Raw genomic sequence first — 355,919 nt, 5'->3', positions numbered from 1 at the left:
ATCTCGGTCGCGGCGCCCTTTTCCTTCAGGCGGATCGCCTCTTCGACGGCGATCTCGTCGAACGGGTTCATCGACATCTTGACGTTGGCCAGGTCCACGCCCGTGCCATCCATCTTCACCCGCGGCTTCACATTATAATCGATAACTCGCTTCACGGGCACAAGGATCTTCATGACGCTCCCTCCTCGTAATGGGCGAGGGGCAAGCCTTGTGCCTGCGCGGCTGTTTCGCCGTTCACCCTCTCCCGTTCGGACCCGGGTGCCTGACCTAAGCCATGCACCCGGTTCCTGAATCCCGCCCTCCCTTGGGGCGGGCGCTTGGTCGTCAGGCGGCCGAACGGACCTCGGCAACGATCTTCTTGGCGGCGTCGCCAAGGTCGTTCGCCGGGACGATCGGCAGGCCGGAATTGGCCAAAATATCCTTGCCCTGCTGCACGTTGGTGCCCTCGAGGCGCACCACCAGCGGCACCGACAGGCTGACTTCCTTCGCCGCGGCAACGATGCCCTCGGCGATGATGTCGCAGCGCATGATGCCGCCGAAGATGTTGACGAGGATGCCCTTCACCGCCGGATCGGACAGGATGATCTTGAACGCCGCAGTCACCTTTTCCTTGGTCGCGCCACCGCCGACGTCAAGGAAGTTGGCCGGGAACTCGCCGTTCAGCTTGATGATGTCCATCGTCGCCATCGCGAGGCCGGCGCCATTGACCATGCAGCCGATATTGCCGTCCAGCTTGATGTAGGCGAGGTCGTACTTCGACGCCTCGATCTCGGCCGGATCCTCCTCCGTCTCGTCGCGAAGCTGAACGAGATCCTTGTGGCGGTACAGCGAGTTGCTGTCGAAGCCGACCTTGGCGTCGAGCACCATCAGCTTGTTGTCGCCGGTGATCGCGAGCGGATTGATCTCGATCTGCGCAGCATCGGTGCCGAGGAACGCGTCATACAGCTTGGACGCGACATTCTGCGCCTGCTTGGCGAGATCGCCGCTCAGGCCGAGCGCGTTGGCGACGGCGCGGCCGTGATGCGGCTGGAAGCCGGTCGCGGGATCGACGTCGAAGGTGTGGATGCGCTCGGGCGTGTCATGCGCCACGGTCTCGATGTCCATGCCGCCTTCGGTGGAGACGACGAACGCCACGCGGCCGGTCGCCCGGTCGACGAGCAGCGCGAGGTAGAATTCCTTCTCGATGTCGACGCCGTCGGTCACGTACAGGCGGTTGACCTGCTTGCCCGCATCACCGGTCTGGATGGTGACGAGGGTGTTGCCGAGCATGTCGGTGGCGTGCGCGCGGACTTCGTCCAGCGTCTTGGCGAGGCGGACGCCGCCCTTGGCTTCGGGGGCCAGTTCCTTGAACTTGCCCTTGCCGCGGCCACCCGCGTGGATCTGCGCCTTCACCACGTAGAGCGGCCCGGGGAGCTTGCCGGCGGCCTCGACCGCTTCGTCAACCGTGAGGGCGGCGAAACCGGCGGGAACCGGAACGCCGAACTTCGCCAACACTTCCTTGGCCTGATATTCGTGGATGTTCATGGGCGCGTCTAATCCTTTCGGACGGAGAGTCGCCGGGGGCTTAAGCACAGGCGACAGGGGATTGAAAGCCCCGCTTCCCGCCGAAAGCGGCGGATCAGCCCGCGATCGCGCAGCCCAGCGCGGCGCGCGTCGTCACCTCGATCAGTTCGACGTCGCGGAATCCTCGCACCCTGTAGAGGAACTCGTCGACCGACATCTGGCCGACGTCGCGATCCTTCAAACTCGCGATCGAGCCGAGCCGGCGGAGCTGATCGATCGTCAGCCGGTCCGCCATGCGTTCCGCCATGCATCCTGCGACTCGCGGCGGCAGCCCGGCATCGAGCAGACCCGCCCGCAACCGCGCCTCCGGCGAGACTGTTGCGCAACCGGCGACGGCGAGCAGCGGCAGGGCAAGCAGGGCAAACGGCTTTGTCATCTTGGCGAACTCCGTCGTGCGGGCAGCTCCACGCATTGCCATCGCACGCTGAACCGCCGATGACCAGTGAGGGGATCGCGGTGGCGATTTGCTGACCCACGGGCGAAGGTCGGCATGGCGTGAGGTTGATATCGCGCCCCACATCATTCCCGCCTATAGGGGCGCCATGTCCGTCTGGATCGGCCTTGCCCTGTTCGCCCTTACCGTCACGCTGATGGAAGGCTTCGCCTATGTCGCGCATCGCTGGCTGATGCACGGACCGGGCTGGTTCCTGCACGAAAGCCATCATCGCCCGCGCACCGGGCCGTTCGAACTCAACGATCTCTACGCCGTGATCTTCGCGGTCCCCTCGATCCTGCTGATCTATGCGGGGGTGCAGGGCGGGTGGGGCGATGGCGCGACATGGGTGGGTGCAGGCATCGCCGCCTATGGCGCGATCTATTTCGGCTTCCACGACGTGATCGTCCATCGCCGCCTGCCGCATCGCTATGTGCCACGCTCCGCCTATATGAAGCGCATCGTCCAGGCGCACCGGCTGCACCATGTCGTGGAGACCAAGGAAGGCACGGTCAGTTTCGGATTCCTGTGGGCGCCGAAGCCCGAAGAGCTGAAGGCGGAACTCAAACGCCGCGCGCGTGCCGGCGTGCGCGCGCCCGAGGGCCGTGAAAAGGCGAGCGCATCCTGATCGGGCGCCGCAGGCGATGACCGAAGCCGCCTTCATCGACGGGCTCCGCGCCCTCGCCACCCATCCCGCCGCGCGCGGACTGACCGACGATGCGGCGGTGCTCGGCGATCTGGTGCTGACGCACGACATGATCGTGGAAGGCGTGCATTTCCTCCCCACCGACCCGCCCGGTGACGTCGCGTGGAAGCTTCTGGCGGTCAATCTTTCCGATCTTGCCGCCAAGGGCGCGGCGCCGGTCGGCTGCCTGATGGGGTACAGCCTGGCGGGCGACGCGGCATGGGACGCCGCCTTCCTCGCCGGACTGGATACCGCGCTCACCACCTTCGCTATGCCGCTGCTCGGCGGCGACACCGTCTCGGTCCCTGCCGACACGCCGCGCGCGCTGGGGCTGACCGCGATCGGGCGCACCGCCGCCGCCCCGGCACGTGGCGGCGCCCGGCCGGGGGACACGCTGTGGGTGACCGGCCTGATCGGCGCGGCGGGGATCGGGCTGGCGCGGGCGATGGCGGGAGACGATGACGGGGATCCCTGCGTCATCGCCTATCGCCGCCCCGTGCCGCGACTGGCCGAGGGCCGCGCGATCGCGCCGCTCGCCTCCGCGATGATGGACGTGTCGGACGGATTGCTGATCGATGCCGGCCGGATGGCGGAGGCGAGCGGCGTGGCGATCGCCATCGCGCTCGATGCACTGCCGGTGACGCCCGCCGCGCCGCCAGGGCTGGACGCGATCCTCGCCGCGGCGACGGCGGGCGACGATTATGAATTGCTGTTCGCGCTGCCGGCCGGCGTCGCTCCGCCGGACGTTGTCCGGGCCACCCGCATCGGCGTGGTCGCGGCGGGCAATGGGCTCACTTTAACATATGCGAACAAGAACGTGCCGCTGCCCGCGCGATTGGGATATCTCCACGGCAGCTGAGCAGCCAACGCGTGCTTGCGCGCACGATACCGCACCTATACCCCTGTGATTCCAACGATGAGCGTACCCGCATGACAAGGGGCGCCACCCAACCGGCCCGGTGTCGGGCATAGGGGAAGGAAGCGAGAGGAATGACGATCGTCACGATTTCGATCGCGTGCGGCTTGCTCGCCGTGATCTACGGCTTCATCACGTCACGACAGGTGCTGGCGGCAAGCCCCGGCACGGAGGCGATGCAGGATATCGCCGCGGCCATCCAGGAAGGCGCGAAAGCCTATCTCGGGCGGCAATATCGGACCATCGCGATCGTCGGCGTCATCGTCGCCATCCTCATCGCGATCCTTCTCGGGCCGGTCTCGGCGATCGGCTTCGTCATCGGCGCGCTGCTTTCGGGCGCGACCGGTTTCATCGGCATGAACATCTCGGTGCGCGCCAATGTCCGCACCGCGGAAGCCTCGCGGCAGTCGCTGCAATCGGGGCTGACGGTCGCGTTCCGCGCGGGCGCGATCACCGGCATGCTGGTGGCCGGGCTGGCGCTGCTCGCGATCTCCGTCTTCTTCTGGTACCTGACCGGCCCTGCGGGGCACGCTCCCGACGAGCGCATCGTCATCGACGCGCTGGTGGCGCTGGCGTTCGGCGCCTCGCTGATCTCGATCTTCGCGCGGCTCGGCGGCGGCATCTTCACCAAGGCGGCCGATGTCGGCGCCGACCTCGTCGGCAAGGTCGAGGCGGGCATTCCCGAAGACGACCCCCGCAACCCGGCGGTGATCGCCGACAATGTCGGCGACAATGTGGGCGACTGCGCGGGCATGGCCGCCGATCTGTTCGAAACCTATGTCGTGACGATCGGCGCGACGATGGTGCTGACCGCGCTGTTGGTGCAGACCGGCGGCGAGCAGTTGATGGCGCTGATGTCCTTGCCGCTGGCGGTTGGCGGCATCTGCGTGATCACCTCGATCATCGGCACCTATTTCGTGCGGCTGGGATCGAACAATTCGATCATGGGCGCGCTCTATAAGGGCTTCATCGCCACCGCCCTGCTCTCGATCCCGGCGATCTGGTACGTCACCCGGCAGACGCTGGGCGACCTCGATGCGGTGATCGGTGCGGGGCTGGATGGCGCCGGCGGCTTCACCGGCATGGACCTGTTCTGGTCGATGCTCGTCGGCCTCGCGGTCACCGGCCTCATCGTGTGGATCACCGAATATTATACCGGCACCGGCTACCGCCCGGTGCGCAGCATCGCCAAGGCATCGGAGACGGGCCACGGCACCAATGTGATCCAGGGGCTGGCGATCAGCCTTGAGGCGACCGCGCTGCCGACCTTGGTGATCGTGGTCGGGATCATCGTCGCCTATCAGCTCGCTGGGCTGATCGGCATCGCCTTCGCCGCCACGGCGATGCTGGCGCTGGCCGGCATGGTCGTGGCACTCGACGCCTATGGCCCGGTCACCGACAATGCCGGCGGTATCGCCGAGATGGCCGGGCTGGACGACAGCGTCCGCGAGAAGACCGATGCGCTCGATGCGGTGGGCAACACTACCAAGGCGGTGACAAAGGGCTATGCGATCGGGTCGGCCGGGCTCGCCGCGCTGGTGCTGTTCAGCGCCTACACCACCGACCTCCGCGAATTCTTCCCTGACCTGGAGGTGAGCTTCAGCCTCGAAAACCCCTATGTGATCGTCGGGCTGCTGCTGGGCGCGCTGCTGCCCTATCTGTTCGGCGCGATGGGGATGACCGCGGTCGGCCGCGCCGCCGGCGACGTGGTAAAGGATGTGCGCGACCAGTTCGCGAGCAACCCCGGCATCATGGATCGCACCAGCCGCCCCAATTATGCGCGCACCGTCGATCTCGTCACCAAGGCGGCGATCAAGGAGATGATCATACCGTCGCTGCTGCCGGTGCTCGCGCCGATCGCCGTCTATTTCGCGGTGACGGCGGTTGCGGGGCAGGCCAATGGTTTCGCGGCGCTGGGCGCGTTGCTGCTGGGCGTGATCGTCTCCGGCCTGTTCGTCGCGCTCTCGATGACCTCGGGTGGCGGCGCATGGGACAATGCCAAGAAATATATCGAGGACGGCCATCATGGCGGCAAGGGATCCGAGGCGCACAAGGCGGCCGTAACCGGCGACACGGTGGGCGATCCTTATAAGGACACCGCCGGGCCGGCGGTGAACCCGATGATCAAGATCACCAATATCGTCGCGCTGCTGCTGCTCGCGGCGTTGGCGCACGCGGCTGTCGGATAGGCCGGGCTACCCGGTTGGATAGGGCCGGTGGCATGCGTGCCGCCGGCCTTTCCTTTTTTGCAATCAGGCGCTAAGGCGGCGCGATTTTCCGACAATCAGGATTTGCATGGCCAAGGAAGAACTGCTCGAAATGCGCGGACAGGTTGTGGAGCTTCTCCCCAACGCAATGTTCCGCGTACGCCTTGAGAATGATCATGAGATTCTCGGGCACACCGCCGGCAAGATGCGCAAGAACCGCATCCGCGTGCTGGTGGGCGACGAGGTGCTGGTCGAACTGACCCCCTATGACCTGACCAAGGGTCGCATCACCTATCGCTTCAAGTGACCGGCCGCGGCCGGACGCCGGCCGCGCCTGGGGAGGACAGCCGATGCGCCTGATCCTCGCTTCCGCATCGCCCCGCCGGCTGGATCTGCTCGCACGGATCGGGCTGACGCCTGATGCCGTCGATCCTGCGGATATCGACGAGACCCCGCTGAAGGCCGAACTGCCGGCCGATTATGCACGCCGCATCGCTGCCGCCAAGGCCGCGGCGGTGGCGCCGCGCCATGCCGGCGCGCTGGTGCTCGCCGCCGACACCGTCGTCGCGGCGGGCCGGCGCATCCTGCCCAAGGCCGAGGATGAGGCCACCGCGCGCCGCTGCCTCGATCTGCTGTCGGGCCGGCGCCACCGCGTGCTGAGCGCGGTGACGTTGATCGACGCCGCCGGCACTGCGCGCCACCGCCTCTCCACCACCATCGTCACCTTCAAACGGCTGACCGCACAGGAGGTGGACGCCTATGTCGCCGCCGGCGAATGGCGCGGCAAGGCGGGCGGCTATGCGATCCAGGGCAGCGCCGAGGCGTGGGTGCGGATGCTTGCCGGCAGCCATTCGGGCGTCGTCGGCCTGCCGCTCTACGAGACGCGCGCGCTGATCGAAGCTGCCGGCGGGTCGACGCTTGGCTGAGTGGCTCTACGAAGCCGGCATCGGTGAGAACCGCGCCGTGCTGGTGGAGGATGACAGCATCGTCGAAGCGCTGATCGAGCGCGAGGGCGCCGGCCTTGCCGCCGGCGCGATCCTCTCCGCGCGGTTGACCGAGATCGTCGTCCCCGGCCGCCGCGGGATCGCCACCACCGAAACCGGCGAACAGGCGCTGGTCGAGCCGCTGCCGCCCGGCGTGACGCACGGCGCAACCTTTGTTGCCGAAGTGATGCGCGAAGCGATCGGCGAGGCGCGCCGCGCCAAACTGGCCAAGGTCCGCGCAGCGCCCGCGGGCGAGACGCCCCGCCCCGCACCCACGCTCGCCGAGCGCATCGCCGCGACCGGCACGCGCGTCACCCGGCTGACCAATCATGGCCCCGATCGCCTCGAAGCGGCCGGCTGGTCCGAACTGCTCGAGGAAGCGACGACCGGCGAGATCCGCTTCATCGGCGGCGCGCTCGATGTCGCGCTGACCCCGGCGATGACATTGATCGATGTCGACGGCCATCTGCCGCCCGCCGCGCTGGCGGTGGCCGGCGCACGCGCCGCATCGCAAGCGATTCGCCGCCACGGCATCGCCGGCTCGATCGGCATCGATCTGCCCACCGTGCCGGACAAGTCCGCGCGCCTCGCCGCCGCCGAGGCCTTCGATTCGGCGCTGCCACAGCCGTTCGAGCGCACCGCGGTCAACGGCTTCGGCTTCCTCCAGATCGTCCGCCGGCGCGAGCGTCGCTCGCTGCCCGAACTGATCCAGCGCAATCCGGTGCGTGCCGCCGCGCTGGCGCTGCTGCGCACCGGGGAACGTGCGCAGGGTGCCGGCGTACGGACGCTGGTGGCGGCCCCCGCGGTCATAGCGCTGATCGCGGCCGAATCGGCGTGGACCGATGCGCTGGCGCGCCGCGCCGGCACCGCCATCGCCTTGCGGGCGGAGCCGGCGCTCGCCATATCGGCGGCCTATGTCGAAACCGAGCACCCTTAGCCGCCGCAAAGGCTGCCCGCTGTGCGGCACGCCGGTGAGCGCCGATCACAGCCCGTTCTGCAGCCAGGGCTGCCGCGATCGCGACCTTCTGCAGTGGCTGGGTGAGGGATATCGGGTGCCCGGCAACCCCGCCGATCCCGATGGTCAGGAAATTGATACGGATGGGCTGGACAAGCGGTCGGATTGACCTCTATAGGCCCGCTTCCCGCTCGTCAGGGCAGGGCCCGGGTAGCTCAGTTGGTAGAGCATGCGACTGAAAATCGCAGTGTCGGCGGTTCGACTCCGTCCCCGGGCACCATCTTTCCGAACATGATTGGTGACGTTGCTTCCCGGCTCTCAAGCCGCTGAGGAACCGCGCGTTTAACCCCGCGCAAGACGACCGCGATGTTCGTGGCTGACGCCGAACTGCCCTCTGCTGCACTTCGCGACATCAGATTCACACTTTGCGTTTGCGGCCATCTTTTTCCCCTCGCCCCTATCGGCAGAGGGAAAGGCCCGCGCAGCGGGCCAGGGAGAGGGGCAGTCGCGCCAAGTGTAAGGTCTGACGGCTTCAACTCTGAACAGGGCCGGCTGGGAAGCAGAGCCGAGCCCTCGGAATTATCGCGCCCAGGCGAATTCGCGCTGCGATAGCAGCGGCCCCATTGCCCCGAATCAATCCCGCATCGACGGGAAGTCCGCCGCGTTGAAACGGAAGACAGATTCGGACGCGCGATTGGCGAAGCGGATCTGCCCGCCATCGATGGTCGCCTGGGACAGCGTCATCGGCATCGCATCGAGGATGATGTGCAGGCTTCCATCGGAAAGCCCCGCCCCTTCGTCGGTGCGCTGCAACAACTCCCTCAACGCTCGTCCTCCCACGATCCCATGCGGGAAGTCATGCGGGGCGCTGGCGCCATCAACCGAGATCGACAAGGTCGCGATGCGACCGGCAGGCGGGCTTGCGCGCCGCCGCCGATTATCGCAAAATTCTGAAGAAATTGGTCGGGGAGAGAGGATTCGAACCTCCGGCCCCTGCCTCCCGAAGACAGTGCTCTACCAGGCTGAGCTACTCCCCGACCGATCCAGGGTGGCGAACCACCCGGAGGCAAGGCGCGTGCCTATAGATGCCCCTTTCGGACTGTGCAAGCGCTCAATCGCAGCTTTTGTGAGACGCGACGCGAACGTCCCAGATCACGGGCGCAAACGCGGCGACGGAGGTTGATGGCGCACGGCCGTCCGCATCATGGTCTCGCCCGAATCGCAGTCCTGTCTTCCGGTCGTCATCCCGCGCGCGTTCGGCCTTGGCTCGCGAGCAGTTCCGTTCAGGCGCGGCCCCAGCCGCCGCCGAGGCTGCGGTAGAGCGCCACGATCGCAGCCAGCCGCTCCGCCTGAAGCGCAGTGCGCTGAAGTTCGATGTCCAGCAGCGAGCGTTCGGCATCGAGCTGGTCGAGATAGGATGCATAGCCCGCCCGGTAGCGGCGCTGCGCGAGCGTGAGCGATGCGCGGTTGGCCTCCACCTGGCGATCGAGCACCGCTGCTTCCTCGCCCAGCCGCTGGACCGCCGCCATCGCATCCTCGACCTCGCCGAACGCGGTCAGCACGGTCTTGCGATAGGCATAGGCGGCGGCATCGCGGCGCGCCGCAGCAGCATCGGCTTCGGCCCTCAGCGCGCCGCCGCGGAACAGCGGCGCGAGGATCGATCCGCCGAGCGAGAACAGGCTGACCGGATCGGAGAGCAAGGTGGAGGCGACCGCGCCGCCCGATGCCGAGAGCTGGACGCTGGGCATGAAGGCGGCGCGTGCGGCATCGAGGCTGCGGTCCGCCGCGCCCAGCCGCGCTTCAGCCTCGGCGATATCGGGCCGTTGCCGCAGCAGATCGGCCGGCAGCGCCTGCGGGATGGAGCCGGGCACCAGCGCCCCGACATCCTTGCCGCGCGCGATCGGCCCGGGCGCGTCGCCGGCGAGCAGGCTCAGCCCATTTTCCTGGCGGGTGATGGCGAGTTCGGTCACCGGCACGAGGCGGGCGGCGGATTCATAGGCGGTCTCGGCCTGGCGCAGTTCCAGCAGCGATCCATAGCCGGATCTATAGCGCCGCCGAATCACCGCCAGCTCGCCGGCGCGGGCCTCCACCGTCGCCGCCACGATCGCGCGCTGCGCGTCGAGCCCGCGCAAGGTCGCATAGCCAGAGACGATGGTGGCGACCAACGCGATGCGCAAGGTGTCGCGCGCGAAGCCGGTGGCGGCGAGCGTCTTGCGGCTGGCATCGGTCGCGGAGGCAAGGCGGCCGAACAGATCCGCTTCATAGGCGATGGTCAGTTCGCCGGTGGCGTGGGTCTGGTCGATGCCCATGCCAAGCGGGTTAAGCGCGCGCGAGCGGCCGGCATTGCCGTCGATCGCGACGGAGGGCAGCGACCGGCTGGCAGCCAGGCGGAACTGCGCGCGGGCCTCGGCGATGCGCGTGTCCGCGGCAAGCAGATCCACATTGCCCGCCACCGCGCGCGCGACCAGTGCGTCGAGCGCGGGATCGCCGAAGCCGCGCCACCAGTCGGGCGCGATCGCCTGCTCGCCACCCTGCCCACCCCGCCATGCCGGCGGCACCGCGACAGCGGCGTCCGAAGGCGCGGCGGGGCGTGGACCGGCGCAGCCGGCGAGCAGTGCCGCGGCCAGCAGCATCGCCGCGCCGCGCATCAGCGCGCCTCCGTCGTGTCGACGCGCACCTCGACCGACATGCCGGGCCGCAGCCGCGCCGCCAGCGGCTGGCCCGGATCGACGAGGATCAGGATGCCCACCCGCTGCGGCACCTTCACGAAATTGCCGGTGGCATTGTCGGGCTTGAGCACCGCGAACTCCCAGCCGGTCGCGGGAGCGATCTGCGCCACCCGGCCGGTCAGTCGGCGGCCGCCCAGCGCGTCGACCGCGAAGCTGGCTGACTGGCCCACCGCCATGCGATCGGTCTGCCCTTCCTTATACTGCGCGATCACCCAGCGATCGGGCGGCACCAGTTCCATCAGCGCGGTGCCGTTGGTGACGAACTGGCCGCGACGGACGTGGATCTCACCAAGCTGCCCCGCCTCGGGCGCGCGGATCACGGTGTGGAGCAGATCGATCTGCGCGAGCCTGAGCTGAGCACGCGCGACCTCGACCTGAGCGGCGAGCCCGGCGCGGCCGACATCGACGGTGCGCAAATCCTGCTGCGCGATCCGGCTGTTCGCAGCCGCCTGGCGCAGCCCCGCCTCCGCCTGCGCGAGCGCGGCGGCGGTCTGATCCCGCTCCCGCACCGAGATCGACCCGTCGCTGACGAGATCGAGCGCACGCGCCATATCCGCCTTGGCGCGCAGCAACTGCGCAGCGGCATCGGCGGCGGCGGCGTCCTGACCGGCGATGCCGGCGGCGCGCGCGGCATGCGCCTGCCGGCTGTTGGCCAATGTAGCGAGCTGCACGTCAAGATTGCCCTGCGCCTGCGCCACCCGGGCGCGGTAGATGTCGTCGTCGATCAGCACGAGCACCTGGCCCGCCGCCACCGCCTGATAATCGTGCACGAGCACGCGGGTGGCATAGCCGCTGACCTGCGGCGCAATCACCGCGGTGCGGCCACGGACCAGCGCATTGTCGGTCTTCTCGACATCGCCCGCAAACGGCCCGATGCCCCACACCTGCAGCACGATGGCGACCGCGGCAAGCAGCGCGAGCGCGAGGAAGGCGGTGACGAACGGGCTCTGCCGCGGCGGGTGCCATGCCGGCGTGTCGCCGATCTGGGGCGCTGCCGCGTCGGTGGGCGCGGCAGTGGCTGCCGGCGTCGTGCGTGCGGTGTCGGTCATGCTGCGGCCCCTGCCGGCTGGAGCGCGCGCTGGCGCAGAAAATCGCGGAAGGTGACGGCCGCGATGAACAGGGCCGTGCCCAGCGCGATGATGGTGACGACCCAGAACGCGTCGTTGAAGGCGAGGATGCTGGCCTGCCCGTTAAGCGCCTGCCCGAGCAGCGCGCGCGCCTGTTGCGCCTGGCCGGCGGGATCGATGATCCGCGGCGCGAGCGTCTGCGCATAAGCGCCGATCCGCGCGGTGACGGCGGGGTCGCCCAACGACAGGTGTTCGGCGAGTTGTTCCGCCTGCGTCCGCGTGCGCATCACCTGGATGCTGCCGAGCAGCGCGGAGCCGGCAAGTGCGCCGACATTCTGCGTCGTGCTGAACAGCACCACGAAGCTGACGAGATAATTGCCGCCGCGCCGGATGACGTGACCGATGCCGAACATCAGCGCCGGGCCGAGGAACAGGATGGTCCCGAAGCCGAGCAGAGCCTGGCTGACATAGAGCTGCGGCGGGCGGGTGACGCTGGTGGCGTGGGTATCGAGCCATGCACCGAATGCGATGAGGCACGCCGCGATCATGATCATCGGGACGATTCGGTCGGCGCGTAGCGTCAGCGCGACGGTGACGATCCCGGCGACCATCGCGGCGAGAACGATCGCGAACAGGGGATGGAGCTGATCGCTTGTGAGCCCGCCGAGCGTCAGCAGGCCGACCGCGGCATAGGTCTGCTCGCTCAACGCCACGCGCACGACGATCGCGACCGCGGTGAAGAACAGGATGTCGCCCGTCGCATACCAGCGCACCCACAGCAGCGGCCGCTTCCGCTTGTCCTCGATCAGCAGCGCCAGCCCCATGAGCGGGATCGCGGCAGCCAGCGCCCAGCCGAGCGCAGGCGCATCTGTCCACCAATAGAAGCGGCCGAGCGCGAGGACGGAGCAGAGCAGCAGCATCGCCGAGATCGTCAGCACCGCCGTCAGCGCATCGAGCGGCTCGAACGCCTTGCCGCGGTCGACCGGCGGCAGCGGCATGAGGTTGAGCATTGCCCACGCAGCCAGCGCGACCGCCAGTTCGACGAGGTGCAACCCCTGCCACCCCGTCGGCGCCACCGCATCCAGCGGGAACATCCGCGCCAGCGGTACCGCGAGCTGCGGCAGGCAGAAGCCGACCACCGCGGCGATAGGCCGCAGCCTGATCGGCATGACCTGGAAAAGATTGTAGAGCGACAATGTGGTCAGCCCGCCCGCCGCGATGCCGCTGATCGCGCGCGCGAGGATCGCGGTGCCGAGCGTCGGGTGGAGGATCTGGACGAGCTGCGCCGCCATCAGCGCGCCAAGCACGACATGCATCGTCGCCGGAATGCCGAACTGGATGCGCGCCTTGACCAGCAGCAGGTTAGCGGTGGCGTTGAACGCGACATAGACCGCCAGCAGCAGGTTCGCCTCCGCCACATAGAGGCCCATCTCACCCGCGATCGCGGCGAGGTTGGCGGTGATCATGCCATTGCCCAGCCCGCTGGCGATCGCCATTACCAGCGCCGACACCGCGTAGGCGACTCGGTTGGCAGGGGTGTGCCGGGCCGACCAGGGCGAGCCGGGGAACAACGGCCTCTCCTCGGGCGAGAAGCGATATTCCCCAGATGTGGCGGACATGGATGCTGAGCCTCCGGATCGTCCGCAGGAGCATCGGCCACCTTTGTTACGGACCCGGGCATTTTCCGGCGGCGGCCCCGCTGCGGCAAGACATACGCTGGTATGAGCGGCCCAGCCCCAGCCGACAGGCGCAATACGTCCGCCGGCCGCCATCGGTCAGAAACGGAAGCCGGTCTCGCCAGCACCCGGTTGCGCGAGATGCGGGGCGCATAGTTGGAATAGCGATATGCGCCGCCCACGAAGAAGCCGCGTGATCGCATAATCGACGCCGGCACCGACGCGGAAACCCCAACGACCGTCATGGCTTTCGATCACGGTCGTGGCTGTACCGGTGGTATGCGTCAGTTCATCGCCGAAGCGCGCGTTGAATAGCCCGCCTCGCCGTAGAGCAGCACACTCGACGCGGCATCAAGCCGGCCATATAGCCGGCGATGCCGCCGAGCACGAACCCCGAGCCATCCTCGCCATCATGATCGACCCGGTCCCAGCCGCCGATCGCGGCGATGCGCGGGTCGACGAACGGCGCCTCATCCTGCGCCGGAACAGGCGCGGCTGCCCCCAGCAGCGCCAGCGCGGCACCCGAAGCGACGAATTTGAACAGCATATTGTACCGCTTGCGCAACAACCGGAGCTGATCGTCACAGCAGACTTAGGCGCGGAGGTTCGGGCGCATCAGGGCACGGAGGTATAGCATAGACGCAAACAGGCCGGTCTTGATACCAATGTATGAGCCACCTTCTTCCGGTCGACCATCATGCCTCATCGGATCGACCGGGAACCGATACTGGCGACGTCCCGACCATAGACCATTGGATACTATCATTTCATCGCGATCAACGGCACATTCGCCCTTGCCCCTTCCCCCAAGGGGCGACCCCTACGACCTGTGGGGCGGCGCCTGACGGAGCCGCCCCATTTTCTTGAGCGTCAGAGCCGGACGACGGGATTGAGATGATCCCATACCTGCGAGATCACGACCGAGCCCTCGCCGACCGACGAGGCGACGCGCTTCACCGAATGCGCGCGGACATCGCCGACCGCGAAGATGCCTGCGCGCGAGGTGGCGAAGGAGGATCGCCCGCCGGCCGCCTCCCCGGTCAGGATGAAGCCCTTGTCGTCGAGCCGCACGAGGTCGGCGAGCCATTCGGTGTTGGGCGCCGCGCCGACCATGATGAACAGCGCACAGATATCGATCCGCTGTTCCTCGCCCGTGGCGCAGTCGCGGATCGTCACCTCCTCGAGCCGATCCTCGCCATGGAGCGCCACGACCTCGGCCCCATATTCGATGCTGATCGCTGGATCCGCTTCCAGCCGGCTCGACAGGTAATGCGACATTGAGGCGGCGAGCGAGGTGCCACGCACCAGCACGCGAACGTGGCGCGCCGAGCGGCTGAGATACATCGCCGCCTGCCCCGCCGAATTGCCGCCGCCGATCACCACCGCCTCGCGGCCATGGCACGTCCGCGCCTCGTTCTCGGTGGCTGCATAATAGATGCCGGCACCTTCGAGGTCGGCAAGCCGATCGATCGGCAGGCGCCGATACTGCACGCCCGTCGCCACGACCACCGCCCGGGCGCGCACGCGCCGGCCATTGTCGAAAGTGGCGCAGAAATCGCCCTCGTCGAGCTGCTCGAGCAGCGTGACACGGTGCGGCACCGCGAAGCGCGTGCCGAACTTCATCGCCTGCACTTCGCCGCGCCAGACGAGATCGGCGCCCGAGATGCCGGTGGGGAAGCCCATGTAATTCTCGATCCGGCTGGAGGTCCCGGCCTGCCCGCCGACGGCAAGATCCTCCACCACCAGCGCGCGCAGCCCCTCCGCGCCGGCATAGACTCCCGCCGCCACGCCGGCAGGGCCGCCGCCGATGATGAGGACGTCGAACGCCTCGTCATCGACCAGGTCGCGGCCGAGCCCCAGCAGCCCTGCGACGTGCTCCGGCGTGGGATCGGCGATCATGCTGCGCCCGAAGATCACCATCGGCCCGGTTGCGGTGATCGCGCAGCTCCGTGCCGCTTCCCCGGCCGCATCGCTCCCGAGCGGCAGCGAGGTGTACGGAATCCGGTTGCGGCTGGCGAAATCGGCGACGCGACCGATCGCGCGATCGACATCCTCACCGATCAGGATCAGCGCGCTGTCCCGCGCCTCCAGCTGGCGGCGGCGGCGCGCGGCGAGCACGGTGATGATGATGTCCGACATTTCGGGAATGTCCGCCATCAGCCGCAGCATTGCGGCGCGGGCGACCTCGATCACCCGTGTCGGACGCGCCGTGCGCATCGGCATCGACCAGTTGCCGCCGTCCAGAAACGAGATCTCGCCCATGAACTGGGTCGGCCCCAGTGTCGATGGCAGATGGCGCTCTCCGGTCAGCGGGTTGACCACCTCGATCTCGCCATCCTCGACATAGATGAAGCGATCGGCCGGTTCGCCGGGGCGGGCGAGGAAGGTTCCGGCCGGATAGTCGCGCGCGACACCCGCCTGCCGGAGTGCCGCGACATGCGCCGCGGCAAGCGGGATTCGCTGCATCTCGCGCAGGTCGCGCCCTATGGTTTCCACGCCCAGGCCTCCATCCGGTTCATGATCGGCGCCACCATGTCCTCGGCGGAGCCTTCGCCCTCAACCATCGAGGATCGCTTCGATACAGGCAATCAGCGCGGTGGGATCGAACGGTTTGCGCATGAAGCAGCGCACGCCCTGCACCATCGCCTGCCGCTCCACCTCTGCGCTGGGAAAGGCGGTGATCAGGATCAACGGAACGCCGGCTCCGCGCAGGATCCGCGCGAACTCAAGCCCGCCGGTGCCGGGCATCTGGACATCGCTGATCACCAAATCGATCGCGTTGCCAATTGCCGAGGCAAGAAATGCGTCGGCCGAATGGAAGATGTGTGGTTGCACGTTCATGCTGTCGACAAGACTTCCGAGTGCGGCCGCGACATCCTCGTCATCATCGACGATCGCGATCGACTTTATCGGGTTCGCAGGCAGTGAAGCGTCAACCAACAGATGGCCTCCCAATATCCCCGACCATTCCTGTCAGATCGAATCACTGTGCCAGCCGGTCAAGCCGTCTCGACACCGCCGGACTTTCCTACACCGCCCCCATACCGAACCCGACCCATACCGTGGTATCGGTTGCCGGCACATTTGGCGGGTTGATACGTTTTGTCACTGGCCGGTTGGTGGTCACACGTTACTGGAGCGACCATGCCGCGCCCCCCGAGCATCGCCATCGTCGATGATGACGAGGCGCTGCGCCTCTCGCTCAGCGACTTGTTCGACAGCATCGCCTATCCGGTGCGCTGCTTTGCCGACGTTGGCGATTGCCTTGCCGCCGTCGGCGAGTTCGCGCCGGACGTGATCGTCACCGATTTTCACATGCCGGGGCTCAGCGGGTTCGATCTGCTGCACCGTCTGCGCGCGGCGGGATGCGGAACACCGGTGATCCTGATTACCGCCTTCGCGACCGATGCCGTGCGCCGCTCCGCCGCACATGCCGGCTTCGCCGCGGTGCTGAAGAAGCCCTTCGGCGCCGACGAACTGATCGCGCAGGTCGATGTGGCGACGACGCGCTGAGCACCGCCGCCACGGAGTAGGTCAGAAGCCTTCGAGAACGGTCTTGCCGATCGCAGATCCGCTTTCGACGATGCGGTGCGCTTCCTTGAGATTGGCAGCGTCGATCGGGGACAGCGTGCGGGTCAGCGTGGTTCGCAGCACGCCCGCGTCGACGAGGTGGGAGACCTCTTCGAGCAGCCTGTGCTGCTCGATCATGTCGGGCGTGCCGTATAGCGAGCGGGTGAACATCAGTTCCCACGCCACGCTGATCGACTTGCGCTTGAGCGGCACGATGTCGAGGTGCTGCGGATCGTCGATCAGCGCGATATGGCCCTGTGGCGCGACGATCTTTGGGAACAGCGCGATATAATGGTCGCTGCCCGTGAGCCCCGCGACATAGTTGACCTCCGGATGGCCGATGCGGGCGAGTTCCTCGTCGAGCGGCTTGTGGTGGTCGATCACCAGGTGCGCGCCCATCGTTTCGACCCACGCCTTCGTCTCGGGGCGTGAGGCGGTGGCGATCACGGTGAGGCCGGTCAGCCGCCGCGCGAGCTGGATGAGGATCGATCCGACGCCGCCGGCGCCGTTGATGACGAGCAGCGATCCGCCCGCGGTCTTGCGGCCATGGGCGATGCCCAGCCGGTCGAACAGCAATTCCCACGCGGTGATCGCGGTCAGCGGCAGCGCCGCGGCCTCTGCCCAGCCAAGCGAGGCCGGCTTGTGGCCGACGATCCGCTCATCGACGAGGTGCAGTTCGGCGTTGGTTCCCGGGCGTGACAGGTCACCGGCGTAGAACACCGCGTCGCCGGCCTTGAACAGCGATACCTCGCTGCCGACCGCCTCGACGATGCCCGCGGCGTCGAAGCCGAGAATCTTCGGCGCCCCGGGCGGCGGCGTGCCTGAGCCGCGGACCTTGACGTCGACCGGATTCACCGAGACCGCCCTGACCCGCACCAGCAGGTCGCGCGGGCCGGGCACGGGGGCGGGCAGATCAAGGTCGATCAGAGCGTCGGCGCGATCGATCGTGCCGGGCTGATGATAGCCGATGGCCTTCATGATAAAATCTCCATGGTCGTCATGCGACGCGTAGATCGGGCCTCACCCGGCCGGCTGCCACCCACAAGATCGAACGACAGATCTGCGTTTTCGCATGGCCTGCCGTGGGTGTGGCCCGCTCCGGCCGGAGCGTGGCGCGGGCGCGCGGCCCATACCGAAGTATGCCCCCGACCCCGCTGGTCATGTCGGCAGGCCGAGGATAGGATGGCGCGGTTGCGGTCAGATCGAGGAGCCCGGTTTTGCTGGCAGAAGCGAGAACCGCGATGAGCCATGAGGCCCCGCAGGCGAGCCCCACCCCGGTCGTGCTCGTCGTCGACGACGATCCGGACGTTCGCGCCAGCCTGACCGACATGTTCGATTCCGTCGGCATGAAGACCCGCGTTTATGCCGCCACCGCGGACCTGCTGGGCGACACCCTTCCCGACGGGCCGAGTTGCCTTGTGCTGGACCTCAGGCTGCCGGGATCCAGCGGGCTCGAGCTGCAAACGCGGCTCGCGCAGGACGGCGTCGACATTCCGATCATCTTCATCACCGGCCATGCCGACGTGCCGACGAGCGTGCGGGCGATGAAGGCGGGGGCGCTCGATTTCCTTTCCAAGCCGTTCCGCGAGCAGGAACTGCTCGACGCCGTGGCCGACGCGCTCCGCCGCGACGGTGAGCGGCGGCTTGGGCAGCGTGAGCGCGACATCGTGCGCGACCTTGCCCGCAGCCTGACCGCGCGCGAAACGGATGTGCTGCGCGGCGTCGCCCGCGGTCTGCTCAACAAGCAGATCGCCTATGAACTGGGCATCACCGAAGTGACGGTGAAGATGCACCGCTCAAGCGCCGGCAAGAAGCTGAAGTCGATTTCCGTTGCCGACATGGTGCGCAAGATCAAGTTGCTCGATCTCTGACCGACGCTTTCGGGCCGAGCCCCCGAAATCTACCCCGACTTGTCTTTCCCGTCAAATGCATACCTAGGTATGTCTGGGCCGCGACCGCGACTTGCTTCACCTTGATGGTGCAGCGGAGGACGCGATGGTCGAGATCATCATCAATGGGGAAAAGCGCAGCGCGGAGGTCGATGGCGACACGCCGCTGCTGTGGGTGTTGCGCGACAAGCTGGGGATGACCGGCACCAAATTCGGGTGCGGCATCGCCCAGTGCGGCGCCTGCACGGTGCATGTCGATGGCGTCGCCGTGCGGTCCTGCCGGCTGCCGGTGAGCGCGGTCGGCGATCGCCGGATCACCACGATCGAGGGCGTCGGCGCGACCCCCACGGGTGCGCGCGTGCAGAAGGCGTGGCTCGATCTTGACGTGATCCAGTGCGGTTATTGTCAGTCCGGCCAGATCATGGCGGCCGCCGCGCTGCTCGCCGCCAATCCCGCGCCGGACGATGCCGCGATCGATGCCGCGATGTCCGGCAACATCTGTCGTTGCGGCACCTATGTTCGCATCCGCGAAGGCATCAAGCAGGCGGCGAAACATGGCTGAGCGCGGTCTTTCGCGCCGCCAGGCGCTGCGCATCGGCGCGGTCGGCGGCGCCGCCTTCCTGCTGGGCATCAACCTGCGCACCGCCAGCATCGCCGCGCCCGACGGCACCGCAGCCTTCGCGCCCGACGCGTTCATCCGCATCGCGACCGACGGACAGACGACGCTCATCATGCCCCAGACCGAGATGGGCCAGGGCATCTACACCGCGCTCTCGATGCTGATCGCCGAAGAGCTCGACCTGCCGCTGCACGGGGTGACGCTGGAAGCGGCACCGCCCAGTGACAAGCTCTACGGCAACCCGATCTTCCAGGTGCAGGCGACCGGCGGCTCGACGTCGGTACGCGCCTATTGGCTGCCGCTGCGCAAGGTGGGCGCCAGCGCCCGCGCGATGCTCGTCGCAGCGGCGGCGCGGCGCTGGCAGGTCGCCCCCGAGGCCTGCCGCACAGAGGCGGGCGAGGTGATCCACGACGCGAGCGGACGCCGGGCGGCCTATGGCACGCTCGCAGCCGCGGCGATGCGCGAAACCCCGCCCGCCGAACCGCCGCTCAAGGATCCTGCCGCCTTCCGCCTGATCGGCCGTTCGCATCGCCGGCTCGACACGCTGCACAAGACCGACGGCTCGCTGAAATATGGCATCGACGCAATGCCCGAAGGGGTGCGCTTCGCCAGCCTCGCCTGTTCGCCGGTGCTCGGCGGCAAGGTCGCGCGGGTCGATGACGCGCAGGCGAAGACGCTGCCCGGCGTCCAGCAAATCATCATCCTCGAGGACATGGTCGCGGTGGTCGGCGATACGAGTTGGGCGGCGCTGCGCGGGCTCGCCGCGCTCGACGTAACGTGGACGGACGGGCCGTTCGCTGCGGCGTCCACCGAAACGATCCGCGCCGGGTTGATCGAGGCCGGCCGTGCCGAGGGCAATATCGCGGTCGACACCGGTGCGAAGGCCAAGCTTACCGGCGATGGCGTGATCTCCGCCTTCTACGAACTTCCGCTCCTCGCCCATGCGCCGATGGAGCCGATGAACTGCACCGTCCACCTCACCCCCGGTCGCTGCGAGATCTGGGTGGGCACGCAGGTGATGACGATGACGCAGCGTGCCGCCGCCGAGGAAGCGGGGCTCACCCCCGATCAGGTGATCGTCCACAACCATCTGATCGGCGGCGGCTTCGGCCGCCGGCTTGAAGTGGATGGCACGCGCAAGGCGGTGCGCATCGCCCGGCATGTCGATGGCCCGGTCAAGGTCGTCTGGTCGCGCGAGGAGGATATCGGCAAGACGCCCTATCGCTCGGTCTATGGCAGTTGGCTCAGCACCCGGCTGGAGGATGGCAAGCCCGTCGCCTGGTCGCACAAGGTGGCCGGCCCCAGCGTGATCGGCCGCTGGCTGCCGCCGGGCTTCGACGGCAAGATCGACAGCGACGCAGTGGATGGCGCGGCGGAGACGCCTTACGACTTCCCCGCGACCCTGGTGACATGGGTGCGCCATGAGCCCAAGGGCGTCGACACAGCCTTTTGGCGCGGCGTCGGCCCCAACATGAACGTGTTCGCCACCGAGAGCTTCGTCGATCGCGTCGCGCATCAGGCGGGACGCGATCCGCTCAACTTCCGCCGCGCGCTGATCGGAAAGCAGACCCGCGCCCGCGCAGTTCTCGATCTCGCCGCAGACAAGGCCGGCTGGGGCGGCACCCTCGCCGCACGCTCCGGGCGGGGCATCAGCCTGCAATATGTCTTTGGCACCTATCTCTGCACGATCGCCGAGGTCAGCGTGGATGATGAGGGCGCGGTGACGGTGGCGCGGCTGACCAGTGCCGTCGATTGCGGCACCCCGGTCAATCCCGACGGGATCATCTCGCAAATCCAGGGCGGGCTGATCTTCGGCCTCTCTGCCGCGCTGCACGGCCGCATCACCTTGAGCGGCGGCCGCGTGGAGCAGAGCAATTTCCACGACTATCGCGTCGTTCGCATCGATGAGACGCCGCGGATCGAGGTGCATGTCGTCAAGAATGCCGAGGCGCCAGGCGGTATCGGTGAGCCCGGCACGGTCTCCGTGCAAGCGGCGGTGTGCAACGCGATCTACGCGGCGACCGGCGTCCACCTCACCCGCATGCCGATCGACCCGGCCTTGATCGCGAAGGGAGTCCGCGCATGACCCGGCGGCGTCGCAACCTGCTGATCCTTGCCGGCGCGGTGCTGCTGATCGGCGGCCTCATCGCGTGGCGCCTGTTCTTCCTGCCCGATGCGCTGGCCTTCGCCGGCGGAAAGCAGGTGGCGCTGACCGACTATCAGGGCGCTTCCCCTACCGGCGTCCCCCTCGAACTCGCCGGGGCCGATCCGCTGGCACGCGGCAAATATCTGACGGAGGCGGCGGATTGCGCCGCCTGCCACACTGCCAAGGGCGGCAAGCCCTTCGCGGGCGGGCGGCCGTTCAAGCTGCCGTTCGGCACGATCTACACGCCCAACATCACCCCCGATCGCGAGACCGGCATCGGCGCGTGGAGCGATGCCGAATTCCTCCGCGCCGTCCACAAGGGCATCGGCCGCAATGGCGAACGGCTCTATCCCGCTTTCCCCTACGCATCCTACACGATGCTGACCGATGCGGACGTGCTGCAGATCCGCCGCTACCTCGCCTCGCTGCCCGCGGTGCGGCAGGCAAACCTGCCCAACAGCTTCGGCTTCCCGTTCAACCAGCGCTGGCTGATGGCGGTATGGAGCGGCTTCTTCAACAGCGACACGCGCTTCCGCCCCATCGCCGACCGCAGCCCGCAATGGAATCGCGGCGCCTATCTGGTCGAGGCCGCGGGCCATTGCGGCGAGTGCCACACCCCGCGCAACCTGCTGCAGGCGATGAACACGCGGCGCAAGTTCGCGGGCGGCCAAGCCGAGGGATGGAACGCCTATAACATCAGCGGCGATCGGCTGAGCGGCATCGGCAGCTGGACCGAGACGGACATTGCGCAATATCTGGCCAAGGGCCATGCGCCCGGCCGCGGCGTGGCATCGGGGCCGATGGCCGAGGCGGTGGAACTCAGCACCAGCCGCATGACCCCGTCGGACCTCGCCGCGATGGCCGCCTATCTAAAAACGGTGCCGGCGGTGCGCACCGCAGCCTCGCCCGCAATGGCAGGCCCCGCACCCGCCGTGGCCAGCGCCGGCCCCACCGGCAATCCGCTGGGCAAGCGCATCTTCGAGGGCGCCTGTGCAAGCTGCCACGCCTGGACCGGGCGCGGCGCGATCACCGCCGACCAGCAATTGACCGGCAACCGCGCCGTCAATGATGCCACCGCCGCCAATGTCGCGCTGATGATCCTGAACGGCACCGGTGGCTCGCCGGAACGCACGGGTGCCTACATGCCGGGCTTCCGCGCCGCCTATACCGACGCGGAGATCGCAGCCGCAGCGAACTATGTAACCGCACGCTTCGGTTCCGCCCCCTCGCGGATCACCGCCGCCGACGTGAAGCACATGCGGGAAGAGTAAAGATATCACCGCAGGAGAACGACCAATGCATATGATGGACTGGAACGGCTATCGCGATCAGGTGCTCGCTGGCGTCGGCGCGCTCGGCAAGCTGACGCCCGACACGACGCGCGGCTATGCGATGCTCGGCAATGCCGGCGCGAAGACCGGGCATCTCGACCCCAAGACCCGCGAACTTATCGCGGTCGCCTGCGCGATCACCTTGCGCTGCGACGGTTGCATCACCGTCCACACCAACGCCGCACGGGCAGCGGGCGCGACCGAGGAGGAAGTGGCCGAGGCGCTGGGCGTGGCGATTGCACTCAATGCCGGCGCCGGGCTGGTCTATTCGACGCGCGCGATGGACGCGTTCGCGGCAGCCGGCGAAGTCTGAGCATGCGCCCGCCGGACGGATGCGTCCGTCCGGCAGCCACGATACGTCCCATCTTTACAGTCCTCGTCGACTGCGAGGCTTTGCATTCCGGCGTACAGCCAGCTATCGGCGCGCGATGTCCACCCCGCTCGACAAGATCCGCAACTTCAGCATCATTGCACATATCGACCATGGCAAGTCGACGCTCGCCGATCGTCTGATCCAGACGACCGGCGGCCTCTCCGAGCGCGAAATGTCCGCGCAGGTGCTTGACAACATGGATATCGAGAAGGAGCGCGGCATCACCATCAAGGCGCAGACCGTGCGCCTGGAGTGGAAGGGGCACGTCCTCAACCTGATGGACACGCCGGGCCATGTCGACTTCGCCTATGAGGTGAGCCGCAGCCTCGCCGCCTGCGAGGGCGCGCTGCTGGTGGTTGACGCCGCGCAGGGTGTGGAGGCGCAGACCCTCGCCAACGTCTACCAGTCGATCGAGCATGATCATGAGATCATTCCGGTCATCAACAAGATCGACCTGCCCGCCGCCGAGCCCGAGCAGGTGCGCAAGGAGATCGAGGACGTCATCGGCCTCGATGCTTCCGAAGCGGTGCTCGCCAGCGCCAAGTCCGGCATCGGCATTTCCGAGATTCTCGACCAGATCGTCGCCAAGATCCCGGCGCCCAAGGGCGATGCGACCGCACCGCTCAAGGCGATGCTGGTCGACAGTTGGTACGACCCCTATCTGGGCGTCGTCATCCTTGTGCGCGTGATCGACGGCGTGCTGAAGAAGGGCCAGCAGATCAAGTTCATGAACGCGGGCACCACCCATCTGGTGGACCGCGTCGGCTGCTTCCGCCCCAAGATCGAGCAGCTCGCCGACCTTGGCCCCGGCGAGATCGGCTTCATCACCGCGCAGATCAAGGAAGTGTCGCAGACCGCGGTCGGCGACACCATCACCGACGCCAAGAAGCCCGCCGCCGAACCGCTGCCGGGCTTCAAGGAAGTGCAGCCGGTGGTGTTCTGCGGCCTCTTCCCGGTCGACGCCAACGACTTCGAGAAGCTGCGCGAATCGATCAGCAAGCTGCGCCTCAACGACGCCAGCTTCTCGTTCGAGATGGAAACCAGCGCGGCGCTTGGCTTCGGCTTCCGCTGCGGCTTCCTGGGGCTGCTCCACCTGGAGATCATCCAGGAACGGTTGACCCGCGAATATGATCTCGACCTCATCACCACCGCGCCGAGCGTGGTCTATGAGCTTACCTTGACGCATGGCGGCGGCACGATGGCGCTGCACAACCCGGCGGACATGCCCGATCCCAACAAGATCGAGGAGATCGAAGAGCCGTGGATCGAGGCGACGATCTATGTGCCCGACGAGTATCTCGGCTCGATCCTCAAGCTTTGCCAGGATCGCCGCGGCATCCAGAAGAACCTCACCTATGTCGGCGGCCGCGCGCAGCTCAGCTACGAACTGCCCCTCAACGAAGTGGTGTTCGACTTCTACGACCGGCTGAAGTCGATCAGCCGCGGCTATGCCAGCTTCGACTATCATCAGATCGGCCACCGCCCGGGTGACCTTGTGAAGATGAGCATCCTCGTCAACAACGAGCCCGTCGACGCGCTGAGCATGATCGTCCACCGTTCGACCGCCGAATCGCGCGGTCGCGGCATGTGCGAGCGGCTGAAGGATCTGATCCCGCGCCACATGTTCAAGATCCCGATCCAGGCGGCGATCGGCGGCAAGGTGATCGCGCGCGAGACGATCGCCGCGCTACGCAAGGACGTGACCGCGAAATGCTATGGCGGTGACGCCACCCGCAAGCGCAAGCTTCTGGAAAAGCAGAAGGAAGGCAAGAAGCGGATGCGCGAATATGGCAGCGTGAGCATTCCGCAGGAGGCGTTCATCGCGGCGCTGCGCATGGGCGACGAGAACTGAGCCTGACGCGGGCCTGACCGGGCCCGCCTTTTTAAGAGATCGTCATCCTGCCGACATGCAGGGCGCGCATCTGTTGTGCGCCGGGCAAAGTATCGATGCGCCGTTTTTGCCGCTTGCGGAAAGACGGGCACAGGTACAGGCTCAAGCATAGAAAAGCACTGGCCATGATGCCGGGCTGCAGGAGGATGCCGTCATGACGATCCCGTTCAGCGTGGTCATCGACCGCGATAATGGCACGTTCGATTTCCTCGTCGATTATTTCATCCCCGCTTATAACGATCCGGAAACGGGGGAAATTTTCAGCGATACATCTTGGTCTGCAACGTATCGGATTGTCGGCGGACCTGAGATTGGCGGCCAGAGCGGCTTCGGTTCTGAATCGACCACCGCCTATATCGGCCTCGGCCTCGATTCGAGCGCGTTCATCATCAATTATCAGCTCGACTTCACCGCGATGAATATATTCAGCGCGGACTCCGTGAGCGACAGCTGGAACATCCTCACCGCCGCCTACGCCAGCGACGACCTGACCTTCGTCGCGACTGGCGGGATCGACATCGTGATCGGCGGGCTCGGCAATGATGTGATCCGCGCCTTTGCCGGCAATGACTGGATCGATGCGGGCGCGGGTGACGACTTCATCGAGGGCGGCGATGGCGCCGACCATATCGATGGCGGCATCGGTGACGATGTGATGAGCGGCGGCGCGGGTGACGACCTCTATTTCGTCGATTCGGTGGACGATATCGTCGTCGAGAAGCCCGGCGGCGAGATCGATACTGTCTATGCCACGCTCAGCTACGTGCTCGGCAACCATGTCGAACAGCTCGTGCTGGCGGGCGCGGGGCCGATCGACGGCACCGGCAACGCCGCGGGCAACCGCATCATCGGCACCGGCGACGTCAACCTGCTGTCCGGGCTCGACGGTGCCGACCTGCTCGAGGGGCTGGGCGGCGCCGACCGGCTGCTGGGCGGCAACGGCAATGACATCCTCGACGGCGGCACCGGTGACGATGTGATGGAAGGTGGTGCCGGCAACGACACCTACCGCATCGATTCGCGGCTCGACCGGCTGGTCGAGACCGCGACCGGCGGCACCGACACGATCGAGACGACCCTCGCCAGCTTCAGCCTGGGCGCCAACATCGAAGGACTGACCTTCGTCGGCGCCGGCGCGTTCAGCGGCGCGGGCAATGATCTGGCCAATACGCTGAACGGCAGCGCCGGCAACGACCGGCTCGACGGCCGCGCGGGCAATGACCGCATCGACGGCCGCGGCGGTGACGATCGGCTGACCGGCGGCGCGGGCGCCGACCTGCTGATCGGCGGCACCGGGATCGACACCGCAGTCTATGCCGCCGCCGCGGCGGGTGTCGCGCTCAACATGGCGACGGGCGGTACCGGCGGCGAGGCCACCGGCGACAGCTTCTCGGGTGTCGAGAATGTCGAGGGCAGCGCCTTCGCCGACATCATCGCCGGCAACGCGCTCGCCAACCAGTTGAGCGGCGGCGCGGGCGACGATGCGCTGAACGGCGCGGGTGGCAATGATGTGGTGATCGGCGGCGTCGGCGCGGACACGCTCACCGGCGGCGACGGCATCGATACGCTGAGCTATGCCGGCTCGGTGGGCGCCATCACGGCCGATCTCGGCACCAACGCCGTCAGTGGCGGCGATGCGCAGGGCGACAGCGTCTCGGGCTTCGAGAATGTCACCGGCGGCAGCGGAGCCGACACGCTGACGGGCAACGACACCGCCAACATCCTCTCGGGCGGTGCCGCCAACGACGTGCTGACCGGGCTGGGCGGCAATGACACGCTGATCGGCGGCCAGGGCGCCGACAGCCTCGACGGCGGAGCAGGGGTCGACACGCTGAGCTATGAGGGTTCAGCCGCGGGCGTCACGATCAACCTCGCCACCGGCCTCGTTTCGCGGGGCGACGCCAATGGCGATAGCATCGCAAACTTTGAATATGCGACCGGCGGCAACGGCGCCGACATCATTACCGGCACGGTCGCCACCAACGTGCTGTCGGGCGGCGGCGGCAACGACCGGATCGATGGCGGCGCGGGCAACGACACCTTACAGGGCGGCGCGGGTGCGGACACGCTGATCGGCGGCGACGGCATCGATACGCTGAGCTATGCGGGCTCCGCGCAGGGAGTCTATGTCGACCTCGCGCTCGGCACTTTCTTCGCCGGCGACGCGCAAGGCGACAGCGCCACCGGATTCGAATATCTCACGGGCAGCGAGTTCGCCGATACGTTGCTCGGCGACAGCGGCGTCAACCGCCTCACCGGCCGGGGCGGCAACGACTATCTCGACGGCAGCTTCGGCAACGACATGCTGACCGGCGGCACCGGCAGCGACCGCTTCGTCGTCGTCGCCGCCACCGGCCACGACATCGTCACCGACTTCGCCGCCGAGGATGCGCTGTTCCTGGCGATCAACGAGAATTACGATACGCTGGCGGAGGTCATGGCGGTCGCCACCCAGCAGGGCGACGATGTCGTCTTCAACTTCGACTTCGCCACCATCGTGACCTTGCAGCAGACCGACATGGCATCGCTGACTGCGGCGAACTTCCAGTTTGGGTGAACGGATTAAGCCCTCTCTCGCATTCGGCGGGAGAGGGCTTAAGTCGGGTTCGTCGCCCCTAGGCTCAGCCGCCGCAACCCGGCATGATGCCCGCATGCAGAGCATCCGCATCATCCTGTTCGCGACCGCCGCCGCCATTCTTTACGGCATCCTCCACGATCAGGTGACAGCGCATCTCTGCGTCGAATACTTCACCATCGCCCACCCACCAGTGTTTCCCACCACCTCTCCCTTCCTACTCGCCGTCGGCTGGGGCGTCATCGCGACCTGGTGGGTGGGGTTGCCGCTGGGCATATTGCTCGCCGCCGCGGCACGGCTCGGGCGGCACAATCGGCTGACCGTGGCGCAATTGAAGCGTCCGATCCTGCTGCTGATGGCGACCAGCGCGATCGCCGCGCTGATCTCCGGCATCGCCTGCGCAGCGATGGTCGCGGCCGGCAGCATGGCAGTGCCCGGCGGCTGGGGCGACGTGATCCCGCCCGAAAAGCATGTCGCCTTCTCCGCCGCAGCGGGCGCGCATCTGGCGAGCTATCTGGCGGGCTTCATCGGCGGGCTGGTGCTGATCGGCCTTACGATAAGGCGACGCTTCAACAACTGAACCGCCGCCTCTTGCCGAATCGGCCGTTATCTTTTCTAACTCAGAGAAACGGTCAGTGAGAGGATCTGGACCATGGCCATCGACACGCTCGTCCCCGCGCAGGATCTGGCGCGCAGGATTGCTAAGACGCCCTTTCCCGGCGAAAGCGAGGATTATCGCATCGCCCGCGAGGCGCTGCTGGCGGAGGAGATCGAGTTCCGCCGGCATATGACGCGGCTGACCGAGCAGCGGCGTGCGCTGCCGCCCGGGCCGGTGATTGCAAAGGATTATCGCTTCCGCGACGCCAATGGCGAGGAACTGCGGCTGATCGACTTGTTCGGCGATCATGACACGCTCGTCGCCTATTTCTGGATGTATGGCCCGCAGCGCGAACGACCCTGCCCGATGTGCACCAACTGGCTGGGCGCAGTGAACGGCAATGCCGCGGACATCAAGCAGCGAGTCGCGCTCAAGATCTTCGGGCGCAGCCCCATCGAGCGGCAGTTGGCATTTGCTGCCGAACGCGGCTGGCGCGATCTCGATTTCGTCCAGACCGTCGGCGATGATTATGCCGATGATCTCGGGCTGTTGCCGCCCGAAGGCGGCGAGTATCCCGCGCTCACCGTGTTCCGGCGCGACGGCGATCAGGTTCGCCTGTTCTGGGCGAGCGAGATGACCGGCGAGGCCGCCGACCCCGGCCAGGATCCGCGCGACGCGCCCGACATCGCCGCGCTCTGGTCGATCCTGGATCTGACACCCGGCGGGCGCGGAACGGACTGGTATCCGAAGCTCAGCTATTGAGACGAGGCGTTCGCCGCAACGCTTCGCAACAATCGGCACGCCCGCGCATTCCCTGTCTGAACCCCGCAGCAAGGGAATGCGCCATGACCACGTTGAGCAAGGGCGACAAGGTAAGCTGGAAGAGCCATGGTGGCACCGCCCATGGCACCGTCGTGAAGAAGCAGACCAGCCGCACCCAGATCAAGGGCCATACGGTCGCCGCCAGCAAAGATGATCCGCAATATATCGTCGAAACTGAAAACGGTGACCGCGCGGCGCACAAGCCATCCGCGCTGAAGAAGCAGTGAACGCGCCATCCTGTGGCTGGGGCGGCGCCACGCCCCTGCCCGGCATGCCCGGCGCGCCGCTGATCGCCCAAATGACCGCCCCCGACACGGTGTTGACGTGGCGCGGATCGGCTACCCACGCCAACGCGCATGACCGGGTAAGCCGTCGCGTCGTCGCGCGCCATGTCGCCGCGCTGCTCGATCTTCCCTATGGCGGTGAGGCAGCGGCGGATGGCGCCAACGCCTATCTGGTACCGCTCGACACGCTCACCGCCGAAGAAGCGGCCACGCTTGGCGTGGATGGCGAGGATCGCCTGCTGGGCGGGGTCGTGCCGCACCGCTTCATCGCGACCAAGGCGATCACCCACCCGCTGATCGCGCCCGATGCCGCCGCGCCTGAGGCGTGGGCGCATGACCTGGGCGATGTGCTCGCGCCAGTGGTGCCGATCGGCTTCACAGCGTTCAGCGCTGCGGATGCCCTCCGCGCGGGAGAAACCTTGCTTGCAGTGGGACCGCTGCGGTTGAAGGCAGTCGCAGCGACCGCCGGGCTCGGCCAGACCGTGGTCGAAGATCGCGCAGCGCTGGAGGCGGCGCTGGCGCTCGAATCGCCCGAGGCGATCGCCCGGGGCGGCATCGTGCTCGAGGAAAATCTAGCCGATGTCGTCACCTACAGCGTCGGCACTGCGCGGATCGGCGCGCATGCCATCGCCTATTGGGGCACGCAGCGGCTGACCCGGAGCAATGCCGGCGAGACGGTCTATGGCGGCTCCGATCTCGAAGTGGTGCGCGGTGGCTGGGAGGAACTGGCGGCGTTGCCGCTCGCCGCCGAGGTCGCGCAGGCGGTGCGCCAGGCCATCGCCTATGATCGCGCGGTGTTCGCCGCCTATCCGGGGCTGTGCGCGTCGCGCCGCAATTATGACGTGATCGCCGGCGACGCGGCGGATGGCAGCCGGCGGATCGGCGTGCTGGAGCAAAGCTGGCGCGTCGGTGGGGCGACCGGCGCCGAACTTGCAGCGATTGAGGCGTTCGCTCGGGATCCGAAGCTGGCCCATGTGCGTAGTTCGACCATGGAAATCTATGGACGAACTGGTGCCGCCCCGGTCGGCGCGACCGTCTATTTCGACGGCGTCGATCCGGCGGCGGGTCCGTTGACGAAATATGCCGAGGTCGGCCGTGAAGCATGACGGCCGGCTGAGCATCAAGGTCGACGACCAGCCGCTCGAAGGCACCCTGCTCGCCCCGGAAAAGCTGATCCCGGGGGTGCTGTTCGTCCATGGTTGGGGCGGCAGCCAGGAACAGGATCTGGCTCGCGCAGAGGAAATCGCGCAGCTCGGCTGCCTGTGCTTCACATTCGATCTCCGCGGCCATGCCCGCACCGATGGGCAACGCCAGCTCGTGACCCGTGAGGACGGGCTGGCCGACGTGCTGGCCGCCTATGATTTTCTCGCGACGCAAGAGATGGTCGATCCATCGGCGATCGCCGTCGTCGGCACCAGCTATGGCGGCTATCTTGCGACCTTGCTGACCGAACTGCGCCCGGTCCACTGGCTCGCGCTGCGCGTGCCGGCGCTCTATCCGGACAGTGACTGGGACGTGCCCAAGGCGCTGCTGGATAAGGCTTCGATCTTCGATTATCGCAGCCAGTTCCATGCGCCCGAGGTCAATCGTGCGCTGCGCGCGTGCGATGCGTTCGAGGGTGATGTGCTGATCGTCGAATCCGAATTCGATGAGCATGTTCCCCATCCAGCCATCGCCTCCTTCATCGCCGCCTTCCGCCACGCCCGATCGCTAAGCTACCGCGTGATGCACGGCGCCGATCACTCGTTGCGTGATGAAAGCTGTCGGAAGGCCTATAATAATGTTTTGATCCGCTGGATCGAGGAAATGGTCCGCGGCGCGCGCCGAACTTTGACCTGATCATCCGATTAATCAATGTTAGCTTACGGAACGTTTAGCGTCCTGTACCGTAATTAGGTCATAAGATCGATCGGTCGATCGATTGCCTTTCGAAGCAGAACAGCGAGGAACGATCCGTGGCAACGCGCTTCCGGGATTCCGATACCGTCGAACGACGATCCCAATTCCTGACCGACAGTTTCCAGCGTGGATTGGCGCACTGGAACCGCGAGCGGCTGGCCCCCCAATTCCCGACCGATGAGTGGCGTCACACGCTTGAGCGCGACGTAAGGATGATGCGCCTCGAAGGCGGATTTATCGAGGAGTTGCGCGCCGAGGTGGCCGACGAGGCTGCCGCCGCTCCAACCGACGTCGATGGGTTCATCGCCTGGTTCGAAGATCTCAAGCAGCGCGGCCCCGGCCAAGGCGACCCGCTGTTCCCGTGGCTTGCCGCCGAAGCCGATCGCGACCAGTTGCGCTGGTTCTTCGAGCAGGAAGCCGCAGGCGAGGCCGGGTTCGACGATCTCGTCGCCTACACGCAGGTCAAGCTTCCGGTGCCGGCGAAGCTGGAGCTCGCCCGCAATTATTGGGACGAGATGGGCCGCGGCCAGATCCGCGGCATGCATGGCCCGATGCTCGACGCGCTGGTGGAAACGCTGGCGGTGCAGCCGACGATCGAGACCACGGTCTGGGAAAGTCTTGCGCTTGCCAATGCGATGACTGCGATGGCGGTCAACCGCCGTTACGCCTGGCATTCGGTCGGCGCACTCGGTGTAATCGAACTGACCGCCCCGGGCCGCTCGGCGATGGTGGCAAAGGGCCTGCGCCGCATCGGGCTCAGCGATCGTGAACGCCGCTATTTCGATCTCCACGCGGTGCTGGACATCAAGCATAGCGAGGCGTGGAACGAGGAAGCGCTGAAGCCATTGGTGGCGGAAGATCCCGCCCGCGCGACCGCGATCGCCGAAGGCGCGCTGATGCGTCTCACCTGCGGCGCCCGCTGCTTCGAGCGTTATCGCGCCGCACTCTGGGGCTGAGGATCGTTCCGACAGGCACCTTGCGACGGAATCGAAATGCGAAGGGCCAGCCGGGAAGGCTGGCCCTTTTCACATGCGATGCCGATGATGCGATGTCGACGCGGGGCGCCCGGCCCCATCAATCGTCATCATTCTCTTCATCGGCCGAGAGCGCATCATCCTCGTCCGCATCGAGCAACTGTTCGATCGCCTCGCTGATCAGATCGAGTTGCTCGAAGCTCACCGTGAATTCGCTGGTTTCACCGTCTTCGTCTTCGATGCTGAGCAGATAGTCGCTGCCGTCGTGGGTCAGCGAGAATTGCATCAAGGATTTGGCCATTCTTCCCTCCTCAGTTTGAGCCGGAAACGCCCGATGCCGCGAACGGCTCCCGTTCGCTGCCATCGCCGTGCAACACTCTTCCGGGCGGTCGCTTTCAGATCCGTGAACGTGCAGGCTGCACCACGAACCGCGTCCGCCGGATGATCGTCAGGCGCTGGCGAGCCCGCCGCTCGGGCATTCCGCGCGTCGCGTTGCGCCAGCGCAGGCCAAGCAGGAAGGCGGAGACGCCAGCCACCAAGGCTCCGAGAAGGATGGCGCGAGCGGATGTGCCGCTTGCCGCAACAGGCCGGCGATCGACATCATCGGCTTGTGCGGCCCGGCGGTGGTCGCCGATCATGATTTCCGCGGCGGCAGCACCGGACTCCTCCTCGATCGTGATTTCCCGCCCGCCGTCGGCGGTCAGGGTCCGCATCATCGGCGTCGGTTCTGGCCCAGTTGCTCCCTTGGCTTGCTCATTGCCTCGGCGTTCCTCGCTTTGTGGCAACGGATTCCTGCGACCGCCGCCGTCGACGCGGCGTTCGGCTTCGGGCTGGTCGGCGTCCTGTTGGCGGCCGTCGCTCATCCTTCGCCTCCTTCATCCTGATCCGCGGGCTTGATCCGCCCCTCGTCGCGTCCGGGCTGCCAGTCTCGGGCCGGCTTGTCTTCCTTCGCAGGCCGATCGAGCGTGTCACTAGGGCTGCGTGCGCTGCCCTTTTCCTGATGTTCGGTAGATATGTTGCGCGCCTTGCTCATGGCCGTCCTCCTTGATGACGATCCGTTGACGTTGCGAAGGATCGACGCACCGGCATGGGCGATGTTCCCAACGGATCGCAGGGATATCCTGGGCGGCTCGGCCGTTTTTCCGTCGTCAAACGCCATCACCGACAGGAGGGTATCCATGGCCGACAAAGCTGAATTCACCGATGCCATCGCCTTGCTCAAGGCCGACCATCGCAAGGTCGAAGACTTGTTCGAGGCCTTCGAGAAGGCCCGTACGGACTCGACGAAGCAGAAGCTGGTGAGCGAGATCTGCACGGAACTGAAGATCCACACGATGATCGAGGAGGAGATCTTCTACCCGGCCTTTCGCGGCAAGATCGACGACGACACGCTCGACGAAGCCTATGTGGAGCATGACGGCGCCAAGGTGCTGATCAACGATCTCGAGAATTCAGAACCTTCGGCAGATTTCTACGACGCGAAGGTCTCGGTGCTTTCCGAAGAGATCAAGCACCACGTGCATGAAGAAGAAATGCAGTCGGAAGGCATGTTCGCCCAGTGCCGGAAGACGGACGTCGATCTGGTTGCGCTTCGCGACGCGATGGCGGCTCGCAAGCAGGAACTGCTGGCACGGGCGAAGACGGACGGCCTGCCGGCCGCGAAGCCGCACGCCGTGAACCTCGTAACTGCCTGACCTGACCGACGCCGGCTCCCGCGCACGACAACACCAGCCCGGCGCGGGAGCCGCCGATCAGTTTTGCCGAGCCCCGGGCTCGTCGCCGACATGGACCCAGGCCGACTTGTCGTCGTCCGGCCGACCCGTCGGCGGGATCACGTCACCTTCCTCGTCCGGCCCCATCCAATCATCGTCGAGGGGCTCGCGCTCGGGCAGCGGTGCGGGCGTCGGTGTCGATCCGTTAGCCATCGGCTTCCTCCTGTGCTGCAGCGATGCTGCGCACAACATGGCGTGTCTGCGGGTGACGACAACCCCCGGAGCGCGGGCGGGGCATAATAGTGAAGGGGTGGTGGACAGGGCTGGATTCGAACCAGCGTACGCTCTCGCGGGCAGATTTACAGTCTGCTGCCATTAACCACTCGGCCACCTGTCCATGGGCCCGCCGATCGGGAAGCGGCGCAAATGGCGAAAGGTCGCCCCTCTGTCAACCGCCCAAAGCAGCTTCTTTGCGATTGGTTCTGTTCGGGCAGGTTCAGCCCGGCATTGCGCGCAGCGCAGGTCCGCTTATGAAGCCAAACCATGCGTAGAGGCCATCGACCGTCACAGCCGCAAGGCAATCGTCCCCGGTTCTGGGGTCGCCATGCCGTGCTTGCCGCCCTTGCCAACCCGGCGCGCACCCCGCGCAAATTGTGGGGCACGCGGGAGGCGCTGGCCCATCTGGATCTGCCGCCGGTGCTGCCGGTGGTCTATGCCGATGTTGCCGACCTTGGCCGGATGGTGCCCTCGGATGCGCCGCATCAGGGCCTCGTGCTCGAAGTCGATCCGCTGGAGGATGTCTGGCTGGGCGACCTGCTTGAATCGGGCAGGGACGATCGCCGCCCGTTGATCGTACTCGATCAGGTGACCGATCCACACAATGTCGGCGCGGTGCTGCGATCGGCGGCGGCGTTCGATGCGCTCGGTATCATCACGCAGGATCGCCACGCGCCGCCCGAATCGGGTGCGCTCGCCCGTTCCGCGTCCGGCGCGCTCGAAGTCGTGCCCTGGGTGCGGGTGGTGAATCTCGCCCGTGCGCTCGACGAGATCGCAGAGGCGGGCTTCTGGCGCATCGGCCTCACCGGCAACGCCAACCAGACATTGACTGAGGCGATGGGCGAGGCTCGGATCGCGCTGGTCCTGGGAGCGGAGGGCGAAGGCATGCGACAGAACACCGAGGCGCATTGCGACGAACTCGCCAAGCTGCCGATCAGCCCGAAGGTGGAAAGCCTCAACATCTCCAACGCCGCGGCGATCGCGCTCTATGCGGTGACGACACGATGAGCGCGACCCGCCGCGCGGTTGCGGCGCTGGTCGCGCTGGCGATCCCGATCCTGCTTACCGGCTGCCTGTTCCTGCCGGGCAAATTCGCATCGGACATGAATGTCGGCGCGGATGGCGCATTCGACTTCCGCTACAAGGGCGAGATCATCTTTGCCGGGCATGAGGCGTGGGAGCCGGAGAAGGAGCCGGTCTGCAGCGGCCCGAAGCCCGGCGAAACGATCGACCTCGACAAGCCCGGCGCGGAGGAGGAGAGCTGGAAGGAGCGCCCCTGCACGCCGGAGGAACGCACCGAGAAGCAGGCCGAGGCCGAGGAGCAGCGCAAGCGCAGCATGAGCGGCCAGGCGCCGATGATGGCCGAGATGCTGGGCATCAACCCGCAAGACGAGGCGAGCTACGAGCAGTTCGCGGCGCGGCTACGCAAGCTCGATGGCTGGAAGGCCGTCACCTACAAGGGCAAGGGCGTGTTCGACGTGGACTATGTCGTGTCCGGCACGCTCGACCGCGATTTCGTCTGGCCGGTCTATCCGCAGACGGGCGCCTCCGCCTTCCCGATGCTGATCGCGGCGCGCGCCGCCGACGGTACGGTGACGGTCTCCGCACCCGGCTTCGGCGGCCCGCAAGGGCCCGGCATCAGCCCGGCGCTGACCGCGACGGGCCCGCTCGGCAAGAGTAACGACATGCCAAAGGTGCCCACCGACGGCGTCTTCACCTTGACCAGCGCAGCACCCGTGGTGTCGAGCAGCGCCACCGCGACGGTGCCCGCCGGCGCCCGCGGCAAGATGATGCGCTGGACGGTGAAGCCGGACAGCAAGGTGACGCCGCAAGCCGTGCTGCGGCTGAAGTGATGGCGAGGGAGATCGGATCGATGACGTCAGTCCCTTCGCTCGCCGGCATGGCACGTCTGGCTGCGGTGCTGATGGCGCCGCTGCTGCTTGCCGCCTGCTTCTTCTCGCCGGGCAAATTCGCAGCCGACCTCGACGTCGCGCAGGATGGCCGCTTCTCTTTCGCCTACAAGGGAGAGATCGTGATCGTCGGCTACCGCGATCCGATGCGCGATTTTCCTTCGCAGGGCGACAAGGAATTGATGAACGATTTCGGCGCCTGTTTCGAGGAAAGCGGCGAGCCCAAGCCGGGCTGCAGCGCCGAAGAACAGGCGCGCATCAAACGCGCCCTCGAAAGCCGGCAGCAGGGCGAGCGCGATACCGACACACGTGAGTTCGAAGTGCTCCGCGAGACTCTCGGCTTCGATCCTTCCGACGAGAAGGCGGTCGCCGCCTTCGCCGCGCGGCTGAAGGGCCAGAATGGCTGGAGGGAGGTGACCTACAAGGGCAATGGCGTGTTCGCGGTCGACTATGCAATTGCGGGCACGCTCGACCGCGATTTCGTGTGGCCGGTAATCCCCGGCGCTGCCGGCGTCGTGCCCTTCGTCGTGGCGCAGCGCCAGGCCGATGGCCGTATCCGCGTCCGCGCTCCCGGCTTCGGCGGTTTCGGTGGCATGAATTCGAGCGGGCCGATGACGAGTGCGATGATGGGCCTGGCCAGCAAGGCGGAAGAGGGCGGCCCCACGCCCGACGGCCTGTTCACCATCGTCACCGGCGCCGAAGTGCTGGCGAACAACAATGAGGATGGCTGGGCACCCGATCCCAAAGGCCGGCGCATCGTGTGGAAGGTCGGCCCGGCGAACGCGGCGGTGCCGGAGGCGCTGCTGGGGGTTCGGCGCTAAAGCGCCCAGCCCCCTATCGCACCGCGCGCGCCACCGTCCGGAAGCCGAGGTGGGATGCGCCCGCCAGTTCGGCCTGTGCGTGCCGCGCCGCCGGGCGATACCGCGCACAATAATTCGGCGCGCAGAGGAAGGATCCGCCCTTGATCACCCGCGCGCGCACGCCCGGCTGCGCGGGATCGAAGCTGGGGTTCGGCCCGCCCACCTCGGGCGTTGCGCCATGGCCGGGCAGATACCAGCTCTGCGTCCATTCCCAGGCATTGCCGATCATGTCATTGATGCCCAGCGCATTGGCGTCGTAGCAGCCGACCGGGGCCAGCCCGCGATGCCCGTCGGCGGCATGATTCTCAGCCGGGAAGCGCCCCTGCCAGGTGTTCGCCTTGCGGGGCGCGGGCTGGTCCGGGCTCTCCTCGCCGCCGGCGCGCGCGGCGAACTCGAACTGCTCCTCGCTCGGCAGCGCCCTGCCCTTCCAGGCGGCATAGGCGCGCGCATCGTCGAAGGCGATGTGGACGACCGGCAGCGCACCACGCCCGGCAAGGTCGCTCTCCGGCCCCTCAGGATGCCGCCAGTTCGCGCCTTGCACGTAGCGCCACCATTGGCTGGGCGCGACCGGAAGCGCGCCGGCGCCGGGCGGCGCGAAAACGACTGATCCACCCTCCCTTTCCGCCTGAGTGACATGGCCGGTCGCGGTGACGAAGGCGGCATATTGCCGGTTGGTCACCTCATGCCGGTCGATCCAGAAACCCTTCACCGCCGCGGCATAGCGCGGCGCCTCTTCCGGGTAGCTATGATCGCTGCCGAACTGCGCAGGTCCGCCCGGCACCCAGACCTGATCATCGGCCAGCGTCGGGCAACCATTGCCGCTCGCGCCCTCCAACGGGCCGCCATCGCTGCCCATGCCCGTCAGCAGGAAGACTGCGGCGAGCGCGGCGGGCCGGCGAATCATGGCCGATAGACAGCCGGCTGCGGCAGGATCACGCCGACATCCTTCGCATAGGCGGCCCAAGCAGCTTTGAGCTGCGCCAGCCTCTCGGGCTCCTCCCCACTCCGGTCGCGCGTCTCGCCAGGATCCTCGACGATGTTGAACAGCTTCCACGTGCCGTCGCCGACATCGGTGATCTTCCAGTCGCCCTGCCGGATCGCGCGCGATCCGAACAGTTCGACGCCATAGGCATCGTTCGCGCCATAGACCGCAGGCGCCTTGCCGCCGAGATGCGCGACCCAGCTCTTGCCGCGGATCTGCTGGACGGCGCGGCCCTGGAAACGGCCAGCGGGATCGGGAATGCCGGCGAGCTCGAGGAAGGTCGGCACCACATCCGCCACCGACAGGAAGCTGCGATCGACGCTGCCCGCCTTGCCGCCGCCATGGGTGAGGAAGGAAACCGCGCGCGTACCGCCCTCGGTCGCATAGGCCTTGTAGAGCCAGGACGGTGCCGTCGCCGCCTGCGCCCAGCCCGGGCCGTAGCCGAGATAAGAGGTCGCGGCACCACGATTGTCGAAGCTATTGTCCGCCCCGTCGTCGAGCCTGTTGATGCCGACCATCTCGCTAGTCGCGATGTCGAGCCCCTCCGCGCCATTGTCGGCCAGGAACAGAATCACCGTATTCTCATAGTCGCCACTGCGCTTGAGTTCGGCGATCACGCGGCCGACATTCTTGTCGAGCCGGTCGACCATCGCCGCATAGATCTCCATGTCGCGCGCGGCGGTACGGCGCTGTTCGGGGCTGAGCTGGTCCCATCCGCCATGCTTGAGCACCGGCGCATGCGCGGGCCGGGCGGGGTCGTAGAGGCCCAGTTCGGCCTGACGCTTCAGCCGGCGCGCACGCAGCGCCTCGAAGCCGTCGTCATAGCGGCCCTTGTACCTTGCGATATCCTCCTTCGGCGCCTGCAGCGGCCAATGGGGCGCGGTGAAGGCGAGATAGGCGAAGAAGGGTTTGGCACCGCCGGGCGCGGTCTTCGCCTCGGCGAGGAACTCGACGAGGCGGCTGGCGAAATAGTCCGAAGAGTAGAAATCCTGCGGTACGCCGGCCAGGCGCTTGCCCTGTTCGGTATAGGTTGCGCCCTTCAGCGGATCGTTGGAAGCGCCGACGCCGAAATGGTTGTGACCGCCCTGCAGCAGCGCGAAGCTGCGCTGAAAACCACGATCATGTGGATCCTGGCCCGGCGCAATGCCGAGATGCCACTTTCCCGAGAACATGGTGCGATAACCGCCGGCGCCGAGCAGTTCGGCCAATGTCGCGGTATCCGGCCGCAAATAGCCTTCGTGCCCCGGCCTGTCCTTCTGGTTGGGCGCGATCAGCTCGGCCATCGTGCCGAGCCCGGCGCGGTGATTGTCCGTGCCCGACAGCAGCATCGATCGCGTCGGCGAGCAGGTGGGCGCGGTGTGGAAGCCGCCGAACCGCACGCCTTCGGTCGCCAGCGCGTCGAGATTGGGTGTGTCGATCTCACCGCCGAACGCGCCGATATCCGAATAGCCGAGATCGTCGGCGACGATGATGAGGAAGTTCGGTCGCGGCTTTTCCTGGGCGGCGGCAGGCATCGCGCCGGCCAGCAGCATCAGCGCGGCGATCAGGGCAGAGCGCATCGGGGATCCTTTGACGAGAGGGATGGGCCGCATCCGGCGTGACTCGGATGCGGCCCTGCGGAGACGGCCGTTGCTTACTCAGCTGCTGCAAGCAGGTCGGCAGGCTCCGGTTTGATCACCCGGCTGCGGCTGCCGTCGATCGCGATCGGCACGTCGCCGGCCACCGTGGCGCGGCGCAGCGTGCGGCGCTGCAGCCCGAAATCGGCGATCGCGCGGTGCTGGGTCGCGCGATTGTCCCAGATCGCGACGTCGCCCGGCTGCCAGCGCCAGCGCACCGTATTCTCGGGCTTGGTGATATGATCCTGCAGAATGCCGAACAGCCGCTGCGAATCGGCGGCGTTGAGGCCGACGAAGCTTTTCACGAAATGGCCGACGAGCAGCGCCCGCTCCCCGCTTTCGGGGTGAACGCGCACCACCGGATGCTCGGTTTCGTAGACGGTCGACGCGAACACGCGCTGATGCTGTTCGATCTGCTTGCGATCCGCGCCGAAGGTGCCGGCATAGTCATAGAGGTTGGTGTGGACCGCCCACAGCCCGTCGACCAAGGTCTTCAGGCTTTCGGGCAGTTCCTGATAGGCCGTCACGCCATTGGCCCACAGCGTGTCGCCGCCGGCCGCCGGAATGTTGATCGCACGCAGGATCGACGCTTCGGGATAGGCATCGACGAAGGTGACGTCGGTATGCCAGCTCGACGCCGCATAACCCTCCTTCGAATCGAGCTCGAGCAGATATTTGCTGCCCGGCACCACCGGTACGGTGGGATGCGCAATCGGCTTGCCGAAGCGTTCGGCAAACGCCTCCTGCGCGACGTCGTCGAGCGCGGTCTGGTTGCGGAAGAAGATCACCTTGTGGCGGACCAGCGCGGCACGGATCGCGGCGAGTGTCAGGTCGTCGAGGTCGCCCGACAACGCGATGCCGCGGATCTCGGCACCGATGCGGCCGGCGACGGGCACGATGTCGAGCGGGCTTTCAGCCTCCCGGGCGTTGACGAATTCATGGGTGAGAACGGTCATGGCAAGCTCCTTGGCTGTAATGGGGGTGAAGAAGGAAAGTTGGTCTCGGCAGGCTCAATCGCCCCGCTCGGCCAGCGCGCGGCGGACCTCGGCATGCGCCGCCTCGTCGAGCGGAAAGCCGTGGATCAGCCAGGCGGACAGCGCGTGAGCAAGCGCGGGGCCCAGCGCGAAGACGAAGAGCAGCCCGGTGAGCGCGATGGGCGTGTTGCCCCCCTGCGGATCGAAGCCCAGCCAGGCGATCAGCGGCAAGGCGACGCCGATCGCGGCCGCCATCGCCGCCTTGCTGGTGAGGCTGAACACTGAGAAGAACAAGGCGGTGCGATCGGTGCCGGTATCGAGGCGATGCTTGTCCGCGACGTCGGCCACGATCGAGCGCAGCATCAGATTGCCCGATCCCTGCGCCAGCCCTTGCGCGACGGTGAGCGCGAGCAGCAGTTCGAACCGCGCCGGGGTAACCAGCAACAGCCCGAGATTGATCGCCACCTGCACCAGTTCGCCGGCCACCGCCGCGCGATGCTTGCCCAACCTCAGCCCGATCCGCATCCAGATCGGCCCGGCGGCGATGCCGAACACGAATTGCAGCAGGAACAGCCCGCTCGCCCATTCCGGGCGGCCCATATAGACGCTGACGAAGAACACGATCAGCGTGCTGCGGACGAGCTGGCCGAAGGTGACCGCGAAGTCCGAACCCATCACCCGCAGCAGCAACCGGTCCCCCACCACCAGCGCGAGCGCGCGGCTGAAAGGAATGCGTTCGCGCGGCGTGGCTGGCGGCGGCGCTTCTGCGAAGGCGTTGAGCGTCAGCGGCAAGGTGATGAACAGGCTGGCGAGCACGACCCCGCCGAACACCGCAAGCTTCAGCGGCGCATCCTGCGGGCGGAACTGATCGACCAAGGTCGGCAGCACCAGCGCCAGCAGCAGCGCGGAGGATCCGGCGACGGTGCTGAACGTCGCGACGCGGGTCCGCTCATGATACTGGCCCGAAATCTCGCCGGCCCAGGCGAGATAGGGGATCTGCATCATCGACCAGCCCAGATAGAAGACGAACAATGTCGCCGCGAGGTGGACGGGCGCGACGCCGGCGGGCGGGAAGAACAGCGGGATCGCGGCGAGGCCGTAAAGCGCGGCACCAGCGACGATCCAGCTCTTGCGTCGGCCGAAGCGGCTGCGCGTGCGATCACTGACGATGCCGATCAACGGATCGGCCGCCGCGCCCCAGAGCCGCTCGAACAGGAAGATCATCCCGATCGTCGCCAGCGGCAGCCCGTAATGCTGCGCGTAGATCGACGGCAGATAGACGCCCAGCGGCATCTGCGCGGCGTAGATCGGGATCGCGAGCGAGGAGAAGGCGGCGAGCCGCCAGCCGTTTGTGGCCCTATGCGCAGGACAGGTGACGATGCGCGCCCGCGTCCCGGCTCGATGATCGTGCAGCAGCGTCGCCATGGCCGGTCTCACAACTTGGTGCGCAAGGTGGCGCCCCAGGTCCGCGGCTCACCGACCAGCGCGGTGACAAGGCCGGTGTTGCCGGGGCTGAGCGTCTGAAAATAGTCCTCGTCGGTCAGGTTCCTGGCCCAGACCGAGAGATCCCAGCGGGCATCGTCGGCACGGATGCCGATGCGCGCATTGAGCACGCCATAGCCGGGGACGTCGGCGTAGCGGGAATTGCTCGATGATGTGTTGAAGGTCGAGCGGTGCGAGAAATCCGCATGGCCATAAAGCTCGAGATCGCTGCCTGCGGCGCGACCGATCGGTTGCCCAAGATCCGCACCGAGGCTGTAGGTGAACTTGGGCACGCCGGGCAGGCGCGCGCCGGACAGATCCTGGATGCCACCGAGGTTGAGGTTCTCGGGTGCCTGCGGGGCGTTGCGATAGTCGCGATAGGTCGCGTCGGTATAGGCCGCCGATGCCGAGAAACTCAGCAGCCGGGTCGGCGCATAGACGAGATCGGCCTCGAAACCGCGCGAACCCACCTTCGGGATGTTGGCGATATATTGGCGGAAGTTGACGGTGTTCGCGACCTGCTCGGTGATCGCGGTCTGATAGTCGCTGATTTCCGACCAGTAGCCGGCAAGATTGAAGGTGACCTGCCGGTCGAGGAACTGGCTCTTGAGGCCGACCTCATAGGCATCCACCTTTTCGGGCCGAACCTCCGGATCGACACCGACCGGCAGCGCGGTGAGGTTGAGCCCGCCCGACTTGTTGCCGCGAGACCAGGTCGCATAAACCAGCGCATCCGGCGCCATCGCATAGGAGAGGTTGGCGAGCCATGAGAGGCTGTCGTCGGTGAAGCTGGTGGCATAGTCGGTAACGGGGTTGAACTGGTTGCGGATCGCCGCCGCCGCCGTCGCGACCGCTGCCGGCAGCCCCGTGAGATCGGGGCCGGCGGCATGCCATTGATGATACTCCCCCTGCTTCTTCTCATGCGTGTAGCGCAGGCCGACGGTGAACTTCAGCGCTTCGCTGAGATTCCAGGTGCCCTGCCCGAACAGCGCATAGCTGCGCGTTTCCGGCGTTGACGTGGACTGCGCCTCGAACCCGTTCAGCGCTGCATCGCCGACCACCGCCGGCACTGCCGGCAGGTTCCAGTTCGCTGCGGCCGATCCATAAGCGGTGGCGCCATAGCCCCTGATGATCTGCCAGAAATAATAGGCGCCCACGACATAATCGATCGTCCGCTCACCGGTGGAGGCAAGCCGCAACTCCTTGCTGAACTGGCGCTGGCGATTGGCCTGCTGCGCCTTGGTGATGACCGGAAGACCGGTGGAGTCGCCATCATTGGCCGGATCCCAATCCCACCAGCGATATGCGGAGACAGAGGTCAGCGCGGCGCCGCCCAGATCCCAGTCGAGCTGGCCCGAGACGCCATAGCTCTTCATGTTCGCCTGGTAATGCCCGTCGGAATCGCCCCGCCGGTCGAACGGGCGGAACGGCAGCGGCGAGTAGCCCGCGCGGGCCACCCGATCGACGAAGTTGTTGGGGATCGCAGCGCCATTGTCGTAGCTGCCGAAATAATCGGCCAGCACATTCAGCACATGATGCTGCCGCTGGCGCGAGAAGTCGGCGATCAGCCTGATCGCGACATCCTGGGAGGGCGTGACCAGCACCTGCCCGCGCGCGGTGAAATTGTCATAGTCCTGCGCCTCGCTGTCGTCATGGACGTTGGTGAGGAAGCCGTCGCGATGCGTGTCGGCGATCGACAGACGGAAGGCGACGCTGTCACCGATCAACGGTGCGGACAGCGAACCGCGAAGCTGGTGATAGCCATAGTCGCCAAGGCTCGCTTCGCCCGAGAATTCCGGCTCGAAGCTTGGCGCGCGCGTGGTGATGTTGATCGCGCCCGCGGTCGTATTCTTTCCGAACAAGGTACCCTGCGGGCCACGCAGAACCTCGATCTGCTGCAGGTCGACAAGATCGAACTGCGACTGGCCGACCCGGCCGTAATAGACATTGTCGATATAGATGCCGACGCCATTTTCAAGCCCGTCATTGGTCAGCGCGACGTTGGAACCGAGGCCACGGATGTTCACATTGGTGTTGCGTGGGTTGAAGCTGAATACCTGCAGGCTGGGCACGAGTTGCTGGATCTGTCCGAGCGTGAAATTGCCGGTCGCTTCGAGTTGCTGCTGGCCGACCACGCTCAGCGCGATCGGCACATCCTGCGCATCCTCGTCACGCCGGCGCGCGGTGACGACGATTTCGCCACCCGCATCGGGCGCCGGCGCGACCGCGGCCGGCTCCGCTGCCGGGTCGGCGGCAAAGGTGGGCGACGCGAGGATGGCCGCAAGCGCACCACCCAGCGTAAAGGCTGATAATATCGGTTTCATCGTATTGAACACGCTTCCCCACCGCCGGATGCGCAGACGCGCATCCAGCCGACGCACGAGCTTCCCGCCCGCGCGAACGCGATTGATCTTCCAGTCGTGGGCAGGCCGGGCCACCGGCCGCCGGTCTGCACGCGCCGCCTTCAGGCGGCGGGCATCATTCGGCCCTGTCAGGCCTGTCGAGATCGCGACACTGCATTCGATTCCATCCCTTCCATCATCGGGGGATCACGAAGCCGGGCGTCACGCAGCCCTGCATCGCGCTTTAGCCGTTGATCACGCGGAGCAAGCTGCATCCCATCAAAAGCCGCGGGCCTTCATCATCCGGATACGGACCGGGCGCATGGCCAATGCGCCTCGTTTCGATATCTCTAGTTAGACAGTCGGGAATTACAGCGTCAATTCAAGTTTTGGTTTGTCGCCGCGAAGTTTGAATGCGCGAAGCGTGTGGGGGCAAACAAAAACCCCTCCTCTTGCGAGGAGGGGTTGGCATGAAAGCAAGCGCAGCAAGCTGCCCGTCGATACCGGAAGGGCATTGCCAGCCGGATATGGGCCCAGCCAGCGCTGCCATGCCCGTATCCCCTGCCCGGCATGGGAGGGGCGATGCAGAAATCAGTCTTCCGGCGCGATAATCACGCGCAGGCCGTCCAGTTCTTCGCCGAACGGAATCTGGCATGACAGGCGCGACTGGTCGTTGCGGTGGTCAGAGCTGTCGAGCAGGTCGTTTTCGTCCTCGCTCATCGCAGGCAGCTTGTCGGCGAAAGCCGGGTCGACGTGGATGTGGCAGGTCGCGCAGGAACAGCAGCCGCCGCACAGAGCCAGCAACTCGTCGAAGCCATGATCGCGGATCACCTCCATCACGCTGAGGCCAGCTTCCCCCTCCACGGTCTGCTCGGTTCCCTCGCGCGTGACCACGACCAGCTTCGGCATTGCGTTCCCCTTCCGTTCTGCTATGCGCATTTCAAAGGCGCGCTATGTGGGCTGTATTCGCTCAAATCAAGCGCTGCCGGCTTTGGCAAGGGCGAGAATCGGACGGGCGATATGGGATTGACCAGCGCGCAACTGAAAGCCTCGCTCGATCATCTCGCCGGCATCGAGCCAAAAATCGCCGCCGCGCTCGCCCGCGTCGGCTATCCCGAACCGCGGATCAATCCGCGCGGCTATACCACCTTGCTGCGCACCATTGTCGGCCAACAGGTCAGCTACAAGGCGGCGGCCGCGATGTGGTCCCGGCTCGACGCGGAAATCGGAGGGGTCGAGGATCCCGCCAACATCGTCCGCGCCACCGATGACATGCTACGGGCCGGCCATCTCTCCCGCCAGAAGGCCGGCTACGCCCGCAGTCTCGCGGAAGCCGTGGTCAGCGGAACGCTCGATCTCGACGCACTGCCCGAGGATGATGAGGCAGCGATCGCGCAACTCGTCGCGATCAAGGGCATCGGCCGCTGGTCGGCGGAGGTCTATCTGCTGTTCGCGGAAGGGCGGACGGACATCTGGCCGGCGGGCGATCTCGCGGTGCAGATCGAGACCGGCCGGATCATGGGCCTCGACGCTCGCCCGGACGAGAAGGCGACCCGCGCGATCGCCGAAGCGTGGCGCCCGCATCGCGGCGCCGCCGCGGTCTTCACCTGGCACCATTATAAGACGCCGGTGATCTGATCCGGTCCGGCTGGCTTTCCTTGCCGTGCGACAGGGCGCGTAATAGCGTCGACGAAACGGGAGGATAGACCGCACATGATCCGGAAAATCATATTATCGGCTGTGCTCATGGCAGCAACGAGCTTCACCGCACCGCCCCTTTCCGCCGCACCCGCCGCGCCGCTCATCGAGCGCGCCAAGCTGTTCGGCAATCCCAGCCGCGCCCAGTTGCGCGTCAGCCCCGATGGCAAATATCTGTCCTGGCTGGCCCCGCGCGATGGCGTGATGAACATCTGGATCGCGCCGGCGAACGATGTGTCGAAGGCGAAGCCCTACACCGCCGAGAAGCAGCGCCCGATCAGCCAGCATTACTGGTCCGGCGATTCGCGCATGGTGATGTATGTGCAGGACAAGGGCGGCGACGAGAATTTCCTGCTCTACGGTGTCGATGTCGCGAGCGGGAAGGAGAGCCTGCTGACGCCGTTCGAAAAAACGCGCGTGCAGGTCGTCGGCACCTCCAAGGCGATCAAGGACAAGATCCTGATCGGCCTCAACAATCGCGACGCGCGCTGGCATGACGTCCACCTGCTCGACCTCAAGACCGGCAAGCTGACCGAGCTGATGCGCGGCGACGGGTTCGCCGGCTTCCTGGCAGACGACACGCTCACCGTCCGCATGGCGCTGCGCCCCAACGAGGCGGGCGGCTACGACTTCTTCCGCGTCGCCAACAATAAGGCGGAGGACAAGCCCTTTTCCTCGACGACGCTCGAGGATTCGCTGACCACTCAGCCCGCCGGCTACACCGCGGACGGCAAGACGCTCTACTGGCTCGACAGCCGCAACCGCGACACCGCCGCGCTGGTCGCGCAGGATGTCGCCAGCGGCACGACGAAGATCGTCGCGGAAAATTCGAAGGCGGATATCGGCGGCACCCTCACCAACCCGCGGACCGGCGTGGTCGAGGCCTATTCGGTCGAATATCTGACGACGGACTGGACCGCGGTCGATCCCGCGATCGGCGCCGACATCGCCTTCCTCAAGGCGCAGTTGAAGGGTGATGTCAGCATCACCTCGCGCACCGACGACGACAGCGTCTGGACGATCTACAACGATCCCGTCACCGGCCCGCCGACTGCCTATCTCTACAAGCGCGGCGCCAAGGCGCTGGAGAAGCTCTACGTCACCTGGCCCGAACTGGAAGGCGCGCCGCTGGTGCCGATGAAAGGCGTCGAGATCGGCACGCGCGACGGGCTGACGATGACCGGCTATCTCAGCCTGCCGCCGGGCAGCGACGCCAATGGCGACGGCAAGCCGGACAGCCCGACGCCGCTGGTGCTGCTCGTCCATGGCGGACCGTGGGCGCGCGACAGCTATGGCTACAACCCCTATCACCAATGGCTGGCGAACCGGGGCTATGCGGTGCTCTCGGTCAATTATCGCGGCTCCACTGGCTTCGGGAAGAAATTCATCTCCGCGGGTGACCTCCAGTGGGGCAAGAAGATGCATGACGACCTGATCGACGCGGTCGATTGGGCGGTGAAGGGCGGCATCACCGCGAAGGACAAGGTCGCGATCATGGGCGGCAGCTATGGCGGCTACGCCACGCTCGCCGGCCTCACCTTCACGCCGGATACCTTCGCCTGCGGCGTCGACATCGTCGGCCCATCCAACCTGGAAACCTTGCTCAAGACGATCCCGCCCTACTGGACCGCAGGCATCCAGCAATTCTACCAGCGCATGGGCGACCCCAACACGCCGGAAGGGCTGGCGCTGCTCAAGGACCGCTCGCCGCTCTACAAGGCGGACAAGATCGTGAAACCGCTGCTGATCGGCCAAGGCGCCAATGATCCGCGCGTTAACCAGGCGGAAAGCGACCAGATCGTGGCGGCGATGCGCGCCAAGAACATCCCCGTCACCTACGTGCTGTTTCCGGACGAAGGCCATGGTTTCCACCGCCCGGAAAACAACATCGCCTTCAACGCAGTGGCGGAGAGCTTCCTCGGCAAATGCCTGGGCGGCCGCGCCGAGCCGATTGGGGGCACGGTGAAGGCCTCGACAGCGCAGGTGCCGCACGGCGCGGAATTCACGCCCGGTCTGGCGGACGCGTTGAAGAAGTAGGCGAAGCCTTACCCCTCCCCTTCAGGGGAGGGGCCATGCCCGCATCCCCTCCCCTCGCCCCCGCGTAACTACGCCCGCAAGGCGGTGGAGCATTCCAGCCGCCGCCATGATCCGCTAGAATTCGCGCACGCGGCACCCGCCAGCCAGGGGCCGTGACAGGGGGTAAGGATGGGCAGGCCGTTCAACGCGTTTCAGGAAACGATGCTGCTTGCCATCGCCGAGGCGTTCTTCGCCGATCAGGTGATGGCGATCCCGGCCGAGCAGGTCGTGGACAACATCCAGCAGCAGTTCCAATTGATCGACGGCAGCGCGCGCGACACGATCGGCCTGTCGATCTATGCCCTCGCCGCCGCGCTCGGCGGCCCCTTCTTTCTTGCCAAATCCCCGCGTGAGCGGATGGACGTGATCGAGGAGCGGCTGGCGAAGTCGCAGATCGACCTGCTGCAGGATCTCGCCCGCACCCGCGGCGTGATCTACGCCGGCTATTACGGCCATTGGGAAGGCACCACCGAGGATGACAATCTTCACAACCCGGTGCTGAAGCAGATCGGCTATACGCTGCCCAAGTTCCGCACCCGCGATTCCGAGACGGAGGTGCCGATCACCTTCTCCGCCGGCCGCGAACTGACCCACAAGGATTTCATCGGCCATGGCGCGGTGCCGGCGAGCGTCGGCGTGATCGTGGTCGGCTCGGGCGCGGGTGGCGCGGTGGCGGCGGCGACGCTGGCGAAGAAATGGGGCCATGACGTGCTCGTGATCGAGGCGGGCCAGCATTATCCCTCGACGCGGATCACCCATGAAGAACGGCGGATGACCGCCAAATTGTTCGTCAACGGCGCGCTGCAGACCAGCAAGGACAATGATTTCATCATCTTCCAGGGTCGCTGCGTCGGTGGATCGACGGTGATCAACAACGGCATCGCGCTGCGCATGAAGGAGCCGGGGCTGACCCACCCGCAGGCGCGCGACGTGTTCCTCGACTGGGAATCGATCGGTGCGCCGGTGGACGAGGCGGCGTTCAACGCCGCCTATGACTCGATCGAGAAACGGCTGGAGATCGGCGAGATCGAGCATCGCAGCGGCCGGAACAACGGCCCGCATCTGCTGAACGGCTGGAAGCGCCACGCCGCAGCCACCGGCGATCCCAGGGACCAGGCGGCGATCACGCGCTGGTTCAAGAAGAATTACGGCCCCGCCTCCGCCGGCGCGCACTGTGCCTATTGCGGCTATTGCAACACCGGCTGCCCCTATGGCCGCAAGCATGGCATGGCGCAGTCCTACCTGCTCGATGCCCGCAAGGCCGGCGCGCGCATCCTGGCCGAGGCGACCGTCAAGCGCATCCTGTGGCGCGACAGCGAGGATGGCGATGGCCGCAAGGTCGCGACGGGCGTCGAGGTCGAGCTGGAAGACGGATCGACCTGCCGGATCGCCGCAACCACCGGCGTTGTCGTCGCCGCGGGCACGATGGCGTCCAGCCGCCTGCTCGAAGACAGCGGGGTGGAGAATACCGGGCGTGACATCTCGCTCAACATCGCCTGCCCGGTGGTGGGGCTGATGCCCCCCGGCCATCAGGTCAATGCGTGGGATGAAGACCAGATGGCGACCTATGTCGACCGCGGCGACTTCCTGATCGAATCACATTTCCAACCGCCGATGAGCATGTCGACGTTGATGCCGGGCTGGGGCCCCGAGCATCACCGCCGCATGCTCAACTACAACCGGCTGGCTTCTGCCGGCGTGCTGTTCCCGGCGGACCGGCGCGGCCGGCTGGAAGGTGGCAAGCTGGAGTTCAAGCTCTCGCCGCAGGTGGAATTGCCGCTGCTGCGCCGCGCGCTCGCCGCGCTGATCGACGTGCATTTCAAAAATGGTGCGATCGAGGTCTATCCCGCGCTCGCCCGCGGCGACACGCTCTATCCGGGGATGAATGTCGAGGCCTTCCTCAAGGATCGCATCCGCGAGGCGGACGACGTCACCTTGTCCAGCTCCCACCCGCATGGCGGCAATTGCATGAACAAGGATCCGAAGAAGGGCGTGGTCGATCTCGATTGCCGCGTCCACGGCACCGCCAACGTGCTCGTCACCGATGCCAGCGTGTTCCCGAGCTGCATCCGCGTCAACGCGCAGCTGACCACGATGGCGATGGCGCGCTATGCCACGGCGCGCGTCGATCCTTTCGCCTGAACCAGGGCGCAAGCCGCTTCCTTCATTCGAATTTCGCCTTATGAGAAGCCGCTCTGTGGGAGGCGTGGGATGATCATCGGCATCGATCTGGGGACGACCAACAGTGCCGCCGCGATCTGGCGCGACGGCCAGTCGGTGCTGATTCCCAACAGCCTGGGTGATCTGCTGACGCCGTCCGCGGTCGGGCTGACCGACGACGGCGAGGTGCTGGTCGGCATGGCCGCGCGCGATCGCCAGCCGACCCATCCCAAGCTGACCGGCACCGTGTTCAAGCGGCTGATGGGCACCCACCAGCCGGTGCGCATCGGCCGGCGCGATTTCTCGCCGGAGGAACTGTCCGCGCTGGTGCTGCGCAATATCAAGGCGGATGCCGAGGCGTTCACCGGCGAGACGGTGGACCAGGCGGTGATCACCGTGCCGGCCTATTTCAACGATCGTCAGCGCAAGGCCACGCGCCGCGCCGGGCAGTTGGCCGGGCTCAATGTCGAACGGCTGATCAACGAGCCGACGGCCGCCGCGCTCGCCTATGGCATCCATGAGCGTGACGACGGCGCCCCCTTCCTCGTCTTCGACCTCGGCGGTGGCACCTTCGACGTCTCGATCGTCGAGATTTTCGACGGCATCATCGAGGTGCGCGCGTCGGCCGGCGACAACCGGCTGGGCGGCGAGGATTTCAACCATCTGATGGTCCAGCTCGTGCGCGAGAAGATCGATCCCAAGGGCAGGCTGAGCGATCCCAACGACCCCGCCGTCGCGGAATTAATGCGCGCCGCCGCCGAGCGCACCCGCCGTGCGTTGACCGACCGACAGACCGCGCCGTTCAGCCTGATCTGGAAGGGTGAGGCCTTCGAAGCGGAGGTCGATGCCGACGAGTTCGAGCAACGCTGCGAACCACTGATCGCGCGGCTGCGCGAACCCGTGCTGCGCTCGCTGCGCGACAGCAACATCAAGGTCGACGGGCTCAGCGAGATCATCATGGTCGGCGGCGCCACCCGCATGCCGGTGGTGCGCCGTGCGGTCACGCGCATGTTCGGCCGTTTCCCCAACACCACGCTCCACCCCGACCATGCGGTGGCGCTGGGTGCTGCGGTGCAGGCCGGGCTCAAGTCCCGCGACGCGGCGCTGAAGGAGATCCGGCTGACCGACGTCTGCCCCTTCACATTGGGCGTCGACACCGCCGAGCGCGACTTCAAGGGCAATGTCCGCACCGGCATCTTTTCACCCATCATCGAGCGCAACACGGTGCTGCCGGCCAGCCGGGTCAACATATTCTCGACGATGCAGGACAACCAGCGCGAGGTGCTGTTCAACGTCTATCAGGGCGAGGCGCGCGACGTTTCGGCCAATGTCCATCTCGGCAAGGTCAGCGTGCCGGTGCCGCGTGGCCCCGCGGGCACCGTCGCGATCGAATGCCGCTTCAGCTACGACGCGTCGGGGCTGCTGGAGGTGGACGTCACCGTGCCGCAGACCGGCACCACCCGCCAGCTCGTGATCTGCGACGAGGAAGATGCCGCCGCCGACCGCGACATCGAGGGTCGGCGCAAGGCGCTTGCCGCGCTCAAGCTCCACCCGCGCGAGGAGGATCGCAACGCCGCCGCGCTCGCACGCGCCGGCCGCTGCTATGAATCGCTGCTGGGCGAACGGCGCGACTATATCGGCAAGGTCATCACCCACTTCCTTTCGGTGCTCGACGCGCAGGAACCGCGCGCGATCGAGGAGGCGCGCGGCAATCTCGAGACGCTGCTCGATGAAATCGAGGGTGAGCGCTACTTGTGAGCCGCCCCGGCTGGCCCTGGGACCGGCTGGGCATCGGACGGACGCCGGATACACGCGCGATCCGCCGCGCCTATGCCACCGAACTCAAGGCGATCGACCCCGAAGCCGATCCCGATGCTTTCCTCGCGCTGCGCGGGGCCTATGAGCAGGCGCTGGCACTGGCGCCCTATGCCGCCGCCGATCCCGAGGAAGACGAGGAAAACGAGGAGGACTCGGCGGAGGCGCGCGATGACGACGGCGGGTACAACGATGCCGCCGCGATCGACTTGCCGATGGCGTCGCCCACGGCCCTGACCACCCCTGCATCTCCCGCCGTCGCGATCGATGACGTCGAGGAGGAGGCCGAGGACGAGGAGGATTATTGGCCGGACGATGAGGATTGGCAGACGGAGCCCTGGCAGCCACCGGTTTCCGACGATCCCGATCCACTCGAAGAATCGATCCGCGCGCTCCATGCCCGACTCGGCGACGAGGACGCGACGTCGGCCGAACTGACCCAAAGCGCCGAGGCCGTGCTCGCCGCGGTCGACGCTGCACCGCTCGATCGGGTCGATGAGGCCGAGCGCTGGCTGTGCCACCTGCTGCTGGAGAGCACGCCGCGATCCGATCCGGTGCTGGTCCCGATCGCTCGCCATTTCGGCTGGCATCGCGAGGCCGCGACGTACCGGCAGAACATGCCGGTCGCGCAGGTCGTCGAGCGGGCGCGCGCTGCGCATTATCGCGACACCATCCTGCTCCACGCGGCGGGGCCGCGCCGGGCGTGGGCGCTGCTGACCGGCCGGGCTGCGCCCAGTCGCTTCTGGCCGATGGTCGCCAGCGACCGGTTCCGGATCGCCACCTTGCTGGACCGCATCCGCGCAGATCATCCGGTGCTCGAACATGATCTGGATCCCCGGGCGTTGGCCTGGTGGCAGGCGCGCGACGACGAATGGCGGCGGCTGAAGGCGATTGCCGGTTGGCTGCTGGTGGTGGTCCCCGCGATCGCTGCGGCGATCATGGCGACGATGCAGCAAGGACAACGTGCCTTCCTGTGGACATATCCGCCGGTCGCGGCCGCGATCGTGCTGGCCGGCCTCGGCTATCGGCGCCGCGCAGCGCAGCCGCAAATTCCCTCGGTGCCGCTTGCGCTGGCCTTGTTGTTCCTGCTGTTACCGCTGGGCGCGCTCGCGCCGCCTTCGACGGTCTCGGTGCTGTTGTTCGCGGCTGCCGCGATCCTCGCCTTCGTCTTCACCGCCGGCCCCGCGCCCGCCTACGCGCAACCGCCGCAATCCCTGCTCACCTCGCTGCACCGCCACGGCCTGCTGCTGATCGGCACGATCCTGCTCTGGCGCGGCCTGGCGGGGCTGGATTGGACGCACTGGCTGCAGATCGCGCTGCCCGCCGGTGTGCTGGGAGTGGCGGCGATCTTCCTGCAGGACCGGGCGGAACTGTGGCTGGCGCAGTGGACGCGCCGGCAGCGCCGCATCGGGCGGATCGCGCTGACCCTGATTCCACTCGCGCTCGCGACGGTCTGGCTGCCCGAGGTAAGCAGTCATCTTCCGGACGGTCTGCCGCTGGCCGCATCGGCGATGGCGGTCGTCGCCCAGCATTTGCTGGTTTCCGCCCCCGCGCTGCGCCGCAGCCAGATGGCCAGCGTGCTGTTCGTGCCGCTGTGGATCGCGGTGATCTACGGGCCGGGCGCGCTGCTGCTGCTGGCGACCCTGATCTTCGTCATCGCGCTGCGCGCGGCGTGGAACGAATGACGGCTCCTGTGCGCCGATCTGCGCGGCCACGGATCATTACGGGTCTTTCCCGTGGCTGCTGCCGTCGATAGAGGAGCGCGGATGCGCAGCGAAGACAGCAACACCCCGTGGTGGGAACGCCGGACCACCATGGTCCTGCTGACGCTGATCGCTTTCGTGCCGCTGCTGTGGCCGGATATTCCGCCGATGGTGGACCTGCCGGGCCATATGGGCCGCTATCGCGTCCAGCTCGACCTCGCGACCTCACCCTTCCTGCGGCAATGGTACAGTTTCGACTGGGCGGTGATCGGCAATCTCGGCGTCGACCTGCTGATCGAGCCGCTGCACTGGCTTGGGCTGGGGCTGGAGCCTTCGGTCAAGCTGATCGTGATGACGATCCCGCCGCTGACGGTGGCGGGCTTCCTGTGGGTGGCGCGCGAGGTGCACGGCCGCGTGCCGCCGACAACGATGTTCGCGCTGCCGCTCGCGTTCAACTTCCCCTTCATCTTCGGCTTCGTGAATTTCGCGCTGTCGATGGCGCTCGCCTTCGTCGCGTTCGGGCTGTGGCTGCGAATGGGGCGGACGGGCCATGTGACGTTGCGCGCGGCGATCTTCGTGCCGATTTCCTGCGCGATCTGGGTCACCCACGCATTCGGCTGGGGCACTTTGGGGGTGCTCGTCTTCTCGGTCGAGCTCGTCCGCGCGATGGATCGCGGCAACACGTTCTTCCGCGCGGGCATCATCGCCGGCCTGCACTGCCTGCCGCTCACCCCGCCGATGGTGCTGATGCTGGTGTGGCGCGGGCAGGATCCGAGCGCGCAGACCGGCGACTGGTTCGATTGGCAGGCCAAGCTTTCCTGGTTCGCGATGGTGCTCCGCGATCGCTGGCGGATCGTCGACATGCTGTCGCTGGCAGTGCTGATCATCGTCATGCTGGAGGCGCTGCGCGACAAGCGCCTGACCTTCTCGCGCAACCTCGCCATCTCCACGCTGTTCCTGCTCGCGGTGTTCATCATCCTGCCGCGCATCGTGTTCGGATCCGCCTATGCCGACATGCGGCTGGCGCCGTTCATGGTCGCCACCGCGCTGCTCGCAATCCGGCCGCGCCCCGAAACCGACCTCAAGTTCCGGCACAGCGTCGCTCTGGTCGCGGCGCTTTTCATGGTGCTGCGGCTGGGCGCCAACACCGCCAGCTTCTGGCTGTTCGACCGCGCCTATGATCGCGAGCTCGCCGCCCTGGATCATGTGCCGCGCGGCGCGCGCATGATGTCCTATGTCGGCAAGGATTGCGTGACGCCGTGGATGATGCACCGCTTGGAGCATATGCCGGGGCTGGCGATCGTGCGGCGGGAGGCTTTTTCGAACGACCAGTGGGTGGCCGCCGGCGCGCAGCTCGTCCGCACCCATTTCCCCACCGGATGGCGCTATTCGCGTGACCCGTCGCAGATCGTCACCGGCCCGCGCTGCCGCGGTGAGGTGTGGTGGCCGCTCAACCGCTCGCTCGCGCACCTGCCGCGCGAACGCTTCGACTATGTCTGGCTGATCGCGCCGCGCCGGCACGACCCGCGGCTGATGGAAGGCATGACCGAAATCTGGCGCCAGGGCAGCAGCAGCCTGTGGCGCATCGACAGCCGCGCCGCGCCCGCGGCCGCGGCCGACTATCCGATCCCGCCGCGCATCATCCGGGTGCGATAGCGCCGGCCTGCGCAGGGCTGACCGGGATCGCGTCGAACTTCCGGCCCTCCGCGTCGTAACGCAACTGATAGCCGCACAGCGGGCTCGGCCCGCATTCCCGCCCCACCTTCACCACCTGCACCAGCAGCGGCTTGTGCTGGACGAGGCGATAGCCGGCGACGATGCTGCGCCAGGCGCTGAACGCGCTGCCGTCCGCCTCGGTCACGAAGATCTCGACCACCGACGCGCCGACCACGCGGAACACGCCCTCTTGCCCGGTGCAGCCATAGCGCCCTTCGCTCAGCAGATAATCGGGCACGCCGTCGCCGCTATAGTCATGGATGAACAGATAGGGCCGCGGATTGGGGCGGCCGCCGGCCGCGCGGCAGCGCGCATCGAGATCGCCGATGCGCGCCTGGACCTGCGTCGGCATGTCGGCGGGGAACTGGTCCGCCGGCATCTGCGCAGGCAGGGCCACTGGTGCAGCGAGGCCGATAAGCAGGGTCAGGGCAGGCAGCGCTCTGGTCATCATCGCCTCCGTTGAACTGGAAACGCTACACGAACCGCATGACTGGCCGGAAGCGCCTCTCCCCGGCCCGAACCCTCCTGGCAATCAGCCCTTCGGTTTGCGCGCGTTGGCGATCGCCGCCTTCAACGCGTCATAGCCGACGGCGCCGCTGAGGATCTGGTCGCCCACCACCCAGCTTGGCGTGCCAGTGCCGCCGATGCGACCGAACATCGCGTGATTGGCCTGGATCTCGGCGGTCACATCATCGGCGGTGGCGGCAGCGGTCGCGGCCGAGACGTCCAGCCCTGCCCGGCGCTGCGCCTCGGCAAGGCTGGCGGGCGAGACGGGGCCGCCTGAAAACAGCGCATTGTGGAACGCCGCATACTTGCCCTGGCCCTGTTTCGCGGCAGCCAGCGCGGCGCGCGCCGCGGTCAGGCTATCCTCGCTCAGGATCGGCAGCTCGCGGAACACGACCTTGAGCTTGGGGTCTTCGGCCACCAGCCGCTCCACCACCGGCAGGCTGGCTCGGCAATAGCCGCAATTATAGTCGGTGAACTCGACGAGCACGACATCGGCGTTCGCCGCGCCCATCCACGCACCGCCGAACGGCTTGGTGAGTTGGTTGCCGCTCTGCGCGACGGCGGCGGCGTTCTGCTTGTCGCGTAGCCGCTCCATCGCCTCGGGCAGCAGTTCGGGGTTGGCGAGCACATAATCGCGCACGATCGCCTCGACCTTCGGCTTGTCGGCACCACCACCGGCCAGCACGACGCCGCCAGCGCCAACCGCACCGCCCAGCACGCCCGCCACCAGCGGCACCAGCCATCGGCCGATACCGCGTCGCTCCGTTGCCGGGGCGTTCATCGTCTGCGTTTCTCCTGTTCGACCTGCGCCTGCGAGACCATCGCGATATCCTGCGCGCGGAGCCAGTCCGACGAGCCCTCGGGGATCCCGCTCATTGCCATCTGCGCGCTGGTGAGCGCCAGGCGGGCCTGGCCCATCATGTTGTAGCGCTCGGCGGTTGCCAGCGCCGCACGCGGCCGATCCCCCTCACGCTCATAGACGACGCCAAGCTGATACCAGGCGAAGGGATTGTCGTTGTCGCGCGCCACCGCCGCGCGCAGCACGCGGCGTGCCTCGGCGAAATTCGCGGGGTCCTCGGTCGCGATCAGCGCATGGCCAAACAGCGCGGCGATCAGCGGCGCGTTGCCGGTGCGCTGCGTCGCCTCACGCAGCGGCCCCAGCGCCTCGCCGGGCTTGCCGGATTCGAGCAGGATCTGCCCTTCCAGCTCAAGATAATAGGGATCGTGCGGGCGTATCGCGAGCAGCGCCGAGACCTCGGCCTGCGCCTTGTCCGGATAGGCCGACTTGTGCCACGCATAGGCCCGCGCATAGCGCGACGGTTCGCCGTTATTGCCTTCGGGATAGAGCCGCAGCGTCGTCGCCGGCTCGCTGACGAAGCCCACCAGCTTCGCTTTCACCCGCTGGAACCGCGCCTCAAGTTCGGGAGCGGTCTTGGTGTTCCACGCCGGATCGGCGCGATACTGGGCCTCAAGGATCGATACGCGCTCGCCGCTCAGCGGGTGAGTGCGGGCGTAGCTGTCTTCCTGAGGGATGCCGAGGCGGAATTCCAGATTCTGCAGCTTCTTGAAAAAGGCGATCGAGCCCTGGCCGCTGATCCCGGCCTTCATGAGGTAGGAAGCGCCGGCCTGGTCCGCGCTCGATTCCTGCGTGCGGGTGAAGGCCAGGAACTTGCCCATTGCCGCCTGCTGGCCCGCGGAAAGAATGCCCATCCCGGCCTCGCCGGCGCCCGCCGCGATCGCCGCGGCGCCCAGCAGCAGGCTGACAATGCTGATGCCCGTCGCCGCCTTCGCGCCCTCGGAAAAGCGCACGACATGGCCGCCGGCGACGTGGCCGAGTTCGTGGGCGATGACGCCCTGGACCTCATTGGTGTTGTCGGCAGCGGCGATCAGCCCGCTGTGGATATAGACGATCTGGCCGCCGGCGACGAAGGCGTTGATTTCCTTGTCGTTGATGACGACGACCTTGACGTTGCGGGGATCGAGCCCGGCAGCGGCGATGAGCGGCCGCGACATGTCGTCGAGCAGCGCCTCGGTCTCGGCATCGCGCAGGATCGATTGCGCAGCGGCGGGGCGCGCGAAAAGCGCGAAGCACAGCACCAGCGCGGTCACGAGGCGCATCAGCACCGAACGGCTGTGCCGATCACTTCGGGGCTCGCTTGCGCCGTTCATCTCCGCCTCTTCCCGATGCCCGCCTGAATGACGCCTGAAGTCGCTGCCCGGCCGGCACAAGGCCGACCGGGCAGATGGACCTTGTCGATCAGGCCTCGCCCCCGAAGGTGCGCTGCCACCAGCCGCGACGCGCGGTCGGTGCCGGATCAGCTTCGGCTTCGGCCGGCACTTCGGCGGCGGGTTCCGCTACCGGATCCGCCTCGACGGCAGGCTCGGCCGCGACCGCCTCGACAGCGACTTCCGCCTTCTTGCGCGGCGCGCGCTTGCGCTTCGGCTTCTCCGCAGCGGCCTCGGCAGCCACCGGCTCCGCCTCGGCGGGTGCGGCCGCTTCGGCGGCGGCAGCGGCCTTGCGGCGAGTACGCTTGGGCTTGGCCGGCGCGTCCACCACCTCGACCGGGGCGGGCGTGGCTTCGGCAGCGGCGGCTTCCGCAGCAGCCGCCTCGGCCGCGGCGATCTCCGCCTTGGTCCGGCGCTTGCGCTTCGGCTTGGCCTCGGGCTGGGGCGCCTCTTCGGCCACCGGCACCGGGGCCTCGACCACCGGCTCCGCAACCTCGTTCACCGGCTCGGCCACGACCTCGACCATGTCCTCGGCAGGCGCTTCGGCTGCTTCGGCAGGCTCGGCGCCATCCTCGGCATGGCCATTTTCGCGCCGGCGACGACCGCCACGGCGACCGCGACGACCACGACGACGGCGGCCATCCTCATCCTCGCCGCGCTCGCCAGCCTCGGCGGCGTCCGCTGCGACCTCGGCCGGAGCCTCGGCGGTCTCGACGGCCTCATCCGCGGACTCGTCGACACCCTCGTCACCGGCCTCGGCGGCGTCGTCCGACGATGCAGCCGAGGACTGCTCCTCGCGACCACCGCGACCACGGCGGCGACGGCGGCGACGGCGACGGCCTTCGCCGCGCTCACCCTCATCGTCACGACGCACCTGTTCGCGCGGCGCTTCTTCCTCGGCCTCGACCAGTTCCTCTTCTTCCTCTTCCTCGATCTCCTCGACGAAGTCGTCCTCGGGCTCGGGCTCACGCACCGGCGCCTCGAAGCGCGGCGCATAGGCCGGCGGCGGGCCGCTGGCTTCCACGCTCATCCGCGCGCCTTCCGATTCACCGTCGGGCAGGATGTCGATCGACACGCCATAGCGATCCTCGATCTCGGCCAGTTCCCCGCGCTTGCGGTTGAGCACATAAACCGCCGCTTCCTGCGATGCGCGCAGGGTGAGGCGCGAGCCACGACCGCGCGCCGCTTCGTCTTCGAGCATGCGCAGCGCCGAAAGCGCCGCCGACGAGGCGGTGCGGACGAGGCCAGTGCCCTCGCAATGCGGGCACTGGCGGGTCGAGGCTTCGAGCACGCCCGTGCGCAGGCGCTGGCGGCTCATCTCCATCAGCCCGAACGAGCTGATCCGGCCGACCTGGATGCGCGCGCGATCGTTCGCGAGCGCCGCCTTCATCGCCTTTTCGACCTTCCGGACGTTGGAACCATTCTCCATGTCGATGAAGTCGATCACGACGAGACCGGCCATGTCGCGCAGGCGCAACTGGCGGGCGATCTCGTGCGCGGCTTCGAGGTTGGTGGCGACCGCGGTCTGCTCGATGCCGTGCTCACGCGTCGAGCGGCCCGAGTTGATGTCGATCGAAACCAGCGCCTCGGTGGGGTTGATCACCAGATAGCCGCCCGACTTGAGCTGCACGAGCGGCGAATACATCTGGTTGAGCTGATCCTCGACGCCGAAGCGCTGGAACAGCGGCACCGCATCCACATAGGCCTGCACGCGCTTGGCATGGCTGGGCATCAGCAGCTTCATGAAGTCCTTGGCGGCGCGATAGCCATCCTCGCCCTCGACGATCACCTCGTCGATCTCGCGGTTGTAGATGTCGCGGATCGCGCGCTTGATCAGGTCGCTGTCGCCATAGATCAGCGCCGGCGCCGCCGAATTCAGCGTGCTCTCGCGAATCCCGTCCCACAAGCGAGCGAGATAGTCGAAGTCGCGCTTGATCTCGGTCTTGGTGCGCTGGAGGCCCGCGGTGCGGACGATGCAGCCCATCGATGGCGGCAGGCTCATCTCCGCCATGATCGACTTCAGCCGCTTGCGATCCGCCGCGTTGCTGATCTTCCGGCTGATGCCGCCGCCATGAGACGTGTTGGGCATCAGCACGCAATAGCGCCCGGCAAGGCTGAGATAGGTGGTCAGCGCGGCGCCCTTGTTGCCACGCTCTTCCTTCACGACCTGGACGAGCAGCACCTGGCGGCGACGGATGACGTCCTGAATCTTGTAGCGGCGGCGCAGCGCCATGCGGCGCTTGCGCAGCGCCTCGACGGCGTTCTCATCACCCGACGAGCCGCTGGAGCTCGGCGCCGGCGGCGGCACATCCTCGCCATCGGCATGGGCGTGTTCGTCGCCCTCATGGCCTTCGGCACCGTAGCCATCCTCGTCGTCATGATCCTCGTCGGCGGCGCGCAGCGCCTCTTCCTCGGCAGCGTGCTCGGCCTCTTCGCGCAGCAGTGCTTCGCGGTCTTCCTTGGGGATCTGGTAATAGTCGGGATGGATTTCGCTGAAAGCGAGGAACCCGTGGCGGTTGCCACCATAATCGACGAACGCCGCCTGGAGCGACGGTTCGACGCGGGTCACCTTGGCCAGATAGATATTGCCCTTGAGCTGTTTCCGCTCGGCGGACTCGAAATCAAACTCCTCGATTCGGTTACCCTGGACGACGGCCACCCGGGTTTCTTCCCGGTGGCGCGCGTCGATCAGCATGCGCGTTGTCATTCAATAATCTCCGGGCGCGCCGCGGCCCGTATGCAACGGCCTGCAGCGCGCGATCAAAATGCTGCCGACACCCCGGTGCGATCCCGAGCCGGTGGCGTGACTGTGCGTGGTTAAGGATGAATGCCTCTGCTGCCGGCGCATGCCCGGCGCTGTGCGCCGGAACTTTGGTCCACGCCGCGGCAAAGCCGGCCTTTCGGCGGCGATACGGCGTGGATTCGAAATGCATCATGCAGCGTCAACCTGAATGGCCGCCCTCTTGCGAAGGCGGAATATGGCCGCCGGCGATATGGGATCGCCGCTGCCAGTCCGCTAGCTAGCATCGGCGGTGCGCGGGGGCAACAGGTGCACAATTCGCAGCCCATGAAGTGCGCCGGCGCTGCGATTAATCCTGCGTTTACCACCATTGTTTACGATAACCGCCATTCTAGGCTAAGGGGCGGCCTTCCGAGGGCGGCAACGGATATCCGGCGGACGATGCTTTTGAACGCACTGGCATGCGTTGGGCGGCTTCATGCCGCGCTGCTGGCGGCAGCGACGATCATTGTGCTGCTCGCCGTCATGCCCCGCGCCGAGGCTGCGACCATCACCTCGATTACGGTCGACGGCAGCGAAATCCGCGTGAAGTTCGATGGCAGCGTCACCGCCGCGAGCACGCTTGTGCTCGATGGGCCGCGCCGCATCGCGCTGGACGTCCAGGGTGCGACGCCCGGCAAGGCGGCACGGGCCAGCGGACCGGTCGATCGCATTCGGCAGGGGCTGTACCGCCCGGACACGGCGCGCATCGTCTTCGATCTCGCCCGCCCGGTGATCGTCAGCGGCGCCAGCTTCTCGAACGATGGCCGCCTGCTGACCTTGTCGATCGACCGCGTCGACGACCGGAGGTTCGCCCGCGCGGTCAATGCGGCCCCCAAACGTTATGCGAGCGCGGGCGCCGCGCGCACATTGGCGGCGGCCCGGAGCAGCAGCAGGGGCGGCAGCGTCACCGTGCCGCTGGGCCCGGTGCGCCGGCTGCCGGGCCTCCCCCGCGTGCTGGGCCCGGCGGGCCGGCCGCTGGTGGTGATCGATGCCGGCCATGGCGGGCATGATCCCGGATCGCTGGGTGCCGGCGGCAAGCGCGAAAAGGATGCGACCCTCGCGATCGCCACCGCGATCCGCGACGAACTCGTTCGCTCGGGCCGCGTGCGCGTGGCGCTGACCCGCGAAACCGATCGCTTCCTGATCCTGGAAGAGCGGTACGGCATCGCCCGCCGCCTGAAGGCGGACCTGTTCATTTCGATCCATGCGGACAGCGCGCCGCGCGCCGAGGCGCATGGCGCCACCGTCTACACATTATCCGAGGTCGCGTCCGACCGTGAGGCGGCGCGCCTCGCCGCGCGCGAGAACCGGTCGGACATCATCAACGGGATCAACCTGGGCGGCGAGAATTCGGATGTTTCGTCGATCCTGTTCGATCTCACCCAGCGCGAGACCATGAACGTCTCGTCCGATTTTGCGCGGCTGCTCCATCGTGAGGCGGGCGGCTTCGTGCCGTTCCGCACCGACTATCATCGATTCGCCGGCTTCGTGGTGCTCAAGGCGCCCGACGTTCCCTCGGTGCTGTTCGAAACCGGCTTCATGTCCAACGCCGAGGACATCGACTTCCTCTTTTCCCGCGCCGGGCGGAAGCGGATCGCGTCGGGCGTCGCGCGCGCCGTACAGATCCAGTTCGCGCGACGGATCGCCGGGCAATAGACGCCGGCACCGCGCGCCGTGGCTGGCAAAGGCCCCGAAACTTGCTAGAGCGCGGGCAATGAATGATGCGGCTGCCGAAACCCCGAACATGAGCGTCAAACTGCGCCGTGGCTCCACCGGATGGTTCGCCACGGTGAAGCGGCTATGGCGCAACTGGTGGATTCGCTGGCCGCTCTATCTGCTTGCGCTGGCGCTTGTGGCGTGGGGCGCGATCCTGCTGATCTTCGCGCGGGATCTGCCCTCGGTCGATTCGCTCAAGACCTATGAGCCGCCGCTGCCCACCAACGTGCGCGCGATCGACGGCACGCCGATCCAGATGTTCGCCCGCGAACGCCGCGTGCAGCTGCGCTACGACGAATATCCGCAGCCGCTCGTCCGCGCCTTCCTGGCCGCGGAAGACCGCACTTTCTTCGAGCATGGCGGCCTCGACTATCCCGGCATCATCACCGCGGTCGTCACCAACATCACCAACAGCGGCCGTCCGGTCGGCGCCTCCACGATCACCCAGCAGGTCGCCAAGAACCTGCTGCTGACCAACGAGCTCAGCTATCGCCGCAAGGTGCGTGAGGCGATCCTCGCCTATCGCATCGAGGATGCGCTGACCAAGCAGCAGATCCTCGAACTCTATCTCAACCAGATCTTCCTCGGCCGGAACGCCTATGGCGTGCAGTCCGCCGCGCGCGCCTATTTCGGCAAGGATGTCGATCAGCTACGGCTGTCGCAGATGGCCTATCTGGCGATCCTGCCCAAGGCGCCGTCCAACTACAGCCCGGAACGCCATGGCGATCGCGCGCTGGAACGGCGCAACTGGGTGTTGGGCGAGATGCGCCGCAACAAGTTCATCGACGAGGAGCAATATGCCGAGGCGGTCGCGGATCCGCTCGGCACCGTCAGCCGCGCCGCCCCGCAGCGCGATTTCGCCGCGGGCGGCTATTTCGTCGAGGAGGTCCGCCGCCAGCTCATCGAGATGTATGGCGACAAGGAGACCGACAGCCCGCACAGTGTCTACGCCGGCGGCCTGTGGGTGCGCACTTCGCTCGACCCGACCTTGCAGGAAGCGGCCACCGCCGCGCTGCGCAACGGCCTGCTGCGCTACAGCGCGGGCCGCGCCTGGCCGGGGCCGGTGGCGAAGATCGAGGCGGACGACAAATGGGCGAGCCGTTTTGCGGGCGCCAATATCGGCATCGACTATCAGAACTGGCGCACCGCCGTCGTCGTCTCGAAGGAAAGCGGCGCGGTGGCGATCGGTTTTGCCGACGGCAGCACCGGAACCTTGCCGCGCGGCGCCGTCGACGGCCCGGCGAAGGCCGGCGGCACTGTGTTCGATGCGATCCGTCCCGGCGACGTGATCGTCGTCGCTCCTGCCGGCGGCGACACTTTCGCGCTGCGCAGCGTGCCGGAAGTGTCGGGCGGCATGGTGGTGGAACAGCCGCATACCGGCCGCATCCTCGCGATGCAGGGCGGCTTCGACGCGCGGCTGCAGTCGTTCAACCGCGCCACCCAGGCCGAACGCCAGCCGGGCTCGACGATCAAGCCCTTCGTCTACGCCGCGGCGCTGGACAGCGGCATGACGCCGGCGTCGATCATCGTCGATTCGCCCTTCTGCGTCTATCAGGGCTCGCGTCTCGGTCAGAAATGCTTCCGCAACTTCGGCGGCGCGCGAAGCGCCGGGCCGCAAACCATGCGCTGGGGCATCGAGCAGTCGCGCAACCTGATGACGGTTCGCGCTGCCAGCCAGACCGGCATGGACAATGTCGTGAAGACCATCAAGCGGATGGGGATCGGCGATTACGCCCCCTATCTGTCGGTTGCGCTGGGTGCCGGCGACACCACTGTGCTCAAGATGACCAACGCCTATTCGATGCTGGTCAATCTCGGCCGCGAGCTGAAGCCGACGGTGATCGATGCGGTGCAGGATCGCAACGGCAAGCCGATCTTCCGGGCCGATACCCGCCCCTGCAACGGCTGCAACGCACGCGACTGGAACGGCCAGCCGATGCCGCGGCCACCGGTGCGCGGCAAGCAGCTGATGGACGCGATGACTGCCTATCAAATGGTCCATATCCTCGAAGGCGTCGTCCAGCGCGGCACCGCCGTCACCTTGCGCGATCTCAACCGCCCGCTGTTCGGCAAGACCGGCACCACCAACGGGCCGACCAACGTCTGGTTCGTCGGCGGATCGCCCGAAATCGTCGCGGGCGTCTATATGGGTTATGATCAGCCGCGGAGCCTGGGCGGCTATGCGCAGGGCGGGCGCATCGCCGCGCCGATCTTCAAGGAATTCGCGCAGACCGCGTTCAAGGACGTGCCGATCGTGCCGTTCCGCGCCCCCGCCGGCATTCGCATGGTCCGGATCGATCGCCGCTCGGGCCGCCGCGTCTATGGCGCCTGGCCCATGCCCGACCCCAAGGCGGCGGTGATCTGGGAAGCGTTCAAGCCCGAAAGCGAACCGCGCCGCACGATCCGCAAGGATGAGATCGTGACGCCCAAAGCCCAGTCGAGCGGTCGCGGACGCGCTGCCGACAGTGATTTCTTGCAGCGTGAGGGCGGAATCTACTAAGCCCCCGCGACCAATTACCCTGCCGCCCGCCCGCAACGCTGCGGAAGGCGGCCGATGATGCCGTCATCCGCATTGGAGCGCGATGCCGGCGAGCCTGTGGAGAGTTTCGATGCGCGCCGAAGCGCAAGCCCATGTCGACCAGATCAATCAGGCGCTCGCGCTGCTGCGCCGCTTCCTCGACTGGGACCGCGCACTGCGCCGCCTGGACGAGCTGAACAACCGCGTCGAGGATCCCGCCCTCTGGAACGATCCCAAGGCCGCGCAGGAAGTGATGCGCGAGCGTCGCCGCCTCGACGAGGCGATCAACGCGACTCGCGCGATCGAGACCGAGCTCAACGACACCATCGAGCTGATGGAGATGGCCGAGGCCGAGGGTGATACCGGCATGGTCGACGAAGGCGTCGCCGGCCTCGCCGCGCTCGCCGACCGTGCCGAACAGGACAAGGTGAAGGCGCTGCTCGCCGGCGAGGCCGATGGCAACGACACCTATATCGAGGTCAATGCCGGCGCTGGCGGCACCGAGAGCCAGGACTGGGCCTCGATGCTGCAGCGCATGTATTCGCGCTGGGCGGAACGGCATGGTCTCAAGGTGGAGCTGGTCGACCAGCATGCGGGCGAACAGGCCGGCATCAAGTCGGCGACTTTGCTGCTCAAGGGCGAGAACGCCTATGGCTGGGCGAAGACCGAAAGCGGCGTCCACCGCCTCGTGCGCATCAGCCCCTATGACAGCTCGGCGCGGCGCCACACCAGCTTCGCCAGCGTCTGGGTCTATCCGGTGGTCGACGAGAATATCGACATCGAGATCAACGAGAGCGAGCTGCGCATCGACACTTATCGCGCCTCGGGCGCGGGCGGCCAGCACATCAACACGACCGATTCGGCGGTGCGCATCACCCACCTTCCGACCGGCATCGTCGTGCAGTGCCAGAACCAGCGCAGCCAGCACAAGAACCGTGCCGAGGCTTATAACCAGCTCCGCGCGCGCCTCTACGAGCGGGAGTTGCAGATCCGCGAGCAGGCGGCCAATGCAGAGAACGCGGCCAAGACCGATATCGGCTGGGGCCACCAGATCCGCTCCTACGTCCTCCAGCCCTATCAGCTCGTGAAGGACCTGCGCACCGGCGCCACCTCGACCGCGCCCGCGGATGTGCTCGACGGCGATCTCGACCGCTTCATGTCGGCGGCGCTGTCGCAGCGGGTGACCGGCGAAAAGGTCGAGGTCGAGGACGTCGATTGACGCGCACCGCCGCCTGCCTGCTGGTCGCGCTGCTGGTCGCTGCCTGCCATGGCAGCGGCCCGCGCGAGTATAAGTCCAAGGATTTTCCGCAGGCGTCGCGGCCGGTGGCGGCGATCGTCTCAAGCCGCTGGTCGACCGAGGAAGCGCGCGATCGGCTGAACGAGGCCGACAATGTGATGCGCCGCGCCGGCATCAAGTCGGGCATGACGGTGGCCGATATTGGCGCCGGCGAAGGCTATTACACGATCCGCCTTGCCCAGCGCGTCGGCGACGATGGCCGCGTGCTCGCGCAGGACATCATCCCGCAGGTCCGCGACGCGCTCGCCGAGCGCGTCACCCGCGAGGCGCTGGACAATGTCAGCGTCAAGCTGGGCGAGCCCAACGATCCCAAACTGCCGGAGGGCAGCTTCGATCGCATCTTCATGGTCCAGATGTACCATGAGATCGCCTCGCCCTATGAATTTCTCTGGCGCCTCCGCCCGGCGCTGAAGACTGACGGCGAAGTGATCGTGGTCGATGCCGATCGCCCGACCAACCAGCACGGCACCCCGCACGCGCTGCTCGCCTGCGAGTTCAAGGCGGTGGGTTATAAGCTGGTCGCCTGGCAGCCGATGCCGTCGGTCGACGGCTATCTCGCCCGCTTCCGCGCGGTCGGCCCAAGACCGGAACCGCGCGAGATCACGGTGTGCAAGGGCTGAGCATCGACGGTTTCCCGGGACCTCGCGCCGCGGCATCGGGGTTGCGCACCAGGCCACGGGCGGCACGCAACGCAATGTCGGCGCGGTAGAAGCGGCGGATGCGATCGATCTGACGCGGGGTCAGCGGATGATCGCACCTCGCGCCGGCGTTGATCCGCGGCAGCGGCATCTCGAGGCGGTGGTGGCCGATACCGGCGATCCGGCCGAGATCCTCGAAGTCGATCAGGTCGTCGACGGCCAGCCTGCCCTGCCTGTCGAGCAGATACCAACTCTGCGGTCGGAAGATATGGTCGATGTCGAACGGCCCGCGTGCCTGCGCGAGATGATCGAGCGCGTCGTCGATCCCGGCAAAACCGCGGTAGCGCGCGTTGAACGGTGTCGCGACACGGTTGTGGGCAGTGCCGCCGGCACGGGCATAGGCGAAGGCGGAGAGGAAGCGCTGCACCGGGTCGCGCACCACGGCGACGCTGGGCAGCGCGGCAAGATCGGGCGCGACGCTCAGATAATAGCGCATCGAACGATGCTTTACCTGGCAGCCATAGAGATGCTGGCTGATCGACATGCCGGCATTCTTGGGCACATGGACGAACAGCACCCCCGCGCGACGGATCGCCTCGATCCGTCGCCTGCGCTTGCCATCCACCCACGGCCGCACGCCCAGCCTGCACAGCCGCTCGGGAATGTCGCTGACGAGGCGGACGCCAAAGGCCGCAGCAAGCGCGGTGCGATAGCCATAAGGCTCTGAGCTGGCACGGTCTGGCATCGGCGCCGCAGTGCGGCACAGCCATTGTCCAGATATGTCCGCATGTGTCGCCGATGTTTCCGCAGGGGCGCCCAACCGGGCACTTGGCGAACGCCACGGAGCCGTACATAAGCACCGCCATGCGTCAGTATCTCGATCTGCTCCAGCGCATCCTCGACGAAGGCACGGCGCAGCAGGACCGCACGGGGGTCGGCACGCTTTCCGTCTTCGGCCACCAGATGCGCTTCGATCTGGCGAAGGGCTTCCCCCTCGTCACCACCAAGAAGCTGCATTTGCGATCGATCATCATCGAGCTGCTCTGGTTCCTGCGCGGCGACACCAATGTCCGCTGGCTGCAGGAAAACCGCGTCTCCATCTGGGACGAGTGGGCGGACGAGAGCGGCGACCTCGGCCCGGTCTATGGCAAGCAGTGGCGGGACTGGGAGACGGCGGACGGCCGCCACATCGATCAGATCGCCGAGCTGATCGCGCAGATCAACCGCGATCCAGCCTCGCGCCGCCAGATCGTGACAGCGTGGAACCCCGGCGAGCTCAAGCGCATGGCGCTGGCCCCATGCCATTGCCTGTTCCAGACGCATGTCGCCGATGGCCGCCTCAGCCTGCAGCTCTACCAGCGCAGTGCCGATGTGTTCCTCGGCGTGCCCTTCAACATCGCCAGCTATGCGCTGCTCACCCACATGCTGGCGCAGCAATGCGGGCTCGAGCCGGGCTGGTTCGTGTGGACCGGCGGCGATTGCCACCTCTATTCGAACCATCTCGATCAGGCCCGGCTTCAGCTCGCGCGCGAGCCGCATGAACTGCCGCACCTGCATCTCCTGCGCCGGCCCGACGCGATCGATGCATACGAGTATGAGGATTTCGAGATCGTCGGGTATGAAGCGCATCCGCACATCAAGGCACCGGTGGCGGTTTGACGGCGCATCCGGAGATCGTGCTGGTCGTCGCCCGCGCCGAGAACGGCGTGATAGGGCGTGAGGGCGCGCTGCCTTGGCGCATCCCCGCCGATCTCCGGCGGTTCAAGATGCTGACGCAGGGCATGCCGATGATCATGGGCCGCAAGACGTTCGACAGCCTCCCGGGGCTGCTGCCGGGCCGCCGCCACATCGTGCTGACCCGCGATCCCGAATGGCAGGAAGACGGCGCCGAGGTGACGGCGTCGGTGGAACAAGCACTGGCCCGCGCCAACGCGCCGCACGTCGCGGTGATCGGCGGTGCCGAGATCTATCGCCTGTTCCTCGACCGCGCCGACCGCATCGAGCTGACCGAGGTCCATGCCGCTCCCGCCGGCGACACGCTGCTGGAGGATTTCGACCCTGCTGCATGGCAGGAGGTGGGGCGGGAGACGCATGAGGGCGATCCCGGGTTCAGCTTCGTCACGCTCAAGCGACGCTGACGATGCTGCGGCGGGGGCTTCTGATCGTCGCTGTTGTTATCGCTCTCAGCGTCGCGGGCTTCTTTCTGTTCGGCCCGTCGATTGCAGAGGGGTTGATGAATCAGGTGACGCCCAAGGGCATCGCGCCGGTCTCGCCGCGTGCCCGCGCGCTGCACGCCACCCTGCAGATCGCCGACATGCATGCCGACACCTTGCTGTGGCGGCGCGACCTGCTCGATCGTGGATCGCGCGGGCAGGTCGATCTGCCGCGGCTCGAACAGGGCAATGTCGCGCTCCAGATCTTCTCCTCTGTCACCAAGACGCCGCGCCACCAGAATTATGAAGCCAACGAAGGGGAGACCGACAACATCACCTTGCTTTCCGTCGCGCAGCTCCAGCCGATGCGCACCTGGGGCTCGCTGCTCGAACGCTCGCTCTGGCACGCCGAAAAGCTGCGCAAGGCCGAACTTGGTTCCAAGGGGCGACTGCGGATCCTGCGCAGCGGCGACGATGTCCGCCGGCTGATGGTCGAGCGGCTGGCGGGCAGCGAGACGATCGGTGCGCTGCTCTCGGTCGAGGGGCTGCATGATCTTGAGGGCAAGGCGGAGAATCTTGACCGACTCTACGCCGCCGGCTTCCGCATGGGTGGCATCGCCCACTTCTTCGACAATGAGCTGGGCGGCTCGATCCACGGGCTTGAAAAGGGCGGGCTGACGCCGTTCGGCCGGCGCATGGTGCGCGCGATGGAAGCACGCGGCATGATCGTCGATGTCGCCCATTCGAGCCACGAAACCGTGGCGGAGGTGCTGGCGATGGCGCGGCGCCCGGTCGTTTCCAGCCACGGCGGCGTACAGGCGACCTGCAAGGGCAACCGCAACCTTACCGATGCCGAGATTCGCGGCATCGCCCGCACCGGCGGCGTCGTCGGCATCGGTTACTGGGATGCGGCGGTGTGCGACATCAGCCCAAAGAGCATCGCCGCCGCCATTGCGCACGTCCGCGACCTCGTCGGCATCGCGCATGTCGGCCTGGGTTCCGACTTCGACGGCGCGGTCACCACCGCCTTCGACGCCAGCCAGCTCACGCAGATCACCCAGGCGCTGGTCGATCGCGGCTTTTCCGACAGCGAGATCGCTGCAGTGATGGGCGGCAACGTCATCCGCCTGCTGGAACAGGGCCTGCCGCCGCAATCAGCCAATCGCGAAAGCGCGCCAACGCCGCCGACAGCGGCCGGGATTTGAGCCGCACCAGCCAATAGGCGCCGGTCGACACGTCCGCTGCGAACGGCCGCGCCAACCGCTCCTCCGCCAGTTCGCGTTCGAACATCGCGACGGGCAGCAGCGCCACCCCCGCCCCGCGCGCAGCCGCCTCGGCGATCGCCAGCGACGAATCGAAGATCGGTCCGCGCACCCGTGGCGCAATGCCACCCGCAGCCTCGAACCAACCCTCCCATTCGTCGGTGCGATAGGATCGCAGCAATGTCTGGTGCGCAAGGTCGGCCGGGGTGCGCAATTTGCGGGCAAGAGCGGGGGAGCAGAGGGGTGAAAAGGGGGCATCCAGCAGGTGGTCCGCTTCCGCCCCCTGCCACGCCCCGTCCCCGAAGCGGATCGCGCAATCGAGCCCCTCGCCAGCCAGGTCGACGCGGTTGTTGTTGGTCAAGATGCGCAGGTCGATCAGCGGGTTGGCACGCTGGAACGCCGGCAGGCGCGGGATCAGCCAGCCGATCGCGAAGGTGCCGACGACACCGACGGTCAGCACCTCATGGAAGCGCCCATCGGCGAAGCGATCGAGCACCGCCCCGATCCGATCGAACGAATCGCGCAACACCGGGACGAGAGCCGCGCCCTCGTCTGTAAGCGACAGGCCACGCGGCAGGCGGCGGAACAGGCTGGCACCAAGGCGCTGCTCCAACGCCTTCACCTGATGGCTCACCGCCGCCTGGCTGACACAGAGTTCATCCGCTGCGCGGGTGAAGCTCAGGTGCCGTGCCGCCGCCTCGAAGGCGCGCAATGCGTTGAGCGGAAGCTGTGGGCGATCCATCCAAGACCTCAATTTTCCTCATGGCAGCGGCGAGATATCATCCTTTGCGCCGATGGCACCACACCCGCATCCTGCCCCCAATCCGAGGCTGAAATGGATGATGCGATGCTCAGCAGACGGCAATTTTCCTTGGGGCTTGGCTGCGCTGTCGCCGGATCCGCGCTGCTCGCCGCCTGTGGAGGCGAGAACGAGGAAGGCAACGACAGCGCCGCGCCGGAGGGCAATGACGGCGAGGGCAATGCGACCGCGGTCGATCCCCGGGCGGTGTCGGGCTTCACCCAACAGATGCAGGCGATCGAGCGCGAAAGCGGCGGGCGGCTGGGCGTCGCGCTGATCGACACTGGCAACAATCGCCGCTTCGTTTGGCGCGGCGACGAGCGTTTCCCGCTGTGCAGCACCTTCAAGCTGCTGCTCGCTGGCGCGACCCTCGCGCGCGTCGACAGCGGCGTGGAACGGCTCGACCGGCGGATTGCCGTGGCCGCAAAGGACATTATCGACCACTCGCCGGTGACGAAGGAAGCGGTGGGCGGCTCATTGAGCATCGACGAACTCTGTGCGGCGACGCTGACCACCAGCGACAACGCCGCCGCCAACCTGTTGCTGGCACCGCTGGGCGGCCCGGAAAAGCTGACTGCGTGGCTCCGCCAGATCGGCGATCCGGTGACCCGGCTCGACCGGCCGGAACCGTTCCTCAACGAATCGAAGGATGGCGATCCGCGCGACACCACCACCCCCGTCGCCATCGCCGAGGATCTCGAGCGGCTGGTGGTTGGCACGACCGCACTGTCCGCCGGCTCGCGCACCCGCCTCGCGCGTTGGCTGGAAGCGAATCAGACCGGCGACAATCGCATCCGCGCCGGGGCGCCCAAGGGCTGGCGAATCGGCGACAAGACCGGAACGGGAGAACGCGGCGCCACCAACGATGTCGCGATCCTGTGGCCGCCCTCGGGCAAGCCGCTGCTGGTTTCGACCTATCTCGTCGGATCGTCCGCCGAACAGGCCGCGCGCGAGAAGGTGCTGGCGTCAGCGGCGCGGGCGGCATTGAGCTTCGTCGCCTGATAAGGCGGCGAACGGCCGGGGCCCGGTCCGGGGACGTCCGGGCTCCGGCATGTGCAGGCTTTCTTGCCCGACGCCGCGCATCGGGGAAGAAAATGCGTTAGCGCCGGTACTGCCGCGGGCGCTTCGCCTGCGTCGGCCGCGCCTGATGCGGGCGTGACGGTCGCGCGCGCGGAGCCGGCGCGCCATGCGCCATTTCGATGCGGTTGCCGCCATCGCTGTCGGGATCGTCGCTCGCAGTCCGCTTGACCGCATCGGCGAAGCGGTCCGCCACACTCATCGCCACTTCGAACAACGTCTCGCGATCGCCGATGCGGATCGCGCCGATCTGGCCCTTGCTGATGTGGCCACGGCGGCAGATCAGGGGCAGCAGCCAGCGCGGATCAGCGCGGTGCTGGCGGCCGAGATCGAGGCGGAACCACACGCCGCGTTCACCACGATCGCCACGGTCACCATGATCGCCGCGGCCATCCGGCGCATCGTCACGCCCGCGCCGCACCGGGCCGGTATCGACCATCAGTTCCTCTGGTTCGGGCAGTGCCGAGCGATGCGCGCGGACCAGGGCCGCGGCGACATCCTCCGCCGACATCGTCTCCAGCAGCCGAGCGGCGAGGGCGCGATCGGCCTCTTCCACCTCGACCGGCTGGCTCAGTGTCTCGATCAGCCGCTCATCATCCTGCGCGCGGATCATCTCGGGTGTCGGCGCCTCAACCCACTCCGCCGAGATGCGCGCGCCGCGCAGCATCGATTCGACGCGGCGACGCCGCGGATAGGGCACGATCAGCGCAGCGGTGCCCTTCTTGCCGGCGCGGCCGGTGCGGCCCGAGCGGTGCTGCAAGGTCTCGGCGTCGCGCGGCAGTTCCGCGTGGATGACGAGGCGCAGATCGGGCAGATCGATACCGCGCGCGGCGACGTCGGTGGCTACGCAGACGCGGGCTCGGCGATCGCGCAGCGCCTGCAACGCCTGGTTGCGTTCATTCTGGCTGTGCTCGCCCGACAGCGCGACAGCACCGAAGCCGCGCTCGACGAGGCTGGCGTGGAGGTGGCGGACATTCTCGCGAGTCGCGCAGAACACGATCGCGCCCGCGGTCTCATGGAAGCGCAGCAGGTTGACGACGGCATGCTCGATGTCGCCCGGCGCAACCGTCACCGCCTGATAGGCAATGTCGCCGTGGCCGCGCTGCTCGGTCACGGTCGAGATGCGCAGCGCGTCGCGCTGATAGGATTTGGCGAGCTGTGCGATCGGCGCCGGCATCGTCGCCGAGAACAGCAAGGTGCGGCGCTGGGTCGGCGTCGCATCCAGAATCTGCTCCAGATTGTCGCGGAAGCCCATGTCGAGCATCTCGTCCGCCTCGTCGAGCACGACGACGCGAATCGACCCGGTCTGCAGCGCACCGCGCTCCAGATGGTCGCACAGGCGGCCCGGCGTGCCGACGACGATGTGGCAACCCTGCGCCAGCGCGCGCTGCTCGGCGCGGACGTTCATGCCGCCGACGCAGGAAATGACCCGCGCACCCGCCGCCTCATAGAGCCATTGCAGTTCGCGCTGCACCTGCAGCGCCAGTTCGCGCGTCGGCGCGATGACGAGCGCGAGCGGTGCGCCCGGCCGTGCCAGCCGATCGGCATCGCCCAGCAGGTCCGCCGCCATCGCCACGCCGAAGCCCACCGTCTTGCCCGAACCGGTCTGCGCCGAGACGATCAGGTCGCGCCCCGCGGCCTCGGGAGCGAGCACGGCGGACTGGACAGAGGTGAGCGACTCATAGCCGCGCGCGGCGAGAGCTTCGCCGAGCAAGGGCGGCAGATTTTCGAAAGACATTGGCGATCCTGAAGGCTGGGGCGGCAAGCGTGCCAGCACCCTTTAAAAGGGGGCTATAGCACATCTCCGGCCGCTCGGCCACTGGCCCACGCCCATTGGAAATTATAGCCGCCCAGCCAGCCCGTCACATCCACCGCCTCGCCGATCGCGTGGAGCCCTGGAACCACCGTTGCGCCGAGCGTGCGTTGCGACAGGCCGGCGGTGGCGATGCCGCCCAAGGTCACCTCCGCCTTAGCATAGCCTTCGGTGCCGTTGGGCAGGAAGCGCCAGCCACCAAGCTGCTGCCCGGCCGAATCGAGCGCCTTGTCGGTCATCGCACCAAGCTCGCCCGCCAGCCCGAGACGCGCCGCCAGCGCCCCCGCCAGCCGTTGCGGGAGATGTTCGGCCAGCACGGATGCCAGCCCGGCGCGCGGTCTTGCACGCTTGGCGGCACGCAGCAGCGCCGGCGCATCGGCATCGGGCAGGAAGTCGAGCAGGATCGCCTCGCCATGCCGCCAGTAGGAGGAGATCTGGAGGATGGCGGGGCCACTGAGCCCGCGATGGGTAAGCAGCGCAGCCTCGCGAAAGCGCGTCTTGCCGCAGCTTGCCACCACCTCGGTCGCGACGCCCGAAAGTTCGCGGAACAGCAACTCGTCACCACCCAGGGTCAGCGGCACCAGCGCCGGCCGCGGCTCGACCACTTTCAGGCCGAAGCGCCGCGCGACTTCATAGGCGAAGCCGGTGGCGCCCATCTTGGGGATGGAGGGGCCGCCGGTCGCGACCACCAGTGCCGGCGCGGCGAAGCTGCGACCATCGACCGAAACGCGGAACAGTCCGTCGCCATGGTCGATGCCGGTTATCGGCCGCGCCAGCCCGATCTCGACCGCGCCCTTCGCGCATTCGTCGAGCAGCATGTCGACGATCTGCCGCGCCGATCCGTCGCAGAACAATTGGCCGAGCGTCTTCTCATGCCAGGCGATGCCATGGGCTTCGACCAAAGCAAGGAAGTCCGCTGGCGTGTAGCGCCCCAGCGCTGAGCGCGCGAAATGCGGGTTGGCGGAGAGGAAGCGATCGGGCGTAGTGCCGATATTGGTGAAGTTGCACCGCCCGCCGCCCGAAATCAGGATCTTCTTGCCAGCCCGATCGGCATGATCGAGCAGCAATACCCGCCGCCCGCGCTGGCCGGCGGTCGCCGCGCACATCAATCCCGCGGCGCCGGCGCCCAGGATGATCGCATCATGGCTCTGGATGGTCATCGGCGGCTGCTAGGGGCCGCGCCTGGCAAGGGCAAGTCGCATCGCTGCTTGCAGACAGCCGCAAGACCGCGAGAGACGCTTGCATAGCATAGAGCAAGTCATGCACAATCGACATGCGCGACCGCTGCCTAGAATTGCAGAACAACGCAGCGGAATATCACCGTATCGCGCATCTGCACCGTATTTTACAATTGTTAACAATTTAGCTGTTAGGGACACTTCCCCGATCTGCTGGTCATGGCTATCGTCTCAGCCACGTGTATTGCGCAAGGGGAGCCCTCCGCCCACCATGAATGTCGCCATCGTTCAGAACGACAATGATTATCGCAAAACGCTTGAAGATATTCTTAAGGCCGCGGGACATGCGGCGCGTGGTTTCACCGATGCGCAGACGCTGGCGGAGCAGCGCCCCGGCGAGACGTTCGACCTCGTCCTGATCGATTGGGAGCAGTTGGGCGCCGCCGCGTCGTCGCTGCTGGGCTGGCTGCGCAACCGGTTCGGCGCCTCGCTGACGATCATCGCGCTGTCGCCCTGGCCGAAGGACAGCGACATCGTCGACGCGTTGCAGGCCGGCGCCGACGATCATCTCGCCCGGTCGATCGCGCCGGCGGTGCTGCGTGCGCGGATCGACGCCATCGCCAGGCGCGTCCACGCCGCCGACGCCCCGACCGCATCGGAAAAGTTCGGCGAGTTCCTGTTCGACATCGGCAACAGCCAGATCGCCTATCGCGGCGAAGATATTTCCGTCACCGCCAAGGAATTCACGCTGGCGCTGACCTTGTTTCGCAACCTCGCCCGCCCGCTGTCACGCGCGGCGCTGCTGGAATCACTGTGGGGCCGCGATCCGGATCGGCCGACCCGCACGCTTGATTCGCACATGTCGAAACTGCGCGCGAAGCTGGGGCTTAAGCCCGATCGCGGCTTCCGGCTGACGCCGATCTACGGCTTCGGCTATCGCCTCGATCCCGCCGGCGCGCAGAGCACACCCATCGCGGTCGGCAATCTTTCCGAGTTGCGCTGACCAAAAGAGTGGCAGCCAGAGAAGCGCTGGCAGCGAAGGCGCCGGACTGCTAGGGGCGGCGCCCAATATGAGCATCTCAAACCGCCCCGACCGGCGCACCTTCGCGATCATCTCGCACCCCGACGCCGGCAAGACCACCCTCACCGAAAAGCTGCTGATGGCCGGCGGCGCAATCCACCTCGCCGGCGAGGTCAAGGCGCGCGGACAGAACCGCCGCGCCCGATCGGACTGGATGAAGATCGAGCAGCAGCGCGGCATTTCCGTCACCTCGTCGGTCATGACCTTCGAATATGACGGGCTGACCTTCAACCTGCTCGACACGCCGGGCCACGAGGATTTCAGCGAGGACACCTATCGCACGCTGACCGCGGTCGACAGCGCCGTGATGGTGATCGACGCCGCCAAGGGCATCGAGCCGCAGACGCGCAAGCTGTTCGAGGTGTGCCGGCTGCGTTCGGTGCCGATCATCACCTTCGTCAACAAAGTCGACCGCGAGGGCCGCGACCCGTTCGAGCTGCTCGACGAGGTCGCCGACCAGCTCCAGCTCGACGTGTGCCCGATGAGTTGGCCGGTTGGCATGGGCGGCCAGTTCGAGGGCATTTACGACATCGCCAACGATGTGCTGCGCATGCCGGCGGACGACGCCACCGGCGCGTTCGAAGGGCGCCGCGAATCGGTGTCCGGCCTCGATGACGACCGGCTCGACAGCCTGCTTTCGGACGAAGGCGTCCAGCGCCTGCGCGAAGAGGCGGAGCTTGCCGTCGGCGGCTATTCCGGCTTCGACGCGGCGACCTATCGCGGCGGTGACCTGACCCCGGTCTATTTCGGCTCCGCGCTGAAGGATTTCGGCGTCGAGGAACTGATCCGCGCGCTCGCCGCGCACGCACCCTCCCCCCGCGCGCAGCCCGCCGAACCCGCGGCGGTCAGCCCCGACGACGCGAACGTCACCGGCTTCGTGTTCAAGGTGCAGGCCAATATGGACCCGCAGCACCGCGACCGCATCGCCTTCATGCGGCTCTGCTCGGGCAAGTTCCGGCGCGGCATGAAGCTGACACCCACGGGCCACGGCAAGCCGATCGCGGTGCATAGCCCGATCCTCTTCTTCGCGCGCGAACGCGAACTGGCGGACGAGGCGTGGCCGGGCGACATCATCGGCATCCCCAACCATGGCACGTTGCGCGTCGGCGACACGCTGGCCGAGCAGCCTGGGGTGCGCTTCACCGGCCTGCCCAATTTCGCACCCGAAATCCTGCGCCGCGTGGCACTGGCCGATCCGACCAAGACCAAGCAGCTCCGCAAGGCGCTGGACGATCTCTCCGAAGAGGGCGTGATCCAGGTGTTCTACCCGGAGATCGGCTCGCAATGGATCGTCGGCGTGGTCGGGCAGCTCCAGCTCGAAGTGCTGATCTCACGACTCCAGCACGAGTATAAGGTGGACGCGCGGCTGGAGCCCTCGCCGTGGGACGTGGCGCGCTGGATCGCCGCGGACAGCGACGCGGATCTCAAGGCATTCATCGGCCTCCACCGCAGCGCGCTCGCCAATGACCGCGACGGCCAGCCCGTGTTCCTTGCCCGCGACGCGTGGGAGATGAACTATGTGCAGGGCAAGAGCCCGGCGATCCGCTTCTCGGCGACGAAGGAGCGGCACTAGCCACCTCTCACCCTTGACTTCCGCCGCCCCTCCGCCTAGGCGGGCGCCTCGATTTTCCAGACAACTCAGAGATTCAAGAGAAGCGAATCGCCATGAAGATCCGCAACAGCCTGAAGTCGCTCAAGGACCGTCACCGGGATAACCGCGTGATCCGTCGTCGCGGCCGTACCTACGTGATCAACAAGACCAACCGTCGTTTCAAGGCCCGCCAGGGCTGAGTCACGCGCGGTGAGCGTTGCTGCCGTCGTTTTCGATGTCGGCAATGTCTTGTTTCCGTGGAGCCCCCGGCTCCTCTACGAGCGCCTGATCGATGATGATCGGGCGCTCGACGCGTTTCTGCGCGATGTCGTCACCGAAGAGTGGCACTTTCAGCATGACGGTGGCCGGCCCTTCGCCGAGTCCAGCGCGGAGCTGATCGCGCTGCATCCGCAGCATGCCGCGCTGATCACCGCGTGGGGCGAGCGCTTTTCCGACTCGATCGGCCCGGCGCTCCCCGGGATGGCCGAGCTCGTCGCCGATCTCGATGCGGCGGGCGTCCCGCTGTTCGGCATCACCAACTTCTCAGGCGAGTTCTGGGTGCCCTTCCGGGCCCGCGAGCAGGCGATGTTCGATCGCTTCCGCGACATCGTGGTTTCGGGTGACGAAAAACTGGTGAAGCCGGACCCGGCGATCTACGCGCTCGCCATCGGCCGGTTCGGCTTGCCCGCCGAGCAGATGATCTTCATCGACGACCGCCTCGACAATGTCGAAGGCGCGCGCGCCGCGGGCATGCACGCGCACCATTTCGCCGGCGCAGCGCCGCTGCGCGCCGAACTGGTGCGTCACGGGCTGCTTTAGCGTGGCTATTGCCGCGGCGGCGGCCCTTGCGGCGGCACGGCGCCGCCCTGTCCGCCCGGCGGCACGCCAGGGGCACCCGGCTTGCCGAGCATCGACGGATCCACGCGCAGACTGATCAGTTCGCCACGCGTCAGCACCCCATCCTTATCCTTGTCGAGCGCGGCGAAGCGCTGCGCGAAAAAGCGGGTGAATTCCTCGCGGCTGATGCGGTCGTCGCCATCATGGTCAAGGTCAAGCAGGCTCGGTAGCGCACCGGGACTGCCGAGTGTCCGTTCCGCCCAGGCGCCATGTTCGATCGCGCCGAGCGTGCCATCTCCGTCAGTATCGGCGCGCGTCCATTCACGGATGACGCCGGCATCATATTCAGCGCGCGTCACCCGCGTGTCGCCATCGGCGTCGAAGCCGGCAATGGCGAGCGACAACGGCAGCGCGAAGATCGTCGGCGTGGTCGGCCGATAGGGCAAAGGTTCCTTCTTCTTCGCCAGCGCGGGCACGGTGGCGGCAAGGCCGGCGAGCAGGATCAGCAGCGAAGCGCGGCGCATGATAAGGATTCCCCTCAGGGCAGGAGCAGGCTGGCGTCGCCATAGGAATAGAAGCGATAGCCATTGGCGATCGCGTGCGCATAGGCCGCCTGCATCCGATCCCGCCCCATCAGCGCGGAGACCAGCATGAACAAGGTCGAACGTGGCAGGTGGAAATTGGTGACGAGCCCATCGATCGCGCGGAAGCGGTAGCCGGGAGTGATGAAGATCGCAGTGTCGCCCTCGAACGGACGGATCACATCATCCTCGCCCGCCGCACTTTCCAGCAACCGCAGGCTGGTGGTGCCGACGGCGATAAGCCGGTTGCCGCGCGCGCGCACCGCGTTCAGCCGGTCAGCGGTGGCGGCATCGATGCGGCCCCACTCGGCGTGCATCTGGTGGTCGACCGTATCCTCCACCTTCACCGGCTGAAAGGTGCCGGCACCGACATGCAAGGTCAGCGTATCATGCTCCACGCCATGCGCGGCGAAGGCTGCCATCAGGTCGGGGGTGAAGTGCAGCGCCGCGGTCGGCGCCGCGACGGCGCCGGCTTCACGCGCGAACATCGTCTGATAATCGTCGGCATCGGCATCGTCGGGGGTGCGGCGCGCGGCGATATAGGGCGGCAGCGGCATGCGGCCGGCGCGTTCGAGCAGCAGTTCGACCGGCTCGTCGCCCATGAAGGTCAGCGCCATGCTGCCATCCGCCCCCTTCCCGGTTGCGGTGGCGGAAACGCCATGGGCGAAATCGATGAGATCGCCCTCGCGCACGCGGCGGGCGTTGCGCAGGAAAGCACGCCAGCGGCGCGGCCCTTCGCGCTTGTGCAAGGTTGCGCCGACCGACGCCTCGCCGCGATGCCCGTCGAGCTGCGCGGGGATCACCCGCGTGTCGTTGAACACCAGGCAATCGCCGGGCCGAAGCAGCGACGGCAGTTCACGCACGATATGGTCGGCGGTCTCGGTGCCGTTCAGCAGCAGCAGCCGTGCACTGTCCCGCGGGTTCGCCGGGCGCAGCGCGATGCGTTCGGGGGGAAGCTCGAAATCGAACAGATCGACGCGCACGCGCCGGGCCTCAAAGCTGCGGGCTGGCCGCTTCAGGCTCCGCCGCAGCGGCTGCGGCTTCGTCGGCGGCCGGCGGCGCTGCCTCGGTCGCCGCATCCGGCGCGTCGGCAACCGGCTGTCCGGTGGCCGCATCGACCGCTTCACCGGGCGAGGTCGATTCGGCGGGCGCCGGGGCGGGTTCGGCGGCCGGCGGCACCGCCGGCGCGACCGCTTCAGTCGGCGCTGCGGGCTGGCCGGGGGCCGGTACCGGCGGCTGCGCCGAACGGGGGATCGGCGCACGCTCGCCATCGGCCTCGATGAAGGCGCGGATGATGCTGGCGGGCTCCGCCGGCGGCTCGCCGCGCGGAATCGCATCGACATATTGCATGCCGTCGAGCACGCGGCCGAACGCGGTATATTTGCCGTCCAGGCGGATCACCGGCATGAACATGATGAAGAACTGGCTGTTCGCGCTGTTCTCGTTGTCGGCGCGCGCCATCGAAACGACGCCGCGCACGTGCGGCAGGCGGTTGAACTCGGCCTGCACGTCGGGAAGCTCGGATCCGCCGGCACCGGTGCCCTGCGGATCACCCGTCTGCGCCATGAAGCCGTCGATCACGCGGTGGAAGATCACCCCGTCATAGAAGCCGCGGCGCGCCAGCGTCTTGATCCGCTCGACATGGTTGGGCGCCACGTCCGGCCGGAGCTGGATGCGCACGCGCCCGCCGGTCGACAGGTCGAGCACCAGGATGTTGTCGGGCGTCGCGGGCGGCGGCACGATCGAGGGCACCGGGGCCGGCGTCGGCTCATCCTTGGCGGCCTGCGCGGCGTTCATGCCAACGACCAGCCCGAACAGCGCGATCAGACCGATCAGGAAACGCTTGATCACTTGAAACTCCCACTTCGCGCGCGTGCGGCGCGCCCGTTGAGCATCCATCGCATGAGCCGGCGATGAACGCATCAGCTTCCCTTGCGGCCGATCGCAGCGACGCGGGTGACGACGTCCGCCTCCACCGCCGCGGTCACGAACCGATGGATCGGCCCACCGAACAGGGCGATCTCCTTGACCAGCTTCGACGCGATCGGCTGCAGCGACACGTCGGCCATCAGGAAGACCGTCTCGATCCGGTCGTTGATCTGCTGGTTCATCCCCGCCATCTGATACTCATATTCGAAATCGGCGACGGCGCGCAGCCCCCGCACGATCACGCTGGCGCCTTCGCGCTCGGCGAAATCCATCAGCAGCGAATCGAACGAGACGACGTGGATCTCGCCACCGATCGTCTCGACTTCACGCCGCACCATATCCATCCGTTCGTCGACAGTGAACAGCGGCGACTTGGAGGGGTTGGTGGTGACGCCGATGACCAGCCGGTCGACCAGTTTCGCGCCGCGCCGGATGATATCCATATGGCCGAGCGTGACCGGATCGAAGGTGCCGGGATAGACCCCGATGCGCATGGCGTTTCTTCCTACAGAATCAGCGGTCGCGCGCGACGACATAGTGCGCGATGTCACGCAGCAATTGCGCCTCGCTACCGAACGTATGGAGGTGCGCGACCGCCTGGTCGACGAGCATCCGCGCCTGCGCGCGGGCCCGCTCGAGTCCCAGCAGCGACAGGAAGGTCTCCTTGCCGCGCTCCGCATCCTTGCCGACCTTCTTGCCCGCCTGTTCCTCGCTGCCTTCGACGTCGATGATGTCGTCGGCGATCTGAAAGGCGAGGCCGATATCCCGGGCGTAGCCGCGCAGGCCGGTGCGCCCCTCGGGCGGCACGCGCCCCATGATCGCGCCGGCTTCAAGGCAGAAGGCGATCAGCGCGCCCGTCTTCATCTGCTGCAACCGGGTGACGGTCTGCAGGTCGAACGCGGCATCCTCGGCGGCCAGATCCATCATCTGGCCGCCTGCCATGCCCGCAGGTCCGGCGGCACGGGCCAGTTCACGGACCAGTTCGATACGGACGAACGGGTCGGCGTGGGTCGCCTCGTCGGCCAGGATCTCGAACGCCAGCGCGTGCAGGGCATCACCAGCGAGCACCGCGGTGGCCTCGTCGAACGCCTTGTGGACAGTCGGCTTGCCGCGGCGCAGATCGTCATCGTCCATGCACGGCAGATCGTCGTGGATCAGCGAGTAGACGTGGATGGCCTCGATCGCGGTGGCGACGCGCAGCGCCGCCTCGCGGTCGACATGGAACAGATCGCACGCCGCACACACCAGCAGCGGCCGCAGCCGCTTGCCGCCGCCGATCGCGGCGTGGCGCATCGCCTCGAACAAGCGCGCACGGGGATCGTCGGGAACGGTGAGCAGCAGATCGAACTGCCGGTCGACATCCTCGGCGATCCGCTCCATCGCGGTCCTCAGCCCGATCGATGTTGCCCCCACGACCGGGTCAGTCCACATCGAACGGCGTCGTGCCGGCCGGCCGGCCGTCGCCGCCGACGCTGATCTTCTCGATCCGCGCCTGCGCCGCGGCGAGCCGCGCCTCGCACTGCGCGCGCAGCTTGTCGCCCTGCGCGTAAAGACCGATCGCCTCGTCGAGCGCAGCATCGCCCGATTCGAGGCGTCCGACGATCGTTTCGAGACGCCGCAGCGCCTCCTCAAAGCTCAGTTGCGAGAAATCGGCTTCTTCCACCATGTGCGGCTTGTGACGAGGCGCCCTGCGGGGGTCAAGCGCTGACAGCGTTACCAGGGTCGCTCAGCTCCGCTTGGGGCGGCTGAAGCGCGGGACGCGGCGCCGGGCCGCCTCGGTAACGAGGTTCGTCCGGCTTTCGCGCGCTGCGGCGACCAGCCGTTCGAAGCAGGCACGCACCTGTTCCGGATCCTCCGTCCGCTCGATCCGGCGCAGCCCGAAATGAACGTGTGCCATCGCCTGATAATAGCTGGCGAACACCGGATTGACGATCGCACCAGCAGCAGCGCCGAGCAGCGGCGTCGCCTGCGCGAGCGTCTTCTGGCTGACGACGACGCCGAAGCGCGGCAGCGCCGCCTTGAGCATTTCCGCCACCGCCTTGCCGGTCAGCGCGAGCCGCGCCGCAAACAGCCCGGTTTCGAGCGTATCATCCTCGGGCAGCGGCCCGCCGAGCGCGAACACCGCGATCAATTGCGCGCGCGTTTCGGGCAGCGCCGGATCCTCGCCATACCCCGCGGCGACCTGCTGCACGGAGCGCAGGATCAACGTGGTCGTGACGGGCAGATCGACCAGCGTGGTCGCGATCCCGCCGAGACCGCCGAGCGCCCCGGTGATGCCCGTCGCAAAACGATGCCAGGTCTCCCCCTTCGTCCAGCCGAGCGCGCGCTGGCGCAGGCCCTTGTCCTCAGCACCGGGCTGCGTCGCTACCGCGGCGGCATAAGCCTGTTCGAGCGCCGCCACGCCGACCGAGTCGATCCGTTCGCGCCAGTCCGCCGGCAGGCGCGAGACGAGCCCTTCCGCCGCCTGCCCCGCCCAGCCGACGATCTGCATGAACAGACCGTGCGCCTCGACATAGCGATCGGCAGCACCGCGGATCGCTTCGAGCGTCGGGGCGTCGAAGCCGCTGCACGCATTGCCCAAATTCTCCGGATCGCCCGCTTCGCGCGCCATTATCGCCACTCCGCCAATCAGGAAGTCACCACGCCCATGGCGCGCAGCTGGCGCGCGACACGGGCGACGTCGTGGCTGAGCACGGCGATATCGTGGAGCTGCCCCTCACGGTCGCGCACCTGGTTGCGCAGCATCGCCTCTCCCCGGAAGCCGAGACTCTCGAACAGCGCGATCGCCGCGGTCTGGTCCGCGGTCATCTGCGCGGTCAGCTTGGTCAGCCCCATTTCCAGTGCGATGCGGAAGGTTTCCTGCAACAGGATGCGCCCGACGCCCTTGCCGCGATAATCGACCGCGACGAGCAGCCGGATTTCGCCGACATGCGCCGACCAGCCGAGCGGATCGCGAATGATCGCCGAAGTGCCGGCGATACGGCCCTGATCCTCGGCGAGCAGGCTGACGATCTCCCCTTCGGAGATTGCGCGCAGCCAGGCCTCGATCACCTTGGGGTGACGCAGGTCGCGACCAAGGAACAGCAGGTCATGTTCCGGCAGTTCGGCGGCGAAGCGCTGCATCGCCTCCAGGTCGTTGCGGCCCAGTGCGCGCAGTTGATAATCGATGTCGCCCATCTCTACCCCACCTGTTCCGATCGTTCCGCGAGCCAGGCGGCCAGCCCCGGCCACAGCCGGTCGCGCGCCGCACCCATCCACAGGTCGGCGTGGCCGCCCTCCATCACCAGTTCGGTCTTGTCGCGCGATCCGACCGCGGTGAGCAGCGGCTGCGCCGACGCCGCGGGCACGATCCGGTCGCGGGTGGCGAAGACCTGCAGGAAGGCCGCCTCGACGCGGCCCGGATCGATATGGCGCCCGCCGACCTCCAGCGACCCGCGCAGCAGCCGGTTCTCCCACAGCAGCCGTTTGACATATTGGCGGAACAGTTCGCCGGGCTGCGGCAGCATGTCTGCCGTCCAGCGCACGAACATGCCGGTGGCCCGCCGGTGCGGCGCCGCCCAGACGGTGCGCCAGAGCTGGACCTGATCGCCCGGATCCTCATCGCCTTCGAGATCGAACCGCATGTCGAGCGCATCGACCGGCGCGCAGCCGAAGCGTTCGATCAGCTTGTCGACGTCGAAGATGGTGCGATCGGCCCAGGGCCGCAGCAGCGGCAGCCGGCTCCAGTCATAGGGCGTCGCATAGGCCACGAGGTTACGTGGCCCGCGTTCAGGGCTAAGCGCGGTCCAAAGCAGCGACAGCACGCCGCCGACGCGATAGCCGATCACGCTCAGGCTTTCCGCCCCCGCTTCGCGGCGCACGCGCGACGCGGCGCGCGGCAGGAAATCGAGCACGTAATTCTCGAGCTTCAGATAATTCTCGTCGAGCTGTGGCGCATCCCATTCGAGCATGAACAGGTCGAACCCGGCATCGAGCAGATATTCGACCAGCGAATCACCGCGCGCCAGATCCGCGACATAGCCGCGATGGCCGGTGCTCATCACGATCAGCAACGGCGTCTTGTAGCGGGCGGGAACACGCGGTTCGTAGCGATAGAGCTGGAGCGTACCGGCATCGATCAACCGGGTACGCGCGCTCACGCCTTCGGTAGGCGCCGGCGAAGGCAGATAATCGATCCCCTGCACGCGGCGGAGCAGCACGCGCTCGAACTGCGCGCGCTCGACAAGCTGCGCCTCCGTCATCGATCCTTCGGCCATGTCGCGACCATTGGGGGCGCAGCCGCGATCGTCAAGCCGTTGACGGCGTTCGAACAAGCCCATGTTGACAATAGCCGCCGCTATCCTTGCCGGTCGTGCCCCTGGCGTCTATCGGCTGGCATGGTCCAGGCCTTCGCGCATCGTGACGATGGCCGGCCCGGGGAGGGGAACCGCGTCACGACGGGCATCGTTCGTCGCGGCATCCGCTTGCCCGTTCGATCGAAACCATGAATCCTGCAACCCGCCCCCAGCCGCATCCCGGCCTTCATTTCCGCGAGTTCGTCGCGCTGATCGCGGCGCTGATGGCGCTGAACGCGCTCAGCATCGATACCATGCTGCCCGCCCTTCCCGCGATCGGCGAGAGCCTGGGCGTTGCCGGCAATGCGCGGCAGTGGGTGGTGACCAGCTATTTGCTGGGCTTCGGCGTCGGCCAGATCTTCTACGGCACGCTGGCCGATCGCTTCGGCCGGCGGCCGGTGCTGCTTTGGGCGATCGGCGCCTATGTGCTGGTCAGCACGGTCGCCGCCATTTCCTCCAGCTTCGCGCTGCTGCTCGGTGCCCGCGTGCTGATGGGGCTGGCCTCCGCCGCCTCGCGGGTTCTGTCGATCACCATCATCCGCGACTGCTATGTCGGGCGGACGATGGCGCGCGTGATGTCGCTGGCGTTCATCGTCTTCCTCGCGGTGCCGATGATGGCGCCGGCGCTCGGCCAGATCGTGCTGAGCGTCGCCAACTGGCGCTGGATCTTCGGCGCCTTCGCGATCTTCGGCACGACGGTGTTCGTCTGGTCGCTGCTGCGCCTGCCCGAAACCATGCATGTCGAGGATCGCCGGCCGATCACCCTGGCGGACACGGTCGAGGCGTTCCGCCTGGTCGTCACCGATCGATCCTCGGTTGGCTACTCGCTGGCGCAGACCTTCGTGATCGGTGGGCTGTTCGGCTTCATTGGATCGGTGCAGCAGATCTTCACCGACGTGTTCCATGCGCCCTTGCTGTTCCCCTGGGCCTTCGCCTCGATCGCGGGCACGATGGCGCTGTCCTCCTTCGCCAATTCGCGCATCGTCGAGCGGTTCGGCACCCGCCGCGTGTCCCACACTGCGATGTTTGGCTTCATCTTCTTCGCGGCGATGCACCTCGCCATCGCGGTGTCCGGGCTTGAAACGATCTGGACCTTCGCGATCGTGCAGGCGCTGATGATGGGCTGCTTCGGCCTGATGACCGGCAATTTCGGCGCGATGGCAATGGAGAAGCTGGGTCATGTCGCGGGCACCGCATCCTCGGTGCAGGGCAGCCTTTCCACCGTCGCCGCAGCGCTCATCGGCATGACGGTGAGCCAGAGCTTCAACGGCAGCACCGTGCCGCTGTCGCTGGGCTTCACCGTCACCGGCCTGCTCGCCATGCTGGCGGTGCTGGTGACCGAGCAGGGCAAGCTGTTCCGCCCGCACGCGCCTGACGGCGGCCAGGAGCCCGTCGCCGCGCACTGAGCGCCGCGCGAGCCGTCGGTCCCTATTTCTTCGCAAGAATCTCCAGCGCGCCCGCGGTCATCGCCTCGGTCGCGGTGGAGATGACGGCGTCCGCCTCGGGCGCCCAGAACGGGCTGTGCAGCGAGGGCAGCTGGTTGGTATCGCCGCTCACCTTGTCCCACGCCGCCTTCGGCACGCCGCCCACCCAGAAGATCATGCTCTGCACGTTCTTGTCGGCCAGATAGAAGCGGCTGAAATCCTCGCCACCCATCGAAGCGGTCGCATCGGTGACGCGGTCGGCTCCGAAGCGCGTCCGCCACACCGCCTTCAGCCGGCCGGCAAGCGGTTCGGTATTGTAGGTGGCGGGGGTGAACTCATCCTTCACCTTCACCACCGGCATCTTGTCTTCCGGCAGGCCCGCCGCGATCGCCTCGCCGCGCGCGATGCGGGCGATGCCGTCGAGCAGCAGCTTTCGGGTGGCATCCGAATAGCTGCGCACCGTCAGCAGCAGTCGCGCCTCGGCGGGGATGATGTTGTGCTTGGCGCCCGCCTGGAAGCTGCCGACCGTCACCACCGCGGCATCCTGCGGATCGACCTCGCGCGAGACCAATGTTTGCAGTGCGGTGACGATGCGCGAGGCGAGCACGATCGGGTCGCGGGTCGTCTGCGGATAGGCGCCATGGCCTCCCACCGCCTTCACCAGAATGTCGACCGAATCGACATTGGCCAGCGCATAGCCCGAGGTGACGCCGACAATGCCCGCGGGGAGGCTGGCGGAATCGTGGAAGCCCAGCACGAATTGCGGCTTGGGAAAGCGGGTGTAGAGCCCGTCGTCGAGCATCGCCTTGGAACCGAGGCCGATCTCCTCGGCAGGCTGCCCGATCATCACCAGAGTGCCCCGCCACGCCGCCTTCATCGCCGTCAGCCGACGTGCGGTACCGATCAATGTTGTCATGTGCGTATCATGGCCGCAGGCGTGCATGATCGGCGTCGACAGCCCCTCGCGCGAAGTCCCGGTGGCCTTGCTGGCGAAAGGCAGGCCGGTCTGTTCGGGCACCGGCAACCCATCCATGTCCGCGCGGATCATCAGCACCGGGCCATCGCCATTCTTCAGCACGCCGACGACGCCGGTCTTGCCGACCCCCGTCGTCACGGTGAAGCCCAGCCGGCGCAATTCGGCGGCGATCTTCGCGGCCGATTTCACCTCCTCGAAGCTCAGTTCGGGATTGGCGTGGAAATCGCGATAGAGCGCCATCAGCGAGGGCATGTCCGCGGTCACCGCGTCCCGCACCGGCTCCGCCGCCGCGGGTGCCGCCCAAAGCAGCGGCAGCGCGAGGAGCAGCGGCGCGAAGCGGCGAAGCGATGGCGGACGATGCATATATTGGCCTCCCAGTGTGATCGCCCGATCCTAGCCACGACGCATCCGCTGGGCCAAGCCGTGCCGTAGCTGGAAATGCTGTGCGTGGCGGTTTCGATTGGGTAAACCGGCGATCGGTCGCGTCCGCGCAGGCGCAGCACACTGCCTTGCCCGTTACAGACGACGAAGAAGAGGAGGATAAGCCATGAACAAGCTCAGCATCGCCGGCACCATCGCATCGGCCGCCACAATGATCGCCCTGTCCTCGGCCGCGGTCGCCGCCGATGCACCCAAGAACAGCAAGGGCAAGGCGATCGCCGCGGGCGACACAGTGCACTGCTATGCGATCAACGACTGCAAGGGCAAATCGGATTGCGGCACCACCGCCAATGCCTGCAAGGGCCAAAACGCCTGTAAGGCGGAAGGCTTCGTCGCGATGAAGGCGTCCGAATGTTTCGAGGCCGGCGGCACCATCGGCGACCTTGGCTGATCGAGGCGGCGGGGCGCCGGCCGCCCCGCCGGTCCACCCGCAAATGCTCGCGCCCGTACTTCGCGCCCCCTCCCCCGGCTTCGGCCTCGGCCTGCGCCCCGATCATTATCGCGACGTGCTCGCCGCGCCGCAGCCGGTCGACTGGTTCGAGGTGATCAGCGAGAATTTCATGGTGCCCGGCGGCCGGCCGCTCGCGGTGCTGGACCAGGTGCGGGCCGACTATCCGATGGCGCTGCACGGCGTGTCGCTGTCGATCGGATCGGCGGACGGGCTCGACCCTGCCTATCTCGACGCGCTCGCCGCCCTCGTCTCGCGGGTGGAACCGCTCTGGGTTTCCGACCATCTCTGCTGGACGGGGATCGGCGGCATCAACAGCCATGATCTGCTGCCCCTGCCCTATACCGAAGAGACGCTCGACCTCGTCGTCGCGCATATCGGCCGCGTGCAGGATCGGTTGAAGCGCCGCATCCTGATCGAGAACCCGTCCAGCTATGCCAGCTTCGCCGATTCCGATCTCAGCGAATGCGGCTTCCTTGCCGAAATGGCGACGCGGGCCGATTGCCTGCTGCTCGCAGACATCAACAACATCCATGTCTCGGCGCACAATCACGGGTTCGACGCGCGCGCCTATATGGCAACGCTGCCCGCCGACAGGATCCAGCAGATCCACCTTGCCGGCCACAGCGATGCCGGCGACCTGCTGATCGACACGCATGACGCCCCCGTGGCCGATCCGGTGTGGGCGCTCTATGCCGAGAGCCGGCGACTGTGGGGCGATGTCGCGACGATGATCGAGCGCGACGATGCCATCCCGCCGCTGCCCGAACTGCTCACCGAACTCGATCGGGTCCGCGCGGTCGCGGCGGCAGCGCCCGATGGCTGACCTCGCCCGCATTCAGCACGCCTTCCTCGCGCAGATTACAGGCTGCGAAGGCGCGGCCCCAGACGTCGTGGACGGCCCCCATGCCGATGCCGAACGTCGTATCGCCATCTATCGCAACGCCTATCGGCTGACGTTACGCGGCGCGATCCGCCACAATCATCGCCGCTGCGCCGCATGGCTGGGCGACGATCGCTTCGACGCCGCGGCAGACGCCTACGCCGCCGCCACCCCCTCCCCCTTTCGCAACCTGCGCGATTATGGCGCCGGCTTCGCCGCGTTCCTGGCGACGCGCTTTCCCGACCATCCCGAGATCGCCGAGTTGGCGGCGCTCGACTGGGCGATCGACGCGGCGTTCGATGGTCCCGACGGGCCGCCGATCGACGTCGCCGCCATCACTGTACTCGGCACCGACGAGTGGATCGAGCGTCCGCTCTTGCTTCATCCCGCCGCGTCTCTGGTCGAGGCGACGCAAAATCTGGCGCCGGTCTGGCGGGCACTGGAAGCGGGCGAGACGCCACCTGCCCTGCTGCCGCTCGGTCGCCGGGCCCTGCTGCTGGTGTGGCGGATGGATGACCAGCCGCATTTCCGCACACTCGACGCGGCCGAGGATGAGGCTCTGCGGCACATCGCCGCGGGCGCCAGCTTCGCGACGATCTGCGCGATGCTGGAAAAGCGGCTCGGCGCGGAGAAGGCGACGACCGCCGCCGGAACGATGCTGGGTGGCTGGCTGCGCGACGCCGTCCTCGTGTGGGGTGGCTGAACACCGCATCCGCGCCACCGGAACCCCGTTCTGCCTCCGATCGTTGGCCGCTCGATCATTCAATGGGAGGCCACCATGCTCGACGCGGGCAAGCTGGAGACGATGGCGCGCGTGGGCTTCGCCGCCCGCGGGCTGCTCTACGGCACGATCGGGGCGCTGACCCTGATGCTTGGACGCACTGAGGACAATCAGGGCGCGCTCGATTTCCTCAGCGGAACCGGCGGTCGCATCCTGCTTGCGCTGATGGCGATCGGCTTTCTTGGCTATGGCATCTGGCGCCTGTCGGAAGCACTGGTCGACGGCGACAATGCCGGCACCGATGCCGGCGGCATCGCCAAGCGGGTTGGCGGCGCGGTCTCGGGCGGCATCCATTTCTTCCTCTGCCTGGCGGCGGTGCGGCTGGCACTCGGCGAGCATGGATCTAGCGGCGACGCCGCGCAGCAGGGCGCGTCGACCGCTCTGTCGCTGCCGGGCGGCAGCATCATGCTAGGCCTCGTCGCGATCATCTTGATCGGCGTCGGCGCCTATCAGGTGGTGAAGGCGATCAAGCTCGGCTTCCTGCGCCATCTCGATCCGCAGGTCGCCAATCGCGCCTGGATCGCGTGGGTCGGGCGCGCCGGCTATCTGGCGCGCGGCACGGTGTTCGCGATCTCAGGCCTGTTCCTCGGCAGCGCCGCGCTGGATGGCAGCGCAAGCCGCGCCGGCGGCATGGAACAGGCGCTCGATGCGCTGCCCGGCGTACTGCAACTGATCGTAGCCGCGGGCTTCGTGATGTTCGGCGTCTTCAGCCTGATTGAGGCGCGCTATCGCCGGATCAGCGATCCGCGCGTCGTCGATCGCCTCCGCGCCGCCGCCGCTCAGGTGCGCTGAGGCCGGCCCGTTCGCCTCAGTTTGCCGGCGCGGGAACCAGTTCGACGACGTCCAGCACCGATTCGAAGCGCGGATAGGGCACCACCAGCCGCCAGCGTCCCGGCCCGATCCGCTCGACCGCGGCGGCGACATCGCGATCGGGATGGTAGCCATAATCCATCGCCATCGTCTCGTCGCCGAGCGCCATCGAGCCGAGGAAGACCATCCGCCGCGGCCCGTCGGGATAGGCATAGCCCGCCGGCCGTTGCGACCCGCTGAGCTTTTCCATCCTGAACCCGCCGGGCGTCGCGGCGGCGCGGCAGCCGAAGGTCGGATAGGCGACATAGCTCAGCCGCCCCTTGACCTGGGTGCCGAGCTTGATGACGCGACAGCGATAATTGCCGGCCGGCAGATCGACCTGATCCAGCGCGGCATCGGGCATGAGCAGCGCGCCCTCACGGTCGATCTCGGCGCCATGCCCGTCCGCCCGCGCCGCCGCCAGCGCATCGATAAACGCCGTCCGCCACTCGCCGAGCCGGCGCCGGTCCGCCGGGGTGGCGAGCCGGCGCCAGTCGGTGACGACCGGCGCGCGCGCCGCAGCCTCGGGCGCCGCGGCGCCGCCGCCACAACCGGAAAGCACTCCCAATCCGGCGATGAATAAAGGCAGGCTGGCAGTGCGCATGACAAATCTCCCCACGGTCAACGCGACGCCCGCCAGCTTCGATCCCCCTGATGGCAGGAATGTGACAGCCCGTCAGGCCGTCCAGCCTCCGTCGATCGACAGGTTGGCGCCGGTGATCGCCTTGGCATCGTCCCCGCAAAGATAGACGGCAAGCGCCGCGACCTGCTCGGACGTGACGAACTCCTTGGTGGGCTGCCCGGCGAGCAGCACGTCGTTCAGCACCTGCTCACGCGTCATGTTGCGCGCCTTCATCGTATCCGGAATCTGGTTCTCGACCAGCGGCGTCCAGACATAGCCCGGGCTGATCGCGTTGACGGTGATACCGTCGGTCGCGGTTTCCAGCGCCGCAGTCTTCACCAGCCCGGCCAGCCCGTGCTTCGCCGAGACATAGGCCGATTTGAAAGGCGAAGCCGTCTTGGAGTGCGCGGAGGCGGTGCAGACGATGCGCCCCCATTTGCGCGCCTTCATGATCGGGATCGCGGAACGCATCGCATAGAAAGCGGAGCTGAGGTTGATCGCGATAACCGCTTCCCACTTTTCGGGCGGGAAGTCCTCGATCGGCGAGACATGCTGGATGCCGGCGTTGCAGATCAGGATGTCGGGCGCCGCCGCCTCGACCATCGCGGCGATCTGCTCGTGCTTGGTCATGTCGGCGCCGTCATAGCCCGCCGTCACGCCGAAGTCGGCCTCGATGCTGGCCCGTTCCTTCTCGATATCCTCGGGCTTGCCGAAGCCGTTGATCACGACGTTCACGCCCACCGCGGCGAGTGCGCGGGCATAGGCGAGGCCGATGCCGGAGGTGGAACCGGTGACGAGCGCAGTCTTGCCCTTGAGCGACATCGAAACTCTTCCTTTCGTCAGATTTTAAGGGGCAGCGATCATGCGACGCTCGCCAAGGCTTATTTGCGGGCGAGGTCGAAGGCGGCGGTCTTGCCGTCAAGAATGTTGCGGGCAACGAGTTCGGAGCGCGACACGGTTTCCTCCACCGCGGCGCGGCCGGCATGCCAATGCTCGTTCATCGTCCGCGCCGAGAATTCATAGTCGCGCGCGCCGCCTTCCCACGCATTGGCGCGGTAGATGAGGTGGACGACGTTGACCGCATATTCCTCCGCCTGCGCCTTGAGCGCCACCACGTCGGGGTCTCCGCACATGTCGGCCGGCAGCTTGGCGAGCACGCGACGGATCGTCTCGCGCTCCCGCCTCAGTTTGAGCAGCGCATCACTGACCTGGCGGGTACGGCTGGAGAAGCGGATTTCCTTCTCCCGCGCCATCACGTCCATGATCGTGCGCGGCCGTTCCGCGGCGGCGGAGAAGAGATCGACCTGGAAGACGAGCATCTCAGCGCGCTGCTTTTCCAGCACATAGGCGAGCGGGGTGTTGGAGACGAGGCCGCCATCCCACCACCAGCGCCCGTCGATCTCGACCGGCGGCAAGCCCGGCGGCAGCGCGCCGGAAGCCATGATGTGGCGCGCGTCGAGCCGCTCATGCTTGCTGTCGAAATAATGGAAGTTACCGTTCTCGATGTCGACCGCGCCCACCGCGATCCGTACCGGTCCGTCGTTGAGCAGATCCCAGTCGACGAAGGCGTTCAGCGTTTCGGCGAGTTGCGCGCTGTCATAGAAGCTCAGCGCCTCGCAGCTTCCCGGTGCCGCCATCAGGGGCGGCAAGGGCCGCGGCCGGAAGAAGCCCGGTACGCCAAAGGTCGCGACGAAGCCGGCCGACCATTCGTGGATCGCCTCGCGCAGGCGATCGTCCTGCCAGATGGGGAAGCTGGGCAGCCAGCCGCTCAACCGATCCCAGAAAGCCCGCAGCCGCTCGACGCGCAATTCCGGCGGATTGCCGGCGATCAGCGCCGCATTGACCGCGCCGATCGAAATGCCCGCGACGAAATCGACCTCAATCGCGGTCTCGTGCAGCGCCTCATAGACACCCGCCTGATAGGATCCGAGGGCGCCGCCCCCTTGGAGGACCAGCGCCACTTCCTCGGGAAGGGGCAGCGCCTTGGACCTCGATCGGCGCAGGCGGCGGGGCTCGGAATCTGCCATCGCCCCCTAGATGCGCGCTTCGCTGCGGTGCATCAAGAGGGGCCGAGATGATCAATCGCCACCTCTGCATCCGCCGAATGCAACCGCCCCGATTGCAACCAGATCGCCTCCGCCGCATTGTTCCCGCACCAAGGGAGAGGCACGATGCGGCTCGACGATGAAGCGCCCAGCAGCAATATCGAGGATCGCACGGGTGGCGGCGGCGGGGGGGGCGGTGGCGGCCTGCCCATCGCCGGGCTGCTGGGGCTGGTCGGCAACCGCTTCGGTTGCGGCGGCATCATCGTTTTCATCGTCATTGCCATGCTGCTCGGCTTCAACCCGCTCCAGCTTGTGGGCGATGGTCAACTGACCGCGCCGGCGCCCCGCCAGCAGCAGGCGGCACCGGGTGGCGAGGGCGCCTCGACGATCGATCCGCAGGTCAAGGATATGGTCGCGCGGGTGCTCGGCTCCACCGAGCGGCGCTGGACGGCGCTGTTCGCGCGCAGCGGCCAACGCTATGTCGAGCCCAAGCTGGTGCTCTATACCGAGAACGACCGCTCGGGCTGCGGCGCGGCGCAGGCGGCGATGGGGCCCTTCTATTGCCCCGCCGACCAGGGCATCTATCTCGACGTCACCTTCTTCAACGAACTTGCCACCCGCTTCCGCGCCGAGGGCGATTTCGCCGCTGCCTATGTCATTGCCCACGAGGTGGGTCACCACGTCCAGACGATCACCGGCATCAATGAAAAGGTCCGCCGCGCCCAAGCCAATGCCAGCCAGGCGGAAGGCAATGCGCTGCAGGTGAAGATGGAGTTGCAGGCGGATTGCTATGCCGGCGTGTGGGCGCGCAACGACGAGAATCTGATGGAACCCGGAGATCTGGAGGAAGGGCTGACCGCCGCGGCCGCGATCGGCGACGATACCCTGCAGCGCGCGGCGGGCCGCCGTCCCGTGCCCGAAAGCTTCACCCACGGATCCTCGGCGCAGCGCGTCGAATGGCTGCGGCGCGGCTATCAATCGGGAGATCCGGCGACGTGCGACACCTTCTCCGCGCCGCGCTGATGCCCCGAAGAACGGGGTCTGGATAGCGCGCGGTTAACTTTATTTTCGTCATCTATGCTTAACGCCGCTGCATGCACCGCGCAGAGCCTGGGCATAGGATCGGTGGACGCGCCTTGGCGCTCGTGCTGCTGTGGCTGGTGCTGCTCGCGGTGCCTATCGTGGCGCGCGCGGCGGACGGCCTCCCCGACACGGTAGTGCATCCAACTGCCTGCCTGCTGAAGGCGGAGCCCAACATGACGCCTGCGGCGCTGTGGCAGAGCCCCGGCCGGTTCGATTGCAGTGGCCCGCAGACGAAGAACGGACCCGGCGACTTCTGGGTGCTGCTGCGCGGCTTCTCGGTCGCCAGCAGCGCGACGGCACCGATGCGGCTGCGCTGGGGCAGCACCTGGCAGCAGCGGGTGCAGATCTATGCCGTCCGCGCCGACGGCAGCGTCGCGGCGACCGGTTTTCGATCGGATACGACGAGCCCCCATATCGAACTGGGCGCCTTCATCTCGGTGCCGCTGCCGACTGCGGACAGCCCGATCGTCGGCATCCTCGCGCATGTCGACGGTGCCGCGAATCAGCGCGGCGTGATGCTCACGCCGAGTATCGAGCCCGACTCGCGCCGCCAGGGGCGCACGCTTGCGCTGGCCGCGGCCTATTCGGCATTTGGCGGGCTCGGCATCGCGCTCATCGTCTACAACCTGATGCTGTGGAGCGCGCTAAGACTGCGCTTCCTGATCTATTATTGCGCGATGGTCGGCACGACATTGCTCTATGGCGTATCCTCATCGGGCGCGCTGGCTTGGCTGCTGCCCTGGATCGACAATAATGATCGGTTGCGGCTGAACTATCTGCTGCTCGCGCTCGCCGGCATCTGCGCGATGACCTTCGTGCGCCATTTCTTCGAGCCCAACGTGTTGCCGCGGCGGCTCCACCAGCTGATCAAGGCGGTCTGCGCGCTGGTGTTCGCCGCAGGCCTCGCATTCGCCTTGTTCGCGCCCTATGCAATCGCGCCGCTCGACCGACTGTTCGCAGTGGCCATTCTCGCCATGCTCGGCACCCTGCCGCCGGTGGTCTATTTCGCGTGGCGTGGCCGCAGCCGCTACCTCGCGCTATTCCTGATCGCCTGGTCCGCACCGATCCTGTTCGCGGTCCTGCGCACTGCACATGGCCTGGGGCTGATCGCCCATTCGTTCTGGCTCGACAATTCGACGGTGGGGGCGATGATGATCGAGGCGCTGATCAGTTCGCTGGTCGTCGCGCACCGCATCAACACGCTGACGCTGGAGCGCGACCGCGCGCGCGCGAGCGCGATCGAGGCCAGCGCGCTGGCCGACACCGATCCGCTGACCGGCCTGCTCAACCGCCGCGCCTTCCTGCGCGAAGCGGTGAAGGCGGGCAGCAATGGCCGCGCCCTGCGGCTGGTGTTGATCGACATCGACCATTTCAAGCGGATCAACGACCGCTTCGGCCATGATGCGGGTGACGAGGTGCTACGGCGCGTCGCCACGATCCTGGCCGACGGTGCGCTATTGCCCGCAGCGCGGCTGGGCGGCGAGGAGTTCGGCCTTGTCTCCCCGATCGGTGCCGGCGCGGTCGATCCCGAAGCGCTGCTGGTGCGTGTGCGCAACGCGATCATGCCCCACGCCGCGCGGGTGACGCTGAGCATCGGCATCGCCGAAGGGCCGATTGGCAGCGAGGCGGACTGGCGGCGCCTCTATCGGCGCGCCGACATCGCGCTCTACCGCTGCAAACAGTCGGGGCGTGATCGGAGCTGCGTCTGGACGGAAACGCTGGGCGACGAGGCCGCCTGAGCAGCGCAAATCAAAGGGCCCGGAGCGATGCCCCGGGCCCTCATCATCCAGTCGGAAGAGCCGAAAGGTTAGAAGCTGCGGCTGTACGTGTTGGTACCCGTGCCGCGCTGATCATCCTTGTCGCCGAACAGCGCTTGGCGATTCTCCTCATCGCGCCACGCCGCCTGCGCCTGCTCCGCGGTCTTTTCGAGGATCACGCGGTCATCGACGCGGTCGATCCAGCGGGACGGGATGCTGTGGTGGTGGCCGCCGGCATCCTTGTCGTTCTTGGTCAGCAGGATGCGGTCACCGCGCACCTTGTCGACGATACCGACATGCACGCCATCCGAACCGATCACCTCCATATGCTCGGTCACTTTGCCCAGGCTGCCGCGCTGGGTGTCGCGGCGGGTGCGCCAGTTGGTGAAATCCGTGTCGAACTTGCTCTGATGCTCGCGGCGATATTCGTCATAATCCTGGTCGAACAGCGAGTTCTGACGTTCGCGCCAGTCGACATAGCTGCCGCGGCTGTCATCGTCATGCCCGCGGTCGCGGTGGCGGCTGCGGAGATCACGATCGGCATAACCCTGCCGCTCACCCCAGTCGCGGGTGCGGCCGCGCTCCTCGCCGTAGCCGCCATAGCTGCGGCCATAGGCGCGGCCGGTGCCGTAGCCGCTGCCATAGCGATCGCCATAGCCCTGTTCGCGCTCGTAACGCTCGTCATAGCGATGATCATATTCTCGCCGGCGCTCGGCATCTTCGTCGCCGAACCACGAACGCACTTCGTCGCCGGCGCGCGAGAAGAAGCCGCGTTCGTCATAGTCATAGTCCGCCGGGCGACCATAATCGGACCGGCCGTAATCGGAGCGACCATGTTCGGACCTGCCATATTGTGCCCTGCCATAGTCGCGATCGGAGCGCTCCGGCGCGCGCCAGCGCGCATCGCGGTCGCTGAACCCGCCATAGCGATTGTCGGCACGATATCCGCCCTGCTCGCGGCCATAGCCATAGCCGGAGCTCGAGCCGTAGCGGTCATCATCGCGATTGCGGTCGCGGAAGCGGTCGTTGCGTTCGTAACCCATCTGAATCACCCTCCTGAGGTGTCAATGTCGCGGGCAAGCTGCACGAGCCGGACGGCACGCTGCACGCCCATCGGACATCACTAAAATGAGCCTGAAACGCCCACGTTCCGGGACGCGTGACGATGCGTGCGCCAGCGGAGACGAACCGTCCGTCGCCTCCGCAACGACTGATCAGGATCAAGCGAAACGCCTATTGCGTCCTGCGAAAGGTATCGCTAGAGGGACGCCTCCCGCCAACAGCGGGGGTGGAGCGGGGCTGTAGCTCAGATGGGAGAGCGCTGCAATCGCACTGCAGAGGTCAGGGGTTCGATTCCCCTCAGCTCCACCAACTTTCCGGCCTGATATTCTGCGGGATTGAGGCCGATGGCCGCCGGGGGCGGCACCAGTCGGCAAGCTTGCAGATGGTGATGGGGTTGCTGCCGAAATCGCGCAGTATCCTCGCCGCTGGTTTCGAAAACAGGTGGTTACGGCTTCAATGTCAGCCGTTCCGATCGTCGCGCGCCCAGAAGATCGAGGCTGCTCCTTCAAAAGCGCCTGACGCTCGACGCAGGACTCCCGCCTCTATAACGGTGGCGCAAGCGCGCCGGGATTTCCCCGCTTTCACCGCGGTCGGAGGGTATTCTGGTTACTCAAATCATGCTGCTGTGCGCCGGCGCCACCGCGTCGAGCCGGGCGGGCGGCTTTGCCGATCCCGGCGAACCGCTCGATGCCGGCGGTGTGAGCGACGCGAGCCGCGTGGACATTGCCCAGCGGTTCAGGGACACGCTGATCTGCAGCCCGGCGCGCGCCGCGCGCGACACCGCGCGGGCGATGGGCGTCGACGCGCGGCTTGATCCCGCATTGGCCGATATGGACCAGGCACAATGGACGGGGCGTGCGTTTGAGGAGGTCGCCGCGGCCCAGCCGAAGCCGTTCTCGACCTGGCTCGCCAACCCTACCGCAGGCGTCCCCGGCGGCGAGACGATGGAGGCAGCGCGGATGCGGACCGGCCGGTGGCTGGATGACCGCGCCCCTGCCGACGTCAGCGTCGCGGCGATCACCCATCCGATGATCATCCGCGCCGCGGTGGCCCATGCGCTGGGCCTGAGGCTCAGCGCAACGCTCGCCATCGACATAGCACCACTTTCTTGCACGACATTGTCGTTCAAGAAGACGTGGCGCCTCCAGTCGCTGGGCTGTTCCTGCTGATCGATCCGGACGGCGGCGACGCGGGGTTGCTGCGCGGCTGAAACGAGAGGACCAGCACGGGTTGGGATCACGGCCATGGCCGCGCCTGAAGCGAACGCGGCATGCGGGTGCGCGCGGCGATCAGCCGAGGCCGGCTGCCGCGCGCTGTTCATCGCGGTCGCCGCGCAGGCGGTGGTGGAAGCTGATTTCCGCCGCCGTACCAGCCCGCCACCCTTCCGGATCGCGGATGAGCTCACCGTTGCAGCGCTTGCACGACGTCCAATAATCTCGTCCGTCATGGCGCGCATGCCCCCGATTGGGCTTGTGACCGAAAATCCTGCACAACAGCGCCATCATCGTCTCGCGGTCCGAAGGAAACTCCCCGCCGCGTGCGACTCATCCGGTTGCTGCGCGGCACCATCGGGATACCGCATGTGCGAACCGGGGCTGTAAGCCGTGGCCCGACAAGACGATCAAATCACATGCGAACGGAGGGAGGGCGCCGCCCGCGATGCTTATTTCGTCCGCTTCACCTCGACCGCATAGATATGGTTCGCCCCTTCCATGTTGGAGCGGAATACCATCCATTTGCCGTCCGGTGTGAAGGTGATGTTGGGTTCCAGCCGATAGTCATGCTTGCGCATGTCGACGATCTTTTCGGGCACGAATGTGCCCGGCGAGATCAGGTTCTCGCTGTTCTCGGCGTGGATGCCCGCCACGTCGGGTACGTCCTTCGGCGTGAACAGATAGAGATATTTCCCGTCCGGCGCATGCGCGACCATTTCGCTGTCGCCGCCGTCGCCCGAGAAGATCGTCCTGTCGGGGGACTGGTTGTAGTGTACCGACCACATGTTGCGCTCGACCGCGAACCATTTGCGCTTGCCCGTCGCGATCTCATAGCCGGCCAGCCAGAACACCTCGCCGCGCGGCGTCTGCAGATCGTACCAAATCCACTTGCCGTCGGGCGAGAAGAACTCGTGGCCGGCGATCTCCATGTTCATCGTGCGCTTGTGGACGATCATGTTGGCGCTGCCGTCCGTCCGCACCGTCCAGATCCGGTCGACCTTATGCCAGGGCCCCTCATGGCAATACATGATGAGGCCGGGGTCGGTCGGCGAGAACTGGACGTGGTTGAGCCAGTCGGTGGAGGCGACCACCACCTTGCGCGCGCCGGTGCGGATGTCGATCGTGAAGATCTCCATTGGGATCTTCGCTTCCAGCCGCTCGTTGAGCCGCACCTCCTTGGCCTCGGCGAAGCTCAACGGCTTTCCGTCCGGTCCGTTGGCGGCATAATGCGCCTGGCCGAACTGCTGGCGGATTTCCGGCTGGCCGCCTTGCTTCTGCGTGCCATCGGGCTGCAGCGGCTTGTCGCTCGCCGCCCACTGGCCGAGCAGCAGCGTCTCGTCCGCATTGATCGAGCCGATCGAGCCGCGCTCCACCGTCGCGATCTTGCGCACCTTGCCGCTGTCGATATCGACGCCGAAGATCGTCTTCGCGCCGCCGCCATCGTTGCGCGCGCCACTGGCATAATAAGCGGTGCGCGTCTTGCGGCCGGTGAAGAGCAGTTGGAGATCCTTGCCCTTCACCAGCGGCTTGACGCTCCAGTCCGCCAAGGTCACGACCGCGATGCCGTCCGGCACCGAGATCACCATCTTGTCGCCCTGAGGCGTATAGCTGTTCTGGTGAAAATAGAGGCTGGCGCTGCCCGCCTCGCGGCTGACCTGCACGATGCGGTGGCCGGTCAGCGCGTCCACCCACTCCTTCACCGGCGCGGCCTGCGCGGCGGACGGCAAGGCCATCGGCGCAAGCGCCAGAGCGAGAGCGAACAGGCCGAAGCGGCGCATCATCTTTCCTTTCGTCATTTCGGGCCCTGCACGGTGGCGAGGGCATCGGGCACCAGCGCGAGATTCTCGATCGCGGCGAGGCCCCACTGCGCGGCGGCGTTGGTCGAGACCTCGGGCCATTCCACCTGCGGGCGGATCAGCCCCGGCCCGTTGATCGCCACCCGAGGATCGCCGTTGGAAAGGCCGAGCCCGGCCTCGCCGGACATGAATTCTTCCCACGCCCGCGTGCCGAGCGCCGCCTCGCCGCTTTCCTTCGCGACATAGGCGGTCAGCCGCGAATGGCCTTCCTTCAGGTTCCGCGACTTGAACGGCATCTGGAACTTGGCCTCCCACGACGCCTTGTCCGCGTTGAACCAGCGGCAATAATCGAGCCACGCCGTGCGGTAGCGCGGCACATCGAGCAGATCGAGCAGCTCGGCATTGATCTCGACCGCGCCGAACACCGCGTTGAGGTGCGACAGCGAGATCTTGTCGCCCGGCCCCATGAACCGGCCGGACTTGGGGTCATAGGGCGCGCTGCCTGCCAGCCAGCCATATTTGAGCCGGCCGATGCTATCCATGCCGGCGACCAGACGATCCCGCCAGACTTTGCTGCCGGTGCGTTCCCATTCGGTGAGCCACGCCGCGGCGACCGAGCACCACATCGTGCCGAAGCTGAAATCGATCACCCCCTTGGGCAGTGGCTTGCGCTCCGCCCCCGGCACCTTGCGGCCGATCTCGACATGTTCGAGCGTCTGGTCCGAGGTGAGCAGCGCGCGCATCAGATCGCCCACCCGCTCGTCCGCGGTCAGATAATAGAAGATGCGGCGATAGGCGGCGTTGCTGACGCGCGGCTGCTTCGAACTGTCGCTCCAATGCTGCACGCCATGGCGCGTGCCGAGCCCGGCGAAGCGACCGAGATGATAGACGTCGACCTCACCGGTATGCCGCGTCATCGCCTCGGCGAAGCGGAAGATCTTGGCGCTGCCGCTGCGCAGCACGGTGTACCACAGCCACAGGTCCGGCGAGAGTTCGCTATTGTCCCATGCATAGCCGCCAATGTCGTAGCGCCACTGGTGCCGGTCGCTGTCATAGGTGTGCATCACGTCGCCATGATGCCAGAAGCCATACCAGCCGCGGCGATCGACCTCGTCCGCGTAGAAATCGGCGAGGTTGCTGATCTGCGCCTCGATCCGCGCCTTCATCGGCGTCGAGCGGTCGGGCAGCCCCCAGGGGCCGAGCACGCCGGCTGCGTGGATCCGCTCCGGCGTGACCATCAGTTGCGGCGGCACCGCATTGGTCTTCGCCATCTCCGACAGCGCCTCCGACGTCGGCGTCGCGGGGCAGGCCCACAGGCTCAGTTCGCTGGTGCGCGCGATGCCCGAGGCATCGTCCCAGCCGGGCTCATAATCCTCATAGGTGATGGCGAGCCCTTCGTTCTGGGCGTCATATTCCTCCATCCCGTCGACATCGCGGTAGGAGCGCATGTCCATCGCCGGCGCGTCGGGCGACCACAGCCAGGCGGTGAGCGAAGCCTTGTCTTCGGCGGCGCCGCGAATGTCGATCTGTGCTGGGTGACGCTGCCAGAAATAGCGCGTGGCGAGCGCGACGCCGCCGGTCGGCGACCCGACATAGCCGAGCCCGAGCGACCGCGTGCCCGAGGTGGAATCGATCCAAGCCTGCCCGGCCTTGGTGCGCTTGCGGATCGCGAAGCCGTCAGCGGTCGGCTGTTCGAGGGTGAAGTCGCTCCACGCCGGGATGCGATCGAGCAGCGTGCTGACGCCCTTCGGCATTCCTTCCAGCGGCGGGATCGCGCGGCCGGCGACCTGCGCGTCCCGGAACGGCTTGCCGGGATCGCGGCGCAGCCCGGTCAGCGGTCGCACCGCCTCCACGAACAGATTGCCGTCGCCGGTGGCGAGGCGGACGTGGCGGTCGTGGAGCGGCGCCGCCATCGGCACCGTCGCGCGCAGCCCGAGGCCGCTGAGGAAGTCCTTCTTCGCATCACCATCGAAGATGAAGCTGTGGACGATGCGCAGATGCTGGCTGCCGGCATAGGCATAGAAGCGCACGACGAAGGGCAACCAGCGGCGACCCGCGCCCTCATGCATGCCTTCCAGCTTCACCACCGCGCGCACCGGGCCGGTCTGTTCGACCGTCGCCTTCGCGATGCGGCCGACGAATTCGGTGCGCGTGCCCTTCTCGGGCGCGCTGTCGACGCTGGCGACCAGTTCGAACGCGTCCATCACGCGGCGGCCGCCGCTGTCGGCGGACTGGATCAGCGCCTGCCCGCTCCTGCCGATCCGCCATGTCGTGGCACCGACCGCAATCTCGATGCGGTCGGCAGTCTCGCGCACGCTGACCGGCGCCTGGGGCGCCGCGGGGCGGCCGGGGGTGACCGCGAGCGTCGCCGGCATGTCGGTGCCGGCGGGCAGCGCGTGCGCGGTCCATTTCGCCGAGCCATCGGGCCAGGTCGCGATCGTCCAGTGCTGCGAGGGGAGCGCTGCGCCGTCAGCGCCGGTCACGCTGAGCGGGCTCTTCGCCGGCAGCACGCCGCGCGGCCATGGCACGCCGAAGGTCTGGCCGGGCGAAAGCGCGGGCGCGGCATCGTCGATCCAGCGCAGCGGCGTCGCCGGAATGCTGCGCGCGCGGGGTGCAGCAAAGGCAGGCGCACCGCCCAGGCTCATGGCGCCGGCGAGCAGGCTCGCCCCTCCCAACGCTTCGCGACGGCTGATCCTCATATCCTCTCCTCCCTCTGGCTTATCGGCGTATTCAGGGGCGCGCGACCTTGAAGTCGCGCACCTGCAAATGGCTCTGGGTGGTGCGCAGCGCGAAATGGCCGGCGCGATAGGGGTCGGCATCGTCCATCGCGAACAGGATCGCGCCGTCGCGCTCCACCACGATGCGGTTGCCGTCGGCGATCAGGCGGATGCGGAACCAGCGATTGGGCTGCAGCATGTCGGCCGGCGCGGTCTTGTCATGTTCGGGCAGCAGCGGGCGGTTCGCCGCCTCGCCGACATAGCGGCGCATCCGCGTGGTCGTGTTGCGGTTGCCGCCGATGCCGACATAATAGGTTTTCAGCGTGTCATAATCCTCGAACACGCCGCTGCGTGGCCGTTCGAGCACCGATCCGCCGGGCACCGCTGCATCGGTCGCCATCCAGAAGGCATTGACGTCGCTCACCGCGTCATTGGGCCCGCCGGCGGAAACCGCGCGCACCTCGAAGCTGATCGCCACCGGCCCTTCGAGGCGCGGCAGGAACCACAGGCTGAGGCCCTTGGGCGTATCGATGTCGAGGATGCCGTTGGCGGCGGTCACCCGCGCGGCGGGCGATGCGGCCTCCAGCCGCCATTGGGCGAGGCCGTGGGTGAAATCGTCGGCATGGGCCGGAGTGGCGGAGCCGCGCGGCACGGAGGCGCAGCCGGCGAGCGCCGTCAGCGCGAGCATGGCGACCAAGGATCGGCGGCTGAACACAGGCTGCCTCCTTTACATTTGCGAATCTCCTCCCCGAGTTTTGCTCGGGGAGGAGATTTATGTTCGCCGCCCCTCCCGCCCTCTCGTGAAGGAAGAGAGAAGGTGAGGCACATTGTATTTCGGGATGGGACCCCTCCCCCGGCTCCGGCGCCGGGGAACGGGCCCCATCCCCAACCCCTCTCCCAAAGGAGAGGGGTCTTTCCCATCAGAGCTTGAAGCGAATGCCACCATAGACGCGACGGCCGAAGGTCTCGACGATCGTGCGACGGTAGACGCTGTTGGCGTTCTCCTTGCGGGTCGCGTCAAGCAGGTTCACGCCCTCGAGGAACAGCGACACTTCCGGCATCAGCGTGATGTTCAGCGACGCATCGAGCTGGCCATAGGCCTCACCGAACTCCGGATTGTTGCCGCGGCCCTGCGCCACGATCAGATACTTCGAACGCCAGTTATAGGCGCCGCGCAGGCTGATCACATCGTCTTCATAATAGGCCGAGACGTTGTAGCTGTTGCGCGACAGACCCTGGAACGGCAGCGCCGCACCGGTGAAGAAGTCGCGGCCTTCATAGCCGCTGTCCTTCGAATAGGTGTAGTTCGCCATGACGCCCATGTTCTTGAGAACGGGCACGTCGATGAAGTCGAACGCCACCTGCAGGCCGGCCTCGACGCCGTTGATCGTCACCTTCTGGGTGCCGTTGGTCGGCACGGTGATGTTGTAAACGACACCGGTCGGATCGGTATAGGGCTCGGTCGTGTTCTGGATGAACGAGCTGATTTCCTTGCGGAAATAGGTGATCGACGCGAAGCTGGTGCTGTTGATGTAATATTCCGCGCCCAGATCGTACTGGCGGGCACGGAAGGGCTCCAGGCCGGGGTTGCCGCGCGAGCCCGAGAGGCCGACGATGTCCAGCGTGAAGCGCGGCGCGAGCTGCTGCGGCAGCGGGCGCGCCATCACTTCGGTGGCGGTACCGCGGAGGAACAGCTTGTTCGGCAGCAGCTCGGCCTTGACGTTCAGCGACGGCAGGAACTCGGTCACTTCGGCGTCATAGGCGACCGGCGAGATGACGCCGCCCGCGTTCAGATAGCCCGACGTGTCGGTCTTGGTGTTGACCACACGGGCACCGATCACGCCGGTGACCGGAACCGAACCCAAATCGACCGCGAACGAGGCCTGCGCATAGCCGGCGATGTTCTGCTCGCGCACTTCCCAAGTGTCGGTGAAGGTCTGGTTGCCGAACGGATCGGGGATGCCGACGTAGTTCGCCACACCCTCATTGATGTTCAGCCAGCGCTGATAGCCATCGTTGAAGCCGAGATTGCCGGTGTGGAAGAAGGCGGTGTTGCCGATATCCGAATAGCCCAGCGCCTGATCGATACGATCCTGCACCGCCGGATTATTGAAACCGTCCAGCGTGGTGGTTGTGTTGAACAGCTTCGAATCCACCGTCAGGCGGCGCCACTGGCCACCGGCCTTGAACGAGGTGAAGAGACCGGCATCGGGCTTATACTCCGCATCGAGCTTGCCCATATATTCTTCCTGCTGGTCGTAGCGCGGACGGCGTTGGACGGCCAGACGGTTGACCCCATTGGTGGTGGTCGGGTCGTTGGGAAGAATGATCTGCGGAGACTGCTGTTCGTTGCGATAGTCGACGATCAGGCTGTCCATGCCGAGGACCGACGCGGTCGCGTTGATCTCGTTGTTATAGGCCTTGGCCTTCGCATAGGAGATCTTCGGGGTCAGCGTCAGCTTGCCGGTCGTCCACTCGGCGCCGATCGCCGAGTTGAAGGTCGAACGGGTGATGTCGCCAAGGATGTTGCGATAGGCAACACCGAGCTGGCTCGGCACCGCCAACGCCGGGTTGTTGCGATACACCAGATAGGATGCGGTATTGTCCGGCCCGATGATCGTATTCTCGGTGTCGACGAAGCCGCCCGAGGTACCGGTCTGCAAATACTGCGACCGCACCGTCTGCTTCGAACGGGTGTAGTTGCCCTCGTAATAGGCCTTGAAGTCGTCCGACGGACGCCATTCGAGGATGCCGTTCAGCGCATAGCGCTGGGTCTCCAGCCGGTTCATCACATAGCGCGGGATGTCCGGGAAGAAGTCACCCATGCCGTCGTTGTTGAGGTCATAGGCCTGCATGCCGGCGAGCGCCGGATTGCTGTCGATTTGCTTCCAGCCGGTGGTGCGCGCCTGGTGGCTCTCCACGTTACGGTTCTCGTAGGTGCCCGAGAGCAGCACGCCGATCGTGCCGTCGGCGAAGGTGTCGCTGCCGATCAGCGCGAACTTCGGATCCATTGTGTCGGCGATGTCGGCATAGATGACCTGCGCCGAGCCGGCGAGGAACGGATCGCCTCCATTGTCGAACGGACGGCGCGTGATGACGCGCACGGTGCCGCCGACGCCACCTTCGGTCATGTCGGCGGTGGCCGACTTCACAACTTCGAGGCGGTTGACGAACTCGGCGGGAAGATCGCGGAAGTCGACGTCGCGGCCGCCGCCGACCGTGGTCGACAAGGCGGTGGTGCCGTTAATCTCGACGCGGTTCAGCGAGGGATCGGCACCGCGGATGGTGACGCCGGCGCCTTCGCCGTCGGCACGCGAGATCTGCACGCCGGTCACGCGCTGAAGCGCTTCACCGATATTCTTGTCCGGAAACTTGCCGATATCCTCGGCGGAAATCGCGTCCAGCACCTGTGCCGAATTGCGCTTGGCGTTCAGCGCGCCCTGAAGGCTCGAACGAATGCCGGTAACGACGATGTCCTGCTCACCCGCAGTGGCCGCGTCGGCGGGAGCATCACCCTCGGGCTGCGTGGTGTCGGCGTCGGTTTCGGGGGCCGCAGGCTGCTGCACCGGCTCGGCCGGCGGCGTTTCCTGGGCGTAGGCAGGCGCTGCGATCATGGCGGCCAGCACGAGAAGCGACGCGCCGCTCACGGCGACCGTCGAACCAATAAGAGATTTAGACACGCAATCCTCCCGACCCTCAACTTGCTCATGGCAACGGTCCGGACGACCCTCCGAACCATCTTATTCGGGAACGGAGTGTTGGCTTGCGGGGGTCTGACGGCTGCAGGCCACCCTCTCGTTCCTATATAATGGAACGTCGTTGCGACATGTGGTTATCGCTGTCAACCCCTGTGGCGATGTCACATAACGATGTCGGCCTTTATTATCCGACAAATGTCGGCTCGGATTGATGCAAGGCCGCTCCCGTTATATGGGGTAGGTGTGCGATAAATGGAACGAGGCGGCCCGAAAATTTTGACAGCGCCGCTGGGGGAGGACCATATATGCCGCTGGCCCCGGGGCTCGCGCTTCTCTTGCTCGCCGACGCTGCGACGGCGCCGGTAACCTTCATCTTGTCAGATGCGCCCGCCGCCGCCGGCACCCAGCCGGTGGCGAAGGATCGCGCCTATGCGAAGGGCGGCTTCGGCTATGAGCCTGACGCTACGGAAACGGGCTTTCTCTTCTCTGTGGCGGTGCCCGAGGGCAATTATCGCGTCACGGTGAGATTGGGCGACAGGCGCGTCGCGGGGCGCACCACGATCAAGGCCGAGTCGCGCCGGCTGATGCTGCGCAACATCGCCACCCGGCCCGGCCAGTTTCGCGAAGCCAGTTTCCTCGTCAACGTTCGCACCGCGCAACTCGTGCCGCCGCCCGAAAACGCGCCGGGCGGCGTTTCGGTGCGACTGAAATCGCGCGAGGCGGGCAGCTATACGTGGGACGAGAAGCTCACGCTGGAATTTCTTGGGCAACCGAAGGTCGCGGCGATCACCGTGGCCCCCGCCGACGTGCCGACGCTCTATCTGGTCGGCGACTCGACCGTGACCGACCAGCGCGCCGAACCCGCCGCGAGCTGGGGGCAGATGCTCCCCGCGATGCTCGACAACACCGTGGCGGTCGCCAACCATGCCGAGTCGGGCGAGACGCTCAAATCCTTCCTCACCGCGCTGCGGTTCGACAAGGCGCTGTCGCGGATGAAGCCGGGCGACTGGCTGTTCATCCAGTTCGGCCACAACGACCAGAAGCAGCAATGGCCGCAGACCTATGTCGATCCGGCCACCACCTACCCGGCCTATCTGCGCACCTATATCGCCGAGGCGCGGCGCCGCGGCGCGCATCCGGTCCTGGTCACCTCGCCAGAGCGGCGCAACTTCGACGATGCCGGTCGCATCAAGGACACGCTGGGCGCCTATGCCGATGCCGTCCGCCGCGTCGCGAAGGAGGAGGGCGTGCCGCTGATCGACCTCAATGCGGACAGCCGCGCGATCTACGAGGCGCTGGGGTCGAAAGTGGCGCCGAGCGCGTTCAACGATGGCGGGGCGGACAAGACGCACCACAATAATTATGGCGCCTGGCTGCTCGCTAGCGCGGTGGCGGAGCGGATCCGTGCCAACATCCCCGAACTGGCACCGCATATCAGCCTGCCCGCTTTCTCACCCGCCGCCCCGCCGACCGCGGAATCGCTGGCGATCGCACCCAGCATCGCGCGCAGCGCCGAACGGCCGGCGGGGAATTGAGGTGGCGATCCGCATGACCCGCCGCGATGTCGGCCTCGGCCTGCTCGCCGGCCCGATCCTCCTGCCCTTCCCCGCCCATGCCGCGTCGATGATCGACGTGCGCACCCACGGCGCAAAGGGCGATGGCCGCAGCATCGACAGCCCGGCGATCAACGCCGCGATCGACGCCGCGGCGCAGGCCGGCGGCGCGACGGTGGTGCTGCCGCGCGGCCGCTATCTCTGCTTCTCGATCCGCCTCAAGAGCCGCGTCACCCTGATGCTCGCCAAGGGCGCGGTGATCGAGGCGGCGGATCCCGCGCGCCACGCCGGCCATTATGACATGCCCGAGGAAGGCATCGAGCAGCTCTATCAGGATTTCGGCCACAGCCATTGGCAGAACAGCCTGATCTGGGGAGACGGCGTTGAGGATGTCGCGATCACCGGCCCCGGCCTGATCGACGGCAAGGGCCTCACCCGCGACGGCCCCGGCGCGCGCTGGAAGAAGCAGGCGGGCGAACGGCCGCTCTCGATGCGGGCGATGACCCAGAAGCAGATCGACGAGCTTGAGCCCGCTGCGCAGGCGATGCGCGGCAAGGGCAACAAGGCGATCGCGCTGCGCAACGGCCGCAACATCCGCCTGACCGGCTTCTCGATCCTCAAGGGCGGCCATTTCGCGATCCTCGCCACCGGCACGCAATCGCTGCAGATCGCCGACCTCAGCATCGACACCGATCGCGACGGAATCGACCTCGATTGCGTGCGCGACGTGCTGGTCGAACGCTGCCGGGTCAATTCGCCCAATGACGACGGCATCGTCGTCAAGAGCAGCTATGCGCTGGGCAAGGCGATCGCCGCCGAGAATATCGTCATCCGCGACTGCGCGGTCTCCGGCTATGACATGGGCACGATGCTCGACGGGACGAAGCGCATGACGCAGGAGATCGCGCCGGACCAGGATCGCGTCACCGGCCGCATCAAGCTCGGCACCGAGAGCAATGGCGGCTATCGCAACATCATCATCAAGGATTGCAGCTTCACCCGCTGCCGCGGCCTCGCGCTGGAAACGGTCGACGGCGGGGTGATGGAGAATGTCGTCGCGACCGGCCTGACGATGAACGACGTGACCACCGCGCCGATCTTCCTGCGCATCGGCGATCGCCGGCGCGGGCCCGAGGGCACCGGCGTCGGCGCGATCCACAATGTGGTGATCAGCGAGGTCGAGGCGCGCGGCATCGATCATCGCTTCCCCGCCGCCGTCGCCGGCCTGCCGGGCCACCGGGTGTCGGACGTGGTGCTGAAGGACATCGCGCTGGTCTATCGCGGCGGCGGAACCGCCGCCGATGCCGCGCGCAAGCCCGCCGAGTTGGCTGACGCCTATCCCGAGCCCAGCATGTTCGGCGTGCTTCCCGCCTGGGCGCTGTGGGCGCGCCATGCCGAAAAGCTGCGCATCGCCAGATTCCGCGCCGAAACCATGGCGCCCGATGCCCGCCCGCCTTTCCACATCGAGGATGTTTCCGCCCTTTCCGTCACGGAGACGCCGCTATGGAAAGCTTAGGATTTGACGCCAGGATGCGGGCAGATTACCATATGTCGCAATTCAAACCCACATAATGGAACACGGAGGGGGCATGTCCATCCACGCCTTCAAGATGCAGCTCAAGCCCGGTGTCGTCGACGAGTATCGCCGCCGCCATGACGAGATCTGGCCGGAACTGTCCGAGCTGCTGACGCAGACCGGTGTCTATGATTACTCGATCTTCCTCGACGAGGAGACGCTGTCGCTGTTCGCCGTGCTCAAGCTGCGCGAGGAGAACAGCCGTGACAGTCTGCCCGAGCATCCGGTGATGAAGCGCTGGTGGGACTATATGGCCCCGCTGATGGAGGTGGAAGCCAATAACCGCCCCGTCGAATGGCCGCTCACCCCGCTGTTCCACCTCGCATGAGGATGATGATGCGCCCGATCGCCGCCGCCATCCTGCTCGCCTCCTCGGCGCTCGCCGTCCCGGCGTTCGCGCAGGACGCCAAGCCCACCGTCAACCTGTCCGCGCCGGAGCAACGCTTCGGCCGCGTCTCGTTCGACGGCCGCTCGCTCAAGATCGACGGCAAGCGCACCGTCGTCTGGTCGGGCGAGTTCCACCCGTTCCGCCTGCCTAGCCCCGATCTGTGGCGCGATATCCTGCAGAAGATGAAGGCGAGCGGCTTCAACACCGTGGCGCTTTACTTCGACTGGGGCTTCCATAGCCCCAAGCAGGGCGTGTACGACTTCTCCGGCATCCGCGACATCGATCGCCTGCTCACCATGGCGGACGAGGAGGGTCTCTATGTGATGACCCGCGCCGGCCCCTATGTGAATGCCGAATTGACCCGCGGCGGCTTCCCGGGCTGGCTGGTCAACCAGCGCGGCAAGGCGCGCACCGACGATGCCGAATATATGGCCGCGTCCGACGAGTGGCTGAGCCGGATCAATGCGATCATCGCCCGCCACCAGATCAACGGCGATGGCAAGGGCAACAAGGGCAGCGTCATTCTCCATCAGATCGAGAATGAGCTGTCGGCGACCACCCCGGCGCAGCGCCGCTACATGGATCATCTCTACGCCAAGGCGCGGGCGGACGGCATCAACGTGCCGATCTTCCACAATGATCAGGGCCGCAACGGCTATTGGGTGCCCGAGAATTCGCCGATCGAGAAGGTCGTGAAGGGCCCGAACGACATGTATGCGTTCGATGGCTATCCGGGCGGCACCTGCACCGTCACCGGCCAGCCGACGCGCGGCTCGGCGGCGCCGGACTGGGGCTATTACGGCCCCGGCGGCGCGCGCGGCGGCGCCTCCGCCTCGCCCAACACGCCCGGTTTCGCGGCCGAGTTCGGCGGCGGCTGGTTCGACTATTGGGGCTCCAACGGCGGCTATGAGTGCAACGCGATTCAGCGCGGCAAGCGCTTCCAGCGCGTGTTCTACGGTACCAATCTCGCCAACGGCATCGGCATCCAGAGCTTTTACATGACCTATGGCGGCACCAGCTGGGGCTGGCTGCCGGCGCCGGTGGTTTTCACCAGCTATGATTATGGCTCGGCCATCTCCGAGCCGCGCACGATCCGCCCCAAGGCGGAGGAGCTGAAGCAGCTCGGCGGGCTGATCGCCGCGGTGCCCGATCTCGCCGGCATGGTCCCGGCGGGCAGCGTGCAGATCTCGTCGCCCAACATTCAGGTCTATCACAACAAGAGCCCTGAAACCGACGCGCGCTTCCTGATGGTGACGCACAAGCCGTCGAACGGCCAGACCAACGACAGCTTCACCATCACCGCCGACCTGCCCGATGGCCGCTACACCTTGCCGCAGGCGGGGCCGATGCAGCTCAACGGCTTCGATGCGAAGTGGCTGGTCGCCGGCGTCAAGCTGGGCGGGCAGAAGCTGGTCTATTCGACCTCCGAACTGCAGGCGCTGCTCAAGATCGACGGCGGCGACCTCGCCCTGGTCTACGGCCGCGCCGGCGAACAGGGCGAGACCGTGCTGCGCTATGCGGCCGAACCGAAGGTGACGGTGGTCGAGGGCAATGTCACCAGCGCGTTCGACGCGTCGAAGGGCGATCTCCGCCTCAACTATGCCCATCAGGGCCGTTCCATCGTGACGATCGAGAGCGCCGGCCAGCCGAAGCTGACACTGCTGATCGGCGACGAGGCGGAAGGCGCGCGCTACTGGCGGCAGGACAGCGCGGCGGGCACGATGCTCGTGCGCGGCCCGGCGCTGGTCCGCACGGCCACCGTGCGCGGCGGCCGGCTCGCGCTGACCGGCGACACCTCCGCCGAGACTCCGCTGGAGATCTGGGCGCCCGCGAAGCTGAAAACATTGAGCTGGAACGGCGCCGCCGTCGCGCTCCGCGCCGGCAAGGCGGGCAGCCGCGTCGCCAGCAAGCCGCTTGCCGGCCCCGCCGAGATCGCGCTGCCGCGCCTGACCGGATGGAAGATGGCGGAAGGCTCGCCCGAGGCGAAGCCCGACTTCGACGACAGTACATGGGCGGTGGTCGACAACCGCTCCAGCGCCAGCATCACCGCGCGACCGGATGGTCAGCCCAACATGGGCATGGACAGCTATGGCTTCCATGATGGCGACGTCTGGTATCGCGGCCGCTTCACCGGCACGCCGGACGCAAAGCTGCTCCGCCTGTTCTACGGCGCCGGCGGTGCCGGCCTCGCGCAGGTCTGGCTGGACGGCAAGTTCGTCGGCCAGCATGAACTGCCCAGCGGCCTGCCCCGCCCGATCACCACCGGCGTCGCCGAACTGGCGCTGCCCGCGGAGGCGCAGGCCCCCGGCGAGCATGTGATGAGCGTGATGGTGCGCAACAACGGCCACAACTGGGATCTCGACGTCGACGATTTCCACAAGGAAGCGCGCGGCATCGTCTCCGCCTCGATCGAGGCGCCGGGCGGGCGCAGCTTCGGAGTGCCGATCGCGTGGAAGATCCAGGGCAAGCAGGGCGGTGAGGACATCACCGATCCGGTGCGCGGCGTCGCCAACAATGGCGGCCTCTATGGCGAGCGCGTCGGCTGGCACCTGCCGGGGTTCGACGACAGCAAATGGCAGGCCGCCACTGTCCCCGCCACCCAGGCGGCGGCGGGCACGAGCTGGTATCGCACCAGCTTCGACCTCGCCGTGCCCAAGGGGCAGGATGCCACGATCGGCATCGCGCTGGGTGACAGCGATACGCCCCGTTCCAAGGCGCGCTACCGCGTGCTGATCTTCGTCAACGGCTGGAACATGGGCCAGTTCATCGCCCATATCGGCCCGCAACGCGTGTTCCCGGTGCCCGAGGGCATACTCAACCACCGGGGCACCAACCATATCGCGCTCGCCGTCACGTCAGACGGCGCGCCGGGTGACGCGCTGGAGGATGTCCGGCTCGTCACGCTTCACAACGTAAGGGGCGGGCTGCCCGTGCAGATGGTCTCAGCCCCCTCCCGCCCCTCGGACCTCAACTAGGAGACAAGAAGTTGGCCGCCCTCAATCATGACGTTCCGCGCGCGGACGTGACAGCCGCCGTCGCGAAGCTGATGGACAATCTCGTCAACATCAAGGACGAGACCGGCGAATTCCTGCTCCATCTCGAAGATGGCCGCATCATCGACACCAAGGGCTGGGCCGGCTGGGAATGGACCCACGGCGTCGGCCTGTTCGGCATGTGGCGCTATTATGAGCAGACCGGCGACAAGGCGGCGCTCGCCATCATCAAGCAGTGGTTTGAGGATCGCTTCGTCGAGGGCACGCCGACCAAGAACATCAACACGATGGCGCCGTTCATCACGCTCGCCTATCTCTACGAGCTTGAGCCGGATCCCCGCTACATCCCCTATCTGGACACCTGGGCCGAATGGCTGATGGCGCCGGACGGCCTGCCCAAGACCGAGGAAGGCGGCTTCCAGCACATCGTGTACAACGATGTGAATCCGGGCGAGATGTGGGACGACACGCTGATGATGAGCGTGCTGCCGCTCGCCAAGATCGGCCTGCTGCTGAACCGCCCGCATTATGTGGAAGAGGCCAAGCGCCAGTTCCTCGTCCACATCAAGTATCTGTTCGACAAGAAGACCGGCCTGTGGTTCCACGGCTGGGATTTCAACGGCCGCCACAATTTCGCCGAGGCGCTGTGGGCGCGCGGCAATTGCTGGGTGACGATCGCGATCCCCGAGATCATCGAGATTCTCGACCTCGCCCCCGGCGACGCCTTCCGCACCTTCCTGATCGACACGCTCGCCGCGCAGGTGAAGACGCTGGCCGAGACCCAGGACGCCGAAACCGGCCTGTGGCACACGCTGGTCGTCGATCCGACCTCCTATCTCGAAGCCTCGGCGACCGCCGGCTTCGCCTATGGCATCCTGAAGGCGGTGCGGAAGGGTTATCTGCCGCGCCACTATGAGGAGGTCGGCATCAAGGCGGTGAAGGGCGTGCTCGCCAACATCGACGAGGCCGGCGAACTTAAGCAGGTCAGCTTCGGCACCGCGATGGGCGACACCCAGCAGTTCTACAAGGACATCGCGCTGACCTCGATGCCCTACGGCCAAAGCCTCGCCATCTGCGCGCTCGCCGAGTTCCTGCGGACGTATATCTGACTTAATCTCCTCCCCGGAATGGGGAGGGGGACCGCGCGCCAGCGCGTGGTGGAGGGGCCGGCGCCGAAGCTTCCGCTTCAACGCGCTCGGAGCGACAAGGTCCGAGCCGGCCCCTCCACCACCGCCTTCCGGCGGCGCTCCCCCTTCCCGAGCAAAGCTCGGGGAGGACATGCTATGCCGATTAGCCTACCGGGAGAGTGACCTTGCCGACCGATCCAGCCGCCAAAGCGCGCCCGGTACGCCTGATCAATTACATCGCCTACGGCTCCAACGACGTGCTCGGGGCCGGCTCGATGGCCGTGATCTCGGGCTGGGTGCTGATCTTCTACACCCAGTTCTGCGGTCTTAGCGCAGGCCAGGCGGCGACGATCTTCGCGGTCGCGCGCGTGCTGGATGCGTTCGCCTCGCCGATGATCGGCTATATCTCCGACCATTTCGGCGGAAGCTGGCTCGGCGCGAAGTTCGGCCGCCGGCGCTTCTTCATCCTGGCGGCGATCCCACTCCTGCCCAGCTTCGCGCTGATGTGGCTGCCGGGGCAGACCTTCTGGTATTATCTCGTCAGCTATGTGCTGTTCGAACTGGTCTATGCGATGGAGATCATCCCGTTCGAGACGCTCGCGGCGGAGATGTCGACCGACTACAAGACCAAGGCCAAGTTCGCCGGATCGCGCATCCTGTTCGGCCAGGTCTCGGCGATCCTCGCCGGCTTCCTGCCGCTGTGGCTGATCAACGCGCTCGGCCGCGACAGCGCCGACACCTTCTTCTACATGGGCATCATCTTCGCCGCCTTGTTCATGGCGACGGCCGCATTCCTTTACCTGTTCAGCTGGGAACGCTTTGTTCCGGGCTCGCCCGAGGCGCGCGCCCTCTCCCACACTGGCGCCACCGGGCTCGGCAGCGCGTTCAAGGCGCTCTACCGCAACCTCTTCTCGACGATGCGGATCCGCGCCTTCCGCCTGCATCTCGGCATGTATCTTGGCGGCTATATCAGCCAGGACATTTTCAACGCGGCCTTCACCTTCTTCGTGATCTTCGCACTGGCGGGGTCCACCGCGATCGCCTCCGGCCTGCTCGGCACGATGTATATCGTCCAGTTCGTCGCGGTGATCATCGCGATCAACCTTGCACTGCGCGCATCGCCGCGGGTCGCCTACCAGATCGCCGCGGTGGCGTTCGCGGCGGGCGCCGTGACCCTGGTCGCGCTGTGGTCCGGCGGGATGACCGCGACGAGCTGGGTGCTGTGGGTGCCGATCGTGCTTGCCGGCCTCGGCCGCGGCGCGCTCAACTACATCCCCTGGGCGACCTACAACTATATGGCGGACGTCGACGAGGTGGTGACCGGCCAGCGCCGCGAGGGCAGCTTCGCCGGCGTGATGACCTTCGTCCGCAAGGCGACGCAGGCGGCCGCGGTCGCCGGCGTCGGCTTCATCATGCAGGCCGGCGGCTTCGTCTCCGGCGCGACCACCCAGACCCCGCAGGCGGTGCTGACGATCGCCATCCTGCTCGGCGCCGGCACCGTCGGCACGCTGTTCGCCGGTATCCTCGTCTCGACCCGCTTCCGCCTCGACGGCCGCACCCACAGCATATTGATGAGCGAGATCGAGCATCTCCGCAGCGGCGCCCGCGCGCCCTCCTCCGAGGCCAATCGCGCAGTGGTCGAGGATCTGTCGGGCTGGCGCTACGAGCAGCTCTGGGGCAACAATCCGGTCGCCGGGGTGAAGCACTGATGCTCGCAGCGCTTCTGATGATGGCGGCGGCCGCGCCAGCCGCCGCCACGGTCGCGCCGAAACCGTTGTTCCGCGACCCCGTCCATGACGGCGCCGCCGACGCAACGATCACCCGCGACACGAAGACCGGCGAGTGGGTGATGTTCTACACCAACCGCCGCGCCGACCTGCCGCTGGAAGGCCCCAAGGACGTCCGCTGGGTGCATGGCACCCATATCGGCGTCGCTCGCTCCAAGGACGGCGCCAACTGGCGCTACAGCGGCGTCGCGAAGATCCCGGCGAAATGCACCGGCGCAACGTTGTGGGCGCCCGACGTGCAATATTTCGACGGGCAGTGGCATATGTGGCTAACGGTCGTCCCCGGCGTGTTCGAAAATTGGAACGCCCCGCGCTTCATCGTCCACCTGACCAGCAAGGATCTCAAGCGATGGTCCTGCGGCGAGCGGCTGGACCTCGGCTCTGACCGGGTGATCGACGCGAGCGTCGTCGCGCTACCGACAGGCGGCTACCGCCTGTTCTTCAACGACGAGCGCCAGAACAAGGCGATCGTCTACGCCGACGGCCCCGACCTCGTCCACTGGACGGTGAAGAAGCGCCTCACCGACACCCCCGGCGAAGGCCCCAAAGCGTTCCGCTGGAAGGGACGCTGGTGGCTGGTGTCGGATGCGTGGAAGGGCCTGCTGGTCATGCGCTCCGACGATGGCGAGAACTGGACGCGGCAGGAGGATTATATTCTCAGCCAGCCCGGTACGCAGCCTACCGACCGCCAGAAGGGCCAGCACCCCGACGTGATCGTCGCCGGCGACGGCGCCTACATCGTCTATTTCGTCCACCAATATGGCGAGGACGAAGCGAAGGCGAACGAGGATTATGGCCGCCGCACCGTCCTCCAGATCGCCGAGCTGAAGGAGCAGGACGGCCGCATCATTGTGGACCGCGAAGCCCCGGTAACGGTGAAACTGGACTGAGCGCAGGATCGACAGAAGGCCCCTACAACTCTGGGGCGAACGGAACGGGCAGACGGCCGCACCAATTTCGGGGACACAATACTAAACTCGATTTCGATATTGTGTCCCCGAAACTAATGTTGTGTCCCCGAAACTAATGGGCGCTCCATTCCACATCTCCCTGAACTGAGCTCAAGGCGCAAAACAGCTCGATCTTACAGAAACCCCACCTGCCGCAACCACGCCGCGCACAGGTCCGGCCAAGCCGTCACCGGCATCCCCACCGTATCGAGCGCGAACCCGTGCGGCGCATCCGCGAAGACGTGCAGTTCCGCACGCCCGCCCGCGCCGAGCAGCGCGCGGTGCAGGCGGTACGCATTCTCCACCGGCACCACCGCATCGTTCGCGGCATAGACCACGAACGCCGGCGGCGGCGCGGGCAACAGGTGCGCATCCGGTTGCAGCCGGTCGTACATCGCCTGCTTCTCTTCGGGCGGCAACGGCGGCTTGTCGGGCACGATCGTGCGGCCCTTGGCATTGGTCGAGATCGGCGCGTAGCCGACCACCAGCACGTCGGGCCGCGTTGCCGCATCCGCCGGTGCGCCATCCCACTCCGACGGATATTCGGCGGCGAGGCAGGCCGCGAGATGGCCGCCCGAGGAGAGGCCGACCACGCCCAGCCCACCCTCGGCGAGCCCGCTGGCGCGGATCGCGCGCATCGCCGCCATCGCATCGTCGAGCGATGCCGAGACGCCATGCGCGGCGTTGGGGAAGCGGTGGATCAGCACGAAGGCATGATAGCCGAGCCCGGCGAGCCAGCGCGCGACCTGCACGCCCTCACGCCCCGCCATCAGCATCGTATAGCCGCCGCCGCCCAGCACCAGCATCGCGCGGCCATTGGGCGCCTGCGGCACGAAGCCGAGCAGCACCGCGCGGTCGACCGCGGCGACCACCGCCGCCCCCGCCGCGGCATCCGCATCCTGCACGGTGAAGGCGCCTTCCGCCTCCTCGCCATCGAGCGTCCAGAGCAGGTCGGCGGCGTCGGTCAGCATCGTGTCTTGGCTCCAGACTTGGCGGGCGGGCATGGATGGGTCGGATAGGCTTCGCCGTCGAGTTCGGTCGCCTCACGGACCACCTCGACGCGGTCGCCCGCGTCGCGCATCTCGTAAAGCTTGCCGAGCGCGAAGGTGAAGGGGCGGTGCAGCACCATCATCAGCTTTCCCTCGAAGCTGCGGAAGATCATGCCATGGCCGCTGTCTCGCTCGACCAAGGTGCCCAACTGCTCCCACGGGCCTTCGAGTTCGCCGGAGCGTGACCGCGCCAGCGCCTGGACATAGCCTTCCACGCCATAGCTCGACCACAGCATCAGCAGGCTGCCATTCTCGGTGCGGATCAGTTCCGGCCCGTCGGTGACATAGACGGTGCTGCCATCGGGTTGCTTCTGCCCGACCGCCCACTTCGCCTCGTTCGCGCGGAACAGCAGCTTGGGCGGGCCGGCGGCGGCGAGATCGTCGGTCAACGGGATCGCTTCGATCGTGCCGACCGTCGTCTGCATCCACTCATGCGCATAGACCAGCCACGGCTTGCCGGCGCGATCGACGAACAAGGTGCCGTCAAGCGTCATCGTCGCCGCGGGCACGATCGGTTCGCCGCCGCGCACCAGTTCGAAGGGGCCGTCGACCCGGTCGGAAACCGCGAGAATGGTGCCGCGGCGATAGGGCTTGCGGCCGGTGCCGGCGACGGCGGGCAGCGCCAGCGCTTCGTTGTGGAAGGTGGCGAAGAGGTAATATTTCCCCTTCCACTCGTGCACCTCGGGCGCCCACGCCCCCCCCTCCGCCCAGCCGCCTTCGGGCAGCGCGAAGGCCAGCTTCGGGCGCGACCAATGCTTCAGGTCGCGGCTGGCATAGACCATGATGCCGAGGCGCTTGTCGCCGGTCATCGCCGCGTCGTTGCGGGTGAAGAGATGATAGGTCTTCGTCGCGGGATCGGCGACGATCCACGGATCGTGCAGGCGCAGCGCCGTCATCGGCAGCGGCGCGTCATCGGGCGCATGCGCGACAGCCGCCGGGCCGGCCAGAGCCAGCGCGGCGGCTGCGAGCAATGTGGTTCGTGCGGCACGGTGAAAGCGCGTCATCAATACTCCGGCGCGGGTAAAACGAAGCCCCTCCCCGTCATGGGAGGGGCTAAGAGCTCACATCGCCAGCAGGTTGCCGTAGCCGATCACCACCGTCGCCAGCAGCAGCACGCCCACGCCGCCCCACACCGTGGCCTTCACCGCGCCGCTGGCATCCTTCCACTCGCGGAAGGCGAAGCCCCAGACGGTGCCGAAGATGATGATGCTCGCCATGTGCAAGGTCCAGCTCGAGAAGCCGAGGCTGCCCATCTGGCTCTCGCCCATCGAGTAGAAGAAGAACTGGAAATACCAGGTCACCCCCGCCAGCGCGCTGAACGCATAGTTGGTGAGCAGCCGCGCACCGCCCTCGGAAACGCCGGCCTCCGCCGCGCGATCGTCATTGGCCTTGCCGAACCATTGCGCGGCGCTGCGGTTGCGCGTGATGAGGTAGGCGCACCACACCGTATTGGTGACGAGCCCGCCGAACATGACGACGCACAGCACCGGCAGGCCGGTCCACAGCGGGCCGGTGCCGGCGTTCGCCGACAGTGCCTTGATCGGCTCGCCCGCCGCCAACCCGAAGGCGAAGCAGGCGGACATGATGCCGGCGAAGATCGCGACGATGATGCCCTTGCGGAAATCGAACTCGGCGACCGCGGCGGCCTTCTGCTCGGGCGTGAGCGTCGCATCCTTGCGCGCCCCCGCCATCGCGACGATGACGATGCCGACCACGGTCAGCGCGATGCCCGCGAGCACCACCTGCCCCGAGGTGGTCGCCAGCAATTTCTCGTGGAACTCACCGAGGAACAGCGGCGGCATCAAGGTGCCGAACACGGTGCACAGCCCCAGCACCACCGCCATGCCCAGCGAGAGGCCGAGATAGCGCATGACGAGGCCGTAGCCGAGCCCGCCAAAGCCCCACAACATGCCGAAGATCACCCCCCACATGATCGAACTGGAGGGCGCGGAGCCAAGAACGCCGAGCAGATCCTCGGTCTGCAGCGAGGCGAAGAACCAGGGCGCGAACAGCCAGGAGAAGATGCCGCCGGTCAGCCAGTAGATCTCCCAGTTCCACCGCTTCACGCCACGGAACGGCACATAGAAGCTGGCCGAGGCGAGACCGCCCAGCCAGTGGTACATAACCCCGAGCAGCGGATTCATAGGTCGAGCCCCAGCCGATAGATGCGGTTTGCGTTGCGTGCGAACAGGTCGCGCCGGTCGTCCTCGGAAAAATCCGCGAGGATCGCGTGATAGGCTTCGAGATAGCGGTCGAGCGGCGCGAACAATTTGTCAGTCGGCGCATCCGACGCGACCATGCAGCGGCTCACGCCGAACAGGTCCACCGCCTCGAGCACGAAATCGCGGATCGTCTCGACCGACCAGTCGCGGCGGATGAAGCCGAGGCCGGAAAGCTTGACGGAAACATGCGGAATCGCGGCGAGCGCAGTAAGGCCGGAGCGCCATTCGGCGACGCCATCCGCATCGGTCAGCACCGGCATGCCGAGATGGTTGACGATCACCGGCACATTTGCATGGCGCTCGATCAGCGGCACCAGCCCCGGCATCTGACCGGGATAGCATTGCAGGTCGAACGACAGGCCGTGCTTGCCGAGCTTGCCATAGCCGGCCTGCCACTGCGCATCCTGCGTCAGGTCGCGCGGGCCATAGGTGCGGCGCGGCTCGGGGTGCCAGTTGACGATGTGACGGATGCCGCGAACGCGGGGATGCGCGGCCTGTGCCGCCAGCAGGTCATCCACGTCCGGCGCGTCGAGCGCGGCGAAGGCGACGAGGCCGGTCGGCAGGCCGTGCTTCGCGGCAACCTCTTCCAGCCAGCGGGATTCATCGAGCGCGTGCTCCGCATCGGCGCCGGCATCGACATGGACCGCGCCGACGACGTTCCAGCGTTCCAGGTCGGCGCGATAGGCATCGACGCCATAGTCGATCGCGATCGCCTCGACGCTGCCGTTCGGCCCGTCATTGGTGAAGGGCCCGGTCAGCCAGGAATAGCGGATGTGCGCGAGATCCCAGAGGTGGATATGCGCATCGACGAAGGGAATTTGCGCCGTCACAGGCCTCTCCAGATACGGCGCGGCGCCCGGCTCTTCTGTGGCCGGTTCGCCGCGCTGCTATGATCAGTAGGTGGTGCGGCCGCCCGAGGTGTCGAAGGTCGACGCGGTGGTGAAGCTGCACTCTTCCGAGGCCATGAAGCACACCATCGCGGCCGATTCCTCGACCAGGCCGAGGCGGCCCATCGGGATCTTGGAGCGCATATATTCTACCTGGCTCGGCGGAAGCTGCTCGAGGATCGGGCTCTCGAAGGTCGCCGGGGTCAGCGCGTTGGCGATGACGCCCTTGCCCGCCAGTTCCTTGCCCAGCGACTTGGTGAAGCCGAGCACCCCCGCCTTGGTCGCCGAATAGGCCGAGGCGTTCGGATTGCCTTCCTTGCCGGCCACTGACGACACGTTGACGATGCGGCCATAGCCCTGCGCGAGCATCACCGGCACGATCGAACGGCAGCAATAGAACAGGCCGTTGAGGTTGATGTCGACGACGCGCTTCCAGCTATCGAGCGGGAATTCATGCACCGGCACGGTGGCGCCGGTGATGCCCGCCGAGCAGATCAGGATGTCGATCTTGCCCAGCGCCGCGGCGGTATCCGCCGCCGCCTTGGCGACCGCGTCCGCATCGGACACGTCAAGCGCGACGGTGAAGCTCGCGCCGGTTTCTTCCTTCGCGGCCGCCAGATTGTCGGCGCTCAGATCCCACAGCGCGACCGTGCCGCCCTCGGCGACGATGCGCGCCGCGCTCTGCTTGCCGAGACCCGAGGCACCGCCGGTGATGACCGCGGTGCGGCCGGCGAAACGTCCAGCAAACACGCTCATGCGGCCACCAGATCGTCGAGGCGGCGCCATTCGGAAACCTGCTGGCGCTGGGTGCCGAGCTTGGCGATGCCCAGCTCCATCACGTCGCCCGCCTTCAGGTAAATCGCGGTCGGCTTCTTGCCCTCGCCCACGCCCGGGGGTGTGCCGGTGATCATCAGGTCACCCGGCTGCAAGGTCACATACTCGCTGACATAGGAGATGAGCTGCTTGATGTTGAAGATCATCGTGCGGGTGTTGCCGGTCTGCATGCGCTCGCCATTGACGTCGAGATGCATGTCCAGATCCTGCGGGTCGCCCACCTCGTCCGGCGTCACCAGCCAGGGGCCGGTCGGGCAGAAGGTGTCATGGCCCTTGCCCTTGCTCCACTGGGTGCCGCGGTTCTTCTGGTTGAAGCGCTCGGACACGTCGTTGACCAGCACATAGCCGGCGACGCAATCCAGCGCCTCTTCCTCGGAGACGTAGCGCGCGGTCTTGCCGATGATCACGCCCAGCTCGACTTCCCAGTCGCCATGGGTCGAACCTTTGGGCAGCACGACCTCGTCGTTCGGGCCGCTCAGGCTCGACAGCGCCTTCATGAACATCACCGGCTCGGTCGGGATCGGCAGGTTCGATTCGATCGCGTGATCCTCATAGTTGAGGCCGATCGCGACGATCTTGCCGACGCCCTTGAGCGGCACGCCATAGCGCGGCTCGCCCTCGACCACCGGCAGCGACGCGACGTCGGCGGCGAGCGCCGTCGGCAGCGTCTCGATCGTCAGGTCGTCGACGACGCCCGAGAGATCGCGGATCGCACCGTCGGCGTCGACGATACCGGGCTTTTCCTGGCCGCGCGGGCCAAAGCGACAGAATTTCATGCTGATCTCGCCTTGTTTAAGGTCAGTGTCTTGCAGCTCAGTGCGTGTAGGGGCGGTGCATCGCGATGTCGCGATTCAGCTCCACGCCGAAGCCCGGCGCATCGAGCGCGCTCGCCTTGAGGCGGCCGTTCTGCGGCACCGGCTCACCGATGAGCTGCGGGTGGAACATCGGCACCACTTCCGTCGGCCCCGGATGCATCATCAGGAACTCGGCGAACGGGCTGTTGTGGCGCGTGATCACGAAGTGATAGCTGTAGACCGACGAGCCGTGCGGCACGACCATCTTGCCATGCGCATCGGCGAGCGCGCTGATCTTCAGCAACTCGGTCACGCCGCCGCACCAGCCCACATCCGGCTGGATGATGTCGCAGCAATCCATTTCCATCAGCATGCGGAAGCCCCAGCGGGTCGCCTCATGCTCGCCGGTGGTCACCAGCATGCCCTTGGGCACGTTGCGCTTGAGCTGGGCATAGCCCCAATAATCGTCGGGGCTGATCGCCTCCTCGATCCACTTGAGGCCGACCTCGTGCGCGGCGATGGCGAGGCGGGTCGCATAGTCGACGTCCAGCGCCATCCAGCAGTCGAACATCAGCCAGAAATCGGGGCCGACGCGCTCGCGCATCTCGGCCAGTTCGGCGATATTCTTGTGGAGGCCCTCGATGCCCTCGGCCGGGCCGTGGTGCAGCGGCATCTTGCCGCCGATGAAGCCGTTGTCCTTGGCGACGTCCGGACGCGCGCCGGTCGCGTAGAACTGCAACTCGTCGCGCACTGCGCCGCCGAGCATGTGGTAGACCGGCTCCTGCCGCAGGCGGCCGAGCAGATCCCACAGCGCGAGGTCGACGCCCGAGATCGCGTTCACGACCAGGCCCTTGCGACCATAATATTGGGTCGAGAAGTACATCTGATCCCAGATCTTCTCATATTCGGTCGGGCTGCGGCCCTCGAGGAAGCGGGCGAGATGCTTCTCGACGATATACGCCGCCGGCTCGCCGCCGGTGGTCACCGCGAAACCGATCGTGCCGTCTTCCGCCTCGATCTCGACGACGAGGGTGCCGAGCACGTTGATGCCGAAGCTCTGCCGCGACTGCCGATATTCGGGGTAGCGCGACATGGGGGTGGCGATATGGTTGTCGATCCAGTGGCCATCGCCCTGGTCATGATAATCGGCACCGCCACCACGAACGGTGAACGCCCGGACATATTTGATCTTCGGCAAAGACGCGATCGTCACTCGACAGGCTCCCAACAGATAAGGCACGCACCCGGATGCTTGCGCAGACCCAAACATGTGCGCCCACGTTCCATCATATGGACATGAGACGCAATGTGCTCCAGCGTACGAAACTGTCTGCCGACAGGCGCCGTGGCCCGCACCCCCATCCTTAAACCGGTTTACTTTCTCACTTATTGGGATAGGATGTTATTAGATGAGACAGAAGGCGTCAAACGAAGAATCGGCGTCGGGCGAGGAAAAAACGCGGACACAGGGCAGCCAGACGCTGCTGCGCGGGCTCGACATGCTGGACAAGGTGATCGACGGGCCGGTGCGGCTCGCCGACCTTTCGGAGCGTATGCAGCTCACCCGCTCGACCACGCACCGCCTCGCCAACGCGCTGATCGATCGCGGTTTTCTCACCTTCCTCCCGCGCGAAGGCTATCAGCTCGGCCCTAAGCTGATGCAGCTCGGTTTCCTCGCGCAGAGCCAGGCGGACGTGGTTCAGATCGCCCGCCCCCATCTGGAGGCGCTGGCGACTCTGAGCGAGGATACCGTCCATCTCGGCCGCCTCGACGGCGATCTCGCGCTCTATCTCGACAAGATTCCCGGCCGCCGCCGCGTCGACATCTCCAGCCGCATCGGCGATCGCCAGCCGCTGACCTCGACGGGGCTCGGCAAGGCGCTGCTGCTCGACGATCGCGAGCCGCACTGGCGCCGGCTCTACGACGCCGATCATGAGGCGGGCGACGTCAAGATCGCCTATGACGTCTGGCTCGATCGCATGAAGGGCTATGTCGAAGCCGGCCGCACCTTTGACCTCGAGGAAAATGAGGACCAGATCCGCTGCGTCGCTGCCCCGATCCGCGACGCCTCCGGCGCGATCGTGGCCGCGATCAGCGTGTCGAGCGCAGCGCAATATATGGCGGACGAGCGCATGGCGACGCTCAGCGACGATGTGTGCGAGACCGTCCGGCTGATCAGCACCGATCTGGGGTGGAGCCCGGATGCCAAACCACCCCGCCGCACCCAGCGGCGCTGACACCCCTTACCCCAACGAAGGAAGCCCCCGTGAAGCTGCTTGAAGGCAAGACCGTTCTCGTCACCGGCGCATCGACCGGCATCGGCCGTGCGGCTGCGATCGGCGCCGCCCAGCATGGCGCCAATGTCGTGATCAACTATGCGAGCAGCGATGCCGCCGCCGCCGACTGCGTCGCGCAGATCGAGGCGACCGGCCAGCGCGGCCTCGCGGTGAAGGGCGACGTCGCCGATCCGCAGACCGCGCAGGATTTCGTGGCCAAAGCAGTCGACGCGTTCGGCTCGGTCGACGTGATGGTGAGCAACGCCGGCATCTGCCCGTTCCACGCCTTCCTCGACATGCCGGTCGACGTGGTCGAGCGCACCTTCCGCGTGAACCTGCATGGCGCCTATTTCATGGTGCAGGCAGCGGCCAACCAGATGGTCAAGCAGGGCAAGGGCGGCTCGATCGTCGCGGTCTCGTCGATCTCGGCGCTGGTCGGCGGCGAGTTCCAGACCCACTACACCCCCACCAAGGCCGGCGTTCACTCGCTGATGCAGTCGACCGCGATCGCGCTCGGCCGTCACGGCATCCGCTGCAACAGCGTGCTCCCCGGCACCATCCTGACCGAGATCAACAAGGACGATCTCGCCGACGTCGAGAAGCGCAAATATATGGAACAGCGCACGCCGCTCGGCCGCCTCGGCATGCCCGAGGATCTGGCCGGCCCGATCGTGTTCCTCGCGTCCGACATGGCCGCCTATGTCACCGGCGCCGCGCTGCTGGTCGACGGCGGCATGTTCGTCAACCTGCAGTGACGATGGAGCTCGACCGGCGCGGCCTGCTGCTGGCGGCGGCGGGGCTGGGTGTGGGGGCGGCAGCCGCCCCCGCCATCGGCGCTGCCGCATCCGCACGCGCGGTGCCGCCGCCGGCGGGCTTCACGCGTATCAACCTGTGGCCGGGCAAGGCGCCCGGCGGCGAACGGGTGACGGTGACGGAAGAGAGCGGCCCGCGGAAGCCGGACAGCGGACCCGAGGACAGCTATTACGCGCACATCACCACCCCGACGCTGACCATCCTGCGGCCGAAGAAGCCCAATGGCCGCGCGATGCTGCTGATCCCCGGCGGCGGCTATGTCCGCGTCGTGATCGGGCATGAGGGCTATGCGATCGCGCACCGGCTGGCGGAGGCGGGGTATACCTGCTTCATCCTGCTCTATCGCCTGCCGGCGGACGGCTGGGCGGCGGGGCCCGAAGCGCCGCTGCAGGATGCCCAGCGCGCGCTGCGGACGATGCGCAGCATGGCGGGCAAGGAAGGCTTCGACGCGGAGAAGATCGGCGTGATGGGCTTTTCCGCCGGCGGCCACCTCGCCGCCTGGCTCACCGCCCGCGCGCCCGTCGAGACCTATAAGCCGATCGACGCGATCGACCGCGAGCCTGTTCGCGCCGCGATCGCCGCCTATATGTATCCGGTGATCCTGATGCAGGGCGACCATGTCCATCGCGGCTCGCGCACCCAGTTGCTCGGCGCCGATCCGGCGCCGGAGAAGATGCGCGCCTATTCGCTCGACCAGGACGTGTCGGCCGAGACCCCGCCGGTGTTCCTCGCCCACGCGCTCGACGACAAGTCGGTGACGCCGGAGAACAGCCTGGCGATGCTCGCCGCGCTGCGCGCGAAGCAGATTCCGGTGGAATGTCATTTGTTCGAAAAAGGCGGCCACGGCTTCGGCATCGTGCCGCAGGCCGGCGCGACCGCGCTGTGGCCGGAGATGTTCCTCAAATTCGCCGCGGCGCACGGGGTCTGACGATGAATCAAGCGGCGCCCCAGGTTGCGCTGTTCGCCACCTGCCTGGTCGACCTGATCCGGCCGCGCATCGGCTTCGCCGCCGTTGCCGCGCTGGAAGCGGCCGGCTGCGAAGTGATCGTGCCCGAGGGGCAGACCTGCTGCGGCCAGCCCGCGCTCAATTCGGGCGACCGCGACAATGCGGCAGCGATCGCGAAACGCACCATCGCGCTGCTCGAACCCTATGAGCATATCGTCGTCCCCTCCGGCTCCTGCGCGGGAACGATCCGCTGCCATTATCCCGAGATCTTCGAGCATGACGCCGAATGGGGCCCGCGCGCCATCGCGCTGGCGGCGAAGACCTTCGAGATCATGGCCTATCTGGACGAGGTGCGCGGCTGGCGGCCCGAGGGCGTCAGCCTCCCCGCAAAGGCCGCCTATCATGATAGCTGCTCGGGTCTGCGCGAACTCGGCATCAAGCGCCAGCCGCGCCGGCTGCTGGGGGCGATCGACGGCCTCGCGCTGACGCCCCTTGCCGGCGAGGAGACCTGCTGCGGCTTCGGCGGCACCTTCTGCGTCAAATATCCCGCCATCTCCAACGCAATCGTCGAGGAAAAGGCGCAGGCGATCGAGGCGACCGGCGCCGACCTGCTGCTCGCGGGCGATCTCGGGTGCCTGATGAACATGGCCGGCAAGCTCAACCGCCGCGGCGCGCCCGTGCGCGCCTTCCACGCGATCGAACTGATCGCCGGCATGGGTGACGGCCCGGCGATCGGGGAAGAGCAATGAGCGGTTTCAAGGATCGCGTCGAGACCGCGCTGGCCGACCGCACGCTCAAGATCGCGGTCGAGCGCACCGCCGGCACCGCCGAGGCCAAGCGCGCGGTGGCGGTGGACGCCTTCCCTGATTTCGAGCGCGCGCGCGACCGTGCGGCGGCGATCAAGGATCATGTCGTCGCCAATCTCGGCCATTATCTGGAAGCATTCGAGGCCAATGCCGTCGCCGCCGGCGCGAAAGTGCATTGGGCGCGCACCGCGGACGAGGCGTGCCGGATCGTCATCGATTTGTGCAAGGTAGCGGGCGCGAAGAGCGTTGCCCGCTCCAAATCGATGCTCGGCGAGGAGATCGGCCTCCCCCACGCGCTCGCCGATGCCGGCATCGGCCGCATCGAGACCGACCTTGCCGAACATATCATCCAGCTTGCCGACGAGCGGCCCTCGCACATCATCTGGCCGGCGATGCACAAGACGCGCGAGCAGGTCTCCGCCTTGTTCAAGGCGCGCCACCGCAGCCCGCATGAGGAAGAGACGATCGCGGCGATGGCGGAAAGCGCCCGTCGCGAGTTGCGCACCCAGATGCTCGGCGCCGATGTCGGTATTTCCGGCGCGAACTTCCTGATCGCGGATACCGGCGCGATCTGCACCGTGACCAACGAGGGCAATGCCGAGTTGTCGCTGGTGCCGCCGCGCGTCCACATCGTCACCGCCGGCATCGAAAAGCTGGTGCCCTCGATGGCGCACGCCACCCACATGCTGCGGATGCTCGCGCGCTCCGCGACCGGCGCCGCGCTGACCCAATATACGACGTTCTACACCGGCCCGAAGCGCGCCGGCGATCGCGACGGCCCCGAAGAGATGCACATCGTGCTGGTCGACAATGGCCGCACCAAGATGCGCGCCGAGGGCCTCGCGGAGATGCTGCGCTGCATCCGCTGCGGCGCCTGCATGAACCATTGCGTGGTGTTCCGGCAGATCGGCGGCCATGCCTATGGCGGCACCTATCCCGGCCCGATGGGCGCGGTGCTCACCCCTGCGCTGGACGGGCTGCCCAAAAGCCGCGAACTGCCCAACGCCTGCACGCTCAACGGCAAGTGCCAGGAAGTGTGCCCGGTGAAGATTCCGCTGCCCACCCTGCTGCGCGGCTGGCGCGAGAAGAGCTGGCGCGAGGGGCTTGAGCCGACTTCGATGCGCGCCGGCATCGGGCTGTGGGCGTGGGTGGCGCGGCGGCCGGCGCTCTATCGTCTCGGCACCGGCATGGCACAGCGCGCGCTGCGGCTGTGGGGCCGCAATGGCTGGATCCGTTCGCTGCCGCTCGCCGGCGGCTGGACGCGGCATCGCGACATGCCCGTGCCGAAGGGCGGCACTTTCATGACGCAGTGGAAGAAGAAGAACCGCCGATGACTGCGCGCGACGACATCTTGGCCGCGCTCGGCGGCACTGCGCCGGCGGGCACGATCGCGCGCGAGGCGGCGGCGCTGCTGCTCGCCCCCGAACGGCCGGCGGTGGACCCCTCCGCGGTCGAGACGGAGTTCCTCGCGAAACTCTCGCTGCCCAGCGTCGCAGCCACGCATGACAAGATCGCGGACCTCGCCGACCTGCCTGCCGCGATCGCCCGCTACCTCGCGGTTCACGAACTGCCGCCCGCGCTCTATCTGCCGCCCGACCCGCGCCTCGACGCGTGCGACTGGTCCGCGACCAAGGCGCATGACAGCGTCGCTCCCGACGAACCGGCAGCGCTCGCCATCGCGCGCTGCGGTATCGCCGAGACTGGATCTCTGGTGTTCGAAACCGGCCCCGCCACGCCGATGCTGCCCAATTTCCTGACGCTGCATCATATCGTGCTGCTGTCGGTCAGCGACATCGTGCCGCATCTGGAAGATGCCATCCTCCCCGGTGCCCAGCCGCGCGCGCACTATTGGGTGACGGGGGTGTCGGGCACCACCGACATTGAGGGCACCTATGTCCGCGGCGCGCACGGGCCACGCTTCCTGCACGTGATCCTGCTAAGCCGCCAGTTGGCCGCGTGATCCACAATATGGCACACAAGTTCAAAACGGCAGGTGGACAGCCTCGCCAAGTCATATAAATAGCCGGCGGCATATGGCGCAGGACGCAAGTTTGATCGGAGCCTTGGCATGACGGACGGCGCCTTCCTCGCCATCGACTGGGGCACGACGAATCGTCGCGTCTATCGCATCGCCGCCGACGGCAATGTCGAGGCCACCGTCCGCACCGATCGCGGCATCCTTTCCATGGAGCCCGCCGGCTATGCCGCCGAAGTCGCCGCGATCCGTGCCGAGATGGGTGACCTGCCGATCTTGTGCGCCGGTATGGTCGGCTCCAACCGCGGCTGGGCGGAAGTGCCCTATCTCCCCTGCCCGGCCGATATCGCCGGTCTTGCGCATGCGCTGCACTGGGTGGAGCCCAGCCGCACCGCGATCGTCCCCGGCGTCGCCTGGCATGGCACCGCCCATGCCGATGTGATGCGTGGCGAGGAGGTGCAGTTGCTCGGCGCCACCCTCGCCGGCCTCACCCCGCCCACCGCTTTGCTCTGCCAGCCCGGCACCCACTGCAAATGGGCGTGGATGGAGGATGGCCGGATCGACCGCTTCACCACCGCGATGACCGGCGAGATCTTCTCGCTCGTCCAGCGCCACAGCCTGCTCGCCGCGCAGATGACCGGCAAGGTCGAGGCGGGCGACGCCTTCCTGCGCGGCGTCGCCGATGCCGGTGAGGGCGATGTGCTCGCCCGGCTGTTCGGCGTGCGCGCCGATTTCGTCACCGGCCGCACCCCGGCGGGGGACGAAGCCTCCTATGTCAGCGGCCTGCTGATCGGCACCGACGTGTGGGCGCGCAAGCCCTCGCAGGCCCCCGCCATCGGCCTGCTCGCCGATCCTGTGCTCGGCGCGCTCTATTCCGCCGCGATCGCCGCGGCCGGCGGCCAGGCGACCCTGGTCGACAGCCATTCCGCGTTCATCGCGGGCATCACCCATATCTGGAGGCACGCAGCATGACCGCTCCCGCCGCATTCACCACCGCCTTCGCCGCCTGCCCGCTCGTCGCCATCCTGCGCGGCGTGAAGCCGGACGAGGTGGAGGCCATCGGCGACGCGCTGGTCGACGCCGGCTTCACCCTCATCGAGGTGCCGCTGAACTCGCCCGACCCGCTGGTGTCGATCGCAGCACTCGCCAAGCGCCTCGCCGGCCGCGCGCTGGTCGGCGCCGGCACGGTGCTGACGCCAGCGCAGGTGGGTGAGGTCGCCGCCGCCGGCGGCCAGCTCATCGTCTCGCCCAACACCAACGCCGCGGTGATCGAGGCGACGGTGGCCGCGGGCATGGTCTCGCTGCCCGGCTGCTTCACCCCCACCGAGGCGTTCGCCGCGCTTGCCGCCGGCGCGCACGGCCTCAAATTCTTTCCCGCCGAGGCGATGAGCCCCGGCGTGCTCAAGGCGCAGCTCGCGGTGCTGCCGCGCGACGTGCCCAAGCTGGTGGTCGGCGGCATCGCCCCCACCAATATGGGCCCGTGGCACGCCGCCGGCGCGCATGGCTATGGCCTGGGCTCGGCGCTGTTCAAGCCGGGTCTCGATGCCGCGGCGGTGGGCGCCAATGCCCGCGCCTTCGTCGAAGGCTGGCGCGCACTCTGAGCGCGGCCTTTCCCTTTCCCTCCCTGCTAGGAAGCTACTCCCATGAAAATCGCTCTGATCACCGAGAACAGCCAGGCCGCGAAGAACCCGATCATCCACAACGCGCTGACCACCGTCGCCGAACCGCTCGGCCACCAGGTGTTCAACTATGGCATGTATTCGGCCGAGGATGATGCCTCGCTGACCTACATCATGAACGGGCTGCTCGCCGCGGTGCTGCTCAACTCCAAGGCCGCCGACTTCGTCGTCACCGGCTGCGGCACCGGCATGGGCGCGATGCTCGCCTGCAACGCGATGCCGGGCGTGTTCTGCGGCCTCGTCATCGATCCGACCGACGCCTTCCTGTTCGGCCAGATCAACGACGGCAACGCCATCTCGATGCCCTACGCGAAGGGCTTCGGCTGGGCCGCCGAGCTGAACCTGCAGGACGTCTATCGCAAGCTGTTCGATGGCGAGCGTGGCCTGGGCTATCCCAAGGAGCGCGCCGAGATCATGGCCAAGAACCGCGGCATCCTGAAGACCGTGAAGGAAGCGACCAACAAGGACATCGTGTCGGCGCTGAAGGCGGTCGACCAGGACCTGCTGAAGGCCGCCATCGCCGGCCCGCACTTCGCGGAATATTTCTTCGCGAACGCGGAAGCGGGCGAACTGCGCGACTTCATCGCCGGCCTCGTCGACGCCCCGGTGCTCGAGAACGCCTGATGTGACGGCCGGGCGCGGGGGCAACCCGCGCCCGGCCCCACCTGCCTCCCTCTTCCCGTCATCCCGGGCTTGACCCGGGATCCCGCTTCTTCTTCGACTGCCGTCCCCCAACCCGTTCGCCCTGAGTAGCCATTGAGCGAAGTCGAAATGGCGTATCGAAGGGCACTGGCTCCGAGCCGGCCCTTCGATACGGGCCTTCGCCAAGCTCAGTCCCTACTCAGGACGAACGGGTTGGGTAGACCCTCGCCCCAGCAAAACGGATCCCTCCCCATGAGCAACATCTTCGACCTCAGCGGCACCGTCGCGGTGGTAACCGGCGCCAACACCGGCATCGGCCAGGCGATCGCGCTGGCTCTGGCCGAAGCGGGGGCGGATATCGCGGCGGTGGGCCGCACGCCGGCGGAGGAGACCGTCGAGAAGGTGTGCGCGCTTGGCCGCCGCGCCGAGATCGTCTCCGCCGATCTCTCGACGATCGAGCCGGTCGCCCGCGTCGTCGCCGAAACCGTCGAGAAGCTGGGCGGGCTCGACATCCTCGTCAATAACGCCGGCATCATCCGCCGCGCCGACAGCGTCGATTTCACCGAGGCCGATTGGGATGCGGTGATCGACACCAACCTCAAGTCGGTCTTCTTCCTCAGCCAGGCGGCCGGACGCCACATGCTCGCCAAGGGCCGCGGCAAGATCATCAACATCGCCTCGATGCTGACCTTCCAGGGCGGCATCCGCGTGCCGAGCTACACCGCGTCGAAGAGCGGCGTCGGTGGCCTCACCAAGCTGCTCGCCAATGAGTGGTCGGCCAAGGGCATCAACGTCAACGGCATCGCGCCGGGCTATATCGCCACCAACAACACCGCAGCACTTCAGGCGGACGAGACCCGCAACCGCCAGATCGTCGAGCGCATTCCGGCCGGCCGCTGGGGCAAGCCCTCGGACCTCGGCGGCGCCGCGGTGTTCCTCGCTTCGTCCGCGTCGGACTATGTCGACGGCCATATCCTGGCGGTCGACGGCGGCTGGCTGGCGCGCTGAGATGGCCCGCCCGCTCTTCTTCGGCGAACTGCTGATCCGCCTCTCGCCCCCGGGCAAGCAGTTGATCGTCCAGGGGCGCAGCCTCGACCTCCATGTCGGCGGCGCCGAGGCCAATGTCGCGATCGGCCTCGCCAGTCTCGGCCACGCGACGCGGATGGTGAGCCGGGTGCCGGACAATGCGCTGGGCGCGCTGGCGCTCTCGGTGCTGCGCGGCGCTGGAGTCGACTGCTCGACCGTCGCCACCGGCGGCGAGCGGATGGGCCTCTATTTCCTGACGCCGGGCGCCGGCCAGCGCGCCGCCGAAGTGGTCTATGACCGCGCCGGCAGCGCCTTCGCCGAAGCAAGCTTGAGCGATTTCGACTGGGATGCCGCCTTCGCCGGCGCCACCCATCTCCACATGTCGGGCATCACTCCGGCGCTGGGGCCGGCCTCCTCGGCGATGGCGATCGCCGCCGCGCGCGCCGCCAAGGATCGCGGCCTGACATTGATCTTCGACGGCAATTACCGCGCGCGGCTGTGGGAAGCGTGGGACAGCGACCCGCGCACGACCTTGACCGAGCTGATCGGCATGGCCGACATCCTCTTCGGCAACCATCGCGACGTCGCATTGCTGCTCGGCCGCGCCTTCTCCGGCGACGGCTCGGACCGCCGCCGCGAAGCCGCCGACGCCGCGTTCGAGGCCTTCCCGAACCTGCGCATCATCGCCTCCACCGCCCGCCAGGCCGACGACAGCGACCACAACCGCATCGCCGCCCGCATCGACGCCCGCCACCGCTTCGTCCAGACGGATGAGGTGACGGTCTCCGGCATCGTCGACCGCATCGGCGCGGGTGACGCCTTCGCGGCGGGCGTGCTCCACGTGCTGATGGATGACGAGACGGATCTGGAGCGCGCCGCGGAGGCCGGGCTTGGGCTGACCGTGCTCAAGCATGCTCTGCCGGGGGATGCTTCGTTTCATACCAAGGCGGATCTGCAGGCGTTTCTCGACGGCCACCGCGACGTGCGGCGGTAAGACTTCGATTTCCTTACCGCCGCTATGCCGCGGCGGGAAGGGCCGGATCCGGAGCGGCGCGATGCCGCCGCATCCTGTTCTGCAGCGGCTTTTCGACCAGCGCATGCGCCGCGTAGCCGAGCGCCAGCGCGAGTGCGAGCACTCCGAAATAGACCAGCTCGCCCGGCAGCGCGCCGACGAGGCCAAGCCCGACACCCAGCTTGAGCAACACGCCGGTGACCGGCACATGGATCAGGTAGATCGTATAGCTGGCATCACCGAGCTGCTTCGCCAGCGGCAGGCGGACGCCCCCGCGACGCGCCTCCCATGCCGTCATCCCGGCGATGATACCTCCGAACGCCAGCCCGTAGAGCAGGCCGCTCCACAGAAGCTTGTGGACGCCATATTCATAGCCAAGCGTCATCGCGAGCAGCCCCATGCCGCACCAGAATGCCGCAAGGCAGACCCGGTACGGCGCGTGCCGCATCGCGACGCAGGCGATCATGCCGATCAGGAAGTCGAGGTTGCAGGCGGCGAAATAGGTTTGCAGCGGCGTCGGATGTCCGGTCCCGGGGAAGGTGAAGGCCAGCGCCACCGCGATCATCCATGACGCCAGCACGATCGCACCGACGCGCCGATCGAGGATCAGCAATGAGAAGACGCCATAGAAGGCGATCTCATGAAACAGCGTCCAGGCGACATTCAGCGGCGGCTGCACGTCGGTCAGCCGCACCAGAAGCACCACCGACAGCCAGTCCGCGGCATCGGTCGGCAATTGGACGACCCTGCCGAATCCGAACATGACGAACACGCAGAACGCCGCCGTATAAAGCCAGTAGATCGGAAACAGCCGAACGAACCGCGCCCGCGCGAAACTGGTCCACCGCGCGGGGCGATCGATGTCCCCGGCGTGGATGAACATCATGATGAAGCCCGAAAGCACGAAGAAGAAATCGACACCCAGATCGCCGCGCCAGGTCAAGGCCCGCAACACGGGATCGCCGCCATAGCGCGCGTCGCCCATCATGATGGTGAGATGAAACATCACCACCGCGAGCGCCGCCACACCCCGACCGGCCTGTATGGTGCTGAGCAATACTCACTCCCCACCTGTTTCCGGGGAGACTATCCTTGCTGCGATGCAACAACAACGGGTTGCGATGAAACGCCCGTGGACAACGTTGAGACGCTCACCAGAGGCGACCCGAGGTATCATGCGCCCGAGCCCGGCGATCAGTTCTCGCCCCATGCGCAATGCCTCGCTTCATAGGAAGGCGGATCTGCAGGCACTTCTGGATGGCCATCGGGCTATATGTCGGCAGGCGAAGCCTGTCATAGCAGCTGTCGCGACGCGCCGGACTCCTCGCTGAGAGAGGCAAACGTCCGGTGGTGACAGCAGCGGAGGTCCAAGTGCATCGAGCTGCCGGGCCCATATTCGGATTTGCACGGCGACCGGCAAACGCTAGAAGCGCTACGTCGGAAAAGGCAGACTTGGTTTGGTAAGCCCAAGTCCTCCCCGTATCGGGAGCTCTGGTCTTTGGCTTCGTGCCCGAAACCCCCGCGACGAATGAAGGGCGCTTTGCGCGCCCCGCGTTCGTCCTTGTGGGTCTCAGGTTCGAGAAACGCTCCGGTCGAACGTCGACTGCGGAGCCGAACCATGAACGCATCCACCTACGACTATTATGATGTCCTGATTGCCGGCGCTGGTCCAGTCGGTCTCTTCCTGGCTTGCGAGCTGCAGTTGGCCGGCTGCTCGGTGCTAGTGATCGAACAGGCGGTTGATCAGCCCACCCCCCTGAAGCGCACGCCCTTCGGACTGCGCGGTCTTTCCGTGCCGACCGTCGAAAGTTTCGACAGGCGAGGCCTGTTAGCGCCCCTGAAAGCGCGAATCCCCGACCGAGAGATCGCTGCCGCGGCTCCCTGGATGAAGGAGGAGCGCAAGCCTGGCGGGCATTTCGCCGGCATCGACTTCTTCCTCGATCAGATCGACCAGACGCAGTGGCCCTGTCGGCTGCCACATTCGGCCACTCCCATGCCCGCTGATCTTGAGAGCATCGGCGACGTTCTGACGGACCGCGCAGAGAAACTGGGGGTTGCGATCAGACACGGCCTCGGCGTTTCGGGCGTGGACGCGACGGATCGCGATGTAACCGTCCGTGCCGGAACGGAGGTCTTCCGCGGCGGCTGGCTCGTCGGCTGCGATGGCGGTCGCAGTGCCGTTCGCAGAGCGGCCGGTTTCAGCTTCACCGGCACAGACCCCGAATTCACCGGCTACTTTGCCCAGGTCGAGTTTGCCGACCCGTCCTTGCTGGAGCCCGGCCACCACGATATGCCGGACGGCACGTACATCTTCGACCTGCCCAACATGATCAGAATGGTCGAGTTCGACGGCGGTGCGCATCACCGGATAGAGCCGATCAGCGGCAATCATCTTGAGGCGGTATTGCGACGCATCTCTGGCGCGGACATCGCGTTGACGGCGATTGGTCCTGTCACGACCTGGACGGATCGCGCCTATCTGGCGACCGAGTATCGGCAAGGGCGCGTGCTGCTCGCGGGCGACGCCGCGCACATCCATTCGCCGCTCGGCGGCCAGGGCCTCAACCTCGGTCTGGGCGATGCCATGAACCTCGGCTGGAAGCTCGCCGCGACGATCCTCGGCCACGCCGCTCCCGGACTTCTCGACAGCTATCAGCGCGAGCGGCGGCCGCTGGCCGAACGGATCCTCGACTGGTCGCGCGCGCAGGTTACGCTGATGCGGCCAAACCACAGCGTCTCCGCTCTCCGCGCCATCGTCCGCGATCTGATCGGCACACCGGATGGCGCGACCTATTTCGCCGAGCACGTCTGGGGCGTGTCCGTGCGCTATGATCTGGGCGGCAACCACCCTTTGATGGGACGCAGCGCCCCCGATTTCGAACTGGACGACGGAACGCGCTTGAACGAACACCTTCGACAGGGGCGGGCGCTTCTCCTCGATTTCGGCGGAAGCGACCATCTGCGGACACTCGCTGACTGTTATGACGGTCAGATCACCTATTTGGCCGGCAGCGCGCGTGCCGCGTCAGGCTTGTACGCCCTGTTCGTTCGCGCAGATGGGTTTGTCGCCTGGGCAAGCAATCGACCCTCGAATTACGATGAGGTGGCTGCAATAATATCGCGATGGCTCGACATCGGAGACCGCTCTGTGGGGCCACCGATCTGACGACCCGACGAGTATCAACCCAGCGCATCCATCTCGGCACAGATTTTCAGAAACGCTCGCATCCCCGGCGTCACATATTTCTCCCGATGCGACAGGATGAAGAACCGCCTCCGAAGATCAAGACCCTCCACCTCCACCCGAACGACCCGCCCCAACTCAAGCGCCCCCCGCGCCGCCAGATGTGACACGCACCCGATCAGCGCGCTCAACGCCACGATCTCGATGATCGCCTCGATCTGCTGGAGTTCCAGATCGATCCGCCAGCGCTCCCAACAGGGATGCATCGCGCGGTCGAGCGTCTGGCGGGTGCCTGATCCCTTCTCCCGGACCACCCAGCGTTCCGCCAGCAGCGCGTCGAGCGTCACCGGCCCCTGCCCGGCGAGGGGGTGGGCGGGGTTGCAGATCAGCACCAGTTCGTCGCCTAGCCATTCGGTCATCGTCAGGTCGGGGTGCTGCAGCTTGCCCTCGATCAGCCCGAGGTCGAGCGAGAAGTCGGCAACCTTGCGGGCGATGTCGGCGGTGTTGCCGATCTCCAATGTCAGCGGCGCGCCGGGGTGCTGGCGCGCATAGCGCTGCATCAGCGCCGGGGCGACATGGCTGCCGATCGTCTGCGTCGCGCCCAATCGGAAAGGGCCCGGGCCGAGGCGCCCGGCGAGCAGCGCGTCGATCTCCCCGGCGCGATCCAGCAGGTCGCGCGCGGCGGGCAGCAGCGCGCGGCCGGTCTCGTTGATGCGCAGGCGCTTGCCGGCGCGGTCGAACAAGGGCCGGTCATAGCGCCGCTCCAGTTCGAGCAGCGCAGTGCTCGCCGCCGACTGTGACATGCCGAGTTCGGCCGCGGCGGCCGAGATGCTCTCATGCCGGGCCGTGGCGGCGAGGATCTGCAGGTGGCGCAGGCTGAACCGCATATCTGGTTTATCGATGATCTATAGCGGGATTACCAGTTTTATCGATTTCGGCGCGCCGCCTATGCCGGTGCGATCGAACCCGCTTCGTCGGGCGATGCGCCGAACGGCCAACGCCCGCGACAGCCTTCAGGGAAAGCCGCATGACCTTCGTCGTCACTGACGCCTGCATCCGCTGCAAATATACCGATTGCGTCTCGGCGTGCCCGGTCCAGTGCTTTTACGAGGGCGAGAACATGCTCGTGATCGACCCCACGGAATGCATCGATTGCGCAGTCTGCGTGCCGGAATGCCCGGCGGACGCGATCCTCCCCGATATCGATCCGCGCGCGACACCATGGCTGGAACTGAACGCGACTTACGCGGCGATCTGGCCGCACATCGCCGACCAGAAGGCGGCACCGGCTGACGCGGATGCCTATCGGGACGAGCAGGGGAAGTTCGAGCGTTATTTTTCGGCGAAACCGGGTGCGGGGAATTGAGGTGTGAGGGGTTCTGCTCCACTTCCGTCGCACCGGGCTCGACCCCATCGGCGCTAACCTGTCCCACGGACCGCGCCTGTCCCTCGCCCCTACGGGGAGAGGGAAAGGTCCGCGTAGCGGACCAGGGAGAGGGGAAGTCGCGCCGAGCGTACAGGGTCTGATGGGTTCGCTCTGTGGGGTCGGCGGAGCGGCGGCGCTGAGCCCTCGAGGCTGTTACGCTACGCGCGACTTTCCCCCTCTCCCTGTCCCTCTCCCCGTAGGGGCGAGGGGACGCGGCGGCAGCCCCACTCAATCCAGAATGCCGTGGCGCCAATGCCCCCTGAGCCGGGATGACCAGATCACGCGCCAATCCCCGCGCAGCCGCCCGATTCACGCCGGCACGCCGACCCGATAGGCGGGCCCGTCATCAAAGGCGCGACCCGCGTGGACCGATCGATCCGCGCCACCGCGCAAGCGATCGGAGCCCCTCATGCGCGCAAGCCCCCGCCCTTTTCGCCCCACCCGCGCCAATCGCGTCCGCAAGGCCACACCGATCCCAACCCACCCCCGCACGACGATCGACCCCGCCGCCGCCCCCTGACCCCTTGCGCCTTTGCGCAGCGGACCATCCCGGATCCACCGTCACCTTTGTCACCTTCGCCCCCTCCAACCACCAAATTCGTCGCTTTCCGCCCCACGCCCTTGAGCTCGTCACATTTATAAGATTAATGGAGTTCGTCAGAAAAATGGCGCGTGCCGAAGGGGAGAGAAGCCAGCATGGAACAGCAGCATCACGCAGCGGGCGCGCGCCCGCATCGCCGGCCCGGCTGGCGCTCGGCGGCCTTTCTCGCCGCCCTCCTCGCCACCTCCCCCCTCGCCGCGCAGGCGCCCGCCAGCATCGATGCCACCGCGCCCGTCCCCGCGCCGCGCAGCGGGCATCTTCATCTCGGCACGGGCACCGGCCCCGGCGGTACGCTGGGCGTCAACAGCCGCTACCTCACCCGCGATGGCAAGCCCTGGATCCCGGTGATGGGCGAGTTCCACGCCTCGCGCTTTCCGGCGGCCTATTGGGAGGAGGAGATACTCAAGATGAAGGCGGCCGGCGTGAACATCGTCGCCACCTACATCCTTTGGAATCATTATGAGCTGGCGCCGGGCAAGCTCGACTGGACCGGCGATCGCGACATCCGCCGCTTCGCCGAACTCTGCCAGAAGCATGGCATGATGCTGTTCGTCCGCCCCGGCCCGTGGGGCCATGCCGAGGCGCGGTTCGGGGGGATTCCGGATTGGGTGGTCGCCTCCACCGCCACGCGCGGCAATGATCCCGCCTATATGGCCGAGGTCGAGCGGTTCTGGCGCGGGCTGCACGATCAGCTCAAGGGGCTGATGTGGAAGGATGGCGGGCCGATTGTCGGCTTTCAGGTGGAGAATGAATATAATCTCGTCGGCGCCGGCCAGGGGCGGGATCATATCGCGGCGCTGAAGGCGCTGGCGGTCAAGATCGGCTTCGATACGCCGCTCTACACCGTCACCGGCTGGGACCAGACCGTCTATCCGCGCGGTGAGGTGGTGCCGGTGATGGGCGGCTATATGGATCTGCCCTGGGCGGCGAGCCCGAAGCAGCTTCCCCCCAACGAGAATTACGCCTTCCGCTTCACCAGCCGGGTGAGCGGCGATCTCGGCGCACAGACCAAGGGCGGGCGGCGCGGCGATGCCGACGACGATATCGAGAACACGCCCTTCCTCGGCGCCGAATATGGCGGCGGCCTGCCGGTGATGTATCGCAGGCGGCCGTTGATGAAGCCGATCGACGTCTCCGCCGCGATCACCACCCAGATCGGCTCCGGCGTCAATCTGTTGGGCTATTACATGTTCCACGGCGGCGCCAATCCGCTGGCGAACGGCCGCACCTTGGAGGAAACCCAGCGCTCCGGCGGCTATAACGACGTGCCTTCGATCGGCTATGATTTCCAGGCACCGCTCGGCCAATATGGGGAGGTCAATCCGGTCAGCGGCGCGCTGCGCCCGCTTCATTATTTCCTCAACGCGTATGGTGACCGGCTGGCGCCGACGCGGCTCTATCAGCCCGCGGTGGTGCCGAAGGACCATCTCGATCTGCAGCCGCTGCGCTGGTCGCTGCGCGGCGCGGGCGATGCCGGCTTCCTATTCGTCAACAACCATGTCCGCCTCTATCCCACCCCCGCGCATCGCGGGGTGCGCTTCGACGTGAAGCTGCCCGGCGGCACGCTGACCCTGCCCTCGGCGCCGGTGGATATCGCGCCGGGCGCCAATTTCATCTGGCCGGTCAATCTCGACATGGATGGCGTGCGGCTGAGCTGGGCGACCGCGCAGCCGATGACGCGGCTGGCCGACGACAAGGGACCGATCCACGTGCTCGCCGCGACCGCGCCGGGCGCGGTTGAACTCGCATTCGATGCGGCGACGGTGGCTGCGCTCTCGGTGCCCTCCACGCGCGATGCCGGCAGGCGGATGATCGCCAAGGTCATGCCCAAGGCGGCGCCGGTCACCGTTTCGGTGACGGGCAAGGATGGCAAGGTGGTGCGCATCCTGCTGCTGACCCAGGCGCAGGCCGGCAAGGCGTGGGTGGGCGATGCGTTCGGCCAGCGCCGACTGGTGCTGACCGATGCCGACCTGTTCTTCGCGCCCGACCGGATGGTGCTGCGCCAGCGCGGCGAGCGGCAGTTCCGCTTTGCGGTGTGGCCGGCGCTTGCCGGCGCGAAGGGCAGCGCGCCGATCACGCGCGGGCGTGACGGCAGCCTCACCGCCACCGTCCCCGGCGGCGCGGTGCAGACGCTGAAGCTGACGATGGAGCGCCAGCCCGGCGAGGCGCCGCCGATCACCATCGGCGGCCCCGCCAACGCCGCGATGCAGCCGCTGCCGGAGGCGCATCGCGCCGCGGGCGCCTGGAGCTTCACAGTGCCGCAGGATGCGCTGGCCAAGGCGAACGACGCCTATTTGGAGATCGACTATCGCGGTGACGTCGCACGGCTGCTCGACGGTACGGCGATGCTCGACGACGCCTTCTGGGACGGGCGGGTCTGGCGCATCGGCCTCAAGCGCTTCGCCCCCCGCCTCGGCCGCCAATGGACGATGACGGTGATGCCGATGCGCGCCGATGCGCCGATCTATCTCGACGACAGCGCCCGCAAGCAGTTGCCGGCGACAGGGCAGGTCGCGGAGATCAAGTCCGTCCGGCTGGTCCCCGAACATGAGCTGGTGGTGACGCAATGAGCTGGGCGATCGATCGCCGCACGGCGTTGGCGGCGCTGTCGCTGCCGCTGATGGCGGGGCCTGCCTTCGCCGCCGCGCCCCGCAACGGCGCGCGGCCCGGGCCGTACATGATCGGCGCGGACATCTCGTGGGTACCGGAAGACGAAGCGGCGGGCGCGCGCTTCCTCGTCGCCGGCAAGCCCAAGGATCCAGTGCTGCTGCTGCGCGATGCCGGGTTCAATTACATCCGGCTGCGCATCTTCGTCGATCCGGCGGTCGGCTATTCGAAGCGCGAGCCGGACAAGGCGTGGGCCGGTCTCGAACAGACGGTGAAGCTCGGCAAGCGCATCAAGGATGCGGGCATGGGCCTCGCGCTCAGCTTCCATTATTCGGATACCTGGGCCGATCCCGAGCATCAGGGCGTGCCGGCGGCGTGGAAGGATCATGACGTTCCCGCGCTCGCCCGCGCGGTGGAGGCGCACACGCGCGATGCGCTGAAGGCGATGCGCGCGGGCGGCGCGCCGGTGGACATGGCGGTGATCGGCAATGAGATCACCTTCGGCATGCTGTGGCCGCATGGCCGGGTACGGCTGAGCACCTCCACCGGAAACCCGGTGACCGATGCCAATCATCGCAACGCGGGTCCAGAAATAGAACGGCTCGGTGGCTTCGACAATTTCGCCCTGTTCCTGCGCAGCGGCATCGCCGGCGCTAAGGCGGCGGAGCCCGACATCCTCATCCAGCTCCACAACCATCTCGGCCGTCACTGGCCGATCCTGCAGGAATGGACCGACGCGCTGATCGCGCGGCGGGTGGATTTCGATGTCATCGGCCTTTCCTGCTACCAGCAGCGCGCCGAGGGCGACTGGGAAGGCAGCTTCGCCAATTTCGTCCGCCGCTATCCGGACAAGGGGCTGCTGGTGGCGGAATATTCCAGCCGCAAGCGCTATCTCAACGATCTCGTTCATGCGCTGCCCGGCAAGCATGGCTGGGGCACCTTCATCTGGGAACCGACCCGCCATCAGGAGGCGGTGTTTGACCTGAACGGCCGCAATGCCGGCGGCGGCCCCAAGCCGAACCTGATCGCGCAGGGGCTCAACAGCGCGGAAGCGCCGGGCGGACTGGCCGGTGGGGCGCCCGCCACGCCGCCGCCAGCGCCCAAGGCCGGGCCGATGGGCAAGGGTGGAGACTATGTCGCCAATCCGCTGCTCGACCTCTACGGCGAGATGGCAAGGGCCTATCGGGAGTAGTTCATGATCGACGACGCCATCAGCCGCCGCGATTTCGGTTTCGGCGCGGCCGCCGCATTGCTGCTCGCCGGCTGCGCCACGCCCCGCGCCGGCGCGGCGCGCGGGGCGGACGATGTGCTGCTCTTCGCCTATTTCATGACCGGGCGCGGCGAGGCCGATGGGCTCCGCCTCGCGGCGAGCGAAGATGGCTATGCCTTCCGCCCGCTCGCCGGCGGCCGCAGCCTGCTCCAGCCCGAGGTCGGCGAGAAGAAATTGCTGCGCGACCCCTTCCTCTTCCGCGGCGAGGGACCTGACGCGCCGTGGCACATGCTTTGGACCACCGCGTGGGAGGGGGTGACGATCGGCCACGCCACCACCCGCGACTTCGTGACGTGGACGCCGCAGCGCGCGCTGCCGGTGATGGCGAGCGTGCCGGGCACGCGCAATTGCTGGGCGCCCGAGGCGATCTTCGAAGCCGCGACGGGCAAGCATCTGATCTTCTGGTCGAGCACGGTCACCGGCCGCTTCGAGGAGACCGCCGGCAGTTCCGAATCCGCCTATAACCACCGGCTGTGGGCGGTGCGCACCGCCGATTTCGAGACGTTCGAACCACCATTCGTTCTCTATGACCCGAAGTTCAGCGTGATCGACGGCACCTTCGCGCGCGATGCGGCGGGGGGCCTCCACCTGATCGTGAAGGACGAGACGGTGGAACCGCCGCGAAAGACGCTCCACGTCGCCAGCGCGCAATCGGTGACCGGCCCGTTCGGCCCCGTCTCCCGCGCGTTCAGCCCGGCATGGGTGGAAGGCCCGATGACCGCCACGGTCGATGGCCGCACGCTCTGCTATTACGACATCTACAAGGAAGGCCGCTGGGGCGCCGCCGCGACTCGCGATTTCGCCGCGTGGGAGGATGTCAGCGCACGGCTTTCGATGCCGGCGGGCGCGCGGCACGGCTCGCTGGCGTGGGTGCCGCGCACGGCGCTGGCCCCGCTGGAAGCATAAGCGCAGACCCGTCCCACCCAGGACTGGGTGAGCTTTATATGTGCGCCCGGCCGAAACCGGGCGCACACGCCTCCCCCCAAACTCTTACATCGGCACAGCCTCTGCTTACCGCCGCGGGCGGCCACCGCATCCCCCGATCGGGGTATGAAGCCCCTCTCAACTGCGCAGAAGGTCCGCCAGCATCGTCACCAGCTCCACCTCGCGGCGGACGCCGAGCTTGCCGAACACCGTCTTCAACTGCGCGCGCACCGTCTCCAGCCTTGTGCCGCGTTGCTCCGCGATCGCTTCGCGGGTCTCGCCCCGCGCCAGCCGCAATGCCACGTCCGCCTCGGCATCGGACAGGCCATAGAGTAACGACAGGATCGTCGTCGCGGAGGCGTGCCAGCGCCGTTCGGAACGGGCGATGACCATCACGGTCGGCCGGAAGCCGAATGCCCATGGCCCAGCCGGCGCGGCACAGATGTCCAGCAGCAGCGGCAGGCGCCCTTCGCCCGTGCCGATCGCAAGCGTCTCCGCCGGCCGGCGCGGCCCCGCTGAACCATGGTCCGCGATCGCTCGTCGCAGCACTTGCGTGTCGGCCCTTGTCACTGCGGCAAGCCGCCCATCGCCGGAAAGCAGCCGTCGGCTGCCCAGCAGCGCCTCGGCGGCCGGCGTCGCGACGCGGATGCGGGCGTCGCGGTCGCAGAACAGCACCGCCGCCGCCACCGCATCGAGCGCGCCGCGCACCAGCGCCAGCCCCTGGCTCTCCAGCGCCGCCTGCAGCCGCACCGCGGCCCTGACGTGCGGGGCGACCGCGGCGAACAGCGCCCGCTGCTCTGCCGTCGTCTCGCCATCGCGCTCGCCGCGCAGCACTGCGAGGCCGATCAGCCCGGCATCATCCTCGGCGAGTTTCGCCTGGCACCCATAGGCGATGTCATGATCGCGCGCGAAATCGGCATAGACATCATTGCGCATCGCCGGCGCCACCGCGCGATAATCCGCCTCGCTCCGCACCCGGAGCACCGGCGCACCGATCGAGACCGCGACGCGCGGATTAACCAGCGGATCCCCGCCGTCGATTTCGATGAACTGTTCGATCGCCGCCTGCGAGAAGCCCGTCACCCAGTTGAAAGGCACCGCCCGCGGCCCGCCGATGCCGACGAGTTGGCCATGCGCAGACCCGGTCGCGCTCGCCAGCGCCGCGAGCGCCGGCATCCAGTGGGCGCCGTCGATGGCCGCATCGGCAAAACGATCGGCGAGCGCCAGCATGGCGGAATCCACACCACTGCCGCCAGCGGCGGCTCCGTTGCCGATGATCCCCATCCACCTTCCCCAACCAGCACGAACGCAATGTGGGCGACCATCATTTTCTTGTCGTATCGGGATCTTGCCGATCCGATCCCGGCATAGGGCGGGATCCGTTAAGATCATGTTATGATCTGCGGCGGCGGCGCACGGCGGCGGGCGGGCCGAGCGCATCGCCGCGCGCCCGCGGGCGAGCCACGATGCCGCCGGTTCGCGGAGTGGTTAAAGCACCCAGTTCGCGGTTACCGCCGCCGCGACATTGCCGGTGAACAGGATCGAGAAATCGGCAACGCCATTTCCGTCGGCATCCCCGCGCAAGGTGGTGGTGTTGCTCGCGGCATCGAACGCCAGCGTCAGTTGCCCCGCGGTGCCGGTGAACGCCGCGACCTGTACGAACGCCTGATCCCCCGCCACCACGCTGCTGGCGTCCACCGCCGACAGGTCGAGGATGTCGCCCAATGCGAAGTCGGTGATGCGGTCGGCATTGGCGCTGGCCGGGCTCTGGATGGTCGATTGGTAGACGAAGCGGTCGTTGCCCGCACCGCCGGTCAGCGTGTCGCGGCCCGAACCGCCGATCAGGATGTCGTCGCCGCCGGCGCCCTTGAGCACGTCATTGCCGTTGCCGCCCTCGATCATGTCGTTGCCGCTGCCGCCGTCGACGACATCATCGCCCGCGCCGGCGACTATGGTGTTCGCCTGCGCATTGCCGGTCAGCGTGTCGGCCTGGTTCGAGCCGATCAGATGCTCGATCGACGACAAGGTATCGATCCCCGCGCCGCCGGTGTTCTGCGCGGTGGTCAGCAGCAGGCTGACGGCCACGCCGGCCGTCGCGGTCGCATAGCTCACGGTGTCGAGCCCGGCACCGCCCGAGAGCGTGTCGTTGCCGAGCCCGCCTAGCAGCGTGTCGTTACCGGCATTGCCGGTCAGGACATTGCCGGCAGCATCACCGGTCAGCACATCGTCGAACGCCGATCCGATGACATTCTCGATGCCGATCACCGTGTCGGTTCCCGCACCGAGCGTGCTCTGCGCGCCGGCGAGCGTCAGGTTGACGCGCACGCCGGTCGTGGAATTGGCATAGCTCGCGGTGTCGATGCCGGCGCCACCGTCCAGCACATCATTCCCGGCATTGCCCACCAGCACGTCATTGCCGCCGCCGCCGGTCAGCACATTGCCATATTCGTTGCCGGTCAGCGTGTCGGCGAAGGCGGTGCCGATCACATTCTCGATGCCGAGGATGCGATCATTGCCCCCACCGCCGGTGTTCTGCACCGACTGGCTGATCAGGTTCACCGTCACGCCCGCGCCGACCAGCGAATAGTCGAGCGTGTCGACGCCGAAGCCGCCATCGATCGTGTCATTGCCGAGGTCGCCGCGGATCACGTCATTGCCGGCCCCGCCCGACAGGCTGTTGTCGCCCGCCGTGCCGATCAGCGTGTCGTTATAAGCCGAGCCGATCAGGCCCTCGATACCCGCAAGCGTGTCGGTACCGCCGCCGCCCGTGTTCTGCGCGCTGGTCAACAGCAGGCTGACGGTGACCGCCGCGGTGGCGTCGGCATAGCTGGCGATATCCACGCCAGCGCCGCCATCGACGCTGTCATCGCCCGCGCCACCCATGAGCGTGTCATTGCCATCGCCGCCGATCAGCACATCATTGCCGGCAAGGCCGTTGATGATGTCATTACCGAGCCCGCCCTCGATGCGGTTCACATCGGCAGCACCGGTCAGCGTGTCATTGAACGCGCTGCCGGTCAGATTCTCAAAGCCGGACAATGTGTCGATGCCCGCGCCGATCGTATTTTGCGCAGTGATGAGGCTTAAATTGACTGACACGCGCGCAGCTGCGCCGATGTAACTCAAAGTATCGACGCCACCCGCACCGTCCAAACGATCACTACCAGCCGCGCCCTCAATGATATTCGCACTGGGGTTTCCAGTGAGAACGTCATTGAAGCGCGATCCGACAAGGTTTTCGATGCTGATCAGCGTATCCCGGCCAGCGCCGCCAGTCACCTGCGACTCGGTGATTGCCAGACTGACCGTGACTGACGACTCCGCCGATGCATAGCTTGCCGTATCTGAGCCGTTCCCGCCGTCGATACGGTCGTTGCCCGCCAATCCTTCAATCCTGTCGTCGCCATCCAGGCCAAGCAAAGTGTCAAAACCACTGGTGCCGGTCAGATTGTCGCTGCCCGCCGTACCACTGATTGCTGAGGAGAAGGTCCGCGCCTTGACGCTGCTGCCGTTGGTATCACCACCCTGACCACTGAAGTCAGTCCAGCTCGCGACGAAGCCTCCATCCGCAAGTCCCGCGAGCTTGATGCCTGTCTGGTCGTTGCGTGTGCTGACATTGACGAGAAATCGCTCATCTGCCGGCTGCCCCAACGCATCGAAAGTTTGGGCTACAATACCCGAACCGAGCGCACCCGAACCGGTTTCAACGCCTTCCTTCGCCCAACCGACCACGAATCCGCCTGATGCGAGGCCGGCGACATCGAGCGCCCCAGTGCGATCGACTCCCTGCGGATCGATCTGGATTTGCCCACCGACCTTCAAGCCGAGATTGTTATAGATCTGGCCGAACAGACCGCCCGCCGCGTCATCCCATACGACAACAAACCCGCCGCCGGCCAGCGTTGCAACCTCAGGATTCATCAAGGCGACGCCCGATACATCTCTCAAGGTAAAGCGACCGCCGAACAACGTCCCATCCGATCGGAACATCTGCGCGCTGCGGATACCAGCTTCAGATTCGAAGAACGCGATCAGCTTACCGTCGGCAAGTGTGACGACCTCTTCAAATCGTGGAAGCGTCCCTGATCGGATATCAAGGTCGAAAGGCAGCGTTGTCGCTTTGCCGCTGGAATCGAAAATGCGTGCATGTGTTTGGAAGCGATATGGCTCGTTCGACACGATTTGATAATCGATCCAGACAACGGCGAAGCCGCCATTCGGCAGCGCAGTCGTTGACGCCTTGAACATATAAGTGTTGGGAGAAGCATCAATCGAGACGCCTCGGCCGCTCACGCGACCGTCCGCCATATAGAGTTGCGCAACGACAGTATCGTCATCGTCGATGCGCGCGACGACGAAGCGGCCGTCACTCAGTGCCGCGGCACCACCCATATCGATATCCGCAACCGCATCGCCGCCCGCGTCATAAACACGCCCCAATGCTACCGATGTCTCGCGGGTATAGTAAAATATGACGTGCCCACCGGATTCTAGCCCAATAATCGACGATGGCATCTGCGAGCCAGTATAGAACGAATTTACCAGAAATTCTTCCGAAGAGACATAATTCATCCAGCGACCTCCTCACAACGCGCGTCGTTCGCCACACCCTTGCCGCATGGATCAACTCCGGCATCGGAAGGCGCGCGCATTACAACACCCAGTTCGCGGTCACCGCCGCCGCAACATTGCCGGTGAACAGGATCGAGAAATCCGCCACACCATTGCCATCGGCATCCCCGCGCAAGGTGGTGGTGTTGCTCGCGGCATCGAACGCCAGCGTAAGCTGCCCCGCGGTACCGGAGAACGCCGCCACCTGCACGAACGCCTGATCGCCCGCCGCCACGCTGTTCGCGTCCACCGCCGACAGATCCAGAATGTCGCCCAGCGCGAAGTCGGTGATGCGGTCGGCATTGGCGCTCGCCGGGCTCTGGATCGTCGACTGGTAGACGAAGCGATCATTGCCCGCCCCACCGGTCAGCGTGTCGCGGCCCGAACCGCCGATCAGGATGTCGTCGCCGCCGGCGCCCTTGAGCACGTCATTGCCGTTGCCGCCCTCGATCATGTCGTTGCCGCTGCCGCCGTCGACGACATCATCGCCCGCGCCGGCGACTATGGTGTTTGCCTGGGCGCTGCCGGTCAGCGTGTCGGCCTGGTTCGAGCCGATCAGATGCTCGATCGACGACAAGGTATCGATCCCCGCGCCGCCGGTGTTCTGCGCGGTGGTCAGCAGCAGGCTGACCGTCACGCCCGTCGTCGCGGTCGCATAGCTCACGGTGTCGAAGCCGGCACCGCCCGAGAGCGTGTCGTTGCCGAGCCCGCCTAGCAGCGTGTCGTTGCCGGCATTGCCGGTCAGCACATTGTCGCCAGCGTCACCGGTCAGCACATCGTCGTACGCCGATCCGATGACATTCTCGATCCCGATCACGGTGTCGGTTCCCGCACCGAGCGTGCTCTGCGCGCCGGCCAGCGCCAAGTTTACGCGCACGCCGGTCGCAGCGTTGGCGTAGCTCGCGGTGTCGATGCCGGCGCCACCGTCCAGCACATCATTCCCGGCATTGCCCACCAGCACGTCATTGCCGCCGCCGCCGGTCAGCACATTGCCATATTCATTGCCGGTCAGCGTGTCGGCGAAGGCGGTGCCGATCACATTCTCGATGCTGCGGATGCGATCCGAACCAGCGCCGCCGGTGTTCTGCACCGACTGGCTGATCAGGTTCACCGTCACACCGGCGCCGACCAGCGAATAATCGAGCGTGTCGACGCCGAAGCCGCCGTCGATCACGTCATTGCCAAGGTCGCCGCTGATCAGATCGTTGCCGCCGCCGCCCGACAGGCTGTTGTCGCCCGCGGTGCCGCTCAGCATGTCGTTATACGCCGATCCGATCAGCCCCTCGATGCCTGCCAGCGTGTCGGTCCCGCCGCCGCCCGTGTTCTGCGCGGTGGCGACGAGCAGGCTGACGGTGACAGCGGCGGTCGCATCGGCATAGCTTGCGATATCCACGCCAGCGCCGCCATCGACGCTGTCATCCCCCGCGCCGCCCATGAGCGTGTCATCACCGTTGCCGCCGATCAGCACGTCATTGCCGGCAAGGCCGTTGACGATGTCGTTGCCGAGCCCAGCCTCGATGCGGTTGGCATCGGCAGCACCGGTCAGCGTGTCGTTGAACGCGCTGCTGATCAGGTTCTCGAAGCCGGACAATGTATCGCCGCCGGCACCCAGCGTGTTCTGCCCCGTGGTCAGGCCGAGATTGACGATCACCCGCGCTGCGGCGGCCGCATAGCTGACCGTATCGATGCCGGCACCACCGGTCAGCCGGTCGGCGCCCGTACCGGCACCGCCCTCGATCAGGTCGTCGCCAGCGCCGCCGTCGATCACGTCATTGCCCGCGCCACCATCGAAGCGGTTCGCACCGGAATCGCCCATCAGCGTATCCGCGTAGGCACTGCCGAGCGCGCCCTCGATCGAGATCAGAGTGTCGGTGCCGGGGACTGCGCCCGTCCCGAAATTCACGGTGACGCTGGCGCGCGACGCCGCGAAGGAGACCATATCGAGCCCGGCGCCGCCGTCGAGCACATCGTCGCCGGCGCCACCTTCCAGAACGTCGTCAAACGCCGATCCGATCAACCGCTCGATGCCGACCAGCGTATCGGTGCCGGCGCCGCCGGTGTTCTGTGCGCCCGTCACGCCCAGACTGACGCGCACCGCTGCAGTGGCGTCGGCATAGCTGGCGGCGTCACTGCCCGCACCACCGTTCAGCACGTCATTGCCCGCGCCGCCTTCCAGCACATCGTCGCCGTCGCCGCCGTTCAGGATGTCATTGCCCGCCGCGCCGATGAGTCGGTTCGCGCCAGCATCGCCGGTGAGCGTATCCGCAAAGGCGGAGCCGAGCAGGTTCTCGAAATTCATGAGCGTGTCGGTGCCGGCGGCACCGGTGTTCTGGCCCGCGGTGACGTCAAGGCTCACCGTCACACCGGCCGTGGCGGACGCATAGCTTGCGGTATCAATACCCGCGGCGCCGTTCAGCGTATCGTTGCCGAGTCCGCCTTCGATCATGTTGGCATTGGCGTCGCCGGTCAGCGCGTCGTTGAAGCGTGAGCCAAGGATGTTCTCGATCGAAATCAGTCTTTCGATAAACCCTCCCCGATTTCCGGTTCCGGCAGCGAGGTCAGCGGTTACGGCATAGACGGAGTCATCGAACAGCACCGTATCGACGCCCGTACCACCATCCAGTATATCTCCATCTGCACTCTCACTACTCCCCCCCGACAGCATGTCGTTTCCAGCACCGCCGCGGATATTATCATATTCCACCCCGCCTCGAACGACATCGTCGCCAGCTCCGGCATCAACCTGAACGAAGCCCAAATAGCTCGCTTGAAGTGCCGACAGATCGAGCAGGTCATCGCCAACACTGCCTGTCAGTCGGGCATTGATCTCTTCAATCGCCGCAATCGATGCTGCACCAGAGAATGTCGCAACAATTTCGAGACGATCATAACCTGCGCCACCCGCGATGATCCGGAGAGCCGCGCCGCTATCAACTGAAATGACATCGTCGCCATTTCCGCCATCGATAATGTCGGCACCTACACTGGTGATCTCGTCTGCGCCGTCTCCGCCGCTCAACGAATTGGAACCAGCACCGCCGTAAAGACGGTCATCTGACGCCCCGCCTTCAAGAAAGTCATCTCCAGCTTCACCAAGCAACAGGTCTTGCCCAGCACCACCAATCAATGTGTCAGCGCCGACTCCGCCACGAGCGTCGAGGCGAACCGATCCCGCAATGATGAGGTCATTGCCTGCTCCACCATTCACTGCCGTGATACTATAAGCGTCAGTCGAGCCGGTGAAATTTAGCCTGTCATCCCCATCGCTTCCGGTGAGGGTGACGCCTACACTTTCAAATCCCTCAATCGTGACATTTCCAGAGTATCGCGCAGTTCCTCCAATATGGTCATTGCCGATCCCGCCGTGAATTGCTCCGGTAAGCGTCGCTTGATCGATAAATATCTCATCATTCCCAGCACCACCATCGACCAGATCAGAACCTGTGGTAAAAATTGTGTCGTTGCCGTCGCCGCCGTGCAAGACGTTCGCGCCAGCGCCACCCTCAAGCCAATCCGCTCCCGCGCCACCCTCGAGCAGATCGTCGCCATCTTCTCCGACAAGCATGGCGCCTCGATCGCCGGCATAAAGCGCATCATCACCCTGACCGCCAGCAATCAGGCCGGTCGCGGCGCCACCCCGGATCGTATCATTGCCTCGCCCTGCAAATATTTCCACCTCTCCGGCTGCAATTCCTGTTAAATCAAGGACATCAGCTTGCGCGCTTCCCGAAATTCTTCCGAACATCCTCTCGACGCCGGTGATCGACACATCGGTATCGGCGGCGAGCGTCGCATTCACCAATTGCAGACGATCCGAACCAGCCCCGCCGTCAATCGCCCCCAAAACACCAGAAACCTCGAAATAATCATCTCCATCACCACCCGAAAGCAGCTCTGCTCGCCCGTAAGCAAAGATTTGATCATTTCCGGTGCTACCTAAGGCACGACCGCCATTAATGCCAATGACATCATCACCTTCCTCGCCATCAATGATGTCGATGCCACTTCCACCACTGAGATCATCATTTCCTTCTCCACCGAGAATATGATCGTTACCTTCCGACTCATGGACACGATCATCCCCGGCGCCAGCATCGATCACATCGTCGCCCGAACCGCCCCAGACAACATCATCTCCCCCAAGCGCATAGAGCCTGTCATTGCCATCGCCACCGCTCAACGACTCCGTGCCCGCAAGGCCGGTCAGCACGTCATCGCCGCCGTTGCCATCGATCGAGAACAGGTCACCAGCGCTGTTCGTCCTTGCGGTCAGGGTACTGGCATCGAAAACATCATCGCCCGCCCCACCGGAAATCCATCCGCTGACCGTCTCAAAACCCGCGAATGTTGCCGAGAAGGATGCTGCATCGATGCCAGCCCCATTGAAGAAGAGCCGATCCGTCCCCGCTCCTCCATTCACCGCACCGCCAAGGATGCCGCCCGCATTGAAAACGATCTGGTCATCCCCGGCGCCGCCATCGATTAGATCCGCCACACCGGAACTATAGATGCGATCATTGCCGGCGCCGCCCTCAAGCCGATTGGTACCGCCATATCCGAAGATATTGTCGATTTCGGCACCGCCCAGAATTTGGTCGTTTGCGCCACTACCGAAAATATCCAGACCACCCGTGGCTCCCGTCAGCCGCGAAAGATCAAGAATGCCGCCATTGCCGTCCGCATAGAGCGTACCGGAAACCCTCTCGAAACCGCTGATCACACCGGTGCCGGATGCATCGAAACCGGAGAGATAGAATTCGATGCTATCCGTTCCGGCTCCACCCGCCAGGTCGCCGCCGAGCACGCCGGCATCAACAAACAGACTGTCGTCGCCCGCCCCGCCATCGACAATGTCAGCCTTGCCCCTGCTGATGATCTCGTCATTGCCATCGCCACCCAACAGTGTGTTCGTGCCACCCTCTCCGTTCAGAAAGTCTGCATTCGCGCCACCGCTCAGATAGTCATCACCATCGCCGCCATTCAGCGTATCGCTCTCGCCGCCACCGATCAGCCGATCGTCGCCGAGTTCGCCCCACAGCGTGACCATGTCCCCCCTCAGAGCGATCGACGACAGATCGATCATGTCGTCGCCGCTGGTTCCGAAGGCCTCGCCGAAAATTTGCTCGATACCTTCGACGGTGAGCGTACCGAAGGTGCCGTCACGGAGCGTCAGACGATCGGTGCCAACACCACCGCGTATCACGCCATTGATGACCGTCTGGCCGACCACCGCCGAATAGATGATGATCTCATCATTACCGGCGCCGCCATCGATCTGATCGTTGAGACCGTTCTGGCTCGTGATGCTGTCATTGCCGGCGCCCCCGTTGAGGATATTGGTGCCGGCACCGCCGTTTAGAATGTCATTGCCCGCATCGCCATTCAGCGTGTCATTGCCTACGCCGCCGTTGAGGCGGTCGATCCCGTCCCCACCATTCAGGACGTCGTCACCACTGCCGCCATTCAGCGTATCATCACCACCCAGTCCGTTGATGGTATCCGCAGCATTCGTACCGGTCAGCGTGTCGGCACCGGCGGTTCCATTGATCACAGCCATTCGCTCATTCCCTCAACTGGCGGGGATCAAGCGCAGCGTCAGCGTGGCCGCGGGCCTTTGCCCGCGGTCGCGTGACGATCGATCGTCCGGAACCCCCAACACCCCACGACCCCGGGCAGACGCCCGGCATCAGACTAATCATGAGTAGCTTAACGCAACTTCACGACAAGAGTGTTTCAGTGCCGAAAACGAGCAAATCGGATGAAGTCGTGGCGAAGAAGCCTCGCAACGAGGAAAGATCACTCCATTTCGGACTGTTCTATTCCAGCCCGGCGGCAGGTTGATCGTTCGAGTTACAATCCGGAAACAATCAACCCTGCCCGTATCGCTGCACTATCGCAACAATTTGAGATCGACCGCCTCGGCCATCACCTTGAAGCCGGCATCATTGGGGTGGAGCGCGTCGCCGACGTCATAGGGCTTGGCCATCCGATCCGGGTCCGCCGGATCGGCGATCGCGCGGGCGAGGTCGACGGCGCCATCCGCCTCGCGGTTGGAGAGGATCCAGGCGTTGACCGCCTTGCGCACCGCCTCGCCTTCCGGCGTCCAGTAACCGGCGCCCTTGTAGGGGAGGATGGTGCAGAGGATCACCTTCACGCCTTCGGCATGCGCGCGGGCGATCATCTGGCGATAGGCGGCGATCAGCGCCTCCGGTGTCGGCAGCGGCTGCTTGCCACGCGCGGCGGAGCCGATGTCGTTGACGCCTTCCAGCACCAGCACATGCGACACGCCGGGCACGGCGAGCACGTCGCGATCGAAGCGGGCAAGCGCATTGGGGCCGGCGCCGTCCGTCAGGATGCGGTTGCCGCTCAGGCCAAGATTGGCGACCGCCACATTGCGCAGGCCCGCCTTCTGCAGCCGCTCGGCGAGGATGTCGGGATAGCGCGTATCGGCATTGTCGGTGGCGCGAACGCCATCGGTGATCGAGTCGCCCAACGTCACCACCGTATGCGCGGTGCGGGGGCCATCGACGTCGACGCCGGCGATCAGCACGCGGCGGTTGTAGGTGGTGGCGTCGGTCAGCATCGCCGCACCGGTCTGGTCACCGGCGGCGATCCACGCGGTGGCGGCGGAATAAGGGTGCATGGTCGGCGCATCGGCGCCCTCGGGCAAGTGGATGCTGATCGTCACGCGCTGCAGCGGCTTCGCCTTGAAGGCGATCGGCGCGCTCACCAGCGGCGCATGCGCGGGGATCGCCACCGCGCCGCCGAAGTCGACCGTCTGCACGCTGCCCGCGACGATCCGGCCATCGGCCTCGCTGACCGCGATCGTCACACGGCCCAGCTTCAGCGGCGTCGCCGACAATTCGTTGGTCAGCCGGATGCGCAGCGAGTCCCCGCCCGTCGAAAGCCGCACCACCTGCCGCACGGTGCGATCCTTGAGGTCGGGCATCGGGCTGTTGGCGCTGGCGGGCAGCACTTCCTGCGGCGCCGCGGCCCAGCTGCGCACCCAGCGTTCGGCGTGCGCGGCACCGGGCAGGATCGCCAGCAGCACGGGCAGCAGGATGAAGCGGTTGACGGTGCGGTTGATGGTGCGGCGCTTCATGATCGGCATCTCCCTCCGGGCGACGCGAGGACGCGCCGCTTCTTGTTCACATACGGACCAAATGTTTCATCATGCGACGGAAAACGCGCGCGCTCAGGGGACGAGAATCGTGTCCACCGCCTGCGGCAGCGTTTCGGGATAATCGAGTGTGTAATGCAGCCCGCGGCTTTCCTTGCGGTGCAGCGCCGATCGCACGATCAGGTCGGCCACCTCGACGAGGTTGCGCAGCTCGATCAGGTCGGGCGTCACGCGGAAGTGGCCGTAATAATCGGCGACCTCCTGCCGCAGCATGGCGATGCGGTGCTGCGCGCGTTCCAGCCGCTTGGTGGTGCGTACGATGCCGACATAGTCCCACATGAAGCGCCGGATCTCGCGCCAATTGTGCTGGACGATAACTTCCTCGTCCGAGTCCGTCACCCGGCTTTCGTCCCACACGCGGATCGGCGGCGGGGCGGGCAGTTCGTCGAAATGGCGGCCGATATGCGCCGCCGCCGCCTCGCCGAACACGAAACATTCGAGCAGCGAGTTGGAGGCGAGGCGATTGGCGCCATGCAGGCCGGACTGGGTGCACTCGCCCACCGCATAGAGGCCGGGCAGGTCGGTGCGGCCCTTGAGGTCCACCAGGATACCGCCGCAGGTATAATGCTGGGCGGGCACCACCGGGATCGGCTGGGTGGTGATGTCGATGCCGAGATCGATCAGCCGGTTGTAGATGTTGGGGAAATGCCCCTTCACGAACTCCGGCGGCTTGTGGCTGATGTCGAGATGGACATAGTCGAGCCCGAGGCGCTTGATCTCATGGTCGATCGCGCGGGCGACGACATCGCGTGGCGCCAGTTCCCCGCGCGGGTCGAAGCGCGGCATGAAGCGCTCGCCACCGCCCTGCACGCCCGGCGGCAGCTTCAGCAGCCCGCCCTCGCCACGCACCGCCTCGGTGATCAGGAAGTTCTTCACCTCCAGATTGTAGAGGCAGGTCGGGTGGAACTGCATGAATTCCATGTTGGAGATGCGCGCGCCGGCGCGCCATGCCATCGCGATGCCATCCCCGGTCGCGCCGCGCGGGGCCGTGGAATAGAGATAGGTGCGCCCCGCCCCGCCCGTCGCCAGGATGGTCGCGCGGCCAGTGAACAGTTCGACACGGCCGGTGCGCCGGCTGGCGGCATAGACGCCCCAGACACGGCCGTCGCCCGAATAGCGCTCGCCATGGCGGCCGGTGACGAGGTCGATCGCTGCCATGTCCGGGATGAGGGTGATGTTCGGGTTGGCATAGGCCGCCTTTTCCAGCGCCTGCTGCACCGCCCAGCCGGTGGCATCGTCGACATGGACGATGCGGCGGTGGCTGTGCCCACCCTCCCGCGTCAGATGCAGCGCGCCGGCTTCCTGGTTGAAGGGCACGCCGATGTCGATCAACTGCCGGATCGCCGCTGGCGCATGCTCGACGACATATTCCACCGTGTCGCGCCGGTTGAGCCCGGCGCCGGCGATCATCGTATCCTCGATATGGCTGTCGAACGTGTCGCCTTCCTCAAGCACCGCGGCGATGCCGCCCTGCGCCCACGCGGTCGACCCCTCGGAGAGCCCGCCCTTGGCGATCACCGCGACCTTGAAGCGGGTGGCGAGGTTGAGGGCGGCAGTGAGGCCCGCCGCGCCGGAACCGACAATGACGATATCGTAGGGATGACTAGCCATTCGCCGCCCCACGCGTCAGGTTCAGGAACACATCTTCGAGATCGGCCTCGCGCGTCGAAACGTCGACGATGCCGAGCCCGTCGCGCTGCACCGCCGCCAGCACCTCGCCGGCGTTCACGCGATCCTTGCGATAGGTGATCGAAAGCGTGCGAGCGCCCTTCAGTTCGACCTTCTCGAAACAGATATTGGCAGGCGTTTCCGCAAGATCGCGGTCCACCGTCACCTCGACGAGCTTCTCCTGCGCCATGCCGACCAGCGCGCGGGTCGATTCCTCGGCGATCAGCTTGCCGTGGTTGATGATCGCGATGCGATCGCACAGTTCCTCGGCTTCCTCGAGATAATGGGTGGTCAGCACCACCGTCACGCCCTGCTGGTTGAGCCGGCGGACATAAGCCCAGAGCTGCTGGCGCAGTTCGATGTCCACGCCCGCGGTCGGCTCGTCGAGCACCAGCACCGGCGGAGAATGGACCATTGCCTTACCCACCATCAGCCGGCGCTTCATCCCACCCGAGAGCGTGCGCGAATAGGCGTCCCGCTTGTCTTCCAGATGCAGCGCGCGGAGCAATTCCATCGAGCGCCGCTCCGACTTCGGCACGCCGTAGAAGCCGGCCTGGTTCTCGAGCGTCTCGAACGGGGTGAAGAAGGGATCGAACACGATCTCCTGATTGACGATGCCGATCGAATATTTGGCATTGCGCGGATTCTCGTCGATGTCGAAGCCCCAGATCGACGCGCGCCCCTCCGTCTTGGTGACGAGCCCGGCGAGGATGTTGATCAGGGTCGACTTGCCCGCGCCATTGGGTCCGAGCAGCCCATAGATCTGCCCGCGCGGCACCGCGAAGCTGACATTGTCGAGCGCGCGCTTGCCGCCGCGATAGGTCTTGCCCAGGCCGTCGATCACGATGGCCGCTTCTGCCGCTTCGTTCATGCGCCGCGCATAGACCCGGGCGGGGCCTGCGCCAAGCAGTTGTGTGACGACTGTGTGAAGCCATTTTCCCGCCGCTTAGCGAACGGCACTCATCGCTTCATTTGCGCGGTGACGGGCCAGAGCCCGCGGAGGCGTCTCCTGCCTCCGCAGCCGCCTGCTTGCGCGCCTGGAATTCTTCCCAGCTTACCGATTTCGGAGCCGGCTTCTCCGCCGGTTCGGGCGGCGGGGGTGGCGGCGGCGCGGGCGCGTGCCAGGCGGGGGCCGCGGGCTGCGCGACCAAGGCCGCACCCATCGCCACGCCCAGCGTATCGAGCAGGTCCGCAGCGGAGGGGCGATAGACCTTGGGAAGGGTCATCCAGCCGATCACCGCGGGCGCCGCCACGCCGGTGCGGCCCGCCGCATCCTCGATCAGCTTGCCCAGCGCATAAATGTCGCTTGCCGCGGTCAGCGGCTGCCCGGGGCTGAGTTCGGGCGCTGGATAGGCACTGTCCTCATCTTCGGGCGGCACCGGCGCAGGATTGGTCAGCCAGATCGCGCCGTCCTGGGCGACCAGCAGATTGTCCATGTCGACATCGCCATGCACCAGCCCGCGCGCATGCAGGCTCGCCAGCATCGCCAGCGTCTCTCGCAGCAGCCGATCCAGCAACGGCCGTGCCGCTTCCGCCGGCGTCTCGGCCAGGAACGCGAAAACCGGCGTTCCTTCGGCCCGTTCGGTGACGATGAAGGGCGGTTCGGCTGCCTGCTCGATCGCGATCACGCCGGGCATGCCCGCGATCGGCTGCCGCGCGAAGATCAGCCAATAGCCGAAATGGGCATCGAGCAGCGTCCTGGCCTGATCCGACGCCACCGGCTTGGCGACGCGGATCAGCACCGGCCGTTCGAGCTGGACGTCCACCGCATGGCACAACCGGAAGCTGCCATCCTCATCAAGATCGCGCTCGATGCGGTAACGACCGCCGATGATCTCGGGTCCGCGCGGCTGTGCCGGCAGGACGGTCGCTTCCTCCACCGCCTCCCCGCCGGCAAGCGCCACGGCGATGCGATAATGGCCGATCTCGATCAGGTCGCCATCCGCCAGCCTGTGCGCCCCTTCCAGTCGGTCGCCGCTGCCGTTCACATAGGTGCCGTTGGTGCTGGTATCGGTCAGCATGAAATGGCCGTCTTCCCAGGCGATGCGCACATGCTTGCTGGAAATATGATTGTCCGGATCGGGCAATTGCCACTGGCTGGCGCCGGAGCGGCCGATCACCGCCTTGCCGCCTTCCTCTAGCACGAAGCGCGAAGGCAGGCCGTCGGGCAGTGCCTCTGCATTCTCGATGGTCAGGGTCAGGGCCTCGAGGGGCATCCGGCAATCCTCACGCTACTTGTCCCGATTCCGGCGGCCTTTGGCCACCGACGCCCCCTGTGTTTAGCGGAACGTGTCATTTGATTTCTGTGCCCGCAATCACTTTTAGCGAGACGCGATCATCCGATGTTGATCGCTCCGCCCAAGCTTGCTAGCGCTCCGCCCGTGATACCGCCGCCCGAAACCACCCGCACCAACTCCGCCCGCGTCGCCTGTGACGGCGCGACGGAAATCGCACCTTCGCTTGGCCACCCGCGCGTTTGGCTTGAGATCGACGAGAAGGGCTATGTCGATTGCGGCTATTGCGATCATCGCTTCATCCTGATCGGCGGACCGGCCGACAGGGGCGACAACGGGGCTGCGCAAGCCGCCTGATCGTGCCTATATCGGCGGCATGACCCAGACAGCCGCCGATCCCCGCGCCTTCCTCTACCGCCCCGACGCCCTCGATCCCGATACCGCGCTCAGGCTCACCGCCGAAGCGCTGAAGTCGGCGGACGATGGCGAACTCTATCTGCAATATCGCGCGCAGGAGAGTTTCGGGTTCGACGACGGGCGCCTCAAGACCGCCGACTATTCTACCGTCAACGGCTTCGGGCTGCGCGGCGTGTCGGGCGAGACCACCGCCTTCGCGCACGCCAATGATGTCAGCGCCGACGCGATCCGCCGTGCCGCGGCGACCATCGCTCTGCTCGACCCTTCGACCAACGGCCTCGCCGCCCCGCCCCGGCGCAGCAATCGCCACCTCTATACCGAGGCGGACCCGATGGCGCTGATCCCCTTCGCGAAGAAGGTGGAGTTGTGCCAGGCGATCGACGCCGCCGCCCGCGCGCGCGATCCCCGCGTCGCGCAGGTCTCGGTCGGCCTCTACGGAGCGTGGAGCGTCGTCGAGATCGTCCGGCCCGATGGCTATGTCGCGACCGACGTCCGCCCGCTCGTGCGCCTCAACGTCGGCATCGTCGTCGAGCAGAACGGCCGGCGCGAAACCGGCAGCTTCGGGATCGGCGGCCGCTATCTCTATGACAGCCTGTTCGAACCGGCGACGTGGAATCGCGCAATCGACGAGGCGGTGCGCCAGGCGCTGGTCAACCTCGATTCGGTCGCCGCTCCCGCGGGCGAAATGACCGTGCTGCTCGGGCCGGGCTGGCCCGGCGTTCTGCTGCACGAGGCGGTCGGCCATGGGCTCGAAGGCGATTTCAACCGCAAGGGCACCAGCGTCTTCTCCGGCCGGATCGGCGAAAGGGTCGCCGCGCCGGGCGTCACCGTGATCGACGATGGCTCGATCGCCAACCGTCGCGGCTCGCTTTCGATCGACGACGAAGGCACGCCGACACAGGAGAATATCCTGATCGAGGACGGCATTCTGAAAGGCTATATCCAGGACCGACTGAACGCCCGCCTGATGGGTGTCGCCCCCACCGGCAACGGCCGCCGCGAAAGCTATGCGCATGCCCCGATGCCGCGGATGACCAACACCTTCATGAACGGCGGCAACGACGATCCCGCCGAACTGCTCTCCCGCGTCAAGAACGGCATCTTCGCCAAGAGCTTCGGCGGCGGCCAGGTCGACATCGTCTCGGGCAAGTTCGTTTTTTCCTGCACCGAGGCCTATCGCATAGAAAATGGCCGGCTGGGCGCCCCGATCAAGGGCGCGACGTTGATCGGCGACGGCCCGACCGTGCTGACCAAGGTCACCGGCATCGGCAACGACATGGCGCTGGACGAGGGCGTGGGCGTGTGCGGCAAGGGCGGCCAGAGCGTGCCCGCCGGCGTCGGGCAGCCGACCCTGCTGATCGAGGGACTGACGGTGGGCGGCACCGCCGCCGCCTGACCAGGCCCGCCTGAAACCTTTTTGGCGCGCGATCGCTGAACAGGTCAGGCGCAGCCCTTGAGGGAGCAGGATCATGACCGACGCCAACGCCGTGCAGGACGGCACCCGCGAGATTCTCGATTATTGGCTGCGCGATGTCGGCGCCGCGGGCTGGTGGCAGCGTTCGGATGCGACCGACGCCGAGATCGCCCGGCGCTTCCGGCCGCTGTGGGAAGAATGGCGGTCACGCACTGCCGCCAGCTTCCTCGGCTCTGCGGAAGAGGCCTTGGCGGGCGCGATCCTGTTCGACCAGTTCTCGCGCAACATGTTCCGCGGCCATGCCGACGCTTTTTCAACCGATCCGCTGGCGGTCGCCATCGCCCGCGGCGCGATCGACAAGGGCTATGACGACGCCGTTGGCGCGGACGAACGCATCTTCTTCTATCTCCCGTTCGAGCACAGCGAATCGATCGAGGACCAGAAGCGCTCGCTCGCCCTTTTCACTGCGCTCGGGCAGGACGAGACCCTAGAATTCGCGCGCAAGCATCATGACATCATCGCCCGCTTCGGCCGCTTCCCGCACCGCAACGCCGTGCTCGGTCGCAAAGACCGCCCCGGCGAGGCAGAGGCCGCGGCCGAAGGCGCCAACTGGTAGGCCGATGGCGCTCGTCACCATCGCCGAATTCACCGATCCGATCGGCGCGGGCATCCTGCGCGACCGGCTGGCCGCAGCCGGCATCGAGGCCTTGGTCTTCGACGGGGCAACCGCCAGCCTCGGGCTCGGCTGGGTCATGCCGGCACGGCTGATGGTCGAGGCCAAGGACGAAGCCGCGGCACGCGCATTGCTCGACGGGGATTGAGCCGATCCCGTCCTCCGCGAGCCTTGCTCGGGGGAAGCGAGGCGGGTGGATCATGTTCCTCGGGTGATACGCCCCCTCTCCTGCCCCCGCCGGGATATGCCACCGTGCCGTCCGGACGTGCCCACCAGACGAGCAGCGCCGCAATCAAACTGGAACACAACTGCCCAATTTTTACGCAGTTTCTCGCATCTGCACAATGAAGAGGCGTCACGCGGCCGCCAGAACGCGCTAAATTGGTTCCCGTTCCACCATAAAGCGCAATTTTCGAATTTGGCACGCCCCTTGCGAAGCTGATGTGGCTGCAAAGCGAGGGAGGCAGAATGAAACTCGTCATCGCCATCATAAAGCCATTCAAACTCGACGAAGTGCGCGAAGCGCTCTCCGAGGTCGGGGTCGCGGGCATGACAGTCAGCGAAGTAAAGGGCTTCGGTCGGCAAAAGGGGCAGACCGAAATCTATCGCGGCGCTGAATACAGCACGAACATGGTTCCCAAGATCAAGATCGAGGTCGTGTGCGGCAGCGATCTGGCGGGCCGCGTGGTCGAGACGATCCAGGCCTCCGCGAACACCGGGGCGATCGGCGACGGCAAGATCTTCGTGCTCGACGTCGGCCAGGCCGTGCGCATCCGCACCGGCGAAACCGACGAAACCGCGCTCTGAGCAAAAAGGGGGAAAGATGAAGACGCTGACCAAATTGATTGGCGGAGCAGGGGCGCTGGGCGTCTCCCTCTTCGCGGCGCTGCCCGCCTGGGCGCAGGATGCGGCCGCTGCCGCGCCGGTCCCGAACAAGGGCGACACCGCCTGGATGATGGTTTCGACCGTGCTCGTCATGGCGATGATCGTGCCCGGCCTCGCGCTGTTCTATGGCGGCCTCGTCCGCACCAAGAACATGCTGTCGGTGCTGACGCAGACGATCGCCGTCGCCAGCCTCGCGATGATCATGTGGGTGATCTACGGCTATGGCCTCGCCTTCGGCGGCGACTTCAATCAGATCCTCTCGTCGGGCAAGTTCTTCCTCGCCGGCGTGACCGGTGACTCGACCGTCGCGACCTTCACCGACGGCGTCGTCATCCCCGAATTCGTCTTCATCGCCTTCCAGATGACCTTCTCCGCGATCACGGTCGCGCTGGTCATCGGCGGCCTCGTCGAGCGCATCAAATTCTCGGCGCTGATGGTCTTCGCCGCGATCTGGCTGACGATCGTCTATTATCCGATCGCGCACATGGTGTGGTACCTCGGCGCCACCCCGGAAGCGACCGGCTACATCTTCGGCCTGGGCGCGCTGGACTTCGCGGGCGGCACCGTCGTCCACATCAACGCCGGTGTCTCGGCCCTGGTCGGCGCGATCATTGTCGGCAAGCGCATGGGTTACGGCAAGGATGTCATCGCACCACACTCGCTGACCCTGACCCTGGTCGGCACCGGCCTGCTGTGGGTGGGCTGGTTCGGTTTCAACGCCGGCTCGGCGCTCGAAGCCAATGGCTCGGCCGCACTCGCGATGATCAACACCTTCACCGCCACCGCTTCGGCCGTCCTGTTCTGGATGCTCACCGAAAAGGCGCTCGGCCATAACGGTTCGCTGCTCGGCGCCTGCTCCGGCGCGGTTGCCGGCCTCGTCGCCGTCACCCCGGCCGCCGGCAACTCCGGCCCGTTCGGCGCGATCCTGCTGGGTGCGGTCGCCGCGGTGGTCTGCTGCATCTTCGTGATGAAGATCAAGCCGAAGCTCGGCTTCGACGACTCGCTTGACGCGTTCGGCATCCACGGCATCGGCGGCATCATCGGTTCGATCGGCACCGCCGTCACCATGCTGCCGGCGCTCGGTGGCCCGGGTGCGGCTGACTATAACCTCGGCAGCCAGCTCGGCATCCAGATCATCGCCGTCGCCATCGCCATCGCCTGGTCGGCGATCGGCGCCGCCATCGCCTTCTTCGCCGCCAAGCTGCTCACCGGCCTGCGCGTCACCCCGGAAATCGAACAGGGTGGCCTCGACCTCGGCGAGCATGGCGAGCGTGCCTACAACTACTGATCGGATCGGGGGGCGGCCGATCCGCCCCCCCACATAGGTTCCTCCTGCGGACCACTGGCCGGTGCGGCAACGCACCGGCCATTTTTTATCGAAATGCGAAGCGCCGCTATCCTCCGGCCCACCTTGGCAAGCGCCCTTCGGCGCGCGACAAGCGCCGCCATGTCAGAGACGATGCCCAGCCTGCCGATCTTCGTCCGCCTCGCCGGCCGGCCGGTGATCCTGCTCGGCAATGGCGACGCCGCAGCGGCGAAACACCGGCTGCTCGAACGCGCCGGCGCAACCATCGTCGATGAAAGCGCCACCGCCGCGCTCGCCATCGTCGCGATCGGGGAGGATGCGGAGGCCGGCGCTGCGATCGCGCGGCTGAAGGCGCGCGGCATCCTCGTCAACGCGGTCGATCGCTCGGCGGATTGCGACTTCACCTTGCCCGCGATCGTCGACCGCTCCCCCGTGCTGATCGCGGTCGGCACCGGCGGTGCTTCCGCCGGGCTCGCCAAGGCGCTGCGCCAGCGGCTGGAGGCGCTGCTGCCCGCACAGCTCGGCGCCATCGCCACCGGCCTCGCCGCCGCCCGCGCGGCGATCCGCACCCGCTGGCCCGAACCGTCGACGCGCCGCCGCGCGATCGACGCCGCGTTCGATCCCGGCGGCCCGCTCGATCCGTTCATCGCGCATGAGGACGACGCGGTCGCCACCTGGCTCGCCAGCGCCGGCGCGGTCAACGCCGCCACCCGCCTCGTCCCCCTCGCCCTCACCTCGCCCGATCCCGACGCGCTCACCCTGCGTCAGGCGCGGCTGCTGGCGCAGGCGGATACGCTGTTCCACACCGCCGCCGTGCCTCGCGCGATCCTCGACCGCGCCCGCGCCGATGCCGCGCGCGTTGAGGCCGAAACACGCCCCGATGCGTTGCCCCCCGGGCTTGCGCTGTTCGTGACGATGGAGATGCAATGAGGGCGTTCGGCAATGTGCTTGAGGGGGATCATGCCTCGCACGTGTCGCTGGAGGAGGCGCTGGCCCAGACCGGGATCGCGCCGCTCGTCTGGCTGCACCTAGATGCCAATGACCCCGACTGCATCGACTGGCTGGAGCGCCAGTCCTGCCTCAATCCCATCGTCATCGCCGCGCTCGTCGCCACCGAGACGCGGCCGCGCGCCGAAGCGATCGAGGATGGCGCGCTGATCAACCTGCGCGGCCTTGCCGAAGATCCCGAGAAGATCGACGACAGCCTCGCCTCGATCCGCATCTGGGCGGAAAAGGGCCGGGTGATCTCGGTCTTCCGCCACCGTCTCACCGCGATGCCCAAGGTCGAGGCGAAGATGATCGAGGGCCGGCTGCGCGATCCCGGTGACCTCATCGCCGCCATCGCCGTCGCCATCACCGAACAGCTCGATCCCGACGTCGCCGGGCTGGGCGACGAACTCGACGATTGCGAGGAGGGTCTGGACGGTGAGCGGCTCTACGCGCTGCGTCGCACGATCTCGCGCGTCCGGTCGCAGTCGATCGGCTATCGCCGCTTCGTCTCGCCGCAGCGCGACGCGCTCGAGCGGCTGGCCGCGCTGCCCGCGGACTGGCTGGCGGACGACGACCGCCTCCACCTGAAGGAAGCCGCCGACCGCGCCGCGCGCATGGCCGAAGAGCTCGAGGCGGTGCGCGAACGCGCGGCACTGATGCACGAGCAGGTGATGGACCTGCGCGCCGAACAGCTCGATACGCGCGCGCTGCTGATTTCGGTGGTCGCCCTGGTCTTCCTGCCGCTGACCTTCATCACCGGTCTGCTCGGCATGAATGTCGAGGGCATTCCCTTCGCGAAGGAGCCCTGGGCGTTCCAGGGCGTGCTGTGGGTGTGCGTGGCGATCGCGGTGGCCATCACCGGCTATTTCCTGCGCGCGCACTGGTTCCGGTGAGCCGCCGCCGCGCTGGGCCGCCCGAGCCCGCGCAACCGCCCGTGCCCGAGACCTGCTTCCTGTGCGATCGTCCGCTGGGCCGGCGCGTTGAGCGCCACCATCCGGTGCCCAAGAGCCGCGGCGGCCGGGTAACCGTGCCGATCCACCCGATCTGCCACAACGCGATCCACGCCGCGCTCGGCAACAAGCTGCTCGAACGCACCCACTTCACTGCCGAGGCGCTGCGCGCGAACCCGGAGATCGCCCGCTTCGTGGCCTGGGTGCGCGGCAAGCCGCCCGACTTCCACGCGCCGACGCGCGGACGACGCGCGCGTTGACCGGTATCAGCTCTTCAGCACCCGCCCGGCAACCGCATCCAACTTGGCGAGCAGCGCCGGATCACGTGCATCGGGCGCGGTAATCAGCGCGAAATCCAGCGACGTGTCGATCGGCGACACCTCTCGCTCCGCCGGCAGCGCCAGCGCGATTTCGCGCACCATCGCGCGGGCGGCCTTGGCGTTGCCCGCCATCACCTTCATCACCGAGGCAACGTCGACATGATCCTCGCCCTCGCGCCAGCAATCATAGTCGGTGACCATGCCGACCAGCGCGTAGGGCAGTTCCGCCTCGCGCGCGAGCTTGGCCTCGGGCATCGCCGTCATGCCGATCAGGTCGCAGTTCCAGCTCCGGTAGAGATGGCTTTCGGCGCGCGTCGAGAATTGCGGGCCCTCGATCGTGATGTGGGTGCCGCCTTCGGCCACCACCGCGCCGGCACTGCGCGCCGCCTCCACCGCGAGCCCCGCCAGGCGCGGGCAAACCGGATCGGCCATCGAAACATGCGCGACCATGCCCGATCCGAAGAAGCTCGGCTGGCGCAGCCAGGTGCGGTCGATGAGCTGGTCGGGCGCCGCGAACATTCCCGGCGCCAGATGCTCGCGCAGCGAGCCCACTGCCGAGACCGAGAGGATGTCGGTGCAGCCGGCGCGCTTCAGCGCGTCGATATTGGCGCGATAGTTGATCTCGCTCGGCGACAGACGATGGCCGCGGCCATGGCGCGGCAGGAAGATCAGGGTCACATCGCCGATGCGGCCCTTGAGCAAGGCGTCGGAGGGCTTGCCCCACGGCGTCTCCACCTCGATCCACTGCTGGTCCTCCAGCGCGTCGATCGCATAGAGCCCCGATCCACCGATCACGCCCAGCGTCCAGCCGCCCATCGCTCAACCTTCCTTGTCGCAGCGCCCGACCGGGCGCGAAACTCGCCCCATGCGGGGCTTGGATGACAGGCGCAAGTCAGCCGCGGGCAAGGCTTCGCCGCATGCCGTAGGCGAAATAGACGATCAGCCCGAGCGCGGTCCAGATGAGGAACGAGATCTGGGTGAGCCGTGACAGGCTGACGAACAGATAGAGGCAACCACCGATCGCCCCCAGCCCGACCAGCCAGTGCGCCGGCGTGCGGAACGGCCGCCGCGCATCGGGCGCGCGTTTGCGCAGGATCAGCATGCACAATGCGACCGCGATGAACGCGCACAAGGTGCCCGAATTGGCGAGCGCGGCGATCTGGTCCAGCGGCACCAGCCCCGCGAAGACACTGACGAACACCGCGGTCAGCGCAGTGATCCGCACGGGCGTGCCGCGGCGGGAAATCTTCGCCAGCGCGGGCGGCAGGAAGCCGTCGCGCGCGACCACCAGGAAGATGCGGCTCTGCCCATAGAGGAAGGCGAGCAGCACGGTGGGCAATGCGATCACCGCCGCCGCGCCGACGATCCGCGCCACGCCCGGCGCCTCGATGCTGCGCAGGATCAACGCCAGCGGCTCGGGGCTGGACGAGAAGTCGGCGAAATAGACTGCCCCCACCGCCGCGGCAGAGACCACGACGTAGATCAAGGTGCAGGCCAGCATTGATCCGACGATGCCGATCGCCAGATCGCGCTCGGGTTTCTTGGCTTCCTCCGCCGCGGTCGAGATCGCATCGAAGCCGTAGAAGGCGAAGAAGATGATCGCCGCCGCCGCCATCACCCCGCGCTCGACGCCATCGGGGCCCATCGTCTTGCCGAAGCCGAACGGCATGAAGGGCTCGAGGTTGGCGGTATCGAAATGCGGCAGTGCGACGAATACGAACAGCGACAGCGTGGCGATCTTGATGACGACCAGCACGGTGTTGAGCCAGGCGCTCTCACGCGTCCCCAGCATCAGCAGCCCGGCGACGATGCCGATGATGATGATGGCGGGCACGTTGACGCCCATCGAAACGAGCTGGAAACTGCCGTCCCAGAGATGCCCCGTGAACACCGGCCCGTGGGTCAGCGCATCGGGCGGCGCCAGGCCGAGCCCCTGCAGGAAGCCAACCGCATAGCCCGACCAGCCGACCGCCACGGTCGACACCACCAGCGAATATTCGAGGATCAGGCTCCAGCCCACCACCCAGGCGAACACCTCGCCCAGCACGGCATAGCTGTAGGTGTAGGCGCTGCCCGCCGCCGGCATCATCGTCGCCATCTCGGCATAGGCCAGCGCCGCGCAGGCGCAGATCGCGCCGGCGATCGCGAAGCTCAACAGCACCGCCGGCCCCGCCTTGCCCGCACCGACGCCGATCAAGGTCAGGATGCCGGTGCCGACGATCGCGCCGACGCCCAGCGCCATAAGATGCGGCCACCCCAATGTCCGCGCCATCTGATGGTCCGCCGGCCGGTCCTCGGGGGCGACGATGGTCTTGCGGCGGAGCATGGCGGTCATGGGAACTTCCGGTAAATGTGGAATGGCGAACGCTGGACGGCGGCGGCCCCAGCGTCAAGTTGGTGCCCACCCGCAAACGACCAGTCCAAGCAGTTTCGGGGACACAATACTAAACAGCTGATTTTGTATTATGTCCCCGAAATAGCCGCACGGTTGACCTTGCCCGCGCACAATGTTTCACCTGCGCGATGAGCACGGCAGCGCCCGCCCCTACCGCAAACCTCGACACCGCTCTCGCCCAGCTGCGGGCGCTCGTCCGCGCAGATCCGTCGCGCGCGGAGCAGCAGGCCGCCGCGATCCTCGCAGTGCATCCGTCCCACGGCGAAACCTTGCGCCTCCTCGCCCGCGCCCATTCCGCGCAGCGCCGCACCGATGCCGCGATCGCCGCCCTGCTCCGCGCCACCCGCGCCGAGCCCGACAATCCCGAGGGTTGGCGCGCGCTGGGCGACCAGTTCGTGCTCAAGGGCGACGGCGCGGGGGCGGACGCGGCCTATGCCCGCCAGATCAAGACCTCGGTCAACGATCCGGCGCTGCGCCATGCGGCGGTCGCGCTGGTCGACAATCAGTTGGCGGTGGTCGAGCGCATCCTGAAGCCGCACCTCAAGGCCCACCCCACCGATGTCGCCGCGATCCGCATGCTCGCCGAACTCGCCGGCCGCCTCGGCCGCTATGGCGATGCCGAGAAATTGCTTGTCCGCGCGGTCGAACTCGCCCCGGGCTTCGATCAGGCGCGCTTCAACCTCGCGACCGTGCTCTACCGACAGAACCGCACATTGGAGGCGATCGAGCAGCTCGACATCCTGCTGGACGAGGATCCCGACAACCCCGCGTGGCGCAACCTCAAGGGCGCCGCGCTCGGGCGGATCGGCGACTATGGCGAGGCGATTGCCCATTTCGAGGCCGTGCTCAAGGCGCGCCCGGGCGAGCCCAAATTGTGGATGAGCTACGGCCACGCGCTCAAGACGATTGGGCGGCAGGAGGATGGCGTCGCCGCCTATCGCCGAAGCATCGCACTGGCGCCGGGCTTCGGCGAGGCGTGGTGGAGCCTGGCCAACATGAAGACCGTGCGCTTCGACGCGACCGACCTCGCGACGATGGAAGGCGCGCTGACGCAGGCCGGGCTAGCGGCGGACGATCGCCTCCACCTCCATTTCGCGCTGGGCAAGGCGCATGAGGATCGCGACGCGGCCGAAGCCGCCTTCCGCCATTATGACGCCGGCAACCGGCTGCGCCGCGAGCAGCTCGATTATGATCCGGATGAAACCAGCCGCCATGTCGATCGCTCGGTCGCGCTGTTCACGCCGGCATTCTTCGCGGCGCATGGCGGGCGGGGCGATCCCGCGCGCGATCCGATCTTCATCCTCGGCATGCCGCGCGCCGGATCGACCTTGATCGAACAGATCCTCGCCAGCCATAGCCAGGTGGAAGGCACGCAGGAACTGCCCGACATCGCGATGCTCGCGCGGCGGCTGGGCGAACGCAAGCTCAGCAGCCAGGACAGCCTCTATCCCGAGCGGCTCGGCGACCTCGACGCGCCGGCTCTCGCCGCGCTTGGTGCCGAGTTTCTCGAGCGCACCCGCGTCCACCGCAAGACCGGACGGCCGTTGTTCATCGACAAGATGCCCAACAATTGGGCGCATGTCGGGCTGATCCACCTGATCCTGCCCAACGCGACGATCATCGATGCGCGCCGCCACCCGCTCGGTTGCTGCTTCTCCAACTTCAAGCAGCATTTCGCGCGCGGCCAGGCCTTCTCCTACGGGCTCGACGATATGGGCCGCTATTATGCCGACTATGTCCGGCTGATGGACCACATCGATGCGGTATTGCCCGGCCGCGTCCATCGCATCTTCTATGAACGGATGATCGACGACACCGAAAGCGAGATCCGTCGCCTGCTCGATCATCTGGGCCTGCCGTTCGAGCCGGCCTGCCTCGACTTTCACCGCAACGACCGCGCGGTGCGCACCGCCAGTTCGGAACAGGTGCGCCAGCCCATCTTCCGGTCGGGCATGGACCAATGGCGACAATTCGACCCGTGGCTGCAGCCATTGAAAGACGCGCTGGGGCCCGTATTGGCGACCTATCCCCACGGCTGAGCGGGTAATTTCACTTTTGTTTCGTCGCTGTTGCCAAAGGGCAACAAACACCGATTGACGCGTTGCGGCAAACGCGCAAACTTCCTCCATCGCCTCGGGAAAAAGGCACGCCGGCAAACCGGCATTCTAGGGGGTTAACAATGTCGACGATCAGTTCGATCAACCAGCGCGGCTATCGCCGGCTGGGTTACTGCCTGCTGCTTGCCTCAACCGCGATCGCCTCCGCGGCGCAGGCGCAATCCGCGCCTGCGACGGGCGATGGCGACGACATCATCGTCACCGCCTCAAAGCGCGAGGAGAATTTGCAGGACGTGCCAATTGCGATCACCGCGCTCGGCACCGAGAAGCTCGAACGTCTGCAGATCGCCGATTTCGACGATTATGCACGGTACTTGCCCAATTTGTCGTATCAGACCGCCGGCCCCGGCTATTCGATCGTCTATTTCCGCGGCCTTTCGAGCGGCGATAATGGCAATCATTCGGGCTCGCTGCCCTCGGTCGGCACCTATCTGGACGAGCAGCCGATCACCACGACGACCGGGGCGCTCGACCTTCACCTCTATGACATCGCCCGCGTCGAGGCGCTCGCCGGGCCCCAGGGTACGCTCTACGGCGCCAGCTCACAGGCCGGCACGATCCGGATCATCACCAACAAGCCCGACACTTCGGGGTTCTACGGCGCCGCCGATGTCGAGGTGAACACCGTCCGCAAGGGCGGCATCGGCTATGTCGGCGAAGGCTTCATCAACGCGCCGCTCTCCGAGAAAATCGCGCTCCGCGTCGTCGGCTGGTACGACAAGGATGCCGGCTATATCGACAATGTACCGGGCACCCTGTTCTTCCCGACATCCGGCATCACGATGAACAATGATGCCTTCGTCGAGAAGGACTATAACGATGTCGAGACCTATGGCGGCCGCGCGGCGTTGAAGATCGATCTTGACGAAGACTGGACGATCACGCCGCAGGTTATGGCGCAGAAGCAGAAGAGCCATGGCTTCTTCGCGGTCGAATCCGGCCTCGGCGACCTGCAGGTCCAGCAGTTCAACCCCGAATTCAACAATGATCGCTGGTGGCAGGCGACGCTGACCCTCGAAGGCAAGATCGGCAACTGGGATGTCACCTATGCCGGCGGCTATCTGCGCCGCAAGATCGACGGTGCTTCGGACTATTCCGACTATGCCTATTTCTACGATCAGATCGCCGGATACGGCGCTTATTTCTACGACAACAACGGCGATCCGGTAAACCCGAACCAGTATATCCAGTCGCGCGACCGCTTTACCAAACAGAGCCACGAGCTGCGTTTCGCATCACCGGCAGATGGCCGGGTGCGCTTCATCGGCGGCCTGTTCTACCAGCGCCAGACGCACAACATCGAACAGAATTACATCATCGACAATATCGCCGATTCGATCACCGTGCCCGGCACGGACAGCAACATCTGGCTGACGAAGCAGCTTCGCGTCGATCGTGATTATGCGATCTTCGGTGAGCTGAGCGCCGACGTGACCGACAAGCTTACCGCGACGATGGGCGTCCGCATCTACAAGTTCGACAACACCTTGTTCGGCTTCTTCGGCTTCTCCGATGGCTACAGCAGCCGCACCGGCATCTCGCAATGCTTCCGCCCGGCCGAGCTCGCCGGCACCCCTTGCACCAACATTGATCAGCGCGCGAAGGATACCGATTTCCTCCACAAGCTGAACCTGACCTACAAATTCACCGACGACGCGCTGGTCTACGGCACGATCTCGCGGGGCTTCCGCCCCGGCGGCCCCAATCGCCGCGCCACACGCCCGCCTTTCGAACCCGACTTCGTCGAGAATTACGAGGTGGGCTTCAAGACGACCTGGCTCGACAAGAAGCTGCGCGTCAACGGCGCGCTCTATTATATCGACTGGACCAACTTCCAGAACTCGGCGCTCGGCCTGAACGGGCTGACCGAGATCGCTAACGCGGCCGACGCACGGATCTACGGTGCCGAGTTCGACATCTATGTGAATCCGTTGCCCGGCCTCACCATCACTGCGTCGGGATCCTATACCGATGCTAAGACGACGACCGACTTCTGCTCCTTCCCCAACGCGGCGCGGGATTGCTCGCTCCCGGGGCCGGGCGGCGAAGAGAACAGCGTGGAGGCACCCGCCGGCGTCCGCCTGCCGCTGACCGCGAAGTTCAAGGGCAACCTCGTCGGCCGCTACGAGTTTGCGGTGGGCAGCACCGTGCAGGCGCACGTCCAGGGCAGCATCACCTATGACGGCCGTCGCCGGTCTGACCTCCGCCCGTTCGAGGAGTCGATCTACGGCGCGCTGCCCTCCTACGACACCGTAGACCTCAGCACCGGATTGACCGACAAGCGCTGGTCGATCGAACTGTTCGTGCGCAACCTGTTCGACACCCGCGGCCGCGTCGGCAACTCAATCCAGTGCCTGGAACCGGTCTGCGGCGACATCGACAATGTCACCGACAGCGGCGGCAAGATCTACACCTACCTCACCCAGCCGCGGACGATCGGCCTGAAGCTGGGCACCAAGTTCTGACGCTAAGACACGCCTACCCCGGCGCCGCCCGCCGGGGTGGGCGTGTGTCCCACTGAGTTTCGGGGGGTGTGAGTTCTGGGGACACAATACTAAACTCGGGTCAAGCGGCGGCGATCTATTTCGTATTACGTTCCCGAAACTCTCGCGTAGCGGAATGCCCCGGTCTCCCCGAGGCAGGGCCTGAATCCTCCGCTTGACGAACCCTTCCCACCACCGGATCGTGCGCCATGACCAGCCCGGCCCCGCCTGCCACCGCCACGCCGCAGGGCGAGCGCAGCCTTTCGCTCGCGCTGTGCATCGCGCTGGTCATGGGCAACATGATCGGGTCGGGCGTGTTCCTGCTGCCGGCCGCGCTCGCTCCCTATGGCTGGAACGCCGTAGCCGGCTGGGCACTGACCATCGCCGGCGCGATCGCCCTCGCCTACACGCTGGCGCAACTCACCGTCGCCCGCCCCGAGGCGGACGGGCCGACCGGCTTTGTCGAGATCGCCTTCGGCAAGGTGCCGTCCTTCCTGATCGGCTGGAGCTATTGGGTCAGCATCTGGACCGCCAATGTCACCCTCGCCGTTGCGGCGGTCAGCTATCTTTCAGCCTTCGCACCGGAGATCGGCCGCACACCCTATCTGCCCGCCCTGCTCGCGATCACATTGGTCTGGGCGGTGACGCTGATCAATCTAGGCGGCGCGCGGTCCGCCGGACTGTTCCAGCTCGGCACCACCATCCTCAAGCTGGTCCCGCTCGCGGTGGTGCTCGTCATCATGGGCGTCCTGCTCGCGACGCGGGGGAGCGCCGCGGTGGCGCCCTTCCCGGCCGAAGGCTTCCAGGCCCACGCAGTCACCGCTTCGGCGGCCTTCACCTTGTGGGCGCTGCTCGGCTTCGAAAGCGCCTCGGTGGTCGCTGCCAAGGTCGAGAACCCGCAACGCAACATCCCGCGCGCGACCTTGATCGGCACCTTGCTGACCGGGATCATCTATCTGGTCATCTGCTCGGGCGTGGCGCTGATGCTGCCGGCGGACGTGGTGGCGGGCTCCGACGCGCCGTTCCAGATCTTCGTCGCGCGCTACTGGGCCGCTGGCCCCGCGTTGCTGATTGCGCTGTTCGCCGCGATCAGCACGATGGGCACGCTCAATGGCTGGGTGCTGCTGCAGGGCGAACAGCCGCTGGCGATGGCGCGGCGCGGCCTGCTGCCGGCGTGGTTCGGCAAGACCCGCGCCAATGGCACGCCGACGCGCGCGCTGTTGGTGTCGAGCGTACTCGCCAGCATCTTCGTGCTGATCAATTCGAGCCGATCGATGAGCGACCTGTTCGCCTATATGGCGCTGCTCTCCACCTCGGCGACGCTGTGGCTCTACCTCGCCTGCGCCGCGGCCGCGCTGAAGCTGCGCGTCGCCATCCCGATCGCTGCCCTCGGCGGAGTCTATGCGCTCTGGACGCTCTATGGTGCCGGCATCTGGGTGAGCGGCCTCAGCCTCCTGCTGATGGCCGCCGGGCTGCCACTCTACGGGTGGGCGCGGCGCTCAGCCGCGGCGCAGCAGCCGGCCGAATAGCGAGCGATCCGCCAGCACCTCGCGTGCGGCATTATGCCCCGGCGCGCCGGTCACGCCGCCGCCCGGATGGGTGCCCGCGCCGCACATGTAGAGCCCCTTCAGCGGGCCGCGATAGGCGCCGTTGCCCAGCACCGGCCGCGCCGACCAGAGTTGGTCGAGCGACATGTTGCCGTGCATGATGTCGCCGCCGACCAGCCCGAACTTGCGCTCCAGCCCCTTGGGGCTGAGCTTGGTCATCCCCAGGATCGACGCGCGGAAGCCGGGTGCCGCCGCCTCGACCGTATCGATGATCGCGTCCGCCGCCGCATCCTCCTCGGCATCCCAGTCGCGCCCATCCGGTAAGACCGGCGCGAACTGCTGGCAGAACAGGCTGGCGACATGGCCGCCCGGCGGCGCGAGGCTGTCGTCGACTGTCGAGGGGATCAGCATCTCGACGATCGGCGCCTTGGACCAGCCATGCGCCTTCGCGTCGATGAACGCCTGATCCATATAATCGAGCGTCGGCGCGAGGATGATGCCGGACTGGTGATGCTCCCCCGGCTCGGGCAGGCAGGTGAAGCGTGGCAGTTCGGAGAGCGCCACGTTCATCCGGAAGGTGCCCGATCCCGCCTTGAAGCCGCGTGCGCGGCGGACGAACTCCGGCCCCAGATCCGCCGGATCGATCATCCGCTCGAACAGCAGTTTCGGCCCGACATTGGCGATCACCGTGTCGGCGGCGATCTCCTCGCCGCCCTCCAGCTTCACGCCGACCGCCTTTCCGCCATCCACCAGGACGCGCGCTACCGGCGCCTCCAGACTGATCTCGACGCCGGCCTCCTCGCAGACCCTGGCCATGATCTGGGTGATCGCGCCCATCCCGCCGACGCTGTGGCCCCACGCGCCCTTCTTGCCGTTGACCTCGCCGAACACATGATGGAGCAGCACATAGGCGCTGCCCGGCGTATCGGGGCTGGCATAGTTGCCGACCACCGCGTCGAAGCCGAACGCCGCCTTCACCGCCTCGCTCTCGAACCAGCCGTCGAGGAAGCTGCGCGCCGACTTTACGAACAGGTCGAGCACGTCGCGCTGCTGTTCGATCGGCATCTTTGCCAGCCGCCGCCCCTGCCGCGCGCCGTCGATCAGCGTCTTGAGGCCGTCGCCGACATTGGGCGGGCTCTGCAGCGCGAGATCGCGCAGCACTTCGGCAACATTTTCGAGCGCGTCATAATAGGCCGGCAGCGTTGCGGCATCGGCGGTGCTGAAGCGGCTGAACTCCGCCTGCGTCCGCTCCAGCCCGCCGCCGAGCTTGAGATAACCGCCATCGGGCTGTGGCAGGAAGTTGGAAATCGGCCGCTCGATCACGCGATAGCCATGATCGACCAGCTTCATGTCGGCGATGACCTTGGGCTGCAGCAGGCTGACGGTGTAGCTCGCCACCGAGTTGCGAAAGCCGGGATGAAACTCCTCGGTCACCGCCGCCCCGCCGACGACATCGCGCCGCTCGACGATGCGCACCTTGAGGCCCGCACGGGCGAGATAGAAGGCGCAGACAAGGCCGTTATGCCCGGCCCCGATGATGAGCGCGTCGTATTTCATCACTTGCTCCACCCCGCCTGCGGCGCCTCATGCAACCGCGATTCCGGTATCAGGTCCCGTACCTTCCGGCAGAATGCGCGCAGGCACACCTCGCTCTCGCCGAGCGGCCCGACCGTGAAGCTTCGCGACATCATCCCCTCCTGCACCCGCGCGATCAGCGCCGTATCCTCGGCATTGACCTCGCGATTGATCCGCCAGTTCAAATAGCGCGCCGCCTTCATCTCGCGCCGATCGTCCGGCAGCGCATAGCTGATCTCGCGGATCAGCGTTTCGGTCGGCGAGACCGGCAGGAACTGCATGAAATCCACCTGGTCCGGATAGATGTCGAACGCGACATTGGGCCACAGCTTGAAATAGAGCCACAGCCGCTGATGATCCTCGGGCAGATGGTCGACCCGCGGCAGCACGCGCTGGTACATCCGCTCGGAGAGGTTGGCGGAAGGGCGGTCGATCAGCGCCCCCCACATCCGGTCGACATGCTCTTCCGCCTCGATGCCATAGCCCTTGCCGAACAGCCGGGTGAGGCCGGGATGCGCGACCGGGATGTGCAGCCCATCCGAATAATTGTCGGCGACATTCTTCCAGTTCACCGGGCGCGGCCGCAGCGTGACCCGGCCGATCGCGCGCATCTCTTCGAAGCGGTAGGGCGCGACGCGCGCCTCATAGGGCGCCATCATCTCGGCGACGGACGGCCCGCCGCCCTCCAGCCGCACAAAGACGAAGCCCTGCCACGTCTCCAGTTCCACCGGCACCAGCCCGCTCTTCGCCATGTCCAGCGTGCTATAGTCGCGGCGGCTGGGCACCCCGGTCAGCCGGCCGTCGAGATCATAGGTCCAGGCATGATAGGGGCAGACCAGTTTCTTCGCGCAGCCGGAGGCGCCATCCACCAGCCGCGAGCCGCGATGGCGGCAGACATTGGTAAAGGCGCGCACGGCCAGATCGTCGCCACGGATGACGATGATGCTCTCGCCGAGGAAGTCGAGCGTGTGCCAGTCGCCGACGCCGGCGATGTCGCTGACATGGCAGACCACCTGCCAGCTCGGCCGCATCACTTTTTCCATCTCGACCGCAAAATATTCCGGGTCGCGATAGATCCACGCCGGCAGGCTCCAGCCCTCGTCGGGATCGATGTTCGGGCGGGTGGCGGTGGAAAGGCTTTGCATGGCGGCACTCCTTGTTATACGATCGTATAGCAAGAGGACCGCGTTCGCAATGAGCTTGTCGCACCACCGCGCTGCCTTCACCCGTGAGGATGCGGAGACTCGCCGGCTGGCGCTGATCGAGGCGTGCGCGGCGTGCCTCGCCGAACAGGGCATTGCCGCCGCCTCGGTGCGGACGATCTGCGCACGCGCCGGCGTTTCGCCCGGGCTGTTGCGCCATTATTTCGACGGCATCGATGCGCTGGTCGCAGCCACCTATCGCCACGTCACCGCGACGGTGAACGCGGCACTGGCGGCCGCGGTCGCCGCCGCCCCGCCCGAGCCCCGCGCGCGGCTGATCGCCTACACGACCGCCAGCTTCCGCGCCCCGATCGCCGATCCCGCGCTGCTCGCCACCTGGATCGCGTTCTGGAGCCTGGTGAAGACCGACCCCGCCATCGCCGCGATCCACGCCGAAACCTATGGCGGCTATCGCGACGCGCTGGAGGCGCTGCTCGCCGAATGCGGCGTGCCCGCGGCCGATCGCCACGGCACCGCGATCGGCCTGACCGCGCTGGTCGACGGGCTGTGGCTGGAACTGACGCTGGACCCGGCGAGCTTCTCCGCCGACCAGGCGAGCGCGCTAGCCGTCAGGTGGGTGGATGCGCTGCTGGGGGGCTGAGCAATGCTACTTTGCCCCCAGCGTCCGCAGCACGCTGTCCCACTGGTCCAGCGCCCCGCCGATCCCCGCCACCGGCGCCCGCTCGTTGAGCCCATGCGCGAAGCCGTCCGCATCGCGCATGAACAGGCTGGCCACGCCATAGCTGGGCACGCCGAGCACGCGGAAATAGAAGCTGTCGGTGGCCCCGCCGGACATGCTGGGGATGATGTCCAGCCCCGGATGGCGCGCGCGCACGGCGGCGGTCACCGCGCCGACAACGTCCGCACGCAGCGGCGAGGCGTCGCTCGCCACCGGATCGTCGATCGTTTTCACGCTTGCCTCCTCGCCCGCCAGTTCGGCGAGCTTCGCCCGCACCTCTTCCACCGGCACGCCGGGGAAGATCCGGCAGTTGACGTTGGCGGTGGCGCGCTGCGGCAGCGCGTTGCGGGCATGGCCGCCATTGATCTCGGTCGCGACGCAGGTGGTGCGGATCTGGCCGACGAATTCGGGGCGCGCCGCGATCACCGCCGCCGCGGCCTTGTCGGTCGGGTTCTCGGCATAGCGCCGCATCGCGTCCCCCACCGCGCCGCCGATCCGGCCGCTGCGCGCCTTCAGCGAGGCGCGGGTCAGCTCGTTCGCCTGGTCGGGAAAGTCGTAGGCGTCGATCCGGTCGAGGATGCGCGCCATCCGGTAGATCGGGTTGCCGTCGGTCGGCGTGCTCGAATGGCCGCCGGCATCGGTCAGTTCGATCGCATAATCGGCATAGGTCTTCTCGCCCGCCTGCAGCCCGTAATAGAGCGCGGTCTTGCCGTCCTCGCCCAGCGTGCCGCCACCGCCGTCGCCGTTGAGCACGATCTCCGCATTGCGATACTTCTGCGCGAGCACGCGCGTCGTCGCCATCCGGGTCTCCTCGTCGCCGGTCAGCACCAGCACGATATCGCGCTTCGGTTTGAACCCCGCCGCCTTCAGCCGCGCCATCGCGACCACCATCATCGAGAGGTCGTATTTATTGTCCTCGGCACCGCGACCGAAGATGTAGCCGCCTTCCTCCACCGCGACGAACGGGTCGCGCGTCCAGTCCGCGGGCTTGGCCTCGACCACGTCCATATGCGCCAGCAGCACGATCGGCTTGGCGCCCGGCGTGCTGCCCTTGAGCGTCGCCTCCAGCGTCGCGGTACCCTCCACCGGCGTCACGATCACGTCGCTGTCGGCATAACCGGCTCGCTTGAGTACCGATGCAATATATTGCGCATAGGCGACGGTCTGCCCCCGGCCTTCGACGGTCGGGAAGCCGATGCCCTTCATCAGCACCTCCTTCGCCTGCGCGACATCAGCCGGGCCGGCCTTCGCCATGGCCATCGCGGGGGAGACGAGCGCGGTCAGGGCGAGCAGCATGCGGATCATCGGCGAGCGTTCCTGTCGAAGGCGTTTCCCGATTACAGTAGAACGGCGCCGCGGCGCGTCAACGCGGGGGGAAAGAGCGATGAAAAAAGGGGTTTTCGGGGTGCTGGCGGGGGTGGCCGCGATGCTGGCGACGCCCGCAGTGGCGGAGACGGTCTACGTCCGCGCCGGCCGACTGGTCGATGTCGAGAAGGGGCAGGTGCTCACCGACCGCCGCATCCGCATCGAGGATGATCGCATCGCCGCGGTCGAGCCCTGGGCGCCGCCGCCCGCGGGCGCGACCGTCATCGACTGGTCCGGCATGACCGTGCTGCCCGGCCTGATCGACATGCACACCCACCTCGCCGACTGGGGCCAGACCAGCAATGTCGCTGAGCCGCTGCTCCACAGCGCGCAGGAGATCGCGCTGGTCGGCGCCGAAAATGCCCGCAAGACGCTGCGCGCGGGCTTCACCAGCGTCCATGATGTCGGCTGTTTCCGGGCGTTCACCGACGTCGCGCTGCGCGACGCGATCAATGCCGGGCGGGTCGAGGGGCCGCGGATGAACGTGGTCGGCGCCTATATCACCGTGCCCGGCGGCGGCGGCGAGGTCACCGGCTTCGCGCCCGACGTGCAGGTGCCCGCCGACATGCGCGTCGGCGTAATCACCGACGCGAAGGAGGCGAAGCTCAGGACCGCCTATCTATTCCAGCACGGCGTCGACAGCATCAAGATGATCGCGACAGGCGCGGTGCTCGCCGAGGGCACCGAGCCCGGCGAACTGGAACTGAGCGAGGAGGAGATGCGCGCGGTGGTCGCCGAAGCCGCCAATCGCGGCGGCTATGCCACCGCCCACGCGCATGGCGCGGAGGGCATCAAGGCCGCGATCCGCGCCGGCGTCCGCTCGATCGAACATGCCTCGCTGATCGATGACGAGGGCATCGCGCTCGCCAAGGCGAAGGGCGTCTGGCTGGTGATGGACGTCTATAATGGCGACTATATCGAGGAGGTCGGCCGCAAGGAGGGCTGGCCCGAGGGCTATCTGCGCAAGAATCGCGAGACGACGGACCTGCAGCGTGTGGGGTTCCGCAAGGCGGTGAAGGCCGGCGTCCACATCGCCTTCGGCACCGATGCCGGGGTCTATCCGCACGGCCTCAACGGCCGGCAATTCGCCTATATGGTCCGCAACGGGATGACGCCGATGCAGGCGATCCAGGCGGCGACGGTGGAGGCGGCGAAGCTGCTGCGCTGGGAAAAGGATGTCGGCGCGGCCAGCCCCGGCCACTTCGCCGACCTCGTCGCGGTGGCGGGCGACCCCATCGCCGACATCCGCCTGCTGGAGCAGGTCGGGCCGGTGATGAAGGGCGGCAAGCTCATCCGCTGACCACCGCCCTTCCCCACAGTTTCACCCTGTTTTCCCCTCTAGCGCACCCGCCGGCGCTTGATCATGCGCAGCGTCGGCCAGTCGCTCTTGTCGATCCGGCCGGCGAGCCGCATGCCCTGCCGGCGATAGGCGTCCGCCACCGCATCGGCCTGCGTCTGCAGCAGCCCAGCGAGGATCAAGGTGCCGCCATCGTCGACCGCGGCGGCGATCTGCGGCGACATCTCGATCAGCGGCCCGGCGAGGATGTTGGCGATCACCAGTTCATAGGGCGCGCGGCTGATCAGGCGGCGATGCTCCAGACCGTCCGCGACCATCAGGTCGAGCTGGCCGGGTCCGCGGCCGAGCGGCACGGCGTTGGCGACGGCGTTCTCGCGGGTGACGTCGATCGAGATCGGGTCGATGTCCGACGCGGTGGCGCGCGCCAGCGGCCAGAGATGCATCGCCGCGAAGGCGAGCAGGCCGGTGCCGGTGCCGAGATCGAGCAGTGAGCGATAGACCTCGCCGCGGCGGCGCATTCCGTCGAGCATCTCCAGGCAGCCCGAGGTCGTGTGGTGCTGGCCGGTGCCGAAGGCGAGGCCGGCCTCGATCAGGAAGGCTTTAGCGCCCGGCGGAACCTCACCGGCGTTGGTCGAGGTGTGGATGTAGAAGCGACCGGCGCTGACCGGTTCGATGCCCGACTGGCTCATCGTCACCCAGTCGGCGGCGGGCAAATGCTCGAGCACCGGCTTGGTGCCGGCGGAGGAGGGCGCGAGCGCCGCGACCATCGCGATCGTCTTAGCGTTGGGCTTCGTCTCGAAATAGGTGACCAGTTCCCAGTCGTCCGGCCGGTCCTCGTCGGGCTCGGTGACCATCAGCACCGGCGGCGGTTCGAGCATCGCCAGCGCGCCGATATCCTCCGCCACCGCGTCGGCCTCGGCGCGGGTGCAGGGCAGGGTCAGCTTCCAGCTATCAGCGGACATAGCTCGCTCCATTGATGTCGATCGCAGCGCCCGTCATCGAGGCCGGTGCCTCAAGCGCCAGATAGCGGATCGCCGATGCGATCTCCTCGGGATCGGCGACGCGGCCGAGCGGGATGTCGGCGAGCAGCTTGTCGCCGCCGCGGCTGGCCAGATAATCCTCCGCCATCCCCGTCATCGTGAAACCGGGGCAGACCGAGAAGGCAAGGATGGCTTGCCCGCCATAGCCGCGCGCGATGCTCTTGGTCATGCCGACCATGCCCGCCTTGGAAGCAGCATAGTGCCAGTGCGCCGGGCTGTCGCCGCGATAGGCGGCGCGGCTCGCGACATTGACGATGCGGCCGCCGCCAGCGCCCTGGAAATGGCGCACCGCCAGCCGGCAGAACTGCGCCGCGGCCGTGAGGTTGATCGCCATCGTGCGTTCCCACGACGCCAGCCAGGCATCGTCGTCGAGGTCGAGCGGCGCCGCTTCGAAAACGCCGGCATTGTTGACGAGCACGTCGATGCGGCCGCCCGCCGCGTCCAGCGCGCGCTGCCACAGCGCAGGCGCGATCGCGGGATCGGACAAATCGCCGGCGGCCGAGCCGTAGGCGATCACGGTGGCGCCGGCCGCTTCGAGCGCCGTGCGGGCCGCGGCGCCGATCCCGCGGGTGGCGCCGGTGAGAAGAATATTCGTCATTCGGCGCGTCTAAAGGCTCCGGCCCGCGGGCGGAAGGGGCGGTTGCATCACGGCATCGTTCGGTTAAAGGGGACGCGCAAATAACAAAGGGCCACCAGCTATGGCGCACAAGGCGGCGCGTCCACTTTCACCGCATCTCAGCATCTGGAGATGGGGGCCGCACATGTTGGTCTCCATCCTGCACCGGGTCACCGGAGACGGCATGGCGATCGTCGGCGGGCTGCTGTTCATCACCTGGCTGACGACCGCGGCGATCGGCAAGGAATGCTATGACGGCTTCCTGTGGCTGCTCACCGGTTTCGCGGGTGGCGCGCTGGGCTATATCGTGGGCATCGGGCTGACCTGGTCCTTCTTCGAACACATGCTGTCGGGCCTGCGCCACTTCGTGCTCGATACCGGCGCCGGTTACGAACTGAAGACGAACAAGAGCTGGGCGCAGGCGATCGTGATCGCCGCCCCGATCCTGACCGCGCTGGTGTGGTCCTACTTCATCTTCGGTCGCTGAGGAGAAAGCAGATGGGAACGGGAACCGGTATCGGCCGCGTCCGCGGGCTTGGCTCGGCACGGCATGGTGTGCAGCACTGGCTGCAGCAGCGGCTGACCGCGGTCGGCAACCTGGTGATGGTGCTGTGGCTGATCTTCTCCTTCATGCGGCTGCCGTCGCTTGATCATGCGATCGTCACCGGCTGGATCGGCAGCCCGCTGGTCGCGGTGCCGCTGATGCTGATGACGGTCAGCGTCTTCTGGCACCTGCGCCTCGGCCTGCAGGTGTGCATCGAGGATTATGTCCACGAGGAAGGAACCAAGGTGTTCACCCTCGTTCTGCTCAATTTCTATGCGATCGGCGGGGCTGCGCTCGCGCTGTTCTCGATCGCCAAGATCGCCTTCGTGGGAGTTCCGGCCTGATGTCCGACACGAACAACACCGGTCCGGCCTACCAGATCATCGACCATATCTATGACGCGGTGGTCGTCGGTGCCGGCGGCTCGGGCCTCCGCGCGACGATGGGCTGCGCCGAGAAGGGCCTGCGCACCGCCTGCATCACCAAGGTGTTCCCGACGCGCAGCCACACCGTGGCCGCGCAGGGCGGCATCGCGGCGAGCCTGGGCAACAACACGCCGGACCACTGGACCTGGCACATGTACGACACCGTCAAGGGGTCGGACTGGCTGGGCGATCAGGACGCGATCGAATATATGGTGCGCGAGGCGCCGGCCGCGGTCTACGAGCTGGAACATGCCGGCGTGCCGTTCAGCCGCAACGACAATGGTACGATCTACCAGCGCCCCTTCGGCGGCCACATGCAGAATATGGGCGCCGGCCCGCCCGTGCAGCGCACCTGCGCCGCGGCGGACCGCACCGGCCACGCCATGCTTCACGCGCTCTACCAGCAGAGCCTGAAGTATGACGCCGACTTCTTCATCGAATATTTCGCGCTCGATCTGATCATGGAAGACGGCGCGTGCAAGGGCGTGATCGCGCTCTGCATGGAGGATGGCAGCATCCACCGCTTCCGCAGCCACGCCGTGGTGCTGGCGACGGGCGGATCGGGCCGCACCTATTTCTCGGCCACCTCGGCGCACACCTGCACGGGTGACGGCGGCGGCATGGTGCTGCGCGCGGGCCTGCCGCTGCAGGACATGGAGTTCGTGCAGTTCCACCCGACCGGCATCTACGGCGCGGGCGTGCTGATCACCGAGGGTGCGCGCGGCGAAGGCGGCTACCTGACCAACTCCGAGGGTGAGCGCTTCATGGAGCGCTACGCCCCCTCCGCCAAGGATCTCGCCAGCCGCGACGTCGTGTCGCGCTCGATGGCGATGGAGATGCGAGAAGGCCGCGGCGTCGGTAAGAATGGCGACCATATCTTCCTGCACCTCGACCATATCGATCCCAAGGTGCTGGCGGAGCGCCTTCCCGGCATCACCGAGACCGGCAAGATCTTCGCCGGCGTCGATCTGACGCGCCAGCCGCTGCCGGTGACGCCGACCGTGCACTACAATATGGGCGGCATCCCCTGTAACTATCACGGCGAAGTCGTGACGTTGCGCGACGGCAACCCGGATGCGGTCGTCCCCGGCCTGTTCGCGGTCGGCGAGGCGGCGTGCGTTTCGGTGCATGGCGCCAACCGCCTCGGTTCCAACTCGCTGATCGACCTCGTCGTGTTCGGCCGCGCCACCGGCTTCCGCATCGCGGAACTGGTGCAGCCCAACAGCAAGCATGGCGCGATCGTGAAGGAAGCAGACGAGAAGGCGATCGCGCGTCTCGATCATTATCGCAACGCCAAGGGCGGCACGCCAACCGCGAAGATCCGGCTCAACATGCAGCACACGATGCAGAAGCACTGCGCCGTGTTCCGCGACACCGAGCTGCTGCGCGAGGGCCTGGGCCTGATCGACAATGTCTACGCATCCCTGCAGGACGTGGGCATCACCGATCGCTCGCTGATCTGGAACACCGACCTGATCGAGACGCTGGAGCTGGACAACATGTTGCCGCAGGCGGTGGTGACGATGCACTCGGCTGCGAACCGCAAGGAAAGCCGCGGCGCGCACATGCACGAGGATCACCCCGAGCGCGACGACGTGAACTGGATGAAGCACACGATTTCGTGGTTCAACAAGGGCCAAGTCACGCTCGATTACCGCCCGGTGCACGACTACACGCTCACCGACGAAGTCGAGTATATCAAGCCGAAGGCGCGCGTTTACTAAGACGCGACACCGAAGGGTCTGGGAGAGGGGAGCGGTTTCGCTCCCCTTTTTTGTGCGTTCGACCGGGCGTTACGCCGCGGCGGCTTCCGCCTTCTCGACGCGCCGCGCCAGCCGCGCCGAAACGATCGCCGACACCATCAGCTGGAGCTGGTGATAGAGCATCAGCGGCAGCAGCAGCGCACCCGCCTCCGGCCCAGGAAACAGGATGCGCGCCATCGGCGCACCGGTCGCGAGGCTCTTGTGCGCGCCCGAGAACAGCATCGTCGCGCGATCCTCATCGCTGAAACCGAGCAGCGCGCCGAGCCCCCAGGCGCAGGCGAAGGCGATCGCCAGCATCACAGCGACCACCGCGACGAGCATGGCCAGTTCGACGCCAGTCACCCGGCTCCACAGCCCACCCGTCACCGCCTCCGAAAAGGCGACATAGACCGCGATCACGATCGTGGTGCGATCGAGATAGAAGATCAAAGCCTTGTTGCGCTGCGCCCAGGCCTGGAGCCAGCGCCGTGCGAGCTGGCCGAGCGCGAAGGGCACCAGCAGGATCATCACGATCTTGCCGATACCGCTGACATCGACGCCACCGCCGCCCTGCGTGGTCTGGAGAGCGCTGGCGAGCAGCCCGACCAGCAGCGGCGCCAGCACCACGCCCGAGATGTTGGAGACCGCCGAGGCGATCACCGCCGCGGTGACGTTGCCGCGCGCAATCGAGGCATAGGCGATCGACGACTGCACCGTCGTCGGCAGCACCGCCAGATAGATGAGGCCGAGCGCGAAGCCCTGGCCGAGCACGCTGCCGGTCAACAGCGAGGCCCCCATGCCGAGCGCGGGCATGAAGACATAGCCGAACAGGAAGATGGCGAGTTGCAGCTTCCAGCGGCGGAACCCGTCGACCACCGCCTGCGGTGCGATCTTCACGCCGTGCATGAAGAACAATGTCACGATCGCCGCGGTCGAGATGTTGCCGATCGCATCGAGCATCACCCCCTTGGCCGGCAGCAAGGTCGCGACGACCACCGTCGCGAGCAGCACGAGGATGAACTTGTCAGGGATGATGCGGTTGATGGCGGCGAGCATGGCGCCAGCGATTAGGGCGCCGGGGGGATAGGGACAAGGGTGGGGCGGTGCCCAAATTCTTGGCGCGGGGCGCATGGGACGCTCTTCCCTCGCCCCTTTGGGGAGAGGGACAGGTCCGCGCAGCGGAGCAGAGAGAGGGTAAAGTCGCGCTAACAGGAGGTTCAGACGGAAAGGCTCCGATAGTGAGTGCTTGACCTTACAAGGCTTCACGCTCGGCGCGACTTTCCCTCTCCCCGCCCCTCTCCCCGAGGGGCAAGGGGCGCGCGGCGGCAGCCCCTTTTCCGACAAGGGCAGGCCACACGCCCGTGGTTGCCACCCGCAAACACCCCCTGAATCGGGCGTTCAGCCACCCCGCCCTTGCCGCAGCGCGGAATTTCCGCTAGGCGCGCGGCCACATTTCCGCACAGGACCGAGCATTTCATGAGCCTCCGCAACGTGGCCATCATCGCGCACGTCGATCATGGCAAGACCACCCTCGTCGATCAGCTGTTCCGGCAGTCGGGCACCTTCCGAGACAACCAGCGCGTCGAAGAGCGGGCGATGGACTCGAATGACCTGGAAAAGGAACGCGGGATCACCATCCTCGCCAAGTGCACCTCGATCGAGTGGCATGGCGAAGCGGGCGACACCCGGATCAACATCGTCGACACCCCTGGCCACGCCGACTTCGGCGGCGAGGTGGAGCGCATCCTCTCGATGGTCGACGGCGTGATCCTGCTGGTCGACGCGGCCGAGGGCGCGATGCCGCAGACCAAATTCGTCACCGGCAAGGCGCTGGCGCTCGGCCTGCGCCCGATCGTGGTGGTCAACAAGATCGACCGTTCGGACGCGCGTGCTCAGGAAGTGCTGGACGAGGTGTTCGACCTGTTCGTCAGCCTCGACGCCAATGACGAGCAGCTTGATTTCCCGGTGCTCTTCGCCTCGGGCCGCAACGGCTATGCCGGCGAGACCCCCGATGTGCGCGAAGGCACGCTGGCACCGCTGTTCGAGAAGATCGTCGGCCACGTCCCCGCGCCGAAGGCGGATCCGGACGGTCCGTTCAAGTTCCTGGTGACGCTGCTGGATCGCGACAATTTCGTCGGCCGCATCCTCACCGGCCTGGTCGCCTCGGGCACCGTCAAGACCAACATGCCGATCCACGCGCTCGATTCGGACGGCAATGTCGTCGAGCAGGGCCGCGCCTCCAAGATCATGGCGTTCCGCGGTCTCGAGCGTCTTCCGGTGGAAGAGGCCAAGGCGGGCGACATCATCTCGATCGCCGGCCTCACCATCGCGACCGTGGCGAACACCATCGCCGATCCGGCGGTGACCGAGCCGTTGCACGCGCAGCCGATCGATCCGCCGACGCTGTCGATGCGCTTCGCCGTCAACGATTCGCCGATGGCCGGCCGTGAGGGCACCAAGGTGACCTCGCGCATGATCCGCGACCGCCTGTTCCGCGAAGCCGAGAGCAATGTCGCGATCAAGGTGACCGAAGCCGACGATCGCGACAGCTTCGAGGTCGCCGGCCGCGGCGAACTCCAGCTCGGCGTGCTGATCGAGACGATGCGCCGCGAAGGCTTCGAGCTCGGCATCAGCCGCCCGCGCGTGCTGTTCCGCGAAGGCGAGAACGGCGGCCGCGAGGAGCCCTACGAGACCGTCGTGATCGACGTGGACGAGGAGCATTCGGGCACCGTCGTCGAGAAGATGGCGATCCGGAAGGCCGAGCTGACCGACATGCGTCCGTCCGGCGGCGGCAAGACCCGCATCACCTTCTCGGCCCCGTCGCGCGGCCTGATCGGCTATCATGGCGAGTTCCTGTCGGATACCCGCGGCACCGGCATCATGAACCGGCTGTTCGAGAAGTACGGCCCGCACAAGGGCCAGATCGAAGGCCGCAAGAACGGCGTGCTGATCTCGAACGGCGCGGGCGAGGCCAATGCCTATGCGCTCGGCCCGCTCGAAGAGCGCGGCGTGCTGATGGTCGGCCCCGGCGAGGCGCTCTACGAGGGCATGATCATCGGCGAGAACGCCAAGACGGATGACCTCGAGGTCAACCCGATGAAGGCGAAGCAGCTCACCAACTTCCGCGCCTCGGGCGGCAAGGACGATGCGATCCGCCTCACCCCGCCGCGCAAGCTGACGCTGGAGCAGGCGATCGCCTATATCGACGACGACGAGATGGTCGAAGTCACCCCGAAGTCGATCCGCCTGCGCAAGCGCCACCTCGATCCGCACGAGCGCAAGCGCGCGTCGCGCGCGAAGGCGGCGTGATTTTTCCCTCTCCCTTCCGTGGGAGAGGGTTGCGAAGACTTGGGTCCGCCCCTTGGCGGGCCCTAGTCGTAGCTGGGTGAGGGGGATGCGGCGCTCTCGCGCCGCGCGCTCGCTGCGCGAGCGCACCCCTCATCCAACTGCGACTAGGGTGACGCTTCGCGCCACCCAAGTCTCCGTATCCTTCTCCCACAAGGGGAGAAGGCCAGATCCACATTTTTGTGCGCTGCAGCGGAACATTTCGCATCCGTCATGCTTTGACTCTGGCGTCAGCCATCGTCAGCTTAGGATCCGATGCCCCTCCGCGCACCCGACAGCCTGTCTCCTCCGCCGATCGACATCCTCACGGGCGCCAGCCTGCTCCTCGATTTCGACGGAACCCTCGTCGAGATCGCGCCAACCCCCGATTCGGTTTCCGTCGACGATCCGTTGCGGCAAACCCTCGCCTGCCTCGATCAAGCCTTTGGCGGTCGCGTCGCCTTGATCAGCGGCCGGGCGGTGAGCGAACTCCAGCGGCTGATCGGCGTCGAAACGCTCGCCGTCGCAGGGAGCCACGGACTCGAACTCTATTGGGGCGATGGCCGTATCGAGGCGCCGGAGCGCCCCGCAACGCTCACCACCGCCGAGAAGGCGATGGACGGTTTCGCCGCCAGCCGCCCCGGCGTGCTGGTGGAGCGCAAGCCGCTGGGCGTCGGCCTCCATTTCCGCCTTGCTCCCGATGCCGCCGAAGAGGCCGCTGAACTGGCGCATGACCTTGCCGCGCGCACCGGCCTGAAGCTCCAGACCGGCAAGATGATGTTCGAGTTGCGCGCCGCCGGCGCCGACAAGGGCAGTGCGCTGCATCGGCTGATGGCCTCGCCCGGCATGAAGGGCAGCCTGCCCGTGTTCCTGGGCGACGATGATACCGACGAGCCGGGTTTCGTCGCAGCCGAGGCACTGGGTGGCGCTGGCGTTCTCGTGGGCCCGCCGCGCGCGACCAATGCGCGCTATCATCTGGCAGACGTGGCCGCGGTGCGCGTCTGGCTCGACACCGCATGCAGGGAGATCGCATGACCGCCAATCTGGACCTCTGGCCGATCGGCAATTGTCAAGTCAGCGCGCTGGTCGACACCGCCGGCAGCTTCGTGTGGGGCTGCGTGCCGCGCGTCGACGGCGACCCGTTATTCTCGTCACTGCTGCACAACTCGCCAGACAAGGGCGTGTGGGCGATCGACCTGGAGGGCGGCATCGCGGTGGCGCAATCCTATCGCCGCAACACGCCGATCCTCGTCACGCGCCACAGCGATGCCGCGGGCAATGCGATCGAGGTGATCGATTTCTGCCCGCGGTTCCGCCGCCGTGGCCGATATTATCGGCCGGTCGCGTTCGCGCGCATCGTCCGCCCCGTTTCGGGCAGCCCCCGCATCCGCATGCGGCTGGCGCCGACACGCGGCTGGAACGACGAGCCGGTAGAGACCACCAGCGGCTCCAACCATATCCGCTACAAGCTCGACAGCACGACCTTGCGGCTGACCACCTCGGCGGCGGTCGGGCTGATCCAGGAAGAACGGCCGTTCCGCGTCGAGCGCCCGCTCTACTTCTTCCTCGGGCCCGACGAGGGGTTCGAGGACGATGTCGGTTCCACCGTGGAATGGATGCTGGGCGAAACCGCGCGCGAATGGCAGGAATGGGTGCGCGGCCTTGCCACGCCGCTGGAATGGCAGGATGTGGTGATCCGCTCCGCGATCACGCTCAAGCTGTGCCAGCATGAGGAAACCGGCGCGATCGTCGCCGCGCTGACCACGTCGGTACCCGAGCATTCGATTCCGGAAGGCTCGGATACCGGCCGCAACTGGGACTATCGCTACTGCTGGATCCGCGACGCCTATTACACGGTGCAGGCGCTCAACCGGCTGGGCGCGCTCGACGTGCTCGAAGGCTATCTCGGCTATTTGCGCAACATCGTCGATTCGGCGCATGGCGGCCATATCCAGCCGCTCTACGGCGTGCTGGGCGAGGCGAGGCTGGAGGAATGGATTGCGAGCGCCCTGCCCGGCTATCGCGGCATGGGTCCGGTGCGCGTCGGCAACCAGGCCTATGAGCAGATCCAGCACGACGCCTATGGCCAGATCGTGCTGTGCAACGTGCAGGCCTTTTTCGACCAGCGCCTGTTCCGCATGGCCGGCATCGAAGATTTCGAGGCGCTGGAAAAGGTCGCCGAACGTGCCTACGCGCTGCATGACAAGCCCGATGCCGGGCTTTGGGAGCTGCGCACGCGCCAGAGCGTCCACACCTATTCCGCGGCGATGTGCTGGGCGGCATGCGATCGCATGGCCAATGCCGCCAATGCGCTGGGCCTCACCGAGAAGCACCAGTTCTGGCTGGATCGCGCCGCGCAGATCCGCGAACGCATCGAGACCGCGGCGTGGCGCGAGGACGAGAAGCTGATGTCGGCCACGTTCGAGGGCAGCATCCTCGACGCGAGCCTGCTGCAACTGCTCGACCTGCGCTTCCTCTCGCCGGACGATCCGCGCTTCCTGGGCACGCTGGCCGCGGTCGAAGCCGGGCTGCGGCGCGGATCGCACATGCTGCGCTATGCCGAGGAAGATGATTTCGGCATGCCCGAGACGGCGTTCAACGTCTGCACATTCTGGTTCATCGAGGCGCTGCAATTGACCGGGCGCAGCGAGGAAGCGCGCGCGCTGTTCGAGGAGATGCTGAGCCGCCGCACCGGCGCCGGGCTGCTTTCGGAGGACATCGACCCCGGCACCTATGAGTTGTGGGGCAATTATCCACAGACTTATTCACTGGTGGGGATGATCAACTGCGCCAGCCTGCTCAGTCGACCATGGACATCCGCGCGATGAGCCGGCTGATCGTCATCTCGAACCGCGTCGCCGCACCCACCACCTCGCATTCGGGGGCGCAGGGCGGGCTTGCCGTGGCGCTATCCTCCGCACTGCGGGAAGCGGGGGGCATCTGGTTCGGCTGGTCCGGCGAGGTGACCGAGGAATTTACCGGGCAGATCAGCTTCCAGCGCGGCGATGGCTATACCACCGCGACCGTCGACCTCGAGGAACATGATATCGAGGAATATTATGACGGTTACGCCAACCGGACGCTGTGGCCGCTGTTCCATTATCGCATCGACCTGGCGGAATATGAGCGCAGCTTCGCCGGCGGCTATCAGCGGGTCAACGAGCGGCTGGCCGAGACCGCGCGGCCGCTGATCGAGCCCGACGACCGGATCTGGATCCAGGACTATCACATGTTCCCGCTGGGCGAGGAGCTGCGCAAGCGCGGCTGCCGCAACCGGATAGGCTTCTTCCTCCACATTCCCTGGCCGCCGCCCCGCCTGCTGACGACCTTGCCCGAGGCGCGCGAACTGCTGGAAACGCTGTTCGCCTATGATCTGGTCGGCTTCCATACCGAGGAATGGCTGCGCAGCTTCGAGGAGTGCGCGGTCAACATCCTCGGCGCGCGCTCAGACGGCGAGACGCTGACCCTCAACGGCCGTTCCGTACGGATGATCGCCAATCCGATCGGCATCGATGCCGAGGATTTCACAGCACTCGCCGCCTCCCCCCGCGCGCGGCTGAGCTTCCGCCAGATGCGCGACAGCGCGGTCGGCCGCGACATGATCGTCGGCGTCGACCGGCTGGACTATTCCAAGGGGCTGGAAGAGCGCTTCCTGGGCTATGAACGCTTCCTCCAGGAGCATCCCGAGGAACGCAAGGAGGTGTTCCTCCTGCAGATCGCACCGCCCAGCCGGGCAGCGGTTGAAACCTATCAGAAGATCCGCACCGCGCTCGACGGGCTCTCGGGCCGGATCAACGGCGCCTATGCCGATGTCGACTGGGTGCCGCTGCGCTATGTAAACCAGGGCTATCCGCGCGACGTGCTGGCCGGCATCTATCGCGCGGCCCGGATCGGGCTGGTGACGCCATTGCGCGATGGCCTCAACCTCGTCGCCAAGGAATATGTCGCGGCGCAGGATCCTGAGGATCCCGGCGTGCTGATTCTCTCCCGCTTCGCCGGGGCGGCCGAGCAGCTCACCGACGCGGTGCTGGTCAATCCCTACAGCGCCGAGGAAATTTCAGATGCGATCGCGCTGGCGCTGAAGATGCCCCGCGAGGAACGCATCGCGCGCTGGCAGGCGCTGAATGAGAATATCCAGCGCGAGGATGTGTTCTGGTGGCTCCGCCGCTTCACCGAAGCGCTGAACGAGGATGTGCCGGTCGCCGGATAGTGCGGTGGCGGGCCTTGGGCCCCGCCGACGGGCGGCGGGGCGATACGGTCAGGCGTCCGCCCGCACATATGCCGGTTGCGACCCCGGCACGTCTCCGCGCAGTTCGGCGCGCGTGCGCACCAGCCAGCCCGGCTCTTCCCCCGCGATCCAGGTAATCAGCGCCTCGCGCACGTCGCAGCGCAGGTCGAACGCGCGGCCCGCATCCGATGCCGAGACCAGGCAACGCAGTTCCATATGATCGGCATAAAGCTCGGTGACGTGCAGCACGATCACCCGGCCATCCCACAGCGGGTTGGCCCTCACCACCTCGTCGAGCTTGCTGCGGATGCGCGCGACGTCGGCGGTGTGGTCCAGCCGCAGGAAGGCGGTGCCGAGCAGCGCGCTGGTCTCGCGCGTCCAGTTCTGGAAGCTTTGTTCGAGGAATTTGCTGACCGGCACGACCAGCCGGCGATCGTCCCAGATGCGCACGACAACATAGGTCAGGCGGATATCCTCGATCCGCCCCCATTCATTGTCCATGATGACGACGTCGTCGATCCGGATCGGCTCGGTGAAGGCCATCTGGATGCCGGCGATCAGGTTCTTGAGCGCAGGCTGCGCCGCGGCACCGACCGCAAGGGCGGCAAGACCGGCGGAAGCGGCGATCGTCACGCCGACGGTGCGGACGCTGGGGATCGACATCAGCATCAAGCAGAAGGTGATCAACAGGACGACGAAGATCGAGATGCGATAGAGGATGCCGGCGCGGGTGCGGCGACGGCGCGCGGTGAGATTGTCCGCCACGCTGATGTCGTAGCGGCGCTGCGCGATGTCGTTGAGCGCGCCCAGCATCGAAATGACGAGCCAGCCGAGCAGCGCCGGCGCGCCCAGCCCCAGCACGCGGCGGACGGCTTCGGCGATAGGCGGATCGAGGTTGAGCGAGGGTTGCACGGCGCCGACCGCGATCACGATCAGCAGCCAGCGCAGCGGCTGCTTGAGCCGGGCGACCAGCACATCGTCGATGAAACTCGTGGTGCGTCGCGCGATTCGCCTGAGCAGCGCCATGCCCAGCCAGTGGATCGCCACCGCCGCGAGCACCGCGACGCTGATCGTCAGGATCACCGCCAGCCAGTGCATCCATTCGAAATCCCAGTCGAACGACATGCCGCCGCATCTTCCATGTCGCCGGTCAGAGACCGACCAACGAGCAACGCGGCGATTTGTTCGCTGCACCGCAGCGGAAAAGCCGAACGATCGAGGACTGCTGGGGTTTTCGGACGCTTTCGGCTGACGAGGCCGGTTTTCTTCGGCTCAGGCCGTGCCGTCTTCGCCCCAATAGGAGCAGGCATCGCCGCTCGAATCGCGGTAGACGGTCACGCGCGCGAGGGGAGCAATGGTCGGCCGCAACCGATCCCAGATCCACCGGCTGAGATTTTCCATCGTCGCCGGCCCCAGATCCTCGATCTCGTCGAGAAAACGATGGTCGAGCGCGTCCCGGGCATCGGCGATCGCGCGTTCGAGCAGGCCGAGGTCGACGATCATGCCGGTCATCGAATCGGGCCGGCCGCGCACCGCAACCTCGGCGCGATAGCTGTGGCCGTGGATGCGCCGGCTCGATTCGGTCTCGATCACGCGGTCAAGCGTGTGGGCCGCCTCGAAACGAAACTGTTTGCTCAGTTCGAACATCCGACTTCCGGTCTTCCAACCACGCGGCGCGGCCAGCATTCGCGCCTCGATCAACGAAAAAAGGCCGCAGCATCTGCGGCCTTTTTGGGCCCTTCGGCGTTGCCGAAGGAAATGGTGCCCAGAAGAGGACTCGAACCTCCACGACCTTGCGATCGCCAGCACCTGAAGCTGGTGCGTCTACCAATTCCGCCATCTGGGCACGGGGTAGGCCGCGGCAGCTAGACGTCGCTTGCGGCCTTGTCAACGGTCATATCGATGGGGCAAGGGTGCACCGCAACATCAGGAGGCGAATGTGAGCATCGACAACAGGCTGGTGACGCTGGTGGGCGGCAGCGGATTTCTTGGCCGCTATGCCGCCAGGGCGCTGCTCAAGGCCGGCTGGCGCGTGCGCATCGTCGAGCGAGATCCGCGCAACGCGTGGTATCTGAAGTCGCAGGGCAATCTCGGCCAGACGCAGTTCGTCGCCGCAGACATCCGCAAGCCCGCGACGTTGGCGCGCGCGCTGCAGGGTTCCGACTCGGTCGTGAACTTCGTCGGCATCCTCAAGGGCGATTTCGAAGCCTTCCACGTCGAGGGCGCTGCAAACATCGCCGAGGCCGCCGCCGGCGCGGGGGCCGAATCGCTGGTCCACATCTCCGCGATCGGCGCGGATGCCGATTCGGCTTCCGCCTATGGCCGCAGCAAGGCAGCCGGCGAGGCGCGGGTACGCGCGGCCTTCCCGGGTGCGACGATCCTGCGCCCCTCGATCGTGTTCGGCCGCGAGGACCAGTTCATCAACCGCTTCGCCGGCATGCAGAACGCACCGGTGGTTCCGGTGCTGCGCCCTGCCGTGAAGTTCCAGCCGGTGTTCGCCGGAGACGTGGCGCGCGCGGTTCTCGCGGCAGTCGAGAATCCACACGACTTCGCGGGCAAGACCTTCGAGCTGGGCGGGCCCGACGTGCTCAGCATGATGGAGCTGCAGCGCTGGATTGCGGCCGAGACGCATCGCGATCCCAATTTCGTCGAAGTGCCCGATGCCTTCGGCGGCCTGCTCGCCAAGCTGACGGGCTGGCTGCCGGGTGCGCCGATCACCAGCGACCAGTGGGCGATGCTTCAGCATGACAATGTCGTAGCGCCCGGCGCCGCCGGTCTGAACGACCTCGGCGTCACGGCGACGCCGCTCGCCGCAATCGCACCGGGCTGGCTGGTGCTCTACCAGCGCAACGGCCGGTTCGGCCGCAAGAGCGTCGCCTGAACCCATAACCCCGTTGCTGCCCGCCCTTGGGGGCGGGCAGCGCGTGCCACGAACATTTCTCCCCGCCCGGCAACCCGCGCCTGCGGGGCGCCCGGCCAGCGACTGAAAGGCCTGCCTGGCGCATGTCGGACCTCATCACCGCGATCCTGCTCGGTATCGTCGAGGGCATTACGGAATTCCTGCCGGTATCCTCGACCGGCCACCTGATCCTCGCCACCGAACTGCTCGGCTTCAAGGCAGAGGACTGGGCGGTGTTCAACATCGCGATCCAGCCCGGCGCGATCCTGGCGATCGTCGTGCTCTACTGGCGCACCTTCCTTGCAGTGCTCTCGGGCCTGTTCAAGGGAGAGAAGCATTCGGTCGCCTTCGTCCGCAACCTGCTGATCGCCTTCGTGCCCGCGGTGGCGCTGGGGCTGATCTTCGCCGATGAAATCGATGCGCTGCTCGAAAATGCGGTGGTTGTCGCCTGGTCGCTGATCATCGGCGGTGTCGCCATCCTGATCATCGAACGGCTGGCGAAAACGCAGGAAGTGGGTGGCATCTCCAATGTCAGCATCGGCCAGTCGCTGAAGATCGGCCTCGTCCAGTGCATCGCGATGATTCCCGGCGTCAGCCGTTCGGGCGCGACGATCATGGGCGCGATGGCGTTCGGGATCGATCGCCGCACCGCCGCCGAGTTCAGCTTTTTTCTCGCGCTGCCGACCCTGACCGGCGCGACGGTGCTGCAGCTCTTCAAGCATCGCGACGCGATCACGTCGGACATGATGGGGCTCATCGGCGTCGGCTTCGTCGTCTCCTTCATCGTTGCGGTGGTGGTGGTGAAGGCGTTCATGGCGGTCGTCACCCGTTACGGCTTCGCGCCGTTTGCCTGGTACCGAATCATCGCCGGCGCGTCCGCGCTGGTATGGCTGTTGGCCGAATAAGGCCGATTCGGACCTACTGGTCTTTGGAACTGTTACAGATCGGCACCGCAAACGAACAACTTACCGGTAAATAGGTCAGCATATCTGACTTAATGCCCGATTTGCACGTGACTTGGCCGCTTTCCTGTGCGTATGCGAACGCTCAGGAGGGCATATGGCCGACAATCCCATGTTGAAGTTCGTCGTCACCGGACAATCCTATCCGGACAAGCGTGCCGCCGAGGTGCGTGCGGAGGATTTTCGCGAGATCGCCGAGCGGTTCGCGGTGCCCAAGGCGGAAGAACAGGCGGCGCGCTGCTCGCAATGCGGCGTGCCCTATTGCTCGGTGCATTGCCCGCTGCACAACCATATCCCGGACTGGCTGCGGCTGACGGCGGAAGGCCGCCTGCGCGAAGCCTATGAACTGTCCAACGCGACCTCGACCATGCCCGAGATCTGCGGCCGCATCTGCCCGCAGGACCGGCTGTGCGAGGGCAATTGCGTCATCGAATTCTCCGGCCACGGCGCCGTCACCATCGGCTCGGTCGAGAAGTTCATCACCGACACCGCGTGGGAAGAGGGCTGGGTCGAGCCGATCCGCCCCCTCCCCGATCGCGGCCAGTCTGTCGGCATCATCGGCGCGGGCCCGGCCGGCCTCACCGCCGCCGAGCTGCTGCGCGCGCAGGGCTATGAGGTCCATGTCTACGACCGCTACGACCGTGCGGGCGGGCTGCTGACCTACGGCATCCCCGGCTTCAAGCTGGAGAAGCATGTCGTCATGCGTCGCGTCCAGCGGCTCAAGGATGCCGGCATTACCTTCCACGAAGGCTTCGACGTCGGCCGCGATGCCAAGCTTTCCGAGCTGCGCGATCGCCACGATGCAATGCTGGTCGCCACCGGCGTTTACAAGCCGCGCGCGATCAAGGCGCCGGGTGTCGGCGCGCCGGGCGTGATCGACGCGCTCGACTATCTCACCGCCTCCAACCGCAAGAGCTTCGGCGATGCGGTGCCGGCGTTCGACGAGGGCGCGCTCAACGCCGAGGGCAAGAACATCGTCGTGATCGGCGGCGGCGACACCGCGATGGACTGCGTCCGCACCGCAATCCGCCAGGGTGCCGCCTCGGTGAAGTGCCTCTATCGCCGCGACCGGCAGAACATGCCGGGCTCGCAGAACGAGGTGAAGAATGCCGAGGAAGAGGGCGTCGAGTTCGTCTGGCTTTCCGCTCCCGAGGCGTTCGACGGCACCGAGCATGTCGCCGGTGTGCGCGCGATCAAGATGCGGCTGGGCGCCCCCGACGCGAGCGGCCGCCGCGCGCCCGAGCCCGATCCGGGCAGCGAGTTCCGCCTCGAGGCCGATCTGGTGATCAAGGCGCTCGGCTTCGACGCCGAGGACCTGCCCAAGCTGTTCGGCGCGGATGACCTCTCGGTCACCCGCTGGGGCACGCTGCGCGTCGACCATAAGACGATGCAGACCAGCGTGGACGGCGTGTTCGCCGCAGGCGACATCGTGCGCGGCGCCAGCCTGGTGGTGTGGGCGATCCGCGACGGCCGCGACGTGGCCGAGCGCATGCACAGCTATTTGAAGACGAAGAAGGCAGAAGCCGCCCAGAAGGAAAGGGTCGCGGCATGAGCACTATATTGCACATGGAATCCGAGCGCGAGCGGCTGGCCCGCGAAGGCATGTACCGCCCCGAGTTCGAGGGCGACGCCTGCGGCGTGGGTCTGGTCGCGGCGACCGACGGCAAGCCGTCGCGCCGCGTGGTCGCGAGCGCGATCGATGCGCTCAAGGCGGTGTGGCACCGCGGCGCGGTTGACGCGGACGGCAAGACCGGTGACGGTGCCGGCCTGCATGTCGACCTGCCCGTGCGCTTCTTCGACGATGCGATCGCCGATTCGGGCCATCGCCCGCGGCCCAACCGCCTCGCCGTCGGCATGGTGTTCCTGCCGCGCACCGATCTGGGGGCGCAGGAAACCTGCCGCACGATCGTCGAGAGCGAGATCATCGATGCCGGCTACACCATCTATGGCTGGCGCCAGGTGCCCGTCGACGTCTCGGTGATCGGCCAGAAGGCGCAGGCGACGCGCCCCGAGATCGAGCAGATCATGATCGCGGGCCCGATGCCCGCCGACCAGGATGCCGCCGAGTTCGAGAAGAATCTCTACCTCATCCGCCGGCGGATCGAGCGCAAGGTGATCGAGGCCCAGATCTCCGGCTTCTACATCTGCTCGCTGTCGTGCCGGTCGATCATCTACAAGGGGCTGTTCCTCGCGGAGAGCCTGTCGGTCTTCTATCCGGACCTGACCGACGATCGCTTCGTCTCGCGCGTGGCGATCTTCCACCAGCGCTATTCCACCAACACCTTCCCGCAATGGTGGCTGGCGCAGCCCTTCCGCACGCTCGCGCACAATGGCGAGATCAACACGATCCGCGGCAACAAGAACTGGATGAAATCCCACGAGATCCGGATGGCGAGCCTCGCCTTCGGGGAGCATTCGGAGGACATCAAGCCGGTCATCCCGGCGGGCGCCAGCGACACCGCCGCGCTCGACGCCGTGTTCGAAACGATCTGCCGATCGGGCCGCGACGCGCCGACCGCCAAGCTGATGCTCGTCCCCGAGGCGTGGCAGCAGAATGAGGACATGCCGCCGGCGCATCGCGCGATGTACGAATATCTCGCGAGCGTGATGGAGCCGTGGGACGGCCCGGCCGCGCTGGCGATGACCGACGGCCGCTGGGTGGTCGCCGGCATGGACCGCAACGCGCTGCGCCCGCTGCGCTATACCGAGACGATCGACGGCCTGCTGATCGTGGGTTCGGAGACCGGCATGGTCGTCGTCCCCGAATCGACCGTGCTCCGCAAGGGCCGGCTCGGGCCGGGCGAGATGATCGCGATCGACCTCGACGAGGGCGAACTCTATCACGACCGCCAGATCAAGGACCGGATCGCGGGCGAACATGCCTATGCCGACATGATCGGCGGCTTCCTGACGATGGACGACCTGCCCGGCAGTGGCGACCGTTCGACGCCGCAATGGGACCGCGCCGAGTTGATCCGCCGCCAGGTCGCCGCCGGCCAGACGCTGGAGGACATGGAACTGATCCTCGCGCCGATGATCGACGACGCGAAGGAAGCGATCGGATCGATGGGCGACGACACGCCGCTGGCGGTGATTTCCGACAAGCCGCGGATGATCAGCCACTTCTTCCGCCAGAATTTCAGCCAGGTCACCAACCCGCCGATCGATTCGCTACGCGAGACGCAGGTGATGAGCCTGAAGACCCGCTTCGGAAACCTGGCGAACATCCTCGACACCGAACGCGGCCGGCAGGATGTGCTGGTGCTCGATTCGCCGGTGCTGACCTGTGCCGACTGGGATCGGCTGAAGGCGCATTTCGGCAAGCAGGTCGCGGAAATCGATTGCACCTTCGCTTCCGGCGGCGCGCCCGATTCGCTGCGCGCGGCGATCGCGCGCATCCGCGCCGAGGCCGAGCAGGCGGTGCGCGAGGGCAAGACCGAGCTGTTCCTGACCGACGAGGGCGTCGGCCCCGAGCGGGTGGCGATCGCCGGCGTGCTGGCGGCGGCGGCGGTGCACACCCACCTCGTCCGCAAGGGGCTGCGCAGCTATGCCAGCATCAACGTGCGCACCGCCGAGTGCCTCGACACCCATTATTATGCGGTGCTGATCGGCGTCGGCGCGACGACGGTGAACGCCTACCTGGCGGAAGCGGCGATCGCCGATCGCCACGGTCGCGGCCTGTTCGGCGACCGGCCGTTCGCCGACTGCCTGAAGCGACACCGCAAAGCGATCGACGACGGCCTGCTCAAGATCATGGCCAAGATGGGGATCGCAGTGATCTCCTCCTATCGCGGCGGCTATAATTTCGAGGCGGTCGGCCTCAGCCGCGCGCTGGTCAACGATCTGTTCCCGGGCATGCCCGCCAAGATCAGCGGCGAAGGCTATGCCTCGCTGCATCTGAACGCGATGCTCCGCCATGAAGCGGCGTGGGACAAGGCGGTGGTGACCTTGCCGATCGGCGGCTTCTATCGCCACCGCAACGGCGGCGAGGCGCATGCCTATTCGGCTCAGTTGATGCACCTGCTGCAGACCTCGGTCGCGACCGACAGCTACTCGACCTACCTGCAATTCTCGCGGGGGGTGCGCGACTTGCCGCCGATCTATCTGCGCGACCTGCTGGAGTTCAACTACGCCAAGGAAGCGATCCCGATCGATTCGGTCGAGGCGATCACCGAGATCCGCAAGCGCTTCGTGACGCCGGGCATGTCGCTCGGCGCGCTGAGCCCCGAGGCGCACGAGACGCTGGCGATCGCGATGAACCGCATCGGTGCCAAGGCGGTGTCGGGCGAAGGCGGCGAGGATTCGATCCGCTATCAGCCCTATGAGAATGGTGACAACGCCAATTCCAACGTCAAGCAGATCGCCTCGGGGCGCTTCGGCGTGACCGCGGAATATCTGGGTGCCGCCGACGAACTGGAGATCAAGGTCGCGCAGGGTGCCAAGCCCGGCGAGGGCGGCCAGCTTCCCGGCTTCAAGGTCACCGAGTTCATCGCCAGGCTGCGGCACTCGACGCCGGGCGTGATGCTGATCTCGCCGCCGCCGCACCATGACATCTATTCGATCGAGGATCTGGCGCAGCTAATCTACGACCTCAAGCAGATCAACCCGCGCGCCAAGGTGTGCGTGAAGCTGGTCAGCTCGGCGGGCATCGGCACGGTCGCGGCGGGCGTCGCCAAGGCACATGCCGACGTCATCCTCGTCTCCGGCCATGTCGGCGGCACCGGCGCCTCCCCGCAGACGTCGGTCAAGTACGCCGGCACCCCGTGGGAAATGGGCCTGTCCGAAGTCAACCAGGTGCTGACCCTGAACGGGCTGCGCCACCGCGTGAAGCTGCGCTCCGACGGCGGCCTCAAGACCGGGCGCGACATCGTCATCGCCGCGATCCTCGGCGCCGAGGAATATGGCATCGGCACGCTCAGCCTCGTCGCGATGGGCTGCATCATGGTGCGCCAGTGCCATTCGAACACCTGTCCGGTGGGCGTCTGCGTGCAGGACGAGCGGCTGCGCGCCAAGTTCACCGGCACACCGGAGAAGGTCATCAACCTGATGACCTTCATCGCCGAGGAAGTCCGCGAGATCCTCGCGCGGCTGGGCTATCGCAGCCTGAACGACGTCGTCGGCCGCACCGACCTGCTCCGCCAGGTCAGCCGCGGTGCCGAGCATCTCGACGATCTCGACCTCAACCCGATCCTCGCCAAGGTGGATGCGGACGACGACAAGCGCCGCTTCAACATCGAGGGCAATCGCAACGAGGTACCCGACAGCCTCGACGCGCAGATGATCCATGACGCGCAGCCGGTGTTCAAGCGCCGCGAGAAGATGCAGCTGACCTACACGGTGCGCAACACGCACCGCGCGGTCGGCACGCGGCTATCGGCGGAGATCACCGCGGCCTATGGCATGAAGGCGCTGGCGGACCATCACGTCCGCGTCCGCCTGCGCGGCAGCGCCGGCCAGTCGCTGGGCGCCTTCCTGTGCAAGGGCGTGACGCTGGAAGTGTTCGGCGATGCCAACGACTATGTCGGCAAGGGGCTTTCGGGCGGCATCATCACGGTGCGGCCGATGGTCTCCTCTCCGCTGGAGAGTCAGTCCAACACGATCCTCGGCAACACCGTTCTCTATGGTGCGACCGCGGGCAAGCTGTTCGCGGCGGGCCAGGCGGGCGAACGCTTCGCGGTGCGCAATTCGGGCGCGACCGTGGTGGTCGAGGGCTGCGGCGCCAATGGCTGCGAATATATGACCAACGGCACCGCGGTGATCCTGGGCGATGTCGGCGACAATTTCGGCGCCGGCATGACCGGCGGCATGGCGTTCATCCTCGACGTGAACGACGAGTTCGAAAAGCGCGCCAACCCGGAAAGCATCGTCTGGCAGCGCTTCGGATCACTGCACTGGGAGAACCGGTGCCGCGCGCTGATCGCTGAGCATGCCGTCGCCACCGACAGCAAATGGTCCAACACGATCCTCGACGACTGGCTGCGCTGGCGCGACAAGATCTGGCAGGTCTGCCCGAAGGAGATGATCGACCGGCTGGAACAGCCGCTCAACGATCGCCAGCCGGTCGCGGCAGCGGAATAAGGAAGGCAAGATTGAGGGGGAGACGCGGATCGCGTCTCCCCCTTTTTCTTACGGCTGCGGCTCAGCGCCGGTAATCATGGCCGAGGAAGTCGAACGCCGGCAGCGCCTCATGCGTGTCGAGCGAGAACCAGGCGGCATTTTCCCAATTCGAGCCGGTGCTCCAGCGCGTCTTGCAGCCAGTGGAGACCCAGGCCGGCTCCCAATAGACGAGGCCGATGCCGCCTGCGTCGACGACCTGCTGGGTGAGGTCGATCAGATAGCGCTTCTGCCCCTCGGGCGTCGCCGGATAACCATCGATCAGCGAATCCGCGCCCAGCAGGTTGGGCCCCTCGTCGCCATTGTCGGTGGTGAACGGGTAGGCGGTCTCAACGACGATCACATCCTTGCGATAGCGCCGCTTCGCCTCGGCAATGGTCTCACCGAGCTGCGCCACCGTGCGTGTCGACCATTTGCGGTAATAGCTGATCCCGATCACGTCGAAATCGGTGATCCCGGCGTCGCGTGCCGCATCGAACCAGGGCAGCACATGTTCGGGCTGCGCGATGTGGAGCATGATCTTCGGATCGGTGCGGGTTGCCTGGGCAACCTCGCGCACCGCGCGAAGTCCGGCAGCGAAGAGCTTCGCGTTGCGGCGCCAGTCGATCGGGCGTTCCTTCACCCCGCCCATCAATTCGGGATTGGTTTCGTTGCCGACCTGCACCATTTCCGGCATCAGCCCTTCGGCATGGAGCCGCATCAGCGTGTCGTGGGTGAAGGCGTGGAGCGCTGCGGCCTGCGCGTCGGTGTCGAGCTTCTCCCAGGCAATGGGCGCACGCTGCTTGTCGCCATCCGCCCAATCATCCGAATAATGGAAGTCGAGCAGCACCTGCAGGCCCGCCGCGCGGGCACGGCGGATCGTCTTCAGCACATCGTCATAGCCGCTGTACCGGGTCCAGCGTGCGTCGTTCCACAAGCGGACGCGCACGATGTTGCCGCCGGCGGCACGGAGCAGCGCAAAGGGGTCGGCGGGCTTGCCCCCCTTGCGGAACACCGCGCCGCAATCCTCCATCTCGTTGACGTAGGACAGGTCGGCACCAAGGTAGAGCGGCGGCGGCAGCGGCGGAGGCGGCGGCGTGGTCGCCACCGCCGTTCCGCCGGCGAGCAGCAGCGCGGCGACCGTCGCCAACCGTGCGATCACAGCTTGAAGCCGATGCCGAACAGATAGCGCGTGCCGAACTTCTCGTAGCGGCCCTGCAGGTTGCGATCGCCATAATAGGTTTCGAAGGGCTCGTTGGTCAGGTTGTTGCCCTGGAACATGATCTGCACGCCGCCCAGCGGGGTGTTTTCCGGGAACTCGTAGCTGAGTTGCATGTCCAGCACGCCTTCGGGCGCCGTGAACAGGATGCGATCGGTATCGCCCAGTTCGGTCGCGTAGCTGGAGCGGTAGCGATAGCCGACACGCGCCTCGAGCCCGGCCTTGCTGTAATAGGCTACAAGGTTGGCGACATGCTTGGAGAGGCCCGGCAGCGGGATGCTGCCGATCGCATTGTCATTCTCGGTCACCGAGATGCTGCTGTCGGTATAGCTGTAGTTGGCGAACACGCCGAGTCCGTCGAACGGCGACGGCAGGAAGCTGAAGACGGTCTGCGCCGAAATCTCGAACCCCTTGATCGAGCCGCCCTCGCCGTTGACCGGCTGGCGGAAGGTGCCCTCCAGCGCTGGGCCACCTGCCGGATCTGGCACCGTCACCGCCGTTACCTGCTGAACGATGAAGGTATCGAGATCCTTGTAGAAGCCCGCCACGGTGATCGCGGTGTCGCGGTTGAGATACCACTCGACCGTCGCGTCATACTGGGTTGCGCGGAACGGTTCGAGCAGCGGGTTGCCGCCGAAGCCCTGGGGCACGCCGTTGAAGGTGAACACGCCCGACCCCGCGTTGAGATCGTCGAGCGGCGCCCGCGACAATGCCTTGCTGAACCCCAGGCGAAGCTGGAGCTGGTCGGTCGGCTGGAAGGTGAGGTTGAAGTTGGGCAGCCAATCCGTGAACTCGTTGCGCACGGCGATCGGATTGGCAATGTCGATCACGCTGCCGTCGGGCTGCTGGGTCTGGTCGATCTCGGTGCTGCGCGACACGGTTTCTGTGCGGATGACGCGCAGGCCGGCATTGCCGAGAACGGGAATGCCGAACAGCTCGCCATCGAGGTTGAGCTGGCCATAGCCGGCATAGGTCTTCTCACCCACCACCCAGCTGAAGCGCTGGTCGAAGAAGGATTCGGTGGGATTGACCTCGCCGAAGAAGCGTTCGAACGCGGCCGGGATGTCGATCGAGAGCACGCCGGGCAGCGATCCGTATTCGCCGCCGAACTGGAAATCGCGGTTGAGCAGGTCGGTCGGCACCGGCACGCGCTGCGCCGGATCGATAAAGCCGAACTGGGTGCGCTGGGTATAATCCTTGCTGCGATCGGTATAGCGGCCACCGAACTGGATGTTCTTGAAGAAGCCGCCGAGTTCGCGCTTGACGTCGAACGAGGCCGACCAGAGTTCGTCGTTGATCAGCGGTGCGCCGCCGCCATTTTCCGGAATCTGGAAGTCGGCGATGCGATACAGCGACGGGTTGGTGAGGTCGGTATCGATCGTCATGATCGGCGCGCGGCCCCGGAAGCTCTGGAAGCGCGTCGTCGGGGTCACGCCGAACGGTTCGGTGCGCAAGGTCAGGAATTGCTGGCGGCGGTCGGTGGTAGAATAGCCGACATCGCCCAGCACCTCCCAGCCGCCGGCTTCGTAGCGACCATTCAGCCCGCCGGCATAGAGATTGTCCTTGAAGAAGAAGGACTCGTTCACGCCGCGCACGACCTGGCCGAAGTCCGTGCCGGCATTGGTGGTGGTGATGCCGGTGACATAGCCGTTCGTGACAACCGGATCGCTCAGCACATTGCCGAAGGGCAGGTTTTCGACGCGGAAGCCGCGCTGCGTCTCGTCGAACGAGACGCGGCTGTAGAAGAAGTCGGCATTCAGTTCGAACGCACTCGACGGGCGCCATTGTAGCACGCCGACCGCACCGTGGCGCTCGTCATTGCCGCCGCGCGCCAGCGCCTCGAAGCCGAACGGGATGCCGTCGCCCTGGTTGTTGGGCTCGTCAGACGTGATCGGGAGCCCGTTCTGGCCGAGGCCGTTGCCGTCGAAGTCGGCGAAGCTGCCGGTATAGCGGAAGATGTTGGTGCGCGTCGTCGCCACCGCCTGCTTGCGGCCCGAATAGCCGACCGCGAAGCCCAGCGTATCGTTGATCCGGCCGACATAGCTGATGCTGGCGACATAGCCGAACGGATCCGCATCCTGCACACGATCCGCCTCGGTGCTGAAGATGCCGCGCAGGTTCACCGAAACGCTGCGGCCCTTATAGTCGAGCGGCTTGACGGTACGCAGGTCGACCTGCCCGGCGATCGCGCCTTCCACCTGGGCTGCGGTGGGCGACTTGTAGATCGAGGCGCCGTTGAGCAACTCGGCCGGGAACTGCTCATAGCGGATGTTCCGGCTCGATTCCGCCGAGACGACTTCGCGCCCGTTGAGCAAGGTGTTGACGAGGTTCGGGCCGAGGCCGCGGATCGAAATCTGGGTGCCGTTGCCGCGATCGCGATTGGTCGAAATGCCTGGAAGCCGTGCGAGCGACTCGGCGATGCTGGCTTCGGGGAGCTTGCCGAGATCCTCGGCGGCGAGCACTTCCTGCACCCGGTCGGCATTGCGCTTTTCGTTGATCGCGCCCTGCAGCGCGCCGCGGATGCCCGTCACGACGATATCCTCAGGCGGCGTTTCCGTAGCGTTAGCGCTATCTTCGGTGGCAGAATTCGATTGCTGGGCGAACACCGTGACCGGCGCCATCAGCGCGATCAAACTGGTTGCGGTAGAAACCGCCTGCGCGAATGTCTTCATGAATCCTTCTCCCCGTCTGGCGACAAGCGCGCCGTTTCGCTTCTTTAGCTTATTGATAAGATAAATGAGTCGGACGCGGCTGACCAGACCCGATCGCGCACCACCGGGCGCGCCGCGACGTGGGCCGCGACACACGCTGTCTCAAAACGGGGAGAAGCTCAGTTCTTCTCGAACGGAACGTAGAGCGCGTCGATCTTTTCGGCGAGATCGATATCCCGCTGCGACAGGCCGCCGGCGTCGTGCGTGGTCAGCAATATGTCGACCCGGTTCCACACGTTGGACCATTCGGGATGATGATCCGCCTTCTCGGCAAGCAGCGCGACTTGCGTCATGAAGCCGAAGGCGGTGACGAAATCGTCGAATACCAGGCTGCGCGTGATCGCATCGCGGCTATCGTCATAATCCCATTCGTCGAGATCATCGAGCGCGCGGGCGCGGGCCTCTTCGTCAAGCTGCTCGACCATGCCGCATCCTCCCTTCAGGCGCTGGCGCCCCGGCGCGCCGCGCCCTATGTCGCGAAGCCTATGGACCAAAGTCAATCCGGAGGGCGGCGCGCGCCCGACGCGGCGGCGATCGAAGCGATCGCGATCGACACGCTCAACCGGCTACCCGAGGCGTTCCGCGCGCATCTGGGCGCGGTGGTGATCCGGGTGACCGACTTCGCCGAGGACGCGATCCTCAACGAGCTGGGGATTGAGGATCCGTTCGACCTGACCGGCCTCTATTCGGGGCGACCGCTGGGCGTGAAAAGTGTCAGCGACAGCGGCGCGCTGCCCGACATCATCCACCTCTATCGCCGCCCGATCCTCGACGAATGGATCGCGGAGGGCGAGACGCTGGAGCATCTCGTCGCGCATGTGCTGATCCATGAGATCGGCCATCATTTCGGCCTTTCCGACGAGGATATGCACGCGCTGGAGGATGACGCCGGATGACGGCGCTGCTGCCGGCGCCCGCGCTCGCCCTGGACGGCGTGGCCTGCGTGCGCGGCGGCCGCATGTTGTTTCGCGGCATCGGCTTCGCGCTCGGCGGCGGGGGGGCGGCGCTGGTCACCGGCCCTAACGGCGTGGGCAAATCGAGCCTGCTGCGCCTCGCCGCCGGGCTGCTGCCCGCCTTTGCCGGCACGATCGCGCGCACCGGTACGGTCGCGCTGGCGGATGAGCGCACCGCGCTCGACCCGGCGTTGCCCTTGGCGGAAGCGCTGCTTTTCTGGTCGCGGATCGATGGCGGCGCCAGCGGCCGAGTGACGGCTGCAATGCAACGGATGGACCTTGCCCATCTGGCCGAGGTTCCGGTGCGGATGCTCTCCACCGGCCAGCGCAAGCGCGCGACATTGGCGCGGGTGATCGCGGCGGCGGCGCCGATTTGGCTGCTCGACGAGCCCGCCAACGGCCTCGACGCCGCGTCGCGCGCGCTGCTGGCGGAGGCGATGGCGGAGCACCGCCGTGCCGGCGGGTTGATCCTTGCGGCGACGCATCAGGATATCGGGCTCGGCGACACGGTCGAGGTGGCGCTGACCCCGCCCTCCCGCGCCGAAATGGTCGATCCTATGGCGTTCGACCAATGAGGGCTTGGTCCGAGATCATCCGGCGCGACCTTGCGCTGGCACTGCGCGGCGGCATGTGGCTGCCGGTGCTGTTCTTCCTGCTCGTGGCGACGCTGTTTCCCTTTGCCGTCGGCCCGGACACCCGCCTGCTGGAGCGCACCGGCGGCGGCGTGCTGTGGATCGCGGCGCTGCTGGCAGCGCTGCTGCCGGTCGACCGGCTGGTCGCGCCCGACCGCGACGCCGGGGTGCTCGATCAATATGCGATCCGCGGGCTGGGAGACGAGGCCGTGGCCGCCGCCAAGATGCTGGCGCACTGGCTGTCATTCGGCCCGCCGCTGATGCTCGCTGCGATTCCGGCCAGCGCGTTGCTGCGGTTGGACGGTACCACGCTGGGCCGGCTGGAACTCGGCCTCGCGCTCGGCACGCCCGCACTCGCAGCGCTGGGGCTGACCGCGAGCGCGCTGACCGCGGGGCTGCGCGGCGGCGGAGCGCTGGCCGGCCTGCTGATGCTGCCGCTGGCGGTGCCGGTGCTGATCTTCGGTGCCGGCGCGCTGACCGCGATCGACGGCAGCGCGTTCAAGCTGCTCGCCGCCGCGAGCCTGGTGCTGGTGGCGGGCGCGCCCTTCGCCGCGGGCGCCGCGTTGAAGGCGATGCGTGACTGAGCCGTCCCCGGTTCTGATCTTCATCCTGGGCGACCAGCTTTCGCCCGGCATCGCCTCGCTGCGCGACATTCCTCCCGAAGACGCGATCGTGCTGATGGCCGAAGTGTCGGACGAAACCGTCTATGTCCGCCATCATCCCAAGAAGATCGCGCTAATCCTGTCGGCGATGCGCCACTTCGCCGCGGAACTGCGCGAGAAGGGCTGGCAGGTCGACTATGTCGAACTCGACGACCCGGCGAGCGGCGGCAGCTTCACCGGCGCGCTCGCGGCCGCCGTGGCGTGCCACCGCCCCCGCGAGATCCGCATCGTCCAGGCCGGTGAATGGCGGGTGCAGCAGATGATCGACGGCTGGGAGGCGCGTTTCGGCCTGCCGGTGCGCATCCTCAAGGACGATCGCTTCCTGTGCTCGATCCCGGCGTTCCGGCGCTGGGCCGCGCGGCGACGGGCGCTCACGATGGAATATTTCTACCGCGACATGCGGCGGCAGACCGGCCTGTTGATGGAGGGCGACAAGCCGGCGGGCGGGCGGTGGAATTATGATGCCGAGAACCGCAAGACGCCCCCGCGCGGGTTGAACTATCCTGCCCCTGCCCGCTTCGACCCCGATGCGATCACGCGCGACGTGCTCGATCTGGTCGCGCGGCGCTTCGGCGATCATTTCGGGCAGCTCGAACCCTTCGCGCTGCCGGTCACGCGGGCGCAGGCACTCGCCGCGCTCGATCATTTCATCGAAGCGGCACTGCCGGATTTCGGCGACTATCAAGATGCGATGGTCGAGGGGCAGGACCAGCTCTACCACTCGATGTTGTCGCCCGCGCTCAATTGCGGCCTGCTGGTGGCGCAGGAGGTGGTCGAGGCCGCCGAGCGGGCTTGGCGCGCCGGGCGGGTGCCGCTGAACGCGGCGGAGGGCTTCATCCGGCAGATCATCGGCTGGCGCGAATATGTGCGCGGCGTCTACTGGCTGCACATGCCGGACTATGCGGCGGTCAACGCGCTGGGGGCGGACCGGCCGCTGCCCGAATTCTACTGGACCGGCGAAACCGACATGCGTTGCCTGGCTGCCGCGGTGGACGTTACCCGGCGCGAGGCATGGTCGCACCACATCCAGCGGCTGATGGTCCTGGGCAATTTCGCGATGCTCGCCGGCGTCGATCCCAAGGCGATCTCGGACTGGTTTCTCGTCGTTTATGCCGATGCCTATGAGTGGGTGGAGCTGCCCAACGTCGTCGGGATGAGCCAATATGCCGATGGCGGCCTGCTCGGCTCCAAGCCCTATGCGGCGGGCGGTGCCTACATCAACCGCATGTCCGATCATTGCGGGCGCTGCCGTTATGACGTGAAGGCGAAGACCGGGCCGGACGCCTGCCCGTTCAACGCGCTGTACTGGGATTTCCTGGCGCGGCACGACGCGCGCTTCCGCGACAACCCGCGGATGCGCAACATGTACGCCACCTGGGACCGGATGAAGCCGGCGCAGCGGGATGCCTATCGCGCCAGTGCCGCCGCCTTCCTCGCAGGCCTTGCCCCTGCGGCAGACGGCTGGGCGCGCCGCCCGCTTTCGACGGGCGTCGATTGAAAGCATGGCAGGTACACCCTAATTGGGCGCGGGCGTTCAGCAGGGGAAATTCCATGCAGCCGGTGATTGCCGTCGCGGGTGTCGGCAAGACCTACAAATCCGGTCAGGTCGCGCTGCGCGACATCGACCTCGAAATCGCCAAGGGTGAGATCTTCGCCTTGCTGGGGCCGAACGGCGCCGGCAAGACGACGCTGATCGGCATCATCTGCGGCGTCGTCAACGCGACGTCCGGCACGATCCTCGTCGACGGGCATGACAATGTCCGCGACTGGCGCGGCGCGCGCGCGCGGATCGGGCTGGTGCCGCAGGAGCTTTCGACCGAGACGTTCGAGAGCGTGTGGGCGACCGTCAACCATTCGCGCGGGCTGTTCGGCAAGGCGCCGAACAAGCCGTTCATCGAGCAGTTGCTGAAGGACCTGTCGCTCTGGGAAAAGCGCGACGCCAAGATCATGACGCTGTCCGGCGGCATGAAGCGACGCGTGCTGATCGCCAAGGCGCTGGCGCACGAGCCCGAGATCCTGTTCCTCGACGAGCCCACAGCCGGGGTCGACGTCTCGCTCAGGCGTGACATGTGGAAGCTGGTGCGGTCGCTGCGCGAGCGCGGCGTCACCATCATCCTGACCACCCATTATATCGAGGAGGCCGAGGAGATGGCCGACCGCGTCGGCGTGATCGACAAGGGCCGCATCATCTTGGTCGAGGAAAAGGCGGCGCTGATGCGCAAGCTCGGCAAGCGCCGGCTGACCTTGACGCTCGAGACGCCGCTGGCGGCGATCCCGGTCGAACTCGCACGCTGGGATCTGCATCTGGAGGCCGAGGGCACCTTGCTGGTCTACACCTTCGATGCGCGCGAGGAGGAGACAGGCATCCCCGGGCTGCTGCGCGCGATGCACGATCTCGGCATCGGCTTCCGCGACCTCGACATGGAGAAGAGCTCGCTGGAGGACATCTTCGTCGACCTCGTCGAACGCCGGGAGGCAGCGGAATGAATCTTCGCGGAACCTGGGCGCTCTACCGCTTCGAAATGGCGCGCACGCTGCGCACCTTGTGGCAGTCGATCGCGGCGCCGGTGATCACCACGGCGCTCTATTTCATCGTGTTCGGCGGCGCGATCGGATCCCGCATGCAGGAGGTGGACGGCGTTCAATATGGCGCGTTCATCGTGCCCGGCCTGATCATGCTGACCTTGCTGACGCAGAGCCTGTCGAACGCCTCGATCGGCATCTACTTCCCGAAGTGGACCGGTACGATCTTCGAGCTGCTGTCGGCGCCGATCTCGCCTGCAGAGGCGGTGACAGCCTATGTCGGCGCGGCGGCGACCAAGTCGATCGTGATCGGCCTGATCATCCTGCTGACCTCGACCTTCTTCGTGCCGGTGAGGATCGACCATCCGCTCGCGATGATCACCTTCCTCGTGCTCACCTCGGTGACGTTCAGCATGATGGGGTTCATCATCGGCATCTGGGCCGAAGGGTTCGAGCAGCTCAGCTTCATCCCGACCTTGATTGTGACGCCGCTGACCTTCCTCGGCGGCGCCTTCTACTCGATCGACATGCTGCCGGGCGTCTGGCGCACGGTCAGCCTGTTCAACCCGGTGGTCTATCTGGTCAGCGGCTTCCGCTGGAGCTTCTACGGCGCAGGCGACGTGAGCGTGGGCCTGAGCCTGGCATTCACCGGCGCGTTCATGCTGGCGTGCCTCGCGGTCATCGTGTGGATCTTCAAGACCGGGTATCGGCTGAAGCAGTAAGCGCGTGGGCGGGCGTCAACGCCCCCTGCCCGTTCGTCCCGAGCGTGGTCGAGGGACGAACGGAGGAGGCTTCTACTCCGCTGCCGCCGGCGGCAGGATCGCCAGATTGTCGATCAGCCGCGCGGGCCCGATCCGCGCCGCCGCCAGCAGCCGGGCGGGACGCTCGACGCGCTCGACCGGCGCCAGCGTCTCGGCATCGCGCAGTTCGATATAGTCGATCGGATCGAACCCGGCCTTGGTGAGCGTCGCGCGGGCGCGCTCGATCGCCTCGCCCACATCCTGGCCGGCAGCGATCGCCGCAGCCGCCTCCCCCAGCGCGCGTGGCATGGCGCGTGCGGCCAGCCGCTCGGCATCGTCGAGATAGGCATTGCGCGAGGAGCGGGCGAGGCCGTCCACGTCGCGCTGGGTGGGCACGCCGACAATCTCGATCCCCATGTCGAGATCGGTCACCATCCGGCGGATCACCGCGAGCTGCTGGAAATCCTTCTCGCCGAACAGCGCGACATCCGGGCGGACCTGGTTGAAGAGCTTGGTGACGACCGTCGCCACGCCATCGAAATGGCCGGGACGCGTGGCGCCGTCGAGATCGGTGCTGACGCCGCCGACCGAGATGTTGGTGTCGAAGCCGTCGGGATACATCTCCTCGACCGCGGGCGCCCACAGCAGCGCGCAGCCGGCGGCGCGCAGCATCTCCGCATCCTTCATCTCCCGGCGGGGATAGCTGCTGAGATCCTCGTTCGCGCCGAACTGCTTGGGATTGACGAAGATCGAAGCGACGACCCGCTGGGCGCGCAATTTGCCCTCTTCGATCAAGGCCATATGGCCATCGTGAAGCGCGCCCATGGTGGGAACGAGCGCGATGCGGTGCCCTTCGCTCCGGAAAGTGGCGAGGGCTTCCTCCAGCGCCTTTTTCTGACGGATGATTTGCACGGTGCGGCGGCCTTCGATATGGGCGGGGCCGCGTCTATGGGGGGCGCGGAAGCCCCGATCAAGAGGCAGATGGGGGCCAACCGGAGTCGCAAGCGTTGATGTCGGCCAATTCGGTTCATTTCATCGTCTTCGCCAATGAGAAGGGCGGCACTGGCAAATCCACCACCGCGGTGCATGTCGCGATCGCATTGGCCGCCGCCGGCCGCCGCGTCGCAGCGCTCGATCTCGACAGCCGGCAGCGGACCACCGCGCGCTACATCGAAAATCGCGACGCGACCTGCCGCAAGCTGGGCGTCACCCTGCCCACGGTGCGACACGGCACCTTCAAGGGCAGCAGCACCGAGGAACTTGAAGACCAGATCGCCACGCTCAGCGACGGCGTCGATTTCCTCGTCATCGACACGCCGGGGCGCGACGATCCCTATGCGCGCTTCGCGGCCAGCCGCGCCAATACGCTGGTCACGCCGATGAACGACAGCTTCGTCGACTTCGACCTGATCGGCCAGGTCGATCCCGACAGCTACAAGGTCAGGCGGCTGAGCTTCTATGCCGAGCTGATCTGGGATGCCCGCAAGGAGCGCGCGAAGCGCGACGGCGGCACGATCGACTGGGTGGTGCTGCGCAACCGCCTGCAGCAGCTTGAGGCGCGCAACATGCGCCGCGTCGGCAGCGCGCTCGACGAACTCTCGCGCCGGGTCGGTTTCCGCGTGATCCCGGGGCTGTCGGAACGCGTGATCTATCGCGAGCTTTTCCCGAGCGGGCTGACCTTGCTGGATTTCGCGCAGATTCCCGAAGTCGGGCTCGGCCACATCGCCGCACGGCAGGAGCTGCGCGAGATGATCGCCGCGCTGGCGCTTCCGGACGCGGTGACGCGCGCCGCCTGATATGGCCAAGCTGATCTTCTTCGGACTGCTCGTCGTGGCGGTCTGGCTTGCGGTGCGCCCGCGGCCCAAGCGGGTTACGCCGCCACGGCCGCCGGCGCGCTCCGAGGATATGGGGCTGGAGGAAGCCCGCCGGCTGCTCGACCTGCCGGCGAACGCCGATGCGGCGATGATCCGCGCCGCACACCGCCGCATCATCGCCCGCGTCCACCCCGATGCCGGCGGCAGCGAAGAGCTTGCCCGCAGAACCAATTTGGCGCGGGACCTGCTATTGCGGGCCGCGACCAGCGATTCCCAACCCCGAGCCTGACGGAGTCCATCGATGAGCCACAAGTTCGACCCAACGACGCTGCGCGAATATGACATTCGCGGGATCGTGGGGAAGACGCTGAACCCGGCGGACGCGACCGCGATCGGCCGCGGCTTCGGCACGCTGCTGCGTCGCGCCGGCGGCACCCGCGCCGCGGTGGGTTATGACGGCCGTCATTCGTCGCCGCTGCTGGAAGCCGCGCTGGTGCAGGGCCTGACCGCGAGCGGCATCGACGTCGTCCGCATCGGCCTGGGCCCGACGCCGATGCTCTATTATGCCGAAGCCGTGCTCGAGGTGGATGGCGGCATCATGATCACCGGCAGCCACAACCCGCCGGATTACAACGGCTTCAAGATGGTGTTCCAGCACCGCCCCTTCTTCGGCGAGGACATCCTGAAGATCGGCACGATGGCGGCCGAGGGCGATTGGGAAGACGGCGAAGGGACCGTCACCAACGCCAACATCATGGACATGTATGTCGACCGGCTGATCGCCGGCTATCAGGGCGGCGCGTTCAAGGTGGCGTGGGACGCGGGCAACGGCGCCGCCGGCCCGGTGATCGAGAAGCTGGTGAAGCAGCTGCCGGGCGAGCATCACCTGCTCTACACCGACGTGGACGGCGACTTTCCCAACCACCATCCCGATCCCACCGAGGAGAAGAACCTCGTCGACCTCAAGGCGCTGGTCGCTGAGAAGGGCCTCGATTTCGGCATCGGCTTCGACGGCGACGGCGACCGCATCGGCGCGATCGACGGCAAGGGCCGCGTGGTGTGGGGCGACCAGCTGCTCGGCATCCTCGCGGAGCCGGTGCTGAAGGCAGTTCCCGGCGGCACCATCATCGCCGACGTGAAGACCAGCCAGGCGCTCTATGATCGCGTGGCCGAACTGGGCGGCAAGCCGCTGATGTGGAAGACCGGCCACAGCCTGATCAAGGCGAAGATGAAGGAGGTCGACAGCCCGCTCGGCGGCGAGATGAGCGGCCATATCTTCTTCGCCTGGGACTATTACGGCTTCGACGATGCGCTCTACGCGGCGGTGCGGCTGATGGGTGCAGTGCGCCACAGCGGCAAGTCGCTCACCGAGCTCAAGGATGCGATGCCGGCGATGGTCAACACGCCGGAGATGCGCTTCCAGGTCGACGAATCGCGCAAGTTCGCGGTGATCGAGGAAGTGCTGCAGCGGCTGGAGGCCGAAGGTGCCGACATCAACCGCACCGACGGCGCCCGCGTCAACACGCCCGACGGCTGGTGGCTGCTGCGTGCCTCCAACACCCAGGACGTGCTGGTGGCGCGTGCCGAGGCGAAGGACGAGGCCGGGCTGGACCGGCTGCTGAAGCAGATCGACTCGCAACTCCAACTGTCGGGCATCGAACGCGGCGAGCAGGCGGGGCACTGAGCCTTCTTCTCCCCTCCCCTGCAGGGGAGGGGCTTTACTTACGCCGCCTCCAACTCACTCTCCCGGCCCGCCGCCGCGTCCAGCAGCCGCGTTTCGAGCGTCTGCAGCCGCAGCGCGCCGTCGATCTTGTCGCCGATCAGATCGGTTATGTAGAACGTGTCGACCGCGCGCTCGCCATAGGTGGCGATGTGCGCGGAGTGGATCGTCACCTTTGACTGGAACAGCGCATAGGCGAGCGCATTGAGCAGCGCCGGCCGATCGCGGGCGTTGACCTCGATCACGGTGTAGCGGTTCGAAGCCTTGTTATCGATCAGCACCACAGGTTCGATCGAGAAGGCCTCGGCCCGGATCTTGGCGAGCGGGCGCGCCTGCAGCCGCTCATTGAGGCGGTTGCGGTTGGCAAGCGCATCCTCGATCGTGCGGACGATGCGCTGCAGCCGGTCTTCCCCGTCGAATGGACCGCCATGCTGGTCCTGCACGAGGAAATTGTCGAGCGCCATGCCGTCCCGCGTGGTGTGGATGCGCGCATCGATGATGCTCGCGCCGGCGAGGTGGATCGCGCCGGCGATCCGGTAGAACAGGCCGGGATGGTCACTGGCATAGACCGTGACCAGGGTCGCATCCCGCGCCGGATAGACCTGCGCCGCGATCGACAGCGGCGCATCTGCTTCCGCGACCTGCTTCGCATTGCGTTCGAGCACGTCGACCGATTCGGCGATCCAGTAGGACTCGGGCAGGCGCTTGACGAGCGCGTTAAAGGATTCGTCGCCCCAGCCCAGCAGCGTCTTGAGTTCGCCTTGCTTGGCAAGCACGCGTTCGCCGCGGCCGCGCTGCTTGTGGCCCAACCTCAGCACTTCCTCCGCCGCGTCATACAGGTCTGACAGCAACTGCCGCTTCCAGCCGTTCCAAACCCCGGGGCCGACCGCGCGGATGTCGACCACGGTCAGCACCAGCAGCAAGCGAAGGCGTTCGGGCGACTGCACCGCCTGGACGAAATCAAGGATCGTCTTGAAGTCGGACAGGTCCCGCTTGAACGCCGTGGCGGACATCAGCAGATGGCGGCGGACCAGCCAGGCAACGGTCTCCGTCTCCGCCGCGGTCATGCCGAAGCGCGGGCAGAGCTTGAGCGCCACCTCCGCTCCCAACACGCTGTGATCGCCGGCGCGGCCCTTGGCGATGTCGTGCAGCAGCACCGCGACATAGAGCACGCGGCGCGACACGATCTGGTCCATGATCGCGGTCGCGAGCGGATGATCGGCGTCGAGCGCGCCCTTCTCGATCTTGGCGAGCAGCCCGATCGCACGCACCGTGTGCTCGTCGACCGTGTAGTGATGGTACATGTCGAACTGCATCTGCGCGACGACGCGGCCGAAATCCGGCACGAAGCGGCCGAACACATTGGCCTCGTTCATCCAGCGCAGCACCGTCTCGGGATCACGCGGCGAGGTCAGCACATCCATGAAGAAGCCGTTGGCGCGGGGATCGCGCCGCACGGTATTGTCGATCAACCGGGCGTCGCGCGCCGCTGCACGCATCGCCAGCGGGTGGATCTCCAGCCCCTGTTCGTCAGCAAGCGCGAAGATCTGGATCAGGCGTACCGGATCCTCCTTGAAGAAATCCTCCGAAGGAAGCGCGAGCCGGCCGCGATCGAGCACGAAGCCGTCGAGCTTCTTGGGCGCGCGGCGCATGATCGCGGGCAGGCCGAAACGGCGGCCGCGCGCCGCATGCTGCTCGTCAAGATGCGCAAGGAACAAGCCGGTCAGATCGCCGACCTGTTTCGCGGTCAGGAAATAATGCTGCATGAAGCGCTCGACCGCGCTCTTTCCCGGCCGGTCGGCATAGCGCATCTTGACCGCGATCTCGCGCTGGACGTCGAAGGTCAGCCGGTCCTCGCCGCGGCCGGACAGCGCGTGGAGATGGCAGCGCACGGCCCAAAGGAAATTCTCGGCGCGCTGGAAGCGGCGCAGTTCCTCGCGCGTCAGCAGCCCGGCATCGACCAATTCGGCGACCGAACGCACGCTGTGCACATATTTGCCGATCCAGAACAAGGTGTGAAGGTCGCGCAGCCCGCCCTTCCCCTCTTTCACATTCGGCTCGACGACGTACCGGCTGTCGCCCATCTTGCGGTGGCGCGCGTCGCGCTCGGCCAGCTTTTCGGCGACGAAGGTGCGCGCGGTGCCTGCCATCACCTCGCGGTCGAAACGCCGTGCCGCCTCGTCATAGAGCGCCTGGTCGCCCCACACATAGCGGCCTTCGAGCAAGGCGGTGCGGATGGTGAGGTCGGCCTTGGCCATGCGCACCATCTCGTCGAGCGAGCGGCTGGAATGACCGACCTTTAGGCCGAGATCCCACAGCAGATAGAGCATCGATTCGATGACCTGCTCGGTCCAGCCGGTCTGCTTCCATGGGGTGAGGAAGGCGATGTCGACGTCCGAGAAAGGCGCCATCTCGCCGCGGCCATAGCCGCCTACCGCGACCAGCACGATGCGCTCGCCCGCGGTGGGGTTGTTGATCGGATAGAGCCGGTGGGTGACGAAGTCGAAGATCAGCCGCAGGAGCTGGTCGACCAGGAACGCCTGGCCGCTGGCGGCTTCCAGCCCGCGCGAGGGATGCTCGTCCAGCCGCTTCGCGATCTCCGCGCGTCCATCAGCCAGCGCCTGGCGCAACAGCCCGGCGACGGCGGCGCGCAGCGCGGCGTCGGCCAGCTTGGGATCGAGCGCGGCGATCGCATCGGCAAGCGCGCGACGGTCGACGATCGCGCGGCGGTTGGGAAGAGCATCGAAGCGGTTGGACATGGCAGGGAGATAGGGGTTGCGGGCCGCCGCGTCACGCGTCGTCGCGCAGCATGTCAGTCAAATTGCGGGCACCGTGAACAACACGGGCAATCAGCACATGATCAACCCAGACACGGTAAAGCACGAGATATGCGTCAACATTGAGCGAACGCGCCCCTTTGCCGATTTCTGGCCGCTCGGGTCCGCTGAACGGAAAGTCGCCCAACCGAAGAGTTGCCTGCCGCACCCTGTTCACAAATCTCCTGGCCGTTGCATCATCGTCGGCTGCGATCGTGTCGAAGATCTCATCCAGATCCGCCTTTGCCTGAGGCGCGTAGACGAGTACCCTCATTCGGCGGCTTTGCGCGCCGCCAGCCGCGCCATTCCGCGCGTAATGATGTCATCGAAAAAGGCATCGTTCAGGGCTTGAGGCTCACCGCTGTCCAACCCCTCCTGCATCAGCCGGCGCAGTTCGGCGATACGCGCCTGATCAGCCTCACGCTGCTGCTTCCACTGGCGCAGAGCCTCGCGGATGACCTCGCTGCTGCTCGCATAATCGCCGCTGGCGACGGCCTGATCGACGTCCGTTGCCAGTTCCTCGGTCAAGGCGATGCTGATCTTGCGGACAACGCCCATCATACTCTCCCAATATTCGGTACGACTTGGTCATACCATGACCTTCACTCCGCCGCCAACGCCTTCAGCCGGTAGATCAGCTCCAGCGCCTCACGCGGGCTGAGCGCATCGACGTCGATCGCGCCCAGCGCGTCGCGCAGCGCATCGGCCTTTTCCTCCTCGGCCGCAGCCGCGGCAGCGAACAGCGGCAAATCGTCGAGCCCAGCGGCAAGGCCGCCGGTCGCGGCGCGACCGGCTTCCAGCTTGGCGAGCACCGACTTTGCGCGCGCGATCACCGGCGGCGGCAGGCCGGCGAGCTTGGCGACGGCGAGTCCGTAGCTGCGGTCGGCGGGGCCATCGGCAATCTCGTGCAGCAGCACCAGATCCCCCTTCCACTCGCGCGCGCGGACATGGTGCAGCGACAGGCCGTCGAGCCGTTCCGCCAGCCGGGTCAGTTCATGATAGTGGGTCGCGAACAGGCATCGGCAGCGGTTCATCTCATGCACCGCTTCCACCACCGCCCAGGCGATGGCGAGGCCGTCATAGGTGCTGGTGCCGCGGCCGACTTCGTCAAGGATCACGAGACTTTGCGGTGTCGCCTGCGCGAGGATCGCGGCGGTCTCGACCATCTCGACCATGAAGGTGGAGCGGCCGCGCGCGAGATTGTCCGAGGCGCCGACACGGCTGAACAGCCGGTCGACCAATCCGAGCCGCGCCGCGGTGGCGGGCACATAGCTGCCCGCCTGCGCGAGCACCGCGATCAGCGCGTTCTGGCGCAGGAAGGTCGATTTACCGCCCATGTTGGGGCCGGTGACCAGCCACAGCCGCCGCTCTGGCGAGAGCTTGCAGTCATTGGCGACGAAGCGGTCACCGGCCCGCGCCAGCGATGCCTCGACCACCGGATGCCGCCCGCCCTCGATCTGGAGGCAGGGATGTTCGGCGAATTCGGGCAGGCACCAGCCGCCCTCGATCGCGCGCGCCGCCAGCGCGGCGGCGACGTCGAGCCGTGCCAGCGCGTTGGCGGTGGCGGCGATCGGCGCCGCGCTCTCCATGGCCAGCGCGATCAGCGCTTCGAGATGCGCCGCCTCCGCCGCCAGCGCATGCGCGCCGGCCTGGGTCACCCGGCTGGCGACATCGTGCAGGTCCGGCGCGTTGAAGCGGACGACCCCCGCCAGGGTCTGGCGATGGGTGAAGCCCGAATCCGCCGCCATCAGCGGGTCGGCATGCCGCGCCGGCACCTCGATATGATAGCCGAGCACGCCGTTGTGCTTGATCTTCAGCGCGCCGATGCCGGTCGATTCGCGGTAGCGCGCCTCAAGCGCGGCGATCGCGCGGCGGCCATCGCCGCCGGTCGCGCGCAGCTCATCGAGCGCGGCATCATAGCCCTCGGCGATGTAGCCGCCCTGCGCCGCGTCGATCGGCGGCGACGGCACCAGCGCGACGGCGAGCTGATCGATCAGCGCGCCATGGCCATCGAGCAGCGGCAGGAGGTCGGCAAGCAGCGGCGAGAGATCCACCGACGTCGTAAGCTGCCCCCGCAGCGCGCGCGCAGCTGACAGTCCGTCCCGCAACTGGCCGAGGTCACGCGGCGAGCCCCGGCCTGCGGCGAGACGCCCCAGCGCACGCCCGACATCGGGCAACGTTCTGAGGCCGGCGCGCAGCGACTCACGTGTCGTCTGGTCCTCGGCGAAGAAGCGGACGAGGCCGAGCCGCGCGGCGATCGCGCCACGGTCAACCAGCGGCGCCGCCAGATCGGCGCCCAGCAGCCGCGCGCCGGCGCCGGTGACGGTGCGGTCGACGATGTCGAGCAGGCTGCCCGCGCGATTGCCCTGCGCGGTGCGGGTGAGTTCCAGGCTCTCGCGCGTCGCCGCGTCGATCATCATCGTGCCGCCCGCCAGCCGCCGCTCGGGCGGCTGGAGGAAGGGCAAGGCGCCCTTGCCGGCATGGTCGAGATAGGCAAGCAATCCGCCCGCCGCAGCCAGTTCGGGGCGCGAGAAGCTGCCGAACCCGTCGAGCGTCGCGACACCATAAAGGGTCTTCAGCCGCGCCTCGGCGCGCGCGCTGTCGAACCCCTCGCGCGGGCGGATGAGGCCGTCGAGGCCGGAACCCTCGGCGACGACGATCTCCGCCGGATTGAGCCGCGCCAGTTCGGCGTCGAGCGTAGCGCCGGTGATCGCGGCGAGTTCGAAGCGCCCCGTCGAGACATCGACCGCCGCGAGACCCAGCCCGCCCGCCGCCTCGCCGATCGCGACCAGCCAGTTGGCGGCGCGCGAGTCGAGCAGCGCTTCCTCGGTCAGCGTGCCCGCGGTGACGACGCGGACGACCGCGCGCGCCACCAGCGACTTGGATCCCCGCGCCTTGGCCTCTGCGGGCGATTCCACCTGCTCGGCGATGGCGACGCGCTGCCCCGCCTTGATCAGCCGCGCAAGATAGGCCTCCGCCGAATGCGCGGGCACCCCGCACATCGGCACCGGTTTCCCGGCATGCTCGCCACGCGCGGTGAGCGCGATGTCGAGGATCGCGGAGGCGGTGCGGGCATCGTCGAAGAACAGTTCGAAGAAGTCGCCCATCCGGTAGAACAGCAGGCAATCGGGCGCTTCGGCCTTCAGCGTGAAATATTGGGCCATCATCGGCGTGGGGGCGGCGTCGGTCATCGCGGCTCGATACACAGGGTGGCGGCCCGCGCGAAGCCCGGCGATGTTCCGTTACGGCCGCCGCCGGGAATTGGTTTCCATTGCCACCTTTCCCTTGCAACATCCCCGCCCTAAGGGGGTGGGCGAACAGCGGAGAGGGAAGCTGATGAGCGAAGGTGCGAACGTCCAGTTCTCGGAGCGCGAGGCGCTGCTGTTCCATTCCTACGGGCGGCCCGGCAAGATCGAGATCATCGCGTCCAAGCCGATGGCGACGCAGCGCGACCTGAGCCTCGCCTATTCCCCGGGAGTCGCCGTGCCGGTGAGGGCGATCGCCGAGGATCCCTCGACCGCCTATGACTATACCGCCAAGGGCAACCTCGTCGCCGTGATCTCCAACGGCACCGCGATCCTGGGTCTCGGCAATCTCGGCGCGCTCGCGTCCAAGCCGGTGATGGAAGGCAAGGCGGTGCTGTTCAAGCGCTTCGCCGACGTCGATTCGATCGACCTCGAACTGGCGACCGAGGATCCCGAGGCCTTCATCAACGCGGTGGCGCTGCTCGAGCCGAGCTTCGGCGGCATCAACCTGGAAGACATCAAGGCGCCAGAATGCTTCATCATCGAGCAGGCGCTGAAGGAGCGGATGAACATCCCGGTCATGCATGACGATCAGCATGGCACCGCGATCATCACCGCCGCCGGCCTGATCAACGCTTGCCACATCACCGGGCGCGACCTGAAGGACGTGCGGGTGGTGGTGAACGGCGCCGGCGCCGCGGCGATCGCCTGCACCGCGCTGATCAAGGCGATGGGCGTGCCGCACGACAATGTGCTGATGTGCGATCGCCAGGGCGTGATCTATCAGGGCCGCCAGGAAAGCATGGATCAGTGGAAGTCCGCGCATGCCGCCAAGACCGACCGGCGCTCGCTGGCCGAGGCGATGGTCGATGCCGACATCTTCCTCGGCCTTTCGGCCGCAGGTGCGCTGAAGCCCGAACTGGTGAAGACGATGGCGAAGCGGCCGATCATCTTCGCGATGGCCAATCCCGATCCGGAGATCACCCCGCCCGAGGCGAAGGCCGCACGTCCCGACGTGATCATCGCGACCGGCCGGTCGGACTATCCCAATCAGGTCAACAACGTCCTCGGCTTCCCCTTCATCTTCCGCGGCGCGCTTGACGTGCGCGCGACCGCGATCAACGAGGAGATGAAGATCGCCGCCGCCAACGCCATCGCCGAACTGGCGCGCGAGGCGGTGCCGGAAGAGGTGGCGCAGGCCTATGGCGGCCGCACCCACAGCTTCGGCGTCGATTATATCATTCCCGCCCCCTTCGATCCGCGGCTGATGGAGGTGGTGCCTGCCGCCGTCGCGCAGGCGGCGATGGACAGCGGCGTCGCCACCAAGCCGATCCTCGACATGGGCGCCTATCGCAACGCGCTGCGCGGCCGGCTCAACCCGACCACCTCGGTGCTGACGCTCGCCTATGAGGGCGCCCGCGCGCATCCCAAGCGCGTGCTGTTCGCGGAAGGCGAGGAGGAAGTGGTGCTGCGCGCGGCGATCCAGTTCCGCGACGGCGGCTATGGCACGCCCGTGCTGGTCGGCCGCGACGAAGTCTATGACCGGCTGAAGGCTCTCGGCGTCGACGATCCGTACAGCTTCGAGCTGCACAACAGCCGCGTCTCGCCTCTGGTGCCCAAGATGGTGGAGCTGCTCTATGAACGGCTGCAGCGCCGCGGCTACCTCAAGCGCGAGGTGGAGCGGATGGTCAACCAGGATCGAAACCTGTTCGGATCGCTGATGCTCAAGATGGGCGAGGCGGACGCGATGATCACCGGCGTCACCAGGCCCTATGCACAGTCGATGCGCGAGATTCGCCGCGTGCTCGATCCGATCGATGGTCAGACGCCGTTCGGCGTCCACATCCTCGTCGGCCAGAGCCACACTGTGTTCATGGCCGACACCACAGTCAACGAACGCCCGTCCGCGGCCTGCCTCGCCGACATTGCCGAGGGCACTGCCGCGGTCGCGCGCAAGATGGGCCACGAACCGCGCGTGGCCTTCCTCAGCTATTCGACGTTCGGCAACCCGGCGGGTAACTGGCTGGAAAGCATCCGCGAAGCGGTGGCGATCCTTGATGCGCGCGGTGTCTCCTTCGAGTTCGAGGGCGAGATGGCGCCCGACGTTGCGCTCAACCCCAAGCTGATGGCGAACTATCCGTTCTGCCGCCTCTCGGGGCCCGCCAACGTTCTGGTGATGCCGGGGCTGCAGTCCGCCAATATTTCCGCCAAACTGCTGCGCGAGCTGGGCGGCGACCATGTGATCGGGCCGATGCTGATCGGCATGGAGAAGTCCGTCCAGGTCGCGACGATGGCATCGACCGCGTCCGAACTGGTGACGCTCGCGGTACTCGCCGCCGGCGGTATCGCGCGCTGATATGCTCCCCCTCCCTGGTGCGGGAGGGGGAAGCCGCTACGCCGCGAACGGATCGTAGCTGCCGAAATTCCAGACATTGCCCTCGGTATCGAGCGCGTCATAGGCGCGCCCCGGATAGCCGACATTGTCGTATGGCCCGCGGATGATCCGCGCGCCCGCGGATGTCGCCCGGGCGGCATGGACGTCGGGATCGTCGATCACCGCGCAGACGCACATGGTGATGCCGCCGGCCTCGGCCGGCGTCTTCCAGTTGTAGAGCTTGGCCGACTCGCTGCCGTTGTCGGCGCTGCCCAGCATGATCATGTTGCCGTCCAGCGTGAGTTGGGCGTGGTGGATGATCGAAGGATCGGCGTCGTCGGCATAGACGGCTTGGCGCTCGAAGCCGAAGGCGTCGCACAGGAAGGCAATGGCGGCGGGCGCATCCTTGTAGCGCAGGCAGGGGATCAGGGCGTGGTGCATTGGGGCTCTCCCGAAATGAACATTGCCACGAAGCCTAACAACGCGCTGCCGGCCGGTCTTGTATCGATGGAAGATCAGTCTTCCCGCACGCCATAGCCCTGCGGCAGCAGGCGCTGGCGGAGTTCACCCGGCGTCATTGCCGCGAAGGTGCGGACCGCGCGGGCGAGATGGGGCTGGTCGTGATAGCCGGCGGCCGGCGCCAGCGTGGCGAGCGGCGCCGCAGGCTCGGCGGCGATCGCTGCGCAAAAGCGCTCGAAGCGGCAAAGCTGAGCATAGGCTGCAGGCGCGAGCCCGGTGGTCTCGCGAAAGCGACGTGCGAAATGCTGGCGGCTGAGATCGAGCTCGGCAGCGAGCATCGCCACGGACGCGCCGTGCGCCAGCCGGCGTTCGGCATGGAGCATGGCGGCATCGGGCGGCGGCGCTTCGGCCAGCCGCCGGACAATCGCCTGTTCGAGGAGCGCGAAACGGAACGCGACATCAGCGGTCTCGCCCAGGCGCTGGCACAGGCTGCGGATGCCGGGGCCGAGCACCGCTTTCCAGATCGACGCAGCGGTTGAGCAGATGCTCCAGCGGCAGGCCGAGCAGCCGCGACAGCGTGGCTCGGCTGAGGAACACGTGGACGCCGGCCTGCGTGCCGGTGGAGCGGGAGATCGCGGTGGCGGTATGGATGCCCGCGACGAAGCCCTCACCGGCGCCGAGCCGCAGCACATCGCCGCGGCCGTCGCACAGTTCGAGCACGTCACCCAGATTGACGATCAGCACCACCGCGGTAGAGGCGAGTTCACGGCGCGCGGTGAAGGAGGCGGTGCGTTCCCAATAGCTCGAATAGCCGCTGACCGCGCCGGCCAGCGCGGCGCCGGGGGTGGCGCGCGCCACCTCCCACGCGTCGATCCCGTCGTCATACCGGTCCCGCGCGATGATGCGAGGCGATTCCATCGGTTCTGGAGCCTAGCCCCGTCGTCCCGGCTCGGCTAGGTCAATGCCATGGTCAGCGACAGCGATATCCAACTTGCCGGACGACTTGCCGACGCCGCTGGCGCCGCGATCCGCCCGTTTTTCCGCCGGCGCTTCGAGATCGAGACCAAGGGAGACAGTTCCCCGGTCACCGAGGCCGATCGCGCCGCCGAGACGGCGATTCGCACGCTACTTGCCACCGAACGGCCGGCAGACGGCGTGATCGGCGAGGAATATGGCATCGATCGCGGCGATGCTGAGCGGGTGTGGGTGCTCGATCCGATCGACGGCACCCGCGCCTTCATCGGCGGCCGGCCGATCTTCGGCACGCTGATCGCGCTGCTGGAGGCCGGGCGCCCGGTGCTGGGCGTGATCGACCAGCCGATCAGCGGCGAGCGCTGGCTGGGCGCCAGCGGCCACCCGACGACGTTTCAGGGCGCGCGCTCCCGGACACGTCACTGCCCGATCATCCCCTCCGCGCTGTTCGCCACGACCGCGCCATGGCTGTTCGACGAAATCGGCGGGCACTGGTTCGAGACGCTGCGGGCGCGCTGCCGTGACACCTTGCTGGGTGGCGACTGCTATAATTACGGGCTGCTCGCCTCGGGCCATATCGATCTCGTCGTCGAACAGGGGCTGAAGCTTTACGACTTCGCCGCGCTCGTGCCGGTGGTCGAGGGCGCCGGCGGGCGGATGTGCGACTGGCAGGGCCGTGCGCTCGGCGACGGCAGCGACGGGCGGGTGATCGCGGTGGGAGATCCGGCGCTTGCCGATGCGGTACTCGCGCTGTTCGGTTGATCGCACGTGCCGATTAGGGAATTGCGTCGCAGCGACATCGGCAATATTCGGGTTGTGACTCGCTGCCCTGCGGCCAGATGAAGACAGGGGAGAAGGGGGGTTCTTCGCAGCGCATGGCGGCATCCGATCCGTATATCACAGCGATCATTGCCGGCCGCGATATCCGTTTCTCCATCGAACGGCTGAGCGTCTGTCGGATCGGCCGCAGCCCGCATTCGACGATCATCCTCGACGATCAGGTCGCTTCGCGCGAACATGCGATGATTCGCCGCGACGCCACCGGCCATTGCGTCGTTTCCGACAGCGGCAGCCGCAACGGCACCTTGCTCAACGGCCGCCAGCTCACCACGCCTACGCGCCTGTCCGACCAGGACGTCATCCGCATCGGCAACCAGGAACTGCAGTTCAACCAGCCCGAGCCGGCGACGATGGTGGCCGATGTCGATTCGCCGCTGCCGACGATGGTCCACCTCGCCAACAGCCTGATCAGCGTGATGGTTGCCGACATGCGCAACTATACGGTGCTCTCGCGCGAGTTGGGCGAGCAGCGCATCTCGGCGCTGATGAGCGAGATCTTCCGCGAGATCGGCGCGGTGCTGTTTCGGAACAAGAGCTGGTCGCAGAAATATATCGGCGACGCGGTGATGGCGGTGTGGCTGCACCCCGGCGCATCGGTGATGCCCGAGGAACTGGCGGTGGTGATCGACACCATCGCGCAGATCAACCTGATCATCGAGCCGATGCAGCAGCGCTTCGCGCTGCCGCGCCCGCTGGCGTTCGGCGCGGCGATCAACACCGGCTATGCGCAGATCGGCAACATGGGCAGCACCGCCATCGCCGACTTCACCGCGCTTGGCGACACGGTGAACAAGGCGTTCCGCCTCGAATCCTCCTGCAAGGAACTGGGCTGCGAGATCGTCGTCGGCAAGTCGGCGCTGGACATGCTCAAGCCGCCGATCCCGGATCATATGCGCCCGCCGATGAGCCATGTGTCGATCAAGGGCTATGACGCGCCCGAGACCGTATACCGGCTGATGTTCCGCGATCTTCCGCGCCTTGCCAACCTGGTGATGACCAGCCGCGACGGCAGCGGTCCGACGACGCGAGACAATACCGCGCTCTGAACGCACGTCTGGGGCTAGCCACACCGCCTATAACCCCATACAACCGCGCCATTCCCCGGGGGGCTGCGCACGAGCAGCTGAGATATGGCTGATGCCATGACCCGCTGAACCTGATCCGGTTAGCGCCGGCGTAGGGAGGGAGGCGCGGCCCAGCACCGCTCTCTTTTCCCGTTGAAGGAGAGTATAGAATGGCCGACATCCCAGCCCGTACCGAGCTTGCCGTCACCACCGGCCCTATCCGCGGCAGCCGCAAGATCCATGTCGGCGAGCATCGCGTGGCCATGCGCGAGATCGACCTGGAGCCGTCGTCGGGCGAGCCGCCGGTGCGCGTCTATGACTGTTCGGGCCCCTATACCGACCCCAACGCCCGTATCGACATCATGGCCGGCCTTCCCGAGCTGCGCCGCGACTGGATCCGCAGCCGCGGCGATGTGGAAGAGGTCGACCAGCGCGAGGTGAAACCGGAGGATAATGGCCAGCTCGGCCCCGACCGTTCGGGTGGCGTGCCGGCCTTTCCCAACGTCCGCCACAAGGTGCTGCGCGCCAAGCCCGGCGCCAATGTCAGCCAGATGCATTATGCCCGCCGCGGCATCATCACCCCCGAGATGGAATATGTCGCGATCCGCGAGAATGTCGGCCGCGCCGCGCTCAAGGAGAAGCTGATCCGCGACGGGCAGGATTTCGGCGCGTCGATCCCCGATTATGTGACGCCGGAATTCGTGCGCGACGAGGTCGCCCGCGGCCGTGCGATCATCCCCAACAACATCAACCACCCCGAAACCGAGCCGATGGCGATCGGCCGCAACTTCCTGGTGAAGATCAACGCCAACATCGGCAATTCGGCGGTCGCCTCCGACGTCGCGACCGAGGTCGACAAGATGGTCTGGTCGATCCGCTGGGGCGCGGACACGGTGATGGACCTGTCCACCGGCCGCAACATCCACGACACGCGCGAATGGATCCTGCGCAACTCGCCGGTGCCGATCGGCACCGTGCCGATCTACCAGGCGCTGGAAAAGGTCGGCGGCATCGCCGAGGACCTGACCTGGGAGATCTTCCGCGACACGCTGATCGAGCAGGCCGAACAGGGCGTCGATTATTTCACGATCCACGCCGGCGTGCGCCTACCCTACATCCCGATGACCGCGAAGCGCGTGACCGGCATCGTCAGCCGCGGCGGTTCGATCATGGCGAAATGGTGCCTCGCGCACCACAAGGAGAGCTTCCTCTACGAGCGCTTCGAGGAAATCTGCGAGATCATGAAGGCCTATGACGTCGCCTTCTCGCTGGGTGACGGCCTGCGCCCCGGCTCGATCGCCGACGCCAATGACGAGGCGCAGTTCAGCGAACTCGCGACCCTGGGCGAACTGACCCAGATCGCGTGGAAGCATGATGTGCAGGTGATGATCGAGGGCCCCGGCCATGTGCCGATGCACAAGATCAAGGCCAATATGGACAAGCAGCTCGAGGCGTGCGGTGAGGCTCCCTTCTACACGCTCGGGCCGCTAACCACCGATATCGCGCCGGGTTACGACCACATCACCTCGGCGATCGGCGCCGCGATGATCGGTTGGTTCGGCACCGCGATGCTCTGCTACGTGACGCCCAAGGAGCATCTGGGGCTGCCCGATCGCGACGATGTGAAGGTCGGCGTGGTCACCTACAAGCTGGCCGCGCACGCCGCGGACCTTGCCAAGGGCCATCCCGCCGCCAAGCTGCGCGACGACGCGCTGAGCCGCGCCCGCTTCGAATTCCGCTGGCGCGACCAGTTCAACCTGTCGCTCGATCCGGACACGGCGGAGCAGTATCACGACCAGACACTGCCGGCCGAAGGCGCTAAGTCGGCGCATTTCTGCTCGATGTGCGGGCCCAAATTCTGCTCGATGAAGATCACGCAGGAAGTGCGCGACTTCGCCGCCAAGCAGAACAGCAGCGCCGACGCCTTCATCGCCGCCGAGGAAGGCATGGCGGAGATGAGCGAGAAGTTCCGCCAGAAGGGCAGCGAGATCTATCTGCCCGCGGCGGAGTAGGCCGAACTGACGAAGCCCTCTCCCGCAAGGGAGAGGGCTTTTTCCTGTCCGCGCGATTTGCGCTTTACGCACACACCAAAGCCCCCGAGACATAACGCCGAACTGGGCAGGGGGAATGGCATGCGGGGAACTTTGGCGGCGCTGCTGGCAGGTGCGGCGGCGATCATCGCGACGGGGGCACCGGCGCAGACGACGCAGCTGCGGCCCGATCAGGAACGCTATCGCGCCCTGCTGAAGGAGATGGTGGAAACCAACACCACCGTCACCACCGGAAGCTGCACCGACCTTGCGACCAAGATCGCGGGGCATCTGAAGTCCGCGGGCTTCGCCGACAGCGACATCACCCAGTTCGCGGTGCCCGAGCATCCCAAGGAAGGCGGGATCGTCGCGGTGCTGCCGGGCAGCTCCAAGACGCTGAAGCCGATCCTGCTGATGGGGCATCTCGACGTGGTGGAGGCCAAGCGCGCGGACTGGACGCGCGATCCCTTCGCCTTCATTGAGGAAGGCGGTTATTTCTACGGCCGCGGCGTCGCCGACATGAAGGCGATGGACGCGATCTGGGTCGATGCCTTCATGCGCATGAAAGCCGAGAAATACCGCCCCAAGCGCACGATCAAGCTGGCGCTGACCTGCGGCGAGGAGACCACCTGGGCGTTCAACGGCGCGCAATGGCTGGCGGCAAACCGGCCCGAACTGATCGCGGCGGAATTCGCGCTCAACGAAGGCGGCGGCGGCGACACCGACGGCAAGGGCAAACTGATCGCGCAACAGCTTCAGGTCGGCGAGAAGGCGGTGCAGAATTATCGGCTGGAGACCACCAACCCGGGTGGCCACAGTTCGGTGCCGGTGCCCGACAATGCGATCTACGAGCTGGCGCAGGCGCTGGGCCGCGTCCGGGCCCATGAATTCCCGGTCGAGCTCAACGACACCACGCGCGCCTTCTTCACCCAGACCGGATCGTCGCGGAAGGACAAGATGGGCGCGGCAATGCTGGCGATCGTCAAGAATCCGGGCGACAAGGCGGCCGAGGCGATCCTCAACACCGATCGCGGTTTCCATTCGATGCTGCGCACGACCTGCGTCGCCACATTGCTGGAGGGCGGCCATGCCAACAACGCGCTGCCCCAGCGTGCCGCGGCCAACGTCAATTGCCGCATCTTCCCGGGCCACAGCGTCGAGGAGACGCAGGCCAAGCTGGTCGAGGTGATCGGCGATCCCAAGGTGACGGTGACCTTGGTGCCCCCCATTCGCCCGCTCGCCAAGACGCCGCCGATGGACCCGAAGATCATCGACCCGATGGTCAAGCTTTCGGCAAAGTATTTTCCGGGCGTGCCGGTGGTGCCGGCGATGGCGACGGGTGCGACCGACGGCATCTTCCTGCAGGCGATCGGCATCCCCACCTATGGCGTGCCCGGTTCCTGGTACGACCCCGATGGCAATGGCGCGCATGGCCTGAACGAGCGCCTCGAGGCGCGCGGCGTCTATGTCGGGCGCGACTATCTTTTCGACCTGATCAAGGCTTATGCGGGCTGAAGGCGTGGGTCTGCCGGGTTATCGGCAGGCCCGCCAGCCGGCCTTGCCGCGTTCGGCCTGGTCGAGATGGAGATGGTCGGCGTGGGCGCGGTTATAGTCGGGTGACAGCACCGTCGAGAAGGTCTTGCAGGCGCCGTCGCGCACCTCGCGCAGGAAGGCGGCGCGATCGCCATCCCCCTTCCAGTCCTTCAGCACGCTGACCCGGCGGCCATCGTCGAGCCGGAAGCCGGCGATGTCGATCGCATCGGCGGTCGAATGCTCGCTCCACGCGCGGCGCCCGGCGATGTGGCGGCAATTATAGGTACCGAACTGGTCGAAGGCGACGACGCGGGCGCCCAGATGGCGGCGCGCCGCGGGCTGGACAATGTTCCATTCCCACAGCGCCAGCCCCGCCGCCACCGGGCAGGCCATGATCGGTCCGGTCGGGCGGAAGCCGATTTCGCGGGCGCCGCCGGGCGCCAGCCGCAAGCCATCGGCATAATGACACTGGCCGGTGCCATGCGGCGCGACCGGGGTGAACTTGACCCCCGCATCGTCGAGCAACGCACGGCAGAGCGTAGCGTCGTTGGTCAGCCCGGCGAGCTTGCGGCCGGTGAACAGTCCGATCGGGTCAGCGAGATTGAGGCGCGTCCACGGCAGATCCTCGGGATGCTCGCGATTCCAGACGTAGAGCATGAACCCCGCCACGCCCAGCACCGCCAACAGCAGAGCGACGCGCAACCAGCGAGTGACCGCGTTGCCCCGGCGCGGCCGGGCGCGCTTGCGTCGTTTCGCCATGGGTCGCCTCAGCCGCGCAGTGCCGAGGCGAGCGGCTCGGCGGTCACCGGATAGCCGAGCCCTGCCGGGATGCAGAGATGCTGCTCGCCGTCGCGCGTTTCGACCCAGGGCGAGATCGTGCTGATCGGATGCGATGCGGCATGTGCGATCGCATCGGCATGGCTGGCGAACTGGGCCAGCCGTTCGAGGTTGCGGCGCGTTGGGAAGATCAGCCGGCGCGTGCCCGCCCTGCCCGCCTCGAGCACGTCAGCAGCGCTGATCCACAGCGCATGGACATTCTCGGTCGCATCGACCAGCGGCTCCGGCGCGTCGGGGGCGGCGCGCGCCAGATAGAAGCGCGTATCGAAGATGCGCGTCTCATGCCCCTTGGGACACCAGCGCGCGAAGGGCGCGAGGGCCGTGAGGTCGAGCGACACGCGGCGGCGATCGAGCAACTCTGAGAAGAGTGCGCCGCCCGCCGCGAGCGCGGCGCGCAAATCGGCAAGCCCCGCAGCATCGGGTACGGGGCCGAGGCCGACCGCGATGCCGCTTTCCTCGATCGTCTCGCGGATCGCGGCAATGCGGGCGGCGGCATCCTCGGGCGCAAGGTCTGTGAAGCGGGCCGCGAGCCGATGGTCGTCGGGATCGACGCGCCCGCCAGGAAACACCATGGCCTGCGCGGCGAACGCCATTCTGCCCGATCGCTCGACCATCAGCAGCTCGGGCGGCGCGCCGGCCACGCGCTCGCGGAACAGCACCAGGGTCGCGGCCGGAATGGCCTTGCTGGCGGGTGCTGCTGCGCTGTCGCTGGTCATGACGACGGGGCTAGACGATTATCCTGCCGGAGGAAATGCGCAGGCAGCGCCGCGTCAGGCGCCGCCCCCGTCGACCAGCCCGCCGCCCAGCGCGACGTAGAGCGCCACCAGATTCTCCGCCTGCGTGCGCTTGGCCTGGAGCAGAGCCTGTTCCGCGGAAAACAGGTTACGCTCGGCGTCGAGCACTTCGAGATAATCCGCCACGCCTTCGCGGTAGCGCGTGCGTGCGAGGCTCGCGAGCTGGCGCTGCGCGGTGGTCGCGCGTTCCTGCGCCGAGACCTGCTCGGCGAGGTAACGGCGGCCGGCGAGCGCATCGCCCACCTCCTGGAACGCGCCCTGGATCGTGCGTTCATAGGTGGCGATGGCGATATTCTCGCGCGCCTCCGCGACCGACAGATTGCCCTTGGTCCGCCCCCAGTCGAAGATCGGCAGCGCGATCGTCGGCCCATAGCTCCACTGCTTCGTATCCGAGCCGATGAGATCGTCGAGCGCGTTGGAGGCGAAGCCGAAGCTGCCGGTCAGCGAGATGGTCGGGAAGAAGGCGGCCCGCGCCGCGCCGATATTGGCGCGGGCAGCGCGCAGCCGTTCCTCGGCGGCCATGATGTCCGGCCGTGCGGTGAGCAGGTCGGAGGGCAGCCCTGCCTCCAGCCGCGGCGATTCGGTCTGCTGCGCGAGCGACAGCGGCTCGGGCAGGTCGGTCGGCAGCACCCCGCCGACGAGCACGGTCATGAAGTTGCGCGCCTGCGCCTGCGCCAGCCTGAGCGCGGCAAGCTCCGTCTCCGCCTGCGTCAGCAGCGTTTCGGACTGGCGATAGTCGAGCGCAGAGGTCACGCCCGCATCGAGGCGACGCTTGGCGATGCGCAGCCCATCCTGCCGGCTCTTCACCGTCGCTTCGGCGAGCGCGATGCGTTCGTCGGACTCGCGGATGGAGAAGTAGGTCGTCGCCACGTCGCGGATCAGGCCGAGGCGGAACGCGCGTTCCGCCTCCACCGTCGCCAGGAACTGGCTGCGTGCCGCTTCATTGAGGTTGCGCACCCGGCCCCAGAAATCGAGTTCGAAGCTCGTGACGCCGACGCCGGCCCGATATTGTTCCTGCGTGAAGCCGGTGATCCCGGGAATGCCGATCCCGGCCGCCGGCGTGCGGCTCTTGGTGTACGACGCCGTGCCGTCCAATGTCGGCAACTGGTCCGCGCGCTGGATGCGATACTGGCCCCGCGCCTCCTCTATCTGCGCGATCGAGACGGCGAGGTCGCGATTGTTGGCCAGCGCCTCGCGGATCAGCCGCCCGAGCCGAGGATCGGCGAAGAAATCCATCCAGCCAAGCTCGGTGGCACGAACCGCGCCGGGCCCGGCGGGCTTGTCGACACCCTCGGGATAGGCATTGGCCACCGGCAGGTCCGGCCGGACATGCTTGGGTGCCATGTTGCATGACGCCAGCATGGTCGCGGCGAGCAGCGCTGCGGCGGCTGCGAGCTTATGCATGGGCGGAGCCCTCCTTCGACGCGGCATCGCGATCGTGATGCATGGTCGGACGCTTCTTGGTGATCCAACGACGGACCGAGAGGTAGAACAGCGGGATGAAGAACACGCCGAGGATGGTCGCCGCGATCATGCCGCCCATCACGCCGGAGCCGACCGCGATACGGCTGGCGGCACCGGCGCCGCTTGCGATCACGAGCGGCAGCATGCCGAGGATGAAGGCAAGCGAAGTCATGATGATCGGCCGCAGGCGCAGCTTCACCGCTTCCATCACCGCATCGAACGGCCCCTTGCCCTCATCCTCCTGCTCGATTGCGAATTCCACGATCAGGATCGCGTTCTTGGCGGCAAGACCGATGATCGTGATCAGGCCGACGTTGAAATAGACGTCCGCCGAAAGGCCACGGAGCATCGAGAACAGCACCGAGCCGAGCACGCCCAACGGCACGACGAGGAGCACCGCGATCGGGATCGACCAGCTCTCGTAGAGCGCCGCGAGCAGCAGGAACACGACGATCAGCGACAGGCCGAGCAGCAGGCCGATCTGGCCGGCGGACTGCTTCTCCTCATAGGAGATGCCGGTCCATTCGAAGGCGAAGCCGGTGGGCAGGCCCTTGGCGATCCGCTCCATTTCCGCCATCGCCTCGCCGCTCGAACGGCCCGGCGCGGGCGTACCCGAGATCGTCATTGCGGAATAGCCGTTGTAGCGCTGGAGCTGCGGCGGCCCCGCCGTCCAGTTGACGGTGGTGAAGGCGCCGAACGGCACCATCTGGCCTTCCGCATTGCGCGTGCGCAGGTCGAGCACGTCCTGCGGGGTCATGCGGTGCGGGGCATCGGCCTGCAGCAGCACGCGCAGCACGCGACCATCACGGGTGAAGTCGTTGGCGTAGGCGCTGCCGAAGGCGATCGCGAGCGTCGCGTTGACGTCCCCGATCGACAGGCCCAGCGCGCGCGCCTTCACCCGATCGATCTCCACCTTGAGCTGCGGCGCATCTTCCTGGCCTTCGGGGCGAACGCCGGCCAGCACCGGGCTCTGGCTCGCCGCGCCCAGCACCTGGTTGCGTGCCGCAAGCAGCGCGGCCTGGCCGTTATTGCCACGATCCTGCAGCTTGAAGGTGAAGCCGCTGGCGTTGCCCAGTTCCTGGATCGGCGGCGGGTTGAGCGAGAAGACCATCGCCTCCTTGACCGTACCCATCAGCCCCAGCGCGCGGCCGACGATACCCTCGGCACTGTTCTCCTTGCCCTTGCGTTCTTCCCAGGGCTTGAGCGGCGCGAACATGATCGCGTTGTTCTGGCCCTGGCCGAAGAAGCTGAAGCCACGGATGATGATGAGATTCTCGAGCTGCGGCTGCGTCTTGTAGAACGCCTTGACCTGATCGATCGCGACGTTGGTCCGATCCAGCGTGGCGCCTGGCGGCGCCTGCACGACGCTGATCACATAGCCCTGGTCTTCCGAGGGCAGGAAGCCGCCCGGCACGCGGGTGAACAGCAAGGCCGTGATGCCGACGAGCGCGAGGAAGACCGCGAGCCAGCGCACCGGCGCCTTGAGCATCTTGCCGACGCGACCTTGGTATCTGTCCGTCGTCCGGCCGAACCAGCGGTTGAAGCGATCGAAGAAACCGCCGGCGAAGCGCCCGACCGCACCGGTGTGGTGGCTATGGTCGTGCGGCTTGAGCAATGTGGCGCACAAGGCCGGGGTAAGGGTGAGCGCGAGCAGCGCCGAGAAGGCGATCGAGATGGCGAGCGTGACCGAGAACTGGCGGTAGATGCCGCCGGTCGAGCCCGGGAAGAAAGCCATCGGGATGAACACCGCGATCAGCACCAAGGTGATGCCGATGATCGCCGAGGTGATCTGTCCCATCGCCTTCACCGTGGCGTCGCGCGGGGACAGCTTCTCCTCGTTCATGATGCGCTCGACATTCTCGATGACGACGATCGCGTCGTCAACGAGGATGCCGATCGCCAGCACCATGCCGAACAAGCTGAGCACGTTGATCGAGAAGCCGAACAGCCATAGGCCGAGGCAGGCGCCGGCCAGCGCGATCGGCACGACGATCGTCGGGATCACCGTTGCCCGCCAGTTCTGCAGGAACAGGAACATGACGAGGAAGACGAGCACCATCGCCTCGACCAGCGTCTTCACCACCTCTTCGACCGAGACGTTGATGAACGGCGTCGTGTCGTACGGGATCGTCCACTTATAGCCCGCCGGGAAAGTGGCCGAGAGTTCCTTCAGGCGCTCCTTGACCGCTTCCGCGGTCGCAAGCGCGTTGGCGCCGGTCGAAAGCTGGACGGCGAGGCCGGCCATCGGTTTGCCGCTGAGTTCGCTCGAGAAGATATAGTTGGCGGCGCCAAGCTCGACGCGGCCGACGTCCTTCAACGTGATCGCCGACCCATCCGGATTGGCGCGCAGGATGATCTGCTCAAACTGCTCGGGCCGGGTGAAGCGGCTCTGCGTCGTAATCGTCGCGTTGATCTCGGTACCGTTGGCGATCGGCATGTCGCCGAGCTGCCCGCCCGGGGACTGGCTGTTCTGCTCCTGCACCGCCGCCAGCGCTTCCGCCTGCGACAGGTTGTAGCTGGCGAGCTTTTCCGGATCGAGCCAGATGCGCATCGCATATTCGGGCGAGAAGGACTGGACGTTGCCGACGCCGTTCACCCGGCGCAGCTCGTCGATCACGCGCGTGTTGGCGAAGTTGCCGAGTTCATAAGGGTCGTTGGTCGGCGTGTCCGTGGTGATCGCGACGATCAGCAGGAAGCCCGGATTGGCCTCGTTGACCTGAATGCCCTGGCGCCTGACCTCTTCCGGCAGCCGCTGCTCGACGCGGCGCAGGCGATTCTGCACCTCCATCTGCGCATCGTCGATGTCGGTGCCGGCAACGAAGGTTACGGTGATCTCGGCGGTGCCGTTCGAGTTGGAAGTCGACGACATGTAGAGGAATCCCTCCACACCGTTGATTTCCTGCTCGATGATCTGCGTCGCGTTCTGCTCAAGCGTCTGCGCGTCGGCACCGGGATAGGTGATGGTGATCGTCAGCGAGGGGGGCGCGACGGTCGGATATTGCTCGATCGGCAGCGCGCGCAGCGCGATGATCCCGGCAAGCAGGATGCCGAGGGCGATCACCCAGGCGAAGACCGGGCGGTCGATGAAGAAGCGGGGGGACATGCGCGCCTCCGATCAGCGTTGCGGCGCGGCGGGCGCAGGCCCGGCTGCAGGCTTCGCGCCGGGCTTGCCCGGCGGCACGATCGTCACCGGCTTGTCGGGCATCACCTTCTGCAGGCCATCGGTGATCACCTTGTCGCCGGGCTTGAGCCCATCGAGGATCACCCAGTTGGCGCCCTGCAGGTCACCCAGCTTCACCGGACGCACCATCGCGACATTCTTGGGACCGACGACCATCACCGACGCGCCCTGCGGCGTGGTGCGCACCGCACGCTGCGGCACGACGAGGCCGTCGGGGCGCGTGCCAATCTCGGCGCGGGCGCGAACGAACTGGCCCGGCAGCAGCACGCGCTGCGGGTTGGGCACTTCGGCGCGCAACGCGGCGGTGCCGGTCTGCTCGTCGATCGCGAGATCGAGGAAGTCGATCAGGCCCTGCGCAGGATAGGTGCTGCCATCCTCCAGGATCAGCGTGACGCGAACCTGGTTGATGTTGCCCATCTTGATCTTGCCCGAGGCGACGTCACGCCGCACAGCGAGCACGTCCGAGCTGGACTGGGAGAAGTTTACATAGACGCGGTCGATCTGCTCGATCGTGGTCAGCAAGGTGCCGTTGGCGGCGCTCACCAGCGCGCCCTCCGTCACCGCCGCGCGGCTGGCACGGCCGGAGATCGGCGCGGTCACGGTGGAATAGCCGAGGTTCAGCCGCGCGGTATCGAGCTGCGCGCGCGCCGCGGAGACATCGGCCTGCGCGGTGCGCAACTGCGCGACCGCCGCATCATATTCCTGTTTGCTGATCGCCTGCTCGGGAACGAGCTGCTGATAGCGGCCGACCACCTGCTGAGCATTGGCAGCAGTCGCCTGGCTGCGCTGGAGCTGCGCCTGGGCGCCGTTCAGGCTCGCGCGCAGTTCGCGCGGATCGATCTGGAACAGCGCCTTGCCGGCGGCGACGTCGGTGCCCTCTTCATAGAGGCGCGCTTCGATGATGCCGTTGACGCGCGCGCGCACCTCGGCGGTGCGGATCGCCTGGATACGACCCGGAAGTTCGATGACGTTCGCCACCGGCTGCTGCGTGACGGTGTAGATCGTCACCGCGGGCGGCGGCGGTGCCGGCTGCTGCTGCTGGCCACCGCATGCGGAGAGCGAGAGCGCTACACCGATCACCATCGCCAGCGCCGTGCCGCGACCGGCCAGTCCCTGTTTGCGAATCATCCTGTTCGTCCTGATCGTTAGGGCGATGCCGACCATACCGCATCGCAACAATGCTTGTCTGCGCCGGTAATGTAACGTACATTACAGGTCAAGATCGTTTCTGCGAACGTCTTTCAGGGAGTGTGGGTGGGGTGGTTAAGGACGGCGATACTGCCGTGATGCACCGGCGGGAAGACCGCCGGAATGCGATTCTGGATGCGGCCGAGGATCTGTTTCTCGACCAAGGATTCGACCGCGTCAGCCTTGCGGCGATCGTCAAGCGATCAGGGGGATCGCTGGCGACGGTCTATGAGATGTTCGGCAACAAGCAGGGGCTGTTGCGGGCGATGGTGCTGCGCCTCGTCGATCGCGACCTCGAAACGAGCTGGTCGAGCGAGCGCGACGCGGTGGCGCCATCCATCCAGCTCCGCGAACTCGCCTACCGGATCCGCGGCCATATGTGTCAGCCCAAGGTGGTCGCGCTCAACCGCATCGTCATCATGGAAAGCTTGCGCGATCCGGCGTTCGGCCGGGCATTTCACGATCAGGTCTACGGCGCGCGCGGCGAGGAACTGATCGAATGCTTCTGGCAGTGGACGCAGCAGGGCCGCGCCAATTTCGACGATCCCGTCGCCGCGGTCGACCTCTATATCTCGATCGTGATCGGCGACAGCCAGGAAGCGCTGCTGGGCGTGCTGCCCGAAGTCGACCGCGCCGCGATCGACTGGCGGCTGGCGCCCTTCCTGAGCTATTTCAAGGTCGTGTGACGGCTGGCGCTGATGGCCGAAGCCGATGGCGCCCGCGTCACCGGTCTTTCTATCGGTCTTTCAGGGCGTCGACGATCTTCTTCACGTCCTGCGAACGGCCGCGCGGCAGCACCAGCACCGAATCGCCCGAGGCGACGATGATGAGATCATCGACGCCGACCGCGGCGACGCGGATGCCATCGCTGCGGATCAGGCAGTTGCGCGAATCGATCGCGATGACCTCGCCTTGGTGCGCATTGCCCTCGCCATCACGCGCGCTGAGGGTGTGAAGCGCATCCCAGCTGCCGACGTCGGACCAGCCCATCTTCACCGGCGCGACCGCGACCCGCCACGCTTTTTCCATCACCGCATAGTCGATCGAGTCGGATGGGCTGGCACCGAAGGCGATCGGATCGGGATAGATGCGTGCGCCATCGCGCTTGCCTTCGTCGATCGCGCGGCGCGCGGCCTCGACCATCTCGGGCGCGTGCGACGCGAGTGCGCCGAGATAGACGTCGGCGCGGAACATGAAGATGCCGCCGTTCCAGACATGGTCGCCCGCGGCGATCATCGCCTCGGCCGTCACGCGGTCGGGCTTTTCTACGAAACGTTCGACCCGGCTCACGCCGGGGGCTTCCTCGGCACCGACCTTTATATAGCCGTAGCCGGTCTCGGGCGCGTCGGGGGTGATGCCGAACGTGGCCAGCCAGCCTTGGTTGACGAAAGGCAGCAGCGCCTCGATCGCGGCGCGGAACGCCTCGACATCCTCGACGACATGGTCGCTGGGCATCACCAGCAGCGGCGTTTCGGGCGCGCAGATCAGCGCCGCAAGCGCGATCGCCGGCGCCGTATTGCGCGCGATCGGCTCGAGGATCAGCGCTTGCGGTGCGCAACCGACCTCGGTGAGCTGGGTTTCGATCTGCTCCGCATGCACCGCGTTGGCGACGACGATGGGACAATCGAAGCGCGCACCATCTGCGACGCGCTGCGCTGTCAGCTGCAGCATCGTCTCGTCGGCGGTCAGCGCCAGCAGCTGCTTGGGCTTCTCCGGGCGGGACATCGGCCACAGCCGGGTGCCGGAGCCGCCGGAAAGGATCACCGGAGTAATGAGAGTGTCAGTCATGCCGCCCCGTCCGTCTGCTCGGATCACGTCTTAGCCCAAGCGGGCCAACTGTCGAACTATTTCGCAACTGCGAAGAAAGTCCGAACAGGCGTGACGGTTGTGCTGTTCTGATTTTGCGCCCGTTGCTCTATGGCGCGCGCATGTCACAGGAAGCTCTCGCCGCCAATATCGCCCGGATCGCTGACGCGCTCGATCGGATTTCTCCGCCCCCCGCCGCTCAGGCAGATCCGCTCGCAGCGCCAGCCTATCACTGGCAGGCGGGGCTTTTGACGCCGACGCGCGACTTTCGGCCGCTGCCGCTGGCGCTGCTGACGGGCATCGATGCGCAGAAGGACTCGGTGGTCGAGAATGGCCGGCGTCTCGCCGGCGGCCATGCCGCGCATGACGTGCTGCTGTGGGGTGCGCGCGGCACCGGCAAGTCGGCCTTGGTCAAAGCGATGGTTGGTGCGCTGCAAAATGAGGGCGCAGCAATTGCGCTGATCGAGGTCGCGGCCGATGCGCTAGCCTCGCTGCCGCGGCTGTTCGCTCTGATCGCGGAGGCGCCCCGCGCTTTCGCGCTGTTCATCGACGATATCGGCTTCGAGGAAAATGGCGCCGAGGCGCGGACCCTGCGCTCGCTGCTCGAGGGCGGTGCCGAGGCGCGCCCGGCCAACGCGCGGCTCCACGTCACCTCCAACCGCCGCCACATCGTCGCGCGTGACCTTCGCGAGCAGGACAGCCCGATCAACCCGCGCGACGAAGCCGACGACAAGCTCGCGCTCGCCGACCGCTTCGGTCTGTCGATCGGCTTCCACAACGTCAACCAGGACAATTATGTCGCGATGGTCGCCGCCTATGCGCGCAAGTTCGACCTGAGCTTCGACGCCGCCGATGCGATCCGCTGGGCGACCCAGCGCGGCAGCCGCTCGGGTCGAGTGGCGTGGCAATATGTGGTGGAACTCGCAGGGCGGGCAGGCAAGGCGCTGTAGGCGAGGGCGGAAGGTTTCCGTCTCCCCTTCCGGAACGCAGGACCGACGCCAGCCCCCGCTCCCACCGTTCGCCCCAGCGAAGTCGAGGGGTGACTGTAGCGCAGCCGAGAGCCAAGACCCGCTCCGAGTCTGGCCCAAACCCGCCGTCTCGACGGCGCTCGGGAGCGAAGGGGGAATTATCCGAGAGGGACGTTACGGCGGCGACAACGCCTTGCGCACCGCTGCCTTCAACGACCCAGCCTTGCGCATGTCGGCGAACAATATCCCCCATTCGCGCAGGGCGAGCCGGATCGGGTTGGTCTCGTCCTTCCGATGGGCGAGGCCGTAGCGGATCGGCTCATCGAGCCGCGGCGCGAGCGTGCCGAACAGCTGGTCGAACAGGATCAGCACGCCACCATAGTTGCGATCGACATAGCAATCGTTGGAGGCATGGTGCGCGCGGTGGTGGGCCGGCGTGTTGAAGATCCATTCCAGCGGCCCGAGCTTCCCTACGGCCTCTGTGTGCAGGAAAAACTGGTAGCGTAGGTTGAGCGCGACGAGGCCCAGAACCAGCCGCGGGTGGAAGCCTATCGCGACGATGGGCAGATAGAAGGTCCAGCCGAGCGAGAACAGGCTCGTCCAGCCCAGGCGCATCGATGACAGCAAGGTCATCTGCTCGGCCGAATGATGCACGGCATGCGTCGCCCACAGCCAGCGGACACGATGGCTGGCGCGGTGAAACCAGTAATAGGCGAACTCGACCAGCAGGAAGGCCGCGGCCCACGTCCGCCAATCGTCCAGCGGCAGGCGCAAAGGCGTCAATGCCCAGACCGCTGCATAGGCGGCGCCGACCACCACCACCTTGAGCGGCCCGATCGCAAAATTGCCAGCTGCGAGGCCAAGCGTCGTGCGCGCCGTCGGCCAACTATAGCCTTGGCCGCTGCGCAATCGCCACGCCAGTTCGACCACGATCAGCGCAAGTGCGAGGCCGAGAAAAATCGGCGAACCGGCCACACCCGACATGGCGTTATCGATTCCGCGCCGCGGCGAGCGCGCTGCGTGCAGCGTCCGCCTCGGCTTTGGAGAGCACGCCATCGCCATCGGTGTCCGCACGATCGAAGACTGGCGAAGGCGCGGCCACGAATTCGTCGCGGGTAACCTTGCCGTCGCGGTTGGCGTCGGCAGCATCAATCATGCGCTGCAGTCGCTGCGCGGCATCGGGCTTGAACCGGGCAAGGCGGCCGAAATCGCCTTTCTGGACGATACCGTCGCCATTGCGATCGAGCTTGTCGAAGCTCCGCGCTCGGGCGGCGGCAAACTCCTCGCGGGTGATGGTGCCGTCACCATTGGCATCGGCATCGGCGAAATGATCGCCGGCGCCGAAGCGTTGTGCATGGGCCGGCAGGCCACTCGTCGCCGCGGCGAGGGCCGCAACCGTGACGAACGTCGTCCGGTAGCGAAGGGGAATGCGGATGGGCATGGGACCTGAACTCCGGAAATGGGGGGCCCGACCGGCGGGTTGAGGTTCGGGACAGCCGGCCGGGCGATCGATCCGCCGGAGGAGGTGGCGGAGCGAAGGGGTTTCATCGCGTCTCCCCATCAGGGGAGGGTCGGGTGAGGACGGATCAGTAAGCTCGCCCGATGGTACCGCTCGACGAACGGCTGCCGCCGCCCGGGCCGGTGACCGAACGGGCGTAGCTGGCGGTGCCGTCTCCATTGTTGGTGATCGTGCCGCTGCGGCCCCAGCGCGTGCCGTTGTTGGTCACATGGCTCGCGCCGCCGGAGCAGGTACCATTGGCGCAGCTCCGGCCGCGCGACGATTGAATACCGCGACCGCCGCTGCCCTGGTAACCGCGCTGGACCTGAAGCGAACCGGGCTGGCGTGAGACCTGGCGGTAGCGATCATAGCCGCGGCCATTCAGCCCATGCGCGTGGACGCTGCGGAAGCGTTCGCGCGCCTGCGCGGATTCGGGCAGCGCGATGCCGGTGAGGGCGAGGCTGGCGATGGCGACGAGCCCGAGAAGCTTGGACGTCATCTGTTTACTCCACACGTTACGAACGACGGTGGTGCCGTTCGCCGATCCGTCTAGGCCGGAGGGGTAAGCAGGATGCGACACCGGCGCGACGAAGGGTAACGAAAGGTAACGGCGTAGCGCCCGGCGCTTGCCCGCCGTGGCCCCCGAGGAGGATAGGAGGCGGATGGCCGACACCAGCTTCATCGCCCTCGTCGAGGATGATGACGAGATTCGCGATCTCGTCGCCGCACTGCTCAGGCGCGAGGGGTTCGAGGTCGGCCCCTGCCGCACCGCCGAGGAATTCGACCGGCTGCACGCACGCCGCCGCATCGACCTCGCCGTGCTCGACCTGATGCTGCCCGGTGAGGATGGGCTGTCGCTGTGCCGCCGCCTCCGCGCAACCAGCGAAACGCCGGTGCTGATGGTGACCGCGCGCGGGGACGATATCGACCGCATCATCGGGCTGGAGGTCGGTGCCGACGATTATCTGCCCAAACCGTTCAATCCGCGCGAGCTGATCGCGCGCGTCCGCGCGATATTGCGGCGGACGCGCGATCGCCCCCGCGTCCATGCCAGCCTGCCGGTCGAGCGCTATGGCTTCGTCGGCTGGGCGTTCGACGCCGGCGCCCGCCAGCTCACCGACCCGGAGGGCAGCCCGGTGATCCTGACCGGCGGCGAGCATGACCTGCTGCTCTGCTTCGTCCGCCACCCGCAGCGCGTGCTGAACCGCGACCAGTTGCTCGACTGGACGCGCGGCCGCAATGCCGAGCCGTTTGACCGCACGATCGACGTCCAGCTCAGCCGGTTACGCGCCAAGCTGGCGGTGCATGAGAGTGGGCGTGAGCTGATCAAGACGGTGCGTGGCGGCGGCTATGTGCTGGCGGCGCCGGTCGATCAGGGCTGATGCGATGTCGCTCGCAGCCAACCTGACGATGCGGCTAGGCGCGATCATGATCGTCGGCTTCGTGCTGCTGCAATTGGCGATCGTTGCGTCGCTGGGCTATCCCGATGGCGGCGAGGCGGGACGCCCCTACAGCCTCCCCCGCCCCACCCAGCTCGCCGCGATGGTCGAAACGATCGAGGCGCAGCCGCCGGCGCGGCGCGCGAGGATCGTCGAGGCGTTCGATGGCGCATTGTTCACCGCGCGCCTCGCCGACGCCGCGCCGCCACCGCGTCGCGGCGCGTTGGGCGCGGTCCTGCAGGCGCTCGCCGGCAGCTATCGAGCCAATCTCGACCGGCCGGTGCGAATCGACGTCCGCCGCGGGCCGCTCGGCCGCTGGTTCGGCGATCGCAGCGGCCCCGGCCGTCTCCTCGCGCTCGTCCGCGTCACCGTGCCGTTGCGCGATGGCGGCTGGCTGATCGTTGAGGGCCAGCCCTCCGCGGGGATGCGCACCTATCTGCGCCGCCGCTCGCTGCTCGCCACCGTGGGCGGCGTCGTGCTGATCCTCATCCTGCTGCTTGCGGTACGGCAGACGGCGCGGCCGATCAGCCGCGTCGCTGCCGGGGTACGCGGCTTCGCCGCCGGCGGCGATACGCCCGATCTGCCAGTGCAGGGCCCGCGCGACGTGCGCGAACTGGCGCGCGCGTTCAACGAGATGAAGGGCCGCATCGCCGGACTGATGGCCGAACGCACGCGGATGCTGGCGGCTATCGCTCATGATCTGCGCACCTACCTCACCCGCCTGCGCCTCCGCGCCGAATTTATCGACGATGAGGCGCAGCGCGCGCGCGCGATCACCGATATCGGCGAGATGGCGATGCTGGTCGACGACACGCTGCTGTTCGCGGCGCTCGACAGGGAGCGCGGCGGCGGTGCCGACGCCGCCGAACCGATGCGCAGCGCGCCGGTGGACCTGCTCGCCGCGGTGGTGCGGCTGGTCGCAGCGCGGCGCGAGATGGGGCAAACGGTGATGCTGGCGGCACCCGTCGACGCCAAGCTGGTTGTCCGCGCCCCTCCCCTCGCGCTTGACCGCATCTTCGACAATCTCGTCGGCAATGCACTGCGCCACGGAAGCCTTGCCGACGTCCGCATCGAACAGGCCGGCGGCATCGCCCGGCTGATCGTCGCGGACGACGGCCCCGGCGTCCCCCCCGACCAGCTCGACCGCCTCGCCGAACCGTTCCACCGCCTCGATCCCTCGCGGGATCGAGGCAGCGGTGCGGGTGCCGGCCTCGGCCTCGCCATCGTCCGCGCGCTCACCACCCAGATGGGCGGCACCTTACACTTCGGCCGCGCCGCGATCGGCGGGTTGGAGGCGGAGGTGCGGCTGCCGCTCGCCTGACATCCGTCGAACAGCCCTCGACCCGGCGCGCGCTCTGTGGCTCAACGCGGTTCAGAAACAATCAGTAAAGGGTAGCTTTCATGGATCGTCGTCATTTTCTCGCGGCCGGCACCGCCAGCGTCGCGCTGTCGATGGTGCCCGGCCGGGTGTTCGCGCAGCCGGCGACTGGCGATGCCGCGCTCAACGCGCGCTTCGAGGAGATCTTCAATGATGCGGTGAAGCGCTCGCCCGAGATGGCCAGCTCGCTGGGGCTCGACAAGGGCGCCAATGCGAGCCTGAAGGCGAAACTGTCCGACGCCACGGCCGCAGAGCGGATGCGTGAACTCGCCGAGACGAAGAAGGCGATCGCTTCGGTCGAGGCGGTCGATGCCAAGACATTGTCGCCGGCAGCGGCGCTCAACCGCGAGGTCATCCTCTACTCGCTGCGCAACCAGACGACCGCGCCCGAGAAGTTCCAGCTCGATTCGGTGATCCGGCCCTATCGGATCTTCCAGCAGGGCGGCGCCTATTTCTCGATCCCCGACTTCCTCAACACCGCGCACACCATCGCGACGCGGGAGGATAGCGACGCCTATCTCTCGCGGCTGGAAGCGTTCGCCACCGTGCTCGACCAGGACAGCGCGGTGCAGAAGGACGAGGCCGCGCGCGGCTTCCTCGCGCCCGGCTGGTCGATCGACCTGACCCTGAGCCAGATGGCGGCGCTGCGCAGCCAGCCCGCCCCCACCTCCAGCATGGTGAAGTCGCTCGCCGACCGCGCGGCAGCGAAGGGCATCGCGGGCGACTGGGCGGGCAAGGCCGCGTCGATCGTCGAGACCAAGGTCTATCCGGCGCTCGACCGCCAGATTGCGCTCATGAAGGCGCTGCGCCCGACAACCAGGCCGGGGGACGGCGACTGGCGCCTGCCCGATGGCGACGCCATCTATCAGGCGGCAATCCAGCAGGCGACGACCACCGACTTCACCGCCGAGCAGGTCCATCAGATGGGCCTCCAGCAGGTCGCCGAGATCAGCGCCGAGCTGGACAAGATCCTGAAGTCGCAGGGCTTCACCAAGGGCGGCATCGGCGAGCGGCTGGCGGCGCTGAACGTCGACCCGGCGCAGCTCTATCCGGGGACGCCGGAAGGCAAGGCGGCACTGCTCGCCGGGCTCAACGAGGGCGTGAAGGCGATGTACGCCAAGCTGCCGCAGGCGTTTGCGACCTTGCCGACGCAGCCGCTTGAGATCCGCGCGGTGCCGGTGGAGATCCAGGACGGCGCTTCCAACGGCTATTATCACCGCGCCGCGCTGGATGGCTCGCGCCCGGCGATCTATTTCATCAATCTCAAGGATGTCGGCGACTGGCCGAAATATTCGCTGCCTTCGCTGACCTATCACGAAGGCGTGCCGGGCCATCACCTGCAGATCAGCATCGCGCAGGAGTCGAAGGATATCCCGACATTGCGCAAGATCGGCTTCTTCTCGGCCTATTCCGAAGGCTGGGCGCTATATGCGGAGCAGCTTGCCGACGAGTTGAAGGCCTATGCCAACCCGCTGGAACGGGCGGGCTATCTGCAATCCTTCCTGTTTCGCGCGGCGCGGCTGGTGGTCGATACCGGCATCCACACCAAGCGCTGGGACGTCGCGCGCGCGACTGACTATCTCGTCACCACCACCGGCTTCGCCCGCCCCCGCTGCCAGCGCGAGGTGGAACGCTATTGCACGCAGGGTGGCCAGGCGCTGAGCTACAAGATCGGCCACATCGCCTGGACCCGCGCGCGGGCAAAGGCGCAGGCGGCGCTGGGCCAAAAGTTCGACCTGAAGGCATTCCATGAAATCCTGCGCCAGGGCGCGATGCCGCTGACGATGCTGGAAGCGCAGGTCGACGCCTGGATCAAGGCGGCGTGAGATCATGTCCTCCCCGGCGCATCGCGCCGGGGAGGACTATCAAATCACCCCAAAGCTTCCGCCATTTCCGCCAGCTCCAGCCAGCGCATCTCAGCCGCATCCTTGTCGTCGCGGGCCTTGTCGATCGCCTTGGTCAGCGCAGCGAAGCGGTCCGGGTTCTTGGTGTAGAGATCCGGATCGGCCAGCGCCTTCTCGTCGCGGGCGATGGCGGCTTCCAGTTCCTCGATGCGCGCCGGCAACTGGTCGAGGTCGCGCTGGTCCTTGTAGCTCAGCTTGGTCTTCGCCTTGGGAGCGGCAGGCGCATCTGCTTTGGGAGCAGAGGGTCGCTTCGGCTCCTGCTTCGGCGCGCGCTGGCGTTCCCAATCCTCATAGCCGCCGGCGACGATATCGACCTTGCCCGATCCATCGAGGCCCAGGGTCACCGTGACGGTGCGATCAAGGAAGTCGCGGTCGTGGCTGACGATGAGGACGGTGCCGTCATAGTCGGCGATCACCTCCTGCAGCAGGTCCAGCGTCTCCATGTCGAGATCGTTGGTCGGCTCGTCGAGCACCAGCAGGTTGCTGCGCCGCGCGAACTCGCGCGCGAGCAGCACGCGCGAGCGCTCGCCGCCCGACAAGGTGCCGACGCGCGCGTCGGCCATCGACGGCTCGAACAGGAATTCCTTGAGATAGCCGTGGACGTGCTTCTTCTCGCCAAGCACCTCGATCCAGTCGCCACCATCGGCCAGCACGTCGCGCACGCGCTTATCCGGCGCCATCAAGCTGCGCTGCTGGTCGATGATCACGCCATCCAGCGTCTTGGCCAGCTTGATCCGCCCCTCGTCGGGTTCGAGCTCGCCGGTCAGCAGGCGGAGCAAGGTCGTCTTGCCCGCGCCATTGCCGCCGACCACGCCGATGCGGTCGCCCCGCGTCACGCGGAATGTGAAATCCTTGATCACCGCGCGGTCGCCGAAACGCTTGGTGACGCCCTCGGCGTCGATCACCACCTTGGTGCGGACGTCGTCGCTGCCGATGGCGAGCGCGGCGGTGCCCTGCGGCCCGATCATCGAGGCGCGTTGCGCGCGCATTTCCTTGAGCTTGGCGAGGCGCCCCTGGTTGCGCCGGCGGCGGCCGGTGACGCCGCGCTGCAGCCAATGCTCCTCGATCTTGAGCTTGGCGTCGAGCCGCTCGGCGTTGCGCTGTTCTTCCTCGAATACCTTCTCGGTCCACGCCTCGAACCCGCCGAAGCCGATCTCAGCGCGGCGGATGCTGCCGCGGTCCATCCACAACGTCTGGCGGGTCAGGCGGGTGAGGAAGGTGCGGTCGTGGCTGATCGCGACGAACGCGCCGGAGAAACGCTGCAGCCAGCCTTCCAGCCAGTCGATCGCAGCGATGTCGAGATGGTTGGTCGGCTCGTCGAGCAGCAGCACGTCCGGATCCATCGCCAGCGCACGCGCGATCGCCGCACGGCGGCGCTCGCCGCCCGAAGCGGTCGCCGCCTCGCGGGAAAGGTCGATGCCGATCTGGTCGGCGATCGCCTCCACCTCATGCGCCTCGGGCGCGTCCGGCCCGGCGAGCGCATAGTCACGCAATGTCGCGTGGCCCGCGAGCGAGGGTTCCTGCTCCAGCAGGATCACGCGGGTGCCCGGCACGATCGTGCGGCGGCCCTCGTCGCTGTCGATCTTGCCCGCGAGCAGCTTGAGCAAGGTCGACTTGCCCGCGCCGTTGCGCCCGATCAGCGCCAGCCGGTCGCGTTCGCCGACGAAGATATCGAGATGCCGGAAAAGCCAGCCGGATCCCTGCACGATGCCGAGATCCTCATAGGAAAGTATAGGTGCCGCCATGCCCGCGCACATAGGGAGCGCGGGCGCTTTGGTAAACTGCCGGTCAGCGCGGCTTTTCCCACAGAAAGACGCCGTAGCGCATCGCGCCGGTGCGGTAGGCGAGGATGAGCCGCGGCACGCTGAGCGCGAAGACACGGTTCTCGGCGTCGCGCAGCAGCCGGCGATACCAGCGATCGGTCACGAGCTTGCCGAGGAAGCGCCGACCCGAGATCGTCCAGGTCTTCGCAACGCGGCGGCTGATATCCTCATAGCCGAGCGCGACGAAGCCCGCCGCCCGTGCCATCGCCTCATACTCCTCGCGCGTGCCCATCGACGGCAGCCGGCCCTCGCGGCAGATCGGCTCGAGCAAATGCCGTACCTTGCGCGGCGAGGCGCCGGTCTCCGCCAGCCATGCGCAGACAGCGAAGCGGCCGCCGGGCCGAAGCACGCGATGTGCCTCGTTGAAGAAACGCAGCTTGTCGACCATATGCTCGCTGCTCTCGATCGACCAGGCGCGGTCGAACATGGCGTCGGGCAAGTCGTTGGCCAGCCAGTCGCGTACCGTCACCGATACGGCCGGCAGCGCGTGATGGGCGGCATAGCGCGCCTGCTCGGCGGAGAGGGTGAAGCCCTGCACGGTCGCGCCGCGCGTCAGCGCGATCCGCCGCGCGGTGCCGCCATAACCGCAGCCGATATCCGCGCAGGCCATGCCCGGCGCGATGGCGAGCCGGTCCGCCACCATGTCGATCAATGCCTCCACCGCCTGTTCCGGCGTCTCGCGTCCGCTGGTCCACAGCCCGTGATGGACATGCTCGCCCCAGCATTCGCGATAGACGCGATCCAGCTCGTCATAATGGCCGGCGACATGCCCGGCATGCTGGGGCGTGTTGGGCAGGATCACGACGGAAGGATGCGGGAGCCGCCGCGCCATCGCAAGCCGCTATCGCGCCGTGCTGCGGCGCGATATGACTGGCAGGATGTCCCAACCGACCCGCATCCTCATCGCACTTCTCGCCGGCGTCATCCTCGGCATCGTCGGCGCCCGGCTGGGGTGGGAGGCGGCGCTCGATGTCGCCGATCCGGTGGGCGGGGTGTGGCTCGATGCGCTGAGAATGACGATCATCCCGCTGGTCGTCGCGCTGCTCGTCACCGGCATCGGCCGCACTGCCGAGAGCGCGCGGGGCGGCGGGATGGCGCTGAAGGCGGTCGCCTTGTTCCTCGCCCTGCTTTGGACGTCGTCCGCGCTGGGCGCGATCCTCACGCCACTGGCGCTCGACCTGTGGCCCATGCCCGCCGAATCCGCGGCTGCGCTCAAGACGGCGCTGGGCGGGACCACGGTGGATGTTGCGCCGCCGCCGCCGCTCTCGCAATTCCTCCGGTCGATCGTGCCGACCAACCCGATCGCGGCGGCAGCGGAAGACAATTTCCTGCCGCTGATCCTGTTCACCACATTGTTCGCGATCGCCAGCACGATGCTGCCTGCGGACCGAAGGGAGCGCATCATCGGCTTCTTCGATGCGGTTTCGGAAGCGATGTTGGTGATGGTCGGCTGGGTGCTGCTGCTGGCGCCTGTGGGCGTATTCGCGCTGGCCTTCGCGGTCGGCATTCGTGCCGGCAGCGCCGCGATTGGTGCGCTGCTTCATTACATCGTCATCGTCGGTGGCGTCGGCCTTGTCGTCTCGCTGACGGCCTATCCGATCGCCCGCTACGGCGGGCGGGTGCGGTTGGCCCGCTTCGCGCGGGCCGTGCTGCCGGCGCAAGCGGTGGCGCTCAGCACTCAATCCTCGCTCGCCACCCTGCCGCAGATGCTGAAATCGGCGGAACGGGTCGGCGTCAGCGAAACCACCTCTGCCGTAACCCTGCCGCTCGCCGTGGCACTGTTCCGCGCGACGGGGCCGGTGATGAACATCGCCGTCGCCATCTATGTCGCGCACTGGTTCGGGCACGAACTGAGCGTCACCGCGCTGGCCACCGGCGTGGTCGTGGCCGCAATCACCACCATGGGTGCCGTCAGCCTGCCAGGCCAGGTGAGCTTCCTCACCTCGATCGTGCCGATCGCGGCGGCGATGGGCGTGCCGATCGCACCGCTTGCGCTGCTGATCGCCGTGGAAATGCTGCCCGATCTGGTGCGCACGGTTGGCAATGTGACGATGGACGTCGCCGCGACCACGGTGGTCGCGCGACTATCCGGAGAGGCGCAGGGGGCAAATGGAGAGGATGGTGTGGCGCTCCCCTGAGCGTCATGCATCTGTCGCAAGCCACCCTTAAGCGGGGTCGATTTTGGGACGTCGCGTGTGCCATGCCGGGCGCCGCGGACATAAGGGGACGTGTGTATGAGCACTGCGTATTTCGACCTGTCGACGGGCAATTTTTCGCAGGATTGGTCCAATGGGTCGCTGCTCGATGCCAATGACGACTGGTCGCTGGTGCCGAGCATCATGGGCTATCGCGGCGACGAACTGACCGGCGCTACCGGCACCGATCCCCGCACGCTGACCGCCAATGACACTGGCCTCGTCGTCGACGTAAACACCAACCAGACCAACACCAACTTCGCCACCGGCGGGGTCGCCGAGTTTGCGATCGACAACCCCACGATCGCGCTGCAAGGCTCCGGCACAGCCGACGCGCCCTATATCGTGATCCATCTCGACGCGACCGGCCGCGAGAACATCCAGTTCAGCTTCAACGCGCGCGACCTCGATTCATCGAGCGACAACGCCATCCAGCAGATCGCGGTGCAGTATCGCATCAGCGGCACCAGCGCCTGGACCAACCTGCCGGACGGATACATCGCGGACGCGACCACGGCCAATGCCGCGACGCTGGTCACCGCGGTCAATGTGACCTTGCCGGCAGACGCCAACAACGCCGCCACGCTCGAGATCCGGGTGATCACCACCAACGCCGTCGGCAATGACGAGTGGGTCGGCATCGACGACATCCTCGTCACCAGCGATGCGGCCGGCGCCGGCGGCAACCCCGGCATGCTCTCCATCGCCGACCAGAGCGTCGTCGAGGGCGACACCGGCACCACCGCGATCACCTTCACCATCACCCGCGCGGGCGGCAGCACCGGCGCGGTTTCGGCCGACTACACGATCGATCTCGGCACCACCGATGCCGCCGACTTCGTCTCGCCGGTGCTGACCGGCACGATCGACTTCGCCGATGGCGAAACGACGCGGACGATCACCTTGGAAGTGGCCGGCGACGCGGACATCGAGCCCGACGAGACGTTCACCATCACGCTCGGCAACGCCACCGGCGGCGCGACGATCAGCGACGGCATCGCGACCGGCACGATCGAGAATGACGATTTCGCGCCGATCGTTCCCGGCGCGGTGTTCATCAACGAATTCCACTATGACAATGACGGCACCGACGCGAACGAGTTCATCGAAGTCGCGGCGCCGGCGGGCACCGACCTCACCGGTTGGACGATCGTCCTCTACAATGGCGGCAACAGCAGCACCTATGGCTCGCCGATCGCGCTGAGCGGCATCGTTCCCGATCAGGACGATGGCTATGGCGCCATCGCCTTCAATGCCCCCGGCCTGCAGAACGGGTCGCCGGACGGTTTCGCACTGGTCAACGCTTCGGGCCAGGTCGTCCAGTTCCTGTCCTATGAAGGCGTGCTGACCGCGGTCAACGGGCCGGCCGAAGGGCTGACCAGCGTCGATGTCGGCGTCGTCCAGAACGGCAGCGATCCCGCCGGCCTGACCTTGCAACTGACCGGTTCGGGCGCGGTTGCCGACGATTTCGTCTGGGCCGCCCCTTCGGCAGGCACCCCCGGCCAGATCAATGGCGGGCAGGACTTCATCGGTGCGGACCAGCCCGGGCTCATCACCGTGCGTGACGCCAGCGTCACCGAAGGCGATGCCGGCACCGTCAACCTCGTTTTCGAGGTTCGCCGCGCGGGCGGCCTCGGCAGCGAGGCCAGCGTCGACTTCACCGTCGACTATGGCACCGCCGATGCCGACGATCTCGGCGCCGGCGCGGTGCTGACCGGCACCGTCACCTTCGCGGAAGGCTCCAACGTCGCCACCGTCACCATCCCGGTTGCCGGCGACACGGCGGGTGAGGGCAATGAGACGCTGACCATTTCGCTCTCCAACCCGGTCGGCAATATCAGCATCGCCGACGGCACCGCGACCGGCACGATCATCAACGACGATCCCGTCGCGCGCACGATCATGGAGGTGCAGGGCGAGAGCCACGCATCGGCCTATGCCGGCCAGGTCGTGATCACCACCGGCATCGTCACCGCGGTGGCGAGCAACGGCTATTACCTCCAGGACGCGACCGGTGACGGCAATGCCCGCACCTCGGATGGCATCTTCGTCTTCACCGGCACGGCGCCGACCGTCGCGGTCGGCTATCAGGCGACGGTGACGGGCACGGTCAACGGGTTCCTGCCGGGCGCCGGCGGCCTCACTGTCACCCAGATCAACCAGAGCGGCGTCGTGATCGACGTCGACGGGTCTTCGGTGCCGGTGATCCACGCGCTGCCGCAGGCGGTGCTGATCGGCGACGTGCCCGGCGGCATCCTGCCCCCGAGCGAGATCATCGACGATGACGGCTTCACCGTCTTCGATCCCGAGAATGACGGCATCGACTTCTACGAGTCGCTGGAAGGCATGCTCGTCACCATCGACAATCCGCTGGTCACATCGGGCACCAACGGCTTCGGCGAGACGCAGGTCGTCGCCTCGGGCGGGTCGGGCGCGACCGGCGTCAACGATCGCGGCGGCATCACCATCTCGGAGGGCGACTACAACCCCGAGCGCATCCAGATCGACGACGACAGCACGATCTTCGCGGGCTACAATCCGAACTACACGCAGGGCGACCAGCTCAGCTCGGTCACCGGCGTCGTGAATTACAACTTCCAGAGCTATGAAGTGCTCGTCACCCAGGCGGTGACGCTGGAAGTCGATGCCGCCCCGCTGGAGGCCGAAACCACCGACCTCGTCGGCGATTCGGACAATCTGTCGGTCGCGACCTACAACCTCGAAAATCTCGATCCGGGCGACGGCAAGTTCGACCTTCTGGCGGACGACATCGTCTTCAACCTGCGGGCGCCGGACATCATCGCGGTGCAGGAAATCCAGGACGGCGACGGTGCCGGCAGCGGTTCGGACCTGTCCGGCTATGTCACAGCGCAGGGCCTGATCGACGCCATCGCCGAGATCGGCGGCCCCAACTATGTCTATATCGAGGTGACGCCGAGCAGCGCGGGTTCGACCGGCGGCGAGCCGGGCGGCAACATCCGCAACGGCTTCCTCTACAACGCCGATCGCGTCAGCGTGCTCGGCGAGGCGGCGATCCTGACCGATCCTGCCTATGACGGCAGCCGCAAGCCGCTGGTCGTGAACTTCCAGTTCAACGGCGAGACGATCACCGCGATCAACATGCACTCCACGTCACGTCTCGGCAGCGATACGCTGTGGGGCGCGACCCAGCCGCCGGCGGACGCGGGCGATGCCTCGCGCACCGCGCAGGCGCAGGCGGTGCGCGACTATATCGATGCCGGACTGCTGACCGATCCGAATGCCAACTATGCGGTGTTCGGTGACTTCAACGGCTTCACCTACGAGGCCGCGATCGGCACGCTGACCGCGGGCGGCGTGATGACCGACCTCAACACGCTGCTGCCGGAAGAAGAGCGCTACTCCTACGTCTTCGAAGGCAATTCGCAGCAGATCGACCATATCCTCGTGTCCGGCGGCCTGCTGGGCGGCGCGCAATATGACTCGGTCCACATCAATGCCGAGCAGCCCGCCGGGCCGAACCGCCCGACCGACCATGACCCGCAGGTCGCGCTGCTCAACATCCCCGACGCGATCGGGGAGACGATCACCGGCACCGCCGCCGGCGAGACGCTGACCGGCACGATCTACAACGACACGATCTTCGGCCTCGGTGGCGACGACCGGCTCGAAGGCGGCGCGGGCGACGATCTGCTGCTCGGCGGCCTGGGTGCCGACCAGCTCGTCGGCGGCGACGGCATCGACACCGCCAGCTATGCCGCGGCGAGCGAAGCGGTTCGGGCCTCGCTCCTTGCCGGCCGTGGCCTGCTCGGCGAAGCGCTCGGCGATCGCTATACCGCGATTGAAAACCTCATCGGTTCGGCGTTCGACGACACGCTGCTTGGCGACAATGGCGTCAACACGATCCTCGGCGGCGCCGGCAATGACACCGTCTATGGCTATGCCGGTGACGATCGTCTTGTCGGTGAGGCCGGCGACGACACACTGCGCGGCGGCGATGGCGCCGATATTCTCGACGGCGGCGATGGTGCCGACAAGCTGCTGGGCGAGGAAGGCAATGACACGATCACCGGCGGTGCCGGCGCGGACATCGTTTATGGCGGCGGCGGCGATGACGTGGTCGATGGCGGCACCGGGGCCGACACGCTGCGCGGCGGCGACGGCAATGACCGTCTGACCGGTGGCGAAGGCGACGATGTGCTGCTCGGCGAAGCCGGCGACGACATCCTCGTCGGCGGGGCCGGCCGCGACACCTTCCTGGGCGGCACCGGCGCCGACCGCTTCGTTTTCGAGGCCACCTCCGACAGCACGCCGGCGCTGCGTGACGTGATCCGCGATTTCAATCGGGCCGAAGGCGACCTGATCGATCTCAGCGCGATCGACTCCGGCGCGGCCGGTGGCGCCTTCACCTTGGTTTCCGCTTTCACCGGAACTGCGGGCGAGCTGGTCTCCAGCACGATCGGCGGTTTCCAGGAGGTGCGCGGCGATGTGAACGGTGACGGCATCGCCGACTTCGCGATCCTCGTTTCGGTCGCGGACGGCGGCAGCCTGATCACCGCGGACTTCGTGCTTTGATGCGGTGACAACCCGGTTCGACGCCTCGGCGTCGAACCGGTAATGGCATAATCGAGCGGGGTGCGATTCCGGAACGGGATCGCACCCCGCCTTTTTTCTGTAATATCGTTTCACAAGAGACCGTATCGGCATTCGATCATGTCGCCGGTCGACGCGGTTGGACGGTTCGTCGCTTGTCCCCGCGCTTGCCGAACGAGGCGGCGCCTCCGTCGAAGCGCGGATGAAGCCCTGCAGCCGCCAGCGTAGAGCGCCCCCATCAGGCGCCGCGGCGCCGCGTTCAAGGAGGATCAAGATGTTCACGTCCATCCGCCGCGCCTCTTTTGCGGCAATCGCAGCGAGCCTCGTTGCCACCCCCGCCTTCGCTGCTCCGGTCGAAACCGCTTTCGAGCCGCGTACCAGCCAGGTCCAACTGGCTGATCTTGATCTGCGCCGCGATGATGACGTCAAGCGACTGCAAAGCCGCATTCGGGCTGCCGCGACCAACGTCTGCGGGCGCCTTGGCCGGATGAGCCTTTCGCAGTCGGCAAAGGTCCAAAGCTGCCACCGCGACGCCGTGACCACCGCGCGCCGCCACGCCGACGAGATCGTCGTGGCCGTGCGCGCCGGCAAGGACCAGCGCCTCGCGGTACGCGAAAGCCTGCGGGTGATCGCCCGCTGAACCAATCTCAAGACATGGGGTGTTCGTGTGCGCCCCATGGTCGCCGACCCGGTTGGCCCCGCCCGGCGACGTCCCCGCGCCCCCGGTTCCGTTGAGGAACCGGGGGCGTTTTTGCGTTTGGCCGGCCGGCGATGGCGGATCGACGGACAGCATCCGAATCGCGTCATGTCGTTTGTCGATGCGCATTGCGGCAATGACGCTGCCGAAACGATCGCACTCCGGCCGTTCGTCTATCCCCGTAGACCGCCCGTCGCTTTGCCGATCCGCCAGACAGCCTGATCGAAGCTGAACTGATCGGCCCGGCGACCTCGCCTAATCAGGGTTTGCGCGGCGGGGCCGGAAGGAAGTCCCGAGGCTTCTGGCCCCGCCCGCACCGGCCATCCCCCTTCGGCCGGCCCACCAGGTTGAGGAGATTGAAGATGATCGCCCGTTTCACGTCACTCGCGCTTGTCGCAGCCCTGTTCGCCACCGGCGCCACTGCGCCCGCTTTCGCCCAGGCCCCCCGCACCCGGGCGGTTCACACCGGCGATCTCGATCTTTCGACCGAGGCCGGCGTCGCCCAGCTCAACAGCCGCATTCGTCGTGCGAGCGTGCAGGTCTGCGGCGGCTATGCCCATCGCGACCTGTTCGAAGCGAAGCGCGTCGACCGCTGCCGCAAGGAAAGCATCGCCCGCACGACCAGTAGCGTCGAGCGTCTTGTGATGAATGCCCGTTCGGGCCAGCGTCAGGCGATGCTGTCGACCATGGATGTCGAATCCGCGCGCTGACCGCGCCGATGCGCGCAGGCGCGGGCCGCGGCCCCGCATGCCGTGATGATCGAAGAACCCCGGTCCATCCCTTCGGACCGGGGTTCTTTGTTTCAGCGGCCGGCGATCTTCTTGGCGTTCGCCAGATAGGTGCGGCCGATCCGCACCTCCTCGCCATCGACCAGCACCGCATACCAGACGCCCAGCCCGTCATGCCGCAGCCGCTGGATGCGGTTGCGGCGCACGATCGTGGAGCGATGCAGGCGCACGAACATCGCCGGATCGAGCCGCGCCTCAAGCGCGGTGATCGTCTGGTGGAGCAGGAAGCTGCGGTCGCCCAGCGACAACCGCATATAATCCCGCTCGGCATCGATGCGCTGGATGTCTCCGGCGGCGATGCGAACCAGTTCCGACCGGTGCGGCACCCAGAATTCCTGGGCATAATCCGATAGCTCAGCAGGGCGGAGCGGCGTCACCGGGCGCTGCGCCTCGGCGAGTCCGTTGCTGCGGCGCTCGGTAACGCGCGCAACCGCGCGCGACAGCCGGTCCGGCGCGACCGGCTTCAGCAGATAATCGACGGCTGCCAAATCGAAAGCCTCCACTGCAAAACCATCAAAGGCGGTGACGAAGATGATCGCCGGCGCAGGCGCCCCGGCGGATAGCGCGGCCTCGCCCACGCGGCGGGCGACGGTGATGCCGTCGACCTCGGGCATGGCGATATCGAGCAGGATCAGATCGGGCTTGAGCGCCGCGGCGAGGCGCAGTGCGGCGGCACCATCGCTCGCGGTGCCCACCAGCGACAGCGATTTCTCCGCGGCGCACAGCAATTGCAGGCGTTCGATCGCCAGCGGCTCATCATCGACGATCAATGTGGTCAGCATGTTTTCAGCAGCCATTCTTCACCACCGGCAGCTTGAGAACCGCGGCAAAGCCGCCTTCGGGGCGGGCTTCCGCATCGAGCGAGGCGCGATCGCCGAAGCGGGTCGCCAGCCGGTCGCGAACATTGGCAAGGCCGATGCCCGCGCCATGCCCACCGGCGCCGCCCGGGCCGTCATCGATCACCGACAGCACCATCCGATCCTTGTCCTCGCGCGCAGTGATCGCGATCGTCACCGCAGTGCGGGCTCGCGACACGCCATATTTCAGTGCGTTCTCGACCAGCGGCTGGAGGATCAACCCCGGCACGCAGGCGCGCTGCAGGCTTTCGGGAATGTCGATCTCCACGCGCAGCCGATCGGGGAAACGCACCCGTTCGATGTCGAGATAGAGGCGCTGCAGCCGCACCTCCTCCTCCAGCGGCACATCGTCCAGCGGATCGCCGGACAGCGAGGTGCGGTAGAAGGTCGAGAGGTTCATGATCATCGCTTCGGCATCCGCCTTGCGATCGGTCATCACCAGCGACGACAGCGAGTTCAGCGTGTTGAACAGGAAGTGCGGGTTGACCTGGTAGCGCAGCGAGCGGAGCTCCGCCGCCTGCGCCGCCTGCTGGAAGGCGGCGGCACGGCGTTCGGCGGCACGGACCTCACCAGCGTAGGAGATCGCCAGATAGATCGCCGCCCAGGCGATGAGGAAGAAATAGCGTGAGATCGCAAGCTCGGCGACCTCCTTCAGCATCGAGGTCTCGCTGCTCATCGCATGCTCGGCTTCGTCGAACAGCGTCACCGGATCATAGATGTTGAAGATATAATAGTTGAACAGCGCGATCGCGCAGGCGGCCGGCAGCGCCGCGACGAAGGCGGTCGCGATACGCGTGCCCAGCGGTCGATGGTCGACGCGCTTGAGCAGCAGATAGACCACCCAGGTGACCACGATGCCGAAGACGGTGACCACTGCGCGGCGCGCGGCCATTTCGGACTGGCTCGGAAAATCCATCACCGCCGCCCGCGTGGTGACGATGATCACGTAGAACAGCCAGAATCCGAGTATCGAGTAAAGCGCGACTTCCCGGCTCAAAGCCGGCGGCCGCGCGCGGGCGGAAGGTGCGAGCATGGGTCGTTTCTACCGTAACCGATGCTGAAAATCCGTTGCCGCCCATGGCGCAGGTCGAAGGTTCAATGACGTTGGTCGAATGGAGCGCCGCACGGTCCACGGAACGCCGCGCACCACCTGCAATCAGACCGTCTTGCATGGCATATCTGTTATCGATATCAGTTGCTCCGATTCAGCAGGCGCCGCGGCTACCGATGATACCGGTCCGATGATGCCGTGAGGGGAGGATGAAGGGATGACATACCGCCTCAGGCGGCTGGCACACGCCGCGGCGGCCATCATGCTTGCCGCAGCAGCTCTCCCTTGCGCCGCGCAGTCGCAAGACAGGCTGCACGTCTACCCGGTCGTTCCCGAGCTGATGTATACGGCGATCAACGACGACTACACCGTGCGCGTGCGTACGCCCGGCGGACCGTGGCAGGATCTGTACGAGTATCGGGTACAGGTCGATACCGACACCAAGCAGAACGCCTCGATGGTCTATTTCGATTTCGCCGGGACGGTGGAGATCGAGGTCATGAAGAATAATGGCCGCTTCGACACGGTGTCGGTCGCGCCCCGGTCGAGCACGGTCCGCCCGCAGCGCAGCGGCCCGATCGTCCGCATGACGCTGACGCGGCCCGAACGCTTCTCGCTCCAGTTCGACGATGACCGGCTGCACAATCTTCACATCCTCGCGGGCGCACCACCGGCGCCGCGCCCGGCGGGCGCCAATGTGCGCTATTTCGGGCCGGGGCTGCATGTTCCGCCCGAGGGAAGCGACGCCTTTCCGGTGCACTCGGGTGACCGCATCCACATGGCCGGCGGTGCGGTGCTGAAGGGCGCGTTCGCACTGGAGGGCGTGCGCGACGTGAAGATCAGCGGTCGCGGGTTGCTGTGGGATCCGGGTCGTGCGATCGATCTCGAACAGGCGCGCGATGTGGAGATCGCGAACCTCATCCTCGTCAACAGCGATCGCAAGGATGCCGCGCGGGTGATGAACATCCGCAATTCGGAAAGCGTCGGCGTGCGTGACGTCACCGGCTTCACCTCGGGCAAATGGTCAGACGGCATCAACATCTCCACCTCACGCCACGTGACGGTGGAGGACGGCTATCTGCGCGTGTCGGACGATGCGGTGGTGGTCTATGCCGTTGCCGATTGTCCGCTCTGCCGGCAGCGCGCCGCGCGCACCGGCATTCCCGATCCCAATCCGCCGGGCGACACATTCGACATCAATGTGCGCAACATGCGCATCTGGAACGACGTCGCCCACGCGCTCTATGTCGGCCATTTCGGCGATCTGGAGCAGCCACGCACGATCCGCAACGTGACCTTCGAGAATATCGACATCGCCAACCTCGATGAGGACGATCCCGACTGGGAAGGCGCCATCGCGATCTATTCCGGAGACCGCACGCTGGTGCGCAACATCCGCTTCAGCGACATCCGCGTCGATCGCATCGAGGAAGGCAAGCTGATCAATATCATTGCCGGCCACAACGCCCGCTACAACAAGGCGGCCGGGCGCGGCATCGACGGCGTGACGTTGCGTAACATCGGCTTCACAGGCGAGGGGATGCCCAGCGCCTCGATCATCAGCGGTCTTTCCGCCGAAACCGCGGTTCGAAATGTGACCATCGACGGGCTGCGCATCGGCGGCAGGCCGATGACCGTTCCCGAGCAGGCGGATCTCATGGTCGGGCCGTTCGTCTCCGGCCTCACCATCCGCTGAGCGCGCGCCGGAACCCCACCCACTGCCCGGTTGTTCTTCCTGCAATCACAACAGCAGGAGAAACAGCGATGACCGGGATCGCCACGAACGACGAAAAGGCGGGCGACAAGGCATTGGACAAGGCGCTCGACAAGGCCGTCGAGGATTCCATGGACGCATCGGATCCGCCCGCCATCACCAGGCCCGGCGACACGCATGAGCCGGCGGAATCCTCGGGATTCGATGCGGAGGAGGAAAAACACCGCAAGAACCGCTGATTATGCTTGATCTCGCACGAAAAGCTGCCATTGAGCGCGGTTCGTCGCAAAACTTGTTGCATCGCAGCAAAAATCATGGTGCCTTTCGACCCAGGGGCCGAACGAGCGGTTAAGCTTTTGCTCATGGCATTGGCGCAAACTGTTCGGGAGGGGCAGAAGGTCGAAAGGTAAGCGGGTTATGGCGACGAGTGGGAGACCAGCAGACGGCGCGATGACGCTGGCGGAAATGAAGGAATTCGCGGCGTTTCCCGCTGCGACGCAGCGCTATATCCGGCGCTCGCTCGACATCGGGCTTGAGCGGTCGGACGCGATGAAGATCTGGTCGCGTGACGTGGTCGAGGCGGCCAGCATCCGGGCGCAGGCGAAGGTCTATTCGCGGCTCGACCATATCCGCCACCTTGTCCCCGACGATAGCGGCCTCGATGCGATCGAGCCGTTCATGGCCCCGCTGGTGACGGTGAGCGCGTTCGATCTGGGGCAGGATCGCCTCATCGGTTTCGGCGCTTACCGCTTTCTCTACGAGCGGCTGATCGGCGCGCAGGTGCGCCCCTGGCTGCCCGGCGCCTTCTGCGCGGCGGCCGCGCTGCCGCATCTCCATCCCGAGAAGCGGCGCCTGCTGCTCCAGTCGATCAGCGAGGCGGCGGCGACTGCACCCGGCTGGTCGAACCGGGAGCCGGTGTTCTATCCGGAATGGGTCGACAAGGTCGATCTGAACGCGCTGCCCAACTGACCACCCCCGGGCGTCGCCACGCCCGGCGCCAGCCGACTGCTCCCCGGCAAGGGCCGGGGAATTTCTACCCATGTCCCCCGCCCCGGCAGCGCTCAACTGAACGCCTGCATCCCTGTGATCGCGCGCCCGAGGATGAGCGCATGCACATCGTGCGTGCCCTCATAGGTGTTCACCGTCTCCAGGTTCACCAGGTGGCGGATGACGTGGAACTCGTCGGCGATACCGTTGCCGCCATGCATGTCTCGGGCGATGCGAGCGATCTCCAGCGCCTTGCCGCAATTGTTGCGCTTGATGACCGAGATCATCTCGGGCGCCCAGGTGCCGGCATCGATGTTGCGACCCACCGCCAGCGCAGCGCCGAGGCCAAGCGCGATCTCGGTCAGCATGTTCGCCATCTTGAGCTGCGGGATCTGGTTGGCGGCAAGCGGCCGGCCGAACTGCTTACGATCGAGCTGATATTGCCGCGCCCGCGCCAGGCAATCCTCCGCTGCGCCCATCGAACCCCAGGCGATGCCGTAGCGCGCCTTGTTGAGGCAGCCGAACGGGCCGCTGAGACCGCGGGCGTTGGGCAAAAGGTTTTCGGCGGGGACGAACACGTCGTCCATCACGATCTCACCGGTGATCGACGCGCGCAGGCTCATCTTGCCCTCGATCTTGGGCGTGGAGAAACCCTCCATCCCGCGTTCGAGGATGAAGCCGCGAATCACGCCCTCATCATCCTTCGCCCACACCACCGCGACATCCGCGATCGGCGAATTGGTGATCCACATCTTGGTGCCACTCAGCCGGAAACCATCCTCCACCGAGCGCGCCCGCGTCTTCATGCTGCCCGGATCGGATCCGGCATCGGGCTCGGTCAGCCCGAAGCAGCCGACCAGTTCGCCGGTGGCGAGACGCGGCAGATATTTTTCGCGCTGTTCCTCGCTGCCATAGGCGTGGATCGGATGCATCACGAGGCTGGATTGCACGCTCATCGCCGAGCGGTAGCCCGAATCGACGCGCTCCACCGCGCGCGCCACCAGCCCATAGGCGACGTGACTGACGCCGGCGCAGCCATAGCCGTCGATCGTCGCGCCGAGCAGGCCGAGTTCGCCCAGTTCGGTCATGATCTCGCGGTCGAACCGCTCCTCGCGCGTCGCGCTCAGCACGCGCGGCAGCAGCCTGTCCTGCGCATAGGCCTCGGCGGTGTCGCGGACCTGACGTTCCTCGTCGGTCAGCTGCGCGTCGAGCAGGAACGGATCCTGCCAGTCGAAGGGGGTGAACTGCGCCATATTCTCCCGGCATTCATCTCTGTGTGCGGCCGGCATGGATCCGGCCCGGATGTCCCCAAATCGCAGGTTTTGCTGCGCGCGCCAAGCAGCGCTCAGACGGTGACGCCGGTCCGGCTCTTCATCAGCGGCTGGATGCGCTCGCCGAAGTCCTCGACCCCCTGCACGAAATCGTCGAAGGTCAGCAGCACGCCGCCAGTGTTGGGCACCGCCGCCATCTCGTCCAGCATCCGTGCGACGCTGGCATAGCTGCCGACCAGCGTGCCCATATTGATGTTCACAGCGCCTTCCGGCGCGGCGAGCTGGCGGACGTTGGTGTCCTTGTTGTGGGTGTCCTTCGCGCCCTGCTCGGCAAGCCAGGCGATCGCGTCGAGATCGACGCCGTCATTATAGGCCTTCCAGCGCGCCATCGCCTCCTCGTCGGTCTCGGCGGCGATCACCATGATCAGCACGAAGACGGAGACGGCGCGGCCGGTCTTCGCGGTCGCCGCGGCCAGCCTTTCATTGTTGAAGGCGAAGGCGGTCGGCGTGTTGACGCCCTTGCCGAGGCAGAAGGCATAATCCGCCCACGTCGCGGAGAAAGCGAGCCCCTCGTCGGACGAGCCCGCGCAGATGATCTTCATGTCGCCGGTGGGCGTCGGCCGCACCCGGCAATCCTCCATCTGGTAGTAGCTGCCCTTGAAGTCCGAGACGCCGGTCTCCCACAGCTCGCGCAGGATGCGGGCATATTCGTCGAGCATCTTGTAGCGGTTGCGGAAATGCTCGTCGCCGGGCCAGATCCCCATCTGGGTATATTCGGGCGGCTGCCAGCCGGTGATCAGGTTGAGCCCGAAGCGGCCATGGCTGATCGAATCGATCGTGTTGCACATCCGCGCCGCGAAGGCGGGCGGGATGACGAGCGTTGGGCAGGTCGCGAAGATCTTGATCCGCTCGGTCACCGCCGCAAGCCCGGCCATGAGAGTGAAGCTCTCAAGCCCGTATTCCCAGAACTCGGTCTTGCCGCCGAAGCCGCGCAGCTTGATCATCGAGAGCAGGAAATCGAGGCCGTAATGCTCCGCCTTCAGCGCGATCTCCTTGTTGAGATCGAAGCTCGGTTTGTACTGCGGCGCGGCCTCCGAAATCAGCCAGCCATTATTGTTGATGGGGACGAAGACGCCGACCTGCATGTTCGTGGATCTCCGTCAGGTGCCGGGGGTGAGAAACGGGTGCAAGAAGGTGGCGAACGCGGTGGGTTCGGTGACGTTGCAGGCATGGCCGCCGCGCGGCATCAGCGCGAATTCGCCATTGGGCAGGCCATCCGCCAGCGCGCGGGAGGCGCGCCAGGGCACCAGCATGTCGTCCTCGCTGGCCAGCGCCAGCACCGGCACCGTACATTGGCCCAGCCGGTCAGCGACGTCGAACGCCGCGAGCCCGGCGATGCGCCGCTCGACGGTGTCAATGCCAGGGAAGCCGGCGATGATGTGCGCGGCCTCTTCCTCCAGCGCATCGAAATGCTCGGCGATCCACGCGGCGGGATAGAGAAACAAAGGCTGCGCGCGGACATAGGCCTCGACACCGCTGCCGTGGAGCAGCGCCAGCCGCGTTTCGAAGCAGCGCAGGAAATGGCGCTCGGCGCGCGCCCAGCCATTGACCAGCACCAGCCTCTCGACGCGCCCTGGCGTCTTCAGCGCCAGCGCCAGGCCGGCGATGCCGCCCGCGGCATGGCCGACGATCGCGGCGGAGGCGATGCCGAGGCCGTCAAGGATGCGCGCCATATCCTCGCCCATCGCCGCCACCGAGGCGTCGGGAAGATGCCGGTCGCTGCGGCCAGTGCCGCGATGATCGTAGAGGATGACGCGGTGGCGCTCCGCCAGCGTCGCCACCTGCGGCGTCCAATAGGCGCCCGAGCCGCCGAGGCCGGGCGAGAGCAGCACAACCGGCGCATCCTCCGCGCCATATGTCTCGACATGAATCCCGTCGATGATCACGCTCAGAGGTGCGCCACGCTGGCGATCTCGACGAGGCAGTCCGGCTTCACCAGATCGCACTTGATGCAATAGCGCGCCGGCTTGGCGCCCGGAAAATATTCGGCATAGACCGCGTTGAACGCGGCATAATCATCGAGATCCTTGAGGAAGATGTGGTTCATCGCCACGTCCGCCATCGTCGCGCCGGCGGCCTCGAGCGTGGTCTTGATCACCTCCAGCACATGCCGGGTCTGCGCCGCCGCATCGCCGACATGCAGCACCACCCCGCCTTCGCCCAGCGCCAGCACGCCCGAGACATAGACGGTGTTGCCCGCCTTCGCGCCCGCCGAATAGGGCGCGATCGGCGTCGGGAATTGCGGCGGGTTGATCGGCTCGAAGGGCATCCACCTATCCTTGCTGGCGGGTCTCCGGCGGTTGGCCCTGCCCGATCACGCCGCAGAAATCGGCGACGGTGGAGACCCAGCCGAAAAATTTCTCGATGTTGTAGACCGCGGCCGCCTGCATCGCTTCCGGCCCCAGATGATGCGTCGCATCCTCCAGCATCACCCCGAAATATTCGAGGTGGAAGCCGTCGCGCAGCGTCGATTCGACACAGACATTGGTGGCGATGCCGACGAACACGATGTTGCGGATGCCGCGCGCGCGCAGCGTGCTGTCGAGCTGCGAGTTGAAGAAGGCGCTGTAGCGCGTCTTGTGCAGGCGGATGTCGCCGGGCTTGGGCGCCAGCGCATCGACCAGCTCATAATCCCAGCCGCCGCGCGCGAGCAGCTTGCCGCGCAGGTCTGGCTGCTGGCGCATCGTCTTCAGCGCGTTGGACTTGTACCAGTTGGGGGAATGCGGGCCGCCCGCTTCGACATAGTCTGCGTCCCAGCCATTTTGCAGGAAGATCACCGGCATGCCGGCAGCGCGGGCGGCATCGAGCACGATCGCGATCTTGCCGATCGTGGACGCCGCGCCCGAGATGTCGAACCCGGCGAGATCGACATAGCCGCCCGGCGAGGCATAGGCATTCTGCATGTCGATCACCACCACCGCGGTGTCGCCGGGCGACAGGCGGATGGGGTCGGGACGGGCGGGCAGCATCACCGCGTCGGCGGCGGTCGATCCCGGAACGGCCAGATCGGATTGGCTCATGCGCGGAGTGTGGGACAAGCAACACCGCGCCGCAACAGGATTATTGGCGGCTAACCCGCCGCCCCCACCGTCAGGCAGCCAAGGAACATCAGCAGCCCCGCGAACCGGTTCGAGCGGAACTTGGCGAGCGCGTCATCGCCATCCGCCTCACGCAAGGTCGCGATCTGCCATGCGAGGTGCAGCGCCACCGGCAGCAGCGCGGCAAGCGCCAGCGGCTGCGGACGTACGGTCCAGATCGCAGCCGCCCACAACACGACCGCGCCGAGATAGAAGCCCCCCACCCCGCCGCGGACATGGCTGCCCAACCGCCGCGCGGAGGATCGGATGCCGACCAGCGCATCATCCTCCCGGTCCTGCAGTGCGTAGATCGTGTCGTAACCGATCACCCAAAGCAGCGAGCCGAAATACAGCAGCAGCATCGGCAGCGGGCTTTCTGGCCAGCCGGTCACCGCCACCCAGCCGACCGGCAGCGCCCAGGAAAAGACGATGCCGAGCCAGAGCTGCGGCCACCAGGTGATCCGCTTCATGAAGGGATAGGCGGCGACCGGCGCGATGCTCGCGAAGGAGACGATCGTCACCGTCAGGCTGTTCAGGCCCACCAGCACGAGCAACCCCACCGTGCAGAGCATGAACAGCCAGATCCACGCCGCCTTCAGCGACACCGCGCCGCTGGCGAGCGGGCGGGCGCGGGTGCGCGCCACCTGCCGGTCGAGATCGCGATCGACGATATCGTTGTAGACGCAGCCCGCGCCGCGCATCGCGATCGCACCGATCAGGATCAGCAGCACGACCGACCATCGTTCCGGCAGCCCGCCCGCCAGCGCGACACCCCAGGCGCCCGGCCAGAACAGCAATTGCCAGCCGATCGGCCGATCCAGCCGTGCGAGCAGCCAATAGGGCCTCAGCGCGTCAGGCAGCGCGGCGGTGAAGCCGCGATGCTCGCTGTCCGGAACGATGTCGGGCGCGTTCACCGGCCGACCATGGTCTCGGGCCGAACGACACGGTCGAAGGTCGCCTCGTCGACCAGGCCGAGTTCGAGCCCCGCTTCCTTGAGGGTCTGGCCATGATGGTGGGCGTGCTTGGCGATCTTGGCGGCATTGTCATAGCCGATCTCGGGCGCGAGCGCGGTGACCAGCATCAGCGAGCGGGCGACAAGATCGCCGATGCGGCGCTCGTCCGCCTCCATGCCATCCACGCAACGCTCCGCGAAGCTGACCATGCCGGTCGCCAGCAAGTCGATCGAGCGCAGCACCGCGGCGCCGATCAGCGGCTTGAACACATTGAGTTCGAGATGCCCCTGAAGGCCGCCGACGGTAACCGCCTGATGGTTGCCGATCACCTGCGCGGCGACCATCGTCAGCATCTCGCACTGGGTGGGGTTGACCTTGCCCGGCATGATCGAGCTGCCCGGCTCATTCTCCGGCAGGATCAGCTCGCCGATGCCGGAGCGCGGGCCCGAGCCGAGAAGGCGGATGTCGTTGGCGATCTTGGTGAGCGACACCGCCAATGTCGACAATGTGCCCGACAGGTGGACGAGCGGGTCATGCGAGGCCAGCGCCTCGAACTTGTTCTCAGCGGTGAAGAAGGGAAGGCCAGTGATGTCGGCGATTTCCTTCGCGATCTCCTCGCCGAACCCCGCCGGCGCATTCAATCCCGTGCCGACCGCGGTGCCGCCCTGCGCGAGTTGCCCCATACCGTGGCTCACCGCGGGTCCGATGCGGTTGGCGTTGCGATAAAGCTGGTTGGCGTAACCTCCGAATTCCTGGCCCAATGTCAGCGGCGTCGCATCCTGCAGATGGGTTCGGCCGATCTTAACGATATCCGCCCAGGCGGCAGCCTTGGTCTCAAGCGCGCCGCGCAGCCGCTCGATCGCAGGCATCAGGTCGGCGGTCGCCGCACGTGCCGCCGCGATGTGCAGCGCGGTCGGGAAGCTGTCGTTGGAGGACTGGCCCTTGTTGACATGATCATTGGGGTGAACGGGGGACTTCCCGCCGCGTGTGCCGGTGAGGATCTCGTTGGCGCGGCCGGCGATCACCTCATTGGCGTTCATATTGCTCTGGGTGCCGCTGCCGGTCTGCCAGATCACCAGCGGGAACTGATCGTCATGCTTGCCCGCGACCACTTCGGCCGCCGCCTGCTCGATCGCGTCGGCCAGCTTCGCGTCGAGCCCATGCCTGCGGTTCACGCGCGCCGCTGCCTGCTTCACGATCGCCAGGCCATGGACGATGCCGATCGGCATCCGTTCCTGCGCGCCAAACGGGAAATTGCCGATCGACCGCTGCGTCTGGGCACCCCAATAGGCGCTCGCGGGCACCTCGATGGGGCCAAAGCTGTCGGTTTCGGTGCGGGTATCGGTCATGTGCGCTCTCCGTTTGGCTGGAGGGAGCGGCACCGTTACCCGCATGGCCGGGGGCAAGTCGAGGGTAGAGGGTTAGTTATCCCGCCATCGGCTGCAGCTTCACGCGGCGCCGGATCGTCTCATTCAGCACGCAGCTCGGAATCTCGATTCGGTCGATCGAGCCGCCCTGCGCGAGCGCATCGCATTTGGCGTCGCGCGCCTTGATCCACGCGCGTTCCTCGTCGCGCAGCGCGGTCTTGCCAGCCTCGTCACGCTTGTCCATCGCCGAGCGGTAGGCGGCGTTGAGCCGCTCGTCCTGCACCTTGATCTCGTCGGCGATGCACTGCGCCATGGCCGGGGTGACGCCCTTGGCGGCATCGCCGGTCTTGAGGCACGTGTCGTAGGCGGGCGAATATTGCTCCTCTATCTGCGCCTGCGTCAGCTCGGGGCCGCCCGCCGCCGGAGCCGGTTCGGCCGCGACATTGGGTTCGGTTTCGTTGATCGAGGAGGCGACGCTGCCCGCATCCGCACCGGCACCGCCATTGGGTAGCGGCGAGCCGTCGTTGCCATAGACCTCGGCAACACCGCTGCCCGCATCCGCCGCCTGATTGTCAAGCGGCTCGCTGCTGCCGCCCGAACAGGCGGCGAGCATCAGCAGAGGGGCAAAGAGAATGGCAGCACGCATTTTGAAATCTCCTTGGGGAATGCCAGCCTAACGCGCGTGGACAGCACGGGCGAGCGCCCGACACGACAAGCAGTGTCACGCAAGCGGCGCCGCTCTCACACATACGCCCGGATCACGTTGAGGAAGGCATCGCCATAATCATCCAGCTTGCGCGAGCCCACCCCGCTGATCTGGCCTAGCGCCGCGTGCGAGGTGGGCTTGAACTGCGCCATCTCGCGCAAGGTCGAATCGTGGAAGATCACATAGGGCGGCACGCCGGCGTCCATCGCCAGTTCGCGACGCGCCGCACGCAGCGCGTCAAACAGCGGATCGCCGACGGGATTGGGCGCGGCCCCGCCGCCGCGCTGGCGGCGGCGCTCGCGGCGGGGCGGCAGCACCAGCGCCAACGGCACCTCGCCCTTCAAGATGCCGCGCGCCTCGGGGCCGAATTCCAGCCCGCCATGCTCGCTGGTCCGCAACGCATCGCGCAGCAGCAACGCGCGCGAGACCGGCTTCACCAGCGGCGCCTCCTCATCGGTGACGATGTTGAACACCGAAAGCTGATCATGGCCGCGCTGGCGCACCTTCTCATTGGCGTTGCCGGTCAGCACCGCCTCGATATGGCCGACGCCGAAGCTCTGGCCGGTACGATAGACCGCCGAGAGGAACTTCCGCGCCACCTCGGTCGCGTCGATCGCTGCGGGCGGGCTCAGGCAATTGTCGCAATTGCCGCAGCTTTGCGGCGGGGTCTCGCCGAAGTGACGCAGCAGAATCGCGCGGCGGCAGGTCGCGGTCTCTACCAATGCGCCGAGCGCGGTCAGCCGCGCGCGTTCGCCCGGCTGGCGGTGCGGCTCCACCTCACCCATGCGCTGGCGGGCGCGGGCGAAATCGTCGGCGCCCCAGAAGAGCTGCGCCACCGCCGGATCGCCGTCACGCCCGGCGCGGCCGGTCTCCTGATAATAGGCCTCGATCGATTTGGGCAGGCCGGCATGGACGACGAAGCGCACGTCGGGCTTGTCGATGCCCATACCGAACGCGATCGTCGCGACGATCACCATATCCTCGGAAGCAACGAACTTCGCCTGATTGTCGCGCCGCACCGCGGGATCGAGCCCGGCATGATAGGGCAGCACCGGCCGACCTTTGCCAGCCAGCGCCTCCGCCAGCCGCTCGACGCCGGCGCGGGTCTGCGCATAGACGATGCCTGGCCCGGTCTGTTCGGCGATGAAATCGGCTACCTGCCGCGTCGTGCTCTCACGCGGCGCGATCATGTAGCGGATATTGGGCCGGTCGAAGCCGGCGACGATCAGCCCCTCGTCGGGAATGCCGAGCTGGTCGAGGATGTCGGCGCGGGTATGTTCGTCGGCGGTGGCGGTCAGCGCCAGCCGCGGCACATCCGGAAAGGCGTCGAGCAGCGGGCGCAACAAGCGGTAATCGGGGCGGAAATCATGCCCCCATTCGGACACGCAATGCGCCTCGTCGATCGCGAACAGCGCCAGCGGCGCGCTTGCCAGCAATTGCCGGAAGCCGTCATTGGAAGCCCGCTCGGGCGCGACATAGAGCAGATCGAGTTCGCCGGCGCGGTAGCGGGCGATTGTCTCGTTGCGATCGGCGTCGACCGAGGTGAGCGTCGCGGCACGGATGCCCACCGCCTTCGCGGCGCGAAGCTGGTCGTGCATCAGCGCGATAAGCGGGGAGACGACGACGCAGGTGCCGGGCAGCGCGACCGCGGGAAGCTGATAGGTCAGCGACTTGCCGGCGCCGGTCGGCATCACCGCCAGCGTCCGGTCGCCGGCCAGCACGCGGTCGACCACCTGGCGCTGCACGCCGCGGAAGCCGGGGAAGCCGAAAGTGTCGCGCAACAGCGCGGTAGGATCGATCATCGGCGGCTTTATAGAGGCGCCGCCGCCATCTTCCACCTCGCCGTGCGACGGATCACGGCCGTGCGACGGATCAGGCAGCGTCGCTCAGCGTGCCGCTCTCGATCTCCAGTCCGGCGACCGGCATCGGCCGCGGTCGACCGAACAGGAAGCCCTGCACCTCGTCACAGCCTTCGCGCACCAGCACCTCAAGCTGCTCGCGCGTCTCGATGCCCTCGGCGAGCACCGGGATGGCAAGGCTGCGGCCCAGCGCCAGCACCGCGCGGACGATCGCGGTCGCCTGCGGACTGACGGCAAGTTCGGAGGTGAAGAAGCGATCGAGCTTGATCTTGTCGAACGGAAAGGCGCGCAGCGTTTCCAGCGACGAATAGCCGGTGCCGAAATCGTCGAGCGCGACGCCGACGCCCAGTGCCTTGATCTGCCCCAGCACCTTCAATGCGCGATCGCGATCCGCCATGATCGCACTTTCGGTCAGTTCGATCTCGAGCCGTTCGGCCGGCAACCCGGTATCGGCAAGGATACGCTGAAAGATCTGCGGCAGTTCGGCATGGGCGAGCTGCAGCGCCGACACATTGACGGCGACCTTGCTGGGATGATCCCACTCCATCGCGTCCGAACAGGCGCGCTGCAGCACCCATTCGCCAAGCGACAGAATGAGGCCGTTTTCCTCGGCCACCGGAATGAAGGTGGACGGCGGGATCATGCCGCGCTGCGGATGCATCCAGCGCAGCAGCGCCTCATAGCCGGTTATTGCGCGATCGGCGACCGACGCCTGCACCTGATAATGAACCTCGAGCTGGTTCTCGTCGATCGCCTTGCGGAGATCATTTGCCAGTTCGCGCCGCTCGCGGATCGCCTCGTCGAGCATGCCGTCATAATAGCAGGGCGCGCCGATGCCCTCGCACTTCGCGCGATACATTGCGAGATCGGCGTTGTTGGACAGCACATCTTCCTGCAGCCCGTCGTCCGGATACACGGCCACGCCGATGCTGGCGCCCAGCCGCGCATCGAACTGGCCGAAGCGCATCGGCGCGCGCAGTGTGGCATCGATACGATCGGCGAAGGCGACGATCTGGCTGCGATCGTTGCAGCGAACGATCGCGACGAACTCGTCGCCACCGAGCCGTGCCACCACATCGTCGGCGCGGGTCGCATGGCGCAGCCGTTCGGCGACCACCATCAGCACATCGTCACCGGCCTTGTGACCATGGAGATCGTTGATCTCCTTGAAGCGATCGAGATCGATCGCGCAAAGCCCGACGCGCTGACCGTTCGCGGCGGCGATGCCGATCTGGCGCACCAGGGCGGCGTGGAAGGCCACCCGGTTGGGCAGGCCGGTCAGCGCGTCGCTCATCGCCATGTGGCGCATTTCGGCGAGCGCATCGTTGCGGGTCTGCTGGTCGATCAGCGCGGCGAAAACGCCTGCGGCGATGACGACCAGCCCCAGCAGCGCGGTGGCGATCGCCAACGCGCGAACCTGCTCGGCCTCCAGCGGGGCGCTGCTCATCGCGACCGGCGCGATATGGAGCGCGGTCATTGCAACGAAGTGGAGCAAGGCGATGGCGAGCACGATCAGAATGACGCCCGACGCCAGCCGCAGCCGCCCGAACCGATCGGACTGGAGCGCGACGAACGCAGCGGCGCCGAAGATCGTCGCACAGCCGATCGCCGCGATCACACAGGCCGGATTCCAGGTCACGATGCCGTCGACGCGGTAGGCGGCCATGCCGATGAAATGCATTGCCGAGATCGCCAGGCCGAAGATGGCACCTCCGATCGCGGGCAGCGGGCCGCGGCTCCGCGCAGACGCGACCATGAAGCCGATGCAGGATCCGACAACGGCGATGATCAAAGATGCGATCGTCAGCACCGGATCCAGCGTGACCGGGGCCTTCGCCTGATAGGCCAGCATGGCGATGAAATGGGTGCACCAGATCGTCGCGCCACCGGCCACCGCCGATAGGAACGCCCAGCCGAGTCGCTGCAGGCCGAAGGTGCCGATCGCGCGCTCGAAAAGCTGGACGATGCTGAACGCACCCGCACCACACACGAAAACGGCCAGTACGACCAGCCACGGATCATGTTCGATAGCGATACACAGCGCAACGTCGATCATGCGAGCCCTTGTCCCAAGCTGGGCGTGAGCACTTGCCGACGCACAGGTTCCCAACCTTTGTGCTTGAAATCATTATGAAGCAGTTAACCGCAACGTCAAGCAACCACGGTGGCCAGTTCTGCCTGCGCCGCCTGATAATGCCACATGCCGGCATAGACGCCACCCGCACGCAGCAGTTCGGCATGGGTGCCCTGTTCGGCCACCCGCCCATGATCGAGCACGACGATGCGATCGGCATCGACCACGGTCGACAGTCGGTGTGCGATCACGATCGTGGTGCGGCCATGCTCGATCGTGGCCAGTGTCGCCTGGATCGCCGCCTCGGTGCCGCTGTCCAGCGCGCTCGTCGCCTCGTCGAGGATCAGGATCGGCGGATCCTTCAGCAAGGTGCGGGCGATCGCGACGCGCTGCTTTTCGCCGCCGGAAAGTTTGAGCCCGCGTTCGCCGACGCGCGTGTCATATCCCAGCGGCAGCGATTCGACGAAGCGGTCGATCGCCGCCCCCTGCGCCGCGGCGCGGACCGCCTCGGGCGTCGCCCCCTCCCGGCCATAGCCGATATTGTAGCCGATCGTGTCGTTGAACAGCACCGTATCCTGGGGAACGATGCCAAGCGCCGCGCGCAGCGTTTGCTGGCGGACCTCGGCAATATCCTGCCCGTCGATCAGGATGCGGCCGCCGGTGACGTCGTAGAAACGGAACATCAACCGCGCGAGAGTCGACTTGCCCGCGCCGGACGGACCAACGACGGCGACGGTCGATCCCGCGGGCACGTCGAGGTCGATGCCCTTCAGGATTTCGCGCCCGGGATCATAGCCGAAGCGGACATTCTCGAAGCGGACATGACCGCGCGGCACCGCCAGCGCCGGCGCGCCGGGTCGGTCGACCACCTCAGCGGGGGCATCGACCAGCGCGAACATGTCATTCATGTCGATCAGCCCCTGCCGCACGGTGCGATAGACCATACCGAGCAGATCGAGCGGGCGGAAAAGCTGCGACAGCAGGGTATTGACCAGCACGACATCACCCGTCGTGAACCGGCCGACCGACCAGCCCCACACGCTATAGGCCATCGCGCCGGCCATCATCAGGTTGGTGATGAAGGACTGGCCGATATTGAGCCAGGCGAGCGAGGTCTCGTTGCCGACGGCGGCATCCGCATAGCGCCGCACCGCCTGGCCATAGCGGCGCGCCTCGCGATCCTCGGCGTTGAAATATTTGACCGTTTCGAAGTTGAGCAGACTGTCGACCGCGCGTGCGACCGCGCCGGTATCGAGACGGTTCATCTCCTCGCGCAGCTTCGCGCGCCAGTCCGTAACGAAGCGTGTGAACCAGATGTAGAGGCCGACCATCGCCAGCGTTGCCAGCACCAACCCTATGCCGAACTTGACCTGGAAGATGATGGCCACGGCGACCAGCTCGATCACGGTCGGCGCGATATTGAACAGCAGGAAGTAGAGCATCGTGTCGATGCTCTTGGTGCCGCGCTCGACCACCTTGGTGATCGCGCCGGTGCGGCGCTCGAGGTGAAAGCGCAACGAGAGCTGGTGGAGGTGACGGAACACGCGCTCGGCGAGCCGCATCGTCGCCATCTGGCCGACGCGCTCGAACACGGCGTTACGCAGGTTGTCGAACAGCACCCCGCCGAACCGCGCACCGGCATAGGCGATGACCAGCGCCATCGCGAGCCCTACCGCCGGTTGGAGCCCGGGCGCCATCCGGTCGACCGCCGCCTTGTAAGCGAAGGGCATCAGCAAGGTGGAGGCCTTGGCGACGATGATCAGCGCCATCGCGATGACGACGCGCACCCGCAACGCGCGATCGTCGCGTGGCCAGAGATAGGGCAGGAAGCGCCGGATCGACGCCAGCAGGGGCGGCGTGGGTCGGCTGTCGGTCGCGTGATCCGGGGGCATGGCGCCTCCATGTAGGATCTCGGGACGCGGGGGCCAATGGTTGAAACCGCTCGGTGCGGTTCGGTCTGGTCAGGGGAGGAAGAAAGTCACCTGGGCCGGGGGCGCCACGCTGTGGGGAAAATGGCGCCCCCGACCCAGGGAAATCAGCAGCCACCCCGATTCGACGGCTCGTGGGGAAAAGCCGTCGCCCGATAATGTGGCTGCGACACACGGGATGCCGAACTTTGGTGCCGGACGATGCGACCAGATACACCGCCAGACATGTTGCCATCCCGGTGTTCGCGTGTTGCCGGTTGGATTCGCCGGCAAGCATTCGAACTCGAGGTGTTTATGCGTCACATGGATGCATTTGGCGCAGTATGAGACCGCTTGTCACGGTTACATCCACGGAATCCAAGGGCGAACGGTGCCTGAGCAGCGATAGACCGACCGAATCCTAAGCATTTGTGTTACTGCCCCGACCAGTTTAGCGTGCAATGTAGCGTCGGGTTTGACGATGAGTCTTGACCGGCGCTCGCGCACCGGGGCGGATTGCGCGTGGAGCCAATTCAAGGGGGTGCGTGGCGATTGCGCATGTAACGCCGCGCAGCGGGATGCGATGGGCGTTTACGAGGATGTGACGAGCGAAGGCGCCAGGCGCGGAGATGTGGAGGCTGCGGTCGCGGCGATTTCCGCGTCACCGGAATTCCTGCGCGCGCCGGTCATGCGCCGCCTTCTTGACTATCTCGTCCAGGAAACGCTCGCCGGTCGTGGCGACCAGGTAAAGGCCTATTCGGTAGCGGTCGATGGCCTCGGCCGCGATCCCGATTTCGACACCCAGGCAGATAGCTATCCGCGCGTCCAGGTCGGCCGACTGCGCCGCATGCTCGACGCCTATTATGCGCGCCATCCGCTGGTTGCCGGCGTGGGCCTCTCGATTCCCAACGGATCCTACAAGGTGCGGCTAATCACGCCGCAGGAAACGAGCGCCCCGGCTGCCGCCACCACGGCCATCACGCCCGCCGGGGACGGCGCGATAGCGAATCGGACGCGCGCCGATTGGGAAGGCGCCGCACCGCCACGCCGTGGATTGCGCTGGGCGCTGGTCGTGTTCGCGATCGTGGCACTGCTGGGTTCTGCGATGCTGTGGCTGGTACTCAATCCGCTGCGCAGCCTGGCGGATGCCGAGATCGTTCCCGCGCCCGCACTCGAACTGCAGCACGTCAGCACCGATGGCAGCCCGGAGGCGACGCGCATCGGCAGCCGGGTGGATGCGGTGCTTGGCGACGCGCTCTACCGCTCCTTCGTTACGCTGATCCAGGCGGGTAACAATGCGAGCCAGACGTCGGCGGACTACCGACTCGTCGGCCGCGTTTCGACCAACGGCGGCGGAACGACCCTCGCCGTGCAGATCTATCACATTCAGTCCGGCCGCCAGATCTGGTCGCAGACGGTTGTGCTGCCCTCCGACGCAACTCCGCTCGAACCCGTGCTGCGCCCGATGATCGCGCAGATCATCCAACCATTCGGTGTGGTCGCGACCGACCAGCGCGCGCGCTTCATCGATCCCGCGGCACCGGGCTTTCCCTGCCTTGTCCTCTATCACGACTATCGTCGGACCCGCGACCCGGCGATCTACACGACGGTCGACACCTGTCTCGAGCGATCGGGCGAACTCACCCCGAACAAGACCAATGTGCTCGCCGCACGTTCGTTCATGGCCTTTGACGCCGCCCGCCTAACCCCTGCCGACGCCGCCGCCCTGCGCCGGCGAGGCGCGCGCCTCGCACGCGATGCTGTACGCTCCGATCCCTTCAGCGGCGTCGGCCACTATGCGCTCGCCACCGCCTTCTTCTCCGAAGGCCGCTGCGACCTGGGCAAGGCCAGCGCGCAGCGATCGATCGAGCTCAACCCCTATAGCGGCGAGAAACTGGCGACGCTTGGCGCGGCGATGTTCGAGTGCGGGGACCCCGATGCGGAGCAGATCCTGCGCGAGGCGCTGCTGCTCGATCCCAACGGCCCCGCCTACACCCGAACCCCGCTCGTCATCCTGCTGATCCGCCAGCACGAGGCGCCCGAGGCGCTGGCGCTGGCCAACATGATCATTCCGCCGATGGACGCCACCCGCCCATCCTACGATTTGACGATGGCGCTTGCGCAGGCCGCAAATGGCCAGCGTGCCGCTGCGGCCGCATCATGGCGGCGCGTGCTCCGTGGCGCCGGCAGCAACGGCGATGCAGCATCGCTCGCGGCAAGCCCGTCGCTGTCTCCCTGGCTGGGGCCGCGCACCATCGAAGCGTTAAAGGAAGTTGGATTGGTCACGGGCTGAATTGCGCCAGAATTCCGAACTTTCCACCAACACATGGCGCATTGTGCGTGACTGACGCTTTTTCATACACGGTGAAATCCCTGAAAGACCGTGTCTGGGCGGTTTGGCACGGCTTTTGCTGAAGAATGGCATAGCCGCACGGTGCGGCGCCTTCTTTCAGGGAGCCTTACGATGTCGATCCGTTTCGCCGAACTGCGCCGTACCCTTTTCGCCGCTGCCGGCGCGCTTCTGGTCAGCAGCATGGCGCTGTCCGCCGCGGTGATGCCCTCGGTCACCCCGCTGACCGCTCAGCCGACGCTCTGACCCAAACCCACTGCTTCAGGAACAGCCGATGTCGTCCTACGCTCTCGACAAATCCAATGCGAAGCTGCTCGGTGTCTGCTCGGGCTTCGCCCGCTGGACATCGACCGATCCGTTTCTTGTTCGCCTCGGCCTGGTGCTGCTGACCCTATTCGCACTCGGCCCGGCCACGCTGCTTGTCTACCTGCTGACAGCATGGCTCGCCGACGCCCGCTGAACGGCACATTAACCTCTGTGGCTTGCTTTGGAGCTGTGATTTAAGTCATAGCATCGACACCGTTGGTCTGCCACGCAGGCCATAGAAGGGGTGTCGAATGTGGGGCTATAAGCATCGCGATCCTGCGATCCACAGCCGTGCTCGCGACCAGGCAGCTTGGCTGATCCGCGATCATGGCGACAAGGCAGAGGACGTGCTGCGCGCGAAGATGAACCGGCCCAACATCACCAAGGATGATGCGTACCGGTTCAAACTGACCATGGAAGAGCTTGAGCGGCAACGCAGGCGCGAGCCAGGGCGCAGTCGCCGTCGCGGCGGCCTCTTGCGGCGTATCCTCGGCCGGCTGGGGTTCAAGCGCCCGTCGCACGGAAGTTGATCGGGTTGGCGACGCTTCGCCCCGGTGGTAAACGGGAACATATGGGCGCCTTCGCCATCCTGACCCGCGGATCGGCCGCGCGCCGCAGATGAACTGGCATCGCCTGACCCGCGGCGAGGATGAGGTGGTCGACGCCTTCATGGCGGCCGAAGCGGATCGGCTGAACGATCGTCTGGATGCCGCCAATGCCTGGCACGCCGACGGGCGCCGCTACTCGCTGGATCCGCCGGTGCCGCGCGGCCTTTCCGACATGCTCTACGCCATTGATTCGGTTGAGCTGCAGAAAAAGCGTCCGCAGCGGATCGGCGTGATCGTCCAGCGATTGCTGATTGCCGCATCGCTGCTCTGGGCCAGCTATACATGTTACGGCGTATTGCTGCAGATCAAAAGCATCGCTTTCGCGTTGCTCCCCGCTTGACCTCGGTTCGCCGATGCGAAACTGTATGGCCCAAGCAGGGGGGTTATGGTGCGGATTCAAGGGCGCATGGGGCGTGCGCGGGCCGCGGCGGCGTCGAGGATGATTCGGCAGCCGGTCATGCGGAGCGCCGCCGAAGTGGATAGCGAGCGCGCAGCCTATGTACGGGCAGCGCAGGCGATCATTCGGGTCCGCGATCTCCGCGATCGCATGATCGGCGGCCACGGCCAGTTTGCAGATCCTGCCTGGGATCTGTTGCTCGACCTTTATGTCGCGACGGTGGAAGACCGGCCGCTGGCGGTAGGCGACGCGTGCGTGGGTGCCCGTGTGCCGCAGACGACGGCGCTGCGCTGGATCGATCAGCTTGAACGGCTCGGCAAGGTCAAGCGCACGGCCGACCCGTCAGACCGGCGGCGGACGCTCGTGAGCCTGACCGATACTCAATTGTCCTTGATGGACCGGTTCTTCCGGTCGGCCGCCGACGCTGTCGGATCGGTGGGCGGTGACAATGCGAATTTTTCTTCGAGCAATCCCAACGGAAGATAGAGGGTCGCGCCGATGTCCCGCTCGCCGGCCCGGTCGAGCAAGGTCAGTGCCTCATTCAAAAGATCATAGGCGCGCAAAACGCGCGTGATAACGTCGCCAGAATTGGTATGCATAGTCCCCAGCCTTCTGCGGGCTATGCTGCGCTTTTGCGGCGCCACGTCAAGGACGGAACCCGCATCGGCCAATGATCCGCTCCAAAGCGGAGCGGATTGTCACGGCCGCAGCGGCAGGGCGAAGCCCCCCAGCGCCGAAGCGTTCGTCCCTCGCAGTGGTTTGACAGCATCATCGGCTTCGCCCAATCGGACGGCGATTCTGGTGAGGGGCACGCCGTGGCCGAAGTCAAACTCCATTCAAGCTGGCTCGAGCCGCTGCGCGGTGAATTCGACAGCGCCTATATGCAAACGCTCAAGGCGTGGCTGCTCGCCGAGAAAGAGGCGGGCAAGCGGATCTTCCCCAAGGGCGGCGAATGGTTCCGCGCGCTCGACCTGACGCCGCTGGACGACGTCCGCGTCGTCATCCTCGGGCAGGATCCCTATCATGGCCCCGGCCAGGCGCATGGCCTGTGCTTCTCGGTGCAGCCCGACGTGCGCATCCCGCCCTCGCTGGTCAACATCTACAAGGAGTTGGAGGCCGATCTCGGCATTCCCCGCGCACGCCACGGTTTCCTCGAACGTTGGGCGAAGCAGGGCGTGCTGCTGCTCAATTCGGTGCTGACCGTAGAAATGGGCATGGCCGCCTCGCACCAGGGCAAGGGGTGGGAGCGTTTTACCGACGCCGTGATCCGCCTCGTCAACGCGAAGCCCGAGCCGGTCGTCTTCATGCTGTGGGGCAGCCATGCGCAAAAGAAAGCGGCGGCGGTCGACAGCATCGACCGGGGTGGACAGCATCTCGTCCTGAAATCGCCGCACCCGTCGCCGCTCTCGGCGCATAACGGCTTCTTTGGCAGCCGGCACTTCTCGCAGGCCAACGCCTTTCTGGAGCAGCGCGGCCTGCCGCCGATCGACTGGGCGCTGCCAGCCTTGGCGGGCACCGAAAGCTAAGCGCTCATGCGTCCTCGATCCCACATCCGGCATCGCCGGGATGCGCAAGGCAGAGCAAGGCATGGCTGGCCTGTGCGGTCGAGGGCGGCATTCCGTCACCGAAGGCGAATTGCAGCACCAGCCGCCGCGGCGCGCCATTCGCGACGTAGAAGAGCGGATCCGCCGCACCCTCACCATTCTGGATGGTCAGCGCCCGGCCTGCGAGCGTCGCCTGCGTCACCTTGCCGTCAGTGCACAGCAGATAGAAGGCTCGGCCGAGATTGGCCATCGTTCCCATCCGGATCGCAGCGATCCGCTCCGGCGAGGCGTCTCGCCCCGATGCCGTGAAGCTTTCAAGATCCACATCGACCGAAAGTGGTGGAAGCGTACATACCGGAGCCGCCACGGGTTCCGCAGCAAGCATCAATCCGGTCAGGATCGTCATGAACGGCATTGTGCCCCCTTCATATGCCCTTCTAACACCGGATCGTTCGGTGCCAAAGATGCTTCGCTGGCAGGAAATGCTTTGGCGTAATCCCTTCGGCCGCTATCATCCTGCCGCGTCATGACCGGTTCCGCATGATATCCTTTCGTCTCGCCGGATATGGCGCCTATCGCCCGCGCGAAAATCGCCCGTCGACGGCGCTGGACATGCAGTTCGGCAAGCCCGCCGGCTGGACCGAGGCCGAATTCGGCATCGCCGCGCGGGGCGTTGCTGCCCCGGATGAGACCAGTTCGATGATGGCCGCCGCCGCGTGCGAAGCGGCGCTGGCGGGCGCCGGCTGGCCCGCCGCCTCGATCGACCTGCTGATCGGCGCCTGTGGAGTAATGGAACAGCCGATTCCCGGCACATCGGTGCTGATCCAGGAGCGGCTGGGCCTCGGCCGCTCGGGCATTCCCGCGTTCGACGTCAACCAGACCTGCCTGTCCTTCCTGACCGCGCTCGACATCGTCGCGCTCGGCATCGCGCACGGGCGGTGGCGCCGCGTGCTGATCGCTTCGGCGGACATCGCCTCCGCCGGGCTCGACTTCGACGTTCCGGCCTCCGCCGCGATCTTCGGCGATGGCGCCGCCGCGATCTGCGTCGAGGCAGCCGATGGCGCCGCCGGCCTTATCGCCAGCCGCTTCGCCACTTGGGGTGAGGGCCGCGACCTCGCGGTGCTCGCCGCCGGCGGCACGCGAATCCGCGTGGAAGAGGGCTATGACGCGCTGGTCGCGGGTTCGCGCTTCCGTATGGACGCGTTCGGGATCTTCAAGGCGGCCGCGCGCGGGCTGCCCAAGCTGGTCGACACCACGCTCGCCGAGGCCGGCCTCACCCGCGAGACCGTCGACCTGATCGTCTGCCATCAGGCGAGCGCGCCTGGTGTCGAGCATGTCCGTCGGCTGATGGGTGGCGATCCGGCGCGCGTCGTCGACATCTTCGCCGATCATGGCAATCAGATCGCCGCCTCGCTGCCGAGCGGCCTGGCCATGGCACAGCACACGGGGCGATTGCGGCCGGGCCAGTCGGTCCTGCTGCTCGGTACCGCCGCCGGGATCAGCGCCGCGGCGATGGTGCTGCGGCTGTGAGCGCGCCGCGGCACGCGCTCGTCACCGGCGCCACCGGGGGGCTCGGCCTGACGCTGGTGCCGACCCTGCTGGCCGCCGGCTATCGCGTCCGTGCCACCGGCCGCAGCGCAGCAGTGCTCGACCGGCTGGCCGCGATGGGCGCCGAGCCGCGCCCTGCCGACCTCACGGACCCGCAAGCACTGCCGGCGCTGTGCGCGGGTGTGAACGTGGTGTTCCACGCCGCCGCGCTTTCGAGCCCGTGGGGTCCGTTCGAGACCTTCGAGCGGATCAACGTTACCGCCACCCGCCAGTTGCTCGCCGCCGCCAACGGCGCTGGCTGCGATGGCTTCATCTTCGTCTCCTCGCCGTCGATCTACGCCGCGCCACGCGACCGCGTCGCTTTGACGGAGGACAGTCCGCCGGAAGCACCGGCGATGAACGCCTATGCTGCGACGAAACTCGCCGCCGAGCGACTGGTGCTCGCCGCCGATGGGCCACGCATGAAGACGGTCGCGATCCGCCCGCGCGCGGTGATGGGGCCCGATGACAGCGTGCTGCTGCCCCGGCTGCTGCGCATCGTCCGCCGCGGCCGCTTCCCGCTGATCAATGGCGGGCAAGCGCTGGTGGAACTGACCGACGTGCGCGACGCCTGCCGTGCGCTGCTGCTCGCCGACGAACACCGCGCCGCCGCTGCGGGGCAGGCGGTCAACATCTCGGGCGGGCGACCCGTCACCATCCGCAAGCTGGTGGAGGCGCTGGGCGAGGTCGCCGGGCGGCCGATACGCTTCAAGCCTGTCTCCGTCGGTGCCGTCATGCGCATCGCCGGCCTCCTCGAAACCGCGTACGGCCTGGTGCCGGGCCGCCCCGAGCCGCCGGTCACGCGCTATGGCGTGGCGACGCTCGCTTTCTCGCAGACCTTTGATCTCAGCCGTGCGCGCAGCCTGCTGGGGTATGAACCGCACCATGACGCCGTTGCCAGCGCGCGCGAAACCGCGGCGCAGGTGCTGGGCCGCGCATGATCCGCTGCGGGTTCGAGCTGATCGAGGCCGGCCATTGCCGTCACCCGGCGGCGATGGCGCGCAGCGGTGCGAGCCTCTGCGCCACCCGCTTCCCCGCGCTGGTCGGTATGATCCGGCATCCCAGCGAGGGGGTGATCCTGTTCGACACCGGCTATGACCCTGTCTTCTTCGCCGCCACGCAGAGCTTCCCCGAGCGGCTCTATCGCTGGACGACGCCGGTGAACCTCGCACCGGGCGAGGCGGCGGTCGACCAGCTCGCCCGCGCCGGCATCGCGCCGGAGGCGGTGAGCGCGATCATCCTCTCGCATTTCCATGGGGATCATGTCGCCGGGCTCGCCGCCTTCCCCGCCGCACGGCTGTTCTGCGCGCGCGCGGGGATGGCGGAATTGCGTGCGCGCGGACGTTTCGCCCGCGTGCGACGCGGGCTGCTTGCCGGGCTCGTGCCCGAAGATCCACCACGTCGCACCACCTTCTTCGAGGATCTGCCGCGCGTCACCTTGCCCGGCGACTTCGCGCCCTTCGACCAGGGCGTCGACCTGTTCGGCGATGGCGCGCTGATCGCGGTCGAACTGCCCGGCCACTGCACCGGCCATTGGGGCCTGGCGCTGGCGAGCGAGGACGGCAGGCGGCTGATGCTGGTCGGCGACGCCGCCTGGTCGATCGGCGCGATCCGCGACGATGCACCGCCGCCGCGCCTGACCACCGCGCTGCTCGGCAACACCGGCCGCTACCGCGCCACCCTTAACGCTCTGCACCGACTGGCGACGCGCAACGCGGAGATGCTGCTGCTGCCCTCCCACTGTCCAGAGGCCGCGCGGTCGATCGGTGGCTGATCGGGCGGCGATCCTCGGATCATGGGCACGCACGCGCTGGGCCGCGCGCATCCGTGATCGCGACGCGCTGGCACGCCGTCAGGCGCGGCTCTGGCAGCGGATGGCACCGGTGCTGCGCGCGACGCCGGCGCTCGCCGCTCATGCCGGCCGACCGCTGGAGGCGTTGCCGATCACCGATGTCACGACGATGCGCGCGGATTTCGCCGGATGGAACAGCCGCGGCCTCAGCGAAGCCGACGCGCACCTTGCCGCCGAGGCTGCCGAACGCGGTGAGACCACGCTGCTCCCCGGCGGGATCAGCGCGGGATTTTCGACGGGCAGCAGCGGCACGCGCGGCCTGTTCCTCGCCGACCCGGGGGAGCGCGCGCGCTATGTCGGCCAGGCGCTGGCGCGGCTGCTGCCCGCGCGCGCACTGCTCGGCGGACGTCGCATCGCCCTGTGCCTGCGCGCGGACAGCGCGCTCTACCGTGATGTCGGGCGCGCCGGGCGCTTCGCCTTTCACTTCGTGCCGCTTAGCGCCAGCCCGGCCGGACGCGCCGCAGCGCTCCAGCGCATCGATCCGCAGGTGCTGATCGCGCCGCCGCATGTGCTGGCGGATCTCGCAGCCGCTGGCATCTCCTTGCCTGCGCTCAGCCGCCTGTTCTACGGCTCCGAGCCGCTGGGTGAGGCCGAGCGCGGCTGGATCACGACACGGCTCGGCCGCCGTCCCGATCCGATCTACCAGGCCACTGAGGGGTTCATCGGCGCGACATGCCGGATGGGCACACTCCACCTCAACGAGCCAGAGATGGTGGTTGAGCTCGAACCCGTGCCCGGGACCAGCCGCTTCCGCCCGATCGTCACCGATCTCGGACGACGGACACAGCCGATCGTCCGCGTGCGGCTCGACGATCTGGTCGAGCCGCTGGACAGCTGCGCCTGCGGCGCGCCCACCCGCGCGATCCGTCCGGTCGAGGGGCGGATCGACGACCTCTGGCACTGGGACGGGGTGACGATCTGCCCGCGCGATGTCGAAACCGCGCTGGCCGAGGTGCTGGGCGGCGGCGCCCGCTGGCGTGCCATTGCGGGCCCCGGCGGTGTCACCGTGGAAAGCGACGCGCCGGAGCTGGCCGCACCGACACTGCGCACGCTGCTGGCCGCACACCGCATCGATCGCCCCGTCATCGACCGCCCCTTTCATCCTGAAACCGCTCCGAAAAGGCGGCGTGTACGCTGGTGCAGCGGTGGCTGAGCGCGTTCTGATTACCGGCGCCCGCGCGCCCGTCGCGCTCGACATCGCACGCAGCTTCGCCGCCGCCGGCCATGAGGTGCATGTGGCGGACAGCGCCCCGGCGCTTATCGCCCGCTGGTCCCGCACGCCGCGCGCGTTCCACCGCCTGCCCTCGCCCCGCCATGCACCCGAAGCGTTCGCGCGTGCTGCGCCGGAACTGGTCGCAGCGCTCGATCCGGTGCTGGTCGTGCCGACCTGCGAGGAGATATTCCATCTCGCCCGGCTGGGGCTGGAGCGGTTGTTCGCGCCTGCGCCGGCGCGGCTGTTCGAACTCCATGCCAAGGATCGTTTCGCAACGCTCGCCGCCGGCCTCGGACTGACCGTCCCCGAGACGCATCGGCTGGAGACGCTTGCCGCGCTGGCACGGTTCGCCGGCACGCCCACCGAATGGGTGTTCAAGCCGGTTCATTCGCGCTTCGGCACGCAGGCGCGAGTCGGACCGGCGCGGCTCGACGGGATCACGCCCAGTGCCGATGCGCCCTGGGTCGCGCAGCGGCGGATCCTTGGCGAGGAGGTGAGCTTCTATGCCATTGCCCATGGCGGTGCGCTTGCCGGTTTTGCCGCCTATCGATCGTCATGGCGGCTGGGTGGCGGCGCCGGCTATGCCTTTGCAGCGCTGCCCGACGCGCAAGTTGAGGCAGTGGGCGAAATCGCGGCCCGTCTCGCACCGGCGGTCGGCACCGGCCAGTTCGCCTGCGACGCGATCCGCGACCGGGAGGGCCGCTTTCACCTGATCGAATGCAACCCGCGCGCGACCAGCGGTGCGCATCTGTTCGGCCGTGGTCCCGGCCTCGCGCGGGCGATGCTCGCCGGCGAACCGGTGATGCCGGTGCGCCGGCTGCGCGTACATGTCGGGCCGGCGCTATGGTGGTTCGGCATCGGCACCGCGCTGCGCAGCGGCCGCCATCAGGACTGGTTCGGTGAGCAGCGTCGTGGCCGCGATGTCGTCGGCGCGCCGCACGACCGCTGGCCGATCCTCGGCGCCGCCGCCGACAGCGCGCTGTTCGGTGCGCAGGCGCTGCGCCACCGCCGCACGCTCGCCGAGCAGATGACCGCGGACATCGAATGGAACGGCGAGGCATGACGCCGCTGCCCTCCAATCTCCGAGAGGCATGGCTGCCCATCGCGCTGTCCCGCCACCTCAAGGCGCGGCCAATTGCGCGGATGGCGGCGGGGGTGCCGATCGTGCTGTTTCGCGGGGCAGACGGCGTCGGCGCGCTGCGCGACCGCTGCCCGCACCGCAACCACCCGCTTTCGCTCGGCCGGGTCCGCGATGGCGCGTTGCAATGCCCCTACCATGGCTGGCGCTTCGCCAGCGGCGGTGCCTGCATCGAGACGCCAGGCATCGCGCTCGATCCCGCCCGCGCCAGCCTGCTCGCCGCCGAGTCGATCGGCGTGGTCGAGCGCCACGGCGCGATCTTCGTCCGCGTCGCCGGCGACGATGGCAGCTTCGCGCTGCCGCCCCTGCTCGGCGATCCCGACCATGATCATTTCTGGTGGGCGCAGGGGCGCTGGCGTGGCCGCGCGCTCGATGCGATCGAGAATGTGCTCGATCCCTTCCACACCAATTTCATCCATGACGGCTTCATCCGCCGCGCCGAGCGGCGCATGCCGGTAACGATGCGCGTCGATGCCCGCGAACGCGATATCGCGGTCGTCATCGAACAGGACAAGCCCGACTACGGCATCATGTCCCGCGCGCTGGAGAGCGGCGGACGCAGCGGCAGCGTCACCCATTATTATCCGCCGGCAACGATTCAGGCCCGCTGGCAGGGCGCCGAGCGGCTGACCTTGTGCGTCACCGCCTTCTTCACCCCTGAGGCGCCGGACTGGTTCCGCCCCTTCGCCTGCTTCACGACACCGAAGGGACTCGCCCCGGCCTGGCTGAAACAGGCCGCGATCCGCACCTTCCTCGCGCCGGTGGTCCGCCAGGATCGCATTGCGCTGGAGCGGCAACTGGCAACGATCGAACGCTTCGGCGGGCCGCGATTCGTGCAGGGGCCCGCAGATTTTCTGGGGCCACGGGTGGCGAAGCTGTGGGCGGGGGAGCGGATCGCGCCAGCCGAGGAAGGGCCGTTCGCGGTGGAACTATAATTTCGCGGAGACAGAAATAATTCTGCATTTGACCGCTGGCACGGACTGCCGCCAGACAGCAGCGCCCCCTATCTGGGCGTGATGACGGAATCCATGATCGAGAACGGACGTCCCCTGAGCAATTTCTCGGTGCAGACCGTCGGGCGGGCCTGAGCGTTTTCCCGTGGCCGCACAGTCTGCCCCCTCTCCTTGGGATCGCAACAGCCGTCGCCGCCGGCCGGGGGCGCTTGTCCTCGCGCTGGTCGTCAACGCGCTGATCCTCGTGGGCCTGCTCTCGCTCGCGCCGAAGATCGCTGACATGGCAAAATCCGGCACCAAGAGCTTCAAGCTGATCAACGTCACTGACGATCAGGGCAAGGAGGAGAAGAAGCAGGCGCCGCGCCAGCAGCGGCAGGCAGCGGAGGAGCGCCCGGCTGAGGTCAAGCCGCCGCCGCCCGTCGTGCTGCCCCCGCCCCCGGTCGCGCCGCCCAATGCGCCGCCGATGCCGCCCAACATGATCATCATGTCGCGGCAGGACTTTGCCTCGACCGACATCTCCAAGATGGCGCGATCGGCACAGTCGGGCACGCAGACGGCGCAGAACGGCCAGGGCGGCGCGGATTCGGAGGAGGTCGGCCAGGGGCCGAACGGCGAGCAGCTCTATGCGGCGGACTGGCATGTCCGCCCCCGGGGTAACGAATTGGCCTTCTACATGCCCAAGAACCGCCGGGGTTCGGGCTGGGGCGAGATCATCTGCCAGACCATTCCGGACTATCGCGTCGACAATTGCCGCCAGCTCGGCGAATCGCCGCGCGGCTCGGGGCTGTCGAGTGCGCTGCGGCAGGCGGCCTGGCAGTTCCGCGTCAAACCGCCGCGCGTGGGCGGGCGATTGCTGGTCGGCGCGTGGGTGCGCATCCACTATGATTTCTACGACGGCCGCAGCGAGCAGCAGCAGCCGTAAGGGCTGTCTACGCTGCCCGGATCAGCACATCCGCCATCCGGTTTAGCGGTGTATCGATGCCATGCGCCGCGCCCAGCCGGGCGATCACGCCATTGCGCGCGTCGGCCTCGGTCGGGCGGCCGGCCAGCCGGTCGGCGTGGATCGAGTTGATCGAATCGGCCGGGCCGGCGCGGTAGCCCGCGACCACTTCGTCGGCGAGCGTATCGGGCAGGTCGGCGCCTTGGGCGCGGCCGACCGCGATGCATTCGCGGACCAGCGCGCGCATCAGATCGGCAATCTCTTCGTCGGCAGCGATGCCCGAGGGCTTCAAGGTCAACGCGTTGACCGCGCCGGCGCAGTTCACCGCCAGCTTGCGCCACGCAGCGGTCGTCCAGTCGGCGGTCGTCCGCACCTCGATCGGGCTGTTCGCGAACAAGCCCGCGAAGGCGTCGCCGCCTTCGCCGGCCGGCACGATCATCCCGCCGGTGCGCCGCTGCACCACCACGCCGGGCGCGCTGCGCTCGGCGGGGATGTCGACGATCGCCGGCACCAGCCGCTCCGTGCCGATGGCCGGGAAACGCGCGCGATGCTCGACACCGTTCTGCAGCACCGCCACGCGCGTGCCCTCACCCACCAGCCGGTCGAGCCAGGCCTGCGCGCCCGCGGCATCATAGGCCTTGGTGATGACCAGCGCCCAGTCGACCGGCGTCGCCGCGGCGGGATCGGTCAGCAGGTGCGGCGTGCTTTCCAGCACGCCCGCCGGCGTCTCGACGCGCAACCGCTCGAAGGGCGTGCGCGCGCACAGCACCACGTCCAGCGCCGGATCGGCGATCAGCCAGGCCGCCACCGTCGCACCGACCGCGCCGGTGCCGACCACCGCGACTTTCGTCATCCCTCGGCGCTGCCCGGCAGCTCGAACAGCGACTTGTACTGGCGCGGCTGCGAGCGGAGATACTGGTTGGGCGCGTGAACATGCGCGCCGAGATGCGCCGCCGCATGCCACGGCCAGCGCGGATCATAGAGAATGGTGCGCGCCAGCGCGATCAGGTCGGCGTCGCCGGTCGAGACGATCGCCTCGGCCTGCTCATAGTCGGTGATCAGGCCGACCGCGACGACCGGGATCGAAACCGCCTGCTTCACGGCCCGTGCGAGCGGCACCTGATAGGAGGGGCCGACCGGGATCGCCTGCGCCGGGTGCAGCCCGCCGCTCGACACGTGGATGGCGGCGCAGCCGCGCGCTTCCAGCGCCTTGGCGAAGGCGATGGTGCCCTCGGCATCCCAGCCGCCTTCCACCCAGTCACTGCCCGAGACGCGCACCGTCACCGCCTTGTCCGCCGGGAACGCGGCGCGCACCGCATCGAACACCTCAAGCGGGAAGCGCATGCGGTTCTCGAGCGAACCGCCATATTCATCCTCGCGGCGGTTGGAGAGCGGCGAGAGGAATTCGTGGAGCAGATAGCCATGCGCGACATGGATCTGCACCGCATCAATGCCCAGCCGCGCCGCGCGCTTCGCCGCTTCGGCGAAGGCATCGCGCACGCGTGCCAGCCCCGCCGCGTCCAGCGCGTGGGGCGCGACATCGCTGTCGTTGAAGCCGATCGCCGAGGGGGCGACGGTCTGCCAGCCATTGGTGTGATCGGGCGCGATCTGCGCGCCGCCGAGCCAGGGCAGGTCGGTCGAAGCCTTGCGGCCGGCATGGGCGAGCTGGATCGCGATCGGCATGTCAGACCAGCGGCGCACGCTCTCCAGCGTCTTCGCCATCGCCGCCTCGGTCGCATCGTCCCACAGGCCGACATCGGCATAGGTGATGCGGCCTTCGGGGACGACCGCGGTCGCCTCGATCGTCAGCAGCGCCGCACCGGACAAAGCAAGATGGCCGAGATGAATCTGATGCCAATCGGTCATACAGCCATCGACCGCCGAATATTGGCACATCGGCGCGATGACGATGCGGTTGGACAGGCTGAGCTGGCCGACGGTCAGCGGTTCAAACAGTTTCGGTCCGGCCATGAAAATCTCCCGAGCACATTTCGCAGGTGCGAAATAGGCATGCATACGCACGCCACCAAGATGTCCGGACCGATCGTTTTACGCACTTGCGTTGTTCAATGCCGCAACATCCTCGTCGCTGAGCGCGATCTCCGCCGCGCGCGCGAACTCGGCAACCTGTTCAATGCGGGTGGCGCTTGCGATCGGCGCAGTCACTGCCGGCTGTGCGATCAACCAGCCGAGCGCTACCTCGCCCGGTGTCGCGCGATGACGCGCGGCGACTTCATCGAGCGCGGCGAGTGTCGCCCGCCCCCGCGCGTCGAGATATTTGGCGACCCGGCCGCCGCGTGTCGACTGGCCGAGATCTGCCTCGGACCGATATTTGCCGGTGAGGAAGCCCGAGGCGAGGCTGAAATAGGTGACGACGCCGATCTCCTCCGCTTTGCACAGATCCGCAAGCGCACCCTCGAACCCCGCACGCTCGACAAGGCTATATTCGGGCTGGAGCACATCGTAGCGCGGCAGATCCTGCTCCCGCGACACGCCCAGCGCTGCAGCAAGCTGGTCGGCGGTGAAGTTGGAGGCGCCGATCGCGCGGATCTTGCCCGCCGCGATGAGCTCGGCATAGGCGGTGAGGGTCTCTTCCGCTGGCGTCGCCGGATCGAAGGCGTGTGAGAAATAAAGATCGATCGTCTCAACGCTGAGCCGCATCAGCGACCGTTCGACACCCTCGGTGATCCAGCGCGCTGAAAGCCCCTTCTCGCCCGGCGGGCCCATGTCCATCCCGACCTTGGTGAAGATCGTCACCCGATCGCGCATGCCAGGCCGCGCCTTCAGCCATTTGCCGATGATCGTTTCCGATTCGCCACCCTTGTTACCCGGTACCCAGCCCGAATAGACGTCCGCGGTGTCGATGGCGTCGAAGCCATGGTCGACAAAGGCGTCGAGCAGCGCGAAGGATTGCGCCTCGTCCACCGTCCAGCCGAACACATTGCCGCCGAACACCAGCGGCGCGATCGAGAGGCCTGTCCGGCCGAGCGCGCGTTTCTGCATTTCCGCCTCCTTGTCACCCGGTAAAATCACACGATACCCCGAGGAGCGCCGCCAAATCCAAGTCACACTTGCATTCGTTACGATTGCGAAGCTTTCACTTTCCATTGGTGCCGCGATCCGCTTGAAGCGCCGCGTGTTACCCGTTAATATGCTTGTCTATCCCGCGTGGGGGGATGGTTGTGGTCGTAAATGAATCACTGGCGGCGCCGCAAGTGGCAGCCGCTGTCGAACGTCGATATCGTGTTGGCATGGAACGCCTGTTAAAGGCGGTTCAGGAGCTGTCGCTGGCGCGTGACTTGGATGCGGTGCAGCGCATCGTTCGCACCGTGGCGCGCGAGCTGACCGGCGCCGATGGCGCGACTTTCGTACTCAATGATCGCGGCGATTTCTGCCATTACGCCGATGAGGATGCCATCGCGCCACTGTGGAAGGGGCATCGCTTTCCGCAGGAAACCTGCATCAGCGGCTGGGTGATGCGCAACCGCAAGCCCGCGGTGATCCCCGACATCTATCAGGATTCCCGCATCCCGCACGCCGCCTACCGGCCGACCTTTGTGAAAAGCATGGTGATGGTGCCGATCCGTACGCTCGATCCGGTGGGCGCAATCGGCAATTACTGGGCGGAGACGCATCAGCCGACCGAGATCGACGTCAAGCTGTTGCAGGCGCTGGCCGACGCGACCTCGGTCGCGATGGAGACGATCTCGGTCTACGCAGAGCTTGAGGATCGCGTTCGCACGCGCACCGAGGAACTGGTCCGCGCACATGGCGAGATCCAGCAGCGCGCGATCACAGATGAACTGACCGGGCTGCTCAACCGCCGCGGCTTTTACGAGGCGGCGCAGGCCGCGCTTGGCGCACACCTGCCGGTGCTGCTCGCCTATATCGATGCGGATGGACTGAAGCAGGTCAACGATCGGCTGGGCCACGCGGTAGGCGATGCAATGCTGGTCGATCTGGCGGACGTGCTGCGAACCAGCCTGCGCTCCACGGACATCGTCGCGCGCATGGGCGGCGACGAATTCTGCGTGATGATGATCGAGCCAGAAATCGACGGCGATGCGTTGCGCGCACGGCTGGTCAAGCGGATCGACAGCCGCAACGCGACCTCTGCCCGCGCCTATCGCCTGTCCGCCAGCGTCGGCTGCATCGAGGTGGGCGCGAGCACGATCGCGGATCTCGACCATTGGCTGATCGAAGCCGATCGCCGGATGTACGCGGAGAAAGCAGCGCGCCGCATGCAGCGGCACTGACCGCGCACGATCAGCAGCGCGGGTGGCTCAACCGCTGGTGCCGGCGGACAGACCAGACCGTCCACAAGGTCGAAGCCAGCACGACGAACGAGACACCGAATCCCGGCACGAACTGCCCGATGACGAAGGAGACCGCCGCGATCAGCGCGGCGACGGCGATATAGACCCACATCGGCAGCATGGCGCGATCCCCCTGTCCTGTGCGGAGCAGCGTAACCTGCGACGGCCGGCCTGTCGATCGGATCAGTGCGCCGCCACCGGCCCCAGATCCTCCCACGCAACCAGCCGGTCGATCAGCACCATGCCCGGCGAGACGCCGAAATGCCCATAGCCCTCCAGGGGCTTGCGATTCATGTCGGTCGCCGTGCGCCCAACGAAGCGCAGCCGATAGACATGGCTGCGCTGCGGCTTGAAATCGAGCGGAAGCACGCTGTCCTTGTCCATCGACAGCCAGACGCGATGCGGCCGCCCCTCCAGGGCGGCGAGTGACGTGACGCCCTCATGGAAGGATGAGCCCTCGAACTGGTTCACCCACAGGCCGGCTATTTCGCGAGGCGGGTCGAAAGCCTCTCAGGATATAGACGTGAACGGCGACGCCGTTCTGTGTCTCTTTCACATAGCAGCGCTCTTCCTTCGGCGCCTGCCGCGGCGGCGGTGCTGCGGCTTGCAGCATCAGGATGGGCAAGGCGAACGGCATCATCGCGTCTCTCCCTTTCGCGATCATGGCGGGGGGGGGGGGGGGCGGGTGCCGACAAGCGAACGCCGCCTTCGCGTTTTCCGATATTATCCCAGCAGATGCACCGCCAACCACACCGTCGGCTGGTGCTCGGCCGTCCACGTCACCCAGTGCTTTGCGCCGCCGGGCACCAGCATATATTCGCCCGGCGCCAGGCTGCGTTCCGGCTGGCCTTCCACCAGCACGCGCGCCGCGCCGGAGACGATCATCACCCATTCGTCATGCGATTGCAGATAGGGCTGGTCGGGCGGCGTCGTGTGGCCGTTGGAAACGATGCGTTCGATCAGCACGTCGGGGCGGCTGAGCAGCGCTTCGAAGCGCTCCGCCTCGCCGCCCGCGCCGCTCATGCCGCGCGGCCGGTCTGCCAGAGCAGAAAGGCGAATTCCTCGGCGGTTTCACGCAGCGAGTCGAAGCGACCGGACTTCCCGCCATGGCCGGCGCCCATGTTGGTCTTGAGTAGCAGCACATTGCCGTCGGTCTTGCTGGCGCGCAGCTTCGCGGTCCACTTCGCCGGTTCCCAATAGGTCACGCGCGGATCGTTGAGGCCACCGGTGATCAGCATCGGCGGATAGGGCTGCGCGGTCACATTGTCGTAGGGCGAGTAGCTGCGGATCAGGTTGAAGGCGGCTTCATCCTCGATCGGGTTGCCCCATTCGGGCCATTCGCCCGGGGTCAGCGGCAGATCGGGATCAAGCATGGTGTTGACCACGTCGACAAAGGGTACGTGCGCGACCACCGCCCCCCACAGGTCTGGATCCGAATTGACCACGGCGCCCATCAGTTCACCGCCCGCCGAGCCGCCCGAGGCGGTGATCGCGCCCTTCGCGGTATAGCCGCGTTCGATCAGCGCCTTAGCGACATCGACGAAATCGTTGAAGGTGTTGGTACGCTTTTCCAGCTTGCCGTCGAGATACCATTGCTGGCCGAGATCGTCGCCGCCGCGGATATGCGCGATCGCATAGGCGAAGCCGCGATCGACCAGCGAGAGGCGCGCGGTCGAGAAGCCGGGCGGGATCGCATAGCCATAGGCGCCATAGGCATAGAGGTGGAGCGGCTGGCTGCCGTCGCGCGCGAAATCGCGGCAGTGGACGATCGAGACCGGGATCATCGTGCCGTCCCGCGCTTCGATCTCGATCCGCTCGGTCACATAGGCCGACGCGTCATAGCCCGAGGGGATTTCCTGCACCTTGAGCACGGTCTGCGCGGCGGTGGCGACGTCATATTCGACCACCGTGTCCGGCGTGACCATCGACTCGTAGGAAAGGCGGAGCGTGTCGACCTTATATTCCGGGTTCTCGTCCAGCCCGGCGACATAGCTCGCCTCTGGGAAGGCGATGCGCCTCGGTGCACCCCCCGCATAATCGCGCAGTTCGATCTGATCGAGGCCCTTTTCGCGGCCCTCGACGACGTAGAAATCAGCGAAGGTCGAAACGTCCGTTAGGTAGAAATCGCGCGAGGGTGCGATCAGTTCGGTCCATTCGCCGGGCGTCTCGACCGGCGCGGTGACGAGGCGGAAATTGGTGTCGGTGTCGTTGGTGCGGATGAACAACGTACCGTCATGCTCTTCCACCTCATACTCCACGCCGGGCACGCGCGCGCGGACCAGCACCGGTTCGGCATCCGGATCGGTTGCCGGCAGCAGCCGGATTTCGCTCGTCACATTGTCGCCGGTCGCGACGAGGATCCACTTGCGCGAATGGGTCATGCCGACGCCGGCCTGGAAGCCGTCGTCGGGCTCCTCATACATCACCCGATCAGCGGCGGCATCGGTACCAAGCCGGTGCAGCTTGATCGTGTCGATCCGCCAATTATCGTTGACCTGGCCATAGAGGAGCGACCGGTTGTCCTCCGCCCAGACGATGCCGCCGAGCGTGCCCTCGATTAGATCGGGCAGCGTCTCGCCCGTCACCAGATCGCGGATGCGGATGGTATAGCGTTCGGAGCCGTCATCATCGACGGCATAAGCGAGCAGCCGATCGTCGGCGGTGATGTCCATCGCGCCGAGCTGGAAATACTCCTTGCCCTCGGCGAGCGCGGTCTCGTCGAGGATCAGCTCGTCGGGGCCGCCCGCCACCGGACGCCGCCACCATTTGCGATATTGCGCGCCGATCTCGAACGAGCGCCAGTAGAGATAGTCGCCATCCTTTGAGGGGACGCTGGCATCGTCTTCCTTTATGCGGCCCTTCATCTCCTGGAAGAGCGTCTCGATCAGCGGCTGGTGCGGCGCCATCGCGCTTTCGAACCAGTCATTCTCGGCCTTGAGATAGGCGAGGATCTCCGCATCCTTCACGTCCGGATAGCCGGGGTCGCGCAGCCAGGCATAATCGTCGGTCCAGCTCACGCCGTGCCGTTGATTGGTCTGCGGCTTGATCGCGGCGACGGGCGGCTTGGCATCGGTCATGAAGGCGCTTTCCGGAGGAGGATGTGGGGCGCGGACCGCTGGCCTCAGGACGAGCGCGGCCCTATGTTGGGCGCCATATCTGGATACGGGAAGTGTGTATGTCCACCCATGAGGCGCGCCTGAAGGCGTTGCGCGAACAGCTGCTCCACGATCGGCTCGACGGTTTCGTCGTGCCGCTGACCGATGAGCATATGAGCGAATATGTTGGCGCCTATGCGCAGCGGCTGGCTTGGCTCACCGGTTTTCAGGGCTCGGCGGGCGCGGCGGTGGTGCTGCCCGAGGCGGCGGCGATCTTTACCGACGGCCGCTATACATTGCAGGTGCGCGAGCAGGTCGACGGCAATCACTGGGCCTATGTCGGCGTGCCGGAAACCAGCATTTCTGACTGGCTGACGGAGCATGCCGCCGATGGCGCGCGCATCGGCTATGACCCCTGGCTGCACACCAGCGACTGGGTAGCGCAGGCGACCAAGGCGCTCGCCGCCAAGGGCGCGACATTGGTCGCGGTCACCGCCAACCCGATCGACAAGGTTTGGGCGGATCAGCCCGAACCCTCCGACGCCAAGCTGCTCGTCCAGCCCGACGAACTCGCCGGCAGGAGCTCGGCCGAGAAGCGCCACGAGATCGCCGAATGGCTGGTGGCGCAGAAGGCCGAGGCAGCGGTGCTTTCCGCGCTCGATTCGATCGCCTGGACGTTCAATGTGCGCGGGCAGGATGTCGATCGCACGCCGGTCGCGCTGGCCTATGCCATCGTCCATGCCGATGCGACCGCCGACCTGTTCGTCGCGACCGAGAAGGTCGACGACGAGGTGGCGCTCCACCTCGGCAACGGCGTGCGTCTGATGGATCGCGACGCGTTCGAAACCGGGCTGGAACGGCTGGCGGGTAAGCGCGTCGCCGTCGATCCTGAGCGCGCGGTCGCCGCGATCTTCGAGACGCTCGACAAGGCGGGGGCGACGGTGCTGGCGGTGCGCGATCCCGCGGTGCTCGCCAAGGCGATCAAGAACCCCGCGGAGATCGCCGGCCACAAGGCGGCGCAGGCGCGCGACGGCGCAGCGCTCAGCCGCTTCCTCCACTGGCTGTCGATCGAGGCGCCCAAGGGCGGCATTGACGAGTTGAAGGCCGCCGCGAAGCTGCGCGCCTTCCGCGAAGAAACAGGACTGCTGCGCGACCTGTCGTTCGACACAATCTCGGCGGCCGGACCGCACGCCGCGATCCCGCACTATCGCGTCGACGAGGCGAGCAACCTGCCGCTGGAGATGGATCGCATTTTCCTGATCGATTCGGGCGGCCAGTTCGCCGATGGCACCACTGACGTCACCCGCACGGTGATCGTCGGCACGCCGACCGCGGAGATGAAGGACCGCTTCACCCGCGTGCTCAAGGGCCATATCGCAATCGCCACCGCGGTCTTTCCCGAAGGCACCAATGGCGGCCAGATCGACGGGTTCGCGCGGCAATATCTGTGGGCGGCGGGGCTCGATTATGCGCATGGCACCGGCCACGGCGTCGGCGCCTTCCTGTCAGTGCATGAAGGCCCGCAGCGCATCGCCAAGCCGAGCTATCCGGGCGGCGGACCTTCCGAGCCCTTGCGCGCCGGCATGTTTCTCTCGAACGAGCCCGGTTATTACAAGGCTGGCGATTACGGCATCCGCATCGAGAATCTGGTGCTGGTGGAGAAGCGCGAAATCCCCGGCGGCGAGCAGACCATGCTGGGGTTCGAGACCCTGACCTTCGCGCCGATCGATCGTGCGTTGATCGACGTGGAATTGCTGAGCCCGGCGGAGTTGGCGTGGCTCAACGATTATCACGCGCAGGTGCTGGCGCTGGTCGGGCCGCAGCTTGAGGGTGAGGCGAAGGCATGGCTGGAAGAGGCCTGCGCTGCGATTTGATTGCGATCTGAGGGCGTGCGGCGCTCTCGCGCCGCACGCTCGCTGCGCGAGCGCAACCCCTCATCCAACTTTGTCTAATTCGCTTCGCTCATAAGGCTTCGTATCCTTCTCCCCCAAAGGGGAGAAGGTTCAGGTTCTAGAAGCTCATCTCATCATAGACCCGCGAAAGGTCGCCGGCCCAGGCGCCGTGATAGCGTTCCAGCAGCACCTCGGCGGGCACCTTGCCGCTGGCGACGACTTCGCGCAGCGGATCGAGGAAACCATTCTCGCTGTCCCCCGCTCCGTTCAGGCGGCCACGCGCGGTGAGGCCGGCGCCGGCGATTTCGAGGATGCGGGGCGCGAGGTCGCGCAGCTTGCCGCCCGGGACCGGCGCGTCGAGGCCGAGCTTCGGCACCGAATCGCGCAACGCTTGGCGCTCTTCGAGCGTCCAGTGCTTCACCTCGTCCCACGCGGCGTCGAGCGCGGCCTGGTCGTAGAGCAGCCCCACCCACAAGGCCGGCAGCGCACAGATGCGGTTCCACGGGCCACCATCGGCGCCGCGCATTTCGAGGAAGCTCTTCATTCGCACTTCGGGGAAGGCGGTGGAGAGATGATCCGACCAGTCCGACAGCAGCGGCTTCTCGCCCGGCAGCGCGGGCAGCCGGCCTTCGAGGAACTCACGGAAGCTCTGCCCGGCGGCGTCGATATATTTGCCGTCGCGGAAGACGAAATACATCGGCACGTCGAGCGCATAGTCGCGATAGCGCTCGTAACCGAAGCCGTCCTCGAACACGAAGGGCAGCATGCCGGTGCGCGCCGGATCAGTATCCGACCAGATATGGCTGCGATAGCTGAGGAAGCCGTTGGGCTTGCCTTCGAGGAAGGGCGAATTGGCGAAGAGCGCGGTCGCCAGCGGCTGGAGCGCCAGGCCGACGCGGAACTTCTTCGCCATGTCCGCCTCGCTCGCATAGTCGAGGTTGACCTGGATGGTGCAGGTACGCAGCATCATGTCGAGCCCGAGGCTGCCGACGCGCGGCATATGGCGCAGCATGATGTCGTAGCGGCCCTTGGGCATGATCGGCAGTTCGGCGCGGGTCTTGTCCGGCCACAGGCCGAGGCCGAGGATGCCGAAGCCGAGCTTGTCGCCAATCTCCTTCACCTGCTTCAGGTGACGGCCGGTCTCAGCGCAGGTCTCGTGCAGATTGTCGAGCGGCGCGCCCGACAGTTCGAGCTGGCCGGCAGGCTCCAAGCTGACATTGCCGTCCGGCCCGGAAAGCGCGATGATGTTCTCGCCCTCATAGATCGGCTCCCAGCCGAACTTGGTGAGCGCGATCAGCAGCGCGTGGATGCCGCCCGGTTCCTCATAGCTGGGGGCGCGATGATCGGCCTTCCAGTAGACGAATTTCTCGTGCTCGGTGCCGATCCGCCACGCGGATTTGGGCTTCTCTCCCTTCGCGAAGACACGAAGCAGGTCGTCGAGAGTCTCGACGACAGGGTCTTTTTCCGTGGAAACCGTCCGCGTGCTCATGGCGGGCCTCTAGCGAGCGATCAATGGCTACGCCAGTAGCATTAGACGCCCTATCTCTTGATGTGACGGGGCTTATTCGTTCGCCCAGTCCCCGTTGACCGCCATCCACACCCCCGTTGCGGCGATTGCCGCGGTCTCGGCGCGCAGGATACGGGGGCCAAGCGACACGGCCACCGCGCCTTTGGTGGCGCGGATGCGTTCGCGCTCGCCATCCTCGAACCCGCCCTCGGGACCGATCAGCAAGGCCGCCGGGCCGGCATGCGCGCGCGCCGCCTCGGCCATCGGCACCCCGCCCTGCTCATCGGCGAAGAACAGCGCGCGATCGGCGGGCCAGGTGTCGAGCAACGCGTCGAGCGCGACCGGCTCGGCGAGTTCGGGCAGGCTGGTGCGGTCGCACTGCTCCGCCGCCTCGATCGCGGCGCTGCGCAGCCGATCCGCCTTGAACTTGTCGATCACAGTGCGGCGGGTGACCACGGGCTGGATCCGCGCGACGCCAAGTTCGCAGGCCTTTTCCACCACCAGATCGATGCGCCCGCGCTTGAGCGGGGCGGGCAGCAGCCAGAAATCGGGGACCGCCTCGCGCGCGCGGAGATGATCGGAGACTGTGAGCAGCAGGTCACGCTTGCCCGCGGCAGCGGCGATCGCCAGCCATTCGCCGCTGCGATCGTCGAACAATTTCACCGGGTCGCCATCGCCGACGCGCATCACCGTGCGGAGATAGTGCGCATGCGCGCCGTCGATGCGCAGCTGCGCTCCTCCGGCGAGGGGCTCGTCGACGAACAGGCGCGGGGTGGAGCGCGGCGGCCAGGCAGGAGTGGCAGGCATCGCGCGATGCTTGCCGTGGGAAAGCCGGGAAGTCGACCACCAAACCTTCTCCCTTTGAGGGTAAGGATACGCAGCCCTATGAGCGAAGCGAATTAGGCGAAGTGGGATGAGGGATTGCGCTCGCGAAGCGAGCGCGCGGCGCGAGAGCGCCGCTCCCTCTCCCAGCTCCGACTAGGGCCCGCAAAGGGGCGGACCCAAGTCTGCGCAACCCTCTCCCACGAAGGGGAAAGGGTTCATTTCGCAATCATGCCCTTCAGCGTTGCGATCAGATCCGCTTCCTCCGCGGGCTTGTCCGTCCTGATCCGCGAGATCCTTGGAAACCGCATTGCGATGCCCGACTTGTGCCGCTTCGACTCGTGGATCGAATCGAACGCCACCTCCAGCACCAGCTGCTTTTCCACCTCGCGCACCGGGCCGAAGCGGTTGACCGTGTTGTTGCGCACGAAGCGGTCGAGATCCTTCAGCTCGGCGTCCGTAAAGCCCGAATAGGCCTTACCCACCGGCAGCAGTTCGCCGCCCTCCTCCGGCGGCGCGGTCCAGCAGCCGAAGGTATAGTCCGAATAGAAGCTGGAGCGTTTGCCGGAGCCGCGCTGGGCATACATCATCACGCAATCGGCGGTCAGCGGATCGCGCTTCCATTTATACCACAGCCCCACCCGGCGGCCGCCGACATAGGGGCTGTCGCGCCGCTTGAGCATCACGCCCTCGATCGCCGCATCGCGCGCCCCGGCGCGGATTTCGCCGAGTGCGTCGAAGTCCTCCGCCTCAATCAGTTGCGAGAGATCGAAGCGCGCCGGATCGAGGCGGGGCATGAACGCCTCCAGCCGCCTGCGCCGCTCGGTCCAACCCAGCTCGCGCAGATCCTCGGCGCCGTCGAACAAGATGTCGTAGAGGCGGACGAAAGCGGGATAGTCCGCCAGCATCTTTGTCGAGACCTGTTTGCGCCCCAACCGCTGCTGCAGCGCATTGAAGCTCGCCGCCTCGCCGCCCTGCGCCTCGCCCTTCACCAGCAACTCGCCATCGAGCACCCCTGCGGCGGTGAAGGCGGCCGCGATATCGGGGAAGGCGCCGGTGATGTCGTCGCCGCCGCGGCTGTAGAGCCTTGTCTCACCGCCCACGCCGACGAGCTGGATGCGGATGCCGTCCCACTTCCACTCCGCTGCAAACTCGGCGAGGTCCACCGTGCCGTCCTCAAGCGGATGCGCAAGCATGAAGGGCCGGAACACCGGCAGTTCGGTAGAGCGTGGCTGGTCGCCACGCCCCTCCGCCCAGTCGAACAGGGGCGCATAGGGCGGCTGGAGGCCGTGCCAGACCTCTTCCACCGCATCGACATCGAGGTCGAACGCCTGCGCGAGCGCGGTCTTGGCGAGCCGCGCGGAGACGCCGATGCGCAGCGCGCCCGACGCCATCTTGAGCAAGGCGAAGCGCTCCTCAGGCGTCAGCCGGTCGAGCAGGTCGGCGAGCACCGCAGGCGCATCCGAGCGCGACAAGGTGGCGAGGCGGGTGACGATCGCGGACAGGCTGAGATCGACATCGCCGCTGGGCAGCGCGGGCGGATCGGGCCAGATCAGTGAGACCGTCTCGGCGGTATCGCCGACATAATCGCGGCTCATCCGGAACAGCACCGGATCCACGCGGGCATCGACCATCGCACGGATGATCGCCGGCTTCACCGCCGGCAGGTCGAGCGCGCCGGTCAGCGCTGCCATCGCCCACCCGCGATCGGGATCGGGCGTCGCGATCAGGTAATCGGCGATCAGCTTGAGCTTCGCGTTGCGCGACCGTGTGTAGATCAGCCGATCGAGAAGGGTCGCGAACGCATGCATGGCTCTGTTCGAACCGTATCAGGCGCGTCCGGTTCCCGCATCAGGTGAGCGCCATCCACACCAATCGCACGCCGACCAGCCCCATCAACAGGTAGATCAGCCGGTAGAAGCGCCGCGGATCGATCCGGCGGACCAGCGCGACGCCCGCCAGCGTCGAGAGGATCGCGACCGGCAGCAGCACCGCGGACAGCATCAGATTCTCATGGGTGAACTGGTCGAGCGCGGTGAAGGCGGGCACTTTCATCCAGTTGATCAGTGCGAAGAAGATCGCGGTGGTGCCGGTGAGTGTCGCCGGCGGCAGGCCGCGCGGCAGCACCCACATCTGGAAGGGCGGCCCGCCGGCAAGCGCGATCTGGCTGACGAAGCCGGATGCGACACCGAACAGGCTGCCCACCCAGCCCGGCGAATCGGCCGATGCCGCGATCGCGCCGTGCCGCTCCACCCACATCCGGTGCGCGGCGAACAGGATCGAGATGAGGCCGAGCGCAAGCAGCACCGCGTCGATCGAGACGTGCCGGGCGAGCAGATAGCCGAGCAAGGTGCCGATCGCCGCCCCCGGTAGCATCACCGCGAGGATATAGCCGTCCCAGCTCTTGCGAAACGCCCAGACGCCAACCGCATCCTGCACCAGCATCAGCGGCAGCAATATCGCCGCGCCCTGCACCGGCGGCACCGCCAGCGCGAGCAGCGGGAGCGCCACCGACCCGACACCAACCCAGCCGCCCTTGCCGAGGCCAAGCAGGATCACGGCGGGAATGGCGACCAGATAGAAGAAGGGATCGGTAAGCATCGCCGCCGCATGCACGGCGGCGGCCTGCACGAAAAGCGCAAAACATGTGGACGCCCCCTGCCCCGCCCGCCTGCTAGGCCCATCGGCGATGCGACGGATTCTCCTCACCCTGATCGGGCTGCCGATCCTGCTCGCGCTGGGCGTGATCGGCTGGGGCTATGCGGAGGCAGTGCGCGCGCCGGTGGTCCGCCGCGGTGCGATCGCGCTTGCCGGCTGGCCGGGCGGCGCGCCGCCGTTGAAAATCGCGTTGCTCAGCGACATCCATGTCGCGGGACCGGACATGCCGCCGGAACGGCTGGCGCGCATTGTGACGCAGGTGAATGGAGAGCGGCCCGATCTGGTGCTGATCGCGGGCGATCTGGTGAGCGACAAGCGCGGTGCGACCCGGCTCTACACCCCTGCCGAGGCGGTGGCGCCGCTCGCCGGATTGAGCGCGCCGCTGGGCGTGTTGGCCGTGCTTGGCAATCATGATCATTGGCGCGATGCCGATGCTTTCCGCAGCGCGCTGTCGCGCGCCGGGATCCCGGTGCTCGCCAACGATGCGCTCCGGCGCGGACCGGTCACGATCGCTGGCATCGACGATGACTATTCGCACCATGCCGATGTTGCTGGGACGATGCGATCAGCGCTTGCGCTGGGCGGCCCGGTGATCGCGCTCAGCCACAGCCCGGATGTTGCGCCCGCGGTTCCGGCGCCGGTACCGCTGTTCGCCGGCCACACTCATTGCGGACAGGTCAGGCTGCCGCTGATCGGCCGCCCGGCGACAATGTCGCGCTACGGCGATCGCTTTGCCTGCGGGCTGATTCGGGAGCGCGAGCGCACGGTGTTGGTCGGCGCGGGACTCGGCACCAGCCTGCTCCCGATCAGGATCGGCGTGCCGCCGGAGTTCTGGGTGGTGACGGTGGGAGGATAGCCCCTCCTCTTCAGAGGAGGGGCTGGGATAGAGGAGCGCGCAGCGAGCTTCCGGCAACGCCGGAAAAAGAGCATCAACGGGGCCATCGAACCCCCTATCGCCGCGCCCCACCCCAACCCCTTCGCTAAAGGAGAGGGGCTGAGTGTTTCTCAGCTCCGGCTGGCTTCGAACAGGAACCAGGCGCGCTGCTCGGCCTGGTCGGTCCAGTCGTCGAGGATGCCGCTGGTCGCGTTGTCCTTGGCCTCGTCGACGATGTCCTTCGCTTCGCGCAGCGAGGCGACGAGCGCGAGATTGTCCTCGCGCAGTTCGGCCAGCATGTCGGGCGCACTGACGAACTCGGCGTCATTGTCCTTGATGCGCTGCCGGCGGGCGATGTCGCCGATCGAACGCAAGGTGACGTTCCCGGTCTTACGAACGCGCTCCGCGATCTCGTCGGTGGTGCCGAGGATCTGGGTCGCCTGTTCGTCGAGCATCAGGTGATAGTCACGGAAATGAGGGCCCGAGACGTGCCAGTGGAAATTCTTCGTCTTGAGATAGAGCGCGTAGCTGTCTGCCAGGATGCCGTTGAGCGCGTCCGCCACGGTCATCGCAGCATTGCTCGCGATGTCGGTCGGGGTCTTCAATTTCTCTTTCGGGGTCTTGGCCATTGCCGTTGCTCCAGTCTGGCGGATTCGTTTCGGGCTCAATAACAATCCGTCACGCAATGGTGTCCATCGAAAATGCGGTTAAAGTTTCGATCTTTGCAATCGACCGGGTTGATGAACGATCCGGTATGCGCAACAGGCTGGTGCGCAGCGAATCATAAGGCGCCGGGCTTGACTTTCGGGCGGCTTTGCACCATTGGCCCGCGCTTGAACGGAGCGGCGGCCATCGCCGCTCTTCTCGTTTCAACGGAATCGCATAGAGGTTTTTGGGTCATGGCCAAGCCGACCACTGTCAAGATCAAGCTCGTCAGCACGGCGGACACCGGCTTCTTCTACGTCACGAAGAAGAATCCGCGGACCCAGACCGAGAAGCTGAACTTCCGCAAATATGATCCCGTCGTGCGCAAGCACGTCGAGTTCAAGGAAGCCAAGATCAAGTAAGCGGTGGCGGAGCGCCGCTCCGCTGCTCGCGCGGTCGCGTGCGGCTGCGTTTCCGACTGATCACGTGACCGATGCCGTGCGGCCCTGCCGCGCGGCTTTCGGCGTTTGCACTCACGCTGGCCAAATTCCGACTCGACAGATCGTTAAAAAGTATCGCGTCGGACGCCTTGTCCTCGACAAGCCAGTCCCTTTTTGCCACCCGAAGGCCAGCGGACGACCTGGGGAGCAGCATTCGCCATGAACGATAAGGATCCCAGCCGGGCCGACGATGCAACGGTGCTCGCGCTGCACGCGCTGGCCTGGACGCTGGTCGAGCCCGCCCGCGCCGACCGGTTGATCGCGCTGACCGGGATCGATCCGCTCGATCTGCGCGCCCGTGCCGCCGAGCCGCCGGTGCAGGCCGCCGTGCTTGGCTTCCTCGAATCGCATGAGCCCGATCTGATCGCCTGCGCCGCGGCGCTGGAAGTGAAGCCGGAGGTGCTGGTGGAAGCGCGGCAGAGGCTCGAGGCGTGAGCCGGCCGCTGCTGGTCACCGATTGCGACGAAGTCTTGCTCCACATGGTCGTGCCCTTCGGCCAGTGGCTGGACGAGGCGCACCACATCTCGCTGGATCTCAGCCTCGGCCGATTCGGCGAGGCGATGCGCGAGAAGGACGGCGGCGCGCTGATCGAGGGTGAGCGCGTGTGGGCGCTGCTCGAGGAATTCTTCACCACGGAGATGCACCGCCAATATCCGTTCCCTGGAACGATCGCGGCGCTCGATGCGATTCGCGCCGTGGCGGACATCGTGGTGCTGACCAACATCGGCATCCATCTTCAGGAAGGGCGCGCCATCCAGTTGCGCAGCGCCGGCGTCGATGCGCCGGTGGTCGGCAATCGCGGCCCCAAGGGGCTGCCGCTCGCAAGGATCATCGCCGAATATCAGCCCAGCGCCTGCGTGTTCGTCGACGATATCGGACTTCACCTCGATTCGGCCGCCGAACATGCGCCGATGGCGTGGCGGCTGCAGATGGTGGGCGAACAGATGCTCGCACCGCGCGTGCCGACCGCCGCCAGCGCCCACGCCCGCATCGACGATTGGGCGACCGCCGCGCCTTGGATCCTCGCCCGCTTCGCCGAAGGCCGGGCCGATGCCGCGCCGGCAGGGCTTGACCATGAGGCAGAGGCAATGCTGAAGCCGGCATCATGAACGCGATCGAACAACGCCTCGCCGATCTCGGCATCACCTTGCCCGCCCCTGCCGCGCCGGTCGCATCCTATGTACCGGCTGTGGAGGCGAACGGCCTGCTCCATATCTCGGGCCAGTTGCCGTTCCGCGCAGACGGCAGCCTGATCACGGGCAAGCTGGGCATCGACCATGATGTCGAGCAGGGCCGGCAGGCTGCCGAGCGCTGCGGCGTGATGCTGATCGCGCAGATCAAGGCGGCGCTGGACGGCGACCTTTCGCGTGTCGAGCGCATCGTCAAGCTCGGCGCCTTCGTCGCCTGCGATCCTGAATTCACCGACCAGCCCAAGGTCGCCAACGGCGCCTCCGAACTGATGGTCGCCGCGTTCGGCGATATCGGGCGCCATGCCCGCAGCGCAGTCGGCGTGCCGGCGCTTCCGCTCGGCGCGCCCGTCGAGGTCGATGCGATTGTCGCTGTCCGCCCGGCTTGATCGCTGGCTGGCGCCTGCGCCCGATCCGGCACGGGCCGGCTTCCTCAAGACGACATCCTATGCGCATCGCGGCCTTCATGGCCAAGGGCTGATCGAGAACAGTCGTGCCGCGGCGCGGGCTGCGATCGCCGCGGGCCACGGCATCGAATGCGACGTGCAGGCCGCCGCCGATGGCGAGGCATTCGTGTTCCATGACGCGCTGCTCGACCGGTTGACCGGCGAACGTGGCGCGCTGGCCGACCGCACCCCCGCAGCGCTCGCCGCGATCCGCCTCGCCGGCACCGACGAAACGCTGCCGCGCCTCACCGAGTTGCTCGACCTGATCGGCGGCCGCGTGACATTGCTGATCGAGGTGAAGGCCCGCAACACCCAGGTCGGGAGGCTGTGCCGGTCGGTGCTGGATGCGCTGCTCGGCTATGAGGGGCCGACCGCGGTGATGTCGTTCAACCCGGAGGTCGGCCACTGGTTCGCGGTCAACGCGCCGGGCGTTGTCCGCGGCCTGGTGATGACCGAGGAGAGGGACCATGGCTGGCGCGGCCGGCTGCGCCGCCATGCCGCGCTGTGGCGCGCAAAACCCGACTTCCTCGCCTATGACGTGCGTGATCTGCCCTCCCGCTTCGCCGCCGCGCAGCGCGCACGTGGGCTGCCGCTGCTGACCTGGACGGTGCGCAGCGAGGCCGCGCGCCAGATCGCGGTCGCGCACACCGATGCCATCATCTACGAACGGCCGGTGGCCGGTTGATGGAGTTGCGATGAGCGAAGGCGATCCCGACGAAATCCGCGTGCGCATCGGCCAGGGCGTCGGCGCGTTCGACGCCGATCAATGGGATGCTTGCGCGGGCACCGACAATCCGTTTCTCAGCCACGCCTTCCTGACCATCCTCGAGGAATCGGGCAGCGTCGGTGCCGGCACCGGATGGCAGGCGCTGCCGATCGCGGTCGAGGGGCCCGGCGGCGCCATCGCCGGCGTCGTCCCCTCCTACGCGAAGAGCCACAGCCAAGGCGAATATGTGTTCGACCATGGCTGGGCGGACGCGTGGACGCGCGCGGGCGGTCGCTATTATCCCAAGCTACAGATCGCGGTGCCCTTCACACCGGTGCCTGGGCCGCGACTGCTGCTCGCCGATCCGGCGGCGGCGCCCGCGCTGATCGCCGCGATCGAATCCGTGGTCGATGCCAATGATCTTTCCTCCGCGCACGCCACCTTCATCACGCCGGATCAGATCCCGCTGTTCGAAGGCGCCGGCTGGCTGATCCGCGAAGGCGTGCAGTTCCACTGGCAGAACCAGGGGTTCGACGATTTCGGCGGCTTCCTGGCCACGCTCGCCTCGCGCAAGCGCAAGGCGATCCGCAAGGAACGCGCCGCCGCGATCGAGGGGCTGGAGATCGTTCATCTCAGCGGCGATGCGATCACCGAAGCGCATTGGGACGCGTTCTGGCATTTCTACCAGGACACGGGCGCGCGCAAATGGGGCCGCCCCTATCTCACCCGCCGCTTCTTCTCGCTGCTCGGCCAGCGCATGGCCGATCGCGTGTTGCTGATCCTCGCCCTCCGCGACGGTCAGCCGATCGCCGGCGCGCTCAACCTGATCGGCGAGGATACGCTCTACGGCCGCTATTGGGGCGCGGTGGAGGAAGTGCCCTTCCTCCATTTCGAGCTCTGCTATTATCAGGCGATCGACGCCGCGATCGCGCGCGGCCTTGCCCGTGTCGAAGCCGGCGCGCAGGGCGAACACAAGCTTGCGCGCGGCTATGCGCCGGTGCCGACCTGGTCCGCCCACTACATCCCCAACGACAGCTTCCGCGATGCGGTGGCGCGCTTCCTCAAGGCCGAACGCGCCGAAATGGACCGCGAGATCCAGGAACTCGGCGCCTTCACCCCGTTCCGCAAGGGCGACGGCTGAAGGCGCCCGGCAGACTGCGCCGAACGCGCGGGATCAGTTCGCCGCCGCGTTGCCGCCCGGCATGCCCGGATAGAGCTGCGCGATGCAGACGCTCGCCGCCTTCTGCTGATCCGCGTCGGACAGGTTGGCGAGTTCGGTGGCGCTGCGGCCCTCCATCACCTTCTCCGCAGTGCAGCCGCACAGCTTGGCGAAGTCGATCGCGGTCTGCCCGGCCGGTGCCGCCGAGGTGGCCGACTTGGTGCAGTTCTCGACATATTTCTCGCGGAAGCTCTTCTTGAAACCCTCGTCGAACGCGCTGCCTTCGCCACATGCGGAAAGCAGGACCAGACCGACCAGTGGCGTTATCGCGATGATGCGCATAGATACCCCCTCTTGAACACACGGACCTCAGACGGGGCCGCAGACCGGATTGTAAACGCCCGCCACGCCCGGCGTGGTGTGGCCGCCCACAATGATACGATGAGGAGAGTGCAGCACGCGACGAACCGGGCCGGATCTCTCGAACCCGGCCAACTGTGACCGGGGTCGCTTTCGATCCGCTGCATTTCGTGTAGACGATGCCCGAAAGCGCCGCTCAACAGGGATTTAGGGAATGCAGGAAAATTTGTGGCTGCTGATCGCGATCGCGGTGCTGGCGTTGATCGTGGTCCTGTTCTTCGTGCTGCGCCGCTATGGCAAATCGGGCAAATCGGGTCGCGTCACGCCGCCGGCAGCACGGCTGACCGATCCCGGCGCCGATCCCGATCTCGACGAACGCACCGTGGTGATCCCGGCCGCGCGCGCCTATCGCGCGCCCGCTCCGGTGCCACCGCCCGCGCCGGCGCCCGAACCCGCGCCGTTGCCCGAAATGGCGGCGCCGGCCGGGCCGCCCGACGATCTGTCGCGCATCAAGGGCGTGGGGCCAAAGCTGGTCGCGATGCTCAATGCGCTCGGCATCACCCGCTATGACCAGATCGCAAGATGGACCCCGACCGACATCGCCGCGATCGACACGCATCTCGGCGCCTTCAGCGGCAGACCGACCCGTGACAAATGGGTCGAGCAGGCAGGCTTCCTCGCCAGTGGCGACATCGCCGGCTTCGAGGCGCGTTTCGGCAAGCTCTGAATTGCAATCCGCCCCAAAGCCCTCTCCCGCGAAGTGCGGGCGAGGGCAATTCGGCGTGCATCTCATCGCTGCGCCGACAGCAATCACATGACTACGCCGGCACCCACAATCGCGCCACAAGCCCGCCTTCGGGACGGTTGGCCAGGGTCAGACTGCCACCATGCCCCGTCGCGATCGCGCGGGCGAGGGTGAGGCCAAGCCCCGCACCGCCGGTTTCGCGGCTTCGCGAGCCTTCAAGGCGGGTGAACGGCTCGAACATTCGCTCGATCGCGCCCTCGGGGATACCGGGTCCGCGATCGGCAATCTCGATCACGACGCCGTCTTCGGCACGATCGAGCGCCACTTCCACCTGCTCGCCATATTTCAGCGCATTCTCGATGAGGTTGCGCACCGCGCGCTTGATCAGGTTGGTCCGCACCGCCGCGGTCACCCGCGCGCCGGGTTCGAAGGCGACGTCGTGGCCGAGATCCCGGAAATCCTCGACTGCGGCATCGACCAGCGCGGAAAGATCGACCTTGGTCGGCGGCTCGCTGGGTCGGCCTAGCCTTGCCAAGGACAGGATGTCGTCGAGCGTGCGGTTCATCTCGTCGATGGTCTGCGCCATGCGATTGCGCTCATCCTCGTCGTCGACGCTTTCCGCGCGGACGCGCAGCGAGGCAAGCGGGGTGCGCAGGTCATGGCCGATCGCACCCAGCATATGATCCTTCTCGGCGAGCATCGCGCGGATCCGCACCTGCATCGCCTCGAACGCCTCCATCAGATGCCGGATGTCCGCCGGCCCGCGCGGCTCGAGCGCAGTGGCTGCGCCCGCCGGATCGAAGCTCTCCGCCGCCACCGTCAGTTCCTTGAGCGGCCGGGCGATGCGCCGCACGACCAGCCACACCGCAGCCATGACGACCGCGTAGAGGATCACCGTCTGAAACAGCAGTTCGATGATCAGGCGCGTCTGGCGATCGGGAATCAGGCCATAGCTGGTCACCCAGCGGCCGGGCGTAACCTCCGCCGAGATGATGAGCGCGCGCGGATCGCCATCGCGATCGTTGCGGCCGACCGGGCGCCGATCCCCCCGCTCCGCACGCTCCCGCCGTTCGTTGTCGCGGCGTTCCTTTAGCCGCCGCGCGATGAAGCTGCCGGGCTCGACCTCACCGACTGCGGCTTGAACCTGCAGCACGGCAACGCCGCGGTCCGCAAAGGCATCGCGCGCGCGATCGGCAATATCCGGGCGCGCCCGCATTGCGGGCGAGACCTGACTGGTCGTGTCGATCGAACTCCATCGGCGGATCCGCGCCGAGCGACGTTCACTCGGGCCCTGCACGGCGCCGATCAATCGCTCGATCGCCGGTTCGCTCGCCTGCTGGAAGATCTGGCGATCGCGCTCGCGCAGCAGCAACGCGAAATTGACGGCTTGGGCGAGCAGCAGCGCCATCGCCACCGTCAGCAGGATCTGGCCGACGAGGCTCGACGGGCCGAACCGCCGCAAGCGGCCCGCGCTCACAGCCGCGTCACCTCGGCGGAAAGCGTGTAGCCGCCGCCCCACACCGTCTTGATGAAGGTGGGGTTCTTTGCGTCCGGCTCGATCTTGCGGCGCAGCCGGCTGATATGATTGTCGATCGCGCGGTCGAACGCCTGCGCCTCGCGCCCCTGCGTCAGATCGAGCAACTGGTCGCGGCTCAACACTTGGCGCGGGCGGGTGACCAGCGCCAGCAGCAGGTTGAACTCGCCGGTGGACAGCGGCACCGACACCCCGTCGCGATCGACCAGCGCGCGCTCGCCCGCCTTCAACACCCAGTCGCCGAAGGCGTAGGCATCCGCATCGGGCGCGTGCTGGCGACTGCCACCCGCGGCGGCGCGGCGCAGGATCACCTTGATCCGCGCCACCAGTTCGCGGGGAGAAAAGGGCTTCAGAACATAATCGTCCGCGCCCATTTCGAGGCCGACGATGCGGTCGGTCTCCTCCGTCTTCGCGGTCAGCAGGATCACCGGCGTCTCGCTGGTCTCACGGATGTGCCGGCACAGACTGAGTCCGTCCTCGCCCGGCATCATGATGTCGAGAATTACGAGGTCGATTGCATAACCGGCCAGCCGCTGACGTGCCTGCGCCGCGTCGCCGACATGGGTCACCCGAAAACCCTGTTTGGTGAGATAGCTCGCCAGCGGCTCGCGGATCGAGCGCTCGTCGTCGACGAGCAGCAGATGGGGCGTCTGTTCCATGCGTCACCGGTGATGGGAAAGGAGAAATGAGGCAAGCCCCGCAACGGTGCAGGCACCGGCAGAACTCGCGCGAAAGGGCCGGGAAACGACGAGGATCAGGGCGGACATCGTGCTGCCGGTAAGACGGACGGGGCTGATACGCACCCCGTCCGCCACGGCACTGGTCGGGCATACTCGTCCGACGCCTGAACCACCCAAACGCATCAGCTGCGCTTCGGTTCCCGAGATTTCCAAGTCGCACGAGCAGCTTCGCGCTCGGCCTTGGTGACGACGCCATTCTTGTCGGTGTCGAGCTTGTCGAACATCGCGATCATCGGCGCCTGGAACTCGGCCTTGGTGATCACGCCATCCTTGTTGGCGTCGGCGTGCATCATCATGCCGCCCGGGCCGCCGCGGCCATGATGTCCACGACGCATGCCGTGCCGGCCGCCGCGGTCCTGACCATCGCGATCGCCACGCTCGGCGCGCTTTTCGGCACGCTTTTCCGCGCGCTGGGCGTGCGCCGCCTTCATCTCGGCGAGCGTCACCGAGCCGTTCTTGTCGACATCGAGCCGCTGGAACCGCGCCTCGAGCCGCGCATCCTTCCGCGCCTGGCGTTCTTCCGCGGTGATCTTGCCGTCACCATTGGTGTCGAGCTTCGCGAACTGCTTGTCGGCGCGCGCGATCATCTCGGTACGCGTCCAGTCCGCGTCGCGGCCCGGCCGCTCGGCAGGCTGCGCGACCGCAAGGCCGCTGCCCAGCAAGGTGGCGCCCAGCGCGCCGAACAGGATCATCTTCTTCATGGGAACTCGTCTCCGTAACAGGGAGCGGCTCTACGCGCCGCCACACGTGCCTTCTGGACGAGAGCTGTCTCGGGAATTTGTCGTCTGCCCATGAGAATTGTCGCGATTTGTCGCGACATGGACGGCGATGATAATGGGAAGTGGAGCGGGTAGCGGGGATCGAACCCGCATCACAAGCTTGGAAGGCTAGTGCTCTACCATTGAGCTATACCCGCGCGCCTGCTCCGCCAATGCCATCGGCCAGGTATGATCGTCAACTGCCGGCTTCAGTTCAAGGTGGACTGGCACAGGAGGGCACCCCCAAGCTATCGACCGCGGATGAGCCTTCCTCCACCCCTCGACTGGCGCGAAGCCGCAATCGGCCCCGGGCCGGACGTGCCGATGGACCGGCGCGTGACCCGCGACAATTGGCGTCGGTGGCCCTTCACACGCTGGGCGTTCCAGCATGCGCGCGAACTGGTGCCCTCGCGGGCGCTGCCGCGGGCGGAGCAGCCGGCACCGTTGATGGAGCGGCCGATCGATACCGCGACGCTCAGTATCGAGGATGGCGAGGGCGGGCAGCTCGATTTCGACGGCTTTCTGGAGCGCGCCTATGCCGATGCGCTGATCATCCTCCATCGCGGGGCCGTCCTGGTCGAGCATTATGCCAACGGGATGACGCCGGCGACGCCGCACATGGCCTTCTCGATCACCAAGTCGCTGATCGGTCTCGTCGCCGAGCGGCTGATCGCGGCCGGCGCGCTTGATCCCGATCTCCGCGCAGGCGATGTCGTGCCCGAATTGCGGCCGAGCGGATTCGCCGGCGCCACGCTGCGGCAGTTGCTCGACATGACCGATGGCGCCGCGTTCGACGAGGATTATGCCAATCCCGACGCCGACGTGCATCGCTACTCCGCCGCCTATTGGACGCCGGCGGCCGGCCATGGCGGTGTGCTTGCCGCGTTGCCGGGACTGGTCGGCAGCGATGCACCGCCGGGGCAGAGCTTTCGCTATCGCACGCCGGTGGGCGACGTCGTCGGCTGGATGCTGCGCCGCGCGACCGGCAAGGCGCTGGCGATGCTGGTTGCCGAGCAGATATGGCTGCCCGCCGGTTGCGGGGACGAGGCCTATATGCTGGTCGATACTGCCGGCATGGAGATTGCCGGCACCGGCTTCAACGCCACCGCGCAGGATCTTGCCCGGCTCGCGCTCTGGCTGATGGCGCCGAGCCAGCGCGCGCTGGTCGAGCGCTTGCTGGCCGGTGGCGACCGGGCGTTGTGGGCCGCCGCGATGCCGCCGCGTCCGGCGAACGGATCCTATCGCAGCTTCTGGTGGATCGATCATGCCGCGACGCCGGCGCTCGCCGCCAACGGCGTCTACGGCCAGCGGCTGTGGATCGCGCCGGACGAGTCGCTGGCGGTGATCGCGTTCGGATCGCACCCGATCGTCAGCAACCGCTTCACCGATTCGCTCTATGACGGGCTGTTCAAGTCATTGCTGGATCATCTTTCCGAATAGACCTGATCGCTGCTGTCTTTTTCCTGCAACGCGACCGTCATTGCGCTTTCGCCGAACCGGCACATTACGCGTCTCCACTTGCGGGGGATTGACGATGAACGACGCGCCGGCCCGTCAGCTCGATATCCGGCTGGCCGATTGCGCCGCGGACGTCACGGCCGCCCAGCGGCTGCGCTGGGACATCTTCTACGACGATATGGGCGCCACGCCGCCCGCGGGCCTTCCGCACGGGTTGGACGTCGATCCCTATGATGCGATCTGCGATCATCTGCTGGTCGAGGATCATGGCGCGGGTGATCGGCCGATCGTGGTCGGCACCTATCGCCTGCTACGCCAGTCGGTCGCGGAGCGCCACGGCGGCTTCTATGGCGCCGGCGAGTATGCGCTGGACGCGATCCGCCGCGATGCCCAGCGCGATGGCCGCGAGCTGCTGGAACTCGGCCGGTCCTGCGTTGCGCCCGCCTATCGCGACGCGGGCACCATCCAATTGCTCTGGCGCGGCATCGCGCGCTACCTCGCGGAGCATAATATCGGCCGGATGTTCGGCTGCGCGAGCTTTCCCGGCACCGATCCGCAAGCCCATGCCGCCCCGCTTTCCTACCTGTTCCACAACCATCTCTCGCCCGCGCAGATCCGGGTGACAGCGCTGCCCGCGCTGCACGCCGAGATGGGGCTGCTGCCGGTAGGCGGCTATGACCAGCGGCAGGCGATGCGGCTGCTGCCGCCGCTCATCAAGGGCTATCTCCGCGTCGGCGCGACGGTGGGCGACGGCGCGGTGATCGACCATCGTTTCAACACCGTCGACGTATTCATGTCCGTGCCCGTCGAGGCGATCGCGGCGCGCTATCTCGGCCGGTTCGGCGCGGTCGCCGCGGCATAGGCCGCCGCCACCGCGCCATGCGCGGCCTGCGCCAGCGCCTTTCGGTCGGCAGTGGGGGCCAGCGGCTCCAGCAGCGTCAGCAACGCGCGCGTCCGCTTACGCGCGACGGCGTTGACCGAGGACAGCAACGGATCGTCACCGATCCATGCTACCTCGCGCAGCCGTTCGGGTGAGAGCGGCGTGCCATCCTCAGCCTGCCAGGCGATCGCCACCGGCTGGACCCGCGCTGCGGCGTCCGCCGCGGCGAACAGGCTCGACCGGAAGGGCAGCACGCTCAGTCCGTCCGACGTCGTCCCCTCGGCGAACAGCATGACATCGCCACCCGCGCGCAGCCGCTCGCGGATCGCCTCCGCCTGCGCACCGGTCTCGCCGCGCCGTTCGCGCGCGACGAAGATCGTGCCGACCCGCGCCGCCATCCGCCCGATCACCGGCCAGGTGCCGACTTCCGCCTTGGCGACGAAGGCGACGCCGAGTGCTCCGCCATAGACCGGGATGTCTGCCCAGCTGATATGGTTGGAGACGAACAAGGTCCCGCCATGCACAGGCTGGCCGGAAACGACGGTGCGAATGCCGCAGCCACGCGCGAGCGCGCCGAGCCCCGCGCGCTCATGACGCCGTGCGCGCGGCGACGCCGGCGCGGCCGCCAGCCACAGCGGCACGCGTGCCACGACTGCGGCAACGCCGCCCAATGGTCCCAACCATCCTCTCATCCCGGCGCCGCGGCTCAGAATTCGATGTCGAGCTCTTCCATTTCCTCGGCTTCGGCGCGCGCCGCATCCACCCATTCGCGCATCGGCGCCCAATCGTCGATGGTCGCGCAATAGGCGGCGGTCGAAGGCTTCATCTCGACCGCATAGCTGAGGAAACGGCGGGTCACCGGCGCGAACATCGCATCCGCGACCGTCGGCGCGGCACCGAACAGATAGGGGCCGCCATAACGATCAAGACATTCCGCCCAGATCGTTTCGATTCGTTCGATATCCGGCCGGGCGCCGGTGAAGATATGGAACCGGTCGTGCTGCGCGCGCAGGTTCATCGGCAGCGCTGAGCGCAGATGATGGAAGCCCGAATGGATTTCTCCCGAGATCGAGCGGCAGTGCGCGCGAATGACGCGATCCTCCGGATACATGCCGGCATCGGGATAACAATCGTTGAGATACTCGGCGATAGCCAACGTATCCCACACGCTCGCTCCTTCATGCGTCAGCCGCGGCACGAGTACCGAGGGCGAGAGGAGCAGCAGTTCGGCGCGATTCTCGGGATCGTCGAACTTCACCACCTGCTCGTCCACCTCGAGCCCGGCGAGCTTGCACAGCAGCCAGCCGCGCAGCGACCAGCTCGAATAATTCTTGCTGGAGATCGTCAACACCGCGCCGGCCATCAAACACCCCCGATCGGTTGCACCGCGCAATGAAAGTCATGGCGTGTCGCATCGATACATGCATATTCCCAAGGGTCAAAGAAGGTCCGGGGGGACGTTCTGCGGGTGGGAACGCTAAGCCGATGATGTACCACGCCTACCAGGCGACCAACGATCTTCTCGAGCCCGTTCGAATCGGCGCCCGTGCAATGTTGAAACTGCGCGATGCGATGGGCGAGGCCGCCGGTGGGGACTGGGGCCGGCGAGTCTTCGCGCTGGCCGATCTCACCGCGAACACGCGGGTTACTCACCACCGCCCCCCGTTCGGCATCGATGCGGTGATGGTCGGCAACCGACTGGTCGACGTGCGCGAGGAAGTCGCGCTGTCGCTGCCCTTCGGCACCTTGCTTCACTTCGCCAAGGATGATGCGCCGCCGCAGCCTAAGATGCTGGTGGTCGCGCCGCTCTCCGGCCATTTCGCAACATTGCTTGCGCAGACCGTCGCGGTGCTCTCACGCGACCATGACGTCTATGTCACCGACTGGAAGAACGCGCGCGACGTGCCGCTGAGCGCCGGCGCGTTCGGCTTCGACGATTATGTCGCCTATTGCATGCGATTCATGGAGGAAATCGGCCCGCGCGCGCACATGTTCGCGGTATGCCAGCCTTGTGTGCCGGCACTGGTGGCGGCCGCCCTGCTCGCGCAGGATCGCAGCCCTGCGCAGCCGAAGTCGCTGACGTTGATGGGCGGACCGGTCGATACCCGCATCTCGCCGACCGTGGTCAACGCACTGGCCACGCAGCATTCGATCCACTGGTTCGAGGCCAACCTGATCTCGCACGTGCCGTTCGGCCATGCCGGATGGGGCCGCCGCGTCTATCCCGGTTTCCTCCAGCTCACCGCCTTCATGTCGATGAACATGAGCCGCCATTTCGGCCAGCATCGCGCCTATTACCAGCTTCTCGCCGACGGGCGGGATGCCGAGGCGAAAAAGATCCGCGAATTCTACGACGAATATTATGCGGTTCTGGACCTGACGGCCGAATTCTATCTGGAGACGGTGGAGCGCGTGTTTCAGAAGGCCGAGCTCGCTGCCGGCGCCATGTACTGGCGCGGTCGCAAGGTGGATTGCGGCGCGATTACCCGCACCGCGCTGTTGACGGTGGAAGGCGAGCGCGACGATATTTGCGCGGTGGGGCAGACCGCGGCGGCGCACGACCTGTGCACCTCGCTGCGCCCGCATCTGCGGCGCCACCATCTGCAGCCCGGCGTCGGCCACTACGGCCTGTTCTCCGGCCGCCGGTGGGAGAAGGAAGTTTATCCGCAGGTAAAGAATCTGGTGCTCGCGACCGCCTGAAAGCAGGCGGATTAGCCGAAAAAGACGGTTTGCCCGTCCCTGCGGTTCCGCTAGAGGCCACCCTTTCCCGTTTCCGGGGGGAGGAGACTATCATGACCGCGGCACCGCTGGTCGGCATCATCATGGGCAGTCGCAGCGACTGGGAGACCATGCGCCATGCCGCCGAGACGCTCGAGGCGCTCGGCGTGCCGCACGAATGCCGCGTGGTTTCCGCGCATCGCACCCCCGACCGGCTCTATGATTATGCGCACAGCGCCGCGGGCCGCGGCCTTAAGGTGGTGATCGCTGGCGCCGGCGGTGCCGCGCACCTGCCGGGGATGACTGCGGCGATGACCGCGCTGCCGGTACTCGGCGTGCCGGTGGAATCCAAGGCGCTGAGCGGCATGGACAGCCTGTTGTCGATCGTCCAGATGCCCGCCGGCATTCCCGTCGGCACTCTCGCGATCGGCCGCGCCGGCGCGGTCAATGCCGGGCTGCTCGCCGCCGCGATCCTCGCCACCACCGACGAGGCGCTGTCGGCCCGACTTGCCGAATGGCGCGCCCGCCAGACCGCCGAGGTCGGCGAAGAACCGGCATGAAGACGATCCCGCCCGGCTCGACGATCGGCATCCTCGGCGGCGGCCAGCTCGGCCGTATGCTGGCGATCGCCGCCGCGCAGCTCGGCTATCGCTGCCACATCTACGCGCCCGAGACGAGCGGCCCGGCGGCCGACGTCGCGCCGCTGTGGACGCAGGGTGCCTATGACGATGTCGAGGCGCTGGCGCGCTTTGCCGAGGCGGTCGACGTCGTCACCTATGAATTCGAGAATGTCGACGCGGACCCGCTGGAGACGATCGCCGCGCGCGTGCCTATCGCACCCTCGCTGACAGCGCTCAGCATCGCGCAGGATCGCATCGCGGAGAAGAGCTTCATCGAGGCGCTGGGTGGCCACCCAGCCCCATGGCGCCCGGTGCGTTCCGCCAAGGATCTCAAGGCGGCGATCGACGCGCTCGGCGCCCCCGCGATCCTCAAGACCGCGCGGTTCGGCTATGACGGCAAGGGCCAGGCCCGCATCTGGAATGTCGACGAGGCCGACGCGGCGTGGACCGAGATCGGCCGGCAGGACGCGGTGCTGGAAGGCTTCGTCCATTTTGACCAGGAATTCTCGGTGATCCTCGCGCGCGGGGCCGATGGCGCCGCGGTGGTGTGGGATTGCGCCGACAACCGCCACAAGGACGGCATTCTCGACCGCTCGACCGTGCCCGCCGGCGGCGCCATCGCAGCGCAGCAGGAAGAGGCCCGCGCGCTGGCGCTGGCGGTCGCCGAGGCGCTCGACCATGTCGGCGTGCTGACGCTTGAATTCTTCGCCGGCGCGAACGGCCCGGTGTTCAACGAGATGGCGCCGCGCGTCCACAACAGTGGCCACTGGACGATCGAGGGCGCGACCACTTCGCAGTTCGAGAACCATATCCGCGCAGTCTGCGGCCTGCCGCTTGGTTCCACCGCGCGCATCGCCGAACAAGTGGAGATGGTGAACCTGATCGGCGAGGACGCCGCAGGCTGGCCGGACATCCTGAAAGACCCGACCGCGCATCTGCACCTGTACGGCAAGCACGAGGCGCGGCCGGGGCGCAAGATGGGGCATGTGACGAGGCTGGGGTAGTCCCCCTCCCGCTTGCGGGAGGGGTTAGGGGAGGGCATGTCCACGCCGCTCCCCAATTTCAGGACAGGCCCTTCCCCGGCCCCTCCCGCAAGCGGCAGGGGAGAAGAAAGTTCACCGCCCCAGCAGCACCCTCGCCTGCCCGGCGATCTGCGCCAGCATCGACGCATTGGGCGCCGCAGACTGCCGCGCGCGATCGACCACGCCGCGGAACTGCGCCACGCGCGGGGCCTGCGTCGCCAGCCAGCTTTCGACCTGCTCCTGCGGATCGCCCTCGCCGCGGGCGAGGAAATCCAGCCGCATCTGCTGAAAATCGCGCGCGAGGCTTGAGGTCAGCAGGCGTTCCCACGGGTCGACCGGGGTCAGGCGGATGGCGTTGGCTTGTGCCCAGTCCAGCCCCAACGCCTCGCCGACCCGGGTGAAGGCGCCGGTCAGCACATCCTCCTTCACGCCCTTGCGCGCGGCGAGCGCCGCCAGGCCGACCGCACCGTCCAGCTCGAAAAGCCGGATCACGCGCTCCACCAGCCGCTTGGGCGCACCGGTGCGCATCAGCCGCTGGCCGAGCGCGCGGGCCTGCTGCTTGCCCTCCGCAAGGAGCAGCTTGTCCACCGCTGCGTCGAGCCGCGACACGCCCGGATCGAGCAGCGCGATCAGCTCGCCCGGCTGCTGACCGGCCGAGGCGGTGCGCAGCAGATCCGCAATGTGCGAGCGGAGCGCGAGCGAGGCGAAGTCGAACAAGGTCAGCCGGCCCGGCTCGTCGATCTCGGCATCGTCGATCGCATCCCACAGCCCACGCATGTCGAACAGCCGCTCCGCCGTGACGAACATCGTGGCGATGTCGCCCAGCGAGGCACCTTCCTCTTCCGCCAGTTCGAACGGGTGGATCAGCCCCAGCCGGTTGACGATGCGGTTGGCGATCTTCGTCGCGAGGATCTGGCGACGGAGCTGGTGGCTCTCGATCGCGGCACGCCATTTCTTGCGCATCTCGGGCGGGAAGGCCGCGGCGAGATCGTCGAGCAGCAGCGGATCGTCGGGCAGGGCGCTCGCCTCGATCGCATCCTGCAGCGCCAGCTTGGCGGTGGACAGCAGCACCGCAAGTTCGGGCCGGGTGAGGCCGTGACCGTCCTGTGCGCGGCGGAGCAGCTCGTCGTTCGGCGCGAGCCCTTCCACCGCCCGGTCGAGCCGACCGGTCGCTTCGAACGTCTCGATCAGCCGCACGTGCGACGGCAAGGCCGCAGCGCCCGCCGCCTCGGCGATCGACAGGCCCAAGGTCTGCATGCGATTGTCTTCGAGCACCAGTTCGGCGACATCGTCGGTCATCCGCACCAGCAGCGCATCGCGCTTCGCCTGGGTCAGCCGGCCCTCGATCATCTCGCGGTTGAGCGCGATCTTGATGTTCACCTCATTGTCCGAACAGTCGACGCCGGCCGAATTGTCGATGAAGTCGGTGTTGATACGCCCGCCATGCTCGGCAAAGGCGATGCGGCCCGCCTGGGTGACGCCCAGATTGGCACCCTCCCCGATCGCCTTCGCACGCACATCCTCGGCGTTGACTCGCAGCCGGTCGTTGGCGGGATCGCCGACCTCGGCATTGTTCTGCGACGCCGCCTTCACATAAGTGCCGATGCCGCCGAACCACAGCAGGTCGACCTTGGCCTTGAGGATCGCGGTGATCAGCGACCCCGGATCGATCTCCTTGGCGTCGATGCCGAGCAGCGCCTTCACTTCCTTGCTGAGCTTGATCGTCTTGGCGGTGCGCGGGAATACGCCGCCGCCCTTCGAGATCAGCTTGGCATCATAATCCGCCCAGCTCGACCGCGGCAGGGCGAACATCCGCTCGCGTTCCGCCCAGCTCGCTTCCGGATTGTTGGGATTGGGATCGAGGAAGATGTGGCGATGGTCGAACGCCGCGACCAGCCGGATCGTCTTCGACAGCAGCATGCCGTTGCCGAACACGTCCCCCGACATGTCGCCGCAGCCCGCCACCGTGACCGGCTGGGTCTGCACGTCGGTGCCCATCTCGCGAAAATGGCGCTGCACCGAGATCCAGGCGCCGCGCGCGGTGATGCCCATCGCCTTGTGGTCATAGCCCTGGCTGCCGCCGCTGGCGAAGGCGTCGCCCAGCCAGAAGCCGCGTTCCAGCGCGATCGCATTGGCCACGTCGGAGAAGCTAGCGGTGCCCTTGTCGGCGGCGACGACGAAATACGGATCGTCGCCGTCGCGGATCACGACCTTGTCGGGATGCTTGACGGCGCCCTTCACGATATTGTCGGTCACTGACAGCAGCGCGCGGATGAAGATGCGGTAGCTCTCCGTGCCTTCCGCAAGCCACGCCTCGCGGTTGGCGGGATCGGGCAGCGCCTTGGGGAAGAAGCCGCCCTTCGCACCGGTCGGCACGATCACCGCATTCTTCACGCGCTGCGCCTTCATCAGACCCAGGATTTCGGTGCGATAATCGTCGCGCCGATCTGACCAGCGCAGGCCGCCGCGGGCAACCGGGCCGGCGCGCAGGTGGATGCCCTCCACCCGCGCCGAATAGACGAAGATCTCGCGCCAAGGCAGCGGTGCCGGCAGCCCCGGCACCTTGGCGCTGTCGATCTTGAACGCCAGCGCCTCGCGGGATGCCGGTGAGAAGGCGTTGGTCCGCAACGTCGCCTCGACCAGCGCGGTCAGCAGCCGGAGGATGCGGTCGTCGTCGATCGCCGAGACATCGTCGAGCCCGCGCTCGATCGTCCGCCGCGCGGCTTCCGCGTCACTTTCCGATTTCGCAGTGCGCGCCGGATCGTGCAGCGCATCGAACAGGCCAACGATCGCCGCGGCGATCACGGGCGCGCGGCGCAACGCCTCGACCACGGTGACCATGCCATAGGATTGCCCGGTCTGGCGCAGATAGCGGAACCAGGCGCGCAGCAGGTTGGCGCCGCGCGGATCCAGCCCGGCGGCGGTGACCAGCGCGTTGAACGGATCATTCTCGGTCACGCCTGCAATGACGTTTGCGATGGCAGGTTCGACCACCTTCGCGCGGGCGATCAGCGCCGCGGCATTGCCGCCCGGCGCTTCGAGCAGGAAATCATGGATATGGCCGAGCGCGCCGCCCTCGAGCGGGGTGGCGCGCTCCTCGATCACACGGAACGCGAAATTTTCCAGCGCCGGCACCGCATCCGACAGCGGGATCGATCCGCCCGTGCCATAGATCTTCAGGCGCAGCCGCGTCGCGCCATCCTCTGCACGGGCATAAAGCCGCGCGCCGCGTGCCTGTTCATTCTCCAGCCCGTTCAGCCGCACCACATCAAGCGCGGCTTCCTCGGGCCCGTAGAACTGGCGATAGGGCACAGGGAAGGCGGTGCCGTAGCGCAAGGTGAGACGCGCGGCGCGACCGGCCTCGATGCTCTCGGTCAGCGCTGCTTCCAGCGCCGGACCCCAGCCGCGGACCATGAGTTCGAGCCGTGCATCCAGCGCCGCCTCATCGGGCAAGGTGCCCTCGCGCAGGTCGATCGTATAGCGGATCAGGCACATGCCGCCCTCTTCGAGCGCCAGCGACCAGTTGAGCACCTCTCCATTCGCCGCCTCGCGCAGCATCTCGCCGATCGCGACGCGCCGCGCGGTCGAGAGATCGTCACGCGGCAGCCAGGCGAAGACATAGAGATGGCGACCGAGCGGGCTTGGCACCTGCACCAGCTTGGGCCGCGGCCGATCGACCAGCGACATCGCGGTAAGCGCGACATGTTCCAGCGCCGCCGGGGTAAACGCGACCACGAGGTCGTGCGGCAGGGAGGTAAGCGTATGTTCGAGCGCCTTCGCGTTGTGGCCGCCGGCATCGAAGCCCAGCTTGTGCTGCAAATCCGCCAGCCGCATGCGCAGCAGCGGGATCGCGCTGGCGCGCGCGGCCAGCGCGGCGCTGGTCCAGAGCCCTGCGTGGATCGAGAGCGCCACCGTCTTCCCCGCATCGCGCTTGGGCACGATGATCAGGTCGAGCGGGGTGCGGCGGTGAACGGTCGCGATCCGGTTGGATTTCAGGATCAGCGGCCCGGCATTGCCGGCGTCGAACCAGGCGAAAGCGGCCGCCAGCGACATGTCTGCAAGCATCGGCGGCGTCGCCTTGCGCGACAGGCCGAGCTGGTCGCTCGCCTTGCCTCCGCGCGAGCGGACTTCGTGGCCGAGCAAGGTGAAATGACGTTCGAGCAGCCAGGTGATGAAGGCCGCGCCCTCGGCATCCTCTTCCTCAAAAGCCTCGGCATCGGCGCGCATTGCCGCCTGCATCACCGGCCAGTCGGTGACGGCGGCGCGGACGTCCACCAGCACGATCTCGATCTCGCTCGTCAGCGCGCGGCGGGCCCGGGCATCGGCTCGGGCGATCTCCAGATAGATGATCGACTCATCGGCGCCGCCAGCGCCCTCTGCCGCCTTGCCCAGCGCCACCAGATGGCCGCCGCCATCGCGCGACACAGCCAGCACCGGATGCAGCACGCGGTGTATGTCGAGCCCGTGCGCGGCGATCGCGCCCGCCACCGAATCGACGAGGAAGGGCTTGTCGCGGTTGACGATCGCCATGCGCATCACGCGCTGGCCATCTTCCGTCACCGATTCCAGCTTGATCGCAGGATGATCAGGCGCACGTTCCATGAGCAGCGGGGCGACAAAATCGGCGGCGGCTTCGCGGCGGGCGCCGGTGAACCCCTCAAGCTCGCTGGGCAGCGCGGTCGCCGTCAATTCCTTCGCAAGCAGCTTCGCCACCTGCTTTTCGCTCAACTGCTGAGGGTCGCGGAGGGTCGCCATCAATGTCTCACCTGCATAATGGTCGCGTCGCCCTCTTCGTGGAGCGGCGCTTTGTCTGGGCGGGGATATGCGCCTTGGCACGCACCACCTCAACCCCACCGCGCGACCATCGCACCGCGCCGCTCCACTCAACCCAACTCGACCAAAGGGTTGTTTCCTGAAAGCCAAGCTGCGGTTATCGAGGTGAGATGACGTCGTGCCAATGCGATGTGCCACGTGGATGCTTGCTTCGGCATCGCCCGCGACTGAAAGTAGCGTAATTATGAACCGATCCAGTAACCTTGCGGCAACGCACCCGGCCGGGCCCTACCGCGGATGACCGTCTCCGCGCTGAGCCTGCTCGTCGCCTCCACGGCGATGCCCATGCCCCAGGCCGCGGCCCTGCCGGAGCCGATCATCTACCAGCAGCAGGCGCCGGCCCCCGCGCCTCCGCCGGGCACCGGGGTGACCGATCCACCCGCTCAGCCGACCACCACGGCACCGCCACCGTCCGACACCGCAGGGGCACCGCCGCCGCCCGATGGCGACGATATCGTCGTCACCGGCGAATCGGGGCCGCCGCCCGGCGATCCCATGGAGAAGATCAACGAAAAGTCGTTCGAGGCGGTCCAGGCGGTCGACAAGGCCGTGGTCGGCCCCATGGCCAACACCTACAAGGAAGCGGTACCGAGCCCAGTGCGCAAAGGGTTGCGCAACTTTCTCAGCAATCTGGGCGAGCCGGTCAACGCGCTGAACTTCCTGCTGCAGTTGAAGCCCGGCAAGGCCGCCGAAACCGTCGGCCGCTTCGCGATCAACACGACCGTGGGCGTGGCAGGGATCGTCGACGTCGCCAAGAAAAAGCCGTTCAACCTGCCGCGGCGGACCAACGGCTTCGCCAATACGATGGGCTATTACGGCATCGGCCCCGGCCCCTATTTCTATCTGCCGCTGGTGGGCCCGACGACCTTGCGCGATGCGCTGGGTGACGGGCTCGACCGCCTGGTGCTGCCGCTTGCGGTCGGCAACCCGTTCAACAATCCCGCCTATGTTATCCCGGCCAAGGTGATCGACTCGCTCGACCAGCGCGCCGAATATGATGCCGAGGTGAAGAAGATCCGCGCTCAGACCAATCCCTACGCGGCGGTGCGCAACGTCTATCTTTGCCGTCGCGAGGCGGAAATCGAGGCGTTGCACGGCCGCGAACCGGAACGCTGCGAGATCGATCCCGCAGCGTCGGACGAGGACGAAGCGCCGCCGCCGGCGGCCGAGCCGCCCGCGGCAATCCCGCCGGGCGGTGCCGCGCCAGAAGCCGACTGAGGCAGTAAACCCTCAGTCGCTGGCGAAGGCGAACGGCGTGAGACCCTTCTCGCGATCCGCCATCAGCACCGCGCGGCCTGCGGGGGCGGCCGAGCGCTGCGGGCAATCCGGACGGGTGCAGGCGCGGCAGCCGAGGCCGATCGGCGTCGCATCCGGCCCGCCAAGATCGATGCCGCGCGCATAGATCAGCGCCGCGGCATGTTCCCCGGCGACGCCGAGCCCGATCGCGAATTCCGCGCGGATCCCCAGCGGCGACCGCGCCGGCGGCTGCACAGTGCGCGTGATCGTCAGCCAGCGGCTGCCATCCTCCAGCGCGACGAGCTGGCGATGCATCGTGCCGGGGCGTTCGAGCGCGCGATGCACATCCCAGAGCGGGCAGCGCCCGGCGGCCTCGACCAGCGCGGCGTTGCTGGCACCCGAATAGCGTTTGGAAACCTGCCCGGCGCGGTCGATCCTGACCATGAAGAAGGGCAGTCCGCGCGCACCGACGCGCTGCAAGGTGGTGAGCCGGTGCGCGACCATCTCGAAGCCCGCGCCGAAGCGGCGCTGGAGCAGTTCGACATCATAGCCGCTGGCCTCGCAAGCGCGAAGGAAGCGGGCATAGGGCATCATCAGCGCGGCGGCGAAATAGCCGTTGAGGTGGCGGCGGAACAGCCGCTCGGCAAGCGGATCGGCGAAGCCGGCGCCCTTCACCAGCCCGTCGATCTCGGCCCTCGCCTCAAGCTGTGCGAGCTGGAAGCTCGCCTGGAAGGTGCGCGAAGCCGGATCGAGCATCTCCGAAAGCTGGAGCTGGCGGGCGTGGAGATCCAGACGGCGCAGGCGATCGGGCATCACGTCGCTGGGCAATATGCGGATCGCGATCTGGTGCTTCACCCGCAGCCGCTCGGCCACCGCGTTGTAGAGATCGCCGGTCACGAGGCGCAGCTCGTCGGCCAGCGCTTCGGCGGCGGAATCGAGATCGGCGAAATGATTGCGCCACCGCTCGATCTCGCGACGGGCGAGCGATACCGCCTCGCCCTCGTCGGAGGCGCCGACCGGTCCGCCGCCGGCCGCCAGCCGATCGAACACGCGCGCGAACGCCTCGGCGGCGCCGGGGGCCGCGGCCAGCCATTCCTCAAGCTCGGTGCGATCGACGCTGAGATCGGCGAACATCGGATCGGCGAGCCGCTTGCGCAGCGCATCGGCGCCGCCGCCGGGCTCGTCGCCGGCGAAGGCGCGCGGATCGAAATCGAAGCGTGCGGCGAGCCGCAACAGGATCGCCGCAGTCAACGGCCGCTGGTTGCGCTCGATGAGATTGAGATAGCTCGGCGAAATCTCTAGCATCTCGGCAAGCTGGGCCTGGGTGAGCCCCGCTCCGCGGCGCAGACGCCGCACCTGATGCCCTGCGAAAACCTTCCTCTCAGCCATCGGCTGCGTGTAAATTCATTTACAACATGACTCAATGGATGATGCGCGTCAGGCACGCGATGACATCGTCGCCACGCGCATGCCCCTTCGCGCCGGCACGCCCCAGCTCTAGGCAGTCCTTAAGGATATGGCGTTCGCGGTGCTGTCGCGCAGTAGACAGAAGTCGAAGGCCATGGCGTGTATAAATGCACGGCCCAACGAGTTTCCTGGGGAGGAAAGCGCGCCCGCCGGCGGTTCAGCCGGCGGGCGTCATGCTATTGGAAGCGATAGACGACGCTGAAGCCGATATGGTCGGACAGCATCTTGGCTCCCTTCGGATCGCGGGTGAACAACACCTCGCGCGAGGCCGGGCGCAGCCGGCTCTCGTCGCTCGGATAAAATTGCCAGTCGTTCGAATGGATCAACGGCACATTGGAGGCGATGGCGAGATCACCACGGCAGCTCGCTTCGTCGCTGCGGCACAAGGCCGCATATTTGTCGCGCCCCATCGCCGCGGCGGGCTTCATCTTCCAATGGCGGATATAGCCGGCAAGCAATGCTAGCCGACCGGGCGAATGCCCCATGTTGAAATCGCCCGCGACGATCTGGATCGTCCGCCGGAGCCGGCCGCGCCCGCCATCGAGGAAGCGGCCGAGCGCCGCCATCTGCGCCGAGAAGGCGAGGCGGTTTTCCGCCTCTGGCCGCCCCGAAGGGTTGCCGCTGTTGAGGTGCGTCGTGACGATCTCGACCGGATCGGCGACGCCCGGCACTGCCAGCGTCGCGGCGAGTGCGCCCTTGTTGGCGAGGCAGTCATAGCCCGCGCAGGCATCAGCCGGGAAAGCGGTGCTCCGGACTGCGGTGATTCGATAGTCGGACAGGATGACGAGCCCGCTCGACAGCACCGGCCCGATTGTCTCGCCGCGCAGGAACTGGCGCTCGCCGGGCAGCGCGAGCGGCGCCGCAGCCGGGCGCTGCGCACCCGCGCCGGGGCCCAGCGCCTCATAGCGATAGCCGGCGCGCGCCCCGATGGCCCGCGCCTCATCGGTGAAGGCCTCCTGCAGCACCACCACGTCGGGGGCGCGGCCTTCTGCTCGCAGCGTCGCAAGCCGATCGGCGATTTTCGCCAGCGCTTCGGGCCGGCCAGTCGCCAGCGGCCATGGCAGCGCGCCCACATTATAGGTCATGACGTCGATGCGATCGGCCGGTGCCCGATGATCGAGCGCCGGCATAACGACCGTGCCATCGACACCCGCGCGACCGACAGTACCGATCCCAAGCGCGACCGCCGCGAGAAGCCAAAGCTTCGCGTTCATAATCCGCCCTCCTGTTCCGGGGGGCGTGCGTCGAACCGTGACAGCCCGCCCCTCGGGTCCCCACGGCGCCGTTAGCGCATGGGCGCGTCATCGCAGTGACGAACAGGAGTCGCGGGGGTGACTGGGCCATGACTGTTTTAGGGCAATGGCTGCCGACGCGGATCACTGCGCCGTGCGGGCCGGCCCAATACAAGCCGGATCGCCCGGCGCTTGCTTAGCTGAAGAAGTCGAAGTCGGCGGCGGTCAGCCAGCCGTTCACATAATTGGCGTAGAACAGCCCGAACGCCACTGCCGAGACGAGCGTGACGATCAGCACCACCCGCACCGGCCGGAAGTTCGCCGGCGCGCTGTCGGCCTGGCCGGGTATCTTTTCCACGCCCATCTCGTCGGCGGTGCGGACGCCGAAGGGGAGGACGACGAAACCCGTCATCACCCAGAACAGCAGATAGATCGCCAGCGCCGACGAAAACGACATCGCCTCACACCCTGATCAGCAGCACATCCACGATCGGCTTCTTACCGGTCCACTGCGTCGCAACGCGGCGCACCGCGAGACGGATGGTCTCACGCAGCCGATCCTCATTGTTGCCGCCATCGGTCGCGGCCTTGCGCGCGGCATCGGCGGCATCGGCGAGGAAATCCTCGCGGTCCTCTTCCACCGGCACGCCCTGCACGCGCACCTGGGGGTCGCCGGCAACGCGACCCGTGCGATCGAGCGCGACCCCGACCGAGATCTGGCCGTTGAGCATCAGCTTGCGGCGCTCGTTCATCGTGGCACCGCCGGCAGGCAGGATCACGTCGCCGTCCAGTACCAGCCGGCCGACCGGCGCGTGACCGACGATCTCGGGCTCCCCCGGGGCGAGGCGCACGATCTTGCCATTTTCCTGAACCACCGCCTTGGGCACGCCCTGCGAGAGCGCGAAGCGTGCCTGTTCGGCCATGTGGCGGATCTCGCCATGCACCGGCATCACGATCTCGGGCCGGATCCAACCATACATCGCTGCCAGTTCGGGGCGGCCGGGATGGCCGGAGACATGGACATGCGCCTGCCGGTCGGTGATCATCCGCACACCGGCGGCGGCCAGCTTGTTCTGGATGACACCGATCGCCAGCTCGTTGCCCGGAATCTGCTTGGACGAGAAGACGACAAGGTCGCCCGCCTCCAGCTTGATCGGATGCGTATCGCTGGCGATGCGGCCAAGCGCCGCCCGCGGCTCGCCCTGCCCGCCGGTGGCGACGATCATAACCTCGTCGCGCGGCAGCCGCATTGCCTCATCGAAATCGACGACCGGCGGGAAATCGGTGAGATAGCCGACCGACTTGGCGACCTTGAGAATGCGATCGAGCGAGCGCCCCGCGACGCACAACTTGCGGCCGGTATCGCGCGCGACCTGACCCAAGGTCTGCAGCCGCGCCGCGTTGGACGCGAAGGTGGTGACAAGCACCCGCCCCCTGGCGCCGCGGATCACGGCGTCCAGCCCCTCGCGCACTGCGCCTTCGGAGCCCGATGCCTCGGGATTGAACACATTGGTCGAATCGCCGACCAGCGCGAGAATGCCCTTGTCGCCGATCGCGCGCAATTCGTCGGCGGTGGAGGGGGTGCCGAGCTGCGGCGCCTCGTCCAGCTTCCAGTCGCCGGTGTGGAAGATGCGGCCGTGCGGCGTCTCGATCAGCAGCGCATTGCCTTCGGGAATCGAGTGGGCGAGCGGCACATAGGTGAAGCCGAACGGCCCGAGCTGGAAGCTGCCCTCATTCTCGATGATATTGAGTTCGATCTTGTCGGCGATCCCCTCTTCCTCGAGCTTGCCCATGATCAGCCCGGCGGTGAAGGGCGTGGCATAGAGTGGCACGCCGAGATCGAGCGCGAGATAGGGGATGGCGCCGATATGATCCTCATGGCCGTGCGTCAGCACGATGCCGAGGAGGTCGTCGGTACGCTCCTCGATGAATTCGAGGTCGGGCAGGACGATCTCGACGCCGGGCAGGGCGGGGTCCGAGAAGGTGAGGCCGAGATCGACCATCACCCATTTGCCCTGCGTACCATAGAGATTGACGTTCATGCCGATCTCAGCCGAGCCGCCGAGCGCCAGAAAAAGCAGTTCGTCTCCGGGAGTTGTCACGTGTGTTTTTGTTCTTTCATTTGTGGGCCGCGCGGCGGCGGCCGGATTCGCAGGTCAGCGAGCCAGCCTCGCATGCATGATGGCGAGCCCCTGGATGGTGAGGTCGGGCTCGATCGCGTCGAACACCGATGTATGCTGATCGAACAGCGACGCAAGCCCGCCGGTCGAAACCACGGTCACCGGGCGACCGATTTCCGCCCTGATCCGCGCGACCAGCCCCTCGATCATCGCGATATAGCCCCAGTAGACGCCGATCAGCATCTGGTCCTCGGTCGTGCGGCCGACGACGCTCTCGGTTTGCGGCGCGGCGATGGCGATGCGCGGCAGCTTGGCGGCCGCGGCGACCAGCGCGTCGAGCGATAGGTTGATGCCCGGCGCGATGATGCCGCCCTTGTAGGCGCCCTCATAATCGACGACGTCGAAGGTGGTGGCGGTGCCGAAATCGATCACGATCAGGTCGCCGGGGTGGCGGGCATGCGCGGCGATCGTGTTGACGGCGCGATCAGCGCCCACGGTCTGCGGCTCGACCACATCCAGCGCGATGCCCCACTCGACCGGCGCACGGCCGGCGATCAGCGCCTCGGTGCCAAAATATTTGGACGCGAGCACCTGCAGATTGTGCAGCGCGCGCGGCACCACCGTGGCGACGATCACCGCGTCGACATCGGCGCGACGAAACCCTTCGAGTTCGAGAAGTTGGTGCAGCCAGACGGCATATTCGTCGGCGGTGCGGCGCGGATCGGTGGCGATGCGCCAACGCGCGCGGATCTCGCCGCCATCGACCAGCGCGAAAACGACGTTGGTATTCCCCGCGTCGATCGCAAGCAGCATGGCGGCCCCCTCTTTCCGTTTCTGCGCCTTACAGCATGAAGATATCGGCGGCGTGGATCGTTTCCACGCGACCGTCGGGCAGCCTTAGCCGGAGCGCCCCCTCCGCGTCCAATCCCTCGAACAACCCATCATGGACGATGCTGCCGGGAAGGCGCGCCGAGAGCGCGGTGCCGATGGGGTGCGCGCGCTGCAGCCAGCGATCCCGAACCGGGGCCAGCCCTTCGCCACGCCAGCGGCCGAGCCAACGCGCGAAGCTTTCCGCCAGGGTTTCAAGGAAGATCGCCGGGTCCGGCGCAATCCCGCCGATCGCGGCGATGCTGGCCACGGCACGGCCGAGCCCCTCGGGATGATGTGCAAGATTGACGCCGATGCCGACGATCACTGCGTTGCCGCTGCGTTCGAGCAGAATCCCGGAGAGCTTCGCGCCATCGATCAGCAGGTCGTTGGGCCATTTGAGCATGACGCGCCCGGGCAGCCAAACCGCAACCGCATCATCGAGCGCGACCGCGGCGACCATCGCCAGCGTCGCGGCGGTGGGGTCACCGGCGAGCGGGCGAACCAGCGTGCTGGCGTAGAGATTGCCCGGCGGTGAAACCCAGTCCCGCCCCAGCCGCCCGCGGCCGGCCGTCTGGGTGATGGCCCGCAGCCAATGACCTTCGGGCGCGCCGTCAGCGGCGCGGATGACCATGTCGTGATTGGTCGAGGCGGTGGTCTCGACGGTGTCGATCAGCGTGATCATGGGCCGATGTCAGAGCATGTGCCAGGCAGGCGACAGACGATCCTCGGCAGCCATCATCATCTCCTGCTCCATCTCCGTCGCTCGGCGCAGCCGCGCTGTCGCCGCAAAGAACAGAAGAAGCGGGATCGTCGGTCAAGCCCACGATGTCGAAAAATGACGCGTTTTCAGTATTTAGCTCGCGTGCCGGTTGCCCAAGCGACAAGGGGAGCGCGAACCGCGCCCCCCCCCGAAGCTTCAGAACAGTGCCGCCGCCGCGGCGGCCGATGCGGCACCAAGCGCCGGGATCAGCAGATAGCCGAGCGGCGAAACGAACAGCGCCGCGATCGCGATCACGCCACCTTCGACGACGCTCTCGGTCGGGCGGAAGGCTTCGCCCGGCTCGTCGAAATACATCGTCTTCACGATCTTGAGATAATAGAAGGCGCCAATGACCGAGGTCGCGATGCCGATCGCGGCCAGCGGCACCAGATCCGCTGCGACAGCCGCGTCGAACACCAGGAACTTCGGCCAGAAGCCGAACAGCGGCGGAATCCCGGCAAGGCTGAACATGAACATCGCCATCGCCGCCGCCAGTGCCGGCCGCGTACGCGACAGGCCGGACAGGCTGGCGATCGTCTCGACATTGTCGCCGTTCTGGTCGCGCATCTGCAGCACGCACAGGAAGCTGCCGAGCGTCATCGCGACATAGACGGTCATGTAGAACATCACTGAGGCGACACCCTCGGGCGTGCCCGCGGCAAGGCCGATCAGCGCGAAGCCGACATTGTTGATCGACGAATAGGCAAGCAGGCGCTTGATGTTGGTCTGGCCGATCGCGGCGACACCGCCGAGGATCGTCGACGCCAGCGCCGAGAAGATCACGATCTGGCGCCACTGGTCCACACCCGGGCCCATCGCCTCGACCGCAACGCGGACGAAAAGCGCCATCGCGGCGACCTTGGGGGCGCTGGCGAAGAAGGCCGTCACCGGCGTAGGTGCGCCTTCATAGACGTCCGGCGTCCACATGTGGAACGGCACGGCGCTGATCTTAAAGGCGATGCCGGCCAGCACGAACACCAGGCCGAACAGTTCGCCCATCGAGATGCCGTCCGCCATTGCGGCGGCGATGCCATCGAACGACGTGGTCGAAGTGAAGCCGTAGGTCAGCGAGATGCCATAGAGCAGGATGCCCGAGGCCAGCGAACCCAGCACGAAATATTTGAGGCCCGCTTCCGCCGAGCGCGTATCGGTCCGCGCAAAGCTCGCCAGGACATAGGCCGCAAGGCTCTGCAGTTCGAGGCCGACATAGAGCGTCAGCAGGTCCGACGCGGAGACCATCATCCCCATGCCGACCGCCGAGAACAGGATCAGCACCGGATATTCCGCACGGGCGCTGCCGCCGCGCGAGAAATAGGCGGGGGCCACCAGAGCGGTCACTGCCGCCGCGATGTAGATCAGCAGCTTCGCGTAAGCCGCGAAGGCATCGGCGCGATAGAGGCCGCCGAACGCTTCGCCGCCGTCGCCCGCGGGGCCGAGCAGCGCGACGCCGGCGCCAACGAACAGCAACACCGCGAGCCAGCTCAAAGCCCGCGTCGCCCTGTCACCGGCCCATGCCGCGACCAGCATCAGCACGATCCCGCCGATCGACAGGATCAGCTCGGGCAGCGTCATCATCAGGTTGGTTGCGTAGCTCATCGGGCCAAATCACCAGTCACGTTCGTCTCGGCGTGGCGCACGGCAGCGCGCCACGAGCGGATATTGCAGGCGCGGATCAATGCCCGCCCCCATGCGCCGCCTCTGCGCCATGCGCAGCAGCCGGCATCGGCTTGCCCAGCACCACCCTCGCATCGCCTTCCGGCTTTGCCCGGTCGAGGCGCTCGACGAGCGTGCCGATATCGGCACGCATCGGGGCCATGAAGCTTTCGGGGTACACGCCCATCCACATCACCACCGCGGCGATCGGCACCAGCAGCAGAAGCTCACGCTTCGACAGGTCCGGCATCGCCTTCACGTCTTCCTTGGTGAGATCGCCATAGGCGACCCGGCGGTAGAGGTAGAGCATGTAGGCGGCGCCGAGGATGATGCCGGTGGTGCACACCAGAGCGACGATGCTCGACACCTCATAGGTGCCCATCAGCGAGAGGAACTCTCCGACGAAGCCGCTCGTCCCCGGCAGGCCGATCGAGGCCATGGTGAACAGCAGGAACAGCACCGCATATTTGGGCATGTTGATCGAAAGGCCGCCATAACGGTCGATCTCGCGGGTGTGCAGGCGATCATAGATCACGCCGACGCACAGGAAGAGCGCACCCGAGACCAGGCCATGGCTGAGCATCACGATCATCGCGCCTTCCAGCCCCTGCTGATTGAAGGCGAACAGGCCGATCGTGACGATCGCCATGTGAGCGACGGACGAATAGGCGATCAGCTTCTTCATGTCTTGCTGCACCAGCGCAACGAGGCTGGTGTAGACGACCGCCACCATCGAAAGGCCGAAGACCAGCCATACGAACTGCGCCGAGGCTTCCGGAAACATCGGCAGCGAGAAGCGGATGAAGCCATAACCGCCCATCTTCAGCAGCACACCCGCAAGAATCACCGAGCCTGCGGTCGGCGCCTCGACGTGCGCGTCGGGCAGCCAGGTGTGGACCGGCCACATCGGCATCTTCACCGCGAAGCTGGCGAAGAAGGCGAGCCACAGCCAGGTCTGCGCTTCCGGGCTGAAATCATAGTTCATCAGGTCGGGGATCGCGGTGGTGCCCGCCTCGCGCGTCATCCACAGCATCGCAACCAGCATCAGCACCGATCCGAGCAGCGTGTAGAGAAAGAATTTATAGCTGGCGTAGATCCGGCGCGCGCCGCCCCAGATGCCGATAATCAGGTACATCGGGATCAGGCCGGCTTCGAACATGATGTAGAACAGGAAGATATCCTGCGCCGTGAACACGCCGATCATCAGCGCTTCCATCAGCAGGAAAGCCGCCATGTATTCGGGCACGCGCTTGGTGACCGCCTGCCAGCTCGCGCCGATGCAGATCGGCATGAGGAAGACGGAAAGCATGATCAGCATCAGCGCGATGCCGTCGATACCCATCGCCCAGGCGAAGCGGCCGAACAGCGGCACATATTCGGTGAACTGCCATTGCGGCGCGCTCGCCGTCTGGTCGAAATTCACCCACAGCAAGATACCGAGGACGAAATCGACCAGGGTCGCGAGAAGCGCGATCCGCCGCGCATTGGCCGGGCTCGCATAGAGGCACGCGACCGCCGCCACCAGCGGCACCGCGAGCATCACCGTGAGGATGGGAAAACCGTTCATCGCACCATCATCCAGGTCGCGGCCGCGGCCAGGCCGAACAGCATCACGAGCGCATAAGTGTAGAGGTAGCCGGACTGCAGCTTCGCGGTCAGCTTGCCGCTTTGGACCACGACGGCGGAGATGCCGTCAGGTCCGAAACGATCGATCGTGCCCTGGTCGCCACGCTTCCAGAAGAAGCGGCCGAACGCGAAGGCAGGACGCACGAAGATGATGTTGTACAGCTCGTCGAAATACCATTTGTGCAGCAGGAAGTCGTAAAGACCACTGAACTGATGCACGAACTTCGCCGGGAAGTCGGTCCGACGGATATAGGCGTACCAAGCAATGGCAAGGCCGACCAGCATAACGATCGTCGAAGCCAGTTTCACCAGCATCGGCACCTCATGCATTTCGTGCATCAGATGGGTGTCGAACGCGATCGCTCCATTCCAGAACTCGACGCCATGTTCGGCATCCAGGAAGCTGTGATGGAAAGCGAAGCCGGCGAAGATCGCTCCCAGCGACAGGATGATCAGCGGGATCAGCATCACGATCGGGCTTTCATGGGGATGGTACCCCGCCGTGCCGGTCGCTGCATGCTCATGGTCATGGCCATGGGCGTGAGGATCATGGCCCGCATCCTCCGCTGCCGGCGCATCATCGTGGCCATGACCATGCGCATGGTCGTCATGACCATGGCCGTGCGCGTCGTGGACGGCGTGCTGGATATGCTCGCTGCCCGCCCAGCGCGGTGTGCCGAAGAAGGTCAGGAACACGAGGCGCCATGAGTAGAAGCTCGTCAGCAGCGCGGCGAAGACGCCGACGGCGAACGCCACCCGGCCGGTGCCGCCCGCGGCCCAGGCCACCTCAATGATCGCGTCCTTCGAATAGAAGCCGGCGAAACCGCCCAGCCCGACGATACCGACGCCGGTGATTGCGAGTGTACCCGCGGTCATCGCCCAGAAGGTGATCGGGATGTGTTTCCGCAGGCCGCCATAATAGCGCATGTCCTGCTCATGGTGCATCGCATGGATCACCGAGCCCGCACCCAGGAACAACAGCGCCTTGAAGAAGGCGTGCGTGAACAGGTGGAACATCGCCGCGCCATAGGCGCCGACGCCGGCGGCGAAGAACATGTAGCCGAGCTGCGAGCACGTCGAATAGGCGATCACGCGCTTGATGTCGGTCTGCGTCGTGCCGACGGTCGCGGCAAACAGCGCGGTCGCGGCACCCACCAGCGTCACGACGGTCAGCGCGGTGTGGCTCACCTCGAACATCGGCGAGAGGCGGCAGACCATGAAGACGCCCGCGGTGACCATCGTCGCCGCGTGGATCAGCGCCGACACCGGAGTCGGGCCTTCCATCGCGTCCGGCAACCAGGTGTGCAGGCCGAGCTGCGCCGACTTGCCCATCGCGCCGAGGAACAGCAGCAGGCAGAGCACCGTCATCAGGTCTGCGCGCAGACCGAAGGCGCCGATCGTGGCACCCGCCATCGAGGGGGCGGCGGCGAGGATATCGGGGATCGACGTCGTACCGAACACAAGGAAGGTACCGAAGATGCCAAGCATGAAGCCGAGATCGCCGACGCGATTGACGACGAACGCCTTGATCGCCGCAGCGTTCGCGCTGGGCTTGCGGAACCAGAAGCCGATGAGGAGGTAGGACGCGAGACCCACGCCTTCCCAGCCGAAGAACATCTGCACCAGGTTGTTCGCAGTCACGAGCATCAGCATCGCGAAGGTGAACAGCGACAGATAGGCGAAGAAGCGGGGCTGGTCGGGATCTTCCGACATATAGCCCCAGCTATAGAGGTGGACGAGCGCCGAGACGCTGGTGACCACCACTAGCATGACCGCGGTTAGCGTATCGACCCGAAGCGCCCAGGCGACGTCGAGATCGCCCGAACGGATGAAGTCGAGCACATGAACGACGATCGCCTCGCTGTGCCCGCCGACAAAGCCGATGAAGATCGGCCAGCTCAGCGCACAGGCGACGAACAGCGAACCAGTGGTGATCGCCTTGGCGACGGTGTTGCCGAGCGCGCGGTTGCCGAAGCCCGCCACGACCGCGGCAAGCAGCGGCAGGAAGACGATGAGTTTGATGGAAAGTTCGGTCACCGAATGATCACCCCTTCATCCGGCTGGGATCATCGACCGCGATCGTGCCGCGGCCACGGAAATAGATGACGAGGATCGCAAGGCCGATCGCCGCTTCGCCGGCGGCGACGGTCAGCACGAACATCGCGAACACCTGGCCCACCAGGTCACCCAGGAAGGCGCTGAACGCCACCAGGTTGATGTTCACGGAAAGCAGGATCAGCTCGATCGCCATCAGGATGATGATGATGTTCTTCCGGTTGAGGAAGATGCCGAGCACACCCATCACGAACAGGATGGCCGACACGCCGAGATAATGCTGGATGCCGATCACAGCTCCACCCCCTGCCCGACGGGCTGATTGATATTGCGGGTCGCGTCTTCCGGACGGCGACGGACCTGCTTGGTGATGTTCTGCGGACGGACGCCGCCGCGCGCGCGGTGGGTCAGCACGATCGCGCCGATCATCGCCACCAGCAGCACCAGGCCGGCCGCTTCGAAAATATAGAGATAGCGGCTGTAGAGCAGCTGCCCGATCGCCTGGATGTTCGGCACGACGGCCGCATCCGGGGTCGGCGCAGCACCCGCGCCGATCTCGATCGCGCCCGCCTTCCACACACCGAGGCCGAAGGCAATCTCGACCGCGAGGACGATCGCGAGCAGCAGGCCGATCGGCAGATACTTCGTGAAGCCGGCGCGCAGTTCAGCGAAGTCGACGTCGAGCATCATGACCACGAACAGGAACAGCACCGCGACCGCGCCGACATAGACGATGACGAGCAGCATCGCGATGAACTCGGCACCGATGATCAGCATCAGGCCGGCGGCATTGAAGAAGGCGAGGATCAGCCACAGCACGCTGTGAACCGGGTTGCGCGACGTAATCGTCATCGCCGCGGAGGCGATCACGACGGTCGCGAACACGTAAAAGGCAATTGCCTGGATCACTTGGAAAATGTCCCCTGGCTGCGGCGCTTAACGGTAGGGTGCATCGGCGGCAAGGTTAGCAGCGATCGCACGCTCCCACTTGTCACCGTTCTCGAGCAGCTTCGCCTTGTCGTAGAGAAGCTCCTCGCGGGTTTCGGTCGCGAACTCGAAATTCGGCCCTTCGACCACCGCATCCACCGGGCAGGCTTCCTGGCAGAAGCCGCAATAGATGCACTTGGTCATGTCGATGTCGTAGCGCGTCGTGCGACGCGATCCGTCCTCGCGGGGCTCTGCTTCGATCGTGATCGCCTGCGCCGGGCACACCGCCTCGCACAGCTTGCACGCGATGCAGCGTTCCTCGCCGTTGGGATAACGGCGCAGCGCATGCTCGCCGCGGAAGCGGGGCGAGAGCGGGTTCTTCTCGTACGGATAGTTGATCGTCGCCTTGGGCTTGAAGAAATACTTCAAGGTCAGCCAATGCGCCTTCACGAACTCCCAGAGCGTGAACGCTTTGATGAAGTGACCCAAACTGCTCATCGAACCGCCTCGCTGCGGAAAATTGTCATGTGCGTGGACATCAGACCATCCACCGCGTCAGCATCAGGTAGCCCGACACCAGGAACACCCAGAGGAGCGACAGCGGCAGGAAGATCTTCCAGCCCAGTCGCATCAACTGGTCGTAGCGGTAGCGCGGGACCGTTGCCTTCACCCATGAGAAGACGAAGAAGAAGAACAGGATCTTGGCGAACAGCCAGATGATCCCCGGAACGGCATAAAGCGGCGCCCAATCGACCGGCGGCAGCCAGCCGCCCCAGAACAGCGTCGCGTTGAGCGCGCACATCAGCAGCACGTTGCCATATTCGCCGAGCCAGAACAGCGCGAACGCCATCGACGAATATTCGGTCTGATAACCGGCGACGAGCTCGCTTTCCGCTTCGGTAAGGTCGAACGGCGCGCGCGCGGTTTCGGCCATCGCCGAGATCAGGAAGACAATGGCCATCGGGAACAGCAGCGGATTGAAGCCGAAGCCGTTGATGAAGCCGAAGATGTGCGCCTGCTGCGCCTCGACGATCGTCGACAGGTTGAACGAACCCGCCCACAGCACCACCGAGATCAGCACGAAGCCGATCGAGACTTCGTAGCTCACCATCTGCGCGGCCGCGCGCAGCGCCGAATAGAACGGATATTTCGAGTTGGACGCCCAGCCCGAGATGATCACGCCGTAGACGCCGATCGAGGAGATCGCGAGGATATAGAGCAGGGCGACGTTGATGTTCGCCAGCACCACCCCAGCCTGGAACGGGATCACCGCCCACGCGAGCAGCGCGACCGTGAAGAAGATGATCGGCGCCAGCAGGAACAGGCCCTTGTTCGCGGCGGTCGGGATGATGGTTTCCTGCAGGAACACCTTCAGGCCGTCCGCAAAGCTCTGCAGCAGGCCGAGCGGGCCGACCACGTTCGGCCCGCGGCGCAGCGCCATCGCCGCCCAGATCTTGCGGTCGGCATAGATGATCATCGCCACCGCCAGCATCAGCGGCAAAGCGATCAGCAGGATGCCGATCAAGGTGGAGACGAACCAGCCGAATCCGAAACCGAGGAAAGATTGGAACCAGGCGGTCATTCCGCGGCCTCCAGGAACTGCTCACCATGCAGCAGCTCGGCCGAGCAGCGCTGCATCGTCGGGCTGGCGCGGCCGATCGAGCCGGTCAGATAGAAATCCTTGATCGGATAGCCGGCGACGCCCGAGGGGCTGGCCGGCAGCGACGGCGGCGCCCACGGGAAGGTGACGAGACCTTCCTCGGCAAGCTCCGCATGCGCCGCGCCCATCTTCGCGCGCAGCGCGCCGAGCGTATCGAACGGCAGGGTCTTGCCGAGCACGTCCGAAAGCGCGCGGAAGATCGTCCAGTCCTCGCGCGCGTCGCCCGGTGGGAACACCGCGCGCTCGCCGCGCTGAACGCGCCCTTCCAGGTTCATCCAGGTGCCGCTCTTCTCGGTGTAGGCCGCACCCGGCAGGATCACGTCCGCCACATGTGCGCCCTTGTCGCCATGATGGCCGACATAGACCTTGAAGGACGAGCCGAAGGCGGTGAAATCCACCTCGTCAGCACCCAGCAGGAACAGCAGCTTCGGCGCCTGCGCGGCGACCGTGGCAATGCCGCCGGTCTGTGCATAGCCGAGCACCAGCCCCGCCATCCGGCTGGCCGAGAAGTGCAGAACGTTGAAGCCGTTCCAGCCATCACGCACGAGGTTGAACTGGCTCGCGAACGCCAGCGCCGCGCCATGCACGCCATCAAGCTTGAGCGCGCCGCCGCCGACGATGATCGCGGGACGCTCGGCCTTGCCGAACAGGTCGGCAACCGCCTGCGGCAGGCTGGTCAGCACGCTCATATCATCACCCAGCCACTCGACCTTGTAGGTGAGATCGACGGGGGTGCCGATGCCATAGACCTTGGCGCCCTTCTTGATCGCCTTGCGGATCCGGGTGTTCACCAGCGGCGCTTCCCAGCGCAGGTTGGAGCCCACGATCAGGATCGCATCGGCGGTCTCGATACCGGCGATGGTTGTGTTGAAGTTGACCGCCGAGAGGCTCGACACGTCATAGGCGAGACCAGTCTGACGGCCTTCTAGCAGATCCGAACCGAGCGAGGCGAGCAGCGCCTTGGCGGCGTACATCACCTCTGCCTCGACATAGTCTCCCGCGATCGCGGCGACGCTCGAACCGGCGTTTACGGCGGCGATCGCCTTGAAAGCCTCTTCCCAGGTCGCCGGCGCCAACTTGCCGTCGGCACCGCGCACGAACGGACGGTCGAGCCGCTTGCGGACAAGGCCGTCGACCGCGTGGCGGGTCTTATCGCTCGCCCACTCCTCGTTGACATCGTCATTGACGCGCGGGAGCACGCGAAGAACCTGGCGGCCGCGGCTGTCGATACGGATGTTGGTGCCGACCGCGTCCATGACGTCGATCGACGGCGTCTTGCGCAGTTCCCACGGACGCGCCTCGAACGCATAGGGCTTCGAGGTGAGCGCGCCGACCGGGCACAGATCGACGACATTGCCCGACAACTCGGACGTGACAGCCTTCTCCATATAGGAGGTGATCTGCATGTTCTCGCCGCGATAGACCGCGCCGATTTCCTCGACGCCGGCCACTTCCTCGGCGAAGCGCACGCAGCGCGTGCACTGGATGCAGCGGGTCATCACCGTCTTGACGATGGGACCCATATACTTCTCTGTAACCGCCCGCTTGTTCTCGTCGTAGCGGCTATGGCCCTTGCCATAGGCGACCGACTGGTCCTGCAGGTCGCACTCGCCGCCCTGATCGCAGATCGGGCAGTCGAGCGGGTGGTTGATGAGAAGGAATTCCATCACGCCTTCGCGCGCCTTCTTGACCATCGGGCTGTCCGTACGGACCTCCTGATTGTCGGCGGCGGGCAGCGCGCACGACGCCTGCGGCTTCGGCGGCCCCGGCTTCACCTCGACAAGGCACATGCGGCAGTTGCCGGCGATCGACAGCCGCTCATGATAACAGAAACGGGGAATTTCCTTGCCCGCGGCCTCGCAGGCCTGGAGCACGGTGGCGCCGGCCGGGACTTCGACCTCGATGCCATCGACTTTGAGCTTAGGCATTCACGGCCTCGTCGAACAGAAATACGGACTGGTTGATCACTCGGCCGCCTCCATCATCGGCGCCGGCCCGCGCTTGTCGGCGATGCGGCGTTCGATTTCGGGGCGGAAGTGGCGGATGAGGCCCTGGATCGGCCACGCAGCGGCGTCGCCGAGCGCGCAAATGGTGTGGCCCTCAACCTGCTTGGTCACCTCGAACAAGGTGTCGATCTCGCTCGCGTCGGCGTCGCCGGTGCGCAGCCGTTCCATTACGCGCCACATCCAGCCGGTGCCCTCGCGGCACGGTGTGCACTGGCCGCAGCTCTCATGCTTGTAGAAATAGCTGATGCGGCTGATCGCGCGGACGACGTCGGTCGACTTGTCCATGACGATGATCGCGGCGGTGCCGAGGCCGGAGCCCAGCGCCTTGAGGCCGTCGAAATCCATCGGCGCGTCCATGATCTGCGCGGCGGGCACCAGCGGCACCGAAGAACCGCCCGGGATCACCGCCAGCAGATTGTCCCACCCGCCGCGGATGCCGCCGGCATGCTTCTCGATCAGTTCGCGGAACGGGATCGACATCGCCTCTTCGACAACGCACGGCTTGTTCACATGGCCGGAGATCTGGAACAGCTTGGTGCCGGCATTGTTCTCATTGCCGAAGCCCTTGAACCAGGGCGCCCCGCGGCGGAGGATCGTCGGCGTGACCGCGATGCTCTCCACATTGTTCACCGTGGTCGGGCAGCCATAAAGGCCGGCACCCGCCGGGAACGGCGGCTTCAGGCGCGGCTGGCCCTTCTTGCCCTCGAGGCTTTCCAGCATCGCCGTTTCTTCGCCGCAGATATAGGCGCCGGCGCCGCGATGGACGAACACGTCGAAATCATAGCCGGAGCCCGACGCGTTCTTGCCGATGAAGCCGCGGTCATACGCCTCGGCGACTGCGGCGAACAGGGTCTCGGCCTCGCGGATGAACTCGCCGCGGATATAGATGTAGGCAGCGCGCGCGCGCATCGCATAGCCCGCGATCAACGCGCCCTCGATCAGCTTGTGCGGATCGTGGCGGATGATCTCGCGGTCCTTGCACGAACCCGGCTCGGACTCGTCCGCGTTGATGACGAGGAAGTTCGGCCGACCGTCGCGCGGTTCCTTGGGCATGAAGCTCCACTTCATGCCGGTCGGGAAGCCCGCGCCGCCGCGACCGCGCAAGCCCGACGCCTTGATCTCGTCGATGATCGCGTCCTGGCCGCGCGCCATCAGCGCCTTGGTATCGTCCCAGTCGCCGCGCTTGATCGCCGCGTCGACATTCCACGGCTGGAAACCGTAGAGATTGGTGAAGATCCGATCCTTGTCGGCGAGCATTTACCAGCCCCCCCGATAGTCATGATTCTCGGAGACCATCTCCGTGAGGGTGGTCGGGCCGCCTTCGGGGCAGCTCGTCTGGCGGCCGTTCTGCGGGCCCGCCTTGGGCGAACCGCCGGCCGCGAGCGCGTCGAGGATCGCGGTCATGCTGTCATAATCCAGGTCTTCGAAATTATCGTCGTTGATCTGGACCATCGGCGCGTTGGTGCACGCGCCCAGGCACTCGACCTCGGTCAAGGTGAACAGGCCATCCGGCGTGGTCTTGCCCTTGGCGAGGCCGCGATTCTTGCAAGCCGACATTACGTCGTCCGACCCACGCAGCATGCACGGCGTCGTGCCGCAGACCTGCACATGATAGCGGCCGACCGGCGCCAGATTGTACATCGTGTAGAAGGTCGCGACCTCGAACGCGCGGATATAGGGCATGTCGAGCTGCGCCGCGACGAACTCAATCACGGGAACCGGAAGCCAGCCCTGCGTGTTCGTTTCGGCACCCACCTGACGCTGCGCGAGATCAAGCAGCGGCATCAGCGCGGACGCCTGCCGGCCCTCGGGGTAGCGGGCGATAACGGTCTTCGCCTGGGCGGCGTTTTCGGGCGTCCACTGGAACGCGCCCCAGCGCGCGCGCGTTTCCGCCTCGTCCGGAATATGAGCTGCGTCGGCCAATTAACGCTCCGATGCCTGAAAATAGGGGGTCGCCATCACCGGTCGCACTCCCCGAACACGATATCCATCGCACCCAGCACCGCGGTGGTGTCCGCCAGCATGTGGCCCTTCATCAGGAAGTCCATCGCCTGCAGGTGGCTGAACGCGGTCGGGCGGATCTTGCAGCGGTACGGCTTGTTGCTGCCGTCCGACACCAGATACACGCCGAACTCACCCTTGGGGCTTTCGGTCGCGACATAGACTTCGCCCGCGGGGACGTGGAAGCCTTCGGTGTAGAGCTTGAAGTGGTGGATCAGCGCTTCCATCGAGCGCTTCATCTCACCGCGCTTCGGCGGCACAACCTTACGATCGAAGCTGGCGATCGGCCCGTCGGGCATCTCGGCCAGGCACTGCTTCATGATCCGCGCGGATTGACGAACCTCCTCCACGCGCACCATGAAGCGATCATAGCAATCGCCGCTGGTGCCGACGGGAACGTCGAAGTCCATCTTCGCATAGACGTCGTAAGGCTGCGACTTGCGGATGTCCCAGGGGATGCCGGAACCGCGGATCATCGGGCCGGAGAAGCCCCACTTCAGCGCGTCTTCCTTGCTCACCACGGCGATGTCGACGTTGCGCTGCTTGAAGATGCGGTTGTCGGCCACCAGGCTGATCGCATCCTCGAACAGGCGCGGCAGGCGCGTGTCGAGCCAGTCGCCGATGTCGGCGAGCAGCTTGAGCGGCGCATCCTGGTGCACGCCGCCGGGACGGAACCACGCCGAGTGCATGCGTGCGCCGGAAACGCGCTCGAAAAAGTTGAGGCAGTCCTCGCGGATCTCGAACAGCCACAGGTTCGGCGTCATCGCACCCACGTCCATCACATGGCTGCCCAGGTTGAGCATGTGATTGGAGATGCGGGTCAACTCGGCGAAGAAGGTGCGCAGATATTGCGCACGCAGCGGCACTTCCAGGTCGAGCAGCTTCTCGACTGCGAGGACATAGCTGTGCTCCATGCCGAGCGGCGAACAATAGTCCAGCCGGTCGAAATAGGGCAGCGCCTGTAGATAAGTCTTGTACTCGATCAGTTTCTCGGTGCCGCGATGGAGCAGCCCGACATGCGGGTCGCACCGCTCGACGATCTCGCCGTCCAGCTCCATTACCAGGCGCAGCACGCCGTGCGCGGCAGGGTGCTGCGGGCCGAAATTGATCGTGTAGTTCTGGATCTCGACATCGCCCGGCGTCGGATCCGCCGCCGTGACATGTGCTTCCAGCTCTTCGAGATGGCTCGCCATCACTGGTCACCCTTGGGCTTGATCACCGTCTTCGGCTCGTCGCCATCGTCGCCGGGCTTGCCTTCGCCCGATTCGTTGGCGGCGATTGTGTTGGCGGGCTCGCCCGCACCGGTGTCTCTCTTTTCGTCGGTCGTCTTCGGCGTGCCCGGGGGAAGCGCCTTCGGCGTCTCCGCGGCGTCGGCCTTCGCGATCTCGTCTGCCTTCAGCGGAGTCGGCGCACCTTTGGCTTCCGGCAGCTTGGCCTTCTCGTCGCCGGGCAGCACATATTCCGCGCCTTCCCATGGCGAGGTGAAGTCGAAGGTACGGAAATCCTGCGCCAGCTTCACCGGCTCATAGACGACGCGCTTCTCTTCCTCGGAATAGCGCAGCTCGACATAGCCGGTCAGCGGGAAGTCCTTGCGCTGCGGATGACCACGAAAGCCATAGTCGGTGAGGATGCGGCGCAGGTCCGAATTGCCTTCGAACAGCACGCCGTACATGTCGTACACCTCACGCTCGAGCCAGCCGGCGACCGGCCAGATCGCAGTGACGGACGGCACCGGCTTCTCCTCGTCGGTCATCACCTTCACGCGGACGCGATGGTTCTTGGTGACCGACAACAAGTGGTAGCAGACCTCGAACCGCTCCGCGCGATCCGGATAGTCGACGCCGGCGATCTCCATCAGCTGCTGATACTGCAGCGCCGGATCGTCACGCAGCGCGATCATCGCGTCGAAAAGCGCAGTACGCTCGACGACGAGCGAGATCTCACCGACCAGATCATAGGCATCGATCAGCGCCGCGCCGATCGCGGCACGGGCGGCATCGATTACGCCGTCATTGGGCGCGTGGACGGGGGCGGGACTGTTGCTCACCGTTCGATCGTCCCTGCGCGGCGGATCTTCCGCTGCAATTGCATGATGCCGTAGAGCAAGGCCTCGGCGGTCGGCGGGCAACCGGGCACGTAGATATCGACCGGCACGATGCGGTCGCAACCGCGTACGACGCTGTAGCTATAGTGATAATAGCCGCCACCGTTGGCGCAGCTGCCCATCGAGATGACGTATTTCGGCTCCGACATCTGGTCGTAAACCCGGCGAAGCGCAGGCGCCATCTTGTTGCACAGCGTGCCGGCAACGATCATCACGTCCGACTGGCGCGGCGACGCGCGCGGCGCGGCACCGAAACGCTCCATGTCGTAACGCGGCATGTTCACGTGGATCATCTCGACCGCGCAGCAGGCGAGGCCGAAAGTCATCCACCACAGCGAGCCGGTGCGGGCCCATTGGAACAGCTCTTCGGTCGAGGTGACGAGGAAACCCTTGTCACCCAATTCCGCGTTCAAATCCTGGAAAAAGGCGGGATCGGGATCCGTGCCGGGAGCCACCGGCATACGGGTCTGGGGCGTCAATTCTACTCCCATTCGAGCGCCCCCTTCTTCCAGGCGTAAATGTAGCCGAGCACCAACTCGGCAAGGAAAATCATCATGGCAATCCAACCGGCCCAGCCGATCCCGCCATCCGCTTCCTTGCCCAGCGAGACCGCCCACGGGAAAAGAAAGGCAGCTTCGAGGTCGAAGATGATGAACAGGATGGCAACGAGATAGAAGCGAACGTCGAACTGGCTGCGCGAGTCCTCGAACGCGGGGAAGCCGCACTCATATTCGGTCAGCTTTTCCGGAGAAGGCTTGTGTGCGCCGGTGAACCGCGCGGCGATCATCGGCAGGAACACGAAGGCCGTCGAGAGCAGCAGGGCGACGCCAAGGAACAATAAGATAGGCAGATATCCAGCGGCGACGGACGCCATGCGACTTTCTCCGGAATATACCGCTGGCCCGCGGCTTTTTCGGAGCCGGCTTTAGGACTGCTGCACGTGCGAAGCAAGGCTTCGGGATGTGAGAATGACTCGCAAAACCGCGCTAAATCGCGGGCTTTTGCTCAGGCGCCGATATGCCGTTTGAACGACGCCATCAGGCGGATCCATTCCTCGACACTGTCTGCCAGATTGTCGCGCGCAACGCCGCCCTTGGCAAGATTAACATCCATTTCAATCACAGCTTTGCCTGCCGGATCCAGATAGGCGCGAGCGAACCGGTTGGACGCGTTCCAGCCGTTGAGCGCTTCCAGCGTCGCACCCGCGGCATCATAATCGGCATAAAATTGCACGGTGGAGCAATCGCGATTCTCCGTGCATCCCATAAGGATGACGGCAAAAGCGGAGCCTGCCGCGCTGCTGAAGATGTGCGGCATGCCATTCTGCTCGGGCGCCACATCGGCTTTGAAACCCTGGCCGGTCAGCAACGCGGCCAGCGTGTCCAGTTCGGCACCGACGTTGCGCTCCCCGGACGGCCGCGCCGGAGCCGATGGCGCAGTTTTCGGTTCGAACGGATCGGATTGGGCGCCAGCCGAATGCGACATCAGCAGCAGTGCCAATGCGCATGGCGTCGCGATGAAATACGCGTGCGACCGCCTCATGGCGCCTCTCCGTTTTATTCTGTTTCCAGCATGCCCCCGCCGGCCGGCAATTACAACGCCGCCGGTGGCCGATGGTCAGCGCAGGCCCTTCAGCGCGCCACCGACCAGCTTGTGCAATTTGGAATGCAGGCTGTCGTTCGCCGCAAGCAGCTCGCGCCGGTCGATCGGGCGGTCTCCGCCGCGATAATCGGTCACGAAGCCGCCGGCTTCGCGGACGAGCAGGATACCAGCCGCCGCGTCCCACGGCTTGAGATGGCTTTCCCAGAACCCGTCGAACCGGCCTGCGGCAACCCAGGCGAGGTCGAGCGCGGCCGAGCCCAGCCGGCGGATGCCCGCCACTTCCGGGGCGATCGCGGCGAAGATCGCGCTCCACGTCTTGAAGTCGCCATGGCCGAGGAAGGGGATGCCTGTGGCAATCAGCGAATCGGCAAGATCACGACGCGCGGAAACACGCAGGCGGCGATCCTGCAGCCAGGCACCACGGCCCTTTTCCGCCCAGAAGCTCTCATCGGTCAGCGGCTGATAGACGAGACCGTGGGTGATCTCGGGCTTGCCGCCGGCGCCGCGCGGATCCTCGACCGCGATCGCGATCGAGAAATGCGGGATGCCGTGCAGGAAGTTGCTGGTGCCGTCGAGTGGATCGATGATCCAGCGGGGCTTGTCGGGATCACCTTCGATCTCGCCGCCTTCCTCGAGCAGGAAGCCCCAATCGGGCCGCGCCTTCTTGAGCTCTTCATAGAGCGTCTGTTCGGCCTGCTTGTCGGCCATCGACACAAAGTCCGCCGGCCCCTTGCGCGAGACCTGGAGGTTCTGGACCTCGTTGAAGTCACGCCGCAATCGCGGCGCCGCCTTGCGCGCCGCACGCTCCATGATGGTCAGAAGGCCGGAATGCGAAACCATGGGTATTTTCCTTGACCCTGCCTTCCCTCCCGCTTGCGGGAGGGGTCGGGGGAGGGCGTGTCAGTGAGTTGAAGGGGCGGCGGACAGGCCCTCCCCTAACCCCTCCCGCAAGCGGGAGGGGGATCTATCAGTCGGCCCGCTTGACGTAGGTCTGCTCGTAGACGTCCACGACGATGCGAGTGCCGGCCGAAATATGCGGCGGCACCATCACCCGCACGCCATTGTCGAGCACGGCAGGCTTGTAGCTGGAAGACGCGGTCTGGCCCTTCACGACGGCGTCGGCCTCGACGATGGTCGCTTCGATCTGGTCGGGCAGCTGCACGCTGATCGGGCGCTCGTCATAAAGCTCCATCACCACGTCCATGCCATCCTGCAGGAAGGCCGCGGCATCGCCCAGGATGCCCTTGTCGAGCGTGACCTGGTCGTAATTGTCCTTGTCCATGAAGGTCAGCTGATCGCCGTCGGCGAACAGGAACTGGAAATCCTTGGTGTCGAGACGCACGCGCTCCACCGTCTCGGCCGAGCGGAAACGGACATTGTTCTTGCGTCCGTCGATCAGATTCTTCAGCTCCACCTGCATGTAGGCGCCACCCTTGCCGGGCTGGGTGTGCTGGATCTTCACGGCGCGCCACAGCCCGCCCTCATATTCGATGATGTTGCCGGGACGAATGTCCACGCCGCTGATCTTCATGTTCGTCTCACGATGTTGAAAAGAGCCGGGTGCGGCCTTTACTCTTCGGCGCCGTCAACAGCAAGCATGGTGACCGCGGGGGAAAACGGGCCCTGCGCCAGCCATTCGGTCGCTTCTGTCCAATATCCCGTCACCCGAATCGCGTATTGCAACCGCAACGAGGGCTGCCCGTTGAGGCGGCGATCATGGATCATCGGAGCGCATAATGTCGGAGTGTGAGAAGGGGCGCGAGTCGCGTCCGGGTGAGAAATCGGTACGCGGTTCGGTGCCCGTGCGCCGCCCGCCGCCGGCGGCGGGCCTGTTCGGAAAGCTTTGCCCGGCCGAACCGGCGCCGCGCCGCGACTGCCGCGCGCTGCCGACCACCGCCGAATTTCAGGCGCGCTTCGTGGCCGCCGCCACCCGCATCCCGGCCCCGCGGCCGCAGGCCTGATCTTCAGGCGGCGGCGCTCAGCCAAGCGCCGCCGCGAACGCCTGCACTGCCGCCGCCTCGCCTTCAGGCGCATTCCATACTGCGCCGCTCACCGCGAGGAAGTCGGCACCGGCCGCGACCAGCGGCGGCGCATTGACCGGGGTGATGCCGCCGATCGCGACGCAGGGCAGTTCGAACAAAGTCGTCCACCAGCTCAGGATCGACAGTTCGGGACGATGCTTCGTTTCCTTGGTGGTCGTCGGATAGAAGGCGCCGAACGCGACATAATCGGCACCCGCCTCCCCTGCCGCCATGGCGAGATGTCGGCTGTCATGGCAGGTGACGCCGATCTGCACGTCGGGCCCCAGCATCTGCCGCGCCTCGCGCGGATCGCCATCATCCTGCCCCAGGTGGACGCCGTCCGCGCCCAGCCGCTTCGCCAGCGCCGCGCTGTCGTTGACGATGAACGCCACCTCGCGCGCGGCGCAGATCTTCTGCAGCGGCTCCGCCAGCCGCGCCGCCTGATGCTGGTCGACGCCCTTCACCCGGAACTGGAACGCCGCGACCGGCGCGGCATCAAGCGCACGCGCCAACCGGTCGGCGAAATCGCCCGAAACATCGGTCGGCGAGATCAGATAGAGCTGGCAGCGCGGCCGCCGGTCGTCACGCTCGAAGCGATCGGCAAAGCCGGGGTCGAGCCTGAGTTCGTCCTCGATCGCCGGCAGGTCGCCCTCGCCCGCATCGGTTCCGTTCTGCATGCCACACTCCCTTGCGCTGATCCGCGCCCCTTCCCCCGCCACGCGGCGGCGGTCAAGCCGGCGCCGGTTGCCCGCGTGTGCCGGCACGCTACACCGCCGCCATGGCCTATCTCTACCTGCTGATCGCGATCGTTGCCGAGGTGACGGCGACTTCCTTCCTCAAGCAATCCGCCGGCTTCTCGCGGCTGGTGCCTTCGGTCATCACGATCGCGGGCTATGGCGTGGCCTTCTACTGCCTGTCGCTCACCTTGCGCGATGTGCCGACGGGCATCGCCTACGCGCTCTGGTCAGGCATCGGCATCGTGCTGATCGCCACGGTCGCGTGGATCTTTCAGGGCCAGAGGCTCGACGCGCCGGCGATCATCGGCATGGGCCTGATCATCGCCGGCGTGGTGGTGATGAACCTGTTCTCGAAGGCGGCCGCGCACTGACCTGCGGCGCGTGCCGCGCAGGTCATTGCGCCATGATCGCTGCCTGCTGGATCGCGACCTGATCGAACTGCTGCCGCACGGGCGCCAGCAGACCGGCCATGCCGAACACTGCCTGCGGCGTTCGCGCCTTGCGCAAGCCGGCGGCTTTCAGCCGGATGTCGGCGGCAAAGCGCTCGGCGATGGCGAAGGCTTCGCGCTGGGACGCGGTAACGGCAATCGCCTTCGCCAGAATCTTGCCAGCATCATCCGAGACATGGTCACGTGCCTGCTGCTCCTCCAGGTCGGCCAGTTCCGTAACCACCCTGCCCCTGCCGCGCGCCGCGATCCGATCGAGTTCCGCCGCGAACCGCTCGAGATCGGCGGGCAGGGAGCCATCGGTCTGCGCCTTCGCGATTCTTTCGGCCGCGAGGATCACCCGGCTGCCGATCGCGAAGAAGGTTCTTTCGATCAGAAGCGTATCATATTCCGCCCGATCGGGTGCGGCCGTAGCCAGAAAGGCGTTGGTCAGGGTCGTCTGCGTGTCGTAGATCAACCGGGCCGCGACGAAGATCTCCTTCGTCCCCGCCTCGGCCGCTTTCGCATTGCCCGCGATCATCGCCGCAGCCACGCCGTCCATCGTGTCGACCAGGCTGTCGAACTGCGTCAGCAGGGTGAGCGTCTGCGCCACCAGAGCGTCTGGCTGAATATCCGCATCGAGCTCGAGCGCGCTGACATCCGGTCGATCGAGCGCCTTCAGGTCGGCAATGGACGTAGCGATACGCGCCTTTACCCCAGCCAGCGCCGGGCGCAGCAATTTTCCGGCAACGGCGGGGGAAGAAGTGCGGCTCATCTCCTGCCACTTGCCCTGCATTCCGCGGAGCCCGCTGATCGCGGGATCGATCGCCTTGTTCAGGCGCAGCAGCCACGCGCCGTAGGCGGCAACGCCACTGTGCGATGCCTCCACGGCGGCCGCCGCCTCCGCCTCGGAGATGACCGCCGCATCGCCCTGCCGCATTTGCGCCACTGCGGGCTGGGCAATCACGCACGCCAGCGCCGCGGCGCATAACCGCATTCGCTTCATAAAGAAAAACCCCCGTTCGCGCCGAGTCGGCGCACCCCGGGGGTCGTTCTGGCCGATCAGGCGGCCGCAGTCGAGCGGGCGGCGACGCGGACGCGCCGCCCGCGCCGAACTTATTCCTCGCCCTTGTAGATGCGGACGAGCTTGTCGAGCATCGCCAGCGCTTCGCCGCGCTCGCGCTGAAAGGTGTTGCGGCCGATGATCGAGCCGTTGCCGCCACCGTCGCGAATGTCGATCGCGTCCTGGTAGACCGCGTCGGCACCCTTGGCAGCACCGCCCGAGAAGACCACGATGCGGCGGCCGGCGAAGCAGCTCTGCACGACATGCGCGACGCGCTTCGCCTGGGTGGAGCCGTCGAAGCCCTCATAGGCCTTCTTGGCATCCTTCTGCTCGATATGGTCGGTCGGCAGCTTCACCTTGATGATGTGCGCGCCAAGCAAGGCCGCCATGTGCGCGGCATAGGCGCCAACGTCGAGCGCCAGCTCGCCGCTCTTGGGCAGCACGCCGCCGCGCGGGTATGACCAGATCACGGTGGCGATGCCGACCGACTTGGCCTCCGCCGACATTTCCTTGATCTCTTCCATCATGTCGAACACGTCGTCGGCGCCCGGATAGATGGTGAAGCCGATTGCCGAGCAGCCGAGGCGCAGCGCGTCGTCGACGCCGCCGGTCACCGCCTGGTTGATGCCGGTGGCCCAGCTGTTGGAGCTGTTGACCTTGAGGATCGTCGGGATCTGGCCCGCGAAGGTCGCGGCGCCCGCTTCGAGCATGCCGAGCGGCGCGGCATAGGCCGACAGGCCGGCGTCGATCGCGAGCTGGAAATGGTAATGCGGGTCGTAGGCCGGCGCATTGACCGAGAAGCTGCGCGCCGGGCCGTGCTCGAAGCCCTGATCCACCGGCAGGATGATCAGCTTGCCGGTGCCGCCCAGTTTGCCCTGCATCAGGATGCGGGCGAGGTTGGCCTTCACGCCGGGATTGTCGGACTCGTAATTCGCGAGAATGGCCTTAACCGTCGGCGTCATCGGAATCCCCTGTGTTGCTTGTGTCTGCGTCGGGCCTGATAGCCACGCCGTTGCTGCGCCGCAACAGGGGCGGCAGCCACAGCTTTCCCAGGGCCTAACCCAGATCACAGAAGACGAGGCACGCGCCGGGGCGCTGACCGCGGCCCGCCATTATGGCGATCGAGCTAGGCCTAAAGCAACTTGTCCAGCGTGATCGGCAGTTCCCTGATCCGTTTTCCCGTCGCATTGAAGATCGCGTTGGCGATGGCGGCTGCGGTGCCGGTAATGCCGATCTCGCCGATGCCGCGGGCGCCTAGCGGGGTGTGCGGATCGGGTTCGTCGGTCCAGATCACGTCGATCTCCGGCACGTCGAGATGCACCGGCACATGATATTCGGCGAGGCTGGGGTTCATGATCCGGCCACTGCGTTCGTCGAATTCCGTGGCCTCGGTCAGCGCCAGCCCGATGCCCATGATGATGCCGCCGCGGAACTGGCTGGCCGCAGTCTTGGGGTTGAGGATACGGCCGCAATCGAAGGAGCCGAGGAAGCGCCGGACGCGCACCTCGCCGGTGATCGCGTTCACCCCCACCTCGGCGAATTGCGCAGCGGTCGAGTGCATCGAATATTTCATCAGCTCCAGCGGCATCGGCGCGGCTTCCTCTGCCTCGACCGAAGGGCGCTGCGCGCGTGCGAGGATCGAGGCATAGGTTTCGAAGCGCGTTGCGTCCCCGGCATAGGCGAGCCCGCCATCGCGCGCGACCACCTCATCGGGCTTGAGGCCGGCGAGCGGGCTGTCATTCCCGGCAAGCTTGAGCAGTTCGGCGATTACCGCTTCCGCAGCCGCGATCACCGCCGCCAGCGTCGCGGCGGTCTGCGAGGAGCCGCCGGCCGTTGCGCCCGCGGGCAGGCCGCTCTCGCCATATTCGAAGGTCACATCCTCCAGCGCGAGGCCGAGCCGGTCGGCGACATGTTGCGCCTGGACGGTCGCGGTGCCCATGCCCATCTCGTGCGCGGCGGTGGAGACGGTCGCGGTGCCGTCCGCATCCAGCCGCAGCCGTGCGGCGTTGCCCGGCATCCGGTAATAGGGATAGGTGCCGGTGGCGACGCCCATGCCGATCAGCCATTCGCCCTCGCGCCGGCTGCCGGGGACCGGATTGCGCTTGTCCCAGCCGAAACGGGCCGCGCCATCGGCATAGGCCTTCAACAGATGCCGTGCTGAGAACGCGTTGCCGCTGGTCGGATCCTTTTCCGGCTCGATCCGGCGGCGAAGCTCGATCGGGTCCACGCCGAGCTCGAACGCCAACTCATCCAGCGCGGATTCGAGCGCGAAGGTGCCGACCGATTCCCCCGGCGCGCGCATGAAGGTGTTGGCCAGCATGTCGAGTTCGGTGATCTTCTGCTCCAGCCGGAAGCTCTCCGCCGCGTAGAGGTGCCGCGCCGGGAAGGTGAATTGCTCGGGGCAGTCGTTGTTCGCAGTCATCGCGACGGTGCCGCCATGGATCAGTGCCGACAGCGTGCCGTCTAGGTTAGCGCCGAGCGCGACGCGCTGCTCGGTCAAGGTTCGCCCGCCGATCAGCCGATAGACCCCTTCCCGGCTGAGCACGAGCCTCACCGGGCGACCGGCCAGCTTCGATGCCGCCGCTGCCAGGATCTGGTGCGTCCAGAGACCCTTGCCGCCGAAACCGCCGCCGACAAAGGGGGAGCTGACCCGCACCTGCTCCGGCTGGAGCCCGAAGATTTCGGCGACATTGGCGGCGGTCGGGCTGATCATCTGCGTGGCATCATGCAGGATCAGCGTCTCGTCCTCCCATCGCACCGTCGCGGCGTGGAGTTCGATCGCATTATGGTTGTGGCGCGGGGTGCGATAAACCTGATCGACCCTGACCGCCGACGCCGCGAGCGCTGCCTCCGCATCGCCAATCTCGAGCACCGGCGCCTCGCCGAGAATCGAGGCGGGATGCCTGGCCTGCGGTTTCGCGGCGCCGAAGGCGGTGTTCGCCGGCTCCGCATCATAGGTTACATCAACCAGGCTGGCGGCATGGTCCGCCTGTTCGGGCGTTTCGGCAAGCACGACCGCCACGGCCTCGCCGTTCCAGTGGATCGACGCGTCCTGCATCACCGGCAGGTTGCTGCCGGAAACGCCGGAGCCTTCCATGAAGGCCTTGGGCCGGTTGAGC

Annotated in this window: 313 protein-coding genes, 6 tRNA genes, 1 pseudogene and 1 riboswitch (1 of these 321 cut by a window edge); of the genes and pseudogenes, 159 read left to right on the top strand and 161 right to left on the bottom strand. The window is 66.7% G+C overall.

The genetic code is table 11. From position 1 onward, the window contains the following. The 3 genes and pseudogenes from FHS96_RS12805 to FHS96_RS12795 form a co-directional block, all read right to left on the bottom strand. Positions 1–173, bottom strand: a pseudogene (locus FHS96_RS12805) (electron transfer flavoprotein subunit beta/FixA family protein); the annotation flags it as partial. 151 nt (positions 174–324) lie between these two features. After that, complete coding sequence (gene sucC, locus FHS96_RS12800; protein ID WP_429591717.1) at positions 325–1,524, bottom strand: ADP-forming succinate--CoA ligase subunit beta; 1,200 nt, start codon at positions 1,522–1,524, stop codon at positions 325–327. A gap of 94 nt (positions 1,525–1,618) precedes the next feature. Then, a complete protein-coding gene (locus tag FHS96_RS12795) occupies positions 1,619–1,939 on the bottom strand; it encodes a hypothetical protein (RefSeq protein WP_429591714.1) in 321 nt (106 codons plus the stop codon). A gap of 166 nt (positions 1,940–2,105) precedes the next feature. Between FHS96_RS12795 and FHS96_RS12790 the strand changes: the two genes are divergently transcribed. From FHS96_RS12790 to FHS96_RS12755, 8 genes are all read left to right on the top strand, one after another. Further along, positions 2,106–2,624, top strand: a complete 519-nt coding sequence (locus FHS96_RS12790; protein WP_429591711.1) for a sterol desaturase family protein — start codon at positions 2,106–2,108, stop codon at positions 2,622–2,624. Between the two features lie 16 nt (positions 2,625–2,640). Beyond that, a complete protein-coding gene (thiL, locus tag FHS96_RS12785) occupies positions 2,641–3,540 on the top strand; it encodes a thiamine-phosphate kinase (protein WP_429591708.1) in 900 nt (299 codons plus the stop codon). A 131-nt stretch (positions 3,541–3,671) separates the two neighbouring features. Beyond that, on the top strand, positions 3,672–5,786 hold the full coding sequence (locus FHS96_RS12780) for a sodium-translocating pyrophosphatase (RefSeq protein ID WP_429591705.1): 2,115 nt from the start codon (positions 3,672–3,674) through the stop codon (positions 5,784–5,786). Positions 5,787–5,892: 106 nt separating this feature from the next. Further along, positions 5,893–6,111, top strand: coding sequence for a translation initiation factor IF-1 (gene infA, locus FHS96_RS12775; RefSeq protein ID WP_003049127.1), 219 nt, complete (start codon positions 5,893–5,895; stop codon positions 6,109–6,111). A 43-nt stretch (positions 6,112–6,154) separates the two neighbouring features. Next, the gene (locus FHS96_RS12770; protein ID WP_429591696.1) at positions 6,155–6,730 is read left to right on the top strand and encodes a Maf family protein; all 576 of its coding nucleotides are present in this window, start codon (positions 6,155–6,157) and stop codon (positions 6,728–6,730) included. Beyond that, a complete protein-coding gene (locus FHS96_RS12765; RefSeq protein WP_429591693.1) occupies positions 6,723–7,724 on the top strand; it encodes a ribonuclease in 1,002 nt (333 codons plus the stop codon). Before FHS96_RS12770 ends, FHS96_RS12765 begins: the two co-directional genes overlap by 8 nt. Beyond that, positions 7,702–7,911: a DNA gyrase inhibitor YacG gene (locus FHS96_RS12760; RefSeq protein WP_429591690.1), complete on the top strand. Its 210-nt coding sequence runs from the start codon at positions 7,702–7,704 to the stop codon at positions 7,909–7,911. Before FHS96_RS12765 ends, FHS96_RS12760 begins: the two co-directional genes overlap by 23 nt. 35 nt (positions 7,912–7,946) lie before the next feature. Beyond that, positions 7,947–8,022, top strand: a tRNA-Phe gene (locus FHS96_RS12755). Positions 8,023–8,375: 353 nt separating this feature from the next. Here the strand turns inward: FHS96_RS12755 and FHS96_RS12750 are convergent. From FHS96_RS12750 to FHS96_RS12715, 8 genes are all read right to left on the bottom strand, one after another. Next, positions 8,376–8,567 carry a hypothetical protein gene (locus FHS96_RS12750; protein WP_429591688.1) on the bottom strand — a complete coding sequence of 64 codons (192 nt, stop codon included), beginning with the start codon at positions 8,565–8,567 and terminating at the stop codon, positions 8,376–8,378. Positions 8,568–8,702: 135 nt separating this feature from the next. Continuing rightward, positions 8,703–8,779, bottom strand: a tRNA-Pro gene (locus FHS96_RS12745). A 246-nt stretch (positions 8,780–9,025) separates the two neighbouring features. Then, on the bottom strand, positions 9,026–10,390 hold the full coding sequence (locus tag FHS96_RS12740) for an efflux transporter outer membrane subunit (RefSeq protein WP_429591685.1): 1,365 nt from the start codon (positions 10,388–10,390) through the stop codon (positions 9,026–9,028). Next, a complete protein-coding gene (locus FHS96_RS12735; protein ID WP_429591682.1) occupies positions 10,390–11,520 on the bottom strand; it encodes an HlyD family secretion protein in 1,131 nt (376 codons plus the stop codon). The genes FHS96_RS12740 and FHS96_RS12735 overlap by 1 nt, the downstream gene beginning before the upstream one ends. After that, positions 11,517–13,157: an MFS transporter gene (locus FHS96_RS12730; protein WP_429591680.1), complete on the bottom strand. Its 1,641-nt coding sequence runs from the start codon at positions 13,155–13,157 to the stop codon at positions 11,517–11,519. The genes FHS96_RS12735 and FHS96_RS12730 overlap by 4 nt, the downstream gene beginning before the upstream one ends. A 346-nt stretch (positions 13,158–13,503) precedes the next feature. After that, entirely contained in the window at positions 13,504–13,761 is a 258-nt protein-coding gene (locus FHS96_RS12725; RefSeq protein WP_429591677.1) for a hypothetical protein, read from the bottom strand. Positions 13,762–14,084: 323 nt separating this feature from the next. Next, complete coding sequence (locus FHS96_RS12720) at positions 14,085–15,710, bottom strand: FAD-dependent oxidoreductase (protein ID WP_429591674.1); 1,626 nt, start codon at positions 15,708–15,710, stop codon at positions 14,085–14,087. Between the two features lie 60 nt (positions 15,711–15,770). Further along, positions 15,771–16,154 carry a response regulator transcription factor gene (locus FHS96_RS12715; protein ID WP_429591671.1) on the bottom strand — a complete coding sequence of 128 codons (384 nt, stop codon included), beginning with the start codon at positions 16,152–16,154 and terminating at the stop codon, positions 15,771–15,773. Between the two features lie 204 nt (positions 16,155–16,358). Here FHS96_RS12715 and FHS96_RS12710 point away from each other — a divergent pair, with 204 nt between their 5' ends. Beyond that, complete coding sequence (locus tag FHS96_RS12710; RefSeq protein ID WP_429591668.1) at positions 16,359–16,727, top strand: response regulator; 369 nt, start codon at positions 16,359–16,361, stop codon at positions 16,725–16,727. A 21-nt stretch (positions 16,728–16,748) separates the two neighbouring features. On the opposite strand, the gene FHS96_RS12705 is transcribed toward FHS96_RS12710, so the two are convergent. After that, the gene (locus FHS96_RS12705; protein WP_429591666.1) at positions 16,749–17,762 is read right to left on the bottom strand and encodes a zinc-binding alcohol dehydrogenase family protein; all 1,014 of its coding nucleotides are present in this window, start codon (positions 17,760–17,762) and stop codon (positions 16,749–16,751) included. Between the two features lie 263 nt (positions 17,763–18,025). Here FHS96_RS12705 and FHS96_RS12700 point away from each other — a divergent pair, with 263 nt between their 5' ends. The 13 genes from FHS96_RS12700 to FHS96_RS12640 all read left to right on the top strand — a co-directional run bounded on the left by FHS96_RS12700 (position 18,026) and on the right by FHS96_RS12640 (position 32,167). Beyond that, positions 18,026–18,655: a response regulator transcription factor gene (locus tag FHS96_RS12700; protein ID WP_429591663.1), complete on the top strand. Its 630-nt coding sequence runs from the start codon at positions 18,026–18,028 to the stop codon at positions 18,653–18,655. Positions 18,656–18,779: 124 nt separating this feature from the next. Then, positions 18,780–19,235, top strand: coding sequence for a (2Fe-2S)-binding protein (locus FHS96_RS12695; RefSeq protein ID WP_429591660.1), 456 nt, complete (start codon positions 18,780–18,782; stop codon positions 19,233–19,235). After that, the gene (locus FHS96_RS12690; RefSeq protein WP_429591658.1) at positions 19,228–21,378 is read left to right on the top strand and encodes a xanthine dehydrogenase family protein molybdopterin-binding subunit; all 2,151 of its coding nucleotides are present in this window, start codon (positions 19,228–19,230) and stop codon (positions 21,376–21,378) included. Before FHS96_RS12695 ends, FHS96_RS12690 begins: the two co-directional genes overlap by 8 nt. Continuing rightward, a complete protein-coding gene (locus FHS96_RS12685; RefSeq protein ID WP_429591655.1) occupies positions 21,375–22,709 on the top strand; it encodes a c-type cytochrome in 1,335 nt (444 codons plus the stop codon). Before FHS96_RS12690 ends, FHS96_RS12685 begins: the two co-directional genes overlap by 4 nt. Positions 22,710–22,734: 25 nt before the next feature. Continuing rightward, entirely contained in the window at positions 22,735–23,082 is a 348-nt protein-coding gene (locus FHS96_RS12680) for a carboxymuconolactone decarboxylase family protein (RefSeq protein ID WP_429591652.1), read from the top strand. Positions 23,083–23,197: 115 nt separating this feature from the next. Further along, positions 23,198–24,994, top strand: a complete 1,797-nt coding sequence (gene lepA, locus FHS96_RS12675) for a translation elongation factor 4 (RefSeq protein ID WP_429591649.1) — start codon at positions 23,198–23,200, stop codon at positions 24,992–24,994. A gap of 193 nt (positions 24,995–25,187) precedes the next feature. Next, complete coding sequence (locus FHS96_RS12670) at positions 25,188–27,590, top strand: beta strand repeat-containing protein (RefSeq protein WP_429591646.1); 2,403 nt, start codon at positions 25,188–25,190, stop codon at positions 27,588–27,590. A gap of 94 nt (positions 27,591–27,684) precedes the next feature. Continuing rightward, positions 27,685–28,188: a hypothetical protein gene (locus FHS96_RS12665; RefSeq protein ID WP_429591643.1), complete on the top strand. Its 504-nt coding sequence runs from the start codon at positions 27,685–27,687 to the stop codon at positions 28,186–28,188. Between the two features lie 72 nt (positions 28,189–28,260). Then, entirely contained in the window at positions 28,261–28,968 is a 708-nt protein-coding gene (locus FHS96_RS12660) for a DUF899 family protein (RefSeq protein WP_429591640.1), read from the top strand. Between the two features lie 83 nt (positions 28,969–29,051). Further along, complete coding sequence (locus FHS96_RS12655) at positions 29,052–29,255, top strand: hypervirulence associated TUDOR domain-containing protein (protein ID WP_429591638.1); 204 nt, start codon at positions 29,052–29,054, stop codon at positions 29,253–29,255. After that, a complete protein-coding gene (locus tag FHS96_RS12650) occupies positions 29,252–30,418 on the top strand; it encodes a DUF3182 family protein (RefSeq protein ID WP_429591635.1) in 1,167 nt (388 codons plus the stop codon). The genes FHS96_RS12655 and FHS96_RS12650 overlap by 4 nt, the downstream gene beginning before the upstream one ends. Further along, on the top strand, positions 30,393–31,151 hold the full coding sequence (locus FHS96_RS12645) for an alpha/beta hydrolase family protein (RefSeq protein ID WP_429591632.1): 759 nt from the start codon (positions 30,393–30,395) through the stop codon (positions 31,149–31,151). The genes FHS96_RS12650 and FHS96_RS12645 overlap by 26 nt, the downstream gene beginning before the upstream one ends. Positions 31,152–31,267: 116 nt before the next feature. Beyond that, complete coding sequence (locus FHS96_RS12640; RefSeq protein ID WP_429591630.1) at positions 31,268–32,167, top strand: iron-containing redox enzyme family protein; 900 nt, start codon at positions 31,268–31,270, stop codon at positions 32,165–32,167. Positions 32,168–32,285: 118 nt separating this feature from the next. Here FHS96_RS12640 and FHS96_RS12635 read toward each other — a convergent pair whose 3' ends face one another. The 3 genes from FHS96_RS12635 to FHS96_RS12625 all read right to left on the bottom strand — a co-directional run bounded on the left by FHS96_RS12635 (position 32,286) and on the right by FHS96_RS12625 (position 33,218). Continuing rightward, positions 32,286–32,486, bottom strand: a complete 201-nt coding sequence (locus FHS96_RS12635) for a hypothetical protein (protein WP_429591628.1) — start codon at positions 32,484–32,486, stop codon at positions 32,286–32,288. A 94-nt stretch (positions 32,487–32,580) separates the two neighbouring features. After that, positions 32,581–33,048: a hypothetical protein gene (locus tag FHS96_RS12630; protein ID WP_429591626.1), complete on the bottom strand. Its 468-nt coding sequence runs from the start codon at positions 33,046–33,048 to the stop codon at positions 32,581–32,583. Next, on the bottom strand, positions 33,045–33,218 hold the full coding sequence (locus tag FHS96_RS12625) for a hypothetical protein (protein ID WP_429591623.1): 174 nt from the start codon (positions 33,216–33,218) through the stop codon (positions 33,045–33,047). Before FHS96_RS12625 ends, FHS96_RS12630 begins: the two co-directional genes overlap by 4 nt. 145 nt (positions 33,219–33,363) lie before the next feature. Here FHS96_RS12625 and FHS96_RS12620 point away from each other — a divergent pair, with 145 nt between their 5' ends. Next, positions 33,364–33,879, top strand: coding sequence for a hemerythrin domain-containing protein (locus FHS96_RS12620; protein ID WP_429591805.1), 516 nt, complete (start codon positions 33,364–33,366; stop codon positions 33,877–33,879). Between the two features lie 57 nt (positions 33,880–33,936). Here the strand turns inward: FHS96_RS12620 and FHS96_RS12615 are convergent, their stop codons facing one another. Both FHS96_RS12615 and FHS96_RS12610 read right to left on the bottom strand, forming a co-directional pair. Next, the gene (locus tag FHS96_RS12615; RefSeq protein WP_429591620.1) at positions 33,937–34,110 is read right to left on the bottom strand and encodes a hypothetical protein; all 174 of its coding nucleotides are present in this window, start codon (positions 34,108–34,110) and stop codon (positions 33,937–33,939) included. Between the two features lie 98 nt (positions 34,111–34,208). Continuing rightward, a tRNA-Tyr gene (locus FHS96_RS12610) sits at positions 34,209–34,294 on the bottom strand. Positions 34,295–34,440: 146 nt separating this feature from the next. Between FHS96_RS12610 and rlmB the strand changes: the two genes are divergently transcribed. From rlmB to FHS96_RS12595, 3 genes are read left to right on the top strand one after another with little or no spacing between them, the layout of a single operon-like run. After that, positions 34,441–35,181 (top strand): 23S rRNA (guanosine(2251)-2'-O)-methyltransferase RlmB, encoded by a 741-nt coding sequence (gene rlmB / locus FHS96_RS12605; protein ID WP_429591618.1) that lies wholly within the window; start codon positions 34,441–34,443, stop codon positions 35,179–35,181. Further along, on the top strand, positions 35,178–36,026 hold the full coding sequence (locus FHS96_RS12600; RefSeq protein WP_429591615.1) for a hypothetical protein: 849 nt from the start codon (positions 35,178–35,180) through the stop codon (positions 36,024–36,026). Before rlmB ends, FHS96_RS12600 begins: the two co-directional genes overlap by 4 nt. Before the next feature lie 20 nt (positions 36,027–36,046). Continuing rightward, on the top strand, positions 36,047–36,904 hold the full coding sequence (locus tag FHS96_RS12595) for a hypothetical protein (RefSeq protein WP_429591612.1): 858 nt from the start codon (positions 36,047–36,049) through the stop codon (positions 36,902–36,904). A gap of 13 nt (positions 36,905–36,917) precedes the next feature. On the opposite strand, the gene FHS96_RS12590 is transcribed toward FHS96_RS12595, so the two are convergent. From FHS96_RS12590 to FHS96_RS12565, 6 genes are all read right to left on the bottom strand, one after another. Then, a complete protein-coding gene (locus tag FHS96_RS12590) occupies positions 36,918–37,847 on the bottom strand; it encodes a formylglycine-generating enzyme family protein (protein WP_429591609.1) in 930 nt (309 codons plus the stop codon). After that, the gene (locus tag FHS96_RS12585; protein WP_429591606.1) at positions 37,844–39,484 is read right to left on the bottom strand and encodes an arylsulfatase; all 1,641 of its coding nucleotides are present in this window, start codon (positions 39,482–39,484) and stop codon (positions 37,844–37,846) included. Before FHS96_RS12585 ends, FHS96_RS12590 begins: the two co-directional genes overlap by 4 nt. A 74-nt stretch (positions 39,485–39,558) precedes the next feature. After that, positions 39,559–40,497 (bottom strand): TauD/TfdA dioxygenase family protein, encoded by a 939-nt coding sequence (locus tag FHS96_RS12580; RefSeq protein WP_429591603.1) that lies wholly within the window; start codon positions 40,495–40,497, stop codon positions 39,559–39,561. 54 nt (positions 40,498–40,551) lie between these two features. Then, positions 40,552–41,940, bottom strand: a complete 1,389-nt coding sequence (locus FHS96_RS12575) for an MFS transporter (RefSeq protein WP_429591601.1) — start codon at positions 41,938–41,940, stop codon at positions 40,552–40,554. 8 nt (positions 41,941–41,948) lie between these two features. After that, positions 41,949–44,435 (bottom strand): TonB-dependent receptor, encoded by a 2,487-nt coding sequence (locus tag FHS96_RS12570; RefSeq protein WP_429591598.1) that lies wholly within the window; start codon positions 44,433–44,435, stop codon positions 41,949–41,951. 495 nt (positions 44,436–44,930) lie between these two features. Continuing rightward, positions 44,931–45,248 carry a 2Fe-2S iron-sulfur cluster-binding protein gene (locus FHS96_RS12565; RefSeq protein WP_429591595.1) on the bottom strand — a complete coding sequence of 106 codons (318 nt, stop codon included), beginning with the start codon at positions 45,246–45,248 and terminating at the stop codon, positions 44,931–44,933. Between the two features lie 111 nt (positions 45,249–45,359). Between FHS96_RS12565 and FHS96_RS12560 the strand changes: the two genes are divergently transcribed. From FHS96_RS12560 to FHS96_RS12535, 6 genes are all read left to right on the top strand, one after another. Beyond that, positions 45,360–45,977 carry a DNA-3-methyladenine glycosylase family protein gene (locus tag FHS96_RS12560; RefSeq protein ID WP_429591592.1) on the top strand — a complete coding sequence of 206 codons (618 nt, stop codon included), beginning with the start codon at positions 45,360–45,362 and terminating at the stop codon, positions 45,975–45,977. Positions 45,978–46,052: 75 nt separating this feature from the next. Further along, on the top strand, positions 46,053–48,074 hold the full coding sequence (locus tag FHS96_RS12555) for a S9 family peptidase (RefSeq protein WP_429591589.1): 2,022 nt from the start codon (positions 46,053–46,055) through the stop codon (positions 48,072–48,074). A 168-nt stretch (positions 48,075–48,242) separates the two neighbouring features. Further along, positions 48,243–50,255: a GMC family oxidoreductase N-terminal domain-containing protein gene (locus tag FHS96_RS12550; protein WP_429591586.1), complete on the top strand. Its 2,013-nt coding sequence runs from the start codon at positions 48,243–48,245 to the stop codon at positions 50,253–50,255. 69 nt (positions 50,256–50,324) lie between these two features. Further along, complete coding sequence (locus FHS96_RS12545; RefSeq protein WP_429591583.1) at positions 50,325–52,031, top strand: Hsp70 family protein; 1,707 nt, start codon at positions 50,325–50,327, stop codon at positions 52,029–52,031. After that, positions 52,028–53,773 (top strand): hypothetical protein, encoded by a 1,746-nt coding sequence (locus tag FHS96_RS12540; protein WP_429591581.1) that lies wholly within the window; start codon positions 52,028–52,030, stop codon positions 53,771–53,773. The genes FHS96_RS12545 and FHS96_RS12540 overlap by 4 nt, the downstream gene beginning before the upstream one ends. An 81-nt stretch (positions 53,774–53,854) precedes the next feature. Then, complete coding sequence (locus FHS96_RS12535) at positions 53,855–55,447, top strand: hypothetical protein (protein ID WP_429591578.1); 1,593 nt, start codon at positions 53,855–53,857, stop codon at positions 55,445–55,447. Here FHS96_RS12535 and FHS96_RS12530 read toward each other — a convergent pair. The 4 genes from FHS96_RS12530 to FHS96_RS12515 form a co-directional block, all read right to left on the bottom strand. After that, positions 55,431–55,955, bottom strand: a complete 525-nt coding sequence (locus tag FHS96_RS12530) for a hypothetical protein (RefSeq protein ID WP_429591575.1) — start codon at positions 55,953–55,955, stop codon at positions 55,431–55,433. The genes FHS96_RS12535 and FHS96_RS12530 overlap by 17 nt on opposite strands. Positions 55,956–56,039: 84 nt before the next feature. Next, entirely contained in the window at positions 56,040–56,795 is a 756-nt protein-coding gene (locus FHS96_RS12525) for a DsbA family protein (protein WP_429591572.1), read from the bottom strand. Beyond that, on the bottom strand, positions 56,792–58,183 hold the full coding sequence (locus FHS96_RS12520; RefSeq protein ID WP_488168726.1) for a M48 family metalloprotease: 1,392 nt from the start codon (positions 58,181–58,183) through the stop codon (positions 56,792–56,794). The genes FHS96_RS12525 and FHS96_RS12520 overlap by 4 nt, the downstream gene beginning before the upstream one ends. 88 nt (positions 58,184–58,271) lie before the next feature. Further along, positions 58,272–60,947 carry an Rne/Rng family ribonuclease gene (locus FHS96_RS12515; RefSeq protein ID WP_429591569.1) on the bottom strand — a complete coding sequence of 892 codons (2,676 nt, stop codon included), beginning with the start codon at positions 60,945–60,947 and terminating at the stop codon, positions 58,272–58,274. A 474-nt stretch (positions 60,948–61,421) separates the two neighbouring features. Between FHS96_RS12515 and FHS96_RS12510 the strand changes: the two genes are divergently transcribed. The 4 genes from FHS96_RS12510 (at position 61,422) to FHS96_RS12495 (ending at position 67,173) form a co-directional block, all read left to right on the top strand. Next, complete coding sequence (locus tag FHS96_RS12510) at positions 61,422–62,678, top strand: N-acetylmuramoyl-L-alanine amidase (protein ID WP_429591566.1); 1,257 nt, start codon at positions 61,422–61,424, stop codon at positions 62,676–62,678. A gap of 58 nt (positions 62,679–62,736) precedes the next feature. Then, the gene (locus FHS96_RS12505; protein WP_429591564.1) at positions 62,737–65,238 is read left to right on the top strand and encodes a penicillin-binding protein 1A; all 2,502 of its coding nucleotides are present in this window, start codon (positions 62,737–62,739) and stop codon (positions 65,236–65,238) included. A 109-nt stretch (positions 65,239–65,347) separates the two neighbouring features. Continuing rightward, complete coding sequence (gene prfB / locus FHS96_RS12500; protein WP_429591561.1) at positions 65,348–66,475, top strand: peptide chain release factor 2; 1,128 nt, start codon at positions 65,348–65,350, stop codon at positions 66,473–66,475. Further along, complete coding sequence (locus tag FHS96_RS12495) at positions 66,472–67,173, top strand: class I SAM-dependent methyltransferase (RefSeq protein WP_429591558.1); 702 nt, start codon at positions 66,472–66,474, stop codon at positions 67,171–67,173. Before prfB ends, FHS96_RS12495 begins: the two co-directional genes overlap by 4 nt. Here the strand turns inward: FHS96_RS12495 and FHS96_RS12490 are convergent. After that, positions 67,154–67,936 carry a sulfotransferase family protein gene (locus tag FHS96_RS12490; RefSeq protein ID WP_429591555.1) on the bottom strand — a complete coding sequence of 261 codons (783 nt, stop codon included), beginning with the start codon at positions 67,934–67,936 and terminating at the stop codon, positions 67,154–67,156. The two genes, FHS96_RS12495 and FHS96_RS12490, sit on opposite strands and share 20 nt — an antisense overlap. Before the next feature lie 119 nt (positions 67,937–68,055). Between FHS96_RS12490 and FHS96_RS12485 the strand changes: the two genes are divergently transcribed. The 3 genes from FHS96_RS12485 to FHS96_RS12475 are packed head-to-tail and all read left to right on the top strand — an operon-like array spanning position 68,056 to position 70,549. Next, positions 68,056–68,850 carry a thymidylate synthase gene (locus FHS96_RS12485; RefSeq protein WP_429591552.1) on the top strand — a complete coding sequence of 265 codons (795 nt, stop codon included), beginning with the start codon at positions 68,056–68,058 and terminating at the stop codon, positions 68,848–68,850. Further along, positions 68,847–69,329: a dihydrofolate reductase gene (locus FHS96_RS12480; RefSeq protein ID WP_429591550.1), complete on the top strand. Its 483-nt coding sequence runs from the start codon at positions 68,847–68,849 to the stop codon at positions 69,327–69,329. Before FHS96_RS12485 ends, FHS96_RS12480 begins: the two co-directional genes overlap by 4 nt. A gap of 5 nt (positions 69,330–69,334) precedes the next feature. Continuing rightward, positions 69,335–70,549, top strand: coding sequence for a dipeptidase (locus FHS96_RS12475; protein WP_429591799.1), 1,215 nt, complete (start codon positions 69,335–69,337; stop codon positions 70,547–70,549). Here the strand turns inward: FHS96_RS12475 and gcvA are convergent. Then, positions 70,464–71,348 (bottom strand): transcriptional regulator GcvA, encoded by an 885-nt coding sequence (gene gcvA / locus FHS96_RS12470; RefSeq protein WP_429591547.1) that lies wholly within the window; start codon positions 71,346–71,348, stop codon positions 70,464–70,466. The genes FHS96_RS12475 and gcvA overlap by 86 nt on opposite strands. A gap of 105 nt (positions 71,349–71,453) precedes the next feature. Between gcvA and bla the strand changes: the two genes are divergently transcribed. Next, complete coding sequence (gene bla, locus FHS96_RS12465; RefSeq protein ID WP_429591545.1) at positions 71,454–72,407, top strand: class A beta-lactamase; 954 nt, start codon at positions 71,454–71,456, stop codon at positions 72,405–72,407. A gap of 97 nt (positions 72,408–72,504) precedes the next feature. Here bla and FHS96_RS12460 read toward each other — a convergent pair whose 3' ends face one another. Next, positions 72,505–74,220: a DEAD/DEAH box helicase gene (locus FHS96_RS12460; protein WP_429591543.1), complete on the bottom strand. Its 1,716-nt coding sequence runs from the start codon at positions 74,218–74,220 to the stop codon at positions 72,505–72,507. 53 nt (positions 74,221–74,273) lie between these two features. Continuing rightward, positions 74,274–75,455, bottom strand: coding sequence for a BaiN/RdsA family NAD(P)/FAD-dependent oxidoreductase (locus tag FHS96_RS12455; protein ID WP_429591540.1), 1,182 nt, complete (start codon positions 75,453–75,455; stop codon positions 74,274–74,276). Positions 75,456–75,744: 289 nt separating this feature from the next. On the opposite strand from FHS96_RS12455, the gene FHS96_RS12450 reads away from it, so the two are divergent. The 4 genes from FHS96_RS12450 (at position 75,745) to FHS96_RS12435 (ending at position 78,964) form a co-directional block, all read left to right on the top strand. Further along, positions 75,745–76,476 (top strand): response regulator transcription factor, encoded by a 732-nt coding sequence (locus FHS96_RS12450; RefSeq protein WP_429591537.1) that lies wholly within the window; start codon positions 75,745–75,747, stop codon positions 76,474–76,476. Between the two features lie 67 nt (positions 76,477–76,543). Next, positions 76,544–78,127 carry a peptide chain release factor 3 gene (locus tag FHS96_RS12445; RefSeq protein ID WP_429591534.1) on the top strand — a complete coding sequence of 528 codons (1,584 nt, stop codon included), beginning with the start codon at positions 76,544–76,546 and terminating at the stop codon, positions 78,125–78,127. 92 nt (positions 78,128–78,219) lie between these two features. Next, complete coding sequence (gene ykgO / locus FHS96_RS12440) at positions 78,220–78,345, top strand: type B 50S ribosomal protein L36 (RefSeq protein ID WP_003046794.1); 126 nt, start codon at positions 78,220–78,222, stop codon at positions 78,343–78,345. 10 nt (positions 78,346–78,355) lie between these two features. Continuing rightward, complete coding sequence (locus FHS96_RS12435; RefSeq protein ID WP_429591530.1) at positions 78,356–78,964, top strand: HAD family hydrolase; 609 nt, start codon at positions 78,356–78,358, stop codon at positions 78,962–78,964. 5 nt (positions 78,965–78,969) lie between these two features. On the opposite strand, the gene FHS96_RS12430 is transcribed toward FHS96_RS12435, so the two are convergent. From FHS96_RS12430 to FHS96_RS12390, 9 genes are all read right to left on the bottom strand, one after another. Beyond that, on the bottom strand, positions 78,970–79,506 hold the full coding sequence (locus FHS96_RS12430; RefSeq protein ID WP_429591527.1) for an EF-hand domain-containing protein: 537 nt from the start codon (positions 79,504–79,506) through the stop codon (positions 78,970–78,972). Between the two features lie 14 nt (positions 79,507–79,520). Continuing rightward, positions 79,521–80,546, bottom strand: coding sequence for a tRNA preQ1(34) S-adenosylmethionine ribosyltransferase-isomerase QueA (queA, locus tag FHS96_RS12425; protein ID WP_429591524.1), 1,026 nt, complete (start codon positions 80,544–80,546; stop codon positions 79,521–79,523). A 10-nt stretch (positions 80,547–80,556) separates the two neighbouring features. After that, the gene (locus FHS96_RS12420; protein WP_429591796.1) at positions 80,557–81,360 is read right to left on the bottom strand and encodes a peptidylprolyl isomerase; all 804 of its coding nucleotides are present in this window, start codon (positions 81,358–81,360) and stop codon (positions 80,557–80,559) included. A 125-nt stretch (positions 81,361–81,485) separates the two neighbouring features. Further along, on the bottom strand, positions 81,486–81,986 hold the full coding sequence (coaD, locus tag FHS96_RS12415; RefSeq protein WP_429591522.1) for a pantetheine-phosphate adenylyltransferase: 501 nt from the start codon (positions 81,984–81,986) through the stop codon (positions 81,486–81,488). A 19-nt stretch (positions 81,987–82,005) separates the two neighbouring features. Next, the gene (locus tag FHS96_RS12410) at positions 82,006–82,923 is read right to left on the bottom strand and encodes a polyprenyl synthetase family protein (RefSeq protein ID WP_429591520.1); all 918 of its coding nucleotides are present in this window, start codon (positions 82,921–82,923) and stop codon (positions 82,006–82,008) included. Next, positions 82,913–83,158: an exodeoxyribonuclease VII small subunit gene (locus FHS96_RS12405; protein WP_429591517.1), complete on the bottom strand. Its 246-nt coding sequence runs from the start codon at positions 83,156–83,158 to the stop codon at positions 82,913–82,915. The genes FHS96_RS12410 and FHS96_RS12405 overlap by 11 nt, the downstream gene beginning before the upstream one ends. Before the next feature lie 60 nt (positions 83,159–83,218). Beyond that, positions 83,219–84,103: an EcsC family protein gene (locus FHS96_RS12400; protein WP_429591516.1), complete on the bottom strand. Its 885-nt coding sequence runs from the start codon at positions 84,101–84,103 to the stop codon at positions 83,219–83,221. A 17-nt stretch (positions 84,104–84,120) separates the two neighbouring features. Further along, positions 84,121–84,669 carry a GNAT family N-acetyltransferase gene (locus tag FHS96_RS12395; protein WP_047099837.1) on the bottom strand — a complete coding sequence of 183 codons (549 nt, stop codon included), beginning with the start codon at positions 84,667–84,669 and terminating at the stop codon, positions 84,121–84,123. Positions 84,670–84,671: 2 nt separating this feature from the next. Continuing rightward, positions 84,672–85,748 carry a hypothetical protein gene (locus FHS96_RS12390; RefSeq protein ID WP_429591512.1) on the bottom strand — a complete coding sequence of 359 codons (1,077 nt, stop codon included), beginning with the start codon at positions 85,746–85,748 and terminating at the stop codon, positions 84,672–84,674. 227 nt (positions 85,749–85,975) lie between these two features. On the opposite strand from FHS96_RS12390, the gene FHS96_RS12385 reads away from it, so the two are divergent. Then, a complete protein-coding gene (locus tag FHS96_RS12385) occupies positions 85,976–87,232 on the top strand; it encodes a multidrug effflux MFS transporter (RefSeq protein ID WP_429591509.1) in 1,257 nt (418 codons plus the stop codon). A 22-nt stretch (positions 87,233–87,254) separates the two neighbouring features. Here the strand turns inward: FHS96_RS12385 and FHS96_RS12380 are convergent, their stop codons facing one another. Beyond that, on the bottom strand, positions 87,255–88,589 hold the full coding sequence (locus tag FHS96_RS12380) for an amidohydrolase (protein ID WP_429591506.1): 1,335 nt from the start codon (positions 88,587–88,589) through the stop codon (positions 87,255–87,257). A 184-nt stretch (positions 88,590–88,773) separates the two neighbouring features. On the opposite strand from FHS96_RS12380, the gene bufA2 reads away from it, so the two are divergent. The 4 genes from bufA2 to FHS96_RS12360 all read left to right on the top strand — a co-directional run bounded on the left by bufA2 (position 88,774) and on the right by FHS96_RS12360 (position 91,571). Continuing rightward, entirely contained in the window at positions 88,774–89,058 is a 285-nt protein-coding gene (gene bufA2, locus FHS96_RS12375) for a BufA2 family periplasmic bufferin-type metallophore (protein WP_429591503.1), read from the top strand. Between the two features lie 43 nt (positions 89,059–89,101). Next, positions 89,102–89,941, top strand: coding sequence for an MNIO family bufferin maturase (gene bufB, locus FHS96_RS12370; RefSeq protein WP_429591500.1), 840 nt, complete (start codon positions 89,102–89,104; stop codon positions 89,939–89,941). Further along, positions 89,934–90,701 carry an HvfC/BufC family peptide modification chaperone gene (locus FHS96_RS12365; RefSeq protein WP_429591497.1) on the top strand — a complete coding sequence of 256 codons (768 nt, stop codon included), beginning with the start codon at positions 89,934–89,936 and terminating at the stop codon, positions 90,699–90,701. The genes bufB and FHS96_RS12365 overlap by 8 nt, the downstream gene beginning before the upstream one ends. Positions 90,702–90,776: 75 nt before the next feature. Continuing rightward, positions 90,777–91,571 carry a DUF1206 domain-containing protein gene (locus FHS96_RS12360; RefSeq protein ID WP_429591494.1) on the top strand — a complete coding sequence of 265 codons (795 nt, stop codon included), beginning with the start codon at positions 90,777–90,779 and terminating at the stop codon, positions 91,569–91,571. A gap of 16 nt (positions 91,572–91,587) precedes the next feature. Here FHS96_RS12360 and FHS96_RS12355 read toward each other — a convergent pair whose 3' ends face one another. The 3 genes from FHS96_RS12355 to FHS96_RS12345 form a co-directional block, all read right to left on the bottom strand. Continuing rightward, positions 91,588–92,232 (bottom strand): DUF4893 domain-containing protein, encoded by a 645-nt coding sequence (locus FHS96_RS12355; protein WP_429591491.1) that lies wholly within the window; start codon positions 92,230–92,232, stop codon positions 91,588–91,590. A gap of 72 nt (positions 92,233–92,304) precedes the next feature. Next, on the bottom strand, positions 92,305–93,072 hold the full coding sequence (locus tag FHS96_RS12350) for a 3-hydroxybutyrate dehydrogenase (protein ID WP_429591488.1): 768 nt from the start codon (positions 93,070–93,072) through the stop codon (positions 92,305–92,307). A gap of 59 nt (positions 93,073–93,131) precedes the next feature. After that, on the bottom strand, positions 93,132–94,277 hold the full coding sequence (locus tag FHS96_RS12345) for a patatin-like phospholipase family protein (RefSeq protein ID WP_429591486.1): 1,146 nt from the start codon (positions 94,275–94,277) through the stop codon (positions 93,132–93,134). Between the two features lie 144 nt (positions 94,278–94,421). Between FHS96_RS12345 and ypfJ the strand changes: the two genes are divergently transcribed. Together ypfJ and FHS96_RS12335 are read left to right on the top strand one after the other, a co-directional pair. Beyond that, positions 94,422–95,318, top strand: a complete 897-nt coding sequence (gene ypfJ / locus FHS96_RS12340; RefSeq protein ID WP_429591484.1) for a KPN_02809 family neutral zinc metallopeptidase — start codon at positions 94,422–94,424, stop codon at positions 95,316–95,318. Positions 95,319–95,440: 122 nt separating this feature from the next. Continuing rightward, positions 95,441–97,117, top strand: a complete 1,677-nt coding sequence (locus FHS96_RS12335; RefSeq protein WP_429591793.1) for a GGDEF domain-containing protein — start codon at positions 95,441–95,443, stop codon at positions 97,115–97,117. Between the two features lie 68 nt (positions 97,118–97,185). On the opposite strand, the gene FHS96_RS12330 is transcribed toward FHS96_RS12335, so the two are convergent. Beyond that, positions 97,186–98,178 carry a DUF2171 domain-containing protein gene (locus tag FHS96_RS12330; RefSeq protein ID WP_429591481.1) on the bottom strand — a complete coding sequence of 331 codons (993 nt, stop codon included), beginning with the start codon at positions 98,176–98,178 and terminating at the stop codon, positions 97,186–97,188. Positions 98,179–98,430: 252 nt separating this feature from the next. On the opposite strand from FHS96_RS12330, the gene FHS96_RS12325 reads away from it, so the two are divergent. Then, a tRNA-Ala gene (locus FHS96_RS12325) sits at positions 98,431–98,506 on the top strand. Between the two features lie 308 nt (positions 98,507–98,814). Beyond that, the gene (locus FHS96_RS12320) at positions 98,815–99,366 is read left to right on the top strand and encodes a histidine phosphatase family protein (protein WP_429591478.1); all 552 of its coding nucleotides are present in this window, start codon (positions 98,815–98,817) and stop codon (positions 99,364–99,366) included. 120 nt (positions 99,367–99,486) lie between these two features. Here the strand turns inward: FHS96_RS12320 and FHS96_RS12315 are convergent, their stop codons facing one another. The 5 genes from FHS96_RS12315 to FHS96_RS12295 form a co-directional block, all read right to left on the bottom strand. Further along, entirely contained in the window at positions 99,487–99,702 is a 216-nt protein-coding gene (locus FHS96_RS12315; RefSeq protein ID WP_429591475.1) for a DUF1660 family phage protein, read from the bottom strand. 158 nt (positions 99,703–99,860) lie between these two features. Beyond that, complete coding sequence (locus tag FHS96_RS12310) at positions 99,861–101,144, bottom strand: oligogalacturonate lyase family protein (RefSeq protein ID WP_429591790.1); 1,284 nt, start codon at positions 101,142–101,144, stop codon at positions 99,861–99,863. Between the two features lie 59 nt (positions 101,145–101,203). Continuing rightward, complete coding sequence (locus FHS96_RS12305; protein WP_429591473.1) at positions 101,204–103,906, bottom strand: exo-rhamnogalacturonan lyase family protein; 2,703 nt, start codon at positions 103,904–103,906, stop codon at positions 101,204–101,206. A gap of 31 nt (positions 103,907–103,937) precedes the next feature. Further along, on the bottom strand, positions 103,938–104,639 hold the full coding sequence (locus FHS96_RS12300; protein ID WP_429591470.1) for a DUF6250 domain-containing protein: 702 nt from the start codon (positions 104,637–104,639) through the stop codon (positions 103,938–103,940). A gap of 205 nt (positions 104,640–104,844) precedes the next feature. Further along, positions 104,845–107,604, bottom strand: coding sequence for a TonB-dependent receptor (locus tag FHS96_RS12295; protein ID WP_429591467.1), 2,760 nt, complete (start codon positions 107,602–107,604; stop codon positions 104,845–104,847). A 323-nt stretch (positions 107,605–107,927) separates the two neighbouring features. Here FHS96_RS12295 and FHS96_RS12290 point away from each other — a divergent pair, with 323 nt between their 5' ends. The 7 genes from FHS96_RS12290 (at position 107,928) to FHS96_RS12260 (ending at position 117,936) form a co-directional block, all read left to right on the top strand. Then, positions 107,928–109,157: a rhamnogalacturonan acetylesterase gene (locus tag FHS96_RS12290; protein WP_429591464.1), complete on the top strand. Its 1,230-nt coding sequence runs from the start codon at positions 107,928–107,930 to the stop codon at positions 109,155–109,157. Between the two features lie 13 nt (positions 109,158–109,170). Continuing rightward, complete coding sequence (locus tag FHS96_RS12285; RefSeq protein WP_429591461.1) at positions 109,171–110,691, top strand: rhamnogalacturonidase; 1,521 nt, start codon at positions 109,171–109,173, stop codon at positions 110,689–110,691. 73 nt (positions 110,692–110,764) lie between these two features. Next, complete coding sequence (gene rhaM / locus FHS96_RS12280) at positions 110,765–111,079, top strand: L-rhamnose mutarotase (RefSeq protein ID WP_429591459.1); 315 nt, start codon at positions 110,765–110,767, stop codon at positions 111,077–111,079. 8 nt (positions 111,080–111,087) lie between these two features. Then, complete coding sequence (locus FHS96_RS12275) at positions 111,088–114,114, top strand: glycoside hydrolase family 35 protein (protein WP_429591456.1); 3,027 nt, start codon at positions 111,088–111,090, stop codon at positions 114,112–114,114. A gap of 11 nt (positions 114,115–114,125) precedes the next feature. Continuing rightward, complete coding sequence (gene bglB / locus FHS96_RS12270) at positions 114,126–115,241, top strand: beta-galactosidase BglB (RefSeq protein ID WP_429591454.1); 1,116 nt, start codon at positions 114,126–114,128, stop codon at positions 115,239–115,241. A gap of 203 nt (positions 115,242–115,444) precedes the next feature. Then, entirely contained in the window at positions 115,445–116,968 is a 1,524-nt protein-coding gene (locus FHS96_RS12265; protein WP_429591451.1) for an MFS transporter, read from the top strand. Continuing rightward, positions 116,968–117,936, top strand: coding sequence for a family 43 glycosylhydrolase (locus FHS96_RS12260; protein ID WP_429591449.1), 969 nt, complete (start codon positions 116,968–116,970; stop codon positions 117,934–117,936). The genes FHS96_RS12265 and FHS96_RS12260 overlap by 1 nt, the downstream gene beginning before the upstream one ends. 194 nt (positions 117,937–118,130) lie before the next feature. On the opposite strand, the gene FHS96_RS12255 is transcribed toward FHS96_RS12260, so the two are convergent. The 7 genes from FHS96_RS12255 to rhmD all read right to left on the bottom strand — a co-directional run bounded on the left by FHS96_RS12255 (position 118,131) and on the right by rhmD (position 124,995). Continuing rightward, positions 118,131–118,967 carry an alpha/beta hydrolase gene (locus tag FHS96_RS12255; RefSeq protein ID WP_429591446.1) on the bottom strand — a complete coding sequence of 279 codons (837 nt, stop codon included), beginning with the start codon at positions 118,965–118,967 and terminating at the stop codon, positions 118,131–118,133. Then, a complete protein-coding gene (locus FHS96_RS12250) occupies positions 118,961–120,049 on the bottom strand; it encodes a glycoside hydrolase family 43 protein (RefSeq protein WP_429591443.1) in 1,089 nt (362 codons plus the stop codon). The genes FHS96_RS12255 and FHS96_RS12250 overlap by 7 nt, the downstream gene beginning before the upstream one ends. A gap of 57 nt (positions 120,050–120,106) precedes the next feature. Next, positions 120,107–121,189, bottom strand: a complete 1,083-nt coding sequence (rhaT, locus tag FHS96_RS12245) for an L-rhamnose/proton symporter RhaT (protein ID WP_429591440.1) — start codon at positions 121,187–121,189, stop codon at positions 120,107–120,109. After that, positions 121,186–122,097, bottom strand: a complete 912-nt coding sequence (locus tag FHS96_RS12240; protein WP_429591437.1) for an amidohydrolase family protein — start codon at positions 122,095–122,097, stop codon at positions 121,186–121,188. Before FHS96_RS12240 ends, rhaT begins: the two co-directional genes overlap by 4 nt. A gap of 63 nt (positions 122,098–122,160) precedes the next feature. Beyond that, the gene (locus FHS96_RS12235; RefSeq protein WP_429591435.1) at positions 122,161–122,910 is read right to left on the bottom strand and encodes an SDR family NAD(P)-dependent oxidoreductase; all 750 of its coding nucleotides are present in this window, start codon (positions 122,908–122,910) and stop codon (positions 122,161–122,163) included. Next, positions 122,907–123,764 carry a 2,4-didehydro-3-deoxy-L-rhamnonate hydrolase gene (locus FHS96_RS12230; protein ID WP_429591432.1) on the bottom strand — a complete coding sequence of 286 codons (858 nt, stop codon included), beginning with the start codon at positions 123,762–123,764 and terminating at the stop codon, positions 122,907–122,909. Before FHS96_RS12230 ends, FHS96_RS12235 begins: the two co-directional genes overlap by 4 nt. Before the next feature lie 37 nt (positions 123,765–123,801). Then, a complete protein-coding gene (gene rhmD, locus FHS96_RS12225; protein WP_429591429.1) occupies positions 123,802–124,995 on the bottom strand; it encodes an L-rhamnonate dehydratase in 1,194 nt (397 codons plus the stop codon). Positions 124,996–125,191: 196 nt separating this feature from the next. Between rhmD and FHS96_RS12220 the strand changes: the two genes are divergently transcribed. The 11 genes from FHS96_RS12220 to FHS96_RS12170 all read left to right on the top strand — a co-directional run bounded on the left by FHS96_RS12220 (position 125,192) and on the right by FHS96_RS12170 (position 134,939). Beyond that, positions 125,192–126,019 (top strand): IclR family transcriptional regulator, encoded by an 828-nt coding sequence (locus tag FHS96_RS12220; RefSeq protein WP_429591426.1) that lies wholly within the window; start codon positions 125,192–125,194, stop codon positions 126,017–126,019. A 29-nt stretch (positions 126,020–126,048) separates the two neighbouring features. Further along, the gene (gene lra1 / locus FHS96_RS12215) at positions 126,049–126,813 is read left to right on the top strand and encodes an L-rhamnose 1-dehydrogenase Lra1 (protein WP_429591423.1); all 765 of its coding nucleotides are present in this window, start codon (positions 126,049–126,051) and stop codon (positions 126,811–126,813) included. Between the two features lie 2 nt (positions 126,814–126,815). Then, positions 126,816–127,799, top strand: a complete 984-nt coding sequence (locus FHS96_RS12210; protein ID WP_429591420.1) for an alpha/beta hydrolase — start codon at positions 126,816–126,818, stop codon at positions 127,797–127,799. Positions 127,800–127,801: 2 nt separating this feature from the next. Beyond that, positions 127,802–128,566 (top strand): (Fe-S)-binding protein, encoded by a 765-nt coding sequence (locus FHS96_RS12205; protein WP_429591417.1) that lies wholly within the window; start codon positions 127,802–127,804, stop codon positions 128,564–128,566. Then, positions 128,563–129,957 carry a lactate utilization protein B gene (locus FHS96_RS12200; protein ID WP_429591414.1) on the top strand — a complete coding sequence of 465 codons (1,395 nt, stop codon included), beginning with the start codon at positions 128,563–128,565 and terminating at the stop codon, positions 129,955–129,957. Before FHS96_RS12205 ends, FHS96_RS12200 begins: the two co-directional genes overlap by 4 nt. Then, positions 129,954–130,583, top strand: coding sequence for a LutC/YkgG family protein (locus tag FHS96_RS12195; RefSeq protein WP_429591411.1), 630 nt, complete (start codon positions 129,954–129,956; stop codon positions 130,581–130,583). The genes FHS96_RS12200 and FHS96_RS12195 overlap by 4 nt, the downstream gene beginning before the upstream one ends. A 108-nt stretch (positions 130,584–130,691) precedes the next feature. Then, positions 130,692–131,570, top strand: coding sequence for a 2-dehydro-3-deoxygalactonokinase (locus tag FHS96_RS12190; RefSeq protein WP_429591408.1), 879 nt, complete (start codon positions 130,692–130,694; stop codon positions 131,568–131,570). Continuing rightward, positions 131,567–132,199, top strand: a complete 633-nt coding sequence (locus tag FHS96_RS12185; protein WP_429591405.1) for a 2-dehydro-3-deoxy-6-phosphogalactonate aldolase — start codon at positions 131,567–131,569, stop codon at positions 132,197–132,199. The genes FHS96_RS12190 and FHS96_RS12185 overlap by 4 nt, the downstream gene beginning before the upstream one ends. A gap of 42 nt (positions 132,200–132,241) precedes the next feature. Beyond that, the gene (locus tag FHS96_RS12180) at positions 132,242–132,901 is read left to right on the top strand and encodes an RpiB/LacA/LacB family sugar-phosphate isomerase (protein ID WP_429591402.1); all 660 of its coding nucleotides are present in this window, start codon (positions 132,242–132,244) and stop codon (positions 132,899–132,901) included. 270 nt (positions 132,902–133,171) lie between these two features. Further along, positions 133,172–133,927 carry a 2-dehydro-3-deoxy-D-gluconate 5-dehydrogenase KduD gene (gene kduD / locus FHS96_RS12175; RefSeq protein ID WP_429591399.1) on the top strand — a complete coding sequence of 252 codons (756 nt, stop codon included), beginning with the start codon at positions 133,172–133,174 and terminating at the stop codon, positions 133,925–133,927. 1 nt (position 133,928) lies between these two features. Continuing rightward, positions 133,929–134,939, top strand: a complete 1,011-nt coding sequence (locus FHS96_RS12170) for a PfkB family carbohydrate kinase (protein ID WP_429591397.1) — start codon at positions 133,929–133,931, stop codon at positions 134,937–134,939. 22 nt (positions 134,940–134,961) lie between these two features. Here the strand turns inward: FHS96_RS12170 and FHS96_RS12165 are convergent, their stop codons facing one another. After that, a complete protein-coding gene (locus tag FHS96_RS12165) occupies positions 134,962–136,014 on the bottom strand; it encodes an acyltransferase family protein (protein ID WP_429591394.1) in 1,053 nt (350 codons plus the stop codon). 561 nt (positions 136,015–136,575) lie between these two features. Here FHS96_RS12165 and FHS96_RS12160 point away from each other — a divergent pair. Next, a complete protein-coding gene (locus FHS96_RS12160) occupies positions 136,576–138,123 on the top strand; it encodes an FAD-dependent monooxygenase (protein ID WP_429591391.1) in 1,548 nt (515 codons plus the stop codon). A 14-nt stretch (positions 138,124–138,137) separates the two neighbouring features. Here FHS96_RS12160 and FHS96_RS12155 read toward each other — a convergent pair whose 3' ends face one another. Beyond that, complete coding sequence (locus FHS96_RS12155) at positions 138,138–139,028, bottom strand: LysR substrate-binding domain-containing protein (RefSeq protein WP_429591389.1); 891 nt, start codon at positions 139,026–139,028, stop codon at positions 138,138–138,140. Between the two features lie 140 nt (positions 139,029–139,168). Here FHS96_RS12155 and fdxA point away from each other — a divergent pair, with 140 nt between their 5' ends. The 4 genes from fdxA to FHS96_RS12135 all read left to right on the top strand — a co-directional run bounded on the left by fdxA (position 139,169) and on the right by FHS96_RS12135 (position 144,951). Beyond that, entirely contained in the window at positions 139,169–139,507 is a 339-nt protein-coding gene (fdxA, locus tag FHS96_RS12150; protein ID WP_429591386.1) for a ferredoxin FdxA, read from the top strand. A gap of 756 nt (positions 139,508–140,263) precedes the next feature. Beyond that, positions 140,264–142,738: a beta-galactosidase gene (locus FHS96_RS12145; RefSeq protein ID WP_429591383.1), complete on the top strand. Its 2,475-nt coding sequence runs from the start codon at positions 140,264–140,266 to the stop codon at positions 142,736–142,738. Then, a complete protein-coding gene (locus FHS96_RS12140; protein ID WP_429591380.1) occupies positions 142,735–143,967 on the top strand; it encodes a glycosyl hydrolase 53 family protein in 1,233 nt (410 codons plus the stop codon). Before FHS96_RS12145 ends, FHS96_RS12140 begins: the two co-directional genes overlap by 4 nt. Before the next feature lie 3 nt (positions 143,968–143,970). Continuing rightward, positions 143,971–144,951 (top strand): glycoside hydrolase family 43 protein, encoded by a 981-nt coding sequence (locus FHS96_RS12135; RefSeq protein WP_429591377.1) that lies wholly within the window; start codon positions 143,971–143,973, stop codon positions 144,949–144,951. A gap of 156 nt (positions 144,952–145,107) precedes the next feature. Here FHS96_RS12135 and FHS96_RS12130 read toward each other — a convergent pair whose 3' ends face one another. The 7 genes from FHS96_RS12130 to FHS96_RS12100 all read right to left on the bottom strand — a co-directional run bounded on the left by FHS96_RS12130 (position 145,108) and on the right by FHS96_RS12100 (position 160,644). Next, on the bottom strand, positions 145,108–146,253 hold the full coding sequence (locus FHS96_RS12130) for a helix-turn-helix transcriptional regulator (RefSeq protein ID WP_429591374.1): 1,146 nt from the start codon (positions 146,251–146,253) through the stop codon (positions 145,108–145,110). 204 nt (positions 146,254–146,457) lie between these two features. Beyond that, positions 146,458–148,890 (bottom strand): beta strand repeat-containing protein, encoded by a 2,433-nt coding sequence (locus FHS96_RS12125; RefSeq protein ID WP_429591372.1) that lies wholly within the window; start codon positions 148,888–148,890, stop codon positions 146,458–146,460. Positions 148,891–149,620: 730 nt separating this feature from the next. Beyond that, positions 149,621–155,137, bottom strand: coding sequence for a hypothetical protein (locus FHS96_RS12120; protein ID WP_429591369.1), 5,517 nt, complete (start codon positions 155,135–155,137; stop codon positions 149,621–149,623). 333 nt (positions 155,138–155,470) lie between these two features. Then, positions 155,471–156,682 (bottom strand): SGNH/GDSL hydrolase family protein, encoded by a 1,212-nt coding sequence (locus tag FHS96_RS12115; RefSeq protein WP_429591366.1) that lies wholly within the window; start codon positions 156,680–156,682, stop codon positions 155,471–155,473. Between the two features lie 93 nt (positions 156,683–156,775). Then, entirely contained in the window at positions 156,776–158,371 is a 1,596-nt protein-coding gene (gene nadB, locus FHS96_RS12110; RefSeq protein ID WP_429591363.1) for an L-aspartate oxidase, read from the bottom strand. Further along, entirely contained in the window at positions 158,364–159,299 is a 936-nt protein-coding gene (locus FHS96_RS12105; RefSeq protein ID WP_429591360.1) for an ABC transporter ATP-binding protein, read from the bottom strand. Before FHS96_RS12105 ends, nadB begins: the two co-directional genes overlap by 8 nt. Positions 159,300–159,396: 97 nt before the next feature. Continuing rightward, positions 159,397–160,644, bottom strand: coding sequence for an FHA domain-containing protein (locus FHS96_RS12100; protein ID WP_429591357.1), 1,248 nt, complete (start codon positions 160,642–160,644; stop codon positions 159,397–159,399). A 165-nt stretch (positions 160,645–160,809) separates the two neighbouring features. On the opposite strand from FHS96_RS12100, the gene FHS96_RS12095 reads away from it, so the two are divergent. From FHS96_RS12095 to FHS96_RS12055, 9 genes are all read left to right on the top strand, one after another. Then, positions 160,810–161,019: a zinc-finger domain-containing protein gene (locus tag FHS96_RS12095; protein ID WP_429591354.1), complete on the top strand. Its 210-nt coding sequence runs from the start codon at positions 160,810–160,812 to the stop codon at positions 161,017–161,019. Between the two features lie 19 nt (positions 161,020–161,038). Then, entirely contained in the window at positions 161,039–162,475 is a 1,437-nt protein-coding gene (gene tldD, locus FHS96_RS12090; protein WP_429591351.1) for a metalloprotease TldD, read from the top strand. 73 nt (positions 162,476–162,548) lie between these two features. Further along, a complete protein-coding gene (locus tag FHS96_RS12085) occupies positions 162,549–163,109 on the top strand; it encodes a DUF924 family protein (RefSeq protein ID WP_429591349.1) in 561 nt (186 codons plus the stop codon). 4 nt (positions 163,110–163,113) lie between these two features. Next, a complete protein-coding gene (locus FHS96_RS12080) occupies positions 163,114–163,314 on the top strand; it encodes a putative signal transducing protein (protein ID WP_429591347.1) in 201 nt (66 codons plus the stop codon). A 320-nt stretch (positions 163,315–163,634) separates the two neighbouring features. Beyond that, positions 163,635–163,973: a P-II family nitrogen regulator gene (locus FHS96_RS12075; RefSeq protein WP_025294327.1), complete on the top strand. Its 339-nt coding sequence runs from the start codon at positions 163,635–163,637 to the stop codon at positions 163,971–163,973. Between the two features lie 16 nt (positions 163,974–163,989). Continuing rightward, complete coding sequence (locus FHS96_RS12070) at positions 163,990–165,339, top strand: ammonium transporter (protein WP_429591344.1); 1,350 nt, start codon at positions 163,990–163,992, stop codon at positions 165,337–165,339. A gap of 171 nt (positions 165,340–165,510) precedes the next feature. After that, positions 165,511–166,287 (top strand): precorrin-2 dehydrogenase/sirohydrochlorin ferrochelatase family protein, encoded by a 777-nt coding sequence (locus FHS96_RS12065; RefSeq protein ID WP_429591787.1) that lies wholly within the window; start codon positions 165,511–165,513, stop codon positions 166,285–166,287. Then, the gene (locus FHS96_RS12060; protein WP_429591341.1) at positions 166,284–167,240 is read left to right on the top strand and encodes a zinc transporter ZntB; all 957 of its coding nucleotides are present in this window, start codon (positions 166,284–166,286) and stop codon (positions 167,238–167,240) included. Before FHS96_RS12065 ends, FHS96_RS12060 begins: the two co-directional genes overlap by 4 nt. Beyond that, positions 167,237–167,557, top strand: a complete 321-nt coding sequence (locus FHS96_RS12055; RefSeq protein WP_429591338.1) for an HNH endonuclease — start codon at positions 167,237–167,239, stop codon at positions 167,555–167,557. Before FHS96_RS12060 ends, FHS96_RS12055 begins: the two co-directional genes overlap by 4 nt. 6 nt (positions 167,558–167,563) lie before the next feature. Here the strand turns inward: FHS96_RS12055 and FHS96_RS12050 are convergent, their stop codons facing one another. Next, positions 167,564–168,433 (bottom strand): S-methyl-5'-thioadenosine phosphorylase, encoded by an 870-nt coding sequence (locus FHS96_RS12050; protein WP_429591335.1) that lies wholly within the window; start codon positions 168,431–168,433, stop codon positions 167,564–167,566. A 76-nt stretch (positions 168,434–168,509) separates the two neighbouring features. Beyond that, positions 168,510–169,952, bottom strand: a complete 1,443-nt coding sequence (locus FHS96_RS12045) for an amino acid permease (RefSeq protein ID WP_429591332.1) — start codon at positions 169,950–169,952, stop codon at positions 168,510–168,512. A gap of 188 nt (positions 169,953–170,140) precedes the next feature. On the opposite strand from FHS96_RS12045, the gene FHS96_RS12040 reads away from it, so the two are divergent. The 3 genes from FHS96_RS12040 (at position 170,141) to FHS96_RS12030 (ending at position 176,141) form a co-directional block, all read left to right on the top strand. Continuing rightward, the gene (locus tag FHS96_RS12040) at positions 170,141–172,051 is read left to right on the top strand and encodes a tetratricopeptide repeat-containing sulfotransferase family protein (RefSeq protein ID WP_429591329.1); all 1,911 of its coding nucleotides are present in this window, start codon (positions 170,141–170,143) and stop codon (positions 172,049–172,051) included. A gap of 140 nt (positions 172,052–172,191) precedes the next feature. Beyond that, complete coding sequence (locus tag FHS96_RS12035; protein WP_429591326.1) at positions 172,192–174,594, top strand: TonB-dependent receptor; 2,403 nt, start codon at positions 172,192–172,194, stop codon at positions 174,592–174,594. 227 nt (positions 174,595–174,821) lie between these two features. Next, positions 174,822–176,141, top strand: a complete 1,320-nt coding sequence (locus FHS96_RS12030) for an amino acid permease (protein WP_429591323.1) — start codon at positions 174,822–174,824, stop codon at positions 176,139–176,141. On the opposite strand, the gene FHS96_RS12025 is transcribed toward FHS96_RS12030, so the two are convergent. Both FHS96_RS12025 and FHS96_RS12020 read right to left on the bottom strand, forming a co-directional pair. After that, positions 176,112–177,716, bottom strand: coding sequence for a phytoene desaturase family protein (locus tag FHS96_RS12025; RefSeq protein WP_429591320.1), 1,605 nt, complete (start codon positions 177,714–177,716; stop codon positions 176,112–176,114). The genes FHS96_RS12030 and FHS96_RS12025 overlap by 30 nt on opposite strands. Continuing rightward, on the bottom strand, positions 177,716–178,879 hold the full coding sequence (locus FHS96_RS12020; protein ID WP_429591318.1) for an aromatic ring-hydroxylating oxygenase subunit alpha: 1,164 nt from the start codon (positions 178,877–178,879) through the stop codon (positions 177,716–177,718). Before FHS96_RS12020 ends, FHS96_RS12025 begins: the two co-directional genes overlap by 1 nt. A gap of 49 nt (positions 178,880–178,928) precedes the next feature. Between FHS96_RS12020 and FHS96_RS12015 the strand changes: the two genes are divergently transcribed. Next, complete coding sequence (locus FHS96_RS12015; protein WP_429591315.1) at positions 178,929–179,537, top strand: TetR family transcriptional regulator C-terminal domain-containing protein; 609 nt, start codon at positions 178,929–178,931, stop codon at positions 179,535–179,537. A 6-nt stretch (positions 179,538–179,543) separates the two neighbouring features. Here the strand turns inward: FHS96_RS12015 and FHS96_RS12010 are convergent, their stop codons facing one another. After that, on the bottom strand, positions 179,544–180,920 hold the full coding sequence (locus FHS96_RS12010; protein WP_429591312.1) for a M20/M25/M40 family metallo-hydrolase: 1,377 nt from the start codon (positions 180,918–180,920) through the stop codon (positions 179,544–179,546). A gap of 79 nt (positions 180,921–180,999) precedes the next feature. Here FHS96_RS12010 and FHS96_RS12005 point away from each other — a divergent pair, with 79 nt between their 5' ends. Continuing rightward, on the top strand, positions 181,000–182,280 hold the full coding sequence (locus tag FHS96_RS12005) for a Xaa-Pro dipeptidase (RefSeq protein ID WP_429591309.1): 1,281 nt from the start codon (positions 181,000–181,002) through the stop codon (positions 182,278–182,280). Between the two features lie 38 nt (positions 182,281–182,318). On the opposite strand, the gene FHS96_RS12000 is transcribed toward FHS96_RS12005, so the two are convergent. Beyond that, positions 182,319–183,239, bottom strand: a complete 921-nt coding sequence (locus tag FHS96_RS12000) for a 50S ribosomal protein L11 methyltransferase (protein WP_429591306.1) — start codon at positions 183,237–183,239, stop codon at positions 182,319–182,321. After that, positions 183,229–183,915 (bottom strand): SDR family NAD(P)-dependent oxidoreductase, encoded by a 687-nt coding sequence (locus FHS96_RS11995; RefSeq protein WP_429591303.1) that lies wholly within the window; start codon positions 183,913–183,915, stop codon positions 183,229–183,231. Before FHS96_RS11995 ends, FHS96_RS12000 begins: the two co-directional genes overlap by 11 nt. Positions 183,916–184,015: 100 nt before the next feature. Here FHS96_RS11995 and sdhC point away from each other — a divergent pair, with 100 nt between their 5' ends. From sdhC to sdhA, 3 genes are read left to right on the top strand one after another with little or no spacing between them, the layout of a single operon-like run. Continuing rightward, a complete protein-coding gene (gene sdhC / locus FHS96_RS11990) occupies positions 184,016–184,420 on the top strand; it encodes a succinate dehydrogenase, cytochrome b556 subunit (protein WP_429591300.1) in 405 nt (134 codons plus the stop codon). A gap of 11 nt (positions 184,421–184,431) precedes the next feature. After that, positions 184,432–184,821, top strand: a complete 390-nt coding sequence (sdhD, locus tag FHS96_RS11985; RefSeq protein ID WP_429591298.1) for a succinate dehydrogenase, hydrophobic membrane anchor protein — start codon at positions 184,432–184,434, stop codon at positions 184,819–184,821. Continuing rightward, positions 184,821–186,626, top strand: coding sequence for a succinate dehydrogenase flavoprotein subunit (sdhA, locus tag FHS96_RS11980; protein WP_429591295.1), 1,806 nt, complete (start codon positions 184,821–184,823; stop codon positions 186,624–186,626). Before sdhD ends, sdhA begins: the two co-directional genes overlap by 1 nt. A gap of 69 nt (positions 186,627–186,695) precedes the next feature. On the opposite strand, the gene FHS96_RS11975 is transcribed toward sdhA, so the two are convergent. Next, positions 186,696–187,700 (bottom strand): bile acid:sodium symporter family protein, encoded by a 1,005-nt coding sequence (locus tag FHS96_RS11975; RefSeq protein WP_429591292.1) that lies wholly within the window; start codon positions 187,698–187,700, stop codon positions 186,696–186,698. A 420-nt stretch (positions 187,701–188,120) separates the two neighbouring features. On the opposite strand from FHS96_RS11975, the gene typA reads away from it, so the two are divergent. The 4 genes from typA (at position 188,121) to FHS96_RS11955 (ending at position 194,178) form a co-directional block, all read left to right on the top strand. Next, positions 188,121–189,953: a translational GTPase TypA gene (typA, locus tag FHS96_RS11970; RefSeq protein WP_429591289.1), complete on the top strand. Its 1,833-nt coding sequence runs from the start codon at positions 188,121–188,123 to the stop codon at positions 189,951–189,953. Positions 189,954–190,244: 291 nt separating this feature from the next. Beyond that, positions 190,245–191,003, top strand: coding sequence for a trehalose-phosphatase (gene otsB / locus FHS96_RS11965; protein WP_429591287.1), 759 nt, complete (start codon positions 190,245–190,247; stop codon positions 191,001–191,003). Next, complete coding sequence (locus FHS96_RS11960; RefSeq protein ID WP_429591284.1) at positions 191,000–192,796, top strand: glycoside hydrolase family 15 protein; 1,797 nt, start codon at positions 191,000–191,002, stop codon at positions 192,794–192,796. Before otsB ends, FHS96_RS11960 begins: the two co-directional genes overlap by 4 nt. Then, positions 192,793–194,178, top strand: a complete 1,386-nt coding sequence (locus FHS96_RS11955; protein WP_429591281.1) for an alpha,alpha-trehalose-phosphate synthase (UDP-forming) — start codon at positions 192,793–192,795, stop codon at positions 194,176–194,178. The genes FHS96_RS11960 and FHS96_RS11955 overlap by 4 nt, the downstream gene beginning before the upstream one ends. 48 nt (positions 194,179–194,226) lie before the next feature. On the opposite strand, the gene FHS96_RS11950 is transcribed toward FHS96_RS11955, so the two are convergent. The 3 genes from FHS96_RS11950 to FHS96_RS11940 all read right to left on the bottom strand — a co-directional run bounded on the left by FHS96_RS11950 (position 194,227) and on the right by FHS96_RS11940 (position 196,042). Next, the gene (locus FHS96_RS11950) at positions 194,227–195,321 is read right to left on the bottom strand and encodes a mechanosensitive ion channel family protein (RefSeq protein ID WP_429591278.1); all 1,095 of its coding nucleotides are present in this window, start codon (positions 195,319–195,321) and stop codon (positions 194,227–194,229) included. A gap of 147 nt (positions 195,322–195,468) precedes the next feature. Then, on the bottom strand, positions 195,469–195,843 hold the full coding sequence (locus FHS96_RS11945) for a 6-pyruvoyl trahydropterin synthase family protein (protein WP_429591275.1): 375 nt from the start codon (positions 195,841–195,843) through the stop codon (positions 195,469–195,471). A 112-nt stretch (positions 195,844–195,955) separates the two neighbouring features. Next, positions 195,956–196,042 (bottom strand) — tRNA-Leu (locus FHS96_RS11940). A gap of 99 nt (positions 196,043–196,141) precedes the next feature. Here FHS96_RS11940 and FHS96_RS11935 point away from each other — a divergent pair. From FHS96_RS11935 to gltB, 4 genes are all read left to right on the top strand, one after another. Further along, positions 196,142–197,077 carry a complex I NDUFA9 subunit family protein gene (locus tag FHS96_RS11935; RefSeq protein WP_429591784.1) on the top strand — a complete coding sequence of 312 codons (936 nt, stop codon included), beginning with the start codon at positions 196,142–196,144 and terminating at the stop codon, positions 197,075–197,077. Positions 197,078–197,199: 122 nt separating this feature from the next. Beyond that, a complete protein-coding gene (locus tag FHS96_RS11930) occupies positions 197,200–198,000 on the top strand; it encodes an undecaprenyl-diphosphate phosphatase (protein WP_429591272.1) in 801 nt (266 codons plus the stop codon). A gap of 154 nt (positions 198,001–198,154) precedes the next feature. Then, positions 198,155–199,609, top strand: a complete 1,455-nt coding sequence (locus FHS96_RS11925) for an NAD(P)-dependent oxidoreductase (RefSeq protein ID WP_429591269.1) — start codon at positions 198,155–198,157, stop codon at positions 199,607–199,609. Continuing rightward, on the top strand, positions 199,606–204,135 hold the full coding sequence (gene gltB, locus FHS96_RS11920) for a glutamate synthase large subunit (RefSeq protein ID WP_429591266.1): 4,530 nt from the start codon (positions 199,606–199,608) through the stop codon (positions 204,133–204,135). Before FHS96_RS11925 ends, gltB begins: the two co-directional genes overlap by 4 nt. A gap of 61 nt (positions 204,136–204,196) precedes the next feature. Here the strand turns inward: gltB and FHS96_RS11915 are convergent, their stop codons facing one another. The 3 genes from FHS96_RS11915 to FHS96_RS11905 form a co-directional block, all read right to left on the bottom strand. Next, complete coding sequence (locus tag FHS96_RS11915) at positions 204,197–205,312, bottom strand: glycoside hydrolase family 53 protein (protein ID WP_429591263.1); 1,116 nt, start codon at positions 205,310–205,312, stop codon at positions 204,197–204,199. Further along, complete coding sequence (locus tag FHS96_RS11910) at positions 205,309–208,041, bottom strand: TonB-dependent receptor (protein ID WP_429591260.1); 2,733 nt, start codon at positions 208,039–208,041, stop codon at positions 205,309–205,311. Before FHS96_RS11910 ends, FHS96_RS11915 begins: the two co-directional genes overlap by 4 nt. A 158-nt stretch (positions 208,042–208,199) precedes the next feature. Continuing rightward, positions 208,200–208,505, bottom strand: coding sequence for a 4a-hydroxytetrahydrobiopterin dehydratase (locus FHS96_RS11905; RefSeq protein ID WP_429591258.1), 306 nt, complete (start codon positions 208,503–208,505; stop codon positions 208,200–208,202). Between the two features lie 60 nt (positions 208,506–208,565). Here FHS96_RS11905 and FHS96_RS11900 point away from each other — a divergent pair, with 60 nt between their 5' ends. The 6 genes from FHS96_RS11900 to FHS96_RS11875 are packed head-to-tail and all read left to right on the top strand — an operon-like array spanning position 208,566 to position 213,572. Beyond that, on the top strand, positions 208,566–208,976 hold the full coding sequence (locus FHS96_RS11900) for a metallopeptidase family protein (RefSeq protein ID WP_429591255.1): 411 nt from the start codon (positions 208,566–208,568) through the stop codon (positions 208,974–208,976). Then, entirely contained in the window at positions 208,973–209,608 is a 636-nt protein-coding gene (gene ccmA, locus FHS96_RS11895) for a heme ABC exporter ATP-binding protein CcmA (RefSeq protein WP_429591253.1), read from the top strand. The genes FHS96_RS11900 and ccmA overlap by 4 nt, the downstream gene beginning before the upstream one ends. Beyond that, entirely contained in the window at positions 209,605–210,249 is a 645-nt protein-coding gene (gene ccmB, locus FHS96_RS11890) for a heme exporter protein CcmB (protein ID WP_429591250.1), read from the top strand. The genes ccmA and ccmB overlap by 4 nt, the downstream gene beginning before the upstream one ends. After that, positions 210,242–211,825, top strand: coding sequence for a cryptochrome/photolyase family protein (locus FHS96_RS11885; protein WP_429591247.1), 1,584 nt, complete (start codon positions 210,242–210,244; stop codon positions 211,823–211,825). The genes ccmB and FHS96_RS11885 overlap by 8 nt, the downstream gene beginning before the upstream one ends. Positions 211,826–211,878: 53 nt before the next feature. Continuing rightward, complete coding sequence (locus FHS96_RS11880) at positions 211,879–212,814, top strand: ABC transporter ATP-binding protein (protein WP_429591244.1); 936 nt, start codon at positions 211,879–211,881, stop codon at positions 212,812–212,814. Beyond that, complete coding sequence (locus FHS96_RS11875; RefSeq protein ID WP_429591241.1) at positions 212,811–213,572, top strand: ABC transporter permease; 762 nt, start codon at positions 212,811–212,813, stop codon at positions 213,570–213,572. The genes FHS96_RS11880 and FHS96_RS11875 overlap by 4 nt, the downstream gene beginning before the upstream one ends. Positions 213,573–213,644: 72 nt before the next feature. Here FHS96_RS11875 and panC read toward each other — a convergent pair whose 3' ends face one another. Further along, positions 213,645–214,502 carry a pantoate--beta-alanine ligase gene (panC, locus tag FHS96_RS11870; RefSeq protein ID WP_429591238.1) on the bottom strand — a complete coding sequence of 286 codons (858 nt, stop codon included), beginning with the start codon at positions 214,500–214,502 and terminating at the stop codon, positions 213,645–213,647. Positions 214,503–214,600: 98 nt separating this feature from the next. On the opposite strand from panC, the gene FHS96_RS11865 reads away from it, so the two are divergent. From FHS96_RS11865 to pgmG, 3 genes are read left to right on the top strand one after another with little or no spacing between them, the layout of a single operon-like run. Next, the gene (locus tag FHS96_RS11865) at positions 214,601–215,386 is read left to right on the top strand and encodes a division plane positioning ATPase MipZ (RefSeq protein WP_429591236.1); all 786 of its coding nucleotides are present in this window, start codon (positions 214,601–214,603) and stop codon (positions 215,384–215,386) included. Between the two features lies 1 nt (position 215,387). Further along, positions 215,388–215,693, top strand: a complete 306-nt coding sequence (locus FHS96_RS11860) for a J domain-containing protein (protein ID WP_429591233.1) — start codon at positions 215,388–215,390, stop codon at positions 215,691–215,693. Positions 215,694–215,705: 12 nt separating this feature from the next. Continuing rightward, positions 215,706–217,088, top strand: coding sequence for a phosphoglucomutase/phosphomannomutase PgmG (pgmG, locus tag FHS96_RS11855; RefSeq protein WP_429591230.1), 1,383 nt, complete (start codon positions 215,706–215,708; stop codon positions 217,086–217,088). A 38-nt stretch (positions 217,089–217,126) separates the two neighbouring features. Here the strand turns inward: pgmG and FHS96_RS11850 are convergent, their stop codons facing one another. The 4 genes from FHS96_RS11850 to mutS are packed head-to-tail and all read right to left on the bottom strand — an operon-like array spanning position 217,127 to position 223,131. Beyond that, positions 217,127–219,883 (bottom strand): [protein-PII] uridylyltransferase, encoded by a 2,757-nt coding sequence (locus FHS96_RS11850; protein ID WP_429591228.1) that lies wholly within the window; start codon positions 219,881–219,883, stop codon positions 217,127–217,129. 31 nt (positions 219,884–219,914) lie between these two features. Further along, positions 219,915–220,214 carry a type II toxin-antitoxin system RelE/ParE family toxin gene (locus tag FHS96_RS11845; RefSeq protein WP_429591225.1) on the bottom strand — a complete coding sequence of 100 codons (300 nt, stop codon included), beginning with the start codon at positions 220,212–220,214 and terminating at the stop codon, positions 219,915–219,917. Then, complete coding sequence (locus tag FHS96_RS11840) at positions 220,211–220,498, bottom strand: type II toxin-antitoxin system ParD family antitoxin (RefSeq protein WP_429591223.1); 288 nt, start codon at positions 220,496–220,498, stop codon at positions 220,211–220,213. The genes FHS96_RS11845 and FHS96_RS11840 overlap by 4 nt, the downstream gene beginning before the upstream one ends. Positions 220,499–220,542: 44 nt before the next feature. Further along, a complete protein-coding gene (gene mutS, locus FHS96_RS11835; RefSeq protein WP_488168725.1) occupies positions 220,543–223,131 on the bottom strand; it encodes a DNA mismatch repair protein MutS in 2,589 nt (862 codons plus the stop codon). Between the two features lie 145 nt (positions 223,132–223,276). On the opposite strand from mutS, the gene FHS96_RS11830 reads away from it, so the two are divergent. After that, positions 223,277–225,541 carry an NADP-dependent malic enzyme gene (locus FHS96_RS11830; RefSeq protein ID WP_429591220.1) on the top strand — a complete coding sequence of 755 codons (2,265 nt, stop codon included), beginning with the start codon at positions 223,277–223,279 and terminating at the stop codon, positions 225,539–225,541. 36 nt (positions 225,542–225,577) lie between these two features. Here the strand turns inward: FHS96_RS11830 and FHS96_RS11825 are convergent, their stop codons facing one another. The 3 genes from FHS96_RS11825 to FHS96_RS11815 form a co-directional block, all read right to left on the bottom strand. Next, positions 225,578–226,000: a VOC family protein gene (locus FHS96_RS11825; RefSeq protein ID WP_429591217.1), complete on the bottom strand. Its 423-nt coding sequence runs from the start codon at positions 225,998–226,000 to the stop codon at positions 225,578–225,580. Positions 226,001–226,074: 74 nt separating this feature from the next. Beyond that, a complete protein-coding gene (locus tag FHS96_RS11820) occupies positions 226,075–226,530 on the bottom strand; it encodes a helix-turn-helix domain-containing protein (RefSeq protein WP_429591215.1) in 456 nt (151 codons plus the stop codon). Next, positions 226,478–226,936, bottom strand: a complete 459-nt coding sequence (locus FHS96_RS11815) for a hypothetical protein (RefSeq protein WP_429591212.1) — start codon at positions 226,934–226,936, stop codon at positions 226,478–226,480. The genes FHS96_RS11820 and FHS96_RS11815 overlap by 53 nt, the downstream gene beginning before the upstream one ends. 48 nt (positions 226,937–226,984) lie before the next feature. On the opposite strand from FHS96_RS11815, the gene hisN reads away from it, so the two are divergent. The 4 genes from hisN (at position 226,985) to FHS96_RS11795 (ending at position 232,439) form a co-directional block, all read left to right on the top strand. Next, positions 226,985–227,752: a histidinol-phosphatase gene (hisN, locus tag FHS96_RS11810; protein ID WP_429591209.1), complete on the top strand. Its 768-nt coding sequence runs from the start codon at positions 226,985–226,987 to the stop codon at positions 227,750–227,752. 113 nt (positions 227,753–227,865) lie between these two features. Further along, positions 227,866–228,876 (top strand): adenylate/guanylate cyclase domain-containing protein, encoded by a 1,011-nt coding sequence (locus tag FHS96_RS11805; protein WP_429591206.1) that lies wholly within the window; start codon positions 227,866–227,868, stop codon positions 228,874–228,876. 46 nt (positions 228,877–228,922) lie between these two features. Next, positions 228,923–229,030, top strand: a riboswitch (TPP riboswitch). 34 nt (positions 229,031–229,064) lie between these two features. Next, positions 229,065–230,906: a phosphomethylpyrimidine synthase ThiC gene (gene thiC / locus FHS96_RS11800; protein WP_429591203.1), complete on the top strand. Its 1,842-nt coding sequence runs from the start codon at positions 229,065–229,067 to the stop codon at positions 230,904–230,906. A gap of 120 nt (positions 230,907–231,026) precedes the next feature. Next, positions 231,027–232,439 carry a M20/M25/M40 family metallo-hydrolase gene (locus tag FHS96_RS11795; protein ID WP_429591200.1) on the top strand — a complete coding sequence of 471 codons (1,413 nt, stop codon included), beginning with the start codon at positions 231,027–231,029 and terminating at the stop codon, positions 232,437–232,439. 18 nt (positions 232,440–232,457) lie between these two features. Here FHS96_RS11795 and FHS96_RS11790 read toward each other — a convergent pair whose 3' ends face one another. From FHS96_RS11790 to FHS96_RS11770, 5 genes are read right to left on the bottom strand one after another with little or no spacing between them, the layout of a single operon-like run. Then, a complete protein-coding gene (locus tag FHS96_RS11790; RefSeq protein WP_429591197.1) occupies positions 232,458–233,216 on the bottom strand; it encodes an extensin-like domain-containing protein in 759 nt (252 codons plus the stop codon). Positions 233,217–233,224: 8 nt separating this feature from the next. Beyond that, positions 233,225–234,010: an NUDIX hydrolase gene (locus FHS96_RS11785; RefSeq protein WP_429591194.1), complete on the bottom strand. Its 786-nt coding sequence runs from the start codon at positions 234,008–234,010 to the stop codon at positions 233,225–233,227. 54 nt (positions 234,011–234,064) lie between these two features. Next, positions 234,065–235,492 carry an efflux transporter outer membrane subunit gene (locus FHS96_RS11780; protein WP_429591191.1) on the bottom strand — a complete coding sequence of 476 codons (1,428 nt, stop codon included), beginning with the start codon at positions 235,490–235,492 and terminating at the stop codon, positions 234,065–234,067. After that, positions 235,485–238,655 carry a multidrug efflux RND transporter permease subunit gene (locus FHS96_RS11775; RefSeq protein ID WP_429591188.1) on the bottom strand — a complete coding sequence of 1,057 codons (3,171 nt, stop codon included), beginning with the start codon at positions 238,653–238,655 and terminating at the stop codon, positions 235,485–235,487. Before FHS96_RS11775 ends, FHS96_RS11780 begins: the two co-directional genes overlap by 8 nt. 12 nt (positions 238,656–238,667) lie before the next feature. Then, positions 238,668–239,861 (bottom strand): efflux RND transporter periplasmic adaptor subunit, encoded by a 1,194-nt coding sequence (locus tag FHS96_RS11770; protein WP_429591184.1) that lies wholly within the window; start codon positions 239,859–239,861, stop codon positions 238,668–238,670. Positions 239,862–239,992: 131 nt separating this feature from the next. Here FHS96_RS11770 and FHS96_RS11765 point away from each other — a divergent pair, with 131 nt between their 5' ends. After that, a complete protein-coding gene (locus FHS96_RS11765; RefSeq protein ID WP_429591181.1) occupies positions 239,993–240,607 on the top strand; it encodes a TetR/AcrR family transcriptional regulator in 615 nt (204 codons plus the stop codon). A 49-nt stretch (positions 240,608–240,656) separates the two neighbouring features. Here FHS96_RS11765 and FHS96_RS11760 read toward each other — a convergent pair whose 3' ends face one another. Beyond that, positions 240,657–241,709, bottom strand: a complete 1,053-nt coding sequence (locus FHS96_RS11760) for a mannose-1-phosphate guanylyltransferase/mannose-6-phosphate isomerase (RefSeq protein WP_429591177.1) — start codon at positions 241,707–241,709, stop codon at positions 240,657–240,659. A 140-nt stretch (positions 241,710–241,849) separates the two neighbouring features. Here FHS96_RS11760 and FHS96_RS11755 point away from each other — a divergent pair, with 140 nt between their 5' ends. Next, the gene (locus FHS96_RS11755; RefSeq protein ID WP_429591174.1) at positions 241,850–242,677 is read left to right on the top strand and encodes an ATP-binding protein; all 828 of its coding nucleotides are present in this window, start codon (positions 241,850–241,852) and stop codon (positions 242,675–242,677) included. Between the two features lie 192 nt (positions 242,678–242,869). Here the strand turns inward: FHS96_RS11755 and FHS96_RS11750 are convergent, their stop codons facing one another. From FHS96_RS11750 to FHS96_RS11740, 3 genes are all read right to left on the bottom strand, one after another. Next, positions 242,870–243,679, bottom strand: a complete 810-nt coding sequence (locus FHS96_RS11750) for a sterol desaturase family protein (protein WP_429591171.1) — start codon at positions 243,677–243,679, stop codon at positions 242,870–242,872. Between the two features lie 4 nt (positions 243,680–243,683). Further along, the gene (locus FHS96_RS11745; RefSeq protein ID WP_429591168.1) at positions 243,684–244,136 is read right to left on the bottom strand and encodes an EF-hand domain-containing protein; all 453 of its coding nucleotides are present in this window, start codon (positions 244,134–244,136) and stop codon (positions 243,684–243,686) included. Between the two features lie 145 nt (positions 244,137–244,281). After that, on the bottom strand, positions 244,282–244,692 hold the full coding sequence (locus FHS96_RS11740; protein WP_429591165.1) for a hypothetical protein: 411 nt from the start codon (positions 244,690–244,692) through the stop codon (positions 244,282–244,284). Between the two features lie 163 nt (positions 244,693–244,855). On the opposite strand from FHS96_RS11740, the gene FHS96_RS11735 reads away from it, so the two are divergent. The 3 genes from FHS96_RS11735 to FHS96_RS11725 all read left to right on the top strand — a co-directional run bounded on the left by FHS96_RS11735 (position 244,856) and on the right by FHS96_RS11725 (position 248,836). Beyond that, positions 244,856–245,575, top strand: coding sequence for a response regulator (locus tag FHS96_RS11735; protein ID WP_429591163.1), 720 nt, complete (start codon positions 244,856–244,858; stop codon positions 245,573–245,575). Between the two features lie 4 nt (positions 245,576–245,579). Further along, positions 245,580–246,953 carry an ATP-binding protein gene (locus FHS96_RS11730; RefSeq protein WP_429591160.1) on the top strand — a complete coding sequence of 458 codons (1,374 nt, stop codon included), beginning with the start codon at positions 245,580–245,582 and terminating at the stop codon, positions 246,951–246,953. Positions 246,954–247,033: 80 nt separating this feature from the next. Continuing rightward, a complete protein-coding gene (locus FHS96_RS11725) occupies positions 247,034–248,836 on the top strand; it encodes a DUF885 domain-containing protein (protein ID WP_429591157.1) in 1,803 nt (600 codons plus the stop codon). 44 nt (positions 248,837–248,880) lie between these two features. Here FHS96_RS11725 and FHS96_RS11720 read toward each other — a convergent pair whose 3' ends face one another. Both FHS96_RS11720 and FHS96_RS11715 read right to left on the bottom strand, forming a co-directional pair. Beyond that, the gene (locus FHS96_RS11720) at positions 248,881–250,659 is read right to left on the bottom strand and encodes an ABC-F family ATP-binding cassette domain-containing protein (protein WP_429591154.1); all 1,779 of its coding nucleotides are present in this window, start codon (positions 250,657–250,659) and stop codon (positions 248,881–248,883) included. Between the two features lie 43 nt (positions 250,660–250,702). Further along, on the bottom strand, positions 250,703–251,569 hold the full coding sequence (locus FHS96_RS11715) for a class I SAM-dependent methyltransferase (RefSeq protein ID WP_429591151.1): 867 nt from the start codon (positions 251,567–251,569) through the stop codon (positions 250,703–250,705). Between the two features lie 46 nt (positions 251,570–251,615). On the opposite strand from FHS96_RS11715, the gene FHS96_RS11710 reads away from it, so the two are divergent. The 4 genes from FHS96_RS11710 (at position 251,616) to FHS96_RS11695 (ending at position 258,911) form a co-directional block, all read left to right on the top strand. Continuing rightward, on the top strand, positions 251,616–252,875 hold the full coding sequence (locus FHS96_RS11710; RefSeq protein ID WP_429591148.1) for a dicarboxylate/amino acid:cation symporter: 1,260 nt from the start codon (positions 251,616–251,618) through the stop codon (positions 252,873–252,875). Between the two features lie 96 nt (positions 252,876–252,971). Continuing rightward, the gene (locus FHS96_RS11705) at positions 252,972–257,486 is read left to right on the top strand and encodes a Calx-beta domain-containing protein (RefSeq protein WP_429591145.1); all 4,515 of its coding nucleotides are present in this window, start codon (positions 252,972–252,974) and stop codon (positions 257,484–257,486) included. Positions 257,487–257,778: 292 nt separating this feature from the next. Continuing rightward, entirely contained in the window at positions 257,779–258,144 is a 366-nt protein-coding gene (locus tag FHS96_RS11700) for a UrcA family protein (RefSeq protein ID WP_429591142.1), read from the top strand. A 419-nt stretch (positions 258,145–258,563) separates the two neighbouring features. After that, positions 258,564–258,911 carry a UrcA family protein gene (locus tag FHS96_RS11695; protein ID WP_429591139.1) on the top strand — a complete coding sequence of 116 codons (348 nt, stop codon included), beginning with the start codon at positions 258,564–258,566 and terminating at the stop codon, positions 258,909–258,911. Between the two features lie 92 nt (positions 258,912–259,003). On the opposite strand, the gene FHS96_RS11690 is transcribed toward FHS96_RS11695, so the two are convergent. Next, complete coding sequence (locus FHS96_RS11690) at positions 259,004–259,786, bottom strand: LytR/AlgR family response regulator transcription factor (protein WP_429591136.1); 783 nt, start codon at positions 259,784–259,786, stop codon at positions 259,004–259,006. Continuing rightward, positions 259,776–260,879 carry a sensor histidine kinase gene (locus FHS96_RS11685; RefSeq protein ID WP_429591133.1) on the bottom strand — a complete coding sequence of 368 codons (1,104 nt, stop codon included), beginning with the start codon at positions 260,877–260,879 and terminating at the stop codon, positions 259,776–259,778. The genes FHS96_RS11690 and FHS96_RS11685 overlap by 11 nt, the downstream gene beginning before the upstream one ends. 235 nt (positions 260,880–261,114) lie before the next feature. On the opposite strand from FHS96_RS11685, the gene FHS96_RS11680 reads away from it, so the two are divergent. The 3 genes from FHS96_RS11680 (at position 261,115) to FHS96_RS11670 (ending at position 263,580) form a co-directional block, all read left to right on the top strand. Continuing rightward, positions 261,115–262,593, top strand: a complete 1,479-nt coding sequence (locus FHS96_RS11680; RefSeq protein WP_429591131.1) for a glycosyl hydrolase family 28 protein — start codon at positions 261,115–261,117, stop codon at positions 262,591–262,593. A 68-nt stretch (positions 262,594–262,661) separates the two neighbouring features. Beyond that, positions 262,662–262,850, top strand: a complete 189-nt coding sequence (locus tag FHS96_RS11675) for a hypothetical protein (RefSeq protein WP_429591128.1) — start codon at positions 262,662–262,664, stop codon at positions 262,848–262,850. 178 nt (positions 262,851–263,028) lie between these two features. Next, positions 263,029–263,580: a hypothetical protein gene (locus FHS96_RS11670; RefSeq protein WP_429591125.1), complete on the top strand. Its 552-nt coding sequence runs from the start codon at positions 263,029–263,031 to the stop codon at positions 263,578–263,580. 92 nt (positions 263,581–263,672) lie between these two features. Here FHS96_RS11670 and FHS96_RS11665 read toward each other — a convergent pair whose 3' ends face one another. From FHS96_RS11665 to FHS96_RS11615, 11 genes are all read right to left on the bottom strand, one after another. Continuing rightward, positions 263,673–264,851 (bottom strand): acyl-CoA dehydrogenase, encoded by a 1,179-nt coding sequence (locus FHS96_RS11665; RefSeq protein WP_429591122.1) that lies wholly within the window; start codon positions 264,849–264,851, stop codon positions 263,673–263,675. Positions 264,852–264,943: 92 nt separating this feature from the next. Next, positions 264,944–266,014 carry a pyrimidine utilization protein A gene (rutA, locus tag FHS96_RS11660; protein ID WP_429591119.1) on the bottom strand — a complete coding sequence of 357 codons (1,071 nt, stop codon included), beginning with the start codon at positions 266,012–266,014 and terminating at the stop codon, positions 264,944–264,946. A 15-nt stretch (positions 266,015–266,029) separates the two neighbouring features. Beyond that, positions 266,030–266,815, bottom strand: a complete 786-nt coding sequence (rutD, locus tag FHS96_RS11655; protein WP_429591116.1) for a pyrimidine utilization protein D — start codon at positions 266,813–266,815, stop codon at positions 266,030–266,032. Between the two features lie 2 nt (positions 266,816–266,817). Continuing rightward, a complete protein-coding gene (gene rutC, locus FHS96_RS11650; RefSeq protein ID WP_429591113.1) occupies positions 266,818–267,198 on the bottom strand; it encodes a pyrimidine utilization protein C in 381 nt (126 codons plus the stop codon). 4 nt (positions 267,199–267,202) lie between these two features. Continuing rightward, positions 267,203–267,949, bottom strand: coding sequence for a pyrimidine utilization protein B (gene rutB / locus FHS96_RS11645; RefSeq protein ID WP_429591110.1), 747 nt, complete (start codon positions 267,947–267,949; stop codon positions 267,203–267,205). A gap of 50 nt (positions 267,950–267,999) precedes the next feature. Beyond that, positions 268,000–268,920, bottom strand: coding sequence for a 4-hydroxybenzoate octaprenyltransferase (gene ubiA, locus FHS96_RS11640; protein WP_429591108.1), 921 nt, complete (start codon positions 268,918–268,920; stop codon positions 268,000–268,002). Continuing rightward, complete coding sequence (gene fumC, locus FHS96_RS11635; protein WP_429591105.1) at positions 268,917–270,308, bottom strand: class II fumarate hydratase; 1,392 nt, start codon at positions 270,306–270,308, stop codon at positions 268,917–268,919. The genes ubiA and fumC overlap by 4 nt, the downstream gene beginning before the upstream one ends. A 76-nt stretch (positions 270,309–270,384) precedes the next feature. Continuing rightward, a complete protein-coding gene (locus FHS96_RS11630; RefSeq protein WP_429591102.1) occupies positions 270,385–270,972 on the bottom strand; it encodes a lysozyme inhibitor LprI family protein in 588 nt (195 codons plus the stop codon). A gap of 95 nt (positions 270,973–271,067) precedes the next feature. Beyond that, positions 271,068–272,834 carry a DNA helicase RecQ gene (recQ, locus tag FHS96_RS11625; RefSeq protein ID WP_429591099.1) on the bottom strand — a complete coding sequence of 589 codons (1,767 nt, stop codon included), beginning with the start codon at positions 272,832–272,834 and terminating at the stop codon, positions 271,068–271,070. Positions 272,835–272,904: 70 nt separating this feature from the next. Next, positions 272,905–274,947 carry a putative bifunctional diguanylate cyclase/phosphodiesterase gene (locus tag FHS96_RS11620; protein ID WP_429591096.1) on the bottom strand — a complete coding sequence of 681 codons (2,043 nt, stop codon included), beginning with the start codon at positions 274,945–274,947 and terminating at the stop codon, positions 272,905–272,907. A 95-nt stretch (positions 274,948–275,042) separates the two neighbouring features. Then, the gene (locus FHS96_RS11615; RefSeq protein WP_429591093.1) at positions 275,043–276,857 is read right to left on the bottom strand and encodes an ABCB family ABC transporter ATP-binding protein/permease; all 1,815 of its coding nucleotides are present in this window, start codon (positions 276,855–276,857) and stop codon (positions 275,043–275,045) included. A gap of 496 nt (positions 276,858–277,353) precedes the next feature. On the opposite strand from FHS96_RS11615, the gene FHS96_RS11610 reads away from it, so the two are divergent. From FHS96_RS11610 to ung, 7 genes are all read left to right on the top strand, one after another. Next, the gene (locus FHS96_RS11610; protein ID WP_429591090.1) at positions 277,354–279,165 is read left to right on the top strand and encodes a tetratricopeptide repeat protein; all 1,812 of its coding nucleotides are present in this window, start codon (positions 277,354–277,356) and stop codon (positions 279,163–279,165) included. A gap of 171 nt (positions 279,166–279,336) precedes the next feature. Beyond that, on the top strand, positions 279,337–279,468 hold the full coding sequence (locus FHS96_RS11605; RefSeq protein WP_429591087.1) for a hypothetical protein: 132 nt from the start codon (positions 279,337–279,339) through the stop codon (positions 279,466–279,468). A gap of 28 nt (positions 279,469–279,496) precedes the next feature. Then, complete coding sequence (locus tag FHS96_RS11600) at positions 279,497–279,682, top strand: PspC domain-containing protein (protein WP_429591083.1); 186 nt, start codon at positions 279,497–279,499, stop codon at positions 279,680–279,682. Between the two features lie 97 nt (positions 279,683–279,779). After that, positions 279,780–280,058: a hypothetical protein gene (locus tag FHS96_RS11595; RefSeq protein WP_429591080.1), complete on the top strand. Its 279-nt coding sequence runs from the start codon at positions 279,780–279,782 to the stop codon at positions 280,056–280,058. Between the two features lie 124 nt (positions 280,059–280,182). Continuing rightward, positions 280,183–280,476 carry a hypothetical protein gene (locus FHS96_RS11590; RefSeq protein ID WP_429591077.1) on the top strand — a complete coding sequence of 98 codons (294 nt, stop codon included), beginning with the start codon at positions 280,183–280,185 and terminating at the stop codon, positions 280,474–280,476. 117 nt (positions 280,477–280,593) lie between these two features. After that, a complete protein-coding gene (locus tag FHS96_RS11585) occupies positions 280,594–281,019 on the top strand; it encodes a winged helix DNA-binding protein (protein WP_429591074.1) in 426 nt (141 codons plus the stop codon). A gap of 329 nt (positions 281,020–281,348) precedes the next feature. Next, complete coding sequence (ung, locus tag FHS96_RS11580; RefSeq protein WP_429591071.1) at positions 281,349–282,059, top strand: uracil-DNA glycosylase; 711 nt, start codon at positions 281,349–281,351, stop codon at positions 282,057–282,059. Positions 282,060–282,063: 4 nt separating this feature from the next. Here ung and FHS96_RS11575 read toward each other — a convergent pair whose 3' ends face one another. Then, positions 282,064–282,492 carry a hypothetical protein gene (locus tag FHS96_RS11575; protein ID WP_429591069.1) on the bottom strand — a complete coding sequence of 143 codons (429 nt, stop codon included), beginning with the start codon at positions 282,490–282,492 and terminating at the stop codon, positions 282,064–282,066. Positions 282,493–282,617: 125 nt separating this feature from the next. Between FHS96_RS11575 and FHS96_RS11570 the strand changes: the two genes are divergently transcribed. The 7 genes from FHS96_RS11570 to FHS96_RS11540 all read left to right on the top strand — a co-directional run bounded on the left by FHS96_RS11570 (position 282,618) and on the right by FHS96_RS11540 (position 289,742). Further along, positions 282,618–283,607 (top strand): 3-oxoacyl-[acyl-carrier-protein] synthase III C-terminal domain-containing protein, encoded by a 990-nt coding sequence (locus tag FHS96_RS11570; protein WP_429591066.1) that lies wholly within the window; start codon positions 282,618–282,620, stop codon positions 283,605–283,607. Then, the gene (locus FHS96_RS11565) at positions 283,604–284,605 is read left to right on the top strand and encodes an NAD-dependent epimerase/dehydratase family protein (RefSeq protein WP_429591062.1); all 1,002 of its coding nucleotides are present in this window, start codon (positions 283,604–283,606) and stop codon (positions 284,603–284,605) included. The genes FHS96_RS11570 and FHS96_RS11565 overlap by 4 nt, the downstream gene beginning before the upstream one ends. Next, a complete protein-coding gene (locus FHS96_RS11560) occupies positions 284,602–285,438 on the top strand; it encodes an MBL fold metallo-hydrolase (RefSeq protein ID WP_429591060.1) in 837 nt (278 codons plus the stop codon). Before FHS96_RS11565 ends, FHS96_RS11560 begins: the two co-directional genes overlap by 4 nt. Beyond that, positions 285,431–286,669, top strand: a complete 1,239-nt coding sequence (locus tag FHS96_RS11555) for a hypothetical protein (protein WP_429591057.1) — start codon at positions 285,431–285,433, stop codon at positions 286,667–286,669. Before FHS96_RS11560 ends, FHS96_RS11555 begins: the two co-directional genes overlap by 8 nt. Then, positions 286,662–287,792 (top strand): ATP-grasp domain-containing protein, encoded by a 1,131-nt coding sequence (locus tag FHS96_RS11550; protein ID WP_429591054.1) that lies wholly within the window; start codon positions 286,662–286,664, stop codon positions 287,790–287,792. Before FHS96_RS11555 ends, FHS96_RS11550 begins: the two co-directional genes overlap by 8 nt. Continuing rightward, positions 287,789–288,802 (top strand): Rieske 2Fe-2S domain-containing protein, encoded by a 1,014-nt coding sequence (locus tag FHS96_RS11545; RefSeq protein WP_429591051.1) that lies wholly within the window; start codon positions 287,789–287,791, stop codon positions 288,800–288,802. The genes FHS96_RS11550 and FHS96_RS11545 overlap by 4 nt, the downstream gene beginning before the upstream one ends. A gap of 163 nt (positions 288,803–288,965) precedes the next feature. Continuing rightward, positions 288,966–289,742, top strand: coding sequence for a hypothetical protein (locus tag FHS96_RS11540; RefSeq protein ID WP_429591048.1), 777 nt, complete (start codon positions 288,966–288,968; stop codon positions 289,740–289,742). A 7-nt stretch (positions 289,743–289,749) separates the two neighbouring features. Here FHS96_RS11540 and FHS96_RS11535 read toward each other — a convergent pair whose 3' ends face one another. From FHS96_RS11535 to FHS96_RS11525, 3 genes are all read right to left on the bottom strand, one after another. After that, positions 289,750–290,613, bottom strand: a complete 864-nt coding sequence (locus tag FHS96_RS11535) for a 2-dehydropantoate 2-reductase (RefSeq protein WP_429591045.1) — start codon at positions 290,611–290,613, stop codon at positions 289,750–289,752. After that, entirely contained in the window at positions 290,610–291,731 is a 1,122-nt protein-coding gene (locus FHS96_RS11530) for an NADH:flavin oxidoreductase/NADH oxidase (RefSeq protein WP_429591042.1), read from the bottom strand. The genes FHS96_RS11535 and FHS96_RS11530 overlap by 4 nt, the downstream gene beginning before the upstream one ends. Positions 291,732–291,809: 78 nt before the next feature. Further along, a complete protein-coding gene (locus FHS96_RS11525) occupies positions 291,810–292,763 on the bottom strand; it encodes an aldo/keto reductase (protein WP_429591039.1) in 954 nt (317 codons plus the stop codon). Positions 292,764–293,011: 248 nt separating this feature from the next. Between FHS96_RS11525 and FHS96_RS11520 the strand changes: the two genes are divergently transcribed. After that, entirely contained in the window at positions 293,012–294,016 is a 1,005-nt protein-coding gene (locus FHS96_RS11520) for a sensor domain-containing diguanylate cyclase (RefSeq protein WP_429591036.1), read from the top strand. Between the two features lie 10 nt (positions 294,017–294,026). Here FHS96_RS11520 and FHS96_RS11515 read toward each other — a convergent pair whose 3' ends face one another. From FHS96_RS11515 to FHS96_RS11500, 4 genes are all read right to left on the bottom strand, one after another. Further along, positions 294,027–294,197 (bottom strand): hypothetical protein, encoded by a 171-nt coding sequence (locus FHS96_RS11515; protein ID WP_429591033.1) that lies wholly within the window; start codon positions 294,195–294,197, stop codon positions 294,027–294,029. Between the two features lie 62 nt (positions 294,198–294,259). Further along, positions 294,260–294,547, bottom strand: coding sequence for a hypothetical protein (locus tag FHS96_RS11510; RefSeq protein WP_429591030.1), 288 nt, complete (start codon positions 294,545–294,547; stop codon positions 294,260–294,262). A gap of 252 nt (positions 294,548–294,799) precedes the next feature. Continuing rightward, positions 294,800–295,099 (bottom strand): cupin domain-containing protein, encoded by a 300-nt coding sequence (locus FHS96_RS11505; RefSeq protein ID WP_429591027.1) that lies wholly within the window; start codon positions 295,097–295,099, stop codon positions 294,800–294,802. Further along, complete coding sequence (locus tag FHS96_RS11500; protein WP_429591024.1) at positions 295,096–297,153, bottom strand: S9 family peptidase; 2,058 nt, start codon at positions 297,151–297,153, stop codon at positions 295,096–295,098. The genes FHS96_RS11505 and FHS96_RS11500 overlap by 4 nt, the downstream gene beginning before the upstream one ends. A 98-nt stretch (positions 297,154–297,251) precedes the next feature. On the opposite strand from FHS96_RS11500, the gene FHS96_RS11495 reads away from it, so the two are divergent. Continuing rightward, positions 297,252–299,045 (top strand): aminopeptidase P family protein, encoded by a 1,794-nt coding sequence (locus tag FHS96_RS11495; RefSeq protein WP_429591021.1) that lies wholly within the window; start codon positions 297,252–297,254, stop codon positions 299,043–299,045. A 136-nt stretch (positions 299,046–299,181) separates the two neighbouring features. Here FHS96_RS11495 and FHS96_RS11490 read toward each other — a convergent pair whose 3' ends face one another. The 4 genes from FHS96_RS11490 to FHS96_RS11475 form a co-directional block, all read right to left on the bottom strand. Continuing rightward, entirely contained in the window at positions 299,182–300,552 is a 1,371-nt protein-coding gene (locus FHS96_RS11490) for a glutamate--cysteine ligase (protein ID WP_429591018.1), read from the bottom strand. 72 nt (positions 300,553–300,624) lie between these two features. Continuing rightward, the gene (locus FHS96_RS11485) at positions 300,625–301,377 is read right to left on the bottom strand and encodes a 16S rRNA (uracil(1498)-N(3))-methyltransferase (protein WP_429591015.1); all 753 of its coding nucleotides are present in this window, start codon (positions 301,375–301,377) and stop codon (positions 300,625–300,627) included. 233 nt (positions 301,378–301,610) lie between these two features. After that, positions 301,611–303,203, bottom strand: a complete 1,593-nt coding sequence (locus FHS96_RS11480; protein WP_429591012.1) for a cisplatin damage response ATP-dependent DNA ligase — start codon at positions 303,201–303,203, stop codon at positions 301,611–301,613. A gap of 40 nt (positions 303,204–303,243) precedes the next feature. Continuing rightward, positions 303,244–303,993: a sulfite exporter TauE/SafE family protein gene (locus tag FHS96_RS11475; RefSeq protein WP_429591779.1), complete on the bottom strand. Its 750-nt coding sequence runs from the start codon at positions 303,991–303,993 to the stop codon at positions 303,244–303,246. A gap of 88 nt (positions 303,994–304,081) precedes the next feature. On the opposite strand from FHS96_RS11475, the gene FHS96_RS11470 reads away from it, so the two are divergent. After that, positions 304,082–304,906: a metallophosphoesterase gene (locus FHS96_RS11470; protein WP_429591009.1), complete on the top strand. Its 825-nt coding sequence runs from the start codon at positions 304,082–304,084 to the stop codon at positions 304,904–304,906. Between the two features lie 149 nt (positions 304,907–305,055). Here the strand turns inward: FHS96_RS11470 and FHS96_RS11465 are convergent, their stop codons facing one another. Further along, on the bottom strand, positions 305,056–305,553 hold the full coding sequence (locus tag FHS96_RS11465; RefSeq protein ID WP_429591006.1) for a Dps family protein: 498 nt from the start codon (positions 305,551–305,553) through the stop codon (positions 305,056–305,058). Between the two features lie 270 nt (positions 305,554–305,823). Between FHS96_RS11465 and rpmG the strand changes: the two genes are divergently transcribed. From rpmG to FHS96_RS11435, 6 genes are all read left to right on the top strand, one after another. Continuing rightward, on the top strand, positions 305,824–305,991 hold the full coding sequence (rpmG, locus tag FHS96_RS11460) for a 50S ribosomal protein L33 (RefSeq protein WP_025294449.1): 168 nt from the start codon (positions 305,824–305,826) through the stop codon (positions 305,989–305,991). Between the two features lie 237 nt (positions 305,992–306,228). Next, complete coding sequence (locus tag FHS96_RS11455; protein WP_429591003.1) at positions 306,229–306,504, top strand: DUF3572 domain-containing protein; 276 nt, start codon at positions 306,229–306,231, stop codon at positions 306,502–306,504. After that, positions 306,501–307,178 carry an HAD family hydrolase gene (locus tag FHS96_RS11450; protein ID WP_429591000.1) on the top strand — a complete coding sequence of 226 codons (678 nt, stop codon included), beginning with the start codon at positions 306,501–306,503 and terminating at the stop codon, positions 307,176–307,178. Before FHS96_RS11455 ends, FHS96_RS11450 begins: the two co-directional genes overlap by 4 nt. Further along, a complete protein-coding gene (locus FHS96_RS11445; protein WP_429590997.1) occupies positions 307,175–307,645 on the top strand; it encodes a RidA family protein in 471 nt (156 codons plus the stop codon). The genes FHS96_RS11450 and FHS96_RS11445 overlap by 4 nt, the downstream gene beginning before the upstream one ends. Beyond that, positions 307,617–308,387, top strand: a complete 771-nt coding sequence (locus tag FHS96_RS11440; RefSeq protein ID WP_429590995.1) for a glycerophosphodiester phosphodiesterase family protein — start codon at positions 307,617–307,619, stop codon at positions 308,385–308,387. The genes FHS96_RS11445 and FHS96_RS11440 overlap by 29 nt, the downstream gene beginning before the upstream one ends. A gap of 10 nt (positions 308,388–308,397) precedes the next feature. Next, the gene (locus FHS96_RS11435) at positions 308,398–309,549 is read left to right on the top strand and encodes a GNAT family N-acetyltransferase (RefSeq protein ID WP_429590992.1); all 1,152 of its coding nucleotides are present in this window, start codon (positions 308,398–308,400) and stop codon (positions 309,547–309,549) included. A gap of 33 nt (positions 309,550–309,582) precedes the next feature. Here the strand turns inward: FHS96_RS11435 and FHS96_RS11430 are convergent, their stop codons facing one another. Then, positions 309,583–309,909, bottom strand: coding sequence for a hypothetical protein (locus FHS96_RS11430; RefSeq protein WP_429590989.1), 327 nt, complete (start codon positions 309,907–309,909; stop codon positions 309,583–309,585). A 232-nt stretch (positions 309,910–310,141) separates the two neighbouring features. On the opposite strand from FHS96_RS11430, the gene FHS96_RS11425 reads away from it, so the two are divergent. Further along, complete coding sequence (locus FHS96_RS11425) at positions 310,142–310,654, top strand: hypothetical protein (protein WP_429590986.1); 513 nt, start codon at positions 310,142–310,144, stop codon at positions 310,652–310,654. 91 nt (positions 310,655–310,745) lie between these two features. Here FHS96_RS11425 and FHS96_RS11420 read toward each other — a convergent pair whose 3' ends face one another. From FHS96_RS11420 to FHS96_RS11405, 4 genes are all read right to left on the bottom strand, one after another. After that, positions 310,746–312,149: a sensor histidine kinase gene (locus FHS96_RS11420; protein WP_429590984.1), complete on the bottom strand. Its 1,404-nt coding sequence runs from the start codon at positions 312,147–312,149 to the stop codon at positions 310,746–310,748. Further along, entirely contained in the window at positions 312,146–312,865 is a 720-nt protein-coding gene (locus tag FHS96_RS11415) for a response regulator (RefSeq protein WP_429590981.1), read from the bottom strand. The genes FHS96_RS11420 and FHS96_RS11415 overlap by 4 nt, the downstream gene beginning before the upstream one ends. Positions 312,866–313,068: 203 nt before the next feature. Beyond that, positions 313,069–313,647 (bottom strand): EF-hand domain-containing protein, encoded by a 579-nt coding sequence (locus FHS96_RS11410; protein ID WP_429590979.1) that lies wholly within the window; start codon positions 313,645–313,647, stop codon positions 313,069–313,071. A gap of 141 nt (positions 313,648–313,788) precedes the next feature. Further along, positions 313,789–313,862, bottom strand: a tRNA-Gly gene (locus tag FHS96_RS11405). Positions 313,863–313,965: 103 nt separating this feature from the next. Here FHS96_RS11405 and FHS96_RS11400 point away from each other — a divergent pair. Together FHS96_RS11400 and FHS96_RS11395 are read left to right on the top strand one after the other, a co-directional pair. Then, positions 313,966–315,144 carry a serine hydrolase domain-containing protein gene (locus FHS96_RS11400; RefSeq protein ID WP_429590976.1) on the top strand — a complete coding sequence of 393 codons (1,179 nt, stop codon included), beginning with the start codon at positions 313,966–313,968 and terminating at the stop codon, positions 315,142–315,144. Between the two features lie 94 nt (positions 315,145–315,238). Then, a complete protein-coding gene (locus FHS96_RS11395; protein ID WP_429590973.1) occupies positions 315,239–316,024 on the top strand; it encodes a GNAT family N-acetyltransferase in 786 nt (261 codons plus the stop codon). Here the strand turns inward: FHS96_RS11395 and FHS96_RS11390 are convergent. Both FHS96_RS11390 and FHS96_RS11385 read right to left on the bottom strand, forming a co-directional pair. Continuing rightward, a complete protein-coding gene (locus tag FHS96_RS11390; RefSeq protein WP_429590970.1) occupies positions 315,988–316,722 on the bottom strand; it encodes a lysophospholipid acyltransferase family protein in 735 nt (244 codons plus the stop codon). The genes FHS96_RS11395 and FHS96_RS11390 overlap by 37 nt on opposite strands. Before the next feature lie 26 nt (positions 316,723–316,748). Beyond that, positions 316,749–317,405 (bottom strand): glutathione S-transferase, encoded by a 657-nt coding sequence (locus FHS96_RS11385; protein ID WP_429590967.1) that lies wholly within the window; start codon positions 317,403–317,405, stop codon positions 316,749–316,751. Positions 317,406–317,527: 122 nt separating this feature from the next. Here FHS96_RS11385 and FHS96_RS11380 point away from each other — a divergent pair, with 122 nt between their 5' ends. The 3 genes from FHS96_RS11380 (at position 317,528) to FHS96_RS11370 (ending at position 320,384) form a co-directional block, all read left to right on the top strand. Beyond that, entirely contained in the window at positions 317,528–318,742 is a 1,215-nt protein-coding gene (locus tag FHS96_RS11380) for a polyhydroxyalkanoate depolymerase (RefSeq protein ID WP_429590963.1), read from the top strand. 92 nt (positions 318,743–318,834) lie between these two features. Continuing rightward, the gene (gene purE, locus FHS96_RS11375) at positions 318,835–319,320 is read left to right on the top strand and encodes a 5-(carboxyamino)imidazole ribonucleotide mutase (RefSeq protein WP_429590960.1); all 486 of its coding nucleotides are present in this window, start codon (positions 318,835–318,837) and stop codon (positions 319,318–319,320) included. After that, complete coding sequence (locus FHS96_RS11370; protein WP_429590958.1) at positions 319,317–320,384, top strand: 5-(carboxyamino)imidazole ribonucleotide synthase; 1,068 nt, start codon at positions 319,317–319,319, stop codon at positions 320,382–320,384. Before purE ends, FHS96_RS11370 begins: the two co-directional genes overlap by 4 nt. A gap of 111 nt (positions 320,385–320,495) precedes the next feature. On the opposite strand, the gene FHS96_RS11365 is transcribed toward FHS96_RS11370, so the two are convergent. After that, positions 320,496–325,157: an NAD-glutamate dehydrogenase gene (locus FHS96_RS11365; RefSeq protein ID WP_429590955.1), complete on the bottom strand. Its 4,662-nt coding sequence runs from the start codon at positions 325,155–325,157 to the stop codon at positions 320,496–320,498. 315 nt (positions 325,158–325,472) lie between these two features. Between FHS96_RS11365 and FHS96_RS11360 the strand changes: the two genes are divergently transcribed. Beyond that, a complete protein-coding gene (locus FHS96_RS11360; RefSeq protein WP_429590952.1) occupies positions 325,473–326,453 on the top strand; it encodes an MlaA family lipoprotein in 981 nt (326 codons plus the stop codon). Positions 326,454–326,465: 12 nt separating this feature from the next. On the opposite strand, the gene FHS96_RS11355 is transcribed toward FHS96_RS11360, so the two are convergent. The 24 genes from FHS96_RS11355 to FHS96_RS11240 all read right to left on the bottom strand — a co-directional run bounded on the left by FHS96_RS11355 (position 326,466) and on the right by FHS96_RS11240 (position 350,279). Next, entirely contained in the window at positions 326,466–327,860 is a 1,395-nt protein-coding gene (locus FHS96_RS11355) for a helix-turn-helix domain-containing protein (protein ID WP_429590949.1), read from the bottom strand. 254 nt (positions 327,861–328,114) lie between these two features. Beyond that, the gene (locus tag FHS96_RS11350) at positions 328,115–329,152 is read right to left on the bottom strand and encodes an endonuclease/exonuclease/phosphatase family protein (protein ID WP_429590946.1); all 1,038 of its coding nucleotides are present in this window, start codon (positions 329,150–329,152) and stop codon (positions 328,115–328,117) included. 214 nt (positions 329,153–329,366) lie between these two features. Next, positions 329,367–329,627: a DUF1467 family protein gene (locus FHS96_RS11345; protein ID WP_429590944.1), complete on the bottom strand. Its 261-nt coding sequence runs from the start codon at positions 329,625–329,627 to the stop codon at positions 329,367–329,369. 4 nt (positions 329,628–329,631) lie between these two features. Then, positions 329,632–331,212, bottom strand: a complete 1,581-nt coding sequence (locus tag FHS96_RS11340; RefSeq protein WP_429591776.1) for a ribonuclease J — start codon at positions 331,210–331,212, stop codon at positions 329,632–329,634. A 114-nt stretch (positions 331,213–331,326) separates the two neighbouring features. Further along, positions 331,327–332,103, bottom strand: a complete 777-nt coding sequence (locus FHS96_RS11335) for a type III pantothenate kinase (protein ID WP_429590941.1) — start codon at positions 332,101–332,103, stop codon at positions 331,327–331,329. A gap of 28 nt (positions 332,104–332,131) precedes the next feature. Next, a complete protein-coding gene (locus FHS96_RS11330) occupies positions 332,132–332,842 on the bottom strand; it encodes a biotin--[acetyl-CoA-carboxylase] ligase (protein ID WP_429590938.1) in 711 nt (236 codons plus the stop codon). Between the two features lie 234 nt (positions 332,843–333,076). Next, on the bottom strand, positions 333,077–334,516 hold the full coding sequence (gene nuoN, locus FHS96_RS11325) for an NADH-quinone oxidoreductase subunit NuoN (RefSeq protein ID WP_429590935.1): 1,440 nt from the start codon (positions 334,514–334,516) through the stop codon (positions 333,077–333,079). A gap of 76 nt (positions 334,517–334,592) precedes the next feature. Then, entirely contained in the window at positions 334,593–336,140 is a 1,548-nt protein-coding gene (locus tag FHS96_RS11320) for an NADH-quinone oxidoreductase subunit M (protein ID WP_429590932.1), read from the bottom strand. After that, positions 336,137–338,236 carry an NADH-quinone oxidoreductase subunit L gene (gene nuoL / locus FHS96_RS11315; protein WP_429590929.1) on the bottom strand — a complete coding sequence of 700 codons (2,100 nt, stop codon included), beginning with the start codon at positions 338,234–338,236 and terminating at the stop codon, positions 336,137–336,139. Before nuoL ends, FHS96_RS11320 begins: the two co-directional genes overlap by 4 nt. A 7-nt stretch (positions 338,237–338,243) precedes the next feature. Then, positions 338,244–338,549: an NADH-quinone oxidoreductase subunit NuoK gene (gene nuoK / locus FHS96_RS11310; protein ID WP_025294479.1), complete on the bottom strand. Its 306-nt coding sequence runs from the start codon at positions 338,547–338,549 to the stop codon at positions 338,244–338,246. Then, positions 338,546–339,163 (bottom strand): NADH-quinone oxidoreductase subunit J, encoded by a 618-nt coding sequence (locus tag FHS96_RS11305; protein WP_429590926.1) that lies wholly within the window; start codon positions 339,161–339,163, stop codon positions 338,546–338,548. The genes nuoK and FHS96_RS11305 overlap by 4 nt, the downstream gene beginning before the upstream one ends. Before the next feature lie 27 nt (positions 339,164–339,190). Beyond that, positions 339,191–339,679, bottom strand: coding sequence for an NADH-quinone oxidoreductase subunit NuoI (nuoI, locus tag FHS96_RS11300; protein ID WP_429590923.1), 489 nt, complete (start codon positions 339,677–339,679; stop codon positions 339,191–339,193). A gap of 40 nt (positions 339,680–339,719) precedes the next feature. Continuing rightward, positions 339,720–340,763 carry an NADH-quinone oxidoreductase subunit NuoH gene (gene nuoH, locus FHS96_RS11295; protein WP_429590920.1) on the bottom strand — a complete coding sequence of 348 codons (1,044 nt, stop codon included), beginning with the start codon at positions 340,761–340,763 and terminating at the stop codon, positions 339,720–339,722. Next, on the bottom strand, positions 340,760–342,769 hold the full coding sequence (gene nuoG, locus FHS96_RS11290) for an NADH-quinone oxidoreductase subunit NuoG (RefSeq protein WP_429590917.1): 2,010 nt from the start codon (positions 342,767–342,769) through the stop codon (positions 340,760–340,762). Before nuoG ends, nuoH begins: the two co-directional genes overlap by 4 nt. Before the next feature lie 36 nt (positions 342,770–342,805). Beyond that, positions 342,806–344,104 carry an NADH-quinone oxidoreductase subunit NuoF gene (nuoF, locus tag FHS96_RS11285; RefSeq protein WP_429590915.1) on the bottom strand — a complete coding sequence of 433 codons (1,299 nt, stop codon included), beginning with the start codon at positions 344,102–344,104 and terminating at the stop codon, positions 342,806–342,808. Further along, positions 344,105–344,770 (bottom strand): NADH-quinone oxidoreductase subunit NuoE, encoded by a 666-nt coding sequence (gene nuoE, locus FHS96_RS11280; RefSeq protein WP_429590912.1) that lies wholly within the window; start codon positions 344,768–344,770, stop codon positions 344,105–344,107. A 35-nt stretch (positions 344,771–344,805) separates the two neighbouring features. Beyond that, on the bottom strand, positions 344,806–346,041 hold the full coding sequence (locus tag FHS96_RS11275; protein ID WP_429590909.1) for an NADH-quinone oxidoreductase subunit D: 1,236 nt from the start codon (positions 346,039–346,041) through the stop codon (positions 344,806–344,808). Continuing rightward, on the bottom strand, positions 346,041–346,895 hold the full coding sequence (locus FHS96_RS11270) for an NADH-quinone oxidoreductase subunit C (protein ID WP_429590906.1): 855 nt from the start codon (positions 346,893–346,895) through the stop codon (positions 346,041–346,043). Before FHS96_RS11270 ends, FHS96_RS11275 begins: the two co-directional genes overlap by 1 nt. Next, the gene (locus FHS96_RS11265) at positions 346,892–347,443 is read right to left on the bottom strand and encodes a NuoB/complex I 20 kDa subunit family protein (protein ID WP_429590903.1); all 552 of its coding nucleotides are present in this window, start codon (positions 347,441–347,443) and stop codon (positions 346,892–346,894) included. The genes FHS96_RS11270 and FHS96_RS11265 overlap by 4 nt, the downstream gene beginning before the upstream one ends. Further along, positions 347,434–347,826, bottom strand: coding sequence for an NADH-quinone oxidoreductase subunit A (gene ndhC, locus FHS96_RS11260; protein ID WP_025294491.1), 393 nt, complete (start codon positions 347,824–347,826; stop codon positions 347,434–347,436). The genes FHS96_RS11265 and ndhC overlap by 10 nt, the downstream gene beginning before the upstream one ends. 131 nt (positions 347,827–347,957) lie before the next feature. Then, positions 347,958–348,452 carry a YbjN domain-containing protein gene (locus FHS96_RS11255; protein WP_429590900.1) on the bottom strand — a complete coding sequence of 165 codons (495 nt, stop codon included), beginning with the start codon at positions 348,450–348,452 and terminating at the stop codon, positions 347,958–347,960. A 117-nt stretch (positions 348,453–348,569) separates the two neighbouring features. Continuing rightward, positions 348,570–349,394: an inositol monophosphatase family protein gene (locus tag FHS96_RS11250; RefSeq protein ID WP_429590897.1), complete on the bottom strand. Its 825-nt coding sequence runs from the start codon at positions 349,392–349,394 to the stop codon at positions 348,570–348,572. Between the two features lie 127 nt (positions 349,395–349,521). Next, a complete protein-coding gene (efp, locus tag FHS96_RS11245) occupies positions 349,522–350,085 on the bottom strand; it encodes an elongation factor P (protein WP_429590894.1) in 564 nt (187 codons plus the stop codon). Positions 350,086–350,123: 38 nt separating this feature from the next. Beyond that, on the bottom strand, positions 350,124–350,279 hold the full coding sequence (locus tag FHS96_RS11240) for a hypothetical protein (protein ID WP_429590891.1): 156 nt from the start codon (positions 350,277–350,279) through the stop codon (positions 350,124–350,126). An 11-nt stretch (positions 350,280–350,290) separates the two neighbouring features. On the opposite strand from FHS96_RS11240, the gene FHS96_RS11235 reads away from it, so the two are divergent. Next, positions 350,291–350,515: a hypothetical protein gene (locus tag FHS96_RS11235; protein WP_429590889.1), complete on the top strand. Its 225-nt coding sequence runs from the start codon at positions 350,291–350,293 to the stop codon at positions 350,513–350,515. A gap of 17 nt (positions 350,516–350,532) precedes the next feature. Here the strand turns inward: FHS96_RS11235 and thiE are convergent, their stop codons facing one another. After that, complete coding sequence (gene thiE, locus FHS96_RS11230; protein WP_429590886.1) at positions 350,533–351,252, bottom strand: thiamine phosphate synthase; 720 nt, start codon at positions 351,250–351,252, stop codon at positions 350,533–350,535. 101 nt (positions 351,253–351,353) lie between these two features. On the opposite strand from thiE, the gene FHS96_RS11225 reads away from it, so the two are divergent. Continuing rightward, on the top strand, positions 351,354–351,683 hold the full coding sequence (locus FHS96_RS11225) for an SMR family transporter (protein ID WP_429591774.1): 330 nt from the start codon (positions 351,354–351,356) through the stop codon (positions 351,681–351,683). Between the two features lie 22 nt (positions 351,684–351,705). On the opposite strand, the gene FHS96_RS11220 is transcribed toward FHS96_RS11225, so the two are convergent. The 3 genes from FHS96_RS11220 to FHS96_RS11210 form a co-directional block, all read right to left on the bottom strand. Continuing rightward, positions 351,706–352,734, bottom strand: a complete 1,029-nt coding sequence (locus tag FHS96_RS11220; RefSeq protein ID WP_429590883.1) for a hypothetical protein — start codon at positions 352,732–352,734, stop codon at positions 351,706–351,708. 119 nt (positions 352,735–352,853) lie between these two features. Next, a complete protein-coding gene (locus tag FHS96_RS11215) occupies positions 352,854–353,762 on the bottom strand; it encodes a class I fructose-bisphosphate aldolase (RefSeq protein WP_429590880.1) in 909 nt (302 codons plus the stop codon). Positions 353,763–353,932: 170 nt separating this feature from the next. Further along, on the bottom strand, positions 353,933–355,919 hold the 3' portion of the coding sequence (locus tag FHS96_RS11210) for a xanthine dehydrogenase family protein molybdopterin-binding subunit (protein WP_429590877.1). The gene runs 305 nt beyond the window's last position; 1,987 of the gene's 2,292 nt are visible here — the last part of the coding sequence; its start codon lies off the right edge, out of view; it ends in the stop codon at positions 353,933–353,935.

This window comes from Sphingomonas zeicaulis (genome assembly GCF_050433225.1).
GTDB lineage: Bacteria > Pseudomonadota > Alphaproteobacteria > Sphingomonadales > Sphingomonadaceae > Sphingomonas_D > Sphingomonas_D zeicaulis.
The sequence above is the reverse complement of the archived record's forward strand: the minus strand, read 5'-3'. Positions and strand labels throughout refer to the sequence as shown.

Coding starts and splice junctions, on each gene's coding strand:
- FHS96_RS12330 (WP_429591481.1), bottom strand. CDS start 98,178: ATGGGTTACGAACGCAACGACCGCTTCCGCGACCGCAATCGCGATGAT.
- FHS96_RS11785 (WP_429591194.1), bottom strand. CDS start 234,010: ATGACCAGCGACAGCGCAGCAGCACCCGCCAGCAAGGCCATTCCGGCC.
- FHS96_RS11475 (WP_429591779.1), bottom strand. CDS start 303,993: ATGCTTACCGATCCCTTCTTCTATCTGGTCGCCATTCCCGCCGTGATC.
- FHS96_RS12195 (WP_429591411.1), top strand. CDS start 129,954: ATGACTGCGCGCGACGACATCTTGGCCGCGCTCGGCGGCACTGCGCCG.
- FHS96_RS11750 (WP_429591171.1), bottom strand. CDS start 243,679: ATGTCGGGTGTGGCCGGTTCGCCGATTTTTCTCGGCCTCGCACTTGCG.
- FHS96_RS12000 (WP_429591306.1), bottom strand. CDS start 183,239: ATGTCCGCTGATAGCTGGAAGCTGACCCTGCCCTGCACCCGCGCCGAG.
- FHS96_RS12355 (WP_429591491.1), bottom strand. CDS start 92,232: ATGCGCACTGCCAGCCTGCCTTTATTCATCGCCGGATTGGGAGTGCTT.
- FHS96_RS12725 (WP_429591677.1), bottom strand. CDS start 13,761: ATGCTGTTCAAATTCGTCGCTTCGGGTGCCGCGCTGGCGCTGCTGGGG.
- FHS96_RS12365 (WP_429591497.1), top strand. CDS start 89,934: ATGGCTGACCTCGCCCGCATTCAGCACGCCTTCCTCGCGCAGATTACA.
- ndhC (WP_025294491.1), bottom strand. CDS start 347,826: ATGGCGTCCGTCGCCGCTGGATATCTGCCTATCTTATTGTTCCTTGGC.
- FHS96_RS12315 (WP_429591475.1), bottom strand. CDS start 99,702: ATGATGGCGCTGTTGTGCAGGATTTTCGGTCACAAGCCCAATCGGGGG.
- typA (WP_429591289.1), top strand. CDS start 188,121: ATGAGCCTCCGCAACGTGGCCATCATCGCGCACGTCGATCATGGCAAG.
- FHS96_RS12235 (WP_429591435.1), bottom strand. CDS start 122,910: ATGAGCGTGTTTGCTGGACGTTTCGCCGGCCGCACCGCGGTCATCACC.
- FHS96_RS11350 (WP_429590946.1), bottom strand. CDS start 329,152: ATGAACGCGAAGCTTTGGCTTCTCGCGGCGGTCGCGCTTGGGATCGGT.
- FHS96_RS11335 (WP_429590941.1), bottom strand. CDS start 332,103: ATGCTGCTTGCGATCGACGCGGGGAATACCAACGTCGTTTTCGCGCTG.
- bufB (WP_429591500.1), top strand. CDS start 89,102: ATGCTCGCGCCCGTACTTCGCGCCCCCTCCCCCGGCTTCGGCCTCGGC.
- FHS96_RS12515 (WP_429591569.1), bottom strand. CDS start 60,947: ATGACAACGCGCATGCTGATCGACGCGCGCCACCGGGAAGAAACCCGG.
- FHS96_RS12490 (WP_429591555.1), bottom strand. CDS start 67,936: ATGCCAGACCGTGCCAGCTCAGAGCCTTATGGCTATCGCACCGCGCTT.
- FHS96_RS12660 (WP_429591640.1), top strand. CDS start 28,261: ATGGCCATCGACACGCTCGTCCCCGCGCAGGATCTGGCGCGCAGGATT.
- tldD (WP_429591351.1), top strand. CDS start 161,039: ATGACCCAGACAGCCGCCGATCCCCGCGCCTTCCTCTACCGCCCCGAC.
- FHS96_RS12290 (WP_429591464.1), top strand. CDS start 107,928: ATGCCGCTGGCCCCGGGGCTCGCGCTTCTCTTGCTCGCCGACGCTGCG.
- FHS96_RS11415 (WP_429590981.1), bottom strand. CDS start 312,865: ATGGAACAGACGCCCCATCTGCTGCTCGTCGACGACGAGCGCTCGATC.
- ccmB (WP_429591250.1), top strand. CDS start 209,605: ATGAGGGCTTGGTCCGAGATCATCCGGCGCGACCTTGCGCTGGCACTG.
- FHS96_RS11215 (WP_429590880.1), bottom strand. CDS start 353,762: ATGACGCCGACGGTTAAGGCCATTCTCGCGAATTACGAGTCCGACAAT.
- FHS96_RS11925 (WP_429591269.1), top strand. CDS start 198,155: ATGGCCGACAATCCCATGTTGAAGTTCGTCGTCACCGGACAATCCTAT.
- rutB (WP_429591110.1), bottom strand. CDS start 267,949: ATGAGCCAATCCGATCTGGCCGTTCCGGGATCGACCGCCGCCGACGCG.
- FHS96_RS12205 (WP_429591417.1), top strand. CDS start 127,802: ATGAATCAAGCGGCGCCCCAGGTTGCGCTGTTCGCCACCTGCCTGGTC.
- FHS96_RS12025 (WP_429591320.1), bottom strand. CDS start 177,716: ATGAAATACGACGCGCTCATCATCGGGGCCGGGCATAACGGCCTTGTC.
- FHS96_RS12565 (WP_429591595.1), bottom strand. CDS start 45,248: ATGCCGAAGCTGGTCGTGGTCACGCGCGAGGGAACCGAGCAGACCGTG.
- FHS96_RS12320 (WP_429591478.1), top strand. CDS start 98,815: ATGCTGCTGTGCGCCGGCGCCACCGCGTCGAGCCGGGCGGGCGGCTTT.
- nadB (WP_429591363.1), bottom strand. CDS start 158,371: ATGGCTAGTCATCCCTACGATATCGTCATTGTCGGTTCCGGCGCGGCG.
- FHS96_RS12310 (WP_429591790.1), bottom strand. CDS start 101,144: ATGGCCTTGCCGTCCGCCGCGCAGGCCGCGCCGGTGAAGGAGTGGGTG.
- FHS96_RS12155 (WP_429591389.1), bottom strand. CDS start 139,028: ATGCGGTTCAGCCTGCGCCACCTGCAGATCCTCGCCGCCACGGCCCGG.
- FHS96_RS11235 (WP_429590889.1), top strand. CDS start 350,291: ATGTCGGAGTGTGAGAAGGGGCGCGAGTCGCGTCCGGGTGAGAAATCG.
- FHS96_RS12760 (WP_429591690.1), top strand. CDS start 7,702: ATGTCGAAACCGAGCACCCTTAGCCGCCGCAAAGGCTGCCCGCTGTGC.
- FHS96_RS11950 (WP_429591278.1), bottom strand. CDS start 195,321: ATGTCGTTCGACTGGGATTTCGAATGGATGCACTGGCTGGCGGTGATC.
- FHS96_RS12740 (WP_429591685.1), bottom strand. CDS start 10,390: ATGCGCGGCGCGGCGATGCTGCTGGCCGCGGCACTGCTCGCCGGCTGC.
- FHS96_RS12645 (WP_429591632.1), top strand. CDS start 30,393: ATGCCGAGGTCGGCCGTGAAGCATGACGGCCGGCTGAGCATCAAGGTC.
- FHS96_RS11515 (WP_429591033.1), bottom strand. CDS start 294,197: ATGCTGCCGATGTGGGTCTATATCGCCGTCGCCGCGCTGATCGCGGCG.
- FHS96_RS12595 (WP_429591612.1), top strand. CDS start 36,047: ATGACGTCAGTCCCTTCGCTCGCCGGCATGGCACGTCTGGCTGCGGTG.
- FHS96_RS12705 (WP_429591666.1), bottom strand. CDS start 17,762: ATGAAGGCCATCGGCTATCATCAGCCCGGCACGATCGATCGCGCCGAC.
- FHS96_RS12160 (WP_429591391.1), top strand. CDS start 136,576: ATGAACGCATCCACCTACGACTATTATGATGTCCTGATTGCCGGCGCT.
- FHS96_RS11850 (WP_429591228.1), bottom strand. CDS start 219,883: ATGTCCAACCGCTTCGATGCTCTTCCCAACCGCCGCGCGATCGTCGAC.
- FHS96_RS11700 (WP_429591142.1), top strand. CDS start 257,779: ATGTTCACGTCCATCCGCCGCGCCTCTTTTGCGGCAATCGCAGCGAGC.
- efp (WP_429590894.1), bottom strand. CDS start 350,085: ATGAAGATCAGCGGCGTGGACATTCGTCCCGGCAACATCATCGAATAT.
- FHS96_RS12005 (WP_429591309.1), top strand. CDS start 181,000: ATGAAAAAAGGGGTTTTCGGGGTGCTGGCGGGGGTGGCCGCGATGCTG.
- FHS96_RS11445 (WP_429590997.1), top strand. CDS start 307,175: ATGAACGCGATCGAACAACGCCTCGCCGATCTCGGCATCACCTTGCCC.
- FHS96_RS11425 (WP_429590986.1), top strand. CDS start 310,142: ATGCAGGAAAATTTGTGGCTGCTGATCGCGATCGCGGTGCTGGCGTTG.
- FHS96_RS12510 (WP_429591566.1), top strand. CDS start 61,422: ATGCTTTTGAACGCACTGGCATGCGTTGGGCGGCTTCATGCCGCGCTG.
- FHS96_RS12520 (WP_488168726.1), bottom strand. CDS start 58,183: ATGAACGGCGCAAGCGAGCCCCGAAGTGATCGGCACAGCCGTTCGGTG.
- gltB (WP_429591266.1), top strand. CDS start 199,606: ATGAGCACTATATTGCACATGGAATCCGAGCGCGAGCGGCTGGCCCGC.
- FHS96_RS12080 (WP_429591347.1), top strand. CDS start 163,114: ATGGCGCTCGTCACCATCGCCGAATTCACCGATCCGATCGGCGCGGGC.
- FHS96_RS11505 (WP_429591027.1), bottom strand. CDS start 295,099: ATGAGCGGCGCGGGCGGCGAGGCGGAGCGCTTCGAAGCGCTGCTCAGC.
- FHS96_RS12460 (WP_429591543.1), bottom strand. CDS start 74,220: ATGTCTTTCGAAAATCTGCCGCCCTTGCTCGGCGAAGCTCTCGCCGCG.
- FHS96_RS12680 (WP_429591652.1), top strand. CDS start 22,735: ATGCATATGATGGACTGGAACGGCTATCGCGATCAGGTGCTCGCTGGC.
- rutA (WP_429591119.1), bottom strand. CDS start 266,014: ATGCAGGTCGGCGTCTTCGTCCCCATCAACAATAATGGCTGGCTGATT.
- FHS96_RS11710 (WP_429591148.1), top strand. CDS start 251,616: ATGTCCCAACCGACCCGCATCCTCATCGCACTTCTCGCCGGCGTCATC.
- FHS96_RS11340 (WP_429591776.1), bottom strand. CDS start 331,212: ATGAACGTCAATCTCTATGGTACGCAGGGCAAATGGGTGATGGTCGAT.
- FHS96_RS12210 (WP_429591420.1), top strand. CDS start 126,816: ATGGAGCTCGACCGGCGCGGCCTGCTGCTGGCGGCGGCGGGGCTGGGT.
- ykgO (WP_003046794.1), top strand. CDS start 78,220: ATGAAGATCCGCAACAGCCTGAAGTCGCTCAAGGACCGTCACCGGGAT.
- FHS96_RS11930 (WP_429591272.1), top strand. CDS start 197,200: ATGTCGGACCTCATCACCGCGATCCTGCTCGGTATCGTCGAGGGCATT.
- FHS96_RS12220 (WP_429591426.1), top strand. CDS start 125,192: ATGAGACAGAAGGCGTCAAACGAAGAATCGGCGTCGGGCGAGGAAAAA.
- FHS96_RS12560 (WP_429591592.1), top strand. CDS start 45,360: ATGGGATTGACCAGCGCGCAACTGAAAGCCTCGCTCGATCATCTCGCC.
- FHS96_RS11385 (WP_429590967.1), bottom strand. CDS start 317,405: ATGGCCGGCGCGGTGTTGACGATCTCCAGCAAGAATTATTCGAGCTGG.
- FHS96_RS11960 (WP_429591284.1), top strand. CDS start 191,000: ATGACCGCCAATCTGGACCTCTGGCCGATCGGCAATTGTCAAGTCAGC.
- FHS96_RS11525 (WP_429591039.1), bottom strand. CDS start 292,763: ATGCAGAAACGCGCGCTCGGCCGGACAGGCCTCTCGATCGCGCCGCTG.
- thiL (WP_429591708.1), top strand. CDS start 2,641: ATGACCGAAGCCGCCTTCATCGACGGGCTCCGCGCCCTCGCCACCCAT.
- fdxA (WP_429591386.1), top strand. CDS start 139,169: ATGACCTTCGTCGTCACTGACGCCTGCATCCGCTGCAAATATACCGAT.
- FHS96_RS11760 (WP_429591177.1), bottom strand. CDS start 241,709: ATGACTGACACTCTCATTACTCCGGTGATCCTTTCCGGCGGCTCCGGC.
- mutS (WP_488168725.1), bottom strand. CDS start 223,131: ATGACCGACGCCGCCCCCACGCCGATGATGGCCCAATATTTCACGCTG.
- FHS96_RS11620 (WP_429591096.1), bottom strand. CDS start 274,947: ATGATCGACGTTGCGCTGTGTATCGCTATCGAACATGATCCGTGGCTG.
- FHS96_RS12545 (WP_429591583.1), top strand. CDS start 50,325: ATGATCATCGGCATCGATCTGGGGACGACCAACAGTGCCGCCGCGATC.
- FHS96_RS11945 (WP_429591275.1), bottom strand. CDS start 195,843: ATGTTCGAACTGAGCAAACAGTTTCGTTTCGAGGCGGCCCACACGCTT.
- FHS96_RS12305 (WP_429591473.1), bottom strand. CDS start 103,906: ATGAGGATCAGCCGTCGCGAAGCGTTGGGAGGGGCGAGCCTGCTCGCC.
- FHS96_RS12735 (WP_429591682.1), bottom strand. CDS start 11,520: ATGACCGACACCGCACGCACGACGCCGGCAGCCACTGCCGCGCCCACC.
- FHS96_RS11615 (WP_429591093.1), bottom strand. CDS start 276,857: ATGCCCCCGGATCACGCGACCGACAGCCGACCCACGCCGCCCCTGCTG.
- FHS96_RS12695 (WP_429591660.1), top strand. CDS start 18,780: ATGGTCGAGATCATCATCAATGGGGAAAAGCGCAGCGCGGAGGTCGAT.
- FHS96_RS12065 (WP_429591787.1), top strand. CDS start 165,511: ATGCCCAGCCTGCCGATCTTCGTCCGCCTCGCCGGCCGGCCGGTGATC.
- FHS96_RS12050 (WP_429591335.1), bottom strand. CDS start 168,433: ATGGGCGGCTGGACGCTGGGCGTGATCGGTGGATCGGGGCTCTATGCG.
- FHS96_RS11740 (WP_429591165.1), bottom strand. CDS start 244,692: ATGACGTCCAAGCTTCTCGGGCTCGTCGCCATCGCCAGCCTCGCCCTC.
- FHS96_RS12550 (WP_429591586.1), top strand. CDS start 48,243: ATGGGCAGGCCGTTCAACGCGTTTCAGGAAACGATGCTGCTTGCCATC.
- FHS96_RS12185 (WP_429591405.1), top strand. CDS start 131,567: ATGACCGCTCCCGCCGCATTCACCACCGCCTTCGCCGCCTGCCCGCTC.
- FHS96_RS12200 (WP_429591414.1), top strand. CDS start 128,563: ATGAGCGGTTTCAAGGATCGCGTCGAGACCGCGCTGGCCGACCGCACG.
- FHS96_RS12730 (WP_429591680.1), bottom strand. CDS start 13,157: ATGTCCGCCACATCTGGGGAATATCGCTTCTCGCCCGAGGAGAGGCCG.
- FHS96_RS12530 (WP_429591575.1), bottom strand. CDS start 55,955: ATGACCAGAGCGCTGCCTGCCCTGACCCTGCTTATCGGCCTCGCTGCA.
- FHS96_RS11435 (WP_429590992.1), top strand. CDS start 308,398: ATGAGCGAAGGCGATCCCGACGAAATCCGCGTGCGCATCGGCCAGGGC.
- FHS96_RS11775 (WP_429591188.1), bottom strand. CDS start 238,655: ATGTCCCCCCGCTTCTTCATCGACCGCCCGGTCTTCGCCTGGGTGATC.
- FHS96_RS11730 (WP_429591160.1), top strand. CDS start 245,580: ATGTCGCTCGCAGCCAACCTGACGATGCGGCTAGGCGCGATCATGATC.
- FHS96_RS12135 (WP_429591377.1), top strand. CDS start 143,971: ATGATCGACGACGCCATCAGCCGCCGCGATTTCGGTTTCGGCGCGGCC.
- FHS96_RS12635 (WP_429591628.1), bottom strand. CDS start 32,486: ATGGCCAAATCCTTGATGCAATTCTCGCTGACCCACGACGGCAGCGAC.
- FHS96_RS11355 (WP_429590949.1), bottom strand. CDS start 327,860: ATGGCTGAGAGGAAGGTTTTCGCAGGGCATCAGGTGCGGCGTCTGCGC.
- FHS96_RS12445 (WP_429591534.1), top strand. CDS start 76,544: ATGAGCATCTCAAACCGCCCCGACCGGCGCACCTTCGCGATCATCTCG.
- FHS96_RS12085 (WP_429591349.1), top strand. CDS start 162,549: ATGACCGACGCCAACGCCGTGCAGGACGGCACCCGCGAGATTCTCGAT.
- FHS96_RS11905 (WP_429591258.1), bottom strand. CDS start 208,505: ATGGTCGAGCAGCTTGACGAAGAGGCCCGCGCCCGCGCGCTCGATGAT.
- FHS96_RS12600 (WP_429591615.1), top strand. CDS start 35,178: ATGAGCGCGACCCGCCGCGCGGTTGCGGCGCTGGTCGCGCTGGCGATC.
- FHS96_RS11910 (WP_429591260.1), bottom strand. CDS start 208,041: ATGAAGACATTCGCGCAGGCGGTTTCTACCGCAACCAGTTTGATCGCG.
- FHS96_RS12130 (WP_429591374.1), bottom strand. CDS start 146,253: ATGGGGATCATCGGCAACGGAGCCGCCGCTGGCGGCAGTGGTGTGGAT.
- rpmG (WP_025294449.1), top strand. CDS start 305,824: ATGGCCAAGCCGACCACTGTCAAGATCAAGCTCGTCAGCACGGCGGAC.
- FHS96_RS12625 (WP_429591623.1), bottom strand. CDS start 33,218: ATGAGCAAGGCGCGCAACATATCTACCGAACATCAGGAAAAGGGCAGC.
- FHS96_RS11705 (WP_429591145.1), top strand. CDS start 252,972: ATGAGCACTGCGTATTTCGACCTGTCGACGGGCAATTTTTCGCAGGAT.
- FHS96_RS11370 (WP_429590958.1), top strand. CDS start 319,317: ATGAAGACGATCCCGCCCGGCTCGACGATCGGCATCCTCGGCGGCGGC.
- FHS96_RS12190 (WP_429591408.1), top strand. CDS start 130,692: ATGACGGACGGCGCCTTCCTCGCCATCGACTGGGGCACGACGAATCGT.
- FHS96_RS11955 (WP_429591281.1), top strand. CDS start 192,793: ATGAGCCGGCTGATCGTCATCTCGAACCGCGTCGCCGCACCCACCACC.
- FHS96_RS12555 (WP_429591589.1), top strand. CDS start 46,053: ATGATCCGGAAAATCATATTATCGGCTGTGCTCATGGCAGCAACGAGC.
- FHS96_RS11470 (WP_429591009.1), top strand. CDS start 304,082: ATGCGACGGATTCTCCTCACCCTGATCGGGCTGCCGATCCTGCTCGCG.
- FHS96_RS11755 (WP_429591174.1), top strand. CDS start 241,850: ATGTCACAGGAAGCTCTCGCCGCCAATATCGCCCGGATCGCTGACGCG.
- FHS96_RS11330 (WP_429590938.1), bottom strand. CDS start 332,842: ATGATCACGCTGATCGACACCGTCGAGACCACCGCCTCGACCAATCAC.
- FHS96_RS11400 (WP_429590976.1), top strand. CDS start 313,966: ATGAGCCTTCCTCCACCCCTCGACTGGCGCGAAGCCGCAATCGGCCCC.
- FHS96_RS11495 (WP_429591021.1), top strand. CDS start 297,252: ATGTCCACCCATGAGGCGCGCCTGAAGGCGTTGCGCGAACAGCTGCTC.
- FHS96_RS11520 (WP_429591036.1), top strand. CDS start 293,012: ATGGAACGCCTGTTAAAGGCGGTTCAGGAGCTGTCGCTGGCGCGTGAC.
- rutC (WP_429591113.1), bottom strand. CDS start 267,198: ATGCCCTTCGAGCCGATCAACCCGCCGCAATTCCCGACGCCGATCGCG.
- FHS96_RS11485 (WP_429591015.1), bottom strand. CDS start 301,377: ATGCCTGCCACTCCTGCCTGGCCGCCGCGCTCCACCCCGCGCCTGTTC.
- FHS96_RS12430 (WP_429591527.1), bottom strand. CDS start 79,506: ATGCGCCGCGCTTCGCTGCTGATCCTGCTCGCCGGCCTTGCCGCCACC.
- bla (WP_429591545.1), top strand. CDS start 71,454: ATGCTCAGCAGACGGCAATTTTCCTTGGGGCTTGGCTGCGCTGTCGCC.
- prfB (WP_429591561.1), top strand. CDS start 65,348: ATGCGCGCCGAAGCGCAAGCCCATGTCGACCAGATCAATCAGGCGCTC.
- rlmB (WP_429591618.1), top strand. CDS start 34,441: ATGCGTAGAGGCCATCGACCGTCACAGCCGCAAGGCAATCGTCCCCGG.
- sucC (WP_429591717.1), bottom strand. CDS start 1,524: ATGAACATCCACGAATATCAGGCCAAGGAAGTGTTGGCGAAGTTCGGC.
- FHS96_RS11240 (WP_429590891.1), bottom strand. CDS start 350,279: ATGATCCATGATCGCCGCCTCAACGGGCAGCCCTCGTTGCGGTTGCAA.
- FHS96_RS11995 (WP_429591303.1), bottom strand. CDS start 183,915: ATGACGAATATTCTTCTCACCGGCGCCACCCGCGGGATCGGCGCCGCG.
- FHS96_RS11715 (WP_429591151.1), bottom strand. CDS start 251,569: ATGGCGCGGCGGCTCCCGCATCCTTCCGTCGTGATCCTGCCCAACACG.
- rhaM (WP_429591459.1), top strand. CDS start 110,765: ATGTCCATCCACGCCTTCAAGATGCAGCTCAAGCCCGGTGTCGTCGAC.
- coaD (WP_429591522.1), bottom strand. CDS start 81,986: ATGCGCATCGGGGTCTATCCCGGCACCTTCGATCCGGTCACGCTCGGC.
- FHS96_RS12410 (WP_429591520.1), bottom strand. CDS start 82,923: ATGTGGACTGACCCGGTCGTGGGGGCAACATCGATCGGGCTGAGGACC.
- FHS96_RS11845 (WP_429591225.1), bottom strand. CDS start 220,214: ATGAGGGTACTCGTCTACGCGCCTCAGGCAAAGGCGGATCTGGATGAG.
- FHS96_RS11455 (WP_429591003.1), top strand. CDS start 306,229: ATGAACGATAAGGATCCCAGCCGGGCCGACGATGCAACGGTGCTCGCG.
- FHS96_RS12400 (WP_429591516.1), bottom strand. CDS start 84,103: ATGGCGCGCGAAGCGGGCGATCCGGAGAATTTGGGCAATGCGTGCAGC.
- nuoF (WP_429590915.1), bottom strand. CDS start 344,104: ATGCTCGCCGACAAGGATCGGATCTTCACCAATCTCTACGGTTTCCAG.
- FHS96_RS12285 (WP_429591461.1), top strand. CDS start 109,171: ATGACCCGCCGCGATGTCGGCCTCGGCCTGCTCGCCGGCCCGATCCTC.
- FHS96_RS11630 (WP_429591102.1), bottom strand. CDS start 270,972: ATGCGTGCTGCCATTCTCTTTGCCCCTCTGCTGATGCTCGCCGCCTGT.
- FHS96_RS11745 (WP_429591168.1), bottom strand. CDS start 244,136: ATGCCCATCCGCATTCCCCTTCGCTACCGGACGACGTTCGTCACGGTT.
- nuoN (WP_429590935.1), bottom strand. CDS start 334,516: ATGAGCTACGCAACCAACCTGATGATGACGCTGCCCGAGCTGATCCTG.
- FHS96_RS11490 (WP_429591018.1), bottom strand. CDS start 300,552: ATGAGCACGCGGACGGTTTCCACGGAAAAAGACCCTGTCGTCGAGACT.
- FHS96_RS12105 (WP_429591360.1), bottom strand. CDS start 159,299: ATGAACGAAGCGGCAGAAGCGGCCATCGTGATCGACGGCCTGGGCAAG.
- FHS96_RS12360 (WP_429591494.1), top strand. CDS start 90,777: ATGCTCGACGCGGGCAAGCTGGAGACGATGGCGCGCGTGGGCTTCGCC.
- FHS96_RS11680 (WP_429591131.1), top strand. CDS start 261,115: ATGACATACCGCCTCAGGCGGCTGGCACACGCCGCGGCGGCCATCATG.
- FHS96_RS12450 (WP_429591537.1), top strand. CDS start 75,745: ATGAATGTCGCCATCGTTCAGAACGACAATGATTATCGCAAAACGCTT.
- FHS96_RS12405 (WP_429591517.1), bottom strand. CDS start 83,158: ATGGTGGAAGAAGCCGATTTCTCGCAACTGAGCTTTGAGGAGGCGCTG.
- nuoI (WP_429590923.1), bottom strand. CDS start 339,679: ATGAGCAGTTTGGGTCACTTCATCAAAGCGTTCACGCTCTGGGAGTTC.
- FHS96_RS12630 (WP_429591626.1), bottom strand. CDS start 33,048: ATGAGCGACGGCCGCCAACAGGACGCCGACCAGCCCGAAGCCGAACGC.
- FHS96_RS12770 (WP_429591696.1), top strand. CDS start 6,155: ATGCGCCTGATCCTCGCTTCCGCATCGCCCCGCCGGCTGGATCTGCTC.
- FHS96_RS12395 (WP_047099837.1), bottom strand. CDS start 84,669: ATGGGCGACATCGATTATCAACTGCGCGCACTGGGCCGCAACGACCTG.
- FHS96_RS12525 (WP_429591572.1), bottom strand. CDS start 56,795: ATGAACGCCCCGGCAACGGAGCGACGCGGTATCGGCCGATGGCTGGTG.
- FHS96_RS11815 (WP_429591212.1), bottom strand. CDS start 226,936: ATGGAATCGCCTCGCATCATCGCGCGGGACCGGTATGACGACGGGATC.
- FHS96_RS11825 (WP_429591217.1), bottom strand. CDS start 226,000: ATGCACCACGCCCTGATCCCCTGCCTGCGCTACAAGGATGCGCCCGCC.
- pgmG (WP_429591230.1), top strand. CDS start 215,706: ATGAGCCACAAGTTCGACCCAACGACGCTGCGCGAATATGACATTCGC.
- FHS96_RS11500 (WP_429591024.1), bottom strand. CDS start 297,153: ATGACCGATGCCAAGCCGCCCGTCGCCGCGATCAAGCCGCAGACCAAT.
- sdhA (WP_429591295.1), top strand. CDS start 184,821: ATGTCCGACACGAACAACACCGGTCCGGCCTACCAGATCATCGACCAT.
- FHS96_RS11880 (WP_429591244.1), top strand. CDS start 211,879: ATGCAGCCGGTGATTGCCGTCGCGGGTGTCGGCAAGACCTACAAATCC.
- FHS96_RS11575 (WP_429591069.1), bottom strand. CDS start 282,492: ATGCCGTTCATGACGATCCTGACCGGATTGATGCTTGCTGCGGAACCC.
- sdhD (WP_429591298.1), top strand. CDS start 184,432: ATGGGAACGGGAACCGGTATCGGCCGCGTCCGCGGGCTTGGCTCGGCA.
- hisN (WP_429591209.1), top strand. CDS start 226,985: ATGGTCAGCGACAGCGATATCCAACTTGCCGGACGACTTGCCGACGCC.
- FHS96_RS11530 (WP_429591042.1), bottom strand. CDS start 291,731: ATGGCCGGACCGAAACTGTTTGAACCGCTGACCGTCGGCCAGCTCAGC.
- FHS96_RS12710 (WP_429591668.1), top strand. CDS start 16,359: ATGCCGCGCCCCCCGAGCATCGCCATCGTCGATGATGACGAGGCGCTG.
- FHS96_RS12120 (WP_429591369.1), bottom strand. CDS start 155,137: ATGGCTGTGATCAATGGAACCGCCGGTGCCGACACGCTGACCGGTACG.
- FHS96_RS11690 (WP_429591136.1), bottom strand. CDS start 259,786: ATGGCTGCTGAAAACATGCTGACCACATTGATCGTCGATGATGAGCCG.
- FHS96_RS12060 (WP_429591341.1), top strand. CDS start 166,284: ATGAGGGCGTTCGGCAATGTGCTTGAGGGGGATCATGCCTCGCACGTG.
- ypfJ (WP_429591484.1), top strand. CDS start 94,422: ATGCGGCTCGACGATGAAGCGCCCAGCAGCAATATCGAGGATCGCACG.
- FHS96_RS12665 (WP_429591643.1), top strand. CDS start 27,685: ATGCAGAGCATCCGCATCATCCTGTTCGCGACCGCCGCCGCCATTCTT.
- FHS96_RS11675 (WP_429591128.1), top strand. CDS start 262,662: ATGACCGGGATCGCCACGAACGACGAAAAGGCGGGCGACAAGGCATTG.
- FHS96_RS12385 (WP_429591509.1), top strand. CDS start 85,976: ATGAATCCTGCAACCCGCCCCCAGCCGCATCCCGGCCTTCATTTCCGC.
- otsB (WP_429591287.1), top strand. CDS start 190,245: ATGCCCCTCCGCGCACCCGACAGCCTGTCTCCTCCGCCGATCGACATC.
- FHS96_RS12700 (WP_429591663.1), top strand. CDS start 18,026: ATGAGCCATGAGGCCCCGCAGGCGAGCCCCACCCCGGTCGTGCTCGTC.
- kduD (WP_429591399.1), top strand. CDS start 133,172: ATGAGCAACATCTTCGACCTCAGCGGCACCGTCGCGGTGGTAACCGGC.
- FHS96_RS11320 (WP_429590932.1), bottom strand. CDS start 336,140: ATGAACGGTTTTCCCATCCTCACGGTGATGCTCGCGGTGCCGCTGGTG.
- FHS96_RS11265 (WP_429590903.1), bottom strand. CDS start 347,443: ATGGGAGTAGAATTGACGCCCCAGACCCGTATGCCGGTGGCTCCCGGC.
- FHS96_RS11440 (WP_429590995.1), top strand. CDS start 307,617: ATGCGATTGTCGCTGTCCGCCCGGCTTGATCGCTGGCTGGCGCCTGCG.
- thiC (WP_429591203.1), top strand. CDS start 229,065: ATGGCCGACATCCCAGCCCGTACCGAGCTTGCCGTCACCACCGGCCCT.
- FHS96_RS12655 (WP_429591638.1), top strand. CDS start 29,052: ATGACCACGTTGAGCAAGGGCGACAAGGTAAGCTGGAAGAGCCATGGT.
- FHS96_RS11735 (WP_429591163.1), top strand. CDS start 244,856: ATGGCCGACACCAGCTTCATCGCCCTCGTCGAGGATGATGACGAGATT.
- FHS96_RS12615 (WP_429591620.1), bottom strand. CDS start 34,110: ATGGCTAACGGATCGACACCGACGCCCGCACCGCTGCCCGAGCGCGAG.
- FHS96_RS12420 (WP_429591796.1), bottom strand. CDS start 81,360: ATGAACGCCGCGCAGGCCGCCAAGGATGAGCCGACGCCGGCCCCGGTG.
- FHS96_RS11380 (WP_429590963.1), top strand. CDS start 317,528: ATGATGTACCACGCCTACCAGGCGACCAACGATCTTCTCGAGCCCGTT.
- FHS96_RS12140 (WP_429591380.1), top strand. CDS start 142,735: ATGAGCTGGGCGATCGATCGCCGCACGGCGTTGGCGGCGCTGTCGCTG.
- FHS96_RS11360 (WP_429590952.1), top strand. CDS start 325,473: ATGACCGTCTCCGCGCTGAGCCTGCTCGTCGCCTCCACGGCGATGCCC.
- FHS96_RS11480 (WP_429591012.1), bottom strand. CDS start 303,203: ATGCATGCGTTCGCGACCCTTCTCGATCGGCTGATCTACACACGGTCG.
- FHS96_RS11275 (WP_429590909.1), bottom strand. CDS start 346,041: ATGGCGAGCCATCTCGAAGAGCTGGAAGCACATGTCACGGCGGCGGAT.
- FHS96_RS11685 (WP_429591133.1), bottom strand. CDS start 260,879: ATGCTCGCACCTTCCGCCCGCGCGCGGCCGCCGGCTTTGAGCCGGGAA.
- sdhC (WP_429591300.1), top strand. CDS start 184,016: ATGGCGCACAAGGCGGCGCGTCCACTTTCACCGCATCTCAGCATCTGG.
- nuoG (WP_429590917.1), bottom strand. CDS start 342,769: ATGCCTAAGCTCAAAGTCGATGGCATCGAGGTCGAAGTCCCGGCCGGC.
- FHS96_RS12030 (WP_429591323.1), top strand. CDS start 174,822: ATGACCAGCCCGGCCCCGCCTGCCACCGCCACGCCGCAGGGCGAGCGC.
- FHS96_RS11670 (WP_429591125.1), top strand. CDS start 263,029: ATGGCGACGAGTGGGAGACCAGCAGACGGCGCGATGACGCTGGCGGAA.
- thiE (WP_429590886.1), bottom strand. CDS start 351,252: ATGCAGAACGGAACCGATGCGGGCGAGGGCGACCTGCCGGCGATCGAG.
- FHS96_RS12075 (WP_025294327.1), top strand. CDS start 163,635: ATGAAACTCGTCATCGCCATCATAAAGCCATTCAAACTCGACGAAGTG.
- FHS96_RS11410 (WP_429590979.1), bottom strand. CDS start 313,647: ATGAAGAAGATGATCCTGTTCGGCGCGCTGGGCGCCACCTTGCTGGGC.
- bufA2 (WP_429591503.1), top strand. CDS start 88,774: ATGAACAAGCTCAGCATCGCCGGCACCATCGCATCGGCCGCCACAATG.
- FHS96_RS12585 (WP_429591606.1), bottom strand. CDS start 39,484: ATGCGCTCTGCCCTGATCGCCGCGCTGATGCTGCTGGCCGGCGCGATG.
- FHS96_RS12070 (WP_429591344.1), top strand. CDS start 163,990: ATGAAGACGCTGACCAAATTGATTGGCGGAGCAGGGGCGCTGGGCGTC.
- FHS96_RS11840 (WP_429591223.1), bottom strand. CDS start 220,498: ATGGGCGTTGTCCGCAAGATCAGCATCGCCTTGACCGAGGAACTGGCA.
- FHS96_RS11465 (WP_429591006.1), bottom strand. CDS start 305,553: ATGGCCAAGACCCCGAAAGAGAAATTGAAGACCCCGACCGACATCGCG.
- FHS96_RS12010 (WP_429591312.1), bottom strand. CDS start 180,920: ATGATCCGCATGCTGCTCGCCCTGACCGCGCTCGTCTCCCCCGCGATG.
- FHS96_RS11830 (WP_429591220.1), top strand. CDS start 223,277: ATGAGCGAAGGTGCGAACGTCCAGTTCTCGGAGCGCGAGGCGCTGCTG.
- FHS96_RS12040 (WP_429591329.1), top strand. CDS start 170,141: ATGAGCACGGCAGCGCCCGCCCCTACCGCAAACCTCGACACCGCTCTC.
- FHS96_RS12125 (WP_429591372.1), bottom strand. CDS start 148,890: ATGAATCCTGAGGTTGCAACGCTGGCCGGCGGCGGGTTTGTTGTCGTA.
- FHS96_RS11395 (WP_429590973.1), top strand. CDS start 315,239: ATGAACGACGCGCCGGCCCGTCAGCTCGATATCCGGCTGGCCGATTGC.
- FHS96_RS11610 (WP_429591090.1), top strand. CDS start 277,354: ATGAGTCTTGACCGGCGCTCGCGCACCGGGGCGGATTGCGCGTGGAGC.
- FHS96_RS12390 (WP_429591512.1), bottom strand. CDS start 85,748: ATGGCCGAAGGATCGATGACGGAGGCGCAGCTTGTCGAGCGCGCGCAG.
- FHS96_RS12035 (WP_429591326.1), top strand. CDS start 172,192: ATGTCGACGATCAGTTCGATCAACCAGCGCGGCTATCGCCGGCTGGGT.
- FHS96_RS12690 (WP_429591658.1), top strand. CDS start 19,228: ATGGCTGAGCGCGGTCTTTCGCGCCGCCAGGCGCTGCGCATCGGCGCG.
- FHS96_RS11250 (WP_429590897.1), bottom strand. CDS start 349,394: ATGGTTTCGCATTCCGGCCTTCTGACCATCATGGAGCGTGCGGCGCGC.
- FHS96_RS12455 (WP_429591540.1), bottom strand. CDS start 75,455: ATGACCATCCAGAGCCATGATGCGATCATCCTGGGCGCCGGCGCCGCG.
- FHS96_RS11805 (WP_429591206.1), top strand. CDS start 227,866: ATGGCGGCATCCGATCCGTATATCACAGCGATCATTGCCGGCCGCGAT.
- FHS96_RS11595 (WP_429591080.1), top strand. CDS start 279,780: ATGTGGGGCTATAAGCATCGCGATCCTGCGATCCACAGCCGTGCTCGC.
- FHS96_RS11790 (WP_429591197.1), bottom strand. CDS start 233,216: ATGGCGAAACGACGCAAGCGCGCCCGGCCGCGCCGGGGCAACGCGGTC.
- FHS96_RS11865 (WP_429591236.1), top strand. CDS start 214,601: ATGTCGGCCAATTCGGTTCATTTCATCGTCTTCGCCAATGAGAAGGGC.
- FHS96_RS11725 (WP_429591157.1), top strand. CDS start 247,034: ATGGATCGTCGTCATTTTCTCGCGGCCGGCACCGCCAGCGTCGCGCTG.
- FHS96_RS12535 (WP_429591578.1), top strand. CDS start 53,855: ATGCGCAGCGAAGACAGCAACACCCCGTGGTGGGAACGCCGGACCACC.
- FHS96_RS12620 (WP_429591805.1), top strand. CDS start 33,364: ATGGCCGACAAAGCTGAATTCACCGATGCCATCGCCTTGCTCAAGGCC.
- FHS96_RS11560 (WP_429591060.1), top strand. CDS start 284,602: ATGATCCGCTGCGGGTTCGAGCTGATCGAGGCCGGCCATTGCCGTCAC.
- FHS96_RS12170 (WP_429591397.1), top strand. CDS start 133,929: ATGGCCCGCCCGCTCTTCTTCGGCGAACTGCTGATCCGCCTCTCGCCC.
- nuoH (WP_429590920.1), bottom strand. CDS start 340,763: ATGACCGCCTGGTTCCAATCTTTCCTCGGTTTCGGATTCGGCTGGTTC.
- FHS96_RS11365 (WP_429590955.1), bottom strand. CDS start 325,157: ATGGCGACCCTCCGCGACCCTCAGCAGTTGAGCGAAAAGCAGGTGGCG.
- fumC (WP_429591105.1), bottom strand. CDS start 270,308: ATGACCGATACCCGCACCGAAACCGACAGCTTTGGCCCCATCGAGGTG.
- FHS96_RS12045 (WP_429591332.1), bottom strand. CDS start 169,952: ATGACCGCCATGCTCCGCCGCAAGACCATCGTCGCCCCCGAGGACCGG.
- FHS96_RS12780 (WP_429591705.1), top strand. CDS start 3,672: ATGACGATCGTCACGATTTCGATCGCGTGCGGCTTGCTCGCCGTGATC.
- FHS96_RS12350 (WP_429591488.1), bottom strand. CDS start 93,072: ATGTCGCTCAAGGGCAAGACTGCGCTCGTCACCGGTTCCACCTCCGGC.
- FHS96_RS11795 (WP_429591200.1), top strand. CDS start 231,027: ATGCGGGGAACTTTGGCGGCGCTGCTGGCAGGTGCGGCGGCGATCATC.
- FHS96_RS12145 (WP_429591383.1), top strand. CDS start 140,264: ATGGAACAGCAGCATCACGCAGCGGGCGCGCGCCCGCATCGCCGGCCC.
- FHS96_RS11430 (WP_429590989.1), bottom strand. CDS start 309,909: ATGCGCATCATCGCGATAACGCCACTGGTCGGTCTGGTCCTGCTTTCC.
- lepA (WP_429591649.1), top strand. CDS start 23,198: ATGTCCACCCCGCTCGACAAGATCCGCAACTTCAGCATCATTGCACAT.
- FHS96_RS11535 (WP_429591045.1), bottom strand. CDS start 290,613: ATGACGAAAGTCGCGGTGGTCGGCACCGGCGCGGTCGGTGCGACGGTG.
- FHS96_RS12275 (WP_429591456.1), top strand. CDS start 111,088: ATGCGCCCGATCGCCGCCGCCATCCTGCTCGCCTCCTCGGCGCTCGCC.
- FHS96_RS12580 (WP_429591603.1), bottom strand. CDS start 40,497: ATGACCGTTCTCACCCATGAATTCGTCAACGCCCGGGAGGCTGAAAGC.
- FHS96_RS12795 (WP_429591714.1), bottom strand. CDS start 1,939: ATGACAAAGCCGTTTGCCCTGCTTGCCCTGCCGCTGCTCGCCGTCGCC.
- FHS96_RS11900 (WP_429591255.1), top strand. CDS start 208,566: ATGGACCAAAGTCAATCCGGAGGGCGGCGCGCGCCCGACGCGGCGGCG.
- FHS96_RS12020 (WP_429591318.1), bottom strand. CDS start 178,879: ATGCAAAGCCTTTCCACCGCCACCCGCCCGAACATCGATCCCGACGAG.
- FHS96_RS11665 (WP_429591122.1), bottom strand. CDS start 264,851: ATGGCGCAGTTCACCCCCTTCGACTGGCAGGATCCGTTCCTGCTCGAC.
- FHS96_RS12015 (WP_429591315.1), top strand. CDS start 178,929: ATGAGCTTGTCGCACCACCGCGCTGCCTTCACCCGTGAGGATGCGGAG.
- FHS96_RS11220 (WP_429590883.1), bottom strand. CDS start 352,734: ATGCGGTTATGCGCCGCGGCGCTGGCGTGCGTGATTGCCCAGCCCGCA.
- FHS96_RS11345 (WP_429590944.1), bottom strand. CDS start 329,627: ATGTCGTTTTCGTCGGCGCTGGCGATCTATCTGCTGTTCTGGGTGATG.
- FHS96_RS12100 (WP_429591357.1), bottom strand. CDS start 160,644: ATGCCCCTCGAGGCCCTGACCCTGACCATCGAGAATGCAGAGGCACTG.
- FHS96_RS11605 (WP_429591087.1), top strand. CDS start 279,337: ATGTCGATCCGTTTCGCCGAACTGCGCCGTACCCTTTTCGCCGCTGCC.
- FHS96_RS12115 (WP_429591366.1), bottom strand. CDS start 156,682: ATGAAGCGCCGCACCATCAACCGCACCGTCAACCGCTTCATCCTGCTG.
- FHS96_RS12255 (WP_429591446.1), bottom strand. CDS start 118,967: ATGCTGACCGACGCCGCCGACCTGCTCTGGACGCTCGATGGCGAGGAG.
- FHS96_RS11780 (WP_429591191.1), bottom strand. CDS start 235,492: ATGCATAAGCTCGCAGCCGCCGCAGCGCTGCTCGCCGCGACCATGCTG.
- purE (WP_429590960.1), top strand. CDS start 318,835: ATGACCGCGGCACCGCTGGTCGGCATCATCATGGGCAGTCGCAGCGAC.
- FHS96_RS12180 (WP_429591402.1), top strand. CDS start 132,242: ATGAAAATCGCTCTGATCACCGAGAACAGCCAGGCCGCGAAGAACCCG.
- FHS96_RS12505 (WP_429591564.1), top strand. CDS start 62,737: ATGAATGATGCGGCTGCCGAAACCCCGAACATGAGCGTCAAACTGCGC.
- FHS96_RS11600 (WP_429591083.1), top strand. CDS start 279,497: ATGTCGTCCTACGCTCTCGACAAATCCAATGCGAAGCTGCTCGGTGTC.
- infA (WP_003049127.1), top strand. CDS start 5,893: ATGGCCAAGGAAGAACTGCTCGAAATGCGCGGACAGGTTGTGGAGCTT.
- gcvA (WP_429591547.1), bottom strand. CDS start 71,348: ATGGATCGCCCACAGCTTCCGCTCAACGCATTGCGCGCCTTCGAGGCG.
- FHS96_RS11585 (WP_429591074.1), top strand. CDS start 280,594: ATGCGGAGCGCCGCCGAAGTGGATAGCGAGCGCGCAGCCTATGTACGG.
- FHS96_RS11695 (WP_429591139.1), top strand. CDS start 258,564: ATGATCGCCCGTTTCACGTCACTCGCGCTTGTCGCAGCCCTGTTCGCC.
- FHS96_RS11570 (WP_429591066.1), top strand. CDS start 282,618: ATGATATCCTTTCGTCTCGCCGGATATGGCGCCTATCGCCCGCGCGAA.
- FHS96_RS11225 (WP_429591774.1), top strand. CDS start 351,354: ATGGCCTATCTCTACCTGCTGATCGCGATCGTTGCCGAGGTGACGGCG.
- FHS96_RS11975 (WP_429591292.1), bottom strand. CDS start 187,700: ATGCTCGCCGCCATCAACCGCATCATCCCTGACAAGTTCATCCTCGTG.
- FHS96_RS11860 (WP_429591233.1), top strand. CDS start 215,388: ATGGCCAAGCTGATCTTCTTCGGACTGCTCGTCGTGGCGGTCTGGCTT.
- FHS96_RS12250 (WP_429591443.1), bottom strand. CDS start 120,049: ATGACGCGCTTTCACCGTGCCGCACGAACCACATTGCTCGCAGCCGCC.
- FHS96_RS12230 (WP_429591432.1), bottom strand. CDS start 123,764: ATGAAATTCTGTCGCTTTGGCCCGCGCGGCCAGGAAAAGCCCGGTATC.
- recQ (WP_429591099.1), bottom strand. CDS start 272,834: ATGATCGATCCTACCGCGCTGTTGCGCGACACTTTCGGCTTCCCCGGC.
- FHS96_RS12380 (WP_429591506.1), bottom strand. CDS start 88,589: ATGCATCGTCCGCCATCGCTTCGCCGCTTCGCGCCGCTGCTCCTCGCG.
- FHS96_RS11545 (WP_429591051.1), top strand. CDS start 287,789: ATGACGCCGCTGCCCTCCAATCTCCGAGAGGCATGGCTGCCCATCGCG.
- FHS96_RS11875 (WP_429591241.1), top strand. CDS start 212,811: ATGAATCTTCGCGGAACCTGGGCGCTCTACCGCTTCGAAATGGCGCGC.
- FHS96_RS12345 (WP_429591486.1), bottom strand. CDS start 94,277: ATGGCAGATTCCGAGCCCCGCCGCCTGCGCCGATCGAGGTCCAAGGCG.
- FHS96_RS11770 (WP_429591184.1), bottom strand. CDS start 239,861: ATGATTCGCAAACAGGGACTGGCCGGTCGCGGCACGGCGCTGGCGATG.
- rhaT (WP_429591440.1), bottom strand. CDS start 121,189: ATGAATCCGCTGCTCGGGGTTATGTACCACTGGCTGGGCGGTCTCGCC.
- FHS96_RS12575 (WP_429591601.1), bottom strand. CDS start 41,940: ATGGCGACGCTGCTGCACGATCATCGAGCCGGGACGCGGGCGCGCATC.
- ccmA (WP_429591253.1), top strand. CDS start 208,973: ATGACGGCGCTGCTGCCGGCGCCCGCGCTCGCCCTGGACGGCGTGGCC.
- FHS96_RS12590 (WP_429591609.1), bottom strand. CDS start 37,847: ATGATTCGCCGGCCCGCCGCGCTCGCCGCAGTCTTCCTGCTGACGGGC.
- FHS96_RS12670 (WP_429591646.1), top strand. CDS start 25,188: ATGACGATCCCGTTCAGCGTGGTCATCGACCGCGATAATGGCACGTTC.
- FHS96_RS12485 (WP_429591552.1), top strand. CDS start 68,056: ATGCGTCAGTATCTCGATCTGCTCCAGCGCATCCTCGACGAAGGCACG.
- FHS96_RS11720 (WP_429591154.1), bottom strand. CDS start 250,659: ATGGCGGCACCTATACTTTCCTATGAGGATCTCGGCATCGTGCAGGGA.
- FHS96_RS12260 (WP_429591449.1), top strand. CDS start 116,968: ATGCTCGCAGCGCTTCTGATGATGGCGGCGGCCGCGCCAGCCGCCGCC.
- FHS96_RS12790 (WP_429591711.1), top strand. CDS start 2,106: ATGTCCGTCTGGATCGGCCTTGCCCTGTTCGCCCTTACCGTCACGCTG.
- FHS96_RS12685 (WP_429591655.1), top strand. CDS start 21,375: ATGACCCGGCGGCGTCGCAACCTGCTGATCCTTGCCGGCGCGGTGCTG.